This is a genomic window from Cupriavidus sp. LA-1, from assembly GCF_055385985.1.
In genome coordinates this window covers 1,229,450-1,684,842 of sequence record NZ_AP031388.1, presented here as the reverse complement: position 1 = coordinate 1,684,842, position 455,393 = coordinate 1,229,450, and the positions used below count along the sequence as shown (strand labels likewise).

388 protein-coding genes, 2 tRNA genes, 3 rRNA genes and 5 pseudogenes (2 of these 398 running past the window's edge) are annotated in these 455,393 nt (G+C 66.9%); 196 read left to right on the top strand and 202 right to left on the bottom strand.

Annotated elements, in window-relative coordinates:
* The 4 genes from ACZ5MJ_RS26810 to czcI form a co-directional block, all read right to left on the bottom strand.
* Positions 1–887: the 5' end (the start) of a CusA/CzcA family heavy metal efflux RND transporter gene (locus ACZ5MJ_RS26810; RefSeq protein WP_464223950.1), read on the bottom strand. The gene continues 2,290 nt to the left of window position 1, outside the view; only the first 887 of its 3,177 coding nucleotides appear in the window; the start codon lies at positions 885–887; its stop codon lies off the left edge, out of view.
* 13 nt (positions 888–900) lie between these two features.
* Entirely contained in the window at positions 901–2,169 is a 1,269-nt protein-coding gene (locus tag ACZ5MJ_RS26805) for an efflux RND transporter periplasmic adaptor subunit (protein ID WP_464223949.1), read from the bottom strand.
* Between the two features lie 16 nt (positions 2,170–2,185).
* Positions 2,186–3,457, bottom strand: coding sequence for a TolC family protein (locus tag ACZ5MJ_RS26800; RefSeq protein ID WP_464223947.1), 1,272 nt, complete (start codon positions 3,455–3,457; stop codon positions 2,186–2,188).
* A 93-nt stretch (positions 3,458–3,550) separates the two neighbouring features.
* Positions 3,551–3,937, bottom strand: a complete 387-nt coding sequence (czcI, locus tag ACZ5MJ_RS26795; RefSeq protein ID WP_464223946.1) for a cation efflux protein, CzcI family — start codon at positions 3,935–3,937, stop codon at positions 3,551–3,553.
* A 286-nt stretch (positions 3,938–4,223) separates the two neighbouring features.
* On the opposite strand from czcI, the gene ACZ5MJ_RS26790 reads away from it, so the two are divergent.
* Complete coding sequence (locus ACZ5MJ_RS26790; protein ID WP_464223945.1) at positions 4,224–4,568, top strand: hypothetical protein; 345 nt, start codon at positions 4,224–4,226, stop codon at positions 4,566–4,568.
* A gap of 52 nt (positions 4,569–4,620) precedes the next feature.
* Here the strand turns inward: ACZ5MJ_RS26790 and ACZ5MJ_RS26785 are convergent, their stop codons facing one another.
* The 4 genes from ACZ5MJ_RS26785 to ACZ5MJ_RS26770 form a co-directional block, all read right to left on the bottom strand.
* A complete protein-coding gene (locus ACZ5MJ_RS26785) occupies positions 4,621–4,836 on the bottom strand; it encodes a zf-HC2 domain-containing protein (RefSeq protein WP_464223944.1) in 216 nt (71 codons plus the stop codon).
* A 41-nt stretch (positions 4,837–4,877) separates the two neighbouring features.
* Complete coding sequence (locus ACZ5MJ_RS26780; protein ID WP_464223942.1) at positions 4,878–5,471, bottom strand: sigma-70 family RNA polymerase sigma factor; 594 nt, start codon at positions 5,469–5,471, stop codon at positions 4,878–4,880.
* 96 nt (positions 5,472–5,567) lie between these two features.
* Positions 5,568–7,190, bottom strand: coding sequence for an AAA family ATPase (locus ACZ5MJ_RS26775; RefSeq protein ID WP_464223941.1), 1,623 nt, complete (start codon positions 7,188–7,190; stop codon positions 5,568–5,570).
* Positions 7,191–7,241: 51 nt separating this feature from the next.
* Entirely contained in the window at positions 7,242–7,919 is a 678-nt protein-coding gene (locus tag ACZ5MJ_RS26770; protein WP_464223940.1) for an alpha/beta hydrolase, read from the bottom strand.
* 99 nt (positions 7,920–8,018) lie between these two features.
* Here ACZ5MJ_RS26770 and ACZ5MJ_RS26765 point away from each other — a divergent pair.
* A pseudogene (locus ACZ5MJ_RS26765) lies at positions 8,019–8,297 on the top strand (hypothetical protein); the annotation flags it as partial.
* 6 nt (positions 8,298–8,303) lie between these two features.
* On the opposite strand, the gene mdeB reads toward ACZ5MJ_RS26765, so the two are convergent.
* Positions 8,304–11,018: an alpha-ketoglutarate dehydrogenase gene (gene mdeB, locus ACZ5MJ_RS26760; protein ID WP_464223939.1), complete on the bottom strand. Its 2,715-nt coding sequence runs from the start codon at positions 11,016–11,018 to the stop codon at positions 8,304–8,306.
* A gap of 181 nt (positions 11,019–11,199) precedes the next feature.
* Between mdeB and ACZ5MJ_RS26755 the strand changes: the two genes are divergently transcribed.
* Entirely contained in the window at positions 11,200–11,739 is a 540-nt protein-coding gene (locus ACZ5MJ_RS26755; RefSeq protein ID WP_464223938.1) for an Lrp/AsnC family transcriptional regulator, read from the top strand.
* Between the two features lie 366 nt (positions 11,740–12,105).
* Positions 12,106–12,768 (top strand): winged helix-turn-helix domain-containing protein, encoded by a 663-nt coding sequence (locus ACZ5MJ_RS26750; RefSeq protein WP_464223937.1) that lies wholly within the window; start codon positions 12,106–12,108, stop codon positions 12,766–12,768.
* A 255-nt stretch (positions 12,769–13,023) separates the two neighbouring features.
* Here ACZ5MJ_RS26750 and ACZ5MJ_RS26745 read toward each other — a convergent pair whose 3' ends face one another.
* The 13 genes from ACZ5MJ_RS26745 to ACZ5MJ_RS26685 all read right to left on the bottom strand — a co-directional run bounded on the left by ACZ5MJ_RS26745 (position 13,024) and on the right by ACZ5MJ_RS26685 (position 31,829).
* Positions 13,024–14,091, bottom strand: a complete 1,068-nt coding sequence (locus tag ACZ5MJ_RS26745) for a PstS family phosphate ABC transporter substrate-binding protein (protein WP_464223936.1) — start codon at positions 14,089–14,091, stop codon at positions 13,024–13,026.
* A gap of 216 nt (positions 14,092–14,307) precedes the next feature.
* On the bottom strand, positions 14,308–15,375 hold the full coding sequence (locus tag ACZ5MJ_RS26740; protein ID WP_464223935.1) for a PstS family phosphate ABC transporter substrate-binding protein: 1,068 nt from the start codon (positions 15,373–15,375) through the stop codon (positions 14,308–14,310).
* A gap of 42 nt (positions 15,376–15,417) precedes the next feature.
* Positions 15,418–18,141, bottom strand: a complete 2,724-nt coding sequence (locus tag ACZ5MJ_RS26735; RefSeq protein WP_464223934.1) for a CoA-binding protein — start codon at positions 18,139–18,141, stop codon at positions 15,418–15,420.
* 12 nt (positions 18,142–18,153) lie between these two features.
* Positions 18,154–19,446 (bottom strand): ATP citrate lyase citrate-binding domain-containing protein, encoded by a 1,293-nt coding sequence (locus ACZ5MJ_RS26730; RefSeq protein ID WP_464223933.1) that lies wholly within the window; start codon positions 19,444–19,446, stop codon positions 18,154–18,156.
* An 88-nt stretch (positions 19,447–19,534) separates the two neighbouring features.
* Positions 19,535–20,590 (bottom strand): PstS family phosphate ABC transporter substrate-binding protein, encoded by a 1,056-nt coding sequence (locus tag ACZ5MJ_RS26725; protein WP_464223932.1) that lies wholly within the window; start codon positions 20,588–20,590, stop codon positions 19,535–19,537.
* 155 nt (positions 20,591–20,745) lie between these two features.
* The gene (locus ACZ5MJ_RS26720; protein ID WP_464223931.1) at positions 20,746–23,658 is read right to left on the bottom strand and encodes a TonB-dependent receptor; all 2,913 of its coding nucleotides are present in this window, start codon (positions 23,656–23,658) and stop codon (positions 20,746–20,748) included.
* A 177-nt stretch (positions 23,659–23,835) separates the two neighbouring features.
* On the bottom strand, positions 23,836–25,005 hold the full coding sequence (locus tag ACZ5MJ_RS26715) for a PstS family phosphate ABC transporter substrate-binding protein (protein ID WP_464223930.1): 1,170 nt from the start codon (positions 25,003–25,005) through the stop codon (positions 23,836–23,838).
* 50 nt (positions 25,006–25,055) lie between these two features.
* The gene (locus ACZ5MJ_RS26710) at positions 25,056–26,531 is read right to left on the bottom strand and encodes a PstS family phosphate ABC transporter substrate-binding protein (protein WP_464223929.1); all 1,476 of its coding nucleotides are present in this window, start codon (positions 26,529–26,531) and stop codon (positions 25,056–25,058) included.
* Complete coding sequence (locus ACZ5MJ_RS26705) at positions 26,528–27,448, bottom strand: hypothetical protein (protein ID WP_464223928.1); 921 nt, start codon at positions 27,446–27,448, stop codon at positions 26,528–26,530. The genes ACZ5MJ_RS26710 and ACZ5MJ_RS26705 overlap by 4 nt, the downstream gene beginning before the upstream one ends.
* A gap of 71 nt (positions 27,449–27,519) precedes the next feature.
* Entirely contained in the window at positions 27,520–28,395 is an 876-nt protein-coding gene (locus tag ACZ5MJ_RS26700) for an ABC transporter permease (RefSeq protein ID WP_464223927.1), read from the bottom strand.
* Positions 28,392–29,228 (bottom strand): ABC transporter ATP-binding protein, encoded by an 837-nt coding sequence (locus ACZ5MJ_RS26695; protein ID WP_464223926.1) that lies wholly within the window; start codon positions 29,226–29,228, stop codon positions 28,392–28,394. The genes ACZ5MJ_RS26700 and ACZ5MJ_RS26695 overlap by 4 nt, the downstream gene beginning before the upstream one ends.
* Before the next feature lie 2 nt (positions 29,229–29,230).
* A complete protein-coding gene (locus ACZ5MJ_RS26690) occupies positions 29,231–30,232 on the bottom strand; it encodes an ABC transporter substrate-binding protein (RefSeq protein ID WP_464223924.1) in 1,002 nt (333 codons plus the stop codon).
* A 232-nt stretch (positions 30,233–30,464) separates the two neighbouring features.
* Complete coding sequence (locus ACZ5MJ_RS26685) at positions 30,465–31,829, bottom strand: HAMP domain-containing sensor histidine kinase (RefSeq protein WP_464223923.1); 1,365 nt, start codon at positions 31,827–31,829, stop codon at positions 30,465–30,467.
* Positions 31,830–32,029: 200 nt separating this feature from the next.
* Between ACZ5MJ_RS26685 and ACZ5MJ_RS26680 the strand changes: the two genes are divergently transcribed.
* From ACZ5MJ_RS26680 to ACZ5MJ_RS26660, 5 genes are all read left to right on the top strand, one after another.
* Positions 32,030–32,563 carry a hypothetical protein gene (locus ACZ5MJ_RS26680; protein ID WP_464223922.1) on the top strand — a complete coding sequence of 178 codons (534 nt, stop codon included), beginning with the start codon at positions 32,030–32,032 and terminating at the stop codon, positions 32,561–32,563.
* Between the two features lie 40 nt (positions 32,564–32,603).
* The gene (locus ACZ5MJ_RS26675) at positions 32,604–33,635 is read left to right on the top strand and encodes a YncE family protein (protein ID WP_464223921.1); all 1,032 of its coding nucleotides are present in this window, start codon (positions 32,604–32,606) and stop codon (positions 33,633–33,635) included.
* A gap of 357 nt (positions 33,636–33,992) precedes the next feature.
* On the top strand, positions 33,993–34,127 hold the full coding sequence (locus tag ACZ5MJ_RS26670; RefSeq protein ID WP_464223920.1) for an efflux RND transporter permease subunit: 135 nt from the start codon (positions 33,993–33,995) through the stop codon (positions 34,125–34,127).
* Positions 34,128–34,233: 106 nt separating this feature from the next.
* Positions 34,234–35,019, top strand: a complete 786-nt coding sequence (locus ACZ5MJ_RS26665) for a hypothetical protein (protein WP_464223919.1) — start codon at positions 34,234–34,236, stop codon at positions 35,017–35,019.
* 377 nt (positions 35,020–35,396) lie between these two features.
* Positions 35,397–36,554, top strand: coding sequence for a porin (locus ACZ5MJ_RS26660; RefSeq protein ID WP_464223918.1), 1,158 nt, complete (start codon positions 35,397–35,399; stop codon positions 36,552–36,554).
* Between the two features lie 236 nt (positions 36,555–36,790).
* On the opposite strand, the gene ACZ5MJ_RS26655 is transcribed toward ACZ5MJ_RS26660, so the two are convergent.
* Positions 36,791–37,537 (bottom strand): SDR family NAD(P)-dependent oxidoreductase, encoded by a 747-nt coding sequence (locus ACZ5MJ_RS26655; protein WP_464223917.1) that lies wholly within the window; start codon positions 37,535–37,537, stop codon positions 36,791–36,793.
* A gap of 55 nt (positions 37,538–37,592) precedes the next feature.
* The gene (kce, locus tag ACZ5MJ_RS26650) at positions 37,593–38,528 is read right to left on the bottom strand and encodes a 3,5-dioxohexanoate:acetyl-CoA acetone transferase (RefSeq protein ID WP_464223916.1); all 936 of its coding nucleotides are present in this window, start codon (positions 38,526–38,528) and stop codon (positions 37,593–37,595) included.
* A gap of 225 nt (positions 38,529–38,753) precedes the next feature.
* Between kce and ACZ5MJ_RS26645 the strand changes: the two genes are divergently transcribed.
* A complete protein-coding gene (locus tag ACZ5MJ_RS26645; RefSeq protein ID WP_464223915.1) occupies positions 38,754–39,599 on the top strand; it encodes a TauD/TfdA dioxygenase family protein in 846 nt (281 codons plus the stop codon).
* 48 nt (positions 39,600–39,647) lie between these two features.
* On the top strand, positions 39,648–40,217 hold the full coding sequence (locus ACZ5MJ_RS26640; protein ID WP_464223914.1) for an RBBP9/YdeN family alpha/beta hydrolase: 570 nt from the start codon (positions 39,648–39,650) through the stop codon (positions 40,215–40,217).
* 155 nt (positions 40,218–40,372) lie between these two features.
* Here the strand turns inward: ACZ5MJ_RS26640 and ACZ5MJ_RS26635 are convergent, their stop codons facing one another.
* The gene (locus ACZ5MJ_RS26635; protein WP_464223913.1) at positions 40,373–41,020 is read right to left on the bottom strand and encodes a DsbA family oxidoreductase; all 648 of its coding nucleotides are present in this window, start codon (positions 41,018–41,020) and stop codon (positions 40,373–40,375) included.
* Between the two features lie 243 nt (positions 41,021–41,263).
* Here ACZ5MJ_RS26635 and ACZ5MJ_RS26630 point away from each other — a divergent pair, with 243 nt between their 5' ends.
* Entirely contained in the window at positions 41,264–42,319 is a 1,056-nt protein-coding gene (locus tag ACZ5MJ_RS26630; RefSeq protein WP_464223912.1) for an AraC family transcriptional regulator, read from the top strand.
* 90 nt (positions 42,320–42,409) lie between these two features.
* Here the strand turns inward: ACZ5MJ_RS26630 and ACZ5MJ_RS26625 are convergent, their stop codons facing one another.
* The 3 genes from ACZ5MJ_RS26625 to ACZ5MJ_RS26615 all read right to left on the bottom strand — a co-directional run bounded on the left by ACZ5MJ_RS26625 (position 42,410) and on the right by ACZ5MJ_RS26615 (position 45,751).
* Positions 42,410–43,405: a Bug family tripartite tricarboxylate transporter substrate binding protein gene (locus tag ACZ5MJ_RS26625; RefSeq protein WP_464223911.1), complete on the bottom strand. Its 996-nt coding sequence runs from the start codon at positions 43,403–43,405 to the stop codon at positions 42,410–42,412.
* A gap of 180 nt (positions 43,406–43,585) precedes the next feature.
* Positions 43,586–44,653, bottom strand: a complete 1,068-nt coding sequence (locus tag ACZ5MJ_RS26620) for a beta-keto acid cleavage family enzyme (protein WP_464223910.1) — start codon at positions 44,651–44,653, stop codon at positions 43,586–43,588.
* A 117-nt stretch (positions 44,654–44,770) separates the two neighbouring features.
* Positions 44,771–45,751, bottom strand: a complete 981-nt coding sequence (locus tag ACZ5MJ_RS26615) for a quinone oxidoreductase family protein (protein WP_464223909.1) — start codon at positions 45,749–45,751, stop codon at positions 44,771–44,773.
* A 456-nt stretch (positions 45,752–46,207) separates the two neighbouring features.
* Here ACZ5MJ_RS26615 and ACZ5MJ_RS26610 point away from each other — a divergent pair, with 456 nt between their 5' ends.
* Positions 46,208–46,897: an ArsR/SmtB family transcription factor gene (locus ACZ5MJ_RS26610; RefSeq protein WP_464223908.1), complete on the top strand. Its 690-nt coding sequence runs from the start codon at positions 46,208–46,210 to the stop codon at positions 46,895–46,897.
* A gap of 26 nt (positions 46,898–46,923) precedes the next feature.
* A complete protein-coding gene (locus ACZ5MJ_RS26605; protein WP_464223907.1) occupies positions 46,924–47,430 on the top strand; it encodes a DUF6630 family protein in 507 nt (168 codons plus the stop codon).
* Positions 47,431–47,459: 29 nt separating this feature from the next.
* Here ACZ5MJ_RS26605 and ACZ5MJ_RS26600 read toward each other — a convergent pair whose 3' ends face one another.
* The 3 genes from ACZ5MJ_RS26600 to ACZ5MJ_RS26590 all read right to left on the bottom strand — a co-directional run bounded on the left by ACZ5MJ_RS26600 (position 47,460) and on the right by ACZ5MJ_RS26590 (position 51,310).
* The gene (locus tag ACZ5MJ_RS26600; protein ID WP_464223906.1) at positions 47,460–48,392 is read right to left on the bottom strand and encodes a LysR family transcriptional regulator; all 933 of its coding nucleotides are present in this window, start codon (positions 48,390–48,392) and stop codon (positions 47,460–47,462) included.
* A 73-nt stretch (positions 48,393–48,465) separates the two neighbouring features.
* Complete coding sequence (locus ACZ5MJ_RS26595) at positions 48,466–49,551, bottom strand: Zn-dependent alcohol dehydrogenase (protein ID WP_464223905.1); 1,086 nt, start codon at positions 49,549–49,551, stop codon at positions 48,466–48,468.
* An 88-nt stretch (positions 49,552–49,639) separates the two neighbouring features.
* Positions 49,640–51,310, bottom strand: a complete 1,671-nt coding sequence (locus ACZ5MJ_RS26590; RefSeq protein ID WP_464223904.1) for a phospholipase D family protein — start codon at positions 51,308–51,310, stop codon at positions 49,640–49,642.
* A gap of 387 nt (positions 51,311–51,697) precedes the next feature.
* Between ACZ5MJ_RS26590 and ACZ5MJ_RS26585 the strand changes: the two genes are divergently transcribed.
* Both ACZ5MJ_RS26585 and ACZ5MJ_RS26580 read left to right on the top strand, forming a co-directional pair.
* Positions 51,698–53,239 (top strand): amino acid permease, encoded by a 1,542-nt coding sequence (locus tag ACZ5MJ_RS26585; RefSeq protein WP_464223903.1) that lies wholly within the window; start codon positions 51,698–51,700, stop codon positions 53,237–53,239.
* Positions 53,240–53,499: 260 nt separating this feature from the next.
* Entirely contained in the window at positions 53,500–55,662 is a 2,163-nt protein-coding gene (locus ACZ5MJ_RS26580; protein WP_464223902.1) for a TonB-dependent siderophore receptor, read from the top strand.
* A gap of 127 nt (positions 55,663–55,789) precedes the next feature.
* On the opposite strand, the gene ACZ5MJ_RS26575 is transcribed toward ACZ5MJ_RS26580, so the two are convergent.
* The 4 genes from ACZ5MJ_RS26575 to ACZ5MJ_RS26560 all read right to left on the bottom strand — a co-directional run bounded on the left by ACZ5MJ_RS26575 (position 55,790) and on the right by ACZ5MJ_RS26560 (position 59,459).
* Positions 55,790–56,170, bottom strand: a complete 381-nt coding sequence (locus tag ACZ5MJ_RS26575; RefSeq protein WP_464223901.1) for a DUF427 domain-containing protein — start codon at positions 56,168–56,170, stop codon at positions 55,790–55,792.
* Between the two features lie 103 nt (positions 56,171–56,273).
* On the bottom strand, positions 56,274–57,266 hold the full coding sequence (locus ACZ5MJ_RS26570; protein ID WP_464223900.1) for a tripartite tricarboxylate transporter substrate binding protein: 993 nt from the start codon (positions 57,264–57,266) through the stop codon (positions 56,274–56,276).
* A 76-nt stretch (positions 57,267–57,342) separates the two neighbouring features.
* On the bottom strand, positions 57,343–58,503 hold the full coding sequence (locus tag ACZ5MJ_RS26565; protein ID WP_464223898.1) for a CaiB/BaiF CoA transferase family protein: 1,161 nt from the start codon (positions 58,501–58,503) through the stop codon (positions 57,343–57,345).
* A gap of 8 nt (positions 58,504–58,511) precedes the next feature.
* Positions 58,512–59,459, bottom strand: a complete 948-nt coding sequence (locus tag ACZ5MJ_RS26560; protein ID WP_464223897.1) for a hydroxymethylglutaryl-CoA lyase — start codon at positions 59,457–59,459, stop codon at positions 58,512–58,514.
* A gap of 224 nt (positions 59,460–59,683) precedes the next feature.
* Between ACZ5MJ_RS26560 and ACZ5MJ_RS26555 the strand changes: the two genes are divergently transcribed.
* Positions 59,684–60,646, top strand: a complete 963-nt coding sequence (locus ACZ5MJ_RS26555; protein WP_464223896.1) for a LysR family transcriptional regulator — start codon at positions 59,684–59,686, stop codon at positions 60,644–60,646.
* Positions 60,647–60,760: 114 nt separating this feature from the next.
* Here the strand turns inward: ACZ5MJ_RS26555 and ACZ5MJ_RS26550 are convergent, their stop codons facing one another.
* The 13 genes and pseudogenes from ACZ5MJ_RS26550 to chrA all read right to left on the bottom strand — a co-directional run bounded on the left by ACZ5MJ_RS26550 (position 60,761) and on the right by chrA (position 78,190).
* On the bottom strand, positions 60,761–64,348 hold the full coding sequence (locus ACZ5MJ_RS26550) for an ImcF-related family protein (RefSeq protein ID WP_464223895.1): 3,588 nt from the start codon (positions 64,346–64,348) through the stop codon (positions 60,761–60,763).
* Positions 64,329–65,612, bottom strand: a complete 1,284-nt coding sequence (locus ACZ5MJ_RS26545; RefSeq protein ID WP_464223893.1) for a hypothetical protein — start codon at positions 65,610–65,612, stop codon at positions 64,329–64,331. The genes ACZ5MJ_RS26550 and ACZ5MJ_RS26545 overlap by 20 nt, the downstream gene beginning before the upstream one ends.
* Positions 65,613–65,614: 2 nt before the next feature.
* A complete protein-coding gene (locus tag ACZ5MJ_RS26540; protein ID WP_464223892.1) occupies positions 65,615–65,875 on the bottom strand; it encodes a PAAR domain-containing protein in 261 nt (86 codons plus the stop codon).
* A gap of 9 nt (positions 65,876–65,884) precedes the next feature.
* Positions 65,885–66,544, bottom strand: a complete 660-nt coding sequence (locus tag ACZ5MJ_RS26535; protein ID WP_464223891.1) for a hypothetical protein — start codon at positions 66,542–66,544, stop codon at positions 65,885–65,887.
* 34 nt (positions 66,545–66,578) lie between these two features.
* Positions 66,579–67,049, bottom strand: coding sequence for an XAC2610-related protein (locus tag ACZ5MJ_RS26530; RefSeq protein WP_464223890.1), 471 nt, complete (start codon positions 67,047–67,049; stop codon positions 66,579–66,581).
* Between the two features lie 4 nt (positions 67,050–67,053).
* Positions 67,054–69,462, bottom strand: a complete 2,409-nt coding sequence (locus tag ACZ5MJ_RS26525; RefSeq protein WP_464223889.1) for a hypothetical protein — start codon at positions 69,460–69,462, stop codon at positions 67,054–67,056.
* A 3-nt stretch (positions 69,463–69,465) separates the two neighbouring features.
* Positions 69,466–71,778 (bottom strand): type VI secretion system Vgr family protein, encoded by a 2,313-nt coding sequence (locus ACZ5MJ_RS26520; RefSeq protein WP_464223888.1) that lies wholly within the window; start codon positions 71,776–71,778, stop codon positions 69,466–69,468.
* 130 nt (positions 71,779–71,908) lie between these two features.
* The gene (locus tag ACZ5MJ_RS26515) at positions 71,909–73,492 is read right to left on the bottom strand and encodes a sulfite reductase subunit alpha (RefSeq protein WP_464226617.1); all 1,584 of its coding nucleotides are present in this window, start codon (positions 73,490–73,492) and stop codon (positions 71,909–71,911) included.
* Between the two features lie 11 nt (positions 73,493–73,503).
* Positions 73,504–74,511: an FAD:protein FMN transferase gene (locus ACZ5MJ_RS26510; RefSeq protein WP_464223887.1), complete on the bottom strand. Its 1,008-nt coding sequence runs from the start codon at positions 74,509–74,511 to the stop codon at positions 73,504–73,506.
* A 14-nt stretch (positions 74,512–74,525) separates the two neighbouring features.
* Entirely contained in the window at positions 74,526–75,365 is an 840-nt protein-coding gene (locus ACZ5MJ_RS26505; RefSeq protein WP_464223886.1) for a DUF4198 domain-containing protein, read from the bottom strand.
* Positions 75,366–75,383: 18 nt separating this feature from the next.
* Positions 75,384–75,891: pseudogene (locus ACZ5MJ_RS26500) on the bottom strand (DUF2271 domain-containing protein).
* Positions 75,892–75,947: 56 nt separating this feature from the next.
* Entirely contained in the window at positions 75,948–76,604 is a 657-nt protein-coding gene (locus ACZ5MJ_RS26495; protein ID WP_464223885.1) for a PepSY-associated TM helix domain-containing protein, read from the bottom strand.
* 362 nt (positions 76,605–76,966) lie between these two features.
* Positions 76,967–78,190 carry a chromate efflux transporter gene (chrA, locus tag ACZ5MJ_RS26490; protein ID WP_464223884.1) on the bottom strand — a complete coding sequence of 408 codons (1,224 nt, stop codon included), beginning with the start codon at positions 78,188–78,190 and terminating at the stop codon, positions 76,967–76,969.
* A 321-nt stretch (positions 78,191–78,511) separates the two neighbouring features.
* Between chrA and ACZ5MJ_RS26485 the strand changes: the two genes are divergently transcribed.
* The gene (locus tag ACZ5MJ_RS26485; RefSeq protein ID WP_464223883.1) at positions 78,512–80,068 is read left to right on the top strand and encodes a methyl-accepting chemotaxis protein; all 1,557 of its coding nucleotides are present in this window, start codon (positions 78,512–78,514) and stop codon (positions 80,066–80,068) included.
* A 96-nt stretch (positions 80,069–80,164) separates the two neighbouring features.
* Here the strand turns inward: ACZ5MJ_RS26485 and ACZ5MJ_RS26480 are convergent, their stop codons facing one another.
* The 7 genes from ACZ5MJ_RS26480 to cyoA form a co-directional block, all read right to left on the bottom strand.
* Positions 80,165–83,428, bottom strand: coding sequence for a transglycosylase domain-containing protein (locus ACZ5MJ_RS26480; RefSeq protein WP_464223882.1), 3,264 nt, complete (start codon positions 83,426–83,428; stop codon positions 80,165–80,167).
* Positions 83,429–83,656: 228 nt separating this feature from the next.
* Positions 83,657–84,694, bottom strand: a complete 1,038-nt coding sequence (locus tag ACZ5MJ_RS26475; RefSeq protein WP_464223881.1) for an aldo/keto reductase — start codon at positions 84,692–84,694, stop codon at positions 83,657–83,659.
* 68 nt (positions 84,695–84,762) lie between these two features.
* Complete coding sequence (locus ACZ5MJ_RS26470) at positions 84,763–85,611, bottom strand: SURF1 family protein (protein ID WP_464223880.1); 849 nt, start codon at positions 85,609–85,611, stop codon at positions 84,763–84,765.
* A complete protein-coding gene (gene cyoD / locus ACZ5MJ_RS26465; protein WP_464223879.1) occupies positions 85,608–85,997 on the bottom strand; it encodes a cytochrome o ubiquinol oxidase subunit IV in 390 nt (129 codons plus the stop codon). The genes ACZ5MJ_RS26470 and cyoD overlap by 4 nt, the downstream gene beginning before the upstream one ends.
* Complete coding sequence (gene cyoC / locus ACZ5MJ_RS26460; protein ID WP_464223878.1) at positions 85,994–86,671, bottom strand: cytochrome o ubiquinol oxidase subunit III; 678 nt, start codon at positions 86,669–86,671, stop codon at positions 85,994–85,996. Before cyoC ends, cyoD begins: the two co-directional genes overlap by 4 nt.
* A complete protein-coding gene (cyoB, locus tag ACZ5MJ_RS26455; protein ID WP_464223877.1) occupies positions 86,664–88,667 on the bottom strand; it encodes a cytochrome o ubiquinol oxidase subunit I in 2,004 nt (667 codons plus the stop codon). Before cyoB ends, cyoC begins: the two co-directional genes overlap by 8 nt.
* Positions 88,668–88,726: 59 nt before the next feature.
* Positions 88,727–89,731, bottom strand: coding sequence for a ubiquinol oxidase subunit II (gene cyoA, locus ACZ5MJ_RS26450; RefSeq protein WP_464223876.1), 1,005 nt, complete (start codon positions 89,729–89,731; stop codon positions 88,727–88,729).
* Between the two features lie 165 nt (positions 89,732–89,896).
* On the opposite strand from cyoA, the gene ACZ5MJ_RS26445 reads away from it, so the two are divergent.
* From ACZ5MJ_RS26445 to fabG, 4 genes are all read left to right on the top strand, one after another.
* Complete coding sequence (locus ACZ5MJ_RS26445) at positions 89,897–91,213, top strand: MFS transporter (protein ID WP_464226616.1); 1,317 nt, start codon at positions 89,897–89,899, stop codon at positions 91,211–91,213.
* 493 nt (positions 91,214–91,706) lie between these two features.
* Positions 91,707–93,110, top strand: a complete 1,404-nt coding sequence (gene iscB, locus ACZ5MJ_RS26440; RefSeq protein ID WP_464223874.1) for an RNA-guided endonuclease IscB — start codon at positions 91,707–91,709, stop codon at positions 93,108–93,110.
* Positions 93,107–94,336, top strand: a complete 1,230-nt coding sequence (locus tag ACZ5MJ_RS26435) for an NAD(P)/FAD-dependent oxidoreductase (protein ID WP_464223873.1) — start codon at positions 93,107–93,109, stop codon at positions 94,334–94,336. The genes iscB and ACZ5MJ_RS26435 overlap by 4 nt, the downstream gene beginning before the upstream one ends.
* 70 nt (positions 94,337–94,406) lie before the next feature.
* Positions 94,407–95,138: a 3-oxoacyl-ACP reductase FabG gene (fabG, locus tag ACZ5MJ_RS26430; RefSeq protein ID WP_464223872.1), complete on the top strand. Its 732-nt coding sequence runs from the start codon at positions 94,407–94,409 to the stop codon at positions 95,136–95,138.
* An 85-nt stretch (positions 95,139–95,223) separates the two neighbouring features.
* Here fabG and ACZ5MJ_RS26425 read toward each other — a convergent pair whose 3' ends face one another.
* From ACZ5MJ_RS26425 to ACZ5MJ_RS26365, 13 genes are all read right to left on the bottom strand, one after another.
* Entirely contained in the window at positions 95,224–95,877 is a 654-nt protein-coding gene (locus ACZ5MJ_RS26425; RefSeq protein ID WP_464223871.1) for a glutathione S-transferase family protein, read from the bottom strand.
* A 29-nt stretch (positions 95,878–95,906) separates the two neighbouring features.
* Positions 95,907–96,863, bottom strand: a complete 957-nt coding sequence (pip, locus tag ACZ5MJ_RS26420) for a prolyl aminopeptidase (RefSeq protein WP_464223870.1) — start codon at positions 96,861–96,863, stop codon at positions 95,907–95,909.
* Positions 96,864–97,070: 207 nt separating this feature from the next.
* Positions 97,071–97,526: a nuclear transport factor 2 family protein gene (locus ACZ5MJ_RS26415; protein ID WP_464223869.1), complete on the bottom strand. Its 456-nt coding sequence runs from the start codon at positions 97,524–97,526 to the stop codon at positions 97,071–97,073.
* Between the two features lie 62 nt (positions 97,527–97,588).
* The gene (locus ACZ5MJ_RS26410) at positions 97,589–98,845 is read right to left on the bottom strand and encodes a DUF1329 domain-containing protein (protein WP_464223868.1); all 1,257 of its coding nucleotides are present in this window, start codon (positions 98,843–98,845) and stop codon (positions 97,589–97,591) included.
* Positions 98,846–98,859: 14 nt separating this feature from the next.
* Entirely contained in the window at positions 98,860–100,443 is a 1,584-nt protein-coding gene (locus ACZ5MJ_RS26405) for a DUF1302 family protein (protein WP_464223867.1), read from the bottom strand.
* A 52-nt stretch (positions 100,444–100,495) separates the two neighbouring features.
* Positions 100,496–102,889, bottom strand: coding sequence for an efflux RND transporter permease subunit (locus ACZ5MJ_RS26400; protein WP_464223866.1), 2,394 nt, complete (start codon positions 102,887–102,889; stop codon positions 100,496–100,498).
* A gap of 29 nt (positions 102,890–102,918) precedes the next feature.
* Positions 102,919–103,884 (bottom strand): WD40/YVTN/BNR-like repeat-containing protein, encoded by a 966-nt coding sequence (locus ACZ5MJ_RS26395; protein ID WP_464223865.1) that lies wholly within the window; start codon positions 103,882–103,884, stop codon positions 102,919–102,921.
* A gap of 360 nt (positions 103,885–104,244) precedes the next feature.
* On the bottom strand, positions 104,245–104,589 hold the full coding sequence (locus ACZ5MJ_RS26390) for a YciI family protein (RefSeq protein WP_464223864.1): 345 nt from the start codon (positions 104,587–104,589) through the stop codon (positions 104,245–104,247).
* Positions 104,590–104,693: 104 nt separating this feature from the next.
* Positions 104,694–105,752, bottom strand: a complete 1,059-nt coding sequence (locus ACZ5MJ_RS26385) for a maleylacetate reductase (RefSeq protein WP_464223863.1) — start codon at positions 105,750–105,752, stop codon at positions 104,694–104,696.
* Positions 105,753–105,774: 22 nt separating this feature from the next.
* Entirely contained in the window at positions 105,775–106,434 is a 660-nt protein-coding gene (locus ACZ5MJ_RS26380) for an alpha/beta hydrolase (RefSeq protein WP_464223862.1), read from the bottom strand.
* Between the two features lie 29 nt (positions 106,435–106,463).
* Positions 106,464–107,423 carry a VOC family protein gene (locus ACZ5MJ_RS26375; protein WP_464223861.1) on the bottom strand — a complete coding sequence of 320 codons (960 nt, stop codon included), beginning with the start codon at positions 107,421–107,423 and terminating at the stop codon, positions 106,464–106,466.
* Positions 107,424–107,508: 85 nt separating this feature from the next.
* Complete coding sequence (locus tag ACZ5MJ_RS26370; RefSeq protein ID WP_464223860.1) at positions 107,509–108,288, bottom strand: citryl-CoA lyase; 780 nt, start codon at positions 108,286–108,288, stop codon at positions 107,509–107,511.
* A 2-nt stretch (positions 108,289–108,290) separates the two neighbouring features.
* Positions 108,291–109,784 (bottom strand): class I adenylate-forming enzyme family protein, encoded by a 1,494-nt coding sequence (locus tag ACZ5MJ_RS26365; protein WP_464223859.1) that lies wholly within the window; start codon positions 109,782–109,784, stop codon positions 108,291–108,293.
* A gap of 202 nt (positions 109,785–109,986) precedes the next feature.
* Here ACZ5MJ_RS26365 and ACZ5MJ_RS26360 point away from each other — a divergent pair, with 202 nt between their 5' ends.
* Positions 109,987–110,757: a GntR family transcriptional regulator gene (locus tag ACZ5MJ_RS26360; protein ID WP_464223858.1), complete on the top strand. Its 771-nt coding sequence runs from the start codon at positions 109,987–109,989 to the stop codon at positions 110,755–110,757.
* 10 nt (positions 110,758–110,767) lie between these two features.
* Here the strand turns inward: ACZ5MJ_RS26360 and aceE are convergent, their stop codons facing one another.
* The 3 genes from aceE to ACZ5MJ_RS26345 all read right to left on the bottom strand — a co-directional run bounded on the left by aceE (position 110,768) and on the right by ACZ5MJ_RS26345 (position 115,572).
* A complete protein-coding gene (gene aceE / locus ACZ5MJ_RS26355) occupies positions 110,768–113,449 on the bottom strand; it encodes a pyruvate dehydrogenase (acetyl-transferring), homodimeric type (protein WP_464223857.1) in 2,682 nt (893 codons plus the stop codon).
* 270 nt (positions 113,450–113,719) lie between these two features.
* The gene (locus ACZ5MJ_RS26350) at positions 113,720–114,514 is read right to left on the bottom strand and encodes a GntR family transcriptional regulator (protein WP_464223856.1); all 795 of its coding nucleotides are present in this window, start codon (positions 114,512–114,514) and stop codon (positions 113,720–113,722) included.
* Between the two features lie 152 nt (positions 114,515–114,666).
* Complete coding sequence (locus ACZ5MJ_RS26345) at positions 114,667–115,572, bottom strand: LysR family transcriptional regulator (protein WP_464223855.1); 906 nt, start codon at positions 115,570–115,572, stop codon at positions 114,667–114,669.
* A gap of 124 nt (positions 115,573–115,696) precedes the next feature.
* Here ACZ5MJ_RS26345 and ACZ5MJ_RS26340 point away from each other — a divergent pair, with 124 nt between their 5' ends.
* The 3 genes from ACZ5MJ_RS26340 (at position 115,697) to ACZ5MJ_RS26330 (ending at position 118,999) form a co-directional block, all read left to right on the top strand.
* Positions 115,697–116,563, top strand: coding sequence for a pirin family protein (locus tag ACZ5MJ_RS26340; RefSeq protein ID WP_464223854.1), 867 nt, complete (start codon positions 115,697–115,699; stop codon positions 116,561–116,563).
* Positions 116,564–116,647: 84 nt separating this feature from the next.
* On the top strand, positions 116,648–117,325 hold the full coding sequence (locus tag ACZ5MJ_RS26335; protein ID WP_464223853.1) for a hydrolase: 678 nt from the start codon (positions 116,648–116,650) through the stop codon (positions 117,323–117,325).
* 108 nt (positions 117,326–117,433) lie between these two features.
* On the top strand, positions 117,434–118,999 hold the full coding sequence (locus ACZ5MJ_RS26330) for an alginate export family protein (RefSeq protein WP_464223852.1): 1,566 nt from the start codon (positions 117,434–117,436) through the stop codon (positions 118,997–118,999).
* A 46-nt stretch (positions 119,000–119,045) separates the two neighbouring features.
* On the opposite strand, the pseudogene ACZ5MJ_RS26325 reads toward ACZ5MJ_RS26330, so the two are convergent.
* Together ACZ5MJ_RS26325 and ACZ5MJ_RS26320 are read right to left on the bottom strand one after the other, a co-directional pair.
* Positions 119,046–119,216 (bottom strand): annotated as a pseudogene (locus ACZ5MJ_RS26325) (fumarylacetoacetate hydrolase family protein); the annotation flags it as partial.
* A gap of 200 nt (positions 119,217–119,416) precedes the next feature.
* Positions 119,417–120,418: an AraC family transcriptional regulator gene (locus ACZ5MJ_RS26320; RefSeq protein ID WP_464223851.1), complete on the bottom strand. Its 1,002-nt coding sequence runs from the start codon at positions 120,416–120,418 to the stop codon at positions 119,417–119,419.
* A 192-nt stretch (positions 120,419–120,610) separates the two neighbouring features.
* On the opposite strand from ACZ5MJ_RS26320, the gene ACZ5MJ_RS26315 reads away from it, so the two are divergent.
* From ACZ5MJ_RS26315 to ACZ5MJ_RS26305, 3 genes are read left to right on the top strand one after another with little or no spacing between them, the layout of a single operon-like run.
* Positions 120,611–121,591: a quinone oxidoreductase family protein gene (locus ACZ5MJ_RS26315; protein ID WP_464223850.1), complete on the top strand. Its 981-nt coding sequence runs from the start codon at positions 120,611–120,613 to the stop codon at positions 121,589–121,591.
* A 25-nt stretch (positions 121,592–121,616) separates the two neighbouring features.
* Positions 121,617–122,465 carry a TauD/TfdA dioxygenase family protein gene (locus tag ACZ5MJ_RS26310; protein WP_464223849.1) on the top strand — a complete coding sequence of 283 codons (849 nt, stop codon included), beginning with the start codon at positions 121,617–121,619 and terminating at the stop codon, positions 122,463–122,465.
* Positions 122,466–122,476: 11 nt separating this feature from the next.
* On the top strand, positions 122,477–124,123 hold the full coding sequence (locus tag ACZ5MJ_RS26305; RefSeq protein ID WP_464223848.1) for a fatty acid--CoA ligase: 1,647 nt from the start codon (positions 122,477–122,479) through the stop codon (positions 124,121–124,123).
* 68 nt (positions 124,124–124,191) lie between these two features.
* Here the strand turns inward: ACZ5MJ_RS26305 and ACZ5MJ_RS26300 are convergent, their stop codons facing one another.
* Genes ACZ5MJ_RS26300 through ACZ5MJ_RS26285 form a run of 4 tightly spaced genes read right to left on the bottom strand, consistent with a single transcriptional unit; the run spans position 124,192 to position 127,249 of the window.
* The gene (locus ACZ5MJ_RS26300; RefSeq protein WP_464223847.1) at positions 124,192–125,166 is read right to left on the bottom strand and encodes a Bug family tripartite tricarboxylate transporter substrate binding protein; all 975 of its coding nucleotides are present in this window, start codon (positions 125,164–125,166) and stop codon (positions 124,192–124,194) included.
* Between the two features lie 53 nt (positions 125,167–125,219).
* Positions 125,220–125,936 carry a DsbA family oxidoreductase gene (locus tag ACZ5MJ_RS26295; protein WP_464223846.1) on the bottom strand — a complete coding sequence of 239 codons (717 nt, stop codon included), beginning with the start codon at positions 125,934–125,936 and terminating at the stop codon, positions 125,220–125,222.
* The gene (locus ACZ5MJ_RS26290) at positions 125,933–126,133 is read right to left on the bottom strand and encodes a DUF1289 domain-containing protein (RefSeq protein ID WP_464223845.1); all 201 of its coding nucleotides are present in this window, start codon (positions 126,131–126,133) and stop codon (positions 125,933–125,935) included. Before ACZ5MJ_RS26290 ends, ACZ5MJ_RS26295 begins: the two co-directional genes overlap by 4 nt.
* A 57-nt stretch (positions 126,134–126,190) precedes the next feature.
* Positions 126,191–127,249 carry a beta-keto acid cleavage family enzyme gene (locus tag ACZ5MJ_RS26285; protein ID WP_464223844.1) on the bottom strand — a complete coding sequence of 353 codons (1,059 nt, stop codon included), beginning with the start codon at positions 127,247–127,249 and terminating at the stop codon, positions 126,191–126,193.
* Between the two features lie 116 nt (positions 127,250–127,365).
* Here ACZ5MJ_RS26285 and ACZ5MJ_RS26280 point away from each other — a divergent pair, with 116 nt between their 5' ends.
* The 3 genes from ACZ5MJ_RS26280 (at position 127,366) to ACZ5MJ_RS26270 (ending at position 130,741) form a co-directional block, all read left to right on the top strand.
* Positions 127,366–128,367 (top strand): AraC family transcriptional regulator, encoded by a 1,002-nt coding sequence (locus ACZ5MJ_RS26280; protein ID WP_464223843.1) that lies wholly within the window; start codon positions 127,366–127,368, stop codon positions 128,365–128,367.
* A 344-nt stretch (positions 128,368–128,711) separates the two neighbouring features.
* Positions 128,712–129,194, top strand: coding sequence for a tripartite tricarboxylate transporter TctB family protein (locus tag ACZ5MJ_RS26275; RefSeq protein WP_464223842.1), 483 nt, complete (start codon positions 128,712–128,714; stop codon positions 129,192–129,194).
* A 5-nt stretch (positions 129,195–129,199) separates the two neighbouring features.
* Positions 129,200–130,741, top strand: a complete 1,542-nt coding sequence (locus ACZ5MJ_RS26270) for a tripartite tricarboxylate transporter permease (protein ID WP_464223840.1) — start codon at positions 129,200–129,202, stop codon at positions 130,739–130,741.
* 234 nt (positions 130,742–130,975) lie between these two features.
* Here the strand turns inward: ACZ5MJ_RS26270 and ACZ5MJ_RS26265 are convergent, their stop codons facing one another.
* Together ACZ5MJ_RS26265 and argG are read right to left on the bottom strand one after the other, a co-directional pair.
* Positions 130,976–132,328 (bottom strand): MFS transporter, encoded by a 1,353-nt coding sequence (locus tag ACZ5MJ_RS26265; RefSeq protein WP_464223839.1) that lies wholly within the window; start codon positions 132,326–132,328, stop codon positions 130,976–130,978.
* Positions 132,329–132,564: 236 nt separating this feature from the next.
* Positions 132,565–133,890, bottom strand: coding sequence for an argininosuccinate synthase (gene argG, locus ACZ5MJ_RS26260; RefSeq protein ID WP_464223837.1), 1,326 nt, complete (start codon positions 133,888–133,890; stop codon positions 132,565–132,567).
* Between the two features lie 398 nt (positions 133,891–134,288).
* On the opposite strand from argG, the gene ACZ5MJ_RS26255 reads away from it, so the two are divergent.
* On the top strand, positions 134,289–135,065 hold the full coding sequence (locus ACZ5MJ_RS26255) for an enoyl-CoA hydratase (protein WP_464223836.1): 777 nt from the start codon (positions 134,289–134,291) through the stop codon (positions 135,063–135,065).
* A 13-nt stretch (positions 135,066–135,078) separates the two neighbouring features.
* Here the strand turns inward: ACZ5MJ_RS26255 and ACZ5MJ_RS26250 are convergent, their stop codons facing one another.
* Positions 135,079–136,026 (bottom strand): LysR family transcriptional regulator, encoded by a 948-nt coding sequence (locus ACZ5MJ_RS26250; protein WP_464223835.1) that lies wholly within the window; start codon positions 136,024–136,026, stop codon positions 135,079–135,081.
* Between the two features lie 263 nt (positions 136,027–136,289).
* On the opposite strand from ACZ5MJ_RS26250, the gene ACZ5MJ_RS26245 reads away from it, so the two are divergent.
* The 3 genes from ACZ5MJ_RS26245 to ACZ5MJ_RS26235 all read left to right on the top strand — a co-directional run bounded on the left by ACZ5MJ_RS26245 (position 136,290) and on the right by ACZ5MJ_RS26235 (position 137,682).
* Positions 136,290–136,715 carry a VOC family protein gene (locus ACZ5MJ_RS26245; RefSeq protein ID WP_464223834.1) on the top strand — a complete coding sequence of 142 codons (426 nt, stop codon included), beginning with the start codon at positions 136,290–136,292 and terminating at the stop codon, positions 136,713–136,715.
* An 86-nt stretch (positions 136,716–136,801) separates the two neighbouring features.
* Positions 136,802–137,005 (top strand): SlyX family protein, encoded by a 204-nt coding sequence (locus ACZ5MJ_RS26240; RefSeq protein WP_010811191.1) that lies wholly within the window; start codon positions 136,802–136,804, stop codon positions 137,003–137,005.
* Positions 137,006–137,124: 119 nt separating this feature from the next.
* Positions 137,125–137,682, top strand: coding sequence for a DUF1439 domain-containing protein (locus tag ACZ5MJ_RS26235; RefSeq protein WP_464223832.1), 558 nt, complete (start codon positions 137,125–137,127; stop codon positions 137,680–137,682).
* 1 nt (position 137,683) lies between these two features.
* Here the strand turns inward: ACZ5MJ_RS26235 and ACZ5MJ_RS26230 are convergent, their stop codons facing one another.
* From ACZ5MJ_RS26230 to ACZ5MJ_RS26210, 5 genes are all read right to left on the bottom strand, one after another.
* Positions 137,684–138,928, bottom strand: coding sequence for an MFS transporter (locus tag ACZ5MJ_RS26230; protein WP_464223831.1), 1,245 nt, complete (start codon positions 138,926–138,928; stop codon positions 137,684–137,686).
* 145 nt (positions 138,929–139,073) lie between these two features.
* On the bottom strand, positions 139,074–139,988 hold the full coding sequence (locus tag ACZ5MJ_RS26225) for an NAD-dependent protein deacetylase (protein WP_464223830.1): 915 nt from the start codon (positions 139,986–139,988) through the stop codon (positions 139,074–139,076).
* Positions 139,985–140,179, bottom strand: a complete 195-nt coding sequence (locus ACZ5MJ_RS26220) for an oxidoreductase-like domain-containing protein (protein ID WP_432261471.1) — start codon at positions 140,177–140,179, stop codon at positions 139,985–139,987. The genes ACZ5MJ_RS26225 and ACZ5MJ_RS26220 overlap by 4 nt, the downstream gene beginning before the upstream one ends.
* Before the next feature lie 106 nt (positions 140,180–140,285).
* The gene (locus ACZ5MJ_RS26215; protein ID WP_078201278.1) at positions 140,286–140,624 is read right to left on the bottom strand and encodes a hypothetical protein; all 339 of its coding nucleotides are present in this window, start codon (positions 140,622–140,624) and stop codon (positions 140,286–140,288) included.
* Positions 140,625–140,670: 46 nt separating this feature from the next.
* The gene (locus ACZ5MJ_RS26210; protein ID WP_432261473.1) at positions 140,671–140,907 is read right to left on the bottom strand and encodes a hypothetical protein; all 237 of its coding nucleotides are present in this window, start codon (positions 140,905–140,907) and stop codon (positions 140,671–140,673) included.
* A gap of 682 nt (positions 140,908–141,589) precedes the next feature.
* Here ACZ5MJ_RS26210 and ACZ5MJ_RS26205 point away from each other — a divergent pair.
* Entirely contained in the window at positions 141,590–141,979 is a 390-nt protein-coding gene (locus ACZ5MJ_RS26205) for a hypothetical protein (RefSeq protein WP_464223828.1), read from the top strand.
* Between the two features lie 402 nt (positions 141,980–142,381).
* Positions 142,382–143,230, top strand: coding sequence for an IclR family transcriptional regulator domain-containing protein (locus tag ACZ5MJ_RS26200; RefSeq protein ID WP_464223827.1), 849 nt, complete (start codon positions 142,382–142,384; stop codon positions 143,228–143,230).
* A 112-nt stretch (positions 143,231–143,342) separates the two neighbouring features.
* Here the strand turns inward: ACZ5MJ_RS26200 and ACZ5MJ_RS26195 are convergent, their stop codons facing one another.
* Together ACZ5MJ_RS26195 and ACZ5MJ_RS26190 are read right to left on the bottom strand one after the other, a co-directional pair.
* A complete protein-coding gene (locus ACZ5MJ_RS26195; protein WP_464223826.1) occupies positions 143,343–144,101 on the bottom strand; it encodes a flagellar brake protein in 759 nt (252 codons plus the stop codon).
* A gap of 187 nt (positions 144,102–144,288) precedes the next feature.
* The gene (locus tag ACZ5MJ_RS26190) at positions 144,289–145,182 is read right to left on the bottom strand and encodes a LysR substrate-binding domain-containing protein (RefSeq protein ID WP_464223824.1); all 894 of its coding nucleotides are present in this window, start codon (positions 145,180–145,182) and stop codon (positions 144,289–144,291) included.
* A gap of 132 nt (positions 145,183–145,314) precedes the next feature.
* Between ACZ5MJ_RS26190 and ACZ5MJ_RS26185 the strand changes: the two genes are divergently transcribed.
* On the top strand, positions 145,315–145,938 hold the full coding sequence (locus ACZ5MJ_RS26185) for a LysE family transporter (protein WP_432261478.1): 624 nt from the start codon (positions 145,315–145,317) through the stop codon (positions 145,936–145,938).
* On the opposite strand, the gene thpR is transcribed toward ACZ5MJ_RS26185, so the two are convergent.
* From thpR to ACZ5MJ_RS26170, 3 genes are read right to left on the bottom strand one after another with little or no spacing between them, the layout of a single operon-like run.
* A complete protein-coding gene (thpR, locus tag ACZ5MJ_RS26180; RefSeq protein WP_464223823.1) occupies positions 145,922–146,491 on the bottom strand; it encodes an RNA 2',3'-cyclic phosphodiesterase in 570 nt (189 codons plus the stop codon). The genes ACZ5MJ_RS26185 and thpR overlap by 17 nt on opposite strands.
* A gap of 18 nt (positions 146,492–146,509) precedes the next feature.
* Entirely contained in the window at positions 146,510–147,010 is a 501-nt protein-coding gene (locus tag ACZ5MJ_RS26175; RefSeq protein ID WP_464223822.1) for a methylated-DNA--[protein]-cysteine S-methyltransferase, read from the bottom strand.
* On the bottom strand, positions 147,007–148,488 hold the full coding sequence (locus ACZ5MJ_RS26170) for an AlkA N-terminal domain-containing protein (RefSeq protein ID WP_464223821.1): 1,482 nt from the start codon (positions 148,486–148,488) through the stop codon (positions 147,007–147,009). The genes ACZ5MJ_RS26175 and ACZ5MJ_RS26170 overlap by 4 nt, the downstream gene beginning before the upstream one ends.
* A gap of 175 nt (positions 148,489–148,663) precedes the next feature.
* Between ACZ5MJ_RS26170 and ACZ5MJ_RS26165 the strand changes: the two genes are divergently transcribed.
* Positions 148,664–151,510 carry a M16 family metallopeptidase gene (locus tag ACZ5MJ_RS26165; RefSeq protein ID WP_464223820.1) on the top strand — a complete coding sequence of 949 codons (2,847 nt, stop codon included), beginning with the start codon at positions 148,664–148,666 and terminating at the stop codon, positions 151,508–151,510.
* A gap of 182 nt (positions 151,511–151,692) precedes the next feature.
* Entirely contained in the window at positions 151,693–152,067 is a 375-nt protein-coding gene (locus ACZ5MJ_RS26160; RefSeq protein WP_464223819.1) for a PHA-granule associated protein 4, read from the top strand.
* 159 nt (positions 152,068–152,226) lie between these two features.
* Here the strand turns inward: ACZ5MJ_RS26160 and ACZ5MJ_RS26155 are convergent, their stop codons facing one another.
* The 4 genes from ACZ5MJ_RS26155 to ACZ5MJ_RS26140 all read right to left on the bottom strand — a co-directional run bounded on the left by ACZ5MJ_RS26155 (position 152,227) and on the right by ACZ5MJ_RS26140 (position 157,282).
* Entirely contained in the window at positions 152,227–152,799 is a 573-nt protein-coding gene (locus ACZ5MJ_RS26155; protein ID WP_464223818.1) for a hypothetical protein, read from the bottom strand.
* 32 nt (positions 152,800–152,831) lie between these two features.
* Positions 152,832–153,989: an acyl-CoA dehydrogenase family protein gene (locus ACZ5MJ_RS26150; RefSeq protein ID WP_464223817.1), complete on the bottom strand. Its 1,158-nt coding sequence runs from the start codon at positions 153,987–153,989 to the stop codon at positions 152,832–152,834.
* Between the two features lie 203 nt (positions 153,990–154,192).
* Entirely contained in the window at positions 154,193–154,648 is a 456-nt protein-coding gene (locus tag ACZ5MJ_RS26145; RefSeq protein ID WP_464223816.1) for a YccF domain-containing protein, read from the bottom strand.
* A 1,329-nt stretch (positions 154,649–155,977) separates the two neighbouring features.
* On the bottom strand, positions 155,978–157,282 hold the full coding sequence (locus ACZ5MJ_RS26140) for an adenylosuccinate synthase (protein ID WP_464223815.1): 1,305 nt from the start codon (positions 157,280–157,282) through the stop codon (positions 155,978–155,980).
* Positions 157,283–157,426: 144 nt separating this feature from the next.
* Here ACZ5MJ_RS26140 and gcvA point away from each other — a divergent pair, with 144 nt between their 5' ends.
* Positions 157,427–158,326, top strand: a complete 900-nt coding sequence (gene gcvA, locus ACZ5MJ_RS26135; RefSeq protein ID WP_464223814.1) for a transcriptional regulator GcvA — start codon at positions 157,427–157,429, stop codon at positions 158,324–158,326.
* Between the two features lie 108 nt (positions 158,327–158,434).
* On the opposite strand, the gene ACZ5MJ_RS26130 is transcribed toward gcvA, so the two are convergent.
* From ACZ5MJ_RS26130 to zwf, 5 genes are read right to left on the bottom strand one after another with little or no spacing between them, the layout of a single operon-like run.
* Entirely contained in the window at positions 158,435–159,763 is a 1,329-nt protein-coding gene (locus tag ACZ5MJ_RS26130) for a sensor histidine kinase (RefSeq protein ID WP_464223813.1), read from the bottom strand.
* Positions 159,763–160,476, bottom strand: a complete 714-nt coding sequence (locus tag ACZ5MJ_RS26125; protein ID WP_464223812.1) for a response regulator transcription factor — start codon at positions 160,474–160,476, stop codon at positions 159,763–159,765. Before ACZ5MJ_RS26125 ends, ACZ5MJ_RS26130 begins: the two co-directional genes overlap by 1 nt.
* Positions 160,477–160,478: 2 nt before the next feature.
* The gene (gene glk / locus ACZ5MJ_RS26120; RefSeq protein WP_464223811.1) at positions 160,479–161,492 is read right to left on the bottom strand and encodes a glucokinase; all 1,014 of its coding nucleotides are present in this window, start codon (positions 161,490–161,492) and stop codon (positions 160,479–160,481) included.
* A gap of 36 nt (positions 161,493–161,528) precedes the next feature.
* Complete coding sequence (gene pgl, locus ACZ5MJ_RS26115; RefSeq protein ID WP_464223809.1) at positions 161,529–162,209, bottom strand: 6-phosphogluconolactonase; 681 nt, start codon at positions 162,207–162,209, stop codon at positions 161,529–161,531.
* A 34-nt stretch (positions 162,210–162,243) separates the two neighbouring features.
* Positions 162,244–163,701 carry a glucose-6-phosphate dehydrogenase gene (gene zwf / locus ACZ5MJ_RS26110; RefSeq protein WP_464226615.1) on the bottom strand — a complete coding sequence of 486 codons (1,458 nt, stop codon included), beginning with the start codon at positions 163,699–163,701 and terminating at the stop codon, positions 162,244–162,246.
* A 225-nt stretch (positions 163,702–163,926) separates the two neighbouring features.
* Between zwf and edd the strand changes: the two genes are divergently transcribed.
* Positions 163,927–165,819 (top strand): phosphogluconate dehydratase, encoded by a 1,893-nt coding sequence (edd, locus tag ACZ5MJ_RS26105; RefSeq protein WP_464223808.1) that lies wholly within the window; start codon positions 163,927–163,929, stop codon positions 165,817–165,819.
* Here edd and ACZ5MJ_RS26100 read toward each other — a convergent pair.
* The 5 genes from ACZ5MJ_RS26100 to ACZ5MJ_RS26080 all read right to left on the bottom strand — a co-directional run bounded on the left by ACZ5MJ_RS26100 (position 165,816) and on the right by ACZ5MJ_RS26080 (position 172,477).
* Positions 165,816–166,754, bottom strand: a complete 939-nt coding sequence (locus ACZ5MJ_RS26100; RefSeq protein WP_464223807.1) for a mechanosensitive ion channel family protein — start codon at positions 166,752–166,754, stop codon at positions 165,816–165,818. The two genes, edd and ACZ5MJ_RS26100, sit on opposite strands and share 4 nt — an antisense overlap.
* 288 nt (positions 166,755–167,042) lie before the next feature.
* Positions 167,043–167,942: a helix-turn-helix domain-containing protein gene (locus ACZ5MJ_RS26095; RefSeq protein ID WP_464223806.1), complete on the bottom strand. Its 900-nt coding sequence runs from the start codon at positions 167,940–167,942 to the stop codon at positions 167,043–167,045.
* Positions 167,943–168,113: 171 nt separating this feature from the next.
* Positions 168,114–169,361 carry an MFS transporter gene (locus ACZ5MJ_RS26090; RefSeq protein ID WP_464223805.1) on the bottom strand — a complete coding sequence of 416 codons (1,248 nt, stop codon included), beginning with the start codon at positions 169,359–169,361 and terminating at the stop codon, positions 168,114–168,116.
* A gap of 274 nt (positions 169,362–169,635) precedes the next feature.
* Positions 169,636–171,237 (bottom strand): peptide chain release factor 3, encoded by a 1,602-nt coding sequence (locus ACZ5MJ_RS26085; protein ID WP_432261499.1) that lies wholly within the window; start codon positions 171,235–171,237, stop codon positions 169,636–169,638.
* A gap of 169 nt (positions 171,238–171,406) precedes the next feature.
* Entirely contained in the window at positions 171,407–172,477 is a 1,071-nt protein-coding gene (locus ACZ5MJ_RS26080; protein WP_464223804.1) for a YihY/virulence factor BrkB family protein, read from the bottom strand.
* 141 nt (positions 172,478–172,618) lie between these two features.
* Here ACZ5MJ_RS26080 and ACZ5MJ_RS26075 point away from each other — a divergent pair, with 141 nt between their 5' ends.
* Positions 172,619–172,822 (top strand): hypothetical protein, encoded by a 204-nt coding sequence (locus tag ACZ5MJ_RS26075; RefSeq protein ID WP_464223803.1) that lies wholly within the window; start codon positions 172,619–172,621, stop codon positions 172,820–172,822.
* A 437-nt stretch (positions 172,823–173,259) separates the two neighbouring features.
* Positions 173,260–173,487 (top strand): hypothetical protein, encoded by a 228-nt coding sequence (locus ACZ5MJ_RS26070; protein ID WP_464223801.1) that lies wholly within the window; start codon positions 173,260–173,262, stop codon positions 173,485–173,487.
* Between the two features lie 333 nt (positions 173,488–173,820).
* Here the strand turns inward: ACZ5MJ_RS26070 and ACZ5MJ_RS26065 are convergent, their stop codons facing one another.
* The 3 genes from ACZ5MJ_RS26065 to ACZ5MJ_RS26055 all read right to left on the bottom strand — a co-directional run bounded on the left by ACZ5MJ_RS26065 (position 173,821) and on the right by ACZ5MJ_RS26055 (position 177,811).
* Complete coding sequence (locus tag ACZ5MJ_RS26065; RefSeq protein ID WP_464223800.1) at positions 173,821–175,188, bottom strand: sigma-54 dependent transcriptional regulator; 1,368 nt, start codon at positions 175,186–175,188, stop codon at positions 173,821–173,823.
* Between the two features lie 125 nt (positions 175,189–175,313).
* Positions 175,314–175,784, bottom strand: coding sequence for a hypothetical protein (locus ACZ5MJ_RS26060; RefSeq protein WP_464223799.1), 471 nt, complete (start codon positions 175,782–175,784; stop codon positions 175,314–175,316).
* Positions 175,785–176,434: 650 nt separating this feature from the next.
* Entirely contained in the window at positions 176,435–177,811 is a 1,377-nt protein-coding gene (locus tag ACZ5MJ_RS26055; protein ID WP_464223798.1) for an NCS2 family permease, read from the bottom strand.
* Positions 177,812–178,233: 422 nt separating this feature from the next.
* Between ACZ5MJ_RS26055 and ACZ5MJ_RS26050 the strand changes: the two genes are divergently transcribed.
* Both ACZ5MJ_RS26050 and ACZ5MJ_RS26045 read left to right on the top strand, forming a co-directional pair.
* On the top strand, positions 178,234–178,437 hold the full coding sequence (locus ACZ5MJ_RS26050) for a cold-shock protein (protein ID WP_010811149.1): 204 nt from the start codon (positions 178,234–178,236) through the stop codon (positions 178,435–178,437).
* 1,672 nt (positions 178,438–180,109) lie between these two features.
* Complete coding sequence (locus ACZ5MJ_RS26045; RefSeq protein WP_464223795.1) at positions 180,110–181,204, top strand: replication protein RepA; 1,095 nt, start codon at positions 180,110–180,112, stop codon at positions 181,202–181,204.
* A 130-nt stretch (positions 181,205–181,334) separates the two neighbouring features.
* Here ACZ5MJ_RS26045 and ACZ5MJ_RS26040 read toward each other — a convergent pair whose 3' ends face one another.
* Entirely contained in the window at positions 181,335–181,538 is a 204-nt protein-coding gene (locus tag ACZ5MJ_RS26040; protein WP_006159056.1) for a cold-shock protein, read from the bottom strand.
* A 376-nt stretch (positions 181,539–181,914) separates the two neighbouring features.
* Between ACZ5MJ_RS26040 and ACZ5MJ_RS26035 the strand changes: the two genes are divergently transcribed.
* Positions 181,915–182,571, top strand: a complete 657-nt coding sequence (locus tag ACZ5MJ_RS26035) for an AAA family ATPase (RefSeq protein WP_464223792.1) — start codon at positions 181,915–181,917, stop codon at positions 182,569–182,571.
* 5 nt (positions 182,572–182,576) lie between these two features.
* Positions 182,577–183,590 carry a ParB/RepB/Spo0J family partition protein gene (locus tag ACZ5MJ_RS26030; protein ID WP_464223791.1) on the top strand — a complete coding sequence of 338 codons (1,014 nt, stop codon included), beginning with the start codon at positions 182,577–182,579 and terminating at the stop codon, positions 183,588–183,590.
* An 88-nt stretch (positions 183,591–183,678) separates the two neighbouring features.
* Here ACZ5MJ_RS26030 and ACZ5MJ_RS26025 read toward each other — a convergent pair whose 3' ends face one another.
* A complete protein-coding gene (locus tag ACZ5MJ_RS26025; protein ID WP_464223790.1) occupies positions 183,679–185,292 on the bottom strand; it encodes a phage integrase family protein in 1,614 nt (537 codons plus the stop codon).
* Between the two features lie 520 nt (positions 185,293–185,812).
* Here ACZ5MJ_RS26025 and ACZ5MJ_RS26020 point away from each other — a divergent pair.
* The 11 genes from ACZ5MJ_RS26020 to ACZ5MJ_RS25970 all read left to right on the top strand — a co-directional run bounded on the left by ACZ5MJ_RS26020 (position 185,813) and on the right by ACZ5MJ_RS25970 (position 197,862).
* Positions 185,813–186,664, top strand: coding sequence for a response regulator transcription factor (locus ACZ5MJ_RS26020; RefSeq protein ID WP_464223789.1), 852 nt, complete (start codon positions 185,813–185,815; stop codon positions 186,662–186,664).
* A gap of 328 nt (positions 186,665–186,992) precedes the next feature.
* The gene (locus ACZ5MJ_RS26015; protein ID WP_464223788.1) at positions 186,993–187,463 is read left to right on the top strand and encodes a DNA-binding response regulator; all 471 of its coding nucleotides are present in this window, start codon (positions 186,993–186,995) and stop codon (positions 187,461–187,463) included.
* A gap of 96 nt (positions 187,464–187,559) precedes the next feature.
* Entirely contained in the window at positions 187,560–187,874 is a 315-nt protein-coding gene (locus tag ACZ5MJ_RS26010) for a hypothetical protein (protein ID WP_464223787.1), read from the top strand.
* Positions 187,875–188,344: 470 nt separating this feature from the next.
* Positions 188,345–189,022 carry a phosphatase PAP2 family protein gene (locus ACZ5MJ_RS26005; protein WP_464223786.1) on the top strand — a complete coding sequence of 226 codons (678 nt, stop codon included), beginning with the start codon at positions 188,345–188,347 and terminating at the stop codon, positions 189,020–189,022.
* Positions 189,023–189,152: 130 nt separating this feature from the next.
* Positions 189,153–190,556: an undecaprenyl-phosphate glucose phosphotransferase gene (locus ACZ5MJ_RS26000; protein ID WP_464223785.1), complete on the top strand. Its 1,404-nt coding sequence runs from the start codon at positions 189,153–189,155 to the stop codon at positions 190,554–190,556.
* 107 nt (positions 190,557–190,663) lie between these two features.
* On the top strand, positions 190,664–190,915 hold the full coding sequence (locus tag ACZ5MJ_RS25995) for an acyl carrier protein (RefSeq protein WP_115013938.1): 252 nt from the start codon (positions 190,664–190,666) through the stop codon (positions 190,913–190,915).
* Entirely contained in the window at positions 190,912–192,117 is a 1,206-nt protein-coding gene (locus ACZ5MJ_RS25990; protein ID WP_464223784.1) for an acyl-CoA dehydrogenase family protein, read from the top strand. The genes ACZ5MJ_RS25995 and ACZ5MJ_RS25990 overlap by 4 nt, the downstream gene beginning before the upstream one ends.
* 10 nt (positions 192,118–192,127) lie before the next feature.
* Positions 192,128–193,123: an amino acid--[acyl-carrier-protein] ligase gene (locus tag ACZ5MJ_RS25985; protein ID WP_464223783.1), complete on the top strand. Its 996-nt coding sequence runs from the start codon at positions 192,128–192,130 to the stop codon at positions 193,121–193,123.
* Positions 193,124–194,104: a DUF1839 family protein gene (locus tag ACZ5MJ_RS25980; RefSeq protein ID WP_464223782.1), complete on the top strand. Its 981-nt coding sequence runs from the start codon at positions 193,124–193,126 to the stop codon at positions 194,102–194,104.
* Entirely contained in the window at positions 194,101–196,692 is a 2,592-nt protein-coding gene (locus ACZ5MJ_RS25975) for a glycoside hydrolase family 2 protein (RefSeq protein WP_464223781.1), read from the top strand. The genes ACZ5MJ_RS25980 and ACZ5MJ_RS25975 overlap by 4 nt, the downstream gene beginning before the upstream one ends.
* A gap of 447 nt (positions 196,693–197,139) precedes the next feature.
* Positions 197,140–197,862, top strand: coding sequence for a Crp/Fnr family transcriptional regulator (locus ACZ5MJ_RS25970; protein WP_078198677.1), 723 nt, complete (start codon positions 197,140–197,142; stop codon positions 197,860–197,862).
* Between the two features lie 57 nt (positions 197,863–197,919).
* On the opposite strand, the gene ACZ5MJ_RS25965 is transcribed toward ACZ5MJ_RS25970, so the two are convergent.
* Complete coding sequence (locus tag ACZ5MJ_RS25965) at positions 197,920–198,993, bottom strand: DUF1839 family protein (RefSeq protein ID WP_464223780.1); 1,074 nt, start codon at positions 198,991–198,993, stop codon at positions 197,920–197,922.
* A 362-nt stretch (positions 198,994–199,355) separates the two neighbouring features.
* Between ACZ5MJ_RS25965 and ACZ5MJ_RS25960 the strand changes: the two genes are divergently transcribed.
* The 4 genes from ACZ5MJ_RS25960 to ACZ5MJ_RS25945 all read left to right on the top strand — a co-directional run bounded on the left by ACZ5MJ_RS25960 (position 199,356) and on the right by ACZ5MJ_RS25945 (position 206,821).
* On the top strand, positions 199,356–200,936 hold the full coding sequence (locus tag ACZ5MJ_RS25960; RefSeq protein WP_464223779.1) for a mannose-1-phosphate guanylyltransferase/mannose-6-phosphate isomerase: 1,581 nt from the start codon (positions 199,356–199,358) through the stop codon (positions 200,934–200,936).
* 120 nt (positions 200,937–201,056) lie between these two features.
* The gene (locus ACZ5MJ_RS25955) at positions 201,057–203,402 is read left to right on the top strand and encodes a polysaccharide biosynthesis tyrosine autokinase (protein ID WP_464226614.1); all 2,346 of its coding nucleotides are present in this window, start codon (positions 201,057–201,059) and stop codon (positions 203,400–203,402) included.
* A 79-nt stretch (positions 203,403–203,481) separates the two neighbouring features.
* On the top strand, positions 203,482–205,329 hold the full coding sequence (locus ACZ5MJ_RS25950) for a serine aminopeptidase domain-containing protein (protein WP_464223778.1): 1,848 nt from the start codon (positions 203,482–203,484) through the stop codon (positions 205,327–205,329).
* A 61-nt stretch (positions 205,330–205,390) separates the two neighbouring features.
* On the top strand, positions 205,391–206,821 hold the full coding sequence (locus ACZ5MJ_RS25945) for an aldehyde dehydrogenase family protein (RefSeq protein WP_464223776.1): 1,431 nt from the start codon (positions 205,391–205,393) through the stop codon (positions 206,819–206,821).
* Positions 206,822–206,959: 138 nt separating this feature from the next.
* Here the strand turns inward: ACZ5MJ_RS25945 and ACZ5MJ_RS25940 are convergent, their stop codons facing one another.
* The 4 genes from ACZ5MJ_RS25940 to ACZ5MJ_RS25925 all read right to left on the bottom strand — a co-directional run bounded on the left by ACZ5MJ_RS25940 (position 206,960) and on the right by ACZ5MJ_RS25925 (position 211,603).
* On the bottom strand, positions 206,960–209,209 hold the full coding sequence (locus ACZ5MJ_RS25940) for a polysaccharide biosynthesis tyrosine autokinase (RefSeq protein WP_464223775.1): 2,250 nt from the start codon (positions 209,207–209,209) through the stop codon (positions 206,960–206,962).
* The gene (locus ACZ5MJ_RS25935) at positions 209,206–209,709 is read right to left on the bottom strand and encodes a low molecular weight protein-tyrosine-phosphatase (protein ID WP_464223774.1); all 504 of its coding nucleotides are present in this window, start codon (positions 209,707–209,709) and stop codon (positions 209,206–209,208) included. Before ACZ5MJ_RS25935 ends, ACZ5MJ_RS25940 begins: the two co-directional genes overlap by 4 nt.
* Before the next feature lie 3 nt (positions 209,710–209,712).
* Positions 209,713–210,798: a polysaccharide biosynthesis/export family protein gene (locus ACZ5MJ_RS25930; RefSeq protein ID WP_464226612.1), complete on the bottom strand. Its 1,086-nt coding sequence runs from the start codon at positions 210,796–210,798 to the stop codon at positions 209,713–209,715.
* Positions 210,799–211,048: 250 nt separating this feature from the next.
* A complete protein-coding gene (locus ACZ5MJ_RS25925) occupies positions 211,049–211,603 on the bottom strand; it encodes an LbetaH domain-containing protein (protein ID WP_464223773.1) in 555 nt (184 codons plus the stop codon).
* A gap of 198 nt (positions 211,604–211,801) precedes the next feature.
* Between ACZ5MJ_RS25925 and ACZ5MJ_RS25920 the strand changes: the two genes are divergently transcribed.
* Positions 211,802–212,914 carry a glycosyltransferase family 4 protein gene (locus ACZ5MJ_RS25920; protein ID WP_464223772.1) on the top strand — a complete coding sequence of 371 codons (1,113 nt, stop codon included), beginning with the start codon at positions 211,802–211,804 and terminating at the stop codon, positions 212,912–212,914.
* Here the strand turns inward: ACZ5MJ_RS25920 and ACZ5MJ_RS25915 are convergent.
* Positions 212,911–213,636, bottom strand: coding sequence for a polysaccharide deacetylase family protein (locus tag ACZ5MJ_RS25915; protein ID WP_464223770.1), 726 nt, complete (start codon positions 213,634–213,636; stop codon positions 212,911–212,913). The genes ACZ5MJ_RS25920 and ACZ5MJ_RS25915 overlap by 4 nt on opposite strands.
* 288 nt (positions 213,637–213,924) lie before the next feature.
* On the opposite strand from ACZ5MJ_RS25915, the gene ACZ5MJ_RS25910 reads away from it, so the two are divergent.
* The 5 genes from ACZ5MJ_RS25910 to ACZ5MJ_RS25890 are packed head-to-tail and all read left to right on the top strand — an operon-like array spanning position 213,925 to position 220,215.
* On the top strand, positions 213,925–215,154 hold the full coding sequence (locus ACZ5MJ_RS25910; protein ID WP_464223769.1) for a glycosyltransferase: 1,230 nt from the start codon (positions 213,925–213,927) through the stop codon (positions 215,152–215,154).
* Positions 215,151–216,416: a hypothetical protein gene (locus tag ACZ5MJ_RS25905; RefSeq protein WP_464226553.1), complete on the top strand. Its 1,266-nt coding sequence runs from the start codon at positions 215,151–215,153 to the stop codon at positions 216,414–216,416. Before ACZ5MJ_RS25910 ends, ACZ5MJ_RS25905 begins: the two co-directional genes overlap by 4 nt.
* Positions 216,413–217,603 carry a glycosyltransferase family 4 protein gene (locus tag ACZ5MJ_RS25900; RefSeq protein ID WP_464226552.1) on the top strand — a complete coding sequence of 397 codons (1,191 nt, stop codon included), beginning with the start codon at positions 216,413–216,415 and terminating at the stop codon, positions 217,601–217,603. Before ACZ5MJ_RS25905 ends, ACZ5MJ_RS25900 begins: the two co-directional genes overlap by 4 nt.
* Positions 217,597–218,964 carry a hypothetical protein gene (locus tag ACZ5MJ_RS25895; RefSeq protein ID WP_464226551.1) on the top strand — a complete coding sequence of 456 codons (1,368 nt, stop codon included), beginning with the start codon at positions 217,597–217,599 and terminating at the stop codon, positions 218,962–218,964. The genes ACZ5MJ_RS25900 and ACZ5MJ_RS25895 overlap by 7 nt, the downstream gene beginning before the upstream one ends.
* A gap of 45 nt (positions 218,965–219,009) precedes the next feature.
* Complete coding sequence (locus tag ACZ5MJ_RS25890; protein WP_464226550.1) at positions 219,010–220,215, top strand: glycosyltransferase; 1,206 nt, start codon at positions 219,010–219,012, stop codon at positions 220,213–220,215.
* Positions 220,216–220,281: 66 nt separating this feature from the next.
* Here the strand turns inward: ACZ5MJ_RS25890 and ACZ5MJ_RS25885 are convergent, their stop codons facing one another.
* The 7 genes from ACZ5MJ_RS25885 to ACZ5MJ_RS25855 form a co-directional block, all read right to left on the bottom strand.
* Positions 220,282–221,208 (bottom strand): FkbM family methyltransferase, encoded by a 927-nt coding sequence (locus ACZ5MJ_RS25885; RefSeq protein WP_464226549.1) that lies wholly within the window; start codon positions 221,206–221,208, stop codon positions 220,282–220,284.
* A 191-nt stretch (positions 221,209–221,399) separates the two neighbouring features.
* Positions 221,400–222,650 (bottom strand): WcaI family glycosyltransferase, encoded by a 1,251-nt coding sequence (locus ACZ5MJ_RS25880; RefSeq protein WP_464226547.1) that lies wholly within the window; start codon positions 222,648–222,650, stop codon positions 221,400–221,402.
* A gap of 26 nt (positions 222,651–222,676) precedes the next feature.
* A complete protein-coding gene (locus ACZ5MJ_RS25875; protein WP_464226546.1) occupies positions 222,677–223,669 on the bottom strand; it encodes a GDP-L-fucose synthase family protein in 993 nt (330 codons plus the stop codon).
* A gap of 6 nt (positions 223,670–223,675) precedes the next feature.
* Entirely contained in the window at positions 223,676–224,887 is a 1,212-nt protein-coding gene (gmd, locus tag ACZ5MJ_RS25870) for a GDP-mannose 4,6-dehydratase (RefSeq protein WP_464226545.1), read from the bottom strand.
* A gap of 135 nt (positions 224,888–225,022) precedes the next feature.
* Positions 225,023–225,988 carry a glycosyltransferase gene (locus tag ACZ5MJ_RS25865; protein WP_464226544.1) on the bottom strand — a complete coding sequence of 322 codons (966 nt, stop codon included), beginning with the start codon at positions 225,986–225,988 and terminating at the stop codon, positions 225,023–225,025.
* A gap of 73 nt (positions 225,989–226,061) precedes the next feature.
* On the bottom strand, positions 226,062–227,045 hold the full coding sequence (locus tag ACZ5MJ_RS25860) for a LuxR C-terminal-related transcriptional regulator (protein ID WP_464226543.1): 984 nt from the start codon (positions 227,043–227,045) through the stop codon (positions 226,062–226,064).
* Between the two features lie 708 nt (positions 227,046–227,753).
* A complete protein-coding gene (locus ACZ5MJ_RS25855; RefSeq protein ID WP_464226542.1) occupies positions 227,754–228,071 on the bottom strand; it encodes a hypothetical protein in 318 nt (105 codons plus the stop codon).
* A gap of 625 nt (positions 228,072–228,696) precedes the next feature.
* Between ACZ5MJ_RS25855 and ACZ5MJ_RS25850 the strand changes: the two genes are divergently transcribed.
* Together ACZ5MJ_RS25850 and cynS are read left to right on the top strand one after the other, a co-directional pair.
* Positions 228,697–228,834, top strand: a complete 138-nt coding sequence (locus ACZ5MJ_RS25850; protein ID WP_464226541.1) for a hypothetical protein — start codon at positions 228,697–228,699, stop codon at positions 228,832–228,834.
* Between the two features lie 79 nt (positions 228,835–228,913).
* The gene (gene cynS, locus ACZ5MJ_RS25845; protein WP_464226540.1) at positions 228,914–229,357 is read left to right on the top strand and encodes a cyanase; all 444 of its coding nucleotides are present in this window, start codon (positions 228,914–228,916) and stop codon (positions 229,355–229,357) included.
* Positions 229,358–229,384: 27 nt separating this feature from the next.
* Here the strand turns inward: cynS and ACZ5MJ_RS25840 are convergent, their stop codons facing one another.
* Together ACZ5MJ_RS25840 and ACZ5MJ_RS25835 are read right to left on the bottom strand one after the other, a co-directional pair.
* The gene (locus tag ACZ5MJ_RS25840; RefSeq protein ID WP_464226539.1) at positions 229,385–230,680 is read right to left on the bottom strand and encodes a cyanate transporter; all 1,296 of its coding nucleotides are present in this window, start codon (positions 230,678–230,680) and stop codon (positions 229,385–229,387) included.
* Positions 230,655–231,113, bottom strand: coding sequence for a nucleoside deaminase (locus ACZ5MJ_RS25835; protein ID WP_464226538.1), 459 nt, complete (start codon positions 231,111–231,113; stop codon positions 230,655–230,657). The genes ACZ5MJ_RS25840 and ACZ5MJ_RS25835 overlap by 26 nt, the downstream gene beginning before the upstream one ends.
* 179 nt (positions 231,114–231,292) lie before the next feature.
* On the opposite strand from ACZ5MJ_RS25835, the gene ACZ5MJ_RS25830 reads away from it, so the two are divergent.
* Positions 231,293–232,192: a LysR family transcriptional regulator gene (locus ACZ5MJ_RS25830; RefSeq protein WP_464226537.1), complete on the top strand. Its 900-nt coding sequence runs from the start codon at positions 231,293–231,295 to the stop codon at positions 232,190–232,192.
* Here ACZ5MJ_RS25830 and ACZ5MJ_RS25825 read toward each other — a convergent pair.
* On the bottom strand, positions 232,171–232,359 hold the full coding sequence (locus ACZ5MJ_RS25825) for a hypothetical protein (RefSeq protein WP_464226536.1): 189 nt from the start codon (positions 232,357–232,359) through the stop codon (positions 232,171–232,173). The two genes, ACZ5MJ_RS25830 and ACZ5MJ_RS25825, sit on opposite strands and share 22 nt — an antisense overlap.
* Positions 232,360–232,640: 281 nt before the next feature.
* Here ACZ5MJ_RS25825 and ACZ5MJ_RS25820 point away from each other — a divergent pair, with 281 nt between their 5' ends.
* On the top strand, positions 232,641–233,333 hold the full coding sequence (locus tag ACZ5MJ_RS25820) for a phosphoribosyltransferase (RefSeq protein ID WP_464226535.1): 693 nt from the start codon (positions 232,641–232,643) through the stop codon (positions 233,331–233,333).
* Between the two features lie 15 nt (positions 233,334–233,348).
* Here ACZ5MJ_RS25820 and ACZ5MJ_RS25815 read toward each other — a convergent pair whose 3' ends face one another.
* The 4 genes from ACZ5MJ_RS25815 to ACZ5MJ_RS25800 form a co-directional block, all read right to left on the bottom strand.
* On the bottom strand, positions 233,349–233,894 hold the full coding sequence (locus ACZ5MJ_RS25815) for a LeuD/DmdB family oxidoreductase small subunit (protein ID WP_464226534.1): 546 nt from the start codon (positions 233,892–233,894) through the stop codon (positions 233,349–233,351).
* A gap of 49 nt (positions 233,895–233,943) precedes the next feature.
* Positions 233,944–235,230: a 3-isopropylmalate dehydratase large subunit gene (locus ACZ5MJ_RS25810; protein ID WP_464226533.1), complete on the bottom strand. Its 1,287-nt coding sequence runs from the start codon at positions 235,228–235,230 to the stop codon at positions 233,944–233,946.
* On the bottom strand, positions 235,227–236,279 hold the full coding sequence (locus ACZ5MJ_RS25805; RefSeq protein ID WP_464226531.1) for a tripartite tricarboxylate transporter substrate binding protein: 1,053 nt from the start codon (positions 236,277–236,279) through the stop codon (positions 235,227–235,229). Before ACZ5MJ_RS25805 ends, ACZ5MJ_RS25810 begins: the two co-directional genes overlap by 4 nt.
* A gap of 107 nt (positions 236,280–236,386) precedes the next feature.
* Positions 236,387–237,172, bottom strand: a complete 786-nt coding sequence (locus ACZ5MJ_RS25800) for a GntR family transcriptional regulator (protein WP_464226530.1) — start codon at positions 237,170–237,172, stop codon at positions 236,387–236,389.
* A 670-nt stretch (positions 237,173–237,842) separates the two neighbouring features.
* Between ACZ5MJ_RS25800 and ACZ5MJ_RS25795 the strand changes: the two genes are divergently transcribed.
* The 8 genes from ACZ5MJ_RS25795 (at position 237,843) to ACZ5MJ_RS25760 (ending at position 246,305) form a co-directional block, all read left to right on the top strand.
* A complete protein-coding gene (locus ACZ5MJ_RS25795) occupies positions 237,843–239,498 on the top strand; it encodes a hypothetical protein (RefSeq protein ID WP_464226529.1) in 1,656 nt (551 codons plus the stop codon).
* A 180-nt stretch (positions 239,499–239,678) separates the two neighbouring features.
* Positions 239,679–240,116, top strand: coding sequence for a hypothetical protein (locus ACZ5MJ_RS25790; RefSeq protein WP_464226528.1), 438 nt, complete (start codon positions 239,679–239,681; stop codon positions 240,114–240,116).
* On the top strand, positions 240,113–240,811 hold the full coding sequence (locus ACZ5MJ_RS25785) for a C39 family peptidase (protein ID WP_464226526.1): 699 nt from the start codon (positions 240,113–240,115) through the stop codon (positions 240,809–240,811). Before ACZ5MJ_RS25790 ends, ACZ5MJ_RS25785 begins: the two co-directional genes overlap by 4 nt.
* 10 nt (positions 240,812–240,821) lie before the next feature.
* Positions 240,822–241,826, top strand: coding sequence for a flagellin (locus ACZ5MJ_RS25780; RefSeq protein ID WP_464226525.1), 1,005 nt, complete (start codon positions 240,822–240,824; stop codon positions 241,824–241,826).
* Positions 241,827–241,902: 76 nt separating this feature from the next.
* Positions 241,903–243,336 (top strand): acetate kinase, encoded by a 1,434-nt coding sequence (locus tag ACZ5MJ_RS25775; protein ID WP_464226524.1) that lies wholly within the window; start codon positions 241,903–241,905, stop codon positions 243,334–243,336.
* A gap of 215 nt (positions 243,337–243,551) precedes the next feature.
* Positions 243,552–244,064 (top strand): DUF1269 domain-containing protein, encoded by a 513-nt coding sequence (locus ACZ5MJ_RS25770; protein ID WP_464226522.1) that lies wholly within the window; start codon positions 243,552–243,554, stop codon positions 244,062–244,064.
* Between the two features lie 271 nt (positions 244,065–244,335).
* Complete coding sequence (locus ACZ5MJ_RS25765) at positions 244,336–245,472, top strand: ABC transporter substrate-binding protein (protein WP_464226521.1); 1,137 nt, start codon at positions 244,336–244,338, stop codon at positions 245,470–245,472.
* A gap of 41 nt (positions 245,473–245,513) precedes the next feature.
* Positions 245,514–246,305, top strand: coding sequence for an SDR family oxidoreductase (locus ACZ5MJ_RS25760; RefSeq protein WP_464226520.1), 792 nt, complete (start codon positions 245,514–245,516; stop codon positions 246,303–246,305).
* A 54-nt stretch (positions 246,306–246,359) separates the two neighbouring features.
* On the opposite strand, the gene ACZ5MJ_RS25755 is transcribed toward ACZ5MJ_RS25760, so the two are convergent.
* Positions 246,360–247,265: a LysR substrate-binding domain-containing protein gene (locus ACZ5MJ_RS25755; RefSeq protein ID WP_464226518.1), complete on the bottom strand. Its 906-nt coding sequence runs from the start codon at positions 247,263–247,265 to the stop codon at positions 246,360–246,362.
* Between the two features lie 114 nt (positions 247,266–247,379).
* Here ACZ5MJ_RS25755 and ACZ5MJ_RS25750 point away from each other — a divergent pair, with 114 nt between their 5' ends.
* From ACZ5MJ_RS25750 to ACZ5MJ_RS25740, 3 genes are read left to right on the top strand one after another with little or no spacing between them, the layout of a single operon-like run.
* A complete protein-coding gene (locus ACZ5MJ_RS25750; protein ID WP_464226517.1) occupies positions 247,380–248,741 on the top strand; it encodes an acyclic terpene utilization AtuA family protein in 1,362 nt (453 codons plus the stop codon).
* Between the two features lie 11 nt (positions 248,742–248,752).
* Positions 248,753–249,106, top strand: coding sequence for an AtuA-related protein (locus ACZ5MJ_RS25745; protein WP_464226516.1), 354 nt, complete (start codon positions 248,753–248,755; stop codon positions 249,104–249,106).
* A gap of 42 nt (positions 249,107–249,148) precedes the next feature.
* Positions 249,149–250,123 carry a Bug family tripartite tricarboxylate transporter substrate binding protein gene (locus ACZ5MJ_RS25740; protein ID WP_464226515.1) on the top strand — a complete coding sequence of 325 codons (975 nt, stop codon included), beginning with the start codon at positions 249,149–249,151 and terminating at the stop codon, positions 250,121–250,123.
* A 276-nt stretch (positions 250,124–250,399) separates the two neighbouring features.
* Here the strand turns inward: ACZ5MJ_RS25740 and ACZ5MJ_RS25735 are convergent, their stop codons facing one another.
* Positions 250,400–250,789 (bottom strand): GNAT family N-acetyltransferase, encoded by a 390-nt coding sequence (locus ACZ5MJ_RS25735; RefSeq protein WP_464226514.1) that lies wholly within the window; start codon positions 250,787–250,789, stop codon positions 250,400–250,402.
* 187 nt (positions 250,790–250,976) lie between these two features.
* Here ACZ5MJ_RS25735 and ACZ5MJ_RS25730 point away from each other — a divergent pair, with 187 nt between their 5' ends.
* Positions 250,977–252,464, top strand: a complete 1,488-nt coding sequence (locus ACZ5MJ_RS25730) for an AMP nucleosidase (protein ID WP_464226512.1) — start codon at positions 250,977–250,979, stop codon at positions 252,462–252,464.
* 78 nt (positions 252,465–252,542) lie between these two features.
* On the opposite strand, the gene ACZ5MJ_RS25725 is transcribed toward ACZ5MJ_RS25730, so the two are convergent.
* Together ACZ5MJ_RS25725 and leuA are read right to left on the bottom strand one after the other, a co-directional pair.
* Complete coding sequence (locus tag ACZ5MJ_RS25725; protein WP_464226511.1) at positions 252,543–253,187, bottom strand: OmpW/AlkL family protein; 645 nt, start codon at positions 253,185–253,187, stop codon at positions 252,543–252,545.
* A 331-nt stretch (positions 253,188–253,518) separates the two neighbouring features.
* Positions 253,519–255,228: a 2-isopropylmalate synthase gene (gene leuA / locus ACZ5MJ_RS25720; RefSeq protein ID WP_464226510.1), complete on the bottom strand. Its 1,710-nt coding sequence runs from the start codon at positions 255,226–255,228 to the stop codon at positions 253,519–253,521.
* Between the two features lie 640 nt (positions 255,229–255,868).
* Here leuA and ACZ5MJ_RS25715 point away from each other — a divergent pair.
* A complete protein-coding gene (locus ACZ5MJ_RS25715; RefSeq protein ID WP_464226611.1) occupies positions 255,869–257,179 on the top strand; it encodes a hypothetical protein in 1,311 nt (436 codons plus the stop codon).
* A gap of 372 nt (positions 257,180–257,551) precedes the next feature.
* Here the strand turns inward: ACZ5MJ_RS25715 and ACZ5MJ_RS25710 are convergent, their stop codons facing one another.
* The 4 genes from ACZ5MJ_RS25710 to ACZ5MJ_RS25695 form a co-directional block, all read right to left on the bottom strand.
* Positions 257,552–257,869: a DUF6587 family protein gene (locus ACZ5MJ_RS25710; protein WP_464226509.1), complete on the bottom strand. Its 318-nt coding sequence runs from the start codon at positions 257,867–257,869 to the stop codon at positions 257,552–257,554.
* A gap of 14 nt (positions 257,870–257,883) precedes the next feature.
* Positions 257,884–259,740, bottom strand: a complete 1,857-nt coding sequence (gene feoB, locus ACZ5MJ_RS25705) for a ferrous iron transport protein B (RefSeq protein WP_464226508.1) — start codon at positions 259,738–259,740, stop codon at positions 257,884–257,886.
* A 14-nt stretch (positions 259,741–259,754) separates the two neighbouring features.
* Positions 259,755–260,069 carry a FeoA family protein gene (locus ACZ5MJ_RS25700; protein WP_464226610.1) on the bottom strand — a complete coding sequence of 105 codons (315 nt, stop codon included), beginning with the start codon at positions 260,067–260,069 and terminating at the stop codon, positions 259,755–259,757.
* A 448-nt stretch (positions 260,070–260,517) separates the two neighbouring features.
* Entirely contained in the window at positions 260,518–261,438 is a 921-nt protein-coding gene (locus ACZ5MJ_RS25695; protein ID WP_464226507.1) for a LysR family transcriptional regulator, read from the bottom strand.
* Between the two features lie 120 nt (positions 261,439–261,558).
* Here ACZ5MJ_RS25695 and ACZ5MJ_RS25690 point away from each other — a divergent pair, with 120 nt between their 5' ends.
* From ACZ5MJ_RS25690 to ACZ5MJ_RS25675, 4 genes are all read left to right on the top strand, one after another.
* Positions 261,559–263,355 carry an acyl-CoA dehydrogenase family protein gene (locus tag ACZ5MJ_RS25690; protein WP_464226506.1) on the top strand — a complete coding sequence of 599 codons (1,797 nt, stop codon included), beginning with the start codon at positions 261,559–261,561 and terminating at the stop codon, positions 263,353–263,355.
* 79 nt (positions 263,356–263,434) lie between these two features.
* A complete protein-coding gene (locus tag ACZ5MJ_RS25685; protein WP_464226505.1) occupies positions 263,435–264,409 on the top strand; it encodes a Bug family tripartite tricarboxylate transporter substrate binding protein in 975 nt (324 codons plus the stop codon).
* Between the two features lie 46 nt (positions 264,410–264,455).
* A complete protein-coding gene (locus tag ACZ5MJ_RS25680) occupies positions 264,456–265,577 on the top strand; it encodes a CaiB/BaiF CoA transferase family protein (protein ID WP_464226504.1) in 1,122 nt (373 codons plus the stop codon).
* Positions 265,578–265,824: 247 nt separating this feature from the next.
* Entirely contained in the window at positions 265,825–266,958 is a 1,134-nt protein-coding gene (locus ACZ5MJ_RS25675; RefSeq protein WP_464226503.1) for a tetratricopeptide repeat protein, read from the top strand.
* A gap of 122 nt (positions 266,959–267,080) precedes the next feature.
* On the opposite strand, the gene ACZ5MJ_RS25670 is transcribed toward ACZ5MJ_RS25675, so the two are convergent.
* From ACZ5MJ_RS25670 to ACZ5MJ_RS25655, 4 genes are all read right to left on the bottom strand, one after another.
* Positions 267,081–268,781: a lactate permease LctP family transporter gene (locus tag ACZ5MJ_RS25670; RefSeq protein ID WP_464226501.1), complete on the bottom strand. Its 1,701-nt coding sequence runs from the start codon at positions 268,779–268,781 to the stop codon at positions 267,081–267,083.
* Positions 268,782–268,849: 68 nt separating this feature from the next.
* Entirely contained in the window at positions 268,850–270,295 is a 1,446-nt protein-coding gene (locus ACZ5MJ_RS25665; RefSeq protein ID WP_464226500.1) for a LutB/LldF family L-lactate oxidation iron-sulfur protein, read from the bottom strand.
* Positions 270,292–270,993, bottom strand: a complete 702-nt coding sequence (locus ACZ5MJ_RS25660) for a LutC/YkgG family protein (RefSeq protein WP_464226499.1) — start codon at positions 270,991–270,993, stop codon at positions 270,292–270,294. The genes ACZ5MJ_RS25665 and ACZ5MJ_RS25660 overlap by 4 nt, the downstream gene beginning before the upstream one ends.
* Entirely contained in the window at positions 270,990–271,772 is a 783-nt protein-coding gene (locus ACZ5MJ_RS25655) for a (Fe-S)-binding protein (protein ID WP_464226498.1), read from the bottom strand. The genes ACZ5MJ_RS25660 and ACZ5MJ_RS25655 overlap by 4 nt, the downstream gene beginning before the upstream one ends.
* Before the next feature lie 126 nt (positions 271,773–271,898).
* On the opposite strand from ACZ5MJ_RS25655, the gene ACZ5MJ_RS25650 reads away from it, so the two are divergent.
* Positions 271,899–272,618, top strand: a complete 720-nt coding sequence (locus tag ACZ5MJ_RS25650; protein ID WP_464226497.1) for a FadR/GntR family transcriptional regulator — start codon at positions 271,899–271,901, stop codon at positions 272,616–272,618.
* 45 nt (positions 272,619–272,663) lie between these two features.
* Here ACZ5MJ_RS25650 and ACZ5MJ_RS25645 read toward each other — a convergent pair whose 3' ends face one another.
* Complete coding sequence (locus tag ACZ5MJ_RS25645; RefSeq protein ID WP_464226496.1) at positions 272,664–273,698, bottom strand: AI-2E family transporter; 1,035 nt, start codon at positions 273,696–273,698, stop codon at positions 272,664–272,666.
* A gap of 202 nt (positions 273,699–273,900) precedes the next feature.
* Here ACZ5MJ_RS25645 and ACZ5MJ_RS25640 point away from each other — a divergent pair, with 202 nt between their 5' ends.
* A complete protein-coding gene (locus ACZ5MJ_RS25640; RefSeq protein WP_464226495.1) occupies positions 273,901–275,283 on the top strand; it encodes an ethanolamine ammonia-lyase subunit EutB in 1,383 nt (460 codons plus the stop codon).
* 10 nt (positions 275,284–275,293) lie between these two features.
* Entirely contained in the window at positions 275,294–276,085 is a 792-nt protein-coding gene (eutC, locus tag ACZ5MJ_RS25635) for an ethanolamine ammonia-lyase subunit EutC (RefSeq protein ID WP_464226494.1), read from the top strand.
* A gap of 86 nt (positions 276,086–276,171) precedes the next feature.
* On the opposite strand, the gene ACZ5MJ_RS25630 is transcribed toward eutC, so the two are convergent.
* The 3 genes from ACZ5MJ_RS25630 to ACZ5MJ_RS25620 all read right to left on the bottom strand — a co-directional run bounded on the left by ACZ5MJ_RS25630 (position 276,172) and on the right by ACZ5MJ_RS25620 (position 279,063).
* Complete coding sequence (locus tag ACZ5MJ_RS25630) at positions 276,172–276,645, bottom strand: aminoacyl-tRNA deacylase (protein WP_432261578.1); 474 nt, start codon at positions 276,643–276,645, stop codon at positions 276,172–276,174.
* Between the two features lie 81 nt (positions 276,646–276,726).
* A complete protein-coding gene (locus ACZ5MJ_RS25625; protein ID WP_464226493.1) occupies positions 276,727–277,650 on the bottom strand; it encodes a LysR family transcriptional regulator in 924 nt (307 codons plus the stop codon).
* A gap of 99 nt (positions 277,651–277,749) precedes the next feature.
* Positions 277,750–279,063, bottom strand: a complete 1,314-nt coding sequence (locus tag ACZ5MJ_RS25620; RefSeq protein WP_464226492.1) for an MFS family transporter — start codon at positions 279,061–279,063, stop codon at positions 277,750–277,752.
* 364 nt (positions 279,064–279,427) lie between these two features.
* On the opposite strand from ACZ5MJ_RS25620, the gene ACZ5MJ_RS25615 reads away from it, so the two are divergent.
* The gene (locus ACZ5MJ_RS25615) at positions 279,428–279,853 is read left to right on the top strand and encodes a hypothetical protein (protein WP_464226491.1); all 426 of its coding nucleotides are present in this window, start codon (positions 279,428–279,430) and stop codon (positions 279,851–279,853) included.
* Between the two features lie 203 nt (positions 279,854–280,056).
* On the top strand, positions 280,057–280,827 hold the full coding sequence (locus tag ACZ5MJ_RS25610) for a ferredoxin--NADP reductase (protein ID WP_464226490.1): 771 nt from the start codon (positions 280,057–280,059) through the stop codon (positions 280,825–280,827).
* Positions 280,828–280,904: 77 nt separating this feature from the next.
* Here ACZ5MJ_RS25610 and fumC read toward each other — a convergent pair whose 3' ends face one another.
* A complete protein-coding gene (gene fumC / locus ACZ5MJ_RS25605) occupies positions 280,905–282,311 on the bottom strand; it encodes a class II fumarate hydratase (RefSeq protein ID WP_464226489.1) in 1,407 nt (468 codons plus the stop codon).
* 385 nt (positions 282,312–282,696) lie between these two features.
* On the opposite strand from fumC, the gene ACZ5MJ_RS25600 reads away from it, so the two are divergent.
* A complete protein-coding gene (locus tag ACZ5MJ_RS25600; protein WP_464226488.1) occupies positions 282,697–283,584 on the top strand; it encodes a LysR family transcriptional regulator in 888 nt (295 codons plus the stop codon).
* A 23-nt stretch (positions 283,585–283,607) separates the two neighbouring features.
* On the opposite strand, the gene ACZ5MJ_RS25595 is transcribed toward ACZ5MJ_RS25600, so the two are convergent.
* Positions 283,608–283,958, bottom strand: a complete 351-nt coding sequence (locus tag ACZ5MJ_RS25595) for a four-helix bundle copper-binding protein (protein WP_464226487.1) — start codon at positions 283,956–283,958, stop codon at positions 283,608–283,610.
* Between the two features lie 369 nt (positions 283,959–284,327).
* Here ACZ5MJ_RS25595 and ACZ5MJ_RS25590 point away from each other — a divergent pair, with 369 nt between their 5' ends.
* Positions 284,328–284,702: a hypothetical protein gene (locus tag ACZ5MJ_RS25590; protein WP_432261584.1), complete on the top strand. Its 375-nt coding sequence runs from the start codon at positions 284,328–284,330 to the stop codon at positions 284,700–284,702.
* An 18-nt stretch (positions 284,703–284,720) separates the two neighbouring features.
* Here ACZ5MJ_RS25590 and ACZ5MJ_RS25585 read toward each other — a convergent pair whose 3' ends face one another.
* Entirely contained in the window at positions 284,721–286,712 is a 1,992-nt protein-coding gene (locus ACZ5MJ_RS25585) for a sensor domain-containing diguanylate cyclase (protein WP_464226486.1), read from the bottom strand.
* 270 nt (positions 286,713–286,982) lie between these two features.
* On the opposite strand from ACZ5MJ_RS25585, the pseudogene ACZ5MJ_RS25580 reads away from it, so the two are divergent.
* The 4 genes and pseudogenes from ACZ5MJ_RS25580 to ACZ5MJ_RS25565 all read left to right on the top strand — a co-directional run.
* Positions 286,983–289,265 (top strand): annotated as a pseudogene (locus tag ACZ5MJ_RS25580) (putative bifunctional diguanylate cyclase/phosphodiesterase); the annotation flags it as partial.
* Between the two features lie 163 nt (positions 289,266–289,428).
* Positions 289,429–290,532 (top strand): putative 2-aminoethylphosphonate ABC transporter ATP-binding protein, encoded by a 1,104-nt coding sequence (locus ACZ5MJ_RS25575; RefSeq protein WP_432261585.1) that lies wholly within the window; start codon positions 289,429–289,431, stop codon positions 290,530–290,532.
* Complete coding sequence (locus tag ACZ5MJ_RS25570) at positions 290,529–292,256, top strand: putative 2-aminoethylphosphonate ABC transporter permease subunit (protein WP_464226485.1); 1,728 nt, start codon at positions 290,529–290,531, stop codon at positions 292,254–292,256. The genes ACZ5MJ_RS25575 and ACZ5MJ_RS25570 overlap by 4 nt, the downstream gene beginning before the upstream one ends.
* A gap of 63 nt (positions 292,257–292,319) precedes the next feature.
* Entirely contained in the window at positions 292,320–293,357 is a 1,038-nt protein-coding gene (locus tag ACZ5MJ_RS25565) for a putative 2-aminoethylphosphonate ABC transporter substrate-binding protein (RefSeq protein ID WP_464226484.1), read from the top strand.
* Between the two features lie 94 nt (positions 293,358–293,451).
* Here ACZ5MJ_RS25565 and ACZ5MJ_RS25560 read toward each other — a convergent pair whose 3' ends face one another.
* On the bottom strand, positions 293,452–293,775 hold the full coding sequence (locus ACZ5MJ_RS25560) for a PadR family transcriptional regulator (RefSeq protein WP_464226483.1): 324 nt from the start codon (positions 293,773–293,775) through the stop codon (positions 293,452–293,454).
* Between the two features lie 535 nt (positions 293,776–294,310).
* Between ACZ5MJ_RS25560 and ACZ5MJ_RS25555 the strand changes: the two genes are divergently transcribed.
* On the top strand, positions 294,311–295,228 hold the full coding sequence (locus ACZ5MJ_RS25555; protein WP_464226481.1) for a DMT family transporter: 918 nt from the start codon (positions 294,311–294,313) through the stop codon (positions 295,226–295,228).
* A gap of 20 nt (positions 295,229–295,248) precedes the next feature.
* Here the strand turns inward: ACZ5MJ_RS25555 and ACZ5MJ_RS25550 are convergent, their stop codons facing one another.
* Together ACZ5MJ_RS25550 and fur are read right to left on the bottom strand one after the other, a co-directional pair.
* Entirely contained in the window at positions 295,249–295,512 is a 264-nt protein-coding gene (locus ACZ5MJ_RS25550) for a hypothetical protein (RefSeq protein WP_464226480.1), read from the bottom strand.
* The gene (fur, locus tag ACZ5MJ_RS25545; RefSeq protein WP_464226479.1) at positions 295,484–295,951 is read right to left on the bottom strand and encodes a ferric iron uptake transcriptional regulator; all 468 of its coding nucleotides are present in this window, start codon (positions 295,949–295,951) and stop codon (positions 295,484–295,486) included. The genes ACZ5MJ_RS25550 and fur overlap by 29 nt, the downstream gene beginning before the upstream one ends.
* A 768-nt stretch (positions 295,952–296,719) precedes the next feature.
* Between fur and ACZ5MJ_RS25540 the strand changes: the two genes are divergently transcribed.
* The 5 genes from ACZ5MJ_RS25540 to ACZ5MJ_RS25520 all read left to right on the top strand — a co-directional run bounded on the left by ACZ5MJ_RS25540 (position 296,720) and on the right by ACZ5MJ_RS25520 (position 303,624).
* Positions 296,720–297,418 (top strand): hydrolase, encoded by a 699-nt coding sequence (locus ACZ5MJ_RS25540; protein ID WP_464226478.1) that lies wholly within the window; start codon positions 296,720–296,722, stop codon positions 297,416–297,418.
* 273 nt (positions 297,419–297,691) lie between these two features.
* Complete coding sequence (locus ACZ5MJ_RS25535) at positions 297,692–298,318, top strand: hydrolase (RefSeq protein ID WP_464226477.1); 627 nt, start codon at positions 297,692–297,694, stop codon at positions 298,316–298,318.
* 243 nt (positions 298,319–298,561) lie between these two features.
* Positions 298,562–301,822, top strand: coding sequence for an ATP-binding protein (locus tag ACZ5MJ_RS25530; protein ID WP_464226476.1), 3,261 nt, complete (start codon positions 298,562–298,564; stop codon positions 301,820–301,822).
* Positions 301,823–301,942: 120 nt separating this feature from the next.
* Positions 301,943–303,328, top strand: a complete 1,386-nt coding sequence (locus ACZ5MJ_RS25525; protein WP_464226475.1) for an FAD-binding oxidoreductase — start codon at positions 301,943–301,945, stop codon at positions 303,326–303,328.
* A 104-nt stretch (positions 303,329–303,432) separates the two neighbouring features.
* Positions 303,433–303,624, top strand: coding sequence for a hypothetical protein (locus ACZ5MJ_RS25520; protein ID WP_464226474.1), 192 nt, complete (start codon positions 303,433–303,435; stop codon positions 303,622–303,624).
* A 182-nt stretch (positions 303,625–303,806) separates the two neighbouring features.
* Here the strand turns inward: ACZ5MJ_RS25520 and ACZ5MJ_RS25515 are convergent, their stop codons facing one another.
* Positions 303,807–304,724 carry a LysR substrate-binding domain-containing protein gene (locus ACZ5MJ_RS25515; protein WP_464226473.1) on the bottom strand — a complete coding sequence of 306 codons (918 nt, stop codon included), beginning with the start codon at positions 304,722–304,724 and terminating at the stop codon, positions 303,807–303,809.
* A gap of 188 nt (positions 304,725–304,912) precedes the next feature.
* Here ACZ5MJ_RS25515 and ACZ5MJ_RS25510 point away from each other — a divergent pair, with 188 nt between their 5' ends.
* On the top strand, positions 304,913–305,935 hold the full coding sequence (locus tag ACZ5MJ_RS25510) for a 2-oxoadipate dioxygenase/decarboxylase family protein (protein ID WP_464226472.1): 1,023 nt from the start codon (positions 304,913–304,915) through the stop codon (positions 305,933–305,935).
* 76 nt (positions 305,936–306,011) lie between these two features.
* Here the strand turns inward: ACZ5MJ_RS25510 and fusA are convergent, their stop codons facing one another.
* Positions 306,012–308,120 (bottom strand): elongation factor G, encoded by a 2,109-nt coding sequence (gene fusA, locus ACZ5MJ_RS25505; protein WP_464226471.1) that lies wholly within the window; start codon positions 308,118–308,120, stop codon positions 306,012–306,014.
* Between the two features lie 288 nt (positions 308,121–308,408).
* Here fusA and ACZ5MJ_RS25500 point away from each other — a divergent pair, with 288 nt between their 5' ends.
* Positions 308,409–309,038: a response regulator gene (locus ACZ5MJ_RS25500; protein WP_464226470.1), complete on the top strand. Its 630-nt coding sequence runs from the start codon at positions 308,409–308,411 to the stop codon at positions 309,036–309,038.
* Between the two features lie 83 nt (positions 309,039–309,121).
* Here the strand turns inward: ACZ5MJ_RS25500 and ACZ5MJ_RS25495 are convergent, their stop codons facing one another.
* On the bottom strand, positions 309,122–309,880 hold the full coding sequence (locus tag ACZ5MJ_RS25495) for a FadR/GntR family transcriptional regulator (RefSeq protein WP_464226469.1): 759 nt from the start codon (positions 309,878–309,880) through the stop codon (positions 309,122–309,124).
* 261 nt (positions 309,881–310,141) lie between these two features.
* Between ACZ5MJ_RS25495 and ACZ5MJ_RS25490 the strand changes: the two genes are divergently transcribed.
* Together ACZ5MJ_RS25490 and ACZ5MJ_RS25485 are read left to right on the top strand one after the other, a co-directional pair.
* Entirely contained in the window at positions 310,142–311,164 is a 1,023-nt protein-coding gene (locus ACZ5MJ_RS25490; RefSeq protein ID WP_464226467.1) for a Bug family tripartite tricarboxylate transporter substrate binding protein, read from the top strand.
* 116 nt (positions 311,165–311,280) lie between these two features.
* Positions 311,281–312,279, top strand: coding sequence for a Bug family tripartite tricarboxylate transporter substrate binding protein (locus tag ACZ5MJ_RS25485; protein ID WP_464226466.1), 999 nt, complete (start codon positions 311,281–311,283; stop codon positions 312,277–312,279).
* A gap of 85 nt (positions 312,280–312,364) precedes the next feature.
* On the opposite strand, the gene ACZ5MJ_RS25480 is transcribed toward ACZ5MJ_RS25485, so the two are convergent.
* Both ACZ5MJ_RS25480 and kdgD read right to left on the bottom strand, forming a co-directional pair.
* A complete protein-coding gene (locus ACZ5MJ_RS25480; protein WP_464226465.1) occupies positions 312,365–313,891 on the bottom strand; it encodes an aldehyde dehydrogenase (NADP(+)) in 1,527 nt (508 codons plus the stop codon).
* Positions 313,892–313,983: 92 nt separating this feature from the next.
* Positions 313,984–314,898, bottom strand: a complete 915-nt coding sequence (gene kdgD / locus ACZ5MJ_RS25475) for a 5-dehydro-4-deoxyglucarate dehydratase (RefSeq protein WP_464226464.1) — start codon at positions 314,896–314,898, stop codon at positions 313,984–313,986.
* Positions 314,899–315,313: 415 nt separating this feature from the next.
* Between kdgD and ACZ5MJ_RS25470 the strand changes: the two genes are divergently transcribed.
* Positions 315,314–316,291 carry a DedA family protein/thiosulfate sulfurtransferase GlpE gene (locus ACZ5MJ_RS25470; protein WP_464226462.1) on the top strand — a complete coding sequence of 326 codons (978 nt, stop codon included), beginning with the start codon at positions 315,314–315,316 and terminating at the stop codon, positions 316,289–316,291.
* A gap of 25 nt (positions 316,292–316,316) precedes the next feature.
* Here the strand turns inward: ACZ5MJ_RS25470 and ACZ5MJ_RS25465 are convergent, their stop codons facing one another.
* From ACZ5MJ_RS25465 to ACZ5MJ_RS25440, 6 genes are all read right to left on the bottom strand, one after another.
* A complete protein-coding gene (locus ACZ5MJ_RS25465) occupies positions 316,317–317,273 on the bottom strand; it encodes a DUF1177 domain-containing protein (RefSeq protein WP_464226461.1) in 957 nt (318 codons plus the stop codon).
* A gap of 60 nt (positions 317,274–317,333) precedes the next feature.
* Positions 317,334–318,494 (bottom strand): porin, encoded by a 1,161-nt coding sequence (locus ACZ5MJ_RS25460; RefSeq protein WP_464226460.1) that lies wholly within the window; start codon positions 318,492–318,494, stop codon positions 317,334–317,336.
* A gap of 133 nt (positions 318,495–318,627) precedes the next feature.
* On the bottom strand, positions 318,628–319,383 hold the full coding sequence (pepE, locus tag ACZ5MJ_RS25455) for a dipeptidase PepE (RefSeq protein WP_464226458.1): 756 nt from the start codon (positions 319,381–319,383) through the stop codon (positions 318,628–318,630).
* Positions 319,384–319,425: 42 nt separating this feature from the next.
* Complete coding sequence (locus ACZ5MJ_RS25450; protein ID WP_464226457.1) at positions 319,426–320,610, bottom strand: aminotransferase class V-fold PLP-dependent enzyme; 1,185 nt, start codon at positions 320,608–320,610, stop codon at positions 319,426–319,428.
* Between the two features lie 53 nt (positions 320,611–320,663).
* The gene (locus ACZ5MJ_RS25445; protein WP_464226456.1) at positions 320,664–322,271 is read right to left on the bottom strand and encodes an OPT/YSL family transporter; all 1,608 of its coding nucleotides are present in this window, start codon (positions 322,269–322,271) and stop codon (positions 320,664–320,666) included.
* A 64-nt stretch (positions 322,272–322,335) separates the two neighbouring features.
* Positions 322,336–323,049 carry an IclR family transcriptional regulator gene (locus ACZ5MJ_RS25440; RefSeq protein WP_432261604.1) on the bottom strand — a complete coding sequence of 238 codons (714 nt, stop codon included), beginning with the start codon at positions 323,047–323,049 and terminating at the stop codon, positions 322,336–322,338.
* A 214-nt stretch (positions 323,050–323,263) separates the two neighbouring features.
* Here ACZ5MJ_RS25440 and ACZ5MJ_RS25435 point away from each other — a divergent pair, with 214 nt between their 5' ends.
* Positions 323,264–326,053, top strand: coding sequence for a hypothetical protein (locus ACZ5MJ_RS25435; RefSeq protein WP_464226455.1), 2,790 nt, complete (start codon positions 323,264–323,266; stop codon positions 326,051–326,053).
* A gap of 12 nt (positions 326,054–326,065) precedes the next feature.
* On the opposite strand, the gene ACZ5MJ_RS25430 is transcribed toward ACZ5MJ_RS25435, so the two are convergent.
* The gene (locus tag ACZ5MJ_RS25430; protein ID WP_432261606.1) at positions 326,066–326,821 is read right to left on the bottom strand and encodes an IclR family transcriptional regulator; all 756 of its coding nucleotides are present in this window, start codon (positions 326,819–326,821) and stop codon (positions 326,066–326,068) included.
* Between the two features lie 191 nt (positions 326,822–327,012).
* Between ACZ5MJ_RS25430 and ACZ5MJ_RS25425 the strand changes: the two genes are divergently transcribed.
* The 8 genes from ACZ5MJ_RS25425 to ACZ5MJ_RS25390 all read left to right on the top strand — a co-directional run bounded on the left by ACZ5MJ_RS25425 (position 327,013) and on the right by ACZ5MJ_RS25390 (position 336,065).
* Entirely contained in the window at positions 327,013–328,053 is a 1,041-nt protein-coding gene (locus ACZ5MJ_RS25425) for an LLM class flavin-dependent oxidoreductase (protein WP_464226454.1), read from the top strand.
* Positions 328,054–328,272: 219 nt separating this feature from the next.
* Complete coding sequence (locus tag ACZ5MJ_RS25420; protein ID WP_464226453.1) at positions 328,273–330,273, top strand: sigma-54-dependent Fis family transcriptional regulator; 2,001 nt, start codon at positions 328,273–328,275, stop codon at positions 330,271–330,273.
* A 226-nt stretch (positions 330,274–330,499) separates the two neighbouring features.
* Positions 330,500–331,576 carry an ATP-NAD kinase family protein gene (locus tag ACZ5MJ_RS25415; RefSeq protein ID WP_464226452.1) on the top strand — a complete coding sequence of 359 codons (1,077 nt, stop codon included), beginning with the start codon at positions 330,500–330,502 and terminating at the stop codon, positions 331,574–331,576.
* Between the two features lie 84 nt (positions 331,577–331,660).
* Positions 331,661–332,662 carry a thiamine pyrophosphate-dependent dehydrogenase E1 component subunit alpha gene (locus ACZ5MJ_RS25410; RefSeq protein WP_464226451.1) on the top strand — a complete coding sequence of 334 codons (1,002 nt, stop codon included), beginning with the start codon at positions 331,661–331,663 and terminating at the stop codon, positions 332,660–332,662.
* Between the two features lie 35 nt (positions 332,663–332,697).
* Positions 332,698–333,714 carry an alpha-ketoacid dehydrogenase subunit beta gene (locus ACZ5MJ_RS25405; protein ID WP_432261611.1) on the top strand — a complete coding sequence of 339 codons (1,017 nt, stop codon included), beginning with the start codon at positions 332,698–332,700 and terminating at the stop codon, positions 333,712–333,714.
* Complete coding sequence (locus ACZ5MJ_RS25400) at positions 333,714–334,838, top strand: acetoin dehydrogenase dihydrolipoyllysine-residue acetyltransferase subunit (protein ID WP_464226449.1); 1,125 nt, start codon at positions 333,714–333,716, stop codon at positions 334,836–334,838. The genes ACZ5MJ_RS25405 and ACZ5MJ_RS25400 overlap by 1 nt, the downstream gene beginning before the upstream one ends.
* Positions 334,839–334,914: 76 nt before the next feature.
* Entirely contained in the window at positions 334,915–335,256 is a 342-nt protein-coding gene (locus ACZ5MJ_RS25395) for a carboxymuconolactone decarboxylase family protein (RefSeq protein ID WP_464226448.1), read from the top strand.
* Between the two features lie 47 nt (positions 335,257–335,303).
* Entirely contained in the window at positions 335,304–336,065 is a 762-nt protein-coding gene (locus ACZ5MJ_RS25390; RefSeq protein WP_464226447.1) for a lipoate--protein ligase family protein, read from the top strand.
* A gap of 24 nt (positions 336,066–336,089) precedes the next feature.
* Here ACZ5MJ_RS25390 and ACZ5MJ_RS25385 read toward each other — a convergent pair whose 3' ends face one another.
* The 3 genes from ACZ5MJ_RS25385 to ACZ5MJ_RS25375 all read right to left on the bottom strand — a co-directional run bounded on the left by ACZ5MJ_RS25385 (position 336,090) and on the right by ACZ5MJ_RS25375 (position 338,724).
* Positions 336,090–336,839 (bottom strand): DUF3047 domain-containing protein, encoded by a 750-nt coding sequence (locus tag ACZ5MJ_RS25385; protein ID WP_464226445.1) that lies wholly within the window; start codon positions 336,837–336,839, stop codon positions 336,090–336,092.
* A 288-nt stretch (positions 336,840–337,127) separates the two neighbouring features.
* Positions 337,128–337,949 (bottom strand): hypothetical protein, encoded by an 822-nt coding sequence (locus ACZ5MJ_RS25380; protein WP_464226444.1) that lies wholly within the window; start codon positions 337,947–337,949, stop codon positions 337,128–337,130.
* 385 nt (positions 337,950–338,334) lie between these two features.
* On the bottom strand, positions 338,335–338,724 hold the full coding sequence (locus ACZ5MJ_RS25375; RefSeq protein ID WP_464226443.1) for an OsmC family protein: 390 nt from the start codon (positions 338,722–338,724) through the stop codon (positions 338,335–338,337).
* Between the two features lie 567 nt (positions 338,725–339,291).
* Between ACZ5MJ_RS25375 and ACZ5MJ_RS25370 the strand changes: the two genes are divergently transcribed.
* From ACZ5MJ_RS25370 to ACZ5MJ_RS25345, 6 genes are all read left to right on the top strand, one after another.
* Positions 339,292–340,823 (top strand): 16S ribosomal RNA (locus ACZ5MJ_RS25370).
* Between the two features lie 62 nt (positions 340,824–340,885).
* Positions 340,886–340,962: transfer RNA gene (locus ACZ5MJ_RS25365), tRNA-Ile, on the top strand.
* A 12-nt stretch (positions 340,963–340,974) separates the two neighbouring features.
* Positions 340,975–341,050: transfer RNA gene (locus ACZ5MJ_RS25360), tRNA-Ala, on the top strand.
* A 287-nt stretch (positions 341,051–341,337) separates the two neighbouring features.
* A 23S ribosomal RNA gene (locus ACZ5MJ_RS25355) occupies positions 341,338–344,218 on the top strand.
* Between the two features lie 128 nt (positions 344,219–344,346).
* A 5S ribosomal RNA gene (rrf, locus tag ACZ5MJ_RS25350) occupies positions 344,347–344,460 on the top strand.
* The 16S, 23S and 5S rRNA genes sit together here with 2 tRNA genes alongside, the layout of an rRNA operon.
* A gap of 121 nt (positions 344,461–344,581) precedes the next feature.
* Positions 344,582–344,857 carry a GIY-YIG nuclease family protein gene (locus ACZ5MJ_RS25345; protein WP_464226441.1) on the top strand — a complete coding sequence of 92 codons (276 nt, stop codon included), beginning with the start codon at positions 344,582–344,584 and terminating at the stop codon, positions 344,855–344,857.
* 70 nt (positions 344,858–344,927) lie between these two features.
* On the opposite strand, the gene ACZ5MJ_RS25340 is transcribed toward ACZ5MJ_RS25345, so the two are convergent.
* Positions 344,928–345,350 (bottom strand): organic hydroperoxide resistance protein, encoded by a 423-nt coding sequence (locus ACZ5MJ_RS25340; protein WP_432261619.1) that lies wholly within the window; start codon positions 345,348–345,350, stop codon positions 344,928–344,930.
* A gap of 45 nt (positions 345,351–345,395) precedes the next feature.
* Positions 345,396–345,872, bottom strand: coding sequence for a MarR family winged helix-turn-helix transcriptional regulator (locus ACZ5MJ_RS25335; RefSeq protein ID WP_464226440.1), 477 nt, complete (start codon positions 345,870–345,872; stop codon positions 345,396–345,398).
* A 179-nt stretch (positions 345,873–346,051) separates the two neighbouring features.
* On the opposite strand from ACZ5MJ_RS25335, the gene ACZ5MJ_RS25330 reads away from it, so the two are divergent.
* Together ACZ5MJ_RS25330 and ACZ5MJ_RS25325 are read left to right on the top strand one after the other, a co-directional pair.
* Entirely contained in the window at positions 346,052–347,518 is a 1,467-nt protein-coding gene (locus tag ACZ5MJ_RS25330; protein WP_464226439.1) for a DegQ family serine endoprotease, read from the top strand.
* A 270-nt stretch (positions 347,519–347,788) separates the two neighbouring features.
* Positions 347,789–348,121, top strand: coding sequence for a hypothetical protein (locus tag ACZ5MJ_RS25325; protein ID WP_464226438.1), 333 nt, complete (start codon positions 347,789–347,791; stop codon positions 348,119–348,121).
* Positions 348,122–348,294: 173 nt separating this feature from the next.
* Here the strand turns inward: ACZ5MJ_RS25325 and ACZ5MJ_RS25320 are convergent, their stop codons facing one another.
* From ACZ5MJ_RS25320 to ACZ5MJ_RS25300, 5 genes are all read right to left on the bottom strand, one after another.
* Positions 348,295–349,887: an MFS transporter gene (locus ACZ5MJ_RS25320; protein WP_464226437.1), complete on the bottom strand. Its 1,593-nt coding sequence runs from the start codon at positions 349,885–349,887 to the stop codon at positions 348,295–348,297.
* Positions 349,884–350,372 carry a MarR family winged helix-turn-helix transcriptional regulator gene (locus tag ACZ5MJ_RS25315; RefSeq protein ID WP_464226436.1) on the bottom strand — a complete coding sequence of 163 codons (489 nt, stop codon included), beginning with the start codon at positions 350,370–350,372 and terminating at the stop codon, positions 349,884–349,886. The genes ACZ5MJ_RS25320 and ACZ5MJ_RS25315 overlap by 4 nt, the downstream gene beginning before the upstream one ends.
* Before the next feature lie 111 nt (positions 350,373–350,483).
* A complete protein-coding gene (locus ACZ5MJ_RS25310; RefSeq protein ID WP_464226435.1) occupies positions 350,484–352,454 on the bottom strand; it encodes a transglutaminase TgpA family protein in 1,971 nt (656 codons plus the stop codon).
* Positions 352,451–353,491 carry a DUF58 domain-containing protein gene (locus ACZ5MJ_RS25305; RefSeq protein WP_464226433.1) on the bottom strand — a complete coding sequence of 347 codons (1,041 nt, stop codon included), beginning with the start codon at positions 353,489–353,491 and terminating at the stop codon, positions 352,451–352,453. The genes ACZ5MJ_RS25310 and ACZ5MJ_RS25305 overlap by 4 nt, the downstream gene beginning before the upstream one ends.
* A 5-nt stretch (positions 353,492–353,496) precedes the next feature.
* Entirely contained in the window at positions 353,497–354,423 is a 927-nt protein-coding gene (locus ACZ5MJ_RS25300) for an AAA family ATPase (protein WP_464226432.1), read from the bottom strand.
* Positions 354,424–354,676: 253 nt separating this feature from the next.
* On the opposite strand from ACZ5MJ_RS25300, the gene ACZ5MJ_RS25295 reads away from it, so the two are divergent.
* On the top strand, positions 354,677–355,498 hold the full coding sequence (locus tag ACZ5MJ_RS25295) for a phytanoyl-CoA dioxygenase family protein (protein WP_464226431.1): 822 nt from the start codon (positions 354,677–354,679) through the stop codon (positions 355,496–355,498).
* Between the two features lie 15 nt (positions 355,499–355,513).
* On the opposite strand, the gene ACZ5MJ_RS25290 is transcribed toward ACZ5MJ_RS25295, so the two are convergent.
* A complete protein-coding gene (locus tag ACZ5MJ_RS25290) occupies positions 355,514–356,353 on the bottom strand; it encodes an IclR family transcriptional regulator (protein ID WP_464226430.1) in 840 nt (279 codons plus the stop codon).
* Between the two features lie 167 nt (positions 356,354–356,520).
* Complete coding sequence (locus tag ACZ5MJ_RS25285; protein WP_464226429.1) at positions 356,521–358,131, bottom strand: MFS transporter; 1,611 nt, start codon at positions 358,129–358,131, stop codon at positions 356,521–356,523.
* A 61-nt stretch (positions 358,132–358,192) separates the two neighbouring features.
* On the opposite strand from ACZ5MJ_RS25285, the gene ACZ5MJ_RS25280 reads away from it, so the two are divergent.
* Positions 358,193–359,191, top strand: coding sequence for a LysR family transcriptional regulator (locus tag ACZ5MJ_RS25280; protein ID WP_464226428.1), 999 nt, complete (start codon positions 358,193–358,195; stop codon positions 359,189–359,191).
* A gap of 53 nt (positions 359,192–359,244) precedes the next feature.
* On the opposite strand, the gene ACZ5MJ_RS25275 is transcribed toward ACZ5MJ_RS25280, so the two are convergent.
* Positions 359,245–359,523, bottom strand: a complete 279-nt coding sequence (locus ACZ5MJ_RS25275; protein ID WP_464226426.1) for a hypothetical protein — start codon at positions 359,521–359,523, stop codon at positions 359,245–359,247.
* 145 nt (positions 359,524–359,668) lie between these two features.
* A complete protein-coding gene (locus ACZ5MJ_RS25270) occupies positions 359,669–360,232 on the bottom strand; it encodes a YggT family protein (RefSeq protein ID WP_464226425.1) in 564 nt (187 codons plus the stop codon).
* 199 nt (positions 360,233–360,431) lie between these two features.
* Here ACZ5MJ_RS25270 and ACZ5MJ_RS25265 point away from each other — a divergent pair, with 199 nt between their 5' ends.
* Both ACZ5MJ_RS25265 and ACZ5MJ_RS25260 read left to right on the top strand, forming a co-directional pair.
* Positions 360,432–360,890: a MarR family winged helix-turn-helix transcriptional regulator gene (locus tag ACZ5MJ_RS25265; protein ID WP_464226424.1), complete on the top strand. Its 459-nt coding sequence runs from the start codon at positions 360,432–360,434 to the stop codon at positions 360,888–360,890.
* 131 nt (positions 360,891–361,021) lie between these two features.
* On the top strand, positions 361,022–361,726 hold the full coding sequence (locus ACZ5MJ_RS25260) for a glycine zipper 2TM domain-containing protein (RefSeq protein WP_464226423.1): 705 nt from the start codon (positions 361,022–361,024) through the stop codon (positions 361,724–361,726).
* A 5-nt stretch (positions 361,727–361,731) separates the two neighbouring features.
* On the opposite strand, the gene ACZ5MJ_RS25255 is transcribed toward ACZ5MJ_RS25260, so the two are convergent.
* From ACZ5MJ_RS25255 to ACZ5MJ_RS25245, 3 genes are all read right to left on the bottom strand, one after another.
* Positions 361,732–363,276: an acyl-CoA synthetase gene (locus tag ACZ5MJ_RS25255; protein ID WP_464226422.1), complete on the bottom strand. Its 1,545-nt coding sequence runs from the start codon at positions 363,274–363,276 to the stop codon at positions 361,732–361,734.
* 104 nt (positions 363,277–363,380) lie between these two features.
* Entirely contained in the window at positions 363,381–364,091 is a 711-nt protein-coding gene (locus ACZ5MJ_RS25250) for a dienelactone hydrolase family protein (RefSeq protein WP_464226421.1), read from the bottom strand.
* A 131-nt stretch (positions 364,092–364,222) separates the two neighbouring features.
* On the bottom strand, positions 364,223–364,948 hold the full coding sequence (locus ACZ5MJ_RS25245; RefSeq protein ID WP_464226420.1) for a phospholipase D family nuclease: 726 nt from the start codon (positions 364,946–364,948) through the stop codon (positions 364,223–364,225).
* 238 nt (positions 364,949–365,186) lie between these two features.
* Between ACZ5MJ_RS25245 and ACZ5MJ_RS25240 the strand changes: the two genes are divergently transcribed.
* Positions 365,187–365,393 (top strand): dodecin, encoded by a 207-nt coding sequence (locus ACZ5MJ_RS25240; RefSeq protein ID WP_464226419.1) that lies wholly within the window; start codon positions 365,187–365,189, stop codon positions 365,391–365,393.
* Positions 365,394–366,237: 844 nt separating this feature from the next.
* Here the strand turns inward: ACZ5MJ_RS25240 and ACZ5MJ_RS25235 are convergent.
* Entirely contained in the window at positions 366,238–367,905 is a 1,668-nt protein-coding gene (locus tag ACZ5MJ_RS25235) for a ShlB/FhaC/HecB family hemolysin secretion/activation protein (protein ID WP_464226418.1), read from the bottom strand.
* 183 nt (positions 367,906–368,088) lie between these two features.
* The gene (locus tag ACZ5MJ_RS25230; protein WP_464226417.1) at positions 368,089–369,615 is read right to left on the bottom strand and encodes a collagen-like triple helix repeat-containing protein; all 1,527 of its coding nucleotides are present in this window, start codon (positions 369,613–369,615) and stop codon (positions 368,089–368,091) included.
* A gap of 739 nt (positions 369,616–370,354) precedes the next feature.
* On the opposite strand from ACZ5MJ_RS25230, the gene ACZ5MJ_RS25225 reads away from it, so the two are divergent.
* From ACZ5MJ_RS25225 to ACZ5MJ_RS25160, 14 genes are all read left to right on the top strand, one after another.
* Entirely contained in the window at positions 370,355–371,551 is a 1,197-nt protein-coding gene (locus ACZ5MJ_RS25225) for a collagen-like triple helix repeat-containing protein (protein ID WP_464226416.1), read from the top strand.
* 373 nt (positions 371,552–371,924) lie between these two features.
* Positions 371,925–372,110, top strand: coding sequence for a Flp family type IVb pilin (locus tag ACZ5MJ_RS25220; RefSeq protein WP_464226415.1), 186 nt, complete (start codon positions 371,925–371,927; stop codon positions 372,108–372,110).
* A 7-nt stretch (positions 372,111–372,117) separates the two neighbouring features.
* The gene (locus ACZ5MJ_RS25215) at positions 372,118–372,594 is read left to right on the top strand and encodes an A24 family peptidase (RefSeq protein ID WP_464226414.1); all 477 of its coding nucleotides are present in this window, start codon (positions 372,118–372,120) and stop codon (positions 372,592–372,594) included.
* A 72-nt stretch (positions 372,595–372,666) separates the two neighbouring features.
* A complete protein-coding gene (locus tag ACZ5MJ_RS25210; RefSeq protein ID WP_464226413.1) occupies positions 372,667–373,143 on the top strand; it encodes a TadE family protein in 477 nt (158 codons plus the stop codon).
* A gap of 29 nt (positions 373,144–373,172) precedes the next feature.
* Complete coding sequence (cpaB, locus tag ACZ5MJ_RS25205; RefSeq protein ID WP_464226412.1) at positions 373,173–374,126, top strand: Flp pilus assembly protein CpaB; 954 nt, start codon at positions 373,173–373,175, stop codon at positions 374,124–374,126.
* A 19-nt stretch (positions 374,127–374,145) separates the two neighbouring features.
* Positions 374,146–375,555, top strand: coding sequence for a type II and III secretion system protein family protein (locus tag ACZ5MJ_RS25200; RefSeq protein ID WP_464226411.1), 1,410 nt, complete (start codon positions 374,146–374,148; stop codon positions 375,553–375,555).
* 47 nt (positions 375,556–375,602) lie between these two features.
* Positions 375,603–376,862, top strand: a complete 1,260-nt coding sequence (locus ACZ5MJ_RS25195; RefSeq protein ID WP_464226410.1) for an AAA family ATPase — start codon at positions 375,603–375,605, stop codon at positions 376,860–376,862.
* A 1-nt stretch (position 376,863) separates the two neighbouring features.
* Positions 376,864–378,180 (top strand): CpaF family protein, encoded by a 1,317-nt coding sequence (locus tag ACZ5MJ_RS25190; protein WP_464226408.1) that lies wholly within the window; start codon positions 376,864–376,866, stop codon positions 378,178–378,180.
* The gene (locus ACZ5MJ_RS25185; RefSeq protein ID WP_464226407.1) at positions 378,173–379,099 is read left to right on the top strand and encodes a type II secretion system F family protein; all 927 of its coding nucleotides are present in this window, start codon (positions 378,173–378,175) and stop codon (positions 379,097–379,099) included. The genes ACZ5MJ_RS25190 and ACZ5MJ_RS25185 overlap by 8 nt, the downstream gene beginning before the upstream one ends.
* 33 nt (positions 379,100–379,132) lie before the next feature.
* Positions 379,133–380,176 (top strand): type II secretion system F family protein, encoded by a 1,044-nt coding sequence (locus ACZ5MJ_RS25180; RefSeq protein ID WP_464226405.1) that lies wholly within the window; start codon positions 379,133–379,135, stop codon positions 380,174–380,176.
* Positions 380,173–381,048, top strand: coding sequence for a tetratricopeptide repeat protein (locus ACZ5MJ_RS25175; protein ID WP_464226403.1), 876 nt, complete (start codon positions 380,173–380,175; stop codon positions 381,046–381,048). The genes ACZ5MJ_RS25180 and ACZ5MJ_RS25175 overlap by 4 nt, the downstream gene beginning before the upstream one ends.
* The gene (locus tag ACZ5MJ_RS25170) at positions 381,045–381,419 is read left to right on the top strand and encodes a DUF3613 domain-containing protein (RefSeq protein ID WP_464226402.1); all 375 of its coding nucleotides are present in this window, start codon (positions 381,045–381,047) and stop codon (positions 381,417–381,419) included. Before ACZ5MJ_RS25175 ends, ACZ5MJ_RS25170 begins: the two co-directional genes overlap by 4 nt.
* Positions 381,416–383,104 (top strand): TadG family pilus assembly protein, encoded by a 1,689-nt coding sequence (locus ACZ5MJ_RS25165; protein WP_464226401.1) that lies wholly within the window; start codon positions 381,416–381,418, stop codon positions 383,102–383,104. Before ACZ5MJ_RS25170 ends, ACZ5MJ_RS25165 begins: the two co-directional genes overlap by 4 nt.
* 38 nt (positions 383,105–383,142) lie before the next feature.
* Complete coding sequence (locus tag ACZ5MJ_RS25160; protein WP_464226400.1) at positions 383,143–384,507, top strand: sigma 54-interacting transcriptional regulator; 1,365 nt, start codon at positions 383,143–383,145, stop codon at positions 384,505–384,507.
* A 21-nt stretch (positions 384,508–384,528) separates the two neighbouring features.
* Here ACZ5MJ_RS25160 and ACZ5MJ_RS25155 read toward each other — a convergent pair whose 3' ends face one another.
* Positions 384,529–384,885 carry a YgiW/YdeI family stress tolerance OB fold protein gene (locus ACZ5MJ_RS25155; protein WP_464226399.1) on the bottom strand — a complete coding sequence of 119 codons (357 nt, stop codon included), beginning with the start codon at positions 384,883–384,885 and terminating at the stop codon, positions 384,529–384,531.
* Positions 384,886–385,022: 137 nt separating this feature from the next.
* On the opposite strand from ACZ5MJ_RS25155, the gene ACZ5MJ_RS25150 reads away from it, so the two are divergent.
* Together ACZ5MJ_RS25150 and ACZ5MJ_RS25145 are read left to right on the top strand one after the other, a co-directional pair.
* A complete protein-coding gene (locus ACZ5MJ_RS25150; RefSeq protein ID WP_464226398.1) occupies positions 385,023–386,171 on the top strand; it encodes an exonuclease SbcCD subunit D in 1,149 nt (382 codons plus the stop codon).
* Positions 386,168–389,230 carry an AAA family ATPase gene (locus ACZ5MJ_RS25145; RefSeq protein ID WP_464226397.1) on the top strand — a complete coding sequence of 1,021 codons (3,063 nt, stop codon included), beginning with the start codon at positions 386,168–386,170 and terminating at the stop codon, positions 389,228–389,230. Before ACZ5MJ_RS25150 ends, ACZ5MJ_RS25145 begins: the two co-directional genes overlap by 4 nt.
* Positions 389,231–389,248: 18 nt before the next feature.
* Here the strand turns inward: ACZ5MJ_RS25145 and ACZ5MJ_RS25140 are convergent, their stop codons facing one another.
* Positions 389,249–389,506, bottom strand: coding sequence for a hypothetical protein (locus ACZ5MJ_RS25140; protein ID WP_464226396.1), 258 nt, complete (start codon positions 389,504–389,506; stop codon positions 389,249–389,251).
* A gap of 503 nt (positions 389,507–390,009) precedes the next feature.
* Here ACZ5MJ_RS25140 and ACZ5MJ_RS25135 point away from each other — a divergent pair.
* The 5 genes from ACZ5MJ_RS25135 to ACZ5MJ_RS25115 all read left to right on the top strand — a co-directional run bounded on the left by ACZ5MJ_RS25135 (position 390,010) and on the right by ACZ5MJ_RS25115 (position 394,616).
* The gene (locus tag ACZ5MJ_RS25135) at positions 390,010–390,672 is read left to right on the top strand and encodes a 3-oxoacid CoA-transferase subunit A (RefSeq protein ID WP_464226394.1); all 663 of its coding nucleotides are present in this window, start codon (positions 390,010–390,012) and stop codon (positions 390,670–390,672) included.
* Positions 390,673–390,696: 24 nt separating this feature from the next.
* Positions 390,697–391,338 (top strand): CoA transferase subunit B, encoded by a 642-nt coding sequence (locus tag ACZ5MJ_RS25130; RefSeq protein WP_464226393.1) that lies wholly within the window; start codon positions 390,697–390,699, stop codon positions 391,336–391,338.
* Positions 391,339–391,385: 47 nt separating this feature from the next.
* Entirely contained in the window at positions 391,386–392,588 is a 1,203-nt protein-coding gene (gene pcaF / locus ACZ5MJ_RS25125; RefSeq protein ID WP_464226392.1) for a 3-oxoadipyl-CoA thiolase, read from the top strand.
* Between the two features lie 84 nt (positions 392,589–392,672).
* Positions 392,673–393,404 (top strand): SDR family NAD(P)-dependent oxidoreductase, encoded by a 732-nt coding sequence (locus tag ACZ5MJ_RS25120; RefSeq protein WP_464226391.1) that lies wholly within the window; start codon positions 392,673–392,675, stop codon positions 393,402–393,404.
* Positions 393,405–393,608: 204 nt separating this feature from the next.
* Positions 393,609–394,616 carry a Bug family tripartite tricarboxylate transporter substrate binding protein gene (locus ACZ5MJ_RS25115; RefSeq protein WP_464226390.1) on the top strand — a complete coding sequence of 336 codons (1,008 nt, stop codon included), beginning with the start codon at positions 393,609–393,611 and terminating at the stop codon, positions 394,614–394,616.
* Between the two features lie 91 nt (positions 394,617–394,707).
* Here ACZ5MJ_RS25115 and tcuB read toward each other — a convergent pair whose 3' ends face one another.
* The 3 genes from tcuB to ACZ5MJ_RS25100 form a co-directional block, all read right to left on the bottom strand.
* Positions 394,708–395,907 carry a tricarballylate utilization 4Fe-4S protein TcuB gene (gene tcuB, locus ACZ5MJ_RS25110; RefSeq protein ID WP_464226389.1) on the bottom strand — a complete coding sequence of 400 codons (1,200 nt, stop codon included), beginning with the start codon at positions 395,905–395,907 and terminating at the stop codon, positions 394,708–394,710.
* The gene (tcuA, locus tag ACZ5MJ_RS25105) at positions 395,894–397,303 is read right to left on the bottom strand and encodes an FAD-dependent tricarballylate dehydrogenase TcuA (protein WP_464226388.1); all 1,410 of its coding nucleotides are present in this window, start codon (positions 397,301–397,303) and stop codon (positions 395,894–395,896) included. The genes tcuB and tcuA overlap by 14 nt, the downstream gene beginning before the upstream one ends.
* A 112-nt stretch (positions 397,304–397,415) precedes the next feature.
* Positions 397,416–398,342, bottom strand: coding sequence for a LysR family transcriptional regulator (locus ACZ5MJ_RS25100; RefSeq protein ID WP_464226387.1), 927 nt, complete (start codon positions 398,340–398,342; stop codon positions 397,416–397,418).
* 189 nt (positions 398,343–398,531) lie between these two features.
* Between ACZ5MJ_RS25100 and ACZ5MJ_RS25095 the strand changes: the two genes are divergently transcribed.
* Together ACZ5MJ_RS25095 and ACZ5MJ_RS25090 are read left to right on the top strand one after the other, a co-directional pair.
* A complete protein-coding gene (locus ACZ5MJ_RS25095; protein ID WP_464226386.1) occupies positions 398,532–399,518 on the top strand; it encodes a Bug family tripartite tricarboxylate transporter substrate binding protein in 987 nt (328 codons plus the stop codon).
* 150 nt (positions 399,519–399,668) lie between these two features.
* Complete coding sequence (locus ACZ5MJ_RS25090; RefSeq protein ID WP_464226385.1) at positions 399,669–400,850, top strand: FIST signal transduction protein; 1,182 nt, start codon at positions 399,669–399,671, stop codon at positions 400,848–400,850.
* Positions 400,851–400,865: 15 nt separating this feature from the next.
* On the opposite strand, the gene ACZ5MJ_RS25085 is transcribed toward ACZ5MJ_RS25090, so the two are convergent.
* Together ACZ5MJ_RS25085 and ACZ5MJ_RS25080 are read right to left on the bottom strand one after the other, a co-directional pair.
* On the bottom strand, positions 400,866–401,912 hold the full coding sequence (locus tag ACZ5MJ_RS25085) for a phytoene/squalene synthase family protein (protein ID WP_464226384.1): 1,047 nt from the start codon (positions 401,910–401,912) through the stop codon (positions 400,866–400,868).
* A 111-nt stretch (positions 401,913–402,023) separates the two neighbouring features.
* Positions 402,024–402,680: a dienelactone hydrolase family protein gene (locus tag ACZ5MJ_RS25080; RefSeq protein WP_464226609.1), complete on the bottom strand. Its 657-nt coding sequence runs from the start codon at positions 402,678–402,680 to the stop codon at positions 402,024–402,026.
* A 158-nt stretch (positions 402,681–402,838) separates the two neighbouring features.
* Between ACZ5MJ_RS25080 and ACZ5MJ_RS25075 the strand changes: the two genes are divergently transcribed.
* Positions 402,839–403,324: a SixA phosphatase family protein gene (locus ACZ5MJ_RS25075; protein ID WP_464226382.1), complete on the top strand. Its 486-nt coding sequence runs from the start codon at positions 402,839–402,841 to the stop codon at positions 403,322–403,324.
* 152 nt (positions 403,325–403,476) lie between these two features.
* The gene (locus tag ACZ5MJ_RS25070; protein ID WP_464226381.1) at positions 403,477–404,403 is read left to right on the top strand and encodes a LysR family transcriptional regulator; all 927 of its coding nucleotides are present in this window, start codon (positions 403,477–403,479) and stop codon (positions 404,401–404,403) included.
* A gap of 3 nt (positions 404,404–404,406) precedes the next feature.
* On the opposite strand, the gene ACZ5MJ_RS25065 is transcribed toward ACZ5MJ_RS25070, so the two are convergent.
* On the bottom strand, positions 404,407–405,990 hold the full coding sequence (locus ACZ5MJ_RS25065; RefSeq protein ID WP_464226380.1) for an aldehyde dehydrogenase (NADP(+)): 1,584 nt from the start codon (positions 405,988–405,990) through the stop codon (positions 404,407–404,409).
* 20 nt (positions 405,991–406,010) lie between these two features.
* Entirely contained in the window at positions 406,011–406,943 is a 933-nt protein-coding gene (locus tag ACZ5MJ_RS25060; RefSeq protein WP_464226379.1) for a dihydrodipicolinate synthase family protein, read from the bottom strand.
* 113 nt (positions 406,944–407,056) lie between these two features.
* Between ACZ5MJ_RS25060 and ACZ5MJ_RS25055 the strand changes: the two genes are divergently transcribed.
* The 4 genes from ACZ5MJ_RS25055 to ACZ5MJ_RS25040 all read left to right on the top strand — a co-directional run bounded on the left by ACZ5MJ_RS25055 (position 407,057) and on the right by ACZ5MJ_RS25040 (position 411,381).
* Positions 407,057–408,043 (top strand): LysR family transcriptional regulator, encoded by a 987-nt coding sequence (locus ACZ5MJ_RS25055; RefSeq protein ID WP_464226378.1) that lies wholly within the window; start codon positions 407,057–407,059, stop codon positions 408,041–408,043.
* A 74-nt stretch (positions 408,044–408,117) separates the two neighbouring features.
* Positions 408,118–409,083: a Bug family tripartite tricarboxylate transporter substrate binding protein gene (locus tag ACZ5MJ_RS25050; protein WP_464226377.1), complete on the top strand. Its 966-nt coding sequence runs from the start codon at positions 408,118–408,120 to the stop codon at positions 409,081–409,083.
* Between the two features lie 15 nt (positions 409,084–409,098).
* Positions 409,099–410,115 carry a 4-hydroxythreonine-4-phosphate dehydrogenase PdxA gene (locus tag ACZ5MJ_RS25045; protein ID WP_464226376.1) on the top strand — a complete coding sequence of 339 codons (1,017 nt, stop codon included), beginning with the start codon at positions 409,099–409,101 and terminating at the stop codon, positions 410,113–410,115.
* Positions 410,116–410,205: 90 nt separating this feature from the next.
* On the top strand, positions 410,206–411,381 hold the full coding sequence (locus tag ACZ5MJ_RS25040; RefSeq protein ID WP_464226375.1) for an L-rhamnonate dehydratase: 1,176 nt from the start codon (positions 410,206–410,208) through the stop codon (positions 411,379–411,381).
* A gap of 20 nt (positions 411,382–411,401) precedes the next feature.
* Here ACZ5MJ_RS25040 and ACZ5MJ_RS25035 read toward each other — a convergent pair whose 3' ends face one another.
* Positions 411,402–412,385 (bottom strand): LysR substrate-binding domain-containing protein, encoded by a 984-nt coding sequence (locus ACZ5MJ_RS25035; RefSeq protein WP_464226374.1) that lies wholly within the window; start codon positions 412,383–412,385, stop codon positions 411,402–411,404.
* Between the two features lie 211 nt (positions 412,386–412,596).
* Between ACZ5MJ_RS25035 and ACZ5MJ_RS25030 the strand changes: the two genes are divergently transcribed.
* Together ACZ5MJ_RS25030 and ACZ5MJ_RS25025 are read left to right on the top strand one after the other, a co-directional pair.
* The gene (locus tag ACZ5MJ_RS25030; RefSeq protein ID WP_464226373.1) at positions 412,597–414,342 is read left to right on the top strand and encodes an IlvD/Edd family dehydratase; all 1,746 of its coding nucleotides are present in this window, start codon (positions 412,597–412,599) and stop codon (positions 414,340–414,342) included.
* Positions 414,343–414,409: 67 nt separating this feature from the next.
* The gene (locus ACZ5MJ_RS25025) at positions 414,410–415,747 is read left to right on the top strand and encodes an MFS transporter (protein WP_464226371.1); all 1,338 of its coding nucleotides are present in this window, start codon (positions 414,410–414,412) and stop codon (positions 415,745–415,747) included.
* A gap of 25 nt (positions 415,748–415,772) precedes the next feature.
* Here the strand turns inward: ACZ5MJ_RS25025 and ACZ5MJ_RS25020 are convergent, their stop codons facing one another.
* The 5 genes from ACZ5MJ_RS25020 to ACZ5MJ_RS25000 form a co-directional block, all read right to left on the bottom strand.
* Entirely contained in the window at positions 415,773–416,009 is a 237-nt protein-coding gene (locus ACZ5MJ_RS25020) for a hypothetical protein (RefSeq protein WP_464226370.1), read from the bottom strand.
* Between the two features lie 186 nt (positions 416,010–416,195).
* Complete coding sequence (locus ACZ5MJ_RS25015; protein ID WP_464226369.1) at positions 416,196–416,669, bottom strand: DUF2269 family protein; 474 nt, start codon at positions 416,667–416,669, stop codon at positions 416,196–416,198.
* Positions 416,666–417,766 carry a saccharopine dehydrogenase family protein gene (locus ACZ5MJ_RS25010; protein WP_464226368.1) on the bottom strand — a complete coding sequence of 367 codons (1,101 nt, stop codon included), beginning with the start codon at positions 417,764–417,766 and terminating at the stop codon, positions 416,666–416,668. The genes ACZ5MJ_RS25015 and ACZ5MJ_RS25010 overlap by 4 nt, the downstream gene beginning before the upstream one ends.
* Before the next feature lie 187 nt (positions 417,767–417,953).
* Positions 417,954–418,181 carry a hypothetical protein gene (locus ACZ5MJ_RS25005; protein ID WP_464226367.1) on the bottom strand — a complete coding sequence of 76 codons (228 nt, stop codon included), beginning with the start codon at positions 418,179–418,181 and terminating at the stop codon, positions 417,954–417,956.
* Positions 418,182–418,284: 103 nt separating this feature from the next.
* Positions 418,285–418,467 carry a hypothetical protein gene (locus ACZ5MJ_RS25000; protein ID WP_464226366.1) on the bottom strand — a complete coding sequence of 61 codons (183 nt, stop codon included), beginning with the start codon at positions 418,465–418,467 and terminating at the stop codon, positions 418,285–418,287.
* Positions 418,468–418,529: 62 nt separating this feature from the next.
* On the opposite strand from ACZ5MJ_RS25000, the gene ACZ5MJ_RS24995 reads away from it, so the two are divergent.
* Positions 418,530–419,072, top strand: a complete 543-nt coding sequence (locus ACZ5MJ_RS24995) for a PadR family transcriptional regulator (protein ID WP_464226365.1) — start codon at positions 418,530–418,532, stop codon at positions 419,070–419,072.
* A gap of 55 nt (positions 419,073–419,127) precedes the next feature.
* On the opposite strand, the gene ACZ5MJ_RS24990 is transcribed toward ACZ5MJ_RS24995, so the two are convergent.
* The gene (locus tag ACZ5MJ_RS24990; RefSeq protein ID WP_464226363.1) at positions 419,128–420,123 is read right to left on the bottom strand and encodes an NAD(P)H-dependent flavin oxidoreductase; all 996 of its coding nucleotides are present in this window, start codon (positions 420,121–420,123) and stop codon (positions 419,128–419,130) included.
* A 62-nt stretch (positions 420,124–420,185) separates the two neighbouring features.
* Positions 420,186–420,563, bottom strand: coding sequence for a nuclear transport factor 2 family protein (locus ACZ5MJ_RS24985; RefSeq protein ID WP_078201330.1), 378 nt, complete (start codon positions 420,561–420,563; stop codon positions 420,186–420,188).
* A 278-nt stretch (positions 420,564–420,841) separates the two neighbouring features.
* Between ACZ5MJ_RS24985 and ACZ5MJ_RS24980 the strand changes: the two genes are divergently transcribed.
* Entirely contained in the window at positions 420,842–421,864 is a 1,023-nt protein-coding gene (locus tag ACZ5MJ_RS24980) for a tyrosine-type recombinase/integrase (protein ID WP_464226362.1), read from the top strand.
* Between the two features lie 161 nt (positions 421,865–422,025).
* Positions 422,026–423,045, top strand: a complete 1,020-nt coding sequence (galE, locus tag ACZ5MJ_RS24975; RefSeq protein WP_464226361.1) for a UDP-glucose 4-epimerase GalE — start codon at positions 422,026–422,028, stop codon at positions 423,043–423,045.
* An 81-nt stretch (positions 423,046–423,126) separates the two neighbouring features.
* Here the strand turns inward: galE and ACZ5MJ_RS24970 are convergent, their stop codons facing one another.
* Positions 423,127–423,435, bottom strand: coding sequence for an H-NS histone family protein (locus ACZ5MJ_RS24970; protein ID WP_464226359.1), 309 nt, complete (start codon positions 423,433–423,435; stop codon positions 423,127–423,129).
* A gap of 531 nt (positions 423,436–423,966) precedes the next feature.
* Between ACZ5MJ_RS24970 and ACZ5MJ_RS24965 the strand changes: the two genes are divergently transcribed.
* From ACZ5MJ_RS24965 to ACZ5MJ_RS24875, 19 genes are all read left to right on the top strand, one after another.
* Positions 423,967–425,781 carry a methyl-accepting chemotaxis protein gene (locus ACZ5MJ_RS24965; protein WP_464226607.1) on the top strand — a complete coding sequence of 605 codons (1,815 nt, stop codon included), beginning with the start codon at positions 423,967–423,969 and terminating at the stop codon, positions 425,779–425,781.
* 113 nt (positions 425,782–425,894) lie between these two features.
* The gene (locus ACZ5MJ_RS24960) at positions 425,895–427,862 is read left to right on the top strand and encodes a putative bifunctional diguanylate cyclase/phosphodiesterase (protein ID WP_464226357.1); all 1,968 of its coding nucleotides are present in this window, start codon (positions 425,895–425,897) and stop codon (positions 427,860–427,862) included.
* A gap of 932 nt (positions 427,863–428,794) precedes the next feature.
* Entirely contained in the window at positions 428,795–429,187 is a 393-nt protein-coding gene (locus ACZ5MJ_RS24955) for a response regulator (protein ID WP_464226356.1), read from the top strand.
* Between the two features lie 142 nt (positions 429,188–429,329).
* Positions 429,330–429,806, top strand: a complete 477-nt coding sequence (locus tag ACZ5MJ_RS24950) for a chemotaxis protein CheW (protein WP_078198976.1) — start codon at positions 429,330–429,332, stop codon at positions 429,804–429,806.
* 109 nt (positions 429,807–429,915) lie between these two features.
* A complete protein-coding gene (locus tag ACZ5MJ_RS24945; protein WP_464226354.1) occupies positions 429,916–431,565 on the top strand; it encodes a methyl-accepting chemotaxis protein in 1,650 nt (549 codons plus the stop codon).
* 282 nt (positions 431,566–431,847) lie between these two features.
* Entirely contained in the window at positions 431,848–433,689 is a 1,842-nt protein-coding gene (locus ACZ5MJ_RS24940) for a methyl-accepting chemotaxis protein (RefSeq protein ID WP_464226353.1), read from the top strand.
* 10 nt (positions 433,690–433,699) lie between these two features.
* Entirely contained in the window at positions 433,700–434,434 is a 735-nt protein-coding gene (locus ACZ5MJ_RS24935; protein WP_464226351.1) for a DUF4088 family protein, read from the top strand.
* A 494-nt stretch (positions 434,435–434,928) separates the two neighbouring features.
* Positions 434,929–435,246: a flagellar transcriptional regulator FlhD gene (gene flhD / locus ACZ5MJ_RS24930; RefSeq protein WP_010812713.1), complete on the top strand. Its 318-nt coding sequence runs from the start codon at positions 434,929–434,931 to the stop codon at positions 435,244–435,246.
* Entirely contained in the window at positions 435,243–435,848 is a 606-nt protein-coding gene (flhC, locus tag ACZ5MJ_RS24925) for a flagellar transcriptional regulator FlhC (RefSeq protein WP_464226347.1), read from the top strand. The genes flhD and flhC overlap by 4 nt, the downstream gene beginning before the upstream one ends.
* A 119-nt stretch (positions 435,849–435,967) precedes the next feature.
* Entirely contained in the window at positions 435,968–436,831 is an 864-nt protein-coding gene (motA, locus tag ACZ5MJ_RS24920; RefSeq protein ID WP_464226346.1) for a flagellar motor stator protein MotA, read from the top strand.
* Between the two features lie 24 nt (positions 436,832–436,855).
* The gene (gene motB / locus ACZ5MJ_RS24915) at positions 436,856–437,815 is read left to right on the top strand and encodes a flagellar motor protein MotB (RefSeq protein ID WP_464226345.1); all 960 of its coding nucleotides are present in this window, start codon (positions 436,856–436,858) and stop codon (positions 437,813–437,815) included.
* 55 nt (positions 437,816–437,870) lie between these two features.
* Positions 437,871–439,907, top strand: a complete 2,037-nt coding sequence (cheA, locus tag ACZ5MJ_RS24910) for a chemotaxis protein CheA (RefSeq protein ID WP_464226605.1) — start codon at positions 437,871–437,873, stop codon at positions 439,905–439,907.
* 42 nt (positions 439,908–439,949) lie between these two features.
* The gene (locus tag ACZ5MJ_RS24905; RefSeq protein WP_432261691.1) at positions 439,950–440,444 is read left to right on the top strand and encodes a chemotaxis protein CheW; all 495 of its coding nucleotides are present in this window, start codon (positions 439,950–439,952) and stop codon (positions 440,442–440,444) included.
* Positions 440,445–440,466: 22 nt separating this feature from the next.
* Positions 440,467–441,378, top strand: coding sequence for a CheR family methyltransferase (locus ACZ5MJ_RS24900; protein WP_464226344.1), 912 nt, complete (start codon positions 440,467–440,469; stop codon positions 441,376–441,378).
* Positions 441,378–442,028: a chemoreceptor glutamine deamidase CheD gene (gene cheD, locus ACZ5MJ_RS24895; RefSeq protein WP_464226343.1), complete on the top strand. Its 651-nt coding sequence runs from the start codon at positions 441,378–441,380 to the stop codon at positions 442,026–442,028. The genes ACZ5MJ_RS24900 and cheD overlap by 1 nt, the downstream gene beginning before the upstream one ends.
* 23 nt (positions 442,029–442,051) lie before the next feature.
* On the top strand, positions 442,052–443,134 hold the full coding sequence (locus ACZ5MJ_RS24890; RefSeq protein WP_464226341.1) for a protein-glutamate methylesterase/protein-glutamine glutaminase: 1,083 nt from the start codon (positions 442,052–442,054) through the stop codon (positions 443,132–443,134).
* 87 nt (positions 443,135–443,221) lie between these two features.
* Positions 443,222–443,608, top strand: a complete 387-nt coding sequence (cheY, locus tag ACZ5MJ_RS24885) for a chemotaxis response regulator CheY (protein WP_464226340.1) — start codon at positions 443,222–443,224, stop codon at positions 443,606–443,608.
* An 18-nt stretch (positions 443,609–443,626) separates the two neighbouring features.
* The gene (gene cheZ, locus ACZ5MJ_RS24880; protein ID WP_464226339.1) at positions 443,627–444,262 is read left to right on the top strand and encodes a protein phosphatase CheZ; all 636 of its coding nucleotides are present in this window, start codon (positions 443,627–443,629) and stop codon (positions 444,260–444,262) included.
* Positions 444,263–444,673: 411 nt separating this feature from the next.
* Positions 444,674–444,964, top strand: coding sequence for a hypothetical protein (locus tag ACZ5MJ_RS24875; RefSeq protein WP_464226338.1), 291 nt, complete (start codon positions 444,674–444,676; stop codon positions 444,962–444,964).
* Between the two features lie 348 nt (positions 444,965–445,312).
* Here ACZ5MJ_RS24875 and ACZ5MJ_RS24870 read toward each other — a convergent pair whose 3' ends face one another.
* A complete protein-coding gene (locus ACZ5MJ_RS24870; RefSeq protein ID WP_464226337.1) occupies positions 445,313–447,052 on the bottom strand; it encodes a P-loop NTPase fold protein in 1,740 nt (579 codons plus the stop codon).
* A gap of 359 nt (positions 447,053–447,411) precedes the next feature.
* Here ACZ5MJ_RS24870 and ACZ5MJ_RS24865 point away from each other — a divergent pair, with 359 nt between their 5' ends.
* From ACZ5MJ_RS24865 to ACZ5MJ_RS24850, 4 genes and pseudogenes are all read left to right on the top strand, one after another.
* A complete protein-coding gene (locus ACZ5MJ_RS24865; protein WP_464226336.1) occupies positions 447,412–448,170 on the top strand; it encodes a hypothetical protein in 759 nt (252 codons plus the stop codon).
* A gap of 204 nt (positions 448,171–448,374) precedes the next feature.
* A complete protein-coding gene (locus ACZ5MJ_RS24860) occupies positions 448,375–448,677 on the top strand; it encodes an AbiU2 domain-containing protein (RefSeq protein ID WP_464226335.1) in 303 nt (100 codons plus the stop codon).
* A 187-nt stretch (positions 448,678–448,864) separates the two neighbouring features.
* Positions 448,865–449,155, top strand: coding sequence for a hypothetical protein (locus ACZ5MJ_RS24855; RefSeq protein WP_464226334.1), 291 nt, complete (start codon positions 448,865–448,867; stop codon positions 449,153–449,155).
* 154 nt (positions 449,156–449,309) lie between these two features.
* Positions 449,310–450,128 (top strand): annotated as a pseudogene (locus ACZ5MJ_RS24850) (PDDEXK nuclease domain-containing protein); the annotation flags it as partial.
* A 230-nt stretch (positions 450,129–450,358) separates the two neighbouring features.
* On the opposite strand, the gene ACZ5MJ_RS24845 reads toward ACZ5MJ_RS24850, so the two are convergent.
* Positions 450,359–451,297, bottom strand: a complete 939-nt coding sequence (locus ACZ5MJ_RS24845; protein ID WP_464226333.1) for an AraC family transcriptional regulator — start codon at positions 451,295–451,297, stop codon at positions 450,359–450,361.
* A 385-nt stretch (positions 451,298–451,682) separates the two neighbouring features.
* On the opposite strand from ACZ5MJ_RS24845, the gene ACZ5MJ_RS24840 reads away from it, so the two are divergent.
* The 4 genes in view from ACZ5MJ_RS24840 to ACZ5MJ_RS24825 are tightly spaced (at most 51 nt apart) and all read left to right on the top strand, a layout consistent with a single transcriptional unit that may run on beyond the window.
* Complete coding sequence (locus tag ACZ5MJ_RS24840; protein WP_464226332.1) at positions 451,683–452,468, top strand: enoyl-CoA hydratase/isomerase family protein; 786 nt, start codon at positions 451,683–451,685, stop codon at positions 452,466–452,468.
* A 51-nt stretch (positions 452,469–452,519) separates the two neighbouring features.
* A complete protein-coding gene (locus tag ACZ5MJ_RS24835; protein ID WP_464226330.1) occupies positions 452,520–453,761 on the top strand; it encodes a thiolase family protein in 1,242 nt (413 codons plus the stop codon).
* A gap of 10 nt (positions 453,762–453,771) precedes the next feature.
* A complete protein-coding gene (locus tag ACZ5MJ_RS24830) occupies positions 453,772–454,929 on the top strand; it encodes an acyl-CoA dehydrogenase family protein (protein WP_464226329.1) in 1,158 nt (385 codons plus the stop codon).
* A 21-nt stretch (positions 454,930–454,950) separates the two neighbouring features.
* A protein-coding gene (locus ACZ5MJ_RS24825) for an SDR family NAD(P)-dependent oxidoreductase (protein WP_464226328.1) crosses the window boundary here: on the top strand, positions 454,951–455,393 show its 5' portion. Its footprint extends 334 nt past the window's final position; 443 of the gene's 777 nt are visible here — the first part of the coding sequence; it begins with the start codon at positions 454,951–454,953; its stop codon lies beyond the right edge, outside the window.

Below are 455,393 nucleotides of genomic sequence, written 5' to 3'. Positions count from 1 at the left end.
ATGAACACGGTGCCCAGCACCACCTCGCGGCCGTTCTCGGTGGCCGCGCCGGTGCGCAGCTCGCCGCCGGTCTGCACGGTGGCCACGTCGCGCACGCGGATCGGCTGGCCCTGCGCGGTGCCGACGATCACGTCGCGGATATCGTCCAGCGACCGCACCTGCCCCGGCACCCGCACCAGGTACTGCTCGCCACGGCGCTCGATATAGCCGGCGCCGACGTTGTCGTTGTTCTTCTCCAGCGCGCCCACCACATCGGCCAGCGACAGCCCATACGACGCCATGCGCTCCAGGCTGGGCGCCACCACGTAGGCGCGCGCGTGCCCGCCGATGGCATTGACCTCGGTCACGCCGGGCACGTTGCGCAGCTGCGGGCGGATCACCCAGTCCTGGATCTCGCGCAGGTCCGACAGCGTGTACGGCGTGCCGTCCGGCTTGCGCGCGCCGGGGTCGGCCTCGACGGTCCACAGGTAGATCTCGCCCAGCCCGGTCGAGATCGGGCCCATCGCCGGCGTGATGCCGGCGGGCAGCTTGTCGCGCGCTTCCTGGATGCGCTGGTTGACCAGCTGGCGCGCAAAGTGGATATCAGTGCCGTCGCGGAAGATCACCGTCACCTGCGACAGCCCGTAGCGCGACAGCGAACGGGTCTGCTCCAGGCCCGGCAGGCCCGCCATCACGGTCTCGACCGGATAGGTGATGCGCTGCTCGGTCTCCAGCGGCGAATAGCCCGGCGCGGCAGTGTTGATCTGCACCTGCACGTTGGTGATATCGGGCACCGCGTCGATCGGCAGCCGGGTGTAGCTGTACAGGCCCAGCGCGGCCATGCCCAGCACCGCCAGCAGGACCAGCCAGCGTTGCTCGATGGCAAAGCGGATCAGGCGTTCGAACATGCGCGCCTCCCGCTCAGTGCTCATGCCCGGCGCTGGCTTTGCCCAGCTCGGACTTGAGGATGAAACTGTTGGCGGTGGCGTAGCGCGCGCCGGCCTGCAGGCCTTCGGTCACCTCCACCAGCTTGCCGCCGGTGCGTCCGGTCTTGACCGGCTGCACCGCAAACCCGCCCGGTACCGCCACGAACACCACGCTCTGGCCGTCGACCTGCTGCACCGCGTCGGCCGCCACCGTCACCGGCACCTGCGCGGGCGTGCCCAGCACGCTGACCGTGACGAACAGCCCCGGGCGCCAGGCCATGCCGGGATTGGCCAGCGTCACGCGCGCCTTGGCCGTGCGCGTCTGTTCGCCCAGCAGCGCGCCGACGTAGGACACCTTGCCCTCGGCCTGCGTGTCGGAGGCGGTCGAGCGCACCGTGACCGCTTCGCCCACACGGACCTGGTCGAGGTCGCGGGCTGCAACCACAAACTCCGCCCACACTGAGCTCAGGTCGGACACGGTGAAGACGCTGGCGTCTTCCTTGACCGCTTCGCCCAGGGCCAGGTGCTTCTCGACCACGATGCCGTCAAACGGGGCACGCAATGCGAACTGGTTCAGGCTGCCGCCCTTGGCCGCATCGTTGTCCGTGGCGCCGATCGCCGTCAGCTTCTGCCGCGCGTTCTGCACCGCGATCTGCGCCTCCTCCAGCGCCGTGCGCGCCTGCTGGTAATCCTGCTCGGCGGAGATCTTCTCCTGCCACAGCGTCTTCTCGCGCGCATAGGTGGCACGCGCCAGCGCCTCGCGCTTCTGCGCCGACAGCAGTTCGCTGCGCTGCTCGGCCAGCGTCGTGCTGGCGATCAGCGCCAGCACTTCGCCCTTGCGCACCTGCTGGCCCAGGTTGGCCGGCACCGCCTGCGCCACGCCTGCCACGCGCGGCACCACGTGGGCGGTGCGGTCTTCGTTGAAGCGGATCTCGCCGGGGAAGTCGACGCTGCTGCGCAGCGGCGCCGCGGCGGCGGTGGCGACGCCGATACCGGCCTGCTCGATCTGCGCGGGCGTCAGCGCGATCAGATGCGGCTTGTCTTCGGCTTCCGGCTGCGCGGCAGGGGCGCTGGCGTCCGCATGTGCGGCGGCCCTCTCGCCTTCCTTGCCGTGTTCGGACTCGTCGCCTTGCCCGGCATGCCCGTGCCCGGCCTCGCCGCTGGCGTTGCCGCCCTTGCCGGTGAACAGGATCGCCGCGCCGCCCAGCAGCCCCGCGACCAGGATGGCCGCCACGGCGGCCCGTTGTTGCTTGCTCATTGCCATGTCTGCAGCTTCCGTATCAGTGTCCGAGGATGCGGTCGATGCTGGCCGCCGCGTCATAGGTGCGGGCCAGCACGTCCAGGTAGCGGATGCGCGCCTGGAACAGCGTGCGCTGGGCGTCCAGCACATCGAGGAAATTGAATTTGCCGGCCTCGAACCCGCGCGAGGCGGCGGCATGAGCCTGCTCCGCCGCGGGCAGCACCGAGGCCTGCAGCGTCTGCGCCGCGGCGCGCGCTACCGACAGCTGCGTCGAGGCCTGCTGCAGTTCGCCCTCCAGGCGGATGCGGGTGGCGGCATGCACATCCTGCGCGCGGTCGGCGCGGCGCAGGGCGGCGTACAGGTTGCCCTGGTTGCGGTCAAAGAGCGGCAGCGGAATCGCCACGCCCAGCACGGCCATATTGCGGTTGGCCTCGTTGTCGCGCTTGGCGCCCAGGCTCACGGTCACGTCGGGGTACTGGCGGCTGCGCGCCACGGCAACTTCAGCGCGGCTGCGCTCGGCCGACAGGCGGCTTGCCGCCAGCAGCGGCGAGTCTTCCAGCGCCGCTTGCAGTGCCGCCGGCGCGGGCCGCGACGGCAGCGCATCGAGATCTCCCCGCGCCTGCGCGAATCGCGGCGCGGTATTGCCCCACAGCGCCGCCAGCGACTGGCGCGCGGACTGCAGCGCGCCGGTGGCCTCGGCCAGCTCCAGTTCGGCGTTGGCCTGCTCGACCCGGGCGCGCGTTGCTTCCAGCGGCGCGACCTTGCCGGCGGCCACGCGCCGCCCGGCTGCGGCGGCCGCCTTGCTGGCGATGCCGACCGAGCCTTCGGCCAGCTTGACGCGCTCCTGCGCCACCAGCACGCCGAAGAAGCGCGCGATCACGGCGGCGCGCAGTTCGGCCCGCGCGCTGCCCAGTTCCGCCTGCGCCAGCTCGCGCCCGCGTTCGGCCACGCCGATGCGGGCGGCACGCTTGCCGCCCAGTTCGATCGGCAGGTTGATCTGGCCGGTGGTGGAGCGCGAGGCCTTGCGCGTGTCTTCCATCGACACGGCCAGTTCGGGATTGGGCAGCACGCGCGCCTGCGTGACTTCGCCCTCGGTGGCGTCAAGCTCCTTGCCGGCGGCGGACAGCATGAAGCTGCCGGCTTCGGCCAGCGCCAGCGCGGCATCCAGCGTCAGCGTGCCGGCAGGCTCTTGCCCGAGGGCGGGCGGGGATGCCGATGGCAGCGCCATGGCAGGGGGCAGCGTCTGCGCGACGCCTTGGATCGGGCTGGATAGAACGGCCGCCAGCCCAAGCGGCAGCAAAAGTCTTCGCATCGAATTGCACCAGGAAAGAAACCGGGGAATTCGGCGAGACGCCTGACGTCGGGACAGGGAGATCAGGAATGCATGGAAGCGTCGTCTCGCCGGCTAGGCGAGACGCGGCCACTGCGGACGGTCGGGCGCCCGCGCACTGTGCGAAGAGAAGCCTGGCTGTGGCGCCGGTCGCGCCAGCTCCACGCGCCGAATGGCCTGCACGTCGGGCGCGTCGGCCCGCGCGAACGGCAGCGAGGCGATATGGCAGACGCCGCAGTCAGGATCCGGCACGCCCAGCTTGGCGTTGTCCTGGGCCTTGTCCCCGGCTTGCCCCGCGGCCTTGTCCTGGTTGCCGCCGTTGGCCTTGTGCTGGTGCTCATGGTGCCCAAGATGGCCCTTGGCCGAAGCCGCCACCTCATGCCGGCAATACGCGGCCGCTCCCGCCCAGGCGAACTGGAGCGGCAGGACGAGCGCAAGAAGGATGAGTATGAGCCGTTGCATGAATGGGAGAGCCTGCACTGCCTTGGCGCCCGGAATCACGACGGGGGGACAGCAGCGAGCCGCAAGTTTAACCGAGCCGAGCCGGCCATTCCGGCGACGGGGTCATTACATTTGCGTCATGCCACGGGCCGTATCCACCTCATTATCTAAATTCAAATTTTTTGAACAAGTTATCCGGCAACTGGCCTGTTTCCGCCCCGGATGGGCTCCTATAGTTCTGTACATGAACGGCACGCACACAACGCAACGCCTTCTGACAAATTCAATAAACTCAAGGAGAACCATCATGACCAAGACCACCCGCCTCGCTACCGCCCTGCTCCTGTCGCTGGCCGCCCTGGGCGCCGCGCAAGCCGCCACCGCCGCCGACCAGCTGCCCGGCGACAAGTACGGCTACAGCTTCCGCAGCACCGTGCCGGGCGACAAGTATGGTTATGATTTCCGCGGCCATGATGTGTTCACCGACGGCGCCCGCGCCGGCAAGTTCAATCCGTTCACCGACGGTGCCCGCACGGTGGCCGGGCTGGACCGCAGTGGCGTGTCGGCTGCCCCGGCGCGCAGCTTCGATACCTTTACCGAAGGTAGCCGTGCCGGCAAGTTCGATCCCTACGGGGAAGGCGCCCGCGCCTGAGCGAGGTCCGCCCGCCGCCAGCAAAAAGGCCAGCGCACGCGCTGGCCTTTTGTCATTCGTCGCGCCCCAGCCTGCGCATGGCCTCGCGCAAAGTCCGCATCTGGGCACTGAAGCTGGTGCAGGCGTCGCAGATCGCCAGGTGGGCGCGCATGCGCAACCGCTCGCTCCATGACAGCGGCCGGTCCAGGCCCTTCATGGTGAGATGGTGCACCTCCTCGCAGTTCGGCAGCAGGCGGCGCGCGGGGCGGGAAGAACGGGAATCTGGCATGTTGGTCAGTGGCTTAGCCGTTGCGTGTGCGCAGACCAGGCTCAGCCGGCCTTGCCCGGCTGGCCGCGCTGGCCGAACCAGTGCAGTTCCAGGCATTCACGCAGGCGCATGCGGGCGCGATAGAGCATCGCCCAGGCATTGGTCGCGCTGATCTGCAAAAGCTGACAGATTTCCTCGGTATCCAGCTCCAGCCACTCGCGCATCATGAAGATCCGGCCGGTGCGCTCCGGCAGGCGGTCCACGCATAGCTGCAGGATCTGGAAGAACTCGCGGCGCTCGAACGCGCGCTCCGGGTCGCCCCAGTCGGACGGCGGGTCCTGGTAGTGGCCGTTGCGGGTGAACAGCGCGTCGAAGGCGTCGTCGTCGGACTGCGGCTGGCCCTCGCCATCGGCGGCCAGCGCCAGCCTGACCTCGCGCTTGCCGCTGCGCAGGGAATCGATGATCTTGTGCTTGAGGATGCCGACCAGGTAGGTGCGCAGCGCGGACTGGCCGGCAAAGCGCTCAGGGTGCTCCAGCACGGCCAGCAGCGTTTCCGAGACGGCATCCTCGGCCACCGCGTCGTCGCGCAGCTGCAGGCGGGCGAAGCGCAGCAGGTAGGGGCGTATGACCTGGAGTTCGGCAGGATCAAGGCTCATCGGGATTCGGGGCGCGGTTGCCTGGGCGATGCGCCATGATACCCGCACCGCACCTTTTCCCACACGCCTCGTCTCGCCCCCCTCGCCCCGCCCCCCTTACCCGATCCCGCGGAATTGCCCGCACAAGCGGAACACGTCTTCCGACAGCGGAATGCCCCTGGCCTTGCCGTAGCGCGTTGCCAGCTTCAACAACTCCTTGATGTCGCGCCCGCTCGCCCTGGGATAGGCGCTGGTCAGCGCATCGATCAGTCCCTCGCCCAGCTCCGCGCCGAACTGCCCGGCCTGCAGGCGCCACAAGCGCATGGCGTCTTCCCTGCACGGCGTTTCGTAATGAATGGTGGCGATACAGCGCGACAGGATGGCATCGTCGACATCGCCGATGCGGTTGGTGGTCATGAACAGCAGGCCGTTGAAGTACTCCAGTGTGCGCAGGAATTCCGCGACGATGGCGTTGTGCTCCAGGTCGTTGTCGCGGCGCCGGATATAGACATCGGCCTCGTCCAGCAGCAGGATCGCGTTCCAGCGCATGGCGCGCCGCAGGATGGTCATCAGCGTGGCGCCGACCGACGCGGCGGTGGTGCCCAGCTGCCCTGAGTGCACACGGTACAGCGGCTTGCCCACCACCTCGGCATAGACTTCGGCGGTCAGCGTCTTGCCCAACCCTGGCGCACCCTGGCACAGGATGGTGGTGCCGCCGGACTTGCCCGGCACGAAATCCGGCACCAGCATGTCCATATGCGAGGTCAGGATGTCGATCAGGTCGCGGTGATGCGCGGGCAGGACCAGCTTGTCGCGCAGTGCGGGCTGGTAGCTGTACTCCGCCAGGTGCTGCACGTGGACCCAGATATTGCGGTGCCACTCCAGGTGGAACAGGTGCACGTAGCCATGCAGCGGCACGCGCTCGAAGCCTTCCATGATCCCCGCATCGCGCCAGAACGCCGGATCGCAGGTCATCTCGAAGCGGCGCTCCAGCCGCTCCTCGTCATTCACGCAGCGAGCGCCTGCGGTGTCGGCGATCGGCGTCAGCTCCGCCGCGCCCTTCGCTTCGATTGAAAATGCCGCGCGCGTCGCCACGAACTGCGCGCCGAAACGGCGCTGGTAGCGCACGAAGCGCTGCGCATGCTGCTCGTATTCGCGCCGGAACTCGGCGCACTCCTTGTAGAAGCCGAACTCCGCCAGCAACTCCGGGATGGTGCGGTTGGCGATGTCGTCGCGGGTAATCACCATCGACGTGGTCATGCCCGAGCGGCGCAGGTGGTGGTCGGTCAGCGCGGAGTTGGCCGACTGCATGGTGTTGGCCAGCATGTCCACCACCACATAGGGCATGCCCTGCTCGGGCGATACATAGCGCATGCGGCACACCAGCCACGGCAGCAGCACGCCGTCGCGGTTGCGCTGGTACAGCCAGCCGTCGATGGCGTCGCGCGACAGGTAGGCGGCCAGCCCCGCCACCAGTTGGTCCAGCCCCGGGATCACGCGCGCCTGCGGCGCATTGTAGATATTGTCCAGCGCCAGCATCTGGAACATCAGCGTGCGCTCGTTCTGCGTCTTGCTCAGTGTGTAGAGCGAGTTCAGCGCCTGCGCATCGAACAGCGTGCTCGACACCATCAGGTTGCCGTGGCAGACGCCATGCTCCTGCAACTGCCTGGCCAGCGGCGACCCGGTTTCGATCATCGCCAGCAGGGGATGGATCAGCGCCTCCGGAATTTCTAAATCCATGGACCACATTCCCGTTGAATGGCATGGCCACGCCGGCCAGCGGCCGGGGTTCTACTGCAGGAAGAAATCGATCGCGCGCTCGACCACCGGCGCATGGATGACATGCAGGCCATCGAACTCGACGTACTGCACGTCGTAGCCCGCGGCCTTGAGCTTGGCCGCATTGGCGCGCCCGCTGGTGGCGATTGGCAGTTGCTCGTCGGCCAGCCCGTGCGCGACGAACACCCTGGGCGTGCCCTCCTGCATGAACACCGACATGAAGCCGCCTGAGAAGGCGATCACATGGCTGGCGATGTCGCCGTTGGTGATGCCCAGCGACAGCGCGTAACTGGCACCGTCCGAGAACCCGGCAAAGGCAAGCCGGCCCCGGTCGATCCGGTAGCGTGAAGTCACCGCGGTCAGCGCCTGGTGCAGCCGCTCCAGGTCGGGCCCGCTGCCACCGATCACGATGTCCCAGGTCGGGTAGAGCGAATGCGGCGCCAGCACCAGGAACTTGTGGCGCTGCGCATGGGCCTCGAGATGGGGCAGCACTTTTTCCGGGAATCCGCCCGCGCCGTGGAACATCACCAGCAGCGGCACGGGCGCGCCAGCCGGCAGGTCCTCCGGCACGAACAGCACTGCGTCGCGTTCGGCGGCTACGCCCAGCGGGTTGCGGCCAGGCGGCAGGGGGCCGTCGACAGGGTCGGCGTGTGTGAAGGACAGGCGACCGAACAGCGAGGGATCGAGCATGGCGGGGGCGACGGAGAGGTTAGGTAGTCATAATATATTGTATATCACATACAGAAAGTTGATTGGAAGCGTGAACTGGCCGATGTGGCCTGCTGGTGGCGCGCTGCTTACCTCGTCGTGCCCGAGCCACTCGCCGAGAGTCTCGCTACCGCAAGCGCCGAGCTATACCGCGAAGGCCAGTTGCTGCAGCAGGCGGTGCTGTCCGGCTACTACACGGATCCGGAACGCGCCACGCAGGGACTATTGCTTGGCTACGCCTGCGTACCCGAGGAGGAAATCGGCCCGGCCTTCGACACGCTCGCGCGCGCGATCGACGCAAGGACAGCGGGAGCTGTCCCCCTGAGATCCGCTTCGCGGTCTGCACGACTGCGTACGTGATGCGGGTCAGCGCTGCCAGGGCTCCGTCCTGTGCGCGTTGCGCTTCCCGTAGTGATCGATCGCCTGCCCGACGACCGCGCGCGAGACCGCCCCGTCATCAGCCAGCGCTTTCAGCGCGGCAATCACGATCGATGCGCGATCGACCTCAAAAAAGGCCCGCAACGCGGCACGCGTATCGCTGCGGCCGAAGCCGTCGGTGCCGAGCGTCACGTAGCGGCGCGGCACATAGGCGCGAATCATCTCGGGCACGGCGCGCACGTAATCGGTCGCCGCAATCACCGGGCCGCGCGATGCCGCGAGCGCAGCCGTCACGTAAGGCGTGGCGCCTTCGTCGTCCCCAAACAGCCGCTCCGCGCGCTCCGAGGCGATGCCATCGCGATGCAGCTCGGTAAAGCTTGTCACGCTCCATGCCGCTGCGTCGATCTTCCAGTCGGCCTTCAGCATCGCCGCCGCGGCCTGCACCTCACCGAGAATCGCGCCCGACCCGAGCAACTGGACCTGCGCCGTCTCCAGCCGTGCGGCGTCGAGCGGATACATGCCCTTGAGCGCGCCCTCGCGCACCTCTTCAATGGGCGTGGCGGGCAATGACGGCTGCGCGTAGTTTTCATTCGTGACGGTCAGGTAGTAGAACACGTCGCGCTGATGTTCGATCATTTCGCGCATGCCTTCGTCGACGATCATCGCGATTTCATACGCGAACGCGGGATCGTACGCGCGGCAGTTTGGCACCGTCGATGCCGCCAGATGGCTGGTGCCGTCCTGATGCTGCAGACCCTCGCCGCCGAGCGTTGTCTTGCCCGCCGTCGCGCCGATCAGGAACCCTCGCGCGCGCTGGTCGGCGGCGGCCCAGATCAGGTCGCCGATGCGCTGGAAGCCAAACATCGAGTAGTAGATGTAGAACGGAAGCATGGGCATATCGTGCACGCTGTACGACGTCGCCGCCGCGATCCACGACGACACCGCGCCCGCCTCGGAGATGCCCTCCTCAAGTATCTGGCCACCCGTCTCCTCGCGGTAATAGAGCATCGACCCCATATCTTCCGGCTCATACAACTGGCCCAGCGGCGAGTAGATGCCGACCTGGCGGAACAGGTTGGCCATGCCGAAGGTGCGCGCCTCGTCGGCGACGACGGGCACGATGCGCGGCCCAAGCGATGCGTCCTTCAGCAAGCTGCCCAGCATGCGCACGATGGCCATCGTGGTTGACATCTCCTTGCCGTTTGCATCCAGTGCAAACTGCGCCCAGGACGGCATGGCCGGCACGGCTGGCGCTTGCGACGCCGCCCGGCGCCGCCGGGGCAGATAGCCGCCGAGGGCAGCACGGCGCGCATGCAGGTACTGCATTTCCGGGCTGTTGTCCTCAGGCTTGTAGAACCTGAGCTGCTCCACGTCCTCATCGGACAGAGGCAAACGGAAGCGATCGCGGAACGCCTTCAGCTGCTCGACGTCGAGCTTCTTCTGCTGATGGGTGTTCATGCGCCCCTGGCCGATCGCGCCCATGCCGAATCCCTTCATCGTCTTGGCCAGAATGACCGTAGGCTGGCCGCTGTGCTTCACCGCCTTGTCGTACGCTGCATGCAGCTTGCGGACATCGTGGCCGCCGCGCCGCAAGCGGTCGATGTCGTCATCGCTCAGATGCGCGGCAAGCGCGGCCAGCTCGGGGTTCTGGCCGAAGAAGCGCTCGCGGTTGTACGCGCCGTCGTTGGCCGAGAAGGTCTGGAACTGCCCGTCCACGGTGTGGGCAAAGGCGCGCAGCAACGCACCCGTGCGATCGCGCGCGAACAGCGCATCCCAGTCCGAGCCCCACAGCACCTTGATGACGTTCCAGCCAGCACCCGTGAACTGCGCTTCGAGTTCGTCAATGATTCGGCCGTTGCTGCGCACCGGACCATCGAGGCGCTGCAGGTTGCAGTTGATCACGAACACGAGGTTGTCGAGCCCTTCGCGCGCCGCCAGCGACAGCGCCCCGATCGATTCCGGCTCGTCCATCTCGCCGTCGCCGAAAAAGCCCCACACCTTGCGGCCTTCTGTCTTGAGCAGACCGCGATTCTGCAGATAGCGCATGAAGCGCGCCTGGTAGATCGCGTTGATGGGCCCAATGCCCATCGAGCCCGTTGGAAACTGCCAGAAATCCGGCATCAGCCACGGGTGCGGATACGAACACAGACCCGGCCCCGCGATCTCGCGCCGGTAGTGTTCGAGATGCGCCTCGCTCAGGAAACCTTCGAGAAACGCGCGCGCATAGACGCCCGGCGACGAATGCGGCTGGAAAAACACGAGATCGCCGCCATGCGTATCGCTCGCGCCGCGAAAGAAATGATTGAAGCCGACTTCGAACAGATCCGCTGCCGACGCATAGCTCGCGATATGGCCGCCAAGCTCGCCGTACGCGCGATTGGCCCGCACCACCATCGCCAGCGCGTTCCAGCGCAACGCGGCGGCGAGCTTCTCTTCGGTGTCGAGGTCGCCCGGATACGGAAGCTGCTGGGAGACGGGGATGGTGTTCGTGTAGGGCGTGACATTCGCACGCGCCGTGGCGACGCCGTTCGACAGCGCATGCGCGGCCAGCCGGTCGAACAGGTACTGTGCGCGGTCGACGCCGGCGTACTGGACTACGCCGTCCAACGCGGCCAGCCATTCGGCCGTTTCCTGCGGGTCGTTATCGATGCGAGCTTGAGTGAGGGCGAGAACGGTCTGCATACCGCTCGATAAATCCGTCATGGAGCGACTCCGGGCTGAATAGTGTGGCGAGTACGACGCGTGCGATCCGAACGGCCAGGGCTCGGATACGAGAAATAGCTTATCCATCCCGCCGCAGAATGTGCGTCTCTTTTGCGTGCTCCGGCGCTTTCAGATAGTATCTTTATTCTGAAAAAGCGGCCTCCGATGGAATATTTACACTATGACATCCGAAACCAAACCGGCCACGAGGCGCCTCGACCGCATCGACATCGCGATCCTTCAGCAGCTCCAGCACAACGCGCGCATCACCAACGCGGAACTGGCGCGCGCGGTCAATCTGTCGCCGACGGCCTGCTTTGGCCGCGTACGCGCGCTCGAGAAGCTCGGCCTGTTTCGCCAGCAGGTAACACTGCTCGATCCCGGCGCGCTCGGGCTGCGCATCAATGTCTTCATTCAGGTCAGCCTCGAGAAGCAGGTCGAAGAGGCGCTGCGCCGCTTTGAGCAGGAGGTCGGCGAACGCCCCGAGGTGATGGAGTGCTATCTGATGACGGGGGACGCCGACTATCTGCTGCGCGTTGTCGTGCCCGATATGCAGAGCCTCGAGCGCTTTATCGTGCAGTGGCTGACGAAGATCCCGGGCGTGTCGAACATCCGCTCAAGCTTTGCGCTCAAGCAGGTCCGCTACAAGACTGCGTTGCCGCTGCCCGTCACGGGCCTCACGCTCACGGCGGGTGACGATACGCCCCAGGAATGGGCCTGAGCAACGTGGCGGCTCGGGGAGCGGGTCGCGCCGAGGTCACGATGCGATACATGTTTAACTGCTGGCAAAGAGGCTGGCAATCACCCGCGGCAGCTTCTATTGGCAGCTCAAGGGCCGTGAGGATTTGCTGCGCAGGCTACAGGCGGCTTGGTCCGATGAAGCCATGGAGCTGATCCCCTGCCGTTTTGATTGCCGCCCTCCCCTGTCGCGTGAACCAATAAAGGGAGTCCGCAACTTGTTTTTCCAATGAGTAACAGACCGGATTGTATTTGCCCGCCAAGCCATTATCATCGCGGACAACGGCCTTGTATCAGCTTGGGCCGTGCGTGAAATTCCGGGCTGACGTCGTGTTGATGAGGGCGTTGTATGAAAGCATTGATTGTTGAGGACCAGGATCGGTTGGGGCGGTTTGTCCAGCAAGGACTGACGGAATGCTCGTACACGGTCACGCTGGTTCGTACCTGTGCTGCCGCGACCGATGCCTTGGTGGAGTCGTCCTACGACGTGGTGATCCTGGACCTGGGGCTGCCAGATGGCGACGGACTTGATTTGCTACGCAGTTGGCGCAAAGGCGGCTTCCAGGAGCCGGTGCTGATCCTGAGCGCACGTGACGGTGTGCAGGATCGCGTAAAAGGTCTCGATATCGGTGCCGACGATTACCTCGCAAAGCCTTTCAGTCTGGAAGAACTGCTGGCGCGTGTGCGCTCGCTGGTCCGCCGTCATTCCGCCGTCAAGCACGTCGTTCTGGAACATGCGGGCATCTGTCTCGATCTGCTCAGTCACACCGTCACCGTCAACGGCAAGGCGATTGATCTGACCAGCCGGGAGTACGCGCTGCTTGAAGTGTTCATGCAGAATCAAGGACGTATCCTCCCGCGCGCGCTGATCTCGGAGAAGATCTGGTCGTCTCATTACGACGTCGACACCAACTTGCTGGACGTTTACATGAGCCGTCTTCGCGCCAAGCTCGAAGTACCGGGCAAGACGCTATTCAAGACCGTGCGCGGCGTCGGATACCAGCTACTTTGACGCTGCCCCGGTCCGCATTGGACCGCGCGTCATCCCAACACCCCAGCCATACCGGTGCACCGGTCTGTCACGCTGGCGGGCGGATCTGTGAAGCCGGTTGCGACGCCTGAACCGGGTGACCCGGGCGATACGCCGAGTGGACCTTCGCGCGTTTGAGAGCGACAAACGGGTGGTCTGCTTATCCTCGGCTGCGCCTACCGAGGGCTACATTGAGGTAGCGTTCCATTTGTGCAAATCTGCGGAACCACCTTAGGATTAGTCACAGCCACCCGAATCACCGGATTCACCAAGCAGCCCCCTGGCTACTTCCACTTGCTGGGCGCGGAGCGGCAACATGATCCCCTGATCCAGCACGATCTGCTGTCCGTCCTTGCTCAAAATAAATCGCACGAACTCCCTCAACGCCAGGGCAATCGGCTGCCCCGGTTTGTGCGACAGGACGATGTTGCCGACCCGTGCCAAAGGGTATTGGCCAAGCGATACGCTCTCATGAGTTGGTGCTACCGCCACGCCGCTCGCCGAAATGGCAATTGCCTTCACGCCAGGAACAAGATGCCCCAGCCCGGTAAAGCCGACTGCATACGGATTCGCGGCAACCTGATCGGGCACATCGGCCTCCTTGCCGTCAGCGCGAAGGTCATTCCGCCATTCGCCTTTCAGGTTACCGACACTGAGCACCTTCTCGTGCATAAAGACGGCCCGTGCCGAATGCTCCGGGCCAACCCATGCAGCAGCACCTACTACCTGTACCGGCTTGTCCGCCCAGGCAGGCACGCCGAGATCACCCCAGGTGTGAACCTCCGCATGGCCGCGCAATCTACTCTTAGAAAACACCGCGTCCAACTGAGCAAACGTCAAGGATTGAACAGGATTGGCCTCATTGACGATCACCCCGACAGCGTCAATGAAGCCAAAATGCCGCCAAGAGCCTCCCACAACTGGAATCTGTACCGCATCTGTGCCATGTGACCGCAGGTATGCGGATGCGTCCGCCGGACTCAGGTCGCGCGAGACAAAGGCAAAGTCACTCTGCCCGTCCAGGAACTTCTGTAAAGACCTGTTCAATCTCCCTTGTGGCGCAAGATATGGTGGCGGCGTATTGATATGCACACCAGGGTGTCTCGCCTGAAATGCAGCGATCCATCGGCCAGTCAAATTCGGCAGTATGGCCGGTACACTGCCCTCATACGTTCCTCGCAAGGTCATGGCAAAGCATGGATGGTACGATGGCAATGCATCATCAAGCGGTGGCTGAATTACCTCTCTGGCCGGCAGCGGCACTGCGTTGGCCACCCGATCCGTTGTATCCTCAGCTGTCGCCACTGGAGTCGCCGCGGCTGTGAAGCAGAACGAGATGAAGAGAGGAAATCCCAGGTACCACCGCCTCCGTACTCGGTGACGCTTCCCTGCTTGATTGCTATCCACGCAGTACCTCCCGAAGTCACGACCCATGCCGGCAAGCATCCCCACGAGATGAAAGCCGCTCTTCAACTCCGTGGCCGCGCCGGATGCCAGCTTGCCGACTTCCGCGAGCTGGTATCAGTCCATCGCTGACAGACGCTGAAGTTCCTCCGCGCACTCGCCTGGATTCAGCGGCAGGTACCCGAGCGCTTCGTTGGCAATTTCCCGCTGGCCGTCGTACGACAGCACGAGGCGCATGTATTCCCGGGCGACCGGATCGATCCGCCCCCGGCTGTCGGTGCGCAAGTAGATCAGGAGGTGCCGATCCAAAGGGTAGCGGTTAGCGATAATGTCCTCGCGCGTGCCGGCAGATGCCGCGCCTCCATCGCGCTCGGACAACGGCACCACCCTGACCCCGGAAACGCCTCGATTCATGGCGGCGAAGCCGATGGCCAGCCTGTCCGCGGCGACGCACGCAACAGCGTCCCGGGACTGAGTGAAGCCCGCCCCCTCCGCGAACGATCTCACGCCCAGACGGCGCAGCATGAAGCGGCCCAGCGCCGTCGAAGGCGCAAGGCCGCACAGATGGATCGGGCGCGAAGCCCATTCGCCGCCCAAGCCTAGCTGATCCCAGGTGGCAATGCGACCTCGGTCATGGGCAGCCGCAAACACCCGGGCGACTTGATCCAGGCTGATGCTGGCCAACGGGTTTCGCTGATCCACGAAGATCGCCAGCGGTGCAGACAAGGCGGCCGGATTCAGCGAATCATGGGCAATCCGGAACATGATCGGGGTGGTGCCGGTCAGCCTGGTGTAGTCGGCCAGTTCGGCGTCGGAGAACTCGGCGCCCATCGGGGCAATAAGCGACGTTCCGCGGGCCAGCGCATCGGGCGCGGTGCGGGTGCCCTTGAGGATCAATTCAAATCTGAACCCCGGATGCGCGCGCCGAAAGAGCGAACTGATCCTGACAAGAATGCCGCGCATGTCGTTGTAGCCGACAATGCGGATGGCTCCGTCTGCTGCCTGGTAGGCGGCGCCTTCGGGAGCCGAGAGCGGTGTCGGCTCGAATTGCGGTAATCGACTGTCAACGGTCGACTCGAAGCCAGCCGCCATGGCCGGGTCCCCCGCGGCGATCAGGAGCAAGCCGAGGGCAATCGCGAGTCGGGCTTGCCTGAGCGATCGCCGGATCGGAAATGCGAGTCTCATGCGTTTCTTGTCATTTGATGCGGAATCGCCGGGCCGGACTGCCTATGCCACGAAGGCGCAGTCCGATGCCGGGGTCCGGGTGTCCATATTGCGACCGCGATTGAGGTGGTCATCGATCTCCGCCGCGCAACCCAGCATTCGCGGATAGAGAAAAATCGTGAATGCTGCGGTCTCCAGCTCCCGCGCTCCAATGGTTCCCGCCTGCAGGGGTTTCCAGAGCATCTTCAGGAGCAACGCGGCGATGACCGCATCGACGTTTACGCAGGGGACGTTGCGCGACAATCCGGCCGCATGGAGTTGCTGGACGAGTTCACGGTAGAACTGGTGGAACACGTTGGCTTCACCGCGTATGTCGAACAGCTGCGCGATGAAGACTTCGCGCGGATCGAAATTGACGGGCTTATCCTTGAACACCGGGTGGTTGACGCCGGGCAGTTTGGCGATGTCCAAGCTGCCTTGTGTCTTTTTCTGCTTCTTGTAGTCTGCGTAGCGACTCACAGCATTTGCCGCCAATGCCCGCAGGTCGATGCCGTGGTCGCGTCGCCCGGGATCCTGCAGGCCGCTATCCTTGAACTGCTCGACCAGATAGGCAATCCCCTCGTAGCCGTTGCCGCCATGCGCGTAGCCGGTGTGCGTCAGGAACCCGATCAGTGCCTTGTTCAGTTGCACCCGCTCGGGCTGCTCCGGGCCATCAGCAGATACCGCGCCCTTCGCGCCCTGCGCCGAGATGGCCCCCGGGCCGTTGGTCAGCAATAGCCCAACCATCGTCTCGAAGGCAAACAAGTCCTTCTTCTCCGGCTTGTCACCGAGCAGCGCCGCAAAGGCAGTCTCGCTGAGGCTCAGCGAACCGATCAAGGTCGCCTCGTCTATTCCCGCGAAGTGAAACGGCGCGTGCATCGCAGCGTCGGCAGAGGCTCCTATCAGGGTGCCGAACAGCTGTAGCCACCAGGGGAAGTTCAGGGCCGTGGTCCGCGAGATCCGCTTGCGCGACAGCGGACCCCACGCGAGCGTCGCGGAAACCGCCGCCAACACCGCTGCCTCGGTCGGATGACCCGGCAGCGCCGTGAGCCAGCGGAGGAAGACTGAGCGCCCGCCGCGCGCCTCAATTCCGGCGATCAGCGCCACGGCCTTGGCATCCGGTGTGCCGCGTGTCATTCCGGTATAGGCACCCACCTCGACCTTCGTCAGGTCGAAGCTGTCACTCAGCGAGGCACCGAACTCCATTCCCAGCCCGGCGGCATGGAAGCGTTCGAGCATGAACTCGAGTGCTTCGCGAGCGGCCTGCTGACGTTTCGGCCCGATGATCGCCAATGCCGCCGCGAGCACCGTATTCGGCGGGTTTCCCGCGTCCCGGCTGGCTTGCGCCGCGGCGAGCGCCGGCGAGCCATGCAGGTTGACGTAGGCGGCGACCGTCGCGGCGATCAACTTGTGATCATTCTCTCCGCCAATGTCATGCACCAGCGCCAGCGCGACGTTGGACTCCAGGGAGAGTGTCGCGGCGTGGAGCATGCTCGTGCCGTGCAAGCTGCTCACCTGCGTCTTCGGGTCCATCTGTGACGCCCCGGAAGCATCCTTCATGGACTGGCGTGCCGTGACACATCCGATTCGCGTGTTGAGCGAGGCAATTTCTTCCTTGTAGGGTGCAGGCGCCGGCACAACCGGTGGACGCAGCGCGTCTGGCGGATCCAGTCCTTCGTCGGAGCCGAACCACGGCTTGAGCGCCAGATCTCCTTCGGCCGGAAAGTCCGGCAGCGTGGCGTTGGCACGCATGACTGCCGTCAATGCAGCGGGTATGTGGGCGATGTTGGAAACTACCGCGCCCTTGGCCGACGCGACTGGCTGGTCCGGCGTAAAGACCGCATCCACGCCGAATTTCTCCATGAACCAGCGCTCCTTCGCCTGCGCATCATCGTTACCGCCAGCCATTGCGCCTGCGTGTCCCACGGCGCGCGTGAGCATGCTCTTCCATCGGCCGACGACACAGGCCACCACCGGTTTCGTGAAATTTGCGTCCAGCTCGTAGTAGCCCCCGGGCTCGCAGTAAAGCACCGCCGCCTTGCTGCGCGCGTCATTGGCCAGCGCGAATGCGAACTCGGGCGCGGCGTAGTGAATGTAGACGTCCTTGCCGCTCGAGATCAAGGTGGTGGTCCCCCAACCGCTCATGCGCAGGTACTGCGCGATCGTCGTCGAGAAGCCGCCCGAGTTGGAGAAGATCGCGATCGAGCCCGGGCGCAGCGCGTCACCGGGACGGTCGCCACCAAGCGCGCCGCCGATGCGCACCCTGTTCCACGCATCCGCTACGCCCAACCCGTTGGCACCGAAGATGTCGATCCCGTTCTGCTGCCCGATCGCACGAATCTCGCGTGCGTCGCGAACCGAGATCTTCTCGGTGATGATGAATATCTTGCGCAGCTCGGGGTTCATTCGGACCAGCTCGGCCACGCCATCGCGCGCCGCAGTGGGCGGCAGGTAGACGACGCCGCAGTTGAAGCGATGCCCTGCGGCGAGCGCGTCGCGCACGTTGTCATAGACCGGGATGTTGCCGACCGGAGTCGGCAGAACGGCGCCGCCCTTGCCGGCGGCGGTGCCGCAGACCACGTTGCCGCCCGAGAAGGCGTGGCTGACGGGCGTCACCTCTCTCGACTCGCCGCCCAGGATGTTGAGTACGCAAACACGGTCGTCGCGCGAGGCGATCTCGGCCAGGGAGCTAATACCCACGTAATACTTGAAAGGGCCGACGCCCTGTCGATGGAGGCTGGAATGCATGGCGGTCTACGGTCAGGTTGAAGGCACGTTCTGCGCCGGGATGCCGAGGCGCTGGGCGACCCGCTGCCGCCCGCCGGCGCGCATCCAGTGGTCGACCTGCTTGGCGAACTGGATCACCTCGCTGATGTCAGAGTCGAAGCCAAACAGGCGATAGGGCAGGCCGAGCGCATCGCAGGTATCGCGCAACGCTCCCATGCCGCGCACCAGGTTCGGGCCGCCTCGGCCGAGCACGACATACAGTGGTGTGGCCCCGTGCACGCTGAAGTGCTCGCGCAGCGCGTCAGCGATCGCGCCCAGGGTCTGGTAGATGTCGGTATTGTTGCTTTTCCCGCCGATGATGAAAAGCACATTGCTCTGCTTGAGCCAGTGCTTGAAGCAGATGCGCGCCACCTCCTTCATCTTGGCATAAGGCGGATTGCCGCCAAAGTCGGAGCTGATGATCGCGGCGTCGCCCAACATTTCGGTGACCAGCGAGTTGGCGCCGCCGCCGAAGGTTGGCGCCAGTATCGTGCCCTGGGTGTTGATGACGTAGACATCGCTTTGCCCCTGGTGCGTGCGCAGCAGGTTGATCTCCTGCTCGAAGTCAGAGTAGTCGGCGGCGAACAGGTGTGGCGGAAGCTTCAGGCGCAGCCAGCGCGGGTCGTCGCGATCGAAGCCGCACTTGAAATCGCAGGCCACGGGGGTCACCCGACCGGCCGCGTCGACGCGCATCCGGATCGGATTGAGCTCCAGCGTCGTCATGCCGAAGTTGTGGAAGAGTTCCCACAGCTTGGGCAGCTGCTGGATCAGCGGGGAGATGATTTCCCGAGGCGCCCCGATCTCGGCCAGCGCGTTAGCGACCACAAACGCCTTCATTCCGGTGAGCGGGTCGAAAGGCACCATGGCGACGTGGCGTTTGTCGATCTCCTCGATGTCCATGCCACCCTTGTGCGAGAGTGTCATGGTCGGGGCCCGGAAATGCGTCGAATCGGTGATCGAAAAGTAGACCTCTTGCTCGGCCGGCACACCGGCTTCGAAAGTCACGCCGTTGGCCTTGGCCCGCACATTGCCCACAGCGTGTTCGGCGAAATACAGCCGTTCCTTCTCGGCGAGCGCTGTGCGAAGGTCGGTGGCGCGCCCTAGCAGGCCCGCCTTGCCCTTCTTTCCGATGCCCCCTTTGAACACGGGCTTGACGAAGATGAGACCATGGCGGTCAAGCAGGGACCTGATCGCCTCTTCGCTGGCATCGGGGCCGAGTACTTCGGTAGCCGGAAAGCCCACGAACTCGAGCAAGCGGGCACCATGCAGCATGCCGGTGATTTGCATTGGGAATCCTCTTGTCTTGGGTAGCGAGCCCGCGGAGCGTCAGCGGCGCTGGCGCACCGAGTGCCCCGCCGGCTGCCTTGACCGGACGTCAGTCCAACTTCTTCAGCTCCTCCTTGACGACTTCGGGTTGCAGGGGAATAAAGACGCGTTCGTTGGCCACTGCCTGCTGGCCCTCCTGGCTCAGCACCAGCTTCAGGAATTCCCTGACCTTGGGCTCCAGCGGTTTGCCGGGCGCCTTGTTGACGTAGATGTAGACGTAGCGGCTGAACGGGTACTTGTGCGAATAGACACTCTCGACCGTCGGCGCATAGCAGGTGCCGCCTTGCGTCGACGAGAGCTTGAGCACCTTGACGTTCGGCGTGACATTGGCCATCAAGGCATAAGTCAGGCCGCCGGGGTGCGTCGCCATGTCCTCCGCTGCCACGGTAAAGGCGTGGGTAAAGCCCTTGCCCTTGACGAACTGGATGTTGTCCTTGTATTCGCCACCGTTCATCGCGACGACCTTGAAGTACTGCTCGATCCCGTTGACGGGCTTCAGCCCGTACAGGTGGATCGGGCGGCTTGCCCAATCGCCCGTGGCGCCGATGTCGCCCCACGTGTTGACTTCCTTGTAGCCGAGCTTGCGCGTTTTGGAGTAAATGGCATCGAGCTGGGGCAGGCTCAGGCAGTCAATCGGGTTGTCCTTGTCCACCAGGATCACGCTGGCGGCCGTCTTGCCCAGCGAGCCGACGCTGCCGGTGGCCACCTTGACCTCGAGCGGCTCGTAGCCAAACTTGTCGACGAAGGCTTTACGCTCGGCCGGGAACAATTCACGGCCGACGGGCGCCAACTGCCCCTTGCCTGAGACGAGTCCCGGTGCGCCTGCGCCGGAAGCGCGCAGATCCATCGTAAGCGACAGACGCGGGTATTGCTTGCGATAGATCTTGGTCCACTCCATCACCATTTCGTCCATGATGTCGGCGCCGACGATCTCCAGCTCTTCTTCCGGCTTGCTTTCGACCGGGCCAGGATTCCATTTCGGAATCGACGAATCGGCCTTGAGTGAATGCTCCGGCGCGGCGTACTTCAGCGCATGGGCGGGTACCGCAGTCAACGCGCAGACGGCTGCCGCGATACTGAGGGTCAGGGTGGCTTTCCTACTCATGGATGTCTCCTTGTATGGGCGTCAACGCTCAGTAAGGCGTGATCATCTCCACCTTATATGCGCTGGCCGAATGCAGGCTTAACGTGGCCTGAAGATTTGTTCAGGATCAGGCGCGGCGAGGGAAGAATGCGTACCCCCCTGCCGCGGCTCCCTGATCAGAAATCGAACTTGACGTTGAACTTGATGCTGCGGTCCATGCCGATACCGTAGGTGCCCGCCGTCACGGAGTTCCAGTACCGTTTGTTGGCGAGGTTGTCGACGACCAACTGGAACGACGCGCGGCGCCCCTGGATACGGGTGGCGTAGCTGACACCAAGATTGAAGAGGCTGTAGCCGGGGATGTAGCCCTGGTCCTGCGCATTCACCGGGCGCTTCGATATCAGCGAGACACCACCGCGGAAGGTGAGGCCAGGCACCGCGGTGGGGCTGTATGCAACGCCAATGTTGCCGTTCCAGTCGGGCGTGTTCTCCGGGACTTTGCCGTTGATCAGCGGCTGATTCGGCGAGTCTTGTCGTGCCTTCAGTCGCAAGACAGCGGCCTGGATTCTCCAGTTTCGATTGATCTCGTAAGTCGCCGTCGCCTCGACGCCCTTGTAAGACAGATCGCCGCTGTAACCGAAGATATTGGTGACTGGATCTGTCACCGCATTGCCGCGAGTGATTTCAAAGTAGGACGCGCTGATCGAGAGTCCCTTGAAGTACGAGTCGCGGATGCCGATCTCTTTTTGCTTGGAGATGGCCGGCGCCAGAATAACGTTCGCATTCGCGGCGTTTGCAGGCGCGGTGCCACCGGCTTCGAGGCCTTCCATATAGCTGGCAAACAGCGTGGTCGTCGGCAGAATGTCGTACAACACGCCGTAGGCGGGCGAGAGCACGTGACTCGTGGAGCTGGTGGAGCCAACCTCCTCGATGTCATGGACGGTACGTACCCCCACCAGCAGCTTCCAGCGTTTCGTGAGCGCAATCGTGTCGTAGGTGTACAACGCCTCGTCGGTGCTGGTTTGCGCCGGGTTCGCCGCGCCCGGTTTGGTGTAGACGGGCGGGTTGAGAACGATCGGGTCGAAGATGTTCTGGCGTTGCGGCAGCGTGACGTTCTGTACGTCCGTGGCCACGGAGTAGCGCGATGTTCTCGAGACACCAATCGTCAGATCGTGTGCTACCGGGCCCGTCATGAAATGGCCAAGGACTTCTGTCCGAAAGAAGAGGTTGCGATATTCGTTCGTGACCGGCTGTAGGTTCACCAGACCGTTGGCACCAGTGTTCAGGTCGTAGCCAGAGATGCGCACAGTCGTGCGGTGGCGGTCCGAGCCTGAATAGCCAAGCTGGGTGAACACTTTCCAGTCATCGCTCAGCTGGTAGTCGGCACGGCCCTGCCAGTTGAAGGTTTCGGGGGTGTAGAGGTCCCATCGGCCGGAGAGCAGGTTCCTGGGGTCCGGCACCCGGGTAATCGGCACCACGCCGTTGACGGCGGGTCTCAGCGAAATGCCGGCTTGCTCCGGGACCTGGCGGCGGTAGTACTCGAAATCGCTCTGGAAAGTGAGCCGGGAGGTTGCGCGCAGGTCGAGCCCGAGGCCGAAGAATTCGCCGTCGCCACCCAGGTTGCGTACGCCGTTTTCGTAGTGCGTTGCCGATGCATTGAGGCGCACACCAAGCTGCCGTTCCGGGCCATACCGTCGACCGATGTCGATGTTGGCGCCGTACTGGCCGAACGAATTGCCGGCCAGGCCAACGCTGGAGACATCATGTTCACCGGCGCGTTTGGTGACGAAGTTGATGATGCCAGCGGGGCTGGCGACACCGAACATCAGCGCGTTCGCACCCTTGAGCGTTTCGACGCGGTCCTTGTTCTCGATCGGATTGGTGATGACGCCCGTGATCGGCAAGCCACCATCGAGGCGATAGTTCGAGAACAGGTTGAGCTTGATGCCGCGGATGGCGAACGCGTCGTTGGCGCTGCCCGCGGAGTTGGTGGCCACCAGGCCCGCAACGTTCTTGATGGCTTCTGAGTAGCCGCCCTGGGTCTGGCTCAATTCGCGACCGGACGAGACCTCCTTGGTCATTGGCAGGCTTTGGTCGTTCGCAAGCTCCTGCTTGTTGTACTCCTTGATAGCGTCGTTTCGTTCCGGCGTACGCGTCGCAGGGTAAGGTGCATCGAGGCCATTGGCAGGAGAAATGCGGCCGCCTATGTTGGCGGCAATGCGTTCGGCTTGCTGTTGCAGGCTGGCGGGGTCGGTTCGGGTCGTGTAGGGGAAGACGACTGCCAGCACGCCGATCGTCGTTCCCGTCGTATCTGCAACCGGCACCTTCCATTCGTAACGCGCGCCTCGAGGGTCTACCGCGCCATGCGGTTTGCCACTCTCGACAACCGCGAGGTCACCGGCTTCGGCAGGCTTGCCATATCGTCCGATGTTCGATGCCACGATAGGGTAGCCGCCGGATGTCTTTGGCGTGCGGGCGTGAAGCGCAAGGACTTCCACCTCCGGGAATTTCGCGAGCGTGTCGTCGATCAGGAATTGGGCATAGGTGTGTGTTGCGACACGCTCGTCGAGCTGCGTTGGTGCTGTCAGGCTCTCCGGGTCGAGAATGCGGCGGCTCAGCTCATTTCGATATTGCGCTGCTTGCTCGACCAGCGCCTCCTCGTCCGTACCGGCGACGTATGGGAACGTGAGTTTCACGGTTCCAATGGCATGCCTGAAGATGTCGAAAAGCGGCAGCGAGACATCGGCATTCTGGTCGGCCCGGAGATTGATCTCGACCCTGGCGTGCCCTGTGCGGAAAACGGCAACCTCGTCGGCGCCCGACGCCGTTCCGACGCGCTCCGGTGTTTTCGACGCCACTATGGCACTTTGCGACGCCCCTGGAAGTACTGCATGCAAATCGATGCCGACGAGCTGCGGATGCAGCCGTGCAAAACTGTCCACGAGGTACTGCGCATAGGGCTGGGAATCACCTTTGCGATTGACCTGGCTGTCCTGCACGCTGGACGCATGCGTGTCCGTGGCTTGTGCCCGCGCTAGCGGGAACGCCAACAGGATAGCCACCGCCAGCGTTGTCTTGGCCAGCTTCATTGTTGTCTCCGATATTTTCGCCCGGCCTGTTATTCCGGCCTAGTGCATCAGGGTGCTGCTCGGTTGGTGCCTCCGCCGCCCTCCGCGCGCTCCACACCTGCACACCGTGCAGAGCGCGTTCACCCTCCCGATCCTGGGGCAGCGGCACCGATCTGGACTAGCAGGTGGTCAGCGCGATCAGTTGCTGCTGCCAAGCAGTGCGCGAGCTGCCGTCGCCTGTGCCCCCCGTAGCGGCAGATATCGCGCATGATCGAGCACCACCTGCTGACCCTCCCGGCTCAGGACGAACTTCAGGAACTCCTCCAGGGCTGGGTTCAGCGGCTTGCCGGGTGCCTTGTTCGTGTTGAAATAGATCAGCCGGCTCAGCGGGTAGGTTGCCATCGCTACGTTTTCGTAGGTGGGCGCCTGCACGGTATCGCCTTCCTTCTCGACGAGCGGAATGAGCTTGACCGGCGCATCCATGTAGGCCATGCCCGAATACCCAATGGCATATCGATCCGCTGCGACGTCCTTGGCCATCGGGAATACGACCTTCTCGAACTTGATGCCATCGCGCCATTCACCACGCTTGCCATCGGCGCTCAGAACCCGCTGCCGCACGAATTCCTCAAAGCCGTTCCACGGCCGGATGCCATGCAGGTTGATCGGCTTGTCGGCCCATTCACCCGTCAGGCCCAGATCACCCCATTTGGTGATCGCGGCGCCCCCGCGAGCGTGCGTCGATGAGTACATCTGGTCGAGCTGCTTGAACGTAATCTGCTCGATCGGATTGTCCTTGTTGACGAAGAAGGCGACCGCGTCGAGCGCGCCGAAGTGCCGGTACGAGCCACCCGAGATCGGCACGCTCAGGGGGTCGTAGCCGAACTTGGCCTTGAACTTGCTGATGTCGTCGGGTTTCAGCTCGCGCGACACGAAGACAAAATCCAGATCGCCCTTGATCAGTTCGATCGCCCCGAGGCTGCCAGCGTATGGGGGCGAAATCGACAGCCTGGCGTCGGGATAGTAAGTCTTGAATTTCTCCATCAGCTTCTGGGCCAGGACCACGAGCACATCGGACGCCGCACCTTTGAATGTGCCGCTGATCCTGATGTCACGCCGCGGCTGGTAGGCCGGAAGCTGTGCGTCCAGGGTCGGCTGCAGAACTTCAGGGGCCGGTAACTCGCGTCCCTTCTGCGCCCCTTCCCTGGCCTGCTCTTCGGTCTGCGGCTTGTGCGACTCGGTCGCGGGGGTTACCCACGTCAGCATTGGTGTCGCGGCCTTTTGCGCCTGTGCGTGAGCTGGTGCGAGCGCAGCGAGCGCGGCAGCAGCGGCCAGTGCCGTCGTTGCAATCTTGATGGACCTCTTCATCGTCGTGTCTCCTCAAATGTTGTTCTTTGATTTTTTATCCGCTCGGCGGCTCATTCGAGCTTCGCAAGCTCTTCCTTCACTTCGCGCGCCGTCAAGGGGTAGTAGCCGGAATACAGGATGGGTTCCTGTCCCTGCCGGCTCAGTACATAGCGCAAGAACTCCTTGATCGCCGCAGGAAGCGGCTCGCCCGGGTTGTGCCGCAGGCGGATGTACATGTAGCGCGTGAGCGGGTAGCGGCCGCTCGACGCCGTCTCGTGCGTGCCGCTGATGGCCAGGCTGCCTGCATCGCGGGCGATCGGCACAGGCCTGATCCCCGCCCCGCCGTCCTCGAAGCCGCCGAAGCCCATCGCTGCCGGGTCGGTCGCGATCGCTTTCGCGGTGTCGGCCACGGACGCCTCCCGCACGGTGCTGCTCCAGGCGCCGCCTCGCAGCACCATGATTTGCATCGACATGGCGTTTGGCGTCACCAGGGATGGCACGTCCAGGGCGATCGCGCGGTCGGCCCATTCTCCCGTCAAGCCAAGCTGGCCCCAGCGCGTGATGGTCGGCGCGCGGCCGAAGATGGCTGCCAACTGCTGCATCGTGATGCGCTCGATCGGATTGCGCGCATTCACGAATACCGCCTGTGCAGTCGTGCGTTGTTGTGTGTCGAACCCGCCCCTCGCGACGCGGATCTCGAACGGCACGCGGCCGGCATTCAGTTGCGCAAACGCCGCCGCCTCGTCCGGCCAGAGCTCGCGCCCCATTGGCGCGAGATCGGTCTCGCCGGCCATCAGGGCATGGAAGCCATTCAGCGTGCCGAGATGCTCCCAGCGGTCGCCTTTTCGGACGCCGGGTTGCAGTGCGCGGAAGTCGCGCATCCAGCGCTCCATCAGCGACTTCATGCCGTCGCTGCCGACGCTGCGGATCTCGGCTTGCAACGGTGCGCCCGCGGCGTAGCGGGGCAGCGCCGGGTCGAGCGTTGCAAGGTAGCCATCGAGTACGGGCAGCTCCTGCGCAATCTCGTTGCTTGGCAGCCGCGCGAAGCCAGCCTGACGCCCGACGATCTCTTGCCCGGCCGGGCTCAGCGCGAACCGGACGAACGCCAGAACGGCCGGCGGCAGCGGCGAGTCCGGCCGCTTGTTGAATGCCAGGAACACCGGTTTGCCGCCGCGCAGTGCTACGCGCACGAGCACCGGCTTCTTCATCATGTCGCCGCCGAACTGATGGGCATAGGGCGCGATCTCGGCCGGCAAAGGCGGGCGGGTCATCGGCGCGACGTCCGCGAGCTCGAACATCAGCGCGCCGATCGCCGCCGCATCGCTGACATGTTGCCAGCGCGGGCCGCGGGCGATATCCGGCCGCTGCTGGTGCAATGCCTGCAACCACGCGTCCATCAGCGGGCCCATCGCGCCGTCGCCGACGCTGGAAAGCGCTGTGACCTCGGCGTTCGGCGTCGCTGCCGCGCTCGGCGTGTTGCAGCCCAACCCGGCCAGCAGGGTCGCAAGCAGTAGCGGAGCGAACTTGCGACGATAAGTCGGTATCATGGGTCGATCTCCCCGAGTGCCGGTGTGGCAGCGATGCGCGCCTGCAGTTCGTCGCGCAGGGCCACGGCATGGGCCACCAGCCTCTTGTTCTCCTCGGCACCGCGATAGGCGTATCCTACATTCATCGTGCCAATCGCCGCCCCTGTGCTGTCGTGGATCGGGAGGTCCACGCCGAAGCGCTTGCCGTTCGAGTACACGCCCGTGATCGGTGCCGGGGCGTCCAGCACCTTCATGTCGTCCGCATCCGCCTTCTTGCCGTGACGCCCGAAGGTTGAGCCGAGCAGAACCAGTTCGTTTTTCGGCGGAACCAGGGCCCGCAATGCCAGCACCGTCACCTCGGGGTGGCGCTGCAGTGCTTCCTCGACCAGCGTCTGGGCGCGCGACTTGGTCGTCACCAGGGGGACGAAGGGGTAAGGCTCCATCAGGTTCGCGGCATTGAGGATGCGCCGGGCGAGGGAGTCCCTGACGGTGTTGGCAATCCGCTCGAACTCGGCATGGTTGCCGCCGACCGGGTAGCGCCAGACCAGGCCGAGCGAGCCGATGGTCTGGCCGCCGACATCGTGCAACGGCAGCTCGACTTCGATGCGCTTGTTGCCGCGGTCCATTGCGACACGCATCTTGCCGGTGGCGATGACATCGAGGTCGTCTGTATCGGCAGGCTTGCCGATTCGGCCGATGCTCGAGGCGATGACCACGTTCTCGGTTGCGTTGGGTGGTGTCACGTGCATCATTACCGCGCGCAGATCCGGATGCTGCGCGACGGTGCGGTCGACCAGCTCCTGTGCGTAGATCTTTACGGGTAGCTGCGCCGCGGGTTGCGCCTGGGCTGACGACGCTGCGGCGAGCGCCAATGCGGCGATGGCGGAGGCCGGCAACCATGCGGCCAATGCCCGGAGCCCTCTTCTGTGGATCGTCATGATTGATTCTGCGGTTGGAACCGCGCAGCGGGAAGGGCGTGCTCGCCGTCGCGCAGCGAGCACGTATGGACTCAGTGAGTGTCCTGCAGCGGCGCCGGGCGCCACTTCGCCAGACGCATTTCGACCAGCGTCATCAGGTACTCCGCCGCGAGCGCGACGACCATGATGATGACGATCGCTGCATACATCCCCGCCGCGTCGAATGAGCCCTTCGCGATGTTGATCAGCAAGCCAATACCGTAGCGCGCCCCCACAAACTCGCCGACGATTGCTCCGACGATCGCGAAACCGAAGCTCACGTGCAGCGAGGCAAAGATCCAGCTCATGGCCGACGGGATGACGACCGAGCGCGTCAGCTGCCAGCCGCGTGCGCCCAGGATTTGCGCATTGGCCAGCAGGTTGCGGTCGGCCTCGCGCACGCCCTGGAACGCGTTGGCGAAGACTACGAAGAACACCATCACAAAGGACAGCGCCACCTTGGAGGTGAGCCCCAGCCCGAAGATCATGATGAAGATCGGGGCCAGCACCACGCGCGGTACCGAGTTGATCACCTTGATGTAGACCGCGAAGATATCGGACAGCATGCGGTCGCGCCCGAGCGCGATACCCGCGACGATGCCTGCGACCGCGCCAGTGACAAAACCCAGCATCGACTCCTCCATGGTGACCCACAGGTGGTACCACAGCGACCCATCGGCCGTGCCCTCGGTGACCCAGGTGTAAAGGCGGGAAAGGATGTCCGACGGCTTGGAGAAGAAGAACTCGTCGATCAGCCTGAAGCGCACCAGCGCTTCCCAGCCCCCCAGGAACACAATGAGAATGAGATAACGCCAGAAGTAGACAGTCTGCTGGCGCCGGCGTGCGCTGCGGGCGGCTGCGGCTTCGATCTCGGCCTCGGACGGGACTGAGACGCCGACGGGAGAGTTGAGGGTGACATTGCTGTTCATGCTGCTACCTCCGCCACGCGGGCTTCCTCTTGCGAGGCGCCACGCTGCACTTCTTCGCGCAGATCGTTCCAGATCGTGCGCGAGATTTCGATGAATTTCTGGTCGTAGCGAATCTCGCTCGCCACGCGCGGACGCGGGATGTCGATCGTGTAGACCGACTTGATCGTGGCCGGTCCGGAGGTCAGCACATAAACCTTGTCCGCGAGCGTGATGGCTTCTTCGAGGTCGTGCGTGACGAACACCACCGAAGCCTTCGACTGCGACCACAGGCGCAGCAGTTCGTCGTGCATCAGCACGCGGGTCTGCACGTCAAGCGCCGAGAACGGTTCGTCCATCAGCAGGATCTGCGGGCCGTTGATGAAGGTCTGGGCCAGCGAGACACGCTTGCGCATGCCACCCGAGAGCTGGTGCGGGAACTTGGTTTCGTGCCCGGCCAGGTTCACGCGCGCCAGCCATTGGCGGGCGCTGGCATAGGCCTCTTCCTTGGCAATGCCGCGGAACAGCGGACCGGCAACGACGTTGTCGATCACGCTGCGCCAGGGGAAGAGCGCGTCGGTCTGGAAGGCGAAGCCAATTCGGCTGTCGATGCCGCTGACAGGGCCGCCAAACAGGCGGACTTCGCCCGCCGATGGCTTCGCCAGGCCGGTGATGAGGTTCAGCGTGGTCGACTTGCCGCAGCCGGTCGGGCCGACAACGGCAACGAACTCGCCGCGCTCGACGGTCATGGTGAAGTCCCGAATGGCCGTCATCGACTTGCCGTCAGGGGTCAGGAAGCGGCGGCTGACATTGATCAGCTCGATCGCCGGACCCGAGGTTGCCGTATTTGCGCTCATGATCACTTCACCTTCGACACGAACTCGGTCGTGTAGGTCTTCGACAGGTCAATCTTCTTTCCCTTGACGTTCTGCGAGAACGTGCCCAGAACGGAGAGCACCGTCTCGGGGCCGCCCGCGGGCATCACGCCGTCGGCCGTGAACATGCCCTTGCCTTCGGCCAGCGCCTTGATGTAGCCCTCCTTGTCACCGACGTAGAAGTCCTTGGGCATCTTCTCGGCGATCTCGGCGGCGCTGTGGGTATTGATGTAGCGCAGCGTCTTCACGAATGCGTTGGCGAGCTTCTGCACCGTGGGCTTGTTCTTCTCGACCCAATCGGAGGGCATGTACAGCGATGCGGCAGGATAGGTGCCACCAAGCGCCTGCCTGGTCTTCTCGGCGGTGCGCAGGTCGACAAGCACGCGCCCCTCACCCGTCTTGAGCAGGCGCGAGATCGTCGGCTCGGTCGTCATGCCGCCCTGGATCTTGTCTTGCTGCATGGCCATGATGAAGGTCGTGCCCGCGCCGACCGGCAGGGAGGTGAACTGGCCAAGCGGCACGCCGGCCTTGACCATCAGGTACTGGGTGAGGAAGTTGGTCGACGAGCCCAGGCCGGTGACGCCCAACGTCTTGCCTTTGAGGTCGGCCATGGTCTTGACCTGCGGGTACTTGTTCGAGACGATCTCTACCTCGCCCGGCGCGTGGGCGAGCTGCACGACGGACTGGATGTATTTGCCCTTGGCCTGCAAGTCGACGCAATGGTCGTAGAAGCCAACGACGCCTTGCACGGCGCCGGCCAGCATCTCGTTCTCGGCGTCGACGCCGGCGCCCTCGTTGAGCAGCTCGACATTCAAGCCTTCTGCCTTGAAGTAGCCCAGGCCCTCGGCGAGCTTGGCCGGCAGGTAGATGATTTTCTCGTAGCCGCCGACCATCAGGGTCACCTTGTCTGCCGCATGCGCGGCGGGTGCAGCGGCCAACACGCCGGCGACGGCGGCACACAGCAGTAGTTTGTCTCGGATATTCATGTTTTCTCGTTCCTCAGGTTGCGTGCGCGTCGGTCTGTTTCGACCGTGCTCATACACTAGACAACCAGCCTGTCGCGAACGTGAACGCTTTCTAAAAGCGCATTCAGGTGCGCTGGATCAGGGCTGGGGTTTTCCCGCGGAGGAATCGCCAAACGCCCGTTTCCGCCCGCCGCGCCAGGCGGCGGGCGGGGGCGCCCGGAACACGTGAAGAGGCAGGAGGCGACGCGATGCGCTACGCCGCAGGCGCGGCGGGAACCTCGATGACGACCCGCAGACCACGGCCGACATCGCGGCTGGTCGCCCAGATCCTTCCCTTGTGCATCAAGACGATGCTGCGCGAGATCGCAAGACCCAGGCCGCTGCCGCGCTGATCCTGCATTGGTGACGGCAAGCGCACAAATCGCTCGAAGATTCGCTCACACTCGTCTGGCGTCAGGCCGGGGCCCTCGTCGACCATGCTCAGGCGCCACGTGCCTGCAGCCAGTGTCGAATCGAGGTGAACAACGCCCCCTTGCGGCGTAACCCTGAGGGCGTTGGCCAGCAGGTTCAGCAGCACTTGTCGGATGCGCGGTCCGTCGATGTTGACCTCGCCCTCGCCGCGGTGCGACCAGGTGAAGACTTTGCCGCTGTGTTCGGCCAGGGCCGACGCGTCCAGGGCAAAAGCGCCCAGGAGTTCCGTCGGAGACTGCGGCTGCAACTCGACGAGCACTGCCCCGGCGTCCGCGCGTGACAGGAACAGCATCTCGTCGATGATGCGGTTCACTCGGCCGAGTTCTTCCAGTATGACCGAGACCGAATCCCGCTGTGGCTGAGTCAGGTCGTCACTGACCAGGAGCCGCTCGGCATGGAGTGCCACCAGCGACATGGGGGTCTTGAGCTCGTGCGAGGCTTCGGCGGCAAAGCGCCTGATCTCGGCAAACGACATCTCGAGGCGATCGAACATTTGATTCAGGAATGCCGCCAGCTGCGAGATCTCATCCTTGACGTCGCCGACCGGAATGCGTTGGCTGAGATCGTCGGAGCGGATCCGGTTCGCGGTCGCCTGAATCACGCGCACCGGGTGGAGGATCAGCCTGCTCAGCCCGTAGCCGAACACCACGCTGAGCACGAGCGCCGTACCCAGCAAGCCGACGAAGACAAGCCGGTATCCCGACATCAGTTCGCGCACTGGCGCCAGTGGTGTCGCCACGATGACGTCGAACGGCGCCAGCTGAAACTCGCTCACCCGGACCTCGCCGATGTGGTCGATGGCAATCGAATACGCCCGCTCCCCGGCAATGTCCGGTATTGCATGCCCGTGCAGGTTCGTCGACTTGAAGAAGCGGTTCGTCATCGGACCGTGCATGTCGATGTAGAACAGCGAGGACGCCGACTCGGTCGCCTGCCGGATTCGATCGTCAATCTCCGGCGGCGTCAGCCGCGCGTAGTCCCTGCCAAGCGTGGCCTTGAGGTTCTTGAACTGTGCCTCGTTGAGTTCGTCGAGCTGCCTGATCAGATAGCGGTCAAGCAGGAAGTGACCCGCGACGAACAAACAGGCGAGCGTCGCCGTCAGCGTAATGACATACCAAAGGATGATGCGACTACCGATCGACTTCATTCGATTGCTCCGATCTCTTGGCGTGGCGAAAATCCTTCGCGCTCAGTTGGGTTTCCCAACGATGCTATTCGATCGGCCCGCAGGCTTGCTGAATGAATTTTAAGGATCACTACAGGAAGCGTACAGAGTCGGCCCCTAGACTGCGTTCACGCTTCCATTGATCGGAGGCGATAAATCACACTTCATGACCGGAGACTTTCATGAGCAAGCTCTTCAAGTTCGCGCTGGCAACCGTATTCACCGGCGTCGCCGCTTTTGGGACCGCGGCCGCGTGGGCCGCAGACAAAAACTGGACGCCGCCGTCGCACAAGATCTACGGTCAGAAACTGTCCGACGAAACGATGACCAAGCACCCGGAACTGTTGAGCATCACCTTGCACGGAACGCCCCCGGGGGCGAACGATGTCTTCACGATGTTCGCCGGCTCCTACCCGGAGCGCATTGGCAACCCCGACGATCCGGATGACATCGACGTCATCAAAAAGGGTATCACGATTGTCGACCCGCGCTGGAACCGCACCAAGGACAACCCGAAGAAGTTTGTCGTACTCATGCCAATGCGCGATGTCAAGGGCAACAACATCGGCCTGGTCGTCTACGCGTTCAAGAATCCGCCGGCCAACGCGAACACCAGCGGCCCGGAAATCTCCTTTTTGAAGCAATCCACTGCGCTGCGCGACGCGTTGGCCAAGAAGATCCCGAATTACAACGCGTTGTTTGACGAAGCCAAATAAGAAGACGCCCTGCACTTGCTTTCAGAATGAGGACCTACCAATGAAGACGAATATCCGGGCGCTGGTTGCAGCGCTGGTGCTCGCAGCGCCCGCGCTGGCTTTCGCTGACGCCGCGCCGTTGCGGCTGCTTGGCCGCGCAGATCTGCCGTCGTACCAGGGCGACTTTGATCACTTCGGTGCCGACGTCAAGGGCAACCGGCTGTTCCTCGCCGGCGAGGACGGAGGCACGCTGGAGGTCTTCGACCTGCGCAGCGGCGCCCATGTGAAAACCGTCACGGGTATGGAGACGCCGCACGCGATTCACTATGAATCGAAGACGAATCGCCTGTTTGTCAGCAACAGCGGCGCGGGTCTGAGCAAGGTGCTTGACGGCAAGAGCTACGCGGTGGTCGACACGATCAAGCTGACGCCGGGCGCGGACGTGATGAGCTATGACGCCTCATCGCGCCGCCTGTGGCTTGTCACCGGCGGAAAGAACGCCCCCGGCAAGATGACGAAGACCATGGTTGCGCGGGTTGATGTCGACACCGGAAAGCCGCTTGGGGTAACCACCTTCGACACCGACTTCACAGAAGGTATCGTGGCCGAACAAGCGGGATCGCGCGTCTTCGTCAATGTCGCGGGAAAGGCGGAGATCGCGGTACTCGACAAGAAGACCGGCAAGCTGCTCGCAGCATGGCCAGTCAAGGAAGGGAAGGACAACTCGCAGATCGACCTCGACGAGAAGAACAAGCGACTGTTTCTGATTACGCGCAAGCCGTTCAAGCTCGTCGTTGTGAACACCGAGACCGGCCAATCGGTTGCGAGCTTTGACGCGCCCGGGCGCACCAACGGCATGATGTTCGATGCGGCAAACCGGCGCATCTACGCCGCCGGTGACGACTACGTCGCGGTGTTCCAACAGCGTGATGCCGACCACTATGAGGAGATCGCGCGCGTACCGTCGGAGAAGGGTGCGAAGACGGCGTTCCTGGTGCCAGAGCTGGGCCGGCTGTATGTGGCCGTTGGCGGCTCTGCGCAGACCAAGGCTGGTCTCCTCCAGTACGAGGTGGTACCCACCGGTACGAAGTAGCCGCACCCGGGGGCAATGCTCGGTGCATAACGCCCCGGTCCAGGAGGTGCTGCCAATCCGGCGGCACCTCTTGCGTATCTCCAGGCACAGGCAATGCTGCGAATTCCCCGCCTGTTCGCGTAGACCGCCCTGCTATGCCTCGGTGCCGCAGGCGCGAAAGCGCGTGCAATGGCGGCACGGATCGCTAACGCCAACGACTGTGCGAAGAACTCCGATGCATCCGCGGTACTGACGCGCCTTCGCGGCGCCTGGCTCCGATCTCGCCCGGCACCCCTGTCGTTCAGCAAGAATGCGTTTGGCGGAGAAGGGAATGATGCCTATGTCAGTCCTATGTTTTGACAGTCAGACTGATTACACATGCACGCGCGACCGATCGCATTCCGCATCGGTGCGGGGCCTGAACTGTGCCAGCCACCAGGCGTCTCGGTTGTCGGTGGCCTGCTGCACTCGCAGCTGATCACGCTGTTCACCATCCCGGTGCTGTCACTCTGATTTGATGGGATAGGCGTGCCGCGCGCGCAGCCGGGACCCGTGCCGACGATTCCGGCCGAGTTCTGAGCGGCCCAGCAGATTTCCATCAGCAACGCAAGGGACGTTTATGCACAAGCAATTTACCAACGAAGTCGCGACGGGCCTGCGCAGCACGGTGCGCTGGCTGGCGCTGATTGTCGCAACAGCGATTGCCGGGCCCGCGTTGGCACAGGGCGGGCCACCGATGGTTACTGACGACCCTGAAACACCCGGCGACGGCCACTGGGAGATCAACCTTGGGGCGATTGCGACCCGTACACGAGGTCGCCTGGAGCTGGCCGCACCCGACGCGGACATCAACTACGGCTGGGGTGACCATGTACAACTCAAGCTCGATGTCCCGTGGGTCACGGTCCATGAGGATGGTCAGGGTCGGAAATCCGGTCTTGGTACGACCGACTTCGGCGTGAAATGGCGCTTCATCGACAAAGAGCATGCGGGCTTCTCGGTGTCGACCTACCCGCAATACAGCCGCAGCCTACTGAACTCCTCGACTCGGCGTGGCATCACCGGCGGGGGGCATGACTTCTTTCTCCCGCTTGAGGTTGCCACCGACGTTGGGGACTTCGGCATCGCTACCGAGGTCGGTCGAAACTTCGTTTCGGGCGGCGGGGCGAACCAATGGGTTGCCGGGATTGTCGCCGGCCACGGCTGCGGAGCAGGAGCCGAATGCATTGTCGAGGTGCGCAGGGCGCAGGCACCCGGCACCCATCTGACGCTGCTGAATCTTGGCATGCATTGGAAAATCAATGACTCGTACACGTTGCTAGGTGCAGTGGGCCACGAGTTTGGCATGGCTTCCGATGAAAGGCGGCAGGTGCTGGTCTATCTCGGCTTGCAGATCACTACCTAGTCCGCATGACGCGCTTCGACACGACGGGCGAGTGGCTGACGGCGCCAGCGATGCCAGCGATGCCAGCGATGCCAGGTCACGGTATTGGATGCCACCCGGATTTTGAACGCCGGTCTTCACCCCCTAGGGGTCCGGGCACTCGTCCGTCTGCCTCAGCAAAAGGTGTGCTCTGGCTCTCGTGGCTGCCAAGGCAGCGACAGCACCTGAGGTTAAGGGTGTACCCCAATGTGTCGCGGATCAGCAATTCAAAGTCGCAGCAAAACAAGCACGACCAGCCGGAGGCATCAGACACTGGCCCAGCACCCTGACATGGCATGTCATGGTGACCCAGCATTGCAAGAATGAAATCAGAACATGGGCCAAGGAGGAACGAGTAGATGAAAAGAACGATTTTTGCCCTCGCCGCTGTCGTTGCGTGTGGCGCAGCCGAAGCGCAATCCAGCGTCACGGTCTACGGCGTGATGGACGTAAACGTCGAGTACGTTAACCACGTTGGTGCCGTGCCGCAGGCCAGTAACGGATTCAATCCGGGCCAGGGTGGCAAAGTATTCCGCGAAGACTCAGGTGGATACTCCGGCTCCCGCTGGGGTCTTCGCGGCACGGAAGACCTGGGTGGCGGGCTGAAATCGGTTTTTGTTCTTGAGAGCGGCTTCGCCGCCGATACAGGCAACATGCAACAGGGTGGCCGGTTGTTTGGCCGCCAGGCCTTTGTTGGCCTTGACTCGAAGTACGGCCAGATCACTTTCGGCCGGCAATACACGTCGATCTTCTCCACGCTGGCCAACTTTATTCCGGCCCGTTATGCGACCCAGTATGAGCCTACCGGCGTGATGGCCGGTGCCAACTTCCGCGAAGACAACGCGGCGAAGTACACCGGCGTGTTCGGGGGGCTCACGGCAATGGCAAACTGGTCGTTTGGCGTGGGCACGGCCCTTCCGCAGGTCATTGCCACCGTCCCGGCTGCAGGTGGCAACGGTGAAGTGCCAGGACAGTCCCGCCGCGACTCTGCCTATGGCGCGGGGCTGAGCTATCTTGCCGGGCCGTTCGGGGTAGGCTTGGCCTATGACCAGTGGAATCCGACGATCGGCACTGGCACCGGTACCTTCAAGAAGGCTGCCGTCATGGCCAGCTACGCCATCAATGGCACGGCGAAGGTAATGGGCGGCTACCGCTGGGGCCAGAACAGGAATCAGAACGGCACGTTGATTCAACGTGACGATTTCTACTGGATTGGCGGTCAATACCGATTCTCGCCGACGCTCGATTTCACGCTCGAGTACGACTACCAGAACGTGAAGAACCTGGGTGGTAACACGCAGGTTGCCAACCCCTGGCAGATCGCCCTGATTGCAGACTACTCGTTCTCCAAGCGTACCGATATCTACCTGACCACGGCCTATTCAAAGAACGCTGGCCTGGCCATGGAATCGGCGGCAAGCAATTTCGCCACCAGTCTTACGACGAATACTTACGTGCTCCCCAATGGCCAGACCTCGATGTTTGGCGTTGCTGTGGGGATCCGTCACGTGTTCTGAGGGCCTGCATGGTTACGGCGTGTCACGCTCCCGTTGAAGTGGGGGGTGGCACGTCAAGCGTGGGTTTCCGATCTCAGATGAGGCATTCGATCTTCAAGCGCTGAGCGCCCCATGCCGGGGTTCGCGAACCAGGGCGCGCACTGGCCTTCCTCTCGCGCTTCGCACTACTGCAAACAGTTCCCGCTCGCTTCCCGGCCCCAACCGACTCAGTCCGGTCCGGGGCCGTGCCTTGGAAACTACGCGGCTGTCTTCCCACCATTCACGTGAAGGATCTGACCCGTGATGTACGTGGACTGGTCGGATGCCAGGAAGACGATCGCATCGGCGACTTCTTCCGGCGTGCCGACGCGTCCGGCGGGGATGGTTGCGGCGACAGCAGCGATCTGATCCGCGCCGCCGGCAAGGCGTCCGAGCATTTCCGTTTCAATCGGGCCTGGCGCCACGGCGTTGACGCGGACGTTCGATCTGATGGCGTCGAGCGCTGCCGACTTGGTGAAGCCCTCGATCGCGTGCTTGCTTGCCACATACATCGGATTGCGCGGGTTGCCGCGGCTGCCCATCGTGGAGGAGAGATTGACAACCGCCCCACGCTTCTGCGAGATCATCGCGCGCAGCTGGTGCTTCATGCAGAGAAACGTTCCAAGGACATTCGCATCGAAGATCGTCGTGTACGACTCGACTGTCTGCTCGACGATCGATCCCGGTGTTCCTTCCGTTCCGGCACTGTTCACTGCGATATCCAGGCATCCAAAGCGCTCGACGGCATGGCCGACAAGACGGATGACATCGTCTTCACGGCTGACATCTGCCGCGACGAAATCCGCTTGCGCACCCGTCTGCCGCAGTGCCGAAATGAGGGCTTCTCCGGCAGCAGCGTTCCGCCCCGAACAGACCAGTCGTGCGCCTCTGGCTGCAAAGGCAAGCGCCGTCGCACGGCCGATGCCAGCCGTCGCACCGGTAATCAAGACAACAGGATGAGACATGAGAGTTTCCTCGGGGGGAGTTAATAGAAGCGATTCGTGAGCCTGGGGCAGATGTTCAGAACGCGACAGCACCCTTGCCCTTCAGTTGAAGCATGTCGCGCGCCTCGTCCGGCGTGGCCACTTCGAGGTTCAGCGATTTCAGGACGCCAACGACGCGCCTGACCTGGTCGGCATTGCTCTTCGACAGGCGGCCCGGGGCATCCCAGAGCGAGTCCTCCAGCCCCACGCGGACGTTTCCGCCCATGGCAGCCGCCATCGAGGCAATCGGCATCTGGCTGCGGCCGGCGCCTAGCACCGACCAGTAGTAGTCCTTGCCGAACAGCCGCTCGGCGGTGCGGCGCATGTGCATGACGTCCTCGGGATGCGTGCCGATGCCGCCGAGCAGGCCGAACACCGACTGGATGAAGAACGGCGCCTTGAGGATGCCGCGGTCAGCGAAGTGCGCGGCGGTATAGAGATGACTGGTGTCGTAGCATTCGACTTCGAAGCGAGTGCCATTGTCGGCACATGACTCCAGGATGTAGCGGATCTCCTTGAACGTGTTGCGGAAGACGCGGTCCTCGGAGCCCTCCAGGTAAGGACGCTCCCAGTCGTGCTTGAACGTCTTGTGACGGGCGAGCATCGGATACAGGCCGAAGTTCATCGAACCCATGTTCAGCGACGCCACTTCGGGCTTGAGTTGCAGCGCCGGCTGGAGGCGCTCCTCGACCAGCATGTTGGGGGCGCCGCCCGTCGTGAGGTTGATCACCACGTCTGAGCGCGCCGCGATGCGCGGCAGGAATTCACGAAAGAGCGCGGGGTCCTGGGACGGCTGGCCATTCTCCGGCTTGCGCGCATGGAGATGGACAATCGAGGCGCCGGCCTCGGCTGCCGCAACCGCCTCGTCTTCAATCTCCCGTGCGGTAATGGGGAGATACGGCGACATCGTCGGAGTGTGGATGCCGCCGGTGACGGCGCACGTGACGATAACCTTGCTCTGGGGTGCTGCCATGGCAGATGTCCTTCGTTCTCTGGCTGGGGAATGAACTGCTTCATGCGACGACGCAATGTTAGGGAACTTTGCCGTCGCCGGCTGCAGCCGCGACCTGAATGTCGCAAATTGGCAAGCAAATGTCCCGGCAAAGTAAGCATGGAAGCCGGGAACGCCAGATACTGGCCGGCAAGAAATCGGACCTTGAACTGTCCGCGGATTGACCAAACTGCAGGAGACGAAGGCATGAAGATCAGGCAAATCACCCCCGCCATCGGGGCCGAGATTTCTGGCGTCAACCTTGGCGAGGCGGCGCGCGATCCGGCGCTCTTTGCCGAGATCCGGGCGGCGCTGCTCAAGCACAGGGTTATCTTCTTTCGCAAGCAGGAGATCACGCGCGCCGATCACGTGGCCTTCGCGAGCGGCTTCGGCAAGCTGGAAGACCATCCGGTCGTCGGCAGTGTTCCCGAACATCCGGGCCTGGTGAAGGTCTACCGCAGCGACAACCCGCACAGCTACGAGAACAGCTATCACTGCGACGGCCTGTGGCGCCCCAATCCGGCCATGGGAGCAGTGCTGCGCTGTATCGAATGTCCGGAGATCGGCGGCGACACCATCTGGGTCAATATGGTGAAGGCGTACGAGGAACTGCCGGAAGAGATCAAGCGGAAGATTGACGGCCTGCGCGCCAGGGCCAGCATCGAGCACAGCTTCGGTGCGGTCATGACGCCGGAAAACCGCGCAAAGCTGGCCCAGGAACATCCGCCGGTGGAGCATCCGGTGGTACGCACCCATCCGGAGACCGGGGAGAAGATCCTGTTCGTCGGCGCCTCGTTCACGACGCACTTCACCAACTACAGCACGCCGGAAAACGTGCGCTACGGCATCGACAAGTCGCCCGGCGCCTCGCTGCTGCTCAACTACCTGACCAGCCGCGCCACCATTCCCGAATACCAGGTGCGCTGGGCCTGGCAGGAGGGCGACGTTGCGGTCTGGGACAACCGCAGCACGCAGCACTACGCCGTCAACGACTACTACCCGGCACCGCGCAAGCTGGAGCGCGCCGGCATCGTGGGCGATATTCCCTATTGACTCGCCAGAGGGCCGGAAGAATCACCTGAAACGAGGAGTATGAATCCCATGGCATCCGGAAATCAGCCAACGGTTGTGATTGTTCCCGGTTTTCGCGATCACATGCCGGAGCACTGGCAATCGCTGCTGGCCGAGCGTTTGCAGCAGCAGGGACGAGCGGTGCGCATCGTGCCCCAGATTGATCAGGACAAGAGATTGCGCAGTGCCAGGGTGGCGAACCTTGAACGTGTCGTCAGCGGCATTGCGGGACCGGTCATCCTCGTTGCCCATAGTGTGGGCTGCCTGATCACCGTTCACTGGGCACAGCAGACAGAGCGCGCCGTGCAGGGTGTCTTGCTTGCCGGGCCGGCCGACTTCGACAGTCCTTTGCCTGCCGGATACAAGGATCCGCAAACGCTGGCAGACGAGGGCTGGACCCCGATCCCGCGGCGGCGTCTGCAATGCCCGAGCATCGTGGTTGGCAGCCGCAATGATCCGCTCGGGAAGTTCGAGCGAATCCGCGAGCTGGCGCAGGCCTGGGGCAGCCGCTTCGTCGATGCCGGGGAAGTGGGGCATCTCGGACCGGCGGATGGATATGGACCGTGGCCGCTGGCCGAGGAACTCATTCAGCAACTCTGAGCGGGAGCGCGGCGCGGCGCTGGTAGCCGACGCCGCGCGCCGAGGGAATGCTGATGAGCGTTGGCCCTGCCTCGCTGGCTCCATCGCAGTATGCGGGTTGATACGCGGCGGAGCCCTCCTGGGCCTGTCCTGGCCTGTCCTGGCCTGTACCGCCGTCAGCCTTGCCGCTGCGCCAGCACCTCGCGGATGATCTGCACGAAGGACTCGGCCGGCTGTCCGCCCGTGACAAGATAGCGGTTGTCGAAAATGATCGATGGCACAGAGTTGATGCCCATCGACTGGAATTCCGCCACTTCCGCGCGCACTTCGTCAGCATATTCGCCGCTCTCCAGCACGCGTCGCCCTTGCGTGGCATCGAGCCCCACCGATAGTGCGGCTTCCAGCAGCACATCGTGATTGCTGGGGTCCTTGCCGCTACCGTGATATGCCTGCAGCAGCGCCTCCTTGAGCGGCAGCTTCTTGCCCTGCGTCCCGGCCCAGTGCAGCAGCCGATGGCCATCGAAGGTGTTGTAGATGCGGGTCCTGGGGGCAAAGGCGAAGCCCGCGCTTGCACCGCATTCGCGTATCAGCACCTGTCTCTCGGCGACTTGCGCGGCGGTGCTGCCGTTCTTCCTGCTGGCGTAGTCAAGAACTGTCTGCCCTTCCGGCGGCATGTCGGGATTCAACTCGAACGGATGCACGGCGATTTCGGCATCCACCTCGTCCCCGAGTTGCTCCAGCGCTTGTTTGAGCGACCACAAGCCGATGGCACACCACGGGCATGCAATATCGGAGACGAAATCGATCCTGAGTGTTTGCGTCATTTGTCTTTCCAGTGAGGCGCTTTGGTCTGGCAGCCTGGCTGCCGGCAGGGTCTGCCAGTGTTCCGGCACGTACCAGTGGCTGGCTAAATCCGGATCAGGTTGCCCTGAGAGGATTCAACGCCGCACTGCTGCGCCCGGAGTGGTCCCCGCAAGCATGAGAGGATGAACGACGCGGGTTAATGTCGCTTGACAATACATGACAGGCACTTATCATGAACTGTCAATTTTTCGTGTCAGATTCCGATGTCGTTACTTGTCCGCGCCGCAGCCCTGACCAACTACAGTGAGGTCGCTCGTGCTGCCGGGCTGGATCCGGTGCGGATGATGTTTGACGCAGGGATCAGCCCGAGCGTGCTTCGCGAGCCGGACCTCATGATTCCGGTCGAGCGTTTCGGACGCCTGCTCCAGGCCTCCGCAGACATGTCGGGCAATGAGAGTTTCGGGTTGTGCATGGCCGAGTCGCGCCTGTTGTCCAATCTCGGGGCGGTAGGAATGCTGGTCCGCGACCAGGCGACGCTACGCGACTCGCTTGGCATGCTGATGCGCTACCAGCCAATGCTCAACGGTGCGCAGTCGCTCGCGATCGAGGAATGTGGTGACCTGGTCATTATCCGCGAGGCGCTGATAGCTGGCAGCGCACATCAGCCAACTCGCCAGAGGGTTGAACTGGCGTTAGGGGTCATGGTGCGGCTGATACGCCAGCTCCTGAAGCCCGACTGGCAGCCGCAGCGCGTATGCTTCGAGCACCCGGCGCCACGCGACCTTGGTGTGCACCAACGGTTTTTTGGCCCTCACATCGAATTCGATTGTGACTTCAACGGGATCATCTGCGCGAAGGCCGATCTCGATGCGCGCAACCCGTGGGCCGATCCGGCCATGGTGCGCTACGCGCAGCAGCTGATAGACAAGTCTCCCATGCCGCAGCAGGCAACGATGCTTGAGGACGTGCGGCGCACGATCCTGTTGCTGTTGCCCAGTGGGCGCTGCAGCATCGAACAGGTGGCCGAGAACCTGGGCGTGGTGTGCCGCACGGTTCAGCGCCGGCTGGCAGAACAGGGGCAGAGCTTCTCGTCGATCGTAAACGAAGTCCGCACGGAGCTCGCGACGCGTCATGTCATCGAGAGCGATCGTCCGTTGACCGAGGTGGCGACCCTGCTCGGCTTCTCCGCGCTAAGCGGATTCTCGCGCTGGTATCACGCGCAATTCGGTTGCAGCCCCAAGGCGAGCCGGGCCGCAAGCGGCACCGTGCGCCGGCAGACAGCACGACAGACAGCACCTTCGCGGGCCAGCAGGGCATAACCCTGCCTGAACCGATTTCGGGGGAACCTCACCTGCTGCAGTTTTACCTCGCCACCAGCTGGTTGGCAGCGCCCCCGTGCGCAGCCCGATTCAATCATCCAGCCGGATCTTTGCATCGGCCGCGATCTTCGACCAGACCTGCAGATCCTGGTTGACAGTTTCGCCGAACTGCACCGAGGTCTTCACAGGCGGCGGCCCAAAGTTCATGGTTTTCAGCATGGCGGCGAGCTCAGGGGACGTTTGGACCTTGTTGACCTCATCGGCCAGCCGCTTCACGATCGCCGGGTTGGTTCCCGCCGGCGCGAACATGCCGAACCAGCCCACCGTATCGAACTTATAGCCCTGTTCACCCATGGTCTTGACTTCAGGCAGCTGCGGCGCGCGCACATTGCCGGTAATGGCAATGGCGCGGACCTTACCGGAACGCAGGAAGGGAACGGGCGCGGCCGGATCGGTCCAGCCGATTTTCACGACCCCTGAGGAAAGGTCCGTCAATAGCTGATTCGAGGTCCGATATGCGACGTGATCGGTCTTCATGCCGGTCTGCTTCTTGAGCCATTCCATGGTCAGCTGCCCTGAAGATCCCGTGGCCCAGCTAGCGTAGCTGTACTTGTCCGGATTGGCCTTCACCAGCTGGATAAGCTCCTGCAGGTTGCGGACTGGCAGATCATTGCTCACCAGCAATATCACGCCACCCTCGGCCGTCTCGGCGATCGGGACAAGGCTCTTCTTCGGATCATACGGGATGGTCTTCAGAACGGCAGGGGCGATGACCTGGTTCGATGCCGTGGTGTAAAGAATCGTATAGCCGTCGGCCGGCGCCTTGACAACAGCGTTTGTCCCGATGACTCCGCTACCGCCTGGCCGGTTTTCAATCACGACTGGTTGCTTCAATACTGCGGTCAGGCGTTGCGCCATCACACGTGCCAGGGCATCGGTTCCTGATCCTGCCGACGACGCCACGATCATCTGGATCGGGCGCGTGGGCCAGGCTTCCTCCGCCTGCACCCACCCTGAAGCGCATAAGGCCAGAAGCGCTCCCGTACCCAGCGTGACCGCAACCAGCTTTTTCATTCCTAACGCCATTGTCATCCCCATGTATTTGTTTTGTTGACGATCTCTCTACCGGTGCCCTGCTCACGTGCGTTGCCCCGGTAGCAGGGCAAGAAAGCCGTGTGAGCCGTTGGCTGAGAACTGCATGAAGCGAGGGCGAAGTCAGCCTCTCAGCCTCCGGCTTTGGCTAGCGCTACGATCCGTTGGCCAGCTTCAGGCGGCCAGATTTTCTGGCTTCTTGAGGAATCCCTGGTGGCCGCCGTTACGATTGGGCGAGAAGCCGTTGGCCTGCAGCGTCTCTTCGACGGTGTCGTAGAAGACCCCGAGCTTCAGGATCTCTCGCGTCTGCTGCGCCGTCGCGATGGGGCGGCCAAATTCGCCGGCGATTCGCACCAGTTGCTTGATCTGCTCGACGGTGCTCGCCTTGCCCGTGCGGGTCTGGTTCCAGAGTACGTCCTCGATGCCACACCGCACATGCAGGCCCAAGGCCATGCCGATCATGTTGATGGGCAGCACATTCAGCACCGAACTCTCCACCGTCAGCACGGCCCCGTCCGGCACAGCACGCAGCATGTTTGCGAGGTTGTAGATGTTCGCCTGATCCATGCCGCCGCTGATAGCCACCCAGTTCATCACCAGCGGCCCTTTGTAGACGCCGCGGCGAATCATCCGCTCGATCGTTTCAAAGCTGTTGATGTTGTAGCACTGAAACTCACTCTGGATTCCGGCCGCCGTCAGTCGTCGGATGTGCTCCTCGGCCCAGCTGGGATTCGAGGGCACGATCATGTCCTTGTAGGTATCGTAGAGGTGCGGGAAGCCCCGCGAAACACCCTTGAAGTCATCCAGCCCGGCATGCTCCGTGACATTCATCTGCGTGGTGTTGACGGTCACCGTCACCTGGTCGGGCTTCGGATCGAGCTCGGCCAGCATATGGCGCGTGTCATCGCTAAGCCATTTGGCGGCCTGGCCTTCTTCCGGCGCGAAGCTGATGGAGCCCCCCACCTGGATGACCATTTCCGGACAGGCGGCGCGCACCCCGGCGATCAGCTCATTGAACATCGACAGGCGCTTGCTGCCCTTGCCATCCGGCTCACGCACGTGCAGATGCAGCACTCTCGCACCGGCTTCGTAGCAATCCACGGCCTTCTGGATCTGATCCGCCATGGTGACAGGGATATCCTCCGGAAAGTCCGAGGGAATCCAGCCCGGCGCATAGGGAGCGGCGGTGATGATCAGCGGCTGCTGGTTCTCGGGATACAGGTGGCCGTCAAGGAAGTTCATGGTGATGGATCTCCAAGTTGAGATGCAAATATTGGGAATGTGGAACTAAATGAGAAAGCTGCTTCGCGCGCCCGCGGCAGCGGATCCTGAACAACCGGATCCCACTGCCAGCTCAGGTCAAATCACGAAGATGGACGAGCCGGTGGTCTTTCGTGCCTCGAGGTCCCGATGTGCCTGCACGGCATCCTCCAGGGCATAGCGCTGATTGACCCCGATGCGGATGCGGCCTGCGGCCACATGGCCGAACAGCTCGCCGACCAGTTCCGCCTTCTCGGCAGGATCGGCGATATAGTCGGCCAGGCCCGGGCGGGTCAGGTATGCCGAGCCTTTGCGGGCCAGAATTGCCGGATCGAACCCGGTGACCGGGCCGGAGGCGAAACCCACGCACACCAGCAGGCCGCGGCGCTTGAGGGAGTCCAGCGAGGACATGAAGGTGTTCTTGCCCACGCTGTCGTAGACCACGGACACCCCTGCGCCATCCGTCAGTTCCCGCACGCGCTTTGCCACGTCCTCATGGCTGTAATTGATCGTGTGGTCGCAGCCATGGGCACGCGCCACTTCGGCCTTGGCATCGGTGGAAACCGTTCCGATCACGGTCAGCCCCAGCAGCTTGGCCCATTGCGAAACGATCAGGCCGACACCACCCGCCGCGGCATGCAGCAGCACGGCATCGCCCGCCTTGAGCGGCCAGATCCGGCGCAGCAGGTAGGCGGCTGACAAGCCCCTCATGGTCATGGCCGCCGCGACCTCGCAACTGATTGCCTCCGGCAGCTTGATCAGCGGATCGGCGGAGATCAGCCGCTCAGTGCTGTAGGCGCCCAGCGTGTTGGTAAAGCCCGTGTAGGTCACGCGGTCGCCGACTGCCAGATGAGTCACGCCGGCACCGACGGCCTCGATCACGCCGGCGGCTTCGTTGCCGATGCCGCTTGGCAGCGGAATCTTGTAAGTGCCGCTGCGGAAGTAGGTGTCAGCAAAATTCAGACCTACGGCCACGTGACGGACGCGGACCTCCCCCGGTCCCGGGTCACCCACACTTGCGTCCTCAAAACGGAGGACGTCGGGCCCACCTGCTTCGTAAATCCTAACGACTTTCGCCATGTCGTCTCCTGTTCTCTAATGAATTGACGGCGCACCTGCGTGCTTGCCGCTTGAGCTGGGCAAAGGACAAACCAGCGTGGAGATTCAGCTGATCCGGCTGCAGAAGATTTGCTGCAGGCGGCACCACATAGCCGGCTGTAGCCTGTCCCCGTCAGCAAGCATGCTGAAGCGGGTTCTCAGGCAGAAGAGAGTCATCCAGAAAGGCATTGGTATCTCCTCTAACCGGTTGATGTCGGAGTGTCCTTCGCGACGATTGCATCATCTGGCCTGGCGCCAGTTTCCGCTTGCCCTGGCACGCCTTGAGCTTTCCTCTTTATGACAAGGCGCCACCGGCGCGGGTGCACTGGATCGTCGACTTCCGCAGCTTTGGTTCGGATGGCAACGCCAGAGCGCGCTGTGCACATGCGCAGTCCACCGCCTATACTCCGCATGACACATTTCATCCGGAGCCAAAGCATGGATTACACCCCCGGCATCAGCCAGCTCGCCGGCCTGCTCGCCGATCCTGGCCGCGCGGCCATGCTGTGGGCGCTGATGGATGGCAGTGCGCGGCCCGCCGGCGAGCTGGCGCTGATCGCCGGGCTGTCGGCCTCTTCCACCAGCGGACACCTGGCGCGGCTGGCCGAAGGCGGCCTGCTGGTGGCCGAGACGCGTGGGCGCAACCGCTACTACCGCCTGGCGGCGCCGGAGATCGGCGTGGCGATCGAGGCGCTGGCGTCGGCGTCGCTGGCCAGCCGGCCGCCGCGGCTGCGCGACGTGCCGGTGTCGCGCACGGCGCCGCCGGCGCTGCGCCAGGCCCGCACCTGTTATGACCACCTTGCGGGCGAGCTGGCCGTGGGCCTGTTCGAGCGGATGACGCATTCAGGCTGGCTGATGCTGGACGGACCGCGCGTGGCTCTGAGCGGCGACGGCGCGCAGGCGCTGGCGGGACTTGGCGTGGACGTGGAGGCGGCCCGGCGCAAGCGGCGGCAGTTCGCCTGCACCTGCCCGGACTGGAGCGAGCGCAAGCCGCACCTGGGCGGCGCGTTGGGCGCGGCGTTGCTGGGCAACCTGCTGGCGCGCGGCTGGGTCGAGCCCACGCGCACCTCGCGCGCGTTGCGCGTGACACCGGCGGGCCAACGCGAGATCATGCGCATCGCGGCATAGGACACCGCAGAAAACGGAGAAAAAAGATGGCCACACCATTGGACGACGACACGCAGGACGCGATTGCGCGTTTCTTCGCCCTGATCAACCTTGGCGACAGCGCACAGACCTCGGCGCAGCTGTCGATGTTTGAAGATGCCCTGCTCGATGCCGAGGACGATGACACCGATGGCCAGGAACTGCTGTGGGTGATCCGCGAGGTCATCGACTGGCAGTCCGGGTTCTTTGTCGACTGGAAGGATGCCCAGTCCTTTATCGGCTGCCTGAACCAGCTGTGCGAACGGATGGACCTGGAGATCGACTGGGGCAGCGACGACCCCGAGGACGAGGCCTTCCTGGACAGCACCAGCGTGCCGGAGCTGATGGAGCTGGCGCACAACCAGCTGCGCGTGGCCGGCTATACGCTGTGGAACTGGGACACGGGCGGCGATGCCTACGGTGGCTGGATCACGCGCAGCGAGGACGATGAGGAGATGCTGGATCTGGCCGAGGTCCTGCACTTTGACGTGCGGCCGGCCGAGCAGCCTTACTGACCGGTGCCCGGGAGCGGACGGCGCAACGGCTAGGCGCTCTCGCGCCGCTTGCCGGCCGGGCGCCGCGCCTCCGGCACCCCCAGCGTCTGCTCCAGCACGTCCAGCAGCACCCGCACGCTGGCCGGCATATGCTTGCGCGCCGGCATCAGCACATAGACCTTCAGCGGCGACGAGGCACAGCCCGGCAGCACGCGCACCAGTTGCCCCTGCCCGACCGCATCCTGCACGAAGCGCGGCGACAGCCGCGTCACGCCCAGCCCGTCGAGCGCCGCCTTGAGCCGCAGCTCGGCGTTATGGGTGCCGATGCGCGGCTCGACATCCAGGCGGGCAATCTCCACGCCATCGCGCAGGAACTCCCAGTGCCGGTCATCGGCGTTGCCCAGCGTGGGCCAGCCCAGCAGGTCCTGCGGCGTGCGCGGCAGCCCGCGCGCCTTGATCAGTGCCGGCGCGGCATAGAAGGCGCGTTCGATCAGCACCACGCGCTTGCTGGCAAACGAGGTATCGTGCAACGCGGTGTCGGTCATCACGAACGCCAGGTCGTAGCCATGGCGGATCAGGTCGGGCTGGTCCCAGCTGACATCGACCTGCACGCGCAGGCCCGGGTGGGCGCGCAGCACGCGCGTCAGGCTTTCGGACAGATGCTGGGAGCCGACCTCGTACGGCGTGGAGATGCGCAGCAGGCCGCTGACTTCGGCGCTGTCCGAGGCGGCCTCGGCGCTGATTTCATGCAGCTGGGCAAACAGCGGCGCCACGCGTTCGTACAGCCGCTGGCCGCGTTCGGTCACGCGCACGCGGCGCGTGGTGCGCTCGAACAGGCGCACGCCGAGCTGGCTTTCCAGCCGCGCCACCGCGGCGCTGGCCGAAGACTTGGGCACCTCGGCCAGTTCGGCTCCCTGGGTAAAGCCGCCGCCTTCCACCACGCGGCAGAAAATCTCCCAGTCCTTCCATTCGATCGTCTTCATGCGGCGCCTCGTGATTGCGGTGCGCCGCGATTGTCCCACAGGGCGAACAATGGCGCACCGCCCCGGAGGGCGCCTAGTCGAACATGATCACCGAGCGCGCCAGTTCGCCGCGGCGCAGTTCGTCGAAGGCATCGTTGATGCGCTCCAGCGGCAGGCGCTGCGCGATCAGTTCGTCCAGGTGCAGGCGGCCGGCCATGTAGAAATCGACCATGCGCGGCATGTCCACGGGGAAGCGGTTGGAGCCCATCGCCGAGCCCTGGATGCGCTTCTCGCCGAGGAAGTCGCTGCCGTACAGCTCGATCTTGACCCCCGGTGCGATCATGCCGATGACCGTTGCGGTGCCGCCACGGCGCAGCATGGCAAAGGCCTGCTCGGTGGTCTCCTTCAGGCCGACAGCTTCGATGGCATGGTGCACGCCGCCCTCGACCAGCGTGCGTACCGCCTCCAGCACATTGACATGGCCCGCATCGATCACGTCGGTGGCGCCGAACTTGCGCGCCAGTTCCAGCTTGGCCGGCACCCGGTCGATGGCGATGATGCGCCCGGCACCGGCGATGGCAGCGCTGTTGACCGTGGCCAGCCCGATGCCGCCGCAGCCGATCACGGCAACGGTCTCGCCCGGCTGCACCTTCGCGGTATGGATCACCGCCCCCATGCCGGTGGTCACCGCGCACCCGATCAGCGCGGCGCGGTCCAGCGGCATGTCACGCCGGATCGCCACCAGCGCGTGCTCATGGATCAACATCTGTTCCGCGAACGCCGACAGGTTCAGGAACTGGTGCATGGTCTTGCCATGGCTCGCCATCAGACGCGGCTCCTCGCCCTGGCGGCGCCGGGTATCGGGTTCTGCGCACAATGACAAGTGGCCGGTCAGGCAGTGCTCACAATGGCCGCAGTACGCCGACAGGCAGGTGATCACATGGTCGCCGGGCTTGACCGTGCGCACCTCGGCGCCGACCTGCTCGACCACGCCCGCGGCCTCGTGGCCGAGGATGGCCGGCATCCGGTGCGGGTAGGCGCCATCGAGGAAATGCAGGTCCGTGTGGCACACGCCCACGGCGGCGGTACGCACCAGCACCTCACGCGGGCCGGGCTTTCCGATGGCAACGTCTTCGATCACCAGCGGGTCCTTGGGGTGACGCAAAACGGCAGCTTTCATGGGCGTTCTCTGAAGCAGGCGACAGTGCGGAAAACCTTACCCCCAAACGGGGGTCAAGGAAAGCCGCGGGGCCACGCTGCGGACCCGTTTACAGCTCTTCCTTGATCGGTAGCGCACGTAACACGCCGATGCCCAGATGCTGCAGCGGGCCCATCCCGGGTTCGCTGTCGTAGACCACGAGCTGGCCTTTCTCGCGCGTGGTCCAGGTCAGGCGCCGGTTGCCGCCGTCGCCATCGGTCTGCAGTCCGACCCGGTAAGCCATGTCGAGCAGCACGTCCTCGGTGGACTTGATCATGCGCTCGGCCAGTGCCTGGCTGTCCAGCACAATGCCCATCTCGGTATTGAGCCTGGCCGAGCGCGGGTCCATGTTGAGCGAGCCGATAAATACCAGGCGCCGGTCGACGATGTAGTTCTTGGCATGCAGCATGGCGCGGCTGGACGACAGCCACCAGCGCGAGCGCGAGCCGCGTGCGGCCTTGCCGCGGTTTGCCAGTTCGGCGTAGGCGCTGGGCTTGAGTTCGTACAGCTCGACACCCGCGGCCACCAGCGCCAGCCGGTGCGGCGCATAGCCCGCATGCACCGCGCTGACATCGGTGGCGGCAAACGAGTTGGTCAGGATACGCACGCGGATGCCGCGCTTTGCCAGCGCGATCAGCCAGGCCTCGCCGTCGTCGTCCGGCACGAAGTACGGCGAGATCAGCAGCACTTCCTTCTGTGCGCTGCCAATCATCTTCTCGAGCCGGGCGGTGGCACCCCCGGGATCGTCGTCGGTCTGGTGCGTGATCTTGGCAGCCTTGTCGGCCACCACCACGGCCTTGCCGCTATAGCCGGGCATATGGCCGCTCTCGATCGCCCGGGCCAGGCCCGACTCCAGCAACTCCTGCACGTAGGGGCTGGCGACGGCCTCGTCGCCGCGCGCGGCCAGGCCCTTGCGCCGGCTGCGCGTCTCCACCGGCGCCTCCTTGCCTGCGGGGATCAGCGCCACCACCGGGTACGACGACGGGTCGTTCCAGTACTCGTCGAACACGGCCGACACCTGCGGCACGGCCGGTCCGGCAATCAGCACGTCGAGGTCGCTGAAATCCATGTCGCTACGCGCGGAGAAGTAGGCATCGCCGATATTGCGCCCGCCCACCAGCGACATCTGGTTGTCCACCGTCATCGACTTGTTGTGCATGCGCCGGTCCAGCCGCTTGAAGCCGGCCAGCATTTCCGGCCAGCGTATGCTGCGATTGGCAAAGGGGTTGAACAGACGCACCTCGATATTGGGATGCGAATCGATGGCCGACAGGATCTTGTCCATGCCGTCCGTGTGCAGGTCGTCCAGCAGCAGCCGCACGCGCACGCCGCGGTCGGCGGCGTCGAGGATATCGCCCAGCACGGCGGCGCCGGTGCCGGTGGTTTCGAAGATATAGGTCTGCAGGTCCAGGCTGCGCTGCGCGGCGCGCGCCATGGCCAGGCGCGCGGCCAGCGCACCAGGTCCGGACGACAACGGATAGAACAGCGACTCGCCGGGGCGCTGCGCCAGGCGCGGCGCCAGCACCTTGCCCAGCGCGGTGTCATTGGTATCGGCCAGGGCGGTCGAGGGCGTGCGCTGCGCCGACGCCGGCAGGCTGGCGCAGCCGGCCAGTAGCGCAGCCGCAAGCACAGGCCCCATCAGGACCGCCGCGAACCAACGCCGGCCACGGCTCAGACTGGCTCTCAGGCTGGCGCCGCGCGGCCGGGTGTCGAACGGTACTTGGCGGAGCGTATGGAACATCCGTGGAGTCTCCCTGCGCGGGATGGGATGGGGCGTGCTACTTCGCACGATATACGGCGCGCACTGGCCCCGGCAGCGGTGCCATTCCTGTTCCGCTCCGGGTCTTTGTCCTACACGGCATCCGTGGCAGACCGCGTCGCATCGGACGGTGCACTGAATTCCGCACATCAGGTGTGCACGCGGCCAGCGCAGCGGCTTTCCCTGCACAGCGATTTCTCTTATGATGCCGCCCCTGTACCGGCCGGTAGCATCGGGACGAGGCGTAGCGCCATCTGGCGCGACCCGTGCGGCAGGCGGTCCGGCGCAGCTTGCGGCCGCCTGGCGATGCCGGCATAGTTGCGCGCCTTCGCGCCCGTTTTGCACGGCGCGCGCCCAGACCGGATCCTGATGTCAACCCAATCTTCCCCCTCCTCCTCCGGCGCGCCCGCGCCGACGCTGCGCCGCACCCTGCGCGCACGCCATCTCACCATGATCGCCATCGGCGGCTCGATCGGCACGGGACTGTTCGTGGCCTCGGGCGCCACCATCGCGCAGGCCGGCCCCGGCGGCGCGCTGGCCGCCTATATCCTGATCGGGGCGATGGTCTATTTCCTGATGACCAGCCTGGGCGAGCTGGCGGCCTATATGCCGGTGTCGGGCTCGTTCGCCACCTATGGCGCGCGCTATGTCGATGAAGGCTTCGGTTTCGCGCTCGGCTGGAACTACTGGTACAACTGGGCGGTGACCATCGCGGTGGAACTGGCCGCGGCCCAGCTGGTGATGCAGTACTGGTTCCCCGATACACCCGGCGTACTTTGGAGCGCGCTGTTCCTGGGCCTGATGTTCCTGCTCAATGCGATCTCGGTGCGCGGCTTCGGCGAGGCCGAATACTGGTGCGCGCTGGTCAAGGTGGTGACGGTGATCGCCTTTATCGGCATCGGCACACTGATGATCTTCGGCATCCTGCGCGGCGACTTGTCGGCCACCCAGGCCACGCAGGGGCTGGCCAACCTGACCACCGGGGATGCGCCCTTTGTCGGCGGCCTGCCGGCACTGATCGGCGTGGCCATGATCGCCGGCTTCTCGTTCCAGGGCACCGAGCTGATCGGCGTGGCCGCCGGCGAATCGGCCGATCCCGCCAGGAACATCCCGCGCGCGGTGCGCCAGGTGTTCTGGCGCATCCTGCTGTTCTATGTGCTGGCGATCCTGATCATCGGCATCCTGATCCCCTATACCGACCCGAGCCTGCTCAAGAACGACGTGCAGACCGTCGGCGTCAGCCCGTTCACGCTGGTGTTCCGACATGCGGGCCTGGCCTTTGCCGCCGGCGTGATGAACGCGGTGATCCTGACGGCAGTGCTGTCGGCGGGCAACTCCGGCATGTATGCCTCCACCCGCATGCTGTACAACCTGGCCACCGAGGGCCGCGCGCCGCGCGTCTTCGCGCGGCTCACGCGCAACGGCGTGCCGCTGGTGGCGCTGCTGGCCACCACCGCGGTGGGCGCGCTGTGCTTTCTCACCTCGCTGTTCGAAAGCAAGTCGGTCTACCTGTGGCTGCTGAGCCTGTCAGGGATGACCGGCTTTATCGCCTGGCTGGGCATCGCGCTCAGCCACTATCGCTTCCGCAAGGGCTTTGTCGCGCACGGACTGGACCTGGACCGGCTGCCTTACCGCTCGCCGTTCTTCCCCTATGGCCCGATCTTCGCCTTTGCGCTGTGCCTGGTCGTCACACTGGGCCAGAACTACCAGGCCTTCACCAGCGGCAAGATCGACTGGGTCAGCGTGGCCGCCACCTATATCGGCATCCCGATCTTCCTCCTGATCTGGCTGGGCTACCGCATCGCGCGCAAGACGCGTTTCGTGCCCTATGCCGAGATGCACTTCCCGGCGCTGCCGGCCAGGCGCGACGCTGACCCGGCGCGCACCGCGGTTCCTGCGGTCGGTGAATAGGCGCCGCTCCCGGGCGCTTCATGACCGGCATGGGCCGAGGGCCGCGTCGGCAAGGACCGCATCAAGGGCGCATGTGTTTAGCAGACGCTGAACGCTCCCCTCTCCCACATGCGGAGAGGGGGCTTTCCCAACAACACGCCACCTCCACATCTTGACCCCCGCAGTAACTCTAGGCATCATTCAGTCTTTTCTTAAATACGAATGCTTCTCATTTGTATTTACATCTACATGCAGGCCCGCCTGATTCCTGCTGTCCGCCTATGAGCCGTCAAGTCATCCACGCCCCGTGCCCGCGCGCACCCAAACCCCGCCATCTCGCCGTGCTGGCGCAACTGGCCGTGCTGGCCGGCTTTCCGGCAACGGCCGCGCTGGCCCAGCAGGCCGCTGTGCCAGCGGATGCGCAATCGCTGCCCGCGGTAACCGTCAGCGCCTCGGCGGTCGACGATTCCGGCCTGCAGCTTGAGAAAAAGGCGAGCACCGGCGCGCTGGGCTCGCGCACGCAGCTCGACACCCCATACTCCACCACCATCGTTACCGGCGAAGACCTGGCCGACCGCCAGGTGGCCAAGCTGGGCGATGTGTTCACGATGGATGCGTCGGTCACCGACAACGGCAACGGCTACAACAGCTGGTCCAGCTACCTGAGCGTGCGCGGCCTGCAGATCGACTGGCAGAACGGCTTCAAGATCAACGGGCTGCCGTTCGTGGCCTACGGCATCACGCTGCCGTATGAGCACCTGGAGCAGGTGGAACTGCTCAAAGGGCTGCCCGGCTTCATGTATGGCTTTGCCACGCCGGGTGGCATCGTCAACTATGTCACCAAGAAGCCGACGGATACGTTCACCGCCGCGTTTGAGCTGGGCTACCGCGCCGCCAATGTCTGGAGCGAGCACGTCGACCTGGGCGGACGCGCCGGCCCGGACAATATGTTTGGCTACCGCCTGAACGTGACGCACGAGGAAGGCACACCCTACAACGCGCGCAATATCCGGCGCGACAGCGTGTCGCTGGGCCTGGACGCACGCCTGACCAGGGACCTGACCTGGACTTTCGACTCGGTCTACCAGGACCGCCGCGCCACCGGCCAGATGCCGTCGTTCAGCCTGTGGAACTATGGCGGTACGGCGCTGCCGGGCACGGTGTCCGGGCGCATCGGCAACTTTGCCGGCACCGACCAGCACCTGAACACCAGCCTGCAGCTGTACAGCACGGGCTTGCGCTACCAGGTCAACCCGGACTGGGCGGTCAGCACCAACTACAGCTTCACCAAGGTCAGCCGCAGCCGCAATGAAAGCACCTACGGCCTGCTGAACCAGGCCGGCGACTACAACGACCAGCGCTACGACACCGCGCAGAACCAGCAGGTGGGCCAATGGCAGGCGATGCTGGAGGGCAAATTCCGCACCGGCCCGTTCGGCCACCAGCTGGTGGCGGGGCTGTCATGGCAGAAGCAGATCGACCGCTATGACAACAACGGCTTCGGCGCCGTCATCGGCACCGGCAATATCTTCGCGCCCAACACCAACACGTATGACAGCTCGACCGCCTTCAACAAGGTGCGCAACAGCGACATCACGCAGAAGTCGGTGTTCGCCAGCGACACCGTGCAGCTCACCGAGCGCTGGTCGGTGCTGGCCGGCCTGCGCGTGACCAACTTCGAGCAGAACGGCTATATGCCAGTGAGCTCCAGCTACAGCAAGAACGGCGTGATCACGCCCACGCTGGCGCTGATGTTCAAGCCCGTGCCTGCGGCCACGGTCTATGCCAGCTATGTGGAAGCGCTCGAGCCCGGTTCGATCGTGCCGGATGGATACACCAACGCACGCCAGCTCCTGAACCCGATCCGCAGCAAGCAGTATGAAATCGGCGTCAAGGCCGACCAGGCTGCCTGGAGCGCCACCGCGGCCGCCTTCCGCATCGAGCGCGGCGCCGGGTACGACAGCATCAGCGGCGGCGTGCCGACGCGCCGGCAGGATGGCACCTCGATCTACCAGGGCCTTGAGCTGGCCGGCGTGTACCGCCTGGGCTCGCAATGGGAGTTCGGCGCCAGCGCGATGTACCTGGACTCGTATTACGACAAGGGCCTGGCCAACAGCGGCAAGCGCGTCGCCGGTGCGCCTGACCTGGTGCTGGCGGGGCGCATCAGCTACCGCGTGCCGTTCGTGCCGGGGCTGCGCCTTGGCGTCGACGGCAAGTACACCGGCAATACCAGGCTGAACGCCGGCAATACGCTCGAAGCCGGCGGCTACACGGTATTCAATCTCGGCGCGAGCTACAACACCCGCGTCGCCGGCAAGGACCTGACGCTGCGCGCCGCCCTGAACAACGTGACCAACAAGCGCTACTGGGGCTCCCAGTATGAGAACTACATCCAGCCCGCGGATCCGCGCAGCGTGAGCCTGACGGCGAGGATTGCCTATTGAGACTCACCTGAGCGTGCCCGACGGCATCGCGCCGGATTTTTGCAGCATCTTCAGCATCACCGCCCCCGCACCGGGCTGGCGCCGCAGGTAGCTGACCTGCAGCGGAGCCTGGCGCTTTGGCCCGAAGTCAGAGGCCCAGGATCTCGATGCTGTCGACGCGGTCCGGATAAAAGGCCACGTGCAAGGCGATCGCCGCCATCGCAGGGTAAGGCGCCTCGTAGCTCCACACCGCATTGCGCGAGCGTTCGCCGCCGGCGGGGATATCAAAGTAGCTGCAGTCGCCCTTGTACGGGCAGTACGTCGCGTGCGCGCTGCGCTCAAGCTGCGCCATGTCGACATGCTCGCGCGGAATGTATTGCACTGGCGGGTAGGTCGCCTCGGCCAGGGTCAGCGCGGCGTCGCTGTCGGCAATCGTTACGCCCGCCACCTTGACCACGACCCTGCCGGCTGTCGGCGTGATGGTGATCGGGTGATCGGGACCGGGGATCTTGACGGGCTTGTCGGTCATGGGACGTCCTCCTGCAGGGCATCGCCACAGCGGGCGATGCTGGCATTCTAGGCGCTCGCCGCCCGGCCTGCAGGCCGGGCCCGATGCTCCAGCCAGCCCACCGCTATTCGACCTTGACGTTGGCCCGTTTCACCAGCGCGGCGTAGCGCGTAGCCTCGCTGCGGAAGAAGCTGGCGGCAGCCTCGGGCGTGCCAGGGTCGACCACGGTGCCCTGCATCTTCATGGCTTCCAGCACTTCGGGGGAGGTGAAGGCCCTGGCGAAGGCGTCATGCACGCGCTTCACCTCTGCCGGCGGCATGCCGGCGGGGCCCACCACGGCAAACCAGCCGGCCACGTTGTAGCGGGGCAAGCCTTGTTCGGCGATGGTGGGAAGGTCCGGCGCGGCGGCCGAGCGCTTGTCGCCGCACAGGCCGATGGCGCGCAGCGTGCCTGCCTTCAGGTGCGGCGCCACCGCGTTGAGCGCAACCACGCCCATTTCCACTTGTCCGGCGATCAGGTCGTTCATCATCGGCCCGGTGCCCTTGTACGGCACGTGGCGCGCGCTCGCGCCCGCCTCTTCCAGGAACATCTCGGCGGCCAGCTGGATGATGGTGCCATTGCCTGACGATGCGTAGTTGTAGCCGTCGGGCTTCGCCTTGAGCAGCGCCACCAGTTCCTTCACGTTCTTTGCCGGCACCTTGGGGTTGACCACCAGCACCAGCGGCGTGGAGCCGAGCACGCTGATCGGGGTGATGTCCTTGATCGCGTCGAACGGCATCGTGCGGAACACGCTGGGGTTGATGACGTGGTTGTTCGAGACCAGTCCCAGCGTGCTGCCGTCGGGCGACGCCTTGACCACGGCCGCGGCGCCGGTGATGCCGCCGGCGCCGGGCAGGTTCTCGATCACCACCGGCTGGCCAAAGGCCTTGCCCAGCGCCGGCCCTGCCGCGCGCGCGATGGCGTCCACGCCGGAGCCGGCGCTGATCGGCAGGATCAGGCGCACCGGCTTGCCGGCGCCTCCCTGCGCGAGCGCGCCGATGCCGGGTGCCGCCAGCACGGCGGCCACGGTGGCGGCCAGCGCCAGCCCTGACTTGAGAAAGATGCGACGGGGGTGCATGGGGTTGTCTCCGTATCGTTATCGCAGGATCTTTATGGGCTGCCGCTGTGCCGCGGCATGCCGGTTACAGCGCGGCTCAGCCGGTGCGGCCCCGGCCGAGCTGCGACAGGATTTCCTCGTTGTGCTCGCCGGCCCTGGGCAGCGGCCGGCGCACGCCCGGGCGGCGCCCGCCCATCAGCAGCGGCAGCAGCACCGTGGGCGTGGTCGAGCCATCGTCGGCCTGCATCGGCACCAGCCCGCCGCTGGCAAGCAGGTGCGGATCGTCGAGCAACTGGTCCGGGCGCACGATCGGCGCGTACGGGATGCCGGCGGCTTCGAGCTTCGGCGCCAGTTCGTCGGAGCGATGGTGGCGCAGGATCGCGCCCAGCTCATCGAGCAGTTGCGGGCGCACCGCCACGCGCGAGGCATTGGTTGCGTACTCGGGCTTGCCGGGAAGCTCCGGATGCGCCAGCACCTGGCACAGCGTGACGAACTGCTTGTCGCTGACCGCGCCGATAAACAGCTGCTCGTCGCCGGCCAGCGTGAAGACGTCATACACACTCCACGCCGATACGCGCGACGGCATTGGCGGCGGCGCTTCGCCGGTCATCGCAAACTGCTGCATATGCTGCGAGGCCAGGAACACGCAGTTCTCGAACAGCGCACTCTGGATCTCCTGGCCGCGCCCGGTGCGGTCGCGTTCGCGCAGCGCGGCGAGCACGCCGATAGCCCCGAACATGCCGCCCATGATGTCGTTGACCGAGGTGCCGGCACGCAACGGCCGCCCGCTGGGGCCGGTCATGTAGGACAGGCCGCCCATCATCTGCACCACCTCGTCCAGCGCCAGCCGGTTCTCGTACGGGCCGGGCAGGAAGCCCTTGTGCGAGACGTAGATCAGGTGCGGATAGTCGCGCGACAGCGTCGGGTAGTCCAGCCCCAGCTTCTGCATCAGCCCGGGACGGAAGTTCTCCAGCAACACGTCGCTCTGGCCCGCCAGCTCGGCCGCGGCGGCGCGCCCTTCGTCGGTGGTGATATCCAGCACCACGCTCTTCTTGTTGCGGTTGAAGGCGCGGAAAAAGCCGATGCCCAGGCCCGGCAGGCTGCGCGTCTTGTCGCCGCCGGGCGGCTCGACCTTGATCACTTCGGCGCCCAGGTCGGCCAGGATCATGCCGCAGGTGGGGCCCATCACCATATGCGTGAATTCGACCACGCGGATGCCGGCGAGCGGCAGGGGGGTGCTGTTGCTGTCTTGGGTCATCTTGTGTCTCAGGCAGCGGCGCCAGCGGGCTGGACCGGGAACGTCCTGGGCAGGCCCGCGCGCCACAGCGTGCCGTGCAGGGTTTCATCGTTGAGCCAGGCCGCCACGTCTTCGCGCAGCGCGAGCAGGCGGCCGATATCGATACCGGTGCCAATGCCCATGCTGCCGAGCATGTAGGCCAGGTCTTCGGTGGTGACATTGCCGCTGGCGCCGGGCGCATGCGGGCAGCCGCCGATGCCGGCCAGGCAGGCGTCGAAGCGCGTCACGCCAACTTCCAGCGCGGCACAGACGTTGGCCAGGCCGAGCCCGCGCGTATCGTGGAAATGGCCGCACCAGAAGCGCTCGCCGGCGATATCGATGGCACGCGCAAAGAGTTCGCGCACCATGCGCGGATCGGCATAGCCAACGGTATCGGCCAGGCTGACGCGGTCGGCACCGGCGTCGAGCAGCGCCTGCATCAGGCGCAGCACTTCTTCGGGATCGACATGGCCCTGCAGCGTGCAGCCAAAGGCGGTGCCGACACCGCCTTCGATCAGCGTCTTCGCACCGCTGGCATCGCGCGCGGCGCGGATGCGCGCCACTTCCGCCACCACCTCGTCCGGCGTCTTGCGCAGGTTGGCCAGGCTGTGCGCATGGCTGGCCGACAGCGGCACGATCATCAGGTCGGCACCGCTGGCCAGCGCATCCTGCGCGCCGCGCAGGTTGGGCACCAGCACCGAGACGAACAGACCCGGCAGCGTGCGCGCGAACGCGACCAGCTGCGCGGTATCCGCCAGCTGCGGCAGCAGGTGCGCCGGCACGAACGAGCCCACCTCCAGCTCACGCAGACCGGCAGCGTACGCGCCGCGGATCCACGCTTCCTTGCTCGCCGTGGGCAGGATGGTGCGGATGCTTTGCAGGCCATCGCGCAATCCGACTTCGCGGATGACTGCGTGGCGGGGAAAGGGAACAGACATGATTCAGCGGCTTCCGGTTGCGCCCCGCCTTGGGGGCGACGGGATAACTCTATGAGTTTCTGTTCGAGAGCTGAAGCGGTGATTTGTGCACGATAACATTCCAAACTGGAATGTCTGCTTGAAGGCTCATGACGCCGCCAAGGATTTCCCGGATGCATGATTGCGGGTAGCAAAACAGGCTTACCATTCCAATCCGGAAATGCAATCCTCTTACGGCGGCCCCAATGCGAGACCTCGACCTCACCACCCTGCGCCTGTTCGTCGCCGTCTGCGAAACCCGCAACATGGCGCGCGCGGGCGAGCAGGAACACATCGTGGCGTCGGCCATCAGCAAGCGGCTGGCGCAACTGGAAGAGACAGTCGGCGCGACGCTGCTGGAGCGCCGCCGCCGCGGCGTAATCCCCACGCCCGCGGGCGAGATGGTGCTGGCGCATGCGCGCGCCATGCTGGCCGCGGCGGACCGCGTCGCGCGCGACATGGCCGACTACGGGACGGGCATCCGCGGGCAGGTGCGGCTGCTGGCCACCGTGTCGTCGATGGCCGAATCGCTGCCGGACGACATCGCCGCCTTCCTGCAGCAGCCGGCCAACCGCGACGTGCGCGTGACCATCGAGGAAAGCCTGAGCAGCGACCTGGTGCGCGCATTGCGCGAGGGCTCGGCGCCGCTGGGCATCTGCTGGGACGCCGCCGACCTGGAAGGCTTCCAGACCCGCCCCTACCGCACCGACCATCTGGCTGCGGTGGTACATGCCTCGCATCCGCTGGCGCAGGGCGCCGACTGCCGGTTCGAGGACACGCTGGACTACGACCATATCGGCATGCCAGCCCAGACCGCGGTGCAGACCATGCTGACGCGCTATGCGGCCATCCTCGGGCGCGCCATCACCTACCGCGCGGTGGTCTCGACCTTCGACGCCGCGTTGCGCTGCGTGCGTGCCAGCCTCGGCATCACCATCATCCCGGCGGAGATCGCCGCGCCGATCGCGTCCGCCTTCGGCCTGCGCGTGATCCCGCTGCGCAACGACTGGGCGCGGCGCCGCTTTGCGATCTGCTTCCGCGACCTGGAACTGCTGTCGCCGGCGGCGCGGCTGCTGGTGGCCTTCCTTGAACAGACCGCGGCGGCGGAAGCGGCGGCCGCCCCTGCGGACACCGCGCCAGTGCGCAAGCCGCGGCGAGGTCGGCAATAGGGCCGGCCCGGCGCGACAGGTCAGCAACCGCTCGGAGCCGCGCACCAGCCGGCGCGGGGCGAGCAAGCTCGACGGCCCTGCCACCGCCGCATTCCGACCCCGCCGGGGTGCCACCTACCGGCGCTGGGGCGGGGCCGCATGCACCGGTGCCTGCGGCTCGCGGACAGCAAGAATCCGGCCAGGCAACACAAAGCCCCGCAGCGCCAGCATCTCCAGCGGACCCTGGCCAATCTCGGTGCGCATCTGGTAGCGGATGGGATAGGTCATGTCCGCTGCAGCAGGCAGCTTCGCGATGCGTACCGTCAGGCTGTCCGGGTCCGTTGCGCCTTGGTCGGGTTTCGACGTCACTGTGTCCGGGACGGCCTGCCACGTCAGCTGATAGGTCGCACTGCTCAGCGGCTCGATATGCGCGCGCTCCAGCATCCGCACGAGTCCCCAACGGCCACCGAATTCATAGCTCTTGTTGACCCCGGCTTTCTCGGTGTGCCATTGCAGACGGGTCCCCAGGTCTTGCGGGGAATTACCCGGCCAGGTCATCGACTGCCAGGTCTCGCACTGGTTGTAGTAGTGCAGCTTCTGCCCGTCGACGGTCAGGAGCGTATCGGTCAGGCCCGGCGTCGGGACAGGCTGGAACTCGAAGCGGTATTCAGGCTGGCCTTGCGCCAGCAAGTGCGCCGCGATGCGCTGCAGGATGTTGACCGCCTTGAGGAAGGCGGGATCGAAGGCCAGTGCCTGGCCGCTGGTAGCAACTGGCACCCATTGATCGCCCTGCAATTCCAGCACCCCGGCCAGTTGCGTGCCAAGGAAGGCGCCGATCAGCCCGCTCTGCGGGCGCAGGAAGCGCGCCAGTTCGGGTAGCGAAGCATCGTCGGTGCTGTCCGCGAACGGATAGCGTCCCGCAAATGCACGGCCCCACGTCATTGCGATGCTCTGCCGCCACGCCTCGTTCAGGCTCGCCTGCGCGGGCTGCAGCACGGTCTGCGTCGCTTGAGCGATCGGGCGCACGAACAGCGTCTCGCCCATGCCAGCCCATTGGCCGCCAAGACTGGCGGCCATCAGCTGCGCGTAGGCTTGCGTGTCGGCCAGCTCCGAGCCCTTTCCCTGGAATAGCGCCTGCGCCATCTGGCGGGCTTGCGCATCGGCATCGGCACTGTTGCTGACCTGCTGCAGGCGCAAGCGCAACGCCGTCGCCCGGTCGAGGAAGCGTTGCAGGCTCAGGTCACCGTTGCCGCCGGGATTGACGGATTGGCTCTGGCCCATCAGGCGCAGTACCGGTCCGAAGGCAGCGCCAAGCGGCCCCGCCGCATCCGGCTTGATCACGCCGGTTTCCGCCGACTTGCCCAGCAGGCTCTGTGCCTTCTCGACCAAGGTGTCGGAAATCGTTTCCTTGCGAGCTCCGGCGCCGCCCTGGTATTCCAGTGCCTTCATCAGCGCAATCACCGGCGACTGGCGCGCATCCGCCATCAGCTTGAGCTGATCGATGGCGCTCGGCAGCGTGGGCGCGGGCTCCCACTGCAAACTGTTCATGAAACCCTGCCAGCGGTCCGCGTAGTCGGCGAAGTACTGTTCGGTCAGGGCCGCCTGCAAGGCCTCGGCGGTGCGACGTGTTGTCGGTTGCGCCTGCGGCTCGCCATCGGCCAGCACCCAGTCGCTGGCAATTTCGCTGCGCTTGGCAGCTGTCTCGATCGCGGGGGCGACATAGCCCTCGTAAGCCTGACGCGTGAACACGGCGGGCACGATGGCGGCGCTGCGCAGCAGTTCTCGCGGATCGGTACCCGCGGACAGCGATGCCAGGCTTTGATCGGGATACTTGCTGCCGCCATGCTCTCCGAACGCGGTGAGGATGCCCTGGTAGACGGTCTCCTCGGCGTTGCGTTGCCCGATGACCGCCAGCAGAGTCTGGCGCGCGCCGGCCACCAGTTCAGGGCGGGGCTGGACGTGCCAGGCCGGGTTGGCCTTCAGATGATTGGCATAGAAGTTGAGCAAGCGTTCGGCAAGGTCCTGCCGGTCCCCTGGCGTGATCCGCGCCTCCGTGGACCAGTGCTGCGCCAGTTGCGGAGCCAGGAACGCTGCATCGGCGCGCTCGGGATTGGAGAGCATCAGGTAGGTCTTGAGCGCCTGGTGGCCACCCAACGCCCAGCGGCTGGTCTGCTCGTCCAGCGAATCGGTCCGCATCTGCGCGAGGTCCGCCAGCGACGCCTCCAGCGCCTCCTGGATCGGCATGACCAGCAACCGGCGACTGGCTTGCGCGTATGGCTTCCACAGGGCGGCCAGCACCTCCGGGTCGCGATTCAACCCGAAGCGGGTCAGCAACGGCGCGTGATACTGCGTTCGGTACTCGAAGCGCTCGATCTGTTGCTGCAGCGCGAGCAGTGCCCTGAGGCGCTCGGCAGGATTGGAGGCCACCTGCATGTCCTGAATCGATTGCCGCACAGCGTGCAGGTCTTGCGTATTGCGCAGGCCGGATACCAGCATGCCGGCGCCCCAAAGAACGACCGATGCCAGCGCAAGTACAGTGAGGACCGTAAGCGGATGTATCCCGATCCGGCGGGCACGATAGCTTGCGGCACGCCCGCCAATCTCTCGCCAGGTCGCGACTAGCGTAGCCGGTTGCAAGCCGGTCTCCTCCGGCGCGTGGATTGCGGCGGCCAGGCTGGCTACTTCGGTCGAAGCATCCTCTGCGGGCACGGGTACCGGCATCGAAGGCGTGGCGAACACCGGAGCGAACATGACGCCAGCCAGCGGTGCACGCCGCCAGGCCGATGCCTGCCATGCCGCCCACCGCTTCACGGCGCCAGCCCGGTGCTCGCCGATGTAGGCCGAGATTCTTGCAATGAAGGGTGAATTTCTGGGTTCGGCGCACCATTGCACGCCAAGCACAGCGGTGCGAGCCTCCAGCGATACCAACAAGTCATGCACGGTGCCGGCCGCGTCGTCACGTGTGCGATGCCTTGTCTCATCCAGGAATGCGCCAATGGCCGTAAATTCCCCCGGGTGCGCGCCCTGCATCTTCACGGCGTGGACGAACATCACCGGCGCAGCCCAGCCCAGTTCACCCTGGATCGCCGCCAGGGCACGCAGCGCCGGTGTTTCCTGTGCATCCGCATTGCTCCCGGATACCACTTGCACCATGGCATCGACCGGACAACGGTGGCGCAGCCTCCGAAGTTGCCTGAGCCATGTGGCCGCCTCGATGCCGGTAGGTGAGGCATGGACGAGAACGGCTTCCTCCAAGCGCCACACACCCGCCTGCTTCAGGCCGGGGGCGAGTTCGTCAATCGACGCCTCATCGCCACAAAGCATCAGCCACGGCATGCGCGAACGCCAGCGCCAGCCCAACACGCTGCGCAACTCATGGCGCAGGTCTTCCAGGCGGGCGTCGCGCCGGGGTCTTCTGCCCGATGGAGCGCGTGCCTCACCCGCATCGCGGGCGAACCACCGCGCCGCGGCCCGATCGGCACCAAGCAGGACGGCGACCAGGTACACAAGGACGGCGAAGACAACCACAAGGGGAATCCACAGCAGCACGGTAATCCTGGCATCGCGCGAAATCAGGCCGAAGAACTCGCCATGGAACCACACAACGAGGGCCGCCAACGCTCCCGTTCCTGCCAGGAGCAGGGGACCACCCCACAGGGATATGGTTCTGGAATGCTTCGAGGTAGCTATCTCGGCCTTCGGATCAGTGCTCGGGTTCGTCATACGGTGATGTCAGGACGTGAAGGACCGCTGCCTGGGTACGGTCAAGGATGAGATGCGAGCCGGCATCGCGGGATTCGATGGCGGCCACAGCGGAAAGCCACGGATCGGCCGCGCCGACATTGCCGATGATGCGATCCACGTGGCGTTGGACTTCCATCTCGTTGAGTTGCTCCACCGATGCCGCATTTAGCACAGTGGGCAGCGCGGTGTCATGCTGGCCGCCCAGGCCGGTCATCCATGCCCGCTGCAACGCCGCGGGTTCGGCTTTCCCCCAACGGATCGCGTTGACAACAAGATCGCCCAACGAGCCAGTTTCGTCTGCATAAGGGCGATGGAGTAAGCCGAGTACCTTCACCGATTCGGGCAACTGAAAACAGCCTGGATTGAGCAATACGGCAACACACCCTTCCGCGCTGTTGACCGGAGGACTGGCATCGTGCCATTCAGCGGCAATCACCAGCAGCGGCCGCCATTCGCGCAGGTCGAGCCACGCGTCGGCAACCATCAGTGCATCGGACGGCGATACTGTCCGGCAGTCGAGATGCGCCAGGCCAATGCGGCCCAGCGCATCCTGCACCTGGCTCAGGCGGATCGTCGCCATTTCGGCCTGAGCCAACACACGCACCGCCGGGGCATGACGAGGGCCATACTGGGACAACACCTGCAGGTGCTCCGCGAGCGGAGCCAACGCATCGACCATTTTCAGGACAATGGTGGAGACCGTCTCGAAGGTTTGCTGCACAGGCTCGTCCAGTTGGTCTCCGGCCGGTGAGTCGCCTTCCAGTGGAAGGACGGACAGCGAATCCTCATTGAACCGGTTATGCGCGCTCAGTCCTCCAGTCGTGCGCGAGGCCCGCTGATCTACCAGAGGCTTTGCCGCATTCAACGCGCTTGAGAGATCCCGGTGTCCCTGAAGTGGCAGGCTATAGCTGACCCCCAGTACCTGCAACGGGCGCTGTGCTTCGCGCACACGCGCGTCGATCCATTCCTGCCTGTGGTCATTCCAATGACGGGCGCGATGCCACTGCACTTCGTATCCGACGCGCACGATGCCTAGCAGGATTAGAAAGACGCCATTCGGTATGCCAGCAATGCGCCACCAGAACTGGGCACCGCGTGCCGGCGCTCCTGCGGGCCACAGCAACAAGGCGATGGCCGCGCCTACAACAACGCACAAGGCCCAGACACCGAGCCACGGCCAGAAGCGCAGACCGTGCGCCGGGTACGGAATCGCCTCACCACCCCGGGACAAATCGATCGGCATATTCAGGCGATATGGACATTGGGGAGCGACGAAATCAGGCGGCAGCCACACGCGCAGCGGTGGAGGTGCATGGCAACCGGTCGACCGTCCTGGTCGGGAAAGCCGTCATGGCCCTCGGCAATCGTCGTCGCACCGTGGCGGGCGCAATGCGCGGCATCACCCTTGCGCGCAAGTGGCCGGTTCATGAATGTCATGGTCGGGGATGCGGTGGTGACTTGGCCGCCGTTTTCGAGGAAGTCACCTAATCTGATCGGAGAGCGCATCCCGGCTTCTCACTTTTTCAAGAAAAGATCCGCGCAAGATTTTGCATCGGCTTTCACCCTTCTATTTCGCTGTATATCCCAAACACCCGGATAGGCCGCATCACTGCAATCAACCACCCCATTTGGTGCAACATATTTTCCATCCACAGAAATGATGGAAGCACCCGCCTCGCCAATACTAGAAAAACCGTACTTCCTTAATCTCGATGGCTCGACCCTTCCTTTGTAGGAACCATTTAATGAAATGAGATTCTTACTTTCACTAAGCCGTGCGACAGTCGCCAAGTATCGAAGCGGAGGTGACGCAATTAAATCCAACGAAACATATATTCCACTTTCAATATTTACATCGGACAAAAAGCCGACTCCAGCGGGGATTAATCCAACATGCACCACCGAGTCTGCACAGCTATATAATTGGCGCCTCTGAACATAGCCTCGCTCCGATACTATTACCGCCGACGTGTCATAGCTCTCAACGGCATAAAGAGGACGCTCGTCAAGCTTGCATTCGTGAGAATTCTTTCCATCTTTCATGATGATAAAATCATCGTGTATCTCGTAGAGATTCTTCGCCGAAACACTTTCCGCTCCCCGGCAAAGTGGTATAACAAGGAGAATAAAAAATATTCTCCAGAAATATGAAAGCATCATCTTCGCTGCGAACAAGGAGCGCTCCTTTCAATCACCGCATCCCTCATCACTACTCCACTTTAGGTGGACGAGAAACACAGACCCTCGCTTCATTACGCTCGAAGTATGTGCTAATCAAACGCCTCCGTTTTTTGTCAATTCTTAGATTAAAAAACTCTTCACCGCATGCCGGTGAATACTCAAGGAATGTCATCTCTCTCTGCGAGTACAGAAATATACGGTGGATAGTGTAAGTACCTTTCCCCTCATCTAGATGCCACACCGAGAAATCTGATTTTCCGTCAAAATTGTAATCTGCTATGTCAACATGAGAGGAAGTTCCAGTGTCGACATCAAGTTCAATAGTCTGCTGACTGCTGCGATTCTTGCTCACAATTCCTATCGCTATCGCGTTGCCACGGATATCAATTGATGCACTCACACCACAAGTCGGATTGAATTCCTTATTGCCCTCCGCGTGCGCATCGTGTACGAGACCAGAGAGATGTATCAGCACAGCAAGAAGAATTAATTTGCGCATAAATCTAAGTCGCGGCCTCCATGTTTGGCGCCACCATGTCCTTTGGTGGTGGTGGCGTTATTCTTTGATGAAATCTTCCACTGACATCATCCAAGAAAAATGCAAGCAGAAACGCCGTATATGCCTGCCTCTCGTAATACCCGTTCCCACCACCATTCACCAAACGATTAACTAGGCCAATATCCTTAGCACTATACTCCGCGTCCGCCACCCTATTAATATTGATACCCAATGAAAATTTTTTCGAAACCCAATAAAAGCCACCAGAATCGCAAGCATAGAAATAGTTTTCAGCAATGATATCGGGATCGTATCTCGGCGCCCATTGCATCAAGACTCCATTCTCGTTTGGGTTTCTCGTATAGTGTCGCGAAACATTCGTAATCCGTGGCGCAGCCGGCGTCAGCCGCTCAGTGTACGTTCCCGTGTGATTTGGGATTGCGGCGAACTCGCCGTAGTCTCGATAATTTCCTGCCCACGTTATTTGCATAATCCCCCTGCCGTAAAATGCGGCGTAGCATTCAGTAGCAGGATTAGCGCTTGAATACTGACCAAACCCCCATTCATGCATCAACCTTCTTGCCCCTCCAAGATCCCGCCAATGGGCCGTTTCCAGCAGCGTTTGGGCAATAAATATTGCGATGCGCTTTTTTTCATACCCCATATATTTACGCATACAGTTATTTAGACTTACTAAGTGTCGCTTTATCCGATTCTGCGCCTCATTACGTGAAATGGTATATATCGGCCCTGAAGTGGTAATTGCCGTCCGACAAGGTCCCGCGGACGTATAGAACATGTGCTTAGGGAAGGTAGATCCAAGTTCCCGTAGATTCAGCCACCCGCACTTTCTGAAATGTCGAATAAATGCAAGCGGATGAAAGAACCAAAACTTCTTCCCACCTCCTAGCGAAGTCTTCTCCAGAAACTGAAACTGCTCCAGGAACTTGATGAAATCCTCATACCCATTAGGATCAAATTCCTTGCGCTTCCCGAAGAAGCCATCCGGATCCTTCAGCCTCTTGTAGCGCGCCTCGTTGCCGCTCGCATCCCACTCGCTTGGCGCATGGCACACGAATCCCCGGAACCTCTCCCGCACCTCTGCGTGGTTCGCTATGTATGACGCCAGTCTGGCTTCCTGCTCATGTGCGGGGCGCATTCTTTCGGCAGGGGTTTCATCGTCCTCGACCACAGCAACGATCTTGCGCAACTCGTCGTAGTCACAGATGCCATCCTCACTGAACGGCGTATTGCCTTCTTCGATCTTCTGCCAGCCCAGAAAGAACGGGAAGTCTGCGTCGGACAGTTTCTGGATTGCCGGCTGGCTGATGTCGATATAGCCCTGCTTGCCATCTTCGAAGGTCACCGCCACCCAGGTCTTTTGGGCCGCTGCCGGCAGTGTTGGGTGGTCGCTCAGGATCCGGCCGAAGCGGAGCAGCTCGTAGCCATCGCTTGGGCATTGCGGATAGAGCACGGTGGCACGCTCGTACATCTTGTACTCGTAGTCGGCGTAGACATCCCGTACCGGCGTGGGAGTCAAGGGCGTGAAGATTCCGTCCTTTTCAACCCAGGAGCGCGTGTAACGTTGCCCCTTGTGGAAATAGGCTTCAACGTAGAGCTTGCTGCCGGCATCCAGCGTGCCCGACTGTAGAGATGGGAAATAGGCTGCTGCTGCGCCGATCGCGACGGGTGGTGTGCTGACCAATGTCTGGCCACCCGGGATCACAAAGTAACTATGACCCCAGTAATCCTTTGACGCTGGCGTAGTGGGATTCTCGTTTCCGAGTTGCACGACATGGCCCGACTGCTCGAACCATGCAGTGAAATCACCCTCGGTCATGAAGATCTCGAAATGCAGGTGCCGATGAGCGTGGCGCACACCTGCGTAGCCCAATATTTCCTTTCGATGGACCTTAAGGTTCTTGGGCACTTGCACGCCGTCGTTCGAACAGGACAACCATTGCGGCAGGGCGGTGGACGTTCCTGTCTCGGGTGGATTGCTCGGCAATGGCCCGAGTGCATCTCGAATGCCGTCAAGATCCCTTAGCTGCATGTACAGCGAATAGAAGGTGATGGCCCGGCCTTCTCCAGTGTCGGTGGTGTGCCTGAGCAGAACAAAGCCGGTGTTCGAGTTCAGTCTGTCGCTGCCGTCGCTATTCTTTTTCCCGTCACCAATGGGCCTCTGGCTGACCCGATAGGCAACGACCTCCCCGTCAGCAATCGCGCGCACGGGCTCGTCTTGAAATGGCGGTGCGAGATGCACGCCACAATGCCAGCGCCGGTCAAACGCAATCGGGTAGACGCCGTGATGGCCCAGTTCGTACTGGTCAACGAAATCCATCATCGGATCGGAGCTGACGGGGTCCTCCGATGTAAGGCCATCGGCCGGCAGGAAGGGAGGGCTGATGATCATGATTCAGTGGGAAGACGGATACTGGTCGCTGCCCTGAAGGTGGCTGTCCGGCAGGTTCGGCAATGCGAAGCTTTGCCCGTCCGGGCCTTCGAATGTGAATGACGCGGCTTTCACCTTGAAGGCTCCGGCGCAATGGAATGTGGCACTGTGCTTGTCGAATACCAGATGAGCCCCGCTGCTGCCTATCACGACCTTCCTGGCGGCGTTGATGACCACGTCTTCGCTCGCGCTTGCGATATGCACCTGCTTGTCGGCAAATAGATCGAGCGCCCCGTTCTGCGCCTGGATTTCCACCTTGCCTTTCGCCGCGAACAGTTTGATGCCCAGCCTCGAAGCAAATAGCGACAGCGCGTCACCGGCGGCGATGGCGATCTTGGCGAGCGCGCTGACGTGGAAGCCGGCCTTCGTGGCGATATTGACGTCCCGTCCCGCAACGACCGATACGCGGTCCGGGGTGGCAAGAGCAATGCCATGAGGTGCGGTGAGCATCATGACGGCCTGCTTCAGCTCATTCACGCTGCTGCGCAGCCATGCGTTCTCGGCCTTCAGGTCAGCGATTTCTGCCTTGGACTGGCTGGCCGCGTTCGCCAGCGCCTGCGCCTGGGAGAGGACCGCGCGCAACTCTTGCATGGCCACAGTCATGTCGAGTTGCTGTCCGTTGGCTCGCTGTTGCGTCCATGAGGTAAGCAGCAAGCCTCGGCCTGCCCGTATGGCACCCTGCGCATCGGTGCGCAGTTCGAAGCCTTCGCCGCGCTTCTCATACTTGCCGTTGACCATATGGCCCAAGGTCAGCTGGCTCTTGCCCGAATGTTCGGTGGACAGACTGACGTGCTCCTGGCCCTTCCAGTCATCCAGCTCAAACTCGTTGTCGCTCTGCGTGCGAATCACGTTGCGCGACAGCCAGCGGTCCTGATTGGTGATCAGGTCCCTATGCTGGCTGTTGTGCTGCACATGGGCGATGTACGGCTTGTTCGGATTACCGTCGCGGAACGCGACGTCCACATAGGTGCCATCGATCAACGGGAAATGGAAGCCCGTTTGCAGCGCCCCGGCAAACGGCTTGGCAAGCGCCAGCGGCACGCTCTCGCCGCCGTTCGGCCATTCATCGAAGTCCAGGTCGAAGCGGACGACGTAACGGCCCTCCTGCGTCAGATAGGCATACTTGTATTGGCCGGGCGAAGTGATGCGCGCACTCAGGGTGCCTTGGATGCGGGGCCATTTGTCCTCCTCCAGCGGCAGCCGGTAGCGCCGGTCGGAGGGTATTGCCTTGTAGTGATTGCGGTAAGCCTGATCACGCCCGCCACCGTGGCTGACCTCGACGACGACCTGGCCGTTGGGGGCGTCCGGAAGTGCTTCGTCCATGCGCAGGATACGCGCGGGGCGCAACTCCAGGACATTGCTCTCGCCCTCAAAGAGACATTGGCTGGCCAGCGCCGCCTCATGGCGCAACTGCGCCTCCCATTTCGCGCCGGCCTCGTCCAGATGGTGAGTACCGAAGACATAGGGCTGGCCATAGGTCGTGCTGTCCTTGCGGGCGACGTTGGCCTCCTGCTTAAGACGCTCCCACGCCAGATCCGGGTTGTAGTCCGCGACGCAGAAGGACTGCGGCACGGTTTTCGCATGAACGCGGATGTCGAATACGGCTTCGACGCCGGCCTCCAGCCCGGCGGTCTCTCGATACGGCACGCGCAGTTCAGGCTGGTAGATGTAGTGATCGATGTCGTCGCCGAATACGATCATCTCGCCGAACTTGCCGGGGATGAAATAGCAGTACAGGCCCTCCTGCCGCATCAGCAGCCGGACATAGTCCCAGTCTGTCGTCTGATACTGAAGGCGGAACTTGTGCTCCGGGTAACGCCGGCGCGTCCTGAAGGCAAACTGATGGCCTTCGAGACCATGCCGGCGCAGGATCGCCTCGATGATCTGCGGAGCGGTCTTCTGCTGGTAGACCCGGCTTGTCTGGGTGAGTTCGAGCCGCGCCACGAGCGGCCTGAGGACGATTTCGTAGGCGATGAAATCACGGCTGCGCCGGATACGCGAAAACTCTGAAATCCAGCCAGCGAATTGGCGCGGTGCGCTGCCGTCGCCCCCATCGATTACGAAGGTGCCGTTCCGGTTGAGGTACTCGGCACGTTCCAGCGCTAGCGGGTGGGTAAGCTGAATTGTGACCCGATAGGGTTCACCCAGCCGCTCGACCGCATTGAATGACACGACCGACAGCCCCGGCGCGCTGGCCGCACCAGGGACGATCAGATGATATGCCTGGCGCCCAGGCAGCCTGGCGCCGTATCCGTTGAATTCGTCGAGAGCGTCCATGTCTTCGCCGTTATAGCCAACGACCGATCATAGAAGTGGCCTTGGCGAAGACTCAATCGGACAATGCTTAAATTGGGGCGAGGAAATGCAACGGCCGGTCTCCGCATGCCGCGGGCGGCTGTGGGTCCCCTCAGTAGACGTCGCGCCGGTAACGGCCCTGGTCGGCAAGCCGACGCAGCGCGTCTTCGCCGAGGATTTCAACGAGGACGTCATGGACGCCGCCGGCCATGCCCTGCAGGCTGCCGCAGACGTAGATGGCCGCGCCGTCCGCCGCCCACTGGCGCACCGTCTCGCCCTGCGCGCGCAGGGCGTCCTGGACGTAGCGCGGCGCGCCGCCGTCGCGCGACCAGGCGTGGTCCACCCGCGTCAGGGTGCCGTCGGCCCGCCAGTCGGCAAGTTCGTCGGCAAAGAAGGCGTCATGCTGCGCCGAGCGCTCGCCGAACAGCAGCCAGTTGCGGCGCCGCCCTGCCGCGGCGCGGGCCTTGAGCTGCGCGCGCAGCCCGGCCAGCCCGGTGCCGTTGCCGACCAGGATCAGGGGCTTGTCATCGGCCGGCGGGTGGAAGCTGCGGTTGGTGCGGATGCGCAGCGCGATGCGCGCGCCCATGGCCGCGTGTTCGGTCAGCCAGCCGGAAGCCAGGCCGAGGCGACCGTCATCGTGGCGGGTCTGCCGCACCAGCAGTTCAAGCTGCCCATCCTGCGGCAGCGAGGCGATCGAATACTCGCGGTGCGGCAGCGGCGACAGCGCATCGACCAGTTGCTGCGGCGGCAGGCCTTGCATCGCGGCAAAGTGCGGTTCGGGCAGCGGCAGGCGCGTGGCCATCGCCTCGGCAAGGGTGGTGTCGTAGCCATCGCAGCGCACGGGCGTGGCGCCATCCAGGCCAAGGCGCGCAAGCAGCCGGCCGACTTCAGCCGGCGCGTGGCACGGGCCGATCTCGGCGATGTCGCCGGCCTGCCAGTCCATTGCCTCGCCGTCCTGCGGCACTATCATCAGGTGGAATGCCGGCGCGCCCTGGCTGCCGGGATTCAGGTGGCGGCGTTGCGCCAGCCGCCAGTTGCCGTAGCGCGGGCGTTCCCAGTCGGCGATCTCGGCACCGCCGCTCAGCGCCGACAGATGGTTCTGCCAGTGACGCAGCGCGCCGGCGTCGCCATTGTCGACTTCGATCAGGTCAAAGAGCGGCAGGGCGCGGTGGCGCTGCAGCCAGCTTTCAAGGGTATGGCCGAAAGCGCAGAAGCGCGCGTAGCTGCTGTCGCCAAGCGCGAGGATGCCGTAGCGCAACTGCTGCAGGCCATCGGCGCCCGCCAGCAGGCGGCGCGCAAAGCCGGACGCGCTGTCGGGGGCGTCGCCCTCGCCGGTGGTGCTGACCACGAACAGTGCCTGGCGACATGCCCGCAGGCGCCGTGCGTCGACATCGGCCAGCGACAGCAGCTGCACCGGCATGCCCGCACCCTGCAACGCGTTGGCGGTCTGCAGCGCCAGTTGTTCGGCAAACCCGGTCTGGCTGGCATAGGCAATCAGCGTCGCGCCGTCCTCCGTGCCAGCCAGTGCCGCCACGCTTGCGCGCCGCTGGCGGTAGTGGGCAACCATCGCGCCGCAGAAGCCCGCATAGGCGGCCACCACGCCGGCCGCCATGGCCAGGCGCGAAGGCCCCAGCACGAACAGCGCAACGCCGCCGGCCACGGCGAGCCAGCTTGCGCCGGTGATGGCGGACGGCATGGACTTCGCGCTCATGCCAGCATCGCGGCAAAGGCCGGGGAAAGCTGTTCGTCGAAACCGCCCGGCGTGCGCACCAGGAAGCGCGCGGCGATGCCGTGGCGGCGTGCGTGCGTCATGCCGGCTTCGGGGCCCAGCACGGTCAGCGCGGTAGAGAGCGCATCGGCCAGCATGCACTGCGCATGGATGACCGTGACCGAGGCCAGCGCGTGGCTGGCCGGATAACCCGTGCGCGGATCGATGGTGTGGGCGTAGCGGCGGCCGTCACTGTCGAAATAGCGGCGGTAGTCGCCGGAGGTGGCGACGGACAGGCCGTGCAGCGCCACCAGCGTCTGCCCCGCGGCATCGCTGTCCAGCCCCGGGGGCGCTTCCAGCGCGACCCACCATGGCATGCCGTCGGGCTTGACGCCATGGCCACGCAGTTCGCCGCCGATCTCGGTCAGGTGGTGGTCCAGGCCCTGTTGGCACAGGTAGCGCGCCACCGCGTCGACGGCAAAGCCTTTGGCGATGGCGCATAAGTCCAGCGACAAGCCGCCCGACTGCCAGGCGCGCCGGCCCGCGGCATCGACTTCGATGCGGGCCCAGCCGCAGCGGCCGCGCGTGGCCTGTACCACGTCGGGCGACGGCGGCGCGCTGCGCGCCGGGGCGGGACCGAAGCCCCACAGGTCGACCAGCGCACCGGCGCTCGGGTCGTAGGCGCCGCCGCTGTCGCGCGCCACTTGCAGCGCGCATTGCAGCACCGCGAAGCAGTCTTCAGGCAGCGTGTGCCAGCTGCCCGGCGCCGCGCGGTTGAAGCGGCTGAGGTCCGAATCCGCTTCCCAGGTGCTCATCTGCGCGACCACGCCATCGAGCACGGCCAGGATGCCGGCGGCGATGGTGTCGGCATCCGCGGCCGGCGGCAGCAGCGCCGCCACCGACCAGGTCGTGCCCATGGTCGCGCCACCCCAGCGCTGCAGCCACATATCGGCGGCCGGCGGCTGCGGGGGTGCGGTCAGCGCAACGGGTACCAGGACGCGGTTCAAACCCGGCAACCGGCTTATTGCGGCAGCACTTCCACCGTCACCGCATAGACGGCGCGGCGCGACCTGGCCTGCCTGAAGGTGGTTTTGTCGTCCTTCACCTCGGCTTCCATCCAGTACATGCCTGGGGCCGGCCACTTGACGCTGAACTTGCCGTCGGCGTCGGTGGTGGCGCTGAACTCCTGTAGCTGGTCGCGGTAGCGGATGCCGCCCGGCACCACCGAGACCTTCAGGTTGCCGGCGGGCTTGCCGTCGAGCAGCAGGCGGAAGCTGGCGGTGTCGCCCGCGACCAGGTCGTTGGGGTGCGTGATCGGGGCCAGCTCCAGGCCGCGGCCGGCGGTGCGCAGGCCCTTGTCGCTGGGCTTGCCGGCGGTGACGAAGGATTCGATGCGGCCTTCGGCCTGCGTGACCTGCAGGTCCTGCGCATTGGCCGGGACTTCGCTGGCGAAGTTCTCGGCAGTGCCGCGCCAGCGCCTGGTCTGGCCGTCGACCTTGTAGCTGGCGAAAAGACCATTGTTGACCACCGCCACGCGGTACGTGCCCGGCTGGGTCAGGTGCAGGTCGAAGGTGCTGCGGTACTTGCCGGTGGCCGCGTTCTCGGCCTTGACGGCGCTGCCGTCGGGCGCGGTCACCTGCAGGTTGTCGAGCCGCATCGGCACATGCTCGAAGTAGAACAGGTCGTTGGAGACAGCGGCGTCCACGGTCACCCAGGGATCGCTGCCGGACAGCACGGTGGCCGACGGCAGCAGCCACTGGCGGTGTGCATGCGCGGCCAGCGGCGCCAGGGCGGCCAGGGCGAGCACGGCGACGCGGGTGGCCATGCGGGAAGAGGCGGCGGACATCAGGGAGGGTTTCATCGTCTGGCTCCGGAAAGGTTACGGCTTCAGTTCGACGGTCACGCCGCCGAGTTCGTGTTCGCCCCTGGCGCGGGCGGTCTGTGCGGCTTGCGGCGGCCACGTGAACGGCACACGCAGCAGCTCGCGCCCGCCCACTTCACGCGCGGCCTCCACCACCAGCTGGTAGTTGCCCGCGGGCAGCTTGCCCAGCGGCGCCTTGCCGTCGCTGAAGCTCACGCTGTGCTCGCCCGGCGCGCGCGTGGCGCCGGAGATGCCGTCGGCCGGCATGTGCAGGCCACCACTGGCGCATGTCCTTGAGCCACCTGGTGCCCTCGCCGTCCTTGTGCTTGCCGTCGTACCAGACGGCCAGGGTCTGCACCGGGCTCTGGTCGGCGCGCTCGACCCACATCGCCACATAGGGGCGGTGGTACTCGGCCACGGTCAGGCGCGGGATTTCGACCTTGACGTTCAGGTCCGCGCCCAGCGCGGGCCCGGCCAGGGGAACCGCGGCCATGCCGGTCAGGGTGACGGAGAGCAGTCGGCGCATATCGGGAAAACCTTGTCAGTGAGATGCAGGGGAGAAAAACGGTCGGAACGGTTGGCTCAGTGGATAAACAGGATCGCCAGTAGCACCGGCACCACCAGCCCAAGCCCCACCAGCGGCCACGTCGCCACGCGCCCGGCCGCATGCAGCTTGAGCAGGAACAGGCCGGTCACGCTGAAGATCAGGCATGCCAGCGCGAACACATCCAGGAACAGGCTCCACGCGTGGCCCGTATTGCGACCCTTGTGCAGGTCGTTCAGGTAAGAGATGGCGCCGCGCGTGGTCTTCTCGTACTGGGCTTCGCCGCTGTCGAGCCCGATGCTGATCCAGGCGTCGCCGCCCGGGCGCGGCAGCGCCACGTAGATCTCGTCGGCGGACCATTCGGCCTCGCGCCCGCGGGCGTCGATGTCCAGCGCCTGCGCCAGCCAGTCGGCCAGCGCCGCCGGCACCGGCGCCTTCTTCTCGCGCGCCCGGGCATCGCCGGCCGGCGCCTCGGCCCGCACCTGGTCGAGCACACGCGTGGGCATGGTGGCGCGGCGCGTCTCGACAGCGAGCCTGGCCTCGATCTGCGCGGCGTGGTTGAGCGTGAAGCCGGTGACGGCGAACAGCAGCATCCCGATCAGGCAGATCGCGGCGCTGATCCAGTGCCACTGATGGAGATGCTTGAGCCAGAAGGCACGGCGCTGCTGGCCGGAGGCCGGCTGGGTTTCGGTCATTGCGGTTGGTTGGTGAGCCGCCCCGAGCGGAGGGCTGCCCCTGGAGTCCTGGTTGCAGAAGCGCGGTCTCGGACACTTCAACGGACCGAGGTTGTGCCATTGCCTGCACAATAGCAATTGCAAAAGCGAAGGATAATCGTTCGCATTTGAATGTGCAAATGCCCCGCTTCCGGCGCGGGTTACAGTGCATTACAAGTCTGAAGGCGGCAGCGGGCGTTGAGACTAACGCCAAGTCCGGCGGCCTGCGCCCAGGCCTGTGTGCAAGGCAGCACAATTTTTCTATCGCTCATGAGTGAGCGATAAACGGGTTTTTGCGCTTACGTGTGAGCGCTAATCGGCATCAGCGGTTGACGCCGGTTCGTTCAGGCAAGCAGGCCAGCCACCCACCCCGCCACGCCGCTGGCCACTACCACCAGCCACGGCGGCAGCTTCCACACCATCAGCGCCACCAGCGCCAGGGCCGCCAGCACGATATCCAGCGGGCCGTGCACCGCACTGGTCCACACGGGACTCCACAGCGCCGCCAGCAGCAGCCCGACCACGCCGGCGTTGACGCCCGCCAGCGCCGCCTGCGCGCGCCGGTTGCGGCGCAGGCTTTCCCAGAACGGCAGCGTACCGACCACCAGCAGCGCGCCGGGCAGGAAGATCGCCAGCGTGCACAGCAGCCCGCCGCCCGGCCCGTTGGGCGGCATCTGCATGGATGCTCCCAGGAACGCCGCGAAAGTGAACAACGGTCCGGGCATGGCCTGGGCCGCGCCGTAGCCGGCCAGGAAGGTTTCCTTGCCGACCCAGCCGGGCGCCACCACGGCGGCATCCAGCAACGGCAGCACCACGTGCCCGCCGCCGAAGACCAGCGCCCCGGCACGGTAGAAGGCATCAAACGCGCGCAGGGCAGGATCGGCTGCCAGTTGCGCCAGCAACGGCAGGCCGGCCAGCAGCGCGGCAAACAGCACCAGGGCCAGCACGCCGGCGCGGTGGGTGACCGGCAGGCCCAGCGGTTCATGGGCGCCGGCCAGGGCCGGCCGCACCAGTGCGATGCCGGCGACCGCGGCGGCGGCCATCACGGCCACCTGTATCCACGGACCCGGCAGCGCCAGCGCAGTGCCGGCGGCGATCAGCGTGATGGCGATGCGCGCAGGGCCAAGGCACAGGCTGCGCGCCATGCCCCAGACCGCCTGCGCCACCACCGCCACGGCCACCAGCTTCAGTCCGTGCAGCACGCCCGGCGCCGCAGCCATGCCGTAGTGCGTCACGCCGAGCGCAAACAGGATCATAACCAGCGCCGATGGCAGCGTGAAGCCAACCCAGGCCGCCAGCGCGCCGGCATAGCCGGCGCGCGCCAGCCCCAGCGCAATGCCGGTCTGGCTGCTGGCCGGGCCGGGCAGGCACTGGCACAGCGCCACCACGTCGGCATAGGCGGCCTCGCCCATCCAGCGGCGGCGGCGCACCAGTTCCTCGCGGAAATACGCCAGGTGGGCAACCGGCCCGCCAAAGGACGTCAGCCCCAGCCGCAGGAAAACCAGGAAGACGGCAAACGGCCCGTCGTGGCTGCGGCTGTTTTCGGACTGGCTGGGCAAGGTGGCCATATCGGGTGCGGAAGCGGTTGGATTGCGTCATCGGGCAGGCGCCGATTCTGCCGGATTTATGCGCGCGTGGCGGCATCCGGGGGCGACGGCACCGCCCGAACCGGCCGGATCAGGCCAGAAAGAGATGCTTGAAGCACAGCCACGGCGACGCGATGAAACCGATCCACCCTCCCGCACCCGTGGCCGGAATTACCCCAATCAAGTTACCCACCGCCCGCGCCGTTATGTCGCAGACCCTCACGCATGCGCCACCACAAGGCGCAGCGGCAAGTGTCACCGATGAGAAATGCGCAGAGCGCGGAATATGGAGGAGTGCAAGCAATGCTGGACAACCTGAGCCTGAAGAAGAAACTGCTGTTACCGCTGGTGCTGAGCTGGGTCTGCCTGCTCGGCATCACGCTGTGGAACGCGTGGGAGGTCCGCACGCTGCGCATGGATGAGCGGCGCCTGGACCTGGTCCATGTCACCGACGCCGCATACTCGGTGGTGGCCGAGTACGAGGCGCTGGCCAGGGCCGGCAAGCTGACGCAGGACGAGGCCAGGCAGCAGGCCATCGAGCGCGTGCGCGCGATGCGCTACGGCAGCGATGGTTATTTCACGCTGATGCGCTCGGACACCGTGGTGCTGATGCACCCGTTCAAGCCGGAGATGAACGGCAAGGCCATGGAAGGCAGCAAGGACCCCAACGGCATCTACCTGTTCCGCGAGATCGCCGCGATCGGCAAGGGAGCCGGCAAGGGCTTTATCGAATACCTGTGGCCAAAGCCCGGCGCCGAGACGCCGCAGCCCAAGCTGAGCTACGTGGCCAACTTCCGCCCGTGGGACTGGAACTTCATCGCGGGCCTGTACCTGGACGACATCGAGGCCGCGTTCCGCACCGAACTGATGAAGGCGTTCGGCATCCTGCTGGCGGTCGGGGTACTGATGTCGCTGGTAATGGTGCGCGTGGCCGCCAGCCTGCAGCGCCAGCTGGGCGGCGAGCCCGCCACCACGGCGCACATTGCCGGGCGCATTGCCGAAGGCGACCTGGGCAGCCGTGTCGAGGTGCGCCCCGGCGACGAGCACAGCGTTCTCTATGCGGTGCATCGCATGCAATCGCGGCTGACCGGGGCGATCGGCAGCATCCGCGGCTCGGCCGATTCGATCGCGGGCGCGGCCAAGCAGATCGCCGCGGGCAACGCCGACCTGTCGCGCCGCAGCGAGGAGCAGGCCGCGTCGCTGGAGGAGACCGCCGCCAGCATGGAGCAGCTCACCAGCACCGTGCGCCAGAGCGCCGAGAACGCGCGCCAGGCCAGCCACCTGGCCGAAGGCGCCTCGGACATCGCCGTGCGCGGCGGCGCCATTGTCAGCCAGGTGGTGGACACCATGGGCGAGATCAAGAACGCCTCGGGCAAGGTGGTCGACATCATCGGCGTGATCGAGGGCATTGCCTTCCAGACCAACATCCTGGCGCTCAACGCGGCGGTGGAAGCGGCGCGTGCCGGCGACCAGGGCCGCGGCTTCGCGGTGGTGGCCGGCGAGGTGCGCACGCTGGCGCAGCGCAGCGCCACCGCGGCCAGGGAGATCAAGGCCCTGATCGGCAACTCGGCGCAACGCGTGGAGGACGGCGCGGTGCTGGTCGAGAGCGCCGGCAAGGCGATGGGCGAGATCGTGGACGCGGTCAGGCGCGTGACCGACCTGATGGGCGAGATGCGCGCGGCGACCGAGGAGCAGACCGGCGGCATCGAGCAGGTCAACCAGGCGGTGTCGCAGATGGACCAGATGGCGCAGCAGAACGCCGCGCTGGTGGAAGAGGCCGCGGCTGCCGCCGCATCGCTGGAAGACCAGGCCGAGGCACTGCACCGCGCCGTCGGCCAGTTCCGGCTGGCGCAGGCCTGACGGACGGGGCCTTTGCGTGTCACAGGCGCGTCATGCGGCTGCAGTGCCTAGGGGATGGATCGCGCCGGTGGTCGGCGCGATCGTGCTCCTGGCGATCTACGGCATGGTTCGCCGCAACGGCTGACCGGCGGGGCGCACGCCAGCGGCGTCCTGCGCGTCGGCCAGCGCCGGCGTGTCCGGCGCGCGCGCGGGGCCGGCAGGGCTGGCCGGCGCGGGCGACACCCTGGGCACAGCCTGAGCCTGAGCCTGAGCCTGGGCCTGCGGCGCGCCGGGCACGGACTCAGTCATCGTCGGCGTGCGCGGGGCGCGCAGCCCCGGCGAGGTATCGCGGCAACGCAGCAGCGCGCGGTCGCCGCCTGGCGCCATTGCCGAAATCTGCGGCGCGATCGCGCGCAGCACCCTGACCGCCAGCGCGCTGGTATAGCTGTAGCGCGCCGCGTAAGGTTCCCTGGCATTGACCACCACCGTGCCGAAGAAGTGGTCACCGAGCGTAAACACGAAGGTCGCGGAGCGGTTGACCGAGCGCGATGCAATCAGCCGCCCGCCCGGCCCGTAGACCTGGAAGCGCTGGTCGCCGGTGCCGGTCTTGCCCGCCACCGTCAGCGTGGCGCCATGGCGGCCCGGCATGGTGAAGGCACCCTGGATCGACTTGGCGGTGCCCCCTTCCACCACATCGAGCATCGAGCGCCGCACCACCATGGTCAGCTCTTCCGACAGCAGGCGCTTGCCCGGCGCCGGCTGCAGCACGTAGCGCGTGGCGTAGGGCGTGCCATCGGCAAAGGCGAGGCTGTACACCGCGGCGTTCTGCGAGGCCATCCCGCCTGACAGCAGGATGCCCGCCAGTTCCGCCAGCGCCGCCGGGCGGTCGCCCGAGGCGCCGATGGCGCTGGCATAGGACGGCGTCAGCGAGTCGAACGGATAGCCCAGCCGCTGCCAGCGCCGGGCAATGCGCGCGAAGGCGTCCTGCTCCAGCAGCGTGCGGATGCGGTTGTCCTGGCCCGCCTTGCTGTGCGTCTTGAACAGCCACTTGTACACTTCCTGGCGCTCGGCGGTGCTGGCGCGCAGGATCTCCGACAACGTGGCGCCAGGGTGCTGGTCCAGGTACTCCACCATCCACAGTTCCAGCGGATGCACCCGCGACAGATAGCCGCGGTCGTTCAGGTTGAACTTGTCCTTGCCGTACTTGCGGTACAGCGCCGGCAGGTCTTCCTTGGCCAGCTGCTTGTCACCCAGGCGCGCGCGCATGATGCGGACATAGCTTTCCTCATCCAGGTCCGGCCGCGCGCTCAGCAGCGTCACCGACATGCGCACCGCGTTCAGGTGCGGCAGGGTCATGCGCACCCGGCCGAGCAGCGTGTCCAGGCGCTGCGCCGAATCCTTGCCCCGGTAGCGCTGGTAGAAGCCGGTCATGTAGGCGCTGCCTTCCTGGTCGGCGAAACGCTCCAGGTACTCGCGCCGGCCGGGCGCGTTGCGGTCCTCGAACAGGTCGCCCATGTCAGGCTTGGCATGGAACATCTCGTAGCGCACGATGTCGCGCATCATGCGGATGAACACCAGGTTGACCGAGTGCTGGAAGCCCATGCGCACGGTCATGATGCGTTCACCCTCCCAGCGCTCGAAATTGCTGAAGCTCTGCAGGCCGCCGCCGGTGTAGAAGCCTTCGCCGGCACTGCCGGAGTACTTGCGCTCCATGGCGGCCTCGAGCATCGGCATCAGTTCGCGCTCTTCCGGCCCGCGCGTCTTCATCAGGTAGTCCACCGCCCAGCGGCTGAGCGCATCCTGGCGCGCCAGGTGCACCTGAGCCAGCTCGGCGCGGCTCATGCCGGCGTAGCGCGCGTGCAGTTCGCTGATGATCTCCAGGTAGGACACCAGCGTGCGCAGCTTGGCCGTGGAGCCCAGGTTCAGGCGCGCGCCGCTGTTGATATCGAAGGGCTGGTCGATATTGTCGGCCTGCACGCGCACCACGCTGGCGTTGCCCACGCGCTCGTACAGCGTGAAGCTGGTCATCAGCTTGGACGGGTCGTCGTTGTCGCGCAGCAGGTTGTGGCCGTACAGGCCCATGGCGCGCGCGTCGTCCTTGTTGTTCACGCGCTGCAGCGTCTCGGTGATGAGGCGCTGCGCTTCGCGGTTGATGGTGCTGTCCACGGTCAGGTCGAGCCGGTCCATGTCGTAGCGGCTCTGCACCCCGGTCAGCCGGCTGATATCGGTGCGCACACGGTTGACGGCCTTGCGCGTGACAAACGGCTCCTGCGGCGGGTGCTGCGGCGGCGCGGCCTTGTCCAGCGGCTGCGCCAGCGCGGCGTCGCGCAGCTCGGGCGTAATGATGCCGTTGGCCGCCAGCAGGCGCAGGTAGCTGCCGGTCAGCGCATCCAGGTTGGTGTCGTCGCGGCGCAGGTGGTAGGACGGGCGGCGCTGCGAGATGACCAGCGACAGCGCGCGCTTGAAGGCTTGCGCCTGGCGCGGTTCCGGGGCGCGCGGGTCCATTTCCTTCAGCAGCCGGTTGACCTCGCCGAAATCCTCGCCGTACCAGACCCACAGCGCGTCGCCGATGCCGTTGATCTCGCCAAAGCCCTCGCGCGCCGACAGTGGCACGGTGTTCAGGTAGTCCACCACGATGCGCTCGCGCGCGCGCTGGGTGTCGGGCCCGTCCAGGTAGGCGCGCAGCGACGCCGATGCCATCTGCCGGAATTTTTCCGGGATCGACGCCGTGCGCCCTTCGGGCGAGTGCCGGTATTTCTCGATCTGCGTGGCCAGCGTGCTGCCGCCGGGCGCGTCATGCGACTTGTCGGCCAGCCGGATCACCTGGTCCAGCACCGCGCGCGACAGCCGGCGCCAGTCCAGCGCCGGGTTCATATTGGGGTATTCGGGGTTCAGCAGGCCCTGGTTCTCGACATACAGCAAGGCGCTCACCAGCAGCGGCGGCACCGCGCCGAAGTCGGGGTACTGGCGCTGCGGATAGCGCTCGAACGCCAGCGTCAGGCCATTGCAGTCGCGCAGCAGCAGGCCTGCCTGGTTCTTTTCGCGATAGGGCGTGAACAGGCCTTCGTCGATCATCCGCACCATGTCGGGCGACATGCGCGCCTGCTCGGCGGGCACGTAGCCGCGCTGCTCCAGCCGCTGCGCGAAGCGCGGCAGCTGGCCGTAGCCCATGCGGGCGTCGTAGGGTCCGGAATGCGGGAAACGGATGCTGTCGCTGGCCCCCGGCTGGATCTCGAACGTCAGCCGCTGCCCCAGGCTGCCGATCAGCCGTGCCTGCAAGTGCGAGTTGCGCACTTCGCCTGCAACCAAGCTATACACGACATAGGCGCCCCCACCAAGGGCGACCGCCAAGCCAGCGAAGATCCAGCCACGACGCGACACGTTTGGGCTTCCCTTGTTGGGCCGACGCAGCGCACAAAGGCCTTCGTGCACCGGCTCGAAGCGCAATGTTCTCGCGGCGCGCGCAGTGCGCGCGCCGCCTGTATTGATATTAGTAGGAGTCGCGCCGGCGTGCATCAAGCACGCGTGCCGGCTATGTGTCGTTGCAAACGGGCGTCATTTCAGGCCACGCCGGCGCCACATCGCTCACGCCCGAAAGGTGATGGCGGATCAACGGCCGGCCGGCGCGCGCGCCACCGGCCTTCCCCCAAACGGGTAGCCGGGATCGTTATAGCCGTGGGTCGACGCATGGCCCGGCGACACCAGCGCATCGATCATCGACTCTTCCTCGGGCGTGATCGCGACGCCGAGCGCGCCGAAGTAATCCTCGAACTGCGCCAGCGTGCGCGGCCCCGCGATGACCGAGGAGATGATCGGATTGGCCAGCACCCAGGCGGTGGCGAACTGGCCCGGCGTCAGCCCGCGCGCATCGGCATGGGCCTTGAGCTGCTGGGCGATGACCAGCGATTCCTCGCGGAACTCGGTTTCCATGATGCGCCGGTCGGCACGGCCCGCGCGCGTACCCTCGCCCGGCGCCTGCCCCGGCGCATACTTGCCGGTGAGCACCCCGCGCGCCACCGGGCTGTAGGGCACCACGCCCAGCCCATAGTGCTCGCACGCGGGCAGGATCTCCACTTCCGGCATCCGGTTCAGCAGGTTGTAGTACGGCTGGCACGCCACCGGGCGGGGCACCCCAAGCTCGCCGCACAGCCGTGCGATTTCGGCGATGCGCCAGCCGCGGAAGTTCGACACCGCCCAGTAGCGGATCTTGCCGCTGCGCACCAGGTCGCCCATCGCCCGCACCGGCTCTTCCAGGTTCTCGCCCGGATAGTCGCGGTGCAGGTAGAGGATGTCGATGTAGTCGGTCGCCAGCCGGTGCAGGCTGTCCTCGACGGCGCGCGTGATCCACACCCGCGAGTAGTGCCCGTGGTTGGGCGCGGGCTGCATGGCGTTGCCCAGCTTGGTGGCCAGCACCCACTCGTGGCGCCCGGCGGTCAGCAGGCGCCCGACCATCCGCTCGGACTCGCCCTTGGTGTACACGTCGGCGGTGTCGATGAAGTTCACGCCGTGGTCGCGCGCGCTGGCAACGATGCGGGCCGCCTCGGCCTCATCGGTCTGGTCGGCGAACATCATGGTGCCCAGGCACAGCGCCGAGACGCGCAGGTTGCTGGCGCCGAGGCGGCGGTAGGGCATGGAGAGTGCTGACATGGTGGTTCCCCTGGGTGGCGTAACCCACATTCTGCCGGGACTTGGCCCGGCTTGCTGCCGGCGTGGCGTCAGCCGTGCGGGTTGTGCGAGGAAGAACCCGGGCGCTGACGGGCGTGAGCGCGCTTGCGGTACTCCTCGCGCCCCAGGTACGCCGCGGCGGCCGCCACCATCAGGGCCAGGCCGTACCAGGTCAGCGCGTAGCTGAGGTGGTTATTGGTAAAGACCGTCACGGTCAGCCCGCCCACCGGCCAGGCCTTCGGGTCGGCACCGGCCGGGGGCGGCACCGCCTCGGCATCGATAAAATACGGCGCGACGTGGTCCAGGCCGCGGCGCGCGGCAATCGCCGGCACATCGCGCGAGAACCACTGGTCATGGGCTGCGTCATTGTGGCGCAGGAAGCCGGTGCCCGGTTCGCTCATGCGCAGCAGGCCGACCACCTCGCCGGCGGCGCCCCCCGCAGGCGCCACCCGCCCGCGGAACGGCTCGGCCACGAAGCCGCGGTTGACCAGCACGGTACTGCCGTCGGCCATGCGCAGCGGCGTCACCACCCAGTAGCCGCCGCCCAGCTCGGTCACAGCCTGGACCAGGGTCTGCTTGTCGTCGAGGAAGGTACCGCTGGCGCGGATCCGGCGGTACTCGCCGGTGGCCTTGCTCAGCGCCGGCCATGCGGCGGGCGCGGGCGCCGCCACCGGCGGCGCATGGATGCGTTCTGCCACCTGGGCAATCAGGCCGAGCTTCCAGGCGCGCCGCTCGATCTGCCAGTTGCCCAGGGCAACCAGGCCGGCAATGGCCGCCGCGGCAAAGATCGCCAGTATCGCCAGCCATGCTGGCGATAGCGGTCGGGCGGATTCGGGGCGGGAGGGTTCGGGGCGCGGGGTTTTGACCGGCGCGGGGCGGTCTTGATTGGAACCGGTCAAGGCAAGTTCTTCGTGGTCTGCATGCCCGGCATCATATTGGAATTCAGGTGGAACATCACCCAGAGCGTGCCGGTCAGCGCAATCACCACCAGCACCAGCGTGAACATCAGCGCCAGCATGTTCCAGCCGCCTTCGGACTTGGCGTTCAGGTGCAGGAAGTAGATCATGTGCACCACGATCTGCACGGCGCCGAACGCCAGCAGCACCATCGCGGTAGTACTGGACTTGTCGAACACCTTGCCCATCACCAGCCAGAACGGGATCGCGGTCAGGATCACCGACAGCACAAAGCCGGTCACGTAACCGCTCAGCGAGATATGGATCTCGCTCTCGCCGTGGCCATGGCCGTGCCCGTGGGCATCCAGCGTGTCGTCATGCGCGCTCATGGCAGCACTCCCATCAGGTAGACGAAAGTAAAGACGCCGATCCAGACCACGTCCAGGAAGTGCCAGAACATGGACAGGCACATCAGACGGCGCTTGTTTTCCGGGATCAGGCCGTGGCGGCGCACCTGTGTCATCAGCGTGATGAGCCATACGATGCCAAAGGTCACATGCAGGCCGTGGGTGCTGACCAGCGCGAAGAACGACGTCAGGAAGCCGCTGCGCTGCGGCCCGGCGCCCTCGCCCACCAGGTGCACGAACTCGTAGATCTCCACGCTGAGAAACGCTGCCCCCAGCACCCCGGTGACCGCCAGCCAGCCCTGCGTCGCCCCGATCCGGCCGCGCTGCACCTCCAGCATGGCAAAGCCATAGGTGATCGACGACAGCAGCAGGAACGAGGTGTTCAGCGCCACCAGCGGCAGCTCGAACAGTTCGGCGCCGGAAGGGCCGCCCGCGTAGTTGCGGCCCAGCACGCCGTAGGCGGCAAACAGGCAGGCAAAGATGAGGCAGTCGCTCATCAGATACAGCCAGAAGCCGAGCAGCGTGCCGTTGGGCACGTGGTATTCCTCGGCCATGTAGAAGTGCATCTCAGCGGGCTGCAGCTGTTCGCGCGGCGGCAGGGCGTCCTGCGCGCGCGCGCCGCCGCCGGCGGGGAAGGGCGCGACGGTATCAGCCATGGCTCGCCAGCAGCGCGGTGCGCTCTGCCTCCGTATGGTTGACCGTATCGGCCGGGATATAGAAATCGCGCTTGTAGTTGAAGGTATGGCCGATAGCGGTGAGGATCGTCGCCGCGAAGGCCAGCACCACCAGCCACCAGATATGCCAGATCAGCGCGAACCCGCACAGCGTGCTGAGGCCGGCCAGGATGATGCCCGCGCCGGTGTTCTTCGGCATATGGATCGGGATAAAGCCCTGCGCGGGGCGCTGGTAGTGATGCATCTTCATCTGCCACCAGGCGTCGCTGTCGTGCACCACCGGCGTAAAGGCAAAGTTATAGGACGGCGGCGGCGACGACGTCGACCATTCCAGCGTGCGGCCGTTCCAGGGGTCGCCGGTGACATCGCGCAGGGATTCGCGGCGCATGAAGCTCACCACCAGCTGGATCAGGAAGCACCCGATGCCCAGCGCGATCAGCAGCGCGCCCAGGCCCGCCAGCTGGAACCAGATCTGCAGCGAGTGGTCCTCGAAATGGCTCATGCGCCGGGTCACGCCCAACAGCCCGAGCACATAGAGCGGCATGAACGCCAGGTAGAAGCCGACCAGCCAGAACCAGAACGAGCACTTGCCCCAGAACGGATCCAGCCTGTAGCCGAAGGCCTTGGGGAACCAGTAGGAGATGCCGGCCATCAGGCCGAACAGCACGCCGCCGATGATCACATTATGAAAATGCGCCACCAGGAACAGGCTGCCGTGCAGCGAGAAATCCGCCGGCGGTACCGCCAGCAGTACGCCGGTCATCCCGCCGATCACGAAGGTGACCATGAAGCCCACCGTCCACAGCATCGGCACCTCGAAGCGGATGCGCCCGTGGTACATGGTGAAGAGCCAGTTGAACAGCTTCGCCCCGGTCGGGATCGAAATGATCATGGTGGTGATGCCGAAGAACGAATTGACGCTGGCCCCCGAGCCCATGGTGAAGAAGTGGTGCAGCCAGACCAGGTACGACAGCACCGTGATCACCACCGTGGCGTACACCATCGAGGCATAGCCGAACAGTCGCTTGCTGCAGAAGGTGGCCACCACCTCGGAGAACACGCCGAACACCGGCAGGACCAGGATATACACCTCGGGGTGGCCCCAGATCCAGATCAGGTTCACATACATCATGGCGCTGCCGCCCAGGTCGCTGGTGAAGAAGTTCATCCCCAGGTAGCGGTCGACCGCCAGCATCGCCAGCGCAGCCGTCAGCACCGGAAAGGCGGCAATGATCAGCACGTTGGTGCACAGCGCGGTCCAGGTGAAGATCGGCATGCGCATCAGGTTCATGCCGGGCGCGCGCATCTTGACAATGGTCACCAGCAGGTTGATCCCGGACAACACGGTTCCGATGCCCGCCACCTGCAACGACCACAGGTAGTAGTCCACCCCCACATCCGGACTCTGCAGGATGCCGGACAAGGGCGGATACGCCAGCCACCCGGTGCGCGCGAACTCGCCCACGAAGAGCGACATCATCACCAGAATGGCCCCGCCCGTGGTCATCCAGAAGCTGAAGTTGTTCAGGAACGGAAACGCGACGTCGCGCGCGCCGATCTGCAGCGGCACCACGAAGTTCATCAGGCCGGTGACCAGCGGCATGGCCACGAAGAAGATCATGATCACGCCGTGCGCCGTGAAGATCTGGTCATAGTGGTGCGGCGGCAGGTAGCCCAGGTTGTCGCCGAAGGCAATGGCCTGCTGGATGCGCATCATGACGGCATCGGCAAACCCGCGCAGCAGCATCACGATGCCCAGGATCACGTACATGATGCCGATCTTCTTGTGGTCGATGCTGGTGAACCACTCGCGCCAGAGATAACCCCAGGCCCCGAAGTACGTCACCGCCCCGACCAGCGCCAGACCGCCGATCACCACGGCGATGAAGGTAGCCAGCAGGATGGGCTCGTGTAGCGGAATCGCCTCCCAGGTCAGGCGGCCGAAGAGCTGCGTGGCGAGTTCGGATCGCTCCGGCATGTGGATCTCCAGACAACAACGGCGTTTTACAAGGTCATCCTCTGGTGGCTGCCGGCCGGCTACCGCAGCAGCCTTTCGGCGCCCGCCACGGTGACGTCGACCGGCTCGCCAGGCGTGTTGCTGGCCGTGCACACGGCCCCCGTCAGGCCCCGGGCACGGCGCGAATCGAGGGCCATCAGGTCCTTCTGGCAGACCTGCCCCGCCTGCACGCAGCGGTTCAGGATGGCATCGAACAGATCCGTGGCCACGCTGGCATAGTGCCGCACCGGCTCGCGTTCGCTGGGCTGTTCCAGTTGCGTGTAGGTGGCGCGCGACAGCGGTGTGCCTTCGGCCTTGACCTTCTGCACCCAGCGGCTGAATTCCTCATAGCTCAGGCCGTGGAACCGGAACCGCATGTGCGAAAAGCCTGCGCCGCTGTAGTTGGCCGAGAATCCCTCATAGACGCCGGGCTCGTTGATGACCGCATGCAGCCGGGTCTCCATGCCCGGCATGGCATAGACCTGTCCCGCAAGGGCGGGGATGAAGAAGGAATTCATCACGCTGGAGGCCGTGATCTTGAAGCGGATGGGCCGGTCGACGGGCGCGGCAAGCTCATTGACCGTGGCAATGCCTTGCTCCGGATAGAGGAAGAGCCACTTCCAGTCCAGCGCCACGACCTCGACGGTCAGCGGCTGAACATCCACCGGCAGCGAGCGGGTTTCGTCCAGCCGGCTCAGCGGCTGGTAGGGGTCCAGCTTGTGCGTGCTGACCCAGGTCACGGCACCCAGGGCAATGATGATGAGCAGCGGCGCGGACCAGATCAGCAGCTCGAGCACGGTGGAATGGTCCCAGTCCGGGTTGTAGGGCGCGTCCTGGTTGGAGGCCCGGTATCGCCACGCGAACAGCAGGGTCAGCACGATCACCGGAACGATGATCAGCAGCATCAGGCAGGTGGATATGATGATCAGATCACGTTGCCGGACGGCGAGGTCACCGGCTGGGGCAAGCAGCACGGCGTTGCAGCCGCTCAATGCCAGCATGACTGGCAGCAGCAACAACCAGCGGATCGGGCGGCGCAATGTCATTGTCGGACCGGGAGATCGCATAGCCTTGGAAGTCCGCATCATTTGTACGCCGGGGCATACGTGACTTAGACTGTTCTGAGCAACTATGGCAGTTTAGGCGCTCAGGTGCCATTCTTCATGGTGCAATTTGCAGTGCCATCCTCACAAAGGAAGGGAGGTATGCCGATGTCCAGCCTGACCCACCAGCACCGGGCGTCTCCTTCGGCACCTCCGGCGCCCGGCGCCGCACACGTCGCCCCGGCGGAAATCGCCACCGGCGTGGTGATCGGCCGCGCTTCGGAGTACTTCGATTTCTTCGTCTACGGCATCGCTTCGGTGCTGGTCTTCCCGACCGTCTACTTTCCATTTACGGGGCGGCTGGAAGGCATACTCTATGCGTTTGCGATTTTTGCGCTGGCGTTTATCGGACGGCCATTCGGCACCGCGCTGTTCATGCGGATCCAGCGCCGGTGGGGCCGCAGTATCAAGCTGACCGCGTCGCTGTTCCTGCTCGGCACCGCGACCGTGGGCATTGCCTTCCTGCCCGGCTATGCCACGCTCGGGCAAACCTCGATCATCCTGCTGGCGGTATTCCGGACGCTGCAGGGCATCGCCTTCGGTGGCTCATGGGATGGGCTGCCGTCGCTGCTGGCCCTCAATGCGCCACCGCAGCGCCGCGGCTGGTACGCGATGATGGGACAGCTCGGCGCGCCCACCGGCTTTATCGTGGCCGGCTCGCTGTTTCTGTTCCTGATCGCCAGCCTGGACGTCCATGAGTTTCTGGAGTGGGGCTGGCGCTATCCCTTCTACGTCGCCTTTGCGATCAACGTCGTGGCGCTGTTTGCGCGCCTGCGCCTGGTGGTGACGAACGAATACACGCAACTGCTGGACGAGGACGAGCTTGAGCCCATCAGCACCACGGAAATCGTGAAGAAGCAGGGGTACAACCTGCTGCTCGGCGCATTTGCCGCGCTGGCCAGCTATGCATTGTTCCACCTCGTGACCGTGTTTCCGTTGTCGTGGGTGGCGCTGCATGGCACGCAGCCGATCACGGATGTGCTGGCCATCCAGATCGTGGGCGCGGTGATCGGCATTGTCGGCACCATTGCCTCCGGCTGGATCGCGGACCGCATCGGACGGCGCACGATGCTTGGCCTGATGGCGATCCTGATCGGCATCTTCAGCCTGTTCGCGCCTGTGCTGATGGGCGGCGGCCCGGCGGGACAGGACCTCTTCATCCTGATCGGCTTCGGCCTGCTCGGCTTGTCGTACGGGCAGGCGGCGGGGGCCGTCACGGCGAACTTCGAACGGCGGTATCGCTACACCGGGGCGGCACTGACCACCGATATGGCCTGGCTGTTCGGCGCCGCGTTTGCGCCGCTGGTTGCGCTTGGCCTGTCCGTGGAGTTCGGGCTGATTGCGGTCAGCGGCTATCTGCTTTCGGGGGTTGCCTGCACCTTGCTTGCCTTGCGGATCAACCGCGCACTGGGCACGCAAGACTGATTACCCGCCTGCCGGCTTTCGGAAGCGGCGCGATCCGTTCGCCCGGGAATCGGTGGGCGTGGCCGCGCTATGATTGCGGCCTTGGGAACTTCTGACTACTGCCGGCACTCTCCCCCTGGCTTGCACCGCCGCCGCTGCCCGGCGCGGCCGGCCATGCGGGTGTTCCGTCCCCGCCCCCTGCAATTGCTACAAATCGGAACCCTCGAGGCTTGTCAACTACCCCGGCCTCAAGGCCGGAGCTTGAAAGGCAACTGACAAGCTCGGGTTGACCAGGCAAAGCGGTAACCAACCCGCTACGTTGCGAACAGGTGCAAGACCGACGTTGGGATGCTTCCTTAGTCCCAACCTCTCGAAGCCCCGGTTGCAGACAAGCGACCGGGTAAGCACGAAACGGATCGGGGCAGATCGCCGGTTCGTAACATTGCCGAAGGGAGACCTCCCGCAGGGGAGGCGTAACCAGGCCCGTAAGGGCAACCATATTGGGGAGATTGCCATGGCAGTCTTTGTGTTGGACAAGCACGGCAAGCCGCTGATGCCGTGCAGTGAGAAGCGGGCCCGCTTGCTGCTTGAGCGGGGCCGCGCTCGTGTCCATCGCCTGATGCCGTTCGCAATCCGCCTGACGGATCGACGTCAGGCGCAAAGCGCTCTGCAGCCGCTACGCCTCAAGCTGGATCCTGGCAGCAAGGAGACCGGCGTGGCCATCGTCCGCGAAGCCACCTCGGATGCGGCAGGCGAACCTGATGCTTTTGTGCTTTCGCTGGCTGAGATCATCCACCGCGGTCGGCAGATCAGCGAAGCACTGACGTCGCGCCGGTCAATGCGGCGCGCCCGGCGCGGGCGCAAGACCCGTTATCGCGCAGCCCGGTTCAACAACCGGCGCAAGCCGACAGGCTGGCTGGCACCCAGCCTGCGCCACCGCGTTGACACCACCGTCGCGTGGGTGCGTCGCTTCATCAAGCTCGCGCCCATCACCGCCCTGAGCATGGAACTGGTGCGCTTCGACATGCAGGCAATGGAGAATCCTGAGATATCCGGCGTCGAGTACCAACAGGGCACCCTCCAAGGCTACGAGGTGAAGGAGTACCTGCTGGCGAAGTTCGGGCGCAGCTGCTCCTACTGCGATGCGACGGATCGCCCTTTGGAAGCCGAGCACATCGTCGCTAAGGCGAACGGGGGCTCCGATCGCGTTTCCAATCTGACGCTCGCTTGCCGGCCTTGCAACCAGAAAAAGGGCAAGCTTGCGTTGGAGGCATTCCTGCGCCGGGACCCGGCACGTGCCAAACACATCCTGGCCCGTGCCAAGGCGCCGCTGCGCGATGCCGCCGCCGTGAATGCCACCCGCCTCGCACTGTTGGACGCCCTCAGAGCCTTCAGGCTGTCCGTCGAGACCGGGTCAGGCGCACAGACAAAGTACAACCGGCTTCGGCTCGAGATGCCAAAGTCGCACGCCCTGGACGCTGCCTGCGTCGGCAACGTGCACGCTGTCTCGGACTGGCAACGCCCCGTGCTGCGCATCAAGTGCGCGGGCCGCGGGAGCTATCAACGGACCCGACTTACCGCTCACGGCTTCCCGCGGGGCTATCTCATGCGCAACAAGTGCGCATTCGGCTTTCAGACCGGCGACATGGTCAAGGCCGTGGTGCCTTCCGGGAAGAACGCTGGCACCCATGTTGGCCGGGTCGCCATCCGTGCAACCGGTTCTTTTAACATCCAAACCGCTACAGGTGCCGTGCAGGGCATTTCCTACAAGCACTGCAGAGTGATCCAGCGCGGCGATGGATTTGCTTATTCAACCGTAGCGCCCACAACAAAGGAGAGCGAGTTCAGGGGCGACGCTTCGCGTCGCGCGCTATCCCTCCCCGGCCTGAAGGCCGAGGTTTCTCGCGCAAACGGATGAAAACGGAAACCACGGATGTCGTCATCATTGGCGCTGGGCCCGCAGGCTCGGTCGCCGCCGGCTTGCTGCGCAAGCATGGGATTCCGGTGCTTGTGATCGAGAAAGAGACCTTCCCGCGCTTTTCCATCGGCGAGAGCCTGCTGCCGCAGAGCATGGCCTATATCGAAGAGGCAGGCATGCTGCGCGCGGTGGTGGAAGCCGGCTTTCAGTACAAGAACGGCGCCGCCTTCTCGCGCGGCGACCAGCAGACCGCATTCGACTTCCGCGAGAAGTTCTCGCCTGGCTGGGGCACGACCTACCAGGTGCAGCGCGCGCGCTTTGACGATGTGCTGATCCGCGAGGCCGCGCGCCAGGGTGCCGAGGTGCGCTTCTCGCACCTGGTCGAGGACGTCGACGTCAGCGGCGCGCAGCCGCAGGTAAGCGTGCGCGCGCCTGACGGCAGCCGGTACACCGTGCGCGCGAAGTTCCTGCTCGATGCCTCCGGCTTTGGCCGCATCCTGCCGCGCCTGCTGCAGCTGGAATCGCCATCGGGCTTCCCGGTGCGCAGCGCGCTCTTCACCCACGTGGAAGACCGCGTCGCGACCGGCGCCTTCGACCGCAACAAGATCCTGATCAGCGTGCATCCGCAGCACCCGGACGTCTGGTACTGGACCATTCCGTTCTCCGACGGCCGCTGCTCGCAGGGCGTGGTGGCCGAGAAGGCGTTCCTGGACCGCTACACCGGCACCGAGACCGAACGGCTGCAGGCACTGGTCGCCGAAGAGCCGGGCCTGGCCAGGCTGCTCGCCAATGCCCGGTGGGATACCCCCGCGCGCCAGATCGCGGGCTACTCGGCCAATGTCAGGTCGCTGTGGGGCAACGGCTATGCGCTGCTGGGCAATGCCGGCGAGTTCCTCGATCCGGTGTTCTCGTCCGGGGTGACCATCGCCTTCAAGTCCGCGAGCCTGGCGGCGCAATGCCTGGTACGCCAGCTGGCCGGCGCGACCGTGGACTGGGAGCAGGACTTCGCGCGGCCGCTCAAGGCCGGCGTGGACTGTTTCCGTGTCTTTGTCGAAGCCTGGTACGAAGGCCGCTTCCAGAGGCTGATCTTCCATCCCAACGCCACGCCGGAGATCCGCGGCATGATCTCGTCGATCCTGGCCGGCTACGCATGGGACCGCAACAACCCCTTCGTGGCCGAGCCGCGCCGCCGGCTGGCGGTGCTGGAAGAGTTCTGCCGCATATGACCTGTCCCCTGCGCGCGCATTCCGTATCCGCGCCCGCGCTGGCGCGGGCTTTTCTGCAAGGACACCAGGTATGACCAATCCGACCGTGCTGGTCACGGGATCCTCCCGCGGCATCGGGCGCGCCATTGCCCTGCGGCTGGCCCGCGACGGCTACGACGTGGTGGTGCATTGCCGCTCGCGCCGCGACGAGGCCGACGCCGTCGCCGACGCGGTGCGCGCCTGCGGCCGCGAATCCCGCGTGCTGTGCTTCGACGTGGCCCGGCGCGAGGAGGCGAGTGCCGCATTGCTGGCCGACATCGGCGCGCATGGCTGCTACTACGGCGTGGTATGCAACGCCGGCCTGGCGCGCGATGCCGCCTTCCCGGCCATGAGCGGCGCCGAATGGGACGAGGTCGTGCACACCAACCTCGACGCCTTCTACAACGTGCTCAACCCGGTGGTGATGCCGATGGTGCAGCGGCGCCAGCCCGGGCGCATCGTCACGCTGTCGTCGGTCTCGGGCCTGGTGGGCAACCGCGGCCAGACCAACTACAGCGCGGCCAAGGCCGGCATCATCGGCGCCACCAAGGCGCTGGCGATCGAGCTGGCCAAGCGCGCCATCACCGTCAACTGCGTGGCGCCCGGCCTGATCGACACCGACATGGTCGAGCCGCATGTTCGCGACGAGGCGCTGCGCATGATCCCGGCGCGCCGGATGGGCACGCCCGACGAAGTGGCCGCCACCGTGGCCTTCCTGTTGTCGCCCGACGCCGGCTACATCACCCGCCAGGTGATCTCGGTCAACGGGGGGATGTTCGGGTAAGTCGCGTCGTCGCCAGCGAACCGGCGCAAGCCCCGGCAGCCGCGCAATCTCGCACGCTACCTTGCATGCGCCACAGTCGTGCCGGTCAGTCCCGGTCCGGCGCACCCGGCGGGAACAGCGGGCGATAGGGCCGTGCCTCGTCCACCGCGCGCGCAAACGACGGCCGCGCCAGCAGCCGGTTGCGATAGGCGCGCACCTTGCCGCACGCATCCGGGATCGGCTGCACCCAGTCCGCATAGAACAGCGACGGCGCAGCGGCGCAGTCGGCCAGCGTAAAGGCGCCGCCCGCGGCCCATTCCCGGCCCGCCAGCGTTGACTCCAGCCAGGCATAGGCCGAATCGAGCAGCTTGCGCGCCTCGGCCACGCCAAAGGCATCGCGGTGCTCCGCCGGGCGCAGGTAGTCGGCCACGATACGCTGCATCGGCGTCATCACGTACAGGTCGAAGAAGCGGTCGAGCAGGCGCACCTGCAGCGCGGCCTCGGGCGACTCGGGCAGCCAGCGCACGGGCCCGCGGTGATGCTGATCCAGGTATTCGACGATGATGCTGGACTCGAACACCGGGCGGCCGTCGTCGACCAGCACCGGCATGCGCCTGAGCGGCCACCGCCTGGCAAGTTCGTCCATGTTCTGCGCGTGTTCGGGCGACAGCATGCGGAACTCAAAGGGGATGGCGTTCTCGTACAAGGCAACGAGGACCTTCTGGCAGTATGACGAAAACGGGTGGGCGTATAGCTCCATCGTGGTCTCCGGTGGTGGTCGGCGCGCGGCTACTGCCGCGCCGCAAAGCGATCGGTCGCGGCAATCAGCTGGTCCATGATGCCCGGCTCGGTCCACGCATGGCCGGCGCCTTCGATCAGGTGGAAATCGGCCGCGGGCCACGCCTGGTGCAGCGCATAGGCATAGCGCACCGGGCACGGCATGTCATAGCGGCCATGCACGATCACCCCTGGGATATCGGCCAGCTTGTGCGCGTCGCGCAGCAGCTGCCCGTCTTCCAGCCAGCAGCGGTGCGTGAAGTAATGGTTCTCCAGGCGCGCGAACGCCAGCGCGAAGTGCCCGTCGTCGTGCCTGGCGCTGTTGCCGGCATCGGGCAGCAGCGTGATGGTCTCGCCTTCCCAGACGCTCCATGCGCGCGCCGCTTCCACCTGCTTGTCCTGGTCGTCACCGGTCAGCAGCTTGCGGTACGCGGCCATCATGTTGCCGCGCTCGGCCTCGGGCACCGGCGCCTGGAAGCGCGCCCACTTGTCGGGGAACATCTCGGACACGCCGTATTGGTAGTACCAGTCCAGCTCCGCCTGCGACACCGTGTAGATACCGCGCAGCACCAGCTCGCTGACGCGCCGCGGGTGCTTCTGCGCGTAGGCCAGCGCCAGCGTCGAGCCCCATGAACCCCCGAACACCAGCCAGCGCTCCACGCCGGCCAGAATGCGCAGGCGCTCGATATCATCGACCAGGTGCCACGTGGTGTTGGCCTCCAGCCCCGCATGCGGCGTCGAACGCCCGCAGCCGCGCTGGTCGAACAGCAGCACGTCATAGCGCGCCGGATCGAACAGCCGCCGATGGTCGGCAGAAATCCCCCCGCCCGGCCCGCCGTGCAGGAACACCGCCGGCTTGGCGCCGGGCGTGCCCACGCGCTCGTAGTAGACGACATGCCCATCGCCGACATCCAGCGTGCCGGTTTCATAGGGCTCGATTTCAGGATAGAGGGTGCGCAGGGCTGGCATGGATGCGGGTCTCCGGAGGTCGGGAGCCATAGTCTACCCGGGTGGCGATCGCTGTGCCGCGGAGAGCCGGCTGGACGTATTCGTGCACACGATGTGTCCATGGCCGATTACACCCTGCCCCTGGAACACGTCAGCATCATTGAAGTCCTGGATTCGGCGCGCTGGCCTTCAGGCGCGGCATGGCCTGCGCGGCCATGCCGCCATGCATCAGTTGCGCGGGCCGGCACCGGCCTGGCACTGCAGCCACGGATAGCGCTCCGTGTCGTTGTCACCGTAGTCCGGATCCAGATACACGTAGCAACGCTGGATACGGAAGTCCCGGATTTCAAAGACATCGCACCACAGGCCGGCGTGGGTCACGCCGGCCCGCCAGCTACGGCCCGACTTGGTGGTTCCGCTCGAGGTACCCTCCACCACGACCAGGTCGCCCTGCTGGATAATGTTGGCATGCGCGATATCGTGGCTCACCGACTCCAGGATACCCATCAGGTCCCGGAACAGCGATTCGATCTGCGCCCGCCCCCGCGCCATCCCCCACTTCGGGAAATAGAACGCCGCATGCTCGTCGAACAGCTCCGCGACGCTTTCGCCGCGGTCCATGCGCCGGAAGTACTCCAGCGCGATTGCCTTGCGCTGCTCGTCGGTCATCGGTCTGGTTTCCATGTTTCTGCATCTCCTGTTCTTTTGGAGAGGGCACGCCGGCCGGCGGCCGGCGCCCCCACGCGTTACTTGGCGATGGATTCCAGCGCGCTGTAGGTCATGTCGCTTTCCTTGATCTTCGCTTCGTTGAGCTTGTAGCCGCGGAAGAGATAGACGGAGGCGTGGCGCGCCTTGAAGTCGATGATGTCGCCCTGGATCGACGAGGAGTACTTCGTGCCATCCTCGCCCGTCGACGGCGTCATGTGGAAGTTGATGAATTTCCAGAACTCGCCCTTCTTGTCATAGGCCTCGCCCATGTACACGCGGGGATAGTTCACGTCCATATAGACCACCTTCTTGCCATAGGGGTGCTCGTTCGGCGGCGTACCCTCGATCACCCAGACCTCGCGAGGCTGCCAGGTCTGTATCGGATTCCAGTACGGGGGATTGCTGAGGTCCACCGTCTTCCATTCCTCCGGCGTCCCCTTCTTCGACGGGTTGTAGCCAAGCTTCGCATCCGAGATGGCCAGGATCCAGCGGCGGCCTACCAGCTTGACCTTGGGGTACCACGAAGGCCGCGCATTCCACACATAGATATCATCGTTGAGCACGTCGAGGCCGCCTACCGGGTCCATCCATGCGCCACCCGACAGGCGACGGGTGCGGCGCGCCGATTTGATATAGGCCCAGCTGTCCTCCACCTTCGGGCTATCGTAGCGGATGGTAAAGGTGCCGACCCCCTTGATGTCTTCCGGCGCCGTCGCCACGAACAGGGTCTTGCTGAGAATGCCGCCATCGCCCAGCACCGGCTTGTCGCCGCTGATCCGGCCCTTCATGTAGTACCGCTGGAACAGCCAGTCCTGCGTCGACTCCAGGCCCTTGTCGCCGCTGATCATCAGGAAAGTCGCCTTGTTGTTGATGACGTCGCCTTCCGGGGAGGCGTAATAGAAGTTCCAGATCAGCTTGTCGCCCGCGAAGGGGTCATTCTGGCTGACTTCAGGGAAGGGGATGCCGGCCACCCACCCGGTCACTTCGCGGGTTTTCTCATCGAACTGCGCCTTGCCGGCGTTCTTCTTCGTGGCCTCGAGGTACTTGGGATCGAGCTGCACGGGCCTGGCATGGCCGAGCGGAATCTTCAGGCCGGTATTCCGGATCTGCCACTCGAGCTTCTCGGTCAGCAGGCTCGCAATGGTGTGGCCATCGAACGTGTCGTTCTTGACCTTGTCGATGTTGGCCTTGTCGATCACGGTGCCGACGGGTAGCTCGGCGGCCAGCGTTGCCGCCGGGCCGGCGCTGAACGCCGCGAGCATGCACAGCGCGAGAGTCTTCTGGATGCGATTCATGGTGTGTCTCCTGCTTAAAACTGTCGTGTCAGACGAACAAGGAACTGGTCATTGCCGGCAAACGATCCGAACAGGCCGGTCGAGCTTTCGACCTGGCCCGGCTGCCGCTTGTACTTCGAGAAAAAGAGATCGGCCTCCAGGACCAGTCTCCAGTGGTCCCCATAAACGAACTCCACGCTTGGGATCAGGAAGGCGCCGCCGCCCTGCATCGATGCGCCGGCCGCCAGCTGGGGATTGATCTTGTCGTTCTTGTAGTTCAGGCCAAGGATGACGGTGGCGATGGTCGAATGCTGGCTCGCCGCCCTGCCGTACCCCACCAGGTTGACGATGTCATCCGAGCGCTTGTAGTTCTGGATCCACTTGTCGAACACCTGCACAGAGAAGAACGACGGCCGGCTGGTACCCAGCAGCCTGGTCAGGTTCAGGTTCTTGTCGATCCGGAACATGGCGGTGACCAGGTCTTTCTTGATGATGCCGCCAAACCCCGGCAGGGCACCGCCAAAGAAGTTGGTGCCTACGTTGTAGGGCGCATTGCGCGTGTAGACCAGTTCCGTGCTGAGCACCGAATCGATGGCCGGGACGTAGCCGCTGACGGTGGCGCCAAACAGGTCGATCTTCGGAAAGATGAAGTCACCGAGCGCGCCGGTTGGCGCCTGGCCCGACGGCGCGAAGGCCGAGTTCACCACGGGGTCGTTGCTGAACGTCTTCAGGTAGGCCAGCGAGTAGTTGACCGGCCCGGCAATGCCTTCCCAGCGAACGCCACCGGTCTTGTCGCTGACATTGGCGCCCGGCTGGCGATAGTTGTAGTTCAGCGCGCCGGGAGCGAGGAAGTCCACGCCCTTGTATGGCTGGCCGGCCCAGCGGCCGCCATATAGATCGTAGCTGTTGCCCACGTCGCGGTTCCGGTCGATGCCGGGGCGGAACAGCAGTTGCAGGCTGCCATCCGCCTCCGGGACATTCACCTTGGCCTTGAGCAGGAACAGCGGCTTGCGCAGTTCATCGCCCTCGCGCTCCAGGAAGGTGCGCCAGCGGTAATCGAAGCCGTTGACCAGGTCGAGCGCGCGGAAGAAGTCGGTCTCCCCCCAGACCACCTGCTGCTTGCCGATACGGAAATTCACGCGCTCCACGGGCGAGAAATCCATGTAGTACTCGCGCAGGTCGGCCTGGTCATACTGGTCCATCAGGTGGCTGCCCGGGCCCCCGGCGGAATTTGTCCGGTTCAGCTGCTCCAGGTCTTTCAGGTACCGCGTCTTGTATTCCCCGTCGGCCCGCCCGACGACTTTCCACGAGACCGGCCCGGTCTTTGCATCGGCATCCAGCAGCAGCGAACCACGCAGCATGGACGGCGAAAATCGGTCGTTCCGGCTGGTCTCCGGCGGATTCTGCAGATTGAAAGACGCCCAGGTGCGGGCGTATCCGCCCAGATGGAAGCTGTAATCCTCCGAGCCGCCCTCGCGCTCCGCCGGCCGGTCTGCGCTGAGCGCGGCCGGCTCGTCCGGCTCCGCCGCGACGGCACCTGGCGAGGGCGCCAGGAATGCCAGCGCCAGCCCTGCCGCTCCGGCCTTCATGCCAAGTTCATGCCAAGCGTTCACTTTCACTGTCTCCTCCATTGATGTCTTATTTCTTGTTCTCTTCCCCGCAGAACGGGATCTAGGCTTCCGGTACCGTGCCCATGGCTACGCCGGGGTGTTGCGGCGCCTTGCTCTCCGCCGCCGTCTTCACGATGAATGCGGGCCGGAACACCAGCACCATGGCCGGCATGATGAACAGGGCGCTCAGTGCCGATACGAACAGCCAGATCGCCATCAGCACGCCCATGTCGGCCTGGAATCGCAGCGACGACGCGCACCAGAGCACCACGCTGGCAGTCAGCGTGAGCGCGGTCACCACCACGCCGCGACCGGCGCCGTACAACGACGCAACCGTGGCCGCGGGCAGGTCCTTGCCCTCGCCGAGCTTTTCCTTGATGCCGTCAACGATGTAGAAGGCGTAGTCCACCCCGAGGCCGATGCCCAGCGCCGCCACCGGCAGCGTGCTCAGGTTCATGCCGATGCCTTTCCACGCCATGTAGCTGAAGGTGATGGTGTTGGAGAGGATCACCGGCACCATGAAGAAGAAGCCGGCCGTCACCGAGCGGTAGGCCACCGCACAGCAGATCACCAGCACCAGCAGGGCGAGCGCGATGCTCTCGATCTGCCCGGCAAGAATGACCTCGTTGACCGCCGCCAGCACGCCAACCAGGCCGCCCGCCAGGCGGTATGTGCCTTCGGCGAGCGGATGGGCATCGACGTAGGCCTTGAGCCGTGCCATGGCGGTGCGGATGCTTTCGCCCTGGTGGTCGCGGAAGTTGAATGTCACCGAGGCGTCTTGCGCCTGGACATCGGTGAAGCGGGCCATGTCGCCCGGATCGGAGCCCGAGACGAACATGTACATCAGCTCGCCGTTCTCCTGAGCCGTGCTGCCCAGTTCCTGGTAGCGCGGATTGTTCTCGTTCAGGACGCGCCGGACCATCGGGATGACGTCGGCGATCGAGAGGCTGCCGCCGATCTCCGGCTGGGCTGCCATGTAGCGCTGCAGTCCAACCATGCTCGCGAGCACAGTGGGTTCCTTCACCGCATTGGGCTTGTGGCCAGAGAACACCGCGTACAGCCGGTCGGCGCCCTGGAACTGCCGGTTGATCGCCGCCGCATCGCGGTTGTATGCAGAGTCTTGCCAGAGAATGGGCGAGCCGGGCTGCGCGTCCCCTACCTGAATGCGGGTGGCATACCAGGCGGAGACACCAAACACGGCAACCGCGCCGGCAAGCACGCCATAGCGCCAGCGCGTGGTGGCGCTGCGCACGCAGACACGCAGGATGCGATCGAGCAGGGGACCGAGGTCCAGGCGATGGGCATGTCCGCGCGGGTAGCGCACCCAGGAAAGCAGGACCGGCGTCATCACGCAGGCGCTCAGCGCGATCGTCATCACCCACACCGTGCCGATGATGGAGACCTTGTGCATCAGCGGAATCGGCGTCAGCACCACGACCACCATGCAGCCGGCGTCGGCGATCACGCCCAGCATGCCCGGCTTGAACAGTTGCAGCATGCTTGCCCTGGCCGCCGCGTGGGTGGTCTGCGCGCCTGCGGCAATTTCTTCATCGAAGCGCGACACCAGCTGCACGGAATGCGAGATGGCCCTGGCCGTGATCAGGAAGGCGATCACGATCACCAGCGGATCGAGGTTGAAGCCCAGCAGGCGTGCCACGCCCAGCGCCCAGATGGCGCTGCTCAGTCCCGCCAGCAGGGGCAGCAGCGTGCCGCGCCAGGTACGGGCAATGATGAACAGCAGCAAGACCAGGCAGCCGATCGTGAACAGGAAGATGTGCAGGGTCTCCGGCAGGAAGTGGTTGACCCAGCCATAGAGGATGGGCTCGCCGGTCACGCGCACCCGCACGCCGTCGCCGCGCGCCGCATCGGCGATGGCCATCACCTGCGGGAAAATCTTGTTGTAGTCGGCGGCGCTCTCATAGAAATCCACCGTGACCAGGGCAGCCTTGAGGTCTTTCGAGACATAGGCGCCATAGGCCAGCGGATTGTTCAGGACCGCCTGCTTCAGGGTATCCAGCCCCGCCTGGTCGTGCGGGACATCGGGCCACATCAGCGGGCTTGAATCGATGGCATCGGTCGAACCGCGGATCTCCTTGAGCTTGCGCGATGCCAGCGAAACGATCTGGAACTGATTCGCGCCGTCGACCTGCTGCAACGCGGACGTGACCGTCTTGATCTTGGTGAGGAAGGCGGTGTTGAAGATGTCCCCTTGCTCGGACTCGAGCACGATGCTGACCACGTTCGAGCCGCCGAACGCCTGCTTGTACTGCTCATGGACCTGGATATAGGGGTGGCTGCGCGGCAGCAGGTCCTCAAAGACGGTTCTGACTTCCACCCTCAGGGCGGCTACCAGCATCGCTGCCGTCACCAGAAGGAAGATGCCGGTCACGTAAGCCCGCCGGCGTATGCAAGCCTCGACGAAGCGCTCGAGCCTGCCCTGTTCCATCGTATTCATGTTCTCCTCCAGATTCCTGTTGACCGGCGTTACAAGGCGGCCATCTCTTCCACGGCAAGGCGCGATCCGGCGACGTAGTACTTGCCGCCGCGTGGCTGCACCCTGGTGTACCAGCCACGGTCCTGCGGGGCGAAGCGGGTCTGCCGCCAGTTGCCGGCATCGTCGCCGGCCACCAGGACGATCCCCTTGTCGCCCACCGCGATCCATTGCCTGCCATCCCAGGCAACATCGAAGAGATCCTCCTGTGTCGCCCTGGCGGCCTGCTTCCAGCTGGTGCCGCCGTCATGGCTGACCAGCACCGTGCCGCCCAGGCCGACGGCCACGGCGTCGCTGGCGCCCCGGAACCTGACCGACATCAGGCTTTGCTTGACCGGGCTGGCGACGCTGGTCCAGCGCTCGCCGCCGTCGCCGGAAACGCGGATCTGGCCGAACTCGCCCACCAGGCATCCAAGTTGCCCGTCAAAGGCAATGCCATTCCACGCGGTGTCCTCGCCCTGCGCCGCGGATTGCCAGGTCTTGCCGTAGTCACGGGAACGCAGCAACACGCCACCACTGCCGACCGCCCAGGCGCCGCCGTCCTGGCTCACTTGCACCCGCATCAGCTTGTTGCTGATCGCCGACTTGGGGGCTTGTGCCGGCGTCCATGTGTGCCCGGCGTCGTCCGTGGTCAGGACCACGCCTTCATTGCCGACCGCAACGGCCCGGCGCGCATCCCAGGCGGCGACATCCTGCAAGGTCTCGTGGCTGGCCGTGCCCTGCCTGCGCCATTTCTGCCCGGCATCGTCGCTGTGCAGGATCTTGCCGTTGGTGCCCACCGCCCACATCTGGCCATCGGGCAGGACGGCGATGCCGTAGAAGGCGTCGCCGCGCTCGACAAGCGGCTGCTCGACCGGCTTGCCTACCGGCCGGGGCTTGACGAACAGGCCGGCATAGAGGAGCCCGCCGATGATGGCCAGGGGCAAGCCCGACAGGATGATGCGTTTGATACGTTCCATGATTCGCGTCTTCTTCTGAAAAGTCATGCAAGGCTGCAGGCGTGCCCATGCAGGACGCGCGGGCCTGCGGCGGGGCGCACGCCACCCCGCAGGGTTTCACTGCACTTCATTGCGGAATCCGATGAGCAGGCGCCCGGTCGCTCAAGCGCGAACTGAATGGCTTGCGCCGCGCCTGGGCGGAAGCTAGGCGGCGCCGGACCTCAGCAGGGTCCGCACCGGGTAAGTGAAGTCGATTGGCATGGTGTCTCCTTGCCTCTGGCTGGCGGCGGATGCGCCCAGGCGCTCCGCCGTCTCATACCGTCCTGGTCTTGTGATTCGGTGTGGTGCGCAGCGATCGGCTGAATGCTGCGCCAGGCATCTTCAGTTCGCGCAGGCACTGGCGCTTTGCAGCGCCCGCTCCAGCTCCTCATGCAGGATGCGCGGATTCTCATGGGGAGCAAACTGGATGAAGCGCTCGATCTCCACCCGTTCGAGCAATCCCTCCCGGTAATACGGGTCTGCCTCGATCAGCGATTCCGCCTGTCCCCTGTCAGCGCAGCTGACCGCGAGAAACAGGCCTTGCGCACGCCCGTCCTCCCAGCACAAGGCACCGGCGCAGACAATGTCCGGCAAGCGGGAGATGACGTGGCGGATGTGCGCAGGGCGAAGCCTGAGGCGCTTCTGTTCCACTTCCTGCCGAAAGTAGCCGCGGATGATGTATGGCATGGCAAATTCCTCGACTGCGGCGCTCAGGCATCGGACCCTGCGCACAAGGGATGAGACTGCTGTCAATGTCGCCGCAAGCCCGTCGCCGTGCCCGCGGCCGCTTATCAGGCCGGGTCGGCCCCTTCATACGCGCGCTGCAAGAGTTCGCGGATCGGCCCTCGTTCGATCGGACGCGGATTGGGATAGGGTGTCGCGACCACCAGGTCGGCGGCGCGATCGAGACCATGCGCCGGCATGCCGATCTCGCACAGGGTACGCGGCACGCCGAGCTGGACGCCGAGCTCGCGCAACCCGGCGGGAGCAAGCGCCGTCCCTAGCGCACGGGCAATGCGTGCCATCGCTTGCGGCGCCGCCGCGGCGTTATAGGCGAGCGCGTAAGGCAGCACGACGGTATGCACCTCCGCATGCGGCAGGTTGAAGCTGCCGCCCAGCGTATGGCACAGCTTGTGGTGAACGCCCATCTGCAGGTTGCCCAGCACGGTGCCGCACAGCCAGGCGCCGTACAGCGCATCGCTGCGGGCAGCGACGTCCGCGGCATTGAGCCTCAGGCGCGGCAACGCGCTCGCCAGCGCGCGAATGCCCTCTTCCGCCATCAGGCTGTAGACAGGATTGCCATCGCTGGCATACAGGCCTTCGGCCGCATGGGCGATGGCATTCATTCCGCTCGTCATGCTGAGGCCCTGTGGCAGGGTCAGCGTCAGCTCAGGATCGTAGATCACACTGCGCGGCGCCACGCGCCAGTCGCGGCCGGTCTTCTTGATTCCCGCGTCGGTGATCCCGTAGAGCGGCGTCATCTCGGAGCCGGCATAGGTCGTCGGCAAGGCGATGATCGGCAGGTCGGATTCGAGCGCGATCGCCTTGGCCAGGCCGATGGTCGAGCCACCGCCGACGGCCACACAGCCATCGCCGCCCACGCGCCTGGCGACATCGACGGCGGCGCGTGCAACGTCGGCAGGCACATGCATCACGGCATTGCCGTAGACGCCCACGCATCGGTCCCCCAGGATGTCAGCGATCTGCTGGCCCAGGGCAACCTGCTCGGGCGTGGTCAGCACCAGCACCCGCCTCAGGCCGAGTTGGTCCATTTCCCGTGGGAGGGACTGGCGCGCCCCGCTGCCGAAGACGACGCGGGCGGCGCGGGTTTCATGTACAAATGACTGCATGCTCACTGCTCCTGGCGGACGATCAACAGGTCCCTGGCGTGCAACGGGCCAGGATGGTGTTGGCATAGGCGATTTCGGCATCGCGAATACCGTGCTCGATGGCGGGCTCCACCTTGGTGGTTACCTCGGCGCCGACGGCCCTGAACCATGCAGCCGACTCGCGCACGCTGTCGGCGGGCACGTGGGGGTCATCGTCCCAGGTGGAAAGCAGCACCGGCACCCCCTCCAGCCGGCGATGCGAGCTGTCGCGGGGCATGCCTGGCGGGCCGATCAGTCCACCCGTGAACGCGATCAGTGCCGCGTATTTGCGCTGCTGGCGCCAGAGGAACTCGCTGCACAGGCAGGCGCCCTGCGAGAACCCGACCAGCACCTGCGATTCAAACGGGAAGCCCATCGCCCGCAGCGCCTGCGACAGGGCCTCAATGCGTTCCAGCGCCTGCGAGAGCCGCGGTTCATTGGCTTCGAGCGGCGCGATAAAGCGCTCCGGGTACCAGGAGTTGTCCGCCGCCACGGGCGCAAACCATGCGATATCCGACCGCCCGATGCGGCTGACCAGCAAGTCATGCATCAGTGCGGGCGACTGGCCGCGGCCATGCACAAGAATCGCGGCGAGCTTCGCGTTGCCGGCGGGAGCGTCGAATACGCTCAGCGGCGTTTGCAGATGGGGGTTGGTGTCAGGCATAGTCTTCCCGGCGTGCCATACGCCGGATTTCAGTACTTCAGGTTTTCCAGCGATTGCAGGATGCTGGCGCGCTGGCTTTCGAACTGCGGGGCGATCTTCAGCTCCGAACCGAGTTGCTCGTACGGCTCATCGATCAGGAAGCCCTCAGGCTTGGACACTGTGGCCTCGAACATCGCCCCGCTGGGCGTGCGCACGTAGATCGATTCGAAATACCCGCGGTCCTTGCGCTCGGAGGTATCGGTCAGGCCCATCCCCTCGAGCCGTTTCTTGACCAGGTCCTGGACTACACGGTCCGCCACCTGGAACGCGCAGTGGTGCACCGTACCCTCGCCATAGGTCCAGCTCGCCTGGGGCAAGCCAGGTTCGAGCGCATAATCGACAAACTTGCCGGAACCGCCTTCGCCGAACGCGTAACGCATGTACTTGCCGTCCCGCGCCACCTCCCTGCCCGACCAGCCGGTCTGCATGAACTCCTGGGAAGTCTCCAGCTCGCGCACGTTGACCGCGATGGTATGCAGGCCGCGGATGGCGAACTCGGCCGGCACTTCGCCGTTGGAGTAAGGCTTGCGTGCGTCGTCGGCAATACCGATCAGCTCGTACTCGACGCCGCAAGGATGCGCAAAGGCCAGGACCTGCTCTCCGAACCGCTCCGAGCGGCGCACCGCGAAGCCGTGGTCGGCCAGGCGCTTCTCCCAGAAGGGAATGGCCGACACCGGCACCGACAGCGCCAGGCTGCCGATCTGGCCAGTGCCGCGTTGTCCTTTGCGCCCGAAATGCGCGACCGGGAAGCAGGTGATCAGGGTGCTCTCCTCACCGAGGTCGTTGCCGTAGTACAGGTGGTAGAACGGCGTGCCGCCGTCATAGATCAGCGTCTTCTTGACGCTCTTGAGCGAGAGCACCTTGGTGTGAAAGTCGTAATCGTCCTGGGCAGTGCCCACGCTCAGGGTGATATGGTGGTGGCGCTGTATGGCCTGGTCTGCCTGCGTCATGGTTGTCTCCTCCTGCGGTTTGCTGATGGGTGGCGCCGAAGGACTGAGAGAGTCCACTCGCGGCGCTCGGGGATAGTCAGTCTGGTCAGTCCGCCGGGTGCTCCGGCGTCATCGCGTCATCGACCAGATCCCAGATGAACCGGCCCGATGGCTCGCGTTGTTCTTCGGCAATATGCGCAATCAGCCCGGCGGCGCGGCTGAGCACGGCGAAGCCGCGCATGAGCGTGGCAGGAATGCCGATGTCGCCGAGGACGGCGGCGATCGCGCCCGTCGCATTGATGGTGATGTGGCGTCCGGCGGCCGCATCCACCTCGGCGGCCAGTTGCGCCAGCGCCTCACAGCGTGATCCGTAGGTGCCGACTTCGCGCGCCAGCTCCAGCAAGGCAATCGCGCGCGGATCGTCCGGCCGGTGCAGGTGATGGCCAAAGCCCGGCACCGCTTCACGTCTGGCGCGGTAATCCGTGGCGATACGCCGTGCTTCGTTGGCCCCGTCTGCGCCTGCCGCCACGATGCGATCGAGCAGCCCGGCGGCGGGCTCCATCGTGCCGATGAAGCGGCTGGCGACCGCAAGCAGGCCGGCGGCGACACCGGCCTGGAGATTCTCCGGCGAGCTCGCGTAGATCATGCGCGTGGCGATCGCGCTGGGCGTCATGCCGTGCTCCATCAGCGTCACCAGCACGGCTTCGACGATCCGCCGCTGGGCCGCCGTCGGCATGTGGCCGAAGGTCTGCTTCATGAAGACGTCTACAAAGCTGGCCTGGCCGATCAGGTCGCGCACCAGGTCATCGTCGCCGTAGTAGACAGCCTGCGTGGTGTAGTGGCAGAGCTTGGTGCGGGGCACACCGGCCTCTTTCGATTGGCTCATTGTCAGCTCCGGTTACCCATGATGCGTTCGCGAACGGCCGGCTTCAGCACCTTGCCCACGGCGCTGCGTGGCAGCGCGTCAAACAGGTGCACATGCTTCGGTGTCTTGACCGAGCCGAGCTCGCGCTTGACCAGCGCAATCAACTCGCTGGCGTCGACGCTCATGCCCGGGCGCAGTTGCACGGCGGCGTGGACGGCCTCGCCCCACTTCGCGTCGGGAACGCCAACCACCGAACAGTCCGCAACGGCGGGGTGCGCCGACAGCACCAGCTCGACATCGCTCGGGTAGACATTGAAGCCGCCGGTGATGATCACATCGCGGATGCGGTCGCGCAGGAACAGGTAGCCGCGCTCATCGAAGACCCCGGCATCACCAGTGCGCAGCCAGCCATCGACCAGCGTCTTGTGTGTCTCTTCGTCAGCCTTCAGGTAGCCGCTCATCACCAGATCGCCACGCACCGCGATCTCGCCTTCCTCGCCGGCCTTCAGCGGGGTGCCGTCCTTGCCAACGATGGCCACCCGGGTCAGCAGCGACGGCTTGCCGACGGAGGCCAGGTATTCGCCGGTCATTTCTCCGGGAGGCAGGAAGGTGATGATCTGGGGTGCCTCGGTCTGGCCGAACGAGGTACAGAGAACGGGGCCAAAGGCCGCCTGGGCCTCGCGAATCTGCTCCGGACGCATCGGCGCGCCGCCGTACACGAGATAGCGCAAGGAATGCAACGGACGGGGATTGCGGCGCTGCGCTTCCACCAGCGACAGGATCAGCGTCGGGGGCGCGAAGAACAGCGTTGCGCCGTGGGCATCCGCGGCATCCAGCAGCGCCGGGGCCTTGCTGTATTCGGGGAAGATCAGGGCACCACCGGCACCCAGCAGCGGCAGCATGTAGGTCGACGTGCCGTGCGTGATCGGCGCGGCGACCAGGTAGCGATCGTCAGGCGTCAGGCCAAGTTCGTGGATCTGCGTGGCGATGTTGGCGTTCCAGGCACGCATTGGCTGGATCACGCCCTTCGGGAAGCCAGTCGAACCGCCGGTGAACTTGATTGCCTGCGCCTCGGCCACGGCGACGCCGCCTCGGGAATGCGGCCCCATCATGACGGCGGAACGATCGCCGGTGTGGCGCACCAGATCCGTCAGCGAACGCAGCGCAGCCGAAGTGCCCGCCAGCCGTGCCGCCATTTCGTCATCGGCCAGCACGAGCGACGGTTCGACGAAATCGACAATGCGGTGCAGTTCGGGGTCGCCATTGCGCGGGTTGAGCGGTATCCACACCTTGCCGGCAGCCAGGATGGCGAGAATGGCAACCAGGTGATCGACGGTGTTCGCTGCCCCCACGCACACCCGGCTGCGGGGCGCCGGGTCGATGGCCGTCAGCGCGGCGGCCCGCTGCATCACCATGTCCGCCAGTTCGCGGAAGGAAAGCTCGCCAGCGGGGCTGACGATGGCTACCCGGTTCGGATGGCGGTGAACGGCGCGCCACAGGAAGTCGATGGGGTACATGCTTGCGAGTCTCCGGATAACGAGGGGATGAAATGCGCGCTGAATCGGCCCGCGATCGCATCGATGGAACGAACTATAGGACTTTGTTCGAACATTCGAATATTAGGAGAAACCCTGCCGCGCATGATAGGATTTCAAGAAATCATGGCTGGCAACCAGATCGCCGCCAGTCACGGAATCCGACGCCACTTCGCAGAACGGAATGCAAGACGAAACCGACGCCTATACGGCCGCCCTGGCCGCCACACCTCCGCGCCACCTCGACCTGGCCCGAACGCTGATGCAGGAGATCCTGAACGGCAATCCCCCCATCGGCGAACTGCTGCCCACGGAGGCTGAACTGTGCGAGAAGTGGAATTTGAGCCGCTACGCTGTGCGCCAGGCGGTGCAGAAGTTGTCCAGCCTTGGCCTGGTTACCCGACAGGCCGGGATCGGCACCCGGGTTGTCTCCGACCGCCCCCAGAGCCGATTCATGCAGGTCATGGACTCGCCCGCGGACCTTGCAAGCTACGCAAAGGGCACGATACTGCGGACCTCGGTCTATGAGCAGATCAAGGCCGACGAGACGCAGGCAGCCCTGCTGCGCAGCCCGCCGCGGACGGGCTGGCTGCACATTGCCGGCACACGATATGGCGCCGCGCCCGCCAACGAGCCGATCGGGCTGGTCGACATTTACGTCGACGCGGCGTTCAGTGAACTGCCCCGGCCGGGGGAAACACTGGACGTTCCCGTCTACACGATGGTTGAAAAGCAATATGGCATCAAGATCACGCGGGTCGAGCAGGAAGTCCAGGGACTGCTGATCGAAGGCCCGCAAGCCGATGCCCTGCAGGTGCCCGAGGGGTCAGCCGGATTGCGCATCGTCCGGACCTATTTCCTGCGCGACAGGATAGTTGTCGTCACGACCGGTGTTCACCCGGCCAGCCGCTTCAGCTACTCGACGACGTATCAGTTGACGCAGGCTGTTGCCTGAGCGGTGCGCTTCAAGCGTGCAGGGGATAGGGCTTCTCGGGGTCGAGGCCGTACTTCCGCAGCGCCTGCAGCACGATGGCGCTGTCGATGGCACCATCGTCCACCAGGGCCTTCAGCGCGGTCACCGTGACCCAGTAGCGATCCACTTCGAAGAAGTGCCGCAGTTGTTCGCGCGTGTCGGAGCGGCCGTAGCCGTCAGTGCCGAGCACCGCATAGCGCCGCGGCACGAATGGCCGGATCTGCTCGGCCAGCGCGCGCACGTAGTCGGTCGCGGCGATCACCGGTCCCCGCATCGGCGCCAGGCATTGCTCCACGTGCGCGCGCCGCGGCGTCTCGCCCGGATGCAGCAGGTTCCAGCGCACCGCCGCATTACCCTCGCGCGCCAGCTCGGTGAAGCTTGGGCAACCCCACAGGTCGGCCTGCACGCCCCAGTCCTCATCGAGCAGCCGCGCCGCGGCGATGACCTCGCGGAAGATAGTGCCGGCACCCAGCAGTTGCACGCGAGGCTGGCCGGCGGTGCCCTCCTTGCCGCGCCGGAACAGGTACATCCCCTTCAGGATGTCCGCTTCCGCACCATCTGGCATGGCCGGGTGCTCGTAATTCTCGTTCATGACCGTGATGTAGTAGTACACATCCTCCTGTTCCTGCACCATGCGGCGCAGGCCGTCCTGGATGATCACCGCAAGCTCATAAGCGAAGGTGGGGTCATAGCTGATGCAGTTGGGGATGGTGCCGCCCCAGACCAGGCTGTGCCCGTCCTCGTGCTGCAGCCCTTCGCCATTGAGCGTGGTGCGGCCCGCGGTGCCGCCCAGCAAGAAGCCGCGCGCACGCTGGTCCCCCGCAGCCCAGGCCAGGTCGCCGAAGCGCTGGAAGCCGAACATCGAATAGAAAATGAAGAACGGGATCATCGGCTCGCCGTGCGTCGAGTATGACGTGGCGGCGGCGATCCAGTCGGCCATGGCGCCGGCCTCGTTGATGCCTTCCTGCAGGATCTGGCCGTCCTTCGACTCCTTGTAGAAGCTCAGCTGCGTGGCGTCCTGCGGCGTGTAGATCTGCCCCTGCTGCGACCAGATGCCGATCTGCCGGAACAGGCCTTCCATGCCGAAGGTGCGCGATTCGTCGGAGACGATCGGCACGATGCGCCGGCCCAGCACCTTGTCGCGCAGCAGCGTGTTGAGGATGCGCACGAAGCTCATTGCGGTGGAAAACTCGCGCCCCTCCCCGCTGGCCTTGAGCTGCGCATCGAAGGCCGACAACGCCGGCACCGGCAGCGACGGCCCGCGCCGGCGCCGCGACGGCAGATAGCCGCCCAGCGCCTGGCGCCGCGCGTGCAGGTAGGTGTGCTCGCGCGAGCCTTCCTCGAAGCCGAGGTACGGCAACTCGTCAAGCTGCTGGTCGGACAGCGGCAGCCGGAAGCGGTCACGGAAATGCATGAGCGCTTCCACCCGCATGCTCTTCTGCTGGTGCGTGATGTTCTGCGCCTCGCCGGCCTCGCCCATGCCATAGCCCTTGATGGTCTTGGCCAGGATCACGGTCGGCTGGCCGCGGTGTTCGCTGGCGGCCTGGTAGGCGGCGTAAACCTTGTGCGGATCGTGGCCGCCGCGGTTCAGTGCCCAGATGTCGTCGTCGGACCAGTCCGCCACCAGCGCCTTGAGTTCCGGCGTGTTGAAGAAGTGCTCGCGCACATAGGCGCCGTCCTTCGACTTGAAGGTCTGGTAGTCGCCGTCGACGCATTCCATCATGCGCCGGGCCAGGATGCCGGCCTTGTCGCGCGCCAGCAGCGCGTCCCACTTGCTGCCCCACACCACCTTGATCACATTCCAGCCCGCGCCGCGGAATTCCGACTCCAGCTCCTGGATGATCTTGCCGTTGCCGCGCACCGGGCCGTCCAGGCGCTGCAGGTTGCAGTTGACGACAAAGACCAGGTTATCCAGCTGTTCGCGCCCGGCCATGCCCAGCGCGCCACGCGACTCGGGTTCGTCCATCTCGCCGTCGCCGCAGAACACCCACACCTTGCGGCCGCCGTGCTGGCCAAAGCCGCGGTCCCCCAGGTACTTCATGAAGCGTGCCTGGTAGATGCCCATGATCGGCGCCAGGCCCATCGACACGGTCGGGAACTGCCAGAAATCCGGCATCAGCCACGGGTGCGGGTATGACGAAATGCCCTGGCCGCGCACCTCCTGGCGGAAGTTGTCCATCTGTTCCGCGGTCAGCCGCCCCTCGAGGAAGGCGCGCGCATAAAAGCCCGGTGCCGAATGACCCTGGAAGAACACGAGGTCGCCGCCGTGTCCGTCCGATGGCGCGTGCCAGAAGTGATTGAAGCCAACCTCATACAGCGTGGCCGCCGAGGCAAAGCTGGCAATGTGGCCGCCGACATTGGTATCGCGCGCCGCGCGCAACACCAGCGCGATCGCGTTCCAGCGAATATAGGAGCGGATGCGATGCTCGATGTCCTGGTCGCCAGGGCTGCGTGCCTGGGCTTCAAGCGCAATGGTGTTCAGGTAAGCCGTGTTGGCACTGAACGGCAGGTAGATGCCGGCATTGTGCGCGCGCTCGATCAGCTTTTCGATCAGGTAGTGCGCACGCTCCGCGCCTTCATACGCGATGACCGAGTCAAGCGCATCCAGCCATTCCGCGGTTTCCTGCGCGTCGATATCGTCATTGCGGGCATTGCCCGGCTGAGCTTGCGCCATGGTGGAACTCCTGTGGGCACGGATTGGGCAAAGTCCTGCCGCAGCCGCTTTTCCGGCTGCGGTCGAGGGACGCCAAGCAGAACGCCAAGGCTAGCATCCGCGCAGCGCGACGATAAGGCAAGGTATGACGAACTTGGTGTTTCCACTCGGGAAACACCATCGCCGTGCTCAAGAGCGAAGCTCAAATGCAGATCGCCCGCAAGGCTGCCATGCCTTGCGGGCGATCTGCAAATTCGCGGTGCCGGCGCGCCCTGCCCGGACGCGGATGCATCAGGTAGCCAGTTCCGTCGCCACGGCTGGCCTGCGTGCCGGGGATGCCTTTGCCTTTTGCTGTTGCAGGTACTTGAGTACGAGGTCAGTCGTCGCCTGGAAATGATCCGCGAGCAGCCGGCACGCCTCACGCGCATTGCGCGCGACGATGGCATTGACAATCGCCTCATGCTCCGCCGCCACATCACGCGTGCGAGCGGCCTTGGGTACGGCGAGTGAGAGAAAGCGATAGCGCGCGGTCTGGTCCCGCAACACGATGGAAAACCGCCGCAGCCAGGCCGAGCTGCAGCCGGACACCAGCACCTCATGAAACGCGGCATGCGCCTCTTCCCATTCGGGATTGAGCAAGCCATCCTTGCCGCGCAGCACCATCGGGATGCGGGTCAGCCGGTGATGCGCCGCCACCACTTGCGCTTCCCAGCCGATATCGCCGGCCTCGATAGCGTCGCGCAGCGCGCTGGTGTCGATCTGCTGGCGCACGCGCGTGATATCCAGCAACTCTTCCGCGGACAGCGGCGCCACGCGAAAGCCCTTCTGGTCGATGGCGAGCACAAAGCCGGTGGTGCACAGCCGCGACAGGGCCTCGCGCAATGGAATCACGCCGGCCTGGTAACGCTCGGCGAGTTCCTTCAGGCGCAGCTTGCTCCCCGCCGGCAGCTCGCCGTTGATGATGTCCTCCCGCACGGCCTGTTCGAGCACGGAAGCCCATGTGCGCCCGCCCAGGTCCGGCGTATCCGGCTCAGGGGCAGCGGCCGCTTTGCCGGTGGCGGTGTTCGCTGACTTGGTTCTTGCCACGATGTGGTCTCACAAGATGATAGATAGTGTTGATTATTATATATTTTGTGGGGCGTGCGAGACCGGCGCCGGCACTCGCGCATGTTCGCTGAACACGACGCCGCGCAGAGCGGCCTGACGTGCCGGCCGCATGGCACCGGCGCGGCCGCCTTTCATTCCTCCACCATACCAGCGAAGGCATTTGCCAGATAATCCACCAGCAATCTGACCGAGGGCAGTCGTCCGCGGCGCGACGGAAAGACTGCGTGCAGGATTTCGGTGCGCGGCGCCCATTGCGGCAGCAGGCGCACCAGCGAACCGGCGGCCAGTTCCCGGGCCACCATCATCTCTGGCAATTGCACAACGCCCACCCCGGCTTGCGCAGCAGTGCGCAAGGCGACCATGTCGCCAGTGACATAGCGCGGCTGATGATGGACGTCGGCTACCGCGCCATCGGGGCCGAACAGCTTCCAGACATGGTCGGCCTGGGGCATGCCCAGGCCAAGGCTGGGCCAGGAACCAAGATCGGCCGGCACGCGCGGCGCGGTTAGCGCCTTGACCAGTTGCGGACTTGCAATCAGGCATTGCTTGCGTTCGGCAAGCACGCGGATAACGAGATCACTGTCCTGCAGCGGAGGCGGCCGCACGCGAATGGCCACGTCGATCGCCTCGGCAACCGGATCCACCTTGCGATTCGTCGCCTCCAGATGGATCGTCACGTACGGGTGAACACCCATGAACTCGGCCAGCATTGCGCCGACATGCACCTGCAGCAGCGCAACCGGGCACGTGACGCGCACCACCCCGCGCGGCTCCGCGCGCGTCAGTTCGATGGCTTCCTGTGCCGCCTCGGCCTCCACCAGCATCGCCTTGCAGTGCTCATAGTAGGTGCGCCCGATTTCGGTCACGGTGAACTGGCGCGTGGAGCGGTGGATCAGGCGCACACCGAGGCGCTCTTCCAGCATGGCCAGCCGCCGGCTGAGCTTGGATTTGGGCATGCCCAGTGCCCGGCCGGCCGGGGCAAATCCGCCATGCTCCACCACCTGCACGTAGTAGTAGAGCTCGTTCAGGTCTTGCATGACCCAACCCTCATCGTTCGTAAAACAGGACTATGAGGAGTGACTTTAGCATCTACCCTTCATCGGGCCCGATTACTAAGCTTCTAGCCATCGATCCGGCGTTGCCGGTCAACTGGAGAAGCAAATGAAAAGGGTTCTGGGCGTTTACAGCGCACCTCGCCCCCACTGGGTGGGAGATGGCTTTCCGGTCCGCTCGATGTTCTCGTACCAGAGCCATGGCAAGCAGCTCAGTCCGTTCTTGTTGCTGGACTATGCGGGCCCGGCCGATTTCGGGCCCACTGACACGCCACGCGGCGTGGGCATGCATCCGCACCGGGGATTCGAGACCGTCACCATCGTCTACAAGGGGGAAGTCGCCCACCGCGACTCCACTGGCCAGGGCGGCGTGATCGGTCCGGGCGACGTGCAATGGATGACGGCCGGTGCAGGCATCCTGCACGAAGAATTCCACTCCGACGCCTTTACGGGCACCGGCGGCGCCCTCGAGATGGTCCAGCTCTGGGTGAACCTGCCTGCCAGGAACAAAATGACCCGCCCAGGTTACCAGGCGATTCTCGATCGCGAGATTCCTGCGGTTGCGCTCCCTGGCGAAGCCGGAACCGTCCGCGTGATCGCCGGCGAATATGCCGGCCACGCGGGCCCTGCGCGAACGTTCACGCCGATGCATGTGTGGGACCTGCGGCTGCGCCAGGGCGGTCTCACTGAACTGCCGGTGCCCGGCGGCTGGAATGCCGCGCTGATTGTCCTGCGCGGCACCGTGCGGGTCAATGACTCGGCGATGGCCGGCGAAGCCCAGATGGTCGTGCTTGACGGCGCCAGCGCTGGCGTGTGCATCGAAGCCAGCACCGATGCCGTGGCCATCCTGCTCGCGGGCGAGCCGATTGACGAATCCATCGTCGGCTATGGCCCTTTCGTGATGAACACGCAGCAGGAAATCGCCCAGGCCCTGACCGACTTCAACAACGGCCGATTCGGGCAAATCGCCAACTGAACAGGAACTTTCGCCTGCCGTCCGACGCGGCGGCAGGATTTCCCAGCCGGTGCCAAGGCGCCGATCGTTGCAAGGAGTAACACCATGAGCAGCCCAGCAAACTTCAATGGCAAGCGGCCCGTGATCGATCCGGCCGATACCGCAATGCTCTTGATCGACCACCAGAGCGGCCTGTTCCAGACCGTGGGTGACATGCCCATGCCGGAACTGCGGCAACGCGCCGCCGCCCTGGCAAAAATGGCGACGCTGTCCAAGCTGCCGGTCATCACCACCGCTTCCGTGCCGCAAGGCCCGAACGGCCCGCTGATCCCCGAAATCCACGAGAACGCCCCCCACGCCAAGTATGTCGCCCGCAAAGGCGAGATCAACGCATGGGATAACCCCGACTTCGTCGCGGCGGTGGAAGCCACCGGGCGCAAGACACTGATCATTGCCGGCACCATCACCAGCGTCTGCATGGCCTTCCCGGCCATCGGCGCGGTGGCCGACGGCTACAAGGTCTTCGCCGTAGTCGATGCGTCGGGCACCTATTCAAAGATGGCGCAGGAAATCACGCTGGCCCGGGTGGTGCAGGCAGGCGTGGTGCCCATGGACACGGCAGCGGTCGCATCCGAACTCCAGCACACCTGGCACCGCGACGATGCACTGCAGTGGGCCGAGATCTACACCAAGATCTTCCCGGCCTACCAGTTGCTGATCGAAAGCTACATGAAGGCACAGGACGTACAGAAGAACGGCGAGATCCTCGACTCGGCCCGCTGATCGGGTAAGCGCGGCGCGCCAGTCCCAGACCAGCGTGCGGCGCTCGCTGCCGGCTTCAAAAGGAAGTCCGGACCGGCGCCGCATGCCGGGCATCGCCGCGCTGGGCCAATGCTCCGATCCGGCACTATAGTTGAGCGCAGGGAACCGGCACCGCTTGCCGCCAGCCGGATTCAGCACGCAGCACGCAAGCTGTCGCCAACACTGAGCCGCGCTCCGCGCGCGTCGACAAGAATGAAGAAAATTCTGCGAGGCCCATGGGCGGCGAGGCGACTGCCGGCGGGTCCGGCATTCGGCCTGGCGCTCGCCGCGGCTTCATGCAGCGCGTTTGGCCAATCGTTGCCGGCACCTGCCGCTGCAACGCCTGCCTATAAGTTCCTTCGCTATGACGAAGACTATCGTTACCTGCAGGACCCTGCACTACGCGGCGACCCGTGGGACCCCGTCAAGTACATCCCGCTCGGTACGGGCGGCGCATTCCTGAGCCTGGGCGGCGAGCTCCGCGAGCGCTTCGAAGATTACTCCGCCGCGAACTTCGGCGTGCCGGGCAAGACCGGCGACAGTTACCTGCTGCACCGCATCCTGCTCCACGCCGACCTGCACGCGGGCGACCGCCTGCGCGGCTTTGTCCAGCTAGGCAACCACCTGGCACTCGGGAAGGACGCCGCAGCCCCGCCATATGAAGACCGCCTCGATCTCCAGCAGGGGTTCGTCGACTGGCGCGTGCCACTGAGCGCCGATGCGCGGTCCGATCCGAACTTGCGCGTGGGCCGCCAGGAGATGGCGTTCGGATCGCAACGGCTGGTATCGGTCCGCGACGCGCCGAACGTCCGGCGCGCCTTTGACGGCGTCCGTCTTGGCGGCGCCGCCAGCGATGTACGGATCGACGCCTTTGCCACGCGCCCGGTTTTGCTGAAGGCGGGAAACTTCGACGACCAACCCAACCATGCACAGGGCTTTTGGGGTGTCTACGCGACGTTTCCCCGGACCTTCATTCCAGCGTCCGGCGCTGACCTCTACTACCTCGGCTTCGAGAACAGCCACGCCCTGTACAGCATCGGCACCGGCGTGGAGCGGCGTCATTCGGTAGGCACGCGCATCTTTGGCACTGGCGGAAAATGGGACTGGGACTGGGAAGCCCTGGCGCAATTTGGCAGCTTCGGCCAGCAGACAGTGCGGGCGTGGGGCGTTTCCACCGACACGGGCTACACGTTCGATATCTCCGACTGGAAACTGCGCGCCGGAATCAAGGCCACCGCGGGCAGCGGCGACCATGATCCCCGCGACGGCAAGCTCGGCACGTACGGCGGGCTGTTCCCCAAGCTGGCCTATTTCAACCAGGCCGGCCTGCTGGGGGCCTCGAACGTGCTCGACCTGCAGCCATCGATCACGCTGAAGCCCACGGCGCAGCTCAGGTTTACCGTCTCATGGGACCTGATCTGGCGGGAAACCACCAACGATGCGGTGTACACCGCCGCCGCCATCCCCATTGCAGGGACGGCCGGACACCCAGGGCGGTATACGGGCAACCAGCTTGCCTTCGACATTTTCTGGCAGGTGGACCGCCATATCGCTATCAATGCCGGCCTGGTGCATGTCGACGTTGCCAGGGTACTGAGCGCGGTCGGCGGGCACAACACCAATTTCACGTACATCTCCGCGGCCTATACGTTCTGACTACCCAGGGGTGCGGCAACACTGCACTCGGCCCGTGTGGCTCGGGTCAGGCGCGGACCTCGTCCTCTACCCGGTTGCGCAAGGTGCCGATGCCCTCGATGCTTACCTCGCAGACGTCGCCGTCGCGCATGATGAGCTTGGGGTCGCGCGCCCAGCCGATCCCCGATGGCGTGCCGGCAACAATGACATCACCCATTGCGGCGACTTGAATTGATACTCGCGAACGGAGCCGTCGTTGAAGACTGAATAGCCAAACACGTGTTCGAGGGCATTGTCGCGCGCAATATGCTTGCCGCCCTTGCCCAGCACACCTTCACCTGCAGAAGGTTGCCATCGGGATCCAGAAACCTGTCCTGTTTAAGGAACGCCATCGCTTAGCCACGCGGGAAACTCGGGTTCCTTATCACGCATGCGTGCCTAAGTACGCTGCGCGCGATCCCTGCGCCAGCTGGCCGGCGCCACGCCAAACTGCGCCGAAAACCACCGCGTAAACGAACTGGCCGACCCATAGCCCAGCAACTGCGACACGCGCAGCAGCGAATAGCGCGGGTTCTCCACGTACCGTCGCGCCAGTTCGCGCCGCACGTCGTTCAGGATATCGGTGAAGGTTTCGCCCGCATCGTCAAGCTGGCGTTGCATGGTGCGCAGGCTCAGGCCCAGTCCTTCGGCAACTGCTTCGCAGGTAGCGCGGCCCATCGGCAGCATCAGGTAGATTGCCGCGCGCACTTCATGGCCGATGGACTGCGGGTTGGCGCGCGGCAGCGTGTCGATGAATTGCTGCGCGTAACGCGCCATGACCGGGTCCGCAGTCGGGTTCGGCGCGTCAAGGTCGGCCGCGCGGCAGATGATGCCGTTGCACTCCGCGTTGAATTCCAGCGGGCAGCCGAAGAGGCGGCGATGGATGCCCAGGTCGGCCGGCGCCGCGTGCGTGAAGCTCACGCCGACCGGCTGCCAGCGCGGACCCAGCAACAGCGCGCACATGCGGAATACGACGCCGATGGCCAGTTCGGTGGCCTGCCTCGCAGGCGCCTCGCTAAGTACTTCCTGCCGGATGATCACCACGCTGCCGGCGTCTTCGAGCAACAGCGCCACCGAGTCATTGACCAGGTGCCGGTAGCGGATGGTGGTGGCCAGCGCGGCGCGCAGCGTGGGCTGCTGGCTGATCAGCAGACTCATCACGCCAAAGTCCGACAGCTGGCGCGACTCCGCCATGCGCAGCCCGAAAGTCGGGCACGCCGCGGCCTGCGCGGCGGCTTCCAGCAGCGCGACGCAGGCGCTGACCGGCACGCGCTGGTCGGGATCGTCCAGCCAGGCCCGCCGCAGCCGCGCCTGGCGCAGCAACGGCTGCGGGTCCAGGCCGAGGTCGCGTGAAACTTCGAGGAAATTGGTCAGTGCGGCAGCACGTATGAGGGTTTCCAAACCAGCGTTGCCTTACGGTGCGATGTCAGTTGGCGGCGGGCAGCCTGCCCGCCGCAGCAGCGATCATAGGGCCACCTGGCATGAAATGCAAAGTCGTCGGTAGTCAATGCAAAGCCCGCCGGGGCGGCAAGCACTACAGTTTCCTGCATGTGCAGCGCACTCTGCATCAAGCAAATTCCAGGAGACAAGACGATGGCAAAGGTTGTCCGCATGTACGAGACTGGCGGCCCGGAAGTGCTGCGCCATGAGCAGACGGAAGTGGGCGAGCCGGGCCTGGGCGAGGTCCGCATCCGCCACGTGGCGGTGGGGCTGAACTATGCCGACACCTACTTCCGCAATGGCACCTATCCCGTGCCGCTGCCCAGCGGCATGGGCGTCGAGGCCGCCGGCGTGGTGGTTTCCGTCGGCCCCGGCGTGACCAACGTGGCAGCGGGCGACCGCGTCACCTATACCGGCTTCGTCAACACGCTGGGCGCGTACAGCACCGAGCGCCTGGTGCCGGCCGCGCCCCTGATCCGCCTGCCGGAGAGCATTGCCTTTGAAACCGCCGCGGCCATGACCATGCGCGGGCTGACCTCGGCCTACCTGATGCGCCGCATCTATCCGTTCAGCCAGGGCGACACCATCCTGCTGCACGCCGCGGCGGGCGGAGTCGGGCTGATTGTGTCGCAGTGGGCCAAGCTGCTGGGCCTGACCGTGATCGGCACGGTGTCCACCGAGGCCAAGGCCGAGGTGGCGCTTGCGCATGGCTGCGACCACATCATCTATTACACCCGCGAGGACGTGGCCAGGCGCGTGCGCGAGCTGACCGGCGGCGTGGGCGTCTCGGTGGTGTTCGACAGCGTCGGCAAGACCACCTTCATGGCGTCGCTGGATTCGCTCAAGCGGCGCGGCACCATGGTCTGCGTGGGGACCGCATCGGGCCCGGTTCCCCCGTTCGACCCGGTGCTGCTGGCGATGAAGGGCTCGCTGTTCCTGACCCGCCCGGCGCTGGCCGACTACATCGCCGACCCCGCGGAGAAACAGGCGCTGGCGGGCGAGCTGTTCGACCACGTCGGCGCGGGCCGCATCCGCATCGGCATCAACCAGCGCTATGCGCTGGAAGACGCGGTCCAGGCGCACCAGGACCTGGAAGCGCGCCGCACCACCGGATCGTCGATCTTCGTCATCTGAAAACAACAACAGAGGAGACAACACCATGCAAGCAGAACTGCTTACCTGCACCATCGGCGCCGAACTGACCGGCGTCAGCCTGGCCGATGCGTCACGCGACGCCGGCGTGTTCGCCGAGATCAAGGCGCTGCTGCTGCAGCACAAGGTGCTGTTCCTGCGCGACCAGGACATCACCCGCGCCGAACACGTTGCCTTTGCGCGCCGCTTCGGCGAACTGGAAGACCACCCGGTAGTGGGCAGCGACCCGAATCACCCGGGCCTGGTGCAGATCTACAAGTCGCCCGACAGCAAGGTCGAGCACTATGAAAACTCCTTCCATTGCGACGCCACCTGGCGGCAGGCGCCGCCGATGGGCTGCGTGCTGCGCTGCGTGGAAACGCCGGCAGTGGGCGGCGACACCATCTGGGTGAACATGGGCGAGGCGTACCGGCGCCTGCCGCAGGACGTCAAGGCCCGCATCGAAGGCCTGCGCGCCAAGCACAGCATCGAACACACCTTCGGCGCCAATATGCCGCCGGAGAAGCGCGCCGCGCTGGCAGCGCAGTTCCCGATGGTGGAGCATCCCGTGGTGCGCACCCACCCGGAGACGGGAGAAAAGGTCCTGTTCGTCAACGCCTTCACCTCGCACTTTGCCAACTACCACCGCGACGACGTGGTCCGCTTCGGCAAGGACTTCATGCCCGGCGCGGGCGACCTGCTGCACTACCTGTGCGCGCAGGCGGAGATCCCGGAGTACCAGGTGCGCTGGCGCTGGAAAAAGAACAGCGTGGCGATCTGGGACAACCGCTGCACCCAGCATTACGCGGTGCAGGACTATGCGCCCACGGTGCGCAAGATGGAGCGCGCCGGCATCATCGGCGACGCGCCGTTCTGACGGAGGCAGGCATGCAACCACACCTTGTGCCTGCGGCGCCGCAGGCCTACGCCTATCCCCTGCTCGTCAGGCAACTGCTGCTCAATTCGCTGTCGCTTTACGGCGACCAGCAGATCACGTACCGCGGACAGCAGCGCCATAGTTATCGCGAATTCCGCCAGCGCGTCGGCAGGCTCGCTTCCGCGCTGGCCGCGCAGGGGGTAGCGCACGGCACCACCGTGGCAGTGATGGACTGGGACAGCCACCGCTACCTGGAATGCTATTTCGGCGTGCCGATGATGGGCGCGACGCTGTTCACGGTCAACGTGCGGCTGTCCGCGCAGCAGATCCTGTACACGCTGAACGATTCCGGCGCCGAGGTGGTGCTGCTCCATCCGGACTTCCTGCCGGTGATGGAAGAGATCCGCGGCCAGCTGACCAGCGTGCGCAGCTTTGTCCTGCTGGCCGACGGCCAGGACGTGCCGCCGACCTCGCTGCCGTTCAGCGGCGAGTACGAGGCCCTGCTGAGCGCGGCCTCGCCCGACTTCGACTTCCCCGAGTTCGACGAGAACACCCGCGCCGCCACCTTCTACACCACCGGCACCACCGGCGATCCCAAGGGCGTGTGCTACAGCCATCGCGACATCGTGCTGCACGCGCTGGCCTCGGCCACCAGCCTGTGCGCGCAGCGCGAAGGACAGCGCCTGCACCGGGAAGACGTCTACATGCCGATCACGCCGATGTTCCACGTGCTCGCCTGGGGCATCCCGTATGTCGCGGTCATGCTGGGGCTGCGCATCGTGTTGCCGGGGCGCTATGCGCCGGAGCTGCTGCTGCAGCTGCGCGAGACCGAGGGCGTCACGTTCTCGCATTGCGTGCCGACCTTGCTGCAGATGCTGCTGCAGGCGGCACAGGCAAGCGGCCAGGACTTGTCGGGCTGGAAGCTCATCATCGGCGGCTCGGCGCTGCCGCCGGCGTTGTGCGAGGCTGCCCTTGCGCGCGGCATGGATGTGTTTGCCGGCTATGGCATGTCGGAGACCGGCCCCATCGTCGCGCTGGCGCAGTTGCCGCCGGGCCACGCGCAGCGCGACCGCGACACCGAAGTGCGCATGCGCTGCTCGACGGGCCGGCCGGTGGCGATGGTGGACTTCCGCCTGGTGGACGAATCGATGCATGACGTGCCGCGCGACGGCAAGGCGCGCGGCGAGATCTTGCTGCGCGCGCCGTTCCTGACCAGGGCCTACCACGGCAAGCCCGAGGCATCGGCCGAGCTGTGGGCGGGTGGCTACCTGCATACGCAGGACATCGCGGTGATGGGCGCCGACGGCTTCGTGCAGATCGTCGACCGGATCAAGGACGTGATCAAGACCGGCGGCGAATGGGTTTCGTCGATCGAGGTCGAGAGCATGGTCACGCAGGTGCCGGGCGTGCAGGAGTGCGCGGTCATCGGCGTGCCGGACGCCAGGTGGGGGGAGCGGCCAATGGCATTCGTGGTGCGCCAGCCGGGCGCAACGGTGACCGCGGAGGCGATTCGCGCGTCGCTGCTGGTGCGCGTCGAGGCCAACCGGCTCAGCAAGTATGCGGTGCCGGAAGCCGGGCGGATTCTGTTTGTCGATGCGATCCCGAAGACCAGCGTCGGCAAGATCGACAAGAAGCGCTTGCGCAACGCCGGCGCCTGAGCCGTCAGCAGGAAGTAGAAAGGGCAGCCTCGGATGAGGCTGCCTTTTTTAAGTTGCCGGGTTGGGACTCAGGGCTGGATATTGAACGCCTTGACGATGCCGGCATTGCGCTCGAATTCCGCGCGCTCGGACTCGCTCAATTGCTGCAAGGTCTGTACTGGCAGCGGCTCATAGCCAAGCGCCTCCAGCCGGTCGCGCACCTTGGCCGAAGCCGCGGCCTTGTAGGCCGCCGCGTGGATCTTCTCGGCCAGTTCTGGCGACAGCTTTGACGACCCGATCACGCCCACCCAGTTGCTGAACTCCATGTCGGGATAGCCTAGTTCCGCAAAGGTCGGCACCTGCGGCAGCAACGCCGAGCGGCTCTTCGACGCCACTGCATAGGCATGCACCTTGCCGGCGCGGATCATCGGCAGCGACGTCACCATGCCGTCGTACATCACGGCGATCTGGTTGCCCATCACCTGCGCCAAGGCCGGCGCGGAGCCGGCAAACGGCACATGCTGCAGATCCAGCCCTGCCTTCTGGTTCATGATCATGCCGGCGTAGTGCGACGCGGTGCCCGCGCTGTACGAGGCAAAGCTGAGCTTGCCCGGGTTGGCCCGGGCGTAGCCGACCAGGCTCTTCAGGTCCTTGGCCGGCAGGCCGGGCGCGCCGATCATCACCATGCGCGAACGCGCCACCGCGGCGATGGGCCTGACGTCCTTCAGCGGGTCGAACGCGGGCTTGAGCACATGCGGCACCTCGGTCAGCACATTGCTGGCGGTGACCATGATGGTCTGGCCGTCGGCGGGCGCGGCCAGCAAGGTGGTAATGGCGATGCCGCCGCCGGCGCCCGGCTTGTTGTCGACCACCACGGGATGGCCAAGGTCCACCGACAACTGGTCAGCCAGCAGGCGGGCGAGCACGTCCATGGTGCCGCCCGCGGGGGCCGGCACCAGCATCCGGACCGGCTTGCTGGTCCAGGCCATGGCGGTGGGGGCGGCCAGCGCAAGGCTGGCCGCGACGGCGGCGACGCGCAGCAGGAAGGAAGGGTGGGTGGGCATGTTGTCTCCGTTATGTTGTTTGGATCTTCTGTCCAGCATTGCCCGGCGCGGCGTCACCGGGCGGTGATCGCAATGCCAGGTGGGGGTGGCGAAGCGGGAGACGCGCGGGCCAGCGCCCGCAGCATTGCCTCCAGCAAGGCACGCGGCGGCCTGGCGCCGGCGATTGGCGACGCACCGTTGATCACGAAGCGCGGCACGCCCAGGCCGGGATTGGGTAGCGGCGTATCCTGGCCATGCAGCGCCGGCAGCCACGCCAGGTCTGGCGCAGTGGCCGGCGCAGCAGGCTGCGGCATCGGCAGGCTGCAGGCAGTCGCTGCCGCGTGCAGCACGCGCGGATCGCCCAGGTCCTCGCCGCGCAGGAAATATGCTTCAAACAGGCGGTCGATCAGCGCGGACGCGGCGGCATCGCCGCCAGCCTCGCGCGCGTACCGGACCAGGCGGTGCGCAAGCACGGTGTTGGGCAACACCTCGATCAGGTCGGGCTCCAGCGTGATGCCGGCCTCGCGCGCCGCGGCGCATACCTGCGCCTGCCGCAGCGCCACGGCTTCGGCGCTGCCGAGCCGCGCCAGGCTGAACTTGCGATACGGGATGCCGGCCGGCGGCAGCGTCGGAAACAGGAGGCTGCTGCGCCATTCGACGGTGACGGCGACATCGGGCCGTGCCCGGGCCAGCTGCGCCAGCGCCGTTTCAAGATGGCGCTTGCCGATCATGCACCAGGGACAGACCAGGTCAAACCCGACCTGGATCAAGAGGGAGGCGGGCTGGCTCATGGCAGCGCGCCCGTAGCGGCACGCTGCCCGCGGCGGGCCGGCGCCTCCGCCAGCACCTGGGCGCGTTCGGCCTCGCTCATCTGCGCCCAGCGGCCGATTTCCAGCCGCGTCCTGGCGCAGCCCTGGCAATAGCGGTTGGCAAGGTCCATGCGGCAAATGTTAATGCAGGGATTGGCGAGGGCGTCAGGGTGATGCATCAGGACTCCTGTGGTAACTGGAGAGGGCCGGCCGGTATGCCGGCCCTGCGGCCAATGTCAGGCCGCTGCGCGCAGCGGCAGGTTCTTCTGCCCCGACTTGCGGTTGGGCGCCATGCCATTGGCTTCCAGCGTGGCATCCGCGCTGTCGTACCAGGTGCCGATGCGGTAGATCTCGCGGGCTTCCTTGCCGGACGCGATCTCGCGGCCCAGTTCATGCGCCACGCGCACGCACTGCTCGATCTGCTGCACCGAGGTCATGCGGTTGCCGCGCTGGTCGATGATGGTGTCTTCGATGCCGCAGCGCGGGTGCAGGCCCATCGACATTGCCATCATATTGAACGGCAGCACGTTCTTCAGCAGCGACTCGGCGGTCAGCGTGCAGCCGTCCGGCGCGCGGTGCACGAAGTTGAAGAAGTTGAACGGGTTGGGGCCGTCGAAGCCGCCGCCAATGCCGATCCAGGTCAGGTTCAGCGGACCGGTGTAGACGCCGGCGCGCACCAGCCGCTCCAGCGTTTCCAGCGCGTGGATGCCGGTCAGCTGGAAGTGCGGCTGGATGCCCGAGGCCTGCAGCCGGCGCAAGTGCTCTTCGACCCAGCCCGGGCCGGCCGGCACGGTCATTTCGCGGTAGGCGGCCTGGTAGGCCGGGTGTTCCAGCGAGGTGCCCTTCAGGTACTCCGGATAGAGCAGCTCCATGATGTTCATCTGCGTGGTGTTGATCGCCACGGTCACCTGGTCGGGCTTGGGCTCCAGCTCGGCCAGCATGTGGCGGGTGTCGTCGGACAGCCACTTGGCCTCCTGGCCGTCGTCTTCCGGCGCGAACGAGATCGAGCCGCCGACCTGGATGATCATGTCCGGCACCGCGGCGCGCACGCCGGCGATCAGCTCGTTGAACTTGGACAGCCGCTTGGAGCCCTTGCCGTCCAGCTCGCGCACATGCAGGTGCAGCACGGTGGCGCCGGCGTTGTAGCAGTCCACGGCTTTCTGCACCTGCTCTTCCATGGTGACGGGGATGTCCTCGGGGAAATCCTGCGGCATCCACTCCGGCCCGTAGGGCGCCACGGTGATCACGACCTTGTCCATGTTTTCGGGGTGCAGGGAATCGTCAAGGAACTGCATGGATGGCTCCGGTTGGTTAGTGCCTGGAGTATCGGCCAACGACTCGCCGTGATTTGACCATCCGGGACATCCGATTTACATTTCGGGACACTCAGGGAAAGCACGGAATCCGCCCCATGTCCTACTATCTGCGCAGCGCCAGCCTGACCAACTACGTGGAAGTCGCGCGTTCGCTGGGGCTGGATCCATACCAGCAACTGAGAGCGGCAAAGATCAACCGCTCGGTCCTGCTCGATCCCGATATCCGCATCCCCGCGGCATCGGTGGGCCGCTTGCTGGATGCGTCGGCACAGGCCGCCGGGGCCGACGATTTCGGCCTGCGCATGGCCGAGCTGCGCGAGTTCTCCAACCTGGGCCCGCTCGCCTTCGTGGTGCGCGAGGAACCCACGCTGCGCCGCGCACTGGAGTCCATGGTCCGCTACATGGGCCTGCAGAACGAGTCGCTGTCAATGCGCATCGAAGACAGCGATGACCTGGTGATGATCCGGCTGCAGGTGCTCACCGAAACGCCGGGCACCTTGCGGCAGGCCGCCGACCTGGCGGTCGGCGTTGTATTCCGGATGCTGAGGCTGTTCCTGGGCGCATCTTGGCGGCCGCGCAGCGTCTGCTTCACACATCCCGCACCGGCCGGCTCTGCCACGTTTTCACGCGTGTTCGGCATGCCCGGCACCTTCAACCAGGATTTCGACGGCATCGTCTGCCTGGCCTCGGACCTGGAAGCGCCGTTGCCGTCATATGACCCGGTGATGGCGCAGCAGGTGAAGCACTATCTTGGCACGCTGCTGGCGCAGTCGACCGCGGCGACCATGTCGGACATGGTGCGCAAACTGATCTATGCGCTATTGCCCACCGGGCTATGCTCGGTCGAACGCGTGGCCCAGCACCTGAGCGTCGACCGGCGTACCGTGCATCGGCGGCTGGGGCAGGAACAGACGACTTACTCGGACATCCTCGCCGAGGTCCGTGCCGACCTGGTGATCCGCTACCTGGAGAACCGCGAACGTCCGCTGTCGGAAGTGGCTGCGTTGTTGGGGTTCTCGTCGCTGAGCGCGTTCTCGCGGTGGTTCAGCGGGCGTTTCGGGCGCAGCGTGTCAGCGTGGCGGGCGCAGGCGGGGTAATAAAGAGGAGAACCTTCGGGGATTTGGGGGTGGTGGCGCTGGGGGCATCTGATTCGCCCCGTAAGGGATTTCACTAGGATTCCATGACTATGGAGCAATTACATCACATCGTGATGTATTTAGAAAGCTTGCCGCAAGCCGACTGAAAGCCGATTGGAAGCAGTCGTCTTTAGAGTCCTCTCACCCGTTGCGCCACCGCCCTGATCGAAGGTCGCATGGTCATCGGCGTTCTCACAGAACGGAGGAGACCAATCCATGAACAGACGACGTACCGAAGAGCACTGCCCCAAGGCGGGCAGTGTCGAATCGCAGCCCATGCTGCACAACGGCGGGAGGGGCGCAGCATGAATACCTCGCATCGTTTCAGGAAGGACTATTACGGGGGCGCCTTGATGACGCTGGTGGGCCTGGCCGCGGTGGCGGCCGGCCTGCAGTACCACACCGGGACACTGAGCCACATGGGCCCCGGCTTCTTCCCGGTGGCCGTGGGTACGCTGCTGGCCCTGGTCGGCGTACTGATTGCAATCTCCGCGCGCGCCGATTCGCCTCAGGCGGCGCAGCCTGCGGGACACGGCCACAGCCACCGCGCGCCGGACCTGCGCGGGGCCGTGTGCATCGTGCTGGGTGTGCTCGCGTTCCTGCTGTTCGGCAAGTACGGTGGCCTGATTCCGGCCACTTTCTCCATTGTCTTTATTTCCGCCCTGGGCGACCGCAGCAATAGCCTCAAGCAGGGCGTGCTGCTCGCACTGGCCATGTGCGCGGTGGCCGCGGGTGTGTTCTGGTGGGCACTGAAGCTGCAATTGCCGCTGTTTGGCTGGGGAGTTTGACTGCTATGGTTTCCAATGCTTTGCATGATCTCTGGTTCGGGTTTGGCGTCGCCTTCCAGGGCACCAACCTGATGTGGTCTTTCTTCGGCGTGCTGGTCGGAAACCTGATCGGCGTGCTGCCCGGCATGGGCGCGCTCTCCGCGATCTCCATCCTCCTGCCGCTGACCTACGCGATGCATCCGGTGCCGGCCATCCTGATGCTGGCTGGCATCTTCTACGGTTCGCAATATGGCGGTGCGATCGGCGCGATCCTGCTGAACCTGCCGTCCCACCCGCCGCACGCAGTCACTTGCCTGGACGGCTACCCGATGACGCGCGCAGGAAAGGGCGGCACCGCGCTGGGCATCACCATGATCTGCTCGTTCTTCGCCGCGTCGGTGGGCATTCTCGTGATGATCTTCGCGTCGCCGGTGCTGACGGCGATCGCGTTCAAGTTCGGCCCTGCCGAGATCTTCTCGATCATGTTGCTGGGCCTGCTGGCCGGCTCGACCATGTCGCGTGGCTCACCGTTGAAAGGGGTAGCCATGACGTTGTTCGGGCTGCTTTGCGGCGTGGTAGGCACCGACGTCAACACAGGGGCCTTTCGCTTTGCGATGGGCATTCCCGAACTGAGCGACGGCCTGGAGCTGGTAGCCATCGCCATGGGCCTGTTCGGTGTGGCGGATTTCCTGCTTAACGTCAACCGAATGAGCACTGTCACGGCCAAGACCAAGCTGCGCATCCGCGACATGCGCCCGAGCCTGGCCGAACTCAAGACGGCCTTCTGGCCGATGGTACGCGGCACCGGCGTAGGAACACTGTTCGGCGCCATGCCCGGAACAGGGCCAACCATCACGACCTTCGTTGCCTACGCGCTGGAGCGCAAGATCTCCAAGACACCGGAAAAATTTGGCACCGGAATGATCGCGGGGGTTGCATCACCGGAGGCCTCTTCGCACTCCAAGACGCAGGTGGACTTCATCCCCACCATGAGCCTGGGAATTCCGGGCGACGCGGTGATGGCGCTCATCCTCGGCGCCCTGATGATCCAGGGCATCAGCCCGGGGCCACAGCTGATCAGCGAGCATCCGGACATCTTCTGGGGCCTGATCGCCAGCTTCTGGATCGGCAACGTGCTGCTGATGATCCTGAACGTTCCGATGATCGGCGTGTGGGTCAAGCTTCTGCAGGTGCCGTACCGCTACCTGTTCCCCTCAGCCATGTTCTTCATCGCGGTGGGCGTGTTCAGCACCCAGAGCAGCCTGTTCCAGATCTGGGAAGTGCTGGCCTTCGGCCTGATCGGCGCCTTGCTGATGTACCTGGAATTCTCGGTGGCGCCGATCCTGCTCGGCTTCGTGCTCGGGCCAATGGTGGAGGAAAATTTCCGCCGCTCGCTGCTGCTCTCGCGCGGTGACCTGACCGTGTTCCTGCAGCGGCCGATCAGCTGCACCTTCGTTGTCGCGTCGGCGCTTCTGCTGATCGGCGTGACCTGGTCGGCCTGGCGCAGCCGCACGGCAAAGAAGCCCTTGCTCGAAGTACCGGAGTCCGAGCTGGTCGTCAGCGAGTGATGTTCCGCGGCTTCATCGGCGCCGCACGGAGCAAGGTGTGGCGCCGACCGCTCCAGTCCATCGCCGCAAGCGGCCACGCCCGGCGTTGACCTGCGCCAGCGCCGTCGCCAGCGGTGCCGACCTGGAGCGGACCAATCTTCAGCGCTTACCCGTGCTCGGCGACGTGGTCGCGCAGACCCGGCACCAACAGGACGGTGTGGGCAGGTGTAGCGGTCATGAACGGATGGGAAGAGGTCAGGCGCAAGCGGCTGGATCAGCGCGGAGTGCGGGATGGTCAGGGCTTTCCAGGCGCCGCAGGTCCGCGGCGTAGTGGCGGCGGCCGATGCAGAACAGGAGCGCGGCGGCGGCACTGGCTAGCGGAATCCACCGCAGGGCGCCGGCCAGCCCGATACGGTCGGCCAGCACGCCGGTCAGGAAGGGGCCGGGCGCCAGCCCCAGCAGGTTGTTGATCAGCGTCAGCGTGGCGAAGGCGGTCGCATGGATGGCGGGCCGCGCCAGGTTGGCCACCATGGCGCTGGCGGGGCCGGCGGTACCGCCAGCTACCAGCATGCCGGCACCGATCAAGGCCAGCTGGGCAGGCCCTGTGTGCAGACGGAACCCGGTCATCAGAAGCAGGCAGCAGACCACGCTGTACGCCATCGCCATCTGCCATTTGCGCGCGGGCGCGTGGCGCGCCACGCGGTCGGTCAGCGCGCCGCAGATCACCATGCCCACGCCCGCGATCATCACCAGCAGCGCCGCGGACACACCGGCGTTGCCGGTTGCCATGCCATAGTCGCGCGACAGAAAGCTGGGCAGCCAGGCCTGCAGCGACGCCAGCACCAGCAGTTGCAGCGCGCTGCCCATGCAGGCACACAGCACGGAGGGAACCATCAGCAGTTCGCGCACGATCCGGCGCGCCGCAATCGGCTGGGCCCGGGCCGTATTGCCACTCGACCCGCCGATGCGTTCCTGAAGCCCGCGCAGGCGCTCCTCGCTGATGGTCAGGTAGTAGCAGGCCACCAGCACCAGCCCAAAGGCGGCGATCCCCGCAAAGGCGGCACGCCAGCCGAAGTGGGCGGAAAGGACGCCGCCCAGCCCCATGCCAAGCACGGAGCCAAAGGCACCGCCGGCCATGAACGCGGCGCTGAGGCTGGCGCGCAGATGGCGCGGGAACACCGACACCACCACGGCAATGCCTACGCTGCCATACGCCGCCTCGCCGATGCCGACGCAGAGCCGCGCCAGGAACATCTGGCCGAAGCTGTCCGCCACCGCGCAACCCAGCGTGGCGAGGCTCCAGAGCGCGGCCATCAGGATCAGGCTGCGCACACGCCCCCAGCGGTCGGCCAGCAGCGACAGCGGCAGCGCAAGCACGCCCACCATCAGCGCCACCACGCCGCCGAGCGCGCCCAGCTCCGTATCGCCGAGCTGCCACTCGGCCTTCAGCAGCGGGAACACCGCGTTGAGCACCTGGCGCGACATGTAGTCCGACAGCAGCAACCCGAAAGTCAGGGCAAAGACAAGCCACGCATAGCGCGGTCCGGCGGCGGCCGGCACGGCCGGCACGACCGGCTCCGCGGCAACGGCAAGATGGGGTCTGGACATGGTCGGGCGTCTCCGCAAGCAAGCCGGCGGTCTTCGCGCCGCCGGGCGTTCACTGCGCGCACCCGGAGGGGTGGCGAGCCCAGCCAGTATCTGGCGATTTGGATGCCGCGGTTTGATATTCCGGGACGTACGTTTGATATTCCGGGACAGTTGGGGAAAACGCCGAGGCAAAAAAAACCGGCACCCAAAGGTGCCGGTTTCTGGCTGCGCCGCCTTCAGGCAAGGCGCAGCGGGGCTCAGTCTTCCAGCTTCGGCAGCGAGGCGCTGACCTTGGACGACAGCAGGCCGCTCTTGGCATACGTCTGCAGCTTTTCGCGCGTGTCGACGATATCCAGCGTGCGCATGGTCAGCTGGCCGATACGGTCCAGCGGGGTGAACATCGACTCGCCCTTCTCCATGGTCAGCCGTTCCGGCTTGTAGGTCAGGTTGGGCGAGGTGGTGTTCAGGATCGAGTAATCGTTGCCGCGGCGCAGTTCGATGGTGACTTCGCCGGTGATGGCGCCCGCCACCCAGCGCTGGGCGGTTTCGCGCAGCATGATGGCTTGCGGGTCGAACCAGCGGCCCTGGTACAACAGGCGGCCCAGGCGGCGGCCGTTGTCGCGGTACTGCTCGATGGTGTCTTCGTTGTGGATGCCGGTGATCAGGCGCTCGTAGGCGATGAACAGCAGCGCCAGGCCCGGGGCTTCGTAGATGCCGCGGCTCTTGGCTTCGATGATGCGGTTCTCGATCTGGTCACTCATGCCCAGGCCATGGCGCCCGCCGATGCGGTTGGCTTCCATGAACAGGTCGACGGCGTTGGCGAAGGTCTGGCCATTCAGCGCAACCGGCTGGCCTTCCTCGAAGCGCACGGTGACTTCCTCGCGCTTGACTTCCACGTCATCGCGCCAGAACCGCACGCCCATGATCGGCTGCACGATGCGGATGCCCGAATCCAGGTGCTCCAGGTCCTTGGCCTCGTGGGTGGCGCCCAGCATGTTGGAGTCGGTCGAGTACGCCTTTTCGGCCGACATCTTGTAGTCGAAGCCGTTCTGGCGCATGAACTCGGACATCTCGGCGCGGCCGCCCAGTTCGTCGATGAACTGCTGGTCCAGCCACGGCTTGTAGATCTGCAGGCCGGGATTGGTCAGGAGGCCGTAACGGTAGAAGCGCTCAATGTCATTGCCCTTGAACGTGCTGCCATCGCCCCAGATGTTGACGCCATCTTCCTTCATCGCGGCGACCAGCATGGTACCGGTGACGGCGCGGCCGATCGGGGTGGTGTTGAAGTAGGTGATGCCGGCGGTGGAGATATGGAAGGCACCGCACTGCAGGGCAGCGATGCCTTCGGCCACCAGTTGCGAACGGCAGTCGACCAGGCGGGCCTCCTCGGCGCCGTAGGCCTTGGCGCGGCGCGGGATGTCGTCGTAGTCGGGCTCGTCGGGCTGGCCCAGGTTGGCGGTGTAGGCGTAGGGGATCGCGCCCTTCTGCCGCATCCAGAGGAGTGCCGCGCTGGTGTCAAGGCCGCCGGAGAAGGCGATTCCGACGCGCTGGCCGGAAGGAATGTGCTGCAGGATGGTAGTCATCGCCAGAAAATCTAAGTGAATTTGTCGGCTCTTGGGCGGGCTTCCCGGCCTCCAATGCGCGCGCGCCGGGGTGGCGGGAAGCACGGCGACGCGGCCGGCCGAGTCACGTGCCGAGTCAGTGCCAAACGCGAATTGTGACACGGCAGCGCCCACGCGCCAAACGCCGGCGCTGGCGGGGGCGCCGGCGCCACCTGCATCCGGGGCTGCCGGCCCCTCCCCGGACCATTCAAAACCCGCGAACGCGCCGTTCAATACTCTCGACTGGTTCGCTCCAGGACCCCTCCCTATACTGCGCCGTTTGGGCGAGGGTGAATACCGACCGTAGGCAGAATGCCCACTGGAAGCAAGTCGTCGAGGACATCCACTTCACCAAGCTCCAGTAAGCCACAGGGACCGACATGAGCGCACTTCGGCAAGAAACGCACGCCGGCGTCGAGATCGACGCGCGCGGCATCGCCACCGTCACCATCCGCGAGGCGGGCTCGCTCAATATCCTCAGCACGCCGGTGATTGCATCGCTCACGCGCGCCGTCGAAGCGCTGGCCGGCAATGACGCGGTACGCGTGCTGGTGCTGCGCGGCGCGGGCGAGAAGGGCTTTGTCGGCGGCGCCGACATCAAGGAAATGGCCGCGCTGGACCGCGCCAGCGCCGAGACCTTCATCAGCGGCCTGCGCCGCCTGTGCGACGCCGTGCGCCACCTGCCGGTGCCGGTGATCGCGCGCATGCCGGGCTGGTGCCTGGGCGGCGGGCTGGAGCTGGCGCTGGCGTGCGATATCCGCATCGCCGCCGACAACGCGCAGTTGGGCATGCCGGAGGTGAAGGTCGGCATCCCGTCGGTGATCCACGCCGCGCTGATGCCGCGGCTGATCGGCAATGCGCGCACCGCATGGATGCTGCTGACGGGCGAGATCTCCGACGCGGCAGAGGCGCTGCAGTGGGGCCTGGTGAGCCGCGTGGTGCCGCTGGCGGAGCTGGACCAGGAGGTCGAACGCGTGGCCGCGCTGCTGGCCGGCTTCGGCCCGGTGGCGGTGCGCCAGCAGAAGCGCCTGCTGCGCAAGTGGGAGGATGCGCCGCTGGAAGTCTCGATCAACCACAGCGTGACCGAGTTCGGCAGCGCCTTCGACACCGGCGAGCCGCAGCAGCACATGGCCACCTTCCTGAACCGCAAGCGCTGAAGCGCGGCAGGGCTCAGGGCGCCGTGGCCGCCACGGCGCCGCCTGCGCGCGTGGCCACCACGCGCGGATCGTTGAGCAGGAACTGCGCGAACGCCTCGGCAAACGCCGGCAGCTTGCCGTCGGCGCGCACGACCAGGTTCAGCTCGCGCAGTGCCCACGGCTCGGCCAGGCGCACCCCCACCACGCGCGCCTCGCGCAGGGCCTGCGCCGCCACGCTGCGCGGGACCAGCGCCACGCCCACGCCGGCCTCGGCCAGCGACAACACCGCATCGAAGCTATGCGCATGCAGCCGCACGTTGGGCCCTTTGCCCGCACGCTGCGCCATGTCGCGCAGGAACAGGAAGTTGCTGCTGGTGCGGCTCATGCAGACAAAGTCGAAAGCCAGTGCCGCGCCGAAACGCACTTCGGGCTCACGCGCCAGCGGGTGGTCCGCGGCCACCGCAAGGATCAGCTCGTCGCGCGCGTAGTGGACCGAGCGCACGCCGGTGGCTTCACCGCCGCTCTGGAAATCTCCCGCCAGGATGCCGACATCGGCCTCGAGCGCCGCCACCGCCGCAAGGATCGACGGGCTCGCGCGTTCCTCCAGGTCGATGTTCACATCCGGGTTGGCCAGCAGGAAGCGGCTCACGCTCGGAATGATGAAGCCGTTGAGCGAGCTGCTGTTGGCCAGCAGCCGGATATTGCCCTTCAGCCCGGCGGAGAAGCGCCCCACCTCGCCATGCATGCGCTCCACGCCAAGCAGCAGTTCGCGCACATGGACCAGCAGGGTTCCACCGGCCGGCGTCAGCTCCATGCCGCGCGCGGTGCGCACGAACAGCGGCGTGCCCATCGCATGCTCCAGGTTCTTCAGCCGGTAGCTCGCCGCCGACGCGGTGATATGCGTGGCCGAAGCGCCACCTGACAGGCTTTGCGCATCGGCAATGGCCTGGAACAGCCGCAGGTCGGTCAGTTCGTAACGCAAGGCAACTCCGTCTGGGCCGGGCAGGTCGAAAGGTTTGGCGATTGGCAAGGTCGGGCCATTCTAGTGCAGTGCCGTGGACATCGCGCCCGCGCTACCGTCCTAGCCACGGCCCCGATTGATGTGGACGTCGTTCATTTTCTTTGCTAAGGTATTGTGGACGGCGTACACAATAGCGTGCGCCAGTTGCCAGCGCGCCGCCTGATGCGCGCGCCATGCCGATATCCACGGACCGCCCAGGCGGCGGCTCACCTACAGGAGTTGTCATGCAAGTCCAGCCCTATCTGTTCTTCGAAGGCCGTTGCGATGAAGCCGTCGAGTTCTACAAGACCACCCTCGGCGCCAAGGTCAACATGCGGATGACGTTCAAGGAAAACCCGGAAGCCGACAAGGCCAGCCCGGGTTGCCAGCCCGGCGCCGGCACCGAGGACAAGGTCATGCACCTGGAGTTCCAGGTTGGCGACAGCATCATCATGGCCTCCGACGGCCGCTGCTCGAACCAGCCCAATTTCCAGGGGTTCGGCCTGTCGATCAACTACCCTGACAAGGCCGGGGTCGAAAAGGCCTTTAACGCCCTGAAGGAAGGCGGCCAGGTGGTGATGCCGCTGGACAAGACCTTCTTTGCCGAACAGTTCGGCATGGTCACCGACCGTTTCGGCATCTTGTGGATGCTGCTGACGGCACCGAAGTAAGCAAGACGTGACGCGGGTTTCCCGGCAGCGGCGCGCCCCTTGAGCGTAAGGGCTTACAATGCGCCGCCCGCCGGAGAAACCTAGCCATGGATGATCGCATCAACGAACTCGAAATCAAGCTCGCCTTCCAGGAAGACCTCCTTGATACCCTGAACAGCACCGTGGCCCGCCAGCAGCAGCAGATCGACCTGCTGCAGGAGCAGTTCCGCGCGCTGTACCAGCAGGTGCGCAGCGCCGCCACCACTGCGGCCGAAGCCGACCCCCAGCAGGAAATCCCGCCGCACTACTGATCGACACGCCCAGTGCAATGCGTCGCCACTGCCGATGTGACGGAACGCCACCCTTCCAGCGCGGTCTGACAGGCTGACTCCATCCACGGCGCCGTTCACCGGCGCGCCCGATCCGCCACATGCGTCTGAACCCCTCCCTGCTGTTTGCCGCTGCCTGCATCGCCGCTGGTGCGTCCTCGGCGTTCGCCGGCTACAACCTCTGGACCGGCGAATACTCCCTGACCCGGCAGGAACTGCAGACCGCGCTGGACAAGCGCTTCCCCGCCACGCTGCGCTATGCCGAAGTCGTCAGCGTGCAGCTCAGCCACCCGCGACTGGTACTGGACGAAGCCAACAACCGCGTCACCACCCACGTCGACGCACGCCTGACCAACAGCCTGCTGCCATCGCCGCCGGTGGACGGCAAGCTGGCGCTGAACAGCGGCGTACGCTACGACCCGGCCAAGCGTGCGGTGCTGCTCGACAACCCGACGGTGCAGCAGGTGGAAGTCGCAGGCATGGGGCAATACCGCGAACAACTCAACGCCATCGGCGCCGTGGTCGCGCAGCAGTTGCTGAAGGACTATCCGGTCTATACGTTCAAGCCCGAGGAGCTGCGCTTCGGGGGCAAGGACATCGAGCCCGGGGCGATCACCGTGGGCAAGGATGAGGTACGGGTGGAGGTGAAGCAGCGGTAGGCTATGAGCCAGCCTGCTCACGGTTCGCTGATTGCTCAGCCTGCCGCGCGGCGTGGCCGCGTTGCGCGCGCTGGGCCCAGAACCAGCCACCGGCAATGGCAAGTCCACCACTCAGCGAGAACACCAGCGGGATTCCGAGCTTGCGCGCCAGCATCCCGCCCAGCAGCGGCGCAAGCACCAGCGCCACCAGTTGCACACTCCTGGCCGTGGCGCTGACGCTGCCGAGACAATGGCGCGGGCATTGCTGCTGGATCGCCACGGCCTGGCTCAGGCATGCCAGGCAATATGCGCAGCCATTCGCCACCCAGAGCCCGAGCCACAGCATCTCGGGCATGCTGATGCCGCTGCCGACAAGCACGCCGGGGATCAGCACGGTCAGCCCTACCACGGCGAGGCCGGGCGGCGCCAGGCGGATGCCACACCACCGGTACAGGCGAGGAAACGCCAGCGCGCCGCACACGGCGCCCGCGGCAGTGCCGCTCACCAGCATGCCGAACGCCGATGCCGGCAACCCCTGCGACTTCATGAACAACGCCAGCAGCGGGTCGTAGAGTCCGTATATCGAAGTCAGCGTGAACACGCAGCCGAACGACACCCGCACGGCTTGACTGCCGCGCAGCAGCGCCATCAATGGCCCCGGCCGCAACGCTCCCCGCGTTGGCGTGCCTTGCGCAGCGACAGGGCGCGCCCTGTCGCGCAGCGGCACCAGGCATCCGATTGCGAGCACCGGCAGGCCAGCCGAAAGCCAGAGGCCCGACATTGGCCCATACAGCGCTGTCGCGCCGGCCGCGATCAGCGGCGCGCAGACCTTGGTAATCTGGTCGGCCGCCGTCATCAAGCCGGCATTGGCGGCAAGCTGTGCCTGGCTAAGCATCGACCGGACCATGACTTGTTCCGCCGGCAAGGCGCTGGCATTGGCCAACGCCTTGAGCATGACCAGCAGCACGAACACGCTCAGGTCTGCCGCCATGAGCAGCAGCAACGATGTGATGCCGCGCGCGCTGTAACTGGCAAACAGCATGGCGGCCTGATTGACCCGGTCGGCCAGCCAGCCGAAGAAGGGGCCGCCGACCAGGACCGGGATGACGAACAGCGAGGCAGCCACGCCCGCAGCGGTCGCATCCGCTCCCCAGTGAAAAGCGAGCAGCGAAAAGACCACGGTGGCGTCGAGCCACACCGTCAGGCTGCTGGCAATCCTGGCGGCGAGCAGCGGCCTGTATCCTGGGACGGCAGCAAGCCTTTGCATGGGAATGGCGGAACGCGTTGTCGAAACGGGTCAGCATAGGGCGCGATCGCTGCCCTGGCCGCCGCAGGCGCGAGATTTCGCCCTTTCCTCAGTGCATTTCGGAACTTGCGGGACGATGCCAGCGAAACTTCAGATCACCCTCGCGTCAGACGCCGCCCATCCCCTGCATAGCACTGCCAGCGCTACCAGCACGGCCGCCGTCCCCGCTCGCCGCGCCCGGCTCCAGCCGCGACACCAGTGCCTGCAGCGTCGGCGCGCAGCCGGCCTCCACCTTCAGCGCGAGCATCGCATCGGCCCGCGTGGTGCCCAGGTTGAGCGCAGCCACGGGCTTGCCCATCTGGCCGGCCCAGACGCAGAAGCGGTAGCCGGAATAGACCATCAGCGACGAACCGACCACCAGCACGGCGTCCGCGGCTTCCAGCGCCGCGCGTGCGGCGTCGACGCGCGGGCGTGGCACGGATTCGCCGAAGAACACTACGTCGGGCTTGAGGACGCCGCCGCAGCGCCCGCACTCGGGCACGCGGAACTGCGCGAACAGCGGCGATTCGAAATGCACGTCGCCATCGGCGGCGGGTTCGGCGATCACGTCGCGCAGCGCGGCGTTCTGCGCGAGCAGCCAGTCCTGCAGGCCGGCGCGGTCATGGCGTGCGCCGCAGTCCAGGCAGATGGCGTTGGCCAGGCTGCCGTGCAGTTCGATCACGCCCTCGCTGCCGGCGCGCTGGTGCAGGCCGTCGACGTTCTGCGTGACCAGTGCCGTGAGCCGGCCAAGCGCGGCCAGACGCGCCAGCGCATGGTGCGCATCATTGGGCCGCGCCTGCCACGCCACCGGCCAGCCGAGCATGCTGCGCGCCCAGTAGCGCTGTCGCCCGGCATGCGAGCCGAGAAAGGCCTGCAGCGTGATGGGCTGCGAGCGTTGCCACTGGCCGCGGGAATCACGGTAGCCGGGAATGCCGGAATCGGTGCTGATGCCGGCACCGGTCAGCACGAACAGGCGCGGGTGGCGCTGTACGAAATCAAACAGCGCGGATGCCGCAGGGAACGGTTGCTGCGGCGCGCTCAACTTGCCGGATCCTCCGCGTGGCGCGCTTCCTGGCGCGCTTCCCACGCGCGCAGTTCTTCGCGGTAGCGGTCCATCTCCTGGTAGTAGTAATCGAAGATGCAGGGATCGCAGCCGGAGCCGCAGCATTCATCGTCGCCGGGCCGCTCTGGCGGCACGGGGCGGGGATCGTCGGGGGAAGAACCGGGGGGCACTTGAGACACTTGCGGAGCGCGCAGACAGCGCAATGGCGGACCAGCCGCCAGTATATTCCGGCCCGCACGCCGATGCCGGCACCGCCCCGGATGGGGGTGGCGCCCCTCAGTGCCTGAGCAGCACGTCGCCGACCGGGATCACCAGCGCCGTGCCGGACAGGCAGGCGATGTCATCCTCGGCCAGCCAGCGCGACACCAGGCTGGCCAGGCGGGCGCCGATGCGGGCCAGTTCGGGCGCATCGGCCAGGTAGACGGCATCGATCACGCTCTGCTCGAACAAGAGCGCCGCGCTCACGCGGCAGCGGCCGGGCGAGCCGGCCGGCTCGGCCTGCCAGCTGACTTCCACCTGGCTGTCGCCATCGGGGCTGAAGCCGCGGCTGTATTCGGCCGACATCGGAAACAGCCGGCAGGTATGCTCGCGCGTCCACTCGACCAGGGCAGTCATGGCGATTCCCCCTCTGGCGGGACAGCCTGCCCGCCGGTGCGCCGCGTCAGCGGCTCAGTACATGGTAGAGCCAGTCGTGCGCGCGCGCTGGCACGCCCAGCGCACTGGCATCGATGCACCGCCCCTGCACGCGCAATGCGCCACCGTGCAGGGCATCCACCGCCGACTGGGCATCGGGGTATCGCCCCATCACACCATTGCCCAGCATCAGCATCCAGTCCTTCTCGCGGGGAATCAGCGTGAGCTGCCCCGCGGCGGTCTGGCAAAAAAAATAACCGTACATGCAGTCCCCAACCGCCTTGCCTCTGTCCATCTTAGCGTACGGCGGCGCGTCGATCCGCACGCTTCCGAAGTGCGTGACGCATTGTTTTGCCGGATTGCAGGCAGAGGATCTGCACGCCGCGTTTTGTCCGAAGATAGCCGGACCTCCCGCCGCGGCAGCCCGCCCTTGCCGGACCAGGCACCAGACGGGATTTCGACCGGTTGCCGATTCCCTACCGCGCGGTGGCAACCGACCTGGTGGCGGGTACGCCGGCCTTTTCTCTGGAGGCAGGGTACTTGGGCAAACCGTTCTGAACCGGCCAGCATAAGCACTCGCCAAATGTGCTCCACTCTGTACCCCACCAAAGTTGTATGTAATGTCTTAATTCAAATGTCTATACTTTTCTCGTCAGCAAGACCCCTCTTGAATGACGACCTTCCCGGGTCGCCGCTCCCAAGCGGCGACTTTTTTATGGGCGCAAGCTTCGCGACGGCGTTGACGGCCGGTAGAGATGTTTCGCAAAGAAGCATTGGCATGAAGCGGCGCCCTTTCATCATTTGAAATATTCAAGATAACGCTTATCTCTACGAGTCATGAGCGTTATGACAAAGGTATAAGTTTCTGCGCGTGCAAAAACCGGGCGAGCCATCCTATAGTCCGTTTCAAGCCGGGGAAGAACAACCACCTTACGAGGAGGTGGAACATGCTGAAGAAGGTCTTATTGCTCACCGTAATGGGTGTTGCATTTAGCGCTGGTGCAGCCTCCGCCGGCACGGTGGGGCCGCGTGATCCCTATATGGATGGCGGGAAGGCTGCAAGGTACGACGTCTATACGGACGGCGCGAGAGTCACGGGCAGTCGAGACGTGTTCACAGATGGCGCGAGAGCGCCGGAGAGGCGCGACCCATTCACCGACGGGGCTAATGCCGCGACGGTACCGCGTGACCCGTTTGCTGATGGTAGCAACCACGCATCGATGAACACTGGGGGAATAGTCGAAGCATCCCCGGAGTTGCTGGCGGTTGCACGGCCGAAGGACTGCGACCCGCATTGTGGTGGTGAACGGCAAGTTGCCGGGGCCGAACTTACCTGAGCGGGCTCCGGCCACAGGCCAGGAAATACATGTTGTACAAATGGTGAGCCAGGAACCCGATAAGGCTTCCTGGCTCCCTGTCCGCCAGGCGTCACGCGCAGAGCGACGGTATCCGGGTGGTCACGCCGGAAGGACACGCCCGAGAACTGGTCGCGGCGCACCTGTGATCCGAGCTTCGGGCTGCACAGGCGGCCACTACGCGCCGTTCCCCGGCGCGCCCCTCGCCCGCGCACATCGATTTCTCCCATTTCACACCCTGGCTGTCGCTGGCCGGCGGGCTGGTCATCGGTCCTCTCGGCGGGGTTGATGCAGCGCAGCATGAAACCAGTGCTGGCCCTCGGCCTCCGGCCGGTTTAATATTGCGCGATTATCGAACAACACGCACTGACAACTCCGCTCCCAATGGATGCCCTCCGCCCCCTCGGTCTAGGCCACGCCCAGGCCGACACCGTCCGCGTTGCCCGGCCCCAGGCCGACCTGCTCGCCAGCTTTGCCGGCGATCCCAACTTCATGCTGTCGCTGGCGCGCGGGCTGACCGTGCTGGAAGCCTTCTCGGAACGCAAGCGCCCGCTGACGATCTCGCAGGTGGCGCAGCGCACGCAGCTGTCGCGCGCCTCGGTGCGGCGCTGCCTCTATACGCTGGAGCAGCTCGGCTACGTCAGCCAGCAGGACGGGCAGTTCGCGCTGCGCCCGCGCGTGCTGCACCTGGGGCACGCGTATTTCTCGTCGACCTCGCTGGTCTCGCTGGCACAGCCAATCCTGGACAACCTTAGCGCGCGCATCCACGAGACCTGCACGCTGGCGATCCTGGACGGCACCGACATCCTGTACCTGGTGCGCTCCGAAGTGCAGCGGGTGCTGAACTACTCGCTCGGCATGGGCAGCCGCCTGCCGGCCTACTGCACCTCCAACGGCCGGCTGCTGCTGGCGCACCAGCCCGCCACGGTGCTGGACGGTTTTTTCGAGCATGCCGAACTGCGCCCGCGCACGCTGCAGACCAAGGTCTCGCGGCAGGAACTGGAAGCGTGCTTCGAGCGCGCCCGCGAAGTGGACTACGTCATCGTCGATGAAGAACTGGAGCCCGGCCTGCGCGCCATGGCCGTGCCGGTGCGCTCGGCTTCGGGCATCGTGCTGGCGGGGCTGAGCGTGAGCGTGCGCGCCGCGCGCGTCTCCGAAGCCGACATGATCACGCGGCTGCTGGCGCCGATGCGCGAAGCCGCGGCGGCCATCGGCCGGATGGTCGGCGCCTGACGCCGCGGATTACCCGCGCAGCCGTGCGGGACTGAGCATGGCGGCGATCATGCCGTGTCCGCGACAGGTTGCGGCAGCGACGCCGCATCGCGCCACGCGAGCGCCGCGTGGATCAGCCCCGGTGCGCCAGCTCGAGCGCGAACACCAGCCGCTGCAGGAAGTTTTCCACGCGCCCGTCGGGATTGACGAAAGCACAGCCGAAGTGGTGGATGGCGCTGCCGTCATGCCCCACCAGCCAGTGGCCGACCACCTGCATGTCCAGCTCGAGCTTGCCCAGTTCGCGGAAGTCCAGCCGGCACTTGCCGACCGTGGTGCCAACCGGGAGGTGTTCGGACGTGACCGTCTTCGAGCGCAGTCCCACGCCCGACAGCGACAGGTCGGCGATATCGAGGCCCAGCACGGTCTTGTCCGGCATCTGCATCTCGCAGCGGTAGCCCTTGGTCACCAGCGTGCGCGCGCGGAAATGGCGGCGGCGCTGGAAGTGGTAGAGCTTCTGCGGAAACTCGACCACGAAGGCAGGGCCTTCCTCGTAACGCGTGGCGGCCGGCTGGCCCACCACGAAGTTGACGGGCACCCCGCGCAAGAGTCCCGAGAACGCGTTCTCGTCGGAGGTCATCAGCGACATCCGCTCGGACTCCGCATTGCACCAGTCGAACACGAAGGTGCGGTTGACCGGGTCGACATGCAGGATCGAGGTGACGAACTGGTGCGCCGTGCGGGTGCGCACGCTCAGCATGCACTTCTGCCACGAGAGGTCGCGCAGCACCGTGCCGATCTGCGAGTTGTGCGTCAGGCGATAGCGGTCATCGGTCGGCTCAATGTCGGATTCGGCACCGGTGTCGGCTGGCCCGGGGGCGTCGTGCTGATTCATGAGTTCACGCAACATCTGGAGTGGCGGGGATCGCCGGCTACGGGAGGCAATCGGGGTGTCGGCCTACCGGCCGCGCGCCGCATGTTAAGCGCCTGCCCCAATACCCGGCAAGACTGATGTTCTCACTTCGGCAAATCTGTGGCAGAACTTGAGCACAGACTTCCGGGGGGTAGCGCGCACGCCGCTTTCAGGCTTCGGAGGGCGCCGGCGGCGGCCCTTCAAGCGTCGCCTGCGCCTCTTCGCGCAACCACGCCAGCAGCACCAGCCGGCGCGTGTCGTGCTCGAACGGTGCGGGCGACAACAGGTGGTAGGCCGAACCGTCGGCCACAAAGCCGAACGGCGCCGCCAGCCGGCCGTCGGCGATCTCGTCGGCGGCCATCAACTGCGAGGCCATGGCCCAGCCCAGGCCCGCCGCCGCGGCCTGCAGGCTGAGATAGAAGTGCTCGTACCAGGCGTCGCCGTCGAACCGCGCTGCGGCGGCAGCATCGGCACGCATGGCCTGCCAGCGCTGCCACGCCTCGGGCCGCGTGCGCGTATGCAACCGCGCCGGCACCACGGCCGCGCCCTCGGCAAGCCGGGGCCGGCACACCGGCCCCACCCGTTCCTGCGCCACCTCGCGCGCATGCCAGCGCGCATCGAAGGCAAAGTCATTGCGCCGCAGCGCCAGATCCGCGCCGCTGCGCGGGAAATCGATCGGGCCGCCGGCAGCCATCAGGTGCAGCGGGATGTCGGGGTGGCGCGCGGCAAAGCGTGGCAGCCGGGGGATCAGCCAGCGCATGGCGATGGTCGGCTCGCACGACAGCACCAGCGCCCGCCCCGGCGGCTGCGTGCGGATGCGCGCGGCGGCGCCGGCCAGCACCTCCATCGACTGCGTGGCCGCCGCAAACAGCGTGCGCCCGGCCTCGGTCAGGAAGACGCCGCGGTTGCGCCGCTCGAACAGCGCCACGCCCAGCGTGTCCTCCAGCTGCCGGATCTGCCGGCTGACCGCGCCATGGGTCAGGTGCAGCTCCTGCGCCGCCCGGACAAAGCTCTCGTGGCGCGCCGCGGCCTCAAAGAATCGGATCCAGCCCAGCCAGTGCATCAGTCAGTTTTTCTCACGGAATTGCGCGAGTATATATCGGTTGTGGCGGCGCTTTTCGGCACGCAGAATTGGGTACGCTTTGATCGCCAGAGGTGGCGATCTCCGGATAATTGCAACATAAACTGACAGAAAATGCCCCCAATCGCCGAATCCCTCGCAGTCGCCGCCGTGACCGTGCTGGCCGTCGTCAGTCCCGGTCCGGACTTCGCCATGGTCACTCGCAACAGCTACCTGTATGGCCGGCGCGCCGGCCTGCTCAGCGCGCTCGGGATCGCGCTGGGGGTGCAGGTGCACGTGCTCTATACGATGTTCGGGGTAGCGCTGCTGATGGCGCACGCGCACAGCGTGCTGACGGTGGTGAAGATGCTGGGGGCGGCCTACCTGGTGTGGATCGGCGTCCAGACGCTGCGCAAGCGGGACGCCCTGGCGGTGGACCTCCAAGGAACCGGCACGCTGAAACCGCTGGCGGCGCTGCGCATGGGCTTTCTGACCAATGCGCTGAACCCGAAAACAACGCTGTTCGTGGTCAGCACCTACACCCAGGTCGTCGATGCGCACACGCCGGTGCCGGTGCAGTGGGCCTATGGCGGATTCATGTCAGTGGCGCACCTGGCTTGGTTCAGCCTGGTGGCCTGCGTCTTCACCGCACCGGCGCTGCGCGCGGCGATGCTGCGGCGCCAGCGGCTGCTGGACCGCGCCATCGGCTCGGCCCTGTGCGGGCTGGGCGTGGCGCTGGGGCTCAGCAACCTGGCGTAGGGCCGGCCGGCGCCAGCGGCCACGCCTGGCGCACCAGGTGTTGCGGGCCCTGCGGGCCGAGCCGGCTTTCGAACAGCACCAGCCGCGCGACGGACCACGGCTCGCTGGCCAGCGCGCGGTGCCTGTCGAGCCAGGCGCGCAGCACGCTTTCCGGCACGGACGGCTTGCAGCGGGCCAGCGTCAGGTGGGGATGAAAGCGCCGCCGCTCCGGTGCGATGCCGGCGGTGTCCGCGAGCGCCTGGCCCGCATCGGCATGCAAGGTGCGCAGCGCATCCAGGCCAGGGCCGGGCGCCAGGCCTGCCCACAGCACCGAACCCTGGCCGCTGCGAAAGCGCCCGGTACCGAATGCACGGAGTTCGAAGGCAGGCGCGCTGATGCTGCCCAGCGCGGCTTCGAGTTGTTCGCCTGGCGTGTGACACTCACCCAGGAAGTGCAAGGTCAGGTGGACCTGCGCTGGCGCGGCGGCCCGCACGCCGTGTGCGGCGGGAAGGGTCGACAGCAGCCATGCCGCCTGTGCGGGCGGCACTTCCACGGCGATGAACAGGCGGGCCATGGCAGCGCGGCCAGGCCGTCAGCCTGGCGCGGCGCGGATGCCCTCGCGCTGCAGCAGGGCGCGTTTGCGATCAATCCCGCCGGCGTAGCCGGTCAGCGCGCCGGCACTGCCGAGCACGCGATGGCAGGGCACGATCACCGACAGCGGGTTGCGCCCCACCGCGCCGCCCACCGCGCGCGCATGCGTAGGCGGCAGGCCCAGCATGCGGGCCAGCTCTCCGTACGATGCGGTCTCGCCGCACGGGATGTCCAGCAGCGCCTGCCATACGCGCTGCTGGAACGGGCTGCCGGCAAAGCGCACCGGCACGGTGAAGGTGTCGCGGCGGCCGGCGAAATACCCGGCCAGTTCCACCTGTGCGCGATCGAGCACCGCGGCATCGGCCGGGGGCACGTCGCGGCTGTCGGCAATGCCCGTGGGGTGGTATTTCTGCCCCGAGAAGTAAAGGCCGGTCAGGTGCCCCGCCTGCGCGCGCAGCAATACGGTCCCGAGCGGGCTGTCGATATGGCGATAGCTGGTCATGCGATCGTCTCCGGTTCGGCCACCGCGGGGGCGGCGTCCTTCATCGCTTCATAGCGATGCCACAGGTGGATGGCGGCATAGGCCCGCCACGGCGCCCATTGCGCCGTGCGTGCCTGCATCGCGCGCACGGTACTGACGCCCAGCACCTTGCGCAGCGCATAGTCGGTGCCGGGGAAGGCATCGGGCCAGCCCAGAGCGCGCATGGCGACATACTGCGCGGTCCAGTCGCCGATGCCGTCGATCTCGCGCAGCGCCGCCACGGCCTGCTCCGGCACCGCGTGCGCGTCAAGCGCCAGCGTGCCGTCAGCCACGCGCCTGGCCAGCGCCTGCAGCGTGCGCGCCTTGCCCGCCGACACTCCTGCATCGCGTAAGGCTTGCTCTGGCAGTGCAACGATGGCGGCGGCAGTCGGGAAGGTATGGCGCAGGCCGTCTGGCGGCGTGCCGTCCAGCGCCTGCCCTGCCCGTTGCGCCAGCGCGGCCAGGATGCGTCGTGCCTGCACCACCGGGATCACCTGCCCCACCACCGCGCGCACCGCGATCTCGAAGCCGTCGACGCTGCCCGGCAGGCGCACGCCCGGCATCGCCTCGGCCAGTTCGCCCAGGTGCCGGTCCACCACGTCTGGCCGGCAGCCCAGGTCGCACAGCCGGCGCACCTTGCCCAGCGCCTGCGGAATCACGCGCGCCAGCGAAGCCGACAGCGTCACACGCAGCACCAGCCTGCGCGGCACGTGTTCAATGCGCACCCAGCCAATGTGCGTGCTGCCGCCGGCTTCCACCAGAAGCGTGCGCAGGTAGGCGCCGTCCGCGATGGCTTCGATGCCGTCCACCGCGCGCGTGGCCAGGAAGCGCAGCCATGCGTCCCAGGCGAAGGGCGGGCGGTAGCCAAGGTCGAACACCAGCCGGTCGGCGACGCCGTCGGTGGCGCGCCGGCGCAGTGCCAGCGGCGTCAGGCCATAGCGGGTCTTGAGCACATCGTTGAAGCGGCGCACGCTGCCAAAGCCCGCGGCCAGCGCCACTTCGGTCACCGGCAGCGCGGTGTCGGCCAGCAGCCGCTTGGCCAGCAGCAGCCGCTGGGTCTGTGCATACTCCAGCACCGACACGCCGAACTGCGCATCGAACAGGCGCCGCAAGTGCCGCTCGGTCACGCCGATGCGCGCGGCCAGTGCGGCCACGCTGCCTTCGGCCATGAAGCCCTCGTCGATCAGCGTGGCCGCGGCCTGTGCCAGCCGGCCGGAAATATCGGCCAGGCCATGCCCGGGCGCCAGTTCGGGACGGCAGCGCAGGCAGGGACGAAAGCCGTGCTTTTCGGCCGCGGCGGCGCTCTCATAGAACGTGCAGTTCTCGCGCTTGGGGGTGCGTACCGCGCACACCGGCCGGCAGTACACGCCCGTCGACGACACACCCACGAAGAAGCGCCCGTCGAAGCGGCGGTCGTGCGAGGCCACGGCCTTGTAGCAGGTATCGGGATCGAGGTTCATGACGGCATGCTACCGCTACATGCCGCCGCATATCCGCTGGATTCGGACATTTCCCTCTGGCGTGCAGGCGTGGGCTGCGGCACAGTGGCTGGCAGGGACGGCGGCTAGAATGCGCTGCGTGCCTCACCCGCGAGCTCACTGCCACCCTCACTGCCACCGCCCGACCGGAGACCCCATGCGCCGTACTGCCCTGAACCTGTCCCTGCTTGCTTCGCTTGCCGGCACGCCGGCGCTGGCGCAGCCGGTGCAGACCGCGCCCGCGGCGACATCCGCCAGGGCCGCCCAGGTGACGTCGGTCGAAGGCATCACCGAATACCGCCTGCCCAACGGCCTGCGTATCGTGCTGGCACCTGACGCGGCCAAGGCCAGCACCACCGTCAACATCACCTACCTGGTCGGCAGCCGCCATGAAAACTACGGCGAGACCGGCATGGCCCACCTGCTCGAGCACCTGCTCTTCAAGGGCACGCCGTCGCTGCCGGGCAAGACCATCCCGACCGAATTCGCGCGGCGCGGCATGAGCGCGAACGGCACCACCGCGCAGGACCGTACCAACTACTTCGAGACCTTCACCGCCAGCGACGACAACCTGGACTGGGCGCTGCGCATGGAGGCCGATCGCATGGTCAACAGCGCGATCGCGCGCGCCGACCTGGACAGCGAGATGCCGGTGGTGCGCAACGAGATGGAAATGGGCGAGAACAGCCCCGGGCGCATGCTGATGCAGCAGACCATGGCCGCCGCCTATCGCTGGCACAACTACGGCAAGGCACCGATCGGCGCGCGCAGCGACGTGGAGCAAGTCAGCATCGACAGCCTGCGCGCCTTCTATCGCCGCTACTACCAGCCCGACAACGCGGTGCTGGTGGTGGCGGGCAAGTTCGATCCCGCCGCCACGCTGGCGCGCATCGAGCGTGACTTCGGCCCGATTCCGCGCCCGCAGCGCGTGCTGCCGCCCGAGCATACCGTCGAGCCCGCGCAGGAAGGCGCGCGCGAGCTGGTGGTGATGCGCCCCGGCGACACGCGCCTGGTGGCCGCGCAATACCACATCAGCCCGGGCGCGCACCCGGACGCCACCGCGCTGTCGCTGCTGACCATCATCCTCGCGGACACGCCGGGCGGGCGGCTGTACAAGGCGCTGGTCGAACGCGGCCAGGCGGCCTCGGTCGGCAGCGCGCTCTATGCGATGAAGGATCCCGGCGTACTGCTGTTCATGGCGGAGACTTCGAAAGACCAGCCGCTTGCCGCCGCGCGCGCAGGGCTGATCACGCAGATCGAGGGCTTTGCCGAAGCGCCCGTGACCGAGGCCGAGCTGGAACGCGCGCGCGTGCGCATGCGCAATGGCTATGAGCAGTACATGAACGATCCCGGCGCGCTGGGCATTGCGCTGTCCGAGGCCATCGCCAAGGGCGACTGGCGCCTGTTCTTCCTGGCGCGCGACCGCGTCGAGACCACCACGCTCGCCGACGTGCAGCGCGTGGCGCAGAACTACTTCCAGGCATCGAACCGTACCCTGGGCGTGTTCCTGCCCGCCGAGCAGCCGCAGCGCACGCTGGTGCCGCCGGCACCGGACGTCGCGGCGATGGTCAGCGGCTACCAGGGCAGGCAGGCGCCGGCCGCGGTGGCGGCATTCGACCCCAGCCCCGCCAATATCGAATCCCATACCACGCGCCAGACGCTCGCCAACGGGATGCAGCTGGCGCTGCTGCCCAAGCCCGCGCGCGGAGAAGTGGTGCAAGGCGTGCTGCTGCTGCGCACGGGGGATGTGCAGAGCCTGCAGGGGCTGACCACGGTGGGTGCGCTGACCGCCGCCATGCTCCGGCGCGGCACGGCCGGCATGGACCGCCAGCAGATCGCCGACCGCCTCGAGGCACTGCGCGCGCGCGTCGGCATCTCCGGCAGCTCGGAACTCGTGACGGTCAGCTTCGAGACGCGCCGTGCGTACCTGCCGGAAGTGCTGGCGCTGCTGCGCAACCTGCTGCGCGCGCCGACCTTCCCCGAGGCCGAGTTCGAGACGCTGCGCAAGACCAGCATCGCCGATATCGAAAGCACGCAGCGCGAACCCGGCGTGCTGGCATCCAATGCCCTGGGCCAGCACGGCGACCCCTACCCCGTGGGCGACCCGCGCCATGCCCGCACCATCGCCGAGAGCATTGCCGACCTGCAGGCCGCCACCCTGGCGCAGGTGCGCGACTTCCACGCCCGCTTCTACGGCGCGGGCCATGCGCAACTGAGCCTGGTGGGCGACTTCGATGCCGCGGCGGCCAGCGCGCAGGCAGCGCAGTTGTTCGGCGACTGGACCGCGCCACAGCCCTATGCGCGCGTCGACCGTCCCTTCGTGCCGATCCCGCCGGCCGAGTTCACGCTGCCCACGCCGGGCAAGGCCAATGCCGTCTACCTGGCCGTCAGCCCGATCGACCTGACCAGCGACGCCTCCGACTATGCGCTGATGCTCATTGCCAATCGCGTGCTGGGCGGCGCCAGCCTGCGCAGCCGCCTGGCTGACCGGCTGCGCCAGCAGGAAGGGCTGAGCTACGGCGCGAGCAGCTGGGTGCAGGTAGGCGCGCTCGACCACGCCGGCCGCTTCGGCGTGCGCGCGCAGTATGCGCCGCAGAACCTGCCGCGCGTGCAGCGCGCCGTGACCGAGGAACTGGAGCGCTTCGTACGCGACGGCATTACCGCCGAGGAACTGGCCGAGGCGGTCAGCGGCCTGCTGCAGCAGGGCATGGTCAGCCGCAGCAGCGATGCCGCGCTGGCCGGCGCGCTGGCCATCCAGCTCTACCTGGGCCGCACCATGGCCTTTACCGAGGAACTTGAGCAACGGCTGCGCAGCGCCACGCCGCAGACGGTCAACGCCGCCATCCGGCGCTACATGCAGCCCGGCGCCCTGTCACGCGCCTATGCGGGCGACTTCGCCGGCGCACCGGCGCAAGCGGGCGCCCCCGGCACGACGACAGGCACGGCAACCGGCAACGGCACCGGCAATCACGGGGGCAGTCCCGAGCCGCCGGCGCGCCTCTGACATGCCTCTGACATACATGGAAAACAATACTCGACTGGACTGGCGCAGGCCGGGGGGCACGGCCTGCGCAACGTCTCGGCGGCGCGGCCGGGAACAGTCGACCGCTGTCCGCAGCAAGGGCCTTGCCGCGACTCCGGGTTGACTGTATATTCGTACAGTATAAGTCGATATAAGAGGTGTGGATGTCAATCGTGCGAGCTGGCAGCAAGGCAGAAGCGCTCAGGCTTCTGGCCTCGGAGGGCGTGCTGGCGCTTGAGCTGGACTACGAGACGGGATGGCAGGACGCCGTCGAACTCGGCAGGCTCGGAGAAAAGCGCGGTATCAAGGTGCAGTATCGCGGACAAGAAAGCATCGCCGTCCGTTCCCGCGAAGCCCTGATCGAAGGGCTGGCCAAACCCAAGGCCACATTCCGTCAACGCAATCTCTATTGCCAGTTCGATCTTGGCACGCTGGCGGACAATGAACTGCTCGACCTCGAGGCCAAGGCCACGCGGCTCGGGGACTATATTCTCGCCGGCCACCTGCTGCGCGATATCGATGGGGTGTGGCCGCAATAAGCGGCGATACCGCGAGCAAGCCTGCAGCGGCGTTCAGGCAAGTCTGGGCACCGACAAAGAAAAAGCCGCCATGCAGGCGGCTCACGTCACATTGCGCCGATCACACGGATCGCGCCAGTCGCATTCAGCAGTTCGAGTATTACGCGCCCGTCGCCGGGGTCAGTGCCACACGCGGGTAGCATGGGCCCAGCGTGCCGCGCATGACTGCGCCACGGGCGCATCGATCGTATCGTTGGCGGCATCCGTTGCCGGTGCCGCCGCGGCGGACTCCAGCGCCGTGCGCCACAGCACCGCCGACACCAGCGTCTTGCATTGCCGGCGCTCGCCATGCGCAAGCGCCAGCAGGCGCTCGTAGCCGTCCAGCACGATCAGCCGGTCACCGCGGCGCGGATGCAGCGACAGCGCATACAGATGGTCGAACTCGCATTGCAGGCTGCCGCCGCTGACCGCGACCACGATCGCACCCGGCAACGCAATGCCGCTGGCCTGGACCTCGCCGCGCAAGCGCGCCAGATGCGCGTGCGCGCGTGGATCGCCCCTGGCGCCCACGTTGCCCGCCATCTCCGCCGGCGGCGCGCTGAGCACCATCAGCTCGGCTGGCGACACCGCCAGCGTATAGGCCTGCAGCGTGGGGCGATAGGTCGCCACCACGGCGCGCAGCCGGTGCGGCGCGTCGCCATCATGCCCTGCCTGCGGCGGGCTGTCCGGCCCGCGGAACTGCATCGTGTTCATGTCGACTCCTGCCGCCCCGGGCCGTTGCGTGGTCAGTCGCGCAGCAGTTGCTTGGCGATGATCAGCTGCTGGATCTGCGTGGTGCCTTCGTACAGGCGCAGCAGGCGCACGTCGCGGTAGAAACGCTCGGCCTTGTATTCGGCGATATAGCCGGCGCCACCATGGATCTGCACCGCGCGGTCGGCCACGCGGCCCACCATCTCGGTGCAGAACATCTTGGTGCAGGAGGCCAGCATGCTGACTTCCGGATCGCTCTTGCCGGCGGGCTTGGCGTCGTAGCGCTGGGCGCAGTCGCGCACCATCGACAGGCCCGCGTACAGCTCGGCCTGGCTGTCCGCCAGCATGGCCTGGATCAGCTGGAAGTCGCCGATGGGCTTGCCGAACTGCTTGCGTTCCTTGGCATAGGCCACCGCGTCGGTGATCAGGCGGTGTGCCATGCCGCAGGCCAGCGCCGAGAGATGGAGGCGGCCGCGGTCCAGCACCTTCATCGCGGTCTTGAAGCCCACGCCCGGCACGCCGCCGATGATGTTGGCGGCAGGCACGCGCGCGTTCTCCAGCACCACGTCGCAGGTCTTGGTGCCGCGCTGGCCCATCTTCTTGTCCGGCTTGCCCAGCGAGATGCCCGGGGTGTCGGCCGGCACGATGAAGGACGAGATGCCCGAAGCGCCCGCACCGCCCGTGCGCGCCATCAGCGTGAAGGCGCCGGCGCGCGGCGCGTTGGTGATAAAGCGCTTGGTGCCGTTGATGACATAGTGGTCGCCGTCGAGCTCGGCCCTGGTCTGCAGCGAGGCGGCATCGGAGCCGGCATTCGGCTCGGTCAGCGCGAACGAGATGATCAGGTCGCCGCTGGCGATGCGCGGCAGGTACTGCTGCTTCTGGTCCTCCGTGCCATCCATCAGGATGCCCTGCGAGCCGATGCCCACGTTGGTGCCGAACACCGAACGGAAGGCAAACGCGGTGTGGCCCAGGTCGTAGACCACATCGCATTCCTGCGACATCGACAGGCCGATGCCGCCGTAGGCCTCAGGGATGGAGATGCCGAACAGGCCCATCTCCTTCATGTCCGCGACGATCTCGGCGGGCACGTCGTCGGTTTCCTCCAGCGTGTCCTCGGCGGGCTTCAGGCGTTCGTCGATGAAGCGCTGCACCGAAGCGCGCAGCAGGGCAAAGGATTCTTGGTCAAGGGCCATGGTAATTCTCCGGGTCAAGCCAGTGCGTCAGTCTGGCCGCCTATGGTACGCCGCTCGCACGATTTGACAATCCACTGGATCTTGGACAGAAGCGTCAATAAAATTTGACAATAGCTGCCGGACAAACATCGCTCAAACCCCGGTGACGGACAACAAGCCCGCCAGGCCGATGGCCAGCGCCGGAGACGCTGGCGCCTGAAGCTTCAGCGGCGCAGGTTGTCCACCTGCGCGCGCGCGCCATCGCGGCGCGCGGCGTCAGCCACTTCGTTGCTGACCACGGTCTGGCCGATCGGCGCCAACGCAATGCCGGCGAGCTTCAGGTGCTGGATCGCAAACGGGATGCCGATGATGGTCACGAAGTTGGCGACCGCCGCCATCACGTGCCCGATCGCCAGCCACACGCCGGCAAAGACAAACCACAGCACATTGCCCACCAGCCCCAGCGCGCCGGTGCCGACATCGTCGCGCCCGGTCAGCTCGCGCCGGCTGATGGCCTGCTTGCCGAACGGAAAGAAGGTAAAGGTGCCGATCACGAAGCAGGCCTTGCCCCAGGGAATCCCGATGATCGAGATAAAGGCCAGCAGCCCGGCCAGCCACCAGGCCAGCCCCATCACCACGCCGCCAAGAATGAACCAGAGGAAGTTGCCGATTGCGCGCATGTTGTTGTTTTGCGAGTGAGGAAGAGAACACGCATGATACGCAATGGTGTTGTCCCGGCATGCTTGGGAGGCGGTCGCGGCACCAAAGCGTACCCGTTTCTGCGTGCGTTGCCGGGGCCGGCAAAACGGCACCGCGGGCCGTCCGGGAAACGCGTTCGATCCTTGTTTATAGGCATATGCCACGACGCAGGACCGGTCATGAACGCGCCCGCGGGAGGCAAAACGTACCCGTTTCTGCGTGCCCACCGCGTGCGCTGTCGCCTTCGGCAAGCCCGGTGCCACGGCGCTAGAATGTGACGTCTGCCAGCTATCCGCACGCCGGATGCCTGCGGCAGCCGCCCCACCCTTCTCCGACTGCACCGCCTGGCCCGCTGTCCCCGCCATGAAGCCCACAGCGGGAGGCTAGTGGTCTTGGCGGGCGTGGGCTGTTTCGCCGGCGTGGCCGGTGGGCTTCATGCGCGTTGGCTTGGTTATGTCGGTCGGGTTCGATGTTGTCGTAGGTTGGACCGCCTGGTTCCGCCCTGCTGGGCGGGTCACTTTCTGTCCAAGCGACAAAAGTAACCAAAGAACGCGTCGCCTCTGGCGGCTGGCCACCAATTCCTCGGTGTGGGCGGTTCAGGCGGCGGTGATTTCCAGTCGATGGGGCTAGTGGTTCGACCCTGCTACGCACCCTGTCTGTGCCCACATCAACGGACTATTGGACGAACCCGACTTTAGGCTATTGGCAACCTGCTAAACACCGCGTCGGTCGGACGCCTTCGGCTGCGCTGCGCGCACGTCCTAACGGGGCAGAACCAGCGGCCACGTCCTGATTTGCACAGTTGGCCCGGCATCATCGGCGACAACGCCGTGCGAGCGCAGCGACGCACTCCGTGCCCGAGCCCCTGACCTACGATACTGAGTGCGCGCAGCGCAGCCGTAGGCGTCCTACCGATGACCTGGTTAGAAGGCTGCCAACAGCCTAAAGTCGGGTTCGTCCAATAGTCCGTTGATGTGGGCACAGACAGGGTGCGTAGCAGGCCTGAACCACCAACCCCATCGACGGGAAATCACCACCGTCCGACCCACCAACACCGAGGAATGGATGGCCAGCCGCCCAGGCGACGCGTTTTTTGGTTACTTTTGTCGCTCGGACAAAAAGTGACCCGCCCAGCAGGGCGGAACCGGGCGGTCCAACCTACGACAACATCGAACCCGACCGACATACCAAGGCCAACCCGCATAAACGAAGCGCTTTTTCGCGGATCGAGCTATGCCGCTGCCCTGTCCCTCGAGAGGGTGGGCGAATTCGAATGACGCGGGTTGCCTCACTCGCCGCCGTGATCCCATTCACATAGCCAGACAGCCCGCATCGTCGAACGGGGATCGCAGGACAATCGCGTCGTCCCGCTCGGGGCCGGTAGTCACCATGGCCACCGGGATGCCGACCTCCTCTTGAATCGCCTCGATCAACGCCACGGCCTGGCGGGGAAGATCGGCAAAGGACCGGATGCCCCGGGTCGAATCCTTCCAACCTTCAAAGCGCTTGAGCACCGGAACGAGGCGTTGCTGTTCGGCGTTCGTGGATGGCATGTAGTCGATGCGCTTTCCGTCGAGTTCGTAGCCCACGCATACGTGGACCGAGTCGAATCCATCGAGCACATCCAGCTTGGTCAATGCCAGCAGGTTGATGCCGGCGACCTTGCCGCTCTGGCGAAGCTGCACGGTGTCGAGCCAGCCGCAGCGACGCGGGCGGCCGGTATTGACGCCGTACTCGCCGCCCCGCTGTCTGAGCGTGTCACCCAGCGCTCCGTCCACTTCGGACGTGAACGGACCTTCGCCAACGCGCGTCGCATAGACCTTGCTGATGCCCAGCACCGGCCCCAGGCGGGAGGGTGCGATACCCGTGCCGCTCGCCGCGCCGGCGGCAATGGTGCTCGACGACGTCACATAGGGGTAACTACCCCAATCCACGTCCAGCATTACCGCCTGCGAACCCTCGAAGACCGTGCGCTTGCCCGATGTATACGCATTGTCGAGCTGCTCCCAGACGCGTCCCACGAACGGCAGGATTCTCGGCGCCATGTCGAGCAGGTCGCTCAACATCGGGTCTCTCTGGAACGGTTCCAGACCCAGGCCGCGGAACCACGCGTTGTGGTGCTGCAGCAGCAGGTCAAGCTTGTCCGCGAGCAATTCCGGTTCAGCAAGATCGCAAACGCGCAAGCCGCGGCGCCCGACCTTGTCTTCGTATGCCGGACCGATGCCGCGAAGCGTGGTGCCGATCGGCTTGACACGCATGCGTTCCTGGGCGGCGTCGATCGCGCGGTGGAGCGGAAGCACAAGCGTGGCCGTTCCGGCGATCTGCAGCACCTCAGGCGTCACGCGGATGCCCAGCGCCGCCATGCGGTCGATCTCCGCAAGCAGCGCCTCCGGGTCCAGGGCCACGCCATTGCCGATCAGCCCAAGCTTTCCCCGCACGACGCCACTCGGAAGCAGCGCCAGTTTGTAGGTCCGGCCGTTCACGACGAGCGTGTGACCGGCGTTGTGACCGCCGTTGTAGCGGGCCACGATGTCCGCCTTCTCGGCAAGCCAGTCCACAATCCGGCCCTTGCCCTCATCGCCCCATTGTGCGCCCACCACCACCACATTCGACATACGATCGTACTCCCTGGTGACTTAATCAGACAGATCCGGAACGGGTCCGAGATCTACCGACGCAATATATTGGCTATTTTCCCCGACGAAAATCGATATAAACTCAGTATCCATGTCAGGAAAAATCACATAGAAGGTAGCCCCATGCCACGTCGCCTGCCACCGTTGAACGCGCTGCGCGTGTTCGAAGCCGCCGCCCGGCTTGAGGGCTTTTCCGCGGCAGCCGACGAGCTTTGTGTCACGCACGGCGCAGTCAGCCGGCAAGTGGGGCAACTGGAAGCCTGGCTTGGTCATGACCTGTTCGAACGCCGGGGCCGGCGGGTCGTACTGACTGCGCCGGGACGCGCTTACCTGTCGGAGATATCGGCGGCGCTTGATCGCATCGCACTGGCCACCAATGAGCAACTCCATGCCGCGCGGCAACAGATCATCCGGGTCAATGCGCCGACCACGTTCGCCTTGCGCTGGCTCTTGCCGCAACTGTCGAACTTCCAGCTGGCCAACCCGGCGGTGGAGATTCGGCTGACCACGTCGGACGAGCCCGTCGAAAGACTGCGCGACGAATTCGATGTGGCGATTCGTGGCAGCGAGCAGAAGCCGGCGGGATACGTCGTCGGCGAGTTTCTGTCCGAAGTACGTCTGCCGGTTTGCTCACCCAAGGTGCTGGAATCCCACCCGATTCGCCATGTCTCGGACCTGGCGCAACACACGTTGCTGCACACGGCGACCTATCCCGGCCTCTGGGCGGAATGGCTGGCGGCGTGCGGCAACCCTCGGCTTGCCACACGCAATTCCCTGCAACTCGATCACTTTTACCTGACCCTGCAAGCCGCGATTGACGGCCTGGGTATCGCAATGGGCCCGACCGCGCTGGTTGCGCTGGATGTCGAGGAAGGCCGTCTTGTGTTTCCGTTCGAAGGGCCGGCCTTGCCTGCGTGGCGTTACTGCAGTTACGTCCACAATGCACGCCTGGAGGATGCCGCAATCAATACGTTCCTGACGTGGCTGCGCGAACTGGGTCGCCGGTTCTCGCGGAGCGTTTAGTGCCTACCCACGCGACGCCGCCGCGGCGCCCGACAAGATCGGGGGCATGACGATTCCCGGGTCTGCACTTCCCTTGGCAAGCGCTCGAATGCATGGCGGACGGCACCGTTAATCAACCCCAAACACCACCCTGACCCGCAACCCCGGCCCCGCATCCTCCAGTACCACCCGCGCCCCATGCGACTGCGCGATCTCGGCCACGATGGCCAGCCCCAGCCCGCTGCCACCCGTGGGCGCATCGGCCACCCGATAGAAGCGATCAAACACGCGCGCGCGCTCTTCAGCGGGAATCCCCGGCCCGTTGTCGCTGACCACCAGTTCAACGATGCGGCCATCGGCGCTGCGGTCCACCTGCACATCGATGCGGCCGCCAGACGGGATATAAGCCAGCGCGTTGTCCAGCAGGTTGGTCAGCAGGATGCGCAGCGCATCCGCGTCGCCACGCACCACCGCCGGCGATGCGTCCTCGCTGCCGTCCAGCCCGAGGTCGATATTGCGATCCAGAGCGGCCTGCGCCATGTCCGCGACCACGCTTGCTGCCAGTTGGTGCAGTTCCACCGGTTCGTGCGGGGGAATGGCCGCGCCCGGCTCCTGCCGCGCCAGCGTCAGCAGCTGGGCGACGAGGTGGGTCAGCCGCTCCAGCCCCTGGCGCAGCTTGCCGATGGCCTCGTCACGCGCCGCGCCGTTCTCGGCCCGCTCCACCAGCTGGGCCTGCAGCTGCAGCGCAGCCAGCGGCGTGCGCAGGGCGTGCGCGGCATCGGCGACGAAGGCGCGCTGGGTGTCGATGGCGTGCGAGAGGCGCGCCAGCAGCTGGTTCAGCGCGGCACTGAGCGGTGCGATCTCGTCCGGCATCTGGCGCACGGCCAGCGGCGCCAGCGTGTTGGCGTCGCGCGCACGCACCTCGGTGGCGATCTCGCGCAGCGGGCGCAGGCCGCGCCCCACTGCCATCCACACCAGCCAGCCCAGCAGCGGCAGCAACAGCAGCAGCGGCGCCACGGTGCGCAGCGCCATGCGCGCGGCCAGCGTGCGGCGCGCGCTCATCGGCTGCGCGATCTGCACGACGGTGGGTCCCAGCTGCATGCTGTACAGGCGCCATTCGCCCTGCTGGGTGGTCACGTTGGAAAAGCCCAGCTCGGCGCGCGCCGGCAGCGCCGGGTGCGAATGCGACAGGTACAGGCTGCGGCCGGAGCCGTCCCAGATGTGGATGACCACGTCCTCGTCAGCATGCGCGAGGTCGCCGGGCGCGCCCAGGAAGGGCGCCGCCACCGGGTCGGCAAACTGGCTGGGCAGCGCCGCGGCCATCTGCTTCATCTGGTAGTCGAACAGCGCATTGGCCTCCTGCCGCGCCTGTCCGTAGATCAGCGCGGTGGCGATGGCAATGCCGGCAAGCAGGCCCGCGGCCAGCCACCACAGCAGGGTTCGCTGGATGGAGCGCATCAGGGGGTGTCTCCTTCGCCTGCGGACGCCGCATCCCCGTCCAGGCGCGGCACCACATAGCCCACGCCGCGGATATTGCGGATCAGCGCCGCGCCGAACTTCTTGCGCAGCGCGTGGATATAGACCTCGACGGTATTGCTGCCGACTTCGTCGTCCCAGCCATACAGCCGCTCTTGCAACTGCGCCACCGACCACACCTTGCCAGGGCGCGCCATCAGCGCGGACAGCAGCGCGAACTCGCGTGCCGACAGACGCACCGGCTCGCCGCGATGGGTGGCTTCACGCGTGGCGGGATTGAGCGCGATGTCGCCGTAGGTGACCAGTGGTTCGGCGCGCCCGGCCGCGCGGCGTGCCAGCGCGTGCATGCGCGCGGCCAGTTCCTGCAGGTCGAACGGCTTGACCAGGTAGTCATCGGCGCCGGCGTTCAGCCCCGCGACACGGTCCGCGACGGCGTCGCGCGCGGTCAGGATCAGCACCGGGGTTGGCACGCCGCGCGCGCGCAGGGTGCGCAGCACGTCGAGGCCCGGGCGCCGCGGCAGTCCCAGGTCAAGCAGGACCAGGTCGTAGCACGGCTGTCCGTCCTGCGCGGTGCTGGCCGCGGCCAGGCCGGCGTCGCCGTCGCGCACCCAGTCGACGGTAAAGCCTTCCTGGCGCAGCGCCAGCTTGACGCTGTCGCCGATCATGGCATCGTCCTCCACCAGCAGCACGCGCATGGCTATACGTTCCGAATCGAGCCGCCGAGGCGCTCGGCCAGCGCTTGCGCCAGCCCCGGCAACGCCGGATGGCTGGCGGTGATGACATGGACCGGCACGGCCTCGAGCCAGCCGCGCATGCGGCCCTTGGCGACGAAGCGTTCGGCGAACACCGAGGCCTGAAGCGCAGGCACGAAGCGCGGCAGGATGCCGCCGCCCAGGTAGACCCCGCCGCGCGCGCCGACCACCAGCGCGATATCGGCCGCAACCGAGCCAAGCAAGCCGAAGAACACGGCCATGGCCCGCTGGCACAGCGAGTCGTTGCGTTCGAAGGCACCCGTGGTGACCTGCTCCGGCGACAGCGGCGCGAGCAAAAGCGTACCCGTTTCTGCGGCCAGCGCGGCATGGATATGCGACAGGCCGCTGCCGCTCAGGAGCCGCTCTGCCGACACCCGGCCGACGTTGCGATGCACCCCGCGCCAGGCGACCCATTCGTCGTCAGTGTCCGGCATCAGTTCGATATGGCCGCCTTCTCCGGCCAGCGCCACGACCTGCCCGCCCGGTGCCGGTACCAGGCCGGAGACGCCCAGCCCGGTTCCGGGCCCGAGCAGCGCCAGCGGCGCGGTAGGCACGGCGGTGCCGGCGCGCACCTGCACCAGCCCGTCGGCAGGCAGGTGCGGCAGCGCCAGCGCCAGCGCGGTGAAGTCGTTGATGGCCACCAGGGTCTGCAGGCCGAGCGCACGCCGCATGCCGTCGATCGAGAACAGCCAGTTGTGGTTGGTGAGGCGGACCTGGTCGCCGGTCACGGGGTTGGCCAGGCCGATCGCCGCGTGGCGCGGCGCGGGCTGTCCCGACGCGGCGAGGCCGTCGAGAAACTGGCGCAGCGCGGCTTCCAGCGACGGGAAATCGGCCACCTTCAGCGCGGTCACCGGACCGATCCGCATGGGCGCGGTTTCCAGGGCAAAGCGCACGTTGGTGCCGCCGACATCGCCGAGCAGGCGGGGGAAGTCAGCAGGGGAGGATGCAGTGGTGGCCATGGCGTCGGATATCGCTCCTCTTGGGGTTCAGCGCGGTCAGGTCCTGAACACGTCAAACCCGTGCCGGTGCCGCGACAGCACCAGGCTGACCGGCAGGGACGGCGTCGGGCCCTGCAGCGCGCGTTCGAGCACCTCGGCCTTGGCCGCGCCGGACACCGACAGGAACACGCGCTCGGCGGCCAGCAGCGCCGCCAGGTTCAGCGTGATGCGGGCATGCGGCGCGGCCGACGGATGCGTGATCACGTAGCCAGGCTGCGGCTCGCTCAGCGCGCTCTGCAGTTCGGGCGCGTCCGGGAACAGCGAGGCGGTATGGCCGTCCTCGCCCATGCCCAGCACGACCACATCGGGCTGGCGAAAAGCGCGGTTGGCGCGCGCCACCGCCTGCACGGGGGCGGCAGCGTCCTGCGCATCGGCAACCAGCGGCACGAAGGCGGCGCTGGCGGCGGCCTCGCGCAGCAGGTGCGCGCGCACCAGGGCGGCGTTGCTGTCCGCGTGGTCGGGCGGCACCACGCGCTCGTCGACCAGCGTGACGGTCACCGCTTCCCAGCGCACGTGCCGGTGGCGCAGTCGCTCGAACATTGCCACGGGCGAGCGTCCGCCCGAGACTGCCAGTACCGCCCAGCCCTTGACGCGGATGACAAGCTCCAGCGCATTGGCGATCGAGATGGCCAGTGCCTCGGCCTGGTCCATCGGGGTGGGATGTTCAAACAGGCGCATGATGGTTTCCTTGGCGATTTTGCGTGCGCATGGCTCAGGCTTCCTCGTGCCACAGCCCGCCGTCGCGCGACATCAGCGCCGACGACGCGGCCGGCCCCCAGGTGCCTGCGGTATAGGGCTTGGGCGGCACGGTGCTGGCATCCCAGGTGTCGATGATGGGTTCGACCCAGCGCCAGGCCTGCACCTGCTCGTCGCGGCGCACGAACAGGCCCAGCCGGCCGCGGATCACGTCCAGCAGGAGCCGTTCGTAGGCGCCGGCGCGGCGCACCTTGAACGAGTTGGCGAAGTCCAGGTCGAGCGAGGTCGGCGTCAGTTCCAGCGTGTCGCCGGGCTGCTTGACCAGGCAGTACAGCCGGATGCTTTCTTCGGGCTGCAGCTGGATCACCAGCCGGTTCTGCGGCGACAGCGTCAGCGGCCGCGGGAAGATCGCGTGCGGCACGTCGCGGAAATGGATCACGATCTCGGCCACGCGCGACTGCATGCGCTTGCCGGTGCGCAGGTAGAAGGGCACGCCTTCCCAGCGCCAGTTGGCGATCTCGGCCTTGATCGCGACAAAGGTCTCGGTACGGCTGTCGGACGCAATGCCCGCTTCGTCCAGGTAGCCCGGCACCGGCTTGCCGCCGATGGCGCCCGACTTGTACTGGCCGCGCACTGTCTTTTCGGCCACGTCCTGCGGCGTGATCGGCCTGAGCGCCTTCAGGATCTTGATCTTCTCGTCGCGGATGGCGTCTTCGCTTAGGCTGGCCGGCGGCTCCATCGCCACCATGCACAGAAGCTGCAGCAGGTGGTTCTGCACCATGTCGCGCAGCGCGCCGGTGCGGTCGTAGAAGTCGCCGCGCGTTTCCACGCCCAGTTCTTCGGCGATGGTGATCTGCACGTCCTGCACCCACTCGCGCCGCCACAGCGGCTCGAACAGCGCGTTGCCGAAGCGGATCGCCATCAGGTTCTGCACCGACTCCTTGCCCAGGTAATGGTCGATGCGGTAGATCTGCTCTTCGGCGAAGAACTTCGCCACCGCCGAGTTGATGGCCTCGTTCGATTCGAGGTCATGCCCCAGCGGCTTTTCCAGCACGATGCGGACGTTGGGCGCCTGGCGCGTATTCAGGCCGGTGCGTGCCAGCTGCTCGCAGATCGACACGAACAGGTGCGGCGCGGTGGCGAGATAGCACACCACCACTTCCGGCTTGCGTGCCAGCACCTGCCCGGCCAGTGCATCGAAATGCGCGGGCACGCGTGCGTCGGCCTGCACGTAGACGATGCGTGCGCAGAAGCGGTCCCATGACTCCGGCGGCGCATGGGCCAGCGCGGGACGCACGGTCTGCTCCAGCGAGGCGAGGTAGTCCGCGGTCGAGAGCGGCTGGCTGCCGGTGGCCAGGATGCGCGCGGCCGGATGCAGCAGGCCCGCGTGGTGCGCATCGAACAGGGAAGGCAGCAGCTTGCGCCGCGCCAGGTCGCCGGTGCCGCCGAACAGCACCATGTCGAAATCAGGCATGCTCACCCTGAACTCCTTTAGCGATGGAAGACCCGCCATGGAAGGCGCGCGTTGTGGCCAGTTTACGTGACTCGCCAGCGCTTGGCGAGGCGCAGGCCGCGGCACATGCCATGGCAAAGGCATGACCGAAGCGCGAAGCGTACCCGTTTCTGCGTGCCTCGCGCAGGGGTCGTGCGGTACGCGGCAAAGTGCGCTAGGCTGAAAGCTCCCCCGCAGGAGAACCCCATGCCACGTCATCCAGTGCTCGAGCGGGTCACCGCCCGCATCGTCTCCCGCAGCGCCGCCTCGCGCCAGGCATACCTTGAGCGCACCCGCGCCATGGCCGGGCAGAAGGTCGAACGCGCGCAGCTTTCCTGTACCAACCTGGCCCACGCGGTGGCCGCCATGCCGGACGCCGCCAAGATCCGGCTCAAGGCCGACGAGCGGCCCAACCTGGCGATCGTCTCGGCCTACAACGACATGCTGTCGGCGCACCAGCCGCTGGCGGCCTTCCCCCAGTGGCTCAAGGAAGCGGCGCTCGAGGCCGGCGGCACCGCGCAGTTTGCCGGCGGCACGCCCGCGATGTGCGACGGCGTCACGCAGGGTCAGGACGGCATGGACCTGTCGCTGTTCTCGCGCGACGTGATCGCGCTGGCCGCGGCCGTGGCGCTGTCGCACCAGATGTTCGATGCCGCGCTGTACCTGGGCGTGTGCGACAAGATCGTGCCCGGCCTGGTGATGGGCGCGCTGTCCTTCGGCCACCTGCCGGCGGTGTTCGTGCCGGGCGGGCCGATGACCACCGGCATCAGCAACGACGAGAAGGCGCAGACGCGCCAGCTCTACGCGCAAGGCAAGATCGGCCGCAAGGAACTGCTCGAGGCCGAGACCCGCTCCTATCACGGCCCCGGCACCTGCACCTTCTACGGCACCGCCAATTCCAACCAGATGCTGATGGAAATGATGGGCCTGCACCTGCCGGGAACGGCCTTCGTCAACCCCAACACGCCGCTGCGCGAAGCGCTGACACGCGAGGCCGCGCGCCAGGCGCTGAAGCTGGTGCACGGCGGCGAGCGCTATACGCCGGTGGCCGAGGTGTTGGACGAGCGCGCCTTCGTCAACGGCATCGTCGGGCTGCTGGCCACCGGCGGCTCCACCAACCACACCCTGCACCTGATCGCGATGGCGCGCGTGGCCGGCATCGTACTGAGCTGGGATGACTTCGACGAACTCTCGGCCGTGGTGCCGCTGCTGGCGCGCGTGTACCCGAACGGCAAGGCCGACGTGAACCAGTTCCAGGCCGCAGGCGGCCTGCCGGTGGTGATCCGCGGGCTGCTGGCGCTCGGCCTCGTGCACGACGACGTGACCACCATCGTCGGCCGCGGGCTGCAGGACTACACGCGCGAACCCGTGCTGCGCGACGGCAAGCTGACGTGGATCGACGGCCCGGCCGCGCCGCTCGACGACAGCATCGTGCGCGGTGCCGACGCGCCCTTCGCCCCGGACGGCGGCATCAAGCTGCTGGACGGCAAACTGGGCCGCGCGGTGATCAAGACCTCGGCGGTCAAGCCCGAGCACCAGGTGGTGGAGGCACCGGCGATCGTGTTCGCGCATCAGGACGATGTGCTGCACGCGTTCAAGCGCGGCGAGCTGGAACGCGACTTCGTCGCGGTGCTGCCGTGGCAGGGCCCGGCCTCTTGCGGCATGCCCGAGCTGCACAAGCTCACGCCCACGCTGACGGTGCTTCAGGACCGCGGCTTCCATGTAGCGCTGGTGACCGACGGGCGCATGTCGGGCGCGTCGGGCAAGGTGCCGGCGGCCATCCATGTCTGCCCCGAGGCGCTGCACGGGGGTGCGATCGGACGCGTGCGCAGCGGCGACATGATGCGCGTCGATGCGCCCGCGGGCGTGCTCGAGGTGCTGGTGCCGGATGACGAATGGCAGGCGCGCGCGCCGGCCCGCCCGGACTTGAGCGCCAATCGGCACGGCGTGGGCCGCGACCTGTTCGCCACCTTCCGCCGCCATGTCAGTACCGCGGAAAGCGGCGCCTGCACGCTGTTCTCGGACGAGAGCGACGGTGACGACGCGGCCGCCGGGGCCGACGAGGCCACCAGGGGCCACTCGGTGCCCGTGCAGGGCTAGCCCAGGTGCTGCACCGGCTGGCGCGGGGCCGCGCCGGCCGGGCGCGGCGCACCCGTCGATGGCGTGCTGTCGGCCACCTTCACCGCAGCCGGTACGGCGGCGGCGCCCTGCACATGCAGTTCCTGGATTGGCACCGCCAGCTTGCTGCCTGCCTGTTCCAGCACGCGCTTGATGCGCTCGTAGAACGCGAAGCGCACGTTCCAGTAGTCGCCGTTCAAGGTCCAGTAGCGCACGTTGAGCGTGATGCCCTGCAGCGTGTAATTGACCACCATGGTCTCGGGCCCGGGCTCGGCCAGCAGGCGCGGCTCGCGCGCAAGCATTGCGCGCAGCGCTTCCAGGCTGCGCTGCACATCGCTGTCGAAAGTCACAGTGAACTCGATGTCCGCCCGCCGCGTGGCGTTCTCGCTGTAGTTGGTGATGGCGCTGCCCCACAGCTTGCCGTTGGGCACGCGCAGGCAGACCCCGTCGAAGGTGGTCAGCTCGGTCATGAAGAGCCCGGTTTCGCGCACCGTGCCGGCCACGCCCTGCGCATCGATGTACTGGCCCACGCGGAACGGCCGCAGCAGCACCAGCATGATGCCGGCGGCAATATTCTGCAGCGTGCCCTGCAACGCCAGCCCGATGGCCAGGCCCGCTGCGCCCAGCATGGCGATGATGCTGGCGGTCTGCACACCGAACTGCGACAGCACCAGCACGATGGTCAGCACGCGCACCATCCACTGCAGCGCATTGGCCAGCAGCGGACGCATGGTGGCGTCGACATGGGTGTCGCTGAGCGCGCGCCGCGCCGCGGTGACAACGCGGGCCGACAGCCACCAGCCGGCAATCAGGATCAGCAGCGCCGCCAGGCAGTTCATGCCCTGGTTGATGGCGAACTGGACCAGGTAGGTCCAGCCCGCCTCGACTTTGTTGGCATCGATAAATTTGAGGTCCATGGGAGCGGCTCCGTTTGCGGTTGTTGTCGGGGGGTTTGACGGTGCTGGCAATGCGTACCCGTTTCTGCGTGCTGCAGCGAGTGTGCGGCGGCGTCTGCCGGCCACCGCGCACGAACATCAAGTTGACGAATTAATGAATGTTGGATGCGTGATGTCAGACGATCACTGACAAAGAGAAAAAACGCCACAGTGAAGGGGACAAGCGCAGCGGGATTTGGTTTCCCGGGATTTCAGGACGGGTCCCGCGGTATCGGCGCCAGGTCTTGCGCCGTAACGGCTGGCGCCGGATCAGCCGATGCTGGCAACGTGGGACGCGCCCGCGCGCCAGACGCCTGGCGTCACGCCGAACGTGGCGCGAAAGCGATGGCTCAGGTGGCTGGCCGAGGCAAACCCGGCGCGGGCGGCCACCTCATGCAGTGGTCGGCGTGGGTCGGCCAAGAGCCGCTGGGCCCGTTCCAGCCGCGCGCGCAGGATCCAGGCATGGGGCGGCATGCCGAACGAGACCCGGAACATGCGCGCGAAATGGAACTCGGACAGCCCGGCCAGGGCGGCCAGTTCGCCCAGTGTGGGGTTGTCGCCGGGGTGGCTCTCGATCCAGTCGCGCACGGTGCGCCGGGCCTGCGCCGACAGGCCGCCGCGCCAGTCCGCCGGCGCGGCGCGCCCCGCGTGGGTCAGCACCAGGTGGCTGAGCGCCTCGTGCGCCAGCGCATTGCCGGCCATGCGCGCGTCGGACTGGCCCCAGTCCAGCGCGGCAAGCCGCTGGCTCAGGCCGAACAGGTAGGGATCGTCGGCAAAGGTCAGGTCGCGCAAGGCCACCGCGCGCGGCTCGCGGTCAAGCAGGCGCACGCAATGCCAGGCCAGGTATTCCGGGCGGAAGTACAGGTGCAGGAAGCGCTGGGGGCCGCCCACTTGCCAGCGCGACTCATGGTCGGCGGGCAGCAGGCACAGCCGGCCTGGGGCGCCCTTGTTGCCGGGCTGGTCGCGCCGGTAGGTGGCGTACCCGCCTTCCAGGTAGACGGACATGGTGTGGTGGCCAGGCTGCGCATAGCCGGTGCTGTCGTTCCGGTTGGCCCACAGCGCCACACCCAGGCCATCGCCCAGCGCGGCGGCGCGTTCCAGCGACGCGCGCGAGCCGCTGAGCGCGGCGAATACGGCGTGGCGCTGGAGCGGATCGGTCGGCATGGACATGGGCACGGGATACGGTACGGGCGTTGAAAAGAGGGCGCGGCCGGGGTCGGCATGCGCCACTTTCAGCGACGAAAGTTGGCGCGCGAGCCTCGACTATACCGCCCACAGGCCCCGATCCGCACACGCAGAAACGGGTACGCTTTGCATGTTCGCGGTCCGTTTGCGCTCCGCTCAGGCGGAGTGGTCGTGCAGCTTGTCGCGCGACGCCAGTGCCGGGAACAGGCGCATCCACACCGCCACCACCAGCAGCGTGCCGACGCCGCCCAGGATCACCGCCCCCACCGGGCCGAAGAGCGCCGCGGTGACGCCGGACTCGAACTCGCCCAGCTGGTTGGACGCGCCGATGAAGACCGAGTTGACGGCGCCGACGCGCCCGCGCATGTCGTCCGGCGTATCGAGCTGGACCAGCGTGGAGCGCACCACCACGCTGATCATGTCCGAGGCCCCAAGCACCACCAGCGCCGCCATCGACAGCGGCAGCCAGGTCGACACGCCGAACACGACCGTGGCGACCCCGAACACCGCCACCGCGGCGAACATGATGCGCCCGGCGCGCCGGTTCAGCGGATGGCGCGCCAGCCACAGCGCCATGGCGAGCGCGCCGATGGCCGGCGACGAGCGCAGCAGCCCCAGGCCCCAGGGCCCGGTATGCAGGATGTCGCGCGCGTAGATCGGCAACAGCGCCGCGGCGCCGCCCAGCAGCACCGCGACCATGTCCAGCGAGATCGCCCCCAGCAACACCGGGCGGCCTCGGATATAGGCAAAGCCGGCAAAGACAGTGCGCACGCTGACCGGCGCGGTCAGCCGCTGCGCGGCCTGGCGCAGCGTGATGCCGCTCACCAGCACGGCCGCGATGGTGAACAGCGTCGCGCTCAGCGTGTACACCACGCCCGGGCCTGCCACATAGGCAAAGCCGCCGATGGCCGGGCCGATGATGATGGCGGTCTGGCCGGCCGAGCTTGCCAGCGCCACGGCGCGCGGCAGCAGGCGCGGCGTCACCACGCTGGGCAGCAGCGCCTGCAGCGTGGGATTCTCAAACGCGCGCGTGGCCCCGATCAGCGCGACGAAAACAAAGATGAAGTGGCTGTCGATCCAGCCGTTCAGGCTGGCTGCCGCCATCCCCGCGGCCAGCAGTGCCTCGATCGACTGGCAGGTGCGCACGATCCGGCGCCGGTCGAAGCGGTCGGCCACATGGCCCGACATCAGGATCAGCCCCACCGACGGCAGGAACTGCACCAGCCCGACCATGCCCAGCATCAGCGGGTCGCGCGTCAGGTCGTACATCTGCCAGCCCACTGCCACGGTAAAGATCTGGTAGCCAATGGTGGTACACAGGCGCGCGAACCAGTAGCGGCGGAAAACGGCGTCGCGGAATACGCTGTCCGGCTCGGCGGCCGGGACGGTGGCAGGAGAAGACATGGGTGCGGGAGCAAGGCGGGGATTGTTGCGCACCGCCCCGGGCCACGGTGCCACTGTGGACGCGCGACCAGGGTTTGCCGTGCACAAAGGGGAGATTCTAAAGCGCATGCTTAATACCTGCATACAGATGGGCACAAGCGCACACCAAAAAAGCGGTGAGATATCCGAGTCGCCGTGCCCTTTCGGATTCGGGCGCCCAGTAGCGGGGTGCCAGCACCCGGCAAGCAAAACGGCTCGCAATGGCGAGCCGTTTTGCTTTGCATGCGCAGCGCGATCAAACGATCTCGCGCGTCTCCAGGAATTGCAGCTCCGGGAACCGCTCCTGCGTCAGGCGCAGGTTCACCATGCTCGGCGCCAGGTAAACATGGTCGCCGGCCCCATCCAGCGCCACGTTATGTCCCGCCTTGGCGATCAGCTTCTCGATCTCCGCGGGGGTGCCCTTGAGCCAGCGCGCGGTCGCGCATTCATGCGATTCGAAGATGGCGTCGACACCGTACTCGTGCTCGAGGCGGTGCGCGACCACATCGAACTGCAGGATGCCCACGGCACCCAGCACCAGGTCGTTGGAGGCAAGCGGGCGGAACATCTGCGTGGCGCCCTCCTCCGCCAGCTGCTGCAAGCCCTTTTGCAGCTGCTTGACCTTGAGCGGGTTGTTCAGGCGCGCGCGGCGGAAGAATTCCGGCGCGAACGACGGGATGCCGGTGAACTTGAGCGGCTCGCCCTCGGTGAAGACATCGCCCAGGCGGATGGTGCCGTGGTTGGGCACGCCGATGATGTCGCCGGCATAGGCCTCTTCGGTGGTGTTGCGGTCCTGCGCCATGAAGGTGATGGCGTTGTTGATCGCCACGGTCTTGCCCGCCGACACGTGCAGCAGCTTCATGCCGCGCTCGAAGCGGCCCGAGCACACGCGCACGAAAGCGATGCGGTCGCGGTGGCGCGGGTCCATATTGGCCTGGATCTTGAAGACGAAGCCGGTGAACCTGGGCTCCTGCGGCTCGACCACGCGCGAATCCGTATTGCGCGCCAGCGGCGGCGGCGACAGTTCGCACAGCGCGTCCAGCAGCGACTGCACGCCGAAGTTATTGATGGCCGAGCCAAAGTAGACCGGGGTCTGCTTGCCGTTGAGGAAAGCTTCCTTGTCGAAGGTATGCGAGGCACCGCGCACCAGTTCGATCTCGATGCGCAGCTCTTCGGCCTGGCTGCCCAGGATGCGGTCCAGCTCCGGATTGTCCAGCCCGTCCAGGATCGCGGCCGTGCCCTTGTCGCCATGCGGGTCGAACAGCTGCACCTTGTCGTCGATCAGGTGGTAGACGCCGCGGAAAGCCTTGCCCATGCCGATCGGCCAGGTCATCGGCGCGCACTGGATCTGCAGCACGTCCTCGATCTCGTCGAGCAGCTCGATCGGCGAGCGGCCCTCGCGGTCGAGCTTGTTGATGAAGGTCAGGATGGGCGTGTCGCGCAGGCGGCAGACGTTGAGCAGCTTGATGGTCTGCGCTTCCACGCCGTTGACGGAGTCGATCACCATCACCGCGGAGTCCACCGCGGTCAGCGTGCGGTAGGTGTCTTCGGAGAAGTCCTCGTGACCCGGCGTGTCGAGCAGGTTGACGATGTTCTCCTGCGCCTTGCCATCCCGGGTGTCACGGCGGTAGGGGAACTGCATCACCGACGAGGTCACCGAGATGCCGCGCTGCTTTTCCAGCTCCATCCAGTCCGAGGTGGCGTGGCGGTCGGCCTTGCGCGCGCGCACTTCGCCCGCGACCTGGATGGCGCCGCCGAACCACAGCAGCTTTTCGGTCAGGGTGGTCTTGCCCGCATCGGGGTGGGAGATGATGGCAAAGGTGCGTCGACGCGCAATTTCAGAAACGAGCGAGCTCACGGCAGCGGAGTTTGACTGGGAAATATTGGATGGCCCGGCGGGTGGCCGGGACCAGGACCGGCAGCGCCGCAGGCGGCGACGGGGCCGGGCACTGCGGGCACGCGAAGGGAATGGGGCGTTATTTTACCGGTTTGGGCGCCGCTACGGGATTTGTGCTGTCGCGGGGCCGCTATTCGGCCAGCTTGTCCGCCGGCTTGCCGCGCAGGCTGCCGAACTGCAGCGCGTACTGGCGCGTCAGTTCGGCGCCGAAAAAGAAAATCTGTGCCGAGTAATACACCCACAGCATCAGTGCCACCACCGAGCCCGCGGCGCCGTACGACGAGGCCACGGCGCTGTTGCCCAGGTACAGGCCGATCAGCCGCTTGCCGACCGAGAACAGCAGCGCGGTGATGACCGCACCCATGGTCACGTCGCGCCAGGCGATGCGTGCATTGGGCAGCATCTTGAAAATCACGGCGAACAGCGCGGTCACCACGGCAAAGGAAAACACGGTGGAAATCACATCGGCCACCGGCGCAAACCACGACTGCGTCCACAACTGGCCCCAGAGCCGCTCGATCACCGCCAGCGCGGCATTGACGATCAGCGACACCAGCAGCATGAAGGCCAGCACCAGCACCAGGCTGAACGACAGCAGGCGCGTGCGCAGCAGTTGCCGCCAGCCGGCGGTTGCGGGCACCGGCACATGCCAGATGTCATCCAGGCTGCTCTTGAGTTCGGCAAAGGCACTGGTCGCGCCCAGGAACAGGATGCCCGTCGCGATCAGTGCCGCCATGCCGCTGCCGCCGGCGCGGTGCGTGGCGGCGAGTATTTCCTGGATGGCCGCGGCGCCCTGGTCGCCCACCAGGTCTTTAAGCTGCGTGAAGATCTCGCCGCGCGCCGCCTCGGCGCCGAAGAACAATCCGGCGATCGAGATCACCAGCACCAGGACCGGTGCCAGCGAGAACAGCATGTAGAAGGACAGCGCTGCGCCCTTGCTGGCGGCGCGGTGCGCGAACCACGCGTTGATGGCGCCGCCGACCACGCGCAACGTGCGCGCGCCGGTGTGGCGGTCGGGCAGCCAGTGCGGGCGAAGCTTGCGCGGCTGCGGCACGCCGCCGGCGGCAGGAGAGGACGGGGGTTCGGTCTTGTCGGTCACGGCCTTGTGCTGGCGCGATCCGGAATGCGGAGCGCGTATGCGTGGCACCTGCCTGCGTGGCGCGGTGTGCGCGGCGGGCTCTGCGTTCATCATACTGCGCATTGCGCGGGTTGCCCAATCGGAAGCACCGGGCGACGGCCTGATGGACGCACCGGGCGGCGCCCCGGAGACGACCTGCTACAGTAAGACCAGGCATACCTGCCGGCGCATCCCATGCCCGCGCGCCGGCGCAAGGAGGTACCCGTGACCTGCAATCTCCGCACACGCCCCGCGGCCGTGCTGATGATCGTCGCAGTGCTGGGCTGCGCCGGCTGCGAACGAAGCCAGCCGGGCCCCAAGCCCATCTCCGGCACCGCGTCCAGCGCCCTGCCGGGTGCGCCGGCCGCACCCGCCACGCCCATTGCCCCTGACGCCCCACGCGCCCCCGCGTCGGGCCAGCCACGCTGACACCGCGCTCGCCGGCGCCCCCAGGGCGTACCCGTTTCTGCGTGGCGGCGCCAGCGTGATCTGTGCCTCAGTGCCGATTTGCGTGCCAAGCCCCGGGTCAAGACTGATGTAACGCCTGTTTCAAGCGTGCAACGGGTTGCAAGACCATGGCGACAGGCGCCATGCGGCGGGGCAATCGTCCGCCCAGTGCGCGCAAATGGCGCCCGGCGCCGTGCCGGCGTGGCCGCCAGGCGCGCCAACCGCGTTGCAACGGCGAAACCGATTGGGCCGCCACCGCGCCCCGGGGCGCGCCCGGCTGCGCGGTGCGGGCTGTAAAGCCGCATGGCACAAGCCTTTGCGGCCCTTGGCACACTTGTCGCTCTGCCTCCGGCAAGGGCAGGCCTGCCTGCGCCCGCCCCTGTTCAGATGCAACCTTGCACGCAGGAGAAAACCCAGCCATGCGTCATCCCCCCTCCCGCATGACGGCTCGCCGGCGCGCTTACCGCCTGGCCGGTCCGCCGCCGTCAGAGGTGGACTTGCTGTCGCCGCCGCTGCTGCTGCCCTATCCGCGCGCGCGCACGCCGCAGGTCGCGCGTGTCGCGCAAGGCGCCCCGTGCGCGACGACCCGGGGACCCGCGCAGGCCAGGCCCGCGTTTCGCCGTCATGAGGGCAAGCGGCGCGCGTAGCAGCCGGCACGGCAGTGCCGCCGACAAAGAACAAGCGGGCACGCGGGCCAGCGTATCCGCGAGAATTTGGTGCTCCGTCCCCCGGCGGTCACCTTTTTTTCCACAGGGAGGCGTGGACATATCAGCATGAACCTCGCCTTGGAGTCCGCGCAAGCGCCCACTGGCGGGTTCGCGGGCGGGACGGGGGCCGCGCGGCCCCCGGGGGTTGTGCGCTGACGTGCCGGCCGGCACGGGGAAAGGCGGAAGCGGCGAGCGGACGTCGGCGCTTCCCCTTTCCCGCAGGCGCCTCGGGGCAGGCCGGGACCGTCTGTCGGCGGCCTGCGCCGGTTGCACCTATTCGCCGACCGCCTCGTGGCTTTCCACACGAATGTTGTGCTTGTGCATGAGCCGGTACAGGGTCACGCGCGACACATTGAGTTCGCGCGCGGCCGGCACCACGTGAAAGCCGTGGCTGGCCATCACGGTGCGGATCGCCTCGCGCTCGGCCTCTTCGCGGATCGCGTCGAGGGTCTTGCGCGGCAGTTCCGCCCCGCCATGCAGCTGCAGGTCTTCCGCGGTGATCTTGCGGTTGTCGGTCATCACGATGGCACGGCGCACGCGGTTGATCAGCTCACGCACATTGCCCGGCCAGGCGTACTGCATCATTGCCTGTGTGGCGCAGGCGGAGAAACCGCGGATGCGCCGGTGCGCCTCGTGCCCATGCTCGGCCAGTACCGCGTTGGCCAGCAGCAGGATGTCCTCGCCGCGCTCGCGCAGCGCCGGGATGGTCAGCGTCAGCACGCACAGCCGGTGGAACAGGTCGGAACGGAAGCGCCCGTCGGTCTGCGCCGCCACCAGGTCCACGTGCGTGGCCGAGATGATGCGCAGGTTCAGCGGAATCGACTGGTGTCCGCCCAGGCGGGTGATCATGCCCTGCTGCAGGAAGCGCAGCAGCGCCACCTGGCTTTCCAGCGGCAGGTCGCCGATTTCGTCCAGGAACAGCGTGCCGCCCTGCGCCTGCTCGATCCAGCCGATCTTGCGCTGGTTCGCGCCGGTAAACGCGCCCTTCTCATAGCCGAACAGCTCGGACTGCACCAGGTGCGAGGGAATCGCACCGCAGTTGATGGCGATGAACGGGCCCTTGCGCCGGCTCGAGGCATCGTGGATCGCTTGCGCGGCCAGTTCCTTGCCGGTGCCGGACTCACCGGAGATAAAGACCGGCGCCTCGTTGTGTGCCACCTTGGCCAGCGAGCGGAACATCACCCGCATCGCGGCGCATTCGCCGATCATGGTGCCGCGCGACGCGTTCTCCTGCGGACGCGTGCCGTGCAGCGACGCCATGCCCTGCGCATGCCGCAGCGTGTACAGCAGATCCGGCATCGAGAACGGCATGCGCACGTAGTCGACGCAGTAATCGCAGATCAGCCGGCGCACGCGCTCATGCGCAAGCATGGCATCGGAGGTGATGGCGACCCACGTGATATGCAGGTATTGCAGCGCCTGTTCAAGCTGCGCGAACTCGGCCTCGCTGTAGTCGGACTGCAGGTCGATCACGCCGGCCGTGGGCGGACAGGCGCGCACCACGCGCTCGACGTCGCGAATCTGCTGCACGCGGCGGATTTCCCATTCGGTACCGCTACCGGACGGGTCAAAACCAAAATCTTCATGACGCGACACGACCACGATCTGTGCAGTGCGTGACGCCTTGCACAGTCGGTCCATCACGATCTCCCGGACGTTAGGCTTGTTCTTGGTTCCGGCACCCGTGGCCGCCGCCGCGGCGCGCGGCCGAGGCAGGCGGTGGGGCTGAACTGTCAGCGGGCATGCGCCCGCGGTCGACGTCGGTGTCACGAGCTGGACAGACTGCGGGATGCTTCGTCAGGCGCACCAGGATAGTCCGCGCCTGGCTGGAGCTGCTCGCGGATGCGCCGTCGCACCGCCTCCTTCTCGCGCATCAGTTCCACGCGCGGTGCCTGCGGCGACTGGCCGGAATACTGATAGTAGAGCGTCTTGTAGGTCAGCTGGCTCAGGATCCATTCCTGCAGCAGCGAGCGCTGGCGCGCCAGTTCTCCCTCGAGCAGGCGATGGCGGCGCAGCAGGTTTGCCACGGCGGCGCGGGCGCTGTCGCTCAGTTCGCTGTTTTCGGCAAGCAGGGCATCCACATCGGCGGTGGCACCTTCACGCACAGCCCGCTTGGCGGGCACTTCGCCCGCGGCTCCCCCCACGGCTGCCCAGGCATGATGGATGGATCGGATGGATCGGTTACTGGACTCCCTGACAGGCCCGTTGGCGGGTCGCCGGATTTCTCCTGCGGTCATGATTATCCCCGTTGAACAACATCCCCCGGCACTACACGTCTGCGGTTACCACTTGTCAGTCTTGGACTTTTCTCATATCTGCGTGGCGCGCGTGTTTTCCGCACGCTCCCGGATGGTGGCCAACGCCGCCTTGCTGGCGGTCTGATTCCGAAAGGGTCCCCGGATCCGACGGGCGGTGCCGGAGCGTTTCAGTCTGCTCCGGCATCCGGCCGCATGCACCGGAGTCAAGAAGGGGCGCTTGCCGCGCCCCTCTTTGCCACGTCTATAGTTCAGTGCATTTGCGGCGGTTTGTCCAGCCCCGTGTGGGTGACTTACAGCCAATCTCATCCTTTGGTATGAGCCCCCGCGCACACTTGCGGATGCGCTGGCAAAGGCACGCCATCGCGCTTTGCGGTAAGCCCCGATGGCCCAACCATACTACGCAGAAACGGGTACGCTTTGACACCCCACGAGTGGCGGGTCCGGGTCAGGTGCCATGAACCAGGCCATCCGTACCAGCACGCAGAAACAGGTACGCCGGGCGATCCGTAGCCTCCGTCACCGGTACGCAGAAACGGGTACGGACGGCGGTGGCGTCATCACTGCGCCATGAAAAAAGGGCAGCCAGCGCCGCCCTTCTGCATCATCCGGTACTGCCCGCCGGCCAGCGCTCAGTGCCCCGGCAGATAGTAGAACTTGAAGATGAACACCGCGGCGATGATCCACACCATCACCGGCACGCCGCGCGCGCGCCCGGTCAGCAGCTTGAGCCCGGCGTAGCTGATAAAGCCGAACGCGACACCGTTGGCGACCGAATACGTGAACGGCATGCCCAGCGCGGTCATCACCGCGGGCACGACCTCGGTGACGTCGTTCCAGTCGATCTCCAGCAGCTCGCGCAACATCAGGCATGACACATACAGCAGCGCGGGCGCTGTGGCATAGGCCGGCACCGTGCCCGCCAGCGGCGCGATGAACAGCGCCGCAAGAAACAGCACGGCCACCGTTACCGCGGTCAGGCCGGTGCGCCCGCCTGCCTGCACGCCGGACGCACTTTCGATATACGCGGTCGTGGACGACGTGCCCAGGAACGAGCCCGCCATGATCGCGGTGCTGTCGGCCATCAGCGCCTTGTTCAGCCGGTCCATCTTGCCGGCCTTGAGCAGGCCCGCGCGGTTGGCCACGCCCATCAGCGTGCCGGTGGCGTCGAACAGCTCCACCAGGAAGAACACCAGCACCACATTGATGATGCCGATCGACAGCGCCGCGGAAATATCGAGCTTGAACAGTGTCGGGCTGAGCGACGGCGGTGTGGAAAAGACGCCGTGAAACGTGTTGCCGGCAAACGCGAAGCTCAGCAGCGTGGTGAGCAGGATGCCAATCAGGATCGCGCCCTTCACGCGCAGGTGGTCCAGCGCCACGATCACGAAGAAGCCGATGATCGCCAGCACCGCCGACGGCTGGTGCAGGTCGCCGATGGTCACCAGCGTGGCCGGGCTCGCGGCGACGATGCCGGCGTTCTTCAGCGCAACGATCGCCAGGAACAGCCCGATGCCCGCGGTGATCGCCACGCGGATCGAATGCGGAATGCCATTGACGATCATCTCGCGCACGCGGAACAGCGTCACCAGCAGGAACAGGCAGCCCGAGATAAAGACCGCGCCGAGCGCTGCCTCCCACGGGAAGCCCATGCCCTTGACCACCGTATAGGCGAAATAGGCATTCAGGCCCATGCCCGGCGCCATGGCGATCGGATAATTGGCGTAGAAGCCCATGATCAGGGTGCCGATCGCCGCGGCCACGCAGGTGGCGACGAACACCGCGTCCTTGGGCATGCCCGCATCGCCGAGGATCGAGGGATTGACGAAGATGATGTACGCCATCGTCAGGAACGTGGTGATGCCGGCGAGGATCTCGGTACGGACATCGGTCTGGTGCTCGCGCAGCCTGAATACGCGCTCGATCAGCGAAGGCGCGGCCTGGGGCTGGCCCTGCGGCGCATTGGCGGTTGACGTGCCCGGCTTGGAAGCGGGTTCCGGCATCGACATGACTGGTCTCCTGATATCGTTATCGTGTCCGCGGCGACTGGCGCGGGGCGCAACGGGCTGTCCGGGCGTCCCGGATCGGGCTGGTCGTCCCGCCCTGCGCCCCACGATGCGGCAGGCAAGCGTACTCTGGTACAGGGCGGCCCCGCTTCGCCACGGTGTGCACGAATAAGCGACATGCAAAAGGCGTGATGATCCCACGGTGCGCGCTCGCAATGCCAGCCCCGGATCGGGGGCGCTCCCATCTTGACGGTGGCGGCAATCCCCCGTATAAACCCGCCTAGATTCAAGCGACGAGGCAACAGTTCATTCGTTAGCCACCGTCTGGTACTTCGGTTGTCCATGGTGTCCTTTCCTTGAGTTCCCCGTGTCGGATGACGTTTTCGTCATGCGATCTTTTATGTCCTTTTTCTGGAAAGCAAATCATGCAAACCGGTATCGTCAAGTGGTTCAACGACGCCAAGGGCTTCGGCTTCATCAAGCCGGACGCGGGTGGTGACGACCTCTTCGCCCATTTCTCGGAAATCCGCGCCGACGGCTTCAAGTCGCTGCAGGAAAACCAGCGCGTGCAGTTCGAAGTCAAGAACGGCCCGAAGGGCCTGCAGGCCGCGAACATCACCCCGCTGTAAGCGTTGACCGCCGGCGCGCCTTGCGCGCGCCGAACAGCGTGAAACCCCGCCCCATGGCGGGGTTTTTTGTTTTCTGGCGCCAACTCGCGTATTGCGGGTCGCCTTCGCTTCAGCGGTTCGACCGCGCCCGCCCCTTCCTCCCCGTCCTCTCCCTCTCCCTCTCCCTCGGCGCTCCGCCTGCAAGCGGCCGACCATGCGCGCGGTGCGCGCGGTAGCGACCGGCACTGATTCGCGTCGCTCGGCTGCGCCCCCCATCTACCTTTCCTTCCCACTCCGGCAGCACGCAGAAACGGGTACGCATTGTTGCGCCGCATGCTCAGCCGGCCTTTCCGCCGGTTCGCAGAAATGGGTACGCAAGCGCATGCCGCCGGGCGATCGGCGCGGGCCCGGTCTCGCAGAAACGGGTACGGCCGGCTTCGTTCGAGGGTCCTGAATCGCCCTGCCGACGCGCAGAAACGGGTACGCCCCGAATTCGGCGCCCAGGTCCATGCCTTGGCGGATCCTTGCCGGCAAGCACCCCGCACCCGACCTATCCACAAGGCGGGCTGGCAGCGGGGCCGCAGAAATGGGTACGCACGATGCTGCAGAGCAAAATCCGCCAGCCGCCACCAACGCCATCGGCCTGCGCGCAGAAACGGGTACGCATTGGCTCAGGTGCATCTGGATGCTCGTTCGCAGAAACGGGTACGCCCTTGCACGACCCTCTTCCGACCACGGCCCGAAACGACCAGGACGTGGGCAGGGAATACGCAGAAACGGGTACGTAGGGGAAAATCCAATCACGCCAACGTATACGTAGAGTGTAAGCGCTAGCTTTTTCTACGATTAAGGTGTATCATGGAAACTTGGTGATTCCCTCGCCTAACCAGGGCATCGCCGCAGCGCAGAATCGGGTACGGCCTGGCTGCATGGGTCTCCGGGCAGGTACGCAGAAACGGGTACGCTTGGCGCGGGGATTGCCTGCTCGGATGGGTTCGCAGAATTGGGTACGCCGCAGAAACGGGTACGGCGGACTGCCTGGATGGCCCGATTCAGGCCCAACGCAGAAACAGGTACGCTTTGAAGGGGTGTAGCGCAGAAATGGGTACGCCCAGGCGCGACGGAATGCCTGGAGGGGGCTTGCCGGCGAACTAGTTTCTGCGTGGATAACCGTCTCGCCGCGGGGTTATCCACCGGTTTTGGGCAGGAACCTGGGCGTAAACGCCGTTTACTCCCAGCAGCCGCGCAGAAACGGGTACGCCTGGCGACCCGCCGGTTGTGGAAAAGCCTGTGGACGCCCCCGGTTATCCCCGCAGAATCCGGTTCGCGCCAGCCGCAGATACGGGTTCGGGTAGCCGCAGATACGGGTTCGGCCCTTCGCTGAATCGGGTACGGAACGCCGCAGAATCGGGTTCGCGGGGGTGTCTTTTCCCCTTAAGAATCAATGGCCTGAACTGCACGTATACGGTTTACAAGTAGTTAACCCGTATCGGTATCGTTTACTGGTAGCTGATGGCTGGCGAACCGTGGACAACCCTGGCGGGTTGCCCACCGTCCGCCACCATGCGACCGGCCATTAGATCCTCCGGCTTGCAGGAACCCCGATCAGCAAGGCAATCGCTTGCGTACCTGTTTCTGCGTGACAAGCTTTGCCGCTTCGAGTACAAAGGCGGGTAATCCGAAGCCCGCCAATATGCCCATCAAACGCTCCCCGGCCGCCACGGGGGATCGCAACGTCCTCGACCTGGACGCCGAACCCTCCCGCATCATTGTTCCCGGCAACGAGAACAACCTGGTTCCGTCCGAGAAATTCCAGCGTCTGTTCGACGAAGCACAAGCCATGGAGCGCGAAGACGCCTGGCAAAGCGGCGAAGTAGGTTTCCTGAGCCGCGCCAGCGTCCAGGTCACCCTGCCCTACCGCGCGCCCAAGGGCGCGCCGCCGGTGTGGACGCGCACCAGCGGCAATATCTCGCTGATGATCCAGCCGGGCTATTTCACGCAGCAGCGCTCCGAGCGTGCCGCCAACGGCCGCCAGAAGCTGGTGTCCGAGACGGTGTCGCTGGGCTACCCCTACGGCTCCTATCCGCGCCTGATGCTTGCCTGGATCGGCAAGGAGATCATGGCGAAGAAGAAGCGCGGCGAATTCACCGGTACGGTGGAAGACCGACGTATCTCGCTGGGCAATTCGCTGTCCGAGTTCATGTACAACCTGGGCATCCCGATGGCCACCGGGGGCAAGCGCGGCACCATGACGCTGGTACGCCAGCAGATGATCCGGCTGTTCTCGGCGACCATTGCGATCGTGCAGAACAAGTCGACGCCCAGCCAGAACCAGAACCCCAACCACGAGCCGCTGTCGATCGACCGCGTGGGCTACCTGCTGGCCGACCAGCTGTCGACCTGGTGGGACCCGATGCAGCCGGGCCAGGGTTCGATGTTCGAGAGCTTCGTGGTGCTGTCCGAGCCGTTCTTCAACGAACTGGTCAACCGGCCCGTGCCGGTCGACATGCGCGCGCTGAAGGCCCTCAAGCAGTCGCCGTTCGCGCTCGACGTGTATTCGTGGCTGACTTACCGCTTTTTCACCATCCAGCGCCGCACCGAGATCCCCTGGGAAGCGCTGCAGATGCAGTTCGGCACCGAAACCGAAAGCGAGCGCAAGTTCCGCGCGCTGTTCCGCAAGGCGCTGAAGGATGTGCTGGTGGTGTACCCCGGTGCCAAGGTCGACGCGGACTCGTCCAAGGCGCTGATCCTGCAGCCGTCGCGCACCAGCGTGCGCAAGCTCGGCTGAGTGCCTCGCGGGGCCAGCGTCAGTACCGAGGGGCCCTGAATGCAAAAAAGGCAAGCGTTGAACGCTTGCCTTTTTCGTTTGCCCGCGACGGACGGATCCGCAGCGGGCGAGGGGATCAGCCGAGGCTGGATCAGGCCGGCTTGATCGCCGAAGCCTGCAGGCCCTTCGGGCCTTGCTTGACTTCAAACGTCACGCGCTGCCCATCCTTCAAGGTCTTGAAGCCCGAACCCTGGATTTCGGAGAAGTGCGCGAACAGGTCTGCACCGCCGTCGTCGGGGGTAATAAAGCCAAAGCCCTTGGTCTCGTTGAACCACTTGACCGTACCGGTTGCCATAGGAATTTCCTTTTCGAAGCAAGTTCTTGTACACAACGCAAACAACCGTTCAAGCACGTTGAGTTCTCGTAGATACCGAACGGAAGCCGACGAGGTGACACGACTTGACTCGACTGTAGCGCGCATCATAACCACTTTGGATTGCGGTGTCATGTGCGGCGTAATGCGCACTATAGATACTTTAGGCACATTCCTGCCTGCTTTTCAAGCAATTTTACGGTCTTGCTTGTTTCCGTGCCGGGGAGGGCGGCTTCTGCCCTGAAGCGCAGAAACATAAACTTTGTAAAATTGGAAAACGGTTGATACGTCACCTCGTTTTGGCTACAGTTGCGCCTTAAGAATCAACCGCGCTTTCAGCGCTGAAAGAGAGGTCGCAGTGCCAGCCAAAATCATCACAGTCTTTAACCAGAAAGGCGGTTGCGGCAAGACTACGGTCAGCATGCACCTTGCCGGCACACTCGGCCTGCGCGGCGCGCGATCGATGCTGGTCGACATGGACGAGCAAGGCACCGCCACCCGCTGGGCCGCCCAGGCCAGCGACGAGAGGCCGTTTCCCGCCTCCGTGATTGGCCTGGCGCCGTCCGGCGGGGCCATGCATCGCGAGGTCCGCAAATTTGTCCAGGATTATGACTACATCGTGGTGGACTGCCCGCCGGCGGTGCATTCCGCGGCGCCGTCGAGCGCGCTGCTGATCTCGGACCTGGCCATCATCCCGGTGGTGCCGTCGCCCCCGGATCTGTGGGCGGCGGTGGCGGCCAAGACGCTGGCACAGCATGCCCAGGTCCAGAACGAGTCGCTGCTGATTCGGGTCATGGCCAATATGGTCCAGCGGCGGGTTTCGATTGCCCGCCAGGCGATTGAAATCCTCGGCGACGACGGCGACGTTCCGCTGTTGAATTCGATGATCGGGTCGCGCTCGGCATTCCGGGAGTGCCAGGCGATCGGTTGTACCGTGCATGGCGTCGCGGGCGCGCGCGAAGCGGTGCAGGAGGTCGACATGATGGTCGACGAAGTGTTGTCTTTGATTGAGTAATACGCATGGCTACCAAACTGAAGAGCCTGAAGGCTGGCATGCTCGCCGGCATGGCGGCCGAAAAGAACCGCAGCGAAACCCTGGACCGCTTTGCCCGCGCAGAGGCGGCCATTTCCCAGCATCCGAACGGTCTGCTGCAGGGCAGGGGGACCGATGCGGCACCCGCTTTCAGCGCTGAAAGTTTTGGCGAAGCAGCGGCCGGCCGGCAGCTGATCCGGATTCCGCTGGCGCAGTTGCACGACAATCCCCTGAACGCACGGCGACTCTACGATCCCGCGGTGGTGCAGGAGCGGGCGGCGTCGATCGCGACGCATGGCCAGAAGACGCCCGGCCTGGCGGCGCCGGATCCGGCGCGTCCCGGTCACTACATCCTGATCGACGGCCATTACCGCAAGCGAGCCCTGGCATCTGCCGGCAAGCTTGAGATGGAATGTTTTGTCGAAAACGACCTGAGCGACCTGGACTTTTACCGGCTGTCGTTCATGCTCAACGAGCAGCGCTCGGATCAGTCGGCGCTCGACAATGCCATCGCCTGGCGCCAGCTGCTGGACGAGGGCAAGGTCCAGAAGGAAGAAGAGATCTGCGAACTGACCGGGATCTCGGCGGGCACCGTGAACAAGACCCTGGCGTTGCTGCGCTTGCCGGAGTCCGTGCTCGGCGTGATGCGCGAGCGCCCGAGTGCCATCGGCATTGCCGCGGGCTACGAACTGACCTTGTACTGCAAGCTGGCCGGCGAGGAGCGCACCCGCGAACTGGCCGCGCGCATCATCAACGACGGGCTGTCCAGCCGCGAAGTCGAGGCTATCCGCAAGCACGCGCAGGAGGGCAAGTCGCGCAAGGTCAAGGAAATCAGCCGCCAGTACAAGATCCGCACCGACAGCGGCCAGCTGCTCGGCACGATCAAGGAATGGGATTCCGGACGCGTGATGCTGGACGTGCAGCTGACTGACCGCAGCGCCCGCGAGGCGCTGGTCGAAGCGCTCAAGGCCCGCTTTGGGCTGGACAAGACGCTGCTCTGAGCTGAGCCGGCCGCGGACCAGCCTTCGGTCCGCCGGGACGCCAGGGAATCAAATCCGCGCGGCAGTGGCACCATTGCCTGCGCCGTCTTCAGGGCAGCAGGTCGCGTGGCGACCTGGCGGCAAATGCCGGATCACAAGCCCGGCGATAGCGCTCGAGCATGGCCGCCAGCAGCGCGTGAAGTCCCCGCACCGAATAGCCACCGAGCGGTTGTGCCGCACGCTTGCGCTGGGCACGGCTGGTTGGCGGCGCCCCGGGCGGCCCGATCAGGCAGGCCGCCTCGGTGCCCGGTCCCTCCCATTGCAGGTTGCGGTCGTGCCAGTGCCGGGCCAGCGCGCGCTGCGTGCCGGCGGCAAGAACAGCCGGCGGATGATTTGCCGCATCAGTGCCTTCTGACGGCTCGTCCGGCGCGCCGGATGCCGGCCCGGGGGCTACCAGCGAGCGCCGCGTGGCCGAGGTCAGCCGCTCCAGGCTGAGTCCCTGGTCCCGCAACAGCAGAATGGCTGCGTGGGCAGTCCGGTAGCGCTGGCCGTCGCTGGCAGTGGCCAGATGCTCCAGCCATGACAGGAAGGGGGCCACGCTGTCGTCGCCCAGCGGTGTGCGGGCTGGCGGTGCGGTCGCGGCCTCGGGGACAGCAGCACCCATCGAGGGCTCAGGTATTTCCCCGGCTTGCGCCGGCCAGCGCGCCGCGCACGGGTAGCCGTTGTCATGCATCCACCGGAACAGGGCCGCCAGCACGCGCATGCTGTGGCGCTGGCTGGCAGGGCTGAGCGGTCCGGTCAGGGGCCGCCACGCGGCCTGCTGCCGCGGCGCCCGCGGGCCGCACCAGCGGCTGGCGGGCTCGGGCCGCGCGAGGAAAGCCAGGTAGGCCTGGCGGTCTTCCTGGTCCAGTTGGGACAGCCCCTTGTGGCGCTCAAGCGCTGCCCACAGCAGCAGGCGCTCGGCTTCCTTGCGGTAGGCGGCAAAGGTGCTGCGCCGGTCCGCCGCGGCCTCGCGCAACCAGGCTTTGACCACCGTCACCCCCTCGCTGTACGGGCAGCCGCTGCCGGCGTCCGGTACTGGGGCAGCGGGAGCCTCGCCGAGCCATTCCAGCGGCAGCGGCTGGCGCATGGCAGGGCCCAGCGCAGCCGGCTCCAGAGACGCCCGGTTGCCCACATGCGCGCCCAGCAGCGGCTTGCCGTCATCCCCCTTGAAGACCGTGCGATGCTCGCCGAGCCAGCGGTTGACCGCGCCGCCTGCGAGGGCGCCAATCCGCGGCACGGCCCGCCACCAGGCGCTGCCCCGTTGATTGGTTAGCTCAAAAAGAGCATTAAGAGTCACAATTCCAGCATTACGAAGGCGCCGGGCCAGCGCGGGCGCAAACCACAGTTCCACGCCATGCTGCGCGCGCGGCGCAGCCATGCCCAGTCTCTCGAGCTCGCCCAGCGCGTCCACGCGGCGATCCATGCCGCGGTTGGAGCGCCCGGGGCCGGCCAGCAGCAAATCCGCCAGGTCCGCGCGGCCGTGCAGGTGCGCCAGCTGGACCATGCGGTCGCGCAAGGCGAGCAGGATCCGCAGCGCCGACTCGGCACCGTCGTCGTCGTCATCGGCTTCGTCGGCCAGGTAGCGGGGCACGACCATGGCCGCGGGCATGCCCTGGACATAGGCGCGCACGGCGGCGAACTCGCTGCGCGTGAGGCGGATGGTCGTCGTGGCGGGAATCATCGGGCGGTCTTGCGCTGTATAGCTAACTTATTGATTTATAAGGCACTCAAAGCGAGCGAGAATTCATCCGCCCTGAAATGCATAGCAAAATGCAATGCCGATAATTTTATGCGGGATCTCGCTGCCTGGACATCCCCCGCGGCATTGTGCAGTCCGTATGCTTGGGTCAACGGCGGATTGACGCGGGTCGGCGTCGAGTTGGGGATTACCCGCCGCAGCGCACCACCACCTTGCATTAGCCGGGTGCGTTTCATATGCTGCAGGTCAGGAGTTATAAAAACTTAGATCAGACTTCAGTTACATCTAAGGGTCTTTAACATAAGCGTCTAACAACGCAAACCGGGGCGATCCGGTATCTCCAGGGGAAGTACGGACCTGTGGCCAGACGGGAAGGCTGCACGGCGGCCCGGAGCAATGGCGGATCGTAGGGATGTGCAACCGCAGGATAGCGGTGCGCGTCCGACAAGCAAGTACGGATTGTCGCGGGGTCCGTGCTTGCCGCAATAATAAGAGAGCGGCCATGGCCACCATCCTCTTGATCGAGCCTCACCCCCTCCTGCGCCTGGGTCTGCGCCATCTGCTGGCTCAAGCACACATTCCTGGCGACCTGATCGATATCGATCCCCTGGCGCCCATCGATTCCGACCTGTGGCTGGACGACGCCGATCTGCTGGTCTATGGCCTGCCGGCCGACCAGGCCAGCGGATGGTCGATGCTGGATGAACTGTGCCGACGGCTGCGCCCGCAACGGGTACTGGTCCTCAGCGATCAGGCCGTGCCATCGCTGCCGGATGCCGGCCTGCCTGAGCCGGTGCGCGGTTTCGTTCCCAAGAGCTGCAGTGCCGATGCGCTGGATGCGGCGGTACGCCTGGTGCTGGCCGGCGGCGAATGCTTCCCGGCGTGGGGGCAGCCCGCCCCCGGCCAGGAGTCCGGGGACGATGCAGGTCATGCGCTGGTGCCCGCGGCCGGCCACGCTGATGCCCGGGTGGTGGTGCTGCACACCGGTGCGGGCGATGCCGTGCACGACAGCCCGGCGCCGCTGCCGCAGCGCTATTTCCAGGCGCACGCGACCGAATTCGAGACCCCGTCTGCCGGCGCGCACCTGCTGAACATTACCGAGCGCCAGTATGAAGTGCTGGCACTGCTGGCACGGGGCTATCCCATCAAGACGGTCAGCCGCATGCTGAATATCTCGATTGCCACCGCCAAGACCCATGCCTGCACGTTGTATCAGCGCCTGCACGTGCGCAACAAGGGCGAGGCCGTCTATGTCGCCCTGCAAAAGGGCGCCACGCTCAACTGGGCCGGACCCGCGAGCACCGCGCCATTGCTGCGCACGCCGTCGCCGGCCCCGGACTGCCAGGCTGCCTGACCCGAGCGGGCCGACGACGAGATGATGGCGGGACGATGGCGAGCGGGGCAAAGCGGACGGCGAGGCGGGGATGAGGGCGCGGCTGCGCCGCGCAGCCAGCCTCCCGCGTCGGCGCCGGTGGCTCATCCATCTGGCGCGACGCTCTCAGCCAAAAGCATGAGGCAGGGGTCGCAACGGCTTGCTACCTTCTGATGGAAGGCATCTGCAGACACTTTCGCCGGCGGATTGGCGCTGCGTGGATGCCTTGCAAGCCGGGCCGCGCCGCAGCCCGGATCCTGACCGGGCAGCAAGCGCAGTTGTGGCCCGGGGCTGCCGCCGGACCGAGTCAATGTCGACCTACCTGATCGCCAGCAACGAAATGATGTGCCGTGTTCTGGCACGGCGCCTGAACACGCTGAACCTGCCGCAGCCGATTACCTGGCACACCCCGCAATGGCTGCAGGAATCGCAGCACGCGTCGGCGCAGACGCCCGCGGACCCTGCCGACATCGCCGTGGTCGATTGCACCGGCCTGGAGGGCGACCCCCGCGCCTTGCTCGACCAGCTGCGGGCGCGCCTGGCGCCGCGGCGCTGGCTGGTGCTGTCCGACCGCCTTGACCCCGCGCTGGTCCTGCATGCCGCGCTGCTCGGCGCCAGCGGATGCCTGGAACTGCCGGCATCGGTCGACCTGGTCTGCGCGGCCACCGCGCTGGCATGGGCCGGTGGTCAGTGTTTCCCGCGCATGGCACTGTCGCTCGCCGGGGCTTGCCCGGTGGCTCCCTCACTCGTTTGTGCGAGCCGTCCTACAACCACGGGATGAGGGGCGCGACGGTGCCGATCGCCTATGCTTGATTCGCCCGGAGCAGAAGCTGGCCCTCATTCGCAGGCTGGCCGCTCCGGGAGGTAAGGGGGTCGTATGAAGCCCGGACTGGAATTCCTCGTCGTTCGCGGCTTTGCCGTGCGCGAAGGCCGAGGCAAGTGGGCGTGCTGCTTCGAAATCAGGCTCGCAGCCCAATATGGAGAAGGATGCGGCGAGGATTGCGCCGCCGGCAGCGATGAACCGCTGCTCTACCGGGGAGAACTGCATGGGCGCCAGTTCGATTGCGAACTGGCTGCCGCCGATGCCGCGCGCGCGGCCGGCGAGCGCGAAGCGCTGCTGCGCGTGGAAAGCCTCAAGGCGCTGATCATTGCCCAACATCGGCTTCGCGTGCCGCCGTCACTGGTTACCTGAACCTGCAGGCACGCGCGTAGCACCTGTGCAGCGGCACCCGGCGCCAGCGCCCGGTGCCGCTGTGCGTTTGCGAGTCCCTTGCCTGCGCGCCTGCCGGCGCCTGGCGGGGCCCGGTGGCGGCAAGCAGTGCCTGGTAGCGCCTGGTGGACTTCCCCGGCCGGCCGGCCAAAAAAGAAGCCCGCCGACCGGGGGACCATGCGGGCTTTGAAAGCGCTGCCCGGTGAAGCATGGGCAGCGATCCCGATTGAACATATCCAATTGCGCAAAGAGTCTCTATCCACCAGAAGGCCAATGCCGCAATGTGCCCTCAACCTTCTCTGCACCTCTACCGGCATGCCGGAAAGCGCCTGCTCATTCGTGGCCGATGCGTGCAGCCGGCGCCGCGGGCAATGCCGCTGCACGCCACACGATGGTAGGCTGTCCCACTGTTCCGACTCCTGACTTCTGACGCCTCCGGCGCCCGCACGCCCATGAGCCACTGGCCCCACTGGCAACTTGTCTCCCTCTTCGGCGAATCCGCATACCTGCTGCCGTGTGCGGTGTTCCTGTACCTGTGGTTATACTGGCGCGGCGCGCCCGGCAGCGCCCGTCACTGGGTGCTGGCGTTCCTGCCGGCGGCGCTGCTGGTGCTGGCGTCCAAGCTTGCGTTCCTCGGCTGGGGCATCGGCAGCGAGGCGCTCGACTTCACCGGCTTCTCCGGGCATGCCATGATGGCCGCGTCGGTCCTGCCGGTGATGTTCTACCTGGCGGTGCCGGCCGCCTGGACGCGCCTCGGGTGGGTAGCGGCAGCGGCGGGGGTGTGTCTCGCATTCCTGGTCGGCGTCTCGCGCCTTGCGCTGCATGCGCATTCGGTATCCGAAGTCGCGGGCGGCCTGGCCGTGGGCCTGTGCGTGAGCCTGCCGTTCATCCTGCGCCGCACCACGCCGCATGGCCCGCTGGCGATGGTGCTGGCCGGGTTGGCGCTGGCGAGCGCGCTGGTCATGCCGATGACCGGGACCGTGGGTGCCTCGCACACGCTGATCCAGCAACTGGCCTTGTTCCTGTCCGGACGTGACCGCACGTTCCAGCGCGGCGAGTGGGCCATGCTTGCTCCCGTGCCTCTGCGCGGCGACATCCAGGCTGCCCTGCGCGCCCGACTGCCCCACTGAGCTGCCCCTTCGGGGGGCACCGCACCAGGTTGACCACCGCGCCGCGGGCTGTGTGCGGCCGCCAACAGACACTGCATGGTGGCTCGGCAACCATCGTCCCATCAAGCATTGCACGCGCGGTGGGGCGGTCATGGCATCCATTTCAACCTTTACGGCAGATCGCTATACGGCGTTGCATATCCTGTACCGGCTGGTCGACGCCGTGCTGGTCGGTGCCTGTGCGATCGTGATCGGTGCGCTGTACTTTCCGGAGGGCATCCGTGGTGCCGCGCCGGTCCATGGCTTCCTGGCCGCCTTGTGTTCAGTCGGCGTGCTGGCGGTGTTTCCCGCCTTCGGCATCTATGAGTCGTGGCGCGGCCGCAGCCGGGCGGCGCTCGTGCTGCGCCTGCTCGCGGCCTGGAGCACCGTCTTCATCGTCGGGCTGATGACGGCCTTCCTGATGCACCAGATCGCCGCGGTGTCGCGGGTCTGGTCGCTGGGCTGGTTTGGCTGCAGCCTGCTGGCGCTGGCCGGCGTGCGTGCCGTCATGTTCCGGATGCTGGGCAATGTGCGCGAACAGGGCATCAACGCCAAGCGCGTGGTGATCTTCGGCTACGGCCCGCTCGGCCGCGAGATGTACCAGCGGGTGGACCAGATCCGCGCCGCGGGCTATCGGGTCGTCGGCATCTACCATGAAGAGCCCATCATCGTGCCGGACGGCGTGACCTCGCTGCGCACCATGTCCGAGGTCAGCATCTTCGTGCACAGCCAGGGGGTCAGGGAAATCTGGCTGACCCTGCCGATGGTGGCCTGCCGGGACCTGTATGACGTGGTGCGGCAGTTCCGCAACGAGCTGATCGACATCCGCTGGATCCCCGACGTCATGTCGGTGGAGTTGCTGGGCCACCGCTTCAGCGAATTCCTCGGCCTGCCGGTGATCGACCTGAACAGCCCGCCGGTGTCGGGCATCACCGGCCTGCTCAAGGCCAGTTTCGACCGCGTCTTTGCGCTGGCTGCGCTGGTGGGCCTGTCGCCGGTGCTGCTGGCGGTGGCGGTGCTGGTGAAGCTGTCGTCGCCGGGGCCGGTGCTGTTCCGCCAGCAGCGGCTTGGCATGGACGGGCACCCGTTCGATGTCTTCAAGTTCCGCACCATGCGCCAGCACGCCGATGTGGGCGTGACGCAGGCGGTACGCGGCGATGCGCGCGTCACGCGCATCGGCGCGTTCCTGCGCCGCACCAGCCTGGACGAACTGCCGCAGTTCTTCAATGTCCTGCGCGGCGACATGTCGGTGGTGGGCCCGCGCCCCCACGCCATGGAGCACAACGAGCTCTACAAGGAGCTGATCGACCGCTACATGCTGCGCCACCGCGTCAAGCCGGGCATCACCGGCTGGGCGCAGATCAACGGCCTGCGCGGGCAGACCGATACCGTCGAGAAAATGCGCCGGCGTATCGAGTTCGACATCTATTACATCCAGCACTGGTCGTTCCAGCTGGACCTGCAGATCATCCTGCGTACCGCGCTGCACGGCTGGACCGGCGCGAGTGCGTACTGAACCGGCGTCGGCGGTGCCCGGGGGCGCATTGTCTAGGTGCGCAAACGTACCGAAACCGAGGCCTGATACGCGTGCAATAGGGCGCACCACAAAACGGGAGGTATTCAATGAAAGCAACCATCCGCAACATCCTGGGCGAGGTCGCCCGGCTGGATGTACCAGTCGCCAACCTGGCAGACGGCGATGACCTGTATGCAGCCGGCTTGTCGTCACTGGCCACCGTGCACGTGATGCTCGCGCTCGAAAATGCCTTCGATATCGAGATTCCGGACCAGATGCTGACGCGCCAGCTGTTCCGCAGCGTCGACTCTCTCGCCGCCGCGGTCGAGCAGATCCGGCAGCAGCCGGAGGCAGCATGAACCCCGTCACCAGGGTGGCACTGGCCCATTCCAGTGCGGATCCGGACGCCGTGCTGGCAAGTGGCGAAGCACTGATCGCCGCCGCCCAGACCGCTGCCGGGATCGCGCAGACGCATGCCGATGCCGTCGACCGCGACGCGCGCTTCCCGCATGAGGCCTTCGACAGCCTGCGCCAGCTTGGCCTGATCGGCGCCATGGTGCCGGTGGCACAGGGCGGCGCGGGGGCCTCGCTGGCGACCGTGGCCGCGATCTGCCGCGTGCTCGGGGCCGCGTGTGCGTCCACCGGGATGATCTACGCCATGCACCAGATCCAGGTGGCGTGCGTGATCGAGCACGGCGCCGGCAGTCCCTGGCATGAGACCCTGCTGTCACGGGTCGCCGCGGAGCAGTTGCTGCTGGCCTCGGCCACTTCCGAAGAAGCGATCGGCGGGGCGCTGCGCAGCAGCGGCTGCGCGCTCAATGTGGAGAGCGAGCGCTTTCACCTGCTCAAGATGGCGCCGACGATCTCCTATGGCGCGCATGCCGACGGCATCCTGATCACATCGCGCCGCCACCCCGATGCCGCGCCGTCCGACCAGGTGCTGGTGTGCGCGCTCAAGTCGGACTACACGCTGCAAAGCCTCAGCACGTGGGACACGCTTGGCATGCGCGGCACGTGCAGCAACGGCTTCCGGCTCGAAGCCACCGGCGACATGGCGCAGGTGTTGCCGGTGCCGTTCGGCGAGATTGCCGACGCCACCATGACACCGGTGTCGCACATTCTGTGGAGCGCGTTGTGGCTGGGCATCTGCAGCGATGCGGTGACGCGCGCCAAGGCCTTCTTCCAGGGGCAGGCACGCGCACGGCCGGGCTCGCTGCCGCCTTCGGCGGCACGCGTGGCGGAAGCGGTCAGCCTGTTGCAGCTGATCGAAGGGCGGCTGGACCTGGCGCTGGACCAGCAGCGCCGGCGCCATGCCGAGCCGTCGGTGTCGGCGGCCTTTGCGCTGGCCGCCGGCATGAACGGCCTGAAGACCGCGGTGTCCACGCTGGCGCTGGAGGTCGTGCAGCAGGCCATCCTGGTGTGCGGCATGGCCGGATACAAGCACGGCACGCCGTTCAGCCTGGGGCGGCACCTGCGCGATCTGTGGTCGGCTCCGCTGATGATCAACAACGATCGCATCCTGACCAACACGGCCAATCTGTTGCTGGCCGACCGTTCCTGAGGGAGGCCGCATGGACGCTCATACCCTGACCGACGCCGGCGCCATGGGCGGCGCCGTGGCCGATGCCCACGCGCCCGCGCCAGGCACCCAGCCCGCATCATTGACGCCCACGTTCCTCGAGCGGCTGCTTGCCGAGGGCCTGATGATCGAGACCGGCGTGCGCGGCATCTACGGCCGCAGTGCCACCTTCGAATCCATCTGTGACGGCGTGAACGCGGCCATGACGCGCCTTGGGCACGACCAGGATGCCGAATTGCTGCGCTTCCCGCCGGCCATGGGCCAGGAGGACTTCGAGAACAGCGGCTACCTCAACAGCTTTCCGCAGCTGGCAGGCACCGTCCATAGCTTCTGCGGCGACGACAAGGGCCACCGCCGCCTGCTGGCGCGCCTGGAGAGCAAGGAGGACTGGACTGGCCAGCAGCAGCCGACCGGCGTGGTCCTGACCCCGGCGGCCTGCTACCCGATCTACCCGGTGATCGCGCGGCGCGGCCCGCTGCCCGAGGGCGGCAAGGTGGTGGACGTGTTGTCGTATTGCTTCCGCCATGAGCCCTCGCTCGAGCCGACCCGCATGCAGCTGTTCCGCCAGCGCGAGTATGTCTGCCTGGGCACGCCGGAGCGCATCACCGCATTCCGCGAGCTGTGGCTCGCGCGCGGCCTGCAGCTTGGCAAATCGCTGCAGCTGCCGGTGGAGATCGACGTTGCCAACGACCCGTTCTTCGGGCGCGGCGGCAAGCTCGTGGCCGAAAGCCAGCGCGAGCTCAAGCTCAAGTTCGAGCTGCTGATCCCGGTCAACGATGGCGCAGGGCCCACGGCATGCATGAGCTTCAACTATCACATGGACCATTTCGGCGCCACGTGGGGGCTGCGCACCGCGGACGGCGGCATCGCCCACACCGGGTGCGTCGGCATCGGTGTCGAGCGCATGACGCTGGCGCTGCTGCGCCACCACGGCCTGGACCCGGCCCGCTGGCCACAAGCGGTACGCGACACGCTCTGGGGGGGATAAATGTACGGCGATGGCAGGGCGAAGGTACGAGGAAGCCGCGCCACGTGGCAAGGCGGCAATCCGGTCTGGTCCCATGCGAATCAGCAAATCGACCTGTGGGTCGAGCTGCTGCAGGGATGGGACCTCGAGCCTGTTGCCGCCCTGCCGTTCACCGTGGCGCAGGATTTCGAGGGCGACCAGTTCACGCTCTCCGCATTTCCGGCCAATGACCTGGAGCGCCTGTACGGCATCGTCACGCACGAGCTGTCGATGTACGACCGGCTCGAGGCGCATGTTGCCGCGCAGACCGCGCGCGGCAACGTGGTGCTGCTGGAGGTCGACAGCTATCGGCTGCCGCAGCCGGCCGGCACGTATCGCCGCCAGCATTTGCGTTCATGCATCGGCATCGACGTCATGGTGCCCGAGGCCGCCGCCGTGGGCTATTTCCACGGCGACGGCTACCACACTGCCAGCGGCGACGACTATGCCGCCATCTTTCGCCCGGCGGCAGGCGCGTACGGGGATCCGCCGGCCTTTCCACATGCATCGGTGGCGCGGCGGCGCTTTTCCGCCCTGACCGATGCCGCGCTGATGCGCACCTCGCTCGAACTGCTGCGCCATCACCTGTCGCGCCGGCCGCAGGAGAACCCGATCAGTGTGTTCCGCATGGCGTTTCCGGGCCATCTCGAACACCTGATGACACGCGGCGAGCCCAACTTCCAGGTCTATGCGGCAAGCGTGCTGCGCCAGCTCGGCGTCAATTTCGAACTGCTGGGGCGCTACCTGCGCTGGCTGGTCCTGCACGGCCATGCGCTGCCGGATGCCATCGGCGAGGCTTGCTACACCATGGCGTCCGAAGCCATGGTGATGCAGTTCCGCCTGATGCGCGCTGTCATCAGCCGCAAGTCCGACCCATGCCAGGACTGCCTGGACCAGCTTGAGCAGGCCTACCAGGGCACGGTGCCGGCACTGGCCTCGCACTTTGGCGCGAGCGTGACATGAGCGCGCGCGACGTGGCGCAGCTGGCGCAAGCCCAGCCCGCGGCCACGGCCACAACCACAGCCACCACGACAGCCCTGGCGATCGCGCCCGGCGTTGCCGTGGGCCCGTGCACCCTGAGCGGCGAATGGGGCTGGCTGGAGACCCTCGCCGGTGCGGCGCAGGGCCCGGCGGAGCTGTCGGCGGACGCGGCCTGGCTGCCCGCGCCGGTGCCCGGCACCGTGGCCGCGGCCATGCGCGCGGCTGGCCGCTGGGACGACAGCGCGCCACCGCCGCTGCATCGGCATGACTACTGGTATCGCCTGCGCTTTGCCGGCAGCGGCCGGCGCCGGCTGCGCTTCAATGGCCTGGCCACGCTGGCCGAAGTGTGGCTCAACGGGGTGCTGGTGCTGACCACGCGCCATATGTTCGCCGCCCACCAGGTGGAGGTGCAGCTGGCCGGCGAGAACACCCTGCACCTGTGCTTCCGCGCGCTGCATCCGTGGCTGCGCAAGCAGCGCGGCCAGGTCCGCTGGAAGCCGCGCATGATCGTGCCGCCGACGCTGCGCGCGGTACGCACCACGCTGCTTGGCCACATGCCGGGCTGGTGTCCGCCGGTACACGCGGTCGGGCCGTGGCGCGACATCGAACTGCTCGATCCCGCCAGTACCGATGCGCTGCACGGCGTGCGTGCCGACGTGTCCACGCGGCTGGAGGGGGCGGACGGCGTGATCACGCTGGGGCTGCACTTCCCGGGACCGGCGCCGGCGCAGGCACACTGCCGGGCAGCGGGTGCCGGCGGCGAAGTCTGCGGCAACCTGGAGCGGGTGTCCGAACATGTGCTCTGCGGCACGCTGCGGGTGGCGCAAGCCCGGTGCTGGTGGCCGCATACGCATGGAGAACCCGCGCTGTACCGGGTCGAAGCCCAGTTCGGCGGGCAGGCCCTGCACTGCGCGCAGGTGGGCTTTCGCACCATCGAAGCGGACCGCGACGGCGAGCCCGGCGCGTTTGCGCTGCGCGTCAATGGCGAGCGCGTGTTCTGTCGCGGCGCCTGCGTGTCCAGCCATGACCTGCCGGGACTGGCCGACAGCGACGAGGCCGTGGGCCGCTGGCTCCGTCTGGCGCGCGATGCCGGCATGAACATGGTGCGGGTCAGTGGCGTGACCTGCTACCCCGGCGAGGCCTTCTACCGCCAGTGCGACGAGCTGGGCCTGATGGTGTGGCAGGACTTCATGTTCGCCAATTTCGACTACGGCGCCGACCTGGACGCGTCGCGCGGCCTGATGGAGGACGCCGCGCGCGAGGTCGGCCAGTGGCTGCAATCCACACGCGCCCATCCGGCCATCGCGGTGCTGTGCGGCGGCAGCGAGGCCGAGCAGCAGGCGGCGATGCTGGGCACGCCGCGCGGCGCCTGGCGCCAGCCGCTCTTTGACGAGCTGATTCCCGGCCTGGTGGGAGCGCATCGCCCCGACGCAGTCTATGTGCGCAACTCGCCCAGCGAAGGCGCGTGGCCGTTCCAGCCCGATACCGGCATTACGCACTATTACGGCGTGGGCGCCTACGAGCGCCCGCTGCCGGATGCGCGGCTGGCCAATGTGCGTTTTACTTCCGAGTGCCTGGCCTTTGCCAACGTGCCGTGCACGCGCACCCTGAATGAAAACGGCCTGACCCAGCCGCTGCACGATCCGCGCTGGAAGGCGCGCGTGCCGCGCGATGCCGGCGCGGCCTGGGATTTCGAGGACATCCGCGACTTCTACCTGCGCGCCTTGTACGAGGTGGACCCGCCGCGCCTGCGCTACGAGCGCCCGGCGCGCTACCTGGCGCTGTCGCGCGCGGTGGTGGCCGAGATCATGACCGAGGTCTTCAGCGAGTGGCGCCGCGTGGGTTCCACCTGCGCGGGCGGGCTGGTGTGGCAGCTGCAGGACCTGCTGCCGGGCGCGGGCTGGGGCATTGTCGATGCGTGCGGGCGGCCCAAGTCGCCCTGGCATGCCTTGCACAGCGTGTGGCAGCCATTGCAGGTGCTGCTGACCGATGAAGGGCTCAACGGACTGCATGTGCACGTCATCAACGAGACCGCGCAGCCGCGCACCGTGCAACTGGTACTGCGCTGCCTGCGCGATGGCGAAGCGGTTGCGGCACAGGCGCGGCAGCCGCTGACGCTGCAGCCGCGCGAGTCGTGCCGGATCGCCGCGGCGGCCATGCTCGACCACTTCTTCGATTTCACCTACGCCTACCGCTTCGGGCCGCCGGCCCATGATGTGGTGCTGGCCACCCTGCATGCGGACGATGACAGTGGTGGCGTGCCGCTCAGCCAGGCGGTCTACCTGCCTGACCGCCGCGCCAGCGCGCTGCACGCACCGGAGCTGCGTGGCAGCGTCGAATGCGTGCAGGGCGTGTGGTGGCTGACGGTCGGCACCCGGCGCTTCGCGCGCTGGGTGCATATCGAGGATCACGCCTTCCTGCCGGAGCAGGACTGGTTCCACCTTGGCCCGGGGGAAACGCGGCGCATCCGCCTGATGCATGAGAGCGGGCCGGGTGCGCTGGCCGGCGCCATCCCTTCGGGCGAGATCTACGCCATCAACGCCGACCAGCCCGCCAGCTACGACGCGTAGGGCGCAAGCGTCCCGGCAAGCCCCCTTCCCCTTGTCATGCCTTGCCTGGCGGCATGCCGCCGCCGGCGGGCACTTGCATTTGCCGCCAGCCGGACGCGCCATGACGGGTTATGAGGCGCCCTGGGGACGCCGTCGTGGCTGCGCTTCCACCTGCTACCAACCAACCAAAGTATGAGCGAGTACCAGCCGTCAGCCTACTGTCGCTTCAGTGTGCGATAGCACTTAATACAGTCAACAAGGCAGCACAAAGCGCACCGCGGCCTTGCGCGGGAGTACGGCGGAAAGGGGTTGCAGCCAACCACGAGTCAGTCTTCAGCAGTGTCAAGAAGTCGATAAGCGTCAGAAGCGTCAGTAACGGGTGGAGCGGTATCGCCGGGTCATCTGCACCATGCAGCCAGTGCGCCCAGGCGGGCCAGTGCCGTTCTCGGGTGAACGGGGAGAGTCAACATGATCACGCAACGGTCGGACCTGCATGTCAATCACCTGCTCAATGCATTGCCGCGGCAGGAATGGGAAACGCTGTCGCGCCACTTCGAGCTGGTGCGGCTGCGCGCCGGCGAACTGTTGACCGACACCAGCCAGCGCATCGTGCATGTGTATTTCCCGACCACGTCGGTGGTGTCGCTGCTGTCGCTGCTCGAAGACGGCGCCACGGTCGAGTTTGCCGCCGTGGGCAACGAAGGGCTGGTCGGCATTCCGGTGGTCACGGGCGGCGACACCATGCCCAGCCGCGTCGAAGTGCGCAGCCCGGGTTTCGCCTACCGTATTCCGGCGCGCGCGCTGCGGGCCGAGCTGGCTTACCTGCCGACGCTGCAGCGCGTCACGCTGCTGTATGTGCAGGCGGTGCTGACGCAGATCGCGCAGACCGCGGCGTGCAACCGCCATCACTCGCTGAACAAGCAGCTGTGCCGCTGGCTGCTGCTGGCCCGCGACCGCATGAACTCGGACGAGCTGGTGATCACCCAGCAGGTCATTGCCAACATGCTGGGCGTGCGCCGCGAGGGCGTCACCGAAGCCGCTGGCAAGCTTGAGAACCTGGGTTTGATCCACCACAGCCGTGGCCATATCACCATCCTCGATCATTGTGGCCTCGAGAAGCACTCGTGCGAGTGCTACAAGCTGGTCAAGCGCGAGTACGACCGCCTGTTGCCGGCGCTGGCTCACGCCTGAAACGTTGGCGCGCACGGCGCATTTGGCACCGTGCGCGCTGTGCGCATGCGGATTGCGTCAGGCCTGCGTCGGATCCATGGTGCCGAACGACGACACCAGGCCGGCAATGAGTTCCTCATAGGCGGACTCCATCGTGCCGAGGCACTCGGTGCAGCGGTCCGGACGGCCGCGCGCGACGGCCCGGGCCAGGCGGAACTGCAGCACCTTGCTTTCCGACGCAATGGTGTGGGCCGCCTTCGCGACGCGGGCGGGCACGTCGTAGCCATGCTCGCCGAACCAGACGAGGCAGTGATGCAGCATCTCGAAGTTCGCCCCCAGCTGGCGCGGCAGGTTGAAGCCGTAGAGGTGGAAGTAGGCATCGCCGCGCGCCAGTATGACTGCGACGTGGTCGTCGAACTCCGCGCGCCAGCGCGTGACCGGGTTGACAGCGGGGCGGCGGCCCAGATGACGGCGCATCAGCACGGCGGCCGCGTCGCAGGCAGCCGCGCCGCGCAGCGGCGGGCGCACGCGCTTGGCGTATTCGGCATACGGAAACAGGATGTTGCCATCGCTGAGCTCGGGCGTGAGGCGCAGCAGGCCGCGGTAATCCTCATCCTCGGCGCTGTGATACCCCAGGCTGTGGTAGTAGGACAGGCGCTGCGCCACGGGGTCGATCTGGTCGATGGCGACCGAGGTCTTCACATGCCCCTGGCGATAGGTGGTGGTGCGCGTGTCGGGCAGGTAGTAGCTGTCCATTTCCACCAGCACGGTATTGCCGCGCCCGACCTGTTCGACAACATGCGCCTGCATCGTGTCGTAGACCGCCATCTCCAGCACCACGGTGCCGTACATCAGTTCAAGGTCCGCCTGCGGATACTTGAAGAAGGTGAAATGGTCGCCCTCGAAGTCCTGGGTCACGGTGAAGGCCAGCGCGGCGCGCGGATCGAGCCCCCAGCCATACAGCAGTTCGATCCACAGGTCCATATAGCAGTTGGTCTCCTGCCAGATCGAGGCTTCATCATGCAGCAGGCGCTGCACCGGCCTGGCCACATGGCAGGGGGGCTGGTGGGCGTAGTGGTAGGCCTCGCTGCCGGCGGCGACGGTGCCGGCATCCACCGCCGTGGTTGCCGTTGTTGCCAGTTCCCGCTCCATGTCGATCCTCCGCAGTGTGCGCATGCCCCTCAACCGCGACGGCAAGCGGCGCGCTTGCACGGTCCACTGTATTGCAGCGCCTGCGGCCGCCGGCTTCGGTGCGCTCTCCAACAGAGCGCGCGCGATTGCGTGCGCCCACGTCCCGCTTCGCCGGCTCCGCCGCGGCCAGGCAGAACGGCGCAAGAAGCGTGTGCGGAATCGAACAGATTCAGCCAGGGCGCCTGCCTAGACTGGCTCACATCCCCGTCAAGGCGGTCAGGGATCGCTGCCGGGCGTCCCCGTTTCTGCGTGGCTGGCGCGGTGGCTGCGCGTTGCGGAATGGAACGCCCGGGACGCTTGGAACGTGCTACAGGCCAGGAGGCATGATGCGAACTCGGACCCGGGACCAGATACGGCCGCCGTCGGCGATCAACGGCGGAGTGCAGGCAGCCATAAAGGCGCTGACCGACAGACCGGTGCGTTGCGCCGCGCCGCTGCCGGTGGTCCAGCCCGTCATCCTGGCCGGTGGCGCCGGGACGCGCCTGTGGCCGCTCTCGCGCGAGCAGTTCCCGAAGCAGTTGCTCAACCTGATTGCCGAAGACACGCTGCTGGAAGCGACCGCCAACCGCCTGGCGGGCGTGGCGGCGCTGGCGGGCCGCCCGGCCGGCATGGAGGCCGCGCAGATCGTGGTCTGCGGCGAAGAGCACCGCTTCATGATCACCGACATGATGAAGCGCGCCGGCAAGCCGGCACGGGTCTTGTCCGAGCCCTGCGGGCGCAATACCGCGCCGGCGCTCACGGTGGCGGCGCTGCATGCGCTCGGCGCGGCGGGCGACAGTGGCGATGCCGTGCTGGTGGTCACGCCGGCCGACCACAGCGTGGCCGACGTCGAGGCGTTCCGCCAGGCCATCGCCACGGCGATACAGCACGCCGACCTGGGCGCCATCGTCACGCTGGGCGTCAAGCCGGTCGCGCCGGAAACCGGGTTTGGCTACATCCGCGCGGCGGGTGGCGCGGATCGTGGCGCCTTCGTGCTCGACCGTTTCGTCGAGAAGCCGCATCTGGAACTCGCCAAGCATTATGTGGCGTCCGGCGAATTCTGGTGGAACAGCGGCATCTTCGTGGTGCGGGCCTCGGTCTGGCTCAGGGCCATGGCCGAGCTGCAGCCCGAGATGGCCCGGCAATGCCGCGCCGCCTATGAGGCGAGCGAACGTGCCGCCTGCGCCGGCGAAGTGCTTTGCCTCGGCAAGGAGGCCTTCAATGCCTGCCCGTCCGACTCGATCGACTACGCCGTGATGGAGAAGCTCGAGACGCTGCCGGATATCGCCGGCATGCTGGTGCCGCTGGATGCGGGCTGGTCCGACGTGGGTTCGTGGGCGGCGATCTGGGATATCGCGCCCAAGGACGCCAGCGGCAATGCCGGGCGTGGGCGGGTGCTGTTCGATGGCGCCACGTCGTGCCTGGCGCATTCCGAAGGCCGCCTGATCGCGTGCGTCGGGGTGCAGGACGTGGTGGTGGTGGAAACCGCCGATGCGGTGCTGGTGGTGGACAAGGCGCATGTGCAGGATGTGAAGAACATCGTGCAGCGCATCCGCTCGGAGCATGGCAATGAAGTGGTGAACCATCGCAAGGTGCGCCGGCCCTGGGGCTGCTATGACTCCATCGATCACGGCGACCGCTTCCAGGTCAAGCGCATCGTGGTCGACCCCGGCGCCAGCCTGTCGCTGCAGATGCACTACCACCGCGCCGAGCACTGGGTGGTGGTGCGCGGCACCGCGCGCGTGACCTGTGGCGACAACGTCAGCATTCTTTCGGAGAACCAGTCGACCTATATCCCCATCGGCACCCTGCACCGGCTGGAGAACCCGGGCAAGACGCCGCTGGAGATCATCGAGGTGCAGTCGGGAGCGTATCTCGGCGAAGACGACATCGTGAGGTTCGAGGACAACTACGGGCGCAAATAGGGGTTGGCGGCCGGTATCGGGCGCCACCCGTCGGCAGGGGTGGCAGGCACGCACCGCTTGCTGCATGAACAGCAGGGGCAGCAAGGGCAGCATGTGGCGGGGAGATATGTCGTGAGCAGAATGTCATTTGCCGGTGCCATGCCGGTTCCCGACCAGGTGTCGCCGCGCAGCGGCGCGAATGCGCGCGTCTTGCTGGACCATGCGGGCTGGATTGTCGCGGCAGGACTGGCCGGCGCGGCCCTTGCCGGGCTGGCATCGCTGTCGACGCCCGATCTCTACCGCGCCAAGGCACTGGTGCAGGTGCAAAGCCGGGACAGCGGCGCCGGGGCCAGGCAGGCCGCGCCGCAGCTTGACCTTGGCATGCTGAAGAGCCGCGCGGTGGTCGGCCCGGTGGTCGAGCGCCTGCATCTGGATATCGAGGCGCACCCGTTGCGCGCGCCGCTGCTGGGCAGCCTGGTCAACCATTTCTCCGAACCCGGCAAGCTGCGCGGGCCGTGGCCGGCGGAACTGGGCTACGCCTGGGGCGGCGAGCGCCTTGCGGTGGAGCGCCTGCACGTGCCCGAGCGCCTGCTCAACGTGCCCCTGACACTGGAGGTCCTGCCCGACGACGGCTTCCGGCTGCTTGGGCCGAACGCGCAGGTCGAGGGCCGGGTCGGCCAGGTCGCCGAGGCCGGCGGCATCTCGGTGCTGGTAACGGGGATCGAAGCCCGTCCGGGCACCCGCTTCCTGGTGACGCGCCGCGATCTCACGCTGATGGTCGATGCCGTGACGCGCGAGCTGCACGTCGACAGCGAATCCAGCGATGCCACCACGCTGCGCATCAGCTGGCAGAACAGCGACGGCGCCACCGCGGCGGCGCTGGTCAACGGCATTGCCGATTCCTATATCAAGGGCCAGGCCGAGCAACGCCAGGACGACGCGGCCGCGACACTCGCGTTCCTGTCGGGCGAGCTGCCGCGCGTCAAGGCCGAACTCGAACGCGCGGAGAGCGCGCTCACGCGCTACCGCTCGCGCTCGGGGTCGCTGGCGCCCAGCCAGGACGTGCAGTCCTACCTGAACGGCAGCATGGAATACCAGCGCCAGATTGCCTTGCTGCGCCTGGAGCGTACCAAGCTGCTGCAGCGCTTTACCACCGAAGCCAACGAGGTGCGCACGGTCGACAGCCAGATCCAGCAACTGATGCGCGAGCGCCAGGAGATGGACGCGCGCATGCAGAACCTGTCGGCGTCGGAGCGTGAATCGGTGGCGCTGACGCGCGATGTCAAGGTCGCCGAAGACATGTACATGACCCTGCGCAACAAGGTCGAGCAGCTGTCGCTGGCGCAGCTCGACCGCACCGGCCAGATCCGCATTGTCGACAACGCGCTCACGCCCATGGTGCCGATCGGCATGGGGCCCTGGCCGCCGGCCGCGGGCGGTGGCGTGCTGGGAATGCTGCTGGCGGTGGGCGTGCTGACGCTGCGCCAGCGCGTGCGTCCCACGGTGGCAACGGCCAACGACGCCGAGGCCAGGCTCGGCATCACCATGCTGGGCGACATTGCCTTCAGCCGGGAACAGGCGGTGCTGGAGCGCATGGTGTCGGCCAAGGCCCTGCTCGGCGTGGCCGCCGGCTACGCCGCGCCGCCCACGGCCCGCCTCGAGCGGCCGCGGCCTTCCAGCGCGGTGATCGACGTCGCCGCGCTGGAGGATGACAGCGCCGACCGGCTGCTGCGCCTTGGGCTGCACGACCAGTTCCTGCTGGCGCGCAACGCGCCGCATTCGCTGGCGGTGGAGGGACTGCGCAACATCCGCGCGGCGGTGCATTTCGCCCTGCGCGAGGCCCCGGACCGTGTCGTTGCCGTGACCAGCCCGGCGCCCGGCGCGGGCAAGACCTTTGCGTCGGTCAACCTGGCGGTGCTGTTCGCCGAGGCCGGCCAGCGCGTGCTGCTGATCGACGCCGACCTGCGCCGCGGGCGCGTGGCCAACTGGTTCGACCAGCCCGCCGAATCCGGGCTGGCTGAGGTGCTGACCGGGCGCGTGGCGCTGTCGGCCGCGGTCCGGCCCACGGTCATCAACGGCCTGTCGATCCTGCCGGCGGGCCTGCCGCCGCCGAATCCTTCGGAATTGCTGATGCGCCCGGGCATGGCCGAAACCCTGCGCCTGTGCGGCACCCGCTTCGACCTGGTGCTGGTCGATACACCGCCGGTGCTGGCGGTGGCGGATGCCACCCTGGTGGCCAACCTTGCCGGCTCGACCCTGGTGGTGCTGCGGGCCGACACCACCCTGCCCGGGCAGGTCGACGAAACCCTCAAGCGCTTGCAGCGGGCCGATGCCCGCATGCTGGGTGGCGTCCTTAACTGCGTGATCGCCAAGCGCAGCAACCGTGCAGAGTTCAACAGCGTCAATCCTTACCTCGGGATGCCGGTGACGGTGCCGCCATCGCACCGGATCGGGCAGGCGCTGCATATGGATGACAACAACGAATAACTGACCGCTCCCGGTGGAGCGTACCAGTTTCTGCGTAAGTATCTGGGTCAGTCGACCATCCGCTCGCCAGGGAGGCGACATGAGGCGACTTATGTTCGAAGGCTGTGCCGGCTGGCTGCACGAGGCACAGGGAAAGACCGGGGTGGTGCTGTGCGCGCCGCTGGGCCATGAAGCCATGTGGTCGCACCGGGCGTGGCGATACCTGGCCGACGATCTCGCGGCGGCGGGTGTGCCGGCGCTGCGCTTTGACTACCCCTGTACCGGCGATTCCGCGGGCGCCTGCGACGAGGCCCACTTCGTCGGGCGCGCCGTATCCAGCATCGTGGCCGCGGCAGCGCAGCTGCGCGAGCAGGCCGGGGTCGACCGGATCGTGCTGTGCGGCCTGCGGCTGGGCGCGAGCCTGGCGGTGCAGGCCGCCGCGGCGATGCACGCGCACCCGACATGGCAGGGTGGCGTGGCCGGGCTGGTGCTGCTGGCCCCCGTGGTCAACGGCCGCGCCTACCTGCGCGAATTGCGCGCGCTGCATGTGAACTGGCTGAACAGCGTCGGCCCCGCCGAAACCCCCCATCCGCCCCCGCCCGGCGCGCTCGACGTGCTGGCGTTTCGCTGCATGGCTGACACCGTGCGCGAGCTCGAGGCGCTGCGGCTGGACCGCATCATGCCGTGCCCCGCGCCGCGCGTGCTGCTGCTCGATGCCTGGCCCGGCACCACCTCGGCGGGCGCCGCGCTCGCGCGGCAATACGCCGACGGCGGCGCGCAGGTCAAACAGGCGGCGTTCCCTGAATACCCCGCGATGATGCAGTCGGCGGAAAACGCTTCGGTGCCGGCGCAGGCATGGCAGCAGGTGATTGCCTGGCTGACGCCTGAGCCAGCTGCGGCGCCGGCGGCCGGGCGCCACCTTCGCGGCACCATCGGGGCCGCGGCCCTGCGCGCGGCCGTGGATGGCGTCGTCGAGGAGGCGGTCTGGCTCGACGCCCGGCGGCAGTTCGGCATCCTGTGCCTGCCGCGGGATGCGACGCCGGCCCAGCTCGCGGTGATCTTCCCGAATACGGGCGGCAATCATCATGTCGGCGACGGGCGCATGTATGTCACGCTGGCGCGCCGGCTGGCCAGGCAGGGCGTGGCCTCGCTGCGGCTCGATGTGGCGGCGCTGGGCGACAGCCCGCACGCGGAGCGCAGCATGAACATCCAGGCCATCTATTCGCCCGCTCCGCGGGCCGATGTCAGCGCGGCCGTCGACTGGATGCGCGCGCGCGGCTTCGGCCGTATCGTGCTGGCCGGCGTGTGCTCGGGTGCCTTCCTCAGCCTGCAGGCCGCGCTGGCCAACCGCGGCGTCAACGGCCTGGTGCTGGCCAACCTGGTGATGTTCCGCTGGGACCGGACCGACAAAGTGGTCGTGGGCCACGGCAACCGGTCGTGGCGCGGCTGGCTGGCCGCCGCACGCCATACCAGGAACTGGCAACGGCTGCTGCAAGGCGATGCACAGGTCGGACGGCTTGCGGGCGCCATCGCGCGCAAGGCGTACCGCCGCGCCACCGAGCGTATCGCCCTCCGGCTGAGCCGCCTGCGCGGCGGCGAAGACCTGGCATCGATCACCGCTTACGCGCGCGCCGCGATGCGCGACCTGGACGGCCGGGGTGTTCGTACGGACCTTGTCTACGGGGCCGCGGACATCGGGCTGGCGGAGGCCAGGCTGCGCTTCGGCAAGGACCTGGAAGCGCTGGCGTGTCTTGCGCATATTGCCGTGCACCGGCATGCATGCATGGACCACGCCCTGTTCCTGAGCGGCGCCCGGCAGGCCTTCTGCGACCATGTGGTGCAGCACGTCGAGCAGCAGCTTGCCGGCATGGATGCGGCACGGGCTGAGCCGGCGCATGCGCAGGAACTCGCGCCTGAGCGCAACTCCATGTCCCCCGGCGTGTCCTGACCCCCGCGCGCGCAGAACCCGGCGTGGACAGTGCCAATTCACCAAACCGAGAACCATGGCCATGCATCGACGAGACCAGCTCTTCATTAACGGCCAGTGGGTTGCTCCCCACGGCAATGGCAAGATCGACGTCATCGACTCCGCTACCGAAGCGGTCATGGGGACGGTGCCGGAAGGCTCGGCGCGCGACGCCGAGGATGCCATCCAGGCGGCGCGCGCGGCCTTCGACAGCTGGTCGGCAACGCCGCCGGCAGTGCGGGCCGGCTATATCGCCAGGATTGCCAAAGGGCTGAAGGCGCGCATCGAAGAACTGGCCCAGCTGATCGTCGGCGAGGTCGGCATGCCGATCAGGCTGGCGCGCCCGCTTCAGGTGGCTACCCCGGTCTACAACTGGCGCCTGGTCGCCCGGCTGCTCGAGGATTTCCCCTTCGAGGAAGAAGTCGGCAACTCGCTGGTGGTGCGCGAACCCGTGGGCGTGGTGGGCGCCATCACGCCGTGGAACCTCCCGCTCAACCAGATCACGCTGAAGGTGGCGCCGGCGCTCGCTGCGGGCTGCACCGTGGTGCTCAAGCCCTCCGAGGTGGCGCCGCTCAATGCCTTCGTGCTGGCCGAGGTGATCGAGGCCGCCGGCCTGCCGCCGGGGGTGTTCAACCTGGTGACCGGCTATGGCCCGGTGGTGGGCGAGGTGCTGGCCAGCCATCCTGAAGTCGATATGGTGTCGTTCACCGGTTCGACCCGCGCCGGCAAGCGCGTGTCGGAACTGGCCGCGCAGACCGTCAAGCGCGTGGCGCTGGAGCTGGGCGGCAAGTCGGCCTCGGTGATCCTGGACGATGCCGACCTGCCGGCGGCGGTGAAGGGCACCCTCGATGCCTGCTTCCTGAATTCCGGCCAGATCTGCTCGGCGCACAGCCGCATGTTGGTGCCGCGCGCCCGTTATGACGAAGTCAAGGCGATCGCGCTGAAGGTGGTCGAGGGCTTTACCGTCGGCGACCCGCTGCAGGACATCAGCCTGGGACCGTTGGTCTCGGCGGTGCAGAGGGACCGCGTGACCAGCTATATCCGCCGTGGCCTGGCTGAAGGCGCCGAACTGGTGGCCGGCGGCCCCGAGACCCCGGAAGGGCTGGACCAGGGCTTCTTCGTCAGGCCGACCGTGCTGGGTAACGTCGAGCCGGGCGCGACCGTGGCACAGGAAGAGATCTTCGGACCGGTGCTGTCCATCATCTGCTACGACACCGAGGAAGACGCGGTGCGTATCGCCAATGACAGCATCTACGGTCTGGCCGGCGGGGTCTGGTCGGGTGACGAGGCACGCGCGATCCGCGTGGCGCGCCGCATCCGCACGGGCCAGGTCGATATCAACGGCGGCCCGTTCAACATGCAGGCACCGTACGGTGGCTACAAGCAGTCCGGCAACGGGCGCGAACTGGGCAAATACGGCCTCGAGGAATACCTGGAGTACAAGTCGCTGCAGCTGAAGCGGCCGGCTGCCTGACGGCGCCGGGCTGCGCCGGCAGCGCTGCATGAGCGCGCGCCGGCGCGCCAGGTTTCCCGCTCTGGCCTGACACCCGGCCAGGGACAGCAAAAAGCCGGCATCTGCCGGCCTTTCGCTCTTCAGGCTTTTGCTCCCGCGCTAGGCCCGCTTGGCGTGCGCGCCTCCATACTGGTTCATGTAGCGGTACTTGCCGAAGTGATAGTGGGCACGGTACCAGCGCCCCTCCACCTTCAGGCCGTTGAAGATCACGCCCTTGATATCGCTGCCGGCCTGCACGATCGCGCGCCGCGTGGCCTTGAGTTCCGATGCGGTGCTCGCGTCCGCACGGGCCACCAGGAACACCGCGGCCGCCTTGGTTGCCAGCACGCCGGCGTCGGAGGTGGCCAGCACCGGCGGCGTGTCGAGCAGCACCACGTCGTAGCGGTTCCTGAGCGTTGCCAGCAGCGTATCCATGCCACGGGTCTGCAGCAGGTCGGCAGCCAGCGGCGGCTCCGAGCCGGTCGCGATGAAGTCCAGTCCCGGTACCACGTCGCGTTGCAGCACCTGGTCCAGAGGCGTGCCGGTCAGCAGCTCGGTCAGGCCCGGCACCCGCGGCTTGCCGAAGTGGTGGTTGAGGCCGCCGCGCCGCAGGTCGGCATCGACCAGCACCACGCGGCGCCCGGCGGTGGCCAGCACGGTGGCGAAGTTGGCCGAGATGAAAGACTTGCCGACTTCCGGTGCCGCGCCGGTAATCACCACCACGTTGTTCCTGTCGCTGTTGAGCATGGCAAACTGCAGCGCCGTGCGGAAGCTGCGCAGGCTTTCCACGGCGGGGTCGTCCGGCATGCGCCGTGCCAGCAGCTTGTCGGCATCCGGTCCGCTGCGCAGGCGTTCCTGCTGGGCGCTGTAGGGCACCGTTGCGTATACCGTCATGCCGGTTTCGCGCTCGATCTCATCCGCATCGGCCACGCCGCCGTCCAGCAGGCGTCGCAGCACCACCACGGCAACCCCGGCCAGCAGGCCCAGAATCACGGAGGCTGCGGCGATCAGCTTGCGGTTCGGCTTGGCCGGGCGGATCGGCACCTCGGCCGGGTCCACCAGGCGCGCCGTGCCCACCTTGCTGGCACGCACCAGCTTGAGCTGCTGCACGTCGTTCAGCAGCGACTGGTACATCTCGGTGCTGACCTTTACGTCGCGCATCAGCCGCAACACGTTCTGCTCGACATCCGGCAAGCGCTGGATCTTGGTGCCGACGGCGCCGAGCTGCGCGTTCAGGTCGGCAATCTGCTTGTCCATGATCTCGATCGCGGGATGGTTCGGGGTGAAGCGCGTAATCAGCTCCTGGCGCTTCTGGTGCAGTTCCTGCAGCTTGGCCTGCGTCGCCACGGACTGCGACAGGATCAGCTTGGATTCCTCGCTCAGGTCGATGGTGCCGCGCTGGTTGCGCATGGTGTTGTAGCGCGTCTCGGCGGTTTCCACCTGTTGCTTGAGTTGCGGCAGCTGTGCTTCCAGGAAGGTCAGCGACTTCTCGGCTTCCGCCCCCTTGCGCGCCTGGTTCTGCTCGACATACGCGTAGCCGATTTCGTTCAGGACAGCCGCCGTCTTGTCGGCCGAGACGCCTTCAAGCGACACCCCGATGACGCCGCTTTGCTTGCCGCGCTCCGTGATGACGAGCTGGCTCTGCAGGTCCGAGATGGCGACGGCGCGCGGCAGGCGCGTGACGTCGAAGATCGCGCCCGGGCGCCCTTCGAGCTCGCTCACCGTGATGGTGACATTGCCGCTGGCGGTGGCCACCGTCAGCGGCATGCCGACGGTTCCCTCCGCGATGGTGTCGTCGCTGGCGAACGCCAGCCGGAACTTGCGGTTGCCCAGCGCCGTGACGGTGATCAGGCGGCGCTCCATTGCCGGCGGCACGTCAAGGCGCGATACGGCGATCGCTTCGCTGCCCCACGCATAGCCGCCCTTGCCAAACAGGCCGGGCTGCGACAGCTCACGGTTGAAGCTGGCCAGTGCCGCGCCCACGACGGGGAAATAGCGCGGCGACGCCGCGACGTCGAGGTGCAGGGCATCCACGGCCTTGCCCACCACCATGCGCGAGCGCAGCAGCTCGATCTCCGCCGAAGGGGCCGGCTTGACGTCGTACACGGGCGAGACGGCGGCGCCTTGCTTGTTGTTGCCGCCGCCACCGGCATTGTTCTGCTCCTCGACCTGCACCAGGATGTCGGCGCGGAACACCGGCTTGGACAAGAAGGCAAAGAGCAGGCCGGCCGCCATGACCGCCGCGGCGACCAGGAGAAAGGTCCAGCGATAGCGGACCAGCACGTCGACATACGCAGTCAGGTCCACCGCTGGCTCGTCTGCTTCCGGTGTCTGTTCCTCGTAGTCACGCAGATGCTTGATGTTGCTCATGTTGCCTCCCCGTAACGGGTTGCCTGTGCCTCGGATTGAATCCTTGCCGCCCACGACTGGACGCCCTGCCGGATCAGGCCCAGCACGATCACGAACATGGCCTGCGAGCAGCCATAGGGGTCCGGGATGTCCGCCTGCTCGGCTTCGCACAACCGGTGAGTCTTGCCGCGCGCAGCCGGGAACTGCGCCTCCAGCCATTCGCGCTGCTCGTGGTCCATCACCAGGACCAGGTCGGCGCCGGCCACCATGCCGGCATCCAGCTCACGCGTGCGGTGCGCTGCGAGGTCCAGCCCTTCCTTCGCCAGCAGCCGGATCACGCGCGGGTCGGCACCCGCGCCGACCGGCGGCGCCAGCCCGGCCGAGGTGACGCTGCATGCGGGCAAGGCCTGGCGCAGCAGGTCGGCGGCCATCGGGCTGCGACACCGATTGCCAAGGCAGACCACCAGGATCGAGCGGATCATCGCGGCGTCGGTTGGTTCCAGGGTCAGCGGCTGCAGCATGGCTCAGGGCTTGGCCAGGCCGCCAATGCCAACCACCGGCTGCACCAGCAGGCTCATGACACGGCTCCAGCGCACCACTTCGCGCGCGTCCACGTACACCACGTCCTTCGGTTCGAGCTCGAAGCCTTCGGCAATCGCCAGCGCAACCGGCGAAGTGCCGTCGAGGTGGTACACCTTGGGCGCATCGTTGGCCATCCTGCGGATCACGTAGATCTGTTCGGCGTTGGCCGAAGTGGGGTTCACGCCGCCGGCATCGCCGAGGGCCTCGTTCAGCGTCATGCGCCCGTTGCGCATCAGCAGCGAGCTCGGCTTGACCACTTCGCCGGTGACGAAGATCTTGCTGTCCTCGCGCTGCTCGACCCGCACGATGTCGCCGGAGCGCAGCAGGATGCGCGCCGGGTCGACGCCCTTGGCCAGCATCGCGGGGATATTCACGTACCAGCTGCGGTCGCCGCGCGTGACGCGAATGCGGCTGTTGTCGCCAGTGGTGTTGAGCACGCCGCCGGCGCGGTTCAGCGCTTCGACCAGCGTCATGGCCGCGTCGTCGATGGCCAGCATGCCGGGGGTCCTCACCTCGCCGTCGACATAGACGCGCTGGCTGCGAAAGCCCAGCACGCGCACTGTCATCTGCGGGTTGCGCACCACGCGCGAGAGCACGCGCGCCATTTCGTCGCGTACCTGATTGGCGGTCTTGCCCGAGACCTTCATCACGCCGGCATAGGGGAACTGGATATCGCCGTTGGGACTGACGACATAGCCCGGCATGTTCGATCCGCCAGTCGACGTCGGGATCTCGAAGGCCGCGCCGATGCTGTAGGTCTGCGTCGGGAACACCAGCTCGGGGTGGTCCCAGACCACCACCGATATGATGTCGCCGGGGCCGATCACGTAGGGTTTCGCCTTGCCAAAGAGTTCCTCGACGTGGTCATTGGTGGGCTTGGATTTGGCGCGCATCTCGCGCACCAGGTCCATGGTGATGGGCGTGATGTCAGGCTTCGCATCCGGCCCGACCGCGTTCACGTTCGCGCTGGGGTTGAAGTACATCCCCGGAGCGGCGCAGCCCCCCAGCAGCAGGGCGGCGCCAAGCATGGCGCACAGGCCCGGCAGCGAGCGGGACCAGACATGATGGTTGGCGCGGGTGAGGCAAGCAGTGCGGCATTGACTGGTTTCCACGACGTTCCTCCTGCACATTGGGGCTGGGTCCGTTTCGGGCACGGCATGCCCCCGATGCTCCCAGCCTATGGCTGCGTGGGGCTTCGGATCGGTGCGCTCTCGCACACTCTCGCAAGCGACCCGGGTGGTGTGCCGCGCACTGCCCGGGGGGAGCGGCGCGCACGGCTCAGGCCTGCGGCCGGCGTCGGCCGATGGGCCGCGCAGGGGTGCCGCCGTACACGGTCCACGCCTCGCGCAGTGGCTTGGTAACCACCGAGCGTGGCGCGATCACGGCGCCCTCAGGCAGTGTCACGCCGGGCGAGATGAACGCTTCGGCGCACACCCAGACATGGCGCTCCAGCGTGATCGGCGATGCGATCAGCTGGAAGGTCTCGCTGTTGTAGTCATGGGACCCGGTGCACAGGTGCGAGCCCTGCGAGACGATGGCGTAGTCGCCAAGCGTGATCGGACTGATGTTGTAGAGCGTTACGCCATCCGCGACGGCTGTGTGGTCGCCCATCACGAGGTTCCATGGCGCCCATACCCTGGCGGCCGGGTAGACGCGGGCATCGCGGCCCAGCCTGGCGCCAAACAGCCGCAGCAGCGCCGCGCGCCAGGCGTGCATCGGGCGCAGGCTGGGCCGGAACAGCCACAGCCACACCCAGTTCCATAGCTGCCGGCGCACCCGGTTCGACAGCGTAAAGGACGGACCGGACGTGCGGTGGGTTTGCTGGATGATCATATGGGGCGACCCCGGACGGCTTGCATTGCGGCCATGCTCGCCCGAAGCGGCCCGCGCATCAGTGCGCCGCGCCACAAAACGGGGGCGGCCTGGCGCGTGCGCCAGCGCACGGAAATGCACGCGGCCCCGGCGCATGCTGCATGCACACCCGCTTGCGCAGGCCTGCTGCCAACGCGTGCGCGCCGGAACCATGACCAGATGATGCAACCATTGCTTCCACGCGGCACACCAGGCGTCCTGATCTACAGCGCCCCATTCCATCCCGCGGTCGGCGGCATGGAGCGCTTTGCCGAGGAACTTGCAACCGGGCTGACAGAACTTGGCTACCAGGTCGAGGTGGCCACGCGTACGCCGGCCGCGCCCGGCGATACCAACGCGTTCCCGTTCGCCGTGACCCGCATCGGCGGCAGGCTCCAGTTGGCCCGCGCGATGTTGCGCCACCGGCGCGTGCTGTTTGTCGGCCTGACCTTCTACGATGTGATGCTGGCGACCGCGCTGCGCCGGCGCATCGTGCTGACGCATCACGGCCCCTACACCGTCTATGGCGACACGCGCCGGGCTTATGCCGGCGCCATCAAGCGCTGGCTGACGCGCTTCTACGATGGCATCTGCGTGAGCCAGTACCTGGCCGGGTGGTTGCCGGGCAAGCCGCTGGTGATCCACAACGGCTATCGCGATGAGCTGTTTGCGGGCTCGGTGCCAGCCGCCGCGCGGCCCGCGGGGAGCTTTATCTTTGTCGGGCGCCTGGTGACGGAAAAGGGCGTGGACCTGCTGGTGCGCAGCTTTGCCCGGCTGCACGCAACGCGGCCGCAGGCGCGCCTGACCATCGTCGGCGACGGGCCGGAGCGCGACGCGCTGTCCCGCCTTGCGGCCGGGCTGGGGTGTGCCGAGGCGGTGCACTTTGCCGGCAGCCAGCCGCCCGCGGCCGTGGCGGCGATGCTGGGGCGGCATCAGTGCCTGGTAGCGCCGTCGCTGGGCTACGAGTCCTTCGGCATCGTGGCACTGGAAGGCCTGGCCGCCGGCTGCGAGGTGATCGTGAGCCGGCGCGGCGGCCTGCCCGAAGCTGTCGGCGGCTTCGGCTGGATCGTCGAGCCGGAGATCGGGCCGCTGCATGGGGCGATGGAAGCGGTGCTGGCGGGCCAGTCACGGCGCACCGAACCCGGTACGCGGCTGTTCCTGCGCGAGCATGAGCGCAAGGCCGTCGCGCGCCGCTACGCCGAGGCCATTGCGCGGTTCACGCAGCCTCCGCGCGGGCCCTGGGAAAACGTGCCGCTCGGCACGGAGAAGCAAGGCCCGGGGGCCGGCCGCTAGGCTTCACGCCAGCGGTCTTCATGCGCGGTCAGGCATTTGCGCAGGAAGCCCAGCATGCCGGTGCCGCAGAACACGCTGATGCGGGGCAGTCCGAACGGGTCGTCGCTGGCGCGGGCCAGGCCGCGCGCTGTGATGGTGGCGTTGGCGTAGCCGGCGTCCCGGACCATCAGCCGATGCGAGGCATCCTGGCTGCCATATGGGTAGCAGAATGCCGTCACCGGCACGCCGAGCAGCTGCTCGAGCTCTTCCTTGGAGTGTGCGATCTGCCGGCGCGCCTCGGCCGGCGCCATGCGGCGCAGGTCCACATGGTCAAGCGTGTGCGAGCCGACTTCATGGCCGGCCTGATGCCACTGCCGCATCTCCGCCACGCTCATCAGCGCCGCGGGCCGTATGCCCAGTCCCCGGTCCCAGACATTGCTGCCGGACATCTGCCGGGAGACGAAGTAGTTGGTCGCGGTGAAGCCGAGCGCATCCAGTGCGGGCATCGCGTACTCGTACACATTGCGGAAGCCGTCATCGAAGGTGATGCCGAATACCTTGCCGCTGCGCTCGCCGCGCAGGTATGGCATCAGGTCGCGCATGCAAAGGCCGCGATAGCCCAGCCGGTGCATCAGCCGCATCTGGCGGCGAAAGCGCGCCGGCGGCACCCACAGCCCTCGCCCGGGCGAGCGGCGTGGCGGCGGGGCGTCAATCTGGTGATACGTCAGGATTGGAATCGACATGGCGAGAGCACGAAAGGCCGCGGGCAGGCGACCGCCAGATGGAAGCCATTCTGGTGCAGTGCATGGTGGCACTCGGTGCGCTGGTTCACATAGCCTTGCCGCGGCAACGCCGGACGGTGCGGGTGTGTGGCAGCGAACAGAGCCTGCGGGCCGCCCGGCTCATGCTTCGGGCACGTGGACTTGTGGTCCCACTTGCCATTGGCACCTGTTCCCGATGACTGGCACGGGGACGTTGGTGCAAGGCACAAAGCGGGCATAAGACGCGGATTCCGGAGATCGCCCTGCACCATGAAATTGCTGCACGTCATCCCCTCCATCGACCCCGCCGGGGGCGGTCCCATCGAGGGCATCCGCCAACTGCGCCGGCCCCTGCGCGAGCGCGGCGTCGACGTTGACGTCTGCTGTGGCGATGCCGCCGATGCCCCGTTCGTGCGCGGCAGCGAAATGAACGTGGTTGCGCTGGGTCCGTCCTCGATGAAATACGGCTTCAACCCAAGGATGCTGGCGTGGCTGCGGGCGCATGCCGGGGACTACGACGCCGTGCTGGTCGAAGGCCTGTGGCAGTTCCATGCGCTGGCCACATGCATTGCGCTGCGCGGCGCCACGGTGCCCTACTACGTCTTTACGCATGGCATGCTGGATCCGTGGTTCCGCGAGCGCTACCCGCTCAAGCATGTGAAGAAGAGCCTGTACTGGCTGCTCGGTGATTACTGGGTACTGCGGCAGGCGCAAGGCGTGCTGTTCACCTGCGAGGAGGAACAGCGGCGTTCACGCCATGCCTTCTGGCCCTACCGCTGCCGCGAGCTGATTGCGGGATATGGCACCGCGCAGCCTCCGTCGGATGGGCCCAGGTTGCGCGAGGTGTTCCTGGCCGCGTTTCCCGCATTGCGCGACCAGCGCATAGTGCTGTTTCTCGGCCGTATCCACGAAAAGAAGGGCTGCGACCTGCTGATCGAGGCGTTTGCCGACGTTGCCGGCGCCGATCCGCGCCTGCACCTGGTGCTGGCGGGCCCGGTCGATGCGGTGCTGCGCGAGCGCCTGAAGCGGCTGGCCGCGCGCCATGGGCTGGATCGGCGCGTGACCTGGGCCGGGATGCTGTCGGGCGAATTGAAGTGGGGCGCCTATCACGCTGCGGAAGTCTTCAGCCTGCCCTCGCACCAGGAGAACTTTGGCGTTGCCGTCGCGGAGGCGCTGGGCTGCGGCGTGCCGGTGCTGATCTCCGACAAGGTGAACATCTGGCGCGAGATTGTCGCGGACGGGGCCGGCCTGGCCGGCGCCGACACCCGTGCCGGCACCACGGCATGCCTGCAGCAATGGCTGGCGGCGGATCCGGCCGGGCGGGCGCGCATGCGAGCGCAGGCGCAGGACTGCTTCCGCCGCCGCTTCGAGGTGCAACAGAGCGCGCAGCGGTTGCTGGAGATCATCGGCGGGCAGGGTGTGGCGGCTCCGCCGGCGCGCGATGCGCGCGAGCAAGCGGGCGAAAAGGCCCTGGGCCCCACCCGGGCCGGCACGCCATGAAAGTGCTCAGCGTCTTCGTCTATGCCGTACTGTCGCAGGGGCTGGGCGCCATCACCGGGCTGCTGCTGGCGCACTGGCTCAGCGTGGGCGACTACGCCATCTATACCGTGACAGGCGCGATCGTGGGCGCCATGTCCATCATCACCAAGGGCGGCATCCACTTTGGCCTGAACGCCATCCTGGGGCGCACGTGGCCCGACCGCGAGCGCGCCGCGCAGGCTACCCGGGCCGCGCTGGACCAGCGCAAGCGCATCTCGGCCTTCCTGTTGCCGCCGCTGCTGATCGTCGCCGGCGTGCTGATGTACCGCAACCACGCCACGCTGGCGCTGGTCGCCGCGCTGCTGCTGACGCTGCTGGCGATGTGGTATTTCGACATGCAGTCGCGCGTGGTGGACCAGGTGCTGCTGTTCGCCAACCGTGCGCCGGCGCTGCAGGCCATGGATGTCGGCTTGTCGGGCGCGCGCCTGCTGCTCTCATGGGTGGTCTATCTGCTCGGGCTGCAAGGCGCGCTGGCCGCCAGCCTGGTCAATACGCTCTTCGCCGGCTTGCGGGTGCCGTTCGTGCGCCGCTGGCTGCGGCGCGAACTGCCGGCGGCCGCGGCGGCACCGGTTGCCGAGGATCAGCGCTCGATCCGCGCGATCACGCGCCGGCAGATCCCGATGGATGCGTTCTACTGCCTGCAGTCGCAGTTCACCTTCGGCATCGTGGCCTACTACGGCGCCGCCAGCCAGACCGCGGCGATCGGCGCGCTGTCGCGCATCGGCCAGTTGCTGGTGCCGGTCAGCGTCGTGGTCGGCGCCTATGTCATCCCCCGCTTCGCGCAGGCACGCGAGCACGTGCTGCGCCAGTACGTGGGCTGGCTGTTGCTGGGCTCGCTGCCAGCATGCGCACTGGTGCTGCTGGCCTGGCTGTGGCCCAGCCTGCTGCTGCGCCTGGTCGGACCGCACTACGCCGGCCTCAACCTGGAGTTGCTGATCGCCTGCCTGGGGGCCGGCGCCTGCAGCATTGTCGGCATCGCATGGGAACTGCTGGCCAACCGCGGGCTGAATCATTTCAACTTCATGCAGGTGCCGGTGGTGATTGCCTGGTGCCTGGCCGCGCCGCATCTGCTCGACCTGTCCACGCTGGACGGCGTGCTCTGGTTCGAGGCCGGCCTGGCGTCGGGGCTCGGCGTCGCCGTGCTGTGCGAGCTCGCGGGTGCCATCCGCGCCGGACGGCTGTTGCCGCCGCCAGTGTTGTCAGTCGATGGGAGCCGCCCTTGAAGGTACTGGTCACCCATCCCGGCCTGCAGCATTCGCACCAGATGGCGCAGGCACTCTACGAGCAGGGCCTGCTCAGGCAGTACTGGTCCGGCGTGCCGGTGCGCGGCCCGGGCGAGCCGGTGCCGTGGTGGCTGCCGCCAGCCTATGGCGCCAAGGTCCGCGAAGTCGGCATTCCCCAGGCGCTGCGGCGCCATCCCTTGTGCTTCGCGGCCATGCTCAAGCTCGGCCTGCATCGCCGCATCGGGCTCAACCGTTATCTGGGCATGTCGAATTCGGCCTATGCGCACCGGGTCTTCCACCTGTTCGATGCCTGGGCGGCGCGCCGCATCGAAGCGCTGCGTCCGGACGTGGTGGTGGCCTACGAGAACTCGGCAATGCTTACCTTCGAAGCGGCCCGCCGCATCGGCGCGCGCTGCGTGCTCGATGCGCCGGCCGTGCATCGTGTGGCGGCAGCCGCCATGATGGATCTGCCGCCCGACCGCTACCAGGTGCAGATCGATGCGCGCAAGGACCGCGAGGTGGAGCTGTCGGACCTGGTCATCACCTGTTCCGAGTTTGCGGCGCAGTCTTATGCGGATGCCGGCGTGCCGTCGTCCAAGCTCAGGCCGATCCTGCTGGGGGCAAGCCCGCCGGACGATGTGCGGCGCCGGCGCACGCGTGCCGGCACGCGCTTCCTGTTTGCCGGCGGCCTGACCACGCTCAAGGCCGTCGACCTGCTGCAGCAGGCCTTTGCCATGGTGCGCGCGCGCGTGCCGGAGGCGGAGCTGGCCATTGCCGGCTGGAGTGCCGAGCCCGGGCTGGCAGCGGCGCTGGCCTCGACGCCGGGGGTGACCTTGCTCGGCGCCTTGCCGCAGCCGGTGCTCTACCAGGAGATTGCCGACGCCGATTGCCTGGTGCTGCCGTCCCGCTTCGATTCCTTCGGCATGGTGGTGGCCGAAGCGCTCGCTTGCGGCACCCCGGCGCTGGTGTCGGAGCGGGTGGGCGCGAAAGAGATTCTGCAGGAGTTCCCGCGCGCGGGCTGGATCGTTCAGGTCAGCGCGCAATCCTTGTATGACCGCATGCTGGAGCTTGCCACGGTACGCGCCAGCCTGGACGAGGCGCGCCAGTACGCGAGCCTGGCCGGGGAGAAGTACACCTGGGCAAGGTATCGCAGCGCCGCGGTCGCAACCATTGCGACGCTATGCTGAGCCAATCCGCCATACACCTGGGGCCGCCGGCGCGTTCGCGCAGCCGCCGGCGGGCACGCACCACCTTCGGCACCGTCTTCCTGATGGTGTTCCTGGTGGCCATCTTCGAAGGCGCCGCGCGCAAATGGGTGGCGGGCTCGCTGAGCCTGCCACTGGTACTGCTGCGGGATCTGCTGGCGCTCTACGGCATCTACTACGCGATGCGCTACGGCGGCTTCACGCCGGCACGGCGGCCGGCAGTGCGGCTGCTGCTGCTGTGGACCGGCCTGGTGTTCGCGTGGGGGCTGGTGCAGACCATCGCGGGCGACGGCACCCTCGCCATCATGCTGGTCGGCCTGCGCTTCTGGCTGCTCTATGTGTGGTTCGGCGTTGCCGCGGCGCTGCTGCTCGAGCCCGAGGACGTCGCGGCGATCTGCAAGACCACCCTGGTGCTGATGGTCCTGATGGTGCCCCTCGTGGTGCTGCAGCACTATCTGCCGCCCGGCAGCTTCCTGAACCGGCAGGCCGACGGCGACGAAGACAAGGTCTTTATGATGGTGAACGATATCGTGCGCACCACCGGCACGTTCTCCTTTACCCTGGGCTACACCACCTTCCTGGCGATCGCCACCCCGATCGCGCTGCAGTACGTGATCGGTGGCGGCGGCAAGCGGCACTGGCTGTATGCGCTGGTGGTGCTGGGCAGCCTGCTGATCAGCGCACTGGTGAGCGGCTCGCGCGCCACCGTGCTGCTGATGCCGGCCCTGTTCGTGGCGGCCGCGCTGTGCATGCTGGCCTTCGGCCGCGGGGCCGTGAAGCGGCGCGTGGTGGTCTGGGCCGGCATGGCGGTACTGGTCGGCGCGGCCGGCATGACCGTGTTCAGCGATTCGGTACAGGGCACCATCCAGCGTTTCCATGAAGCTGCCGAATACGAGGACTTCGGCGACCGCATGACAACGATCTTCCTCGGCGAGAGCGAAGCCTACGCCCAGCAAAGCCTGCTGGGGGCGGGGATCGGGCGCGGCAGCAACCTGGCAAGCTATCTCGAGCGCGGCAAGGTCACCTTCATGCTGTCGGAAACCGAGACCGGCCGGACCATCGAGGAAGCCGGCCTGCTCGGCTACGTCTTCGTGGCGCTGAAGCTCCTGGTCTGCATGGCCGGCCTCTGGCGCGCTTTCGGCGTGGCCCGCCGCACCGGCCGCTGCTTTGCCATCCTGCTCTGGCTGGTGGGCACGCTGTGCCTGATGTCATGGTCGCTGATCGGCCAGCTGACCACCAATGTGCTTGGCTTCCTCTTTATCGGCTTCACCATGGCGGTGACCCGGCAGGAGCGGCTGGAGGGGCGCAAGCGGCCGGACCGCCGGCGGGGGCCCACCCGCTAGCCGCGGGCGGCGGCTACACATCAACATCGATCTGCGAAAGGCGATATGAGGCTTATCCTGTTCGGTCATCCTGCCTATTTCGGCAGTCACAGCATGGACCGCTTCGCGGCCATGATCGCCGAGGGCATGCGCGAGCGCGGCCACGACACGCAGCTGTGGACGCCGCCGGCCGTGCTGGTGCGGCTGTCCGCGCGCCCGGGATTGCGCAAGTGGCTGGGCTATATCGACCAGTACCTGATTTTCCCCGCGCTGGCGTGGTGGCGGCTGCGCCGCGAGAGCGCGGGCGCGCTGGTGGTGCTGACCGATCAATCGCTGGGCATGTGGATGTGGCTGCTGCATCGCCGCCCGCACGTGATCCACTGCCACGATTTTATCGCCCAGCGCACTGCCGCCGGTGAATTCCCGGGGCGCAGCCTCTCGCGCAGCGGGCGCATCTACCAGTCGCTGATCATGCGGGGCATCGCCCTGGGCCGGAATTTCGTCGCGGTCTCGGAGAAGACTGCGCAAGACCTGCTGCGCTTGCATCCGGCGCCCGCGCCGCAGGTCCGGGTGGTGCACAACGGCCTCAATTACCCGTTTCGCCCGCTCTCGCCCGACGTGGCCATACGCCGGCTGCATGCGGCCAGCGTCGACGATATCCGTTCCGGCATGCTGGTCCATATCGGCGGCAACCAGTGGTACAAGAACCGCGAAGGCGTGCTGGCGCTGTACCAGGCGTATTGCGAGGCGGTTTCCCGCGAATCCGGCTCGCCGCGACAGTTGTGGATGATCGGGTCCGGGCCGACCCCGGCCATGCGCGAGCTGGCCGACAGCGCCGAGCGGCTTGGGGGCAGGGTGCGTTTCCTGCACGGCATGTCCACCGCGGCTGTCCACGCCGTCTATGCGCTGGCGGCGGTGCTGGTGTTTCCGAGCCTGGAAGAGGGTTTTGGCTGGCCCGTGATCGAAGCCATGGCGTGCGGCGTTCCGGTGCTGACGACGGCGCGCGCGCCGATGCAGGAGATCGGTGGCGGGCTGGCGCTGCTGATGGAGCCGATGGTGCCGGGGCAGGCGCAAGCCTGGGCCCGGCGCAACGTGGGGATGCTGCTGGATCTGCTGTCGTGGCCCGAGGCGAAGCGCGGCCAGCTGTCGGCGGACTCGCTGGCGTGGGCCCGGCATTTCTCGGCGGACCGGGCGCTGGACCAGTACGAGGCCATCTACCGTATCGCGCTGGCCCCTGAGCCTGCCGGCGCGGCCGCGGGGGCCCGGGGATAACGCAGCGTGCCGAAGCTGGCGGCCAGCGCGGCGGTAGGCAGAGCGGGCCGGATTCGCCGGTCCTCGCTATCGGATACTTAGCACCAGATCGCCCTTGGTCTTTCCCGCCACGATGGGAGAAACGGTATAGGTGTATCCACCCGACAGGGCAAAGGCGGCGAGCTTGAGGATTCTCGGCCAGCTTTGCTTGTATCGCTTGGCGAACTGTATCCGGAATGCCGATGCCCTGCCGCCGAACGCGCGAAGCAGCTGGCTGACGTCGAGGTCATCGTCCCAGCACTCGAATACCACCGCGGCGCTGATCTCCTTCGGAATGGTGCGCGCGATGGCATGAATCACGGTCGGTTCGTAGCCCTCGACATCGATCTTGATGACGCCGGAGGTCAGGCCGGCCTCCACGAGGCCGGTGAACAGATTCCGGAATACCTCGTCCGCCGCGGCGATCTGGATCTCCACCCGGAGATACTGTTGCGGATCGATGTGATCGAAGCCATCCTTGTGCGCCAGCGTAGCTGCCGAGTAACTGTTGTGCTCGTCGTCAATAAAGGCACCACCCCAGTTGTGACGGGGCACATTCAGGACCTTGCGTTCATTGGCTTCGCCCAGGCCGAATTCGTAGAGCCGATAGTCGGTGCCGGCCAGCGAAATCCGCGCGTTGACCCGGAGGATGGAGAAGCAATCCGGGTTGGGCTCGAACATGTGAACCTGCCGGAACTTGCCGCCTGACTGGCATGACGTTAGGCCGATATTCGCGCCGATATCGATCAGAAAATCGCCGTAGCCGGCATCCGCGTAGTGCTCGATGAAGCTGCGGACATGCGGCTCGTGGTTACCGGTGACTTGCGGCGCGGCGGAGATCAGATCGGCACCCCGGAGAAACAGGTTCTGGCTCTTGCGGGTCAGCTGCCTGAACAGCGCCAGCTGAATCTGCTGCAGCGCGGTGCTGAGGACCGATTGCTTGTACTGGTAGGCCTGGTGAGGATCGACTTGCATTGCAGCGCGCTCCTTTCGATATCAGACGACGTAGCCGCTGAACGTTGCATGGGGTCCGTGACTGGGCAGCCGCCAGCGCAATCTTGCTCAAGGATTATCAAAGCCGGGGCGGCCGGGGTCTGTACGGCATCGCACCCTGCCTCGGGCGCACCGGGCCTGGGCGCCAGCGTGGAACGTGGCGCTGCCTTCGTTCAGGCGACTGCCGAGGCGTCCGGCGCCGCGGAGGCTGACACCAGCTCCTGCAGCGCGGATTCCAGCCCCGACAGCACGGCGTCGCGGCCGAGATGCGTTTCGGCCCATGCGCGGCCTGCGGCGGCAAGCATGGCGCGCCGCTGCGGCTGGCAGGCGAGCGTTGCAATGGCATGCGCCAGCGCGCTGCCATCGCCAGGCGGCACCAGCACGCCTACGCGCGCCACCAGGCGGCCAAGTTCGGTATCGGGCAATGCGGTGGCAATGACCGCGCGCCGGCTTGCCAGCATGCCGGTGAGCTTGGAGGGCATGACCAGGTCGGCGGCATCGGCGCGCTGCGGCAGCAGGTGGATATCGGCCGCCGCCATCATGGCGTGGAACCGCGCCTGCGGCTGCAGCGGCAGGAAATGCACGCGCGCCAGGCCGGCGCAACGGTCCCGCAGCGCCGCACGGCCGCTGCCCTCGCCGCACAGCACCACGTGGATGCGCTGATGGCCCTGCAGTGCCTGCGCGGCGTCGCCCAGCACTTCCAGGCCCTGCTTGTTGCCCATGTTGCCGGCATACAGGGCGAGCACCGCATCGGCGGGAATCCCCAGCGTCCGCCGGAAGGCGTGCGCCGCGTCGGGCGATGCCTCGTGCAGGTCGGCCCAGTTCGGCAGCAGTTTCAGGCGCGAGTTGCTGACGCCCTTGGCGAGCAAGGCATCCGCCATCGCATGCGAGATGGTGGAGACCCGGTGGTAGCGCGTGGCCAGCGCGTGCTCCATGCGCGTGGCCAGCCGGCGCAGCAGCGGATGCCGCAGCACGCCCAGGGCGAAAGCGGCATCGACCTCGAGGTCCTGCACATGCAGCCAGGTCCTGGCGTGGGTCGCGCTGCCGAGCAGCAGCGCCGCGGGGCTGCACATCAGCGTGGGCTCGACGGCAAAGATCACGTCGGGGCGCCAGCGCAGTTGCGCCGCCAGGCATGGCAGGGTGGTCAGCGCAAAGCTCATCAGGTGCAGGATGCGCAGCAGGCCAGAGGGCTTGTGCGGCACCCAGATCGGCGCGCGGTAGACCGTGACGTGGTCGTGCATCTCGCGGCGGTAGCGCCAGGCGCAGTAGCCTTCGCCGACGCGCCAGGCGGGGTAGTACGGCGGCGCGCACACGACGCGCACTTCATGGCCGCGCGCGGCCAGCCATTGCGCCTGTTCGCCGGTGTACTTGCCGATACCGGTCAGCTCCGGCGCGTAGTTCTGACAGTAGATCAGGATCTTCATGGCAGCTCCGCGCGCGCGTTCCGTGGTCAGGCCAGCGCCGGCGCGACGCCGCTGGGCAGCATGCCCGTGCGGCAGGCCTCCTCGTACACGCGGCGCAGGCCGTCTTGCAGGGGAATCTGCGGGCGCCAGCCCGTGCCCATGATCGCGGCGCTGTCCAGCCGCTTGCGCGGCGTGCCGTCGGGCTTGTCGGCCTCAAAGCCGAGAGTGCCGCGATAGCCGGTGACCCGTGCCACCAGTTCCGCCAGCGCGCCGATCGAGATCTCGTCGTCGCTGCCCACGTTGAGAAAGCCCGCGGGGGCTGCCTCGCGGTATGCCGGCGCAGGCAGGGCCATCACGTGCAGGCAGGCGCGCGCGAGATCGTCGGCATGCAGGAATTCACGCAGGGGCCGGCCGGTGCCCCACACCGCCACGCGCGGGGTGCCGGCCAGGCGCGCATCGTGGAAGCGGCGGATCAGCCCTGGGATGACGTGGCTGTTCTCAGGGTGGTAGTTGTCGCCCGGCCCATAGAGGTTGGTCGGCATCACACAGCGGAAATCCGTGCCGTACTGCCGGTTGTAGCTGTCGCACAGCATGATGCCGGCGATCTTGGCGATCGCGTAGGGCGCATTGGTCGGCTCCAGCGCGCCGGTCAGCAGTGCCGCTTCGCGGATCGGCTGCGGCGCCAGCCTGGGGTAGATGCAGCTTGAACCGAGAAACAGCAGGCGCCGAACGCCGGCCTGCCACGCGGCGTGGATGACGTGCGTGGCGATGGCAAGGTTCTGGTGGATGAATTCCGCGGGATAGGTGTTGTTCGCGTGGATGCCGCCGACACGGGCGGCGGCCAGGTAGACCTCGTCGACGCGCTGGGCGGCAAAGAATGCCTGCACCTGCTGCTGGTCGCACAGGTCCAGCTCCGCGTGCGTGCGCGTCACGATTTCGGCCGCGCCGCGCGCGCGCAACGCGCGCTCGATGGCCGAGCCGACCATGCCGCGGTGGCCGGCGACAAACACGCGCGCACGCGGTGCGATGGCCTCGGTCATGGCGGGCTACTCGAGATGATTGAAGGCCTGGAACCCGGCCAGCCTGACCAGCGCGTCGCGCCGCGCGGTGGCGTAGTCGGCTTCGATCATTTCCCTGACCAGTTCCGCAAAGCCGGTGCGCGGGGTCCAGCCCAGGCGCTCGCGCGCGCGGCTGGCGTCGCCCAGCAGTGTTTCCACCTCGGTCGGCCGGAAGTAGCGCGGATCGACCCGCACCACGATTTCGCCCGGCTTGCACACCGGCGCGATCCTGGCGCCGCGGGGGTCTGGCTCGATATGCTCGACGATGCCGACCTCATCGACACCGCTGCCGTGGAACGTGATGGTGATGCCCAGCTCGCGCGCCGCGCGCTGCACAAACTCGCGCACGCTGTGCTGTTCGCCGCTGGCGATGACAAAATCCTCCGGCGCGGGCTGCTGCAACATCAGCCATTGCATCTCGACGTAGTCGCGCGCGTGGCCCCAGTCGCGCAGGGCCGACAGGTTGCCCAGGTAGAGCGTTGCCTGCAGGCCCAGCGCGATGCGGGCGATGGCGCGCGTGATCTTGCGCGTGACGAAGGTTTCGCCGCGCACCGGGCTTTCATGGTTGAACAGGATGCCGTTGCAGGCATACATGCCATAGGCCTCGCGGTAGTTCACCGTGATCCAGTAGGCATAGAGCTTGGCGGCGGCATACGGGCTGCGCGGATAGAAGGGCGTGGTTTCCTTCTGCGGAATCTCCTGCACCAGACCGTAGAGCTCGGACGTCGAGGCCTGGTAGAAGCGCGTGAGCTTCTCCAGCCCCAGGATGCGGATCGCCTCGAGCAGGCGCAGCGTGCCGACCCCGTCGGTGTTGGCGGTGTATTCCGGCTCTTCGAAAGAGACCTGCACGTGGCTCTGCGCGGCAAGGTTGTAGATCTCGTCGGGCTGCGACTGCTGCACCACGCGCACCAGGCTGGCGGTGTCGGTCATGTCGCCGTGGTGCAGTATCAGGCGGCGCTCCTGCGCCTGGGGATCCTGGTACAGGTGGTCGATGCGTTCCGTGTTGAAGAGCGAGCTGCGCCGCTTGATGCCGTGGACTTCATAGCCCTTGGCCAGCAGCAGTTCGCACAGGTAGGAGCCGTCCTGTCCGGTGATACCCGTGATCAGGGCACGCCGGATGCCGTTGCGCCCGCGTGGTGCGGAGCGTTCCGGCCCGCTAGCGGTGATATGCCCAAGAGTGTCCAGCTCGTTCGCGCCCATGGCTCTGATCCGTTAGCAGGTGTGGCGACTGTAGCGCCGCGGGCCGGCGGCGAACGTCTGCTACCCCACACAAGGACCCCGGGCCGACGTGGGCCCGGTGCACCGGATCAGGATTCGGGTCAGTGGATTAGTCCACTATTCGGTGGACCGGGTGCGCGATATCGGCGCCGCGGCATCGGCGCGCTCCTGGTCTTCGGGGCGGGCATGGTCCGGGGCGAGCCGCAGATGCCGCCAGAGCAGCTGCGTGGTCACCAGGAACGGTGCCACGCCGCGCCAGCCGGAGCGATGCAGGTGATGGCCGAGATTGTGTGGCAACGCCAGCATCAGGAACAGCGCTGCCTTGGTCGGGCGGTGCTGGCTGCGCCCGTACTGGTGCAGCATGGTGACCATGCGCGCGGCGTCGGCGGCGGGGCTGCCGGTGCACGGCGTGGGCCGCTCCGTGTGCAGGTGGTTCACCGCGCTGGGGACCAGCTCGATGTTGCACCCGTAGCCGTAGACGGCGCGCCCGGCGAGATCGGTGACGTCGTAGCCGGAGTCCAGGCGCTCGTCGAACGGCAGGTGATCCAGCAGCGAGCGCGGAAAGACGGTGCTGGACAGCACCACCGAGCAAAGCGGCCGCGAGCGCGAACCACGGCGCGACGAGTGGGGCAAGGGCTGTCCGAGAAAGTCATGGTGCTGCGGGCGCAGGCACTCGCCCTCGCACATGGCAATGCCGGTCAGCACCAGGGTGTCGGCGTTGCCGCCCGCGGCGACGCGGTAGATGAAATCGTCGGCCAGGCGCTCTCCCATCTGCTGCAGGAAGGTCGGCCCCAGCGTGGTGTGGTCGTCAAGAAACAGCACGTGCGAGCCGGTCGCCGCGCGCAGCAGCCGGTTGCGGTTGGCCGCGCCGCCGCGCCTGGGTCCTTCCAGGTAGGGGATGTGCTGGTACGCCGTGCGCATCAGCTCGCGGGTGGCGTAGTTGCTGCTGTCGTCGGAAACGATCAACTGGTGCGGCGGCATGGTCGATTCGGCGATCGACTGCAGTGTCTGGCGCAGGCCGTCCGGATGGTCGCGCGTGCTCACGCACACGGAAAAGCTGGGCAAGAACGTGCTGGCTGGCATGATGACCCCTCCCCGGCCGGCATTGCCGGCCCTTGCGCCGGCCCGTCTGCGCGGGCGCGGCGCGGCAAAGCACTCAGACTGCTGGCCTGACCGCCTCGCAGGGCGGTTCGTTGCGCCTTGGCGCCACCGCGGCGCCGGTACTGGATTCGCGCGTGATGCGTTCGTCGCCGCTGACCCACTCGAGCGTGGCGCCGCGCTGCAGGGCGGCATACACCGCCTCGCCCTTGTTGCGTACCTTCAGTCGCTGGTAGAGCGTGCAGGCATGGCTCTTCACGGTGGCCACCGAGATATTGAGCATGCGGCTGACCGTCTTGATCGGATAGCCGCGTGCCAGCAGCACCAGCACTTCATACTGGCGCGGCGTGATCTTGAGCATTTCAGCTTCGTCGTAGCCGGGTTCTTCCTCGGTCAGCGACACGGCATTGGCTGTTGCAGAGGCAGGCGCAGAGGCCGGCGAAGACAGCGGCTGGCCCGGCCTGAGGTCGGTCAGGTCCCGCACCGCGACGGCGGAGCGCAGTGCGGCGCGCGGGGTGCTGGCGCAGGCCGCCAGCGACAACGGCTCCCCCGGCAGGGGGGCCGGGTACGCGGCACTGAGCGGCAGCGGCGCGGACGAGGCAAGTGACTGCGTGGCCGGCATCGCCGAGCGCGATGCCGAGGGCAACGTGCCGGTCTCCGCGGCGAACAGCAGCCCCTGCACGCCCGACACCGCCATACGGATGGCAGCCTCGATCACCGCCAGCGAGGCGGACTTGGGCAGGCAGCCGCATACGCCGCGCGCGCTGTCCGCGGTGGGCACATGCAAGGGCAGGGTGTCGGCGAGGATGAGAATGCGCTGTGGCGCCAGCGCTTGCCGGGCCTGTTCCAGTTGCGCCCAGCCGGAACCGGTGTCGGTCGGCATGCCGAACACCAGCAGGTCCGCATTGTGGTGCCGGGCGTCCAGCCTGGCGATATCCGCGGGCACAATGGCGGCCACCGTGGCGGATTCCTGAATGTTCTCGAGCATCTGCAAAAGCCCGAGCCGGAGCAGCGGATGCTCCTCGATCAGCAGCGCGTTCATGGACTTCACTCCCCGTTTTTCCCGGGGGGCGGACTGCAGGATACTTTGCGTATGAAGGGCATGACAGGACCGCAGTCACCGAAGCGACCGGCGACTGGCTCTGTGGCTGACCCCCATGCTTCCATGCGCGGCGGTTCCGTTCTTCTGGTTGGAACTTGTCGATGGCTGGAAGGATGACCCCGAACCCGAACCCGGAAGATACTTACTCCTAAATCAATTGAAATTCATCTTATGGGCTGGGTGAATGGAATGCAAGCAGGTGGGGTGGGGATGTGTGAGGGTGGGAATGAACGGATATTAATAATCCTTTCAAAAATCACCGGAATGTGTCGTTCCATGTTCCGCAAACGCCGCGCTGGCGCCGTCCGCAGTGGTTTCACCGATGTGACATTCAGAATTTAATTGGTTGCAAGACTGAAACAGATTGGATTATCAATACCTCCAATATGGCGGTTTTATAACCCCATCGTGGGGTGTTGGCAATATCCCCCCCGCGGCGCTGCTCCAATTATGAAACGAGTGCGTGGGTCGTTGTTGTGAAATCAATCTGCCTGAATTTTCAGCAGCTAGGGCGCATGGCCTAGTGCTTCTGGATGAGGCCCGGCTGCCGCCGAGTATGAGCGCTGCGGCGCAGGCAGCACCGGCCGCGCCGGGCTTGCCACCAACCGCCGGAGGGCGGGGTGCAATCCCGGCGCGGCCGGCCTGGCATCACCGTATCCAGTGGCCAGGGCGCATGACCCAGCCGTGCGGGCCGCGCACCCAGCGCTCCGGCACATAGCGGTAGCCCACGCGCTGGGGCTGCCAGTAACCGCCGCGCCAGGCGTAGCGCCCGCCGGTGGCTTGCCAGTGGCCCGGCACCCACACCTGGCCGCGGCGCGCGGCCGGAAGTGGCTCATAGCGTGGCGGCGGGGGTGGCTGGCCATAGCCTTGGGCCACCATTACCGGTTGGGCCTCGGCAGGGGCGGTCAGTCCGAAGGCGCCGCCCGCGGCGAGGACGGCAGCAGCAAGCAGGAGTTGGCGTTTCATGTGGAGGCTCCTTTGGGCGGATGGATCAATCAGTAGCGGTCATAGTGGTAGCGCGGGGGCGGGCCCCCGCGCGGGGGCACCACGATGCAGGCGGAAAGCAGTGCGGCCGCGGTGGACAGCAGCACGACCAGGGAGAGGGCGCGTTTCATGGGGGCTCCTGGCGGGATCGCGTTGGACACGGCTTCAATGTAGCGGCCGGCCCCCGCACTGCGTGCTTGCACTTGTAAGGCTGTCTCACATGGCGTGGTCCCGCTGGCGAAGCCCTGCGAGGCGCGTGCGGCGCCTTGGAAACCCTTGCCTGTCAAGGCCTCGCGGGCAGGGTGGCGGGCCCGGCGCGTGGCCTGCGCGGGCCATGCCGGACGTAATGTGACGTTACACCGGAAATATTTCCCGCAAGGCGCCAGGGCGCGGGCCGGGTGCTGCACCCATTGGGGGCGGCCCCGCGGGGCACGCAGAAACAGGTACGCACGGACGGTGCGCGATGCCTCGGTATGGCGCGGCGATGAGCGCACAGGTACCGTTACGGTGCGTGCACGGACGCAATGCCGGCCGTTGGCAGTGGCATAAAGCTTGCGCCATGGGCTATACCAATCGGAAGTGGCCTCGTGTGCTTGAAGGAGGCGCCATGCCCGTCATGCTCATCGTGCTTGCCTTGCAATGGTTGCAGGGGCTGTCCCCACCCGCCGCGGCCTTGTTCGCGCTGCCGCAGGAGCTGGCGCCCGCGGATGCAACGGCCATTGTCGAGACGGCCGTGACACGCTGACCTGGCGGGGTAGCATCAACTCCCCGCGCCGTGGCAGACCGAGTGGTTTCATCCAACCCACCCCTGTCATGGAGGCAGCATGAACCGCAGCGAAGTCACCGACCTCATCATCGAAGCCAAGGTTACCCGCGGCATTACCTGGGCACAGGTGGCTGATCGTGTCGGCCGCAGCAAGGAATGGACAACCGCGGCATGCCTGGGCCAGATGGCGTTCGATGCCGCCGGCGCACGCGCAGTGGTGGAAGTGTTCGGGCTGCCGCCCGAGGCCGAGCCCTGGCTGCGCGAGGTACCGTACAAAGGTTCGCTGCCTGCCCAGGTGCCGGCCGATCCGCTGATCTACCGCTTCTACGAACTCATCAGCGTGTACGGCACCACGTTCAAGGCGCTGATCCACGAGGAGTTTGGCGACGGCATCATGAGCGCGATCGACTTCCGCATGGACCTGCGGCGCGAGCCCGATCCCAACGGGGACCGGGTGCGCATCGAGATGTCCGGCAAGTTCCTGCCCTACAAGACGTACTGACGACCTGCCGGGAAACCTGCCCGGGATCTACTGCGGGACGCAGCCGGTTGCGCGCACCGGCGGCATGGCAAAGGACACGCCATAGCGCGCCGGATCCAGGCGCATGGTCAGCACGCCGACCACCGCGGCGCAGGCCAGGTGGTACCACCAGCCGGCGGCGAAGTCGCCGGTGTGCTCGTGCAACATGGCGGTGATCCACGGCGCCAGCGATGCCAGCAGGAAGCCGCCGCCCTGCATCACGGCGCTCAGCGCGCCGGCGCTGTCGGGGTCCGGCAGGTGGTCCAGCGCCACCACCAGGTACAGCGCAAAGCAGCCGCCCAGGCCGGCGCCACCGATCACGGCCCACGCCTGCGGCGCCGCGTCGGGCCACAGCGCGAGCCCGGCAAAGCCCGCCACCTGCAGCGTCAGCGCCAGCGCCATCCACGCGCGGCGGTCGAGGCTGCGCGCCGCCAGTGCCGGCAGCAGCAGCGCCGCGGCGGCCTGCGCCACCGCCATCAGTGCCACCAGCGAGCCGCTGGCCGGCGCGCTCCAGCCGTGGCTCTGGTAGAACGGCGCCAGCCACGCCACCAGCGAGGCATAGCCGCCGTTCATCACGCCAAAGCACGCCATCAGCAGCCAGGTGCGCGGACGCCGCAACAGCGCGCGGGTTGCGCCCGCCGGGCGCTTTGCGGGCGCGGCGGGCACGCTGGCCGCGGCGCGCGGCAGCGCGACCCAGGCCAGGGCCAGCGCCGCCAGCGCGGGCACGGCCCACAGCGCCAGCGCCTCGCGCCAGCTGCCGGCCAGGTCGGTCACATACGGCGACAGTTGCGCGCCCAGCGCGCCGCCGCCCATCAGCGCGGCGGAGTACAAGCCCATCACCGGTGCCACGCGCCCCGGGAACTCCTGCTTGACCAGGCCCGGGCAGGCCGCCTGCACCACCGCCACGCCCAGCCCGCACAGCGCCGCCGAGGCGATCAGCCAGATGCCGTCGGCCGCGCCCAGCCGCAGCGCGCAGCCGGCGCCCAGCAGGGCCAGCGCGCCCAGCACCGCGGTGCGCGCACCCAGCCGCGCACGGATGGCCGGGCCGAAGAATGCCCCCACCCCCATCAGCAGCATCGGCAGCAGTGTCAGCCAGGCCATGCCCTGGTAGCTGAGGCCGGTGCCGGCACGGATGGCCGGGGCCAGCGGGCCGACCGCGGTCAGGAACGGGCGCAGGTTCAGGCCGATGCCGGCGACGGCCACCAGCACCAGCCAGCGCGGCGGCGCCTGGCGCACGGTGCCGACGGCGTGGCCGGCGCGGGCGGCGTTGTGCGCGGCCTCAGCCACGGGGAGCGCGCGGGCCATAGAGCTGCGCGGCGCTGAGGTCGACCGGCACCCGCGTAAGCGGCAGCGGCGGCGGGGTGAGCGGCAGGCGCAGCGCCTGGTAGGCGGCCTCGCTCGACATGCCGTAGGGCGCGGCATCGTTGTTGTCGAAGGCGTAGTAGACGGCCTGCACGCCGGCCATGGTCATCGCCGCCAGGCACATCGGGCAGGGGTGGCCGCTGGCATAGACCACGCTGCCGCGCAGGTCGGGGCGGCCCAGCTTGCGTGCGGCGGCGCGCACCGCCTCCATCTCGGCGTGGGTGGTGGGGTCATGGCTGTGGACGATGTCGTTGACGCCGGTGGCAACGGTTTCGCCGTCGAGTACCAGCACGGCGCCGAAGGGACGTGCGCCGCGGTCACGGTTGGCGACGGCCAGGCGAACCGCCTCGCGCATGAATTCCTGGTGAGTGGTCATGGTTGGCAGAAAAGTGAGTACATGCTCGCAGGCAGGGCGGCATGGGTCTTTGACGGGCTTGCCCGGCGGCGGCAGGGCGCAGGCCGGGGGGCAGCGTGCCAACTGTACGCCGGGGCTTGGTAATTGAGAAATTAAATGATGAAATCGCCGGCAGTGGAAAAACCAATGGATAACCGGCCATGCAGGAACCTCACCTCGATCCCGTGCTGCTGCAGAGCTTTGTCGCCGTCGCGGAGAGCGGCAGCTTTACCCGCGCCGCCCAGCGCGTGCACCTGACCCAGTCGACCGTCAGCCAGCAGGTGCGCCGGCTCGAAGACCAGCTTGGCTGTGTGCTGCTGGACCGCGGCGGCCGCTATGTCACGACCACGCCGGAAGGCGAGCGCCTGCTGGGCTATGCGCGCCGCCTGCAGCAGCTGATGGCCGAAGCGGTGGGGCAGTTGCGCCAGAGCGCCGGCCAGGGCGAGATCCGCATCGGCGTGCCCGAGGATTTCGCCGCGCGGCCGCTGACCCCTGTGCTGGCGGGGTTTGCCGATGACTGGCCGGGCATGCGGCTGGAGGTGACCAGCGGCATGAGCCATGAGCTGTGGCAGCGCTTCCAGGACCGCGAGCTGGACCTGGCGCTGGTCAAGCAGCGCACCGGGCAGGCGCCGGGGCTGGCCAGCTGGCCCGAGCCGCTGTGCTGGATCGACAGCCGCAGCCGTCCGGCCGTGGCGCGCGACCCCGTGCCGCTGGTGGCGTTTCCGGTGGGCGGGCTGTACCGCGGCGAGATGACGCACGCGCTCGACGCTGGCGGCCGGCGCTGGCGCGTGGCCTTTGTCAGCGCCAGCCTGGCCAGCATCCTGGCCGCGGTGGCCGATGGCCTGGGCGTGACGCTGCTGCCGCGGCGCCTGGCCACGGCCCACCACATGGTGCTGGAGGAGGGCTGGCCCGCCGCTGTGCCTGATGTCGAACTCAGCCTGCACGCGCAGCCCGACCTGCCGGCCGCGGCGCGCGACATGGCCGCGCGGCTGGCCGCGCTGTGCGAGACCGTGATGGGGCCGGGCCGGCCGCCCGCGGATCAGCCGAAGAACTCGTTGTAGTAGCGCGTGCAGGCGCCGGCCGGGCGGAAGGTGTAGGGCAGTTCGGCCATGGCGGCGGCTTCGAGCGAACCGAACGGGATGTCGGGCGCGGCGAGGGGGCCGGCGTCGGCCGTGGCGTCGTGCTCGGGGTGCGCATGCGTGGCGCGGGCGTGGGATGGCGAAGTCATGTCAGGCTCACTTTCAAGGGCCGGGCGGGGGCTGTGTCCTCGTCCCGGCAACTGCGGATCGGCGTTGTCAGCGCTGCAGCCATCCTAATGCTGCAGCGCGGCGCAGTCAGCCACCCCGGGCTGAACACACTGTTGCGAAATCGCGCTTAATCAAGGTGACTTGTCCGCCGTTGCCTGCGGTTCGCCCATGCTGCGCGCTGGCGCCGCCGCCTGCCGCGCCAGGGTCTATATTGGCGGAGGGACGGCCCGCACCGGGTCACCCCCACCCCCTGGAATCCGCCATGCCACTGCCACCGTGCTTTGCCGATCGCCGCGAGGCCGGCCAATACCTCGGCCGCCACCTGGCCGAGCTTGGCTTTGGCGCCGCGCAGCTGGGCCGGCCGGCGCTGGTGCTGGCGCTGCCACGCGGCGGCGTGCCGGTGGCCTTTGAAGTGGCGCGCGCGCTCGACGCCCAGCTGGACGTGCTGCTGGTGCGCAAGATCGGCGCCGCCGGCTACCCGGAACTGGCGCTGGGCGCGGTGGTGGAGGGAGATGCCGGCGGCGGCGGGCCGCATACGGTGGTCAATGACGACCCATGGGCGCGCCGCGCCATCGAGAGCGGCAGCTTTGACGCCGAGCGCGGGCGCCAGCTCGATGAGATCGCCCGGCGCCAGCAGCGTTACCGCGGCGGTGCGCCGGTGCCGGCGCGCGCGGGCCGCACGGTGATCGTGGTGGATGATGGCGTGGCCACCGGCGCCACCATGCGCGCGGCGCTGGAAGGCGTGCGCATGGCCGGGGCGGCGCGCGTGATCGCGGCCACGCCGGTCGGGGCGCAGGACGGGCTGGCCAGCCTGTTGCCGGCGGCGGACCAAGTGATCTGCCTGAACACGCCGCCCAGCTTTGGCGCGGTGGGAGCCTTCTACCTGGATTTCAGCCAGACCAGCGACGAAGAGGCGCTGGCCCTGCTGCGCGCGGCGGCTGCGCCGCCGTCCTGAAGTTCAACCCGCCGCTCAACCGTGCTGGCCGCGTTCCCGGGCCAGGCGGGCCTTCAGGTGCGGCACTAGTCCGCCTGCGGCCAGGATCGCGCGCAGGAACTCCGCAATGGGCTCGCACGCGACCAGGCTGCCGTCGTCCAGGCGCAGTTGCGCCGTGTCCAGGTCCAGCACCGCGCGCGCGCCGTCGGCCAGCCGGCTGGTGTCGGCGCAGACCAGCACCGGCAAGCCCAGGTTGATGGCGTTGCGGTAAAAGAGCCCGCCAAAGGATTGCGCCACCACTGCCCCGACGCCAAGCTCCCGCAGCGCCTGCGCCGCCTGCTCGCGCGACGAGCCGATGCCGAAGTTGGCGCCCGCCACCAGCAGGTCGCCGGGACGCACACTGGTGGGAAACTCCGGGCGCACCGAGGCCAGGCAATGCCGGGCCAGCACGGCCAGCGGCGATTTCATCAGTACGGCGGGGGCCATGGCATCGGTGTCGATGTTGTCGCCGAAGCGCCACAGGCGGCCGGCAGGGGCAACAACAGGGGCGGGGGCAGGATTGGGGGCGTCAGCAGAGGTCATGCAAGCAGTCAGTCCCGCCGGGGGCGGGCTCGAAGTCAGGTCCGCGGCGTTACGCCAGCAGCGTGCGCGGATCGGTAATAAAGCCGGTAACGGCGCTGGCGGCCACCGTCATCGGCGAGCCCAGCCACACGGCGCTGCCCGCGTCGCCCATGCGGCCGGAGAAGTTGCGCGCGGTCGAGGCAATGGCGCGGCTGCCTGCCGGGAAGCGCGCCGCGCCATAGCCGGCGCAGGCGCCGCAGGCATTGGGCAGCAGCGTGGCGCCGGCGCCGGCCAGGATGCCGAGCGTGCCTTCCTGCTCGGCCTGCAGCTGGTCGCGGCGCGAGGCCGGCGCCACCTGCAGCGTCACGCCCGCCGCCACGCGGCGCCCGCGCAGCACGCGCGCGGCCATGCGCAGGTCTTCCAGCTTGGCGCCGGTGCAGGCGCCCAGGTAGGCGATCTGCACGGGCTCGCCGGCAGCCTGGTCCACCGGCGCGCTGTTGGCGGGCGAGTGCGGCGCCGCGACCTGCGGCGCCAGCGCTGCGGCGTCGAAGCGGTGGGTGGCAAGCACCGGTGCGCCGGGGTCGGTGCGCCAGTGGGCCAGGTCGATCGCCGCCAGCGTCTGCGCCGGCACGCCGGTTTCGGCCAGCCAGTCCAGTGTGACCGCGTCGGGCGCCACCAGGCCGGTCTGCGCGCCCAGCTCGGCACTCATATTGGCCAGCGTCATGCGCTCTTGCATCGGCAACGCGGCGACGGCGCTGCCGGTATATTCCAGCGCCTCGTAGCGCGCACCGCCCATGCCTAGGGTGGCGCACAGGAACAGCATCATGTCCTTGGCGCAGACTCCCGGCGCAAGCCGGCCATCCCACTGCAGCCGGATGGTGTGCGGCACCCGCAGCCAGATCTCGCCGGTGGCCAGCACGCCGGCCATCTCGGTTGCGCCGACGCCGAACATGTAGGCGCCGAAAGCGCCGCCGGTGGGGCTGTGGCTGTCGCCGCCGACGATGAGTCGGCCCGGCAGCACATGACCGCGTTCGGGCAGCACCACGTGGCAGATGCCTTCGGCGTCGATGAAGTGGGCCCCGGCCTGGCGCGTCCAGTCGCGCGTGAAGCGCAGGATAGCCTCGGCCTGGGCATCGCCGCCCGGCACGAAATGATCGGTCACCACCACATAGCGCGATGGGTCCCAGACCCCGGTGCCAAGCTCGTCCAGCAGCGGCGCCACCCGGCGCGGGCCGCTGGAGTCGTGCGACATCGCCAGGTCGACCCGGCAGATCACCACGTTGCCGATCTCGGCATGCGCCAGCCCGGCGGCGCGTGCCACCAGCTTTTGCGCCAGTGTGGCGGGGGTAGGGCTCATTCCGGCGATGCTCCCGAATACCTGACCACGGCCGCCCAGCGCTTGACGTCCTGCTTCACGAAGGCGGCGAAGGCCTCGGGCGACGTGCCCATCGGCTGCGCGCCGTCGTTCTCCAGCCGCTTGCGCACCGCGGGGGCTTCCAGCCCCTTGTGCGCGGCCTGGTACAGCGCCTGCGTGACTTCGTGCGGCATGCCGGCCGGTCCGAACAGCCCGAACCACGCGCTCGACTCAAAGCCCTTGACGGTATTGCCGATCGGCGCCGCGCCGGGGAACTGCGGCAGCGGCGCAGGGCTGGTCACGCCCAGCACCTTGAGCTTGCCTGCGCGCACGTGCGGCAACACGTTGATGGTGCTCGCGAACATCAGGTCGCACTGGCCCGCCAGCACGTCGGTCAGCGCCGGCGCGGTGCCCTTGTACGGGATATTGACGATGTAGGTGCCGGTCATCATCTTGAACATGTCGCCCGCCATGTGCAGCGACGAGCCGACCGAGCCGATGGCGAAGTTCAGCTTGCCCGGCTGGGAGCGGGCCAGCCGGATCAGTTCGGGCACATTGTTGGCGGGCAACCTGGGCGTGGCCACCAGCACGCTCGGCACGGTCGCCACCAGCGTGATCGGCGTGAAGTCCTGGATCGGGTCGAACGGCAGCTTCTTGTACAGCGTGGCGTTGATGGTATGGCTGGTGAAGCTCATCAGCAGCGTGCTGCCGTCCGGCGCACTCTTGGCGACCAGGTCGGCGGCGATATTGCCGCCGGCGCCGGGGCGGTTCTCGACCACCACCGGCTGCCCGAGCTCCTGGGACATTTCCTGGGCGATGGTGCGTGCCAGCGTGTCGGTGGTGCCGCCGGCGGGCGCGCCCACCAGGATCCGGATCGGCTTGCCGCCGGCAAGCTGGGGCTGGCCCTGCGCGGCGGCGGACAGCGGCAGTGCCAGCGCCCAGGCGGCCACGCCCGCCAGGCCGGCAGCGGCGGCGAGGCGCCGTACCGTGGCGCGGCGGGTAATCGAAGGCAAACGGGACGGGCTGGACGGGACCAGGCGGAACACTGGCATGACGGCGGCTCCTCGCTTGATGTGATCAGGGATGCGCAGTATCGCCCGGAATATGACGGGGCGCTCCGCCTGCGGCGCTGCCTTCGGGGCGCGCAGTGCCCGCGGCGTCAGTCGCGCAGGCCAGGGCGGGTCTCGCTTTCCACCCAGACGTTGGCGCTGTCGACGCCGGCGGGCGACAGCTCCATCCGGTACTCGTAGCGGTCCGGGCGGTACTGGCCGAGCAGCAGCTGCACCGGGCGCCCGGACTGGTCCTTCACCACGCGGCGCACCGCCAGCAGCGCGCCGCCGACCGGCACGTCCAGCAGCGGGGCTACCACCACGTCGGCCAGGCGTGCCGACAGCACCTGGCTGGCACGTCCCAGCTTCACGCCGCCGGCCTCCAGAAGCCGCAGCACCGGCGTCTCTTCCAGAGCCTTGCGCGTGATCGGCCGGCCCAGTTCGGCCGGCAGGTAGACCGTGATGTGCGACAGCGGCCGGTTGCGGTAGTGGCGCACGCGCACGATCTTGACCACGGGGTCGCCCGGCTCGATCTGCAGCGACTCGGCCACGTCGGGTGTGGCATGGACTTCGTCGATCGAGATCACCTTGACCGACGTCTTCTGGCCCATGTCGATGATGTTGTCGAGCAGGCTGGTGCCGCGCTCCTCGTCGGCCGCCGCGGCCGGGCGCACCGGATGCGGATTGACGAAGGTGCCAAGCCCGCGGTGGCGTCGCACCAGCCCTTCCTGCACCAGGCGGTCGAACACGCGCCGCATGGTCACGCGCGAAGCGTGGAACTGCTTGGCCAGGTCGATCTCGCCGGGCAAGGGACCCTGGCCGAAGCGGCCCTCAACGATCTGCTGGCGCAGCACCACGTAAATCTGGTGATACAGCGGAACGACGGCTTCACTCATGGTTTCCCTTGCGAAGAGATGACAAGTCTGTAATGCCTCTAATGTACTTTAAATCAGACATGGGGCCTAGCGCGGAAAAACGCTGAGGTGTTTTCGCGACAAGGCCACGTGCACGGTTGCAGCGATGCATCCTGATTGCGGCAGGGCCGCGTAGCCGTTTGCGCCAGGGCCGGCCAAGTCTGCCTGGCGGCCCAGGCTTGCATATAGCGCCAGGAAGGCGTCAACCGGGCTATGTGGGCCACCCCACACGGGCGACGGCGAGAGCACCATCGCGCCCGTGTTTCACCCTCGATACGCGACTGGGGGATCAGGGCAAGTCCTGAGTGAGGGCCATAAGCGCATGAAAACTAAGGTGTTTTCCCAAGCCCAAGGCGCCACATTGGACCGGGTGGGGGCGGCCCTGTCACAGCGATGTGACATGTCGTCTGCCGCACACAACCCCTGGACCGGGGCCGGTCCGGCAAAGCCGCGGAAAGTTCCCCGCGGGGCGCCGGGTGGCCCTTGTATTACAAGGACTTGCCGCCTCAGGTGACGAAGCTGGCACCGATTATGCGCAAGGGCAGGCTGGTTTGGCAGGAAGCCGGACCTGAACCTCCAGCCGTCGGTCCACAAGGGAGCGCCGCTTGGAGGTTGAGCCGCTGTGACTGTGAAATCCTCCTGGGAGCATCGTATGAACAAGACACTTCTGGCGTCGGCGATTGCCCTCGCCTTTGCTGGTTCGGCGTGGGGTAACCCGACCAATAACAACACCGATGGCTGGAGCCACCAGACCGCCACCGCCAACTCGACCCAATCGGGCGGCGGGTCCTCGGCCAACGAGAACTCGACCTCCAACCAGGACAATTCGGATCACAGCACGACCACCAAGAACACCACGGTCAACGCCAACAGGACGATTACCAATTCTGACAACGAGACCACCACGGTTGCGGTCGACAAGTCGACCAACAACTCCAACAACAAGACCAACACCAACTCCAACAACAAGACCAAGACCAACTCCGACAACCGCGCCAAGCTGACGATGGACCGTGGCATCGGCAATGCCGGTTCCAATGGCGGCAATGCCTCGTCGAGCATCGCCAACGCCTTCAACACCAGCAAGGCGATCGCGGTCAGCAAGCTGAACGGCACGGTGTCTGGCAACAACGTCCATAACATCGGCAACTATGCCTCGAACACCGGTAACGCCAACGGTGGCACCGGCCTCGGCGGCAAGGGTGGCACCGGCGGTAACGGCGGTACCGGTGCTGGTGGCGTGGGCGGAAACGGTGCTACCGGTGCTGCCGGTGCTGCCGGTGCTGCCGGTGCAGTCGGTGCGGTCGGGGCCAAGGCGTTTGCCGTCAACGGCGGCGCCAGGGCCGGCGAGGCCACCAGTGGCTGGGCCAGCGGCGGCGACGGCGGCAATGGCGGCGCGGCGAGCGGCTATGGCGGCGATGGCGGCAATGCCTCTGGCAGGGGCGGCAGCGCGCTCAGCGCCGCAGGCAGCAAGGGCGGCGGCGGTGGCAATGCCGCTGGTCTTGGCGGCGGCGCGCTGAGCGCTTCGCTCGGCGCGGGTGGCAAGGGCGGCAACGCTGGCGCGACCGGCGGCGGCGGCCTGGGTGCCAGCGGTGCCCTGGGCGGTCTGGCCGCTTCGACCGGTGGCGCGGGCGGCAGCGGCGGCAATGCCGGTTGGGGTGCCGACAACGGTGGTAATGGCGGCGCGGGTGGCAACGCAGGAAGCTCTAGCGCAACCGGCATGGCCGGCGCAGGCACGGGCACGGGCGGCGGCGCAGGCGCGACCGGCGGTGCGGGCGGTTCCGGTACTTCCGGCGCGGTCGCAACCGGCGGTGCCGGCAGCGGCACTGGCGGCGCTGGTGGTTCGAGCGGCGCGGGCTCGACGGCAACGGCGGGCAACGGCACGGCGACTGGTGGTGCCGGCGGCGCGCAGGGCAGCATCGGCGGCGCGGGCGGCGGCGGCGCGGCGGCCACCTCCGGGGCGGCCACCAGCGTGGCCACGAACGGCAGCAACTCCGCGGGTAACGGCGGCAACGGCGGCAATGGCGGTAACGGCGGCAGCGGCGGCAGCGGTGGCAGCGGCGGCAACGGCGGCGCGGCCACTGGCGGCACCGGTGGTACCGGCGGCGTCGGCAACGGCGGCCTTGGCGGCACTGGCGGCAGCGGCGGCTACGTCCTGGTCGACGCGGGTTCGTTCAATATGTCCAACACCATGACCAGCGTTGGTCAGACGGCGGCGGGCATCATGATGGCGACCCAGAACAGCGGCGCCGCATCGCTGGTGCAGCAGAGCGTGAACGTGCAGGCCAACCTCAACGTGGGCAGGTAAGACGCGCAACGCGGCCGGACCCCGGGGGTGCCCGGGGCCGGCCGGCAGTTTCGCAGTCATGCCGGCAGGACCGGCGCCCGCATCCTGTGTGCGGGCGCCCGGGCCCTGTCAAGCCTACGCAAGCCTAGTTGCCATGCAGCCGCCCGGATGGGGGGCGGCGCACAGGCAGGGGGAGACACCATGCAACCGGTCCGCTTCACCGTCGGCGTATTCGCGACGGCATTACTCGCCTGGCCAGCATTGCAGGCTCACGCGGAGCCGCCAGGGCTGGACGCCGCCATGGTGGCCGCGCGCGCGGCCACAGGCACGGCCCCGGAGACGGCGGCCATCAGCGCGGCGCAGCCGGCAGCCAGGGCTGGCCTGTTCGCCGGGGTGGCGAAAGCTGTTCCTGTGTCTAAACTGGATGACATCCGTGGCGGCGCCGAAGTCACAGTCAGCGATATGCGCCTGCACGGCACCGTGGCCGACAACGCCGCGGTCAATACCTTGTCCGGGGCCAATCACATCTCGGATGGGGCGTTCGCGAATGCGGCGGGGATACCTACCGCGATTCAGAACTCGGGCTCCAACGTGCTGATCCAGAACGCGACCATCGTCAACGTCCAGTTCAAGCAATGAAGCCGCTGCGCATCCTGTTGGCGTCTGTGCCGTTCCTGCTGGCCGCGGGGGGCGTTCCTTGCGCCCAGGCCGCCGACACCCCGTTGTACGGGCCGGTTGGCGAACCCTACAGCGTCAGGGTCACCAGTGTTCGCGAGGCGCGCTTCAAGTCCACCATCCGCCAGCAGTTCGACTTCAGCTGCGGCTCGGCCGCGGTGGCCACGCTGCTGACCTACCAGTACGGCCATCCGATCAACGAGGCCGCGGTCTTCCAGAGCATGTACGTCAACGGCGACCAGCAGAAGATCCGCGCCGAGGGGTTCTCGCTGCTGGACATGAAGCGCTTCCTGGCCGCGCTGGGCTACGAGGCCGATGGCTTCGAGTTGCCGCTGTCCAAGCTGGAAGAAACGCAGGTGCCGGCGATCGTGCTGATCGTGGAGAACGGCTACCACCATTTCGTGGTGGTCAAGGGCGTGAAGGGCGACCGCGTGCTGGTCGGCGATCCCGCGCGCGGCACGCGCGCGATGTCGCGCGAGCATTTCGAGAAGATCTGGGACAGCCAGCTGCTGTTCGTGATCCACAACCGCACGGAGATGGCGCGCTTCAACCTCGCCGCGGACTGGCGCGTTGCGCCCAGCGGCCCTTACTGGATGGGAGTCAACCGGGATAGCCTGTTCTTCACCGTCATGCCCAAGCATGGCGCGAGTGATTTTTGAGGAACGCATCATGTTGCAGACTTCCTTGCCGGCCCCGGCAGTTCCTCGCAGCACCGCTTCGGCGGCCGCCGCGATGCTGCTTGGCGCCGGTCTGGCCTGCGCCGGCACGGCACAGGCCGGCATGCAGCCGCAGCCCGACGCGCTCGACGCTTCGGCGCTGCCGTCGCAGGCGGCCATGCCCGCCAGCGACAGGGCTGGTTCCAACTCTCTGGCTGCCGCGCGCGGCAGCATGGCCGGCTGGAAGCCGGTGGCACATGAAAAGCTCGACGACATGCGGGGCGGCTTCGAGATGCACGGCCTGCAGGTTTCGTTCGGTATCGAACGTGCGGTGTACATCAACGGCGACCTGGTGGTCGCGACCAGCATTAACATTCCTGACGTCAGCCGCATCACGAAAGACCAGGCAGCGCGGCTGGCCGCGACGCTGGGTCCGGCCATCGTGGCCAGCACCAATGCCGCCGTCGCCAACGCGCTGGCCGGCAATCCGGTGACGGCCGGTGCCGCCGCTGCGACGGGCGCCGGTGGCGCCAACGGCAGCGCCAGCGCGGGCAGTGCCGGCGCGGCGGCGTCGGCCGCCGGTGGCACGGCTGGCGCTGGTGCCGCTGGTGCGGGCAGCGGGGCTGCCGCGGTGGCGGCCAATGGCGGCACGTCCGCCAGTGCCGGCGCGCCGGGAGCCAGTGCGAGCGCCGCGGGTGCGGCAGGTTCCGCAGCTTCTGCAGGTGCAGCAGGTGCAGCAGGTGCAGCGGGCCTGCCGACGACAGTCGTGAGTACCGCCACCGGCCAGGTCGTGACCAACGGGCTGCTGAACGTGATCCAGAACGGGCCCGGCAATGTCGCATCGGTGGGGGCGCTGGCGGGAACGCCGGCGACCGTGATTCAGAACACCCTGAACAACCAGAGCATCCGGAGCCTGATGACAATCGACGCGAGCGTGAATACGCTGCAGGCCTTCCGGTCTCAACTGGCCAACATGGCGCTGAACAACGCGCTGTTGCGGGCCGCAAGCATGAGGTAGCCGTTAGCGAGGTATCAGGCAGGACAGGTCTCAGGCTCCTGCGCAACAGTCTGCCGTCCCGGGGGAGGAAGACGTGATGAAGACGCGGTCGATGCAGGGCATCCGCCATGCTGCGGGGTGCTCGACGTTGCTGTTGCTCGGCGGCCTGGCACAGGCCCAGACGCCGCCGGATGCGGGACCACCCGCAGCCGGACTCGAATCACTGCAGAGGGAACTCGCCGAACAGGCCAGCCAGCTCGACGCCATGAAGCGGGCCCTGGCCGAACAAGAGGCGCTGATCCACGAACTGCGCAGTGTGATCGGCAACGATGTGCTGGCCACCAAGCGCGGCGGCCAGCGTTCAGGGCCCGGCGTGATGCCGGCGGACAACGTCACCAATGCCGCCACCGCGGCGGCAGCCGCCAGCGCCACGCAGGGCGCGCCAGGCCTGGTGAACAACCCGCAGCAGGTGACCGACCAGCCGCCGCAGACGGCGGCGCAGCAGGGCGAGTCCGCGAACCCGCAGACGGTGGCCGCGGATGAGCCCGTGGGCCGCCCGCCCGAGAGCGACCGGCGCCCGCCCGAGATCGCACCGCTGATCGACCAGCCCGGCGTGCTCACCGCGCAGGGTAAGTTCGTGGTCGAGCCGGGCTTCCAGTACGGGTATTCGTCGAGCAACCGGGTGGCGCTGGTCGGCTACACGATCATCCCGGCCATCCTGATCGGCCTGATCGATGTGCGCGAGGTCAAGACTTCGACCTATATCGAATCGATCGCGCTGCGCTACGGCATCACCAAGCGGCTCGAGATCGAGGCCAAGGTGCCGTACGTGCAGGTCTCAGGTTCGACCATCAGCCGCGAGGTGTTCACCGGCAGCGCCGTCGACAACGTGTTCAATTCGAGCGGCAAGGGTCTTGGCGACGTCGAGGCGACGCTGCGCTACCAGCTCAACTACGGCAACGAGAAGATCCCGTACTTCGTCGGCTGGCTGCGCTACAAGTCCAATACCGGCAGGGACCCCTTCGAGGTGGTGACCGATTGCGTCACGCGCTGCGTGGGCAATGCCACCGGCACCGGCCTGCCGCTGGGGCTGCCAACCGGTACCGGCTTCCAGGCGATCCAGCCCGGCATCACCTGGCTGCTGCCGACCGATCCGGCGGTGTTCTTCGGCACCTTCAGCTACCTGCACAACTTTGCGCGCAGCGACGTGAGCCGCACCGTGCTCAATGGCGAGAAGGAGAACCTGGGCAGGATCGCGCCGGGAGACATCTTCGAGTTCAGCTTCGGCATGGGCCTGTCGCTCAACGAAAAGGCGTCGTTCAGTATCGGCTATGACCAGGCCATCATCTGGCCGACCAAGCAGAATGGCCAGACCGTGCCGGGTTCGGTGCGCGTGACGCAGGGCACCTTGCTGGTGGGGTACTCGTACCGCTTCAACAACCGCTACACGCTGAACCTGTCAGTGGGCGCGGGGCTGACGCGCGACACGCCAGACCTGCAGGTGAATCTGCGCCTGCCGATCACTTTCTGAAGCGCTTGCCTGCGCATTCCGGCAGGACGTGACGCGTGCCCCGCATGCACGGGGCACGCGTGCGCATCACATCCGCCGCCACGGTGCGCAAGCACCGAAACGCGCCTTGCGCTGGCCCCATGAACGGCGTACAAAGAAATATCCCCGCGCCGCCAGCGGTACTTTCTTACCAGGTTCAACCTCACCGGTGGTGCGGCCTGAAAAAGGAGAGAGACATGCGCAAACGCATCTTCTGGTTGTTGCCCGACCTGGCGAGTGCCCGTCGCACCATGGACGACCTGCTGCTTGCCCGCGTCGAGAATCGCCACATCCACTTCGTGGCGCGCGACGGTGCCGACATGACGGGCCTGCATGAAGCCAACCTGTTCCAGACCTCCGACATCGTGCATGCCGCGGAAATGGGCCTGATGGTGGGCGGCGGTGTGGGCGTCGTGGCCGGCGTGGTGGTGGCGATGTTCCCGATCGTCAGCGACTCCCCGCAGTGGGGCCTCGTCGGCGTGCTGGCGGTGCTGGGCGCGGTGTTTGGCGCATGGGCCTCAAGCATGATCGGCAGTTCGGCGCCCAACAGCAGGCTGCGTGCCTTCGAGGCGGACATCGAGGCTGGCAAGATCCTGCTGATGCTCGACGTCCCGCGCGGCCGTGTCGAGGAAATCGAAGCCCTGCTGCAGAAGGCGCACCCGGAAGCAAGGTTTGCCGGGCTGGACCCGGCGGTACCCGCTTTCCCCTGATCCGGCACGCATCGCCGGCCAGCGCCGTATGGCGCTGTTGCATGTCTCCGCGCGCGCCCATGCGGCGCGTTCCGGCGCGCATCCTTTAGCGCGCCCCGGCACACACCGGAGCCGTCCCGCGGTTCCGGTGTGAGGCTGCTGCAACACTCCCGTCTTTCCCGGTTTGCCCCCATGAGACGCATGCGGTAACTTGCGTGACGACGCGCACGCCATGCATGCCGCGCCGCAAAAAAATAAACTGGTCAGCCGCACCGGCAAAGGGGTCGAGACAATGAAGGCGAAATGGATCGCGTGCGGCATGCTGGCCGCCACGCTGGGCTGGGCCGCGCAGACGGCCCTGGCGGAGGCGGGCGTGACCCGCAACACCATCCGCATCGGCCAGTCGGCCGGCGTCACCGGCCCGGTGGCCGGCTCGGTCAAGGAGCAGATCGCCGGCGCGCAGGTGTACCTGCACACCGTCAACGCCAGCGGCGGCGTGGCGGGCCGGCGCATCGAACTGGTCACCTATGACGACGGCTTCGATGCCAGGCGCACGCCCGACAACGTGCGCAAGCTGATCGACGAGGACAAGGTGTTCGCCCTCTTCATGGTGCGCGGCACGCCGCAGAACGAGAGCATCCTGCCCATCATTGCCGCGCAGAAGGTGCCGCTGGTGGCGCCGCTCACGGGTGCCATCACGCTGCACCGGCCGGTGAACCGCTATGTGTTCAACGTGCGCGCCAAGTACCAGGACGAAGTGGCACGCGCGATCAATCACCTGGCCACGTCGGGCATGAGCCGCATCGGTATCTTCTACGCCAGCGACGGCTTTGGCCGGGACGTGCTGGAAGGCTACAGCGCCGCGCTGCAGGCGCGCGGCGTGCAGCCGGCGGCGACGGTGAACTTTGCCCGGCCCATGGGCGACATCAGCCAGGGCGTGGCCGTCATGAACAAGGCCAGGCCGCAGGCGGTGCTGGTGATCGGCTCGGGTTCCGAGGCGGCACGCATCATCCGCGAGCTGCGCCGCGCCGGCAGCGAGGCGCAGCTCGTCACGCTGTCCAACAATGCCGCCGATTCCTTTATCCGCGAACTGGGCGAGGATGCGCGCGGCCTGATCATCACCCAGGTGGTGCCCGGCACCAACTCCAGCCAGATGACGCTGGCCAGCGAATACCGCAACATGGCCAGGCAGCAGGGCGTGGAGCCGTCCAACGCCGGTATGGAGGGCTTCATGTCCGCCAAGGTGCTGGTCGAAGGGCTGCGCCGCGCCGGCCCGGACCTGACGCGCGAGCGCCTGATCACAGCGCTGGAGGGCATGCGCGACTACGACCTCGGCGGCATCCTGATCAGCTACAGCCCGGCGCGCCACACCGGCTCGTCGTTCGTGGAAATGTCGATCGTCTCGTCCACCGGCAAGCTGATTCGCTAGCGCCCCGGCGGGGAGGGAGGTGCTGCGGTATAGTCGCGCGCATGGCTACTCCTACCCCCTCTCCCGATTCCCGTACCCCGTTCTCGCTGCACGGCCGCGTGGCGCTGGTGACCGGCGGCGCGCAGGGCCTGGGCCTGGCGATCGCCGCCGGGCTGGCCGATGCCGGCGCCCATGTGCTGGTGGTGGCGCGCAATGCGCAGCGCGTGCATGAGGCCGTCGCCGCGCTGGCCGCGCGCGGCGGCAGCGCCGAGGCGCTGGTACTCGACATTACCGACGAGGCTGCCGTGGCGGCGGCGTTCGACCGCATCGACGCAGACCATGGCCGGCTCGACATCCTCGTCAACAACGCCGGTGCGCGCAACCGCAGCACCATGGCGCAGCTCGATGCGGGCGACCTGCGCGCCATGCTCGAAACCAACCTGGTGGCCCCCTACGCGCTGTGCCGGCTCGCCGCGCAGCGCATGCGCCGCGGCGACTACGGGCGCATCGTCAATGTCAGCTCGATCGCGGGCCAGGTCGCGCGCGCCGGCGACGTGCTCTACCCCGCCACCAAGGGCGGCCTGGATGCGCTCACGCGCGCCATGGCCGCCGACCTGGGCCGCCATGGCGTCACCGTCAACGCGATCGCCCCGGGCTATTTCGCCACCGAACCCAACCAGCCGATGGTCGAGGACGAGAGCGTGGCCGAGTGGCTGCGCCAGCGCACCTCGCTGGGCCGCTGGGGCCAGCCGGAGGAAGTCGCGGGCGCGGTGGTGTTCCTGGCGTCACCGGCCGCGTCCTACATCACCGGGCAGGTGCTGGCCGTCGACGGCGGCTATCTCGGGCACTTCTGAAGCGCCGCCGGCAGCAAAGCGTACCCAATTCTGCGTGCCGCGTTTGTCGGCTGTTCAGCGCCGTGCAGGCGCCTTGCCACCGCGGTAGAACGCCCGCAGGGAGTCGATCATCGCGACCGCGGCGGCCGAGTCGCCGCGGTCCTTGAGCCGCACCAGGCAGATATCGCGCACCAGCGAGGGCAGCTGCAGCGGCCGGATCGCCAGTCCCTCGCTACGGAACTGGAAAAGCGCCAGCGAAGGCACCGCGCTGATGCCCAGCCCCGCCTGCACCAGCGCCGCCACCGTCGCCAGGTGCTCCACCTCCATCACGCTGGTCAGGCGCAACGGATGCAGCGCGGCGTCCAGGTGCTGGCGCACGCTGGTCGTGCGCGACAGCTGGATGAACGGCAGGCCGGCCAGCATCTCGGGCACGATGCGGCGCTTGCGCGCCAGCGGATGGTCCGCCGGGCACACCAGGTGGAAGGTGTCGCGCACCAGCGGCTCCACGCGCAGGTCGTCGTCCTGGGCCGGCGCCGGGGCCAGCGCAAAGTCGGCGCGGCCCTGGCGGACCAGTTCGATGCAGCCGTCGGCAAGCTGGTCGAACAGTTCCAGCACGATGCCCGGATAAAGCGCGCGGAACTGCGCCAGCAACGGCGGCAGGTCGCCGCCGGCCAGCGACGGCAGCGCCGCGATCGACACCCGGCCCTTGCGCCGCTCCGCATGCGCGCGCAGGTCTTCGAACGCGGTTTCGAAATCGGCCAGCAGCCGGCGCGCGGTCTGCTCGAAGCGCACGCCGTCGCTGCTCAGCTCCACATGCCGCGTGGTGCGCTCGAACAGCCGGCTGCCGGCCTGTTCCTCCAGCGTCTGCACCAGCGCGCTGAAGGCCGACTGCGACAGGTGGCAGGCGCGCGCCGCGCGCGTGAAGTTGCGGTAGGTGGCCAGCGCCACGAACGCGCGCAGATGCTTGACCGAGAGGTTCATGGGGTCTGGCGGATTTATCCAGCAAGTCGATAGATTAATCGAAATAATCCGTTTTTTGGCTGGACGTGCCGGCCCTAGAATGGGACCGACCCCACCAACGACCTGCCCCCGACCATGACTGCTCCCTTGCTGATCGGCTCCGGCGCCGGCTTCTCCGGCGACCGCACCGACGCCGCGCTGCCGGTGGTGCGCACGCTGATTGCCTCCGGGCAGCCGGCCGCGCTGATCTTCGAGACCCTGGCCGAGCGCACGCTGGCGCTGGCGCAGCTGGCGCGGCGCAACGATCCCGCGCAGGGCTTTGAGCCGCTGCTCGACGCGCTGCTGGTGCCGGTGCTGGGCCTGTGCCTGCAACACCGCATTCCCATCGTCGGCAATTTCGGTGCCGCCAATCCGCGCGCCGCGGCGCGGCGCGTGCTGCGGCTGGCGCAGGAACTGGGCCTGCCCGCGCCGCGCGTGGCCGTGGTGGAGGGCGATGACCTGTCCGACGATGCCGGGCGCGCTCGTTTACAAGGCATTCTTGGCGACGCTTTCGACACCGATCGCTTCGTCTGCGCCAACGCCTATATCGGCGCGCAAGGCATCGCCGAGGCGATCATGGACGGCGCCCACGTGGTTGTCTGCGGGCGCGTGGCCGATCCGGCGCTGGCGGTGGGGCCGGCGATGGCGCACTTCGGCTGGGCGTGGGACGACTGGGACCGGCTGGGCGCCGCCACCATGGCCGGCCACCTGCTGGAGTGCGGGGCACAGGTCACCGGCGGCTACTTTGCCGATCCCGGCATGAAGGACGTGCCCGATGTGCACGCGCTGGGCTTCCCGATCGCGCAGCTCGACGCCGACGGCGGCATCGAGATCTTCAAGGCCGCCGGTACCGGCGGCTGCGTGGACCTGCGCACGGTCAAGGAACAGCTGCTGTACGAGGTCCACGACCCGGCCGCCTACCTGACGCCGGACGTGGTGGCCGATATCGGCGCCGTCACCGTGGCGCAACTGGGCCCGGACCGTGTCGCCGTGCGCAATGTGCGCGGCCATCCGCGCCCGGTGCAGCTCAAGGCCAATGTCTTCAGCCACGGCGGCTGGCTGGCCGAGGGCGAGATCTCGTACGCCGGCCCCAACGCCGCCGCGCGCGCGCGGCTGGCCGCCGACATCCTGCGCCGGCGCATGCAGCTGCTGGGCCATGACGCACCGATCCGCTTCGACCTGATCGGCGTGCTCAGCGTGCTGGCCGACGACGGCGGCGCCATGTTCGCGCAGCGCCAGCCGCATGAGGAAGCGGCGCAGGATGTGCGCCTGCGCGCCGCACTGGCGCATGACGACCTGGCGGTGGCGCAGGCCCTGCAGCGCGAGGTCAATGCGCTCTACACGTGCGGCCCGGCCGGCGGCGGCGGCGTGCGCACCGCGCAGCGCGCGCGGCTGAACGCGGTCTCCTGCCTCGTGCCGCGCGATGCGGTCGCGCCCACCCATACCTTTATCGACTGAGGAGGCCGCACATGACCACCACCGCCGCGCTCTACCAGTTCGCCCATGGCCGCACCGGCGACAAGGGCAACCGTTCCAACATCAGCGTGATCGCCTACGACGCGCGCGACTACGACCACCTGGTCGCGCATGTGACGGAAGACGCCGTGCGCGCGCTGTTCCGCGAGCGCCGGCCCACGGCCGTCACGCGCTACCTGGTGCCGTCGCTGCAGGCGATGAACTTCGTCCTCGACGGCGTGCTCGATGGCGGCGTCAATGACGCGCTCAACCTCGACACGCATGGCAAGGCGCTGTCGTTCCGCCTGCTGCAGCTTGAGATACCGGTGCCGCCGCGACTCGCTGGCGCCGCCCCGGATAACCACTGATCCATGGCTTCACACCGACAACGACCTGAACAGGAGACCACCATGACCCCCACGACCTCGTTCCTCAAGCCGCTGGCCGTTGCCGCGCTGGCGCTGATCCTGCCCGCGGGGCAGGCCTGGGCCGAGTTTCCCGACAAGCCGATCCGCTTTGTGGTGCCGTTCGCCGCCGGCAGCGCCACCGACCAGCTGGCACGCGCCATCGGACAGGCCATCACCGTGGACAGCAAGGCGACCGTGGTGGTCGACAACAAGCCGGGTGCCAACGGCTTCATCGCCGCGTCGGACGTGGCCAAGGCCGCCCCGGACGGCTACACCGTGCTGATCAGCACCAACACCACGCATGCGGCCAACGAGCACCTGTTCAAGAAGCTGCCGTACGACCCGGTCAAGGACTACTCGCCAATCACCGCGCTGGGCCGTGGCGGCCAGATCATGGTGGTCAACCCGCAGGTGCCGGCCAGGACCGTGGGCGAGTTCATCGCGCTGGCAAAGCAGCAGCCGGGCAAGCTCAGCTTCGGCAGCGGCAGTTCGTCGTCGCGCATTGCCGGCGAGCTGTTCCAGCAGATGGCGCATGTGCAGCTGCTGCACGTACCCTACAAGAGCAACCCGCTGGCCATCACTGACCTGCTCGGCAACCAGATCCAGATGATGATCACCGACACCGCCACCGGCCTGCCGCAGGTCAAGAGCGGCAAGCTGCGCGCGCTGGGCGTATCGGGCAAGGCACGCTCGCCGCTGGCGCCGGACGTGCCCACCATCGACGAAGCCGGCGTCAAGGGCTACGAGATGAGCTACTGGTTCGCGGCTTATGCGCCCGCGGGCACGCCGCAGCCGGTGGTGGCGAAGCTCAACGCGATGATGGTCAAGGCCGCGCGCAGCGATACCGCGGCCAGCTTCTACAAGGCGACCGGCACTGACGTGTTCACCAGCACGCCCGCGGAGCTGGCGAAGTTCCAGTCGCAAGAGTCCGGCAAGTGGGGACGTATCATCAAGGCGGCGAATATCCAGCCTGAGTGAACGCAGGACCGCGCAAGCTCCCATGCATGGAAAACGGGGCCACGTGGCCCCGATTTTTACGCAGAAGTAGGTACGCTTTGGTGCTTCCGGCCTTGATTGACAAGGGCGGGCGAGCGTCCTGTCCCGCAGATGGTCTGCCTCAAGGACTGTGTGTGCCGATACCCGACCCTGTTCTTGTCAGGACACTCGGAAGCGGTCATCCCGCTGCTCGCAGAATTGGGTACGCTTGCGCGCAGGATCGGCGGACGCTGGCCGTCCGCCGGTGCAATGCGCAGGTCAGGGCCGGCGCCGTTCCATTGCCACCATCGACGGCGTAAAGCCAAGCTGGCCGAAGAAAGCGGCTTCCGAGGAGCGCGCCGCGCGCAGCATCCAGTTGATATCGGGGTCGTTGCCGACGATATGCCGCACCAGGGCACGGCCGATGCCGCGCCGGCGGTGGCTGGGCGCCACGGCAATCATCGACAGGAAGCCGTCGCAGACGTCGTCGCACAGCGCGCGGGCAAAGCCCACCACCTCGCCTTTTTCGACCGCCACGGCCACGCGCTGGGAATTGGCCACCAGCCGCGCGAATTTTTCCGGGCCGCCCACCCGGTGAGCCCAGCCATTGGCGATCAGTAGTTGCCTGGCTGCCTCGATGTCGTCGGGCAACAAGTTACGGATTTCCATTGGCGGCTCTCCCAGTAAAGCGCGTACGGCCCCTCGCCGCCCCTTGCCACCAGGGGCGCCGCGAGTCGAGAACGGCACGGGAACCCGTGCCGCGCAATTGGCGGAGTGTAGCGAGGGTGCGCGGGCGCGTCAATTTGGCTTCCGGCGGGGTGGGGGGCCGCTCACGCCGGCGCGCCGGCGCGGTATCATGGCTTCCATGAACGCCCCAGTCTTCTCCTCCGCGCATCCGGCCGACCAACTGGCCGAATTCTCCGACGCGGATGCGGCGATCGCCCGCATCCGCGACATCTACGATGCTTCGGTCGGCGCCGTGCGCGCGCGCTTTGACGCCTTCGCCAACGGCAAGCCGCTGCCCTCGGCCGCGCATGCCTGCTATCCGTACCTGGGCATCTCGGTCAACATCGAGACCATGGTCACCGACAGCCGGCCGTCATGGGGCACGGTGGCCTACCCGGGCGTGTACGGCACCACGGTGACGCGCCCCGACCTGCTGGCCGACTACTACCGCGACCAGATCGAGCGGCTGATGCGCTATCACCGCGTGCCGGTGGTGGTGGGACTGAGCCGGCGCCCGATCCCGCTGCCGTTCGTGATCGAGGCCTCCACCACCGACATCAGCTACACCCAGGCGCGCGAGCTGGAGGCATCGTTCGTGCTGCCGGAGCTGAGCCGCATCGACGATGGCATCGCCAACGGCACCTATGAGCCGGTGCCGGGCGAGGCCTGGCCGCTGTCGCTGTTCCCGGCCGAGCGCGTGGACCTGGCGCTGCAGCGGCTGTACCACTACACCGGCACCGCGCCGCAGCACTTCCAGCGCTTCGTGCTGTTCACCAACTACCAGCGCTACGTCGACGAGTTCGTCACGCTGGGGCGCGGGCTGATGGGCAATGGCGACGGCGGCGGCTACACCCGCTTTGTCGAGCCTGGCGACGTGGTGCAGGAAATCGGCGGGGCCGAGCCCGACGACGCCACGCGCCCGCGCGCACTGCCGCAGATGCCCGCCTACCACCTGGTGCGCGAGGACAAGCTGGGCGTGACGCTGGTCAATATCGGCGTGGGCCCGTCCAACGCCAAGACCATGACCGACCACCTCGCGGTGCTGCGCCCGCACTGCTGGCTGATGGTGGGCCACTGCGGCGGCCTGCGCCGCTCGCAGCAGCTCGGCGACTATGTGCTGGCGCACGCCTATGTGCGCGACGACCACGTGCTCGACCACGACCTGCCGCCGTGGGTGCCGGTGCCGCCCATCGCCGAGATCCAGGTGGCATTGCAGGAAGCCGTCGCGCGCGTGACCGGGCTGTCCGGCAATGAGATGAAGACCCGCATGCGCACCGGCACGGTGGTGTCGACCGACGACCGCAACTGGGAGCTGAAGTCCAAGTCGCTGTATGCGCGCTTCAACCAGTCGCGCGCGATTGCCATCGACATGGAAAGCGCGGCGGTGGCGGCCAATGGCTTCCGGCTGCGCGTGCCGTACGGCACGTTGCTGTGCGTGTCGGACAAGCCGCTGCATGGCGAGCTCAAGCTGCGGGGCATGGCCAATGCGTTCTACCGCCAGCGGGTCAGCCAGCACATGACCATCGGGCTGGAGGCGATCCGTATCCTGCGTGAGAACGGCGTGGAGCAGCTGCATTCGCGCAAGCTACGCAGTTTTGATGAGCCGGCTTTCCGGTAGGTCCGCACTCTCTCTCTTCCGGAAAAAGCAAAAGGCCGGCGCCTGATTGGCGCCGGCCTTTTGCATGGGATGGCAGGATCAGAACCGATACCCCACCCCCATGCTGAACAGCCACGGATCCAGGTTCACCTTCGATACGTTCATACCCCCCGCCCTCACATCGCTGGACAGCCAGATCTTCTTGATATCGGCGTTCAGGAACCAGTTCTTGGTCAGCTTGTAGTCCATGCCGATCTGCAGCGCCGGGGCTACGCTCCAGCTGTCGAGCTGCAGCGAGTTGTTGGCGATGTCTGCACCCCAGATGCGGGTGAAGTTCAGGCCGGCGCCGATATACGGGCGGAAGGTGCCGTTGGGAATGAAGTGGTACTGCACCAGCAGTGTCGGCGGCAGATGCTTGAAGGTGCCGATCCTGTTGCCGTCGAGGTAGACGTCCTGCTTTTGCGGGACCGTCAGCACGAGTTCCGCGGCAATGTTTGGCGTGAAGAAGTAGGTGACGTCGAATTCAGGGATCCACTTGTTGTTGACCGTGATGCGGTCCGACGGGCCGATGCCGCCGACGGGGTCGGAGCTGTTGGCCATGTCGAGGTAGGTGCCGCGCAGGCGCACCATCCAGTTGCCCTGCGCCTCGTCAGCGGCGGCAGCGGGGGTGGCGAAGGCGCCCAGCATGGCGCAGGCGGCGATGGCGGAACAGGTGACCCGGGTGCGAAGAGAGAGAGTTTTCATGTGGTTCTGCTTGGTCTGGTATCGAATCCGGGCCCAGTTTGGCCGAGCAGGCCGGCGGGGGCCTTGACCCAGAACAAGCAGAAGGCATTGGGGCGCGCGGCGTCGCGATGACGCCACAGCGCAGCCTTCGCACAGCGCGGCTTGCACCGGCGCTTCTAAGCACATGCGGAATGATTCGTGGCGCCGAGCGGTAGCGCCGCTTACGCTGTGCGAAAGATCCACGCGCGCCGGCAGCGTGTGCGGATCGGCGCCGAGCATGTCGTGGGCGCCCGCTTGGGCGTCTTTCCGGGTGTGCCCCGTGGGGGCGGGGCACACCGGCTTTCTTGCGGTGTCAGGCCCCGGCGGGCTCGCCAGCCACTGCGGTCACCGCAGACCGCGGCGCCACGCCGAAGCCCGCCTGCAGGTGCCGGTTCACCCCCGAGACTACCGCGCGCAGCGAGGCCGTGACCAGGCTGGCGTCGATGCCCACGCCAAAGCCTGTCGGTGAATCGCCCACGCGCACTTCCACGTAGCACGCTGCGCGCGCGTCCGCGCCTGCGGTCATCGCATGCTCGTGGTAATCCATCACGCGTACCGGAAAGTCCAGCGCATTGACGAAGGCGTCGATGGGCCCGTTGCCGGTGCCGCGCACGCTGCACGGCTTGCCGTCGCGCACCATCTGCACCGCGATCTCCGTGGCGCCATCGCTGTCCGATACCAGCTGGTGCGATACATAGCGCAGCGGCGTCTGCTGCGCCAGGTACTCGCGCTGGAACAGACCATAAAGATCATCGGCGCTCGCCTCCATCCCGGTGTCGTCGGTCATGGCCTGCACTGCGCGGCTGAACTCGATCTGCAGGCGGCGCGGCATGTAGATGCCATGCACCTGTTCCAGCAGGTAGGCCATGCCGCCCTTGCCGGACTGGCTGTTGACGCGGATCACCGCGTCATAGCTGCGGCCGAGGTCGGCCGGGTCGATCGGCAGGTAGGGCACCTCCCAGATACCGTCCGGCTGCTGCTGCGCAAAGCCCTTGCGGATCGCATCCTGGTGCGAGCCCGAGAATGCGGTGAACACCAGGTCGCCGACATACGGATGGCGCGGATGCACCGGCAGCTGGTTGCAGTGCTCCACGCACTGGCGCACCGCATCGATATCGGAGAAGTCCAGGTTGGGCGCCACGCCCTGCGTATAGAGGTTGAGCGCCAGCGTCACCAGGTCGACATTGCCGGTGCGCTCGCCGTTGCCGAACAGGCATCCTTCCACGCGGTCGGCGCCCGCCATCACGGCCAGTTCCGCGGCGGCCACCGCGGTGCCGCGGTCGTTGTGCGGGTGCACCGACAGCGCGATGTGTTCGCGCCGGGCGAGGCGGCGGTGCATCCATTCGATCTGGTCGGCGAACACATTGGGCGTGCTGCATTCGACCGTGGTCGGCAGGTTCAGGATCATCGGGCGGCCGGGGCCGGCTTGCCAGGCGGCAGAGACCGCGTCGCTCACTTCCAGCGAGAAGTCGAGTTCGGCCAGGCTGAAGGTCTCCGGCGAATACTCATAGGTCCACGCGGTTTCCGGCATGGCATCGGTCAGCGCCTTGATCAGGCGCGTGCCCGATACCGCGACCTCCTTGATCTCTTCACGCGACGCGTTGAAGACGATGCGCCGCCAGGCCGGCGCGATCGGGTTGTACAGATGCACCGTGGCGCGCGCCGCGCCGCGTACGGAGTCGACCGTGCGGCGGATCAGGTCTTCGCGCGACTGCGTCAGCACCACGATGGTGACGTCGTCGGGGATGCGCTGCGCTTCGATCAGCATGCGCACGAAGTCGAAATCGGTCTGCGAGGCCGCGGGGAACGCGACTTCGATTTCCTTCAGGCCGATCTTTACCAGTTGCTCGAAGAAGCGCAGCTTGCGCGCCGGGTTCATCGGCTCGATCAGGGCCTGGTTGCCGTCGCGCAGGTCGGTGCTCATCCAGCGCGGTGCGCGCGTGATGGTGCGGCCGGGCCAGGTCCGGTCAGGGATGTCGACGGTGGCGGCGGGCTGGTACTTGGTGGCGGGATTGCCGAGCATACGGGGTCTCCTTCCTCGCTAGGGGAAAGTGAAAAAAGACAAACGGAAAAAGGGTGGCGAAAGGCTGCCGAACTGCCACGGGGGCCCTAGGCCCGGCAACCGATCGGTAGGCTTAGCAGTAGCGAGGAAGCGCGCAGGGCGCGGCCCGATGTCAGCGCAGCCAGCACGCGTGCGCGGGCAGCGATGCGGGACGCATCGGCAGCCTGGCAGGAAGTGCTGGAGTAACGGTTCATCGTGGCTGGAGAGGGTGGGCCGGAGCCGCTCAGGGTGTGCGCGCATGCGGCGCGGGGCCGCATTGCCGGGCAAGATTAGTCGACAACGCCTGCCTCGGTCAAGCGGCGGAGGGGCACGGCACGCCAGCGTGGCCCGATCGGGGGATCGCTTTGTGCGAAGTGCGCCAAACGGTTGGGGGCGGTCCGCCGCCGGCCCGCTGCCGCGCGTTTTTCTCTCGCCCGTATGGCGGTGACACTGCGCTGTATGGATGAGTCACGCGCATGTTCTGTGCGCTGCACCTCAGTCCTCTGGACGGTATTGCGTCCGTGCCTTTGTGCCTAGGCTGATAGCGCGGGGAAAAACGACTCGGGGGATCATCATGAGAATGAGAACGTGGGCAACCTGGCTGACAGGTTGTGCCTTGGCGATGCTCTTGGCGGCTTGCGGCGGAGGTGGCGGCGGCTCAAGCGCGCCCGCCGCGCCGGCCGCGGGCGGCAGCACGCCGCTGACCTACACCACGAAGATGAGCGTGACCTCCGGCGAGGTCGGCGTCGGCCGCACGATTACCATCAGCGCGCTGGCGGTGGACAGCAACGGCGTCGACGTATCGGGCAACACCACCTTCAACTGGGCCAGCACCGATAACACCGTTGCCACCGTGGCGGCGAGCGCCACCACGCCGGGCAGCGCCGTGGTCACGGGCGTTGCCCCCGGAACCACCACCGTGCAGGTGGTGGCGACGGTCAAGAGCGCCGACAACACGACAGTGCAGCTGCCTGCGCAGTCGGCCACCATTACCGTGGTGCCGGCGTCGACGCTGACCTATAGCTTGTCGATCCCGAGCACCAGCCTGTCGATGAGCGACGGCCAGGCACTGCCGGTAGCGGTATCGCTGGTCGACAGCAACGGCAGCGATGTGTCGGCCAGCGTCAACAGCTGGGCATGGTCGAGCAGCGGCACCGCGGTCCAGGTCACCGCCAGCCAGAACAGTGCCACGCTGAAGGCGAGCAACAGTTCGCCCACCACTGCGGCCACGGCCAGTGTCTCCGTGTCGGTCACCGCGCCCGACGGGCATACCCTCGGTGGCGTGATCGCCGTGACCGTGCAGAAGAACGGCGCCGCCGCCTATCGCGTGGTGACCACCAAGGGCGGACGCGAGGTCAACGCGCTGCAGGTGTTCAGCAGTCGTCCGGATACCTTCACCTCGCGCGTGCTGCGCCAGGATGGCCAGGACGTGACCGCGGATTTCGACGGCACCTGGACCTACACGGCGACCTCGGCCACGCTGTCCGCATCGGAAGCGGCGGGTACGCATGATGCGACGGTGCGCACCAGCCTGGCCAACGACAAGGGTCCGGTCCAGGGCAGCCTGACGGTGACCGCGGTCAGCAGCAAGCTCGGCGAGCGCCGCAGCGCCACCCTGACGGTGACGGAGAATCCGGCCTGGGCGCTGGTCAGCGACAACCAGGATCCGTTGACGCTGCTGCTGGTGCCGCCGATCCCGGTCGAGGTGACGGCACGCATGAAGCATCTGGGCGACGATGCGCAGTACACCGCCTGCAGCAACTGGGCATGGTCCAGCACCGGTCCGGTGTCACTGAGCCCGAGCCTGGTCTTGCTGCCGAACCAGGTGCGTGCCACCGGCACCGCAGCGGGCGACTTCACCATTACCGTGACCTGCACCGCGGTCGCCGACAATACGCCGCTGATGCTGGTCTTCTACGGTACGGTCAGGTAAGCATCGGTTTGCCGCACCTGGCAAAACGCCCTCCATCCGGAGGGCGTTTTGCTTCCGGCGGCACGGATGCCGGCAAAGCGTACCCGTTTCTGCGTGGCCGGCACGAGGCATTTTGTTGATGCCGGCGTGTACCGCCAATGGTGTCGGAACAAGGCCGGAGCTGCTCTTGCCACCCGTTCCCCAGATGCCCGGCAGGCCTGCTTGCACCCAAAGCGTACCCAATTCTGCGTGCAGGCGAGCAAGCCTTTACCGGCCCGTCTTATCCCCGTCAGACAGCTCGCAGATGAGCGCAGACCGCCGCTTCCGCGCCTGGCGGAAGCAGCGGGCGTACCCGTTTCTGCGTGGATTGTTTGGAAGAGGAAAGCGCGCCGTTCAGCGCTTGCGCACGAAGCGCACCACCTGCTCGGCAGGCTGTTCCTGCCCGCTGGCGGTATTGCTGGCAGGATTGGCGCCGCACGTGTTGCAGCCGCCGTCGTCGCAGCCGCTGGCGCAGCCCGCCGCGGCCTGCGGGGCGAGCCAGCGCACCAGCCGGCCGCGCCAGCCGGTGGCGGCGGTGCCGCCCAGGTGCGCGGCCAGCGCGGCCTTGACGCGCTCGCGCGTGCGCGGCGCGTAGCGCGCCAGCACCGACACCGCGCACGCCAGCACGATCAGCGGGACCAGCAGCATTTCGATGGCGTGGTAGAGGGTCATGGCAACAACTTGCCTCAGCTGAACATCAGCGCGACGCGGTAGGTCACGAACGCCGCCAGGTAGGCCAGCCCGGTCAGGTAGGCCGCCGACAGCGCCATCACCCTCCACGAGTTGGTCTCGCGCCGGATCACCGCCAGCGTGGAGATGCACTGCGGTGCAAACACGTACCAGGCCAGCAACGACAGCGCGGTGGCCAGCGACCACTGGGCGGCGATCATCGGCGCCAGTTGCGTGGCCACGGTCTCTTCACTGCCCGACAGCGCATAGACGGTCGCCAGCGCGCCCACGGCCACCTCGCGCGCGGCCAGGCCCGGCACCAGCGCGATGCAGATCTGCCAGTTGAAGCCCACCGGCGCGAACACCTTCTGCAGCGCGTGGCCGATCATGCCGGCGAAGCTGTAGTCGATGGCCGGCGCGGTCGCGCCCACGGGCGCGGACGGGAAGGTCGACAGGAACCACAGCAGCACCGTCAGCGCCAGGATCACCTTGCCCACCCGCGACAGGAAGATGCGGGCACGCTCCCACAGGCCGATGGCCACATCGCGCGGGTTGGGAATGCGGTACGAGGGCAGCTCCATCAGCAGCGGATGGTCGGTGCGGTCGCGGCGGAAGAACTTGAGCGCGTAGGCCACCACCAGCGCACTGACGATGCCGGCCACGTACAGCGCGAACAGCACCAGCCCCTGCAGGTTGAACAGGCCCATCACGGTGCGCTCGGGGATGAAGGCGCCGATCAGCAGCGCATACACCGGCAGCCGCGCCGAGCAGGTCATCAGCGGCGCCACCAGGATGGTGGTGAGCCGGTCGCGCGGGTCCTGGATGGTGCGCGTGGCCATGATGCCGGGGATGGCGCAGGCAAAGCTGGACAGCAGCGGGATGAACGAGCGCCCCGACAGCCCCGCGCCCATCATCAGGCGGTCCAGCAGGAAGGCCGCGCGCGGCAGGTAGCCGGATTCTTCCAGCGTCAGGATGAACAGAAACAGGATCAGGATCTGCGGCAGGAATACCACCACGCTGCCCAGGCCCGCGACCAGGCCGTCGACCAGCAGGCTCTTGAGCATGCCGTCGGGCAGGTACGCGCCCAGCATCTCGCCGGCCCAGTGCACGCCGCCCTCGATGCCTTCCATCAGCGGCGCGGCCCACGAGAACACCGCCTGGAACATCAGGAACAGCAGCACCGCCAGCAGCAGCAGGCCGAACACCGGGTGCAGCACGATGCGGTCGATGCGGTCGTCTTGCGCGGCGGTGCGCGCCGGCATGCTGACCGCGGCCGCCAGCAGGCGGTTGACCTCGGCGTGCACGTCCATGTCGCTGGCGGGCTCCGGGGAGGCCGGCGGGGCCGGCGGCAGGGTGTTGTCGAGCAGCTTGACCAGCGCCGCGGCACCGTCGCGCTTGACCGCGATGGTGCTGACCACCGGCACGCCGAGCGCGGCCGACAGCTTGTCGCGGTCGATCTGGATGCCGCGCCGCGCGGCGGCGTCGCTCATATTGAGCACCACCACCATCGGCAGGCCAAGGCGGCGCAGTTCCAGCACGAAGCGCAGGTGCAGGCGCAGGTTGGTGGCGTCGACCACCGACACCAGCAGGTCCGGGCGCTGCTCGCCGGGGCGCACGCCCATGCAGACGTCGCGGGTGATGGCTTCGTCGAGGCTGGCCGCGTGCAGGCTGTAGGCGCCGGGCAGGTCCAGGATGCGCACCTGGCGCCCGCCCGGCGACATGAAGTAGCCTTCCTTGCGCTCGACGGTCACGCCCGCATAGTTGGCCACCTTCTGGCGGCTGCCGGTCAGGCGGTTGAATAGTGCGGTCTTGCCGCAATTGGGATTGCCGACCAGCGCAATGCGCAGGGCAGAAGGAGAAGGAGCTGCAGACATAATCCGGGGAAGGCTCAGGCAGTCCGTTTTGCGGACGGTTTGGCGGTCTGGTCGCCGCCCTGCGTGACGGGGGCGATGCTGGTGACCGAGGCACTGGCGATCTCTACGCCGATGCGCGCCGCCTCCGAGCGGCGCAGCGCAAAGCGGGTGAAGCCTACCTGCGCCACCAGCGGGTCCATGCCGAAGGGCCCGTGGGCGATGATCTGCACGGCTTCACCGGGCACGAAGCCCAGTTCGCGCAGACGGCGCGCGACCGGATCCCCGGGGGTGGCATCGTCCACCGATTGCACTACGGCGGGCGTGCGCCGTGGAAGTTCAGACAACCGCATCATGCTTCCAGTCCGTGGCGCGGTCTGCCGCCAGGCAGTCTGCGCGGCCACGCCGAGGTATGTAAATGAAAATCGTTTTCATTGTATCGCAAATGAGGCACTGCGTTGCCCCCGCAAACGGTGGGCACGCCGGCCATTGCCGCGTCAGCGCGCGGCAGAAAGCGAATGATAACCGCTCAGCGGGCGGATGACAGGGCGCGGGACCGGGGGAAATGCCTGCTCTCGCACCGTGCCGCTACCGGGCCCGGCCCGGATCGCAATAGCTGGAACACCATGTGCGCAATTCATCCCTTTGCACGACGATTCGGCTGCACGAAACCGAATGCAAGCCGCTTCATGCAACACCGATCAATTACTGCATTTGCGTTATTGGATGCCGTAAGCCGGCAGCGTTAAGCTGCAAGCACGCTGAACACCCCGTTCCACGCGTACTTCACAAGCCATCGGTCTATGGACCGGTGGCTTTTTCTTTGGCGCTGCCCTGAGCGGTGGCTGCCATCTCTTGCACCAGGTCCACAAAGTGGTCGCGCGCCGGGTGGTCCGGTGCCGACTTCCACGCACAGTAGACCTCCGAGCGCACCGCCGCATCGGCCAGCGGCCGGAATGCGGCCCCGGCCATGCCGGAGCGCGCCAGCGCCGCCGGCACCACCGCCACGCCCATCCCTTGCGAGACCAGCGACACCACCGACAGCCAGTGCCGCACCTCGTGCCGGATCTGCGGGTAGAAGCCCTGCGCCGCGCACATGTCGAAGATCCGGCTGTAATAGTCCGGCGAAGCCTTGCGCGAGAACAGCACGAAGGGCTCGCCGCGCAATGCCGCCAGCGGCAGCTCCGGCAGCGCGGCCAGCGCGTGGTCGGCCGGCAGGCAGCAGACAAAGGGCTCGGTGTGCACCAGCGTTGCCTGCAGCGTGTCCGGCACGCGGCCGGTGTGGATGAAGGCGGCGTCGAGCTCGTCGTGCAGCAGTGCCTCGATCTGCTCCTGCGAGTTGAGCTCGGTCAGCGCCACCTGGATGCCGGGATTGGCCGCCTGGAACGCGCGCAGCGTCTGCGGCAGCCCGCGATACAGCATCGAGCCGACAAAGCCCACCCGCAGCCGCCCGACCGCGCCTGCCTCGATCTCGCGTGCCAGCACCCGCGCGGCCTCGGCCTGGGCCAGCAGCGCCGCGGCCGATTCGCGGAAGGCGCGCCCGGCCGCGGTCAGCCGCACGCCGCGGCTGTCGCGGTCGAACAGCCGCGCCCCGACCGAGGCCTCCAGCTGCTGGATATTGAGCGACAGCGGCGGCTGGGAAATGGCGAGCCGGCGCGCAGCCCGGCCGAAGTGCAGTTCCTCGGCCAGCACGAGGAAGTAACGCAGGTGTCGGAATTCCATGGCGATACAGAAATTATATGGAGCAAGCCAATTTTAGAATTAGACGCAAATCCTTGGGGTTTGAATAATGGTGTCCAGGGGACCGCCAGCCGGAGCCCGCCCAATTCCAGGAGACCAGCCATGCCGTCCAGCGCCGTGCGCGACACCACCCATCAAGCCCACGCCGCTGCGCCGGCAGCCGCCCACCCGGTACCGGACCGCCAGGGCGGCAGCCTGTTTGCCGCCGACCCGGACCTGCGCGCGCTGCTGCCGCTGTACCTGCCGCCCGACCTGTTCAACCACCTGCTGCCGCATCTCGAGCGCATGGGCGCACTGGCCGGCGGCGTGCTCGACGAGCTGGCCGGCGTGGCCGACCGCCATCCCCCCGAACTCACCTACCGCACCCGCGCCGGCGTGGACGCGCAGCGCATCGACAAGCATCCGGCCTATGTGGAGCTGGAGCGCGTGGCCTTTGCCGAATTCGGCCTGGCGGCGGCATCGCACCGCGGCGGCGTGCTGGGCTGGGACAAGCCCATGCCGCCGGCGGCTAAGTACGCGCTCACATATCTGTTCGTGCAGGCCGAGTTTGGCCTGTGCTGCCCGCTCTCGATGACCGATTCGCTGACGCGCACGCTGCGCAAGTTCGGCGATCCGGCACTGGTCGAGCGCTTCCTGCCCAACCTGACCACGCAGGTCTTTGACGATCTGTACCAGGGCGCGATGTTCATGACCGAGCAGGGCGCCGGCTCCGACGTGGCTGCCACCGCCACGCGCGCGGTGCGCGACCCCGCTGCCGAGGGCGGCTGGCGCCTGCTGGGCGACAAGTGGTTCTGCTCCAATCCCGATGCCGCGCTGGCGATGGTGCTGGCACGCGTGGAGGATGAGGACGGCAACGCCGTGCCGGGCCACAAGGGCGTGTCGCTGTTCCTGCTGCCGCGCAAGCTGGCCGACGGCAGCGACAACCACTATCGCATCATCCGCCTGAAGGACAAGCTGGGCACGCGTTCGATGGCCAGCGGCGAGATCCGGCTGGAAGGCGCGCATGCTTACCTGGTTGGCGAACCCGGCCGCGGCTTTGTGCAGATGGCCGACATGATCAACAACTCGCGCCTGTCCAACGGCGTGCGCGCCGCCGGCCTGATGCGCCGCGCGCTGACCGAGGGCCTGTTCATCGCGCGCGAGCGCCAGGCATTCGGCAAGCGCCTGCAGGACATGCCGCTGATGCGCCGCCAGCTGCTCAAGCTGACCCTGCCGACCGAACAGGCGCGCACCATGGTGTTCCAGACCGCCGAGGCGCTGCGCCGTGCCGATGCGGGCGAGGCTGACGCCTACCCGCTGATGCGCATCCTGACGCCGCTGATCAAGTTCCGCGCCTGCCGCGACGCGCGCAAGGTCACCGGCGACGCCATGGAGATCCGCGGCGGCTGCGGCTATATCGAGGAATGGAGCGATCCGCGCCTGGTGCGCGACGCCCACCTCGGCTCGATCTGGGAAGGCACCAGCAATATCGTCGCGCTCGACGTGCTGCGCGCGGTCCGTCGCGAAGGCGCGCTGCCGGTGCTGCAGGCGCACCTGGCCGGGCTGCTGGCCGATACGCCGATGCATGCGGCCGCACGTGCCACGTTTGAAGGCGCCATCGCCGCTGCTGCGACGCTGGCTGGGCAGGCCGCCGAAGCCGGCGCGCAAGGCGAGTTGCTGGCGCGCCAGGCAGCCTCGGCGCTGTACCACGTCACCAGCGCGGTGGCGATGGCATGGGAGGCCGGGCGTATCGGTTCGGTACGCCGCATGCGGCTGGCCCAGCTGGTCCTGCGCCACCGCGTGCTGCCGCAAGACCCGCTGGCCGCGCAGGCCGAGCCCGAGTGGCTGGCCGATACCGTCGCGCCGGCCGACGGCACGGTGCGTGCCGCCGGCGCGATCGACCAGGTCAACGTGTTCTGACCGGCCCGACGGCCGGCCCGCATCTGTCACACCATCCCGCCCCAGGGCGGGAGATGTCCTACACCCAGGAGACAACCCCATGAAACTCTGGCACCGCGTCGCGGCCATCGCCGCCTGCTCGCTTCTTATCGCCCCCGCCTTCGCCCAGAAGGACTTCCCGTCCAAGCCGATCATGATGGTCGTCACCTACCCGCCGGGCGGCCCCACCGATGCCATGGCGCGCACGCTTGCGGCCGCGCTCAAGTCCAGCCTGGGCCAGCCCGTGGTGGTGGAGAACCGCGCCGGCGCCGGCGGCAATATCGGCGCCGAAGCGGTGGCGCGCGCCGAGCCCGACGGCTACACGCTGATGTTCGGCACCTCGGCGCCGCTGGCGATCAACGTCAGCCTGTACCGCAAGATCAACTACGACCCGGTCAAGAGCTTCGCCCCGGTGATCCAGATCGGCCAGCTGCCCAATGTGCTGGTGGTCAATCCGTCGGTGCCGGCGAAGAACGTCAACGAACTGATCGCCTATGGCAAGGCGCACCCTGGCAAGCTGACCTATGCCTCGTCCGGCAACGGCGCGTCTTCGCACCTGGCCGGGGTGCTGTTCAACAACGTCACCGGCACGGATTTCCAGCACATCCCGTACAAGGGCACGGGTCCCGCGCTGAACGACCTGCTGGGCGGGCAGGTCAGCATGGCCTTCACCGACGTGCTGACCGCGATGCCGTTTATCAAGAGCGGCAAGATGCGCGCGCTGGGCGTGACTACCAAGGCGCGCTCGCAGGCGTTGCCGGACGTGCCGACCGTGGCCGAGCAGGGCGTGACCGGGTTCGACGTATCGGTGTTCTTCGGCGTGGTCGCGCCCGCCGGCACGCCGCCCGAAGTGATCGGCAAGCTCAACCGCGCCTTTGCCGATGCGCTCAGGCAGCCCGACGTACGCAAGACCCTGCAGGCGCAGGGCCTGGAGTTCGCGCCATCGACCACGCCCGAGCAACTGGGCGGCTTCGTCAAGGCCGAGGTCGGCAAGTGGCGCACCGTGGTGCAGAAATCCGGCGCCCAGCTGGACTGAACCGCTTGACTGAACCGCACGACCGAACCGCACAGAGATACCAGCCATGACCCAAACCAGCCCCGGCGCGCTCGCCGGCATCCGCGTGGTCGACCTGTCGCGCATCCTGGGCGGCCCGTACTGCGGCCAGGTCCTGGGCGACCACGGCGCCGACGTGCTCAAGATCGAACCGCCGCAGGGCGACGACACCCGTACCTGGGGGCCGCCGTTCAAGGACGGCGTGGCGTCCTACTACTTCGGCCTGAACCGCAACAAGCGCGTGATGCGGCTGGACCTGACCGCCGAGGCGGATCGTGAAGTCCTGCTTGCGTTGCTGGCCGAGGCCGACGTGCTGGTCGAGAACTTCAAGACCGGCACCATGGAGAAATGGGGGCTGGGCTACGACACCCTGTCCGCGCGTTTCCCGCGGCTGGTGCATTGCCGCGTGTCCGGCTTCGGCGCCGACGGCCCGCTGGGCGGCCTGCCCGGCTATGACGCCGCCATCCAGGCCATGTCCGGCATCATGAGCATCAACGGCGAGGCCGATGGCGATCCGCTGCGCGTGGGCTTGCCGGTGGTGGACATGGTGACGGGCCTGAACGCCGTGATCGGCGTGCTGCTGGCCTTGCAGGAGCGCGCCCGCAGCGGGCGCGGCCAGTTTGTCGAGGCCGCGCTTTATGACTCCGGCTTGTCGCTGCTGCATCCGCATGCGGCCAACTGGTTCATGAGCGGCAAGACGCCGCAGCGCACCGGCAACGCGCATCCGAACATCTACCCGTATGACACCGTCGCCACTGCCACCGACCCGATCTTCCTTGCCGTGGGCAATGACCGGCAGTTCCGCATCCTGTGCGAGCACCTGCGGTTGCAAGCGCTGGCCGATGACCAGCGCTATGCCACGGCTGGCGCGCGCTCGGTGAATCGCGTGGCGCTGAAGGCGGAACTGGAAGCCAGGCTGCGCGAATGCGACGGCAAGGTGCTGGCCGACGAACTGGTCGCCGCCGGCGTGCCGTGCGCGCCGGTGCTGTCCGTGGCCGATGCCTTGCAGCATCCGCATACGCAGCACCGCGAGATGGTGGTGGAGATGGAAGGCGGCTACAAGGGGCTGGGCGCGCCGGTCAAGCTGAGCCGCACGCCGGCGACGTACCGATATGCGCCATTGAGCGAAGGGGACGAGTTCCTCGCCTAGGTGCGGCGATCCGCAAGCGCTACCTGAGTCTCAAAGTGTTACCCATGTGAGTGAACTCGCTTGTTACCCATATGGTTGTTCCGTACATGTCAGACATCACAGCGCCTTGAGTTGGACTACGCTGAAAGCGCATTGGAGCGCTTCGCATCAGCAATTTGCAACTCAGTGAGCCATTATGATTAATGCGCGTACGGGTGGACCTCTTACTACTGACCGTCCAGAAGCTGCAGAACGGTATCAGCTTGCTGTGGATCGCATCCTCGGTTCCGAGGCGGGCGCTGCGGAAGCCCTGGATCAGGCCCTGGCGCTGGACAGCAATCTCGCCCTGGCCCTGGCTGCGCGCCATATGCTTGCCAAAGACGCCAATGCCGCGGACGCCGATTCTTTCAAGGCGCGTGCACTACTGGCAGCGCGAACTGCGCTGCCCTGGGAGCGTGCGCATATCTCCGCGCTCTTTGGCCTGCTTGAAGACCCTTACTCCAATCTTGCGGCGACTGAGGCCTACATCGCTGCCAATCCCGGTGACCTGCTGGTCATCTCGCAGCTTTGTGGGTATCTGATCTTCTATGGCGGTGCGCGCAAGCTTGAGCGCGTTCTCCATATCATGGAGTCGTGCGATCCCGGTTTGCACGATGATTGGGCCTGGCTCGCACGCCTGGGCTTCGCGGCCAGTGAGGCCGGCGATCAGGGCCGTGGTCGTGCACTGGTCGAGCGGGCACTGCAGCAGCGCCCACAGGCTCCCTACGTTATCCATAGCTATGCCCATGTGCTGCACGACCAGGGTGAGCCTGGAGAGTCATTGGAATTGCTGGGCAACTGGCTGAATGAACACCGCGCGTCAGCGGAGGGCGGCGCCATGTATGGCCATGTGCAGTGGCACCTGGCCCTGGCAGAGTGGCAGTTGGGGTTAGCCGAGCAGGCATGGCAGCGCTATGAGCGCTACTGTGCACCAGAGGCCACTCGCTGTGGTCCGGTGTTGACGCTCGCCGATTGTGGCGGTTTCTTGTTGCGTGAATACCTGCGCACAGGAACCACACGTCCGGTTTCAGCCGCGGTATCCGCCCTGTCCGGGCGCTTCAACGCCATGCTGTCGCATCCGTTCATAGCGCTGCATCTTGCCGGAATTCAGGCATCGGCGGGCGATATTGCTGCGCTTGAGCAAAGCAAGGCGGCTATCACGGCCAGGGAACCCAGCGACCAGGCGCGGCTCTCGCTCAGGCTGGTTGATGCCGTCAGTCAGTTTGCCAGAGGGCAGTACGCTGAGGCAGCCGATTCATTAAAGCTGGTCACTGCAGATCAACGCGTTGCCATCGGCGGGAGTCGTGTTGAGCGCATCCTGATCGATCTGCTTGAAACAAGAGCGGTTGAGCTTGCTGCCTAGTTCGCATATTGACAGGCAAAAAAAGGGCCCTATCCAGAAGATGGGCCCCGTTCTGCGTTTCAACGCTCTTTGTTGGCGGCCAGCCATCCGGCCGCCGTTCTTCATGGATTCCGACTAGCCCATCACCCCGGAATCATCCCCGGCAACAAGTAGGCCTGCACCACCGTGATGATGCCGATGATCACGGCAAACAGCAGGCTGTGCCTGACCGTGAAGCGGAACAGCTCCGACTCCTTGCCCACCAGCCCGGTCGCCGCGCAGGCCACCGCGATCGACTGCGGCGAGATCATCTTGGCGGTGACGCCGCCGGTGGTGTTGGCGGCCACCAGCAGCGTGTCGGACACGCCGATCTGGTGCGCGGTGGTGTTCTGCAGCGCGCAGAAGAGCGCATTGGACGAGGTGTCCGAGCCCGTCAGGAACACCCCCAGCCAGCCCAGGAACGGCGAGAAGAACGGGAACGCCGCACCGGTGCCGGCCAGCAGCAGCGCCAGCGTCGATGACATGCCCGAATAGTTGGCGACAAAGGCGAAGGCCAGCACCAGCCCGATCGACAGCACCGGGCGCGCCAGTTCGACCAGGGTCTCGCCAAAGGTGGCCAGCAGCGCGCGCGGCTTCATGCGCAGCAGCACGGCGGAGATCAGCGCGGTCAGCAGGATGGCGGTGCCGACGGCGGAGAGCAGGTCGATCTTCAGCACCGCGTCATAGGCCTTGGGCGCGGCCACGATCGGCGCGGCCTTGATCACCATCTGGTCCAGCCCCGGGATCCTGAACTTCAGCACCGTGCCGGCCAGCGCACCGTTGGCGGCGAAGAGCGCCTTGAACGGCTGCAGGCTCCACACCGTGACAATGGCGGTCAGGATGCCGAACGGCGCCCACGCGCGCAGCGTCTGCGCCACGGTGTAGGGCGATGCTTTGCGGCTCGCCATGTTGCCGCCGAAGCCGCCGCCGAAACCAGCCAGCGCCACCGTGCCGCCGCGGACATTGCCGCCAGCACGTTGCGACGCGCTGCGCGGCTGCCATACCTTCAGGAACGCGGCCAGCGACACCAGGCTCACCAGTGCCGAGGTGATGTCCGGCAGCTCGGGCCCGATATGGTTGGAGGTGAAGTACTGCGTCACGGCAAAGCTGCCGCCGCACACCAGCGCCGCCGGCCACGTCTCGCGCACGCCCTTGACGCCGTCCATCATGAACACCAGCCAGAACGGCACCATCAGCGACAGCAGCGGCAGTTGCCGGCCCGCCATCGCGCCGATATGGAAGGGATCGATGCCCGTCACCTGCCCGGCCACGATGATGGGGATGCCCATCGCGCCGAACGCCACCGGCGCGGTATTGGCGATCAGGCACAGGCCCGCGGCGTACAGCGGATTGAAGCCCAGGCCCACCAGCAGCGCCGCGGTGATCGCCACCGGCGCGCCGAAGCCCGCCGCGCCTTCCAGGAAGGCACCAAAGGCAAAGCCGATCAGCAGCATCTGCAGGCGCTGGTCGTCGGTGATCGACAGCACCGAGGCGCGGATCACGTCGAACTGGCCGGTCTTGACCACGATCTTGTAGAGGAACACCGCGGTCACGATGATCCACGCGATCGGCCACAGGCCGTAGGCAAAGCCGAAGCCGGCCGAGGCCAGCGCCTGCTGCGCGGGCATGCCGTAGGCAAAGATCGCCACGGCGAGCGCCAGCAGCAGGGTCACCGCGGCGGCGACATGGCCCTTCATGCGCAGCACGGCCAGCGCGATGAAGAAGAACAGGATGGGGATGGCTGCCGCCAGCGACGACAGCCACAGGCTGCCCAGCGGCGTATAGAGTTGGGTCCAGGGTTGCACGGTTTAGTCTCCTGCTTTGGTGGTGTTTCGGGAAATCCTTGTTTTCTTTGCCAGCACTGCGTGAAGGCTTACTCCGGTTGCCCCTTCTCCTTCAGCAAATCCGCCAGGCTCTTCGCCGCCGGCTTCAGCGGCGTGCGGTGCTGGGTCCAGCCCATCTGTTTCGCCGGTGTCAGCGCGCGCAGCCGCGTGGCGGCCCAGCGGAACAGGCGGTACGTGGCCGGATGCGAATACGCGCCGCTCCAGAAGCGCCACACCAGGTGTTCGCCGCGGCTGTACTTCGCGCCCTGGCCGCGCAGCGGGTTGGCGACCTGCTCTTCGGGATCGCGGTTGGCTTCGGTGCGCAGGCGCACCAGCAGTTGCGGGATCGGGATGCGCACCGGGCACACTTCGCCGCAGGCGCCGCACAGGCTCGACGCGGTGGCCAGGTCGGCGGTGGCGTCCAGCCCCAGCAGGTGCGGCGAGATGATCTTGCCGATGGGGCCGGGATAGGTCGTGCCATAGGCGTGGCCGCCGATGCGCGTGTAGACCGGGCAGTGGTTCATGCACGCGCCGCAGCGGATGCATTGCAGCGTGGCGCGCAGTTGCGTATCGGCGTAGGCCTGGGTGCGGCCGTTGTCGAGCAGCACCAGGTGGACCTCGCGCGGGCCGTCGCGCTCGCCCGCGCGGCGCGGCCCGGAGATCAGGTTGAAGTACGTGGTGATGGCCTGCCCGGTGGCCGATCGCGTCAGCAGCGTGGACAGCGGCACGATATGCTCCAGCCGGGCCACCACCTTTTCCATGCCCATGATGGCGATATGCACGTCAGGCACGGTGGTGGACAGGCGCCCGTTGCCCTCGTTCTCCACCAGCCACAGCGTGCCGGTGTCGGCGGCGGCGAAGTTCACGCCGGACAGGCCGATATCCGCTTCGACAAAGGCCTGGCGCAGCGCGCGGCGCCCGGTCTGGATCAGCGCGTCGACATCCTCGGTATAGGGCGTGCCGGGGATATGCGCCTCGAACAGTTGCGCGATATCGCCCTTGGTCTTGTGGATGGCCGGCATCACGATATGCGATGGCTTTTCGCCGGCGAGCTGGACGATGTATTCGCCCATGTCCGACTCGATGCAGTCCACGCCGCGCTCGGCCAGGTAATGGTTCAGCTCGATCTCCTCGCTGGCCATCGACTTGCCCTTGATTACGCGCTTCGCCTGCTTCGATGCCGCGATGCGGTGGATGATCGCGTTGGCCTTGTCGGCGTTCTCGGCCCAGTGCACCTGCACGCCGGCGGCGGTCAGCTTTGCCTCCAGCTGCACCAGCAGGTCCGGCAGGTTGGCCAGCGCATGCTGGCGCACCGCCTCGCCCAGGTCGCGCAGGTGCTCCAGCTCGTCGGCGTCGGGGAACTGCGCCAGGCGCTTGTCCTGCAGGAAGTCCATCGCGCCGCGAAAGCTCTGGCGCAGCTTGGGATCGTCCAGCGCCTGGCGGGCGCGCGCCTTGAAGTCCTGCGGCGAAACGAAATTCAGTGTCTGCTGGCTCATTGCCCGGCCTCCCCGGTGTCGGTCTCGATGACGACCCACAGCCGGCGCGGACCATGCGCGCCGTAGGCCAGCGTCTGCTGGATGTCGGACGTTTTGGACGGGCCGGAGATCAGCACCAGGTTGGTCGGCATGCCGTCGGACCAGCGCTCGGTGCGCGCGGCCATATGCAGGTCAACGTGCAGTGTCGACGCGCGCACCAGCGCGACGTGCAGCGGCGGCACCAGCGACACCGTGCGCGGCGAGCCCGCGTCGGGCGCGACCACCAGCGTGCCGGTGGCGGCGATGCCGGAGCGCGCCACGGTAAAGCCGGCGTCGACGGTGTCGAACAGCTCGGCCTTCCAGGCTTCGATGGGGCGGCCGTAGCCGATGGCTTCGATATGGGCAGGCAGGGCGGCGGCCAGTGCGGCGCCGGCCTTGCTGGCGGGGTCGAGCAGCAGACGCTTCACGCCGGCATTGGCCAGCTCAGTGGCCAGCAACGCCGGCCAGGCCGTTTCGCCGGCGCACCAGACTTCGGCGTGCAGCCCTTGCAGCGCTGCCTGCATCGCGGCCACCTGGTCGCCCGCGGCAGGCGTGGCGTGGCGACGCGCTGCGAAATGGCTGTCGATGCGGTGGTCGAGATCCGTGGTGGCGGGGGAGGGGGCGGGCGCGGCGGCGCGCAGCCGGCCGAGCATGCGTTCGCGGGCGCCGGGCGTGCTCATGCGGCACCTCCGGTGCGGCGCCACAGGAAGCTGGCGAGGTGCTCCACCTGCAGCGGCGCGCCGTCATGCGCGGCGGTATGGCCGATATTGAGCAGGCAGCCGCAGTCGGCCGAGACCAGCCGGTCGCAGCCGGTGGCACAGGCCGAGGCCACCTTGTCGCGCACCATGGCGCCGGAGATATCGGGATGCTTGAGCGAGAAGGTGCCGCCGAAACCGCAACATTCGGACTCGCGTTCATGCTCCACGCGGACCACCCCCGGCAGGGCGTCGACCAGGGCCACGCCGTGCTGGCGCGTACCCATTTCTCGACGGGCGCCGCACGAGGTATGCAGCACGATGCGCTCCTGCGGCTGGCTCGCCGGCGCGGCATCGCCAAAGTCCACCTTCAGCACATGCAGCAGGAACTCGCCCAGTTCATAGATGCGCCCGGCCAGTTCCAGCGCCTTGGGGCCGGCCACCGGATCGTCGGCAAAGAGTTGCGGCCAGTGGTGGCGCATCATGCCCGCGCACGAGCCGGACGGCACGATCACCGGCCACGGCTGGCTGAACAGGTCCAGCTGGGCGCGCGCCACGGCACGGGCCGCGTCGGGGTTGCCGCTGCTGTAGGCGGGCTGGCCGCAGCAGCTCTGGCCGCGCGGGAAGTGCACGGTGAGCCCTTCGCGCTCGAGCAGCCGCACGGCATCGAGGCCGGCCTGCGGCACGAACATGTCGACCAGGCAGGTGGCAAACAGGTAGACCTGCGTGGGGGCAGGGCCGGTGGGGTACTGACGATCCTTCATGTCTCGCTCCGGGCGTGCTGGGGTCGCACGTTTCGGCGCATAATTCCCGCTTCCGCGCGGCGGTACAAATTGGTTGGACCAATTTCCCCGGCGACCCGCGCAAGTTCAGGAGCGAGGACACACCGCATGACGGCAGCAACGCACGGGCGCACCCGCGGACGCGTGGAGTCGGTGATGCGCCGGATCGAGACCGCATTGCTCGACGGCACCTGGCCGCCCGGCACGCGCCTGCCGGCCGAGCGTGTGCTGGCCGGGCAATACGAGGTGGCGCGCAACACCGTGCGCGAGGCGATCCAGCGCCTGGCCGCGCGTGGCCTGCTGCAGAGCCGGCGCGGCGCGGGCGTCTACGCCACCGACCAGCTGCGCGCCGGCATTGCCTCGCCGTGGGGCCAGCTGGTGGCCGACCACCCCGCGCTGCGCGACGACATCCTGGAGTTCCGCCGCGTGCTGGAGGGTGCCACGGCCTACTTCGCGGCGCTGCGCGCCGACGCCGCCGACGTCAGGCGCATCCGTGCGCTGATGGCCGAACTGGAACGCGCGCGCACCGCCGACGACAAGCAGGCGGAGGCCGATGCCGATGCCCGGCTGCATGACGCCATCGCCCAGGCCTCGCACAACACCATGTTCCTGCACCTGCATACCAGCGTGATCGGCATGCTGCGCGAGCACATCACCATCAACGGCACCGGCCTGCGCGAACAGGACGACAGCGCGTCAGACCTGCTGCTGCTGCAGCATCGCACACTCTGCGAAGCGATCTGCGCGCGCCGGCCCGAAGAGGCGCGCACGGCCATGCAGACCCATATCGATTTCGTGCGCAGCCGGGTGGAGCAGGACGGTGCCTGAGCAGGCATTGGTCCTACCAGCGGCCCGGCGTGCCGGCTGCGCCATTCAGACCAGCCCGGCGCCGGCCAGCTCCCGCTTCAGGTAGGCATAGAAGATCGGCCCGGCGATCACGCCCGGGATGCCGAACAGTGTTTCCATCAGCAGCATCACCGTCAGCAGCTCCCACGCCGCGGCCTGGATGCGCGCGCCGATGATGCGTGCGTTCAGGAAGTACTCCAGCTTGTGGATCACCACCAGGAACACCAGCGACGCCACCGCGATCGGCAGCGACACCGACAGCGATGCGACCACGATGGCCGTGTTCGAGATCAGGTTGCCCAGCACCGGCAGCAGCCCCGCCACGAAGGTGATCACCAGCAGCGTCTTGGTCAGCGGCAGGTGCATGCCGAACAGCGGCAGCACCAGCAGCAGGTAGATCGCAGTCAGCACCGTGTTGATGGTGGAGATCTGGATCTGCGCGAAGATGAACTGCGAGAACGCCTGCTGCAGCGTGCGCGCGCGCGCCACCAGCGCCGCGGCCAGCGGCCGGCGGTTGGGACGCGCCACCGCGCGGTACAGCGCCACCATGGCGCCGATCACCAGCCCGATCAGGATATGCACCAGCGTGCGCAGCACCTCGGCACCCAGCTTCTGCGCCATCGCGGCGTGCTCGCGCAGCGTGTCGATCAGCGTGTTGGCCAGTTCGTCCACGCCATTGGGCAGCGCATCGCTGAGCCAGCGCGGCAGCTGGCCGTGCGAGCGGTCGATGATGTCCGCCACACGGTTGAGCAGCCCGTCCAGGGTGCCCTCGCCGCTGACAAAGCGCACCAGCAGCCAGCCCGCCAGCGTCAGCCCCAGCAGGATCACCGCCGACAGGATGGCCACGGCCAGCGCGTCGTGGCGCTGGTTCAGGCGCTTCAGGCGCGGCGCCAGCACGTCCACCAGCGAGTACAGCAGCAGCCCGGACAGCAGCGCCGCCACCAGGTTGGCGTGCAGCACGGTCAGGAGCGCGAGGGCGGTCAGCAGGTAGGCGACGGTGCCGACGCTGTACCACGCGGCCGGCAGCAAGCGCGGGGTGGTGGTCGGGTCGGGGTCTTTCATCGGGGTCTCCGGCATGCAATTTGCTGAAAATTATTCTGGATTCTCGCCGATCCAGATGTTGCGCCTGAGTCAGGCCGCGTGCGCTGTCGCAATGTCTTTGCGATGTTGGCATAACGCCACACGCAAAGGGTGTCTATATTAGGGGGAATCGTGCCCGGCGTACCGCTGTCGTCGTCTGGCCCCAAGCCCAGGAACGGAATGCATGGCCTACACCCATACTATCGGCACCCGGCGCTACGTCTTCGCCGACCTCCGCACGCTGCTGGCCCGCGCCAGCCCCGCGCGCTCCGGCGATGCCCTGGCGGGCGTTGCCGCGGCCAGCGAGCAGGAGCGGATGGCGGCGCGGCTGGCGCTGGCCGAGGTGCCGCTGACCCGTTTCCTCAATGAAGCGCTGGTGCCGTACGAGGACGACGAGGTCACGCGCCTGATCCTCGACCGCCACGATGCCGCGGCCTTTGCCGCCATCGGTGCCACCACCGTGGGCGACCTGCGCAACTGGCTGCTGCGGCATGAGACCGACAGCGCGATGCTGGCGCGGGTGGCGCCGGGCATCACCCCGGAGATGGCCGCGGCGGTCAGCAAGCTGATGCGCAACCAGGACCTGGTGGCGGTGGCGCGCAAGTGCCAGGTGGTCACACGCTTTCGCAGCACGGTGGGGCTGCCGGGCCGGCTCTCGGTGCGGCTGCAGCCCAACCACCCGACCGACGATCCCAAGGGCATCGCCGCATCGATCATCGACGGCCTGCTCTATGGCTGCGGCGATGCCACCATCGGCGTCAATCCGGCCTCGGACAACCTGGGCGCCATCGTCTCGCTGCTGCGCATGATCGACGAGCTGCGCAGCCGCTTCGACATCCCCACGCAATCCTGCGTGCTGACCCATGTCACCAACACCCTGCGCGCGATCGGGCAGGGCGCGCCGGTGGACCTGGTGTTCCAGTCCGTGGCCGGCAGCGAGCGCGCCAACGCGGCCTTCGGCATCAGCCTGTCGCTGCTGGCCGAGGCCCACGACGCCGCCCAGGCGCTGGCGCGCGGCACCGTGGGCGACAACCTGATGTATTTCGAGACCGGGCAAGGCAGCGCGCTGTCGGCCAACGCGCACCACGGCGTCGACCAGCAGACCATGGAGGCACGGGCCTATGGCGTGGCGCGCGCGTTCTCGCCGCTGCTGGTCAATACGGTGGTGGGCTTTATCGGGCCCGAGTACCTGTACGACGGCAAGCAGATTATCCGCGCCGGTCTGGAAGACCACTTCTGTGGCAAGCTGATGGGCGTGCCGATGGGCTGCGACGTCTGCTACACCAACCATGCCGAGGCCGACCAGGACGACATGGACACGCTGCTGACGCTGTTCGGCGTGGCCGGCATCAACTTCATCATGGGCGTGCCGGGCGCCGACGACATCATGCTCAACTACCAGAGCACCTCGTTCCACGACGCCCTGTACCTGCGCGAGGTGCTGGGGCTGCGCCCGGCGCCGGAGTTCGAGGCCTGGCTGCAGCGCATGGGCATTGCCGACAGCACCGGTCGGCTGCTGGAGCCCGCGGCGCGCCAGCCGCTGCTGCAGATGGCCCACAGCCTGTAAGGACCAGCCGATGACGGCCAGACGCCAGCCCCCTGCCAGTCCTGCCCCCGCCGAGGTCGACGTCGATCCCTGGCAGCGCCTGCGCCGGTTCACGCGTGCGCGCATTGCGCTGGGCCGCACCGGCCACAGCCAGACCACCGATGCCGTGCTGGCCTTCGGCCTGGCCCATGCGCAGGCGCGCGATGCGGTGCACCTGCCACTGGACGTGGGCGCCGTGACCACGGCGCTGGATGCGGCAGCGGTGCCGAACGTGGCCGTGCACAGCGCGGCGCCGGACCGCGCGCACTACCTGCGCCGCCCCGACCTGGGCCGCCGCCTGGACGATGCCAGCCGCGAGCGGCTGGCGGCGGCGCGGCCGCACGAGGCGCCGGATGTGGTATTCGTGATTGCCGATGGCCTGTCCGCGCTGGCCACGCAGACTCATGCGCTGCCGCTGCTGGATGCCACGCGCCAGCGCCTGCCGCAGGGGTGGCGCATCGGCCCGGTGGTGGTGGCCGAACAGTCGCGCGTGGCGCTGGGCGATGAGGTCGGGGAGATCCTTGGGGCGCGCCAGGTGGTGATGCTGATCGGCGAACGGCCGGGGCTGAGCTCGCCCGACAGCCTCGGCATCTACCTGACCTGTGCGCCGCGCACGGGGCGCACCGACGCCGAGCGCAACTGCATCTCCAACGTGCGCCCCGAAGGGCTGCCCTATGCGCAGGCCGCCGACCGGCTGGCCTTCCTGCTGCGCGGCGCGGCAGCGCTGGGGCGTTCCGGCGTGGACCTGAAGGACGACAGCATGCCGGCGCTGCCCGCGGACTGAATGGTCCGCAGCAGCCGCTGCGCCAGCATGCAAAACGGCCACCCCGCGGGTACGCAACCCGCGTGGTGGCCGCTGCCGCGCGACGCTTACATCATGCGGCGCGAAAACTGCCCATGCCCCGCATCCGACATCAGCTGCGAGAACTGCTCGCCGCTCATGTGCACCAGTTCCTGGTGATCGCCGCCCTCGAAATACACGTCGGGCTGCTGCATCAGGCTGTCATCCACATAGGTCTGCATGCCGTAGGCCATCGCCACCGGCGGAATCGCGCCAAGGTCGCAATCCTTGAAGATCTCGCGGATCTCGTCCTCATGCGCCAGCACCAGGTTGCGCCCGGTCTGTTCGCAGATGGCGGCCATCTGCAGGTGATGGCTCGAAGGGATCACAGCGGCGACGTAGCCACGGTCATCTTCCAGCAACAGCGTCTTGGCCAGCCGGTCCCCGGGCACGTGCGCGGCCTCTGCGGTGGCCATGCTGCTCAGGGTGTAGGGGTGGCGGATGATGTCGTATTGGGTGTTCTTGCTGCTCAGGCAGTTTGCAAGCGTGCTAGCGAGGGCCATGGTTGCTCCTTGGTGCGGATGCGCCGACGGTTATCCTTGTGCTCCTACTATAGTGCCTGGCGCCATCCCCGACGGGGTGGGCTACCGGTGCAGCCGCGGCCACACCGCCTGCAGCTCGGTCTTCAGGAAGTTCAGCAGGTAGCGCGTGGCCAGCGTCTGGTAGCGGTTGGGCATGGTCAGCATGTAGAGCTTGCTGCCGAACACGCTGATGCGGTAGTCGGAGAGCAGCGGCACCAGCGCCCCGCTGTCCAGTTCCGCGCCGATCGCATAGATCGGGAAGAAGCCGATGCCCAGGCCCGCCAGCACCGCGTCTTTCAGGAAGGCAAAGTTCTCCGAGGTGAGCGTGGGCTCCAACACCACCTGCTCACGGATCACACCGCCATCGTCGTCGTGCCGGGTGCCCGTTGCCTTGAGCTTCTGCCCCTCCGGCGACGCGCAGACAAACGCATGCTCCTGCAGCCCGGTCAGCGTTTGCGGCGCCGGGTGGCCGGCCAGGTACACCGGCGACGCGCACACGATCCAGTCGACTTCGCCGATCTCGGTGGCGATCACCGAATCCGGCGGCGTGGAAATGATGCGCAGCGCCACTTCCACGTCCTCGGACACCAGGTTGTGCACGCGGTTGTCGAAGACCACGTCGAGCGTGATGTCGGGATAGCGCTGCTTGAACAGCACCAGCAGCGGCGACAGCAGCGAATGGCCAAGGCCGGTCGGCACCGAGAGCCGTACATGGCCCTGCAGGCTCTTGCCCATATTGCTGATCAGCGCATTGGCGGCGGCGACCTCGCCCAGGATGTTGCGGCCGTGCTCGTAGAGGCCGGCGCCGACCGGGGTCGGCTCGACATGGCGCGTGGTCCGGCGCAGCAGCTGCACGCCCAGCTCTTCTTCCAGCGCCTTGAGCCGGTAGCTGACATTGGCGCGCGTCATCTTGAGCTTGCGCGCGGCCGCGCTCAGGTTGCCCGCGTCGACAATGTCGACAAACAGGCGCAGGGCGTTCAGGTCCATGGGGTGATCAATGAAAGACGGGGGCGGTTTGGCGGTTACGGCCCCCGTATATTGCCATGCTCGCGCAGGCGTCCCGCGGCCTTGCACCGCGGCTGCGTATCAGTGCTCGTGATGCAGGTACCTGGCCTGGCGCGGCAGGCGCAGGCTGACGAGGAAGGCAATCACCATCATCGCGGTCACGTACCAGTAGAACGCGGTCTCGTGGCCCAGCGTCTTCATGCCCAGCGCCACGTATTCGGCCGAGCCGCCGAAGATCGCATTGGCGATGGCATAGGCCAGGCCCACGCCCAGTGCGCGCACCTCGGGCGGGAACATTTCGGCCTTCACGATGCCACTGATCGAGGTGTAGAAGCTGACGATGGCCAGCGCCACGGCGATCAGCACGAAGGCCAGCTCAGGGCTGCCGACCGTGCCCAGCGCGGTCAGGATCGGCACCGTGAAGAGCGCGCCCAGCGCGCCGAACAGCAGCATGTTGTTGCGCCGGCCGATGCGGTCGGACAGGGCGCCGAACAGCGGCTGCATGCACATGTACAGGAACAGGCAGCCGGTCATCACATAGCTGGCGGTCTTGATCGACATGCCGGCGGTGTTGACCAGGTACTTCTGCATATACGTGGTGAAGGTGTAGAAGATCAGCGAGCCGCCCGCGGTATAGCCCAGCACCGTGAAGAAGGCGGCTTTGTGGTGGCGGAACAGCTCGGCCACGCTGCCGGCTTCCTTGCTGCCGCGGGTGGCGGCCGACGAGGTCTCGTGCAGCGTGCGGCGCAGGAACAGGGCCACCACCGCGGTGATGGCACCGACCACGAACGGGATGCGCCAGCCCCAGGCCTTCAGTTCGCTTTCGTCCAGCAGTTGCTGCAGGACCACCACCACCAGCACCGCCAGCAACTGGCCGCCGATCAGCGTCACGTACTGGAACGACGAGAAGAAGCCGCGCCGCCCGCGCAGCGCCACCTCGCTCATATAGGTGGCGGTGGTGCCGTATTCGCCGCCCACCGACAGGCCCTGGATCAGGCGCGCCAGCAGCAGCAGCGCCGGCGCCCAGTTGCCGATGCTGGCATAGGTGGGCAGGCAGGCGATCAGCAGCGAGCCCGCGCACATCATGACCACCGAGATCAGCATCGAGTTCTTGCGGCCGTGGCGGTCGGCGATGGTGCCGAACAGCCAGCCGCCGATGGGGCGCATCAGGAAGCCGGCGGCAAACACGCCGGCGGTGTTCAGCAACTGCGCGGTGGGATCGGCCTTGGGGAAAAACGACGGCGCGAAATAGATCGCGCAGAAGGCGTAGACGTAGAAGTCGAACCATTCGACCAGGTTGCCTGACGAGGCGGCCACGATGGCGAAGATGCGCTTGCGCACTTCTTCGGGGCTCGGGGGCGCCGTCTGGGCTTGGGTGGCGGTGAGATCGGTCATGTTTTTGTCTTGGCAGTCAGGGTGGCGCGTGGCAACCGCGGGTCAGGTCGTGCTTCGCAGTGCTGGCAGCATAGGCCGGAAATACGGCGGCCGCAGGACCGCCGGCATGGCGGGGCGGCAGGGAGGAACACGGGGAAGGCCGGGCGGGGAGCCCATAGGGTCTGGGGCGTGAACTGGCGCGCACTGCGGCGCATATGCCGCCCAAGCGTAGCCGGATCCGGGCGGCCTGCCCACCATTCCGTCTGCTGCGGTGCAGCATAGGGGGCTCGCCGCGACGCTGCCATCAGGGTTTGCGGGCGATTGTTCGTCTGGCTGGACACTGAATCCCGCTTGGGACCGCCTGGCGCCGAATCGCAACAGGATATTGCGCGCACCGTGGCTTGCACTGTGCGCGGGTCTGGGCAATGATGCGAGCCAGACCTTCAACCGGCCCACTGTGCCCCCGTTTGCCATGCACCGCTCGTTGTGCCGATGGCTGTGCCTGCCATTGCTCTTTTACGGCGCCAGCGTCCTCGCCCAGGACCTGGTCGAATGCAAGCGGATCGAGCATGACCAGCTGATCACCGCCTCGCAGGAAACCCTGCTGTTCCTGCGCTGCCGTGCGCGCCAGGTGGCGTACGAAGCGCCGCGCCTGAAGGGCGTGTCGCAGCGCGTGAAGGACGACCTAGTCTTCGCCTGCCTGGACCAGGCAGACGCGGTGGAGCACCAGCTGCGCGTGCGCCACGGCTACTCGCGCGAGGCGCTGGCGCGCCAGCGCTGCGAACTGTCAGGGCCCACGCCGGGGGGCTGACCCGGAAGGCAAATGACGCAGGCGGAACTTTCCGCACCCCCGCAATACCCCGGCGTGCCGCATGCGCCGCACTGGCGCCCCCGTCGCCGAAATCCCGCGCTGGCATTGCAGGCTCCGCCTGCGCCGCCCCCGGGCATGCGTTAAGATCCTTCCTTTCCAGCCGTCTTTGGTGCTGTATTTCGCCGCTGTAGCCGCATTTCGCCATGAGCAACCTGAACCAGCAATCCATTCTTTCGGTCCATCACTGGACTGACACCCTTTTCAGCTTTACCTGCACGCGCGACCCCGGTTTCCGCTTTGAAAATGGCCAGTTCGCCATGGTCGGGCTGGAGGTGAACGGTCGCCCGCTGCTGCGTGCCTACAGCATTGCCAGCGCCAACTACGAAGAAACGCTGGAATTTTTCAGCATCAAGGTCCCCGACGGCCCGCTGACCTCGCGCCTGCAGCACTTGCGCGAGGGCGACCAGATCTATGTGGGCAAGAAGCCGACCGGCACGCTGCTGGTGGACAACCTGCTGCCCGGCAAGACCCTGTGGCTGCTGGCCACCGGCACCGGCCTGGCGCCGTTCCTGTCGATCATCCGCGACCCGGATGTCTACGAGCGCTACGACCGGGTCGTGCTGACCCACACCTGCCGCTTCGTGGAAGAGCTGGCCTACCGCGAACTGATCCAGGAGCACCTGCCGCAGCACGAGCACCTGGGCGAACTGGTGCGCGAGAAACTGGTGTACTTCCCGACCGTGACGCGCGAGGAATTCGACAACCAGGGCCGCATCACCGACCTGATCGCCTCCGGCGAGCTGTTCGAGCGCCTGGGCGTGGCGCCGTTCTCGACCGAGAACGACCGCATCATGCTGTGCGGCAGCCCGGACATGCTCAGGGACGTCCGCGGCATCCTGGAGGCGCGTGGCTTCACCGAAGGCAATATGAGCCACCCCGGCCATTTCGTGCTGGAAAAGGCTTTCGTCGGCTGAATCTTCGCCGGCTAAGGCCGGCTTGCCCCCGGCGCGGATCGCTTCTGTGCCGGGGCGCGTCCCTGCTGCACCTCCCGCTACACCTCCCGCGTCATCCCCTTCAGGTCGATCCATTCGGCGAACTGCGCCTCGGTGACATGCCCGGACGCGATCGCCGCCTCGCGCAGCGACAGGTTGCGCTTGACCGCCAGCTTGGCGATCTCCGCGGCCTTGTCATAGCCGATATGCGGATTGAGCGCGGTCACCGGCATCAGCGAACGCTCCAGCAACTCGGCGATGCGCTCGCGGTCGGCCTCGACGCCTTCGACCATATGCTCGGCAAAGCTCGACGCCGCGCCCGCCAGCAGGCTCACTGACTGCAGCAGGCTGTAGATGATCACCGGCTTGTAGGCGTTCAGCTCCAGCGTGCCCAGTCCGTTGGCCAGCGTCACCGTGGTGTGGTTGCCGATCACACGGCAGCACACCATCGCCAGCGCCTCGGCCTGGGTCGGGTTGACCTTGCCCGGCATGATCGACGAGCCCGGCTCGTTGGCCGGCAGCACCAGCTCGGCAAAGCCCGCGCGCGGGCCCGAGCCCAGCAGCATGAAGTCGCGCGCGATCTTCAGGAACGAAGAGGCCGTGGTGTTGAGCGCGCCGGACAGGTCGACCAGCGCGTCGTGCGAGGCCTGCAGCGCATAGCGGTTGGGCGCGGGCTCGAACGGCAGGCCGGTGTAGTCGGCCAGCGCCCGCGCGAAGGCCGCGGCGAAGCCGTGCGGCGCGTTCAGGCCGGTACCCACCGCGGTGCCCCCCTGCGCTACCGGCATCGCGCGCAGCATGGCCTGCTGCAGCCGCGACTGGGCATCGGCCACCTGCGTCATGTAGCCGGAGAACTCCTGGCCCAGCGTCAGCGGCACCGCATCCTGCAGGTGCGTGCGGCCCACCTTGACGATATCGGCAAAGGCCTCCACCTTGCGCGCAAAGGTCTGCTGCAGCTGCTCCAGCGCCGGCAGCAGTTCCTGCCGGATCGCGCGCGTGGCGGCAATATGCATCGCGGTGGGAAAGCTGTCGTTGGAGGACTGGCTGGCGTTGACGTGGTCGTTGGGGTGCACCGGCGTCTTGCTGCCGACCTTGCCGCCCAGCAGCTGGATGGCGCGGTTCGCGATGACCTCGTTCAGGTTCATATTGGTCTGCGTGCCGGAGCCGGTCTGCCAGACCGACAGCGGGAACTCGTCGGGCCAGCGGCTTTCGATGACTTCGGTGGCGGCCTGTTCGATTGCCTGCGCCAGTTCGGACTTGAGCACGCCGAGTTCGCCGTTGGCGCGCGCGGCGCACAGCTTCAGGATGGCAAAGGCCTCGATCAGCGCCGGCGGCATCTTCTCGGTGCCGATGCGGAAGTTCTGGCGCGAGCGCTCGGTCTGCGCGCCCCACAGGTGATCGGCGGGCACAGGCACGTCGCCCAGGCTGTCTTTCTCGATGCGGGTGGCGGAGGTGGACGGGTCAGACATGGGCGGACTCCTATGCAAGGCAGCGGACGGTTGGACCGGGTGGCTTGGTGCAGTCCATTAGAATACCGCTTCACCGTGACAGGCGCCCGGCCGCCTGCCACCTTGCCCAGCCTTAGGGCCTGTTCACATATAAAACGTACGCGCGTTGGCCCGAGCCGGGGTCAGCTACGCGAAGGGCGCCTTGCAAAGGGTCATTCCCTTTGCAAGGCGCCCGACAAAGTAGATGGCCCCGGCTCGGGCCAACCCGCAGGGCAAGGGGGATACGCGGCGCATGGCGTCGTTGCCAGCCGCTTGCTTGGAATGACCAAGCGGCGCGACTGGCGCCTAGCCCTGCGCCGCGTATCCCCCTTGCGCGCGCACGTTTTATATGTGAACAGGCCCTAGCATGCTTATCGCCCAGCTCAAGTCCTTCTTCATGGTGGCCCGCATCGGCAGCGTTACCCAGGCCGCCAGGCGCCTGGGCCTGTCGCAGCCCACCATCACCGCGCAGATCCGTGCGCTGGAGGAAGCGTATGGGGTCGAGCTGTTCCACCGCGGCGGGCGCCGGCTGGCGCTGTCGGACGCGGGGCTGGCGCTGCTGCCGCGGGTGGAGGCGCTGGTGCAGCAGGAAACCGAGATCGACTTCTTCCTGCGCCACTCGGGCGACCTGCGCACCGGCAGCCTGCGCGTGGGGGCCACCGCGCCGTACTACGTGCTGGAACTGATCCGGCGCTTCAGCGACCGCTTCCCGGCCATCGATGTCAGCGTGGTGACCGGCAACTCGCAGGAAGTGCTGGAAGCGCTGCAGGAATACCGCGTCGATATCGCCACCTCGTCGCAGCGCGTGGACGACGCGCGCCTGTCGCGCGTGCTGCTGGGTGTGGACCCGCTGATGCTGGTGGTGCATCGCACCCATGCGCTGGCCGGCCTCACCGAGGTGCCGGTCAGCGCGCTGGCAGGCTGCCGGCTGCTGATGCGCGAACTGGGCTCGACCACGCGCATCGCCACCGAAGACATGCTGGCGCAGGCGCGCGTGAGCCCTGCCGCGCAGATGGAGATCGGCAGCCGGGAGTCGATCCGCGAGGCGGTGATCCGCAACCTGGGTGTTTCGGTGATCGCCCGGCACGAGGTGCCGAGCCATCCTGACCTGCGCGTGCTGGGCTTCACCGATGCCTCGCCGTGCCTGCACGAATACCTGTACTGCCTGCGCGAACGCCGCGGGGCGAGGCTGATCGATGCCTTCGTCGCGCTGGCAGACCCGCCGCAAGCGCAGCACGGGCCTGCCGGCGCCTGACCCTGGCGGGCGCCGATCGTGTCCTACGCGGTCGCCTTCAGGCACTGCTCCATGCAGACGGCACAGGCGCGCGCGCACTCCTGGCAGTGCTCGGCATCATGACGCTCGCATTCCTCCTTGCACCACTTGCAGACCTCGGCACAGTCCTCGCAGACCAGCGGCGCGAACTCGCTGTTGCGCAGCATGTAGGACGCGGCGAGCTGGGCGATGCCGGCGCAATCCATGTCCAGCGCGATGCAGCGCGCCATCTTGCGCACGTCCTGTTCTTCCAGGCAGGCGGCCGCGCACTTGAGGGCGGCCGCGGCCGCGGCATTGCAGGCGGCAATGCAGTCGGCGTAGCGGGCGGCGTTTTCCTGCACGGTGGGTCGGATCATGGAACGTCCTCCTTCGGGGGTAGGTGGATGGGACCGGCATGCCCTCGGTGCCGGAAGCGGCGCATCCGCACCCGCAGGCATCGTTATCCACAATAGCAGGCGCCGCTGCTTCCTGTCGGCCCGGTATTTGCTGCGCCGCAAGGGTCTGTTCACATATAAAACGTACGCACGTTTTATATGTGAACAGACCCTAGTTACAATGCCGGCTGGGCGCGGCAGACTGGCGACGGCGCGCACGCAACGCGGCCGTCACCTGCGGCAATGGCCGGGCACCACCGGCCCGCATGGCGCATCTAACAGGCACGGACCGGCCGCACTGGCCGGACCGATGCAAACATACACCGGCAGCACGGGGAAGGAAGGCACATCATGGGCGAGGCAAAACGGCGGGGTACCCCCGAGGAGCGTGCCGCACAGGCACGCGCAAAGATCGAGGCCTTGCGCCCGGCCCAGCTGGTCTGCGGGCACTGCAAGACCGCCTTCGCGCAGTTCGACGCGCTCGACGTACCGGGCCTGCCCGGCATCGACGCCGTGTTCGGCGGCGAGTGTCCCAACTGCGGCAATGACGTGGTGGTGTTCAAGGGCGCGCCCGATGCGGTCGCCCAGGCCATGATCGCCTGGGAGAAGATGCTGGGCGCCGATGCGCAGCTTGGCTACCAGTCCAGCGATGGCCGCCACGTGCCGTTCGAGCCCGAAGGCGCGGGCGGCCCGGCGTCGGACAAGCCCGCCGGCACCATTCACTGAGCGCCTGGCGGCGCCGGCTTACCGGGGGCTGAGTTCGCCCGCCAGTTCCGGCGGGCCGATCTCGTAGCGCCCGCGGCCCGCGCCCTTGGCGCGGTATAGCAGCACGTCCGCCAGCCGCATCAGTTCGCGGTCCTGCGCGGGGCCGCCGTTGTACAGCGCCACGCCGATGCTGACGTCGACATCGGCGCGCACACCTTCGAAATCGAAGGGGGCGTCCATCGCCTGCAGGATGGCCTGCGCCACGCGGCGCGCCGCGGCGGCCTGTGCCATGTCTTCCAGCACCACGGCGAACTCGTCGCCGCCCAGCCTGGCCACGGTATCGGTCTCGCGCACGCAGCTGCGCACGCGCTGCGCGAAGTCCTGCAGCAGCAGGTCGCCCGCGGCGTGGCCGTGGATATCGTTGACCGCCTTGAAGCGGTCCATGTCCAGGTACAGCAACGCCATCAGCCTGCCGTGCTCGCGGCTGCGCGCCATGGCCGCGTGCAGCTGGCCTTCGAAGGCACCGCGGTTCATCAGCTGCGTCAGGTGGTCGGTGCGCGACATGCGTGCCAGGCGCAGCGTCTCCAGCTTGCGCTGCGTGATGTCCTGCACGTGGATATGCACGCCTACCACCTCGCTGCCGTCGGCGCTCCATTCGGGGCGCAGGCTGGTCTCCATGCAATGGTATTCGGGGTCGCTGTCTTCGGTTTCGAAGGTCACCGCCGTGCCCGCCAGCGCGCGCTGCAGGAACGGCTGCACGTGCGCATAGCGCGCCTGGCCCAGTATTTCGCTCACATGCCTGCCGCGCAACGCCTCTGGCTTGAGCCCGAAGACACGCTCGTAGGACTGGTTGTTGAACACATAGCGTTGATCGGTGTCGATGAAGGCCAGCAGCGACGGCAGCGTGTCGGTCACGGCGCGCAAGCGCCGTTCGCTGCGGTCCAGGGCTTGGCGGCGCTCGCGCACGTCGCGCATCAGCTTGATGAAGGCGCGCGTCAGGTCGCCGATCTCGTCGCGCTGCTGGCGCGTCGGCAGCCGCTCGAATGCGGACAGGTCGTTGGCGCTGGCCTGCACCACCTTGTGCAGGCGCGCCAGCGGCGCCAGCTGGCGCCGCACCGCCAGCCAGATCAGCAGGGCCACCGCCGCCATGGCCACCCCGGCCATGCCCAGGAAGCGCTGCTGCATCTGGTGCAGCGGTGCGTAGGCCTCGCGCGCGGGCAACAGCGCCACCAGTTCCCAGCCGGTGCTCGCCATCAGGTAGCGGGCGATCACCGGCCGCGCCGGCGTGAGGAATTCCAGCGGCGCGGGGCTGTCAGCCTCGCCGCAGGTATCGGCCACGGCCAGGGCCGGCTGGCGCGCCTGGGCGGGATCGGGATGGCGGATGTAGACCGGCCTGGGGCCCGCCGACACCAGGCAGTAGTAGCCGGTGGTGCCAAGCCGGTTGTGCAGGATATCCACCAGGAAGTTGGCGCTGGACAAGTCCAGCCACCCGCCCACGAGGCCTTGGAAGGTCTGCTGCGGCGACAACACCGGCACCGCCACCAGCACCCCCATCCGGCCGGTGGCGCGCGAGCGGATCGGCGGCGAAACCACCGGGGCCAGCGTGCGGGCCGCCTCGCGGAAGTAGCCGCGGTCGCCGACGTCGGCATCCTTGCCCTGGCTGCTGACGATATTGCCCTGCATGTCGGCAACCATCAGCGCGTTGAATGCCGCGGGAACCGGGATCGCGGCGGCCAGCGCATCCAGCGCCCGCAGGCGCACCGTGGCCGCATGCGCGCCTTGCGCCTGCGCCAGCAGACCGCTGAGCTGCACGGCCTGGTGCTGCAGCAGCTGGACGCGGTCGTTCATGGCGGTGTCGAGCTGGCTGGCGGTCAGCTTGACGACGGAGTCCTGCTGGTCCTGCAGTGCATCGTGCAGGTCGCGGTGCGCATCGTACAGGGCAATCAGCACGATGCCGGTGCCGAACACCGCGGCCAGCACGGTCGTGATGAGCGCAATGCGCGCTTTCAGCGTGGGTGTGTAGACGGGCATGTGGGGCGCAGTTGGGGCGCTGGTTGCGCGGACTGTCGCGTACTTGGGGGAGGCGTCTTGGGTGCAACCCTACCATACCCCACGGTTGCGGGGTATGGTAGGGTTGCACCCGAACGGGTTCAGCCCTCGGGCTGGGGTGTGCGCGCTGCCTGTGCCACGGTATAGTCCCCCGTTAATGCGAAGGCACGTCCGCGCAGTCGGCAAGCCCCTGCTGCATGCCGGAACCGATCCACCATGAGACTGACTTCGCTTCCCCCTGCCTTGTTGTCATTGCTGGCCGCGGGCGTGCTGGCGCCGCTGTTGCTGGCATGGCTTGTCCATGCGCTGGCACGCCGGGGCCGCGCCGTGCGCGAGCGCCAGGCACAGGCCGTGGCCTGGGAAGATGACAGCGCCATGCTGCAGGCGTGCCTGGCGCAGTCGGCCGACGGCTTCCTCGTGACCGATGCGCAGGGCGTGGTGGTGCGCGCGAGCGAGCGGGCCGGGCACCTGTTCGGCACCGATGCGCAGCGCCTGGCGGGCCGTGGCCTGGACACCCTGGTTCCCGGCGCTGCCGGTGTAGCTCCCGCCGACGGCGCGGCAGGGGCCGGGATCCGCCGCGAACTGGCGGGCGTGCGCGCCGATGGCAGCCGCTTTGCGCTGCGCGCCAGCGGCGCTCGCCTGCCCGCCGGCAAAGGCGGCGCGCCGCACTGGCTGTGGGCGATCACGGACCTGGAGCCCGAGCGGCGCGCGCAGGCGACCGCCGCAGTGCAGGCCGCGCGCTATGCCGGGCTGTTCGACCACGCCGCCTTTTGCGTCATCACCTTCGACGAGAACGGACTCATCACCGGCATCAACGCCGCCGGCCAGCGCATGCTCTGGTACACCGGCGCGGAACTGGCCGGCCACATGAACATGACCGGCCTGCATGTTGCCGCGGAACTGGCCGAGCATGCGCGCGCGCTTAGTACCGAGCTGGGCGCGAGAGTGCCGTCCGGGCTGCCGGCGCTGCTGGCCAAGGCGCGGCTGGGGCTCACCGATGAGCGCGAATGGACCTGGGTGCGCAAGGGCGGCTCGCGCATGCCGGTGCAGCTGACGGTGTTCGCCTTGCCCGGTCCCGCCCCCGAGGTACCGCCGGCCGGTGCTTCGGACCATGCCGGGCCGGGCCTGCCCTCGCCCGGCTACCAGGCCATCGGCTACGACCTGACCGAGCGCCGCCGCGTCGACGAGTACATCCGCCACCTGTCGCGGCACGACCCGCTGACCGGCCTGCCCAACCGCGCCGAACTGAGCGAACGCGCCCAGGCCCTGCTGCTGCACGCGCGCAGCCACGGCGAGCGCATGGCTTTGCTGCTGCTCGACCTGGACCACTTCAAGCACATCAACGATTCGCTCGGCCACCCGGTGGGCGACGACGTGCTGCGCACCATGGCCGACCGCATCAAGGGCACGGTGCGCCAGGGTGACCTGGTGGCGCGCATGGGCGGCGATGAATTCGGCGTGGTGCTGGGCGGTCTGCGCCATGACAGCGAAGCCGAGCTGATCGCCGCCAAGATCCAGGCGCGCGTCAACGAAGAACTGCAGGCCGGCGGCCAGCGCCTGCGCGTGACGCCGTCGATCGGCATGGCGATCTTCCCCGACGACGGCGAGACGCTGACCGAACTGCTCAAGTCCGCCGACTCGGCCGTCTATGCGGCCAAGCAGGGCGGACGCGCGCAGCTGAGCCGCTTTGCCAGCGAAATGGCCGAGGCCTCGCTGGCGCGCTTCACCATTGAAGGGCTGCTCCGGCGCGCGCTGGCCGGCAACGAGTTCCGGCTGCGCTACCAGCCGATCGTCGAGTCCGCCACGCTGACCATCCCCGGCGTCGAGGCACTGATCACCTGGGAAACCCCGGAACGCGGCGTCATGCATCCGGCCGAATTCATCCCCATCGCCGAGCAGAGCGGCCTGGTCGCGCTGCTGGGCGAATGGACCCTGGCCACCGCCTGCCGCGAGATCCAGGCCCTGCGGCAGGAGCTGGGCCGCGAGATCGAGGTGGCGGTCAATGTCTCGCCGCTGCAGCTGCGCCAGGCCAACTTCCCCGACACCGTGGCGCGCTGCCTGCAGCAGGCCGGCCTGCCGCCGCAGGGATTGGTGATCGAGGTCACCGAGGGCATCCTGGTCGATGGCGGCGAGACCACCATCGAGACCTTCCGCCGCCTGCGCGAGCTTGGCGTAGGGCTGTCGATCGACGACTTCGGCACCGGCTACTCCGGGCTCAACTACCTGACCCGGCTGCCGATCAACCGGCTCAAGATCGACAAGTCCTTTGTCGACGACGTGGCCACGCCTGGCCACGACCAGGCGGTGGCGGCGGCGATCATCGCCCTGGGCCACCAGCTGCACCTCAAGGTGATCGCGGAAGGGGTGGAAACGGCGGCGCAGTTTGAATTCCTGCGCTCGCAGGGGTGCGACGGGCTGCAGGGGTTCCTGTTCAGCCAGGCGGTGTCGCAGCAGGCGTTGCGGGCGCTGCTGGCGCAAGGGTTGGACATGCCGGTGCCGGTCTCTGCCGGCGTGTCCGGGCAGCACGCGTCCTAGTCGCCCAAGCGCACGATCCATAACTTTCCGGCATGCCCGCGCCGGCGTCCGATCCCAAATCCCCCGATACCTCCATCGAAATACTTTGCCGATCTGCCACACGGCTGGCATCTGCGTTGCCTATGCTGGCGACCGATTCGATTGAGATTGCGGAGATTCGGTGATGCAGGCAGGCAAGTCCGGGGAAGACAGGGCATTCCTGGCGGTGGAGCAGGTCAGCAAGCGCTTTGGCGGCGCTGGCGGCTTCGTGGCGCTGGACGGCGTGTCGCTGTCGGTCGGGCAGGGCGAGCTGTTGTGCCTGCTGGGTCCCTCAGGGTGCGGCAAGACCACATTGCTGCGCATCATCGCGGGGCTTGAGCGCGAGGACGCCGGCCGTATCCACGCCGGTGCGCGTGAGCTGACCGGCCTCCCGCCGCAGGCGCGCGACTACGGCATCCTGTTCCAGTCCTACGCGCTGTTTCCCAACCTGACCGTGGCGCAGAACGTGGCTTATGGTTTGCACGGGCGCGGCATGGGCCGCACGCACCGCGACGCGCGCGTGGCCGAGATGCTCGACCTGGTCGGCCTGTCCGGCAGCGAGCGCAAGTTCCCGGGCCAGCTCTCCGGTGGCCAGCAGCAGCGCGTGGCGATGGCCCGCGCGCTGGCGCCGGCGCCTTCGCTGCTGCTGCTCGATGAGCCGATGTCGGCACTCGACGCCCGCGTGCGCGAACACCTGCGGCTGGAACTGCGCCAGTTGCAGCGCCGCCTGAACATCACCACGGTGATGGTCACCCACGACCAGGAAGAGGCCATGACCATGGCCGACCGCATCGCCGTGATGGATGGCGGGCGCATCGTGCAGGCCGGCACCCCCGCAGAGATCTATGAGCAGCCGGCTTCGGCCTTTGTCGCCGGTTTTGTCGGGCAGGCCAACTGGCTGCCGGGGCGCAGCGCGCAGGCCGGACGCTTCACCGTTGGCGAGGGCAGCCAGGCCGTCGATTTCCTGGTTGGCCCGGCGCAGCCGGCGGCATCCGCCGGCCGGCTGTGCTGCCGCCCGGAAGCCGTGCGGCTGGACCCGGACCCCGCCGAGCCCAACCGGCTGCTGGCGCGCGTGGTCGACCAGACCTACCTGGGCAATCGCTACCGGCTGGCGCTGGAGGCCGATCGCCTGCCGGGGCTGACCCTGTTTGCCGACGTGGCGCGCGAGGCGCGGCACCGGCTGCCCGATGCGGGCGGCCACAAGTTCTGGATTGCGCTGCCGGCGCAAGCGCTGCGGGTGTTTGCATGACGCGCGCGGCCACTGTCGTCCTGCCCGAGGATACGCAAGCCGCATCGCTGCGCGGCACCGGCCTGGCCTCCCGGCTTGCGCACGGTGCGCCCGCCGCGATGAAGTGGATCTGGCTGGCGGCGCTGGCGGTGGGCTTGCTGCTGCCGTTGCTGGCGCTGTTCCGCCAGGCCTGGTTCGATGCCGCGGGCCAGTGGGCGCTGGGCGCGCGCATGGCGGCACTGGTGGCCAGCCCCAACTTCCTGCCGATGCTTGGCCGCAGCCTGGCGGTGTCGCTGGCGGTGGTGGCGCTGGTGGTGCCGCTGGCATTCGGCTTTGCCTATGCGCTGCAGCGTTCCTGCATCGCGCTGCGGCCGCTCTGGCGCGGCATTGCGCTGCTGCCGCTGTTCGCGCCGTCGCTGCTGCCGGCGATCGCGCTGGTCTACCTGTTCGGCAACCAGGGCATCTTCCGCGGCGCCTTCGGGCAGAGCGGCATCTATGGCTTCTGGGGCATCGTGCTGGGCGAGGCCTTCTACACCTTCCCGCATGCGCTGATGGTGCTGGTGGCGACGCTGTCGCTGGCCGACGCGCGCCTTTATGAAGCGGCGCGCGCGATGGGCGCCAGCCCGTGGCGCACCTTCCGCACGGTCACGCTGCCGGGCGCGCGCCAGGGGTTGTTTGCCGCCGCGTGCCTGGTGCTGACGCTGGTGGTCACCGACTTCGGCGTACCCAAGGTGGTGGGCGGCGGCTATCCGGTGCTGGCGCTGGAGGCATACAAGGCGGTAGTCGGGCAGCAGCAGTTCGACCGCGGTGCGCTGATCGGCATGCTGCTGCTGGCGCCCGCACTGCTGACCTTTGCCGTGGACATGGCACTGCAGCGGCGCCAGCGCACGCAGATGGGCAGCCGCGCGCAGGTGTATGTGCCGGCGCCGGAGCGAGGCCGGGACAGTGCGTGCCTGCTGCTGGTGCTGCTGGTCAGCGCCGCGCTGCTGGCGGTGATCGCCACCGCGGTGGGCGCATCGCTGGTCAAGCTGTGGCCGTACAACCTGGGCCTGACGCTGGCGCACTACGACTTCGACAACATGGACGGCGGCGGCTGGCTGGCCTACCGCAACAGCCTGAAGCTGTCGGTGCTGACCGCGCTGGCGGGCACGGCGGCGATCTTCCTGGGCGCCTGGCTGACGTTGCGCACGCGCGGCCCGGCCTGGCTGCACGGCGTGCTGCGCGCGGGCTTCCTGTTGCCGATGGCCGTGCCGGGGCTGGTGCTGGGCCTGGGCTACGTGTTCTTCTTCAACGCGCCCGGCAATCCGCTGCATGCGCTGTACGGGACCATGGCGCTGCTGGTGCTGTGCAACGTGGCGCACTGTTACACCACCGGCCACCTGACCGCGGCCGCGGCGCTGCGCCAGCTCGACACCGAGTTCGAGGCCGCCGCGCTGTCGCTGGGGGTGGCGCCGCTGGTGACGTGCTGGCGCGTGACAGTGCCGGTGTGCCTGCCGGCGCTGCTCGATATCTTCCGCTACCTCTTCGTGTCGTCGATGACCACGGTCTCGGCGGTGATCTTCCTGTACAGCCCCGACACCGTGCTGGCCGCGATCTCGGTGCTGAACATGGACGATGCCGGCGACACCGCGCCCGCTGCCGCGATGTCGACGCTGATCCTGCTGACCTCGGTGCTGGCCGCCTTGCTGCTGCACGCGGTCTCGGCCGGCTGGCTGCGCCGCGCGCAGCGCTGGCGCACTGGCTGACCTTGTTCCACTTCGCCGTACCCACGCCTTCCCGAACGCTGACTGAATCCCAAAGGAGAAACCATGTCCCGCATCCCCCGCATTGCCGCTGCGCTGGCCGCCGTTGCCACGCTGCCGCTGCTGGCCATTCACGCCAGCGCCGCCAGCGCCGCCACCGTGCTGACGGTCTACACCGCGCTTGAAGCCGACCAGATCGCTGCCTACAAGGCCGCGTTCGAGAAGGTGCACCCCGATATCGAGATCAAGTGGGTGCGCGACTCGACCGGCATCGTCACCGCCAAGCTGCTGGCGGAAAAGGCCGCGCCGCGCGCCGACGCGGTGTGGGGCCTGGCCGGCTCCAGCCTGGCGATCCTGGACAAGGAAGGCATGCTCGACCCGTACGCGCCGAAGAACCTGGCCGCCATCGATCCGCAATACCGCAGCCCGGCCAACCCGCCGGCATGGGTCGGCATGGACGTGTGGGGCGCCGCGATCTGCTTCAACACGGTCGAGGCGCAGAAGCTGGGCCTGCCCAAGCCCACCTCGTGGGCCGACCTGACCAAGCCGGTCTACGCGGGCAAGGTGGTGATGCCGCACCCGGCCTCGTCGGGCACGGGCTTCCTCGACGTCAGCGCCTGGCTGCAGATGATGGGCGAGCAGAAGGGCTGGCAGTACATGGATGCCCTGCACAAGAACATCGGCCTGTACACGCACTCGGGCTCCAAGCCGTGCAAGATGGCCGCGCAGGGCGAGTTCCCGATCGGCATCGCGTTCGAGTACCGCGCCATGAAGTCGAAGAAGGAAGGGGCGCCGATCGATATCGTGCTGCCGAGCGAAGGCCTGGGCTGGGACATCGAGGCTACCGCCATCGTCAAGGGCACGAAGAACCTGGACGCGGCGCGCAAGCTGGCCGACTTCTCGGCCTCGCGCGAAGCGATGGCGCTGTATGAGAAGAACTTTGCCGTGCTGGCCGTGCCGGGCATTGCCAAGCCCGACGCGCTGCTGCCCGCCGACTACGAGAAGCGCCTGATCAAGAATGACTTCCGCTGGGCGAGCGACAACCGCGACCGCATCCTGGGCGAATGGAGCAAGCGCTACGAAGGGAAGGCGGAGAAGAAGTAAGGCAGAAAGTCAGGCAAAAGGCGCGCCTGGCGGCGAGGGGCGGACCCGCAGAAACGGGTACGCTCCCCGCAGCCGGGTGGCTGCCCTGGCCGGATCAGGCCTGGTGCGGCAACTCGTCGGCGGCCGCCTGGCCGGAGTGCAGGCGGCGATAGAGCTCGTCGATGCGCTGGCGGCTGGCCTGCAATTCTTCGCGGCCGCGTTCGGTCAGCAGGTAGACCCGGCCGATGCCATCGCGCAGCACGCTTTCCATGTAGCCTTCCATTTGCAGGGCGCGCAGCAGCGGGCGCACTGTGCCGATATCGACCTGGAAGCCGTATTCCAGCAACATGTCGGCCAGCATGGCCACCGTCGCGGGGACTTCGAGCGCAAATTGCAGGACGTAGACGCGGGCCAGCAGGCCCAGGAACTGTCGTTTCATGTCGACTGGCAACGCGGCAGGGGCCGTGCCGGTTGACGCAGGCAAGCTGTCCGGCGCCTGGTTTGCCGGCGTTGTGACGCCGGCAGCGCGGCAATCGGGAGTCCTTCCAGACCTTGCCATGCCGATACGCCGGGCAAGCCGCATTTTGCCCGTCCGGAAAAAAAGAAGCCGCCAGGAGCCCTGGCGGCTTGTCGGGAATGCGTCGGAGGGGTCAATTAACTCTGGCGCAGACCAGAGTTTAATTTAATCGAATGTGGCTTGTCACGCGTTGGCAACAACGCCCCCTCCTGCGTAGGGTGATGATGAAAGCCTGTGGTAAGGAAAGTGGCGCGTTAACGCGGCATTGTGCGCAAAGCACCTCTTAACAGCATCGTAGACTCGTCAACGTCGCTTAAATCTCGGCTCGATCGCATGCTGTCATGTTAGCGACGACGGGGCACATGTCCGAATCCGGCTTGCGGTATGCACGGCGCAGGCGTCAAATCGCGGCAACCCCAACCCGCGCCAGCCTGCCCGGCGCCCTCCGGCTCCCCTGATGAAACCCGCCGATCTTGCCCGTTTGCTCGCCCTGGCCGCCATCTGGGGCGCCAGCTTCCTGTTTATCCGCATCGGCGCGCCGGTGCTGGGACCGTTGCCGACCGCCTTCGTGCGGGTACTGATCGGCGCGCTCGCGCTTGCCGCTTGCCTGCCGCTGCTGCGGCTGCGCTGGGACATGCAGGGCAAATGGCCGGCCGTGCTGGCGCTGGGCGTGGTCAATTCCGGCGTACCGTTCGTGATGTATTCGGTGGCGGCGCTGTGGCTGCCAGCCGGCTACTCGGCCGTGTTCAATGCCATGACGCCGCTGATGGGCGTGCTGATCGGCGCGCTGGCGTTCTCCGAACGGCTCACGCGCGCCAAGGCCCTGGGCGTGATGCTTGGCGTGGCGGGCGTCGCGGTGCTGACCCGCACCGGGCCGGTGGCCTTCTCGACCGAGGTGCTGCTGGGCGCGCTGGCCTGCCTGGTGGCCACCGCCTGCTATGGCCTGGCCGGCTTCCTCGCGCGGCGCTGGATCACGCAGCGCGGCGGCCTCGACAGCCGGCTGGTCGCCGCCGGCAGCATGGTCGGCGCCACCGTGTTCCTGCTGCCCTTCTGCCTTGTCGCGCTGTGGCGCCACAACACGCTGCCCGCTGCCGGCGCCGGCGTCTGGGCCGCGATGCTGGGGCTGGGCGTGCTGTGCACGGCGCTGGCCTACATCCTGTACTACCGCCTGATCGCCGACCTGGGCCCGGTGCGCTCGCTGACCGTGACCTTCCTGATCCCGCCGTTCGGCATCGTCTGGGGCGCGTTGTTCCTGGGCGAGGCGCTGTCGTGGGCGCACGCGGCGGGTGGCGCGCTGATCGGGGTGGCGGTGTGGCTGGTGTTGCGGCCCGTCGCGGGGCCGGCGCCGCAGGGTCGGCCGGTGGTTGGGCGCTGAGGGCGTCGCAGGCCGCTAATTCACGCCTGTGCCGCCGTGCCCGCCGCCACGTTGTATTGCTCGCGCACCATCATCACCACGCGGCGCGCCTGACGCACGTGGCGCACGGCGTCGGCTTCGCTGCGTTCCGGGAAATCGACTTCGGCGCTCCAGTTGCAGCCGGTGTGGTCGGGCCGGTGCACGCACACCGAGCGCAGCTGGCAGTCGTGGCAGCCGGGCTCCTGCCGCAGGCACAGGTTGATCAGGCGTTTCAGTTCAGGCAGCGGTTTGTTCAGGCGCTCCATGGATGGCTCCGTCAGGTGCGCGGCATTCGGGGCAGACGCCGTACAGCACCAGCATGTGCTCGCGCAACACAAAGGCGTTGTCGGCGGCCACCTGGCGCTGGCGTTGCTCGATGCTTTCGTCGCGGAATTCCTCCACGCGGCCGCAGGCGACGCAGATCAGGTGGTCATGGTGGCCACCCTCGTTGAGTTCGAAAACGGCGTGGTCGGATTCGAAGCTGTGCCGCAGCAGGATGTCGGCCTGCACCAGCTGGTTGAGCACGCGGTACACCGTGGACAGCCCCGCATCCTCGTCCTGCGTCAGCAGGATGCGGTAGACGTCTTCCGCGCTGAGGTGGCGCCGGGCGCTGGTGCGGAACACTTCAAGGATGCGCATCCGCGGCGACGTGGCCTTCAGGCCGGCGCGCTTGAGATGGATCGGGTTTGTGTTCTCGGATGACATGGCGGATGGCATTGGCAAGCTGCGGCTGGCGCCCCGCAGTCAGGGCGGCGCCCGGCCTGGCGCCGCATGCGGGTGGCGTCGGTGGCTTGGCGGAATTTCAGGCGGGAAGCACCAGGGCCGCCTGAGCGCTGGCGCCCGCGTCCCTGGTGGCGCGCCGTGCCTGCACGGCGCGCGGAATAAAAAGGTGGCCTGGCTTGTCACCGGAAGACGCGATCGGGAAAGCGGGGTCTGGTTGCTTTCCCGATCTTCCGAAGACTGGCTACTGCCAAACGCTCCGCGTGACGGAGCGGTCCCCACAAAAGTCGGTGTCGAAGGCCGCTGCCGCGGCATCCGGAAATCTGTTGTCCCTGCCAGCGCTGGTCGCCGCCGCGTGCCGCGGTAGCGCCAGCCTGGCCGGCTTGCCGGTCCGCCGGGTGGTGCGCCGTGCGTCAGGCAGTGATCGAATGGTAAATGGGAATCGATCTCATTACAAGAGAAATTTTGTGGGCAGATCGATTATTTTCGGGCGGCAACCTTGCGGCGCGCCGACTCGGGAAGACAGAGGACGCTACCTCGGCCGCCCGCACGATCTGCCGAAGCCTCCACGAAGCCAGGCTCGCGAAGGTACCCACGGGATCGGAAATTCAAAATATTTGAATAACATGTGCTCGAATCGATCACTTTTAGCAAGGCTATGGCCGCTATAGTTCTCTCAGTCGCAGCCAAACGCCAAAGCGACGCCGCGAAACAGATTCAATAAAATTGAATCATATAGAATGGGAGAACGCCATGTCCAACGCCAAGCTCGAAGTCCTGACCCCGCACAACAGCCAGATTATCTTCATCGACCATCAGCCCCAGATGGCCTTCGGCGTGCAGTCGATGGACCGCCAGACCATGAAGAACAACGTAGTCGGCCTGGCCAAGGCGGCCAAGATCTTCGACATCCCGACCACCATCACCACGGTCGAGTCTGACTCGTTCTCGGGCTATACCTACCCCGAACTGCTTGACGTATTCCCGGGCAAGCAGACGCTCGAACGCAGCTCGATGAACTCCTGGGACGACCAGAAGGTGCGCGACGCGCTGGCCGCCAATGGCCGCAAGAAGGTGATCGTCGCCGGCCTCTGGACCGAGGTCTGCAACACCACGTTCGCGCTGAGCGCGATGCTCGAAGGCAACTACGAGATCTACATGGTGGCCGATGCCTCGGGCGGCACCACCAAGGAAGCGCACGACTACGCGATGCAGCGCATGGTGCAGGCCGGCGTGGTGCCGGTGACCTGGCAGCAGGTGCTGCTCGAATGGCAGCGCGACTGGAAGAACCGCGACACGTACGACGCGGTAATGAAGGTGGCCAAGGAACACTCGGGTGCCTACGGCATGGGCGTGGACTACGCCTACACCATGGTCCACAAGGCCGAGCAGCGCACCGCCACGAAGCACGAGTCGCTGGCGCCGGTCCACGCACAGGTGGTCGAGCGCTAACACCGCATTCGCGGGCTGGACGTTCCAAGGGACGTCCAGTCATTTCAGAGGCCGGGCCAACTGCCCACTTCAATCCGGACTGACGATGCCGAGCGTAAAGAAGATTGCCAGCACGTGGGAGCTCACTGCATTTGCTTTTGCGAGCGGATTCCTGAGGCATGCCCATACGTCGTCTTCTCTCGGTATCCTCGCTGGCACGCTAGCGGTGGGCGGATTGGTCGCAGGCCGCGGCTTGAAGCAAGCTCGCGGTCTCAAATGAACAGGAGAACTCCCATGTCCAAACTACCGTTGCTCGAACCCGCCGATTGTGCATTGATCCTCGTGGATGAACAGGCAGGCCTTGCGTTCGCTGCGGGCTCTCAAGACCCCCAGCTTCTGCGCAGTAACGGGCTTGCGGTCGCGAAGACGGCGGTCGCCTTTGACTTGCCGGTTGTGGTCTCCACTTCGGCCTCGAAGGTGTACAGCGGCCCGTTGATGCCGGCTTTTCGGGAAGTGCTGCAAAACGTCACGCCGATCGAACGCCGCAACATGAACCTTTGGGAAGACGATGCGGTGCGCGACGCGATCACGGCTACCGGAAAACGTACCCTGATCATCGCGGGCATGCTGACGGAGGCCTGCGTGAGTTTCCCGGTGCTTTCCGCGCTGTCCGAGGGCTATCAAGTCTGCGTCGTGGCCGATGCTTGCGGTGGACTGACACCGGCAAGCCATGAGCTTGCGCTGCGACGGATGGCTTCAGCTGGCGCAGTCATGACGTCCTGGCTCCAACTCCTTCTCGAATTCCAGCGAGACTGGACTCGCCATGACACCTATGAGAAGGCTCGCGCGATCGTGGTTGAGCATGGCGGTGGGTATGGCACGGGCCTCGCCTATGCGCGTGACATGATTAAACCGACATGAGCGCCCTCAACGTCGGGGCTTAACGCTCTGCGCGCTGCCAAAGTTATTGAGCGGCTTTCCGGGTTGATGCAGCGCGCATACCGCGTGAAAGCTGAGGCGTTTAACGCACTTGCCACGCCGCGAAGCCATCGAGCGGTTTCGCTTTCATCCCGGTGCGACAAGCTTCGGCGGCGAGCGTAGTTCGCACTAGACTGAAGAACGCAGAACTGCCATCCGGATGATCCGGGCAATGCTAAAGCTAGAATGGCGCCTGAAGCTCGCTACTCTGTCCGCCTGTTCGGCGAGTTCCATCTCGACGGCGCCGACGCGCCGATGCCTGACGCGAGTTCTCCCCGCTTGCAGGCGCTGCTTGCCTATCTGATTTTGCATCGGGACGTGCCGCAGTCGCGCCAGCAACTCGCCTTCCTGTTCTGGCCCGATGCCACGCAAGCGCAGGCACGCAACGCATTGCGTCAGCTCCTGTTTCATCTACGCAAGTCATGGCCGCGCGCAGCCCGTTTCGTCCACGCCGACGCGCAAATGGTGCGATGGTTGCCCGATTCCGCATTCGATCTCGATGTCGCGCAGTTCAAGTCGGCCCTGGCCACCGCGGCGCGGGCCGCAAGCAACAATGACGCGGCCACCGAGGAAGAGCTCCTGACGCATGCCGCGGACCTGCATCGGGGCGACCTGCTAGCCAGTTGTTACGATGAATGGATCGCCCCGCAGCGCGATCAGTTGCGCGAAGCGTGCATCGCGGCGCTCGTGCGGCTCAGCCAGTTGAGCGAGGACAGACGCGACTACGCAAAGGCGTTGAAACACTCGCAGCAGTTGCAGCGGCTCGACCCATTGCGCGAACCCACTTATATGGCGTTGATGCGCCTGCATGCGCTGAATCACGATCATGCATCCGCGCTGCGCGCCTATCGCCACTGCGTTGAAATGTTCGCGCGCGAGCTGGGCATCGTGCCTGGTGAGGCCTTGCGTGAGGCCTATGCGCGCCTTGCTGCCCAGGCTGCGCCAACACAGCGTCGACGCCCACGGGACCCCATGCTGTCAATGATCGGACGCCACGACGAATGGCGGCGGCTTCTCGAAGTGTGGCAGCGTAGTCAGCTTGGCGACAAGCAGTTCGCCCTGATCTCGGGCGAGGCGGGTATCGGCAAGTCGCGCCTGGCGGAGGAATTGCTCGTGCACCTTGCCGGGCAAGGCTTCACCACGACGCACTCGCGCGCGTACGCGGCCGAGGGGCAGGTCGCGTTTGCGCCGGTCACCGGCTGGCTGCGCAGCCCCGCCTTGCACGAAGCAATGAGCGGACTCGACAGACTGTGGCTGACCGAAGTCGCGCGCCTGTTGCCAGAGCTGCTGACGCAACAACCCGGCCTGCCTCCGCCCTCCCCACTCACCGAATACTGGCAGCGCCAGCGGTTCTTCGAAGCGCTGGCGCGCGCCGTGCTGGCGACAAACGGGCCGCTGATGCTGTGGCTCGACGATTTGCAATGGTGCGACGCGGAGACGCTTGAATGGCTACGCTTCCTGATGCGCTTCGACGTGAGCGCGAAGCTCCTCGTGGTCGCCACGGCGCGGCATGAAGACATCACGCCCTTGCACGCCGTGAGCCGGCTGCTTGACGCCTTGCGGCGCGACGACCAGCTCACGGAGATGTTGCTGGGCGCGCTGGATGCCGCCGAAACTGCGAAGATCGCGGCGCAGATCATCAATCGGCCGCTGGCCGATGCGGAGGCAAGCCGGCTATTCGAGGAGAGCGAAGGCAATCCCCTGTTCACGGTCGAGATGATGCGCGCCCGGTCCGACACCGCGACGGCCGGTGGCACGCCGCACGGCACGGTCCCGAAGTTGCCACCCAAGGTGTATACGGTGATCTCGAACCGCCTTGCGCAACTGTCGCCTGCCGCGCGCGATATCGTGGGCGTCGCGGCGATCATCGGGCGAGCATTCACCGCCGATGTACTGGCCCAGGCGAGCGACGTGCGCGAGGACGCCCTCACGAATGCGCTGGACGAACTGTGGCAACGAGGCATCGTGCGCCAGCCAGACAGCGGGGGCCTTGCCTTTGACTTCAGCCACGACAAGATCCGGGACGTGGCGTACGCCGAGGTCAATCCGCTGCAACGCCGCCGCCTGCATCAACGCGTGGCACGCGCGCTTGAACAGGCGCCGGGCGATGATCTCGACGCTGCCAGCGCGCAGATTGCCGCGCACTACGAGCAGGCGGGCCTGCCAACCGATTCAGCCGCGTTCTACCGGCGCGCGGCCGGCGTTGCGCAGAGTGTGTACGCCTATGACGATGCCATTGCCCTGCTGCAGCGCGGGCTGGCGCAAGCCGGTCAGATCGTCGATCCGCAAGAGCGCGCCAGGCAGTCGCTGGCATTGCAACTCGACCTTGCGCCGCCGATTCGCATTTCCCGTGGGTGGGCGGCGCCGGCGCTCGACACGCCACTGCGGCGCGCCGTGGAGCTCAGCAGACAGGTGGGCGACTTCGGTCAGCAGGCGCGCGCCCAGCTCAGCCTTGCCTTCTTTCTTGTCGTCAGTGCGGAGCTTGCCCAGGCGCGGAGCCTGAGCGAGGAACTCATCGTGGGATTGGGCAATTCCGGGTCGGGTACCTACGCGTCGATGGCATGGACCAACGTCATGGGGAGCCTGGTCCAGCAGGGTGACTGGGTGGCGGCGGAGCCCGCGTATCAACGCGCGCTCGGCGCTTATGACGAAACCCAGCACGCCGAGCATGTGTCGTTGATGGGCGGAAACTTCGGCGTGCTGGCCTCGGCGTGGTCGGCCCATGCATTCTGGTTCACCGGGCTCGCCGATCAGGCCCTCCGGCGTGGTCGCGAAGCGCTGGAGGTGGCAAACCGGCTGGCACACCCGTTTTCCCAGGCGCTGGCGCTGTCATATCTTGCAACGCAGCATGCCCTGCGCCGGGAGCACGGTCTCACGCTTCACTACGCCCGACAGGCACGTTCGATCGCCGATCAGTACCACGTCGGCTATTACCTCGCCTGGGCTGACCTGCTGCTCGCCTGGGCCAATGCAAAGCAGTCGCCCGGCGCCGACGCTGTGGCGGCCATGCAGGCGGCGATCGAGGGCTTTCATGCCACCGGCGCGCGCCTGCGGCTGTCGCTGTATCTCGGCATGCTGGCGGAATGCCTGGGTGACGTGGGCGAGACCGAGGCCGCGCTTGCGGCGCTGGATCAGGCGCTCCACCATGCGGAGCACACTGGCGAGCACTGGCTGGACGCGGAGCTCTATCGTCTGCGCGGCGACTTGTTGTTGCATCGCAGCGCCAACCTGGCCGAAGCCGAATCGTCGCTGATCAAGGCGATCGAGATCGCTGCCGCCCAACGGGCTCGCCCCCTCGAGCTGCGTGCCGCGCTGTCGCTGGCGGCGTTGCGCGAGCCACGGGAGGGCATCGGTGCGCGCCGGGTGGTCGAGTCGCCGCTCGCCCGATTCGCCGAAGGGTTCGACCAGCCCGACATCGTCCGGGCGCGCGCGTTGCGGGCGCGTTAGTCATGGTTTGACCTTCCGGGCCAGCCGCGTCGGAGATTGGCGCATATAACGCCGCGCCTAACGCCCTTCAAACGCCGAGGTTGCTAAAACTCCTGCATACCGACCGGACAGGAGGCAACCATGGAAGGCGCTCTGAGTGAAACCGTCGCCACCGCGCTGAAGGCGCATTTTCGGGGGCAATTGATTCAGCCTGGCGATGCGGCCTATGACCAGGCACGCGCGGTGTACAACGGCATGATCGACAAGCGCCCGGCACTGATCGCGCGCTGCACGGATGTCGCGGACGTCATTGCGGGAGTGAACGCCGCGCGAGACAGCGGAATGCTGCTGGCCGTACGTGGCGGTGCGCACAATGGCGCGGGGCTCGGCACATGCGATGGCGGACTGGTGGTCGACCTGTCGCCGATGAAAGGCGTGTTTGTCGATCCGAAGCGCAGCACCATTCGGGTTGGTGGCGGCTGCACCTGGGGCGATGTGGACCACGCCGCCAGCGCCTATGGACTGGCGACGCCGAGCGGTTTCATCTCGACCACGGGCGTGGGTGGGCTGACCCTTGGCGGCGGCATTGGCTACCTTAGCCGGGCCTACGGCCTGACGATCGATAACCTGCTCAGCGCCGAGGTCGTTCTGGCCGACGGGCGACTGGTCAATGCCGGCAGCGACGAGAACGCGGACCTGTTCTGGGCGCTGCGCGGCGGTGGCGGCAACTTCGGCGTAATCACCTCATTCGAGTTCAAGGCCCATCCGGTCGGCACCGTCTATGGTGGCCCGATGCTGTGGCCGATGGACCAGGCGCGCGAGTTGATGAAGTGGTGGCGCGATTTCATCCTGACTGCGCCGCAGGACATCAATGGCTGGTTCGGCTTTGTGACGGTGCCGCCCGGGCCGCCGTTCCCCGAGTCTGTCCACCTGCAGAAGATGTGCGCCGTGGTGTGGTGCTACACCGGTCCACTCGATCAGGCCGAGGCGCGCTTCAAGCCGATTCGCGACGCCATGCCGCCAGCGGTGGACTTTGCCGGCCCCATTCCCTGGCCGGTCTTGCAGAGCCTGTTCGACGCGCTGTATCCGCCTGGCCTGCAGTGGTACTGGAAAGCCGACTTCGTGAGCGACCTGAGCGACAAGGCCATCGACCTGCACATCAAGTATGGGCACCAGTTGCCGTCGATGCACTCGACCATGCACCTGTATCCCATCAACGGCGCGGCGCACCGAGCGGGCCCCAATGACACCGCGTTCAGCTACCGCGATGCGAGCTTCGCCAGCGTGATTGTCGGCGTCGATCCCGACCCGGCCAACAACGACCGCATCGTGCAGTGGGCCAGGGACTACTGGCTGGCGCTGCATCCGCACTCGGCTGGCGGCGGCTACATCAACATGATGATGGACGAAGGCAACGACAACGTGAAGGCTGCCTATCGCGACAACTATGAGCGACTGGCGGAGATCAAGCGCAAGTACGACCCTGCAAACCTGTTCCGCGTGAACCAGAACATCAGGCCCGCCTGAGGGGGGACCGAAGGTTGCGGCTGCTGAAATCATCGTGGGACTCGCCGCCCTGATTCCCGGCGACTCCCACTCCCCTTGCCTGCCGGAATCGCGAGGAGAAGTTCATGAGCAAACTGGTTTGCGCCGGGCTCGCAGCCCTGGTGCTGTTCACTGCCTGCACTGACGCCGGGAGGGGCGTGGACTGTGCCGGCGGCATATCGATGGGTGGGTTGGGTGCAATGGAAGCGCTGGGTGAGGTGGCTGGCGCGGCTTTCCCGATCAACGGTGGGCAGTTTTCGCTCTATCTGTTGCGATAGGCCTGGCCCTGCGAGAGACCGATAAAGAAGGCGTGACCGTTTCGGGTCGTCCCCGGCGCGGCGAACAGGCGGTCGTTCACCTGCGTTGCGCCAACGCCCCGGAAAAATGCATTATAAATCACAAAAAATGGGGCGACAAAGACGTCGGAGTGGGACCCGCCCGGGGCTCGCGAATGTCGCGATCAGCTGCCGGCGCCGGTCGCCGGCGCGTCGCGGGACAGGCCGAGTATCCAGTTGCGGAATGCCGCCAGTGCCTCTGACTCGGGACGGCCTTCCGGGTAGGCGAAGTAATAGCCCTGCTGCTCGTCCAGCATGCCCGCCAGCGGGATCACCAGTTGGCCGGTCTGGAGCTCGCGCTCGATCAGCAGGCGCGGTGCCAGGCCGATGCCAAGCCCGGCCGCGGCGGCCGCCGTCATCATGGTGAACAGTTCGTAGCGCGGCCCGCGCGAGGCGGCCAGGTCGTACGGCCAGCCCTGCGCCGCGTACCAGTCGCGCCAGGCATTGGCGCGCGTGCTCAGGTGCAGGTGGCGGCAGCGTGCCAGGCTGGCGGCGTCGGCCACGGGATATTCCGCCAGGAAAGCGGGGCTGCACACCGGCACCATGCCGCCTTCGCGGAAGATCACACCGCCGCGCGTGCCGGGCCAGAACTGGTCGCCAAAGTAGATCGCCGCGTCATAGGCGCATTCCTGGAACGAGAACGGCTGCGAGCGCGCCGACAGGTTGACCGTCACGTTGGGGTGGCGCCGGGCAAAGTCCGGCAGGCGCGGGATCAGCCACTGGGTGGCAAAGGTGGGCACCACCGCCAGTTCCAGCGTGTAGCCCATGGCGCGGCCGGTGGTGATCTCCAGCGTGTCGCGCTGCAGGTGGTCCAGGTGCCGGCGGATGCGCGCGGCGTACTCGCGCCCGGTATCGGTCAGCACCAGGCGCCGGCGCACGCGCGTGAACAGCGCCACGCCCAGGCGCTGCTCCAGCTGAGCCACCTGCCGCCCCACCGCGCTGTGCGTCAGCGCCAGCTCGGCGGCGGCGCGGGTAAAGCTGCCCAGCCGTGCCGAGGCTTCGAAGGCCTGCAGCGCGCCCAGGTTGGGGATGTCGTTTCTCATGGGACGGCGGGGGAAGGAAGGCCGACAGTATAAACAGCGCCGGCGGGCCGCATCGCTGCGCCGCTTGTGCGCCGCACGCACAACGTTGTGCGCAATGCGCGCTTGTGCGCGCCATGGGGGCGCCCCTATCCTGCCCCGCGGATCGTCGCCAGCCCGGCGGCCATCCCAGTGCTCACCTGATTGCGCCCATGACCGCCAATATCTCCGCCCTCCTCACCGCCAACACCGGCGCCGCCCGCGCGGCGCAACTGCTCGCGCTGGTTACCTTGCCCGCAGCGCTGCCGCAAGGCCCGCAGGGCCGCGCCTCCCGCGCAGAAATCGCCCAGGCCCTGAACATGGTGCTGTTCGGCGGCATCCTTGAGCGCGTGCCGACTGGCCGCGCCTACACCGACGACGTCGCCGCCGCCGGCGCCAAGGTCACCTTCGACCACGGCGCGCTGCGCACGGTCAAGTGGCGCGACAACGGCGCGCTGCCCGAAGGCGAGGCCGCCTTCACCCGCATCCTGCGCCCGCTCGGCTACGTGCTCAACGGCACCTATCCGCTGGACCGGATCGGCATGACCGGCCGCTCCTATGCGCATGCCGACGCGCCGGAGGAAATCGCCCAGTTCTTCCTCAGCGAGTTCCATCCCGAACGCTTCAGCGATGGTTTCCGCGCCGCCGTCAGCCGCGTCACCGGCAGCTCCGCCGACCCGCTCACGCCGCGCGCGCAGACCCTGCTGTGGCAACTGGAGCGCGACGGCGCCCTGGACCTGGCCGCTGGCGCCGAGCTGGTCGGCCTGCTGGTGCCGTGCTTCGCGCGCCAGCACGCCATGCCGAGCCTGGCCGACTATGAAATGCTGCTCGCCGAATCGGCCGAGATGGCCTGGATCGCCACCGAGGGCAATGCCTTCAACCACGCCACCGACCGCGTCGACGACGTATTCGCGCTGGCCGAGCGGCAGAAGCAGCTGGGCCGGCCGATGAAGGACAAGGTGGAGGTGTCGCGCAGCGGCCGCGTCAGGCAGACCGCGTTCCGCGCGGATACGGTGCGCCGCGCCTTTGTCGGCGCGCAGGGCGAGACGGTGGAGCGGGACGTGCCGGGATCGTTCTACGAGTTCATCACGCGCGACCGCTTTGCCGAGGAAGCGGCGGCGCCGCAGCGCTATGACCTGGGGTTTGATGCGGGCAATGCGCAGGGGATCTTCAAGATGACGGCGGCGGCGTGCTGAGGCGGTGACAGAGGAGGGCGCGGGCGCGTGGATGCGCCAGCCCTCTCCCGCAAGCGGGAGAGGCAAGCCAACCGCATTACCCCACCCGCTTCGCCGATATCACCGCCTCGGCCACACTGGCCGGCGCCTCGGCATAGTGCTTGAACTCCATCGTGAACGTCGCACGCCCCTGCGTCAGCGAGCGCAGCGTGGTGGAGTAGCCGAACATGGTCGCCAGCGGCACCTCGGCGCGCACGATCTTGCCGCCGCCACCGGCGATGTCTTCCATGCCGTGCACCATGCCGCGCCGCGATGACAGGTCGCCCATCACGTTGCCGGTGAATTCCTCGGGCGTCTCCACTTCGACCGCCATCATCGGCTCCAGCAGTATGGGCCTGGCCCGGCGCATGCCCTCCTTGAACGCCATCGAGCCGGCCATGCGGAACGCGTTCTCGTTCGAGTCCACGTCGTGGTACGAGCCGAATACCAGCGTGGCCTTGATGTCGACCACCGGGTAGCCGGCCAGCACGCCCGCCTGCAAGGTCTCGCGGATGCCCTTGTCCACCGCGGGGATGAACTCGCGCGGCACCACGCCGCCCTTGATGGCATCGACGAACTCGTAGCCGCCGCCATGTGGCATCGGCTCCAGGTTGAGCACCACGTGGCCATACTGGCCGCGCCCGCCCGACTGCTTGATGAACTTGCCTTCCACGTCCTTGGCCGGCTGGCGGATGGTCTCGCGGTAGGCCACCTGCGGCTTGCCGACCGAGGCCTCCACGCCGAACTCGCGCCGCATGCGGTCGACCAGGATTTCCAGGTGCAGCTCGCCCATGCCGGAGATGATGGTCTGGCCGGATTCCTCGTCCGTGGTCACGCGGAAGGACGGGTCCTCCTGCGCCAGCCGGTTCAGCGCAATGCCCATCTTCTCCTGGTCGGCCTTGGTCCTGGGCTCGACCGCCTGCGAGATCACCGGTTCCGGGAAGCTCATGCGTTCCAGGATGATGACCTTGTCGGGATCGCACAGCGTGTCGCCGGTGGTGGCTTCCTTCAGGCCCACCGCCGCGGCGATGTCGCCGGCGCGCACTTCCTTGATCTCCTGGCGCACGTTGGCGTGCATTTGCAGGATGCGGCCCAGGCGCTCGCGCTTGCTCTTGAGCGGGTTGTAGACGGTGTCGCCGGACTTGACCACGCCCGAGTAGACGCGGAAGAAGATCAGCTGGCCGACGAAGGGGTCGGTCATGATCTTGAACGCCAGGGCGGCGAACGGCTCGTCGTCGTTGGGATGGCGCTCGGCCTGGCGGTCGTCCTCGGTATGGCCAAGGATGGCCGGCACGTCGGCGGGCGACGGCAGGTAGTCGATCACCGCGTCCAGCATGCTCTGCACGCCCTTGTTCTTGAAGGCGCTGCCGCACAGCATCGGCACGATCTCGTTGGCGATGGTGCGCTTGCGCAGGCCGTGCTTGATCTGCTCTTCGCTCAGCGGCTCGCCGGACAGGTACTGGTGGAGCAGCGTCTCGTCGGCCTCGGCGGCGGCCTCGACCATCTTGTCGCGCCATTCCTGCGCGGTGGCGACAAGATCGGCCGGAATGTCCTGGTATTCGAAGCGCACGCCCTGGCTGGCATCGTCCCAGACGATGGCCTTCATCTTGACCAGGTCGACCACGCCCTGGAAATGGTCCTCGGCGCCCAGCGGAATCTGGATCGGCACGGCTCGGCCCTTGAGACGGTCGGCGATCTGGGTCTGCACGCGGAAAAAGTCGGCGCCGACGCGGTCCATCTTGTTGACGAAGGCGATGCGCGGCACGGCGTACTTGTTGGCCTGGCGCCAGACGGTCTCGGACTGCGGCTGCACGCCGCCGACGGCGTCGTAGACCATGCAGGCGCCGTCCAGCACGCGCATGGAGCGCTCGACTTCGATGGTGAAGTCGACGTGTCCCGGCGTATCGATGATGTTGATGCGGTGTTCGGGGTAGTTGCCGGCCATGCCCTTCCAGAAGGCCGTGGTGGCGGCCGACGTGATGGTGATGCCGCGCTCCTGCTCCTGCTCCATCCAGTCCATGGTGGCCGCGCCATCGTGCACTTCGCCCAGCTTGTGGTTGACGCCGGTATAGAACAGGATCCGTTCGGTCGTCGTGGTCTTGCCGGCGTCGATATGCGCGCTGATGCCGATATTGCGGTAGCGCTCGATAGGGGTCTTGCGAGGCACAGTGTTCTCCATGGATGAAACACGCCGGAATAGAGTAGCACCACTGGCCGTTTCCCGTTGCCCCTGCCGTGTGCAGGGACAGCCCGCGGCAGCCCCCGGGGGGGGGCCGCGCGTCTGAGGCCGGCCTAGGATTTCGCTGCAGCCGATGCGGATTCCTCCCATCCTGCGCGCGCCTGCGGCTCCCTATACTGGCGTTGCTTCGCGCACCGGCGTGCGCCGCCCCGGCTATCCCATGCCCGCTTGGGGATGCTTCCTCGGCCGATGCTTCCTCGAACCACGGACCCACGCATGACAACCATCCTGATCGTTGACGACCATCCGGCGATGCGGCTGGTGCTCCGGCACCACCTCTTGCAGCTGCTTGGCGTCGACGAGGTGATCGAGGCGGACAACGGGCAATGTGCCATCGAGATGGTGCGTGCGCGTACGCCCGACCTGGTGCTGCTCGACCTCGACATCCCGCGCTCCAGCGGGCTGGACGTGGCGCCGCGCCTGCGGGTGATCCATCCGCAGGTGCGCATCCTGGTGGTGACGGCGCTGGACCCGGCGGTGTTCGTCAGCCGCTCGTGGCAGGCGGGCGCACAGGGCTTTGTCAGCAAGACGCAGGACATCAAGGAGATCCTGCGCGCGGTCGAGGCGGTGCTGGCCGGCTACACCGTCTTCCCGGTGCTGGGCCGCGGCGGCGCACCGCGCCAGTCCATGTCGGCCGACGACGAGGTGCTGCGGCGGCTGTCCGACAAGGAACTGGTGGTGCTGCAGATGCTGGCGCGCGGCATGTCATACAAGGCCATCAGCGCCAGCCTCTTTATCAGCAACAAGACCGTCAGCAGCTACAAGGCCCGCATCATGGGCAAGCTGCAGGTGTCGTCGCTGGTGGAGCTGGTCGACTTTGCGCGCCGGTGCCGGCTGACGCCATAGCGGCCAGGGCGCCGGGCCGCATTCCTTATTGGACATCGTATGACATGACGGGCCAAGCACGTAGCCCGGCGTACCTGCCCGCCTCAGCCCTGCGCGCCGGCCGAACCCGAAGCCTTGCGCAGCCGCTCGCGGCTGTTGGTCAGGTGCATGCGCATGGCCGCCTTGGCGCCGTCCGGGTCGCGGCGCTCGATCGCGTCGTAGATGTTCTCGTGCTCGATGCTGACGCGCTCCAGGTACTGCACACGCTCGGGCGTGCTGACTTGCAAGCGGCTGCGCGGGATCACCATGGTGCCCAGGTGGCCCATGATGTCGGTGAAATAACGGTTGCCGGTGGCGCGCGCGATGGCCAGGTGGAAGGCGAAGTCGCTCTCCACGGCGTCATTGCCGGCGCCGGCGCTGCGCTTGAGTTCATCCAGCGCCTGGCGCATCGCGGCCAGTTGCTCGTCGGTACGGCGCGTGGCGGCCAGGCCCGCGGCCTCGGCTTCCAGGCTGACGCGGAATTCCAGCATCGCCATCACATCCATCGCCGTCCCCAGCGCGTCCGGCCCGATACGGAAGGGCGAGGGCGCTTCGGCCGCGCGCGCCAGCACGAAGGTGCCGATGCCGTGGCGTGTCTCCACCAGGCCACTCGCCTGCAGCCGCGACAGCGCTTCGCGCACCACGGTGCGGCTGACTCCCATCGACGCCATGATCTCCGACTCGGTCGGCAGCTTGTCGCCGGGTTTGAGGTGGCCCTGGCGGATCTCTTCGCCGAGGGCTTGCACGACTTCCTCGGCAAGCGTGCGGCCACGGCGGCGCAGCGGGAGGGAAGTGACGGGCGGGGTGGATTGGGCGTTCGGCATGGCGGGTGCGTACGAAACCGGGCGGGGTTTCCCGGACTTGACCGGTTCGAGATGGCCTCATTATACTTGGTTATCAGTTATACGATGACAGATAACATGCGTTGCGATGCCGCGGCGATGGAGTTCCTGATCCCGGGCTGAAAGTTCAACGACAAGGCGCCCTGCATGGTGCGCTGGCGTGGTACCGGCGACGACGCCAGCCGGCCGGCGCCGTTATCGGGACGGCCGGCTCATCCAATAAAGACACTGCAGGAGACAACGATGTACCCCATCCAACGCCAGGGCGCCCTGCGCCTGCACCACTGGCTGCGCGCGCTCGCGCTCGGCTCGGCTGTCACGGTGGCGGCCCTGACCGTCAGCGCCGCCGCCATTGCCGCGCCACAGGACTGGCCGCAACGCCCGGTATCGGTCGTGGTGCCGTTCCCGCCGGGCGGCTCCAGCGACGCCATCGCCCGCATGCTGACCGTGCCGCTCAATGAAAAGCTGGGCCAGCCCTTTGTCATCGACAACCGCCCCGGCGCAACCGGCGCCATTGGCGCCACCTTCGTCAAGCGGGCGCCGGCGGACGGCTACACCATGATGGTGGCGTCGATCGGCGTCTATGCCGTGAACCCGTTCCTGCAGAAGAACCTGGCCTATGACCCGGCCAGGGACTTCGACCTGCTGACCGTGGCAGTGCGCGCGCCCAACGTGCTGGTGGCCAATCCGCGGTTCCCGGCCAACACGCTGCAGGAACTGGTGGCCTACATGAAGAAGAATCCGGGCAAGGTCAGCTTTGCCACGTCCGGCGCGGGCTCGTCCGACCACCTGACCGCGGCGCTGTTCTGGCAGAAGAGTGCCACCGACGGTCTCCATGTTCCCTACAAGGGCGGCGGCCCGGCCATCAGCGACCTGCTTGCCGGCCAGGTCGACGTGTCGTTCCAGAACATCAACGCGGTGCTGCAGCACATCCGCGCCGGCAAGCTCAAGGCGATGGCGGTGACCTCCGACAAGCGCTCGCCGGTGCTGCCCAATGTGCCGACCATGGCCGAGGCCGGCGTCAAGGATGTGGAGGTGTATTCGTGGCAGGGCGTGGCCGCGCCGCGCGGCCTGCCGCCCGAGGTGAAGAGCCGCCTGCATGGTGCGCTGGTGTCCTCGCTGAACGACCCGAAGATGCGCCAGAAGCTGTCCGAGAACGGCTTCGAGGTGGTGGCCAACACGCCCGAGCAGTTCCACCAGTTCGAGGCGCAGGAGCTGCAGCGCTGGAAGACCGTGATCGAGAAGGGCAAGATCGCGCTGGACTGACGCCGCCGCGCTGAGTCTGCACACTGAAGCACCGACCGCACCGACCGCGCCGACCGCGCCGGCCGTGCACGCCTGGCGTGCCGCGCCGGCGCGCGCCATCCACAGGAGACAACAGCATGACCCAGGGACGCCGCAACTTCCTCAGGCAATCCTCCGCGCTGGCGGCCGGCCTGGCCGCCGGCCCGCTCGCGGGCCTGTCATCGGCGGCGCACGCCGCGCAGGACTGGCCCACCCGCCCGATCCGCCTGGTAGTGCCGTACACCGCCGGCGGCTCGTCGGACATCATCGCGCGCCTGATCAGCAAGCAACTGGGCGATGCGCTGGGCCAGTCGGTGGTGGTGGACAACCGCCCGGGCGCCAACGGCAACGTCGGCGCGGCACTGGTCGCGCAGGCCACCGACAACCACACGCTGATGCTGTGCGATATCGGCGCCCTGGCGATCAGCCCGTCGGTCTATACCAGGCTGACATTCAATATTGCCAAAGACCTCAAGCCGGTATCCATGCTGGCCTACTCGCCGCACCTGCTGGTGGTGCATCCGTCGGTGCAGGTAACCAGCCTGAAGGAACTGGTGGCGCTGTCGCAGCGCAGCCAGCTCAACTTCGCCGTGACCGCTATCGGCAGCGCGCCGCACCTGGCCGGCGTGGCAGTGGAGCAGGCCACCGGCGCGAAGTGGCAATACGTGCCGTACAAGGGCGGTTCGCAGGCCATTGCCGATACCGTGGGCGGCAGTGCCCAGGTGCTGATGAACGGCATGCTGGCCACGCTGCCGCATGTGCAGTCGGGCAAGCTCAAGCTGATCGCCCAGTCCAAGCGCACGCGCATGCCGCTGCTGCAGAACGTGCCGACCATCGCCGAGCAGGGCGTGCCGAATTTCGAGTCGGGAACGTGGCAGGGCGTGATGGCGCCGGCCAGCATGTCGGATGCGATGGTGGCGCGCATCAGCGGCGAGCTGATCCGCATCATCCGCGCGCCGGAACTGCGCGCGCAGCTGGTGGCCCAGGGGGCGGAAGTGGTGACGATGACGCCGGGTGAGACCGGCAAGTTCTTTGTTGCCGAGCAGGCGCGGTGGGCGGGGGTGGTCAGGCAGGCGGGGATCAGGCTGGACGCTTGAGCGTCCGCCCAGGGCGGCGGCAAGTTTCCAGCGCGCCGGCGCGCGACTGTCCAACAGCCCCGCACAATGCGGGGCTGCTTCTTACTTACCGCTTCACCGCTGCCGGCAGCAACGCCTGCGGCAGGTTCTGGTAGCAGACCGGCCGCAAGAACCGGTCGATCGCCGTCGCCCCCACCGAAGTCGAACGCGCATCCGAAGTCGCCGGGAACGGCCCGCCATGCACCATCGCATAGGCCACTTCAACGCCGGTCGGATAGCCATTGCACAGCACGCGGCCGGCCTTGCGTTCCAGCACCGGCAGCAGGCGCTGCGCGGCCGCGTGGTCGGCATCATCGAGCTGCATCGTTGCCGTCAGCTGGCCCTCGAGCTGCCGCGCCATGGCCAGCATCTCGTCGAGATCGCGGCACACCACCAGCACCGTCGACGGGCCGAACACTTCGGCCTGCATCCGATGATCGGCCATGAACTGCGCCGCGGTGGTCTCGAACATCACCGGCCGCGCCTGGTTGGCCCCGTTGCCGTCGACGCCGTCGCCGATGCGCTGCAGCCCGTCGAGCGACGACAGCTGCGCCACGCCCTGCTCATAGGCAGCATGGATGCCGGGCGTCAGCATGGTCGCTGCCGCCTTGCCTTGCAGCGCGTCCAGCGCCGCGGCGCGGAAGCTGTCGAGCGCGGGCCCTTCGATGCCGATCACCAGGCCAGGATTGGTGCAGAACTGGCCGACGCCCAGCACCAGCGAATCCACCAGCTGGCGGCCGATTTCCTCGCCGCGTGCAGCGAGTGCCGCGGGCAGCACGAACACCGGGTTGATGCTGCTCATCTCGGCGTACACCGGAATCGGCTGCGGGCGTGCGTTGGCCGTGCGCATCAGCGCCATGCCGCCCGCCCGCGAGCCGGTGAAGCCGACCGCCTGGATCGCCGGATGCGAGACCAGCGCCGTGCCGATGACATTGCCCGCGCCCACCAGCAGCGAGAATACGCCTTCGGGCAGGCCGGCGTCGCGCACGGCTTTCTGGATCACGCGGCCAACCAGCTCGGACGTGCCCAGGTGGGCCGAGTGCGCCTTGACCACGACCGGGCAGCCCGCGGCCAGTGCCGCGGCGGTGTCGCCGCCGGCCACGGAGAAGGCCAGCGGGAAGTTGCTGGCGCCGAACACCGCCACCGGGCCGATGGCGATGCGCTGCATGCGCAGGTCCGGGCGCGGCGGGTTGCGCTCGGGCAGCGCGGGGTCGAAGGTGGCCTGCTGCCAGCGGCCTTCGCGCAGCACGGTGGCAAAGAGCCGCAGCTGGCCGGCGGTGCGGCCGCGCTCGCCCTGCAGGCGCGCGATCGGCAGCGCGCTTTCCAGGTGAGCCCGTTCGATCAGCGTGTCGCCCAGCGCTTCGATGCCGCTGGCGATGGCTTCAAGGAAGACCGCGCGCTGTTCCGGCGAGGTGTTGCGGTAAGTGTCGAATGCGGCTTCGGCCAGCGCGCAGGCGCGTTCGACCTCGGCCTGGCCGCCGCCGTGGAAGTCGGGGCCCAGGGCCTGGCCGGTGGCGGGATTGATGGCCTGCAGCAGGGTTTCGGAGCCGCGCACGGCTTGCGCGCCGATCAGCATGTCACCGGTGATGTGCATGGAAGGATTCCTTGTCAGCGTTTGGAACGGGAAGGCCGGCCGGAGGGCATGCGCCCCGCGGCCGGCCTGTCGGTTTGCAGTGCGAAGGGCGATTACTGCGGGCCGAGCTTGTTGATCAGTGTGCCCAGCATTTCCATTTCCTCGCCGGTCAGGTCGGTCAGCGGTGCGCGCACCGGGCCGCCGCCGCGGCCGACCAGGCGGGCGCCGGCCTTGACGATGCTCACCGCATAACCGGCCTTGCGATTGCGGATGGCCAGGTAGGGCAGGAAGAAGTCATCGATCAGTCGGCCCACGGTGTCGTGGTCGTCCGTGGCGATGGCGCGGTAGAAGTCCATCGCGGTTTTCGGGATGAAGTTGAACACCGCCGACGAGTACACCGGCACGCCCAGTGCCTTGTAGGCCGCGGCATAGACCTCGGCGGTGGGCAGGCCGCCCAGGTAGGAGAAGCGGTCGCCCAGCTTGCGGCGGATGCTGACCATGGCCTCGATGTCGCCCACGCCGTCCTTGAAGCCGATCAGGTTGGGGCAGCGTTCGGCCAGGCGCGCCAGCTGGGTGGCGTCCAGCTTCGAGTTGGCGCGGTTGTAGACGATCACGCCGATGTCCACCGCCTTGCAGACCTCTTCGACGTGCGCGGCAATGCCGTCCTGGCTGGCTTCGGTCAGGTAGTGCGGCAGCAGCAGCACGCCGGCGGCGCCCAGGCGCTGGGCTTCCTGTGCGTAGGCAATGGCGGTGCGGGTCGGGCCGCCGGCGCCGGCGAGGATCGGCACCTTGCCGGCGCAGGTACGCACGGCGGTGTCGACCACGGCCGTGTAGTCCTGCGGCGTCAGCGAGAAGAACTCGCCGGTGCCGCCCGCCGCGAACAGCGCGGTGGCGCCGTAGGGAGCCAGCCACTCCAGCCGGGCGGCGTAGGACTGCGCCGCGAAGTCGCCTTGCGCGTCGAAGTCAGTGATGGGGAAGGACAGCAGGCCTTCGGAGACGATTTGCTTGAGTTCGTTGGGTGCGAGCATTGCGGCAATCCTGAGCGGGCCAATGGCCCGGGTGGCAGTGATGGCTGACTGCGGTAGTGCAGGTCATCCACGTTATCAGTCATCGTACGACAAGCTGCCGGCAAAGGCAATAGGGTGTGGCCGCAGTCGGGGTTAGCGGGGATTTGGCTGGTAGTTGTGCCAGAAAGCGCCTGAAATTGATCGAATTACGGCCTGTAGATGGATAACGGATCACTCCTCACGCAATTGGTGCAGAGTTGGTCGCATAGAGACGGATCGGAATACCAGGAGACGATGTTGTCGGACAACATAGATCAAGCGGGGCCTCCCGCAGCGCGGTTGTACTCAGGAATTTTGAAACACCCATGCAAAGCTGCCGCTGCAAGGACCGCGGCCGGCTGGCACACTGGTGTCCTGGACTAACGGGGAGTGCGCGGTGGGAGAGTTACAAGCCTTGCTGGAACACCACGGGCTGATGCTGGTGTTCCTTAACGTGCTGGTCGAGCAGGCCGGGCTGCCGGTGCCGGCGTACCCGATGCTGTTCGTCGCCGGCGCGCTGGGCGTGCAGGAGACCGGGCCGTCGATCGGCGCAGTGCTGGCGGCGGTCATCTTCGCCTGCCTGATTGCCGACACCGGCTGGTTCTTCGCCGGGCGCCGGCTGGGGCAGCCGATGCTGCGCACGATCTGCCGGGTGTCGATTTCGCAGGATTCGTGCATCCGGCAGACCCAGTCGCTGTACCTGCGCGTGGGACCACGCGCGCTGGTGTTCGCCAAGCTGTTGCCTGGCGCGGGGGCCTTGTCCACCGCGATGGCGGGCATGACGGGCACGCCGCTGCCGGTGTTCCTGTTCTATGACGCCATCGGCGCGCTGGTGTGGGCCGGCAGCGCCTTGCTGATCGGCGTGGTGTTCAGTGATTTTATCGACGCCATCCTGGACGGGTTCAGCGCCTATGGGCATATGGCGCTGGTGGCGCTGGCGGTAATGTTCGCGCTGTTCCTGGCGTGGCGCTGGTGGCGCCGGTTCCGGCTGCTGCGCCGCACCCGGCGTGTGCCGCGCATGAGCGTGGATGAACTGGAATTGCGCCGGCGGGCCGGCAGCCTGCCGGTGGTGATCGACGTGCGCGCGCACGGCGACACGCCGATGGAGCGCATCCCCGGCTCGATGGTGCTGGACATGCAGGGCGCGCTCGACAGCCTGGACGCGCTGGGCGTGCCGCATGCCGAGGCCGATATCGTGGTCTATTGCGCCTGCCCCAATGAGCTGTCCGCCGCGCTGCTGGCCGAGCGCCTGCGCGCGGCCGGCTACCCCAGGACCTGGGCGCTGGCCGGCGGCTTCGACGAATGGAAGCGGCGCCACGGCGGCACCGCCCCCACCGAGGCGGCCAACCAGCCAGGCCCGGCCGAAGCCGCCTGAACTGGCCGGGCCGCCGGCGCCGTGCTCAGCGCTTGCCCGCGGTCTGGAATACCGACAGGTCCGGGTAGGCCGCGCGGATCTTGTCCCACTCGGTGGGGTTGAAGAACTGGCACTTGCCGGCGCCGAAGCGCTTGGACACTTCCACGCAGAAGCGCACCGCTTCGGCGATGTCGATCTCGTGGTTGGCCGAGGTCGCGCTGCCCGACACCACCGACTGCGCCGTCACCGCCACGCCGACCACCGGCGCCCGCGTGGCGACGTGCGGCTGCATGATGCTGTTGAAGTGGTACAGGCCGTTGTGATACGGCGTGATGTCCTGCTGCGAGATCGGGAAGGTCACCGCCGGGCAGCCGGTGGTGGATTCCATGGTCGCCACCAGGTCCGGCGCCACGCGCAGGATATAGCCCTGCATCGCCGTCGGCGAGATGGCGAAGCCGCGGTGCTTGATGATGCTGTTGCCCTTGGACGCGTCGATCGACAGGATCGCGTCCATCTCCGGCAGCACCTGGTAGTCGTTCATGGTGTCGGACGAGACCGGCATGCCCATGAACGGCACCGGGTCGTGCGGTTGCATCGAGACATTGGTCGACAGGTGCGTGGTCACGATCACGTCGCCCGCCAGGTGGTCGCCGCGCGCCTTCATTTGCGCCAGCTTGAGCGCCACCGCCAGGCAGCCGATCGGGCCGTCGGCATCAGACACCAGCCCCACCAGTTCCGGACGCGCGCCAATGGCGCCATTGCGGCCGATCACGCCCAGCGTCGGCGCGCTGCCGCCGCCACGCTTGCCGGCGGTGCCGGGGATCACGATGGTGATGAAGTCGGTGGTGTTGGCCGTGTTCTCGGGCGGGGCGTTGTTGACCGTGGTCACTTCCACGCTCACGCCGGCGCCCGCGTACGGCGCGAACAGTTCGCTGACGACCGCACCGTTGGCGTGCGGGCTGTCCAGGGCTTCGTGAATGACCAGCGTCTGCTGCAGGGCCATGGCTTTCTCCAAAGGATTTGCCCTTGCCCGCGCGGCGCGGGCAGGGCGTCTACAAAAAGGTCAGAACTGGTGGCGCAGGCCGACCATCACCGTGGTCTGGCTGTCGCGCCCGTCCAGCGGCTTGCTGCTGCCGCCGGTCCAGTTGGTGGTGTTGTTGCCGAACAGGCCCGACCAGTCGCCGTGCACACGGTCGTAGGCCAGCGCCAGGTAGGCATCGGTGCGCTTGCTGAAGGCGTAGTCGGCGACCGCGTAGCCAGTGGTGCGGTTGCCGCTGAAGCCGTCGGCGCGCGTGCGGTTGTGCATCACGCTGCCGATCAGCGTGACGTTGCCGGTGATGGCGTAGCTCGCGCCCAGCGTGAAGAAGTCGTCGTGGCGGCTGCCGCCGAAGACCGAGTTGAAGGCCGCGCGGTTGGTCGCGGTGGCGGCGGTGGACATGCTGGTGATCGTCGCTGTGTCGGTGCCGCCCCTGGACGAATCGAAGCCCGCGTCGCGATCGCTGTGGATGTAGTTGGCGAACAGGCTGGCGCGGCCCACCGCGGCCTTCAGGCCGGCCAGGTAGATGCTCGCGGCGCGGCTCTGGCTGTCGCGCGTCTGCTGGAAGTCGCCCACCGCGGTGATCGGGCCCGCGGCGTACTTCGCGCCGAACGACACCGACGAAGTCGCGCGGGTGTTGCCCGCGGTTTCGCCCAGCGCGTATTCGGCGATCACCGATAGCGGGCCGAAGTTGCCGGTGTAGCTGACGGCGTTGTCATAGCGCTGGCCGGTCAGGTAGACCATCCACGCATTGGGCGGCGCCGCGCCCACCCCGAGTGGGTCGACGTAGTACAGCATGGTGTTGGCCGTGGTGTACTGCCGGCCCAGCGCCAGTTCGCCCCACTGGTTGCCGATCTTCACATACGCCTGGCGCCCGAACAGCTGGCCCTGCTGGTCCAGCTTGCCGGTGTCGGCGAGCAGGCCGTTCTCCAGCACGAAGCCGGCCTTCAGGCCGCCGCCCAGGTCCTCGATACCGCGCAGGCCGAAGCGGCTTCCCGACAGGAATCCTTCGCCGCCCTGCTGCAGCCCGATCTGGGCCTCGCCCGCGGGGTTCGAATGGGACTGGTAGGTCAGCGCGGTATCGATCACGCCGTACAGCGTCACCCCGGACTGCGCCATCGCGGCGGCCGGCAGGCCCAGCAGCAGCGGCAGTGCCAGGCGGACGGCGTGGCGAATGGTCTGGCTCATCTTGTTTTCTCCTCCAAAGGGCAAAAGGGAGCCCGCGCGGGCGGCAAGTTGCGGCCCGCGGAGCGGTTTTTGTTTGTTGTACCCGGGGCTGGCCCGGGTCAGTGCATCAGCGGATCAGGGCCGTGCAGCCGGCTCAGGCAGCAAAGCCCGGCCAGTCCTGCATGCCGGCCGGACCGGTGATCTGCGACAGCGGGAAGGTCTCGCCTTCGCGAATGGTTTCGACCTGGCCCTCGGCCGGGAACCACAGCGCATGGCGCTCGCCCAGCACGGTGCCGTGGGTGCCGTCCGAGAACAGCGCCGAGCCCTCCGGCAGCGCAAACACCTGTTCCGGCGCGTTGATGTGCAGGAACTCGGCCAGGCGCTCTTCGCGGCTTTCGCCGTTGTGGCCGGCGGGCTTGCCGCTGATGAAATGCGGGTTGATCTGGAACGGCACCAGCCCGAGCGCGCGCAGCGACGGCGGCTGCACGACGGGCATGTCGTTGGTGGTGCGGATGGTCGGGCAGGCGACGTTGCTGCCGGCGCTCCAGCCCACGTACGGCGTGCCCGCGCGCACTTTCGCGCGGATCGCGTCGACGATGCCGGCGTCGTACATGCGCTTGAGCAGTGCAAAGGTGTTGCCGCCGCCGACCGCGATGGCCTCGGCCTGCTCGACCGCGCGCAGCGGGTCGGCGCTGTGGTGGATCGATTCCAGCGCGTAGCCCAGCTGCTCGAACACCGGCTTGACCAGGCCTTCATAGCTGTCGAAGCTGAACGTCACGCCGGCGAACGGCACGAACAGCACCTTGCGCGGCTCGCGCCTGAGCAGCGTGTGGATCTGCTCGCCGGCGTGCTCGAGGTAGCCAAGGTTGTCCTTGCGCGAGCTGCTCATCAGGAGGATGCGTTGGGTCATGTCTTGGTTTCCGTCAGGAGTCTGGTGAGGTTCTGTGCGGGATCAGGCGATCGCGGCGCGGATCAGCGCGGCGACGCGGTCGATCTCTTCATGCGTGTTGAAGTAGTGCAGCGAGACGCGCGCCATGGTCGACACGCCGTAGCGCGCCAGGATGGCGTCGGCCATGAAGTTGCCGGCTTCGATGATGCATTGCTGCGCTTCCAGCGCGGCGACGATGCGCGCCGGGTCCACGCCACGCACATTGAACGGCACGATGCCGATGCGGCTGGCCACGTCGGCCGGGCCATACAGTTCGAAGCCGGGAATCGACGCGAACCTGGCCACCGCGTATTCGGTCAGGTCGCGCACGCGCGCCTCGATGGCCTCGATGCCGATCGCGGCGGCGTAGTCGATGGCGGTGCCCATGCCGAGGATCGCCGGCACGATCGGGCAGCCGGCCTCGAAGCGCTTCGCACCGGCCACCAGCGACAGCGCGCCGGTAGCGCGGTCGTAGGCGCCGTTCCACCAGCCCACCAGCGCGGGCTCGACTTGCCCGATCAGCGCGCGGCGCACATACAGGAAGCCCGAGCCCTCGGTCGCGCGCAACGCCTTGCGTCCGCACCCGGCCAGGAAATCGCAGTCCAGTTCGGCCACGTCCGAGCGCAGCATGCCCACGCTCTGCGCCGCATTGACCAGCGACAGCACGCCGTGGCGGCGTGCCACCGCGCAGATCCGCGCGGCCGGCTGCACCGCACCCGTGGAATTGGGCAGGTGCGAGAAGGTGAGCAGGCGCGTACGCGCGGTCAAGGCGGCCTCGAACGCCTCGGGCGACAGCAGCCCTTCGGCGTTGGCCGCGACCATCTTCACGACGATGCCGTGCGATTGCTCCAGCCGGCGCCAGGGCAGCAGGTTGCTCAGCATCTCGGTGTCGGCCACCAGTACTTCGTCGCCCGCCTTCCAGTCGATGCCGCGCGCGACGATGGAGATGCTTTCCGTGGCGTTCTTGGTGAAGGCGACTTCATCCGCCGCGCAGCCGAGCAGCCCGGCCAGCTTGCCGCGCACCGCTTCCACGCGTGCATAGGTCTCTTTGCGGAAGCCCGGCAGGTAGATGCCGACGTGGCCGGTATCGAGCAGATAGCTGCGCACGGTATCGAGCACGGCGTCTGGCGGAATCGAGGCCGCGGCCGTGTCGAGATAGATGGTGGAAGCCGTCAGCGGGGTGTCGGCGCGGATTACTTGGATATCCATGGAACGTCTCGGTAATGACAGGCGGGCGCAGCGTATGCGCCCCGGGGTAAGGCTTACTTCTTCAGCTTGGTGACCGAGCCGAAGAAGCTGAACAGCGCGTCGCCGGCAATCACGCCGCCGGCAAAGGCGCTCATCTCGGCCACGTGCTTGTCACCGCGCAGGCGCTGCAGCACGAAGCGGATCGCGAGGCCCGCCAGCACCGCCCAGCCGGCCAGCGGCGAGGCAATCAGCATGCCGGTCGAGAGCAGGATGCCGAGCTGGCGCCTGGAGCCGCCGATCAGCTGCAGCAGCGCGCCCGGGATGGCCCAGATCACCAGGTTGCGGGCGATCTCCGCCGACGAGCCCGCCTTGATCGAAGCCGCATAGACGCGGTCCACCGGCGGGATCATGTTCTGCGCGAAGAAGGTGCCGTGGAACACCAGCACCACCACCGCGGCCACCGCGAAGCCGATCATCGCGGCCAGGAACTGCTGCTTGCGCCCGGCCAGCTCGGCCTCCATGTCGCGGCCCTCGCCGCGCAGCAGGTAGCCGGTCTTGAGGTCGTAGCCCATGTCGGCAAAGGCCGGGCCGGTGGCGGCGGAAAAGCCCACCAGCACCGCCAGCGCCGTCGGCGGGAAGCCGATCAGGATGCCGATGGTCAGCGTGATCAGCGCCACCGCGAAGGCCGGGAACCAGCCCGAATGCATCGCCGCGATGCCGACGATCAGCTCATGCACGTAGGCGGCAAAGGCGGCATACAGGACGAACACCACCAGCATGCCCAGCGACATGTCCGAGACATGGCCGGCCAGCACCGAGATCAGCAGCGCAATCGCCAGGTAGACCAGGAAGCCGCCCGACAGGATGCGGCTGGCGCGCGAGGCCGGAACCTCGATGGTGCCCGCGCCGGCCGCCGGTGCGTTGCGCGCGCGGCGGATTTCACTGGCGACCTGGAACAGCGCGACGATGCCCGCGCCGATCATCAGCCCGTGCGGGATATAGGCCTTGGCGATGTCGATGCCGGTCAGCGCCACCGAATAGCCGCGCACCAGCAGGCCGATGCCGAACATGGTCAGCGCCGCCAGGTTGCCCAGGAAGGCCGCGCCGAACGCGGACATCGGCACCCCCAGCCAGGCGCCGCCCACGCCCACCGCAATGCCCAGGCCCAGGAACGCGGCCTTGCGCCCGCCGCGGTCGCCGGCCCAGATGGCCTCGGCCGTGGCGATGCCGGCCGGCCAGGTGCCGGTGGCGGGGAAGATCTTGCTGCCGAACAGGAAGTACAGCATGGCGCCGTCGACGAACATGGCGATCACCGCGCCGATCAGCATCGGCGTGGCCAGTTCCGGCATGCCCATCGCGTACGGCACGCCGATCGGGATCATCAGCGAGTTGGCGGCGCCGAAGGTGGCCGACGAAATCGCCGTCTGCACCAGGTTCTGCCGCTCCAGCACGCGGAAGCGCCGCGTGATCTCCAGCGGGATGCGCGAGAACACGATCGCGATCAGGGCACCGATGATCGAAGTGTTGGCCGAGATCCCCAGCGACACGATCAGCTGCATGCCGATCATGGCACCGAATACCGACAGCCCCACGGAGACCAGCAGCAGCAAGGGCTCCATGAAGCGTGTCCGTGTCGCGGGCTGCGCCGCCATCGGCGCGTTCAGTTGTGTTGGCATGGTCATGTGGTCCACCGCTCCCCGTAGTGTTGTCTGGTTTTGTCTGTTGTGTGTGATGCCTTGCGCGCGATCAGCGCATGAAACCCGCCACCGGGCCGATGGTGTTGCGCGCCGTGCGCAGCGCCTCCAGCAACCGGGGCACCGCCTCGGGTGTCAGGCGCTGCAGCGGACCGGCGATGGCCAGCGATCCGACCACCGCCTGGGTGTCGCGGTGGCGCAGCGGCAGCGCCAGTCCGGCCACCGTGGCGGCGGATTCCTCGCAGGTGTAGGCCCAGCCGTCGGCGCGGATCTGCGCCAGCCGAGCTTCCAGTTCGGGCGCGTCGCCGGCGACCTGGCGCCGGAACGCTTCCGGCTGGAACGCCAGGATGGCCTTGGCGTGCGCGCCCGCGTCCAGCGCGAAGCGCTGGCCGACCTCGATCGAAAAGCGCAGCTGGTGCTGGCTGTGCGCGATATCCGTGCACAAGCCCTCGCCACCGTCCAGCCACGACAGGAACACGGTCTCGCCGCATTCGCGCGCCAGCGCTTCCAGCGCGGGCTGCAACACCTCGGCCGGCGAAAACGTCTTGCGCATCACTTGCCCCAGTTCGAACCAGCGCAGCCCCAAGCCGTAGCGTCCCAGCCCGTCCTGCACCAGGAAGCCGTTGGCGGCAAAGGTGGCCAGCACCCGGTGCACCACGGCGTGGTGCACGCCGCTGTGGCGCGCCAGCTCGCGCACGCCCCAGCTGGGCTGGCGAACGGTGAAATGGGTCAACAGCGCCAGGGCGCCGTCCAGGGTCTTGAGCATGGTTGCGGGTTGCTTCAACTGCATGTGTCTCTATATAAGAGACAACGTCTCTGATACAGAGAAATGCTAGGCCTCGGCTCGACCCGCAACAATCAGGGTTAACTCGGGGTCGGGTGGCGGGGCTCGGCGAACATCGGCCGTGCCGGCAGTGCGATGCCGGCAGAGCGCCGCCGCCTATACTTGGCGCAGAGCGACTGCCACCGGGAGGGCGCGCATGGCCGCGGAACATCACGGAGCCGGCGGGGGCGGCGCAACCGGCGCAACTGGCGATGAGGCCGCCCGCATTGCCCAGCGCCGCCGCCAGCTAGGCATTGCGCCGCGCAGTGGCGACGGCCAGCGCAACTGGGCCCTGGCGTTGTCCGGCGGCGGCATCCGCAGCGCCACCTTCTGCCTGGGCGTGATGCAGGCGATGGCCGGTACCGCGATGCCGGCCAAGGCGGCAGCGCCGGCGGCCGCGCCGGAAGCGACGACCCCGGCGGCCGCTGAGCAGACTGTGTCGGGACTGGCTTCGCTGCTGGCGCAGTTCGACTACCTGTCCACCGTCAGCGGTGGCGGCTACCTTGGTGCCTTCTTCGTCAGCCTGTTCGTGCCCGGACGCCTGCGCCGCGGGTCCGGCCCGGTCCAGGCGGCGGCCGATGCCTATCACACGCTGCAGTGCGAGCCGCCGGGGCGCATCCATACCTCGATGTCCTACGCCGCCGATCCCGGCCGCGGCGCGGTCGCGTGGCTGCGCGAGAACGGCCGCTACCTGTCGCCCACCGGTGCCGGCGACAACCTCTACGCCGCCGCGCTGGTGGTGCGCAACTGGCTGGCCATGCATTACGTGATCGGCAGCGCGCTGCTGGTGCTGCTGGCTGTGCTGGCGCTCGGGCAACACGTTGCGATGGGTGTTTTCTACGGGTTGGGGCGCCATGAGATGGACCTGCTGCACGACGCGCGGCAGGCCTTCAACCAGGGCGAATGCGCGATCTGGTGGAGCACGCTGCTGTGGCTGCCGCTGGTCACGGCGCTGGCGGGCGCGGCGCCGCCCGGGCTGGCCTACTGGCTGATCTACCCGCGCGCCAACGATCCGCAGGCGACGGCGCGCTTCCTGGGCCCCGCGCCGCTGCTTGCCACGCTGCAGGGCCTGCTGTTGCTGGCCGCGGCGCGCTGGTCGGAATGGCTCGGTCCGGGGCTGGTCATCGGCAAGCTCTTCTTCGCGCTCGGCGTGCTGATGTTGCTGGGCGTGCTGTGGTGCCTGGCGCTGCTGCGGGGCGAGCCGCGCACCGTGGCCGCCTATCGCGTGCGCGCCACGCGCGCGTTGCGCGGTGCCCTCACGCTGACCCTGTGGCTGGCGGCCCTGGGCATTGCCGACACGGTGGCACGCACCACTTACCTGTATGCCCACCAGGCCCACCACCAGTGGGGCGCGGCGCTGCCCGTGGCCGTGCTGGGCGTGCTGGTCTGGCTGGTGCGCTACGGTTCGCGCTGGCGCGACGCCGGCCGCCAGGGCAGCACCGACACGCCGTGGCGCGCGCTATGTGCCCGGCTGCCGTTGTCGCTGCTGGCGGGCGCGGTGGCGGCCGTGCTGGCCCTGCTGTTGTTCGTGCTGTGGTCGTGGCTGGTGCTGTGGGTACGCTGGGACGGGCGCGAGCCGGTCGACTGGCTGGTGTTCGGCAACGCCTATACCGGCCCGGCGCTGGCCACGCTGACCGTGGTGAGCCTGGTGCTGGCGCTGGTGATGGGGCGCTTCGCGGGCTTCCTGAACCTGTCGACGCTGCACCAGTTCTATGCGGCGCGGCTCACCCGCGCGTACCTGGGGGCGTCCAACGGTGAGCGCTTTGCGGTCCCCGACCCGAGCGTCGACCCGGACGGCAGCCTGCGTCCGCGCTTCAGCGTGGCCGAGCCCGTTCCCGGCGACCAGCTCAGCCTGAACACCTACTACGATCCGCGCGTGCTGGCGCCGCTGCACCTGATCAATGTCACGCTGAACCTGACCGTCGACCCGGCCGAGCAACTGGTGCAGCGCGACCGCAAGGGCAAGCCGCTGTGCCTCGCGCCCGGCCCCTGCGTGGCGCAGCCCGGCGCGGCGGCGGCGATCCCGCCGGACGCCTACGCGCGCTTCACCATCGACGGCCGGGCCTGCTGCCCCGACGTGTCGCCGCCGGCTTCGGGCAAGCTGGCCGAATCGCGCACGGTGGGCGACTGGATGGCGATCTCGGGCGCGGCCGTCTCCACCAGGCTGGGGCGCGCGACTACGCTGGGCACAGCCTTGCTGCTTGGCCTGGCGAACCTGCGGCTGGGCATATGGTGGCCGTCGTATCCGGCCAGCCACGCGCGCGAAGGCGGCCGCCGGGGCCGCGCCAGGCGCTATCCGGAACGTGCCGCACATCCGTTGCTGGCCGCGGGCATCGCGCTCTTTCGCACGCAGTACTACCTGGGCTGCGAGCTGAGCGCGCGCTTCCATGGCACGCGGCGCGGCTGGCAGTACCTGTCCGACGGCGGGCATTTCGACAATACCGGCGTGTACGAACTGCTGCGCCCGGGCCGCGACGTATCGCTGATCGTGCTGTGCGATTGCGGCGTCGATCCCGGCTACCGCTTCGGCGACCTGGCCAACCTGATCCGGCTGGCGCGCATCGACCATGGGCTGGAGATCGTGGTCGATACCGAGGCCGCCACCACGCACCCGGTGCTGAGCCGTGTCTTCGGCGTGCCGGACGACTTCCTGCCGGGCACGGCGACAACCGACAAATGCGCCGTGCTGCTCAACGTCTATCGCACCGGCCCGGAGTGCGGCGCGCCACGCGCGCGCACCTGCCGCATCGTGCTGCTCAAGCCGCGGCTGGTGTCATGGGCGCCGGCTGATGTGCGCTACTACGGCGCGACCCATCCCGCGTTTCCGCAGCAACCCACCGGCGACCAGTTCTTCGATGAGGCGCAATGGGAAAGCTATCGCGCGCTGGGCCATGCGATCGGCCAGCGCGTGCTGGGCGGGGCGGTGGGCAAGGCCCTGTTGGTGTAGGCGACCGGTCAGTCAGCGCACGAAGCCAATGACGTCTTCGAGCCGGCCGCTGGCATCGCGCAGCGCCTCCAGCAGTCGCGGCACCGCGGCTTCGTCCAGCCGCTGCTGCGGCCCGGCGATGGCGACCGAGCCCACCACCGCGCTGCGGTCGCGCGACCACAGCGGCAGCGCCAGGCCGGCCACGCTGGCAGCGGCCTCTTCGCGCGTGTGGGCCCAGCCGCGTTCGCGCACTTCGGCAAGTTGCGGCTCGATGCGCTCGCGGTCCAGCGTCATGTGCGGGCCCATGCGCGCGAGCCCCTGGCGGTAGACCTCGTCACGGAAGGCATCGTCCTGGAAGGCCAGCATGGCCTTGGCATGCGCGCCCGCATAGAGCGGGAAGCGCTCGCCCAGCTCGATCGAAAAGCGCAGCTGGTGCTGGCTCTGCACCAGCCCCACGCACAGGCCTTCATGGCCGTCGAGCCACGACAGGAACACGGTCTCGCCGCTTTGCGCGGCAAGTTTTTCCAGCACCGGGCGCACGATCTCGTCGGGCGAGAAGCTCTTGCGCACCACCTGTCCCAGCTCGAACAGCCGCAGCCCCAGCGAATACTTGCCGGTGCCCGCATCCTGCACCAGGAAGCCGTTGGCGGCGAATGTGGCCAGCACGCGGTGCACCACGGCGTAGTGCACGCCGCTGTGCTTGGCCAGCTCGCGCACGCCCCAGGTCGGCTGGCGCACGGTGAAGTGGGTCAGCAGGGCCAGCGCGCCGTCCAGTGTCTTGAGTGTCATCGCTTGTTCCTTCGCATCGGGCTGCATGGTACGGGCAAGCGCGGCGCGACTCAATCTTTCGCGCCCCCCGGATATACCCACGCCGCCCGAAGGGCCGCGATCAGGCCGCCAGCACGATCGCGCCGGGGTCTCTAATATAGCGAGCCATATGCATTGCCCGCGTGCGGCACCAGCCGCCCGCCTTCCACCCTATGAATCACGACTCTATCCCCACCGGGACAGGTGTTGCCTGGTCCGTCCTGGACCTGGCTCCCATTCCTGTAGGCAGTGACGCCGGCCAGGCCATGCGCAACTCGCTCGACCTGGCGCGCCATGCCGAGCAACTGGGCTACCACCGCTACTGGCTGGCCGAGCACCACAACATGCCCGGCATTGCCAGCGCCGCCACCGCGGTGCTGATCGGCTATGTCGCCAACGGCACCAGGACCATCCGCGTAGGCTCGGGCGGCGTGATGCTGCCCAACCATTCGCCGCTGGTCATCGCCGAGCAGTTCGGCACGCTGGCCTCGCTGTACCCGGGGCGCATCGACCTGGGCCTGGGCCGCGCGCCCGGCACCGACCAGGCCACCGCGCGCGCCTTGCGCCGCCACCTGTCGGCCGACAGCGCCGATACCTTCCCGCAGGACGTGGAAGAACTGCAGGCCTACTTCGACGATGTGCGCCCCGGCCAGCGGCTGCGCGCGGTGCCCGGCGCCGGGCTCAAGGTGCCGATCTGGCTGCTGGGATCGAGCCTGTTCAGCGCGCAGCTGGCCGCGGCCATGGGCCTGCCGTTCGCCTTTGCCTCGCACTTTGCGCCGGGCTTCATGCGCCAGGCGGTCGACCTGTACCGGCGCACCTTCCGGCCTTCCGAAACGCTGGACCGGCCCTATGTGATGCTGGGCCTGAACGTGTTCGCCGCCGAAACCGGCGACGAGGCGCGCCGCCTGTTCAGCTCGCTGCAGCAGCAGTTCCTGGCGCTGGTGCGCGGCACTCCCGGGCAGTTGCGTGCGCCGGTGGACGACATCGAATCGCTGTGGACCGAGAGCGAGGCCGACCATATCCGGCGCTCGCTGGCCTGCTCGGTGGTGGGCGATCCCGACACCGTGCGCGCCGGCATGCAGCGCTTTGTCGACGACCTGCGCCCGGACGAGCTGATGCTGACCGGCCAGATCCACGACCACCAGGCGCGCCTGCGCTCGTTTGCCATTGCCGCCGACGCGGCACGCAGCCTGAAGACCGCTTCGGCGCTCTGAGCCCCTGCGGCCCTCCGGCATGGCGTGCGCCGCACTTGCGGCGTGCGCCCGCCGGCGCGCCCCCATTCCTGTTTGCGCATCGCTGACCGGCTCGGATACATTAGAAGGCCCGAGACACAGAGAGGCGCGGCGTTCGCAGCACGCGCCCGACAGTCCGCCCGGTCCACCGCCCCATCTTCGACATGGTGGGGCCGACGGCAGCGACGACAGGAGACAGCGATGGACCTGCGGCAACGCGAGCACATCGAGACCGTGGTCCAGGCGACCACATACCTTGCCCCGCCGGCCGTGCTTGCGGACCGGATCGCGCACGACGCCATCATCCAGAACTCATGGCGCCGCTGCGTGCACCAGTACGGGCTCGATCCGTCGCGCATGCAGGAGGCGCGCATCCTGCCGCAGCCGCGCCTGCGCGAGCACCAGGAACGCATCGACGACTTCGCCCGCATCGCGCGCCACGGCCTGCAGAGCCTGTACGGGCAGGTGGCGGGCCTTGGCTACGTGGTGCTGCTGACCGATGCGCAGGGGGTGACGGTCGACTATATCGGCAATGCCCGCACCGACGCCGCACTGCGGCATGCAGGCCTGTACCTGGGCGCCGAGTGGAGCGAGCGCGGCGCCGGCACCTGCGCGGTCGGCACCGCGCTGGCCACCGGCCAGGCGCTCACGGTGCACCAGGCCGACCATTTCGACGCCACCCATATCCCGCTGACCTGCACCGCCGCGCCGCTGTTCGACACGCACGGCAACCTGCACGCCATCCTCGACATCTCCGCGCTGACTTCGCCGCAGGCCAAGGACAGCCAGGGGCTGGCGCTGCAGATGGTGCGCATCTACGCCGCGCATATCGAGAATGCCCACTTCCTGCGCGCGCACCGGCGCGACTGGATCCTGAAGCTGAACGTGGCGCCGGAGTTTGTCGACGTCAATCCCGAATACCTGCTGGCGCTGGACGACGCGGGCCGCATCGTCGGCCATAACCACCGCGCCAGGCTGATGCTGGAGAGCGAACTCAGCGGCGCGCCGGGTGCCCCGGTACTGGGCCAGCCGTTCGAGGCGCTGTTCGACGCGCGCATGGAAGACCTGGGCCGCTATGTCTACTCGCGGCCGAGCGAGCAGCGGCTGGTGGCGCTGCACCGCAGCGGCGGCCTGCTGTACCTGAGCGTGCTGCCGCCGGCGCTGCACTGGCAGGCGCCGCCCGCCGAAGCTGCCGTGCCGATGCCCGCGGCGCTGGCGGCGCTGACCGGCGGAGATGCCGCGCTGCAGCAGCAACTGCAGCGCGCGGCCAGGCTGGTCGATTCCCCCATCAACCTGCTGATCCACGGCGAGACCGGCAGCGGCAAGGAGTATCTTGCCAAGGCCCTGCACCTGGCCAGCGCGCGCCGCGACGGCCCGTTCGTGGCGGTGAACTGCGCGGCGATCCCTGAAACGCTGATTGAAAGCGAGCTGTTCGGCCACCTGCCCAACAGCTTTTCCGGCGCGGGCCCGCGCGGCAAGCGCGGCCTGATCCAGGAGGCCGACGGCGGCACGCTGTTCCTGGACGAGATCGGCGACATGCCGCGCGAGCTGCAGTCGCGGCTGCTGCGCGTGCTGGCCGAAGGCGAAGTGCTGCCCGTCGGCGCCGCGCGGCCGGTGCCGGTGCGGCTGCGGGTCATCTCCGCCACGCACCACGGCCTGGAGCAGCTGGTGGCCGAAGGGCGCTTCCGCGAAGACCTGTACTACCGCCTCAACGGCGCGCGCTTCACGCTGCCGCCGCTGCGCGAGCGCACCGACCTGGACTGGCTGATCCGCAAGCTGTTGCAGGAAGGCAGCGCGCAGGGCGGTGAAACCACGCTGTCGCCCGCCGCACGCGAGCGGCTGCACCGCCACCGCTGGCCCGGCAACCTGCGCGAGCTGCGCAACGTGCTGGAGTACGCGCGCGCGGTCTGCGCCGACGGCTATATCGACCTGCAAGACCTGCCCGACAGCCTGGCCGGGCCGGCGCCGTCCGCGGCGCTGCAGCCGCCCGCACCGCCATGTGCCGGCGCGCCGGCCGAGCCGCACCCGTTGCCGCCGGAAGGCATGCTGCTGATGCAGTACCTGCGCGCCGCCGGCTGGAACCTGAGCGCGGTCGCGCGGCAGATCGGCGTGAGCCGCATGACGCTGTACCGGCGCATGGAGCGCTACGGCATCCAGTCGCCCAACCGGCGCGACGGCGGCGCCGAGCCGCCCGACGCATAGGCCGGCGGGCAGCACGGCATACGCGCCCGATACGGTTGTCCACCCCCTGTACACCTGCGCTGTGACACCTGTCACAGCGCAGCGTCGTTTTTGCCGCGTCGCTTCGGGGTAATCCCTCACGTCCGACCCCGCTGACGCCCCGATTTCCCCTGTTCTCGCTGCCTGCACAGGCTGGCACAGCCATTGCAAATACGGCTGGCAAGACAACGACAACAGGAGACAGGCAATGGGGCACGCAGCAGGCGCCAGCGCGCAGATCGCGCCAGTGGTCGGCATCATCGCCAACCCGGTTTCCGCGCGCGACATCCGCCGCGTGATTGCCAACGCCAACAGCCTGCAGCTGGCCGACCGCGTCAATATCGTGCTGCGCCTGCTGGCCGCGCTGGCGTCATGCGGCGTGCAGCGCGTGCTGATGATGCCGGACCGCGAAGGGCTGCGCGTCATGCTGGCCCGGCACCTGGCGCGCCGGCAGGGGCCGGACTCCGGCCTGCCCCAGGTCGACTATGTCGACATGCCGGTCGCCTCGCGCGTCGACGACACGCTGCACGCCGCGCGCTGCATGGCCGATGCGGGCGTGGCCGCCATCATCGTGCTGGGCGGCGACGGCACCCACCGCGCCGTGGTGCGCGAGTGCGGCGCGGTGCCGGTCGCGGGCCTGTCGACCGGCACCAACAATGCCTACCCCGAGATGCGCGAGCCCACCATCACCGGGCTGGCCACCGGCCTCTATGCCACCGGGCGCATTCCCGCCAGCCAGGCGCTGGCATCGAACAAGCGGCTGGACATCGTCGTCCGCGACGGCAACGGCGGCTTTCGCCGCGATATCGCGCTGGTGGACGCGGTGATCTCGCACGAGCACTTCATCGGCGCGCGCGCCTTGTGGAAGACCGACACGCTGGCCGCGGTCTACGTGTCCTTTGCCGACCCCGAGGCCATCGGCCTGTCATCGATCGCCGGGCTGCTGGAACCGGTGGGCCGGCGCGAAGCGGGCGGCCTCGCGATCGAGCTGGCCGCTCCCGGCGAAGGCGAATTCGACCTGTGCGCGCCGATCGCGCCTGGCCTGATGTGCACCGTGTCGGTCGCCGACTGGCAGCGGCTCGAGCACGGCCGTCCCCATCGCGTGCGCCAGCGCAGCGGCATCGTCGCCCTCGACGGCGAGCGCGAGCTGACCTTCGGCCCGGACGACGAAGTCACGGTCACGCTGCATGACCACGCCTTTCGCAGCATCGACGTCGCGGCGTGCATGCGCCATGCCGCGCGCCAGCACCTGATGCGCAGCGTGCCGCAGCACGCCTTTGCCTGATGACGCCGCGGGCCAATGCAGCAAATGCCCGCTTCGTGCCCCGCTTTTCTTGAAGTGCAACACCTGAAAACGAAGGAGACAGACATGACAGCCAGAGCTTCGCAAGATTCCGCCGCGCTGCCGCTCGACAAGGAGACGCTGCTGACGGTGTACCGCAAGATGCGCACCATCCGCGATTTTGAGGAACGACTGCACGTGGACTTCGGGCGCGGCGACATCCCGGGCTTCGTTCACCTGTATGCGGGCGAAGAAGCGGCGGGCGTTGGCATCCTGCACCACCTGAACGACGGCGACCGCATCGCCAGTACGCACCGCGGCCATGGCCACTGCATTGCCAAGGGCGTCGATCCGGTGGCGATGATGAAGGAGATCTACGGCAAGAAGGGCGGCTCGTGCAACGGCAAGGGCGGCTCGATGCATATCGCCGACCTGTCCAGGGGCATGATGGGCGCCAACGGCATCCTGGGCGCGGGCGCGCCGCTGATCTGCGGCGCCGCGCTGGCGGCCAAGTTCCGCGGCAAGGGCGAGGTCGGCATCACCTTCTGCGGCGACGGCGCCTCCAACCAGGGCACCTTCCTGGAAAGCCTGAACCTGGCCGCGGTGTGGAACCTGCCGGTGATCTTCGTGATCGAGAACAACGGCTACGCCGAATCCACCTCGCGCGATTACGGCACCGCCGTGGACAGCTACGTCGACCGCGCCGCCGGCTTCGGCATCCCCGGTGTCACGGTGGACGGCACCGACTTCTTCGCGGTCCATGAAGCCGCCGGCGAAGTCATCCGCCGCGCCCGCGAAGGCGGCGGGCCGTCGCTGCTCGAATGCAAGATGGTCCGCTTCTACGGCCACTTCGAGGGCGATGCGCAGACCTACCGCGCCGCCGGCGAACTCGACGATATCCGTGCCAACAAGGACTGCCTGAAGCTGTTCGGCCGCACCGTGACCCAGGCCGGCGTGATCGCGCGCGAAGAGCTCGACACCATCGATCGCGAGGTTGCCGCACTGATCGAGCACGCCGTGCAGGAAGCCAAGGCCGCACCGCAGCCGGGTCCCGAGGACCTGCTCACCGACGTCTACGTCAGCTACTGATCCGCCACGCGCAACCCAATCATCAGGAGACAAACATGGCTCGCAAACTGAGCATCAAGCTGGCGATCAACGAGGCGATCGACCAGGAAATGACCCGCGATCCCAGCGTCATCATGCTGGGCGAAGACATCGTCGGCGGCGCCGGCGCGGACGGCGAGAAGGACGCCTGGGGCGGCGTGCTGGGCGTGACCAAGGGCCTGTACGCCAAGCATGGCGACCGGCTGCTGGACACGCCCCTGTCAGAATCCGCCTACGTGGGCGCCGCCATTGGCGCCGCGGCCTGCGGCATGCGCCCGATCGCCGAGCTGATGTTCATCGACTTCATGGGCGTTTGCTTCGACCAGATCTTCAACCAGGCGGCCAAGTTCCGCTACATGTTCGGCGGCAAGGCCGAGACCCCGGTGGTGATCCGCGCCATGGTCGGCGCCGGTTTTCGCGCGGCCGCGCAGCACAGCCAGATGCTGACGCCGTTGTTCACGCATATCCCCGGCCTGAAGGTGGTGTGCCCGTCCACGCCGTACGACACCAAGGGCCTGCTGATCCAGGCGATCCGCGACAACGACCCGGTGATCTTCTGCGAGCACAAGAACCTCTACGGGCTGGAAGGGGAAGTACCGGAAGGCGCGTACGCCATTCCGTTCGGCGAGGCCAATATCGTGCGCGACGGCAAGGACGTGTCGATCGTCACTTACGGGCTGATGGTGCATCGCGCGCTGGAAGCGGCGGCGACGCTGGCCAGGGAAGGCATCGAGGCCGAGGTCGTCGACCTGCGCACGCTCTCGCCGCTGGACATGGACACGGTGCTGGAGTCGGTCGAGAACACCGGCCGGCTGGTGGTGGTCGACGAGGCCAGCCCGCGCTGCAATATCGCCACCGATATCTCGGCGCAGGTCGCGCAGCAGGCCTTCGGCGCGCTCAAGGCCGGCATCGAGATGGTGTGCCCGCCGCATACGCCCGTGCCGTTCTCGCCCACGCTGGAGGACCTGTATATCCCCAGCGCCGCGCAGATCGTGGCTGCCGCGCGCAAGACCATGAAGGGAGGCAAGCACTGATGGCAACCGCACTTTCCCCCACGATTACCCCGATCGTGATGCCCAAGTGGGGTCTGTCGATGAAGGAAGGCACGGTCAATGCCTGGCTGGTCGACGAAGGCACCGAGATTACCGTGGGCATGCCGATCCTGGATGTGGAAACCGACAAGATCGCCAATGCGGTGGAGGCGCCCGACGCGGGCACGCTGCGCCGCAGGGTGGCGCAGGCCGGCGACGTGCTGCCGGTGAAAGCGCTGCTGGGCGTGCTGGCACCTGCGGAGGTGAGCGATGCGCAGATCGATGATTATGTCGCGGCTTATGAAACGCCGGCGGACGACGGTGGCGAAGAGGACGCCGCTGCCGCGTACCACTTTGCCGACGTCGACGGTATCCGGGTCCGCTATGCCCGCAAGGGTGACGGCGTCCAGACCGTGCTCTTCATCCACGGATTCGGCGGAGACCTGGACAACTGGCTGTTCAACCTCGACCCCCTGGCCGACGCGTACACCGTTGTGGCGCTTGACCTGCCCGGCCATGGACAGTCGTCGCCGCGGCTCGCGGGCACGACGCTGGCGCAGATGGCCGGCTTTGTAGCGCGCTTCATGGACGAAACCGGGATCGGGGCGGCGCACGTGGTCGGCCACTCGATGGGCGGCGGCGTGGCCGCGCAACTGGCGGTCGATGCCCCGCAGCGGGTGCTGTCGGTGGCGCTGGTGTCGCCGGTGGGCTTTGGCGAGGCCGTCAACAGCGGCTATACCGATGGCTTCGTCAACGCGCAATCGCGGCGCGAGCTCAAGCCCGTGGTCGAGCTGCTGTTTGCCGACCCGGGACTGGTCAGCCGCCAGATGCTGGACGACCTGCTGCGCTACAAGCGGCTGGACGGCGTTACCGAGGCACTGACGGCGCTGGGGCAGGCCTTGTTTGGCGGTGGCCGCCAGAGCGAGCAGCCCGGCCAGCGGCTGGCCGGCAGCGGCAAGCGTGTGCTGGTGGTGTGGGGTGGGCAGGACCAGATCATCCCCGCCGCGCACGCCGAAGCCGCACCGCCGGGCGCAACCGTCAAGGTCTTCGCCGATGCCGGCCATATGAGCCAGATGGAGAAGGCCAATGACTTCAACGCGCTGCTGAAGACGCACCTGGCCGGCTGATGCCGCGCGCGGACGGTGCTGCCGTGCGCCGTCCGCGCTGCCAGCCTGCTTCGATCGACTGACCACGGGACACCCCATGACCACAGACCTGAAATCCCGCCTCGCGGAGATCAACAAGCAATTCGGCGCGCTCGGCCAGGCCCAGCCCGCCGCCATGAGCGCCTTCCAGGGCGTGATGAGGGCTGCCACCCAGGAAGGCAGCCTGCCCGCCGCCGTCAAGGAGCTGGTGGCCGTCGCGCTGGCCGTGCAGAAGGGCTGCGACGACTGCGTGCTGTTCCACACCAGCCAGGCGCTTCGCCATCGCGCGACCCGCGAGCAGCTGGCCGAAGTGCTGGCCATCAACATCGAGATGGGCGGCGGTCCAGGTGCCATGTATGCGTCGAGGGCGCTGGCGTACTTCGATGCGCTCAACGCATAGGGTTGCTAGACTCGTCGCGTTGCCATCCCCGGGGCAGGTGCCATTTGATGCCGTTTGAATTCGTCGAGACAGCGGGTGCGGACCACGCGGGCAGCGACCCGCTGCAGGATGAACTGGCCTTGCTCGACCACGCGGCGCAGGGCCGGCAGGTGGCGCAGCTGTGGGAGGCACCACTGTCGCTGGTGGTGCCGCGCACCTACCTGCGCCATGCGGCGCTGGAAGCTGCGCGTGCCGACTTCGCACAGCAGGGGTGTCCGGTGTTCCTGCGCATGTCCGGCGGCGGCCTGGTGCCGCAGGGCCCTGGCATCCTCAACCTGAGCCTGGCCTACGCCGTGGCCCAGCCGCCGGGCGCGCTCAGCGACGCGGTCTACCTGCATCTGTGCCAGGTGATCGGCGAGGCCCTGCAAACGCTCGGCGTCGACACGCACTGGCAGGCGGTGGCCGGCTCCTTCTGCGACGGCCGCTACAACCTGGCCTGGGGCCCGCCTGAAGCCGCGCGCAAGATCGCCGGCACGGCCCAGTACTGGCGGCGCGCGCCCGCCGCCATGCAATCGGCCGACGGCCAGCGCCACCTGGTGCTGGCCCATGCGGTGCTGCTGGTCAGCGCCGACCCCGTGCAGATCAATGCGCGTGCCAATGCCTTCGAAGCGGCCATCGACAGTGAGCGGCGCTATGACGCCGGCAAGGTCGTCAGCATACGCGAGGCGCTGCAGGCCCGTGGACGCGCGGTGGACGATGATGCCGCGCTGATGACGCAGGTCTCGGATGCCCTGCGACGAAGCGTCAGCCAGACGCTGCCGCCCGTCTAGGGCCAACGCGCGTACGTTTAGGCCCTAGTGTTCTGCTCCGCCCCCCGGCAGGAAGCGGATGTCGCCATACCAGGCGCGGGCGGTGGTGTTGGTGTTGTCCGTGTCGGTCATGATGCCGTAGGCCTTGATCTGGCCCGGTGGTTCGTGGAACACCCGCTCATAGTCCTGCGCGACATTGCGGCGCAGGTCTTGCCATTTGCCGGCATCGTCCGCGCCGGATACCACGATCATCTGCACGCGGCCGGTGTGCGGATTGGGAATGACGCTGCCGGGCGCGCCGCTGGTCGACCAGATATACATCAGCGTGGCGTAGGGCAGCTCCTCGCCGGCCAGGGTCTTCGCGAGTTGCATCATGGTGCGGTCGCCCAGCGAAAGCTTGCTCTTGTCGCCATCGAAGAAGAACACCAGGCGCGCCGGCGCATCCTCATGCGCGCCGTCGCGGTTATCGGCGCCGGGAATCGGGCCTTCGGCCTTCCAGCGCCAGGCCACCACCGGGGTGCGGGACAGATCCACGGTGCCGTCATGCATCAGCGCCGAGGCGGAATGGATGGCGTCGGCCTGGAGCACGGTGGTGTTGCCATCCGCCACGAGTTGATACTCGGTCCTGGCCTTGCCATTGGCGACCGGCAGATTTTTCCAGTCCGGCGGCAATGGGCCGCCCGGCGTGCGCGCGGCAATGGCAAGCCCGGGTTTGCTGCTCTGTGCCGGCGCGGGAAGCGAGCCAAGCAGCAGCGTGGCACACAGGGCAAGACGCAAGGCGGGCGTGGTCGTCATGGCTGGAGGGCGCGGAACGGATGTTCAGGTCGGACGCAAGGCTTGTGCCCGCTGGCTTGCGGCAGCCTTGCGCCATCGATCGTACCGGAGACCCGTTTGGAAACGCTTGTCAGTATGGCTGACGCGAGTCGGCGATCGCCCCAAAAAAAATCGCGGCCCACGAGGGGCCGCAAATCGGGAATGCGAGGAGTGTCAGTATCCTCAGGAGACGTTATCGACGCATAGTGGCCGCCCAAGACCCCACTTTGGTGGGGTCCATCGATCATGGCGATGGGGGCGAGTGGCCGCTTACGCGATGAGGTAGGTGGAACGCGGATCCGGGTCGATGGCCGCGCGCAGTTTTCTGACATTGGCTTCCAGTTCGGCATGGGCGGCATCGAGCCAGTCGACGCGATGCCGTACCGGATCCTTGGCTGACAGCGCGCTGGCCGCGATCTCGCGCAGGAAGTAGCGCACCATGCTGCCGGCGCGCGCCGGAACCGGCATCATCCCCAGCAACTGGTGGCGCGCCAGCAGCCGGAGGCTGACCGCATGCCGCAGTCCGGCCCAGGCAGTACGGCCGAGGGCAATGTACAGGGCGTCGGTGCGCATCTGCCGCACCGCGCCCAGGAACTGGGTCTCGAAGACTTCGCGCAACATCGGCACATCCTGCAGTTCTTCCAGGGGACCGTCGAACGCCAGGCCGCGACGCGTGGTGGCATGCGGCAGCAAGGCAAGCGGCTGCAGGCGCTCGAAGCCATCGTTCCACAAGGCCGCGGCGTGCGGCAGGCCGACCAGTTCCGGCACGCGGAAGTGGTCGAGCATGCGGATCAGGTTGGGCCGCACCAGCTTGCCGCCCAGCTCGACGCGGCGCTTGTTCTCGCGCTGGATCACGCGGCCGGGCGCATGGGTGCGCATCAGTTCTTCAGTGACGGCAGCGGCGAGACGCACATGGGCATGGCCGGGCGTCGTGCTGACCAGCACCAGCGGCGCCTGGGCGTTCAGGTATTCGCAAGGCACGTAGTGCATGGCATACGTGCTGTCTTGCGCCACGACGACCGGTTTGGCGATGACGCCGGCAGCGCCCGCAAGTCGCACCTGCGCGCAATACGCTTCAATAAAGTTGGACAAGGCAACCCCCCGCTCGCTTCAGTATGTAAGCATTTTTTTTATTTTTGTGCTTTCCGTTCATGGTAAGTCGGCGATGCATGGCAGACCAAGCGCCCGGCCCCGGTTTGGACGGAATGCGGCGAATCCTTGGTGCGCCGGCCAACACATCTGTTGGGGCTGCGCCCGAACGGGTTGGCCAGAACGGCCGGATTCGCGGCGGCCAAGATACTGCGGCGCCTGCGTCAGCACGATGACACGGCGGTCGGTGCCGGAAAGAAAAAACCGGACACAACAGTGTCCGGTCAACCCATTTGCTGACTCAGGCCGTGTCAGAACCTGAGTGTATAAATAGTAACGATTATCATTTATATTTTCAACGACCTACGGCGGCCCGTGTTACGTGCGCTCAGGCAATCGAGGTCTGGATCGAGAATTGTCCGGACAAGGTCTTGTGCACCGGGCAGCGGTTGGCCACGCGCAGCAGATCGTCGAGGATCTCGGGCGTAAGCTCCCCGCCGACCCTGACCTCGCGGTTCATCGTATAGGTGCCGTTGGCTTCCTCGTGGCCGACGGACGCATGGATTTCGGTGACGGCGTAGCCCTTGCGCTTGGCGTACAGCTGCAAGGTCAGGGTGGTACAGGCCGCCAGGGCCGAGTCCAGCAGGTCATGCGGGTTCGGATATTTGGTGTCGCCGCCGGCCGAAGCGTCCAGGTCGGCCTCCCATTCGGCCGTGCCGTTGGTCAGGTGGCAGATGCTGTTGCCCTGGCTTGGCTTCCATGTCGCTTGGATAGTCATCGAACGTCCCCATCTATAAGTGAGCAGCCCTGCGGGCCGGAACGGTCATTCTATAAGTAGCAGCGCTGCCTCATGGCGGAGGCATCGAAAGGGGCACTTTCCGGGCAATTTGCCTTTTTCCCTAGAAACCCCTTGCCAACCCCGCTGCGCTCGCATATTATTCGCCCCCTCGCAACACAACGCAGCGCTGCAAAGCAGACGGGGCGCGGGTTGCGGGGTTGACCGGAAGGTTGGCGCAGCGAAGTTGGCGCGCCGGCCGCAGCAAAAAAAGATTGCTGAAACGGTTGACGAAACGAAGAAAGCTCTGCATAATCTCGTTTCTCTGCTGCAGACAACGCAGCGACGCAAACGGCAAAGCCGGTAGCGTAGTTCTTTAACAAACAAACAACCGATAAGTGTGGGCGCTGGGTAGCGGACGCCGCTGTCTTCGGACAGTGTTGCTTCACAAGTTATACAGTGCTCGCACAGCAAAACGTGACTGGATCTTCGGATCTGGTCAGTCAGTTTTCTGAGAGTGAGCGACCGCTCGAAAGAGCGAGGGAGCCGCGAGGCTTCCACACAGAGATTGAACTGAAGAGTTTGATCCTGGCTCAGATTGAACGCTGGCGGCATGCCTTACACATGCAAGTCGAACGGCAGCACGGGCTTCGGCCTGGTGGCGAGTGGCGAACGGGTGAGTAATACATCGGAACGTGCCCTGTAGTGGGGGATAACTAGTCGAAAGATTAGCTAATACCGCATACGACCTGAGGGTGAAAGCGGGGGACCGCAAGGCCTCGCGCTACAGGAGCGGCCGATGTCTGATTAGCTAGTTGGTGGGGTAAGAGCCTACCAAGGCGACGATCAGTAGCTGGTCTGAGAGGACGATCAGCCACACTGGGACTGAGACACGGCCCAGACTCCTACGGGAGGCAGCAGTGGGGAATTTTGGACAATGGGGGCAACCCTGATCCAGCAATGCCGCGTGTGTGAAGAAGGCCTTCGGGTTGTAAAGCACTTTTGTCCGGAAAGAAATGGCTCTGGTTAATACCTGGGGTCGATGACGGTACCGGAAGAATAAGCACCGGCTAACTACGTGCCAGCAGCCGCGGTAATACGTAGGGTGCGAGCGTTAATCGGAATTACTGGGCGTAAAGCGTGCGCAGGCGGTTTTGTAAGACAGGCGTGAAATCCCCGAGCTCAACTTGGGAATGGCGCTTGTGACTGCAAGGCTAGAGTATGTCAGAGGGGGGTAGAATTCCACGTGTAGCAGTGAAATGCGTAGAGATGTGGAGGAATACCGATGGCGAAGGCAGCCCCCTGGGACGTCACTGACGCTCATGCACGAAAGCGTGGGGAGCAAACAGGATTAGATACCCTGGTAGTCCACGCCCTAAACGATGTCAACTAGTTGTTGGGGATTCATTTCTTCAGTAACGTAGCTAACGCGTGAAGTTGACCGCCTGGGGAGTACGGTCGCAAGATTAAAACTCAAAGGAATTGACGGGGACCCGCACAAGCGGTGGATGATGTGGATTAATTCGATGCAACGCGAAAAACCTTACCTACCCTTGACATGCCACTAACGAAGCAGAGATGCATTAGGTGCCCGAAAGGGAAAGTGGACACAGGTGCTGCATGGCTGTCGTCAGCTCGTGTCGTGAGATGTTGGGTTAAGTCCCGCAACGAGCGCAACCCTTGTCTCTAGTTGCTACGAAAGGGCACTCTAGAGAGACTGCCGGTGACAAACCGGAGGAAGGTGGGGATGACGTCAAGTCCTCATGGCCCTTATGGGTAGGGCTTCACACGTCATACAATGGTGCGTACAGAGGGTTGCCAACCCGCGAGGGGGAGCTAATCCCAGAAAACGCATCGTAGTCCGGATCGTAGTCTGCAACTCGACTACGTGAAGCTGGAATCGCTAGTAATCGCGGATCAGCATGCCGCGGTGAATACGTTCCCGGGTCTTGTACACACCGCCCGTCACACCATGGGAGTGGGTTTTGCCAGAAGTAGTTAGCCTAACCGCAAGGAGGGCGATTACCACGGCAGGGTTCATGACTGGGGTGAAGTCGTAACAAGGTAGCCGTATCGGAAGGTGCGGCTGGATCACCTCCTTTCTAGAGGCTTGTGTCTCAAGCCTAGCGTTCACACTTATCGGTTTGTTTGCTGTTACAGCCAAGGGTCTGTAGCTCAGGTGGTTAGAGCACCGTCTTGATAAGGCGGGGGTCGTAGGTTCAAGTCCTACCAGACCCACCAAGTTATCCGGAAGGGGGATTAGCTCAGCTGGGAGAGCACCTGCTTTGCAAGCAGGGGGTCGTCGGTTCGATCCCGTCATCCTCCACCATCACCTGGTACCTTGGAATTGGTGGTCAAATGCAAGCGCTTAGCATTGAGCGTTTGCATTTGGCATTGCCAAGCGATCGCAAGATCGGCTGTTCTTTAAAAATATGGGATGTAGTAAAGGTGTCGCGGTGCTTTGATGAGAAGCACAGTAGTTAAACGCGATACCGGGTTGTGATTGTATCAACCAAAATGTATTTAAGTGATCGAAAGATGACTTGGAATACGGCACAAATGCGAGAACTCATCCTGTAGCGACTGTTTCGAGCGATCGAGACACACTCGTTATAGGGTCAAGCGAACAAGTGCATGTGGTGGATGCCTTGGCGATCACAGGCGATGAAGGACGCGGTAGCCTGCGAAAAGCTTCGGGGAGCTGGCAAACAAGCTTTGATCCGGAGATGTCCGAATGGGGAAACCCGGCCCGTATGGGTCATCCCTGACTGAATCCATAGGTCAGGGAAGCGAACGCGGCGAACTGAAACATCTAAGTAGCTGCAGGAACAGAAATCAACCGAGATTCCCAAAGTAGTGGCGAACGAAATGGGAAGAGCCTTGTACTCTTTAGCAGTGGTGTTAGCAGAACGGGATGGAAAGCCCGGCCATAGCAGGTGATAGCCCTGTATGCGAAAACACGATTGTGGAACTAGGTGTACGACAAGTAGGGCGGGACACGTGAAATCCTGTCTGAAGATGGGGGGACCATCCTCCAAGGCTAAATACTCGTGATCGACCGATAGTGAACCAGTACCGTGAGGGAAAGGCGAAAAGAACCCCGGGAGGGGAGTGAAATAGATCCTGAAACCGCATGCATACAAACAGTCGGAGCCTGGAAACGGGTGACGGCGTACCTTTTGTATAATGGGTCAGCGACTTACATTCAGTGGCAAGCTTAACCGATTAGGGAAGGCGTAGCGAAAGCGAGTCCGAACAGGGCGTTGAGTCGCTGGGTGTAGACCCGAAACCAGATGATCTATCCATGGCCAGGTTGAAGGTGCGGTAACACGTACTGGAGGACCGAACCCACTAACGTTGAAAAGTTAGGGGATGAGCTGTGGATAGGGGTGAAAGGCTAAACAAATCTGGAAATAGCTGGTTCTCTCCGAAAACTATTTAGGTAGTGCCTCGTGTGTCACCTTCGGGGGTAGAGCACTGTCATGGTTGGGGGGTCTATTGCTGATTACCCCGCCATAGCAAACTCCGAATACCGAAGAGTGCAATCACGGGAGACAGACATCGGGTGCTAACGTCCGGTGTCAAGAGGGAAACAACCCAGACCGCCAGCTAAGGTCCCCAAGATTGGCTAAGTGGGAAACGAAGTGGGAAGGCTAAAACAGTCAGGAGGTTGGCTTAGAAGCAGCCACCCTTTAAAGAAAGCGTAATAGCTCACTGATCGAGTCGTCCTGCGCGGAAGATGTAACGGGGCTAAGCCAGTCACCGAAGCTGCGGACGCACAGCAATGTGCGTGGTAGGAGAGCGTTCTGTAAGCCTGTGAAGGTGTCTTGTAAAGGATGCTGGAGGTATCAGAAGTGCGAATGCTGACATGAGTAGCGATAAAGGGGGTGAAAGGCCCCCTCGCCGTAAGCCCAAGGTTTCCTACGCAACGTTCATCGGCGTAGGGTGAGTCGGCCCCTAAGGCGAGGCAGAGATGCGTAGCTGATGGGAAGCAGGTTAATATTCCTGCACCGTCGTATGATGCGATGGGGGGACGGATCGCGGAAGGTTGTCCGGGTGTTGGAAGTCCCGGTCCCTGCATTGGAGAAGGCGCTTTGGCAAATCCGGGCGCGGGATTCAAGGATGTGGGGCGAGCGGCCTAGTGCTGCGAAGCAATTGGAAGTGGTTCCAAGAAAAGCCTCTAAGCTTCAGTCATACGAGACCGTACCGCAAACCGACACAGGTGGGCGAGATGAGTATTCTAAGGCGCTTGAGAGAACTCGGGAGAAGGAACTCGGCAAATTGGTACCGTAACTTCGGGATAAGGTACGCCCTGGTAGCTTGACTGGCCTGCGCCAGAAGGGTGAAGGGGTTGCAATAAAATGGTGGCTGCGACTGTTTAATAAAAACACAGCACTCTGCAAACACGAAAGTGGACGTATAGGGTGTGACGCCTGCCCGGTGCCGGAAGATTAAATGATGGGGTGCAAGCTCTTGATTGAAGTCCCGGTAAACGGCGGCCGTAACTATAACGGTCCTAAGGTAGCGAAATTCCTTGTCGGGTAAGTTCCGACCTGCACGAATGGCGTAACGATGGCCACACTGTCTCCTCCCGAGACTCAGCGAAGTTGAAGTGTTTGTGATGATGCAATCTCCCCGCGGCTAGACGGAAAGACCCCATGAACCTTTACTGTAGCTTTGCATTGGACTTTGAACCGATCTGTGTAGGATAGGTGGGAGGCTTTGAAGCGTGGACGCTAGTTCACGTGGAGCCGTCCTTGAAATACCACCCTGGTTTGTTTGAGGTTCTAACCTTGACCCGTGAATCCGGGTCGGGGACAGTGCATGGTAGGCAGTTTGACTGGGGCGGTCTCCTCCCAAAGTGTAACGGAGGAGTTCGAAGGTACGCTTGGTACGGTCGGACATCGTACCTAAAGTGCAATGGCAAAAGCGTGCTTAACTGCGAGACCGACAAGTCGAGCAGGTGCGAAAGCAGGACATAGTGATCCGGTGGTTCTGAATGGAAGGGCCATCGCTCAACGGATAAAAGGTACTCTGGGGATAACAGGCTGATACCGCCCAAGAGTTCATATCGACGGCGGTGTTTGGCACCTCGATGTCGGCTCATCTCATCCTGGGGCTGTAGCCGGTCCCAAGGGTATGGCTGTTCGCCATTTAAAGAGGTACGTGAGCTGGGTTTAAAACGTCGTGAGACAGTTTGGTCCCTATCTGCCGTGGGCGTTGGAATCTTGACGGGGGCTGCTCCTAGTACGAGAGGACCGGAGTGGACGTACCGCTGGTGTACCTGTTGTCTCGCCAGAGGCATCGCAGGGTAGCTATGTACGGAAGAGATAACCGCTGAAAGCATCTAAGCGGGAAACTCGCCTGAAGATGAGGATTCCCTGGCGGCTTGACCGCCTTGAAGGGTCGTTCGAGACCAGGACGTTGATAGGCTGGGTGTGGAAGCGCAGTAATGCGTTAAGCTAACCAGTACTAATTGCCCGTAAGGCTTGATCCTATAACCAGTGTGTTTTGCCTGGTGTGTGTGATCGTGACTGTGCCGAAACAGTTGACACAAGACGCACAACCCCAACTACATCCCTATTCGCAGCGTTGACCTCAACCTCAGCGCTGCAACCCCTTATGCCTGGTGACCATAGCGAGTTGGAACCACCCCTTCCCATCCCGAACAGGTCCGTGAAACGACTCCGCGCCGATGATAGTGCGGATTACCCGTGTGAAAGTAGGTCATCGCCAGGCTCTTATCCCGCAGAACCCCCAGCCCAAAAGGCTGGGGGTTTTTGCTTTGGCGCGGCGCAAAGGCGCCGCTCGCCGTCGCCGTACAGGCGTAATACCATTACCGCTGCACTTCACTCCATCCATGTCGGCTGACAGCGCCTGGTATCTCTATCTGCTCGAATGCACCGGCGATTCCATCTACACCGGGATCACGACCGATGTCGCACGCCGTTTTGCCGAACATCAGTCGGGAAAGGGCGCCAAATACACGCGTTCGCGCAAGCCCATCCGTGTGCTGGGACAACTCCGCTTTGACACGAAGTCCGAGGCATTGAAGGCGGAAATCGAGATCAAGCGAATGAGTTCGGCGCAGAAGCGCGCATTTTGCGCGCAACTCCCGGCACCGGAACCCGAGTAGCAGCCGGCGCAACACAAAACAAAACCGCCCGTATCGCCATGGCGATACGGGCCGTTTTTTACTGTCCGCGTCAGACCACAGTCAGCGTCACGTTGATATTGCCGCGGGTAGCGTTCGAGTACGGGCACACCTGGTGCGCCTGCTCCACCAGCTTCTCCGCAGCCGCGCGCTCGAAGCCCGGCAGCGAGATTTTCATTTCGACCTGGATGCCAAAGCCTTGCGGAATCGGGCCGATGCCGACTGCGCTTTCGATCGAGGCATCGGCGGGCACCGCGATCTTCTGCTGGCCTGCGACGAAGCGCATGGCGCCAATAAAGCAGGCCGCATAACCGGCAGCGAACAATTGTTCCGGATTCAGGCCGTCGCCGGCGCCGCCCATTTCTTTGGGCACCGACAGTTTGGCGTCGAGCCGGCCGTCCGAGGTCACGGCACGGCCGTCGCGGCCGCCGGTGGCAGTGGCATGAGCGGTATAAAGGACTTTTTCGAGTTGCATTTAAGGCTCCGGTTTGGTTGCCCGAGGGGGCGTCAATGCCTGTCGTCAGTCCGGCAGGCTGGAATCGGTCCGCGCTTGTTCAAGCGTCGACCGCAGTGCATGCAGGCGCTGCGTCAGGGCCTGGATCTCTTCGACCGGGCACTGCGTGGCGCACAACATCTGTTCAGGAATACGCGCCGCGCGCTGGCGCAGCGTGCGGCCGGCCTCAGTCAGGCTGACCAGCACCCGCCGTTCATCGGCTGCATCACGGGTGCGCGTCACCAGCCGCGCCGCCTCCAGCCGCTTCAGCAGCGGCGTCAGCGTGCCGGAATCCAGTGCCAGCCGGGCGCCGAGCTCCGAGACTGTCAGCGTTTCCGTCTCCCACAACACCAGCATCACCAGATATTGCGGGTAAGTAAGCCCAAGCTCACCTAATAGCGGCTTATAGAGCTTGGTCATGGCCAACGAGCTCGAATACAGCGCAAAGCATAGTTGGTGATCCAGTAGAAGCCAGTCGGTGGTGGGGTCGTTGTCGCGTTCCATGTCGATATATTAGACGCAATTAGATTGTGTGCAAGATAAATTTTGAGTTTTTTAGAAAGTGATCCATGCACCCCTGTCGGGGTGCCGAACCTTAAGTCTGTTTTAAGTGTCGGCCGCTAGCATGACCGTGTTGCGTCGCATAGTGCCGACGCCTGATGCTCAAAGGAAAGGAACAGGACATGATGCGCCAGACCATTGCTCGCACGGCCGTTGGTATCGCCGCCCTGGCCGCCCTTGGCGGCGGCTACGCCTATCTGCAGAAGGAAGTCATCACGCCGGGATACGCGGCCCCCGCGCCGGTCGCCGCCGCGGCACAGCCGGCGGCCGCCATGGCCATGCCGATGGACTTCTCCAGCATCGTGGCGCAGTACGGGCCCGCCGTGGTCAATATCAGCGTGACCGCGCGCGCGCAGCGCACCGCGGCGCAGATGCCGCAGGGCATCGATCCGGACGACCCGCTATTCCAGTTCTTCAAGCGCTTCGGGCCGCAGTTCCAGGGGCCGCAGGGCGGGCAGCAGCAACTCGTGCGCGGGCTGGGCTCGGGCTTTATTGTCAGCCCCGATGGCCTGATCCTGACCAACGCGCACGTGGTCGACGGCGCGCAGGAAGTCACCGTCAAGCTGACCGACCGCCGCGAGTTCAAGGCCAGGGTGCTCGGCAGTGACCCGCAGACCGACGTGGCGGTGATCCGCATCGATGCCAGGAACCTGCCGACCGTGCGCCTGGGCGATCCTTCGCAAGTGCGCGTGGGCGAGCCGGTGCTGGCGATCGGCTCTCCCTACGGCTTTGAGAATACCGTGACCGCCGGCATCGTCAGCGCCAAGTCGCGCTCGCTGCCGGACGATACCTATGTGCCGTTCATCCAGACCGACGTGGCCGTCAACCCCGGCAACTCGGGCGGCCCGCTGTTCAACCAGCGCGGCGAGGTGGTCGGCATCAACGCGCAGATCTACAGCCAGACCGGCGGCTACCAGGGCTTGTCGTTCGCGATCCCGATCGACGTGGCCACCAAGGTGCAGCAGCAGCTGGTGACGCATGGCAAGGTCACGCGCGGGCGTCTCGGCATCAGCGTGCAGGAGGTCAACCAGGCGCTGGCGCAATCGTTCGGGCTGCCCAAGCCGGCCGGCGCGCTGGTCAATTCGGTCGAGCCTGACAGCCCGGCCGCGCGCGCGGGCGTCAAGCCGGGCGACGTGATCGTGCAGCTGGACAATGAAGTGATCGACCATTCGGGCGATCTGCCCGAGCACGTGGCCGATATCAAGCCGGGCACGCAGACCTCGCTGAAGATCATCCGCAAGGGCCAGCCCATGAGCTTGTCGGTAACGGTGGGCGCGGCCAAGGACCAGGCGGTGGCGCAGAAGCGCGGCGGCAATGAGGCCAGTGGCCGGCTGGGGCTGGCAGTGCGCCCGCTGACGCCGGCGGAGAAGCGCGATAGCGGCATCGAAGGCGGCCTGGTGGTCGAGGACGTGACCGGTCCCGCCGCGCGTGTCGGCATCCAGCCGGGCGACGTGATCCTGTCGCTCAACGGCACGCCGATCGCATCGGTCGATCAGCTCAGGACGCTGGTGAGCAAATCGGGCAAGCAGGTGGCACTGCTGGTGCTGCGCGACGATGCGCGCATCTTCATTCCGCTCGATCTGGGCTGACGTCAATGGCTTGCGGCGGACACTGCAGACTGGCCGCAAGCCGTTAACCGACAAGGCTTTGCCGCCTCCGCGGGCCGTATACCTGCACGTATACCGACACGTATACAAGCAGGGTATACGGCCCGCTAAGCCTTAGTGGAGGCGGGATTCAGCACAACGAACTGCTTACAGAAAGCGCGCTAGCAGGTATCATCTCGACTGCGATGCACGAAGCATGCGGCGGCAGCCCCCGCCGGCCCTGGTTCTGCTGAATCGACAAAGAGGAAGTCTATGCAGTTGGATTTCACCCGCGCCCCGCTGCCGGGTACCGATAGAGCGCGGCGACTGACGTCCACGACGTCCAGCGCCGGCTCCGCGCCGAAGCCCCGACGGCGCAAGAAGATGGTCGCTCCCCACTGGGAGCGTGGCTACCGCTCGCATTTCTACCGCAACGAGCGCGGCGACAAGCTTGGCGAAGTGCACCTGTCCGAGCGCGGCGAGATGCCCGTGGTCTACCACTGGGCCGCCGGCAACTACTCGGGCGCAGAAGGCTCGCTGGCCCACGCCCGTGCGCGCGTGGAAGAGACCATCGGTTTCGGCATGCGCCAGCTGTCGCTGTTCTGAGCAGGTACTTCGCCGGTGCCGCGTCCGCCGGCACTGCGACCCGTCCGCGCCATCGCCTCGCGCGCGGTGCCATCGCTTCTCCCTGATTTCCGCAGTCGTTCCGCAGCAGCCCCGTAGCCTGACCCGCAGCCAGCTCAGTCCTGACAGGACCGGTGTCGCCATTCGCACGGGCTTCAGGTCAGCCGCCGCTGCACCAGCATGTACGCTGCCGCGCCCAGCGCCACCACGGCAATCAGCCGATAGATATCCTCGCAGGCAATCAGCCTGGCCTGCTGTTCGATCAGCCCGCTCAGTTGCGCCAGCGCGCCCTGGTGTGCCTGCGCCGCATCGTAGCCGCGCGCGGCCAGCGCCGCCTGCATCGCAGTCATCCAGTAGCCGGTTTCGGCAGGTCGCTGGCCCACCGCGTGCAGCAGGCTGTCATGCACGGCGAACTGCCGGTTCTGCAGCAGCACCGCGCCCAGCGCCGAGGCAAAGGAGCTGGCGATTTGCCGCATCAGGTTCTTGCTGCGGTAACCGTGGGCGAATTCATCGGGGCTCAGCGCGCGGAAGGTCAGCCCGGCGATGGGGATGATCACCAGCACGCCGAACAGCCCCTTGCCGACCAGTCCCCAGGCCAGCGCCGGCGGGCCGGCATCGGGCGGCATCTGCGAGAACCACCATGCCGTGGCGGCCATCAGCAGCAGGCCGGCCACCATCAGCGGCTTCTTGCGCGTCAGGCGCGCGGCGACGTGCAGGTAGACGAAGATGCCGGCCAGGCTGACCAGCGCGGCAAAAGTGTTGAGCCAGCCGGTGGTGGCCAGCGGGATCTTCAGCGCCTGCTCGGCATAGATCGGGAACACGTAGCCGCTCAGGTTGCTGATCATGTAGTACACGAAGTACATCGCCAGGCCGGCCAGGTACACCGGCTGGCGCAGCGCGCGCAGGTGCAGCACCGGCTCGCTGTGGTGCCACTGCTGCCACAGGAACACGGCCAGCAGCGTCAGCCCGGCGGCCGCCACCAGCGTGAGGCGCAGCGGGTGCGAGAACACGTCGAAGCGCGCTTCGGTCAGCGCTGCCTGCAGCGTCACGATGGCGGCGCCGAACAGCAACAGCGGGCCCAGCGCGGGGCCGCCACCGCTGTCGGCATCGGCGCGCGGCTCGGCGTCCGGCAGCAACAGCCAGGCGCCCAGCGTGGCCAGCGCGGCGAATGGCAGCACGCCGTAGAACACGTCCTGCCATACGCCATGGTCGATCAGCTCGGCGGCGAGGGCCGGGCCCAGCGCCGACGCCGAGAAGATGCCGATCATGAAGATGCGGGTGGCGCGCGGGCGCGCCGTCGGCCCGAACAGCACGTTGACCAGGATGCGGCAACTGGTGAAGAGCGCGCCGCCGCCCACACCCTGGATAAAGCGCGCCACCACCATCTGCGGCAGCGCCTGGCTGGTCGCGGCCACCACCGTGCCGGCCATGAACAGCAGCAGCGCCCCCGTCAGGTAGTAGCGGTAGCCGAACCGGCGCGACAGCCACTGCTGCTTCAGGATCATCAGCATGCTGCCGACCGCGTAGGCCGCCTGCACCAGCGCGAAGCCGCGCGGGTCGGCGTCGAGGCCGCCGACGATATGGCTAGAAGCAAACACGAACATGATGTTCTCGAGGAACTCCACGCCGGTGGCCAGTGCCAGCAGCATCATCAGCAGGGTCTGGCGCTGCCGGTGGCTCAGCCAGCGCAGCCACCGCATGCTGACGCGCAGCCGCCACAGCGGCTGCCACGGTGAGCCGGAATTCATGGCTGAAGTTGTTCCAGGGTCTGGTGCAGCTGGGTCAGTGCGCGCGTGGCGCCGGCCAGGCCGCCCGCGCCCAGCGGTGCCCAGGCCTCGCCGTAGGCGGCATGCACCACAGGCGCGGCGCGTTCCAGCAACCGGCGGCCGGCCGGGGTCAGGGTCAGTTCCAGGCTGCGGCGGTCGCTGGCCGACGCGCGCCGGCGCAGCAGCGCGCGTGCTTCCAGCCCGTCCAGCAGCCGGGTCATCTGCGTGCGCGTGGCGTCGAGCGTGGCGCCCAGCTCGGACGGCATGCTGGGCTGGTTCTCATCCACGGCAAGCATGCTCAGCAGCAGGTACTGGCTCATGTCCAGTTCGAAGGGCGCCAGCGCCTGGTCGATATGGCCGCGCAGCAGGCGCGCGGTGCGCAGCAGCAGCCTGGAGGCCAGGATCAGGTCGCGCGGGGCTTCGGGATGGCTGGCGCAGAAGCGGTCGATGCGTTGCTCAAAGGACATGGCAGGAGGGCTGCGATCCGCGCGAGCGGCGGATCGGTTGCATTCGATATAGTTACTAATGTAATTATATCAGGCGAAGCTAATTATGCCAGTGCAGGGCGGGCGACGGGCTTAACGGCGCAAGTCCGAGGCGATCTGGCGAATGCCCGCCCGCAGCGCTGCCAGCGCCTGCGCATGGCGCGAGGCCGGCAGGTTGCCGTAGCGCAAGCCGACATAGGCGGCGTTGACGGCAGCGATCGCGTCGGCCGCGCGCGGCAGCCGCGCGCTGGCACGGGTGGCGAAGTCTTGCGGGCCTTCGGCCTGGGCGCGCTCGCAGCCATGGCGGGCCAGCAGGGCGCAGAAGCGGGCATAGGCCGCATCGACAGGATCCGCCGGCCCGCGGCGCCGCCACAGCGGCACCAGCGCCAGCAGGCACAGTGCGCCCAGCACACCGGCCAGCAACTGCCCGGCGCCCACGCCGGCGCCGAGTGCCAGCATCAGCCGCTGCTGCTGCGCATGGTCGTACTGCAGCACCCAGCGCTGCCAGGTGTAGACGGCGCCCTCATAGGCCCAGCGCAAGTCCTTGAGCCACGCCGGTTGCTGCGACGGGCGCCAGTCGGCGGCTTCGCTGCCGACCACGGCATCCAGCCCCTGCTCGATCCGGCTGGGCGCGACGGCGCTGGTCGGGTCCACGCGCACCCAGCCGCGGCCGTCGAGCCAGACTTCGGCCCAGGCATGGGCATCGGACTGGCGCACCACGTAGTGATTGCCGATCGGGTTGTACTCGCCGCCCTGGTAGCCGGTGACCACGCGCGCGGGCACGCCGGCGGCGCGCATCAGGAAGACGAAGCTGCCGGCGTAGTGCTCGCAAAAGCCGCGCCGGGTGTCGAACACAAAGCTGTCGACCTGTTCGCTGCCCAGCGGCGGCGGGCTGAGCGTATAGGCGAAGGGCGCCGCCGCGAACAGCCGCAGCGCGGCCTGCACGCGCGCGGCGGGATCGGCATCACGTTCCGCCCATTGGGCGGCCAGCGCGCGGGCGCGCGGATTGCCGGGCGGCAGGCTCAGGGCCAGCCGGCGCGTGGCGGGTGTCAGCGCTTCGGGCGCGGGCGACAGTGTGGAATGCGTGCGGTAGTGGATGCGCTGGTCCACCGGCCGGCGCACCATGAACTCGCCGTCGGGCGTGGCGGCGGCATCTGCGCCGGCGGACAGCGCCTGGCCGCGGTCCAGCGCGAACAGCCAGTGCTGCTGGCTGGGCTCGAGCGTGATGCTGACGTCGATGCCATCCGTGTTGCCGGCAACGGGAGCGGGTGCCAGTTGCCGCCGGCGCTGGCGCGACGGGTGCCAGGTGGTGCCGTCGTAGTCCCACAGCACCAGCGCGCGCCAGTAGAGCGCTGCCGCGGGCAGGGGCGGCCCGGCAACTTCGGCACGCAGGGCCACCTCGGGCGAACGGATCAGCTGCCCGACGCTGCCCGGCCGCATGGTGTCGCTGATGCCGGTGGTGCCGCGCGGCGCCGATTGCGGCAGCTGCCACAGCGGGTGTTCCAGCCGCGGGAACAACACGAACAGCGCCAGCGCCCATGGCAACCCCAGCAGCGCCATGCGTCCCAGCAGCGGCCAGATTGCCAGCCGGCTGCGCGCCTCGGGGTGATGCAGCAGCAGCCAGTTGCGCAGCACCCACGCGCCGATCGCCAGGCTGTACAGGGCCAGCCAGAACGGCTGGTCGGACAGGTACAGCGTCAGCAGCAGGTAGAACGACAGCTGCGTGACCAGCGTCGCGTCCGACAGCGCGCGGCATTCCAGCAGCTTGAGCACGACAAAGGCGCCCAGCAGCGCCACGGCGAGCTCGCGCCCCATGCCGCCGCCGTCCTGCCACACCAGGGCGCTGGCCACCAGGAGCACCAGCATCGCGGTCGTGCCAAGCATCCAGCGCGAAGGCAGCGGCGCGCGCCGCCGCCACAGCAGCCAGCGCCAGCCCAGCAACAGCACCAGCAGCAGGCTGACCGCCACCGGCAGCGTGCGCGCCTGCGGCGCCAGCACCAGCGCCAGCTGGCCCAGCAGCAGGCCATGGTCTTCATGCCGCAGCGGGCGCGCGACGGGTTTCACGCGCGGTCCCCGGAGCGGACTTCGGGTCGGTAAGCGGCAGGCCGTTGCGGCCACAGCGCCAGCGCTTCCAGGCAGGCGCGCCGGTGGCTGACACCGCGCGCCGGCGGCAGTTCAACGCCAGGCAGGCGCAGGCCGATCTCGGCCTCGTCACCGGCGGCCAGCAGCCATGCGCACAGCCGCGACAGCCGGGCCTCGGCCTCCATGCCGGCGGGCAGCGCGTGCCAGTCCAGCCAGCGGGCCGGCAGCTGCGGCGGATCGCCGGCGCGGCTGAGCCAGCGGCCGGTGCGCGCGCTGTGCTTCCAGGCAATGCGGTGCAGCGGGTCGCCGTTGCGGTAGCGGCGCAACTGGTCGATGCCGTCGTCGCTGCCAGCGGCGCTGGCGGCCGCATGCGCGCCGTCGCCATCGTCGGGGCGGTGCACGGCGGGCGGCGGCGGGGCATTGGCTTCGGGCGCGGGGTAGACCAGCGTCGACATCTCCAGGTCCGCGTAACTCCAGACGCGGAACAGCCCGAACGGGAAGCGGCTGGCGATCGCCACGCGCGGCAGCGCCAGCCGGCCCCGGCGCGCCGCCGGCACATGCAGGGCCAGCATGCCGCTGGCGTTGCCATCGAGCGTCAGCATGGCGGTGGCCACGTTTGGCAGCCCGGGCACGCGGGCCTCGATGCCGATGCGCGCGCTGGCGTCGCGGCTGTCGGCGCGCACCTGGAACACGGCATCCTGGCCGGCATGGACCGCCGCCACCGGGCCCGCCGCCACGGCGAGGTCAAGCAGGTTGCGGTAGGCCAGCCACATGCACGACATGCCGATGCCGGCCAGCATGAAGGTCAGCGCAAAACCCAGGCTGACGTTGTAGTTCAGCGAGGTCATCAGCATCGCGCCCAGCACCACCGCAAAGCCGATGCCACCGCGCGTGGGCAGGATATAGAGATGGCGGCGGTCCAGCAGCACTGCGCCGCCGGCTCCGGTCGGGCGCCGGCTTGCCCTGCGGCGCTGTGCGATGCCCGGCGCGCCGCCGAGCACGCCCTTGCGCGCCGCCATGGCCTTCAGGGAATCGCCACGCCGGCCAGCAGCGCGGCCAGCTGGCTGTCGACGGCCGCGTGGCCGCCGGCGCCGGCTGGCAACAACCGGTGCGCGGCAACGGCGGCAAAGACCGCCTGCACGTCTTCGGGCAGCACCATGTCGCGCTGCGCCAGCAGGGCCCATGCGCGGGCGCAGGCCAGCAGCGCCAGCCCGGCGCGCGGCGACAGCCCCGCGGCAAAGCCGCCGTGGCTGCGTGTGGCCAGCACCAGTGCCAGCACGTAATCGACCAGCGCCGGGCTGGCGTGCACCTGTGCGGCAGCTTCCTGCAGCGCCAGCACCTGGGCGCCATCCATCACCGCGGGCAGTTCCGGCGCGCTGGCGCCGCCCAGGTACAGCACGCGCTCGAAGGCGGGGTCGGGGTAGCCCAGCGACAGCCGCATGGTGAAACGGTCCAGCTGCGATTCGGGCAGGGCATGCGTGCCGATCTGCTCCAGCGGGTTCTGCGTGGCGATCACAAAAAACGGCGACGGCAGCGCGTAGGTGGTGCCGTCATGGGTCACCTGCCGCTCGGCCATGGCCTCGAGCAGCGCGCTCTGGGTCTTGGGCGGCGCGCGGTTGATCTCGTCGGCCAGCACCACCTGCGCGAACACCGGGCCGCGATGGAAGCGGAACTCGGCGGCATCGCGGACAAAGACCGAGACCCCGATCAGGTCCGCCGGCAGCAGGTCGCTGGTGAACTGCACGCGCTGGTACTGCAGCCCCAGCGTGCGCGCCAGCGCATGGGCCAGCGTGGTCTTGCCCACGCCGGGGACATCTTCCAGCAGCAGATGGCCGCGCGCCAGCATGCAGGCCAGCGCCAGCCGCACCTGCTGCGGCTTGCCAAGAACAATGCGGCCCAGCTGGGCCTGGGCCTCGGCCAGCGAAGCGACGATGCGTGGGCGAGCAGTCACGTTGGACCCCGGCGCAAAAAGGTGGGAAAGCGGGCGGATGCAGGGAATATCGGGCGCAGACCAGCGCATTGTAGCGGCGCGGGCGGCACGCGGCACCGTCTGTTTCCGTACGCAGGCAGCGGGGGCGGGGCGCCGCGTGCATGCTTATGGTGCAACGGCTGCGCCAGATTGCGCCGGTTCTGGCATCATGGGCCTGTCGGGCCACCACGGCCCTGCCCATTCCTTTTCCGCGGCCCGTGCCGCGCCTGCTGCAATGACCTCGCTGGATCCCTCCGCCGACCTGCCTTCCTCCGTCCTGTCTGCCGATGCCGGCGCGCTGCCGCGCCTGGTGCAGGCCTTCCATGCCAACGGTTTCGTGATCCTGCGCGGCTTTGCCGATGAGCCGGCGTGCGCGGCGCTGGAGGCGGTGACGCGCGAGCACCTGGCGGCGGCGGCGCCGCCGGTGGAGTTCGAGGCCGACCTGGGCTATCCGGGCGCGCCGCCCGCGCGCGATGCCGCCGGCGGCGGCACGGTCAGGCGGCTGCGCCAGGCCTACGGACGCGACGAGGTATTCCGCCGCTGGGCCGGCGATCCGAAGCTGGTGGCGGTGGTGCAGGCACTGCTGGGCGAGCCCGCGCGCATCACGCTGGCGCATCACAACTGCGTGATGACCAAGCATCCGCACTACGGCAGCCAGACCGGCTGGCACCGCGATACGCGCTACTGGTCGTTTGCCCGGCCGGAGCTGGTGACGGTGTGGCTGGCGCTGGGCGACGAGGACGAGCGCAACGGCGTGCTGCGCGTCATCCCGGGCTCGCACCAGGCCAAGCTGGAGCCGGGCCAGCTGGACCCGGCCGAATTCCTGATCGAGGCCCACCCGGCCAGCCAGCCCCTGCTGGATGCGGCGCAGCCGCTGGCGCTGCACCGCGGCGATGTGCTGTGCTTCGACAGCCGGCTGTTCCATGCGGCCGGCCGCAATGCGTCCAACGCGGTCAAGCTGTCGGTGGCGTTCGCGTATTTCGGGGCCAGCAACCGGCCGCTGGACGGCACGCGCTCGGCCGAGTTCGGCAGCGTGGAGCTGCCCGCGGCAGTCTGACCCCCGCGGCTGCGCTCAGGTGCGCAGCCCGACCAGCCCGGAAATCTTCTCCGAAGCCTCCAGCAGCGGCGGCAGGAAGCGCTCCAGCATTTCCTGCGCGCTGGTGCGGTTGGCCTGGCCGCTGATATTGATGGCGGCGATGATGTGGCCGGCGCGGTTGCGGATCGGCGCGGCCAGCGACACCAGACCTTCTTCCAGCTCCTGGTCGTTGAGCGCCCAGCCGCGCTTGCGGATATCGGCGACGATGGCCTTGAGCGCGTCCGGGTCGGTGACGGTGCGTCCGGTGCGCGCGCGCAGGTCGGTGGCACGCAGCACGCTGTCGAGCTCCGGCTCGGTCAGGCCGGCCATCAGCACCCGACCCATCGACGAGCAATAGGCCGGCAGGCGGCTGCCGATCGACAGGTTGATGGTCATGATCTTGCGCGCCGGCACGCGCAGCACGTAGACGATCTCGGTGCCGTCCAGCACCGAGATCGAGCAGCTTTCATGCACCTGCTGCGACAGCGTCTCCATGATCGGCTCGGCCAGGTTCCAGAACGGCATCGAGGTCAGGTAGGCGAAGCCCAGGTCCAGGATCTTGGGCGTCAGGCGGAACAGGCGCCCGTCGGCCTGTACATAGCCCAGTCCCACCAGCGTCAGCAGGATGCGGCGCGCGCCGGCGCGCGTGAGGCCACTGGCCTGGGCGATCTCGGTCAGGGTCTGGGCGGGGTGCTGCGCGTTGAAGGCCCGGATAACCGACAGCCCGCGTGCAAAAGACTGCACATAGCTGTCGCTCGGCTTTTCGGGCGTGGCGGCGCTGTCGGCGGTCTGCGGTGCTTGCAGTGAGCTCTGGCGGGGATTGGCGGGACTGGCCATCTACGTAGCCCGGCGCGGTTCGCCGGATTGGCACGGAAAGGCCGAAAGGGTAGAGGAAATGCCGGCATTGCGCCAGTGCCGGGCCTGCGCATGGCCTGGCGGCGCCCCATGCGGAGCGCCGCCGCCAGGCTGTCTCCCGCACCGTTATCGGCCTGGCGAGAGGGTCCTTAGCGGAAGCTGCGCTGCGCCAGCACGAATACCGCCGCGAGCACGCACAACACGGCAAAACCATGCAGCATGTCCATGCCGGCCAGCAGCGTGGCCTGCCGGTCGACTTCCAGCGAGATCCTGGCCAGACCGGTTGCCGACAGCGCATCCGGCGCCTGCAGCACCGGGTTGAAGCGGGTGATGTGCTCCACCAGGTGGGTGCGGTGCTGGGCCAGCCCGTCCTGCATGAACACGCTGGCCAGGCCGGTGCCCGTGGCCGAGGCGATCTGCTTGCACACGTTCTTGAACTGGTAGGCGTGCGAGAAGTCCTCGACCGGCACCTCCAGGTAGGTCATCGACGCCACCTGCACCATCAGCAGCACGGGCGTCAGCCCTTCGAGCAGCACCACCGGCACCAGCGCGTAGTCCGGCGCGCCCGGCATCAGCTGGTGCGACAGCAGCATCGCCGCGCAGGCGTAGACGATAAAGCCGATGGCGATCACGCGCCGCTTGCGGAACACCAGCGCCATGCCCAGCGTGATGACGACGGCGCCGATGGTCGAGATCGTGCCGCTGGTCGACAACAGCATGCAGGTGGTGCGGAAGGTCAGCCCCAGCCCGGTCTGCGTGAGCGAGGGCAGCAGGAACGACCAGGCCGACGACATCAGGTAATAAAGCGTGTAGAAGCCCAGCCCGTACAGGTACTGGCGCCCGGCCAGCCGCGAGAAGTCGATCCACGGGTCCGGATGGCGATGCAGCCGCCAGCCGCTGAAGGCGAACAGCGCCAGCCCGCACAGTGCGGCCAGCGGCATTTCCAGCGAACTGAAGAAGCGCGTGTAGCGCATCTCCTGCAGGGTGTGCAGGAACACCAGCGCGCCCAGCGCGGCGGCGATGGCGGCGGGCCAGTCCAGTGTCGATACCGGCGGGTGCGGGTCGCGCGGGGCGCGGGTCGGGTAGGTCAGCGCCACCGACAGCAGCACCGGCAGCGCAATGCCGGCCTGGAACAGGAACACTGCGCGCCAGCCGATATCGTCGAGGAAGATGCTGGTCAGCCAGGGCGTGATCGCCAGCATCGAGAACGCGCCGCCGCCAAAGCGCAGCATCAGCGGGCCGCGTTCGGCCGGCGTCGACACCAGTTGCACCAGGATGCGCGAGGCCGCGAACAGGCCGCCGGCGCCCAGCCCCTGCACCGCCTTGCCGGTGATCAGCCCGGTGGGGCTGGCGTACTCGGCGCAGATCAGCGAGCCCAGGATGAACACCAGCAGCGACCCCACGGTGAAGCGCTTGTACGTGGTGCGGCGCGCGACCTGGTCCAGCACCATGTTCATCAGCACTGCGGTGGCCGCGTAGGCCGAGATCGCGTACAGATAATCTTCCGGCGCGGCACCGACGCCGCCCTGGATATGCTGGCTGGCCACGCCCATCATCAGCGTGGACGAAAAGTCGATGCCGGTCACCAGCCCTAGCGTCAGGCCGAACAATGAAAGACGCCAGTGACCCATTTCCGGGTGACTGGCGAGTTGCATGCGCGGGCGCTGTGGCGTGGGAGCCGTGGCAGTGGCGGGGGCGAGGGCTGCTGGAGTTGCGGGGGCTAAGGCGTCCGGTCCAGCTGGGACAGGCGTTTGTTGCATCGCTCAAGCATAATGTAGGCCTGCCGTCGAGAACTACAGCTTGTCAGGGAAACATTGTCCGGTGAACGAAACAATCCAGTGGAATGATTGGGAGGCGTTCTGCTGCGTGGTCGAGCAGGGGACGTTCACTGCCGCGGCGGAACAGCTCGACTGTCCCAAGTCGCGTGTCTCGGCCGCCGTGGCGCGGCTGGAAACCGCCATTGGCGCCAAGCTGCTGGAGCGCACTACGCGGCGCATGCGTCTCACGGATGCGGGCAAGGCGGTCTATCGCGATGTGGCCCCGCTGTTTGCGCGGCTGCGCGAGATCCGCCAGGAAACGCTGGCGCGCGAAGAGCGCGTGCAGGGCGTGCTGCGTATCGCCACGCCCTATGAATTCGGTGCCCAGCAACTGGGCGGCGTGATCTGCCGCACGCTGGCGGCGCATCCGGCGCTGGATGTCGCCGTGGAAATCACCCAGGGCCTGGTCGATCCGATCCGCGACGGGTTTGACGTGGCCTTTGTCGTGGTCGATACCGACCTGCCGGATTCCGGCACGGTGGCGCGCCGCATCTATCACGTCGAGCGCGGCCTCTTTGCCGCGCCGGCGCTGGCGGCCAGCCTGCCGGCGCAGTTGCGCCCGGAAGACCTGGCCAATATGCCGACGCTGACCACGCCCGGCGACACCGTCTGGGAATTCACCCGCGACGGCCAGACCGTGTCCGTGCCGATCCGCCCGCGCATGCAGACCCACAACGCCGAACTGCGCCTGCAAGGCGCGCTGGCCGGGCTGGGCATCGCCCGGCTGTCGGTCATTTATTGCGAGGCCGAGGTCGCGCAAGGGCGCCTGGTGCGCGTGCTGCCTGACTATCCGTTGCCGCCGCTGCGCGTGTTCGCGCTGCTGCCGGACCGGCGCCTGCAGCCGCGCAAGGTGCGCGCCTTCATGGAAGCGATCGAATCGATGATGGTGTCAGAGCTGGCGCCGCACGCGGGAGCCGGGACGGGGAGCGAGCCGGGACTGGGGACGGGAACGGATGCAGCCGCGACAGGGCTGGCGGAGGGAGAGGCCCGCCCGGCGGGTTGAGGGCGCTGGCGGGCTGCCACGGCCGGGGCCGGGGCAAGGGAAACGGCTGCGGATCAGGCGCCTTCGGTGAACGCGTCGCGGCGGCCGGTGACGTTGGCGCCATCGGTGTACGGGTCAGGCTTGCCAACGCGGGCACCGTCGGTGTACGGGTCAAACTTGCCGACGCGGGCGCCGTCCAGGAACGGATCGGCCTTGCCCACGTGGGCGATGCTGCCGTCGAGGCGGGCGATGTCGGAAGCGGGTGCAGAGGCGTGGGCGGCGGCGGCAAACGACAGGCCGACGGCGCACAACAGGGAAAGCGCCAGGCTGCGGTGTTGGGTGATGGTCTTCATGGTGTAGTCCTTCTTGGCAGGGAGCGTGGCGTGAGCGCCGCGTTGACCTGTAATGTAGGACTTCAGACTGGTCAGAAAAAGGGCCAATCCGCGAAACACTGTCCAGTCCGTTGGACAATATCCCGCGTGGCCCCTGCGCCGCGTGTCAGTAGTGCAGGCCAAACACGCTGGCGCCCAGCCGCGCGATCACCATCAGCAGGACCTGCGCAATCACGAACAGCACCAGCGGCGAGATATCGAAGCCGCCCAGGCGCGGCACCACGCGCTGGATCGGGCGCAGCACCGGCGCGGTCAGGTGGTCGACGGCCGGGGTGATCGGCGAATGCGGGTTGACCCACGACAGGATCGCCAGCAGCAGCGTGACCCACATCACCAGGCTGATGGCCCACTTCAGCACGTAGAGCACGGCGGTCAGCAGCATGGCGGGCAGGAAGCCAGGCAGGTCGAGGCCGCTGATCAGCGCGACCAGCGCCAGGAACACCACCGCGGTCAGCCAGGCGGCCACGATCGTGGCCCAGTCGATGCCGCCCACGCCCGGGATGACCCGGCGCAGCGGCCGCACCAGCCAGTCGGTGATCTGGAACACCCCCTGGGAGACCGCGTTGCGCGTCGGCAGCCGCGTGAGCTGCATCCACACGCGCAGCAGCAGCGCCATGCCGAACAGGGTAAAGACGGTATCCAGCAGGAAGAGAGCGATTTCCGAGAACATCGGTGCGTTTTCCGGTGACGGGTGAAGGTGTCTGCAACCGCACAGATTCTGCCATAGCCGGGCGCGCGCACGGCGCAAACCGGATTGCGCCGGCGCGGCCCCTATAATTGCGAGCGTTCCCGTTTGCGGCTTTGGCCGCCTGCCGGGGCTTGCGCGCTATCCGCGCGCCTTCTTTCCTTTTCGCGCTTTTCGCCCGCTTATGCCCAGCAAGTCCGCCTCGTCACGGAATTCCGCACCGCTTACCCAGGCCGACTTCGAGGCGCTGTCGGATTTCCGCTACCAGCTGCGCCGCTTCCTGCGGTTTTCTGAAGACGCGGCGCGCGAAGAAGGGCTGACTGTGCAGCAGTACCTGCTGCTGCTGCATATCCGCGGCTGTGCCGACAAGGACTGGGCCTCGATCGGCGAACTGGCCGAACGGCTGCAGGCCAAGCAGCACGGCGTGGTGGCGCTGGTCAACCGCTGCGAGGCGGCGGGGCTGGTCAAGCGCCGGCTCAACCCCGAGGATCGCCGCGTGGTGCAGGTGCACTTGCTGGCCAAGGGCGAGCGTTACCTGAACCGCCTGGCGATGCTGCACCGGACCGAGCTGGAATCGCTGCGCGGCGCGTTTCGTGTGGCCCGCATCACTCAGTTCAACGACGACGGCGCCGAGCGCGGCTGAACCCCGGCAGGCCGGCGGCGCGGCCGGTTACAGGCGGTTACCAATCACAAGCTCCGGTGACACCCGCTGGACGCCGGCAGCCCTAGACTCGCGCGCATTCCCCAACACGCGCAGCGCGCAGGAGTCCTGACATGTCTATCCCCCTTCGTTCGGTTGTGCTTGCGGTGCTTGGCGCCGGTGCGCTGGCCGGGTGTGCCACGCCGTATGGCTACGACAACGGCTATGGCGGAGGGTACGGCGGCAGCTACGGTGGTGGCTATAACAGCAGCGGCTACGGCGGCAGCACCACCGTCAGCGGCTACCCGGCACAGCAGGGCTACCCGCAGCAGGGCTACCCGCAGCAAGGGTATCCGCAACAGGGCTATCCGCAGCAAGGGTATCCGCAACAGGGTTACCCGCAGCAAGGCTATCCCCAGCAGGAATATCCGCAGTCTTCCTATCCGCAGCAGTCATACCAGGAAGGCAGCTACGGCAACAACTACGGCAACCAGGCCTACGGCGTGCGCTATGGCTGGGTCGAGTCGATCGAGGTGGTGGCCAGCCAGCCGCCTTCGACCAGCGGCGCGGGCGCCGTGGTCGGCGGCATCGTGGGCGGGTTGCTGGGCCACCAGGTCGGCGGCGGGCGCGGCAATACCGTGGCCACCATCGGCGGCGCCGTGGCCGGCGCGGTGGCTGGCAATGAGGTCGAGAAGCGCACCGGATCCTCGGCCGCGGCCTACCGCGTGCGCGTGCGCACCAGCGACAACGCCTACCTGACGCTGACGCAGCCCGACGCCTACCAGATGCGCATCGGCGACCGCGTCAAGGTCGAGAACGGCGTTGCCGTGCCGTACTGATTGCGTTAATCCGTGCCGAACAGCTGTGCGTAATCCTCGCGCAGCTGGCGCTTGAGCAGCTTGCCCGCCGTGTTGCGCGGCAGGTCCGCGACGAACACGATGCGCTTGGGCACCTTGAACGGTGCCAGCGCCTCGCGCGCATGGGCAATCAGCGCTTCCTCGGTAGTTTCCTCATGGCCGCGCTTGCGCACCACGCAGGCGGTCACCGCCTCGACCCACTTCGGGTGCGGCAGCGCAAAGACGGCCGCCTCGGCCACCGCGCCATGCGTGTACAGGCACTCTTCCACCTCGCGGCTCGATACCAGCACGCCGCCTGAGTTGATCACGTCCTTGATCCGGTCCACCACATACAGGTAGCCCTCGGCGTCCAGGTAGCCGAGGTCGCCGGAATGGAACCAGCCGCCGGCGAAGGCTTCGGCGGTCTGCTCCGGCTTGTCCCAGTACTGCGTCAGCAGCTGCGGCGAGCGGTGCACGATCTCGCCCAGCTCGCCCGGCGGCATGTCCTGCATGGTTTCGTCGACGATGCGGGTCTCGACGTTCAGCACCGGCCGGCCGGCGGATGCCGGGCGCTCGGCATGCTCGTCGGGTCCCAGCACCGTGGCCAGCGGCCCGATCTCGCTTTGCCCGTAGCAGTTGTAGAAGCGCAGCGCCGGCAGCTTCTGCTGCAACTCCAGCAGCACCGGCACCGGCATGATCGAGGCCCCGTAGTAGGCCTTGGTCAGCGACCCCAGCCGCGCCGGATCGAAGTCCGCATGGCGCAGCAGCGCGATCCACACCGTCGGCGGCGCAAAGAAGCTGGTGATGCCTTCGGCGTGGATGGTGCGCAGGCAATAGCCGGCTTCGGGGCTGTCGGCGATCAGGGTGGTGCCGCCGCACAGCAGCAGCGGCATCAGGAAGACATGCATCTGCGCCGAGTGATACAGCGGCAGCGCGGCCAGCGAGTCATCCGATGCGCGGATATCGCAGGCGGCGATGGTGCTCACGTATTCGGCCAGCAACGCGCGATGCGTGAGCACGGCGCCCTTGGGCGCGGAGGTTGTGCCCGAGGTGTAAAGGATTTGCGCGGGCGTGGCGTCGGTCAGCGTTTCGGACACCGGTGCCGCGGGGCCGTTGGCGGCGGCGGCGAGGACATCGTGCGCGTTGCCGCCATGCAGCGTGCCATTGACCTGGCAGGGCAGGCCGTCGACGCGATCGGCCAGTGCCGGATCGGCAAAGACCGCGCTGGCGCCCGATTGCGTGACGATGTACTCGGCCTCGGCTCGCGTCATCGAGAAATTGACCGGCACATGAATCAGGCCGCTGCGCAGGCAGGCCAGCCACAGCAGCACATAGGCGTCGGAGTTCTTGCCGAAGGCGGCCACGCGGTCGCCGGGGCGCAGGCCCCACTGCGCCAGCGCACCGGCCACGCGGGACGCGGCCTCATCGAGCTGGCGGTAGGTCCAGGCCCGTTCGCCGAAGCGGATCGCGGTCTTGCCCGGGCTGCGCCGCACGGCGCGGGCGATGGCGTCGGGGATGGTGTTGCGCAGGGCGCGCTGCTGCTCTGACTGCATGGTGGTCTCCATTGTTATGGTTTGGGGTCCAGCAAGTCTTGAAGCCAAGCGCCGAGGATAAAGGCTGCCGCCCGGCCATGGCAAGGCGGCGCCTCGGGGCGGGGTTACAGCGCTTCCGACAGGAACACCAGCGCACGCCCGTGCGCCAGCGCGGCACTGGGCTGGTTGTAGGAGCCGCGCGCCCAGCAGTTGAAGCCGTGGTCCGCGCCCTCGTAGACGAAGATCTCGCTGCCGGGTTTGCCGGCCATGGCGTCGCGCACGCCTTGCACAGCGTCGGGCGGGATATGCGCGTCGAGCGCGCCGTAGTGGAACTGCACCGGCACGCGGATGTTCGCGGCTTCCTGCAGCTGGTTCTGGATGCCGCCGCCGTAATACGGCACCGCGGCATCCACCAGCCCGCGCGCCGCGCTCAGGTACGACAGCAGGCCGCCGAAGCAGTAGCCCACCGCGGCCACCTTGCCGGCACCGGTGTGCTGGCGCAGCACCTGCACCGTGGCGGCGATATCGTCCAGCGCGGCCGGCACGTCCACCGCCTTGCGCAGCGCAAAGGCGCGCGCCATGTCATCGCCGTCGTAGCCCAGCTGCACGCGCGGGGCATGGCGCCAGAACAGATCCGGCGCCAGCACCGCGTAGCCGTCGGCGGCGTACTGGTCGGCCACGGCGCGGATATGCTCGTTCACGCCGAAGATCTCCTGCAGCAGAACGATGCCCGGCGCGCCGGACTTCACGCCTGCCGGCGGCAGGCTCAGGTAGGCATCGAAGCTGCCCGCGGCGGTGTCGACGCGGATCCACTGGCTGTCGGGAATGGCTGTCATTTGAAGGGCTCTCCGGAAAGGCATTGCACAGGAAACAGGCGGGTGCCGCGGCAGCATGCCGCAACGTCAACCCGCAAGTTTGCCACCGCGCGCCGCTTCATGCAGGACAGGACGCCCGGCCGCCGCGGCCGTCAGTATGCCCGCGACTGCCGGTAGCGCTTGTTCCAGTTGTCCGTGTAGGCCCTGACCACCGCGGCATCGCCGCGGATCAGCATGCCGTTCTCGGCATTGCGCTCCTGCGCCGACTTGGTGAAGTTGAACGATCCGGTGAAGACCGCCTGGTCGTCGAACACCATCACCTTGTTGTGCGCGATCGCGGGCTTGTTGTCGATCACCACCGGCACGCCGGCGTGCTTGAGGAAGGTGGCGCTGGTATAGCGTTCGGACTGCTGGCTCTTGTCCAGGATCACGCGCACGTCCACGCCGCGCCGGTGCGCCTGTGCCACCGCCTCGGCAATCGGTGCGCTGGTGAACGAATAGGCCTGGATCAGCAGGCGATGGCGCGTGCTGCGGATGGCATTGACCAGGAGCGCCTGGCAACTCGCGCCATCGGGCACGAAGCACAGCGTGTAGCCGCTGCCGTCGGCAAAGGCCTTGCTCGGCACCGGCTTCGCATCCGGCGGCTGCGCCGGCTGGGTCGGCTGTGCCGGTTTGCCCGTGCGCGTGGGGAAGTGATTGGCGACAGCCTCGTTGAAGGTCTCGCTGATGCTGTTGGCGATGGTTTCGGACACCTGGTCGAAGGTGGAAGCCGAACGGGCGTGCGCCGGCAGCACGAAGGGACTGAACGAGGTGAAGGCCGACACGGCGGCGGCCAGGCCCAGGCCCAGCACGGCCCGGCGAATGAATCGGTATGTCACGGCGGATCTTGGCGTCGGTGAATGACAGCATGCGCGCGCCGCGCGCCGCATGTTGTCGGGGCGGGTCCGCAGCGTAGCAGCCGCATACGCCACTGGCAAAGGGGGATTGTGTAACAGGATCCGCACGTGGCGGCACGCGGTGCAGCATCGGCATGTTGCCGCGCGATCCTTGGGCTAGCCGTGTCAGGCGCCTATGATGGATCTAACCCCCGCGGGTCCGCCCGCCAAGGAGAGGGATATGAGCAACCATACCTACAAGCTGGTCGAGATTGTCGGGTCTTCGCCCGATGGCTGCGATCAGGCCATTCAGAGTGCTATTGCCAAGGCTGGTGAAACCATCAAGAACATTGACTGGTTCGAGGTGGTGGAGACGCGGGGGCATATTACTAATGGGAAGATTGCGCATTATCAGGTTACGTTGAAGGTGGGGTTTAGGGTTGGTTGAGGGGTTGGCTTTTGGTGTGTTGGTCGGGTTTGATGTTGTCGTAGGTTTTACGGCCTGGTTCCGCCCTGCTGGGCGGGTCACTTTTTGTCCGAGCGACAAAAAGTAACCAAAAAACGCGTCGCCTCAGGCGGCTGGCCACCAATTCCTCGGCGATGGTAGTTCGAGCGGTGGTGATTTCCGGTCGATGGGGTAGGTGGCTCAGGCCTGCTACGCTCCCGGGATGTGCCTGGCGTCCACGGACTATTGGACGAACCCGACTTTAGGCGGTTGGCAGCCTTCTAACCAGGTTATCGGTAGGACGCCTACGGCTGCGCTGCGCGCACTCAGTATCGTAGGTCAGTTGCTCGGGCACGGAGTGCGTCGCTGCGCTCGCACGGCGTTGTCGCGGATGATGCCGGGCCAGAGGAAAAAATCAGGACGTGGCCGCTGGTTCTGCCACGTTAGGACGTGCGCGCAGCGCAGCCGAAGGCGTCCGACCGACGCCGTGGTTAGGAGGCTGCCAATAGCCTAAAGTCGGGTTCGTCCAATAGTCCGTTGATGTGGGCACAGACAGGGTGCGTAGCAGGGTCGAACCACCAACCCCATCGAACGGAAATCACCGCCGCCCGAACCACCCCCGCCGAGGAATGGATGGCCAGCCGCCTGAGGCGACGCGTTTTTGCCTACTTTTGTCGCTCGGACAAAAGTAGGTCGCCCCTTCAGGGGCGAAACCAGGGCCGTCGATCCATCGACAGACGTTAGCCGCAAGCCCGCAGGACAACTCAAACAACCAAAAAAAACGGCCGACGCAAACCTGCCGTCGGCCGGGGTACAGGGAAACCTTGTCAGCCCAACCGCAACCAGCTCAATCAAACTGGTACGAATAAACCATATTGATCCGCGGCGACCGATGACTCGCATTGGTCGGCTTGTCCCCCACCGGCTGCGCCACCGACAAATCCAGCGTGTAATAGCGCCGATCCGAGAAGCGTGCGCCGATGGCCACCGACGACAGGCTGCGGTGCGACAGCGACACGCTGTTGGAATACACGCGCGCCATATCGCCCGCCACATAGGGCTGGATCGTGCGCAGGTAAGTCGTGTCCGGCAGGAACAGCCGGCTGATTTCCGCCGAAGCGCCCCATCCCTTGTCGCCTGCCACTTCACCAGCGGGATAGCCCAGCCCGAAGAAGCGTCCGCCAAAGCTGATCTGCTCACCCGAGGCCAGCCGGTTGCCGCTGTACTGGCCGGCCGCGGCCACGGTCAGACCGAAGCCGGCGGGCAGGTCTTTTGATTGCGACAGCAGCAGCCGCGTGCGGAAGAAGGCCAGGTCGTTGGAATTGTTCTGGCGGCTGGCGCCCAGCGCATCGAAGCCCTTGTACAGGCCCAGCGTGGCGTTGCGGCTCACGCCTTCGCCGCGCTGCACGTAGGTCAGCTCCGTGGTGGCCACGCGCACACTGGTGCCGAGCGTGACGCGCGTGCCGGTGGCGGTATGGGTATAGCGCTCGAACTGGTCGGCGCCGTAGAAGCCGCCAGTCACTGTCAGGGAATGCGCGTTGGACAACAGCAGCGGATAGCTCAGCGTGCCGCCGATGCGCTTGGTGTCGTTGACGTAGCGGGGGTTGAACCCGATCGGCGCCAGCGTGGCGTTCTGCGGCACGCCGCGGTAGTGCGACGCATTGAGCCGCACGATCATGCCCTCGGTGCCGAGCGGCTGCGCGTAGCTCGCGGCGTAGTACTCCTCGCTGTCGCGGCCCTTGGGGAACAGTGCCGACACCGAGATCTGCTCGCCCAGCGGCGTCAGGCTGTTGGTGGTGGCGGTGGCGATGGCGCGCAGGCCCGGTGACATGTATTCGATGCCGGTGCCAAAGGTGAACGGCTTGCGCTTGACGTCCAGCACCATCTCGCAGGCGCCGTCGGTGGTGGTCGGCGGCTGCACCGTGGCCGCCACCTGCAGCCCCGGCTGCAGCGCCAGCGCATTGACGTAGTGCTCGAAGCGGTCCTGGCGCAGCGGACGGTCCTGCTGCAGCTTCTCGGCGATGGCACGCAGCCGGCCCTCTGCCGGGCCTGCCTTGCCGGTGACCGTCACCTTGGCCACATAGCCTTCGACCACGGTGATCAGCACATCCCCGTTGGCAAAATCCTGCGCCGGCACGAAGGCAAACGATAGCGGGTAGCCGCGGTCCTTGTACATCTGCGTCACCGTGTTGGCCGCTTCCAGCAGTTGCGCCACCGTGATCTCGCGGTTGGCCAGCGGCGTGAACTGCGCGGCCACCTCCTCGAACGGCAGCGTCTTGGCGCCCTCGATGCGAAAGCGCCGCGGCGTCAGGCGTGCGTTGAGCAAGTCCTGCATGGCCGACTGCGGCCGTTCGACCTGCACGGTCACGCGGCTGTCGGGCCGGGCCGGGGCAATCTTCGGGAGTGTCTGGGTCGGATCGCCCTGGACCGGGCTGCGCGGATCGGCCAGGACCAGGCCGTGATGGAACGCGCCGACGCCGACCAACAGCGCGGCAACGCGATGACGTGCACGCATGGCAATACCCCTGTAAGGAAACACTGCGGCTATTGACGTGGCGTGCCACTGGCGCGGGGATTGCCGCTACCCCCGGGCGCCTGCTGTCCGATGCTGCCGGCTCAGCGCGTGGCCGCTACGTTGAATCTGGAGTGCTCCGCTGCCCGCGATCTGGCGATCGCCAGGGCAGCGGTCAAGGCTGGATTACTTCTGGCCGAGCGCGCCGGTCAGCCCGCCGAGCAGGCCGCCAACCAGGCCACCAATCGGACCCGTGGCCGCGCCCTTCCCGGCCGAGCTGCCGGTGGCGGTCGTGGCCCCGCCGGTCACGGCGGAGACGACACTGGTGACGGGCGCCAGCGGGCTGGCGGTGCCAGTGCCGGCCGTGGCGCCGGTGACGCCGCCGACCACGCCATTCACCACGCCGCTGACCGCGGAGGTGACCGGCGCCAGCGGCGAACCGGTGCTGCCGCCGGTGGCACTGCCAAGGCCGCCGGTCACGCCGCTGACAAGGGAGGTGACCGGCGCCAGCGGCGTGTTGGCCGTGGCCGAGGTGAGGCCGCCGGTGACGGTGCCGACCAGGCTGGTGACAGGCGCCAGCGGCGAACCCGTGCCGCCAGCGCCTGTGCCGCCTCCCAGCCCCCCGGCCAGCGCAGTGACCGGTGCCAGTACCGGGCTCAGCGCGCCCAGGCCGCCGCCGCTGGCGGGGCCGTTCACCGCGCCGCCGAGCGAGGCCACGGTCGTGCCGGTGGCGTTCACCACGCCGCCGACGCCCGAGACCACCGGCGTATTGGCCTGTTGCAGCTTGCTGCCGGCCGTGGCCAGCGCGCCGCCTACGGTCGCCAGCAGGCTGTTGGCCGGGGTGCCCAGGCCCGTGGCCGCGCCAAGCGTCTGCGTGGCGCCGGTCAGCTGGGAGGTGATCGGCACGATCAGCTTGCTGGTGGTGATGGTGACTTGTTCGACCGCGCCGGTCGACAGCACCGAGGTCAGCGTTCCGCCGGTGTTGCTCACCGTGTTGCCGAGCGCATTCACCACCGTGCCCAGCGGCGACGTCAGCGGCGCCAGCGGGGCAAGCTGGCCGGTACCCAGGCCGCTGACCGCCGTGCCGGCGCTGGACACGGCCTTGCCGAGATCCGTCACCACATTGCCGGTGCTGGCTATCGTGGTGCCTGCCGGATTTTCCGAGTTCGGCATGCTGCCCAGGCCCGATTGCAGACCCGTCGCCAATGCCTTGATGGCATCGCCGGCGGAGCCTACGGCGTCGCCCAGGCCGGCTTGCGTCTGGGCCGGTACCAGCGGCAGGTTGCTGTTGCCGAGCTTGTCGCCAAGATCGCTGACGGTCTTGCCGGTACTGTCCAGCACCTTGCCAGTGTTGTTGATGACCTCGGCGGTTGGGGTCCGCGCGGTCGGCGTTTCGCCGCCGCCGGTATTGCCGCTCGTATTGCCGCCGTTGTTACCGCCGGTGCCGCCAGTGCCGCCAGTGCCGCCAGTGCCGCCAGTGCCACCAGTGCCGCCAGTGCCACCAGTGCCATTAGTACCGCCAGTGCCACTAGTACCGCCGCTGGCGACATCGGTGCCACCGGTACCAGCACTGGTGGTGCCGACAGTGCCTCCGCTCTTGGTGCCCGCCGTGTCGCTGGTGCCCAGGGAGGTCGATCCGCTGCCGCTGGCGCAGCCGCCCAGGGCCAGCAGGGTGGCGAGGAGTGCCGTTGCGGCGAGTTGTTGTTTGCGCATTGATCTGTTCCTTCATTCCCGTCGTTTAATCGCTCGGCCGCGCAACGCGTTCGTCTTCTGCGTGCTGCGGTGACGGCTATGGCGCAATCGGTATGCCAGCCAGTTGGAGCGCTACCGCACAGACCCCGCCGAAGTCGGGTATGCGGCTCGCAAAGCCTTTCGGGATGCGGGCCCCAGGGCCGCGACGGGAAATGCCATGGGCTGTGCCGGACGTGTGCGGCGAAGGCGGCGCAGCGTTACGCGTTACGTAACGCGTGTCGTGCGCAGGGAACAAAACGGCGAGAGCGATGGGTTGCGCGGACGGCCTTCCCAACATGCATGGCCCGCCGTGCCGCGACGTTCCGAAATCGATCGCAACAAGGCGGACTGCCGCCTCGTGTTCCCGTGCTCCGGGAACACGTTACGTAGCACGTAACACGTTTGTCCCCTGCCGCAACGCTGCCCGAGGCCTCTGCGCCGCGATTCCGTTTTGCCCTGCAACCCGCGCCACGCAAGGCATGCAACGCGCAACCCTGTCTGCGCGCCAGCGCACCTTGCGGTGCTGGCACGCGCCTTGCCATTCCTTGTCACGACGCGTCGACGATCTCGCGTTCCACCGTGCTGCCGTGCCTGTTCGTGGCGGTGAGCCGGAGAGCAAAGAGCGGGACGGCGGCGAGGCTCGTCTGCAATGCCATGCGGCGCACCCAAGCAAAGACAGGACGGCCCGGCAGCGCCCGGCCAACCAGACAGGAGAAGAACAATGAAGACCAGACATCCGGCGCAGCATTCCATGACCTCACTGGCCGCGGCCGGCGTGGCCGCCATTGCCTTGTTGATGGCTGGCTGCTCGTCGGGCGGTGGCGGCAGCGGCGCCAATCCGCAGCCCGCCGGCAGCGGGCCCGACCTTCCGGTCACGCCCCCGCCCCCCGCCACCGTGCAGAGCACGCCGACCGGCAAGGTCACCGAGAGCACGGGCAATTCCGTGGTGGCGACGGGCAACGCCGTCAGCGAGATCGGCAAGTCCATTCAGGACACGCCGCTGCCGCTGCTGCCCGCCGATGCGCGCCAGGGGGCCGGCGGGGTGGTGGTCAATGCAGGCGAAGCGGTCGGCGCGCTCGGCGCGGGCGTGCGCGACGGGCTGGGAAAGATGGGCTCGGTCGATAACCCGGTCGGTGTGACCGTATCCAGCACCGGCAACGTGGTCCGCGAAGCCGGCGACGCCGTGGTCAGCGGCGGCGCGCTGGTGCAGGGCCTGGGTACGGAGAAGCTGGCGCCGCTGGCACCGCTGACCACGCCGGTGGGCGGCCTGGTCAAGCAGGTGGGCGCCGCGGTACAGGGCGGCGGCGACAAGCTGCAAAGCGTGCTGGGCGATGGCGCCGTCGCGCAGGTTACCAACTCGCTCAGCAAAGTCATCGTGCCGCTGACCAGCAAGGCCACCGACGGCACGCAGATGCTGGGCGCCACCACGCGCGTGGGCGAGCCCACCAACGGGCTGCTGTACAACGTGGGCAATACGGTGGCCACCGGCGGCAGCATGCTCAGCAACACCCAGGCACCGGTGGTTTCGCCGCTGGGCGGCGTGGTGACCGAGGCCGGCAAGACCGTTGCGGCCGCGGGCGTGCTGCTGCAGGGCAACGGCCAGGCAGGCGGCAATCCCCTCGGCGGCCTGTTGAACAACGTGCCGCTGGCCAGCGCTGGTGTTGGCCAGGGCGCAGACAGCAGCCAGGGCGGCAATCCGCTGGCGGGCGTGCTGAGCAACCTGCCGCTGGCCAAGACTGGCGGAAGTGAGGGCAGTTCAGCGGGCGGCGGCGCGCTGGGCCCGGTCGGTGCACTGCTGGCGCCGGTGACGGGTCTGGTCGGCGGCATCAAGAGCGGCGTCGGCAGCACTACGGGTAGTGTCTCCGGCGGTGGCGACAGCAAGCCGCAACTGCCGATCCTCGGCGGGCTGCTGCACTGAAATGTCTCATCCCTGCTAGGTGTTTTCACGGTGCGCTGACGCTCATCACCCCGTCGCAGCGCATCTTTTTATTCCGCCTGGCTTTGCGGCTGCAATGCCCGCAAAGCCAGGCTGCAGGCCGGTTTCACGCCGGCCTGACGGCTCTTTAACAACCTGTGACCCGAGCGTGCCGGGTCGTTTCAAACGGGCGTTTTGACTCCTTTGGGTCATTGCTATCACTCGTAGGAGGGGTATGGTTGAGACATCGCATGTCTTATAAAAAAAGCGCAACAAGCGTGAATAGTCGATAAAAGAGCGGGCCATAGAGCACCGTGATAATCGAACGGGGGAAGCGTGATCGCGGCGTTAGATCACTTAGGGAGTGTCCAGGATCATGAAACGACTTATTGCACGCTTTATTAACGATGAGCGCGGGGCGACGGCTATTGAATATGGGCTGATCGTGGGACTCATTGCTTTGGCCGTCGCCGTGGGGGCCACCCAGCTCGGCAAAGATATCAGCGCAGGATTCGTTAGTCTCGGCTCCCAGGTCACTACTTGGCTCGCTCCCAAATCATAAGGCTGGCGTGATTGCCGCGCTCCTCTGCGCGGCGACCCTCTATACAGACTTCGCTCACCGGCGCGTTCCCAACGCTCTGCTGGCGGCTGCCGCCCTGGCTCTCGGGCTGGCGCTGCTCGCCGGACAGGCCACGGAACTGCCGCTGGCCCCGCGCCTGATCGGTGCGGGGCTGGGTCTTGCCGTCACCCTGCCGGCGTATGCCCTCGGGCGTATGGCGGCAGGCGACGTCAAGTTCCTGACGGTGGCGGGGCTGTTCACCGGCCCGCAAGGACTGGTGGTGGCATGGGTCGTCGGCAGCCTGCTCGGGCTGGTGCACGCGCTGCTGGCGCTGGCACTGGATCGTCGCGCGCCGGCCACAAGTCAGGCCATGGATCACCAGGAAAGCGGACCCATTCCAACGGCGCAGTTTTCACTGGCGCGCGGCATTCCGTATGCCGCGTACCTGGCCGCGGGGGTGCTGGCCTGGATGGCTGCTTGCCATTAGCCGGGCAGGCTAACGGCAAGCAGGCTGCGCCGCCGGTCGGCGCGAAAGAACACCAAAGGACCGGGGCTTCTGATGTTGCTGCATGCAAGGGTCAACAGGAGGATCAGCAGGCGCTGCAATGGTGCCGGCAGCGCTGCGATCGAGTTCGCGATCGTGGCGCCGGTGCTGCTCACCATCGTGATCGGCATCGTCTATTACGGTGTGGTGGTGGCGCTGCAGCAGGTGCTGACGCTGGCCGCCGAGGAAGGCGCGCGCGCCGCGCTGCGCTATCCCGCAGGCGTCTCCGGCTCAGGCCTCGCGGCCACCCAGGGGGCGCGCATCAGTGCGGCGGATGCGATGGCGCGCGGCACGCTTCCCACCTCCATCAGGAGTGCGCTGTCTCCCGGCAACGTTGCGCAGGCAGTGCCCTGCGTAACCGGCTCCACCGACGTCTGCATCCAGGTCACGCTGAACCTGCCCACCACCAACATCCTCCCCGCCGTGCCGATGGTCCCGGTCCCCGCGACGCTGTCCGGTTCGGCGATGGTCCAGCTTTCTCCCGATATCTGAGCCGCCATGCCTACGCAAAGGATTTCCGCATGACCAGCAAGCAGATCCGACTCCTGGCGGTGGTGCTGCTCGGCCTGGCCCTGCTGCTCGCAATGCTCGCGTGGCAGGTGGGGCGCCAGCCAGCCCGGGCGCCCGCGGCATCGAATGCCGCGAAGCCGCTGCATCCGGTGGTGGTGACCACGCGCGCGGTGGAAGCAGGCAAGCCGCTTGAGGCCGACGCGCTCAAGGTAGAAATGCTGCCGATCGACCCCGCCGGCGCCTACACCGAAGTGGCGCGCGTGACCGGGCAGGTACCGCTGGTGGCGCTGGGCGCCAACGTGCCGGTGCTCGAAAGCCAGCTGCTGTCCGGCCTGGCCACGCAGGTGCCGGAAGGCCAGCGCGCGGTGGCCGTGTCCGTCGATGAGGTCATCGGCGTCGGCAACCAGGTGCAGCCGGGCGACTATGTCGATGTCTTCCTGGTGCTGCGGCGCGACCAGCAGGAGATCCTCGAAAGCCAGGCGCGCATGCTGCTGTCGCGCCTGCGCGTGCTGGCCTACGGCGTCACCTCGGTCAACCGGCCGCAGAACACCAAGCCGGAACAAATGATGGTGCGCCAGGAGGGCGCCAAGACGGCGGTGCTCTCGGTGCCGCTGGAACAGGTCAGCCGCCTGGCCATGGCGCAGCATTCCGGGCGCCTGCTGCTGGCGCTGCGCAATCCGCAGGACGAAGCCATGCCCAGCGACGGCATGTTTGCCGAGCTCCCGCCGGCGTTGGCGCCGCGCGCCGGCGTTCCCGCCGACGCCCCGCGCGCGGCGCCCGACAAGGCCATGGCCGGCGTGGCGCTGACCGGCCTGGCCGCCGCCACCGGCACGCAGGCCCCGCGCGCGCCGGCGGCCGCGCCCGCGCCGCGGCCGCTGCAGGTTGCAACGCCGCCCGCGCCGGCACAGGCAAGACAAAGCGCAGGCGTGGAAGTGATCCGCGCGGGCAAGCGCGAGATCGAATAAGAACGTGGGCGCCTACCAAATGCAAATCCAGAGAACACAAGCCCATACCGTAGCCCTGCGCCGCCGCCTGATGCAGCTCGCGCTGGCCGCGATGCTGGCCACCGGCGCATGGTGCGCACTGGCGCCTCGCGCGCAGGCGCAGGACGCCGCGCCGGCACGCCAGCTGCGCCTGATGGCCGGCGCGCAAAAGGAAATCCGCAGCGCGCAGCCGGTGGAGCGCGTGGCCGTGGGCAACCCGGCGGTGGCCGATGCGCTGGTGCTGCGCACGCGCGGCACCCCCAGCGTGCTGCTGGTGGCAAAGCAACCCGGCGTGACCGACGTGATGGTGTGGACGCGCGGCGCCGAACCGCTGACCTACAGCGTGCAGGTCGATGCCGTCGCCCCCGATGCCGATGGCGCGAAGCTGGACTATTCCGCGGCCGGCGCCACTATCACCGGCCAGTCGCCCGATGCCTATGCCGCGGCGCGCGCGCACGCCGCCGCGCGCGCGGCCACCGCCGGCAAGGCCGACAGCAAGCCCGGCCTGGTGGTGGACCGCTCGACCGTGCCGCTCTCCGGCACCGTGCAGGTCGACGTCAAGGTGGTGGAGATCAGCAAGACCGTGCTCAAGGAAGTCGGCATCAATTTCTTCCGCAACAACTCCGGCTTTGCCTTCGGCACGTTCTCGCCGTCGACGCTGAACAAGTTCACCTTTACCCCCGGCAGCGGCGGCGCGCCGGGAAGTTTCAGTGCCGACATCTCGCAGCCGATGAGCAGTGCCTTCAACCTGGTCGCGGCGTCGCTGACGCACGGCATCTTCGCCAACATCAGCCTGCTGGAGGCCAACGGCCTGGCGCGCGTGCTGGCCGAGCCCAGCCTGGTGGCGCTGTCGGGCCAGAGCGCCAGCTTCCTGGCCGGCGGCGAGATCCCGATCCCGGTGCCGCAGGCGCTGGGCACGACCACGATCCAGTTCAAGCCGTTCGGCATCGGGCTGACCGTGTCGCCCACGGTGCTGTCGGCCGACCGCATCGCGCTGAAGGTGGCGCCGGAGGCTAGCGACCTCGATCCGTCGCGTGGCATATCGATCAATGGCGCGGTGGTGCCGGCCATCGTCACGCGGCGTGCCGACACCACGGTGGAGCTGGGCGACGGCGAGAGTTTTGTGATCGGCGGGCTGGTCAGCCGCAACACTGTCAGCAACGTCAACAAGGTGCCGGTGCTGGGCGACCTGCCGGTGATCGGCGCCTTCTTCAAGAACCTGAATTTCCACCAGGAAGACCGCGAGCTGATGATCGTCGTCACCCCGCGCCTGGTGAAGCCGATGGCAAGGAACTCGCCCGCGGCGCAGGCCGTCGGCGCGGACGGCCGTACCAACGCCAGTCCCAACGTGTGGGGCTGGTATGTGCTGGGCGAATACGCGGACCCGACTTTGCCGGGTTTCTCGAAATAGCCGCCGGCCATGCCGGCTGGCATGGCCAACAGCTTTGAGGCGGAGAGATGGACTATTTTCTGTTGCACGCTACGCAGGGTGAAGTCCGGGACTGGCTGGGCAAGGTCCTCGGCGGGCTGGGCACGCTGGTGACCGATGGCGGGGCCCAGGAAGCCTTTATCGAACGCGTGGCCGAGTTGCGCCCGGGCCTGGTGTTCCTGCATTTCTCGGCGGAACTGGCCGGGCAGTCGGCGCACCTGGGCGAGCAGTTGCTGCGGCTCTTTCCGGGCCTGCCGCTGGTGGCGGTGGGCCACGCCGACCAGCCCGGCATCATGCTGGCCGCGCTGCGTGTGGGCGTGAAGGACTTTATCGACCTGCGCGATGCGCCGGCGCAGGCCGAGGCCGTGGTCAAGCGCCTGGCCGTGCCGAGCGAGCAGGTGCGCCCGGCCGATGCGGTGCGCCAGGGCAAGATCGTGGCATTGCTGGGTGCGCGCCCCGGCGTGGGCGTGACCAGCCTGGCGGTCAACCTGGCCGCGGCCGCGCGCCGTCGCCTGCCGCGGCATGAGAAGACCGACGCCCGCGCCGAAGTGCTGCTGATGGACCTGGGCCTGCCGGCACGCGACGGCGCGCTGTACCTGAACCTGAGCCCGGGCTTTCATTTTGTCGAGGCGGTGCGCAACCTGCGCCGCTTCGACCAGGTCTTCGTGCAGACCGCACTGACCCGCCACAGCAACGGCGTGTGCGTGCTGCCGCTGCCCGCCGCGCTGGGCGAGCTGCGCGACATCTCGTACTCGGAAGCCATCGGCCTGCTGGAGTGCCTGCGCGCGTTCTTCGACATGCAGATCATCGACCTGGGCGGCTTTGGCAATGCCGATTTCACCGCGCAGATCGTCAAGGCTGCCGACAGCGTGGTGCTGGTGGCCGACCAGAGCGTGGGCGCGATTGTCTCCGCGGCCGAACTGGTGCATGAGCTGCGCGCGCGCGAAGTGGAGCGCGATGACCTGCACTTGCTGGTGTCGCGCTTCGATGCGCGGCTGGGGGTGGACGCCGCGCAGATCGCGCGCCGCGTGGACGTGCAGTCGGTGGCGACGCTGCCGGACAGCCGCGAGGCGCTGGTGCTGGCCATGAACCGCGGCGCGGTGCTGGCCGACGACGATCGGCACAACCCTTATGTGCGCGCGCTGTCCGACCTGCTGGTGCGCCTGGGCTATCGCGCGGCGGCGCCCACGAACACCACGCTGCTGGCGCGGATCAAGGACAAACTGCCCGGGGCGCTGCGCGCAGCGCTGGTAGCGCGCGGCGCGCGCCCGGCACGCACTGGAAGCTGACATGACGCAAGCGATCGAATTCTCCGACAACGCCCCCGCACCGTTTCCGGTCTCGCAGGAATTCCACAACATCAAGGAAGCGGCGCACGAGCACCTGCTGACCCGCATCGAAGAGCTTGGCGCCGAGTTCGGCCGCTGGTCGCGCACCGCGATCCACCGCTTTGTCGACCTGGAGCTCGAGAGCTTCACCCGGCTGCGGCGCATTCCCATCAACGAGGCCGAGCTGCGCCAGATCGCCGAGGCGCTGACCAAGGAGCTGGCCGGCTTCGGCCCGATCGAAGACCTGCTCAACGACCCCGCGGTGGAAGACATCCTGGTCAACGGCCACCTGGATGTCTACGTGTCGCGCCACGGCGTGCTCGAGCGCATCCCGGTGCGCTTCGCCGACAGCGGCCACCTGCTGCGCATCGTGCGCCGCATCCTGGCGCCGATCGGCCGGCGCCTGGACGAGTCCAACCCGATGGTCGATGCGCGCCTGCCCGATGGCGGCCGCATCAACGTGGTGATCCCGCCGCTGGCGCTGGAAGGCCCGGTGGTGTCGATCCGCAAGTTCCGCAAGGACCCGATGACGCCCGCCGACCTGCAGGCGCTGGGCACCATGAGCCCCGAGATCGGCGACCTGCTGCAGGCCGCGGTGCAGGCGCGCTGCAATATCCTGGTGAGCGGCGGCACCAGCTCGGGCAAGACCTCGCTGCTCAATGCGCTGGCCACCTTCGTGCCCGCCACCGAGCGCGTCATTACGATCGAGGACACTGCCGAGCTGGCGCTGAACCACCCGCACGTGGTGCGGCTGGAAAGCCGTCCGGGCGGCTTCGAGGGCACCGGCGTGGTGTCGATCCGCGACCTGCTGCGCAACAGCCTGCGCATGCGGCCCGACCGCATCATCGTCGGCGAAGTGCGCGGCGGCGAGGTGCTGGAGATGCTGCAGGCCATGAGCACCGGCCACGACGGCTCCATGGGCACCATCCACGCCAGCAGCCCGCGCGAATGCCTGTACCGGCTGGAGATGCTGGCTGGCTTTGCCGGCTTCCAGGGCAGCGAGCTGAGCCTGCGGCGCCAGATCGCGAATGCGATCGATTTCATCGTGCAGATCGCGCGCCTGTCGAACGGCAAGCGCCGCATCGTCTCGATTACCGAGGTGACCGGCCTGGGCGACAACATCATCTCCACGCAGGAGCTGTACCGGCATGAGCCCTTCATGAACCAGGACGGCACCGAGACCGACCGCTGGCTCTCGCTCGGGCTGCTGCCGCACTCGCCCAAGCTGGCGCGCATGCGCGGGCCGGGCTTCATGCTGGACGACCGCTTCGATGTCTAGCGCCACGCTGCTGCTCGCCGCGCTGGCCCTGGTCGTCACCGGCCTGGGCCTGCTGCTGCTCGCCAGCGCGCAGGCCCGCGCGCGCCGCGAACAGCAGCAGGCATTCCTGCAGGCGCAGACCGAGCAGGTGCGGATGCGCTATGCGCAGGCGCCGGACCCGTCGCTGCAGATGCCCGCGCGCGACCTGCGCCGCCGCTGGGATGACTTCCTGCGCCGCGCCGACCTGGCGCCCACGCGCCGCACCGCGATGGTCTGGATCACGCCGGTAGTGCTGTGCACGCTGGCCGGTGCGGTGGCGGGGCAATGGCTCGGCGCGGTGTCGGCGCTCGTCGTGGCACTGGCCGTGGCGGCGTTCGCGGCCTGGAACCGCGTGCGCCGCTTGCACAAAAAGCTGCTGTCACAGCTGCCCGGCTTCCTGGACGGCGTGGTGCGGCTGATGACGATCGGCAGCAGCGTGCCGGCGGCGTTCCAGAATTCGATCGCCAATACCGAGGCGCCGCTGCGTCAATGCCTGGTGCAGGCCATACATCTGCAGCGCGCCGGCAAGGAGCTGGACCAGGCAGTGCTGCAGGTCGGGCGCACCTACAAGGTCGAGGAACTGGTGCTGGTGGCCTCCGTGCTGCGCCTGTCGGTGCGCTATGGCGGCCGTGCCGACGTGGTGATGGAGCGCACCGCCACCTTCATGCGCGACCGCGAGCAGGCGCAGCGCGAACTGATGGCGCTGTCGGCCGAGACGCGGCTGTCGGCATGGATCCTGGGGCTGCTGCCGCTGGTGGTGGCCGGCGGCCTGTTCACGCTGAACGCGAGCTACATCATGATGATGTGGAAGGACCCCACCGGCAAATCGATGCTGCTGTCGGCGGCGGCGCTGGAAGTCGCCGGCGCCTTCATGCTGTACCGGCTGGCCAAGTCGATCTGAGCGAACGGACACGGATATCGGGATATCGCCATCATGGACCGCCTGACGCTGATCTCGCTAAGCCTGTTCGTCGCCGCGTGCGGCGTGGGCGTCCTGACGCTGCCGCTGCTGCGCGACTGGCGCCAGCGCCGGCTGTCGGCGCGCACCATCGATTCCGCGCTGGCGCGGCAGCGGGCGCAGGAGACCGCCCGCGCCGCGGTACCGGCCGCGTCCGGCGCGCAACCCGCTGCGAAGGCTGCGGCGGCGGCTGCCCCGGCAGGCATTGCGCAAGGCAGGGCCGGTACGGCCACCGCCATCGGCGCACAACTCGGCGCGCGCGTCGGCGAGCGCTTCGATGCCCACTGGCTGGAGTCGCGGCTGGGCCGCGCGGTGGTGACGCCGGAAGACCAGCAACTGCTGGAGCAATGCGGCTGGTATGGCCCGCAGGCGCGCGTGGTGTTCGGCGTGCTGCGGCTGGGGCTGCCGTTGGCGCTGGCGCTGGTGGCCATGCTGTGGCACGTGGGCGCGGGTGCCTTTGTCGTGGTCGCATGGGGCTTCGGCACGTTCGCCGTGGCCTACCTGGCGCCCAAGTGGTATCTGCGCCGCCGCGCCACGGCCCGCCTGCGCATGGTCGACGACGAGCTGTCGGTGCTGATCGACATGCTGCGGCTGCTGCAGGGCGTGGGCCTGTCGATCGACCAGAGCCTGCAGGTGATCGTGGCCGAGTTCGGCAGCATGCTGCACGTGCTGGGGCCGGAACTGGCGCGCGCCAACCAGCAGTTTGCCTCGGGCCGCTCGCGCGAGCAGACGCTGCTGCGCATCGGCCGGCTGTTCGACAGCGAAGACCTGAAGAACCTGATCACGCTGCTGACGCAGGTGGACAAGCACGGCGGCGCGGTGCAGGAGCCGCTGCGCCAGTTTGGCCTGCGCATGCAGGAGGCGCGCAAGTCGCGCATGAAGGACGAGATCGGCCGGCTCACGGTCAAGATGACCGCGGTGATGGTGGTCAGCCTGTTGCCGGTGCTGCTGATCCTGACCGCGGGTCCCGGCTTTCTCGGGGTGATCCGCATGTTGGCACATATGGGAGGGACGCGATGACTGGATCCAAAGCGCGCTCAGCCGGTCCGGCGCGGGCCAGGCTCTGGAAGCCGGCGGCCTGCCTGTTGCTGGCGGCACTGTCCGGCTGCGCCGCCAGCAACAACGGGGCCGCGGCCATGCATGAGCAGGCCGAGGCCCAGGTGGAACTGGCCCGGCTGCGCGACAAGACCGCGCGTGCCGAATACAGCGAGCAGGCGGTCTACCTGGGGCTGATCCGCAAGATGCAGCAGGACGGGCTCTACTTCGCCTCGCTCGCGCATATCGAGGTCTATGTGCAGCGCTTCGGCGCCGGACCGGAGATCCAGGTGATGCGCGCCGATGCGCTGCGCGAGACCGGGCAGGACAAGGCCGCCACCGAGGCCTACCAGAAGCTGGCGGCCAGCGCCACGGGTGCGGACGCCGCGCATGCGCACCACGGGCTTGGCCTGCTGGCCGGGCGCCAGGATGACTTCGCGCGCGCGGTCACCGAACTGCGCGAAGCCGCGGCGCTGGACCCGGTCAATGCGCGCATCGCCAGCGACCTGGGTTATGCGCTGATGCGCGCCGGCGCGCTGCAGGACGCGCGCGTGCCGGTGATGCAGGCGCTGGAGCTCGATGCGCGCAACCCGCGCGTGATCAGCAATGCCGTGGTGTGGCTGATGGCCGACGGCAAGCGCGCGCAGGCCAACGCCATGATGCAGAAGGCCGCGCTGCCGGAGGCCACGCGCAGCGCCATCCGCAAGGAAGCCGACCGCATCGCCCGCGCCACCGCCACGCGCGACCGTGCCGCGGCGCGGTCGGGCCCGCCGAAGCCGATGTCCGCACCAGCCACGGCCGTGGCGGTCGTCGCCAGGCCAATCGCCGTCGCCGCACAAGAGGGCGCCATACCATGACAGCCAATCTCCTTACTGTGATCCGCAAGCCCGCCATGTGCGCGGCGCTTGCCCTGTCGGCGCTGGCGCCGCTTGCGCACGCGCAAGCCGACGGCGCGGTGGCGCAAGCGTCCGCCACCCCGTCCGCCGGCATGCCGCAGGGCCGTCCCGCGCAGCGCGAGATCGGCGCGGACACACGCGCCATCCTCGCGATCCAGCGCGAGGGCACGCAGGCCGGCCCGATGCTGCCGATGCACGGCGAGCAGGCCGTGCTGGGCTATGAGCGCTATATGAACAGCTTCCGCTTCGCGCTGCCGGAGTTCTACACGGGGCAGGCCAACGCCAGCACCACGCGCTCCGGCTCCGCGGGCCAGATGCTGGGCGGCAAATGAGCTTGCGAAAGTCGCGTCTGCGCAGCGCACATCGATCCGCGCGTGGCGCCGTCAGCGTGATGGCGGCGCTGCTGATCGGCACCGTGGCGATCGCCGCGCTGGTGTCGATCGACGTGGGGCATGTGTTCATGCGCCAGCGGCAGTTGCAGAACATGGTGGACCTGGCGGCGATGTCGGCGGCGCAGCAGCTCAAGCGGGCGGATACGCCGGCCAATCTCAACGGCGCCGTGCTGGGTACGGTCAGCAATATCGGCGCGAAGAACGGATATCCGTCAGGCATTGCCATGGGCTGCGGCGATGCCACCGGCGGCAGCGCGGATGCCATGACAGCTTGTCTTGGCGTGTGGGATCCGGCGACCGGCGGGCCCAGGCATTTTAGTCCCGCTTACGACCCTGCCAAGGCATCACCTAATGCCGTGCGCGTGCAGGCCACGCAGACCGTGCCGATCCTGTTTGTGATCAAGGGGGGCAGCGGACGCCAGCTGTTTGCTGAATCGATTGCCAGCGGCAGTCCGCCGGTGGCGGCGTTTTCGCTGGGCACCGGGCTATTGGATGTTTCCACGGCGAACAGCATGTTGAGTGTGCTGCTGGGCAATACAGTGAGCTTGTCGTTGGTGGACTGGCAGGGGTTGCTAAATACCACGGTGACGCTGGATCAGCTGCGGCTCAAAGCCAATGCCGGCACGGTGGACCAGCTGCTGAATACCTCGCTGAACCTGCGCGATTTCTACGCGCTGGTGCTTGGCGCGGCGGGCCGCGACGCCCTGCTGACGACGATGCTGGGCAGCCCGCCTACGGCGCTTGGTGCCAGCGGGGCGGCGGCGACGGTGTCACTGGCCAGGCTGCTTGATCTTGGCGTGATGGCGCCCGCGGCATCGTCGGCGGTGGAAGTGGGCCTGAATGTGGCGCAGTTGCTGCTGGCCGGCGCGCAGGTGGCGCGAGGGGACACGGCAGTCGCACTGCCGCTCAACATACCCAAGCTGCCCCTCGGCCTGGGCGGGATCAGTGCCAACCTGCGCGTGATCCAGCCGCCGGTGACGGCGGCGGGTCCGGCGCGGCAGCTCTCCAGCAACCCGGACACCTGGCAGACGACTGCAAGCTCGTCCCAGATAAAACTGACCCTGATGCTCCAGATTTCGGCCGACATCCTGAAACCGATACTGGACGCCAACCTGAACGTGCCGCTCTATCTCGACGTGGCCAGTGCCACTGCCGACCTGACCAAGCTGCAATGCGCGGCAAGTCCTGCGGACCGTCGTGCCACCATGCATGTCAGGAGCAGCCTCGTCACGGCGTGCCTGACCGACGGCTGCACGGGCAGCGACGTCGTGCTCGGCCAGACCAAGGTCTTAGGGATCGGCATTGCCGACGTGATTGCCACAGATGCACCACGCTATGGCAACACGGTTGGCCAGGATGTCACGCTGGCACCAGGCGGGCACGCCCAAGTTGGCGCCAGCGACCCGTTCGGCGGATTGTTCTCGCAAGTGCTGGCCCTGAAGGTGCGGACCAGGCTGCTGGGCATCCTTAGCGTGCCCATTGACCTTGGCCCGTTACTCGCGCCGGTCGGGGCAGCGCTTGACGCGCTGATCCCACCCCTGCTCGCCAGCCTGGGCATCCAGCTCGGCACCGCCGATCTCTGGGTCCACAGCATCGACTGCAACAATGCCGAACTGGTGTACTGAGCCATGGAAGCGCCAAACCGCCTGATGGCAGAAATCGAATGAAGACAGACCGCTGGGCCTACGAAAACCTTGAAGTCTACGTGTGGGAAGGCAAGTACGAGATTGCCGACCGCGTCACGCGTTTCCTGGCGCCGCTGGGCGTGGATGTGGTCCGCGCCGGCGCGCTCGAGGCCCTGCCCGCCGAGCCGCGCCTGAAGCCCTGCATCGCCGTGATCAGCGTATCGGTGATCGGCGCGGCGCGCTTCTCGCTGGACTGGGAGGCCGCGCACGGCATGCCGGTGATCTGGGTGGCCGGACCCGGCCGCGAGACCGATCCCGGCCGCTTTCCGCCGGAGTACGCGCATATCCTCGCCGACGACTTCACCGGCGCGGACCTGCGCAGCCAGATCGGCAAGCTGCTGCCGCAACTGCTGGCCACGGACGCGCCCGGCGAGCGCGAGGCCGACCTGGTGGCAGGTTCGTCGGCGATGCGCCAGCTGCTGCAGCATGTGGAAACCTTCGCCGACTTCGGCAGCAACGTGATGCTGTACGGCGAGACCGGCGCGGGCAAGGAGCGTATCGCGCGCCTGTTCCATGAGCGCAACAGCACCTATGGCAAGGGCCCGTTTGTCGCGGTCAACTGCGGCGCGATCCCGGACGGGCTGTTCGAATCGCAGTTCTTCGGCCATGCCAAGGGCGCGTTCACCGGCGCCTCGTTCGCGCACCGCGGCTATTTCGAGCAGGCCAACGGCGGCACGCTGTTTCTCGATGAAATCGGCGACCTGCCGCTGTTCCAGCAGGTCAAGCTGCTGCGCGTGCTGGAAGAGAACGTGATCACGCGGCTGGGCTCGACGCTGGCGGTCAAGCTGGATTTCCGGCTGGTCGCGGCCACCAACAAGGACCTGCGCGACGCGGTGCGGCAGGGGCGGTTCCGTGCCGACCTGTTCTTCCGCCTGGCCGTGATCGAGATGCGCATCCCCAGCCTGGAAGAGCGCGGCCAGGCCGACAAGGTGGCCCTGCTGCAGTCGTTCCTGCGCCATATGCTGGGGGCATCCGGCTACGATGCGCTGCCGCCGATGCCGGACTGGCTCAAGGGCGCGGTCGGCACCGCCTACTTCACCGGCAACGTGCGCGAGTTGCGCAACCTGGCCGAGCGCGTGGGCATTACCGTGCAGCAGACCGGGCATTGGGATGAGGAGCGTATCCGGCCGCTGTTCCGCGCCTTGCATCCGGGTGCGTTCGATGGCGGCGAGCGCACCGACCTGCGCGCCGATACGGAAGAACGCCGCCGCATCCTGGCCGCGCTCGATGCCAATGGCTGGCGGCGCCAGGACACGGCGGCCAGCCTGGGCATCAGCCGCAAGGTGCTGTGGGAAAAGATGCGCAAGTTCCAGATCGCCGACAGCGAGGCCGAGCCGGTCTGAGCGCGCGCATCGGGACACGCCTCACTGCAGGCGGATCTCCTTCACGTCGAAGTGCGATTCGCCGATCAGCTTCTTGTCGTATTCGCCGACCAGTTCCACGGTGGCCTGCGCATCCACCGGCTTCTGTGCCGGCCAGAGCCTGGCCTTGATCTTCACCTGCATCTGGCCGGTGCCGTCCGAGAACAGGTAGCGCTCGTGGCCGACGCTGCTGACGATCTTGCCGCGCAGCACGGCGGGCTGGTCGTCCTTGCCATCGGCCTGCAGCGCCTTGACGGTCATGACGGGCACCGTGGACGGGCCGGTGTACTGGGCGCTGGCGCCGGCAGCGGCGAAGCCAAGGGCGAGAGCCAGGGCGGTGGCGGTCAGGATGCGTTTCATGTGCGTTCTCCGTGAGTGTCAATCTGGGGGCGACTGCAGGCATGATGCGCGCGCCCGCCTGAACCGTTGCTGAACGGGTGGGCAGGTCGCGAAGCATTATGATGCGGGTTTCGCCCTTTCCTCAACCGGACCCCGGATTGCGTTTTCTTCACACCGCCGACTGGCATCTCGGCCGGCTCTTCCATGCGCGCAGCCTGCTGGAAGACCAGGCCCATATCCTCAACCAGTTTGTCGAACTGGTCCGCACCGAGCGCCCCGATGCCGTGCTGATCGCCGGCGACGTCTACGACCGCGCCGTGCCGCCGCCCGAGGCGGTGGCCTTGCTCGATGACGTGCTGGGCCGCATCGTCATCGACGCCGGCGTGCCGGTGGTGATGATCGCGGGCAACCATGACAGCGCGCAGCGGCTGGAATTCGGCGCGCGGCTGATGCGCGCGCAAGGTTTGCACGTGGCCGGCCGCACGCTGGCGCAGGCCAGTTGCGTGACCATGCACGACGCGCACGGCGAAGTGCGCCTCTACGCGCTGCCATATGCCGAGCCTGCCGTGGTGCGCGATGCGATGGGCACCGAGCTGCTGTCGCATGAAGCCGCGCTGCGCGCGCAGCTGGACGCCATCCGCGCGGTGCATCCGCCTGGCGTGCGCGCCGTGGTGGTGGGCCATGCCTTCGTCGTGGGCGGCGCCGCGAGCGAATCGGAGCGCCCGCTGTCGGTGGGCGGCAGCGGCGCGGTGGCCGCCGACCTGTTCGCGGGTTTCGACCTGGTCGCGCTGGGCCACCTGCACCGGCCGCAGACGCTGGGCGGCGGGCGTATCCACTATGCGGGCTCGCTGCTGAAGTATTCGCTGTCAGAGTGCGCGCACGACAAGTCGGTGTCGCGCATCGAACTGGGGGCGGACGGGGCCGTCAACATCACACCGGTGGCGCTGCAGCCGCTGCGCGACGTGCGGGTGGTGGAAGGCGAACTGGCACAGGTGCTGGCCGCGGGCGCCGATGATCCGCAACGCGATGACTACATCCACGCGCGGCTCACCGATACCGGCGCGCTGCTGGACCCGATGGCCCGGCTGCGCCAGGTCTATCCCAACGCGCTGGCGATCGAGCGCACGGTGCTGGCGCGCACGGGCACGGCGTCGGAGGCCGGGCGCAAGCTGCGGCAGCTGGGAACCGGCGAACTCTTTGCCAACTTCTTCCGCGAAGTGGCGGATGCCGAGCTGGACCCGGACCAGCGCGCGGTGCTGGACCAGGTGCTGACCGGGATCGCCGCGGCGGACAGGGAGTCGGCATGAGACCGCTGCATTTGACGCTGCAGGCCTTCGGTCCCTTTGCCGCGACCGAGCAGGTCGATTTCACGCGGCTGGGCGAACAGGCCTTCGTGCTGATCCACGGCCCCACCGGCGCGGGCAAGACCACGCTGCTCGATGCGATCTGCTTTGCGCTGTACGGCGATACCTCCGGCGGCGAGCGCAGTGCGCAGGCCATGCGCAGCGCCAACGCCGCGCCGGCGCTGCGCACCGAGGTGACGCTGGAGTTCAGCCTTGGCGCGCAGCGCTGGCGCGTGGTGCGCTCGCCCGTGCAGGAGCGGCCCAGGCAGCGCGGCGAGGGCTGGGTGACCGAGCCGGCCAAGGCGCAGCTGGACCTGCACGACGGCAACGACTGGGTCAGCAAGGCCAGCCAGCCGGGCAAGGTCAGCGATGCCGTGCGCGACCTGCTGGGCTTTGACAGCGCCCAGTTCCGCCAGGTGATCGTGCTGCCGCAGGGCCGTTTCCGTGAGTTGCTGACCGCCAGCTCGCAGGCGCGGCAGGCCATTCTGGAGCGGCTGTTCCGCACCGAGCTGTATCGCCGCGTGGAAGAGCTGCTGAAGGCTGAGGCCGCCGGCATCCGCCGCGACGCCGAGCGCATCACCATCCAGCGCGACGAAGCGTTGCGGCAGGCCGGCGTGGAATCGGCACAGGCGCTGGCGGAGGGCATCGAGGCGCTGCGGGCTGAGTTGCTTGCGCTGCAAGGGAATGAACAAGGCGCGCGCGCCACGCTGGCCGCGGCGCAGACGGCACTGGGCGCCGCAGAGCAGGTGGCGGCGCGCTTGCAGGAACGCCAGCAGGCGCAGGCCGCGCATGCGGCGCTGCTGGCGCGGCAGCCAGCCATGGACAGCGAGCGCGCCCGTTTGGACGCGGCGCAACGCGCCGCGCGTGTCGGGCCGGCCCTGCAGGCATGGCAGGCCGCGCACCGTGACCAGGCTGGAAGCGCCGCGGCCTTGACGAAGGCGAGCGAACAGGCGGAGCGTGCCACGCAACAGGCCGCGCAAGCGGCGGCGGCCTTGCAGGCGCAAGCGGAACGCACTGACGCGCGCCAGCAAGCACAGCGGCGCATTTCCCAACTGGAAGCCATGCTGCCACGCGCGCAACAGCTGGGCGCATTGCTGGGCGCGTTGCAGGCGGCCGAGGCAGAGCAGGCCGCCGCAGCCGCCGCGCGCGAACGTGCCGCCGCACAGCTTGCCACGCGGCAAGCCGATGCCGTGGCCGCGGAGTCGGCGCTGGCGCAGGCACAGCTTGCCGCCGCGCAGGCGCAGGCGACGGCGCTACAGCTGGCCGCGCTGCAGGAACGCGCGCGGCATTTCGAACGGTATCGGCAAGCGGTGCAGGCGCTGGAAGCCGCGAACGCGCAGGCTGCCAGCTGCGCAGCAGCCGAACAGCAGGCGCTGCGCCGGCGCGACCGCTGTCGCACCGAGCTGGCCGATGCGGAATCCGTTTGGCGCGCCGGGCAGGCCGCGCGCCTGGCCGCAAGCCTGGCCGCGGGCGATGCCTGCCCCGTATGCGGCAGCACTGCGCATCCGGTGCCGGCGCAACACGTGGCGGAACCGCTGTCAGACCAGGCACTGGAGGCAGCGCGTCGCGCTGCGCTGGAAGCCGAGTCCCATGCCGTGCGCTGCGCTGGCCAGCAGCAGGCCGCGCAGGCAGCCATCGCTCAGGCGCGTGAGCGGCTCGACGACCTGAGCGAGGTGTTGGCCGATGTCGGCGAGGAGGCAGTCCGCAACCTGAATGCCGAGATCAGATCGCTGGAAGCGGCACTGGCCGAAGGCCGGCAGGCGGCGGCAAGTGTCGCGCAACGCGAAGCCGCCATTGCCGCTTGCCGCACGGCGCTCGCAGCCGCGCAAGCCGCCCACCGCGATGCCGCCGCCGCAGCCGATGCCGCCGCGCAGGCGCTGGCCCACTGCCGTGGCGAATGGCAGGCCAACAGCGCGCAGGTCCCCGAGGATTCGCGCGACCCCGTGGCGCTGGGCGAAGCGCTGCGCCAGGCGCAAGCCACCCTGGCTGCGCTGGACCAAGCACTGGCCGCCGCGCAGGCGGCCGAGCGCCAGGCCGCGGCCGACGCAGCCGGGGCCCAGGCCGGACTGGTTTCGGCTCAGCACGCACAGGCGCAGGCGGCCAAGCGCTTGGCCGATGCCGAGGCCGCGCTGGTGCAGTCGCTCGCGCAACAAGGCTTTGCCGATGCGCTGGCCCACGCCGCCGCCTGCCTTGGCGACGAAGCGATGCGGGCGCTCGACGCTACGCTGCGCGCGTTCGATACCCAGCTGGCCACGGCCGCTGACCGGCGCTTGCGCGCCGAGGCCGCCGCGCAAGCGCTTGACGCACCGGACCTGGACGGCCTGCGCGCAGCGCGGGATGCATCGGCAGCCGCGGTGGAAGCCCTGGTCCGGCAACAGGCCGAGCGCGGCCGGTCGCGCGACACGCTGCTGCAATGCCAGCAGCGCCTGCATCAACTGGACGCGCAAGGCCGTGACATCGAAGCCCGCTTCGCCGTGCTGGGCCGCCTGGCCGAAGTCGCCAACGGCAACAACCCGCGCCGCATGACCTTCCAGCGCTTCGTGCTGGCCACGCTGCTCGACGAGGTGCTGGAAGCCGCGTCGGCGCGCCTGCTGGCGATGAGCCGCGGCCGCTATGTGCTGCAGCGCGTGCGCGAACAGGCCGACCAGCGCAGTGCGGGTGGACTGGATATCGAAGTGTTCGACCACGATACCGGCGCGGCGCGCCCGGCCAACACGCTGTCAGGCGGAGAAGGCTTCCTCGCGTCGCTGTCGCTGGCGCTGGGGCTGGCCGATGTGGTGCAATCGCGCGCGGGCGGCATCCAGCTCGATACGCTGTTTATTGACGAGGGCTTTGGCACGCTCGATCCCGAGAGCCTGGACTTCGCCATCCGCACGCTGCTGGACCTGCAGCAGGCTGGACGGCTGGTCGGGATCATTTCTCACGTCACGGAGTTGCGTGAGCGCATCGACGTGCGGCTGGAGGTACGCCCCGGGGTTGGCGGCAGCCGGGTGCTTTTGACCGGGGTGGCGGCACCCGCGTAGTGTGGCGTGGTGTCTCTGTCAGCCGACGCATGCCTGGCGGCAGCGAATCGCCATCACCTGCGCCTCGAACGCACGGGCGGCTGCCAGGGCCAGGCGCGCACGGCGTGACAGCGGGGGCGTGCGCGATTGCAGGGTGACGCCTGCCAGGGCAGGCGCGAGGGAGTGCAGTCGATCCTTGTACGGGTCAAGTCCCCACGCCTGCTGCGTGACATGCAGGATGCGCACAAGCGCCGCTGCATGGGGCGTGGATGAAAACGGGACGCGGGCGGTGGCCATGACGGGCTCCTCGTTCTTGTTGGTTGCCAGGGCTGCCTGCTCAGCCGGGTGGTCCGGTGGCTGCTGTGCGGGATCGCCTGGTCTGATTCCACAATAGCCCGCGCGGCCCCCGGGCCATATCGAGCGCGAGCCGATTGTGATGTCGGCCCTGTCCTACAGACGAGCCGTGCCAGTCACCATGGGCGCTTATCGCACAATCTGGTTTGCCGACCGCCCGGTCGGCTTGACCGTCGCCGACGCACAGGTGTAACCTGTTCATTCTGCGAATTCAAGTTCGTATGTCGAACATCTCGATTGTTTCGATAGTTCCGATCCACGAACATCTGGTCCATAGTCACAGAAGCAGACCACACGCAGACTGCTGGGCTCGTTCACACGGGTGGCGCCCACGCCGCCCACCGCGACGAACATCCTTCCGGCAGGATTACCGGAGACAGCCTTTCATGCGCCGCGTCTTGCGGCCCGCTCCGGTAGCCTGGCGGATCTTCCGACCTGGAACGCAAGTGATCAACAAGATATACGACACGGTGGAAGCGGCGGTCGCCGGCATCCACGACGGCGCCACCATCCTGATCGGCGGTTTCGGCATGGCAGGCATGCCCGCGGAACTGATCGACGCACTGATCGCGCAAGGCGCGCGCGACCTCACCATCGTCAATAACAACGCCGGCAACGGCGACACCGGGCTGGCCGCGCTGCTCAAGACCAAGCGCGTGCGCAAGATCATCTGCTCGTTCCCGCGCCAGTCGGATTCCTACGTGTTCGATTCGCTCTACCACGCGGGCGAGATCGAGCTGGAACTGGTGCCGCAAGGCAACCTGGCCGAGCGTATCCGCGCCGCCGGCGCCGGCATCGGCGGCTTCTTCACCCGTACCGCGTACGGCACGCCGCTGGCCGAAGGCAAGGAGACGCGCAATATCGACGGCCAGGGCTATGTGTTCGAGACCCCGATCCACGCCGACTTTGCGCTGATCAAGGCCGACACCGCCGACCGCTGGGGCAACCTCACTTACCGCAAGACCGCGCGCAACTTCGGCCCGATCATGGCGATGGCCGCCAAATGCGCCATCGTGCAAGTGAGCCACCTGGTGGAGCTGGGCGAGATGGACCCCGAACACATCGTGACGCCCGGCCTTTTCGTCAAGCGCGTCGTCAAGGTCGCCTGAGCGACAGGTAACAGGAGAACCCAGATGCAACGCCTGACCCGCGATCAGATGGCCGCCCGCGTGGCCAAAGACATTCCCGACGGTGCCGTGGTCAACCTCGGTATCGGCCTGCCGACACTGGTCGGCAACCACCTGCCCGCAGACAGGGAAATCCTGCTGCACAGCGAGAACGGCCTGCTCGGCATGGGCCCCGCGCCCGCGCCCGGCGAAGAAGACGGCGACCTGATCAACGCCGGCAAGCAGCCGGTGACGATCAAGCCGGGCGCCTCGTACTTCCATCACGCCGATTCGTTCGCAATGATGCGCGGCGGCCACCTCGACTTCTGCGTGCTGGGTGCGTTCCAGGTCTCCGAGAAGGGCGACCTGGCCAACTGGCACACCGGCGCGCCCGGCGCCATCCCCGCCGTGGGCGGTGCGATGGACCTGGCCATCGGCGCCAAGGAGGTGTTCGTGATGATGGAACACCAGACCAAGCAGGGCGAGAGCAAGATCGTGCCGCAGTGCACCTATCCGCTCACCGGCATCGGCTGCGTGACCCGCATCTACACTGACCTTGCGACCATCGACGTGACCGCCGACGGGCTGGTCGCACGCGACCTGGTCGAAGGCCTGAGCTTCGAAGAGCTGCAGAGCCTGACCGGGGTGCCGCTCAGGCAAGCTGCATAAGCCGGGCCAGCGCCCGCGACGACACACACCAAGACGAGAGACACACCATGACCGAAGCCTTTATCTGCGACGCCATCCGCACCCCCATCGGCCGCTACGGCGGCAGCCTGTCCGCGGTGCGCCCGGACGACCTCGGCGCGGTGCCGCTGAAGGCGCTGATGGCCCGCAATCCGAACCTGGACTGGAAGGCCATCGATGACGTGATCTACGGCAACGCCAACCAGGCCGGCGAAGACAACCGCAACGTGGCGCGCATGTCGGCACTGCTGGCCGGCCTGCCGCAGGAAGTGCCGGGCGCCACCATCAACCGCCTGTGCGGCTCGGGCATGGACGCCACCGGCACCGCCGCGCGCGCCCTCAAGGCCGGCGAAGCCACCCTGATGATCGCCGGCGGCGTGGAAAGCATGAGCCGCGCCCCGTTCGTGATGGGCAAGGCCACCAGCGCGTTCTCGCGCGATGCGCAGATCTTCGACACCACCATCGGCTGGCGCTTTATCAACCCGGCCATGCGCGCGGCCTACGGCGTGGACTCGATGCCCGAGACCGCCGAGAACGTCGCCACCGACTACAAGATCAGCCGTGAAGACCAGGACCTGATGGCGCTGCGCAGCCAGGAAAAGGCTTCGCGTGCGCAGGCCGAAGGCACGCTGGCGCAGGAAATCACCCCGGTCACCATCGCCCAGAAGAAGGGCGACCCGATCGTGGTCGAGCGCGACGAGCACCCGCGCGCCACCAGCATGGAAGCGCTGGCCAAGCTGCGCGGCGTGGTCCGTCCTGACGGCACCGTGACCGCCGGCAATGCCTCGGGCGTGAACGACGGCGCCTGCGCGCTGCTGCTGGCCAGCGAAGCCGGCCTCAAGCAGCACGGCCTGACCCCGCGCGCCCGCATCGTCGGCATGGCCACCGCCGGCGTGGCGCCGCGCGTGATGGGCATCGGCCCGGCACCGGCGTCGCAGAAGCTGCTCAAGCAGCTGGGCATGACCATGGACCAGATCGACGTGATCGAGCTGAACGAAGCGTTCGCCGCGCAAGGCCTGGCCGTGCTGCGTGAACTGGGCGTGGCCGATGACGACAAGCGCGTCAACCCGAACGGCGGCGCGATTGCGCTGGGCCACCCGCTGGGCATGAGCGGCGCGCGCCTGGTCACCACCGCGATGTACCAGCTGCACCGCACCGGCGGCCGCTTCGCGCTGTGCACGATGTGCATCGGCGTGGGCCAGGGTATTGCGATGGTGATCGAGCGGGTTTAAGCGCGCTCGGTTGATCGGTTTGCCGCCCTCTCCCGCGTGCGGGAGAGGGCGGCAGTTCGCAGTCGTTTTGAAAGTGAATAAGAGATGTCCCTTCCCGTCGCCACGCTCGTGACCGGCGCCAGCTCCGGTATCGGCCGCGCCATCTGTGAAATGCTGCTGGCCGATGGCGTGACGCAGGTGGTCAATATCGACTACGCCGAACCGGCCTGGTCGCACCCGAACATGACCTTCTTCCAGGCCGACCTGACCGATGCCGAGGCGACCCGCGCCGTGGCCGCGCAGGTGACCTCGCGCTTCGCCGTCACGCGCCTGGTGAACAACGCCGGCGCCACGCGCCCCGGCACCGCCGATACCGCGACCGTCGCCGACCTGGACTACGTGACCGGCCTGCACCTGCAGGCCACGCTGCTGCTGACGCAGGCATGCCTGCCCGCGATGCGCGCCGCCGGTTTCGGCCGCATCGTCAACATGGCCTCGCGCGCCGCGCTGGGCAAGGCCGAGCGCGTGGTGTACTCGGCCACCAAGGCCGGCCTGATCGGCATGACCCGCACGCTGGCGATGGAGCTGGGCGGCGACGGCGTCACCGTCAACGCCGTGGCCCCGGGCCCGATCGCCACCGAACTGTTCCGCAAGAGCAACCCGGAAGGCGCCGAACAGACTAAACGCATCCTGGCCAGCATCACGGTCAAGCGCATGGGCACGCCGGAAGACGTGGCGCGCGCCGCGCTGTTCTTCCTGTCGCCGGACAACGGCTTCGTCACCGGCCAGGTGCTGTACGTGTGCGGCGGCACCACGCTGGGCGTTGCGCCGGTGTAAGCCCCGCGCGCCGGCCCGCCAGCATTCAAGCATTCAAGAGAAGAGGCGTTAATCAAGCGTCACGCATGGCGGCCCGTGGCCGGGCCGCCCACCGGATGCGCGCCAGTGCGCGCCATCCGTTCGGGAACGGCAATCAAGCCATTCAGCACAACCTCCCGCGGTACCCAATCACCGCCGGAACGATCCAGCACCGGAGCATTACCGATGAGACAAGATTCCCAGACCTCCACCACGCGCCGCCGCCTGCTTGCCGCTGGCGTGGCGCTGGCCACCGCCATCGCCGGCTTTGCCGGTGCGGCCCATGCGCAGGGCGGCTACCCGACCAAGCCGATCACCCTGATCGTGCCGTTCTCGGCCGGTGGCACTACCGACATCCTGGCCCGTATCGTCGGCCTGCAACTGGGCAAGGCGCTCGGCCAGCCGGTGGTGGTCGACAACCGTCCGGGCGCGGGCGGCAATATCGGCGCCTCGCTGGCCGCCAAGGCCCCGGGCGACGGCTACACGCTGTTCATGGGCACCATCGGCACGCACGCGATCAACCAGTCGCTGTATTCCAGGCTGCCGTATGACCCGGTCAAGGACTTCGCGCCGATCTCCCGCGTGGCGATGGTGCCGAACCTGGTGGTGGTGAATCCCAAGGTGCCGGTCAGCAACGTCAAGGAACTGATCGCCTACGTCAAGGCCAACCCGGACAAGCTGTCGTACGGTTCGTCGGGCAGCGGCTCGTCGATGCACCTGTCGGGCGAACTGTTCAACTCGATGACCGGCCTGCATATTCAGCACATCCCGTACAAGGGCAGCGCGCCGGCCGTGAACGACCTGCTGGGCAACCAGATCGGCCTGATGTTCGACAACATGCCGTCGTCGTATCCGCACGTGAAGGCCGGCAAGCTGCGCGCCATCGCGGTGACCTCGGCCAAGCGCTCGCCGGCGCTGCCGAACGTGCCGACCGTGGCCGAATCGGGCGTGCCCGGCTATGAAGCCACCTCGTGGTTCGCGCTGTACGCCACCGCCGGCACGCCGCAGCCCATCGTCGACCGCCTGAACGCCGAAGTGGTGAAGATCCTCGCCATGCCGGAAGTGAAGAAGCAGATGGCCGACCAGGGTGCGGAACCCAATCCGGAAAAGCCGGCCCAGCTGGCCGCGTTCATGAAGTCGGAAACGGCCAAGTGGGCGAAGGTGGTGAAGGCTTCGGGCGCTACCGTGGATTGATTCACGTCCTGGCTGCGCCATGGCAAGAAAAGCCGGTCCCTGTCGGGGACCGGCTTTTTTGCTTATGCGTGGCCGCCGGCATCGCTGCCGCTCAATCGCTGCCTAACTGCAGTGTGTTCTTCTGCCGCTTCTCGATCGCGGACTTGAGCAGCGCCGCACTGCGATAGATGCCGTGCGCGAACTTGCCATAAGGCAGCGTCGCAAACAACGCCATCACCACGCCCAGGTGGACCGCCAGCAGCAGCGGCATCGCCGCAGTGCCGCGCCCCGCCAGCAACCCCAGCCCGGTGGCGCTGGTCAGCAGCAGCAGCGCGATAAAGCCGCGGTCCATCGGCCGCTGCCTGGCATCCCCATGCATCGGGTGCCGGCGCAGGTTCAGCCACAGCAAGCCGGCCGGGCCCACCAGCAGGCCCACGCCGCCGGCGGTGCCCAGCAGCACCGGCAGGCTTGTGACCGGGTAGGGCGCATGCCAGCCCAGCAGGTAGTGGTAGCCGGTCGCCACCGCCGTCGACGCAAAGCACAGCATGAAGCCGTAGAAGGTGAAATGGTGGAAGCGCCGCCGCGCCAGCGTAAAGCGGTCGCTGGCCTCGTTGCAGCCGTCGCCGTGGCCGCCGTCAAGATAGGTGAGTGCCAGCACGTTCCTGGCCGTCTCGGCCACGGCGGGCGCCGATGCCGTACCGGCCGACACATCGCGCCAGAAGCGGCGCACGCCCAAGCCAAGCGCCAGCACGGCAAAGCCGAACACCCCGCCGAACCATGCCGCCAGCGTGTTGTGCGGGAATACCGCGTAGAAATTGCCGCCCGCATGCGCCTGCCACAGCGCCCCGCCCAGCGTGGCGGCCAGCGCCAGGAACAATGCCAGGCTGATCGCCAGCGCCACCGACACCGTCAGGCCGTTGCGCTGGTACAGCTTGCCCAGCGGCGCGGGCCATGCGTATTCGCTATACGTCTGCAGCCGCACCTTTGCCATCGCCTGCGGCACATTGACGCCGAAGTCGTGCGGCGGTGCGTACTGGCAGGCGTGGTAGCAGGCGCCGCAGTTGTGGCACAGGTTGGCCAGGTAGTGGACGTCGGCCTTGCCGAATTCAAGCCGGCGGGTCATGGCCGGGAACACCGCGCAGAAGCCTTCGCAGTAGCGGCAGGCATTGCAGATCTGCATCTGCCGGGCGACTTCGGCTTCGTTGTCGCTCAGCGGCAGCACGCGGATCACGCGGCTTTGCGGCGCCGCAGCGGCAGCGCCCTGCTCGGCCAGTTGCGCGGCCTCGCGTGCCAGGGCTTCAAGCTTCTGCATGAACAGCTCCCGTGTCGATGCCTGCTGCGAAGGCAGCCTGTGTGCCCGCGATGCGCCCGAAGGCGGTGCCGATCGACATGCCGACACCGGCCGTGTATCCCTTGCCGAGCACGTTGCCGGCCATCATTTCTCCTGCCACGAACAGATTCCCGCTTGGCTTGCCGCCAAAGTGCACCTGGGCGCGGTCATTGACCTTGAGGCCCAGGTAGGTGAAGGTAATGCCCGGCCGCAGCGCGTAGCCGTAGAACGGCGCCTGGTCGAGCGGCCTGGCCCAATGCGTCTTGGCCGGTGCCAGGCCTTCGGTGTGGCAGTCGTCCAGCGCGGTGTGGTCGAAGTTGCCGGCGCGGCAGGCGGCGTTGTAGTCCTGCACGGTCTGCACGAAAGCGGCTTCCGGCAGCCCCAGCTTGCGCGCGAGCTCCGGCAGCGTGTCGGCCTTCTCGCCGGGAAACACCGGTGGCATGAAGCGGCCGATGGCCTGGCTGTCGATGATCGAATAGCCGATCTGCCCGGGCTGCTGCGCCACCAGCCGGCCCCAGATGGCGTAGCGCTTGGGCCAGAAGTCCTCGCCCTCGTCGTAGAAGCGCCCGGCGTCGCGATTGACCACGATGCCCAGCGACACGCAATCGATGCGCGTGCAGATGCCGCCGTCGTACAGCGGCGCGCGCGCGTCGATGGCGACGCAGTGCGATTGCGACGGGTCGCCGATGGCATCGGCGCCGGCGTCGATCATGTAGCGCAGCAGCACGCCCTGGTTGAAGCGCGTGCCGCGGATCAGGAAGTTGTCGGCGGGCCATTCGCCGCGTTCGTTCTGGCCCCAGGCCTCGCGCAGCCATTCGCGGTTGGATTCGAAACCGCCCGCGGCCAGCACGCAGGTGCGCGCGGTGAAGCGCTGGCTGCCGCTGCGCGCGGCGACGAAGCGGTCGCCGTCCAGTTCGATGGCGTCCACCGGGGTGTCATAGCGGACCTGCACGCCCATCGCTTCGGCGCTGCGGTAATACGCATTGACCAGCGCCTTGCCGCCACCCATGAAGAAGGCGTTGGTGCGGGCCACGTGCAACGCGCCCGACAGCGGCGGCTGGAAGCGCACGCCATGCCTGTGCATCCACGGCCGGCAGGTGGACGACGCGCGGATCACCAGCCGCGCCAGGTGTTCGTCGGTGATGCCGCCGGTGACCTTGAGCAGGTCCTGCCAGTACTCTTCTTCGGGATAGGCGTCGACCAGCACGTCTTGCGGCGCGTCGTGCATGCAGCGCAGGTTGCGCGTGTGCTGGGAGTTGCCGCCGCGCCACTCGCGCGGCGCGGATTCGAGCAGCTGCACCGTGGCCCCGGCTTCGCGCGCCATCAGCGCCGCGCACAGGGCCGCGTTGCCGCCGCCAATTACCAATACGTCGACCATCGGAATTGTCTCCTTGCTGGCGTCATCTTGGCGGGCAAGGCGAGCCGGCGCCATCAGGGGGGCGGCAAGGGGGCTTCAGTTTTCGTGAAGCCCGGCCCGGGCGGCGCCTGGTTCAGCGCGGGCGCAACGTGGCGCCGGGCCAGCGTCCTTCGCGCACCAGCGTGGTGGCGACGTCGGCCAGCACCACGCGCGCGGCCAGGCCGGCCGGCGACAGTTCATCGTCGCACAGGCTGACCAGCAGGTTGGGCCGCGTGGCGCCTGCGTCGCTGACCAGGATGCTGCGGTAGGGCGTGCCGTGGCTGCGCGCCAGCGCCGCGCCCGGCTGAATGGTGGCGCCCAGGCCGCCGCGCACGGCGTCCATCAGGATGGCGAGTCCGTCGATCTCCGCCACGACCTGGGGCTCGCGCCTGGCCTGGCGGAAGCACGCAGCAACCAGCGCGCGCAGCCCGTGCGAGCCGCTGGGCAGGATCAGCGGCAGCTTGCCCAGTGCCGCCACCGAGGTCTGCTCGCCGCGCGGCATGCCGGCCAGTCCCTCGGCGCCGATCACGAACAGGCGCTCATCGAGCAGCGGCAGCACGCTCCAGCGCTGTGCGGGCTCTTCGCTGAACAGCACCGCCAGGTCGATCTGGCGTGCGCTCAGCATGCTGCCGAGGTAGCCGGACAGGCTCTCCACCATGCGCAGCCGCACGTCGGGGTAGCGCTCGCGCATGGCCTGCATGAAGGGCAGTGCCAGCACTGCCGCGGTGCTGGGCGGCAGGCCCACGCTGACATGGCCAGACAGGCGCGCCTGCCGCGCGGCCAGCGCGGCGTCGTCGATATGGCGCAGCGCCAGCTGGGCCTGGCGCCAGAAGGCCAGCCCGGCGTCGGTGGCGACCACGCCGGTGGAAGTGCGCTGCAGCAGCCGCGTCGACAGCTCGCTCTCCAGCCGGCTGATCTGCTGGCTCAGCGCGGACGTGACCACGCCCAGCTCCAGCGCCGCCTTGCCCATGCTGCCGTGCTCGATCACGCTGATGAAGTAGCGCAGTTGCCTCAGTTCCATGCCGCGTCCCCGCTGCTGCAATTTGCCCGCATGGTAGCGGAAAACCTGCCACGGTTCACGAATCCTGAAGACCCGTTAACGCCCGCCCGATGGCGCGCTTGCCAGCCGCTGCGTAGAGTCGCACCGGTCAGAAACGGGCGGCCCGCACCGCCATCCGATCACTACATGACTTCCCGCAAAGGAGACTGCATGACAACCGTTTCGCGCATTCGCCGCGCCCTGGTGGCCTGCCTTGCCGGCAGCGCCGTGCTGGGCGCGCCCGCCGCGTTCGCCGCGGACAACTGGCCGACCAAACCGATCACGCTGGTGGTGCCGTTCGCCAGCGGCGGCACCACCGACATCCTCGCCCGCACGATCGGCCAGAAGCTGGGCGAGGCGCTGCAGCAGCCGGTGGTGGTGGACAACCGCCCCGGCGCCGGCGGCACCCTCGGCGCGGCCAACGTGGCGCGCGCGCCGGCCGACGGCTACACCTTCCTGCTGGCCACCGTCGCCCACACCATGGCGCCGGCCATCTACAAGAGCCTGCCCTACGAGTTCACGCGCGACCTCGATCCGGTGGGCCTGGTGGCGCTGACGCCCAATGTGCTGGTGGTCAATCCTGCAATCCCGGTGAAGTCCGTACCCGACCTGATCGCCTATATCAAGGCGCATCCCGGCAAGGTCAACTACGGCTCGGCCGGCATCGGCAGCACCGAGCACTTGTCCGGCGAACTGTTCCGCGCGCTGACGGGCACCGACATCGCACACGTGCCGTACAAGGGCGGCGCGCCGATGATGACCGACCTGATCGCAGGCCAGATCCAGATGGCGATCGAGACCAGCCCGTCGGCCTTGCAACACGTGCGCAGCGGCAAGGTCAGGGCGCTGGCGGTCACCACCGCGAAGCGTTCCGGCGCCTACCCCGGCGTGCCGACGCTGACGGAGAGCGGCGTCAAGGGCTACGACGTCACCACGTGGTTCGCGCTGATGGCGCCGCGCGGCACGCCCGCGGCGATCGAACAGCGCGTATCGGCGGAACTGGCCAGGCTGTTGCAGGCGCCGGAGGTGCGCAAGCGGTTCGACGAGCAGGGCGTGACCGCGGGCGACCTGACGCCGACGCAGCTTGCCGCCTTTATCCGCGCCGAGACCGACAAGTGGGGCAAGGTGGCGCGGGATTCGGGGGCGAAGGCGGAATAGCGGCCACGCGCACAGGATGCGGCGCTGGCTGCACCGGGAGACCGTGCGCAGCGCCCGCGGCGGCCGGCCAGCCGCCAGAACCTGGATCTGAACACCCCTTGCCGGCCAGGGTCCAATGGATGTGGCCAGCCTGGACCCGGGAGCATTGCCATGCATGACCTGACCTTCGTTCACGCCGACGCGGCCCATGTCGAATGGCAGGTCGCGCTGGCCGACTGCCAGCGCCAGCTGGACACACAGGACTTCCTGCGCCAGGCGCGGCTGGACCACCCGCCGCCGCTCACGCTCGGCTGGTGCTACCTGAGCGACTACTACGCGCTGGCCGCCGAGGCTATCCTTGCGGCGTTGCAGCAGAACTGGCCCGGCGTGTCCTGGATCGGTGCGGTCGGCGTGGGGGTGTCGGCCAGCGGCGTGGAGTACATCGACCAGCCCGGCATGGTGCTGATGGCGGCGCCGTTTCCGCGCGAGTCCTTCCAGCTGTTCTCGGGGCGCCAGCCTTTGCCGCCACGGTCTTCCGCGTTTATTCCCCATACCGCGCTGGTGCATGCCGAGAGCAGCACACCGGATCTGCAGGAGCTGCTGCGCGAACTGAGCGCGCGCACGGCCACCGGCTACCTGTTCGGCGGCTTGTCCTCCGCGCGCAACCGTACCTTGCACATCGCGGATGGCGTCTTCTCCGGCGGGTTGTCGGGCGTCTTGTTCGGGCCCGAGGTGGAGCTGGTTTCGCGCGTCACGCAGGGCTGCCAGCCGATCGGGCCGGCGCGCGCCGTGACACGCAGCGATCACAACCTGCTGTTCGAACTGGATGGCAAGCCGGCCCTGGATTGCATCCTGCATGACCTGGGCGTCGAACGCGACGCCCCGGTGGAGACCATGGCGGAGGCACTCTCCGGAACGCTGGCGGGCCTGAATTCAGCCGCCGACGATGCCCCGGTCCTGCCCGGACGATTTGGCGCCGATACGCTGGTGCGCCACCTGATCGGCCTGGACGTGCAGCACCGCGTGCTGGCGCTGGCCGACATGGTCGCGCCCGGCATGCGGCTGGCTTTCTGCGAGCGCAATGCCGCCGCGGCGCGTGCGGACCTGGTGCGCGTCGCCACCGAAATCCGCACGGAGATCGAGCACGGCGGCCGCGGCAGCGCACGTGGCGCGCTCTATATCAGCTGCGCGGGCAGGGGCGGGCCGCATTTCGGCGCCCCGCATGCCGAGCTCCAGACCGTGCGCCAGGCGCTGGGTGACCTGCCGCTGGCCGGCTTCTTTGCCGGCGGCGAGATCGCAAGGGATCACCTCTATGGCTATACGGGGGTGCTGACGGTGTTCACCGGCCACTGACCTGGCATGCAGGCGTCAGCGGACGACGGCATCGATGCTGCGCACCTGGCGCGCAAACCAGGTGCGCAGCAGGCCGTTGGACAGCACCATCGGCAGCGAATACGCAAGGATCCGGTAGACCTGGCTGCGCGGCACCCTGGACGCCTGGGCGCAGTCCAGCCAGTTGTCGTTGCGCACCAGCAGCAGCAAGGTCTCCATGCCGATCAGGATGGGCCACAGGCATGCCAGCCGCAGCCGGATGAAGCGAGGGGGGATGGCCAGCGTATAGGCCATCGCCTCGTGAAAGTGGTCCAGTGTCTTGCGCACAAGTTCGCGCATCAGGGCGCGCGCGCGCAGCGAGGCGTCGGGCAGCAGCAGGTCCTGCGGGCTCAAGCCGTGCTGGTGCAGCATCGTGGCCGGCAGATAGCAGCGGCCGATGCGCAGGTCCTTGCCGCAGTCGCGCAGGACATTGGTCATCTGCAAGGCCTTGCCGAAGCGAACCCCGCGACGCAGCATGGCGTCGGGCTCGCCGATCGCGCCGGGCATGTGGGCGGCAGTCATGCTGGTCCAGAATTCGCCCACGCATCCGGCGACCAGATACGTGTAGCGGTCAAGCGCTTCCGGTTCGCGCAGCGCGACGATGCGGCCGGCGCGCTCGTCGGGGAAGGTGCGCAGGTCGAATTCCATGCCTTCGGTCAGGGTCGACACGATCTGCCGTACCGCTTGCCGGTCATCCGCGTCCAGTTGCGCCAGCACCGCCAGCGCGGGGCCCAGTGACTCGAGCAGGATGCGCTCATCCGACTGTTCCTGCTGGTCCGCCACCTCTGTGGCGATGCTGTCGGCCAGCGCCGCGTCTGCGGTCGCACCGTTGACCTGGTCGCGCAACGCCAGCAGCAGCGCCAGCCGCCGTTGCGGCGGGATCAGCGAGGTATCGGCAATCGTGTCCGCGGCGCGCGCCAGCAGGTAGGCCAGGCCAACCGGATCGCGCATCCGGGCGGGCAGCACGCGCAGCGTGAGGTAGAACGAACGCGAGACGCCTTTGAGCAGCGGACCGAGGAGGAACGCCCGGCTGGGTTCGCGCATGGGTGGTGTCCTGTTCCCTGAGAGGTTGGCGAAAGTGACATGGCCCGGCCGACCGTCCGGCCGGGCCCGGGCATTGTACCTTCGACACCAGGGGCAGATGGCAGGCCGTGTTCAGGACGAGTCTTTGCCGAGATAACGCTCAAACCACTGCGCCGCCAGGCGAGCGACCGATTCCAGTGCGCCAGGCTCCTCGAACAAATGGGAGGCGCCGGGCACGATCACCAGTTTCTTGGTGCATGTCAGCTGGGCATAGGCCGACTCATTGCGTTCCAGGACGCTCAGATCCAGCCCGCCGATGATCAGCATGGTGGGCGCAGACAGTTTCGCCAGGGCGTCGGGGCCCGCCAGGTCGACCCGGCCCCCGCGCGAAACAACGGCGTGTACCGGGATGGGCGACTGGCACGCGGCACGGATCGACGCGGCGCCACCAACGCTGGCGCCGAAGTAGCCGAACCGCTGTGGCACGGCTTGCTGCCGCGCCACCCAGCTTGTCGCCTGCGCCAGCCGTGTCGCCAGGAGCTCGACGTCGAAGCGGATGGCCTGCACCTGGTCTTCCTCCGGCAGGAGCAGGTCCATCAGCAGCGTTGCCATGCCGCAGCGATTGAGCTCCGCGGCCACATGGCGATTGCGCGGGCTAAGCCGGGAACTGCCCGTGCCGTGCGCAAACAATACCAATGCGACTGCGCCGGGCGGCAACGTGAGTATGCCTTGCAGGTCCACGCCGCCGGCGGGGATCACAACCTCGATGGCTTCTGAATTGCTCCGCATGGCGCAGTCCTCCGACAGGTGGTGCGTTGACGTGCCTCGCGTTGCAATCGCGCCCATCCAAGTCCACTATAGGGCGGGCGTGGCGGCGAGGCCAGTCGCCGTGTGCAGGGATCCTGACGTGCGCAATCGACAACCATCCCCATGGATCAGGAGGCAACATGAAGACCCTGTTTCTCGTCCGGCATGCCAAGTCAAGTCGCGATGTTCCGTCCCTGCCCGACCGCGAGCGCCCCCTGGATGAGCGTGGCCGGCACGATGCGCCGGAAATGGGCAGGCGCCTGGCCGGCCGCAAGGTGAAGCCCGATCAGATCGTGTCGAGTCCGGCCGTGCGCGCACTGACCACGGCGCAGCTGATCGCCGACGAGCTCGGCTATGAACGCCAGGACATCGTGATCGATGACCGGCTTTACGCCAGCAGCGCCGACGCACTGCTGGCCGTCATCCATGCGCTCGACAAGAAGCTTGGCAGCGTGATGCTGTTCGGTCACAACCCCGAGTTCACCGACCTCGCGCATCGCTTGTCGGGCGAGATCACCGACATGCCTACCTGCGCCGTCGCCACATTCCGCTTCGACACGAAGGCGTGGGAGGAGGTCGGGGAAATCACCCCGGCGAAAGCCTCGCTGGACTCGCCGAAGAAGTAAGCCAATGGCCGCAGCTGCTGCGGCAACCAAAAGGCCAGGACTCAAGGGGCGTGGCAGTGATAGCCCCGGCTTGACCATCCGGTGCGAAGCGATAAGAATTTGTGATCGCAGGCCCAGGCCCGCCCTCACGCCATTCCCTTTCGCCCCGACCCATGATCCCACCCGTCAGCACCCTCCACGGCCGCCTGAAAATGCAGCACCTGCGCCTGCTGCTGGCGGTGGAGGAGCGCGGTTCGCTGCGCCAGGCCGCGGAAGCACTGACGCTGACGCAGCCCGCGGTCAGCAAGATGCTGCAGGACATGGAAGAGCTGCTCGGCGTGCCGCTGTTCGAGCGCCACGCGCGCGGGCTGCGGGCCACGCGCTTCGGGCTGGCCGCGACGCGCTATGCGCGGCTGGTGTTTGCCGACATGGGCGGGCTGCGCGACGAGCTGGTGGCGCTGGAGTCCGGCAAGATCGGCCGCGTGCGGGTCGGCGCGGTGATGGCCCCAACCCCGGGGCTGCTTGCCGACGTGATCCGCCAGCTCAATCGCGACCATCCGCGGCTGGAGGTGGCGGTGCAGGTGGAGACCAGCGACGTGCTGATGCCGCAGCTTGAGCGCGACCAGCTCGATATCGTGCTGGGGCGCGTGCCGGACGGCTGGGACAGCAGCGGGCTGGAGTTCGAGCAGCTGGGCGACGAGGGCCTGGCCATCGTGGTTGGGCCGCAGCACCCGCTGGCGCGGCGGCGCAAGCTGTCGTTCGAGGAACTGACGCGCTACCCGTGGATCATGCAGCCGCGCCCCAGCCCGATGCGCGCGCTGATCGATCGTTCCTTCGAGGATGCGGGCGTGCCGGCGCCGCCGTCGACCATCGAGACCGCGGCGGTGCTGATGACCACGTCGTTGCTGGGCGACAGCGAGCTGATTGCGGTGCTGCCGGAGTCGGTCGCCGCCTACTACGGCCGGCTTGGCGCGCTGGCGGTGTTGCCGCTGCCCCTGCCGCGCAAGCTGGGGCCCTATGGCATTGTCACGCGGCGGGGCCGCCCGCTGACCGCATCGATGAGCTTGCTGATCGATGCGTTGCGGGCGTTGTCGAGGTAGGCGTCAGGCGCCCGTGCCCTGCCGCTTGCCGTCGATGCGCCACGCCTGGCGCTGCGGGCTGTCCGGGCGCAGCGACGCCGGCAGCAGGCCAGCCGGCATGTCCTGGTAGCTGACCGGGCGCAGGAAGCGCGCGATGGCGAGGCTGCCGACCGAGGTGCTGCGGCCATCCGAGGTTGCCGGCCAGGGCCCGCCATGCACCATCGCATGCCCGACCTCCACGCCCGTGCCGAAGCCATTGACCAGGATGCGTCCCGCCAGGCGCTCCAGCGCGGGCAGGAAGGCGCGGGCCGCGTCGTGGTCGGCATCGTCGATATGGAGCGCGGCGCTCAGCTGGCCTTCCAGTGCGTCGATGACGCGCCGCATCTCCGCCAGGTCGCTGCAGCGCACGACCAGCGCGGCGGCACCGAAGACTTCGTGGCGCAGCGCTTGGTCGGCCAGGAAGGCACCGGCGTCGGTGGCGAACAGCGCGGCCTGCCCCTGCGCAGCCGATCCCGCGATGCCACGGGCAACGGTCTGCACTTGCGCATGGCTGGCGAGCGTATCGACGCCGGCGCAATAGGCCCGATGGATGCCGGGCGTCAGCATGGTCGCCGCGGGCAACGTGCCCAGCCGTGACGACGCGGCTTGCAGGAAGCGATCCAGGCCGTCCCCCGCAACCGCCAGCACCAGGCCGGGGTTGGTGCAGAACTGCCCCGCGCCCAGCGTCAGCGCATCGGCAAAGGCCGTGCCGATGGCTTCGGCGCGATTGGCCAGCGCGCGCGGCAACAGCAGCACGGGGTTGATGCTGCTCATCTCGGCGAATACGGGGATCGGCTCGCCGCGTGCGGCTGCGATCGCCATCAGCGCCATGCCGCCGGCGCGTGAGCCGGTGAAACCGACCGCCTTGATGCGCGGGTCGGCCACCAGGCCTTGCCCGACCTCCAGTCCGGCATCGAACAGCAGCGAGAAGGTGCCTTCGGGCAGGTCCATGTCGTCGACGGCCTTGCGGATGGCGCGGCCGACCAGTTCCGATGTGCCCGGGTGCGCCGGATGCGCCTTGACGATGACCGGGCAGCCCGCGGCCAGGGCCGAGGCGGTGTCGCCGCCGGCCACCGAGAACGCCAGCGGGAAGTTGCTGGCGCCGAACACCGCCACCGGGCCCAGCGGGATCTGGCGCAGGCGCAGGTCGGGGCGCGGCAGCGGCTTGCGTTCGGGCTGGGCCGGATCGACGCGCAGGTCGAGGAAATCGTCCTGGCGCAGCAGGCTTGCAAACATGCGCAACTGCCCGACCGTGCGGCCGCGCTCGCCTTCGATGCGCGCGCGCGGCAGGCCGGATTCGCGGGTGCAGCGGTCGATCAGGACGTCGCCCAGCGCCAGGATATTGGCGGCGATGGCATCGAGGAAATCGGCGCGCCGCCCGGACGCGGTCTCGCGGTAGACGTCAAATGCCTGCCACGCCAGGCCGCAGGCCTGGTCCAGCTGCGCGGGCGTGGCGCCGCCGAAGGCCGGTTCGAGCGTGGCGCCAGTGGCCGCGTCGATGGCGTGGAGGGTGCCGTTGGTGCCGCGTTCCGCGCGGCGGCCGATCAGGAGTTCGCCTGAGAGAGTCATGCCTTGTCCTTTCGATCAGATCAGCGGGCCCAGCGCAGCACCAGCGGATCCAGCCGGCGCGCAATTTTCAACAAGCCTTCGCGGGTGGCCGGGTGCATCGGCTGCAGCGGGTGGCGCACCGCGTCAGAGGCGATCACGCCGCCTGCCTGCATCAGCACCTTGCTGGTGGCCAGCCAGCCTTGCCGGTTTTCGTAGTTGATCAGCGGCAGCCATTGCTGGTAGCGCTGCGCGGCCAGTTCGGCGTCGCCGGCCTGCCAGGCATCGAGGATCTGGCGGATGCCGTCCGGGAAGCCCGCTCCGGTCATGGCGCCGGTGGCGCCCGCTTCCACGTCGGCCATCAGCGTGATGGCCTCTTCGCCGTCCCAGGGACCGACAATGGCGTCGCCGCCCAGTTCGATCAGCTCGCGCAGCTTGGCCGCGGCCTGCGGCACTTCGATCTTGAAGTACGACACATTGCCGATCTCGCGCGCCATGCGCGCGAGGAACGGTGCGCTCAGCGTGGTGCCGCTGACCGGTGCGTCCTGGATCATGATGGGGATGTCGATGGCATCCGAGACCGTGGCGAAGAATTCGTAGATGCTGCGTTCGGGCACGCGGATGGTGGCGCCGTGGTAGGGCGGCATCACCATCACCATGGCCGCGCCCGCATCCTGCGCCGCGCGGCTGCGCTCGGCGCACAGGCGCGAGCTGAAATGCGTGGTGGTGACGATCACCGGCACGCGGCCGTTCACATGCTCGAGCACGGTCTTCATCAGCACGTTGCGCTCGTCGTCGCTCAGCACGAACTGCTCGGAGAAGTTGGCCAGGATGCAGATGCCGTGCGAACCGGCATCGATCATGAAGTCGATGCAACGGCGCTGGCCGTCGAGGTCGAGGCCGCCTTGGGCGTCAAAGATGGTGGGCGCTACCGGGAATACGCCGCGGTAGACAGTAGGGGATGGGGTGCGGGTCATGGTCTGCTCCGGCTGCTTGTGCATGGACCGGGCCAATATACGAGCCGTCTTGCGGGCTGTATATTGAAACCTTTCCATCTGGTGATCGCTTTTGCGACTCACTGATCCCGGCCATGAAATCCACCCTCGACACCCTGACGGGCCGGCTGCGCATGAAGCAGCTGCAACTGCTGATCGCGCTGGACGAGCACCCCTCGCTGCACCAGGCTGCCGCCGCCATGTCGATGACCCAGTCGGCGGCCAGCAAGTCGCTGCAGGAACTGGAGGGCATGCTGGAAGCGCCGTTGTTCGAGCGCTCCAGGCGCGGCATGCGCCCCAATGCCTTTGGCCATTGCGTGATCCGGCATGCACGGCAGCTGGTGGCCGACCTGGGCGCCATGTGCGAGGAGGTGGCGGGCATCCGCGCCGGCAGCGGCGGGCGGGTGGCCATCGGCGTGATCATGGGCGCGGTGCCGGAGGTACTGGTGCCGGCGCTGGCGCAGCTGCGCCAGGCGCAGCCGGAACTGGCGCTGGAGATCATCGAGGACACCAGCCTGCGCCTGCTGGGGCTGCTCGATGACGGCCACCTCGACCTGGTGATCGGCCGCTCGCTGGTCAGCGATGAACCGGCCCGGTATCACTACCACCCGCTGGGCGACGAGCGGGTCGCCGTCGTGGTGGGCCATTCGCACCCTGCGCCGCGCGCGCGTGCGATGGGGTTTGCCGACCTGGCGGGCTATCGCTGGATCACCTATGCCGGCCATATGCCGATGCACGCGCTGCTGCAGCGCGAGCTGGATCTGGCCGGCATGAGCGTCCCGGCCAATGCGATTTCGACCTCGTCAGCCTTGGTCACGGTGGCCATGCTGCAGGGCGACCCCGGGCTGGTGTCGCTGCTGCCGACCGGCGTGGCGGCGACGTTCGCGCGCCAGAAGATGCTGCGCATCCTGCCGGTGTCGCTGCAGTCCCGGCAGCAGACCTTTGGCATCGTGACGCGGCGCGGCGGCGCCCTGTCCGCGGCGGCGCGGCAGCTGGTGGCGATCCTGAAGGCCTTGCCGCGCGCCACGGAACAGACCCTAGGTATAACTCCAGGTGATCGCCAGTTCAAAAAACGTCAGTAGTGGCGAATCGCTGATGCTCCTATAGTCTGGCCATCCGCGCCGCAGAGCCGGACCGCAAAACCACGGAGACAGTAATGAAGACATGGATCGCCTGCGCACTCGCCGGCCTGGCCACGGTGGCGGCAACCGGCACCGCATGGGCCCAGGACACGCGGCCGCTGCGGCTGATGGTGGGCGCGGCGCCCGGCGGCGGCACCGACGTGATGGCGCGCATCGTCTCCGACAAGCTCTCCGCGCAACTGAAGCAGCCCGTGGTGGTGGACAACCGTCCCGGTGCTTCCAACACCATTGCGGCGGACATCACCGCCAAGGCGGCGCCGGATGGCAATACGCTGCTGATGGGCGTGGTCACCTCGCAGGCGATTGCGCCGCACCTGCTCAAGCTGCAGTTCGATCCGCTCAAGGACCTGGTGCCGGTGGCGCTGGTGTCGTCGGTGCCCAATGTGCTGGTGGTCAACACCCAGGTGCAGGCGCGCGACGTCAAGGCGCTGGTGGCGCAGATCCAGGCCAGCCCGGACAAGTTCCGCTACAGCTCGTCCGGGGTCGGCAGCACCCAGCACCTGGCCGGCGCGGCCTTTGCGCGCCAGATCCAGGGCAAGCTGCTGCACGTGCCGTACAAGAGCAGCAGCAGCGCGCTGGTGGACCTGATGGGCGGGCAGGTGGACATGAGCTTCGAGACCATGCCGTCGGTCATCAGCCATATCAAGGCCGGCAAGCTGCGCGCGCTGGCGGTCACCGCGGACCAGCGCTCGGCGCTGCTGCCCAACGTGCCCACGCTGGCTGAAGCGGGCGTGCCCGGCATCCAGATGAGCGCGTGGTACGGTGTCTATGCGCCGGCCGGCACGCCGCCGGCGACGCTGCAAAAGCTGGGCGCCGCGCTGGCCACGGTGATCAGGGACCCTGACACGGTACGCCGGCTGGGCGATGTGGGCGCGGTGCCCGGCACGCTGACCGCGGCGCAGTTCGATGCCTTTTCGCGTGCCGAGTATGCGCGCTATGGCAAGCTGATCGCTGAACTGGGCGTCAGGCTCGACCAATAATTTCCCGGAAGTCTCATGCATTCCCGTCCAAGAATCGCCATGGTGCTGGGCGACCCCGCCGGCATCGGCCCTGAACTGATCGCCAGGCTGCTGGCCGATCCCGCAACCGCCGCGCAGGCCGACATCCTGCTGATCGCCGACCGCGACGAATGGCGCCACGGCATGCAGGTCGCAGGCGCCGGCCTGGCGCTGGCCGAGACCGATGTGCCCGCCTTTGCCGATGACGGCAAGCCGCGCCTGTACCACTGGCAGCTGCCGGAGCGCCCGGCCTATGCGCGCGGCCAGGCCAGCGCCGAGGGCGGGCGCTACAGCCTGGGCACGCTGGCGCAGGCGCTGGGACTGGCGCAGGCGGGCCAGGCCGACGCCATCCTGTTCGGGCCGCTGAACAAGAGCTCGCTGCACGCCGCCGGCATGACACACAGCGATGAACTGCACTGGTTTGCCGAGCGGCTTGGCTATCACGGCAACTTCTGCGAGTTCAACGTGCTGGACGGGTTATGGACTTCGCGCGTGACCTCGCACGTGGCGCTCAAGGACGTGCCGGCGATGATCACGCACGAACGCGTGGGCGGCGCCATCGACCTGATCGACCAGGCCCTGCGCCGTGCCGGCATGGCGCGCCCGCGCATCGCGGTGTGCGGCCTGAACCCGCACAACGGCGACAACGGCGCCTTCGGCCGCGAAGAGATCGATGTGATCGCCCCGGCGGTGGCCGCGGCGCGCGAGCGCGGCGTGGCTGCCGACGGTCCGTTCCCGGCCGACACCATCTTCCTGAAAGTGCAGGGCGGGCCGTCGCAGCGGCAGTTCGATGCCATCGTCACCATGTATCACGACCAGGGCCAGATCGGCATCAAGCTGATGGGCTTCTCGCGCGGCGTGACGGTGCAGGGCGGGCTGCCGGTGCCGATCACCACGCCCGCGCACGGCACCGCTTTCGACATCACGCAGCAGGGCCGCGCCGATGCGGGCGCCACGCAGCAGGCGTTCCAGATTGCCTGCCGCATGGGTGCGCAACGGCGCGCCGTGGCCTAGCCACCCGCTTCACCACACCAACAGCAGCATGACCGCCCCCGGCGCGGCCGGGGAGCGTTCGCGCCAACGCATCGCCATCAGGAGCTGAACATGAAGATCACCAACGTCCGTGCCCGCGTCTTTGAATGGAAGGGCAAGACCGTGCCGCCGCAGGCGCATTTCTGCACCAACGCCACCGACATCCTGTTCGAGCGCGGCGACGCCATGGGCTCGTTCCGCTTCCATGGCTGGATGGTGGTGGAAGTGGAAACCGATACCGGCCTGGTCGGCATCGGCAACTGCGCGCTGGCGCCGCGCGTGGCCAAGGAGATCGTCGACCAGTATCTGGCGCCGGTGGTGATCGGCCAGGACCCGTTCGACAACGAATACCTGTGGCAGAAGATGTACCGCCGTACCCATGCGTGGGGCCGCAAGGGCATCGGCATGGCGGCGATCTCGGCGGTGGATATCGCGCTGTGGGACCTGATGGGCAAGGCGGTCGGCAAGCCGGTGTTCAAGCTGCTGGGCGGGCGCACCAAGGAAAAGATCTGGTGCTATGCCTCCAAGCTCTACAACAACGACGACCGCGACGCTTTCCTGGCCGAAGCACAGCGCTATCTCGACCAGGGCTTCACCGCGATGAAGATGCGCTTCGGCTACGGCCCCAAGGACGGCCCCGCCGGCATGCTGAAGAACCTCGAGCAGGTGCGCCTGCTGCGCGAGCTGGTCGGCGACGGCGTCGACATCATGCTGGAGTGCTACATGGGCTGGACCCTGGAGTACGCGCGCCGCATGCTGCCGCGCATGGCCGAGTTCAACCCGCGCTGGCTGGAAGAGCCGGTGATTGCCGACGATATCGAAGGCTATGCCGAACTGAAGAAGGCGAGCCCGTTCCCGATCTCTGGCGGCGAGCACGAGTTCACTTCATACGGCTTCAAGGACCTGCTCGAGCGCCGCGCGGTGGACGTGATCCAGTACGACACCAACCGCGTCGGCGGCATCACCGCGGCGCAGAAGATCAACGCCATGGCCGAGGCCTGGTCGGTGCCCGTGATCCCCCACGCCGGGCAGATGCACAACTACCACCTGACCATGGCGTCGACCGCTTCGCCGATGGCCGAGTACTTCCCGGTGCACGACGTCGAAGTCGGCAATGAGCTGTTCTACTACATCTTCAAGGGCGATCCCGCGCCGGACAACGGCTACCTGCAGCTGGACGACAACCTGCCGGGGCTGGGGCTGGAGCTGAACGAGGACTACTTCAGCCAGTTCGATATCATCGGCTGAAGCAGGCGGCAGGCGCCGGTTCAGCCCGGCGCCTGTCCCCCATAGATGGCCTGCCCGATTTCGCGCAGCGCATCGGCCACCAGCAGCGCGCCCGGCGACATCAGCCTGTCAGTCGGCGTGATCAGGCCGAAGTCGTCCATATGGCAGGGCATCGTCATCGGCAGGATCTCGACCATGCCGAACGCGGCGTAGTACTGTGCCACATCGGCGGTCAGCACCGCGATCATGTCCGATTGCGTCACCATGCGCGTCAGGAACAGCAGTGCGGCGGTCTCCACCACATTGACCGGCGGCGCCAGGCTGGCGCGCTGGAACATCAGCTCGAAGCGGTGGCGCAGCACCGTGCCCGCCGGCGGGATCAGCCACGCGGCCTCGGTGGTATCGGCCAGCGACAGGCCCTGTGCCGACAGCATCGGATGGCCCGGCCTGACCACCGCGCACACCGGCTCTTCCGACAGCGGCGCATAGCGCAGCCGCCCCTTGTCGTGTTCGGGAAACAGCCGCGCGACCACCATGTCCAGCTTTTCCTGCCCCAGGCGGTCGAGCAGCACGTTGCTGTTGTCGATCTCCACCGACACCCGCAGGCCCGGGTAGCGCGCCTTGATCTGCGCGATCGCCGGCGGCAGCAGCCGCACGCCCGGCGACGTGATGGCGCCGATCGCCACATGGCCGAGCCGGCCCGCCTTCAGGGCCAGCACTTCCTCACGCGCCTGGTTCAGGCTGCCAATCACCGCGCGCGCATGCCGGATCATCGCCCGCCCGTAGTCAGTCGGCTCCATGCCGCGCGGCAGGCGCTCGAACAGCGGCACCGACAGCATCTCTTCCAGTTCACGCAGCAGTTTCGACGCGGCCGGCTGCGTCATCGCCAGCCGCTCGGCGGCGCGATGGATGCTGCCTTCGTCGGCGACCGCCAGCAGCAGCAACAGTTGCCGGGTCTTGAGGCGGGTGTGGGTTTGCCAGAGCGGCGCGGTGTTCGGGGCAGGGGGAGGGACGGGGGCTTGCATAAATATCAGGGTTAATACCAATGCCGGAATCGATATGGCAATGGCCGAACTCTTCATTAGTAGCATATCGGCAAGCTGCATACACTCCGTCCGACAAAAGAAAAACGACCGGAGACAGCGTGGCGCCGCGCGGCCCTGACGCAACGCCGCTGGATCCGTCGTCCCTGCCATTCCGGCCGCCAGCCATGGCGGCCATCGCATCAGGAACAACATGTCGGATTCCAAGGACAAGCAACGCAAGCCGCTGCGCTCGACGGCGTGGTTCGGCAGCGCGGACAAGAACGGCTTCATGTACCGCAGCTGGATGAAGAACCAGGGCATCCCCGACCACGCCTTCGACGGCCGCCCCGTGATCGGCATCTGCAATACGTGGTCGGAACTGACGCCGTGCAACGCACACTTCCGCAAGCTGGCCGAGCACGTCAAGCGCGGGGTGTATGAAGCCGGCGGCTTCCCGGTCGAGTTCCCGGTCTTCTCCAACGGCGAGTCCAACTTGCGCCCGACCGCGATGCTGACGCGCAACCTGGCCGCGATGGATGTCGAGGAAGCGATCCGTGGCAATCCCATCGACGCGGTGGTGCTGCTGACCGGCTGCGACAAGACCACGCCGGCGCTGCTGATGGGCGCGGCCAGCTGCGACGTTCCGGCCATCGTCGTCACTGGCGGGCCGATGCTCAATGGCAAGCTCGACGGCAAGGACATCGGCTCGGGCACCGCGGTGTGGCAACTCCATGAATCGCTCAAGGCGGGCGAGATCAACCTGCACCAGTTCCTGTCGGCGGAGGCCGGCATGTCGCGCTCGGCCGGCACCTGCAACACCATGGGCACGGCCTCGACCATGGCCTGCATGGCCGAGGCGCTGGGCACCTCGCTGCCGCACAATGCGGCGATTCCCGCGGTGGACTCGCGCCGCTACGTGCTGGCCCACATGTCCGGCATCCGCATCGTCGAGATGGCGCGCGAGGACCTGACGCTGTCGAAGATCCTGACGCGCCAGGCCTTCGAGAACGCCATTCGCGTCAACGCCGCGATCGGCGGCTCCACCAACGCGGTGATCCACCTGAAGGCCATCGCGGGCCGCATCGGCGTGCCGCTGGAACTGGAAGACTGGAGCAAGGTGGGGCGCGACACGCCGACCATCGTCGACCTGATGCCGTCTGGCCGCTTCCTGATGGAAGAGTTTTACTACGCTGGCGGCCTGCCCGCGGTGCTGCGCCGCATGGGCGAAGCGGGCCTGCTGCCGCATCCTGATGCGCTGACCGTCAACGGCAAGGCGATCTGGGACAACGTCAGGGACGCGCCGATCACCAGCGATGAAGTGATCCGCCCGCTGGACCAGCCGCTGATCCGCGACGGCAGCATCCGCATCCTGCGCGGCAACCTGTCGCCGCGCGGGGCGGTGCTCAAGCCTTCGGCCGCCACGCCCAGGCTGCTGCGCCATCGCGGCCGCGCCGTGGTGTTCGAGAACCTGGAGCATTACAAGGAACGCATCGTCGATGAAGCGCTCGACGTCGACGAGAACTCGGTGCTGGTGCTCAAGCGCTGCGGCCCGCGTGGCTACCCGGGCATGGCCGAGGTCGGCAACATGGGCCTGCCGCCCAAGCTGTTGCGCCAGGGCGTCAAGGACATGGTGCGCATCTCCGATGCGCGCATGAGCGGCACCGCCTACGGCACGGTGGTGCTGCACGTGGCGCCGGAAGCCGCGGCGGGCGGCCCGCTGGCGATCGTGCGCGATGGCGACTGGATCGAACTCGACTGCGAGGCCGGGCGTCTGCACCTCGATATCGATGAAGCCGAGTTCGCGCGCCGCATGGCCGACGTGCAGCCGCTGGAAGCCCCGGCCGACGGCGGCTATCGCAAGCTTTACGTCAACCACGTACTGCAGGCGGACGAGGGCTGCGACCTCGACTTCCTGGTGGGCTGCCGCGGCCGCGAGGTGCCGCGCCACTCGCACTGAACCACGGCGCCGGCTGCCGCCGCGCAGCCGGCGCGATCCTGCCTGCCACAATAAGAGGAGACTTGCCATGCACGGCACCCAGACCGCGCCGATCGAGCGCGCCGCCCCGGGCGAACATTCACAAGCGATGGAGGAAAGCCGCATCATCGGCATGCTGGTGCGCCGGCTGATCCCGTTCCTGGCGCTGATCTACGTGGTCGCGTATATCGACCGCTCCGTGGTCGGCTTCGCCAAGCTGCACATGAACGCGGCCGTCGGCATCAGCGATGCGGCCTATGGCCTGGGCGCCGGCCTGTTCTTCGTCGGCTACTTCCTTTGCGAAGTGCCTAGCAACCTGGCGCTGGAGCGCTTCGGCGCACGCCGCTGGTTTGCGCGCATCCTGCTCACGTGGGGCATCATCACCATGGCGATGGCGCTGACCAGCGGCCCCCACAGCTTCTATGCCCTGCGCTTCCTGCTGGGCGCGGCCGAAGCGGGCCTCTACCCCGGCATCCTCTACTTCCTGACCAAGTGGTTCCCGATGCGGCACCGCGCACGCATCATCGGACTGCTGGTGCTGGCGCAGCCGATCGCACTGATCATCACGGGTCCGCTGGCGGGGCTGGTGCTGTCGACCCATGGCCTGTTCGGCATGGACAACTGGCAGACGCTGTTCGTGCTGAGCGGCCTGCCCGCGGTGCTATTGTGCCTGCCCACGCTGAAGCTGCTGCCCGAGTCCCCGGCCAGCGCGGCGTGGCTCGCGCCGGGCGACCGCGCCTGGATCGAGCGTGAACTGGCTGCCGACCAGGCCGCCTACGCGCTGAAATCCCACGGCAATCCGCTGCAGGCGCTCCGGGACAAGCGCGTACTGCTGCTGTCGCTGCTGTTTCTGCCGTTCCCGCTGAGCATCTACGGGCTGTCGCTGTGGCTGCCGACCATCATCAAGCAATTCGGCGTTACCGATGCAATGACCGGGCTGCTGTCGGCCGTGCCCTACCTGTTTGCCGTGGTCGGGCTTTACCTGGTGCCGCGCCATTCGGACCGCAAGCGCGAGCGCTACGGCCATATCGTGGTGGTGTCCGGCATGGCGGCGGTGACCATGGCGCTGAGCGCATGGGTCCAGTCGCCGGCGCTGCAGTTCCTGTTTATCTGTCTGACGGCTTTCTCGATCTATTCGATCCAGGCGGTGGTGTGGGCGCTGCCGGGTGAGTTCCTGACCGGCGCCAGCGCCGCGGTGGGCATCGCCACGATCAACTCGCTGGCCAACCTCGGCGGCTACTTCGGGCCGTATGGCATCGGCGTGATCAAGGACGCCACCGGCAGCCTTGCCGCCGGCCTGTATTTCCTGGCAGTGATGCTGCTGTTTGCGGTGCTGATGGCCTTCGTCGTGCGCGCCGCGCTGCGGCCCGCAGCTGGGCCGGCATGAGGGTGGAAGGCGGCCAAAGGGGGCCTCACGGCCGCCGCTTCTTCCACTCATAATCCGGTGGCGGATCCGCCGCACCTGCCCGGCCCACCGAGTTGGGATTCTCCGAGCACAGCGTGACAAAGCTCACCGGCTCGCCCGCGTGCTGGCGCTGGCGCAGCGCTTCGGTAAAGCGCAGCGCCTCGCGCATGGCATCGCTGGGGAATGACTGCGCGTGGGGCCGTAGCCCGGTGCCGTCGGCTTCGGACCAGTAGACCATATACATTGGGCTTCCTCCTGGTTGCGCCGGACCATTGTGCCGGGTCCTGCAACCTTCGTTCCCGGCGCTGGGATTATTGCACGGTGGCCACCGCGTGCTGGACAAGGCGTGCGGTGCCGAGGCCGAAGGCGCGCCGCAGCTCTGAGGCAGGCGCTGGCGCGGGCTGCCGAGCGCCGGTCCGGCGCTTGCGCATCATGCAAAGTCCGGCTTGCTGACCATCAGCCAGAACACTGCCAGCAGTGCCGTGAATGCCGGAACGCCAAGCCAGAACCAGAGGCGCGCATAGGCCCAGTACCGGGCAGGAAGCGGCGTGCCGCTGGCATCGGCCGCCCGGGCGAGATCGCGCATGCGTAGCTGGAGCCAGACCACCGGCAGCCAGCAGGCCCCGGCAAGCAGGTACAGGCAGCTTGCATAGGCGATCCATCCGCCAAGCATCGGGTAGCCGGCGTAGTACGCCATGGCGAAGCCTGTCACCGGCTGCACGATGACGGCCGGCGTGGTGAAGATCCAGTCGGCAAGCACGGTACGCTCGGTGGTGATGCGGATTGCCCGCACATCCGCGCTGCGGTCTGCCATCCATTTAAAGAAGGCGATGCCAATGCCCGTGCCAAACAGTGCCGTGGAACTCAGGACATGCAGCCACTTGATCAGCAGGTAGCCGCTCATGCCTGAACCTCCCGCACGTCGAATCCCTGCAGGGCAGCCAGGTATTCCTCTACCGACAGGATGCCGACGCAGGGGGTGGCGCCGCAGGGTGGCTGCTCTCCCCGCGCCAGCCTTGTTGCCAGCGCAATGGAGGCGCCACAGGGAATATGCGGCCCGTGATTCCGGGCCGCAACCAGATGCCAGTCGATCCGAAGCGGTGCGCCGTCATGAGCCAGCCCCTCCATCGAAACGAACATGCCGCCCTTGTCGCTGACCAGGGGCTCCAGCCATTGGCTGATGCGATGCAGCGGACGGACCAGCGGGGTGAGCCTGGGAATCAGGCGCAGCCGGACCAGTTGTGAGGCGGCCCAGACGAACAAGTGACCGGCGGCACTGGCGAAGCCCGCGTGGAACGTCACGGTTTGCACCGTCGGATAGCGCCGCGGGAACAGCACCAGGTCCGGCACGTCGCAACTGCCGAGCAAGCGGGGGCCGACTGGCGCGGGAAAGCGATGGCGCCGGAGGTCCAGCCAGCCGTGGGTGGATTGCCATCGGCCGTTCTCCAGCCTGGAAAATGCCTTGCCACAGTAGCCGAACACCCCTCGCATGGTGGCCACGCCGGGTGATCGCGCGCCGGAGCCGATGCCGTGGCGAATTGACTCGAGCCGGCCGAACTGCTTCAGGTATCGATCGACCACCGCCGACGAAAGCGCGGGCAATGAGCTTGCCCCGCTGGTCACAAACACCCCCTGGTCCCGGGCGGCCTGATCGAGGCACCCAATGCCGTTGACGAAGTCGCGGCCATCCGCCAGATCGATATAGTTTGCCCCGGCGGAAATGGCAGCTCTTGCCACCGCGTAGTCCTGCCCCTGGAAGGGGCCGGCTGTATGAACGACGGTATCGACGTCCAGTTCTCCCAAGCGCTGCGCGAGCGACGGGGCGCGCGCATCGAGGGCAAGGCCTTGCTCCGCCGCAAGTCCAAGTCCATGGGCGAATTCACGCGCACGCTGGCCGTCGCGTCCGGCAATCAGCAAGCGGATTTGATGATTTTGCGCCAGCGCCTGGCTGATGCGCGCGCCAAAAAAGCCATAACCGCCCAGGACAAGTACCGTATGCATATTCCAGCCATGCGATCGTAGTGACGATTCCTGAGCCGGATTGTAGGGAATCGAGCAGCCAGGTGGCGCAAATACAGGCCAAGGGGGGTGGGGGCCAAGAAAAAACCCGCGAACTTCGCGGGTTCAAGTCCCTGCCCGCAGGATCGGGCTTGGAGGAGACAACCACAGGAAAACAGTTCGTGCCTGGTCAGCCCAGGCTGTACTTGACGACCTGTTCCTCGACGCCGACAAAGCGCACCAGCTGACGCAGGCCGCTGGCGTATTCCTTGACATGGTGCCCGTCAGGCGTATCGGGCAGACGGTAGTAGATTGGCGCCTTGTCGCGCATTGGCGTCAGGAAGCTGAGCGGGCGCTCGCCAGCGTCGGCTTCCCAGGCCACGTCGCGATCTTCGGCAAGCAGGGTTTTTCCGGTCATGGACACACTCCAGGGTTGCTGCGTGGTGCGGCCGGGGGTGGATTGTGTTGCTCGCACTGGTTTCAATGTATGGAATGTATGGCATGCGGGGCAAAAATGCCATTCAGCGTTTTTTAATTCTGGTTGCGAGGAAATTTCGAAACTGGCAAATTTGATGAATCAATGGTTTGAGCGCCATGCCAGGGAAGGCAAGGACCGAGGCGGCGGCTACGCGGCGCCAGGCCGGCATTGCGCTACCATAGCGCCAGTTTTTTGCAGTCCGGCCGCCGGCGCGCATGCGTGCCATACCCGCCGCCAACCCTACCCGCCCCAAAACCATAACCGCCCCCGCGGGCCCCGCCCAGACGCATGTCGACCCAGCACGCCTTGTTGATCTCCCTGATCGAAAAGCCATCGTCCGGCTACGACCTGGCGCGGCGCTTTGACCGTTCCATCGGCTATTTCTGGCATGCCACGCACCAGCAGATCTACCGCGAGCTGGGACGCATGGCGGACAACGGCTGGATTGCCGCCGACGAGAGCGATGCTGAAGGCGAGGGCTCCGCGGACCGCAGGAACCGCAAGAAGGTCTACCGGGTGCTGCCGGCCGGCCGCGGCGAACTGGCGCGCTGGGTGCTGGCGCCGGGCGCCGGACTGGACCAGCGTGAGGAGATCCTGGTCAAGCTGCGCGCCGATGCAGTGATCGGGCCGCTAGGCCTCGGTGAAGAGATGCGGCGGCTGATCGCGCTGCACCGGGGGCGGCTGGAGACTTACCTTGCCATCGAGCGGCGCGATTTCTCGGCGCCGGACATGGACCGCGCGCAGCGGTTGCGCTATGCGCTGCTGCAGCGCGGTATCCGCTTCGAGAACGACTGGGTGGCCTGGGGCGAGGAACTGCTGCCCCTGCTGTAGCCGCACCGCGCATGGGCGGGCGGCTACAGGCTGCTAGGGGAAATGACTGGCTGCGTCAGGCCAGGTCGACGGCACGCGTGCCGGCCTGCTTCGCTTCGCCCAGGCCCAGGCGGCGGCGCGCCAGCGCATATTCCTCGGCGAAGCGGCGCACCAGCTCGCCCGCGGGCACCACGCGCTTGATCGCGCCCACGCCCTGGCCGGCGCCCCAGATGTCCTTCCACGCCTTGACGCTGGTGGAGCCGAAATTCATCTTCGACGGATCGGATTCGGGCAGCGCGTTCGGGTCCAGCCCGGCGCGCTCGATGCTGCCGCGCAAGTAGTTGCCGTGCACGCCGGTGAACAGGTTGGAATAGACGATGTCGTTGGCGCTGCTGTCGACGATCATTTGCTTGTAGCCGTCCTGCGCATTGGCTTCCTGCGTGGCGATAAAGGCCGAGCCGATATAGGCCAGGTCGGCGCCGGCGGCCTGCGCGGCCAGGATGGCGTCGCCGCTGGAGATCGCGCCCGACAGCAGCAGCGGGCCGTCGAACCATTCGCGGATCTCGTGCAGCAGCGCGAACGGCGACAGCGTGCCAGCATGGCCGCCGGCACCGGCGGCAACCGCCACCAGCCCGTCCGCACCCTTCTCGATGGCCTTGCGCGCGAAGGCGTTGTTGATCACGTCATGGAGCACGATGCCGCCGTAGGAGTGCACCGCGTCATTGACTTCCTTGCGCGCGCCCAGCGAGGTGATCACGATGGGCACCTTGTAGCGCACGCACAGCTCCAGGTCATGCTCCAGGCGGTCGTTGGACTTGTGCACGATCTGGTTGACGGCGAACGGCGCCGACGGGCGGTCGGGGTGCTTCGCGTCGTGCTCGGCCAGCTCGGTCGTGATGCGGTCCAGCCATTCCTCCAGCTTGGGCGCCGGGCGCGCATTCAGCGCGGGGAACGAACCCACCACGCCGGCCTTGCACTGGGCGATGACCAGGTCGGGGTTGGAGATGATGAACAGCGGCGAGCAGACCACCGGCAGCGACAGCCGGTTCTGGAGTTGGGCGGGAAGGGCCATGGGTGAAGTCTCCTGGGTAATTCGGGGTAGTCCGGTGAAGCGAATGCGATGCGAAGCGGGCCTCAGGCCGCGCCGGTCAGCACGTCCTTCTGGCTGGCCAGGCGCGCGCCCATGGCGGCGGCCAGCGCCTCCAGGCCGGAGCGCGGGCGCACCATGACTTCGAACTCGGCAATACGGCCGGCGTCGTCGAAGCGGATCATGTCGATGCCCTTGAGGGCCTTGCCATCCACCGCGGCGCTGAATTCCAGCACCACGCTATGGCCGTCGTCGCTGACAAAGCTGCGGTGATAGCGGAAGTCCTGGAACACCTGGTTCACCGTGGTCAGCACCAGCGCGATCGCGGCGCGGCCGGGATATGGCGTGTGCGCGACCGGCGAGCGGAACACCACCTCATCGGCCACGATGGCATCGAGCCCGGCCATGGAATGCGTGGCGATCATGTGGTGCCAGGCGTCGAGCGACGCCTGGGCGGCGGGAATCAGGTTGGCGGTGGTGGTCACGGGGTCTCCTGGGCGGGCGTCGGTGCGCGGGCGTCTGGTCTGGTTATCTCGAATCTTTCGTATCTCGCTCTATGCAACCAGTTGCATAATGAGTCGAAAGGTAGCACGCTCCGCGGCACCATGCAAGGCATGCCCGCTCCCACCTGCCGCGCAGTGACGCGTTGTCTACAATAGGCGGGATTGCCCCCCGGGGCCGCCGGCCCAACGCAGGAGAGTCAGTGATCACTAAGCCCAGCGCCGCCCATCTTGAACAGGCGGCCTTGTTCGATGCCGACCTGGCCGCCTGGCGCGACCACCCGGAGCGCGCGTTCGACGGCTGGCTGGCGCAGCATGGCTTTCGCCACGGCACCAGCGTGGTCTACCGCGCCATGTGGGGCAAGCTGCTGCGCTGGTCGGCCGAACGCGGCCTGCCGCCGCTGAGCTGGTCGGCCGAGCAGATCGGCGAGTTCCTGGACGCGCAGCAGCTGCACAAATCGCACCGCTATCGCTATACGCGGCTGATCGAACGGGTCTTCCACCACCTTTCCCGGCTGCGCGAGGGCATGCACAACCCCGGCAGCCAGGCGGTGCGCGCCCACCTGGCCGAGGGCGAGAACGATCCCACCGCGTTCCTGCTGCCCGGCGAGCGTGACCTGCTGGTGGCACGCATCCTCGGCCCCGCCGGTCTGCCGGCGGGGGCTGCGGGCGGCGCGGCGTCGCCCACGCAATGGAAGCGCGCGCGCGACGCGGCGTTGCTGGCCGTGCTGCTGGGCGGCGGGGTGAAGGTCGCGGAAGCCCGGGCACTGCGGGTCGATGTGATCGAGGACGGCGCTCCCGGCCGGATGGCACTGCGCATGGTGCGCACGGACAACGGCCGGGCCTACACCGTGCCGCTGTTCCCGCTGGCCCATGCGCCGCTGCGAGCCTGGCTGGCGCTGCGCGAAGCGTCGGGCACGCTTGGCAGCCTGGTGTTCCCGGCAATGCCGGCGGGGCGGCCGATGCATGCCGCGTCGGTCTACCGGCGCGTGGAGATCCTGCTGGACGAGGCCGGCGTGCTGGCCGGGCGCAGCGAGCGGGCGTCACCGCAGACGCTGCGCAATACCTGCGCCGCCATGCATTTCGATGCCGGCACGGCACCGGCCGAGGTGGCCCAGTGCTTGGGCATGCGCGACCTGGAATCGGGCTGGCGGCTGCGCGCCGCCTATGAAGCCTGGCAGCAGCGGGCGGGGCTGGTGGCCGAGGCGGTGGCCGTGCGCCCCTGACGCCACACGTGCCATCTGGCCGGCCGCTGCGGCACATCGTGGATAATAGGCAGCTCCGCGCGGCCGGCGGGGCGGCAAGAGGTGTTTACACTGTTTGCCGAAACCGAACCGGCCGGGCCCCGCCCTTTAATCGCTGAACCGAATCCACGACGCCTTCTTTCATGCCTGAAACCTTGCTCCTGACCGGTGCCACCGGCTATATCGCTTCGCATACCTGGGTTGCGCTGCTCAATGCCGGCTATCACGTGATCGGCCTGGATAATCTGTGCAACAGCAGTCCGGCGGTGGTCGACCGGCTGGCCACCATTACCGGCCAGGCCCCGCATTTTGTGCAAGGCGACGTGCGCGACCGCGCGCTGCTCGACCGGCTCTTTACCGAGCACCGCATCAGTGCGGTGATTCATTTTGCCGCACTCAAGGCCGTGGGCGAATCCGTGAGCCAGCCGCTGGCGTATTACAGCAACAACCTGGATGGCTTGCTGACGGTCTGCGCGGCAATGGGCGCGGCCGGGGTGAAACAACTGGTGTTCAGTTCCTCGGCCACGGTTTATGGCAATCCGCATACCGTGCCGATCCTGGAGGATTTCCCGTTGTCGGCCACCAATCCGTATGGCCAGACCAAGCTGATGGGCGAGCAAATCCTGCGCGACCTGGAAAAATCGGATCCGGAATGGCGTATTGCCTACCTGCGTTATTTCAATCCGGTCGGCGCGCATGAGAGCGGGCTGATCGGCGAAGATCCGCGCGGTATTCCCAACAACCTGATGCCGTATGTGGCGCAGGTGGCGGGCGGGCGCCGCGAAAAACTGATGGTTTTTGGCGGCGACTACCCGACGGTGGACGGTACCGGCGTGCGCGACTATATCCATGTCTGCGACCTGGCCGACGGCCACCTGGCGGCGCTGGACTATCTGCGCGAGCAGGGCCGGGGCCTGACCGTGAACCTGGGCACGGGCCGTGGCTACAGCGTGCTGGAAGTGATACAGGCCTACCAGCGTGCCAGCGGCAGGCCGGTGCCGCATGAAATCGTGGCGCGGCGCCCGGGCGATATCGCCGCCTGCTATGCCGATCCGGCGCTGGCCAACCAGCTGCTGGGCTGGCGCGCGCAATATGATATCGAGCGCATGTGCCAGGACTCGTGGCGCTGGCAGTCGATGAATCCGCAGGGGTTTGAGGCCTGACGGCCGGGCTCACCGGTACCGCAAATGAAAAACGCCACAGATGCATTCCGTGGCGTTTTGCCGTTTACCGGATCGCGCGCTTCAGCGGATCAGGAAGTCCTCGACCGATTTACCCTGGGCCAGGGCCTGGGTCAGCCAGCCCGGACGCTTGCCACGGCCGGTCCAGGTATTGCCGGCGCTGTCGCGATAGCGCACCGGCACCTTGCGATTGGCGGCCTTCTTGCCGGCCGGTACCTTGGCACCAAAACCGAGGTCTTCCGCGGTCAGGCCATATTGCTCGATTTTCTCACGAATATCCGCGATCACGGCGGATTGTTCACGCGCCTTGATTTCCTCGGCTTGCTTCTGCAGTTCGCTGATTTTCTGAACGATTTCCTGATACGTCGCCATTGCGTCCTCGGTTTCCGGTGGGTGAATTGCGCAGGGGTGCGCTGATATGCGGGGGTGAAAATGCTGAAAACAATTATAACGAGGTCGCGGCCCGCTGCAAATCCTGGCGGCGTTATCCGGACCAGTTTTTGCGAAAATTCTTGGATCCGGTAATTGTGTGAACTTTTGGTGTCGCCTCCGGTCGCCGGCGGATTTGGCGGCGGTCGGGGCTGGCCGGCTACAACAGGCGGCAGGCCCATAATTGGTGCGGACTTACTCAAACCAGCGGTGCCGTCGATGCTGTTGCCCGGAAATCGAATCGCATAATCGGCACGGCTAATCGGTAAAAGGGTTTCCCCTCATACCATGGTGCGCGCGTGGCGTATATCCGACATGGCGGCTGTCGCCGGTTAATTTGTGGCGCCCGCCGTTGCGGTTGCTCAAGGAAGAGGGTGACGCGCCGTTATCCGGGCAGGGCGGGTCATGTCGGTGCTGATCCTGCCGGACCGGGGCAAGGGGTGTGTCCCGCGGATTGCCAAAGTCTTCTTTCATATGTCCTTGCACAACAACATGCAGATCAAGACCCTGTTACGGGGTGCCATGGGATTGCTGTCGCTGCTGCTGCTGCTGGTCGGCGGCGCCGGCCTGTACGGCATCTCGCAGAGCAATGACGCACTCAAGGAGACCTACGCCAACCAGCTTGCCTCCACCGTTGCACTCAGCGACGCGATGCTGGCCACCACGCGCATGCGCCTGGCGCTGGACCGCAATGTGATGCAGGGCGAGCAGGAAGATCCCAAGGTCAGCGTGGACCGTTCCAAGGTGTTTGTGGAGGCCTCGGAGGTTGCGTGGAAGCGCTATATGAGCCTGCCGCAGAATGCCGAGGAACAGGCGCTCGCCACGGAACTGGGCAAGCAGCGCCAGGCCTTCATGGAGCGGGGCGTGTTGCCGTTGCAGGCGGCCTCGCTGGCGGGCAACCAGGAAGAGGCCGTGCGGGTGGCGAAGACGGTGCTGCCTGACTTGCAGCGCAGCATGTCGAGTGCGCACGAGAAGTTGCAGAACTTCCAGATGACGGCCGCGCAGGCCAACTTCGATGCTTCGCAGGCCGGCTTCGCCCGCACCCGCATGCTGTCGATCGCGCTGATCGCGCTGGGCCTGGCGGTCGCCGCGCTGTGTACGTTCATGCTGAGCCGCGCCATCGTCACGCCGGTGCAGGAGGCACTGGCCGTCTTTGAGCGCATCGCCCGCGGCGACCTGACCTCGCGCATCACCAGCATCTCGAAGAACGAGATCGGCCGCATGATGCAGGCGCTGGCCGCGATGCAGTCGAGCCTGGCGGGCATCGTTGCCGAAGTGCGCACCGGTGCCGAGTCGATGGCGTCGGCCACGCAGCAGATTTCGACCGGCAACCTGGACTTGTCGCAGCGTACCGAGGAACAGGCCTCGTCGCTGGAGCAGACCGCCGCCAGCATGGAAGAGCTGACCACGGTGGTGCGCCAGAACGCGGACAACGCGCGCCAGGCCGGCGTGCTGGCGAGCGAGGCCTCGCAGATCGCGCTCAAGGGCGGCGACGTGGTGGGCCGCGTGGTCGATACCATGAACGAGATCAACGGCGCCTCGCGCAAGGTGGTGGAAATCATCAGCGTGATCGAGGGCATTGCCTTCCAGACCAATATCCTGGCGCTCAATGCCGCGGTGGAAGCCGCGCGCGCCGGCGAGCAGGGGCGCGGCTTTGCCGTGGTGGCGGGCGAGGTGCGCAGCCTCGCGCAGCGCTCGGCCTCGGCCGCCAAGGAGATCGAGGCGCTGATCAGCGAGTCGGGCCAGCGCGTGGAGAGCGGCACCCGGCTGGTGGCCGAAGCCGGCCAGACCATGGGCGAGATCGTCCAGGCCGTGCGCCGCGTGACGGACATCATGAACGAGATCGGCGCCGCGTCGCAGGAGCAGACCAGCGGCATCGAGCAGGTCAACCAGGCCGTGACCCAGATGGACGAGGTGACGCAGCAGAACGCCGCCCTGGTCGAAGAGGCTGCCGCCGCTGCCGGTGCGCTGGAAGAACAGGCGCAGAAGCTCAAGAACGTGGTCTCGGTGTTTACCGTCGGCTCGGGCGTGGGAGCCGTTCCGGCGATGGCGGCAACCGTGGTGGCAACTGCGGCACCGGCCAGGACCGCCGCCGCGGTCGCTGGCCGCGCAGCTCGCGCCATGCCGGTGCGCAGCCCGGTGAAGGCGGCCGTCGTGCCGTTGCCCGCGGCCCCCGCCGCACCGCGTGCCGGCAGGGTTCGCCCAGCCGCAGCGGGGTCGGCAACCAGGCAGGCGCTCCGTCCGGCACTGGCCGCAGCCGGGGCCGATGACGACTGGAGCGCGTTCTAACCCAACGTTCGAGTCATTGTCTTGTTCACACGGCGACTGCAAGATGCCATGATGCGGGGTTTGTCCTGCGTCCTGACCTTCTTCGCGCATCCTTTTCATCATCGCGCAGCCTAATGATTGCCCTGAGTCCCGTCCTGTTGCTGCTGGCTGCCCTGCTGGGCGTGGCCGCCGCCCTCGGCATTCGCGCCGGGCGCGCGGACCAGTCAGCCGGCGGCCGCGCGCTGCGTGTACTGACCTGGTCAGCCGCGCTGCTGTCGCAACTGACAATCGGCCTCCCTGTGCTGGTGGTGGCGCTGTCGGGCGGCGTGCCGGCCGTCAACGACTCGGCAGAGCTGGTGGCGAGCTTTGCCGCCGCGGCGGCGGCCACCACGGCGGCCAAGCTGCTGGTGCAGTGGCTGCGCCAGGGCACGCGGCTGTGGCGCGGCGCGGCGATCACGGCGGTCGTGGCCGGCGCCGGGCTGGTGGCCGCCGCCGGCACCCATCTGGGCCGGTCGTGCGGTCCCGGCACGGTCAGCGCGCGCGATTGCCTCAATGCCGCCGGCCTGCCGCACCCTGCCTGGCTGGCGGGTGGGCTGACCGCGCTGTGCGCGTTGCTGTTCGCCGTCCACCGCGCGCAGTCGCGCGGCTGGCTGCCGGCGCGCGCCGACTCCGGCCTGGCCGACGACTTTACCGACGAGCTGCCCGGCCAGCACCGCACCGCCGAGCCGCGGCTGCCGCGGCGCGGCGCCCGCATCCCCGGCCGCCCGGGCCGCCTGACCGTGCGCGCCGCCGCGCGCGGGCAGGGCACGGTCGGCGAGTACAGCGTGGCGACGGTGATGCCTGACCGCGTGGCGTTCGGCCGCTGGCTGGACCAGGCGATGGCGCAGGCACGGCTGGCCGAGACCGGCTGCGCCGTGCTGCTGATCCATATTGCCGATTACCGCGAGGTCGACGAGGTCTTCGAGATCCGCGCCGACGACATCCTGGCCCAGGACGCCGGCGCACTGGCGCAGGCCGTGCTGGAGCCGCACGACTTCCTGGCGCGGCTGGCGCGCGACGAGTTTGCCGTGGGCGTGCCCGAACTGGTCCACCATGGCCGGGCGCAGGAGCTGGGTTCGCGCATGCTGGGCTCGCTGGCGGAATTCATTGCCGCGCGCGGCCTGCAGATGCAGATCGGCGTGAATATCGGCATCGCCATCTATCCGCGCGACGCGCAGACCTCGGAAGCCCTGATGCAGGCCGCCCGCGTCAGCCTGGCCGAAGCCCGCGAGAGCGGCTCGAACCAGGTGCGCCTGTTCAACAGCGCCGCCGGCGAACGCGCGCGCCGTACCCGCGTGATCCGGCGCGACCTGTGGCTGGCCATCCAGGACGATACGCTGTCGCTGCAGTTCCAGCCCAAGTACGACGCACGCCGCCGCACCGTGGTTGGCGCCGAGGCGCTATGCCGCTGGCGCCATCCCGCGCTGGGCCAGGTCAGCCCCGCCGAGTTCATCGCCGTGGCCGAGCAGTCGGGCCAGATCGACAAGCTCGACGACTGGGTGCTGACCAGCGTCTGCCGCCAGGTGCGCCAGTGGCGCGACGCCGGCGTGCCGACCGTGCCGGTGGCGATCAATGTCTCGGGGCTGCGCTTTGCCAGCCGCAATTTCCCGCAATACCTGCTGGAGCAGATCCACCAGCACGACATCCCGCCGTCGGCGATCACGCTGGAGATCACCGAGACCGCGGCGATGAAGGACATCGGCAAGTCGCTGGAGACGCTGGCCGAGCTGCAGTCGCTCGGCATCCAGGTGGCGCTGGACGATTTCGGCAGCGGCTATTCCAGCCTGGGCTACCTCAAGCGCCTGCGCGTGGGCACGCTCAAGATCGACCGCACGCTGATCGGCGGGCTCGATACCGATGCGCAGGGCCGCGCCATCGTCGGTTCGATGGTGGCCCTGGCGCATGAGCTGCGCATGAAGGTGGTGGCCGAGGGCGTGGAGTCGGCTTCGCAGTTGGAGATCCTTAATGAAATGGGGTGTGATGAGGTGCAGGGCTATCTGCTGTCGCTGCCGTTGGATGCTGTGAGTTTTGCTGAGGCATTGGGGGAGCGGGGGGAGGGGTGATGGCTTGGGTATTTCGGTCGGGTTTGATGTTGTCGTAGGTTTTGCCGCCTGGTTCCGCCCTGCTGGGCGGGTCACTTTTTGTCCGAGCGACAAAAAGTAACCAAAAAACGCGTCGCCTCAGGCGGCTGGCCACCAATTCCACGGTGTTGGTGGTTCGAGCGGCGGTGATTTCCAGTCGATGGGGTTGGTGGTTCGACCCTGCTACGCACCCTGTCTGTGCCTGCTTCCACGGACTATTGGACGAACCCGACTTTAGGCTATTGGCAGCCTCCTAACCACGGCGTCGGTCGGACGCCTTCGGCTGCGCTGCGCGCACGTCCTAACGTGGCAGAACCAGCGGCCACGTCCTGATTTTTTCCTTTGGCCCGGCATCATCCGCGACAACGCCGTGCGAGCGCAGCGACGCACTCCGTGCCCGAGCCCCCGACCTGCGATACTGAGTGCGCGCAGCGCAGCCGTAGGCGTCCTACCGATAACCTCGTTAGCAGGCTGCCAACGGCCTAAAGTCGGGTTCGTCCAATAGTCCCTGGACGCAAGGCACATCCCGGGAGCGTAGCAGGCCTGAACTACCTACTCCACCGAACGGAAATCACCACCGCTCGAACCACCAACACCGTGGAATTGGTGGCCAGCCGCCAGAGGCGACGCGTTTTTTGGTTACTTTTTGTCGCTCGGACAAAAAGTGACCCGCCCAGCAGGGCGGAACCAGGCGGTTAAACCTACGACAACATCAAACCCGACCGACACAACCTCCAACCCTCACCCCCCGTTTCCCCCCATAAAGTCTCCCCCAACCCTGCCGATAACCCCCTCTGGCAGCCCGCCCGCACAGCCGTCGCAGCCCCGCGCCGCCCTGTCCGTCGCCGGCCGCGCCACCCATGCTGTCCATCTCCCAGGCGGACCAACCAAGTTCCTGCAAACCGGAGGCGCCCATGTCATCGCCCAGCATCCTCGTTGTCGACGATTCCCCCTCGCTACGCCGCATGATCGGCGCCTGCCTGCGCGCGGGAGGGTTCGAAGTGACCGAGGCCGCCGACGGCGACCAGGCGCACGCGCTGGCCGCCGGCTCCAGCTTCGGCATGCTGGTGACGGACCAGGTCATGCCCGGCATGGATGGCCTCACGCTGATCCGCAGCCTGCGCGCCAACGAGCGCTATGCGCGCATTCCCATCCTGATGCTGACCACCGAGCAGGACGGCAGCATCCGCGAACAGGCCCGCGCGGCGGGCGCGTCGGGCTTCCTGCCCAAGCCTTTCGATCCGGACGAGCTGATGCAGGCCGTGACCGCGCTGCTGCCGCCGGCGCCCCCTACCTCGGAAGGGTAGGCAGGGCCCGGCGTCGCCCTTCAGTCACGCCAATTCCTGCCGTAAACACTGGTGGGCGAGGTCATGCCCCGGTGCCAGCCAGCGGCCCTCGGCCGCTGCAGCGCCAGCAAATCAGCATGAGCCAAATTTGGGGGGCTAGACGATGAAGCACATCGACAAGGCAGACGGCACGGTAGAGGAGTTCCTGGCCTTTACGCTGGGCCGGGAGGAATACGGCGTCGATATCCTGAAGGTGCAGGAGATCCGCGGCTACGAGTCGGTCACCCAGATTGCCAACGCACCGGACTACATCAAGGGCGTGATCAACCTGCGCGGCATCATCGTCCCGATCATCGACCTGCGCATCAAGTTCCGCCAGCCGAATGTCAGCTACGACCAGTACACGGTCGTGATCATCGTCGACCTGAACGACCGCACCACCGGCATCGTGGTGGACGGCGTCTCCGACGTGCTGACGCTGACCGCCGCGCAGATCAAGCCCACGCCGCACTTCACAGGCGAGGTGGCGACGGACTATATCCGCGGGCTGGGCTCGGTCGAGCAACGCATGCTGATCCTGGTCGACATCGAGAAGCTGCTCAACACCGAAGAACTGGCCGCGCTGGAAGCGGTGTCCTGATTCCGCGGCCACGCCAACACCGTCCGGTGGGCGCACCATGCCTGCCGGACCGAACCCCGCCCGGGTGCCGCGCACATTGCCGCGCCACGGGCACGCAGTATTGTCATTGATGCGAAACAACCAACCCGTTACGCAGCGCGAGTACAAGCTCTCCCCATCGGATTACCTGATCTCGCGCACGGACCTCAAGGGCCGTATCACCTTTGCCAACCGCGCCTTTATCGAGGCCAGCGGCTTTGCGGCCGAGGAACTGCTGGGCGCGCCGCATAACCTGGTGCGCCACCCCGACATGCCGCCCGAAGCGTTTGCCGACCTGTGGCAGGACCTGCAGGCCGGCCGCACCTGGATGGGCCTGGTCAAGAACCGCCGCAAGGACGGCGACTTCTACTGGGTCAGTGCGACTGTGACGCCAACGCGCGTCGATGGCCGCGTGGTCGGCTATACCTCGGTGCGCTCGATGGCGACGCGCGAGCAGGTGGAAGCCGCCGGCGCGGCCTATGCACGATTCCGGGCCGGCCGCGCCGACGGGCTGGCGATCCGCCACGGCGCCGTGGTGCGCACCGGGCTGCGCGGCCTGGTGCAGGGCCTGCTGCGCCTGAACCTGAAGCGCCGCATCCTGTGGGCGCAGGCTGGCGGGCTGGTGTGGTTCCTGGCCGCGCTCGTGGCGGTGGAAGCACTGGGCGGAGCAGGCGCGGCCGCGCTGCGCCCGTGGCTGTGGGGTGGCTTTGCGCTGGCGCTGGCCTCGTCGTTCACGGCCGGCACCCTGCTGCTGGCGCGCGTGAACCGGCCGGTGGGCGACATGCTGGACTTTGCGCTGCGCATGGGCGCGGGCGACCTGACCACGCGCTTCGAGCACCGCAGCGCGGACGAGATCGGTGCGCTGGCGCAGGCCATGCAGACCATGCAGCGCAGCCTGCTGTCGGTGGTGCATGAGATCCAGGAAGGTATGGCCAGCATTTCGACGGCAACGCACCAGGTGGCCGCGGGCAACAACGACCTGTCGCAGCGCACGGAGCAGCAGGCGGCGTCGCTGGAGCAGACCGCTTCGAGCATGGAGGAGCTGACCAGCACGGTGCGCCAGAACGCGGACAACGCGCGCCAGGCCAGCGGGCTGGCGGCGAACGCGTCGGAGACGGCGCTGCGCGGCGGCGAAGTGGTGGGCCGCGTGGTGCAGACCATGGACGAGATCAACGATGCGTCGAAGAAGATTGTCGACATCATCGGCGTGATCGAAGGGATTGCGTTCCAGACCAACATCCTGGCGCTGAACGCGGCGGTGGAAGCGGCGCGCGCCGGCGAGCAGGGCCGGGGCTTCGCGGTGGTGGCGGGCGAGGTGCGCAGCCTGGCGCAGCGCAGCGCCAATGCGGCCAAGGAGATCAAGGGCCTGATCGGCGACACGGTGGAGCGCGTGGACAACGGCTCGGCGCTGGTGGGCCAGGCGGGCAAGACCATGGACGAGATCGTGCAGGCGGTCAAGCACGTGACCGACATCATGGGCGAGATCAGCGCGGCATCGGCCGAGCAGAGCTCGGGCATCGAGCAGGTCAACCAGGCCGTGGCGCAGATGGACGAGGTCACGCAGCAGAACGCGGCGCTGGTGGAAGAGGCCGCGGCCGCCGCGGGCTCGCTGGAAGAGCAGGCGATGCGGCTGCGCGATGCCATCGCCACCTTCCGCGTCAGCATGCAGGCCGAGGTGCGGCCGCAGCGCCAGCCCGCGCACGTGCGCGGCGATGCCGTGCGGCCGCTGGCACGGGCCTAGTGTCCTGTTCCGCAAATACCTTGCCATGAAATCGCCCAGTTGGCCGCCATGCGTCGTTGCTCGTCGTTGCCATAGCTACGGCTATGGCGCCTCCTCGCGCCTAGCCTGACGACCAACTGGACGATTTCATTTTGGCAAGCTATCTACGGAACAGGACACTAGGCCGCGGCATCAGGCCAATTCGAATCAGAAGGCGAAGGCAGGCGCGGAGCACCGCCCTGCATGCGTACAGAAGGGTGCGGCATGCCGCGCCCGAGGCTTCAGTTACAAGGGGGAGTTGCTATGCATTGGTTCAATCAATTGCGCGTCACGACCAGGCTGGTTGCCGGATTCCTGGTCGTTGCCGTGATCGGCGCCGTGATGGGGCTGCTGGGCGTCGTCAACATGGGGCGCATGGCGGACTGGACCGGCAAGATCTACAACGATGACCTGCAGGCGCTGAAGGCCGTGCAGGACGCCAACATCAACCTGGTCTATGCCAGCCGCGCGCAGATCGGGCTGCTGTCGGCATCGACCATGGGCGAGCGGTCGGCCGAGAAGGACCAGATCGTGAAGTCGCTCGGCACCATGGACGAGCGCATCCGCCAGGTGGCGGGCGCGTTCGAGCAGCCGGAGGGCAAGGCCCTGGTCAAGCAGTACCAGGAACTGTCGCCGGCCTTCCGCGCGCGCATGGAGAAGTACGTCGAGCTGGTCGGCAAGCAGCCGCTGGATACCTCGCAGTTCGAAAGCCAGGTGTTCTCCGAGAGCGCCGAGCTGCTCAAGGACAGCCATACGCTGGAAGCGTTGATGTCCCGGATGGTCAAGCGCCGCGACGATCGTGCCCGCAGCAACATGGAAGAAGCGCGCAGCGTTTACGACGCATCGCGCCTGTGGATGCTGGGCCTGGTGCTGGGCGGGCTGGCGCTGTCGGTGCTGCTGGGCGTGCTGCTGGCGCGTGCGCTGTCGCGCCAGCTTGGCGGCGAGCCCGGCTACGCGGTGGCGATCGCCGCACGCATTGCCGAGGGCGATTTCTCGTCGCCGGTGAAGACGCGCGCGGGCGACAAGCGCAGCCTGGTCTTTGCTATGCAGCAGATGCAGCAGCAGCTGTCGCGCATGGTGCGCGATTTCAAGGCGTCGGCCGAATCGATCGGCAGCGCTTCGCGTGAAATTGCCGCGGGCAACAACGACCTGTCGCAGCGCACGGAGCAGCAGGCGGCGTCGCTGGAGCAGACCGCTTCGAGCATGGAGGAGCTGACCAGCACGGTGCGCCAGAACGCGGACAACGCGCGCCAGGCCAGCGGGCTGGCGGCGAACGCGTCGGAGACGGCGCTGCGCGGCGGCGAAGTGGTGGGCCGCGTGGTGCAGACCATGGACGAGATCAACGATGCGTCGAAGAAGATTGTCGACATCATCGGCGTGATCGAAGGGATTGCGTTCCAGACCAACATCCTGGCGCTGAACGCGGCGGTGGAAGCGGCGCGCGCCGGCGAGCAGGGCCGGGGCTTCGCGGTGGTGGCGGGCGAGGTGCGCAGCCTGGCGCAGCGCAGCGCCAATGCGGCCAAGGAGATCAAGGGCCTGATCGGCGACACGGTGGAGCGCGTGGACAACGGCTCGGCGCTGGTGGGCCAGGCGGGCAAGACCATGGACGAGATCGTGCAGGCGGTCAAGCGCGTGACCGACATCATGGGCGAGATCAGCGCGGCATCGGCCGAGCAGAGCTCGGGCATCGAGCAGGTCAACCAGGCCGTGGCGCAGATGGACGAGGTCACGCAGCAGAACGCGGCGCTGGTGGAAGAGGCCGCTGCCGCCGCGGGCGCGCTGGAAGAGCAGGCCGGCCGCCTGCAGTCCGCCGTGGCAACGTTCCGCCTGGCGGCCGAGGATGCGCGCGCGGAGCGCTTCGACGTATTGCCGGCGGCCGTTGCGGCGCCGGTGCCGGCCAAGGTCGCCCGCACGGCAGGCGCGGTGCGTGCCATCGCGTCGGCCAAGCCTGCCGCCAAGGCATTGCCGGCGGCCCGGGCAGCGGACCCCGAAGCCCCGCGCGATGCGGCCGAGCCCGCCGCCGAGCGGCCGGCGCGGCTGACGCCGGCCAGGACGCCGCGGCCCGCGCTCGCAGCCGCCGACAACGGCGACTGGAGCGCGTTCTGACCCCAATGCCATGACGACCGATATCACCCTGGCGCTGCCGCAAGACGATGCGGCCAGGCTGCGCAAGGAGTTCGACCAGTTCATCGGGGTCTCGACCGGCCTGGACCGCGAGTTCCTGCCGCCTGACTTCAACGACTTCCTGCGCGCGCGGCTGCTGCAGCATGACAGCCCGCTCACTGAGCGCGCGGTCTCGCGGCTGCTGTCCGGGGGCGAATACGGCTGGGCGCGCCGCGTGTTCGACAAGCAGTTGCCCAACGCGCTGGCGGCGCTGATGCGCGACGCCCAGCGCTTTGGCTTCGGGCTGGCGGTCCAGCCTGGCTGGACCGCCGAGCAGCGCGCGGCCCATGCGCGCGAATGGGCCGCGCAGGTGCTGGCCGAGTGCGGCGCCGATACGGCCTTTACCGATGCCCTGGCCACGCAGGTGGCGGCATCGGCCGAAGACATGCGCGTGCTGGAAGAGCGCATGCGCACGCCGGCATGGCGCCTGGCCGAAAGCCTGCGCCAGCGGTCCTATGACCTGATGTACGCGCTGCAGACCGAGGACGACGACGCCACCGGCCGCGCGCGCGTGGGCGAGCTGCGCGGCATGCTGGGGCTGGCGCTGGAGTACGGATCGGTGCTGCCGGAAGAGGCGTCGCGCGTGCTGGAGCAAGTGGAGCGCGTCCGCCCGGCCTTGTTTCGCGAAGCGCCTGACGATGTGTTCGCCCGGCTGGCGGCATGGCTGCGGCGGATGTTCGGACATTGAGTCATGGAGGGCCGCTGCGGCGCTGGACCAGGCGCTGATGTGCGCGCCGGATTTCGTACCCCTCCTGGTGCGCGTGTGTGCAGCAAGCACTACGCGCGGCCCTCGTCAATAGAGGAATCCAGCAAGCTACCAGAAGTGACTGCTGCGCGTTGGACGCAAATGACGTTTGCTGAACTGCTTTGAGCAAGATCAAACGTCAGGAGTGTGAATTGTTACAAAATGCGCAAAGTCATGTATGTTTCAAGCGACATTTGTTTGCCCCCCGCGTAAGTAGGGATTGGCAGTCCGGGTCGATTGCCGATATAAACGTAACAGTCCTACTTACACTCTGTAACACTTGTAACGGAGTGGATTACAGTCGGGCACGGGCGTAGTTCCTTAGTCGTACGTTGTACCCGCCCAGCCGCACATCAACGATCTGGTCGCCGGGCCCGCGAGGGCAACGGTAAGCGCCGGACAAGCGGCCACGGTGGGTTTTTGGTAGCGGGGAAAAATTGGAAAGCAGTGAAGTTCTCCAGGAGATCAGGGAGGTTAACCTCGCCTATCTGCTGCTCGCGCAACGCCTGGTGCGCGAAAACCAGGTCGAAGCCATGTTCCGGCTCGGGGTCAGCAAGGAAATTGCGGACATTCTTGCAAAGCTGACTTCCGCGCAACTCGTCAAACTGGCGGCATCCAACATGGTGCTGTGCAGGTTCCGCTTCGACGACCATGCGCTTCTGTCCACTCTCACTCACACGGCCAAGAGCCATGACATGCAGCAGATCCACGCCGCGATCCTGCTTGCACGTCAGCCTGTGGAGTCGCTCAATTGACCGCGCTCCTGCAGGCCGATCCAATCCGGAGTTACACGGCCACCTCCGTTCCCAGCCGCAAGAGCGTGCTCCAGGACGCCAACCAGACCCAGCTCGCCATCGAGCTGATCGGCCTGGGCGCGCGCCTGCAGGTGCTTGAAGCCGAAACCACGCTGTCGCGTGACCGGCTCATCCGCCTGTACAAGGAGCTGCGCGGCGTCTCGCCCCCCAAGGGCATGCTCCCCTTCTCGACGGACTGGTTCACCACCTGGCTGCCGAATATCCACTCGTCGCTGTTCTTCTCTGCCTACCAGTTCATGGTGCAGGAAAGCGAGACCGTGGGCATTCGCGCGGTGGTGGCTGCCTACCGCCTGTACCTTGAACATGTTTCGCTGCTTGGCGGCGAAATTGTCTTAAGTTTCACGCGGGCCTGGACGTTAGTACGGTTCTTCGAGAGCAACATGCTGCAACTGTCCCGGTGCACGTGTTGCGGCGGACAGTTTGTCACGCACGCGTATGAGCCGCACGCGAATTTTGTGTGCAGCCTGTGCCGTCCGCCGTCACGCGCAGGGAAGGTGAAGAAGCTCTCGAAAGACGCCGCCGCCGTGCAGACCAACGCCTGATCCTGGTCAAGGTCCGCCGGCTGGCAAGCTTGCTGCGCTGGCGGACGGATTCTCTCCGTGCGCCCGTGCAACGGGCAAATGAGCGTGGCTGACGCGCGTTTTTAGACGGGGATCCGATCGTGCTAGTAGTTCTTGGCTATGTCGTCGTGGTAGCGGCGGTGCTTGGCGGTTACGCCATGACCGGCGGCCATATGGGCGCGCTTTATCAACCTGCGGAAGTGGTGATCATCGCGGGCGCCGCCATCGGCGCCTTTATCGCCACCAATACCGGCAAGGCCATCAAGGCTACCGCACGCGCGCTGCCGGGCCTGTTCAAGGGTTCCAAGTACAAAAAGGAGCTGTACCTGGACGTCATGTCGCTGCTGTACGTGCTGCTGTCCAAGGCACGGCGCGAGGGCATCCTGTTCCTGGAAAAGGAAATCGCGGATCCCGCCTCCAGCAGCGTCTTCAGCCAGTACCCGCGCATCCTGACCGATCCGGTGGTGATGGAATTCCTCACCGACTACCTGCGCATGATGGTCAACGGCAACATGAACGCCTTCGAGATCGAGGCCCTGATGGACCACGAGATCGAGACCTTCCGTCACGAGGCCGAGATTCCCGCTCACGCGCTGGCGCGCATGGGTGACGGCCTGCCGGCCTTCGGCATCGTGGCCGCGGTGATGGGCGTGGTGCATGCGCTGGGCTCGGCCGACCTGCCGCCGGCTGAACTGGGCGCGCTGATCGCGCACGCCATGGTCGGCACCTTCCTGGGCATCCTGCTGGCCTATGGCTTTGTCTCGCCGCTGGCCGCGCGCGTCGAGCTGCAGGTGTCCGAGAACGTCAAGGTCTACGAATGCATCAAGGTTGTGCTGCTGGCCTCGCTCAATGGCTACGCGCCGCTGGTGGCGGTGGAATTCGGCCGCAAGGTGCTGTACTCCACGGTGCGGCCGTCGTTCCTCGAACTCGACGACCACGTGCGTGAAGTGAAGAGCCTGAACTGACGGGCAGCAAAGGAGGGCACCGCCATGGGCAGCGCACATGACATGCGTCCGATCATCGTCCGCCGGGCGAAATCGCACGCCAGGCCGCACGGCAACCACAGCTGGAAGATCGCCTACGCTGACTTCATGACGGCGATGATGGCGCTGTTCCTGGTGCTGTGGCTGCTGTCCAGCGCCAACAAGAAGACGCTGGAAGGCATTGCCGAGTACTTCCGCATGCCGCTCAGGGTCGCTGTCGTCGGCGGCGAAAAGAGCAGCCAGACGCCCAGCGTGATCCCGGGCGGCGGCATGGATGCGATGCGCAAGGACGGCGAGGTCACGCGCGCCCGCGACAACGATCCCAGCGACGAGCAGCGCCGCAATGAACAGCAGGAAGCGCAGCGCCTGCGCGCGCTCAAGCAGCGGCTCGAGCAGATCATCGAGAACAACCCGGTGCTGCGCCAGTTCCGGCCGCAGCTGCTGCTGGACATCACCAGCGAAGGCCTGCGCATCCAGATCCTGGATACCCAGAACCGGCCGATGTTCCGCACCGGCAGCGCCGCGGTCGAAAGCTATATGCGCACCATCCTGCGCGAGATCGGCCCGGTGCTGAACGAGCTGCCCAACAAGGTCAGCCTGTCGGGCCATACCGACGCGGCCAACTATTCCAACGGCGAGCGCACCTACAGCAACTGGGAACTGTCCGCCGACCGTGCCAACGCCTCGCGCCGCGAGCTGATCGCGGGCGGCATGCAGGAGGGCAAGGTGCTGCGCGTGCTGGGCCTGGCCGCGACCATGCCGCTGGACAAGGAAGACCTGCTGGCGCCGGTGAACCGCCGCATCAGCATCGTGGTGCTCAACCACAAGGCGCAGGCGCGCTTCGAGGCCGAGAACGCCAGCGCCGCCGAGGTCACGGTGGCGGCGCAGGCCGGCAAGGCCGCGCAGGAAATGCAGGCAGGACTGGCGGCAGCCTCGGCACCGGCGGCCGCGGGCCGCAAACCATGACGCGCGGCCGCGCCGACGGCGCGCCCAGTGCAGTAACCACGTGACTCAGGACGCCATGTCTGTCGATATCGATATCACTCAGTTTTACCAGACCTTCTTCGAGGAAGCGGAAGAGCTGCTCGTCGAAATGGAGCAACTGCTGCTCGGCCTGGACATCGAGTCGCCCGATCCCGAACATCTGAACGCGATCTTCCGGGCGGCGCACTCGATCAAGGGCGGGGCCGCCACCTTCGGCTTCGCGGCGCTGACCGAGACCACCCATATCTTCGAGAACTTGCTGGACCGCACGCGCCGGCAGGAACTGGCGTTGACCAGGACCATCATCGACACTTTTCTGGAAACCAAGGACGTGTTGCAAGACCAGCTCAACGCCTACCGCAACGGTACCGAACCCGATCCGGAAACGCTGGCGCGCATCTGTGCCGTGCTGCAGCAGCTGGCGCAGGAAGCCGCCGGCCATGCCGGGGCGCCCGCCCCCGCCGCGGCACCGGCCCCCGCGCCGGTCGCGGCCGCGGCCCCCGCAGCCGCACCCGCCGGCGGCGGCCTGAAGATCCGCCTGATCAAGGTCTCGGCCGCCGACCAGGCGCTGCTGCGCGAAGAGCTGGCCAACCTGGGCGAGATCACCGGGCAGGAGGAGGTGAACGGCGAGCTGGTGGTGTGGCTCAACACGCAATGCAGCGCCGACGACATCATCGCGGTGTGCTGCTTCGTGATCGACATGGACCAGATCGTGATCGAAGCCGTGGCCGATGCTCCGGCCGCCGCACCGGCCGTGGTCGAGGTTCCCGCCCCGGCGCCCGCCCCGGCGCCCGCCCCGGTGGTGACGGCTGCCGCCGCGGCACCGGCCGCGCCCGCCGCCGCGCGCGAGAAGGCCAGGCCCGCGCCGGCCGCCGCGCACGCGCAGGGCGAAGGCTCGATCCGCGTGCCCACGGAAAAGGTCGACCAGATCATCAACCTGGTGGGCGAACTGGTGATCACGCAGTCGATGCTGGCGCAGACCGCCTCGTCGCTGGACCCGGTGCTGTTCGACCGCCTGTTCTCCGGCATGGGCCAGCTCGAACGCAATGCGCGCGACCTGCAGGAAGCGGTGATGTCGATCCGCATGATGCCGATGGACTATGTGTTCTCGCGCTTCCCGCGCCTGGTGCGCGACCTGGCCAGCAAGCTCGGCAAGCAGATCGACCTGGTCACCTTCGGCAAGGCCACCGAGCTGGACAAGAGCCTGATCGAACGCATCATCGATCCGCTCACGCACCTGGTGCGCAACAGCCTGGACCACGGCATCGAGACCCCCGACAAGCGCGTGGCCGCCGGCAAGGACGCGACCGGCCAGCTGATCCTGTCCGCGCAGCACCACGGCGGCAATATCGTCATCGAAGTCAGCGACGACGGCGGCGGCCTGAACCGCGAGCGTATCCTGGCCAAGGCCATCCAGAACGGCCTGCCGGTGTCCGAGACCATCACCGACGAGGAGGTCTGGCAACTGATCTTCGCGCCGGGCTTTTCCACTGCCGAGGTCATTACCGACGTGTCCGGCCGCGGCGTGGGCATGGACGTGGTCAAGCGCAACATCCAGGAAATGGGCGGCCATGTCGAGATCAGCTCGCGCCCGGGCCTGGGCACCACCATCCGCATCGTGCTGCCGCTGACGCTGGCAATCCTGGACGGCATGTCGGTCAAGGTGGGCGAAGAGACCTTCATCCTGCCGCTGAACTGCGTGATGGAGTCGCTGCAGCCCAAGGCCGAGGATGTCCACACCGCCGCCAACTCGGACCGCGTCATGCATGTGCGCGGCGAATACCTGCCGCTGCTGGAAATGCACCGCGTGTTCAACGTGGCCGGCGCGCTGCAGGAGCCCACGCAAGGCATCGCCGTGATCCTGCAGGCCGAAGGCAAGCGCTTCGCGCTGCTGGTGGACCAGCTGATCGGCCAGCACCAGGTGGTGCTGAAGAACCTGGAAACCAACTACCGCAAGGTGCCGTGCATTTCCGCGGCGACCATCCTGGGCGACGGCAGCGTGGCGCTGATCGTCGATGTCGGCGCGCTGCAGCGCACCGGCGTGCGCCGGCAGGAACCGGCGCTGGCGCAGTAAGCGGCCAGCCACCATCGTCCAATCACAGGAGAACTAGACATCATGGCCGGCATCGGACACATCGATCCCCCCGGAAGCGACGCTTCGGGCCAGGAGTTCCTGGTCTTCACGCTGGGTTCGGAGGAATACGGCATCGACATCCTCAAGGTGCAGGAAATCCGCAGCTACGAGACCGTGACCCGCATCTCCAGCGCACCGGATTTCATCAAGGGCGTGACCAACCTGCGCGGCGTGATCGTGCCGATCGTCGACCTGCGCCTGAAGTTCCGCCTGGGCAACGTGCGCTACGACCACCAGACCGTGGTCATCATCCTGAACGTGGCCGGCCGTGTGGTTGGCATCGTGGTGGATGGCGTGTCGGACGTGCTGACCCTGACGGGCGACGCGATCAAGCCGGCGCCCGAGTTCGGCGTGTCGATCTCGACCGAGCACCTGACGGGGCTGGGCACGATCGACGGCCGCATGCTGGTGCTGATCGACATCGAGCGCCTGATGACCAGCCCCGAGATGGCACTGGTCGAGGCCGAGTACGCCTGACCTGGCATCGCTGAAGCAACCCATGACGCCGTACCGCACTGCCGCCAGCGTACCCGGTCAAGCCGGGCAGGTTCCCGCGCCGGCCGCCCTCTTGCGGCGCGACGAGGCACGCGACTTCCTGCTGACCGAGCGCGACTTCGAAAAAATCCGCGCGCTGATCCACCGCCGCGCGGGGATTTCGCTGGGCAGCCACAAGCGCGAGATGGTGTACAGCCGGCTGGCGCGCCGGCTGCGCACGCTGCAGTTGTCGGACTTTGCCTCGTACCTGGCGCTGCTGGACGCGGATGACCGGTCGCCGGAGTGGGAGTTCTTCACCAACGCGCTGACGACCAACCTGACGTCGTTCTTCCGCGAGTCGCACCACTTCCCGCTACTGGCCGAGCATGCAAAGAAGACCGGGCGCCCCTACAGCGTCTGGTGTTCGGCGGCATCCACCGGCGAAGAGCCGTACTCGATCGCCATCACGCTGGCCGAGGCCCTGGGCGACCGCGCCGGCACGGTGCTGGCCACAGATATCGACACCCAGGTGCTGGCCAAGGCCCGCAGCGGCGTCTATTCGGCCGACCAGGCCGCGCGGCTGTCGCCGGAGCGGCTCAAGCGCTTCTTCCTGAAGGGCACGGGGCCGCGCACCGGCTCGGTCAAGGTCAAGCCGGAGCTGGCCGCCACCATCGCGTTCGAGCCGCTGAACCTGCTTGCGCCCGACTGGGGCATTCGCGAGCAGTTCGACGCCATCTTCTGCCGCAACGTGATGATCTACTTCGACAAGCCGACCCAGGGACGCATCCTGGAGCGCTTTGTGCCGCTGCTCAAGCCGCACGGGCTGCTGTTCGCCGGCCATTCGGAGAACTTCTCCTATGTCACGCGCGCTTTCCAGCTGCGCGGGCAGACCGTCTATGAACTGGCGCCGGATGCGGCCAGGTCGGGAAGACCGTGATGCACACGCCCCATCTGCCCGAAGCCCTCGCCACGCGCACGTACTTCGACCGCGAGTTCGGCAAGCAGGCGATCAAGCTGCTGCCCAACGAGTATTACGTGACCCGCGAGGACGTGGTGCTGACCACCGTGCTGGGCTCGTGCGTGGCCGCCTGTATCCGCGACGAGACCGCCGGCGTGGGCGGCATGAACCATTTCATGCTGCCCGATGACGACGGCAGCGCCGACCGCATGTTGTCGGCGTCGATGCGCTACGGCAGCTATGCGCTGGAAGTCCTGATCAACGAACTGCTGAAGATGGGCGCGCGTCGCGAACGGCTGGAGGCCAAGGTCTTTGGCGGCGGCGCGGTGCTGGCCAATATGACCACGCTGAATATCGGCGACCGCAATGCGGATTTCGTGCTGCGCTACCTGAAGACCGAAGAGGTCCGGGTCGCGGCGCAGGACTTGCGCGGCCCGCATGCGCGCCGGGTCAGCTACTTCCCCGTCGGCGGGCTGGCGCTGGTGCGCCGCCTGACGCGGCAGGACGACCAGGTCTCGGTGGCACGCGACGAACGCGCGCTGGCGCGGGCCATTGCCACCTCGGCACGCGAGCCGGCGCGCACGCCAGAACTGTTTGCGCGCCAGCCTTACCCGCGCCAGTTTCCCTGAACCCATTACAAGCACGACCAATCATGACTGCCGCCAAGATCAAGGTGCTCTGCGTGGACGACTCCGCGCTGATCCGCAGCCTGATGACGGAGATCATCAACAGCCAGCCCGACATGGAAGTGGTGGGCACCGCGCCGGACCCGCTGGTGGCGCGCGACCTGATCAAGCGCCTGAACCCGGACGTGCTGACGCTGGACGTAGAAATGCCGCGCATGGACGGCCTGGACTTCCTGGAGCGGCTGATGCGCCTGCGGCCGATGCCGGTGCTGATGGTGTCGTCGCTGACCGAGCGCGGCTCGGAGATCACCATGCGCGCGCTGGAACTGGGCGCGGTGGACTTTGTCACCAAGCCCAAGCTGGGCATCCGCGACGGGCTGCTGGAGTACACCGACACCATCGCCGACAAGCTGCGCGCCGCCTCGCGCGCCCGCGTGCGCGCGGCGGCGCAGCCGGCCACGCCATCCGCCACCGGTACCGCGCTAGTGCCGATGCTGCGCAGCCCGCTGCTGTCGACCGAGAAGCTGATCATCCTGGGCGCCTCCACCGGCGGCACCGAGGCCATCAAGGAATTCCTGATGCCGCTGCCGCCCGACAGCCCCGCGGTGATGATCGTCCAGCATATGCCGGCCGGCTTCACGCGTTCGTTCGCGCAGCGGCTGGACGGGCTGTGCCGCATCACCGTCAAGGAGGCCGTGCACGGTGAGCGCGTATTGCCGGGCCACGCGTATATCGCGCCGGGCGACTCGCATCTGCTGCTGGCGCGCAGCGGCGCCAACTATGTGGCTCACCTGTCGCAGGAAGCGCCGGTCAACCGCCACCGGCCCTCGGTCGACGTGCTGTTCGATTCCGCCGCGCAGCATGGCGGCAAGAACGTGATCGGCGTGATCCTGACCGGCATGGGCCGAGACGGCGCGCGCGGCATGCTGCGCATGCGCGAGGCCGGCGCCTACAACCTGGCCCAGGACGAGCACACATGCATCGTGTTTGGCATGCCGAAGGAGGCGATTGCCGCCGGCGGCGTGCATGAAGTCGTGCCCTTGCCGGCGATGACCCAGCGCGTGATGGCGCGCCTGGCCACGTACGGCACGCGCGCGCAGCGGGTGTAAACAAATCGGGCCGAGCGCCGCGCGCATGCCTGCGCGCGGCGCTGGACCCGGCAACAAGCCATAACTGCATTAACTGGAGCCGTCAAAGTGGACAAGAGCATCAAGATCCTGGTCGTGGATGATTTCCCGACCATGCGCCGGATCATCCGCAACCTGCTCAAGGAGCTGGGTTTCGCCAACGTCGAGGAAGCCGAGGACGGCGCCGCCGGCCTGGAGAAGGCAAAGGACGGCAGCTTCCATTTCGTGATCTCGGACTGGAACATGCCCAATATGGACGGCCTGACGATGCTGCAGGCGATCCGCGCCGACGCCAATATCGGCAAGGTCCCGGTGCTGATGGTGACCGCCGAGGCCAAGAAGGAGAACATCATCGCGGCCGCCCAGGCCGGCGCCAACGGCTACGTGGTCAAGCCGTTCACGGCCGCAACGCTGGACGAGAAGATCACCAAGATCTTCGAGAAGCTCGGCGGCTGAGGCGGAGGCGCGTTTGTCATGACCCCGACCCTGAGCAACGATTCCGCCGAGCAACTGATCATCCGCATCGGCAACCTGACGCGGATGCTGCGCGACAACATGCGCGAGCTTGGCCTGGACAAGGAGATCGAGCGCGCCGCGCAGGCCATCCCGGATGCGCGCGACCGGCTGAACTACATCGCCGCGATGACCGAGCAGGCCGCCGAGCGCACGCTGAACGCGGTCGAACTGGCGCAGCCGATCCAGTCCGATATCGAACAGCAGGCCGAAACCCTGGAAAAGCGCTGGGGGGCCTGGTTCGAGACGCCGGTGGAACTGGCCGACGCCCGTTCGCTGGTGCTCGATACCCGCGCCTTCCTGACCGAGGTGCCCGGCCAGGCCCGCGCCACCAACAGCCACCTGCTCGACATCATGATGGCGCAGGACTTCCAGGACCTGACCGGCCAGGTCATCAAGAAGATGATGGACATGATCCGCGCGCTGGAGCAGGAACTGCTGCAGGTGCTGATCGACAACGTGCCGTCCGAGCGCCGGGTGGAGGCACCGGCACCGTCGACGCTGATGAACGGGCCGCAGGTGAATCCGGAGGGCAAGCCGGATGTGGTGTCGGACCAGGCGCAGGTGGATGATTTGCTGGCTAGTCTGGGGTTCTGAGGTTTCGGTTGGGCTCGCTTTTTAAGAGTTCGCCCATACTTGCGCTTGCTGCCTCTCTTCATACTGGGTTCGTCGCTGCGTCGTGGCGACCGGGTTTAGCAGCCCGATGGAGTAGGGCCGAACGACTGCCGTCAGGCGGTATCCTTACGTTCGCCGTGCCTGAGCATGCCCCTTCAATGGGTGGGCCATGGCAGGGGAGCCTCCGGGCTCGCCGGCTCCTATTCCCCGGTCTGCTAACCCTGCCTTGCGCCCGCCCACCCCGATCAGCACCCCGGGGAGCGGGACTGAACCTGTATGGATAGGGGGGCATTCCCATGCTTAAGTTCTTACTTGCCCATTCTGGGCGATTAGCAATCTCCAGTACCTTCACAATGCAGCAGCGCGCGCGAACCGCGTATGCGGAGGTGCGTCATGTATAGCCATAGTCATCACGGTATTACAGCGGAACACAATGGTGCGGACATGCTCGTGACCGCCCACAGTCCAGGCGAGAATCCGCTGAGCCTTGCTGTGCAACGCGCGGCACAGCTTCATGGCCTCTTGCTTATGGCGAGTGATCACGGGGCGTCGAGTCTGGAACCGGTGGGTCTGGAGCAGGGAACGTGGGAGAGCCTGCTTTCTCTTGCGGCCTGGCTGGCGCATGAGACGCAGGTGTTGAGTGAGCTGGCTGTGGTGCAGGGGCAGGCGTTGCAGGCTGGCTGACGTTGGGGGGGCAGCCGTGCAATCGGATGCCGCCCCATTCTGGGAGCAAGGTCGATTTGATCTTGGGCCAGACGCCGACGGGCGACTTGTTGACGAGGCTGGGGTTCTGAGGCCTATCCGGCCGGAACGATAACAGGTGAGCGCCCATAGGAAAGATCGCTGTCACGGGCACGTTTGCTGGTGGGCGCCAGATGGGAAAACGGAGGCCGGTTATTGCCAGCCGTCCTGGCTATTCTCCCGAAGAAGGAAGTTCATCGCCGATCTGTGGGGGGAATGAGGGTCGCAGAACGACCCGGATCGGTCACTCGAAAGGTCCCGGCCAATGACCGCTTCGCGTTGCTAATGTTGCTATTCGCCATGTCGAACTTCGGCCTTGGCGGCCGCTTCTGTAGGCTCTTGCAGTGTTAGCTCGGATGCGATGGCCGTTCCCTCGAAGAGGTGCTTGATCAGCTCCGCTAATCGAGGGGAAGCTGCGTCGTTAGCAATAGTTCTGCATGCTTCGACGAAGCGTTCGGTGGCCGTTCCAAAGTGCGGGTCATAGACTTCCCGTTGAAGCCTCATTTCTATCATGCGACGCATGAAATGCCGCAGCTTGTCGAGATCCATATCGCGGATAGCCATCTCGAAATCGGCCGCAGTCGCCCGTTTCATGGCTACCTCTTGCATTGTTCCCCACCCGCTATTCTCGATAACGTGCATGCACGCTTCCAAGACAGTAGTTCGAGCTTGGGCGTCGGCATTGATCGCGGCAAACTCAGCCTTGATTGCGGGATGAAGCGGCTGGTTGAACGGGTTCTCATCGCTCACTTCCTCGAGCTTCTCAGCCCGGAATGCAGCAATCCATCCGTCGATGATTTCGTTCCCGATAGCAGCGCCGCCAGGCAGCTTTGTCAGCGCCGAATCCAGCGCCGTGGCCGTGAACGGATCCACCAATCCAGCGATCTTCGGAAGCTCAGCGGCTTCGGTAACCAACTGTGCGTCGCTAACACGGTGATCCCAGAAGACTTTGGTCAGGAATCGCTTAGCTGTCTCCCGGGCTTCCAAATTCTGCTTCTCGGCGATGTAGCCGTCTACTATCCCAGCGATCTTGCCGGCGTCGAACAGCCCAGACTCCAAGAATTCGACCAATACCACTTCGAATTCATCGCAGCCATTGATGCCTAGATCTCGCATGAGCAGTCGCCAACGGTCCGTACGTTTGTCCTCTTCGCTGGGCTCCCTGTTTTTCTCCCTTGCGAAGCCCGACCAGTCCGTGGATCCAACATTCAAAGCGAACTGAAAGTCCGGACCGTCCACCAAGCCGCAGTAATGTATTGCCGAGAACAACACTATTGATGGAATAACTCGAGCGATGATTGCCTCGTCCAGTTCCCGTTTTTCCAAGATGCGATTGGCGGCCTTGATGATCTTTCCAAGGATCCGAATGTTGGTCAACTCGCATGAAATTGACGCCAGTTTGAGCGCATCTGCGTATGGCGATGGCGTCAACTTGCTTGCGATGGCGAATGCCTCCTCCGGCGTCGTGATTAGCTTGAGTTCCTGATCGATGACCTTCTCTCGCAACGTCTTCCACAACTCTTGATTGGCAAGCTGATCGTCGTTGAGAACTAGGACGAACCGGCAGCTATACTGATTCGCGTACTCGTCTATGAATCCAAGCACCTCGTCAATGCCAAGGTTGTTATGCTTTCGCTCGATGTCGTCGAGGACAATGACAGAGTTTCGCAGCATCACGGGTGCCATCAACAGCAAATTCAGGTCGTTGAGTGCGGCCAATGCCTTGTAGTGCTCAGAGCCAACCTTTACTCCGATCCGAAAAAGCTGCTTCAAAGAGTCGAAAACACCGCTATGCGACTCAACGACAGGGATAGCTGACTCGATGAGTTTTCTTTTTACTTGGTCAATGCTGGATTGACCAAATAGCGACACATAGAGCGCCTTCTTGACCTTACCGTCGGGCGATTCGCTCTTGACTTCGTTCCAGAGATGAGTTTTGCCAGTGCCCCACTTTCCCGACAACGCGATAACACTGTTGTCGGCTTCACCGAGCAATCGCACTAGGTGTTCCTTTGTCGTCTTGAGTGACATGCCACCCCCTTGAATTTTGTCTTTCCTTCTGATCAGAAGAGGCATTCTCCTAGTTCTGCGGCCGAATGAACAGGAGGTCGACAAGCGATGTGTCGAACCATCGGTCTCGTTGTTGGCAAGTCTGTTGGCGTGGACGACTACTGATGGGCGGTAAGCGGGCATTCGGTAAACATGCTTGAACTTCCGCAGCCGATCGCGACCCTTCGGCAGGCCCGCCAGCGGCCGCCTGATGGTGCAGCTTCCTGGACTGGGCGGTGACGAATATACTTCGCAAGGGCCAAACTTTTGCCCAACAAGGTCCTGGCACTCCCTGCGCCGTATGCTAACGTAGCGTCTATCTGCGTCCCGGAGTGCCGCTCATGGCCGACCTCGCCGCCGCCCCCAAACTACCTACTGCGCCTCCGCCTCGCTGGGGCGATGACGCGCTCACCGACTATTTCCGACAGGCCGCACATAACGGCTATGCGAGTTTCGTCCAGCCGGCGACGCGCCCTTGGTTCGACAAGCTACTTGCGATCGACCTCGCGTTCCTGGATGCCATTGGCTTGATGAACGCCACGCCCGATCACTTCGGTGAGCCACTCATGCTCGTGAACGCCCACGCGGCTTTTCGCGCGGCCGCCGAACTGGCTCTGCAAACCCGCACGTGCGAAGCCTACCCACTGATGCGCCGGTGCCTTGAGTGTGCGCTGTACGCGGTCCATTTCCACCGCCAACCGGGTATGTTCGAACTCTGGGCACGCCGTGGCGAGGGACAGAAGCAGAGACGGGCTGTCCGTAACGCTTTCCAGACGAGAGGCCTCCTCGACGGCGTCCGGGCTTTGAACCAAGCGATCGGCGCACGCGCCGAGCGCCTGTATGAGTTGTCGATCGACATGGGGGCGCATCCGAACGAGACTGGCATCTTTGGCCGCCTAGAGCTGCGGCAACAAGAAGGCGGTCAGCGTGAACTGCGCACGAAGTATCTCAATGACGATCTCGTCGCATTAATCGCGACCCTGAAAATCGCCGCACAGACGGGCGTATGCACCCTCGAATGCTTTTGGCTGCTGTTTCGGGAGCGCTTCGCGATTATGGGCCTGCAGGAAACCATCGACGCTTTGAAGCGCGGGCTATGAACGCGAAACTGACTGACACGACGCAGACAAGAGACGGCACGCAAGGGACCAACCAGCCAGCACCCACGGCCAGGGACTCGGGGGGTCTTTCGATCAACGCCGCGGGCGAAGCCGAGCGCCGCACACGTGGGAAGCTCGAAAATGAACGCTAGCGAGTTGTCAGTGCTCAAAGATCGTGTTCATGCGGCTCAGGAGGAGCTTGACATGGCGGTGCTATTCCACACTTCGTGGAAGCCCGCCGCATACGACGAAGACCTCCACAAACGCATGGGCAGCTCTTATGCGACGCACACATTCAACATCATCCGCATGGCGTTGCGACGCGAGATGTTGATGGCGCTCATGCGCATATGGGACTACACCGATGAATCAGTGCAGATTCGAACGGTGATCGACGGCATCAAATGTCCTGAGATCATAGATGCTCTGGTGGCAGAGAGACTTAGTGGGCTGTCGAAACAGAGCAACATGCTGACGTCTAGTTTGGAGTTCTTGCAAAGTCAGTAGGAGCCTGGCGCAAGCGGGAGATGGGCCCCGACAGACCGGCATCCGTGCTCGCTTTTGAGAGTCGCCCCAAACTTGCACCTGCTGCCCCTTTTCCTACCAGGGCTGTCGCTACCCTCGTGGCGAAGGGGCTTAGCAGCCTGAGCGAAATGGACGGGACGACCGCAAACCTCGCATGCGGAGGTGCGCCATGTATAGCCATAGCCATCACGGCATCACAGCAGAACACAATGGTGCCGACATGCTAGTGACCGCCCACAGTCCGGGCGAGAATCCGCTGAGCCTGGCTGTACAACGCGCGGCGCAGCTTCATGGCCTCTTGCTTATGGCGAGTGATCACGGGGCGTCGAGTCTGGAACCGGTGGGTCTGGAGCAGGGAACGTGGGAGAGCCTGCTTTCTCTTGCGGCCTGGCTGGCGCATGAGACGCAGGTGTTGAGTGAGCTGGCTGTGGTGCAGGGGCAGGCGTTGCAGGTTGATTGAAGGTTGAGTGGGGTGGGCAGTAGCGGAATCGGCTGCCGCCCCATTCTGGGAGCATGGGCGATTTGGTCTGCGACCAAGGGTCGAGAATGACTCATAAAGGCCATCCGGCCGTCTGCAACGATAGCGTTGCCTTATCACGACCCCTCAGAAGCCGCCGCGCAACCTCAAATACATGCGCGCCCTCGCTGAAACATGGCCGGACGTCGAATTTGTGCAGCAGCCTGCTGCACAATTACCGTGGTTTCACCTCTGCACCTTGCTGGACAAGGTGAAGAATACGGCGCTGCGCGAATGGTATGCCGCTCAAGCGCTCGCCCACGGTTGGTCCCGCAACGTGTTGGTGATGCAGATAGAGTCCCGATTGCATGAGCGCCAAGGTCAGGCCGTAAGCAATTTCGCCGAGCGCCTGCCGCCGGTACATTCCGACCTGGCGCGCGATGCCCTGAAGGACCCCTACATCTTCGACTTTCTGGGCCTATCCGCTGATGCGCAGGAACGCCAGGTCGAACGGGCCCTCATTCAGCATATCACTCGATTCCTCCTTGAACTTGGCGCTGGCTTTGCGTTCGTCGGCCGGCAATACCGGCTGGAGGTGGGCGACGACGAATTCCTCATAGACCTGCTGTTCTATCATTTGAAGCTGCGCTGTTACGTCGTGGTTGAACTGAAAACCACGCCGTTTCGTCCTGAATATGCAGGGCAGCTGAACTTCTATTAGTCGGCAATCGATTCCCAAGTGAAGGCAGAGGGCGACGGTCCGTCGATCGGGCTGCTGCTGTGTAAGGAAAATAACCGTCTAGTTGCGGAATACGCGCTGCGAGGCATGGCAAAGCCGATGGGAGTTGCGGAATACCAGCTCATGCGAGAAGTTCCTCCCCCCCTGACACCTGCACTCCCCACGATCGCGGAGATCGAAGCTGTGCTGGGGGACGATACGAGCGAAGCTCAAGCAGACAAATCGCGGCCTGATTGATCGCATGAAGGTCGCGGCCGGTCTCGGTCGGATGGATGCCCACCGCGAATCTGCGGCCGCCTCTGACCGACCCGTTTCGACCTTCCGGTGAAGGTTGGTGAGTGTCTCAAGTTCGGCGTAGGACCGGACGCTGGAGACCGTTACCTGCTTGAGCCATTGCGTGAGATTGGGCAAGAACAAGTGAGCGCGGTGGGCGTATCGACTGATCTCTGCTACTGCGACAATACCTCCTACTCCGATCGATCCTCCCGGAATTGCGTAGGCGACATGCCAGTCCATCGCTTGAACGCACGAGCGAAATTGCTGGTGCTGGTAAAGCCAAGCAGGAAAGTGATTTCGGTGACGGAGCGTGTTCGCTGTTGCATGTAATTGCAAGCCAGTTCCCTGCGTGTGTCGTCCATCAATTGCAGGAAACTGGTGCCGCGCTTCGCCAGCCGCACCTGCAAAGTAGCCGGACTCATGCACGACGCTTCGGCGACCTTCTCCCTGCTGCAGTCACCGGAGGGCAGCAATTCGATGATCTTCTGCGTGACGCCGGTCACCACGTCGGTCTTGTCCAGCCGCGCGAGATACTGATTCGCGATGTTGTCGTTGACTTGCGCCAATTCCGGGCAGGCTCCGCTGAGCGACTGCATCAACTCATGCCTGTCGAAAGTCAGCGTCGTGGCCTGATTCGAAAAACTGACCGGTGCGCGCATGAAGGCGCGGTACGGCTCGTCACCTTCACGCGGCATCGGACGATGGAATTCCACCGACAGTGGGTTGAAGCCCGGTTTGTACAACATGCGCATCGTCAGCACCAGGAAACCGACGAACGCGTCTTCAGTTTCGCCGCTGACCTCGATATTGAAGTCGGTGGCGTGCAGGGCAATCCTGTCGCCCGCCTCAATGACACGGAGGGTCGCCGCCTGCGACACCAGCCGGAAGTGCCGCTCCAGTCGGCGACAGAAGTCGAGCAGCGTGCTGCTGGCGGCGAGCGCGTAGCCGAGCGCATGCAAATTGGAAATATGCATGTGCCGGGCGACCGACAGGCCGAAATACGGATTGTTGGTGGCCTCCACACAGGCGCGATATAGCCTGGTCAGGGTAGCGGCGGGCAGCCGGACCATCGGACCGTTCGCCATGTGGGGTTGCACGCCCACGGAGCGGAAAATGCGCTCGCTGTCCATGCCGCTTGCGTCCAAAGTCCTGGCGATCGCCGTGCAGTACCCCCCTATGGTCGTCGCTACCTGCGCTGCCGCGAGGGGGGAGTGGTGGTCGGATCTCATGGCGCGGCAATGTTGACAGATGGGGGGCCGCTGATTTTACACCGCCCTTGATCCGGGCAAAGTGCGCTCAAGACGGCTGCCTTGAGCCTTGCCAGAACAGCAACCCTTCTTCCGGTTCTCCGCCCGCTTGCGCGTTCCACGGGCAAGCGCCCCGGATCGCTTTGCGGAATGCATTTTTCGCTCCAAAGAGCCGCGCGGTCGTTCCCCCCTTTCTATGATGCCTTCCAACAGCGGACAGGTTTGCGCCGTCCGCCACAACAAAAATCACGGCCATCCAGGAGACACCATGAGCGAAGAGGTATTGCTGTTTGAAGTAGCCGGCGCAGTCGCGCGCTTGACGCTGAATCGTCCCAAGGCGATGAACGCGATGAATATGGCGCTGCTGGCCGAGCTGGACCGCCGGCTGGCACTGATCGCCGCCGGTGATGCGATTCGCGTGCTGGTGGTAACCGGCACCGGTCCCGCATTCTGCGCCGGCGCGGATTTGAAGGAAGTGCTGGCAAGTCAGAAGGCGGAGCCCGGCGAAGCCGACTTCCTCGACCGTGCCGACGCCACGCTTGCGCGCCTGCGCAATTTCCCCAAACCGGTGATCGCCGCACTCAACGGCGTAACCATGGCTGGGGGGCTGGAGATGGCCATGTGCGCCGACATCGTCATCGCTTCCGAAAGCGCAGTCATCGGAGACGCCCATGCCAACTTTGGCGTCTATCCCGGCGCTGGCGGCGCAGCGGTTTTGCCGCGCCTCATTCCTCAGAACGTCGCCATGTATCTGCTGTTCACCGGCAAGACGCTTTCGGCGGCTGAAATGAAGGCTTATGGCTTCGTATCTGAAGTGCATCCCGACGGCGAACTGGCCGAGGCCGCGATGAAGCTGGCCGGCCAGATTGCCGGAAAGAGCCCTATCGTACTGCGGCGCATGAAGGAAGTCGCGCGCACCTCCGCCGACAAGGGGCGGGACGACGCCTTGCTGCATGAGCAAGTCATGTTGCGCCGCCATCTGCGCAGCTTCGACCTGCAGGAAGGCTTGCAGGCATTCGCCGAAAAGCGTGCGCCGCAATTCCAGGGCCGTTAAGCCCGTTCGATTTCTTCACCCCGCTTTTCTCATTCCTCTTTCGGGAATTACATGAACGATATCTATGTTGCCGGTGTCGGCATGACGCCGTTCGGACGCTTGCTTGAGCGGAGCGTATACGACATGGTCGGCGAGGCCGTCACCCTGGCTTTGAAAGACGCCGGCGCAGAGGCTGCCGACATCGGGTCGGCATTCTATGCAACCCTGACCAATGGCCTGTTTCAGGGGCAGACCGCGATTCCTGGGCCGATCGCCATGCGCCGCGTCGGCATCGAAAGCATCCCGGTGTTCACCGTCGAAAACGCCTGTGCTTCCGGCTCTTCGGCATTCAACCTGGCTGTGCAGGCGCTGCGGGCCGGGACCTGCGACGTGGCGCTGGCTGTCGGCGCGGAAAAGATGAACATCGCCGACAAGGCCAGGATGTTTGCCGCGTTCGACGGCGGCTGGGACGTCTCCACTGTCGAGGAAAACAAGAAGACGTTGCTGGCATTAGGCGAAGGCGTGGAGCCCCCACCCGGCACCATGTCCGACCGTCCCTACAGCGTGTTCATGGATGTCTATGCGGCCATCGCTCGCAACCATATGAAGCGCTACGGCACCACGCAGCGCCAGATCGCCGCAGTCGCGGCCAAGAACCACCAGCACTCGGTGCATAACCCGCTGGCGCAATTCCAGCAGCCAATGACGATCGAGCAGGTGCTGGCTTCGCCGCCGATCACCTACCCGCTGACGACGACCATGTGCTCGCCGATCAGCGACGGCGCCGCCGCCGCCGTGCTGTGCACCGCCGCCGGCCTGAAGCGCCTGCAGGGCGGGGCTGGCCGCGCAGTGCGCGTGCTGGCCAGCGTCATTCAGACCGGTACGACGCGCAGTCTCGACGAGCCGCAAAAGATCATCGCGCACCTCGCGGCGAAGAAGGCCTACGAACAGGCCGGCGTCGCGCCTCAGGACGTTGACGTTGCCGAAGTGCACGATGCCTCGGCGATCGGCGAGATCCTCAACGCCGAATCGCTGATGCTGGTGCCGTTCGGCGAAGGCGGCCCTGCGGCCGAGCGCGGCGACTTTACGGTCGGCGGACGCATCCCGATCAACCCGTCCGGCGGACTCGAATCGAAGGGTCATCCGATCGGCGCTACCGGTCTCGGCCAGATTCACGAGCTGGTAACGCAGTTGCGCTACGAAGCCGGACAGCGCCAGGTCCAAGGCGCACGCATCGCAATCCAGGAAAACGGCGGCGGCCTGTACGGCATCGAAGAAGCCGTGGTCGGCGTCAACATTCTGGCAAGGCAATAAGGAGGCCACCATGGGACACGTATTCCGCACTGAAGAGCAGCAGGCTGCCGTCGATGGACTGAAACGCTTCCTCGACGCCGAGATCGATCCGATCTTCAGCAAGCAATACCGCGACAAGTTCGTGCCGCGCGACAAGATGGCCGACATCATGCGCCGGCTGACGGAATTCGGGCTGGTGTCGGGCATCGCGAGCGAAGCCAACGGTGGCATGGGCCTGGATTGGCTGACTTCGCTGATGCTGTTCGAGGAGGTGGCCACCACCTCGGCCGACCTGTCGGTGCCGGTGCTGATCAACTCGTTTGGCGTAGTGCTGCTCGAGAAGGTCGCGCCCCCGCATTTGCGTGAACGCTATCTGCCCGGCCTGTTGCGCGGAGACAGTTTCGTCTCGATGGGCATTTCCGAACCCGACGTCGGCTCCAACGTGTTGGAGATCAAAACCCGTGCGCGCCGCGATGGCGACCATTTCATCATCAACGGCGAAAAGACCTGGATCAGCAATGGCGAGTACTCGGACTTCCTGATCTGCACCTGCCGGACCAGCGATGACCCGCGCAAGGGGCTGACCCATTTCCTGCTCGACCGCAAGGAACATCCTTACGAAGTACGCGGCATCCATAAGATCGGCTTCAACAGCCAGTCCACCGCACAGATCTTCCTGACCGATGTGCGCGTGCCGGCCTCCAACATGATCGGCAACGAAGGCGAAGGGCTGCGCAACACGCTCTCGCTGTTCGAAAGGTCGCGCGTATTCGTCGCCGCCCAGGGACTGGGCATTGCCCGCCGCGCGCTCGAAGAAGCGGTGCGTTATGCGAAGGAGCGCCGCCAGCACGGCAAGGTCATCGCGGGTCACCAGTTGATCGCGGCGATGTTGGCCGAAATGGCGACCAATGTGGACGCTGCACGCCTTTTGACCTACCGCGCAGCGTCGATGATCGAAGCCGGCGTGCCGGCCGAGATGGAAGCGGCGATGGCCAAGTATTTCGCCTGCGAAGCCGCCGTGAAAATCGCCCGCCAGGCCGTGCAGATCCACGGGGGTAACGGCGTCACGACCGAATTCCTCGTCGAGAAGCTCGCGCGCGAGGCGATCATCGCGCCGATTCCGGAAGGCACGACTCAGATCCAGCAACTCATTATCGGCCGCGCGTTGACTGGCGTACCCGCGTTCTAAGCCATAGCCACAGGAGACATCATGCGTATTGAAGGAAAAGTTATCGTCATTACCGGCGGCGCATCGGGCCTCGGCCTGGCCGCAGGGCGCTACCTGGTACAGGAAAAAGGCGCGCGCGTCGTCATCTTTGATCTGAACGCCGAGGCCGGCGCCAAGGCGGTCGAGGATATCGGGGCCGAACACGCCATGTTCGTGCAAACCGACGTCAGCAACGAGGAATCGGTGCAGAACGCGGTGGCTGCCGTGACTGAGCGCTTCGGCGCGATTCACGTCTGCATCAATTGCGCCGCGCTGCCCACGCCGTGCAAGGTGCTGGGCAAGGAAGGCAAGGCCACACCGCTGGCAAAGTTCGCGCAGGTGACGTCGGTCAACGTCAATGGCGTGTTCAACGTCATGTCCAAATGCGCCGAGCAGATGGTCAGGAACGAACCGGAAGCCGGCGAGGAGCGCGGTGTGGTCATCAA

Coding starts and splice junctions, on each gene's coding strand:
- ACZ5MJ_RS25565 (WP_464226484.1), top strand. CDS start 292,320: ATGTCCCGCATCCCCCGCATTGCCGCTGCGCTGGCCGCCGTTGCCACG.
- leuA (WP_464226510.1), bottom strand. CDS start 255,228: ATGCTCGGCAATCCCGCCACCAAGTACCAGCCCGCCGCCACCGTCGAC.
- ACZ5MJ_RS26300 (WP_464223847.1), bottom strand. CDS start 125,166: ATGCCCACCCACCCTTCCTTCCTGCTGCGCGTCGCCGCCGTCGCGGCC.
- ACZ5MJ_RS26050 (WP_010811149.1), top strand. CDS start 178,234: ATGCAAACCGGTATCGTCAAGTGGTTCAACGACGCCAAGGGCTTCGGC.
- ACZ5MJ_RS25055 (WP_464226378.1), top strand. CDS start 407,057: ATGAAATCCACCCTCGACACCCTGACGGGCCGGCTGCGCATGAAGCAG.
- ACZ5MJ_RS25275 (WP_464226426.1), bottom strand. CDS start 359,523: ATGAAGACCATCACCCAACACCGCAGCCTGGCGCTTTCCCTGTTGTGC.
- pgl (WP_464223809.1), bottom strand. CDS start 162,209: ATGCGCCTGTTTGAACATCCCACCCCGATGGACCAGGCCGAGGCACTG.
- ACZ5MJ_RS25665 (WP_464226500.1), bottom strand. CDS start 270,295: ATGAGCCAGCAGACACTGAATTTCGTTTCGCCGCAGGACTTCAAGGCG.
- ACZ5MJ_RS25290 (WP_464226430.1), bottom strand. CDS start 356,353: ATGGCCAGTCCCGCCAATCCCCGCCAGAGCTCACTGCAAGCACCGCAG.
- ACZ5MJ_RS25140 (WP_464226396.1), bottom strand. CDS start 389,506: ATGGCCACCGCCCGCGTCCCGTTTTCATCCACGCCCCATGCAGCGGCG.
- ACZ5MJ_RS25810 (WP_464226533.1), bottom strand. CDS start 235,230: ATGAGCCCTACCCCCGCCACACTGGCGCAAAAGCTGGTGGCACGCGCC.
- ACZ5MJ_RS25700 (WP_464226610.1), bottom strand. CDS start 260,069: ATGCGGTTGTCTGAACTTCCACGGCGCACGCCCGCCGTAGTGCAATCG.
- galE (WP_464226361.1), top strand. CDS start 422,026: ATGCCTGAAACCTTGCTCCTGACCGGTGCCACCGGCTATATCGCTTCG.
- ACZ5MJ_RS25190 (WP_464226408.1), top strand. CDS start 376,864: ATGACGCAAGCGATCGAATTCTCCGACAACGCCCCCGCACCGTTTCCG.
- ACZ5MJ_RS25680 (WP_464226504.1), top strand. CDS start 264,456: ATGACCCAAACCAGCCCCGGCGCGCTCGCCGGCATCCGCGTGGTCGAC.
- mdeB (WP_464223939.1), bottom strand. CDS start 11,018: ATGACGGATTTATCGAGCGGTATGCAGACCGTTCTCGCCCTCACTCAA.
- ACZ5MJ_RS25760 (WP_464226520.1), top strand. CDS start 245,514: ATGGCTACTCCTACCCCCTCTCCCGATTCCCGTACCCCGTTCTCGCTG.
- czcI (WP_464223946.1), bottom strand. CDS start 3,937: ATGCAACGGCTCATACTCATCCTTCTTGCGCTCGTCCTGCCGCTCCAG.
- ACZ5MJ_RS26265 (WP_464223839.1), bottom strand. CDS start 132,328: ATGTCCAGACCCCATCTTGCCGTTGCCGCGGAGCCGGTCGTGCCGGCC.
- ACZ5MJ_RS26360 (WP_464223858.1), top strand. CDS start 109,987: ATGCAAGACGAAACCGACGCCTATACGGCCGCCCTGGCCGCCACACCT.
- tcuA (WP_464226388.1), bottom strand. CDS start 397,303: ATGGTCGACGTATTGGTAATTGGCGGCGGCAACGCGGCCCTGTGCGCG.
- ACZ5MJ_RS26680 (WP_464223922.1), top strand. CDS start 32,030: ATGAGCAAGCTCTTCAAGTTCGCGCTGGCAACCGTATTCACCGGCGTC.
- ACZ5MJ_RS25015 (WP_464226369.1), bottom strand. CDS start 416,669: ATGAGCGGCTACCTGCTGATCAAGTGGCTGCATGTCCTGAGTTCCACG.
- ACZ5MJ_RS26015 (WP_464223788.1), top strand. CDS start 186,993: ATGTCGACCTACCTGATCGCCAGCAACGAAATGATGTGCCGTGTTCTG.
- ACZ5MJ_RS26625 (WP_464223911.1), bottom strand. CDS start 43,405: ATGGCGTTAGGAATGAAAAAGCTGGTTGCGGTCACGCTGGGTACGGGA.
- ACZ5MJ_RS26385 (WP_464223863.1), bottom strand. CDS start 105,752: ATGCAGTCATTTGTACATGAAACCCGCGCCGCCCGCGTCGTCTTCGGC.
- ACZ5MJ_RS26185 (WP_432261478.1), top strand. CDS start 145,315: ATGCCCCCAATCGCCGAATCCCTCGCAGTCGCCGCCGTGACCGTGCTG.
- ACZ5MJ_RS26755 (WP_464223938.1), top strand. CDS start 11,200: ATGACATCCGAAACCAAACCGGCCACGAGGCGCCTCGACCGCATCGAC.
- ACZ5MJ_RS25650 (WP_464226497.1), top strand. CDS start 271,899: ATGACGGCAGCAACGCACGGGCGCACCCGCGGACGCGTGGAGTCGGTG.
- ACZ5MJ_RS26720 (WP_464223931.1), bottom strand. CDS start 23,658: ATGAAGCTGGCCAAGACAACGCTGGCGGTGGCTATCCTGTTGGCGTTC.
- gmd (WP_464226545.1), bottom strand. CDS start 224,887: ATGGGCGCGAACGAGCTGGACACTCTTGGGCATATCACCGCTAGCGGG.
- ACZ5MJ_RS26705 (WP_464223928.1), bottom strand. CDS start 27,448: ATGACGATCCACAGAAGAGGGCTCCGGGCATTGGCCGCATGGTTGCCG.
- ACZ5MJ_RS26585 (WP_464223903.1), top strand. CDS start 51,698: ATGTCAACCCAATCTTCCCCCTCCTCCTCCGGCGCGCCCGCGCCGACG.
- ACZ5MJ_RS25965 (WP_464223780.1), bottom strand. CDS start 198,993: ATGGAGCGGGAACTGGCAACAACGGCAACCACGGCGGTGGATGCCGGC.
- ACZ5MJ_RS25880 (WP_464226547.1), bottom strand. CDS start 222,650: ATGAAGATCCTGATCTACTGTCAGAACTACGCGCCGGAGCTGACCGGT.
- ACZ5MJ_RS25460 (WP_464226460.1), bottom strand. CDS start 318,494: ATGAGCCAGACCATTCGCCACGCCGTCCGCCTGGCACTGCCGCTGCTG.
- ACZ5MJ_RS26280 (WP_464223843.1), top strand. CDS start 127,366: ATGTCCTACTATCTGCGCAGCGCCAGCCTGACCAACTACGTGGAAGTC.
- ACZ5MJ_RS25575 (WP_432261585.1), top strand. CDS start 289,429: ATGCAGGCAGGCAAGTCCGGGGAAGACAGGGCATTCCTGGCGGTGGAG.
- ACZ5MJ_RS26055 (WP_464223798.1), bottom strand. CDS start 177,811: ATGTCGATGCCGGAACCCGCTTCCAAGCCGGGCACGTCAACCGCCAAT.
- ACZ5MJ_RS25915 (WP_464223770.1), bottom strand. CDS start 213,636: ATGTCGATTCCAATCCTGACGTATCACCAGATTGACGCCCCGCCGCCA.
- pepE (WP_464226458.1), bottom strand. CDS start 319,383: ATGACCCAACGCATCCTCCTGATGAGCAGCTCGCGCAAGGACAACCTT.
- thpR (WP_464223823.1), bottom strand. CDS start 146,491: ATGGCCCGCCTGTTCATCGCCGTGGAAGTGCCGCCCGCACAGGCGGCA.
- ACZ5MJ_RS26660 (WP_464223918.1), top strand. CDS start 35,397: ATGAAAAGAACGATTTTTGCCCTCGCCGCTGTCGTTGCGTGTGGCGCA.
- ACZ5MJ_RS26080 (WP_464223804.1), bottom strand. CDS start 172,477: ATGCGCAGTATGATGAACGCAGAGCCCGCCGCGCACACCGCGCCACGC.
- ACZ5MJ_RS25095 (WP_464226386.1), top strand. CDS start 398,532: ATGACAACCGTTTCGCGCATTCGCCGCGCCCTGGTGGCCTGCCTTGCC.
- ACZ5MJ_RS26775 (WP_464223941.1), bottom strand. CDS start 7,190: ATGGATTTAGAAATTCCGGAGGCGCTGATCCATCCCCTGCTGGCGATG.
- edd (WP_464223808.1), top strand. CDS start 163,927: ATGCCACGTCATCCAGTGCTCGAGCGGGTCACCGCCCGCATCGTCTCC.
- ACZ5MJ_RS25740 (WP_464226515.1), top strand. CDS start 249,149: ATGACCCCCACGACCTCGTTCCTCAAGCCGCTGGCCGTTGCCGCGCTG.
- ACZ5MJ_RS26215 (WP_078201278.1), bottom strand. CDS start 140,624: ATGACTGCCCTGGTCGAGTGGACGCGCGAGCATACCTGCCGGCTGTTT.
- ACZ5MJ_RS26365 (WP_464223859.1), bottom strand. CDS start 109,784: ATGTACCCCATCGACTTCCTGTGGCGCGCCGTTCACCGCCATCCGAAC.
- ACZ5MJ_RS25785 (WP_464226526.1), top strand. CDS start 240,113: ATGAAGCCGCTGCGCATCCTGTTGGCGTCTGTGCCGTTCCTGCTGGCC.
- ACZ5MJ_RS26025 (WP_464223790.1), bottom strand. CDS start 185,292: ATGATTCCCGCCACGACGACCATCCGCCTCACGCGCAGCGAGTTCGCC.
- ACZ5MJ_RS25600 (WP_464226488.1), top strand. CDS start 282,697: ATGCTTATCGCCCAGCTCAAGTCCTTCTTCATGGTGGCCCGCATCGGC.
- ACZ5MJ_RS26580 (WP_464223902.1), top strand. CDS start 53,500: ATGAGCCGTCAAGTCATCCACGCCCCGTGCCCGCGCGCACCCAAACCC.
- ACZ5MJ_RS25255 (WP_464226422.1), bottom strand. CDS start 363,276: ATGCAGTCAGAGCAGCAGCGCGCCCTGCGCAACACCATCCCCGACGCC.
- ACZ5MJ_RS25865 (WP_464226544.1), bottom strand. CDS start 225,988: ATGCCAGCCAGCACGTTCTTGCCCAGCTTTTCCGTGTGCGTGAGCACG.
- ACZ5MJ_RS25185 (WP_464226407.1), top strand. CDS start 378,173: ATGTCTAGCGCCACGCTGCTGCTCGCCGCGCTGGCCCTGGTCGTCACC.
- ACZ5MJ_RS25420 (WP_464226453.1), top strand. CDS start 328,273: ATGGACCTGCGGCAACGCGAGCACATCGAGACCGTGGTCCAGGCGACC.
- ACZ5MJ_RS25625 (WP_464226493.1), bottom strand. CDS start 277,650: ATGGACCTGAACGCCCTGCGCCTGTTTGTCGACATTGTCGACGCGGGC.
- ACZ5MJ_RS25515 (WP_464226473.1), bottom strand. CDS start 304,724: ATGAGAAACGACATCCCCAACCTGGGCGCGCTGCAGGCCTTCGAAGCC.
- ACZ5MJ_RS25590 (WP_432261584.1), top strand. CDS start 284,328: ATGGGCGAGGCAAAACGGCGGGGTACCCCCGAGGAGCGTGCCGCACAG.
- ACZ5MJ_RS25755 (WP_464226518.1), bottom strand. CDS start 247,265: ATGAACCTCTCGGTCAAGCATCTGCGCGCGTTCGTGGCGCTGGCCACC.
- ACZ5MJ_RS25735 (WP_464226514.1), bottom strand. CDS start 250,789: ATGGAAATCCGTAACTTGTTGCCCGACGACATCGAGGCAGCCAGGCAA.
- ACZ5MJ_RS25050 (WP_464226377.1), top strand. CDS start 408,118: ATGAAGACATGGATCGCCTGCGCACTCGCCGGCCTGGCCACGGTGGCG.
- cheA (WP_464226605.1), top strand. CDS start 437,871: ATGTCTGTCGATATCGATATCACTCAGTTTTACCAGACCTTCTTCGAG.
- feoB (WP_464226508.1), bottom strand. CDS start 259,740: ATGTCTGCAGCTCCTTCTCCTTCTGCCCTGCGCATTGCGCTGGTCGGC.
- ACZ5MJ_RS25885 (WP_464226549.1), bottom strand. CDS start 221,208: ATGCAAGTCGATCCTCACCAGGCCTACCAGTACAAGCAATCGGTCCTC.
- ACZ5MJ_RS26575 (WP_464223901.1), bottom strand. CDS start 56,170: ATGACCGACAAGCCCGTCAAGATCCCCGGTCCCGATCACCCGATCACC.
- ACZ5MJ_RS26395 (WP_464223865.1), bottom strand. CDS start 103,884: ATGGAACGTATCAAACGCATCATCCTGTCGGGCTTGCCCCTGGCCATC.
- ACZ5MJ_RS25890 (WP_464226550.1), top strand. CDS start 219,010: ATGAGGCTTATCCTGTTCGGTCATCCTGCCTATTTCGGCAGTCACAGC.
- ACZ5MJ_RS25695 (WP_464226507.1), bottom strand. CDS start 261,438: ATGGAATTCCGACACCTGCGTTACTTCCTCGTGCTGGCCGAGGAACTG.
- ACZ5MJ_RS25790 (WP_464226528.1), top strand. CDS start 239,679: ATGCAACCGGTCCGCTTCACCGTCGGCGTATTCGCGACGGCATTACTC.
- cyoD (WP_464223879.1), bottom strand. CDS start 85,997: ATGAGCGCGCATGACGACACGCTGGATGCCCACGGGCACGGCCATGGC.
- ACZ5MJ_RS26655 (WP_464223917.1), bottom strand. CDS start 37,537: ATGTCTCATCCTGTTGTCTTGATTACCGGTGCGACGGCTGGCATCGGC.
- ACZ5MJ_RS25840 (WP_464226539.1), bottom strand. CDS start 230,680: ATGGCCCGCGCGCTCCCCGTGGCTGAGGCCGCGCACAACGCCGCCCGC.
- ACZ5MJ_RS25120 (WP_464226391.1), top strand. CDS start 392,673: ATGTCCCTTCCCGTCGCCACGCTCGTGACCGGCGCCAGCTCCGGTATC.
- ACZ5MJ_RS24965 (WP_464226607.1), top strand. CDS start 423,967: ATGTCCTTGCACAACAACATGCAGATCAAGACCCTGTTACGGGGTGCC.
- ACZ5MJ_RS25440 (WP_432261604.1), bottom strand. CDS start 323,049: ATGCTCAAGACCCTGGACGGCGCCCTGGCGCTGTTGACCCATTTCACC.
- ACZ5MJ_RS26630 (WP_464223912.1), top strand. CDS start 41,264: ATGTCGTTACTTGTCCGCGCCGCAGCCCTGACCAACTACAGTGAGGTC.
- ACZ5MJ_RS26445 (WP_464226616.1), top strand. CDS start 89,897: ATGTCCAGCCTGACCCACCAGCACCGGGCGTCTCCTTCGGCACCTCCG.
- ACZ5MJ_RS25320 (WP_464226437.1), bottom strand. CDS start 349,887: ATGAATTCCGGCTCACCGTGGCAGCCGCTGTGGCGGCTGCGCGTCAGC.
- ACZ5MJ_RS25595 (WP_464226487.1), bottom strand. CDS start 283,958: ATGATCCGACCCACCGTGCAGGAAAACGCCGCCCGCTACGCCGACTGC.
- ACZ5MJ_RS26210 (WP_432261473.1), bottom strand. CDS start 140,907: ATGTACGGTTATTTTTTTTGCCAGACCGCCGCGGGGCAGCTCACGCTG.
- cheD (WP_464226343.1), top strand. CDS start 441,378: ATGCACACGCCCCATCTGCCCGAAGCCCTCGCCACGCGCACGTACTTC.
- ACZ5MJ_RS25800 (WP_464226530.1), bottom strand. CDS start 237,172: ATGAGTGAAGCCGTCGTTCCGCTGTATCACCAGATTTACGTGGTGCTG.
- ACZ5MJ_RS26330 (WP_464223852.1), top strand. CDS start 117,434: ATGCTCCGATCCGGCACTATAGTTGAGCGCAGGGAACCGGCACCGCTT.
- ACZ5MJ_RS26335 (WP_464223853.1), top strand. CDS start 116,648: ATGAGCAGCCCAGCAAACTTCAATGGCAAGCGGCCCGTGATCGATCCG.
- ACZ5MJ_RS26635 (WP_464223913.1), bottom strand. CDS start 41,020: ATGACGCAAACACTCAGGATCGATTTCGTCTCCGATATTGCATGCCCG.
- ACZ5MJ_RS25780 (WP_464226525.1), top strand. CDS start 240,822: ATGTTGCAGACTTCCTTGCCGGCCCCGGCAGTTCCTCGCAGCACCGCT.
- ACZ5MJ_RS25930 (WP_464226612.1), bottom strand. CDS start 210,798: ATGCTTGGCGCCGCCCTGCTGCTGGGGGGCTGCGCCGCTCCGGGGATG.
- ACZ5MJ_RS25405 (WP_432261611.1), top strand. CDS start 332,698: ATGGCTCGCAAACTGAGCATCAAGCTGGCGATCAACGAGGCGATCGAC.
- ACZ5MJ_RS25335 (WP_464226440.1), bottom strand. CDS start 345,872: ATGGAACGCGACAACGACCCCACCACCGACTGGCTTCTACTGGATCAC.
- ACZ5MJ_RS24985 (WP_078201330.1), bottom strand. CDS start 420,563: ATGATCGCCACGCATTCCATGGCCGGGCTCGATGCCATCGTGGCCGAT.
- ACZ5MJ_RS25075 (WP_464226382.1), top strand. CDS start 402,839: ATGAAGACCCTGTTTCTCGTCCGGCATGCCAAGTCAAGTCGCGATGTT.
- ACZ5MJ_RS25145 (WP_464226397.1), top strand. CDS start 386,168: ATGAGACCGCTGCATTTGACGCTGCAGGCCTTCGGTCCCTTTGCCGCG.
- ACZ5MJ_RS25240 (WP_464226419.1), top strand. CDS start 365,187: ATGAGCAACCATACCTACAAGCTGGTCGAGATTGTCGGGTCTTCGCCC.
- ACZ5MJ_RS26090 (WP_464223805.1), bottom strand. CDS start 169,361: ATGTCTTCTCCTGCCACCGTCCCGGCCGCCGAGCCGGACAGCGTATTC.
- ACZ5MJ_RS26240 (WP_010811191.1), top strand. CDS start 136,802: ATGGATGATCGCATCAACGAACTCGAAATCAAGCTCGCCTTCCAGGAA.
- kce (WP_464223916.1), bottom strand. CDS start 38,528: ATGGCAGCACCCCAGAGCAAGGTTATCGTCACGTGCGCCGTCACCGGC.
- ACZ5MJ_RS26600 (WP_464223906.1), bottom strand. CDS start 48,392: ATGAAGACGATCGAATGGAAGGACTGGGAGATTTTCTGCCGCGTGGTG.
- ACZ5MJ_RS26040 (WP_006159056.1), bottom strand. CDS start 181,538: ATGGCAACCGGTACGGTCAAGTGGTTCAACGAGACCAAGGGCTTTGGC.
- ACZ5MJ_RS26565 (WP_464223898.1), bottom strand. CDS start 58,503: ATGACCCAAGACAGCAACAGCACCCCCCTGCCGCTCGCCGGCATCCGC.
- ACZ5MJ_RS25045 (WP_464226376.1), top strand. CDS start 409,099: ATGCATTCCCGTCCAAGAATCGCCATGGTGCTGGGCGACCCCGCCGGC.
- ACZ5MJ_RS26205 (WP_464223828.1), top strand. CDS start 141,590: ATGCTGAAGAAGGTCTTATTGCTCACCGTAATGGGTGTTGCATTTAGC.
- ACZ5MJ_RS26285 (WP_464223844.1), bottom strand. CDS start 127,249: ATGCAGTTCCTTGACGATTCCCTGCACCCCGAAAACATGGACAAGGTC.
- ACZ5MJ_RS25990 (WP_464223784.1), top strand. CDS start 190,912: ATGAACCCCGTCACCAGGGTGGCACTGGCCCATTCCAGTGCGGATCCG.
- ACZ5MJ_RS25985 (WP_464223783.1), top strand. CDS start 192,128: ATGGACGCTCATACCCTGACCGACGCCGGCGCCATGGGCGGCGCCGTG.
- ACZ5MJ_RS24945 (WP_464226354.1), top strand. CDS start 429,916: ATGCGAAACAACCAACCCGTTACGCAGCGCGAGTACAAGCTCTCCCCA.
- ACZ5MJ_RS24865 (WP_464226336.1), top strand. CDS start 447,412: ATGGCCGACCTCGCCGCCGCCCCCAAACTACCTACTGCGCCTCCGCCT.
- ACZ5MJ_RS25330 (WP_464226439.1), top strand. CDS start 346,052: ATGATGCGCCAGACCATTGCTCGCACGGCCGTTGGTATCGCCGCCCTG.
- ACZ5MJ_RS24870 (WP_464226337.1), bottom strand. CDS start 447,052: ATGTCACTCAAGACGACAAAGGAACACCTAGTGCGATTGCTCGGTGAA.
- ACZ5MJ_RS26175 (WP_464223822.1), bottom strand. CDS start 147,010: ATGACCAGCTATCGCCATATCGACAGCCCGCTCGGGACCGTATTGCTG.
- ACZ5MJ_RS26270 (WP_464223840.1), top strand. CDS start 129,200: ATGGTTTCCAATGCTTTGCATGATCTCTGGTTCGGGTTTGGCGTCGCC.
- ACZ5MJ_RS26130 (WP_464223813.1), bottom strand. CDS start 159,763: ATGCGCTCCATCCAGCGAACCCTGCTGTGGTGGCTGGCCGCGGGCCTG.
- ACZ5MJ_RS26475 (WP_464223881.1), bottom strand. CDS start 84,694: ATGTCAGCACTCTCCATGCCCTACCGCCGCCTCGGCGCCAGCAACCTG.
- ACZ5MJ_RS25465 (WP_464226461.1), bottom strand. CDS start 317,273: ATGGCCCTGCAGCAGACGCTGGTCATTCACGAAGCCCTGGACAGCCCG.
- ACZ5MJ_RS25500 (WP_464226470.1), top strand. CDS start 308,409: ATGACAACCATCCTGATCGTTGACGACCATCCGGCGATGCGGCTGGTG.
- argG (WP_464223837.1), bottom strand. CDS start 133,890: ATGACTACCATCCTGCAGCACATTCCTTCCGGCCAGCGCGTCGGAATC.
- fur (WP_464226479.1), bottom strand. CDS start 295,951: ATGTCATCCGAGAACACAAACCCGATCCATCTCAAGCGCGCCGGCCTG.
- ACZ5MJ_RS26125 (WP_464223812.1), bottom strand. CDS start 160,476: ATGCGCGTGCTGCTGGTGGAGGACGATGCCATGATCGGCGACAGCGTC.
- ACZ5MJ_RS25225 (WP_464226416.1), top strand. CDS start 370,355: ATGAAGACCAGACATCCGGCGCAGCATTCCATGACCTCACTGGCCGCG.
- ACZ5MJ_RS25170 (WP_464226402.1), top strand. CDS start 381,045: ATGACAGCCAATCTCCTTACTGTGATCCGCAAGCCCGCCATGTGCGCG.
- ACZ5MJ_RS24890 (WP_464226341.1), top strand. CDS start 442,052: ATGACTGCCGCCAAGATCAAGGTGCTCTGCGTGGACGACTCCGCGCTG.
- ACZ5MJ_RS24835 (WP_464226330.1), top strand. CDS start 452,520: ATGAACGATATCTATGTTGCCGGTGTCGGCATGACGCCGTTCGGACGC.
- ACZ5MJ_RS25160 (WP_464226400.1), top strand. CDS start 383,143: ATGAAGACAGACCGCTGGGCCTACGAAAACCTTGAAGTCTACGTGTGG.
- ACZ5MJ_RS25005 (WP_464226367.1), bottom strand. CDS start 418,181: ATGACCGGAAAAACCCTGCTTGCCGAAGATCGCGACGTGGCCTGGGAA.
- ACZ5MJ_RS25820 (WP_464226535.1), top strand. CDS start 232,641: ATGCCACTGCCACCGTGCTTTGCCGATCGCCGCGAGGCCGGCCAATAC.
- glk (WP_464223811.1), bottom strand. CDS start 161,492: ATGGCCACCACTGCATCCTCCCCTGCTGACTTCCCCCGCCTGCTCGGC.
- ACZ5MJ_RS25920 (WP_464223772.1), top strand. CDS start 211,802: ATGATGCAACCATTGCTTCCACGCGGCACACCAGGCGTCCTGATCTAC.
- ACZ5MJ_RS26415 (WP_464223869.1), bottom strand. CDS start 97,526: ATGGAAACCAGACCGATGACCGACGAGCAGCGCAAGGCAATCGCGCTG.
- ACZ5MJ_RS26610 (WP_464223908.1), top strand. CDS start 46,208: ATGGATTACACCCCCGGCATCAGCCAGCTCGCCGGCCTGCTCGCCGAT.
- ACZ5MJ_RS25520 (WP_464226474.1), top strand. CDS start 303,433: ATGAGCAAACTGGTTTGCGCCGGGCTCGCAGCCCTGGTGCTGTTCACT.
- ACZ5MJ_RS25655 (WP_464226498.1), bottom strand. CDS start 271,772: ATGAAGGATCGTCAGTACCCCACCGGCCCTGCCCCCACGCAGGTCTAC.
- ACZ5MJ_RS26615 (WP_464223909.1), bottom strand. CDS start 45,751: ATGGCGAAAGTCGTTAGGATTTACGAAGCAGGTGGGCCCGACGTCCTC.
- motB (WP_464226345.1), top strand. CDS start 436,856: ATGGGCAGCGCACATGACATGCGTCCGATCATCGTCCGCCGGGCGAAA.
- ACZ5MJ_RS26170 (WP_464223821.1), bottom strand. CDS start 148,488: ATGAACCTCGATCCCGATACCTGCTACAAGGCCGTGGCCTCGCACGAC.
- ACZ5MJ_RS26730 (WP_464223933.1), bottom strand. CDS start 19,446: ATGCAAATCACCGGCATGCTGCATGGTGCCCGCTTGCTCGAGTTCGTG.
- ACZ5MJ_RS26370 (WP_464223860.1), bottom strand. CDS start 108,288: ATGAGCCAATCGAAAGAGGCCGGTGTGCCCCGCACCAAGCTCTGCCAC.
- ACZ5MJ_RS25060 (WP_464226379.1), bottom strand. CDS start 406,943: ATGACCCGCACCCCATCCCCTACTGTCTACCGCGGCGTATTCCCGGTA.
- ACZ5MJ_RS26590 (WP_464223904.1), bottom strand. CDS start 51,310: ATGTTCCATACGCTCCGCCAAGTACCGTTCGACACCCGGCCGCGCGGC.
- ACZ5MJ_RS25085 (WP_464226384.1), bottom strand. CDS start 401,912: ATGCGCGAACCCAGCCGGGCGTTCCTCCTCGGTCCGCTGCTCAAAGGC.
- ACZ5MJ_RS26100 (WP_464223807.1), bottom strand. CDS start 166,754: ATGGACCTCAAATTTATCGATGCCAACAAAGTCGAGGCGGGCTGGACC.
- ACZ5MJ_RS24875 (WP_464226338.1), top strand. CDS start 444,674: ATGTATAGCCATAGTCATCACGGTATTACAGCGGAACACAATGGTGCG.
- ACZ5MJ_RS26555 (WP_464223896.1), top strand. CDS start 59,684: ATGCGAGACCTCGACCTCACCACCCTGCGCCTGTTCGTCGCCGTCTGC.
- ACZ5MJ_RS25995 (WP_115013938.1), top strand. CDS start 190,664: ATGAAAGCAACCATCCGCAACATCCTGGGCGAGGTCGCCCGGCTGGAT.
- ACZ5MJ_RS25730 (WP_464226512.1), top strand. CDS start 250,977: ATGGCTTCCATGAACGCCCCAGTCTTCTCCTCCGCGCATCCGGCCGAC.
- ACZ5MJ_RS25555 (WP_464226481.1), top strand. CDS start 294,311: ATGAAACCCGCCGATCTTGCCCGTTTGCTCGCCCTGGCCGCCATCTGG.
- pip (WP_464223870.1), bottom strand. CDS start 96,863: ATGCCAGCCCTGCGCACCCTCTATCCTGAAATCGAGCCCTATGAAACC.
- ACZ5MJ_RS26275 (WP_464223842.1), top strand. CDS start 128,712: ATGAATACCTCGCATCGTTTCAGGAAGGACTATTACGGGGGCGCCTTG.
- pcaF (WP_464226392.1), top strand. CDS start 391,386: ATGACCGAAGCCTTTATCTGCGACGCCATCCGCACCCCCATCGGCCGC.
- ACZ5MJ_RS26020 (WP_464223789.1), top strand. CDS start 185,813: ATGGCCACCATCCTCTTGATCGAGCCTCACCCCCTCCTGCGCCTGGGT.
- ACZ5MJ_RS25385 (WP_464226445.1), bottom strand. CDS start 336,839: ATGACGACCACGCCCGCCTTGCGTCTTGCCCTGTGTGCCACGCTGCTG.
- ACZ5MJ_RS24935 (WP_464226351.1), top strand. CDS start 433,700: ATGACGACCGATATCACCCTGGCGCTGCCGCAAGACGATGCGGCCAGG.
- ACZ5MJ_RS25000 (WP_464226366.1), bottom strand. CDS start 418,467: ATGGCACGCATGCGCGCCGGCGGCCGGACTGCAAAAAACTGGCGCTAT.
- ACZ5MJ_RS26380 (WP_464223862.1), bottom strand. CDS start 106,434: ATGCCTGACACCAACCCCCATCTGCAAACGCCGCTGAGCGTATTCGAC.
- ACZ5MJ_RS26165 (WP_464223820.1), top strand. CDS start 148,664: ATGCGCCGTACTGCCCTGAACCTGTCCCTGCTTGCTTCGCTTGCCGGC.
- ACZ5MJ_RS25855 (WP_464226542.1), bottom strand. CDS start 228,071: ATGAAACGCCAACTCCTGCTTGCTGCTGCCGTCCTCGCCGCGGGCGGC.
- ACZ5MJ_RS25200 (WP_464226411.1), top strand. CDS start 374,146: ATGCAAATCCAGAGAACACAAGCCCATACCGTAGCCCTGCGCCGCCGC.
- ACZ5MJ_RS26605 (WP_464223907.1), top strand. CDS start 46,924: ATGGCCACACCATTGGACGACGACACGCAGGACGCGATTGCGCGTTTC.
- ACZ5MJ_RS25295 (WP_464226431.1), top strand. CDS start 354,677: ATGACCTCGCTGGATCCCTCCGCCGACCTGCCTTCCTCCGTCCTGTCT.
- ACZ5MJ_RS25715 (WP_464226611.1), top strand. CDS start 255,869: ATGCTCTTGGCGGCTTGCGGCGGAGGTGGCGGCGGCTCAAGCGCGCCC.
- ACZ5MJ_RS25935 (WP_464223774.1), bottom strand. CDS start 209,709: ATGCTGCAGCCGCTGACCCTGGAACCAACCGACGCCGCGATGATCCGC.
- ACZ5MJ_RS25950 (WP_464223778.1), top strand. CDS start 203,482: ATGAGGCGACTTATGTTCGAAGGCTGTGCCGGCTGGCTGCACGAGGCA.
- ACZ5MJ_RS24955 (WP_464226356.1), top strand. CDS start 428,795: ATGTCATCGCCCAGCATCCTCGTTGTCGACGATTCCCCCTCGCTACGC.
- ACZ5MJ_RS25585 (WP_464226486.1), bottom strand. CDS start 286,712: ATGCCCGTCTACACACCCACGCTGAAAGCGCGCATTGCGCTCATCACG.
- ACZ5MJ_RS26410 (WP_464223868.1), bottom strand. CDS start 98,845: ATGAATCGCATCCAGAAGACTCTCGCGCTGTGCATGCTCGCGGCGTTC.
- ACZ5MJ_RS25495 (WP_464226469.1), bottom strand. CDS start 309,880: ATGCCGAACGCCCAATCCACCCCGCCCGTCACTTCCCTCCCGCTGCGC.
- ACZ5MJ_RS25770 (WP_464226522.1), top strand. CDS start 243,552: ATGCGCAAACGCATCTTCTGGTTGTTGCCCGACCTGGCGAGTGCCCGT.
- ACZ5MJ_RS25425 (WP_464226454.1), top strand. CDS start 327,013: ATGAATCACGACTCTATCCCCACCGGGACAGGTGTTGCCTGGTCCGTC.
- ACZ5MJ_RS25490 (WP_464226467.1), top strand. CDS start 310,142: ATGTACCCCATCCAACGCCAGGGCGCCCTGCGCCTGCACCACTGGCTG.
- ACZ5MJ_RS26560 (WP_464223897.1), bottom strand. CDS start 59,459: ATGTCTGTTCCCTTTCCCCGCCACGCAGTCATCCGCGAAGTCGGATTG.
- ACZ5MJ_RS24995 (WP_464226365.1), top strand. CDS start 418,530: ATGTCGACCCAGCACGCCTTGTTGATCTCCCTGATCGAAAAGCCATCG.
- ACZ5MJ_RS26195 (WP_464223826.1), bottom strand. CDS start 144,101: ATGAATCAGCACGACGCCCCCGGGCCAGCCGACACCGGTGCCGAATCC.
- ACZ5MJ_RS26340 (WP_464223854.1), top strand. CDS start 115,697: ATGAAAAGGGTTCTGGGCGTTTACAGCGCACCTCGCCCCCACTGGGTG.
- ACZ5MJ_RS26095 (WP_464223806.1), bottom strand. CDS start 167,942: ATGTCCATGCCGACCGATCCGCTCCAGCGCCACGCCGTATTCGCCGCG.
- ACZ5MJ_RS25645 (WP_464226496.1), bottom strand. CDS start 273,698: ATGAAAGACCCCGACCCGACCACCACCCCGCGCTTGCTGCCGGCCGCG.
- ACZ5MJ_RS25345 (WP_464226441.1), top strand. CDS start 344,582: ATGTCGGCTGACAGCGCCTGGTATCTCTATCTGCTCGAATGCACCGGC.
- ACZ5MJ_RS26290 (WP_464223845.1), bottom strand. CDS start 126,133: ATGCATCACCCTGACGCCCTCGCCAATCCCTGCATTAACATTTGCCGC.
- ACZ5MJ_RS25390 (WP_464226447.1), top strand. CDS start 335,304: ATGCCGTTTGAATTCGTCGAGACAGCGGGTGCGGACCACGCGGGCAGC.
- ACZ5MJ_RS26620 (WP_464223910.1), bottom strand. CDS start 44,653: ATGAACTTCCTTGACGGCCACCTGTATCCCGAGAACCAGCAGCCGCTG.
- ACZ5MJ_RS26065 (WP_464223800.1), bottom strand. CDS start 175,188: ATGGACCGACTGTGCAAGGCGTCACGCACTGCACAGATCGTGGTCGTG.
- ACZ5MJ_RS25035 (WP_464226374.1), bottom strand. CDS start 412,385: ATGCAAGCCCCCGTCCCTCCCCCTGCCCCGAACACCGCGCCGCTCTGG.
- ACZ5MJ_RS25030 (WP_464226373.1), top strand. CDS start 412,597: ATGTCGGATTCCAAGGACAAGCAACGCAAGCCGCTGCGCTCGACGGCG.
- kdgD (WP_464226464.1), bottom strand. CDS start 314,898: ATGCTCGCACCCAACGAACTCAAGCAAATCGTCTCCGAAGGCCTGCTG.
- ACZ5MJ_RS26390 (WP_464223864.1), bottom strand. CDS start 104,589: ATGCCATACATCATCCGCGGCTACTTTCGGCAGGAAGTGGAACAGAAG.
- ACZ5MJ_RS25180 (WP_464226405.1), top strand. CDS start 379,133: ATGGACCGCCTGACGCTGATCTCGCTAAGCCTGTTCGTCGCCGCGTGC.
- ACZ5MJ_RS25260 (WP_464226423.1), top strand. CDS start 361,022: ATGTCTATCCCCCTTCGTTCGGTTGTGCTTGCGGTGCTTGGCGCCGGT.
- ACZ5MJ_RS25070 (WP_464226381.1), top strand. CDS start 403,477: ATGATCCCACCCGTCAGCACCCTCCACGGCCGCCTGAAAATGCAGCAC.
- ACZ5MJ_RS25970 (WP_078198677.1), top strand. CDS start 197,140: ATGATCACGCAACGGTCGGACCTGCATGTCAATCACCTGCTCAATGCA.
- ACZ5MJ_RS24970 (WP_464226359.1), bottom strand. CDS start 423,435: ATGGCGACGTATCAGGAAATCGTTCAGAAAATCAGCGAACTGCAGAAG.
- zwf (WP_464226615.1), bottom strand. CDS start 163,701: ATGCCTGATTTCGACATGGTGCTGTTCGGCGGCACCGGCGACCTGGCG.
- ACZ5MJ_RS25430 (WP_432261606.1), bottom strand. CDS start 326,821: ATGACACTCAAGACACTGGACGGCGCGCTGGCCCTGCTGACCCACTTC.
- ACZ5MJ_RS26155 (WP_464223818.1), bottom strand. CDS start 152,799: ATGAACACGATGCAGTTCCGCGGGCCGGACAGCCCGCCGCAGGCAGGG.
- fumC (WP_464226489.1), bottom strand. CDS start 282,311: ATGTCTGACCCGTCCACCTCCGCCACCCGCATCGAGAAAGACAGCCTG.
- ACZ5MJ_RS25815 (WP_464226534.1), bottom strand. CDS start 233,894: ATGACCTCTGCTGACGCCCCCAATCCTGCCCCCGCCCCTGTTGTTGCC.
- ACZ5MJ_RS26750 (WP_464223937.1), top strand. CDS start 12,106: ATGAAAGCATTGATTGTTGAGGACCAGGATCGGTTGGGGCGGTTTGTC.
- cpaB (WP_464226412.1), top strand. CDS start 373,173: ATGACCAGCAAGCAGATCCGACTCCTGGCGGTGGTGCTGCTCGGCCTG.
- ACZ5MJ_RS26150 (WP_464223817.1), bottom strand. CDS start 153,989: ATGGCCCTTGACCAAGAATCCTTTGCCCTGCTGCGCGCTTCGGTGCAG.
- ACZ5MJ_RS25895 (WP_464226551.1), top strand. CDS start 217,597: ATGCTGAGCCAATCCGCCATACACCTGGGGCCGCCGGCGCGTTCGCGC.
- iscB (WP_464223874.1), top strand. CDS start 91,707: ATGGCAGTCTTTGTGTTGGACAAGCACGGCAAGCCGCTGATGCCGTGC.
- cyoC (WP_464223878.1), bottom strand. CDS start 86,671: ATGGCTGATACCGTCGCGCCCTTCCCCGCCGGCGGCGGCGCGCGCGCG.
- ACZ5MJ_RS25905 (WP_464226553.1), top strand. CDS start 215,151: ATGAAAGTGCTCAGCGTCTTCGTCTATGCCGTACTGTCGCAGGGGCTG.
- ACZ5MJ_RS25040 (WP_464226375.1), top strand. CDS start 410,206: ATGAAGATCACCAACGTCCGTGCCCGCGTCTTTGAATGGAAGGGCAAG.
- ACZ5MJ_RS24990 (WP_464226363.1), bottom strand. CDS start 420,123: ATGGCCCTTCCCGCCCAACTCCAGAACCGGCTGTCGCTGCCGGTGGTC.
- ACZ5MJ_RS26695 (WP_464223926.1), bottom strand. CDS start 29,228: ATGAGCGCAAATACGGCAACCTCGGGTCCGGCGATCGAGCTGATCAAT.
- ACZ5MJ_RS25065 (WP_464226380.1), bottom strand. CDS start 405,990: ATGACTCTCTCAGGCGAACTCCTGATCGGCCGCCGCGCGGAACGCGGC.
- ACZ5MJ_RS25315 (WP_464226436.1), bottom strand. CDS start 350,372: ATGTCCTTTGAGCAACGCATCGACCGCTTCTGCGCCAGCCATCCCGAA.
- ACZ5MJ_RS25745 (WP_464226516.1), top strand. CDS start 248,753: ATGACCACCACCGCCGCGCTCTACCAGTTCGCCCATGGCCGCACCGGC.
- ACZ5MJ_RS25850 (WP_464226541.1), top strand. CDS start 228,697: ATGCCCGTCATGCTCATCGTGCTTGCCTTGCAATGGTTGCAGGGGCTG.
- ACZ5MJ_RS26780 (WP_464223942.1), bottom strand. CDS start 5,471: ATGAGCCTTGATCCTGCCGAACTCCAGGTCATACGCCCCTACCTGCTG.
- ACZ5MJ_RS26305 (WP_464223848.1), top strand. CDS start 122,477: ATGCAACCACACCTTGTGCCTGCGGCGCCGCAGGCCTACGCCTATCCC.
- ACZ5MJ_RS25685 (WP_464226505.1), top strand. CDS start 263,435: ATGAAACTCTGGCACCGCGTCGCGGCCATCGCCGCCTGCTCGCTTCTT.
- ACZ5MJ_RS26045 (WP_464223795.1), top strand. CDS start 180,110: ATGCCCATCAAACGCTCCCCGGCCGCCACGGGGGATCGCAACGTCCTC.
- ACZ5MJ_RS25925 (WP_464223773.1), bottom strand. CDS start 211,603: ATGATCATCCAGCAAACCCACCGCACGTCCGGTCCGTCCTTTACGCTG.
- ACZ5MJ_RS24830 (WP_464226329.1), top strand. CDS start 453,772: ATGGGACACGTATTCCGCACTGAAGAGCAGCAGGCTGCCGTCGATGGA.
- ACZ5MJ_RS25640 (WP_464226495.1), top strand. CDS start 273,901: ATGGCCTACACCCATACTATCGGCACCCGGCGCTACGTCTTCGCCGAC.
- ACZ5MJ_RS25400 (WP_464226449.1), top strand. CDS start 333,714: ATGGCAACCGCACTTTCCCCCACGATTACCCCGATCGTGATGCCCAAG.
- ACZ5MJ_RS25530 (WP_464226476.1), top strand. CDS start 298,562: ATGGCGCCTGAAGCTCGCTACTCTGTCCGCCTGTTCGGCGAGTTCCAT.
- ACZ5MJ_RS25270 (WP_464226425.1), bottom strand. CDS start 360,232: ATGTTCTCGGAAATCGCTCTCTTCCTGCTGGATACCGTCTTTACCCTG.
- ACZ5MJ_RS25175 (WP_464226403.1), top strand. CDS start 380,173: ATGACTGGATCCAAAGCGCGCTCAGCCGGTCCGGCGCGGGCCAGGCTC.
- ACZ5MJ_RS26675 (WP_464223921.1), top strand. CDS start 32,604: ATGAAGACGAATATCCGGGCGCTGGTTGCAGCGCTGGTGCTCGCAGCG.
- ACZ5MJ_RS24845 (WP_464226333.1), bottom strand. CDS start 451,297: ATGGACAGCGAGCGCATTTTCCGCTCCGTGGGCGTGCAACCCCACATG.
- ACZ5MJ_RS25860 (WP_464226543.1), bottom strand. CDS start 227,045: ATGAACGCGCTGCTGATCGAGGAGCATCCGCTGCTCCGGCTCGGGCTT.
- ACZ5MJ_RS25540 (WP_464226478.1), top strand. CDS start 296,720: ATGTCCAACGCCAAGCTCGAAGTCCTGACCCCGCACAACAGCCAGATT.
- ACZ5MJ_RS26000 (WP_464223785.1), top strand. CDS start 189,153: ATGGCATCCATTTCAACCTTTACGGCAGATCGCTATACGGCGTTGCAT.
- ACZ5MJ_RS25910 (WP_464223769.1), top strand. CDS start 213,925: ATGAAATTGCTGCACGTCATCCCCTCCATCGACCCCGCCGGGGGCGGT.
- ACZ5MJ_RS26295 (WP_464223846.1), bottom strand. CDS start 125,936: ATGAGCCAGCCCGCCTCCCTCTTGATCCAGGTCGGGTTTGACCTGGTC.
- ACZ5MJ_RS25435 (WP_464226455.1), top strand. CDS start 323,264: ATGGCCGCGGAACATCACGGAGCCGGCGGGGGCGGCGCAACCGGCGCA.
- cyoA (WP_464223876.1), bottom strand. CDS start 89,731: ATGACATTGCGCCGCCCGATCCGCTGGTTGTTGCTGCTGCCAGTCATG.
- ACZ5MJ_RS26245 (WP_464223834.1), top strand. CDS start 136,290: ATGCAAGTCCAGCCCTATCTGTTCTTCGAAGGCCGTTGCGATGAAGCC.
- ACZ5MJ_RS25375 (WP_464226443.1), bottom strand. CDS start 338,724: ATGACTATCCAAGCGACATGGAAGCCAAGCCAGGGCAACAGCATCTGC.
- ACZ5MJ_RS24855 (WP_464226334.1), top strand. CDS start 448,865: ATGTATAGCCATAGCCATCACGGCATCACAGCAGAACACAATGGTGCC.
- ACZ5MJ_RS25395 (WP_464226448.1), top strand. CDS start 334,915: ATGACCACAGACCTGAAATCCCGCCTCGCGGAGATCAACAAGCAATTC.
- ACZ5MJ_RS26485 (WP_464223883.1), top strand. CDS start 78,512: ATGCTGGACAACCTGAGCCTGAAGAAGAAACTGCTGTTACCGCTGGTG.
- ACZ5MJ_RS25450 (WP_464226457.1), bottom strand. CDS start 320,610: ATGGATATCCAAGTAATCCGCGCCGACACCCCGCTGACGGCTTCCACC.
- ACZ5MJ_RS26425 (WP_464223871.1), bottom strand. CDS start 95,877: ATGGAGCTATACGCCCACCCGTTTTCGTCATACTGCCAGAAGGTCCTC.
- cyoB (WP_464223877.1), bottom strand. CDS start 88,667: ATGCCGGAGCGATCCGAACTCGCCACGCAGCTCTTCGGCCGCCTGACC.
- ACZ5MJ_RS26595 (WP_464223905.1), bottom strand. CDS start 49,551: ATGAAAGCTGCCGTTTTGCGTCACCCCAAGGACCCGCTGGTGATCGAA.
- ACZ5MJ_RS24860 (WP_464226335.1), top strand. CDS start 448,375: ATGGCGGTGCTATTCCACACTTCGTGGAAGCCCGCCGCATACGACGAA.
- tcuB (WP_464226389.1), bottom strand. CDS start 395,907: ATGCAGAAGCTTGAAGCCCTGGCACGCGAGGCCGCGCAACTGGCCGAG.
- ACZ5MJ_RS25010 (WP_464226368.1), bottom strand. CDS start 417,766: ATGCATACGGTACTTGTCCTGGGCGGTTATGGCTTTTTTGGCGCGCGC.
- ACZ5MJ_RS26200 (WP_464223827.1), top strand. CDS start 142,382: ATGGATGCCCTCCGCCCCCTCGGTCTAGGCCACGCCCAGGCCGACACC.
- ACZ5MJ_RS25805 (WP_464226531.1), bottom strand. CDS start 236,279: ATGCCAGTGTTCCGCCTGGTCCCGTCCAGCCCGTCCCGTTTGCCTTCG.
- ACZ5MJ_RS24940 (WP_464226353.1), top strand. CDS start 431,848: ATGCATTGGTTCAATCAATTGCGCGTCACGACCAGGCTGGTTGCCGGA.
- ACZ5MJ_RS25830 (WP_464226537.1), top strand. CDS start 231,293: ATGCAGGAACCTCACCTCGATCCCGTGCTGCTGCAGAGCTTTGTCGCC.
- ACZ5MJ_RS25875 (WP_464226546.1), bottom strand. CDS start 223,669: ATGACCGAGGCCATCGCACCGCGTGCGCGCGTGTTTGTCGCCGGCCAC.
- ACZ5MJ_RS26235 (WP_464223832.1), top strand. CDS start 137,125: ATGCGTCTGAACCCCTCCCTGCTGTTTGCCGCTGCCTGCATCGCCGCT.
- ACZ5MJ_RS26375 (WP_464223861.1), bottom strand. CDS start 107,423: ATGACGCAGGCAGACCAGGCCATACAGCGCCACCACCATATCACCCTG.
- ACZ5MJ_RS25485 (WP_464226466.1), top strand. CDS start 311,281: ATGACCCAGGGACGCCGCAACTTCCTCAGGCAATCCTCCGCGCTGGCG.
- ACZ5MJ_RS25195 (WP_464226410.1), top strand. CDS start 375,603: ATGGACTATTTTCTGTTGCACGCTACGCAGGGTGAAGTCCGGGACTGG.
- ACZ5MJ_RS26230 (WP_464223831.1), bottom strand. CDS start 138,928: ATGCAAAGGCTTGCTGCCGTCCCAGGATACAGGCCGCTGCTCGCCGCC.
- ACZ5MJ_RS26520 (WP_464223888.1), bottom strand. CDS start 71,778: ATGGACGCTCTCGACGAATTCAACGGATACGGCGCCAGGCTGCCTGGG.
- ACZ5MJ_RS25155 (WP_464226399.1), bottom strand. CDS start 384,885: ATGAAACGCATCCTGACCGCCACCGCCCTGGCTCTCGCCCTTGGCTTC.
- ACZ5MJ_RS25250 (WP_464226421.1), bottom strand. CDS start 364,091: ATGACAGCCATTCCCGACAGCCAGTGGATCCGCGTCGACACCGCCGCG.
- ACZ5MJ_RS25690 (WP_464226506.1), top strand. CDS start 261,559: ATGCCGTCCAGCGCCGTGCGCGACACCACCCATCAAGCCCACGCCGCT.
- ACZ5MJ_RS26690 (WP_464223924.1), bottom strand. CDS start 30,232: ATGAATATCCGAGACAAACTACTGCTGTGTGCCGCCGTCGCCGGCGTG.
- ACZ5MJ_RS26740 (WP_464223935.1), bottom strand. CDS start 15,375: ATGAGACTCGCATTTCCGATCCGGCGATCGCTCAGGCAAGCCCGACTC.
- ACZ5MJ_RS26640 (WP_464223914.1), top strand. CDS start 39,648: ATGGCATCCGGAAATCAGCCAACGGTTGTGATTGTTCCCGGTTTTCGC.
- ACZ5MJ_RS26140 (WP_464223815.1), bottom strand. CDS start 157,282: ATGTCGAATGTGGTGGTGGTGGGCGCACAATGGGGCGATGAGGGCAAG.
- ACZ5MJ_RS26710 (WP_464223929.1), bottom strand. CDS start 26,531: ATGATACCGACTTATCGTCGCAAGTTCGCTCCGCTACTGCTTGCGACC.
- ACZ5MJ_RS25025 (WP_464226371.1), top strand. CDS start 414,410: ATGCACGGCACCCAGACCGCGCCGATCGAGCGCGCCGCCCCGGGCGAA.
- ACZ5MJ_RS26685 (WP_464223923.1), bottom strand. CDS start 31,829: ATGAAGTCGATCGGTAGTCGCATCATCCTTTGGTATGTCATTACGCTG.
- ACZ5MJ_RS25570 (WP_464226485.1), top strand. CDS start 290,529: ATGACGCGCGCGGCCACTGTCGTCCTGCCCGAGGATACGCAAGCCGCA.
- ACZ5MJ_RS26255 (WP_464223836.1), top strand. CDS start 134,289: ATGAGCGCACTTCGGCAAGAAACGCACGCCGGCGTCGAGATCGACGCG.
- ACZ5MJ_RS25660 (WP_464226499.1), bottom strand. CDS start 270,993: ATGAGCACGCCCGGCGCCCGCGAACGCATGCTCGGCCGGCTGCGCGCC.
- ACZ5MJ_RS25610 (WP_464226490.1), top strand. CDS start 280,057: ATGAGCAACCTGAACCAGCAATCCATTCTTTCGGTCCATCACTGGACT.
- ACZ5MJ_RS25020 (WP_464226370.1), bottom strand. CDS start 416,009: ATGTATATGGTCTACTGGTCCGAAGCCGACGGCACCGGGCTACGGCCC.
- ACZ5MJ_RS26800 (WP_464223947.1), bottom strand. CDS start 3,457: ATGCGAAGACTTTTGCTGCCGCTTGGGCTGGCGGCCGTTCTATCCAGC.
- ACZ5MJ_RS25100 (WP_464226387.1), bottom strand. CDS start 398,342: ATGGAACTGAGGCAACTGCGCTACTTCATCAGCGTGATCGAGCACGGC.
- ACZ5MJ_RS26145 (WP_464223816.1), bottom strand. CDS start 154,648: ATGCGCGCAATCGGCAACTTCCTCTGGTTCATTCTTGGCGGCGTGGTG.
- ACZ5MJ_RS25480 (WP_464226465.1), bottom strand. CDS start 313,891: ATGCACATCACCGGTGACATGCTGATCGGCGCGCAAGCCGTGCGCGGC.
- ACZ5MJ_RS25725 (WP_464226511.1), bottom strand. CDS start 253,187: ATGAAAACTCTCTCTCTTCGCACCCGGGTCACCTGTTCCGCCATCGCC.
- ACZ5MJ_RS26310 (WP_464223849.1), top strand. CDS start 121,617: ATGCAAGCAGAACTGCTTACCTGCACCATCGGCGCCGAACTGACCGGC.
- ACZ5MJ_RS25410 (WP_464226451.1), top strand. CDS start 331,661: ATGACAGCCAGAGCTTCGCAAGATTCCGCCGCGCTGCCGCTCGACAAG.
- chrA (WP_464223884.1), bottom strand. CDS start 78,190: ATGGCCACCTTGCCCAGCCAGTCCGAAAACAGCCGCAGCCACGACGGG.
- ACZ5MJ_RS26030 (WP_464223791.1), top strand. CDS start 182,577: ATGGCTACCAAACTGAAGAGCCTGAAGGCTGGCATGCTCGCCGGCATG.
- ACZ5MJ_RS26435 (WP_464223873.1), top strand. CDS start 93,107: ATGAAAACGGAAACCACGGATGTCGTCATCATTGGCGCTGGGCCCGCA.
- ACZ5MJ_RS25510 (WP_464226472.1), top strand. CDS start 304,913: ATGACCGCCAATATCTCCGCCCTCCTCACCGCCAACACCGGCGCCGCC.
- ACZ5MJ_RS25710 (WP_464226509.1), bottom strand. CDS start 257,869: ATGACCCTCTACCACGCCATCGAAATGCTGCTGGTCCCGCTGATCGTG.
- ACZ5MJ_RS26540 (WP_464223892.1), bottom strand. CDS start 65,875: ATGCGCTCTCCGATCAGATTAGGTGACTTCCTCGAAAACGGCGGCCAA.
- ACZ5MJ_RS26060 (WP_464223799.1), bottom strand. CDS start 175,784: ATGACCGCAGGAGAAATCCGGCGACCCGCCAACGGGCCTGTCAGGGAG.
- cheZ (WP_464226339.1), top strand. CDS start 443,627: ATGACCCCGACCCTGAGCAACGATTCCGCCGAGCAACTGATCATCCGC.
- ACZ5MJ_RS25825 (WP_464226536.1), bottom strand. CDS start 232,359: ATGACTTCGCCATCCCACGCCCGCGCCACGCATGCGCACCCCGAGCAC.
- ACZ5MJ_RS26790 (WP_464223945.1), top strand. CDS start 4,224: ATGACCAAGACCACCCGCCTCGCTACCGCCCTGCTCCTGTCGCTGGCC.
- aceE (WP_464223857.1), bottom strand. CDS start 113,449: ATGGCGCAAGCTCAGCCGGGCAATGCCCGCAATGACGATATCGACGCG.
- ACZ5MJ_RS25080 (WP_464226609.1), bottom strand. CDS start 402,680: ATGCGGAGCAATTCAGAAGCCATCGAGGTTGTGATCCCCGCCGGCGGC.
- ACZ5MJ_RS25285 (WP_464226429.1), bottom strand. CDS start 358,131: ATGCAACAAACGCCTGTCCCAGCTGGACCGGACGCCTTAGCCCCCGCA.
- ACZ5MJ_RS25305 (WP_464226433.1), bottom strand. CDS start 353,491: ATGGCGGCGCGCAAGGGCGTGCTCGGCGGCGCGCCGGGCATCGCACAG.
- ACZ5MJ_RS26005 (WP_464223786.1), top strand. CDS start 188,345: ATGAGCCACTGGCCCCACTGGCAACTTGTCTCCCTCTTCGGCGAATCC.
- cynS (WP_464226540.1), top strand. CDS start 228,914: ATGAACCGCAGCGAAGTCACCGACCTCATCATCGAAGCCAAGGTTACC.
- ACZ5MJ_RS26400 (WP_464223866.1), bottom strand. CDS start 102,889: ATGAATACGATGGAACAGGGCAGGCTCGAGCGCTTCGTCGAGGCTTGC.
- ACZ5MJ_RS25230 (WP_464226417.1), bottom strand. CDS start 369,615: ATGCGCAAACAACAACTCGCCGCAACGGCACTCCTCGCCACCCTGCTG.
- ACZ5MJ_RS25325 (WP_464226438.1), top strand. CDS start 347,789: ATGCAGTTGGATTTCACCCGCGCCCCGCTGCCGGGTACCGATAGAGCG.
- ACZ5MJ_RS26770 (WP_464223940.1), bottom strand. CDS start 7,919: ATGCTCGATCCCTCGCTGTTCGGTCGCCTGTCCTTCACACACGCCGAC.
- ACZ5MJ_RS26010 (WP_464223787.1), top strand. CDS start 187,560: ATGAAGCCCGGACTGGAATTCCTCGTCGTTCGCGGCTTTGCCGTGCGC.
- ACZ5MJ_RS25750 (WP_464226517.1), top strand. CDS start 247,380: ATGACTGCTCCCTTGCTGATCGGCTCCGGCGCCGGCTTCTCCGGCGAC.
- ACZ5MJ_RS26550 (WP_464223895.1), bottom strand. CDS start 64,348: ATGACGAACCCGAGCACTGATCCGAAGGCCGAGATAGCTACCTCGAAG.
- ACZ5MJ_RS25090 (WP_464226385.1), top strand. CDS start 399,669: ATGCATGACCTGACCTTCGTTCACGCCGACGCGGCCCATGTCGAATGG.
- ACZ5MJ_RS26805 (WP_464223949.1), bottom strand. CDS start 2,169: ATGGCAATGAGCAAGCAACAACGGGCCGCCGTGGCGGCCATCCTGGTC.
- ACZ5MJ_RS25525 (WP_464226475.1), top strand. CDS start 301,943: ATGGAAGGCGCTCTGAGTGAAACCGTCGCCACCGCGCTGAAGGCGCAT.
- ACZ5MJ_RS25235 (WP_464226418.1), bottom strand. CDS start 367,905: ATGCGTGCACGTCATCGCGTTGCCGCGCTGTTGGTCGGCGTCGGCGCG.
- ACZ5MJ_RS26345 (WP_464223855.1), bottom strand. CDS start 115,572: ATGCAAGACCTGAACGAGCTCTACTACTACGTGCAGGTGGTGGAGCAT.
- ACZ5MJ_RS26670 (WP_464223920.1), top strand. CDS start 33,993: ATGCACGCGCGACCGATCGCATTCCGCATCGGTGCGGGGCCTGAACTG.
- ACZ5MJ_RS26700 (WP_464223927.1), bottom strand. CDS start 28,395: ATGAACAGCAATGTCACCCTCAACTCTCCCGTCGGCGTCTCAGTCCCG.
- ACZ5MJ_RS25115 (WP_464226390.1), top strand. CDS start 393,609: ATGAGACAAGATTCCCAGACCTCCACCACGCGCCGCCGCCTGCTTGCC.
- ACZ5MJ_RS24950 (WP_078198976.1), top strand. CDS start 429,330: ATGAAGCACATCGACAAGGCAGACGGCACGGTAGAGGAGTTCCTGGCC.
- ACZ5MJ_RS25415 (WP_464226452.1), top strand. CDS start 330,500: ATGGGGCACGCAGCAGGCGCCAGCGCGCAGATCGCGCCAGTGGTCGGC.
- ACZ5MJ_RS26505 (WP_464223886.1), bottom strand. CDS start 75,365: ATGAAACCCTCCCTGATGTCCGCCGCCTCTTCCCGCATGGCCACCCGC.
- ACZ5MJ_RS26530 (WP_464223890.1), bottom strand. CDS start 67,049: ATGCGCAAATTAATTCTTCTTGCTGTGCTGATACATCTCTCTGGTCTC.
- ACZ5MJ_RS25620 (WP_464226492.1), bottom strand. CDS start 279,063: ATGACCGATCTCACCGCCACCCAAGCCCAGACGGCGCCCCCGAGCCCC.
- ACZ5MJ_RS26715 (WP_464223930.1), bottom strand. CDS start 25,005: ATGAAGAGGTCCATCAAGATTGCAACGACGGCACTGGCCGCTGCTGCC.
- ACZ5MJ_RS26525 (WP_464223889.1), bottom strand. CDS start 69,462: ATGATCATCAGCCCTCCCTTCCTGCCGGCCGATGGCCTTACATCGGAG.
- ACZ5MJ_RS25340 (WP_432261619.1), bottom strand. CDS start 345,350: ATGCAACTCGAAAAAGTCCTTTATACCGCTCATGCCACTGCCACCGGC.
- ACZ5MJ_RS26665 (WP_464223919.1), top strand. CDS start 34,234: ATGCACAAGCAATTTACCAACGAAGTCGCGACGGGCCTGCGCAGCACG.
- ACZ5MJ_RS25765 (WP_464226521.1), top strand. CDS start 244,336: ATGAAGGCGAAATGGATCGCGTGCGGCATGCTGGCCGCCACGCTGGGC.
- ACZ5MJ_RS25220 (WP_464226415.1), top strand. CDS start 371,925: ATGAAACGACTTATTGCACGCTTTATTAACGATGAGCGCGGGGCGACG.
- ACZ5MJ_RS26315 (WP_464223850.1), top strand. CDS start 120,611: ATGGCAAAGGTTGTCCGCATGTACGAGACTGGCGGCCCGGAAGTGCTG.
- ACZ5MJ_RS24960 (WP_464226357.1), top strand. CDS start 425,895: ATGATTGCCCTGAGTCCCGTCCTGTTGCTGCTGGCTGCCCTGCTGGGC.
- ACZ5MJ_RS26645 (WP_464223915.1), top strand. CDS start 38,754: ATGAAGATCAGGCAAATCACCCCCGCCATCGGGGCCGAGATTTCTGGC.
- ACZ5MJ_RS26190 (WP_464223824.1), bottom strand. CDS start 145,182: ATGCACTGGCTGGGCTGGATCCGATTCTTTGAGGCCGCGGCGCGCCAC.
- ACZ5MJ_RS25835 (WP_464226538.1), bottom strand. CDS start 231,113: ATGACCACTCACCAGGAATTCATGCGCGAGGCGGTTCGCCTGGCCGTC.
- fabG (WP_464223872.1), top strand. CDS start 94,407: ATGACCAATCCGACCGTGCTGGTCACGGGATCCTCCCGCGGCATCGGG.
- ACZ5MJ_RS26070 (WP_464223801.1), top strand. CDS start 173,260: ATGCGTCATCCCCCCTCCCGCATGACGGCTCGCCGGCGCGCTTACCGC.
- ACZ5MJ_RS25795 (WP_464226529.1), top strand. CDS start 237,843: ATGAACAAGACACTTCTGGCGTCGGCGATTGCCCTCGCCTTTGCTGGT.
- ACZ5MJ_RS26545 (WP_464223893.1), bottom strand. CDS start 65,612: ATGCCGATCGATTTGTCCCGGGGTGGTGAGGCGATTCCGTACCCGGCG.
- ACZ5MJ_RS24900 (WP_464226344.1), top strand. CDS start 440,467: ATGACGCCGTACCGCACTGCCGCCAGCGTACCCGGTCAAGCCGGGCAG.
- ACZ5MJ_RS25945 (WP_464223776.1), top strand. CDS start 205,391: ATGCATCGACGAGACCAGCTCTTCATTAACGGCCAGTGGGTTGCTCCC.
- ACZ5MJ_RS25955 (WP_464226614.1), top strand. CDS start 201,057: ATGTCATTTGCCGGTGCCATGCCGGTTCCCGACCAGGTGTCGCCGCGC.
- ACZ5MJ_RS24905 (WP_432261691.1), top strand. CDS start 439,950: ATGGCCGGCATCGGACACATCGATCCCCCCGGAAGCGACGCTTCGGGC.
- ACZ5MJ_RS25775 (WP_464226524.1), top strand. CDS start 241,903: ATGAAGACGCGGTCGATGCAGGGCATCCGCCATGCTGCGGGGTGCTCG.
- ACZ5MJ_RS25445 (WP_464226456.1), bottom strand. CDS start 322,271: ATGACCATGCCAACACAACTGAACGCGCCGATGGCGGCGCAGCCCGCG.
- ACZ5MJ_RS25165 (WP_464226401.1), top strand. CDS start 381,416: ATGAGCTTGCGAAAGTCGCGTCTGCGCAGCGCACATCGATCCGCGCGT.
- ACZ5MJ_RS25210 (WP_464226413.1), top strand. CDS start 372,667: ATGTTGCTGCATGCAAGGGTCAACAGGAGGATCAGCAGGCGCTGCAAT.
- ACZ5MJ_RS25265 (WP_464226424.1), top strand. CDS start 360,432: ATGCCCAGCAAGTCCGCCTCGTCACGGAATTCCGCACCGCTTACCCAG.
- eutC (WP_464226494.1), top strand. CDS start 275,294: ATGACGGCCAGACGCCAGCCCCCTGCCAGTCCTGCCCCCGCCGAGGTC.
- ACZ5MJ_RS26725 (WP_464223932.1), bottom strand. CDS start 20,590: ATGAGTAGGAAAGCCACCCTGACCCTCAGTATCGCGGCAGCCGTCTGC.
- ACZ5MJ_RS25960 (WP_464223779.1), top strand. CDS start 199,356: ATGATGCGAACTCGGACCCGGGACCAGATACGGCCGCCGTCGGCGATC.
- ACZ5MJ_RS25130 (WP_464226393.1), top strand. CDS start 390,697: ATGCAACGCCTGACCCGCGATCAGATGGCCGCCCGCGTGGCCAAAGAC.
- ACZ5MJ_RS25940 (WP_464223775.1), bottom strand. CDS start 209,209: ATGAGCAACATCAAGCATCTGCGTGACTACGAGGAACAGACACCGGAA.
- ACZ5MJ_RS26495 (WP_464223885.1), bottom strand. CDS start 76,604: ATGACCGAAACCCAGCCGGCCTCCGGCCAGCAGCGCCGTGCCTTCTGG.
- ACZ5MJ_RS25975 (WP_464223781.1), top strand. CDS start 194,101: ATGAGCGCGCGCGACGTGGCGCAGCTGGCGCAAGCCCAGCCCGCGGCC.
- ACZ5MJ_RS26785 (WP_464223944.1), bottom strand. CDS start 4,836: ATGCCAGATTCCCGTTCTTCCCGCCCCGCGCGCCGCCTGCTGCCGAAC.
- ACZ5MJ_RS26735 (WP_464223934.1), bottom strand. CDS start 18,141: ATGCATTCCAGCCTCCATCGACAGGGCGTCGGCCCTTTCAAGTATTAC.
- ACZ5MJ_RS25560 (WP_464226483.1), bottom strand. CDS start 293,775: ATGAAACGACAGTTCCTGGGCCTGCTGGCCCGCGTCTACGTCCTGCAA.
- ACZ5MJ_RS26515 (WP_464226617.1), bottom strand. CDS start 73,492: ATGCCGTCCGCCATCACCGGCGCAAGCTGGCTCGCCGTGGCCGGCGGC.
- ACZ5MJ_RS25630 (WP_432261578.1), bottom strand. CDS start 276,645: ATGGCCCTCGCTAGCACGCTTGCAAACTGCCTGAGCAGCAAGAACACC.
- ACZ5MJ_RS25550 (WP_464226480.1), bottom strand. CDS start 295,512: ATGGAGCGCCTGAACAAACCGCTGCCTGAACTGAAACGCCTGATCAAC.
- ACZ5MJ_RS24840 (WP_464226332.1), top strand. CDS start 451,683: ATGAGCGAAGAGGTATTGCTGTTTGAAGTAGCCGGCGCAGTCGCGCGC.
- ACZ5MJ_RS25535 (WP_464226477.1), top strand. CDS start 297,692: ATGTCCAAACTACCGTTGCTCGAACCCGCCGATTGTGCATTGATCCTC.
- ACZ5MJ_RS26570 (WP_464223900.1), bottom strand. CDS start 57,266: ATGCACCCCCGTCGCATCTTTCTCAAGTCAGGGCTGGCGCTGGCCGCC.
- gcvA (WP_464223814.1), top strand. CDS start 157,427: ATGCCACGTCGCCTGCCACCGTTGAACGCGCTGCGCGTGTTCGAAGCC.
- ACZ5MJ_RS26160 (WP_464223819.1), top strand. CDS start 151,693: ATGTCAATCGTGCGAGCTGGCAGCAAGGCAGAAGCGCTCAGGCTTCTG.
- ACZ5MJ_RS25980 (WP_464223782.1), top strand. CDS start 193,124: ATGTACGGCGATGGCAGGGCGAAGGTACGAGGAAGCCGCGCCACGTGG.